The organism is Rhodococcus sp. KBS0724, assembly GCF_005938745.2.
GTDB lineage: Bacteria > Actinomycetota > Actinomycetes > Mycobacteriales > Mycobacteriaceae > Rhodococcus_F.
In genome coordinates, this window is record NZ_VCBX02000001.1 from 1,037,960 (window position 1) to 1,496,693 (window position 458,734).

Consider the following 458,734-nt stretch of genomic DNA (forward strand, 5'->3'; position numbering starts at 1 on the left):
GTTTGTCGATCTGATTCCGCACACCGACTCCTCCGGTGCGATCGTCGCATCCGGGCACTTGGAGGACGGCTCCGTCATTCCGGTTGATCGGAGTTCCGTTCCACAAGACGTCGGAGCGCTACTGGATCAGGCAGATTTGTTGCTGCAGAGTATCTCCGACACGAAGCTCAAGACTGTCATCGACGAATCGTTCAAAGCCTTCAACGGTGCGGGACCGGATTTGCAGAAGTTGATCGACTCCGCTCGGCTGTTCGTAGAAGAAGCGAACAACAACTCCGATGCCACCAAGACGCTGATCGAGCAGGCCGGACCGCTCCTCGACACCCAGATCGTCAGCAGCGACGCCATCCGTTCGTGGACAAGCGATCTGGTGACCTTCACGGATCAGCTGCGGGCAAGTGACCCGGATCTGAGGGCAATCATCCAGAAGGGCCCGGCAGCGGCGTCCGAGGCCAATGCGCTTCTCCAGGATCTTCAGCCGACACTGCCGATCCTGCTGGCGAACCTGGTGTCCGTCGGTGAGGTCGGAGTGTTGTACAACAACGCAATCGAGCAGATCCTGGTGATCTACCCACCGTTGTCGGCAGCGCTCGTCACGGTCGCCGGCTCCGGTAACCCGGCGGACGGCGCCCTGGTCGACTTCCATCTCGAAGTCAACGATCCGCCGCCGTGCACCACGGGCTTCCTTCCGGCCGAGGAGTGGCGCAGTCCCGCAGACGAATCGCTGATCGCAACTCCGTCCGACCTGTTCTGCCGCATCGCCCAGGACTCGCCGATCGCCGTGCGCGGAGCACGCAATCTGCCGTGCGCCGAATTCCCGGGCCGACGCGCAGCGACGGTGGAGCAGTGCCGGACCGGCTATGTGCCCCTTGGTACCAATCCGCAATCCGGACCGCCGGAACCGATCACAGCGACCCCCAGTTCCTATGCGTCGGAACCGGGCGTCACCGCGCGTCGGTACGATCCGATCACAGGCACGTACATAGGACCCGATGGAAGGACGTACTCGCAGCCGAAACTCGGTACCGGCGGAGACATCAGTCTCGAAGAGTTCATGAAGGGTCAGCAAGGTTGATGAACGAAGAAGAACCCAAGACGGGGCAGCGTGTGCGTCGTCGGGCGTCTCGCAGCGCCGGACCGACCGGCGCAGATACAGACGCAGCGTCGACGGTAGTGCCCAGTGAAACGGCAGTGCCCAGTGAAACGGTAGTGCCCAGTGAAACGGCAGTGCCCAGTGAAACGGCAGTGCCCAGTGAGAAACCGGCTGAACAACTTGTCGCACTGAACAAATCCGAACCGAGTGTCAGTGAGCCGAAGCAGCCTGCTGAAGAACCGCAAGCACCTGCGGCGGTGACACCGGATTCCGAGTCTTCAACTCCGACGGCACAGCGACCGGCGTCTTGGAAGGTGATCGGCGGGATAGTTCTTGCATCCATTGTCGCGCTGGCGTTTGCAGCGGTGTCGGTACTGCTGTTGGTGGATCGCAGCAAGGCCTCCAGCGCTGACGAAGAGCGGGCTGCATACATCGCCGGTGCTCGGACCACAGCGCTCAACCTGACCACTCTGCACTCGGAGACGGCAGGCGCCGATCTCGACAAGTTCCTGGCCGGCACCACCGAGGAATTTCAATCACAACTCGACGGGCGTAAGGATTCGTTTGTCGACGTTCTCGGGCAGGTAGGTGTCCAGACCGACGGCGAGATTCTCGAAGCCGGACTCGAAAAGATCGACGGTGACTGTGGAACGTCGCTCGTCGCGGTGCGTGCAATGCAGAAGAACGCGGAGCAACCCGAGCCGGAGGAACGCAACTATCGCCTGCGAATCACCATGTGCGATACCGACGGGCAACTCCTTGCCTCGAATGTGGAGTTTGTGCCATGACCCAGCAAACAACTACTACGTCCGCACGGGTGTCACCACTGGTCATAGTCCTCTGTGTGATCAGTGCGCTCGCCATTGCGCTGGCAGGACTCTCGGCGTATCTCTACTTCGGTCCGGACGGAACCAGGGATCTGGCCGCAACGGACAACACCAGGGACGAAGTGGTGCAAGTGTCCTCGGACCAGGCAGTCGCGATGTTCCAGTACGACTACAACAACGTCGATCAGCAATTGCACTCGGCAACAGAAGGATTGACCGGTGATTTCGAGAATCAGTTCACTGAGTTGATCGAGTCGGTGATCATTCCCGGTGCACAGGAGAAGGCGCTGACCGTCCAGGTTGTTGTCCAAGGTGCCGCGATTCTCGATGCCGCACCGGATACCGCGACCACAATGCTCTTCCTCAATCAGATCACGACGTCGAAGGATTCACCCGAGGCGGTCGCCAGTGGCAGTCGAGTCAAGATGGGACTCGAGAAGCAGGATGGTCGCTGGCTGGTGAGTAGCGTTCAACCGTTCTGATCGACACCTGCTCGACATAAAACAACCCGGCCGAGGGAGTCCCCTCGGCCGGGTTGTTTTATGCCGGCGTACTCAGTTGTTGTTGTTGTCGTCGATTTCGTGGTTCTCGCCCGGTGCGATCAGTGCCGGCCCCGCAGCGCCGCCGTGTGCAAGAGCGTCGAGGAACGAGCGAGCCCAACGGTCTACGTCGTGAGTGAGCACCTGACGGCGCAGGGCGCGCATGTGGCGTCGTCCGTCTTCCTTCGGCTGGTTCAGCGCTTCCACCATGGAATCCTTGACGTCGTCGAGGTCATGGGGGTTGCACAGGAATGCCTGACGCAATTCTGCTGCCGCGCCGGTGAATTCGCTGAGGAGTAGAGCACCGCCCAGGTCGCTGCGGCACGCTACGTATTCCTTGGCAACCAGGTTCATGCCGTCGCGAAGTGGGGTGACCAACATGAGGTCGGCGGCAACAAAAAATGCAATGAGTTCGTCGCGGTCGACCGGTCGGTGGATGTAGTGGACAACAGGGCGGCCGACTTCACTGAACTCGCCGTTGATGCGGGAGACCATCTGCTCGATGTCACCGCGCATCTGGACGTAGCTTTCGACGCGCTCGCGGCTGGGAGTTGCCAACTGGATCATGACGGTATCGGCGGGATCTATCCGTCCGTCGATGAGTAGTTCGTGCAGTGCGTTCAACCGAACGTCGATGCCCTTGGTGTAATCGAGGCGGTCGACGCCGAGCATGATTTTCTTGGGGTTGCCGATCTCTTTGCGAATCTGCTTGGCGCGGTCGCGAATTGCCTTGGAGCGTGACCGTTCGTCGAGCTTGCCGGAGTCGATGGAGATGGGGAAGGCGCCGACACGGACGGTGCGGAAACCCACTTGCACAACACCGAGTTTGGAACGGACCCCGACGTTGCCGCGTGAAGTTTGTTGTCCCGCAAGCCGCCTGGCGAGGAAGAGGAAGTTCTGTGCGCCGCCGGGCAGGTGGAAACCGATGAGGTCGGCGCCGAGGAGGCCTTCGATGATCTCGGTTCGCCACGGCATCTGCATGAACAGTTCGACCGGGGGGAACGGAATGTGCAGGAAGAATCCGATGGTGAGGTCGGGGCGCAGCATGCGCAGCATCTTCGGTACGAGCTGGAGTTGGTAGTCCTGGATCCAGACCGTCGCGCCGTGGGCCGCGGCCTTGGCGGTGGCTTCGGCGAAGCGGCGGTTGACCTCGACGTACGCGTTCCACCATTCGCGGTGGTACTCGGGCTTGACGATGACGTCGTGATAGAGCGGCCACAGCGTCGCGTTGGAGAAACCTTCGTAGTACTCGTTGATCTCGGTGGCGCTGAGCGGTACCGGGTACAGCTCTAGTCCGTCTTCGACGATGGGGTCCATGTCGGCGTCGGCAACACCGGCCCAGCCGACCCACGCGCCTTGCTTGCTGCGCAGGATCGGTTCGAGAGCGGTGACCAAACCACCGGGACTGCGCTTCCACCTGGTGGTGCCGTCTGGCAGTCGCTCGAGGTCGACGGGCAGGCGGTTCGCTACTACGACGAACTCGGCCTGCCCGGACACAGTTTCCTGCGGGGAAGGGGCACCTGCGTCGTCAGAGGGGATTGAGCTGGCCGATTCCGGACTGACAGACACGTGGTTCCTTCTCGTTGGGGAATAGTGAAAGACTCGATCGAGATTCAGTCGACTTTGCTGACGGGGCTGATACCGAGCATCGAGAGCAGCATCCTGCACTCGTCGGCGTCTTCCGCGTAGGCAGCGACAACGCGCTGAGCCATGCGGGCGGTTTCCTCGGCTACGGTTTCGATTTCCTCGTCCGGGATCTCGACTTCGGCTTCGACGGTCGTCTTCTCAGACATCATGTTCCTCTCGTGCTTGCCTGCACGGCGCAAGCAATGGTTCTTACAGCGACTCTATGAGAACTGGGCACGTCAACGCTAGTTGCTCATGTATTAGGGTCGACTTACTTCTGTGTGTGCCCGACGTTCCTGTTCCTATCAATGCTTGGAGTTCCATGAGTTCGACCTCCGCGAGTGACATCGTAGATTCAGGTGAATCAGACACAGGTAAACACAGCGGTGCAGCGATCTTGCGACGGGTTCTGGTGCGAAACCGGGGACCGCTGGCCATCGGTACCGTCCTGGTGTGCCTGCATCAGCTCGCCGAAACCGCGGTGCCGATTTCGATCGGTGTGATTATCGATCGAGCAATCGAGACTTCGGACACCACCGCGATCGTTGTGTCGATCTGTGTGCTCGGAGCGCTGTTTCTCGTCCTCACCGCTGCCTGGAGACTAGGCGCGCGGTTCATCGTGACAGCGATGCAGCAGGAGGCGCACCGATTGCGCCTCGAGGTGGCGCACCGCGTTCTCGACCCGAGGGGCGTGCGCACGGACCTCCGATCCGGCGAACTGCTCACAGTGTCGACGTCCGACGCGGAACAGGCGTCGTGGATAGCCGACGTCGTGCCGCGGGCAGCAGCAGCGCTGACTGCCGCGGTGGCGTCGGCCATCGCGTTGCTGTGGATCGACCTCACGTTGGGGCTGGCGGTGTTGATCGGCACCCCGGTCATTCTCGGACTACTGCAACTGTCCGCGCCGCTCATCACGTCCCGCGCGACCGGGAAGCAGGCGTCGATCGCCCGTGCGTCGGCAATGGCGACGGACTTGGTGAGTGGACTGCGGCCGCTCCGGGGTATCGGCGCGGAGAAGGCGGCGTCCGATCGCTATCGCGGTGCAAGCCGCGAAGCCCTCACATCTGCGGTACACACGGCAAAGGCCACCGCGATCTACACCGGTGTGTCGGCGACGGTCAGCGCGTTGCTTGCCGTGGGGATCGCCGGTTGCGCCGGCTACTTCGCATTGCAGGGCCGAATCACGGTGGGAGAGTTGATCACCGTGGTCGGCCTGGCGCAGTTCTTTCTCGAACCCCTCGGTCTCCTTGCCTCTCTCCCCGGATATTTTGCGGTTGCTCGCGCGTCGTCCGATCGGCTGGCCTTGGTGCTCGACGCCGATCCGATCCTGACACCGGGGTCGGTTACCGAGACACCGAGCTACGATCTGACTCTCGAAGGGCTGCAATTCCGTTCGTTGAATGGCGTCGATCTGCACTGCGACGCGGGCGAACTGTTGGGCGTCGTGGCGTATCAACCGCAGGACGCCGAGGCGCTTGCCACGGTTTTGTCTGGGCAACCGGGTGCACACGAGTACGGAGGTTCTGTTCGGATCGGCGGAATCTCGCTGCAGGACATGGACTTGGCGCTGGCGCGGCGCACCGTGCTCGTGGAACCGCACCTGACCGATCTGTTCGGGGGGTCGCTGGGCTCCAATCTCGAGGCGGGCGTGGGCGATACACAGTCCGCGGATCTGGGGCAGGCGCTGGCTGCCTCTGCCGCCGCCGACGTCGTCGACTCCCATCCCGACGGACTCGACCTCGAGGTCACCGACCGCGGAGCCAGCCTGTCCGGCGGTCAACGGCAGCGGGTCGCGCTGGCACGCGCGTTGCTGACGAAGGCGCCCGTGCTGGTGCTGCACGATCCGACAACCGCGGTGGACGCCGTGACGGAGGCGTCGATCGCGGCGGGCATCGCGGAATTGCGACACAGCGGAACAGGTCTGCACACCACCGTCCTGATCACGAGCAGTCCGGCATTGCTGGCGGCAACGGATCGTGTGGTCGTTCTGGATCAGGGAGTAGTAACGGCGCAGGGGACTCACGCCGAACTCGCACACCACGACACCGACTATCGAGGGGCGGTTCTGCGATGACCGAGACAGAGACTCGCGAACTGTTGCCGATCGCGGGCGGCCGCGAAACCTGGCAGTGGTTGAAGTCGGAGCTGGCACAGCGAAAGCTGCACAGTTTTCTTGTTGTTGCCGTGTCCGCCGCAGCGGCCGCAATGGCGTTGGTACCGATCTACGTCTTCGGTGTCCTGGTCGACCGGGTTCGTGAGGGTGCCCCCACGTCGACAATTCTGACGGTGGTGGCGATCATCGCGTCGGCGGCCGTTATCGGCGGTGTGTTCACGGGATTCGCGTCGTATCTGGTCAAGAAGCTGGGTGAGACGATCCTCGCGGATCTACGCGAGCGAACCGTCGATCGAGCGTTGCGGTTGCCAGTCCCGACGCTGGAGAAGGTCGGCAAGGGCGATCTGCTTTCTCGCGTCGGCGATGACGTCGCCGTCATCGCCAAGGCCGTCTCCGAGGTGATTCCGAACCTGATCGGGGCCGTTCTTCTGGTCGCGCTCAGCATGGTGACCATGCTCGGACTGGACTGGCGCCTGGGTCTGGCCGGTTTGGTGGCGCTGCCGATGTACGCGATGGCGCTGAAGTGGTATCTGCCGCGATCGGCGCCGATCTATGCGGCTGAGCGCGTGGCGATGGGTGCACGGTCGCAGGCATTGATCAGCAGTGTTCAAGGTGTGCGGACAGTGCGGGCTTACAGCCTGGAGAAAGAGCATCTGAGACGGATCGACGACGCGTCGGCGAAGGCCCGCGATCTGGCGGTGGGAGTGTTCGGCCTGTTCACCAGGTTCGCCGGGCGCGGGAACCGGGCAGAGTTCGTGGGCCTGTCCATGATCCTTGTTGTCGGGTTCCTGCTCGTGCGCGACGACATCGTGACCGTCGGCCAGACCACAACAGCAGCACTGCTGTTCCACCGGTTGTTCAATCCGATCGGTTCGCTTCTCTACACCTTCGACGAAGTGCAGTCGGCGGGCGCGAGCCTGGCACGACTGGTCGGTGTTGTGGACATTCCGGAACCCCACCGCACCACAATCGAGGTGGCTGAACCCCAGGATCGATCACTGACATTGCGGGACATCCGGCACAGCTACGACGGCCGCGAGGTTCTCCACGGCGTCAGCCTCACGCTGGCCGCGGGGGAGCGGGTGGCACTGGTCGGCTCGACCGGAGCCGGTAAGTCGACGGTCGCGGCGATCGCTGCCGGATCGTGGGCACCGACGTCGGGAAGCGTGCTGATCGGTGGTGTTGCGTTGGCCGGCCTCGCCGATCTACGACGCCACATCGGCATTGTCAGTCAGGAAGTGCACGTATTTGCCGGCCCCCTGATCGAGGACCTGCGCCTCGCCGCACCCGAGGCGTCCGACGAAGTTGTGATGTCGGCGCTCAAGACCGTCGGAGCGTCGCCGTGGGTGGCGGCCTTGAGCGACGGTCTTGCAACCGTTGTCGGCGAAGGTGGCCACGAGATGACGGCGTCGCAGGCACAACAATTGGCATTGGCCCGGCTGGTTTTGGCAGACCCGGCGCTCGCGGTACTGGACGAGGCGACGGCGGAGGCCGGGAGTGCTGGTGCCCGCGAACTGGAGGCAGCTGCCGATGCGGCGACGGCCGGGCGAACCACTCTTGTTGTCGCCCATAGGCTTACCCAAGCGGCGGCAGCGGACCGGGTGATCGTTCTCGAGCACGGACGGATCGTGGAGGAGGGGCCGCACCTCGATCTGGTGGCTGCCGGCGGGCGGTACGCGCACCTGTGGGCAGCATGGGAAGGTCGTGAGACGCGATAGTGTTGCCGCAAGCGGGGGAGCTTCGGTCAACCCGAAATCAGGCTGAGAAGCACTGCGGCAGAACACGAGGAGGAAGGCAGCTATGACGGTCGCCACTATCAACGGAATCCCGATCAATTACCAGGTCAAAGGTGATGGGGATCTGGTGGTGCTCATCATGGGAACCGGAAGTCCTGGACGAGTGTGGGATCTGCACCAGACCCCGGCACTGGTTGCGGCCGGGTACCGCGTCTGCACGTTCGACAACCGTGGAATCGCGCCGTCCGGTGAGAGCGTCAGCGGTATCACGATGCCCGACATGGTCGCCGACACCGCAGGATTGATCGAACATCTCGGTGGCGGCCCCGCGTACGTGATCGGAACGTCGATGGGTGCCCGAGTGGCTCAGGAACTCACATTGGCCCGTCCGGACCTGGTCCGCAAGGCAGTCTTCCTCGCCGGCCATGCCCGGATGGATCACTTCCAGCAGACGCTGTCCGAGGGGGAGCGTGAGTTGGTCGACAGTGGCGTGGAATTGCCCGCAAAGTATCGAGCAGCAGTGACAGCGGTGATGAACCTGTCGCCCACTACCTTGGCGGACGAACGCGGAGCCCGGGACTGGCTGGACATATTCGAATTCTCAGGTGGCACAACAGCACCCGGTGTGCGGGCTCAGTTGAACATGGACCGTTCGTTCGATCGCCGCAGCGAGTACCGGGGGATCATGCGTCCCTGCCTGTCCGTTGCCTTCGCCGATGACCGGATGATTCCGCCCTTCCTTTCCCGCGAGGTTGCGGACTGCATCGCTACGGCGACGTACGAAGAGATTCCGGATACCGGCCACTACGGCTACCTCGAACGGCCGGACGCCGTGAACAAGGTGCTGATCGACTTCCTGGCCGGATAATCCGCTCAGGCCAGGGCGAGGAACAGTTTCTCGAGTTCGGCTTCGGTAAGAGGGTCCTTACCTTCGGCGCCGGTCATGCATTCACGCAGGCCGGAGGCGACGATCTTGAAGCCGGCCCGGTCGAGTGCCTTTGAGACAGCGGCAAGTTGGGTGACCACGTCCTTGCAGTCACGGCCGCTCTCGATCATCGTGATCACTCCGGCGAGTTGGCCATGAGCGCGGCGCAGTCTGTTCAGTACGAGCGCAATGCTCTCTTCGTCGCCGGTCATCGTGGCCCTTTCTCGAATGGTTGTACTGGCATGGTGGCCGATCGTGAAGGATTATGCTCGCTCAGCGAACAGAATCCTTCACGATCGAAGCCTCAGAGTGCGCTGATGGCGGCCCTTAGTTTGGCAGCCGCCTCGGTCGCGACCGCTTCGAGTCCGCTTTCGTCGGAAACCTGCACCATCACATCCGGATTCATGGCCTCGACGTAAAACGAATCTTCGGCTGACGTGTCTTCGCGAACCACGACATTGCACGGCAGCAGTAGACCGATTTGGCGATCGACCCCAACGGCGCGGTGCGCGAGCTGCGGGTTGCAGGCACCCAGGATCAGGTACTTCTCCATGTCTTCGCCGAGTTTGGCCTTGAGGGTTGCCTGCATGTCGATTTCGGTGAGGATGCCGAAACCTTGTGTCGAGAGGGCCTCGCGAGTGCGGGCCACGACGTCGTCGAATGTTCCGCTGACCTTGGTGCCAAGGGCGATATCCATGGGAGTTCTCCTTTGTCGTCTACAGCTCAGCATACCCCTAGGGGTATCTGGTAAACAGTGATGTCGGGTACATGAATCGTGTTGCCGGCGGAAGAGTAGGAGAAGCGCATGGACGCATCGGATTGGGACGAGCGATACCGAGCAGTGACGCAGCCGTGGGGGATCGACCCGGCCGGGACGGTGGCTACGCGTGTGGCTGACCTGGAACCCGGGACTGCCGTCGACTTGGCGTGCGGCGACGGACGTCATGCCCGCTGGTTGGCGGAGCAGGGCTGGTCGGTGACCGGGGTCGATTACTCGTCGGTGGCAATCGACCGTGCGCGGGCCGCTGACGTGGGCAATGTCGTCAATTGGCAGGTCGGTGATGCGACGTCGTGGAATGCAGAAACTCAGGTCGACCTGGTTCTGGTGAGCTTCCTGCATCTACCGCTCGGTCAGCTTGTCGATACTCTGCGCCGCGCCGCCGAGTGGGTCTCGCCGGGTGGGCGAGTGATGTATCTCGGGCATTCGATCGAGAACTATCACCGCGGAGTCGGCGGCCCGCCCGAGCCGGAAATTTTGCCGGGTATTTCCGATCTTGCACGAGCTGCCGAAAGCTTCCGCGTGTATGCGCTCGAGCATGTGGTGCGCGCCCAAGGTGACGGCCTTGCGATAGATATCCTGCTCGAATTCGGTCCGTGGGAACAGCGCTGAGCAGGTGATTCGCGTCTTGGCCGGCAAACTATGACGTGCGTCGCACCGCGGTAGGGGAGCAAGCGCTATGCGATGGGTCTCCATGTTGATACCCTCACCTAATTAAGGATAGCCTTTGCTTCTGACTTGGGATCGATGATCGGCCGCCTGGTCGTGATGTCGGGGATGGACGACCTGTATGAGCGAATCACCGAGTGACGTCAGTGCTGCACCTCGCACTGTCGATATTGTCGGAATCGGGTTCGGCCCCGCCAACCTCGCTTTGGCAATTGCGATCGAGGAACACAACGCAAACTGTGCAGCCGTTGATCGTGTCACTGCACAATTCTTCGAGAAGCAGGACGAGTTCGCCTGGCATCCGGGAATGCTGCTCGACGGAGCCACGATGCAGATTGCGTTTCCCAAGGATCTGGTGACGTTCCGCAATCCTCAGAGCGGATACAGCTTCTTCTCCTACCTTCACGAGCACGGGCGTCTCGTCGATTTTGTCAATCACCAGACCTTCTTCCCGACGCGCCACGAGTTCAACGATTACCTGTGCTGGGCCGCGCGCCGGGTTGACGCAGACGTGAGTTTCGGAACCACGGTCGAGGCGGTCGACGGAAATCGAAACGCCGACGGCATTGTCGACCGATTCGACGTTCGGTTAGCCGACGGGAGCGTGGTCAGCGCTCGAAACGTCGTGGTCGCTGCCGGCCTGGTGGAGCGGATACCGGACTGGGCTCAGCGGTCCTCCCGTTGCTTCCACAACCATCAATTCCTGTTTCATCTCGACGCGATGCCGGAACCCGTCCACAACCGGTTTGCTGTTCTCGGCGCGGGTCAGAGTGCTGCCGAGATCGTCGACTACCTGCATTCCCACTATCCCAACGCAGAAGTACACAGTGTCTTCTCGCGCTACGGATACAGTCCGGCCGACGACAGCCCGTATGCCAACCGCATCTTCGATCCGGACGCCGTCGACGCTCTGCATGGTGCAACTGCCACCGAGCGGGAGCGGATTCTGGCTCTGCACCGCAGCACCAATTACTCGGTTGTCGACATCGAATTGATCAACAGCCTCTATGCCACCGAGTACCAGGAAATGGTTCGCGGGCCGCGCCGATTGTTCATGCACAAGGCGTCGGAGATCACGAGTGCCACCGAATCCGAATCCGGCATCGAACTGACTGTCCGAAGCAATCTCGACGGATTCACCGAGACGCTCGAGTGTGACGCGCTGGTCCTCGCTACCGGCTTCACCCCGGCACCGTTGGATACGTTGTTGGGCGAACTCGTGTCTGATTCGTCTGTTCCGCGTAGCGTGAGTCGGGACTATCGTATGGCTGTAACGGATGACGTGACGGGCGGTATCTACCTCCAGGGGGGTACGGAACGGACACACGGACTGACGTCGTCGCTGTTGTCGAACGTCGCGGTACGTGCCGGCGAGATTTTGGCGTCCGTTCTGAGCAACCAGAAGACAACCGGAGCGCTTGCTAGTCTGAGCGCACAAGAAACGTACGTAACAAGTGAGGCGAGATGAGCACTAATCCTTTCGATGACGAAGACGGACGCTTCTACGTGTTGGTGAACGACGAGGACCAGCATTCGCTGTGGCCCACGTTCTCCGAGGTCCCTGCGGGCTGGCGTGTTGTGTTCGGCGAAGAGAGCCGAGCAGCGTGCCTCGAATACGTGGAGAAGAACTGGACCGACATGCGTCCCAAGAGTCTGCGCGAGGCGATGGAAGCAGATCAGGCTGCAGCAGGACGCAGCTCCGAGAGCTGATTCGTTCCTGAAAACATCGACAAAGCTGGGCACCGACTTAGGTGCCCAGCTTTTCGTGTTTCTATCTACTCGCTGCCGGTGTGCGGCGTTTCCGCTTTCGGACCAAGGGACGACGTAGTGAGTCCACGCGCATGAGAATCCTGGGGCGTCGTAGCGTCCGGGCTACCCACTCGCCGAGGGTGACACCCGCGGCCAACGCGCAGCCGATACCGAACGCCGACAACAGTGCCGTCAGCCCGACCAGAACCTGATCGTTGAGCAGCGAATAGAGCCCCTTGTACAGCGAGAGACCGGGAAGCAGCGGCGTAATGCCGGCGACCGCTACGACAAGCGGCGGAGTCAGCGCCCGGCGCGCCATCAAACCACCGGCGAGGCCGACGACCGTCGCCGCGATTGCCGCCGCGATGACAGGCCCGACGTCGAGCGACTGCACGTAGATCGAGACGCCGCTGCCCGCCGCGCCGCCGAGGAACGCGGCTGTCAACGCTCGCCGTTCCGCATAGCAGGCAAGTGCGTAGAACACCGAGGCGAATGCACCGGAGAGCATCAGTACGGGAAGCTGGGTGATCGGGGAGGCTTCGACGTTGATCGGCGGCAAGGTAGAGCCCAACATGCCGGTGACGCGCAGCGAGATCGCGACGCCGGCGATGATGCCGCCCGTCATCATCACGACTTCGAAGAAACGCGCCACTGCGGTGATAGGCGCGCCCATGATGGCGTCCTGCACCGAGCCGACCAACGACAGCCCCGAGAGCAGAACCACCACCCCGGCCGCGATGATCAGCGACGGTCTGATGCTGATCCCCAACTGTTCCTGAAAGGTGTACAGCGTCGCGGCGGGGGCAGCGGCGATCAAGCCGCCCATCACCTGCTGGAAGAAGAACGGCAATCCGAAGCGGTTGAGTACCCGGTTGACTCGGTCGATCACCATCGTCGTCAGGAACGACACCGTAGCAACCAGGAGTCCGCCGCCGAGGAGTACGGACACCGACGCGGCCATCGCGGACCACGCCAATGTTGCGGTCCAGCGGCTGTAGGGATGGGGCGCGGTCGTGATCGCCGTCAGTGCGTCGTGGGCCTGATTCGGGGTGATGGCTTCGCGTCTGATGCGTCGCGTCAGACGGTCCACCGCGGCGAGGCGGGTGAAGTCCATCGAGCGGTAGTGAACGATGCGCATCGTGCTGGCCGGCGGGCGGGTCGGTCCTCGATACGCGGACAGAACAATCGAGTTGTACGTGACATCGACATCGCACTGAGCCAAACCGTAGGTTGCTGCGATGAACTGAACCTGTTCGGCGGTGTCCATCGCCGCGGTCCCCGACGCGAGGAGGACCTCGCCGACCCGAACTGCCAGGTCGAGGACTTCGGCGACCACTGCGTCGTCGGTCAGGTCGATAGGTTGTAGAGGCGCAGGTGCTGACGTGACCGTGTCCAGCGTTGCCTGGCGGTGGCCGGTCAGCCGGTCGATGGCCTCGGCGAGTTTCGACATCAAGGGCAGCGGATCGGTCGTCGACTCAGCGGGGTGCTCATGGGGCCCACGGTATCTAATGTGACCCGCGCGCGGCCACCGTGACGGCTTGGATATGATGGCTCCGCAAAGTTCGTTCGCGGCGACGCGTGTGACTTCGCCTCCTTAGCTCAGTGGTAGAGCACTCGCCTTGTAAGCGAAAGGTCGTCGGTTCAATCCCGACAGGAGGCTCCACGACAGAGGGCGTCCATCCGGCAATCAGCCGAGTGGACGCCCTTTTTCGGTCCTGGTTCTAGTTGGTGGACGGCCTGGCCTCGTGGCTGCTCACCTCGGTCTCGCGCGGACGGACCGCAGCGGCGATGTGTTGCTGCGCGACAATGCGAAGTTTGATGTTGCTCGTCTGGGATTCCTGAATGAGGAGCGAGAAGGCGTCGTCAGCGGTGACGTGTCTCGTGCCCATGATGATGCCTTTTGCCTGTTCGATCACACCTCGGGATTCGAGGGCGAGTTCGAGATCCCTGGTGCGTGCTCTGGCAAGCTCGAGTTGATGCGAACTACGCAACGCGAAGTACGCGGTGAGGGCAAAGAGTTCGATGACAGCAGCGTCGGCGTCGGTGAATCCATGCTGGTCGCGGCTGTACAGATTCAGAGTTCCGAGAGTTTGTCCCTGCCCGGGGAGCGGCGCTGAGAGAAAGCTCGACACTCCGGCATGGTGGGCCTCGCCCGCGAATTGCGGCCAGCGACGGTTGGCTTCGGCGGAGTGGGCGTGTACGACGCACGATGTGTCAGCGGATTCCACTGCCGGGCCGGCTCCGAGCCGAAATTGCAGCTCGTCGACTGCGTGGACGACGTCATCGGTCGCGGCGACGGTGCGGTGCGTCGAATCGGATTCGGCAACGGTGATGCCGGCCATGTGGGCGCTGTCGACGATGTCCACGGCATGGCTGCAGATTTGTCGGAGGAAGTGCTCGTCATCTGTGTGCTGATCGGGTTGCGAATAGAGTGATCGCAGGGCCTCGGCGGTTGCCTTCAATCGTGTTGGAAGTACGAAAGTGCCTGCACCGTCACCGGTTCCATGGCAAAAATCGGCGTGTGGCGGCGTCATAACGTGCACACCCTTCTCCCAGGCCCGGCTAATTTCGGGTGATTTGTCCCATCCTCGCACCTGGATACCTGGTATGCAGTCTGTTTAGTCGCGGAACGCGGGGATTGTCGTCGGATTCGTTACCTTTGTCACGAATCGGACATAGCCTGTTTCAACTGGTGATGTTTGACGGCGAGTCGAAATGGGTATGCACCCGCTCGGCCTAAAGCTGTTGTGCTGCAATGGATATACTAGCAAATGAGACTGCGGTACAAGATTTCTCGTCAGGTCCCCGAATGCCTCCGGCATGGCCTATTCTCAGCGCCAGCGCACAATCTTGTACGTGTAACCCGAAGACAGTGAAGGGGATACGACAATGAATGGACTTATTGCCGCATTGAACAGCGGATTCACCCTCGGCCTGGCAAACACGATCCTGACGTTCGGCGGAATTATCGTCAATCTCAATATCGTGATCAATAACTGACTCCGCGCAACTGGCCTGTTATGCAGGTATGACGCCGTTATGTGGGTGCGGCTACGTGGGTTCGATACCGACATCGGATATCGGCCGCTCGGGCTTGCCCTTGAGCCACCGGTTGGGGAGCTTTCCGGCCAATTCCCCTAATGGGCCCACTGCGGCACTGAGTACTTCGACGGTGTCCTGAAGTATTTCGATGCTGGCACTCATGCGTTCGAGGTTGGGGGCCAACGACGTCAAGGTGTCGGAAAGGGCAACGATCTGGTCGAGTGGACCACCCTCGGCGATAAGTCTTTCGAATGCGCCGTTCTCCGCGAGCAAAGTTTCGAGGATTCCGTTTTCTGCCAGTGCGCGGTCGATGACGCCGTTCTTTGCGGTGAGGCGTTCCACCGCGCCGTCCTGCGCCGTCAATCTTTCCAATGGGCCGTCTTCGGCCGTCATCCGGTCGAGTAGTCCGCCGGGTGCAAGCAGTCGCTCCAACGCGCCGTCCTCGGCGAGCACTCGGTCCAGGGGACCTCCCGGAGCAAGTACGCGCTCGAGCGGGCCGCCTGGGGCAAGAAGGCGTTCGAGGGTTCCGTCCGGTGCCGTCAATTTGTCGACGGGACCGCCGGGGGCCAATAGTCGATCGAGTGGCCCGCCGGCGGCGAGAGCCTGTCCGATGGGACGGTCGTCCGCTGTCAGAGACGACAACTGTTGAATCATCTGCAACGGCCCGCGTGGATTTGCCAGAGATGCGGCGCCGACCGTCGCGGCGCTCGGGTTCGCGATGACAACTCGAACGGTCGTTATCGTCAGCTCGGCAATACTCAGGCTAATTTCTGCGGCGGCCAGGCCCGCGCGCACCGGGAGCGTGAGTGTCTCGACCAGTTTCATTGAATAACTGTAACCGGTCACACACAAATACTCGCGGATGATGCGAGCGTCAGTGCAGAACCTTCAGGCCGACCACTGCTGCGATGATGACCAAGATCAGCAGGACTTTGACGATCGAGGAAGACTCGGTGCCCGTGATCATGGCGTATCCGACCGTCAGCGCGGCGCCGATGCCAACCCAGACTGCGTATGCAGTGCCGATCGGTAGTGTGCGCATTGCATACGCAAGGCCCGCCATACTGACGATCAGGCCGACGACAAACACGATGCTGGGTGCCAGCTTGGTGAATCCAACGGATTTGCCCAACGCCGTGGCCCACACAGCTTCGAAAACTCCGGAAATAACAAGCACGATCCATGCCATGACGAACACTCCTAACACCGTCTTGTCGCTGGCCGGGTACGGTGTGCTCGTCCGGATGTCGTTGCTGACCACATCACGATAGCAACGGAATGCAGGTAGAAGGCTGATTCGGGTGGTCAGACCAGTCACATCCGTTACCGTTCACAGGAACTTCCCAGGGAACGCGCAGCGTGAATCCAGTGGGAGGGGAGAAGATGGTTTTTGTGACCGACAAGCCAACTGAAGCCCGCATCCTCGTTGTCGACGACGAGCCCACCATCGTGGAGTTGCTCTCCGTGAGCCTCCGTTTTCAAGGTTTCGAAGTTGCCACCGCATCCAGTGGCGCCGAAGGCCTCGACGTGGCGCGAACCTTTCGTCCCGACGCCATCATCTTGGACGTCATGATGCCCGGGATGGACGGCTTCGGACTGCTGCGACGGTTGCGCGCGGACGGCGTCGACGCGCCGGTGCTCTTTCTGACAGCCAAGGATGCACTCGACGACAAGATCACCGGGCTCACCTTGGGCGCTGACGATTACGTGACCAAGCCGTTCAGCCTCGAGGAAGTGGTGACGCGGCTGCGCGTCATCCTGCGCCGAGCCGGGCGCGGAGTCGCGCAGGAGCAGTCTCCTCGGGTCACGTTCGCGGACATCGAACTTGACGACGACACACGTGAAGTGTGGAAGAACGGCGAGCTGGTATCGCTGTCACCGACAGAGTTCACTCTGCTGCGGTACTTCATGGTCAATGCCGGCACTGTACTGAGCAAGCCGCGCATCCTCGATCACGTCTGGAACTACGACTTCGGCGGTGAGGTGGGTGTGGTCGAGTCCTATGTTTCCTACCTCCGGCGCAAAGTCGACACGGGTGAGACTCCGTTGATCCACACGTTGCGTGGCGTCGGGTACGTGATGCGCGAACCGCGGCGATGACTGCGGAGTTGCAGACCGAAAAGCCTTCCGCCGGAGGGCGATTCCGTGTGCATGCGCTCCCGCTCCGGTTCACGCTTGTGGCCGCTCTGCTCATTCTGGCTGGAATCGGTTTGCTCGCATCAGGAGTGGCGGTGACGTCCGCGCTCGCGAACTCTCTGACGCAACGCACTGACCGGACTCTGTACGAGGCCATCGACGGCTGGGCAAAGCCGCGTTCGCGAGATGTCCAGCCGCCCAGTCAGGTAGGCCCGAATACCCGTCCACCGAGCCCGTTCTTCGTGCGCACGGTGACCGCGGACGGGCGAACCATAGTCCTGAACGACGAATCGTCGTCGACGACGGAACCGGATCTGTCTGTCGACGCCACGAACGGGCCGGTCACGACAGGCTCGAATGACGGCTCGGATGTGAAGTGGCGGGTGCTCACCACTGTTCGAGACGGAACGACCACCACCATCGGTGTCCGTATGACGGATATCGAGCAGACTGTCGACGACCTGATCGGTCTCCAATTCGGGATCGGTGTTGTGGTGTTGCTCGTACTCGGCGGCGCAGCCTACTTCGTGGTCCGTCGTAGTCTTCGGCCGTTGGTAGAGGTCGAGGAAACTGCAGCAGCCATTGCCGCCGGTGATCTCCATCGACGCGTCCCGGAACGGGACGATCGTACTGAAATCGGTCGATTGTCGGTGGCGCTCAACGGAATGCTGGCCCAGATCCAACGGGCTTTTGCCGCAACCGAGGCGTCGGAGGAATCGGCACGCCGCTCCGAAGAGCGAATGCGACGCTTTGTCGGCGATGCAAGCCATGAATTGCGGACGCCGCTGACTACCATCCGCGGATTCTCGGAACTGTATCGCCAAGGTGCCATGACGGATACGGCAACGCTGATGAATCGCATCGAGGGGGAGGCGTCGCGGATGGGCTTGCTGGTCGAAGACCTCCTGATGCTGGCGCGTCTCGACGAGCAACGCCCACTCGACAACAAGCCGGTGGATCTCCTTGCAGTTGTGGCAGATTCGATTCAAGCGGCGCGAGCCATCGCGCCCGATCGGCGCGTCACGCTGCAGATGACGGGTGGGCCGGGAACCCCCGAGGTGGTCGGAGATCAGGCCCGTCTGCGCCAAGTTGTCGCGAACCTGGTCGGGAATGCAGTCAAACATACCCCGCCGGACGCTGAGATCGTCATTCGATTGGGGACTACCGAAGATACTGTGGTCATCGAGGTTTCGGATACCGGGCAAGGACTCAGTGAGGAAGACGCGGCACGAATTTTCGAAAGGTTCTATCGCGCGGACACCTCCCGCACGAGGGAAACCGGCGGTGCTGGTCTTGGGTTGTCGATCGTATCCGCATTGGTAGCAGCGCACCACGGGACCGTCTCGGTGACCAGCGCGCCCGGCGAAGGTGCGACCTTCCGGGTGGAACTTCCTCGCGAACCCCACGAGGACTGAGTTGGTCGGAAGAAGATGCGCACCGCGCCGGCAACGCGACAGTCCGAATTCACTTCGGGAGAATCGCCCCGTTGTCGAAAGTGGCGCAGGGATGCGAGATTCCGCAGCATCCACTGCGCAACACCAGGTGAACGTTGTTGGTGCCAGACCAGTCACGAGCTGGTTTCGGGGCGGCAAGATCGTGGAAACTGCTGCCTCGGAAGGCGGCCAACGGCGCGCCTTCGCGAGATAAATGGCAACCGACGTTCGGCGTGTCGCGATGCCGCCCAGTGTCAAAGAACTGCTGTCAACGAGAACTGTGACGTCGGAGAAGGTCAGGCGACGTAGGACTCGATTCGGGTTTTCACCAGAGCGTCGATGTCGCCGCGACGCTTGTCCGACACCACACCGGCAAGGAGCAGTAGGAACAACTCGTCGATGCGCTCCGAGAGGTCGGCACGACGTGTCAGGACGTTCGAGACCATTTGCACGCCTGTGAAGGTCGCCGTGACAACACGACCTACGGATTCGGGCGTGACATCCTGGCGAATATCGCCTTCTTGCTGTGCGATGTCAGCCAGTCGTTGAAGTTCTCGAATCCAGCTGAGATACGGGTCGAATGGGCCGTCGGCAGTATTGAGCTCCAAGGTGAGTCGGATGCCGGCGCGAACGACTGGATCGGAGATCAATTGTCGAGCGATCTCGTTGCAGACCATGATGACCTGCTCCAATGCCGGTGCGCCGGTAGACGCAGCTGCAGAAAACGATGCCAGAGAAATGCGATGCTGCTCGTCGATGACGGCCTGGGCAAGTTCGTCTTTGGAGGAGAAATGAAAGTAGACCGCGCCCTTGGTCATCCGTGACGCGGACACGATGTCATTCATGCTGGTGCTGCCGTACCCAGAGATTTCGAACCGGTCAGCCGCGCCACGAAGAATCTGCTGGCGACTGATTTTGGCACGTTCCTGCATTGCTTCCGTTCCTCCGATGGTCCCAGCTGGTGTGTCCCGTTGGGCGCTGGTCCTGCGACCAGCGCTCAACGGTAGCAGCGAAACTCGGTGTTGTGCGACAACGTAAACGGACTGTTCGGAATGTGGAAGTGCAGGTCACCGTCGATAAACGAGACAAAGTGGACCACCGCGCCGCTGGATCGAACATTGCGGCGACACTCTCAGTTAACCGTCAGCGTGCTGAAACGTTGCTCGAATATCCGATCTCGTGAAGTGCCGTTTTCAGCCGTGCTTGAGCGTCCTCGAGAGACTCGGGCGACGGTGACGTATCGGCGCCACTGATGTCGAAGTTTCCCATCGTGTACGCCGGGAAAACGTGGACGTGCAGATGCGGCACTTCCAAACCGGCGATGAGGAGCCCGGCGCGCGGTGCGTCGAACGCCTTGCGCACGGCCTGGCCCATCGTGCGGGCGACTGCCGTGACTTTGGCAAAAAGTTCGGGATCGACGTCCTGCCACTGATCGACCTCGGCACGAGGAACTACCAGTACATGGCCCTGTGTCACCGGCGCGATAGTAAGGAAGGCAACGACGTCGTCGTCCTCCCACACAAAACGTCCCGGCAGGTCCCCGTTGATGATGGCGCTGAATACTGAAGGCATAGGTCAGAGGTTATCCCGCACAGTGTTTGGCAGGAAACTTCGTTGCCAGGAAACTCCCAGCCTGTGTCCAGAGTGATCACGGTGTAGCAAGTGATTCTGAGACGCATGACAGAAGCCATGCAGACCGTGGGCGCCACGGACGCTGTGGGAGGTTCCACGACGGCGGTAGTGCTGGACGTGGTGGTTCCGGTGTACAACGAGGAAGCCGGCCTCGACACATGCGTTCGGCGGTTGCGTCACCACCTGCACACCCACGTTCCCTTTCCTGCTCGGATAACGATCGCCGACAACGCCAGTGTCGACGGGACGCTGGCAATCGGACGCGCACTCGCCGAGGAATTCGACGACGTCCGAGTTGTGCACCTGGACGAGAAGGGGCGGGGTCGGGCGCTGCGACAGGTGTGGAGTACGTCCGACGCCGACATCGTCGCGTACATGGACGTGGATCTTTCCACCGATCTCAATGCACTGATGCCGCTGATCGCACCGTTGGTGTCCGGGCATTCGGATATCGCGATCGGATCCAGGTTGGCACGTTCGTCGCGGGTGGTTCGCGGCCCCAAACGTGAGTTCATCTCACGCAGTTACAACCTCATTCTGCGTAGTGCGCTGCACGCCCGGTTCTCCGACGCCCAGTGCGGGTTCAAGGCGATGCGCGTCGATGTTGCGCGCCAACTGCTTCCGTTGGTCGAGGACACGGGATGGTTCTTCGACACGGAACTGCTCGTGCTGGCCGAGCGGTCCGGGATGCGGATCCACGAGGTGCCGGTGGACTGGGTTGACGACCCGGACAGTCGAGTCGACATCGTTGCCACCGCCGTCGCGGATATCAAAGGCGTAGTGCGCGTGGGGCGAGCACTGTCGACGGGATCTTTGCCTCTGGCGGAGCTTCGGGCAAGCTTCGGGCGGGAGCCGCTTGTTCCCGGTGTGCCACGCGGCATGGTAGGGCAGCTGGCCCGGTTTGCCGTTGTCGGTGTCGTCTCGACCTTGGCCTACGCGCTCCTGTATCTCGCACTGCATTCGGTGATGGGTGCCCAGTGGGCCAACGCAGTTGCACTGCTGGTGACTGCCGTCTTCAACACCACGGCCAATCGTGCCTTCACCTTCGGTATTCGAGGTTCGGAAGGCTCCGGGCGTCATCAGGCACAAGGTCTGCTGGTATTCGCGTTCGGACTCCTGCTCACCAGTGGGTCGTTGTTCGTATTACATTCCGCGGCCCCCGACGCATCCAAGCACGTCGAGTTGGCCGTCCTGGTCATCGCCAATCTTGTTGCCACAGTGAGTCGATTTGTTGCTCTTCGCTGGGTATTCCGTTCCGCACAACCTGTAGGAGTTACTCGATGACCGCCACTGTCGAACAGGAGACCGTCATCGCGCCTCTTCCCGAACCGCCACGTTCCGTGCGCTGGGAGCCATGGGCTCTTGGTGCGCTTCTGGTGGGTACCGGTGTTGCCTACATCTGGGGTTTGGGAGCGTCCGGCTGGGCCAACTCGTTCTATGCCGCTGCGGTGCAAGCTGGTTCGGTGTCGTGGAAGGCCTTCTTCTTCGGTTCGTCGGATGCGGCGAACTCGATCACCGTCGACAAGCCGCCGATGTCGCTCTGGCTCATGTCGTTGTCGGTGCGTATCTTCGGGCTCAACTCGTGGGCGATGTTGGTGCCGCAGGCGTTGCTCGGCGTTGGATCGGTCGCGTTGCTGTGGGGCACCGTCCGGCGTTACTTCGGCGCCGCCGCGGGTTTGCTCGCCGGTTTGGTCTTGGCTCTCACTCCCGTTGCGGCACTGATGTTCCGGTTCAACAACCCGGACGCAATGTTGGTTCTCATCATGATCGCGGCGGTGTGGGCGATGATGCGCGCGGTTCAGGACGGGCGAACCCGATGGCTCGTGCTGGTCGGTGTGTTCTGCGGCTTCGGATTCCTGACCAAGCAGTTGCAGGTCATGCTTGTCGTGCCGCCGTTGGCGCTGACGTACCTGATCGCGGGCCCACCGAAGCTGGGCAAACGGGTGCTGCAACTCTTTGCGGCACTTGGCGGCATGATCGTCTCTGCCGGTTGGTGGTTGGCGATCGTAGAACTGTGGCCGGCTGATTCGCGCCCCTGGATCGGCGGTTCGCAGAACAACTCCATTCTCGAATTGACCTTCGGTTACAACGGATTGGGTCGTTTGAGCGGCAACGAGACCGGCAGTGTCGGTGGCGGCGGAATGCGCGCCGCCGGTGACGCCGCCGCTGCTGCGGGCGGTGCAACCGGGTTCGGTGATGCCGGCGCCGCGATGGCACCGGGTGGCGGCGGCGGAATGTGGGGAACCACTGGCATCACGCGGCTTTTCGAATCAGCCCAGGGTGGCCAGATCGCCTGGCTCATCCCGGCAGCACTCATTCTTCTGGTTGCCGGAATCGTCGTGCGGGGTAAGGCTCCTCGGGTTGACACACAGCGCGGGTCGTTCATCGTGTGGGGACTCTGGCTGCTGGTAACCGGACTGACCTTCAGCTTCATGGCCGGAATCTTCCACGCCTACTACACAGTCGCGCTGGCTCCGGCGATTGCCGCGTTGATCGGCTCGGGCTCAGTGCTCTTGTGGCGTCACCGCGAAACACTGTGGGTTCGTATCGTCTTGGCTGTTTCTCTGGCGGCAACCGTTGCGATGGCGTGGGTACTGCTGGGACGCACACCGTCGTTTGTCCCGTGGCTGCGGTGGACGATTCTGGTGGTCGGCATAGTTGCCGCGGTAGCGATGCTGATTCCCGCGATCACCCGGGGACGACTAGCTGTAGCGGTGATACTGGCGGCGCTGTTCACCGGACTGGCCGGACCAACTGCCTATGCGATCGACACGATCAACACCCCACATACCGGTTCGATCGTTTCTGCCGGTCCCAGCATTCAGGGCGGCATGGGCGGACCAGGTGGCGGTCGCGGAGGATTCGGTGGAATGGGCGACGGCGGCACCAGGGCTATAGGTGGCGCGGGCGGCGCGGCCGGCGCAATGGGTACCCCGCCTGCCGGGATGGGTCAGATCCCCGGTGCCGGCGCTACGCCGGGAGCTGCGAATACGCCGGGGGCTGCAACCGACGGAGCTCGCGACGGCATGGGTGGTTCTGTGGGCGGACTCCTGCAGGGCAGCACCCCCGGTGCCGCCGTGGTGGAGAAACTCGAGGAGAATTCCGACCAGTTCACCTGGGTGGCAGCGGCAATCGGCTCGAACAGTGCGTCGGGATACCAACTCGCGACGGAGTCCCCGGTCATGGCGATCGGCGGTTTCAACGGTAGTGATCCGTCACCGACACTCGAGCAGTTCCAGCAGTACGTCGCGGACGGGAAGATTCACTTCTTCATCGGCGGGGGCGGAATGGGCGGCGGAATGAACGCCGAAGGAACGGCCACCGCAATCTCGGCATGGGTGACCGAGAACTTCACGGCGACCACTGTGGATGGAGTGACTCTCTACGACCTGACGGTCTGACAGGCATCGTCGGCGGGTCGCGCAGTCCGGTCAACCCGATCGGACTGCGCGACCATGTTCTGTCCTGCGTCCAAGGAACCCCAGGTGACACACGCTGCGAGGCGCATCGGCGCGGGGCCGTAGTCTGTTCACGTGCGCGTACTCGTAATCGGCTCCGGAGCCCGTGAACATGCCCTCCTTCTCTCCCTTGCTCGCGATCCAGGTGTCACGGCCCTGATCTGCGCGCCCGGCAATGCCGGTATCGGCAAGATCGCCGAGCAGCACCCGGTCGACGTCGCGTCGGGCGAGGCTGTCACTGCGTTGGCCAAGAAGGTCGAAGCAGACCTCGTTGTCATCGGACCTGAGGTTCCGCTGGTGCTCGGTGTCGCGGATGCCGTCCGAGCAGCCGGTATCGCGTGCTTCGGACCGTCAGCCGACGCAGCCCGCATCGAAGGGTCCAAGGCATTTGCCAAGGACGTGATGGCTGTTGCCGGTGTCAAAACCGCTCACAGCGAGATCGTCGACAATCCCGCCAAGCTGGACGAGGCTCTCGATCGTTTCGGCCCCAACTGGGTGGTCAAGGACGACGGACTGGCCGCAGGTAAGGGCGTCGTAGTCACGACCGACCGCGGTGCTGCGCGTGACCACGCTGCCGAACTGCTCGAGAGTGGCCACCCGGTCTTGCTCGAATCTTTCCTCGACGGCCCCGAGGTTTCGCTCTTCTGCCTCGTCGACGGCGAGACGGTTGTTCCGTTGCTGCCCGCACAGGATCACAAGCGCGTCGGCGACGGTGACAGCGGACCCAACACCGGCGGCATGGGTGCATACACCCCGTTGCCGTGGTTGCCGGACGAGATGGTCACGCAGATCGTCGACGATGTCGTGAAGCCTGTCGCTGCGGAGTTGGTTGCACGGGGCAGCGGCTTCACCGGACTCCTTTACGCAGGCCTCGCAATGGGTGTCAACGGACCGGCCGTGGTCGAGTTCAACTGCCGATTCGGTGACCCGGAAACTCAGGCCGTCCTGGCGCTGCTCGAGACGCCGCTGGGCGGATTGCTCAACGCCGCGTCCACCGGCACGCTCGATTCCGTTGGTCCGTTGCAGTGGCGCGACGGCAGTGCCGTCACAGTCGTGATTGCCGCGGAGAACTACCCGGCGACGCCGCGGACGGGTGACGTGATCACCGGAGCAGACGCCGAGGGTGTTCTCCATGCGGGCACCAAAAAGCGTGAAGACGGTGCCGTGGTGTCGGCCGGCGGCCGTGTGCTGAGTGTTGTCGGAGTGGGTAAGGATCTTGCCGAAGCACGCGACGATGCCTACGCGAAGATTGCACTCGTGAAGCTTCCCGGTGGGCATTTCCGGACGGATATCGGACTGGGTGCTGTCGAGGGGCGTATCGCTCTACCCTGATCCACATATTCCCTAAGTGACCGGTGAACCGTGTGTTCACCGGTCACTTTTGTTTGAAATGAGCGGCTGCTCGATGTTACTGGCGGGTAATGCTCATCGGAACGGTTCGGGAACGGTATATCTCTGCGCGGGGGCCAACCGAACAAGAAGGAGTCACTTGAGTATTCGAGCTGGATCCAAGGACCGATACGCACGTACCACTTCGGGGCTGACGCGTAGAAACTTCCTTGCCGCAACAGGATTAGCTGTAGGTGCTGCCGCATTGTCTTCGTCGTGGACGACGGCAGCGGCCTCGCCCCGACGGGCACTCGATGACGGTGACCGCGTTCCGGCTCTGGTGATCGGCAGTGGTTACGGCGGAGCAGTGGCAGCGCTCCGATTGACGCAGGCCGGCATCGACACGCATATGGTCGAGATGGGTCGATCCTGGACCACGCCGGGATCCGACGGCAAGATCTTCTGCTCGACGCTCTCGCCGGACGGTCGCTCCTTCTGGCTCAGAGATCGCACAGTACAACCGCTTTCGCACTTCTCGGGTGGTTCGATCGACAAGAACATCAGTCGATACGTCGGTGTTCTCGACGCCGAGGACTTCGGTGGGATCAAGGTCTATCAAGGCCGCGGGGTGGGTGGCGGATCGCTTGTCAACGGCGGAATGGCAGTGACGCCGAAGCGCAACTACTTCGAGGAAATCCTTCCCGGCGTAGATTCGGAAGAGATGTACTCGACCTACTTCCCGAGAGCTAACGCTGCGCTGGGTGTGAACAACATCGATCCCGCCTGGTTCGAGTCGACCGAATACTACGCATTTGCGAGAACCGGCCGGAAGACCGCTGAGAGATCCGGTTTCGCTACGACATTCGTTCCCAATGTCTACGACTTCAACTACATGAAGCAGGAGGCTTCGGGACAGGTTGCCAAATCCGCCCTGGCCGCCGAGGTTATTTTCGGAAACAACGCGGGCAAGAAGTCCCTCGACAAGACGTACCTCGCGGCAGCGTCGGCAACCGGGCGCCTCACGATCTCCGCACTACACGTCGTGACCAGCGTGTCGCCGGCTGCAACCGGTGGTGGGTATCAGGTGGTGATGAACCAGATCAACGAGCAGGGAAACACTGTCGGAACCAAGACGGTTGTTGCCGACAAGGTCTTCTTTGCAGCCGGCAGCGTCGGCACCAGCAAGTTGCTCGTCTCTATGAAAGCACAAGGGCAACTGGCGAACCTGCCGGGAGCCGTCGGCCAGGAATGGGGTCACAACGGCAACGTGATGGTGGCCCGCGCCAACCATATGTGGGATGCAACAGGGGCAAAGCAATCGTCGATACCGGTGATGGGTATCGACAACTGGGCAGACTCCACAGCACCCGTTTTCGCGGAGATTGCACCCTTCCCGGCCGGGACCGAGCTATGGGTGAGCCTGTACCTGGCAATTGCCAAGAATCCCGAACGCGCGCAATTCCAGTTCAACTCGACCACCGGCAAAGTCGGACTGAATTGGCAACGCTCCCAGAATCAACCGTCGATCACCATGGCCAAGAAGGTATTCGACAAGATCAACAAGAAGGAAGGCACAATCTATCGGACCGACCTTTTCGGTCCGGTCCAGACGTGGGGCGATCAACTGACATACCACCCGCTCGGCGGGTGTGTTCTGGGTAAGGCCACCGACAACTACGGTCGGCTTCCCGAGTATCCGGGGCTTTACGTCATGGACGGCTCGCTGGTTCCCGGGAACGTCGGTGTGAATCCGTTTGTCACCATTACCGCTCTGGCAGAACGGAATATCGAGAACATCATCGCGAACGACCTGCACTAGTCGAGCAGCAGCGTGCGCACCGGGGCATGTTTGATCCCCGGTGCGCACGCTGGATTTTCAGGCCGCTGTTGGCGGTGTGTTCCCGGGAACGGGAACTTGATACGGATCTACCGACATCGGTGGATAGAACCGGGTTTTCCGGTCGTTTCCGATGTCGACTCTCCACTCGGTGTGATGCATCATCCGATGGTGGTGACCGCACAGCAAGATCAGATTATCGAGATCCGTGGGGCCGTCGTCGAGCCAGTGAATCAGATGGTGGGCGTCGCACCAGCCTGGTGGGGTTCCGCAACCGGGGAAGGCGCAGCCGCCGTCTCGTACCGTGAGCGCGCGACGCTGTGGGACGGTCGCGAGTCGCGCCTTCATGCCGTGATTGAGGGGTACACCGTTGTCGTCGAGAAGGATTCGGGTGATCTCGCAGTCGCAGGCCAGCATGCGGGCGGTGTCGAGGCTGATGGGGCCGGCCCAGTTGGTGATCGCGTAGCCGAGTTCTTCGGTGGAGGGCAGCAGGTCTTTCAGTGCCTGCAGATCGGTGAGGTCTTTTGCGGTGGCGGTGATCGTCAGGTGCGGTTTGACGCCACCTTCGACGGGTCCGAGACCGGCGGCTTCGTAGCGGCGCAGCAGTTCACAAAATCCATCGGCGCGTCGAAGTGCCGGGGTGCGTTCGTCTTTCACGCCGTCTTTCTCCGGTGTGGGCGCCGACAGGGCGGACAGTAGCGCGATGAGACGGGCACCGTTGACGGCGTCGAGGTCACCTTTGACGCTGACTCGCCCGTACAGCCCGCGGGAGGCGTAGAACTCGTTGAGTTCGGAATTCTCACCGGCGGGTATGCCGTCGGCGCGGTTGCCGTACTGTTTCTGGATCCGCCGGATGGCCGCGCGGACGGCATCGCAGTCGGTGACGTTCTTCGAGGCGAGGGTCAGGAGGATGTCGCGGGCCTTCTCGACGTCGACGAGGCTCATGTTCTTGGGCGGACGCTGGCAGAACTGCGCTACCTGACGCGCCTTCGACGCATCGATATCACCGTCGTGAAAAGATTGCCCGACAACAGGTTCGAGCATGAACAACCGCGCCAGGCCGACCAGCCGACTACATTCGCCGATCTCGAGGTTCGTGGACTGGTGCAGCCACTGCGCGATAGCGCGGAATCCTCGGCCGCCGAGTGTGTCGCGAGTGAACATCTCGGTAATCATCACAATCATGCGGGACTGCATCTCGTGCCGGGCGCGGGCGAGGTCGAGCACCTCTGTCTTGAGGCCTTCGCCGTCGTATTGCCACGCTTCCCGACTGTTCATGCACTAATTTTAGTCGAACAGGATTTCGATTCCTAGGGACGTATCGGACAGGTTTTAGCGTTCCGGAACTCGAGAACTGTTTGTTTGCATTGTTATTCGGTGCTTCGCTGGGAATCGGCGACGGCTGTGACTCTGGGAGCGTGAACCCGTAGCGAGTAGTTGACGCTGTCGAGAATTCGGCTGGCGGCAATGAGTGTGTCCACGTCTTCCGGGGTGAGGTGCGACAGTTCTCCGGCGAGTGCGTGGATGCGCTGTTCGGTTCGTCGATCACGACGGGCACTTCGCTCGTCCTTGACGTACAGAGTGCTGACCCGACCGTCGGAGGGGTCGGGGCGTCGTTCGATCAGATCCTTGTCGGTAAGAATGCGCACGAGCGTGCTGACGGTATTAGGCCGCTTCGCCAACCGTCGAGCGACCGCTCCGATTCGGGTGCCTGGGTGGTGGGCGATGTCGTGGATCACTTCGGATTGTGCTTCGGGAAGTGTCTCGTCGGTGCCCGAAGGGTCCATGTATTCGCGCAGCGCGCGGCGCAATTCGAACGTCGAGGCAATGAGCGATCTCGATGCGTCTTCTGCGATGGGCACCGGATCAGCGTAGCGAGTAGTGAATTGTGATCTGCACCATAAAACTATATCTGAGTCAGATATAGTTTACTGTTTTTCAAAGGGTAGGATCACCTAACCATGAATGACGGTTGAAGGTACAGGCATGGCACAGTCAGAAAAACAGTTGATCTTCGATATTCGTCGATACTGGGAAGCGCAAGACGATTCTCTCGGAGCGACCTTGCCGCTGTCGGATTCGCGCACCACGGATTTTCGCGAGCATCCGGTCTGGGTCGGTGTGATCGACGCGTTGACGCGTCAGCGCTCGGGCGGTCGCGAGATCAAACGTGTCGCGGACATGGGATCGGGCCTGGGCAACGTGTCCGAAATCCTCGTTCGATTGGGGTTCGACGTGATTGCTGTCGACTTCTCGGCCTCGCGCAGTGCAAAGGCGGCGGAGAGGTTGGCTCGATACGGCATGGTGAGTGCCATAGAAAGTACCCATCGCACCGATCGCCACCGCTTCGAGTCGGTTCAACGACGGCTGAGGATGCTCCCGCCGTCGGGTTATTCGAGCGGGCCGACACCGGTGACTCGTCGCCGTGGCACACCGCTCTCCGCGATAGCGGACATGTCGGCGCCGATCGGAGTGTGGGCGGACGCGGGGTTGTCGGATGTCGAAATCGGTGACCTGCGATGGGTGACCGCCGCGCGGACTCGGAACTGGCCGCATCATCGCCGAATCCTTCGCCGCGACAGCTATTTTGCGATCAGCGGAATCAACTGAACTATTCACGACCGATGACGAACTACAGGACGGAATCATGAACCTTCGAAGCTCTACTCGCCGTGCATTTCTTGCCGGTGCTCTTGCTCTGGCCGCTGCACTTGCAGGTTGTTCAAGCGGGACGGATACCACCTCGAACACGACAACGCCGTCGAGTCGGTCGGCCGCAACAGACGGCGAATTTGCTGCCCCACGAACTGTGCCGGAGGGAATGGGGAGCGGCAAGGCCGACGGTGAGTTCCCGCGTACCGTTGCACATTTCAAGGGTGACACCGTCATCGAGTCGCAGCCACAGAAGGTGGTTGTGATTTCGACCGGGCAGGCGGACGCGCTGTTGTCGATCGGGGTTGTCCCGGCCGGTTCGACGCGCGGAGACGGGGCGGATCTGGTGCCGCCGTATCTGATCGACGCGTACCCGCAGTACCGGACTCAACTCGAAGGCATCGTCGATGCCGGCGGCCGCTTCACCCCCAATTTCGAGGCGATAGTCGGACTGGATCCGGATCTGATCCTGATGAATACCGCTGGAAAGGATGCGGATTCGCTGTATTCGCAACTGTCGGCGATTGCGCCGACTGTGGCAACACAGGGCACTGGCGTCTACTGGAAGCAGGACTTCCTTCTTGTTGCGGATGCCGTCGGTAAGGCCGACCAGGCAACGGCTCTGCTGGATACCTTCAATGCCGACGCCGCAGCTCTGGGCGCGTCCCTCTCGGCTCCGCCGACGGTGTCGTTTACCCGTCAGAACGGCAACCGGCTACGGATATTCGGAGTTCCCTCGTTCACCGGAAGTATCGCGCAGGATGCAGGGTTGACTCGACCGTCGTCGCAGCAGTTCGACGACACGTCTCGTGATATCAGTGAAGAGGAACTGAATGTCGCTGATGCTGACTGGATCTTTTACGGTGTGCAGGGTGGAGATCCCGCGACGTTGACCAACGCTCCACTGTGGGCGCAGTTGGGCGCTGTCACGTCGAATCACGCAGTGGCCGTCGACGACGATGTCTTCTATCTGAACACCGGGCCCACTGCGGCCCGCGAGGTACTCGAAGTTCTGGAAAACACCCTGCGGAACTGATGCAACTAGCGCTCGGTGGATTCGACAAGTCGGGCTGACGATTTCCTCAGTGAAAGAAGGTAGTTCACGGCCATCGGAAGGATCGAAATCACTACCACCGCAATGAGAATGATTTCGATGTGCGCGCGGACGAAGTCGATTCCACCGAGCAGGTAACCCAACACCGGCACGATTGTTCCCCAGGCCACGCCGCCGATGATGTTGTAGGTCAGGAAGGTCCGGTACGGCATCCCCGACGCGCCAGCCATGACTGGTGCGATCGTCCGCACGATCGGGACGAATCTCGCCAGTACAACCGTGCGGGGTCCGTAGTTCGCGAAGAAGTCCTCGGCCCGGGCCAGTTGGGCGGGACCGAGCCGTTTGGCTCCGGGGCGTTCGAAGATTGCCGGTCCTGCGGCTCTACCGATGAGATAGCCGCATTGATCGCCGGCAATCGCGACAACAGGGATGGTGACCAGTAGTATCCAGAGCGGGAAAAACGGATGATCCTGCGCCACAAGAACACCGGCTGTGAACAGAAGTGAATCGCCGGGAAGGAAGAACCCGACGAGAAGTCCGGTTTCGATGAAGACAGCGGCGAGTAAGCCGATCAATCCGAAGGTCGACAGCAGAGTGTCTGGATTGAGCATGCCCGTTCCCAGCGCGAGTGTCATACGAGGGCTCCGTCATTCGAAGGTGTGAGAGCGTCGTGCCTCGGGTGTGATCGGCTGTCGAGGTACCGGAATGCAGCGCCACCGATCGTGACCGCGAGAGTCGCGAGGATTGCGCCGGCAACAACGTCGGTGAACCAGTGCACACCCAGGTACAGCCGCGTGAGCGCGACAACAAGCGTGACAACGACGGCCACGAGCATCAGCAGTCGTTTCACCGTGGCGGTGTGCCCCATGGCGACGAGAAGAACAACGATGCCGATCAATGCCCCAGTTCCGGTGACGTGTCCGGAAGGAAAGGAATGGTTGGTCTCGAGGAGGACCTGAGTAGCTGTGGGAGGCCGCTCGCGAGCGATTATCGCTTTCATAACAGTGCTTGCGACGGCAGCAGAACCGACAGTGCCGACTACAGCGATGCCCGGTATCGCCGACCGTGCCTGCCACGAGAGGTAGGCGCCGGCTCCGATGCCGAGGATTGCTGTCGCAGCGGGACTTCCGAGATCCGTCACGGCCACGGCGATCTGGTTGAGACCGTGGCTTCGATGCGCGACCATCCAATCCGTCACCGGGCCGTCCAATCCAGTCAACCATCCGTTGTCGGCTACGGAGACGGACAGGGTCACCAGCGCGAGGAGTAATCCGATTCCGCGGATGACGCCCCCGCGGAGTGTCGACGATTGATAGATCGAACCGAAGACGAACAGGGCAGCGGCCACGACGACGGCAGTCACCGCGATCTCCGCGCTGGAGCTCTCGGTCAACACTTCGGTGACCGCGGTCCGCGCGGCCGACACAATTTCAGGCATGGCCCGAAGTCTGCCGAGACGATGCTGAAGAAACGCTGAATGCACATTCGGTAACAGTGTGGGATCTGATCTACTGGTTTCGGTATCGACGGAAATGGAGCCTGTGGTGCGAGTGCTGGTGGTCGAGGACGAGGTGCGTCTGGCCGAGACGATTCGTCGGGGCCTGGTCGCCGAGGGCTTTGTGACCACCGTCGAACACAATGGTGACGACGGGTTTGTCACGGCCTGCTGCGACGAGTTCGACGTGATAGTTCTCGACATCATGTTGCCGGGGAAGCACGGCTACGACATCGTGCGTGACCTGCGCGCGCGTGAGGTCTGGACCCCGATTCTCATGCTGTCGGCAAAGGACGGGGAATACGACCTGGCAGACGCGTTCGACCTCGGTGCCGACGACTACCTGGTCAAACCCTTTTCCTTCGTCGTGCTTCTCGCCAGACTCCGCGCCTTGGTGCGGCGCGGCGCCCCGCAACGCCCAACGGTTCTGTCGGTGGGGGACTTGGCGCTCGATCCGGCCAGGCATCAAGTGGTCAGGGGCACAACCGAACTGATTCTCACGCCGCGCGAGTACAGCGTTCTGGAATTCCTGATGCGCAACAGCGGAGTTGTCGTGACGAAACGCGAGATCGTCAGGTCTGTCTGGGACATCAATTACGAAGGTGACGAGAACATCGTCGAGGTCTACATCGGATATCTGCGTAAGAAGATTGATGCGCCGTTCGGGAAGAGCAGCATCGAGACGGTGCGCGGCGTCGGGTACCGATTCGTGAGCGAACCGGTCTGAACATCAGTCTTCGGTTGTCGGGATCACGATCTCGAATCGGGTTCCACCTCCGGATCTTTCGGTTGCCGTGATGGTTCCGCCGTGGGCAGTGGCAATGTCCGACGCGATGGCCAAACCCAGGCCGGTACCGCCGCCTTGCCGTGATCGGGGGGAATCGAGCCTGACAAATCTGTCGAATATTCGCACACGCTCAGCTTCCGGTATGCCCGGTCCGTCGTCCTCGATCACGATGTGCGCGCCGACCCTACTGTGGAAGCAGTGCAGCCATATCCGGGTTTCCGCGTGGCGGACGGCATTGTCGACGAGGTTGCGCACCAACCGGGTCAACGCACGCGGATCGCCGGTGACTCGAACCGGAGCGATCGCTGCTGTCACAGTGACGTCCGAGATCCCGGCGACCCGCGTTTTCTCCGCAAGGAGGATGTCGTCGATGTCGACGTCCGTAGCGGTCCGATGATGATCGTGTGCGTTTTCGTCCGAGCGGGCAAGTGTCAGAAGGTCGTCGATGAGTTGGCACATTCGGCGGGCTTCGGGCAGCAACGCGTCCTCGATCAATGCGTCGTCGAGTAGCTCGGGGCGTCGGTGTGCAAGTTCGAGCGCAGTTGTGATGGTGGACAACGGACTTCGAAGCTCATGGGATGCATCGCTGACAAACCGTTGCTGCGCTTGCGCCCCTTCGTCGAGGCGGGCCAGCATGTCGTTCATCGTCCGAGCGAGGCGCGCTATTTCGTCGTTGCCTGACGGAACCGGCACCCGCTCGCCGTGGCTTCCGCTCGATATCGACGCCACCCGTGCCCGGATGCGTTCGACGGGAGCAAGTGCAGAACCCACGAGCCGATACGTCGCGAAGGCAGCCAGGCCGAGAACGAAGGGACCAACGATCGCCAAAAGTGCTGCGACAGCGGTCACTACGGATTCGACCGGTTCACGGTCCGCCCCGACAAAAACGGTGACTGGCCCGGTCGGGGTCGTGACGCCGCGACCGATAAGCCAGTAATCGCCGTCGTCGCTCGGTTCGACGCGGCCGAATGACGCGGACTGGCCAGGGTCCACGGTTTGCCCCGAGAGCAGCCCACTGTCCGTTCCCGGTGACTGCGCCAGGACCTGGTGATCCGGACTCACGATTTGAACGATCCCGATCTGGCTGTCCGTCGACAGCAGGGACGGATCGAGTTCAGTCGCGCTACGTTCGGCGAGTTGCTGGGTGATCTGGGTGGCGCGGGCATCCGAGGTGTCCTGCGCCGACAATTGAAGTGAGTGCGCGAGAAGCAGCACGAGCGCGGCACCGGCGATGATGAGACAGAACGCGATGACCAGTGTCGACGCCACCGTCGAGCGAATGCGCACACTCCACTGCGACGGGTGCAGAATCGACGACGCGAAGTTCATGACGTCCAGTCTCTCCCAACGAGGAACGCACGCGGGATTCTTCTCAGCATCCTTTCAGTTGCTACTGACCGAGAACCCACTGACGCCTGATCGCCCCCACCGACTACCGTCGAGGTGTGCGCTCAGAATCTCGTCGATCGAACATCCAGACCTTCCACGTCATGGACGTGTGGAAAGCCGCCACCGAACGTCAGCGGACTCATGGTGACGTCCTGACGTTGGCGGCCGGTCAGCCGTCGACGCCGGCACCCGCCCCGGTGCTGGCTGCGACGCGCGAGATTCTCGGCACCGAACTGCTGGGATACACCGAGACGTTCGGCATTCTCCCGCTCCGCGAAGCCATCGCCGGTTACCACTCGGAGAGTTCGGGGATTACCGTCGACGCCGATGACGTGGTCGTCACCACTGGATCTTCGGGCGCATTCACCTTGCTGTTCCTGGCCGCATTCGACGAAGGCGATACCGTCGTCGTTGCGCGTCCGGGTTACCCGGCCTACCGCAATACGCTTGCGGCGCTGGGATGCAACGTCGTAGAACTCGATTGTGGACCGGCCACGAGATATCAGCCGACCGTCGAGATGCTCGACGCGCTGCCGACGCCGCCGGCCGGACTGATCGTTGCCAGCCCCGCCAACCCGACGGGAACCGTCATCGCACCGGAAGAGCTTGCCGCGCTGGCGAAGTGGTGCGACAAGAACGGAACACTGCTGATTTCCGATGAGATCTATCACGGCATCGGCTACGGCGATCAGCACACGTCGAGTGCCTGGGAAACGTCCCGCGAATCCGTGGTCATCGGCTCCGTGTCCAAGTACTTCTCCATGACGGGGTGGCGCCTCGGCTGGATGCTGGTTCCCACGTACCTGCGTCGCCCGCTGCAGAGACTCGCGTCGAATATGACCGTGTGCCCACCCGCAATCTCGCAGTACGCCGCAATCGAAGCGTTCTCGGCGGAAGCGAAGATCGAACTGGACGGCCACGTCGAGAGGTATGCGCTCAATCGTGAACTTCTGCTGACCGGTCTGCCGAAGCTCGGCATCACCGAACTGGCTCCCGCAGACGGCGCCTTTTACGTGTACGCCGATATCGGGCATCTGTGCGGCGACGAGGGCGCCACTGCCTGGTGTTCGCGGTTGCTGACAGATACCGGAGTCGCGCTCGCGCCGGGAATCGACTTCGACACGGTGCACGGAAATCGGATGGTTCGCCTCTCGTTCGCCGGTGCCACCGCTGATATCGAAGAGGCGCTGCGACGCCTCGAAACGTGGCTCACGTAACAATCAACAGGACGTTCGGGCTGTTTTCCGGTCCCGATGCTGCAGAAACTGGCACGATGGAAATGTGTCGGGAGCAGCAACACCCAAGGGAGCGAAACGTCGCCAAGCGTTGGTGGCGTCTGCTGCTGAACTTTTGCTGGAGGGTGGATTCGACGCGGTTCGTCACCGCGCGGTCGCTGCCCGAGCCGGTCTTCCGCTGGCCTCGACTACCTATTACTTCGACTCACTCGACGATCTGATTGCGTGCGCCGTCGAGTTGAACGGCAATGCGGACATGGATGCCGTGCGGGCCCGCGTTGCCGCGGTGACTCAGCGTCGCCGGGGATCGGAATCCACCGTCGACCTCCTGGTGGAGGTTCTACTCGGCGAGGACGAGAAGCGGCCGGAGAGTCGGGAACGGTTGATCGCGCGATACGAGAGGTTTGTGGCGTGCGCCCGCCACCCGGCACTGCGTGAGGTGCAATTGCGACTGCGCGCGCAACTGGACGAGGCGCTCACCGAGGCATTGGCACGGTCAGGTCGCACCAGTTCCGAAGGGCAGTTGCGTCGCCTGGTCGCGATGGTCGACGGCGCCATGATCTCGGCACTGGGGGAGTACGACCCCGACCCGCGTGGGTTGGCGCGCGGAATGCTTCTCGAATCCATCGACGTGATGGCCCCACCTGCGTAGGGGTAACAGCACTGTTCACGCACCGTTAGACTGAGGCCTCGTGAGCCGCATCCCGAATGTCCTTGCCAACCGTTACGCCAGCCCGGAGCTTGCAGCTCTGTGGTCTCCCGAGCACAAGATCGTGCTGGAACGACAGCTGTGGGTGGCGGTGTTGCGGGCACAGGCAGAGCTGGGCATCGACATTCCGGCCGACGCTATCGCCGACTACGAGCGGGTCATCGACAATGTCGACCTGGCTTCGATCGCGGATCGTGAGCGCGTCACCCGCCACGACGTGAAGGCTCGCATCGAGGAGTTCAACGCTCTCGCCGGTCACGAGCAGGTTCACAAGGGCATGACCAGCCGCGACCTCACCGAGAACGTCGAGCAGTTGCAGATCGTCCGCTCGCTCGAGCACGTCTACAGCCACGGCATCGCGGTCGCTGCCCGTCTGGGTGAGCGCGCTGCCGAGTACTCGTCCATCGTGATGGCCGGACGCTCACACAACGTCGCAGCTCAGGCGACCACGCTGGGTAAGCGTTTTGCTTCCGCGGCCGACGAACTGCTGGTCGGGTTGACCCGCCTGCGTGAGCTGATCGATCGTTACCCGCTGCGCGGAATCAAGGGTCCGATGGGCACGGCTCAGGACATGCTCGACCTCCTCGACGGTGATGCCGCGAAGCTCGAGCAGCTCGAGACGAAGGTTGCCGAGCACCTCGGATTCACCAAGGTTCTCACCAGCGTCGGTCAGATCTACCCGCGCTCGCTCGACCACGACGTCATCTCCGCACTCGTTCAGGTTGGCGCCGCACCGTCGTCGTTCGCCCACACCATCCGTCTGATGGCAGGCCACGAACTGGTTACAGAAGGCTTCCAGCCTGGCCAGGTCGGCAGCTCCGCGATGCCGCACAAGATGAACACCCGCTCGTGCGAGCGCGTCAACGGCCTGCAGGTCATCCTGCGCGGCTACGGCTCGATGGCTGCCGAGATGGCGGGCGCTCAGTGGAACGAAGGCGACGTCTTCTGCTCCGTAATCCGTCGTGTTGCGCTGCCTGACGCGTTCTTCGCGATCGACGGCATGTTCGAAACCTTCCTGACCGTGCTTGCAGAAATGGGCGCGTACCCAGCCGTCATCGAAAAGGAACTGACGCGTTACCTGCCGTTCCTCGCGACGACGCGCGTCCTCATGGCAGCAGTTCGCGCCGGTGTCGGACGCGAGACCGCGCACGAAGCCATCAAGGAGAACGCCGTCGCCGTGGCACTCGCGATGCGCGAAGAGGGCAAGGAACCCGATCTGCTCGACCGTCTCGCTGCGGACGACCGCCTTCCGCTGGACCGCGCCGCACTCGACGAGGCACTCGCGGACAAGGCGGCCTTCATCGGTGCCGCGTCGGCTCAGGTCGATGCCGTAGTGGCCGAGGTGCAGAAACTTGTCGACGCCAATCCGGAAGCTGCGGCATACGCGCCGTCGCCGATTCTGTAGGGACTCTGCTGTGCGCCTTTGTTAACCGCCCGCGGTTAACAAAGGCGCACAGCAGGTTCATCCGGCTCGGGTGATTCGCAGCGGGATTTGCCGCTGGACCATCTGAGGTATGGCCGACATCGAACTGACGTACTCCAGTGGCAAAGTCCGTCGCGACGGAGAATTGCCTGCCCGCGCCGATGTCGGGGCGGTTTTCGACGAACTCGACTTCCAGACCGCAGTGCAAGCGTATCTCTGGTCCCTTCCGATCGTGTCGTGGGCACAGTGGATGGACGTCCACAGCACCATCTTCGGAGCTACGGCGTCGGACTTGGTTGTCTATCGCTCGTACCGTGATCGGTGAAATGGGCCCGGACGCAGGCAACGGTGGGAAGACTCTGGTAGTCGGTCCAGGCCAAAGTGTGGACGACACAGGTGAATACACGGTTGTGCACTCGCCGATGATGCACATCATGTTCGGCTTCCGCACACTCGATCCGGACCCGGTGCGTTCAGGTGCACTGGTCGACGCGGTTCGCGTGTTCCCGCATCGCGAGCGTGCGAACCCGACGCCGACGCGATTGGTCTCTCCGGATGGCAAGCCGTGGACGGGAATTCAACCTCGAGATCTGAAGTACTGGGAACTGCTGCACGCGATTCTGCAAGACGAACCTGTCGAAGAGCGTGACCGTTTCCCGATGGCCTGGCTCCGGCAGTTGGGGATCGAGAAAGGGAAACCGTTCGCTCCCGATGAGCGAGTAAGGAAGATCCTGGAGCGCGCCATCGATGTCGGGGAGGTGTTTGCTCAGGCCAATGCGTTTGTCAAACGGTTCCCCGGTTCGCGTTACTGGCCGGATCGGCAGTGGGACTTGGCAATTGTCCTCGACAATTCGGCTCAACGCGGGGACGGCTACGACGAGTTCTTCGAGCGCGCGTCGTGGTTCTACGAGGCGGTCAGTTTCTCCGAGGCGATGAAAAGTACGACGCCCGGGGTCGGCCAGGCGTACCTCGGCAGCTATTCCGATGCCGATGGTCAGTGGTTGGACGGCGGACAAAACTACACACTCCGCGTCCCCGCCGACGTTCCTGCGAAACTGTTCTGGTCGGCAACGGTGTACACAGTCGACACGCGTTGCCTGATCGACAACGAGCAGGGGCGAGGCGATCGAGGTTCGCGGGCTCCCGATCTCGTTTTCAACGACGACGGTTCGGTGGACCTCTATTACGGACCGAGCGCGCCGAGCGGGAAGGAATCCAATTGGGTTCAGACAATTCCCGGGCAGCACTGGTTTTCGTATTTCCGCTTGTACGGTCCGCTGGAACCCTATTTCGATCGAAGTTGGAAACTGGGAGATATCACAATGGTCCGATGAGGCGTGGTCCGGTGAGGCGGACAATATACTGTGGCAATCGAACGTAGATGGGTAATCCGACAAATCGGTGCAATTGTGCGTCTGCCATCATCGAGATCGATAACGTGGATTAATGCCGCGCCGAGCTGGAGGATAATCGCGTGATCACAGTACTCATCGCAGACGATCAGCAAGTTGTCCGTCAAGGGTTCGAACTTTTCCTTACTGACCACCCTCGGATCGAGGTGGTGGGGCACGCGGCATCAGGAACGGAAGCACTTCAACAAGTTCGATTGCTTCAGCCGGACGTCGTTCTCATGGATATTCGGATGCCGCATGGTGACGGTCTGACTGCAACTCGTGAGGTTCTGACCGAATTCCCGAAGACTCGCGTCATCGTCGTGACGACGTTCGACCTCGACGAGTACGTTTTTGGTGCGCTCGACCTCGGTGCGGTCGGGTTCTTGCTCAAAGACACCAACCCCGACGATTTGGTGGACGCGGTTATTGCCGCCGCAGACGGCGGCTCGGTCTTGTCGCCGAAGCTCACTCGCAGAATGGTCGCGGAATTCGCGCGTCGTAAACCGCCCGCTGCCGAGGTTCCCGACCACGGATTGAGTGTTCGGGAAATGGAAGTGGTCCAGCTTCTTTCAAGTGGGTTGGGTAACGGTGAAGTGGCCGATGCGATGAAACTCGAACTGAGTACGGTGAAATCGCATATCGGCAATATCTGCAGAAAACTCAGTGTCCGCACGCGGGTGCAGATTGTCATCTGGGCGTATCGGAACAATATGGTGAGAGATTTACGGGTTCGATAAGAACACGTGGTGTTCGCCTCCGTAGAGCGGCGACGAACACCACGTGCGCCGGCGCTTATGCGAGCAGCTTTGCCTTCAGAGTCGCGATAGTCGAGGGGCTGAGACCGAGGCCGTCGGTCAGGTAGCGGTCGATGGTTCCGTACGAGGATTCCAGTTGATCGAGTCCGGCTTCGATGTAGCTGGCTTCGACTCCGAGGAGTGGTTCCATATTGGTTGCCACTGCCGGACCGGCCACGCTGGAGATGTACGCGAGCGTTGCTTTGATGCTTTCGGTCGAGTACTCGTTGGTCAGCAGGTAGTCATTCATGATCGTGGCGCGGTCGACGCCGGCGATGCTCAGGAGCAACATCGACGCCCACCCGGTGCGATCCTTGCCGGCGGTGCAGTGAAACACCTGTGGCCCATCACTTTCCGCGAGCGACGTGAGAAGTCGGGTGAACCCGGCCCGTTCCTCGGTGCCGGTGACAAACGCGCGGTTTGCGTCCTGTAGCAACGTGCGAGCTTCATCGGGCGATTTGATCTGGAATGCCATCTCGTAGATGTCTCCGGCCAGGATCGGGATGTTCTCGTAGGCGACCCCGGCGGGCAGAACATCCGGCTTGTCGGCGATTTCGGCGGCCGTGCGCAGGTCGTAGACCTTGGTCAATCCGAGTGACTCCAAGGCGGCCATGTCGGCGCCCTTCGGTGTGATGGCATTGGCGCGGTAGAAGACACCCTTGTTGACGTGTCGACCGAAGGAGTCCGAGTATCCGGGTCCAGTGCCGGCGACGTCGCGGAAATTGTCGATGCCCACCAGGCGCGGAGCGTCGGAAACCTGCTGTGAGCTGCCGAGATCCACCGAGCCGAAGTCGAGCGAGCCGACGGGTGACAGGGGAGCGGCCTGGGCGAGTGCGGCGCCGCTGATCAGAAGGCTGCCCGAGATCGCCAAGGCAGCGACGGCGCGGACACCTGTGTTGCGTGAAGTTCGTGACATGTGAAAGTCCTTCGTGGAGAGGGAATCTGATTGCGTGAGAGGCTCGCAATGGAGTGTGGACCCGCGAAACTTGCGAATTCGGGGTGCCTCCCGCCCAATGGGAGATTGTTTCGGTACAGCTCGACGGAGTCGGATTGCCGGGCAGGTGAAGCCGGACGATGGCCTGTCGGAATTGCCTGCAAACCGGTAGTTCACCGACTGTGACGGAGGACTCTCGGGTGCGGCGGACGGGTTACCTGCATATCCGGATGAGCAGGGCGAACGACTCCCCGAGTGGGGAGTCTGTCCACCTGTCTCGGCTACCAGGGTTCTGTACGAAGTGCGAACGCCCGATAGGGTGATAACTGTGCGTCCTACACTTGATTCCTACACTCATCTGGCCGGTGGCAAGGTCCGCGACCTTTACACGATCGACGACGAGCATTTGCTGCTGGTCGCGAGTGACCGGATCTCGGCCTACGATCACGTGCTCAGCACGCCGATTCCGGACAAAGGCCGCGTCCTCACCGCGATGAGCGTGTTCTTCTTCAATGTTCTCGGCGGCAACAATCACCTCGCCGGCGAGCCGGACGACGACCGTATCCCCGAAGAGGTTCTCGGGCGTGCGCTGGTTGTCCGTTCCCTCGAGATGATTCCCGTCGAATGCGTGGTTCGCGGTTTCCTGACCGGTTCCGGATTGGTCGACTACCAGAAGACCGGCGCGGTGTGCGGCGTCACGCTGCCTGAGGGCCTTGTGGAGGCTTCGCGGCTACCCGACCCGATCTTCACCCCGGCGTCCAAGGCAGCTCTCGGTGATCACGACGAGAACATCAGCTTTGATCAGGTAGTGGAGAAGGTCGGCCAGACTCTCGCGATTCAGCTTCGCGAAGACACTCTCGATGTGTATGCGCGTGCATTCAACTTTGCGGCTGATCGCGGAATCATCCTCGCTGACACCAAACTGGAGTTCGGTCTCGACTCTGCCGGGAACCTGGTCCTGGCCGACGAGGTCCTGACGCCTGATTCCTCGCGCTACTGGCCCGTCGAAGGCTACGAGCCGGGCAAGATTCAGCCGAGCTTCGACAAGCAGTTTGTCCGCGACTGGCTGACCGGTCCCGAATCCGGGTGGGATCGGGCATCCGATACCCCGCCGCCGGCATTGCCGCAGGAGATTGTGGACGCGACCCGCGCGCGTTACATCGAAGCGTACGAACGTATTTCCGGATTGTCCTTCGCAGATTGGGTCGGTCCCAGCGCATGAGCCTCGTCCCGCCGGTCGCGAAGAAGGTTCCCACCGAACGCACCCATCACGGACACACGTTCGTCGACGAGTACGAGTGGCTGCGGGACAAGGACAATGCCGAGGTAGTGGCGTATCTCGAAGCCGAGAACGCCTACACCGAAGAGCAGACGGCGCATCTGGAGCCGTTACGCGAGAAGATCTTCCAGGAGATCAAATCGCGTACCCAGGAAACCGATATGTCGGTACCCACCAGGATGGGTAAGTGGTGGTACTACGCCCGTAGCGTCGAAGGTAAGTCGTACAACGTTCACTGCCGCTGCCCTATCGCCGATGACGGTGACTGGACGCCGCCCAACTTGACCCCCGGGGTCGAACTGGACGGCGAACAGATTCTCATGGACGGCAACCTCGAGGCAGAGGGGCACGACTTCTTTTCTCTCGGTGCGTTTTCCATCAGCGAGGACGGCACTCTGCTGGCGTACTCCGTGGATGTCGTCGGCGACGAGCGGTACACGCTGCGGTTCAAGAACCTCGAGACTGGGGAAATCCTCGGTGACGAGATTCCCGATACCGCTCCCGGCGCCACGTGGGCACTTGATCACAGCCATGTCTTCTACATGACCGTCGACGATTCCTGGCGCCCGGACACAGTGTGGCGTCACAAGCTGGGAACGCCGCAGAGCCAAGATGTTTCGGTGTTCCACGAACCCGATGAGCGGTACTGGGTATCGGTCGGTTCGACGCGCAGTGAGAAGTACCTGGTGATCTGGGTCGGTTCCAAGGTGACCAGTGAGGGCTGGATCCTCGAATCAGCCAACCCTGAGGGCGACTTCCGGGTGATCATTCCGCGTCGGGAGGGCGTCGAGTACGGCGCCGAACATGCCGTGATCGGGGGAGAGGATCGCTTCCTCATCCTCCACAACGACGTCGTCGACGGTGTGAAGGCCGAGAACTTCGTGCTGGTAGAGGCTCCGGTGTCGGATCCGACGAACATGACCACGTTGATCGCGCACAGCGACGACGTGCGACTGGAAGAAGCCGAGGCTTTTGCCGGTCACATCGTGTTGAGCTACCGCCGCGAGGCGTTGACCCGAGTTGCCGTGTGGCCGTTGACAGCAGACGGCTACGGCGAGCGTCACGAGATCGACTTCGACGAAGAACTCTTCAGCATCGGAATGGGGTCGAATCCGGAATGGGCGCAGCCCACCATCCGATTGGGCTTCACCTCTTTCATCACTCCCGGTCAGGTGTACGACTACTACGTGGCCAGCGGCGAACTGGCGCTGCGGAAGTCGCAGCCCGTGCTCGGCGACTTCGACGCGAAGAACTACGTGCAGCGACGCGATTGGGCGGTGGCCGAGGACGGTACTCGCATTCCGCTCTCGATCGTTCGGCGGGCTGGAGCACCTGAAGGTCCGGCGCCGTTGTTGTTGTACGGCTACGGTTCCTACGAGGCCAGCATCGACCCGTCGTTCTCGGTAGCGCGATTGTCGCTACTCGATCGCGGTGTGGTGTTTGTCGTCGCGCACGTCCGAGGCGGCGGCGAGATGGGCCGGCATTGGTACGAGAACGGCAAGACCCTCACCAAGAAGAACACGTTCACCGACTTCGTCTCCTGTGCAAAGCATTTGATCGATACCGGCGTCACCGCTGCCGACCGTATGGTTGCCGACGGTGGTAGTGCGGGCGGCCTGCTCATGGGTGCTGTAGCCAACCTCGCACCGGAACTCTTTGCCGGCATTCTTGCGAACGTGCCGTTTGTGGATCCGCTGACGTCGATCCTCGACCCGTCACTGCCGCTGACGGTCATCGAGTGGGACGAGTGGGGAAATCCCTTGCACAACAAGGCCGTCTACGAGTACATGCATTCGTACAGTCCGTACGAGAACGTGGAAGCGAAGGACTACCCGGCGATTCTGGCTATCACCAGCATCAACGACACCCGAGTGCTGTACGTCGAACCCGCGAAGTGGGTCGCGAAACTGCGTGCCACCAAGACCGGCGACGCTCCGCTGCTCCTCAAGACCGAGATGAGCGCCGGCCACGGGGGTGTCAGTGGTCGTTACGAGAAGTGGAAGGAAGTTGCCTTCGAGTTCGCGTGGGTTCTCGACACCGTCGGGGCGGCGAACTAGCTTCTGCGGTAACGGACCTGGGGGCGCCCAGCACGTCCGTACTCGGTTTCCCGGGTGAGCAGTCCGTCGTCTGCCAGTTTTTCGAGGTAGCGCCACGCTGTCACCCGGGATACGCCGACGGAAGCGGCGACTTCTGCCGCGGTGAGCGGAGTGTCGGTTTCGCGAACACACGCCGATACGAGTCCGAGGGTCTGGGAAGCGAAGCCTTTTGCCGACGCGGCCCGATCGTCGGAGGTGCGCAGTGCGGCCATCGCGCGATCGATGTCGTACTGACTCGCCGCGGATTCGCCGGCGGGCAGCGCCGCGCGGTACTCCACATACCTTTCGAGCTTGTCGCGGAAGGCCGCAAACGTGAACGGTTTGAGCAGGTAGAGGACAATTCCGCGGGCAACGGCTGTTCGCACCACGTCGAGGTCGCGCGCGGAGGTCACCGCAATGATGTCCGGGCTCGGACGCAACCCACCGAGCGCGGATGCAACATCGAGTCCGCTTGCGTCCGGCAGGCCGATATCGAGGAGCACCAGATCGATGGGCTCACCGGCGGCGTGCGCTTCCGTGACCGCGCGCAGAGTGGCCTGACCGCTGTGAACCACACCGTGCACGACAAACCCCGGCACTCGCTCCACATACGATCGGTGCGCCTGGGCGATCAGTGGTTCGTCGTCTACGACGAGTACCCGGATCATTGCTGTGCCTGCCGCAGCGGGATGCGCACGACCAGCATGGAACCCAACCCAGGCTCGCTCACGAAGGTGCCGCCGTGGCGTTTCACGATCTGCGAGACCAAGGCGAGACCGATGCCGCGGGATCCGGATTTGGTGGAATATCCGCGCTCCTTGGCCTTTTCGAGCGCATCGGGCGTCATGCCTGGCCCACTGTCGGCCACCGCAACCACCATTGTCGAATCCTCTTCCATGACCGTCACTTCTACCCACGGTTGCTCGCTGCTCCGCGAGGCGTCAATGGCATTGTCCACCAGATTGCCGACCAGTGTGACCAACTCTCGCGGCGTGAGCGCCGAGACGGCGCCGAGCGCGGTGTCCTCCGTGACGGTCAATTCCACGCCGCGTTCAGTCGCCTCACTGAGTTTCCCGAGCAACAGCGCGGCCAGCGCCGGCTCCTGGACGGCGTTGACGAGGCGATCGATCAACTGCTGAGACAGTCGTAATTCGTTGGTGGCAAAGGAAACCGCCTCGTCGTATTTGCCCAACTCCACCATCGTGATGATGGTGTGAAGGCGATTGGCGCTCTCGTGAGCCTGCGAACGCAACGATTCTGCAAAATCGCGAACCGAATCGAGTTCACCGAGAACATTCTGCAATTCCGTGTGATCGCGAATAGTGAGAACAGTGCCAATTCGCTTGCCCTCCCATTCAACCGGGTGCTGATTGACCACGAGTATTCGTTGATCGGTGAGATGGACCTCATCAGTGGCCGAACCTGCGTCGGCATCGCGCAACGCGGGCGGAATCGACGACAGTTCGACTCGGCCTTCCGGTAGATCGAGAAGACGCCGCGCTTCGTCGTTCACCATGTCCACCTGAGCGGCCCCGCCCCGCCCCCGACCGATGACCACCAGTCCCTCGCCGATGCTGTGCAGAACGGCGTCGTGATGCTCGTACATCGTGAGCAGTTCGTCGGGTGCCAGCCCCAGGGTCTGACGTCTGATTCGCCGACTCACCAACAACGAACTCAAAACAGCCGCAATCAACCCCGCGGCGGCAATCGCCAGGATGGTCGGAATGCTCTGGGCGAACTGCTTGCTGATCTCCTCACGGGTGACGCCGACAGCCACCAAGCCGACAAGCGTCCCGCTCGCGTCGTACACCGGTGTGACCGCACGAATCGACGGACCCAAGGAACCCGCGTACGTCTCGGTGAACGTCTCGCCTGCCAACGCCCGGTCGATGTTGCCCGTGAACAATTCGCCGATCAGCTCCGTATTGGTGTGGGTGTACCGCGTGCGATCCGGCGCCATCACCACGATGAAGTCGACGCCGGTGGCCAGGCGGATCTTCTCGGTCTGCGGTTGCAGTATCGCGGTCGGATCTGCGCTCGCGAGCGCCTGCGCGGTGGAGTCCGTCAGCGCCAGTGTCTCGGCTATCGAGCTCACCTGCCGTCGAATGGCGTCGTCGCTGTCTCCGCGCTCGTCGAACACGGCCAGTGCCGCTCCCGCGCCGATGACCAGCGACAACAGTGCCAACTGCAGCAGCAGAATCTGCCGGGCGACGCTCATGCGTCGGCGACTGCGTCGTTGGACCATCAGTTACTCCTGAACGTTATGAACACAAACTTCACGCCTTACACATTTCCAACAAGAATTCTCCACGAACTCGAGTGATCCCCATCACTTCACTGATTTCCATCAAAGGACATCCCCATGAGCGTCACCGCAACAGGGACAGTAAACGCTTCACCCCAGCCTGAAGGCACTCCGGCAAAGCGCGACAAGACGCATTGGCTCTACATGAGCGTCATCGTCGCCGTCGTCGGAGGCATTCTCGTCGGTTGGCTCGCGCCCGAATTCGGCAAGTCCGTCGCAGTGTTGGGCACATTGTTCGTCAGCTTGATCAAGATGATGATCAGCCCGGTCATCTTCTGCACCATCGTGCTCGGCATCGGTTCGGTGCGCGCAGCGGCCAAGGTCGGCAAGGTCGGCGGCCTGGCGCTTGCCTACTTCATCGGTATGTCCACTGTTGCCCTGGCGATCGGCTTGGGGGTCGGTAACCTCCTCAACCCGGGCAGCGGCCTGAACATCGAGCCCAACTCGGCGTCCGTCGAGAAGCTCACCACCGCAGCACACAGCGCCGGTGGAACGTGGGACTTCGTCGCGTCGATCATCCCGACGTCGTTGCTGTCGTCCCTGACCGCAGGCAGCGTGCTGCAGACACTGTTCGTCGCACTGCTCGTCGGCTTCGCGATCCAGTCGCTCGGCAAGTCCGGTGAACCGATTCTCAAGGGCATCGGTCACCTGCAGAAGCTGGTCTTCAAAATCCTGACCATGATCCTGTGGCTCGCCCCGATCGGTGCCTTCGGTGCCATCGCCGGCGTCGTCGGCCAGACCGGCCTGAACGCCGTGGTCCAGCTCGGAACCCTCATGATCGGCTTCTACCTGACCTGCTTGATCTTCATCTTCGGTGTCCTCGGCACCTTGCTGCGCGCCGTCACCGGATTCAACATCTTCAAGCTGGTCAAGTACCTGGCCCGCGAATACCTCCTCATCTTCGCGACGTCGTCCTCCGAGTCGGCACTCCCGCGTCTGATCGCCAAGATGGAGCACGTGGGCGTCGAACGCTCCACAGTCGGCATCGTCGTCCCGACCGGTTACTCCTTCAACCTCGACGGCACCGCGATCTACCTGACCATGGCCTCCATCTTCATCGCCGACGCGATGGGTCAGCCGCTCGCCTTCGGTGAGCAGCTCTCGCTGCTGGTGTTCATGATCATCGCGTCGAAGGGCGCAGCCGGAGTCAGTGGCGCCGGACTCGCGACCCTCGCCGGCGGCCTGCAAAGTCACCGTCCCGAACTGCTCGACGGTGTCGGCTTGATCGTCGGTATCGACCGCTTCATGTCCGAGGCTCGCGCTCTCACCAACTTCTCGGGCAACGCCGTCGCCACCCTGCTCGTCGGCTCCTGGACGAAGACCATCGACAAGGAACGCGTCGTCGATGTTCTGGACGGCAAGATTCCGTTCAACGAGTCGACCATGCTCGACGACGAGGACGAAGCGGAGCAGCACAAACTCGAAACCGCACCGGCCGGCACCCAGCAGTCCTTCGTGAGCCACCACTAGAGGTTTGACCTCTCCACTGGAGCGGAACCCGTACTTCAGATCAGCGATCCTGGTCGGAGTTGGACGAACGAGACCGTCGCACTCACCGTGCGGCGGTCTCGTTCCGCAGTAAAGTCGCTAAGTTGGAGATCATGACAACTCCAGTACAGAACATCGTGATCAACACCCTCGGCGGCGTACCCACCTCGCTGGGCGAATACGACGGCCGGGCAGTGCTCGTTGTCAACGTCGCATCCAAGTGCGGACTCACTCCGCAGTACGCCACGCTCGAGAAGCTGGCCAGTGAGTATGCAGATCGCGGCCTGACCGTGATCGGTATCCCGTGCAACCAGTTCATGGGCCAGGAACCGGGCACCGCCGAAGAGATCGAGACCTTCTGCTCCACCACCTACGGCGTCACGTTCCCGATGATGGAGAAGATCGAGGTCAACGGCGAAAACCGTCACCCACTGTACGCAGAACTCACCAAGACTCCCGATGCCGACGGTGAGGCCGGAGACATCCAGTGGAACTTCGAGAAGTTCCTCATCGCGCCAGATGGAACCGTCGTCAATCGTTTCCGTCCGCGCACCGAGCCGGACGCTCCCGAGGTTATCGCAGCCATCGAAGCTGTTCTGCCGCACAACTGACCACCACCTGCCGCCGGATGATCATCCGGCGGCAGTGTGCTGTTCACCGAGCGCTGCCATCATCAGAGGCATGTCTGCTGAGCTGATCGTGTCAGTGTCCGGTATCAGAGACGAGACATGTTATCTCGCTGCGGGATTCGCAGACGAGATGGATGCCAGGGGAGTGCGACTTTCCCTCCTCGTGGCGCCGAGGCTCAAGGACAAATACCGACTCGCCGACGACGCCGTCACAGCGGCCTGGCTGCGTGAACGCCGCGAGCACGGGGATGCCGTCGTATTGCACGGCTACGATCAGGCGGCGACCAAGCGTCGACGCGCGGAGTTCGCCACGTTGTCCAAACATGAAGCAAAGCTGCGTCTGCTGGCCGCAGATCGAGTGCTCGAGCAGGCAGGACTGCGCACGAGAGTGTTCGCTCCACCCCGCTGGGTGGCGTCCCCCGGAGCGATGTCGGTGCTGCCCGAGGCAGGATTTCGCTCGATGGCCGGCCTCGGCGCTGTGCACGACCTTGCACGGGGAACGTCTCAGCGAGGTCGGGTGCTCGGAATCGGTGAGGGTTTCAAGGTCGAACCGTGGTGGTGCCGGGCTCTCATTCTCGGGGCCGGCCGTACCGCAAAGCGCGGCGGTCTTGTCCGACTGTCGATTTCGGCCAAGCAGTTGGGGAACGAAGGGCCGCGTCGGGCAATGCTCGACGCGATCGACCTTGCGCTCTTCCATGAGGCGACATCGCAGGTGTACCGGTGGAACTCGCCGGCATCGGAACTGGGCGCAGCCTAAAAGTCGCGTCTGGCAACTATTGAGTAGCTGGATTGTCCACCTGCGCCCTCGCTCGAGCACTGGAATGTGTGTTCGCTGGCTTTTCGGTGATCAGTCACGGTATTTCTCGGAAATCCGGCCGTTTGTGGGCAAACCGGACAATCGTCCTCGGAGGTGTGGTCGACGCCTCAGTTCGATGCTACGGTGCTTCCAGTTAATTCACCGCTAGTAGATCGGGCTGGGATACAACCATGCGCGCACGAGTGTTCTCGAAGTCGGCCAATCGACGTCTCACCGCGGCGGTGGGCGCGCTCGCCTGCGCTGCACTGGTACCCACGGTGGCAACCGCGGCACCCCTCGACCTGGGTTCGCTGTCCACCGGCAGCCTGGACGGCGGTTCGAGCGAATCGGGCAAGGGAGCCCTCGTTGCCACCGTCGACGACCAGGGTTCGCCTTTGACCTTGCGGTTGGACAAGGTAGATCTACGTGGCAAGGATTTCCGGATGTCCGTGCAGAAATCCGGTGGTGCTCTTGTTGATTCGGAATTACCGGCACCGCGTTCGTATCTCGGAAGTGTCGACGGTCATCCCGACGCCGTTGTTGCTGCCATCGTCGATTCCACCGGAACCCTTCGCGGACAGGTGATCTTCGACCGAGGCGCCTCCATCGACTTTGTCGGTTCGAGTGTTGTTGCCCGCAGTTCCGCGCCCACCGATGCGGCGCCCACGTGGCCGACCACTCCCATCGCGACCAGTTCGGCGGCCGGTGTCGGAAAGAGTGTGAAGCAGTTCGAGATCGGATTGGATCTGAGCGGGCAGTGGTATTCCGCCCACGCCGCCGGCAGTCCAGCGGTTGCACTGGATCGCGTCGAGGAATCGATTGCGCGAACTGCGGTGATCTGGATGAGGGATGTCGGAGTTCGGCCGGTCGTCGGCCAAGTTATCCTTCGGGCCGACTCTGCCAGCGATCCGTACAAGACCACGTGCGAAAACTTCGATGCGCTCGAGAGCGAGTGGTCAGACAAGGTCGGCACCACCGTCGACCAGGCAACCGTGGTGTGCAAGTCCGGTGGCGGAAACGCCTACTACTCCCAGTTTCTGACCGACCACAGCTACGCGCACGTCGGCGCGGAAGGTGACGGCAACTTCGCTCGCGTGCTCCGCCACGAACTTGGCCACAACTTTTATGCCGACGACTACCAGGGCGGTGGTGCGGAGGGGCGCACCATCATGAACGGCAATGATCTGTCCAGATTCGACGGCACCGAATTTGCTTCCATCGTCGACACTGCAGAGGTCGCCGCCGCTCGACTCGACGACGTCGGACGCTACACCGCGACGGCATTGCCGCCCTACGCTGCACTCGATACCGCGGAGGTCAAATCAGGGGCAACCGCCACGATCGACGCAGTCGCGAATGATCATGACAGCAACGGAGATTCGATCTCGGTGACCGGCGCCCCGGCAACCTCTCTGCTCGGTGGCACCGTGAAACTCGACAACGGCAAGGTGGTGTTCAAAGCCGGATCGAAGACGGGCACCGACAAGATTCTCTACACCCTCACCGACACGAACGGTGGGACAAGCACCGGCTGGATCATCGTCAAGGTGAAGGCGTAAAGAACTCTTAACTACGCAATCTCGATATCGGATTCCTCGTCGAGCACCCGGAACTCGGTGCCGGCGGGGGCCATATCGGTGTAACGACCGTAGAAGATGCCTGACGCCTCCTCGCGGAGAATGCCCTGATGAATAGGCACCGCGACACGAGGAGCTACTGCTCGGAGATAGTCGACGGCTTCCCAGATCTTCAACCACGGCGCCGCGGCAGGCAAAGCAAGAACATCGACGGTCTGCTCCGGCACGACCAACGAATCACCCGGGTGCATGAACAGGGCCGGATTGACGGCATCGCCCAGTAGGAAAGCGGTGTTGTCGATCATCGGCAAATCCGGATGAATGATCGCGTGCTCGCCGCCGGCGCCGGTCACCTCGACCTCCCCGATGCTGAAGCGCTCGCCCGCCCGGACGGCATTCCATCGGCCACCGAGCTTGGCCGCCGTCTGCGGATCGCTGTACAAAGCCGCATCGGGATTGGCGTCGACGAGAGCGGGCAGGCGCGCCGGATCCGCATGATCCGGATGCTGATGTGTCACGAGAATGGCGTCGAGGCCGGTTATGCCCTCGAAACCGTGTGAGAAATTGCCGGGATCGAAGAGGATTTTCGAACCGTTCAATTCGACAAGTACACAGGAATGGCCAAAATGTGTCAGTCGCATGATTTCGAGTATGCCTTTTACGGGTGGTGGGCGTCACCCCAGCTCTCACTCGATGCGAAGGTTCCAGACTGCGCCCGGTAAACTCGTCGGTACCCGGTGTTTCACTCTGGGTTCGCGCACTAGTACCGAGGAGCAGCACGTGGCCCGTGTCGTCGTCGAAGTCATGCCCAAGGCCGAGATTCTCGACCCCCAGGGACAGGCCATTGTCGGGGCACTGTCTCGCCTGGGCTTTGCAGGAGTATCCGATGTCCGTCAGGGCAAGCGGTTCGAGTTGGAAATCGACGGCAGCGTCGAAGATGCCGAACTCGAGAAGATCGCCGAAGGCCTCCTGGCCAACACGGTGATCGAAGATTGGACCGTCAGGCGCGTCGAGGCATGAGCGCACGTATTGGAGTTATCACCTTTCCGGGCACACTCGACGACGTCGACGCAGCTCGCGCGGTGAACCTGGCAGGCGGTGAAGCTGTGGCACTGTGGCACGGCGATGCCGACCTCAAGGGCGTCGACGCAGTCATCGTCCCCGGTGGATTCTCCTACGGCGATTACCTTCGCTGTGGCGCGATCGCACGGTTCGCCCCAGCCATGGGCAAGGTCGTCGAAGCAGCGAAGGGCGGCATGCCCGTCCTCGGAATCTGCAACGGCTTCCAGATTCTCTGCGAAGCAGGTTTGCTCCCCGGAGCCCTCACCCGCAACCAGGGCCTGCACTTCATCTGCCGCGACGAGTGGCTGACCGTCGAAGCCACCAACACGGCTTGGTCTTCACGTTACGAGGCCGGCGCTCAGATCCTCATCCCCCTCAAGTCGGGTGAAGGTCGTTTCCAGGCGTCGGAGAACGTTCTCGACGAACTCGAAGGCGAAGGCCGCGTCGTATTCCGTTACTCGGAAGAGAACCCCAACGGCTCACAGCGTCGTATCGCGGGTATTTCCTCCGCCAACGGCCGCGTCGTCGGACTCATGCCGCACCCCGAGCACGCCACCGAGGCTCTTACGGGCCCCAGCGACGACGGACTCGGCTTGTTCTACTCGGCATTGGATTCCATCGTCAACGCCTGATACATCTTTCCCGGCAGCGCCCGCCCACCAGTTCGTCTGATTGGCGGGCGCTGTTGTTTGTTGTGGCGCCCGAGTTGCCCGGTTTCATGCCACCCCCATTTCGAGCGAACGTACCTTTCGACGCCTTCACGGCGACGGACGTACCTTTCGCTCCGTGGGGAGGGCAGGCAGCACAAGCTCGAGAATGGTGCCGCCGAGCGGATTCGGCCGAGCCGTCAAAGTGCCGCCGTGGGCGCGCGCGAGACTCCGCGCAATAGTCAGCCCCAATCCGGAACCGTCGGAACTCTCACCGCGATGAAACCTGTCGAACACAGACTCCAGTTGATCCTCCGGAATGCCCTCGCCGGTGTCGGCTACAGCGACAAAAACGTGGTCGGGCGATTCTGTCACGGTCACGGTGACACTGCCCCCGCCTGGTGTGTGCCGCAACGCATTCTCGAGAAGATTGGACAGAATTTGTTCGATCCGCTGGCGATCGACCCGAACTCTCGCCGGGTGCGCCGGTGTCGCCGCAGACAGTGTCACGGCACGTTCCTCGAACCGTGGTGCGACGGCAGTTGTTGTGCTGCACACGATATCGCTGAGGTCTTCGACAGCGAGAATGAGATCGAGGGCATGCTCGTCGGCCGCGGAAACGTCGGAGAGATCGTGGGCGAGCCGTCGCAGTCGTTCCAGTTGATCGCGCATCACTGCCCACGACGTGCCGTCGGCCTCGAGTACACCATCCTCGAGGCCGTCCACGTAGGCCGCCAAAGTTGATACCGGAGTGCGTAATTCGTGGGCCAGATCCGCCAGCAGGCGCTTGCGGACGCGATCGGAGTGATCGAGTCGCTCGGCCATGTCGGAAAATGCGCCTTCCAGGCGGGTGAAATCCGAGTCGACCTCCGACTTCTCGATGTGGACGTCGTACCTGCCTTCGGCGACGCTCTGCGCCGCGACCGCGAGTCGCCCGATGGGGGCGGTAATCCGTCGAACGACATACACCGCAGCGATACTCGCGCCGACGAGTGCAACCGCTATGCCGCTCAGCAATGCCACGAAGATTGTTTGGCCGAAGGCTTCTTCGGTGTGCAGGCGGACGTTGTCGTCTTCGATTCCCGCCATCGCGAGGTGATTGTGGAACAGTGGCGCCGCGATCGCGACGGCGACCGCAGCGATCGTCACGCAGCATGCCAGTAGGACGACAATCTGCGCGACCAGCAACCTGCCGCGCAAGCCGAGGCGATTCATGACGACCTCAGTGCGTAACCCATGCCGCGGACGGTCCGGATGAATCGGGGATCTGCTGCGTCGTCGCCGAGTTTGCGTCGGAGTGCGCGGATGTGGACGTCGACGATGTGCTGATCACCGAACCACGATGAACCCCAGACCGCCGTGATGATGTCGCTTCGGCTCAGCGCGGCGTCGGGCCTGGCAGCGAGGGCGGCGAGAAGTTCGAACTCGGTGGGGGTCAGGTCGACTGGCGTTTCGTCGACGCGCACGGTCCGTGCGATCACGTCGATGTCGAGGCCGTCCGGCGTCGGCAACGGCTCGGACATCAGACTGGACGCACGAGGTCTACGCAGAAGCGCTTTGACGCGCGCGACAAGTTCGCGAGGTCCGAAGGGTTTCACAACGTAGTCGTCGGCACCGGCTGCTAGTCCCGCGACCTTGTCTGACTCGTCGCCGCGGGCCGAGAGCATCAGGATGTAGGCGTCGGAGAAGCTGCGGATTCGTCGGCAGACTTCCATGCCGTCGAATCCTGGGAGCATCAGATCCAGAACGACGAGGGAAGGCCCGAAATCATGGGCTGCCGCAACTGCGGTCGGACCGTCGTGAGCGATGCGGACGTGAAAACCTTCGCGCGCAAGGTAATTGGCTACCACCTTGGCGAGTGCCGGCTCGTCCTCGACTACCAGGACACGGTCAGCTCCCTCGGTGCGTGAGTGTCCGGATTCGGAGTTCATGATGTCAGGTTAGCCGAGCGGCGAGGTGATATCGGCGCCTTCCGGCGGACTGTGAAGATTCGATGAAGGTACACCGTTTCGAGGGATTATCACGGGATTCGGCGCGCTCTCGTCGGTATCGTGGTGAACGCACGCTTCGAAAGATCGGATCTCGGAAGTTGTTGCACAGTAATAAGTTTAGTGTGAAGTCTGATTCTCAGGAGTGTTGTCGTGGTGTTCTCTCTCAAGAGTGGTTTGGTGAAGTTCGTTCCCGTCTTGGCGGCGGGCACGTTGGTGATCGCCGGTTGTTCGGACGGAGGTAATTCGGCGCAAACGACCCCAGCTGAGATATCGATATCGGCCTCCCAGTCCGCTATCCCGCAGGGAGTCAACGCAGCGGACATCGAGTTCTTGGAGGGCATGTACCCACACCACGCCCAGGCGCTCGACATGGCAAAAATGGTTGACGGGCGGACGGATAACGCTGAACTGATCGCACTGGCAGCGCAGATCGAAGCTGCTCAGGGTCCGGAAATGCAGCAGATGTCGGAGATGCTGACACAGTGGGGGCGTCCGGACCCGGCATCCAACCCGATGGCCGGGATGGACCATGGCGGCCACGGGGTCGGGATGGCGGACATGCCCGGGATGATGTCGGATGACGACATGGCCGCGATGATGGATGCCCAGGGTGTCGAGTTTGACAAGATGTGGCTGACCATGATGATCGAACATCACACCGGCGCGATCACGATGTCACAGACCGAACTCGATTCGGGACTGGATTCGACGACCGAGAAGCTGGCAGAAGAGATCATCGCCGCTCAGCAGGCCGAGATCGTCCAGATGCAGACGATGCTGGCGGCCCTGTAGTTGTGCATGCGCTTGTAGAGGTGCTGGATCGGGCATACCTTCAGTTCTGACGGCAGGGGAGATGACCGCATGGATCACAGCCGCATGGACAACAACATGGACCATAGCCACACGGGACATGGCGACCACGTCGCACAGTTCCGGAAATTGTTCGTGATCATGCTTGTCATCGCCCTCCCGGTAGTTGCCGCAGACGCGATGTTCGCCGATCTGATCGGATACACACTGCCGGACAACATCGCGGTGCAGTGGATATCGCCGGTCCTCGGCACGGTGATGTATTTCTGGGGTGGCAAGCCGTTCCTCACCGGCGGAGTGTCCGAAATTCGTGCCAGGCAACCAGGAATGATGCTGCTGATCGCATTGGCGATCACGGTGGCGTTCTTCGCGTCGTGGGCGGCAAGTCTGCATTGGGTCGACCACACCCTCGACTTCTGGTGGGAGCTGGCACTCCTCATCGTCATCATGTTGCTGGGGCACTGGATCGAGATGCGTTCGCTGAGCCAGACGTCCAGCGCATTGGACTCGCTCGCCGCGCTACTGCCGGACGAGGCGGAGCGACTGGTCGGGGACGAGGTCGAAACTGTGGCGACCAGTGCCCTGGAAACCGGTGACCTCGTGATTGTCAGACCCGGCGCACGTGTCCCCTCGGACGGAACCGTCGTCGAGGGCGGCGCGGACATGGACGAGTCCATGATCACCGGTGAGTCGAAAACGGTGCGGCGCACGATCGGCGACCGAGTGGTTGCGGGCACAGTGGCGACGGATTCCGCTCTGCGAGTGCGAGTCACGGCCGTTGGTGAAGACACTGCTCTCGCCGGGATCAGGCGTCTCGTGGAGCAGGCGCAGAATTCGTCGAGCCGGGCGCAGGTGGTGGCAGACAAGGCTGCGGCACTTCTGTTCTGGTACGCGCTGGGTGCTGCGGTGCTGACGGCTGCCGCCTGGATAGCCTGGGGAACTCCCGAGGACGCGGTGACCCGCACTATCACCGTCCTGGTGATTGCCTGTCCACACGCGCTGGGACTGGCAATCCCGTTGGTGGTGTCGATCGCGACGGAACGTGCTGCGCGAGCCGGGATTCTGGTTACCGACCGCATGGCACTCGAGAACATGCGCAACGTCGACACAGTTCTCTTCGACAAAACCGGAACTCTCACAAAGGGAGAACCAGCGGTCGTCGGAGTGCTTGCGGCGCAGGGATACACCGAGGATCAGGTTGTGCGCGACGCTGCATCGGTGGAGTTCGACAGTGAACATCCGTTGGGCCGTGCGATAGTCGCCGCCGCACGCGCGAGAAACCTGTCTCTCACTTCCGGTTCGAAGTTCCAGGCGCACAACGGAATCGGCGTTACCGCGAAGGTCGACGGGGCGAGCATCGGCGTCGGCGGGCCGGGAATGTTGAGAGCTGCAGGTGCTGAGGCGATTCCCGGAACCGAAGGTTGGTTGCGGGAAGGTTCGACGGTTCTGCATGTGGTGAGGAATAACGTCGTGATCGGCGCGTTGGCGCTGGCCGACGAGATCCGGCCGGAGTCCGCTCTGGCTGTCGACGCGCTTCATGCTCGTGGTGTCAGCGTAGCGATGGTGACCGGCGATGCCAGTGCAGTTGCACATTCGGTGGCCGGAACACTGGGTATCGACGCTGTGTTCGCGGAGGTTCTGCCGCAGGACAAGGGTGCTGAGGTGTCGCAGCTGCAGGCAGCCGGTCGTCGGGTAGCGATGGTCGGAGACGGAGTGAACGATGCTCCCGCATTGGCGCAGGCTGATGTCGGTATTGCCATCGGGGCCGGTACTGACGTCGCAATCGCGTCGGCGGGAGTTGTTCTGGCAAGCGATGATCCGCGAGCGGTGGCGTCGGTGATCGAGCTGTCGCACGCAACGTACCGGAAAATGGTCCAGAACTTATGGTGGGCAGCGGGTTACAACGCGATTTCGGTTCCCTTGGCCGCTGGCGTGCTGGCGCCTGTCGGTTTTGTGCTGCCCATGGAAGTGGGCGCGATCTTGATGTCGGTGTCGACCGTGGTGGTTGCCGTCAACGCTCAATTGCTACGACGGTTGGATCTGCGGCAACCACCGGTCACTGCGGGGCAGTCGAAAGTGCTCACGCCGCAGCTTTGAATGGATCGTGCTCCGCGATCAGCTTGTCGAGTCGGGCTTCGTCGACACGAACGCGGACGGTGGAGGCCTCCTGCTGATCACGAATCACCTTTGCCAGGGTGAATGTGCTCGTCACCAGAAACAGCAGCGACATTCCGAGGAATCCGCGCTGCCAGGCGTCGATGGGCAGGTAGGCGATGCCCACGAGTGTGCCTACGAAGCTGACGGCAAACGCTATTCCGGCCTGGGCAAAAAATGCCGCTGTGCTCTTCGAGGGTGCTGTCGGTGTGCTCATGGCATGAAGTGTGCAGGTCAAAGCATCTGGAGTGGATGCGTAGTCCTACTCGAGTCCGCACAGTACTTACCCCGCAGGTACTGGTCGCTCTTGTATACATACCTACCGGTACTTTGTTTGTGATGGATAGTTCACTACAAAAGAAGTTTTCGGGCGAATGTAACAAAACACTTGCCGTTTCTTTACAGATCTGGGTAACCTGTAACGGTCAACCTGGTGAACAGGCCAAATGTGAACGGCATCCACGGCGTACGGATGGCCGTTACGACATACGACCGTTATTTACGAAACCGGTAGAGGTAGCAACATGGAAGGCGTACCTATGTCTCGTCAGGCAATCAGTCTCGACAGCTCGAATGAGTTGTCCGACATGGACAGTCGACAAGCCGGCAGCGGAGGTTTGGCAGAGCGTCTCGGCGTCGTGTTCCAGTCTGCGGCAGAATCGGGAACGGTGCTCACTCGTCGGCACCTTGCGGCGGTGTTGTCATGCTCGGATGCGCAGTGGGACATGGCCGGTGGGGTGTTGACGGATGGTCAGGCATTCCTGGGGCAAGATCCCCGGAAGATCGTCCTTGACTGGTTGGCCGAGGTCGGTCGCAACGACGACGTCGAGGTGTCGGACCTGTGGGTACTCCGGTTCATGCGTGTCGCGGAGGGGTTGTCCGATGAGTCACTTGCACTGTTGGTGCAGGCGTGCGCGCACTTGACGCAGTCGGAACGCAGCGAAAACCACACTGCAGATTAGGTAGCAGTAGCTAGACCGGTGAGGCTGTGAGTTCGTCGACAAGTGCCTGTACCTGGGCCTTGATCTTGTCCCGGATAGGTCGGACGGCGTCGATACCCGCTCCGGCCGGATCATCGAGAACCCAGTCTCGGTAGCTTGTACCCGGGAAGACCGGGCATGTATCACCGCAACCCATCGTGATGACAACATCCGAATTCTGCACTGCATCGGCGGTGAGAATCTTCGGAGTTTGGTCGGAGATATCGATACCCAACTCTGCCATTGCCTCGACCGCAGCGGAATTGATGCTCTCGGCAGGAGCGGATCCGGCTGAGCGAACCTCGATGGAACCAGCGGCGAGATGATTCAGGAAACCGGCCGCCATCTGTGACCGGCCGGCATTGTGGACGCACACAAACAGAACGCTGGGCTTGTCGGACATGAGTTTTGGGTTCCTTTCACAAAAGAGCTCTCAAGATGCGGGTGAAATGGATTGGACGGCAAAGCGTTTACGTAGGGCAAGCGAGACGTAAACCAAGCCGACCAGCACCGGTACCTCGATCAGCGGGCCGACGACACCGGCGAGTGCTTGGCCGGACGTGGCGCCGTACGTGGCGATGGCAACGGCGATCGCCAATTCGAAATTGTTTCCCGCTGCGGTGAATGCGAGTGTGGTAGTGCGTTCGTATCCCAATCCCATTGTGGCACCGAGGATGTAGCCGCCGCCCCACATCAGGGCGAAGTACGCCAGTAGGGGAAGCGCTATGCGGACAACGTCCCACGGCTGCGACGTGATCTGCTCGCCTTGCAGCGAGAACAGGACAACGATAGTGAACAGCAGGCCGTAGAGCGCCCACGGGCTGATCCTGGGAATGAACGTGTTGTCGTACCAGTCTCGACCCTTTGACCGCTCGCCGAAAAAGCGGGACAGGAAGCCGGCGAGCAACGGGATGCCGAGAAAGATCAGCACGGACTTGGCGATCTGCCACGGGGATGTGTCGATCGTTGTCTGCTCGAGGCCGAGCCACCCGGGGAGAACGGATAGGTAGAACCAGCCGAGCACCGTGAACATGATCACCTGGAACACCGAGTTGATGGCAACCAGGACCGCAGCAGCTTCACGGTCTCCGCAGGCCAGGTCGTTCCAGATGATGACCATTGCGATACATCGGGCAAGGCCGACGATGATCAGGCCGGTTCGGTATTCAGGAAGGTCGGGCAGCATCAGCCAGGCAAGGGCGAACATCAACGCAGGCCCGAGGATCCAGTTCAGGAACAGCGATCCGGCAAGGAGTTTCTTGTCGCCGGTGACCGTGTCGAGGCGGTCGTAGCGGACCTTCGCGAGTACCGGGTACATCATGATCAGCAAGCCCAACGCGATCGGCAACGAGATGCCGTCGATCTGCACCTTCTCGATGGCACTGTTCAAGCCGGGAATCCAGCGACCCAGTAGCAGTCCCGCGACCATGGCAACACCGATCCACACCGGTAGAAATCGGTCGAGTGTGGAGAGCTTTCCCACAACTGGGGGATTCTCGGTTGTGGCGGCGGTGCTCATGCGGTGACCTCGACGCATCCGTCTGCGGGGGATCCTTCGACCAGGAGGACCGCTGAAAGCTGTTGTAATGCAGCGGGAACAACCCAGTAGTACACCCATGTGCCACGTCGCTCGCAGTCGAGCAGCCCGGCCTGGCGCAGGACCTTGAGGTGATGCGAGATGGTCGGCTGAGACAGGTCGAAGGTGTCGGAGATGTCGCAGACGCAGGCTTCTCCACCCTTGTGGCTGGCCACCAGGCTCAGCAGGCGTAGTCGCACGGGGTCGCCGAGTGCCTTGAACATCCGGGCCAGGTCGCCGGCCCAGTCTTCGGTCAAGGGTTCGCGGACGAGCGGGGTGCAGCACGCGTCGGATTCCGGCACGTCTTGATTCGACATTCGTCAATATTGACAGATATCGAAATAGGGCGCAATTCGGCAAAGTCCGAACCGTCCGGCCAGGCTAGGCGGGCTCGGTCGCTGATCGGCGTTCGAGGAGGACGGTGTCACGCCAGACGCCGTCGAGTTGGGCGATCTTCTCGCGGATGCCGATCGTCCGGAAACCTGCGGAGTGGTGTAGCGAGATGGACGCACGGTTCTCGGGGAAGATCGAGGTCTGCAAGGTCCAGAGGCCGTCGTCGTCGGCGGACATAACCTGCTTGCGTAGCAACGCTTTTCCGGCACCTCGGCCACGCATCCCGTCGGCGACATAGACGGAATTCTCGGCAACCCCGCGGTAGCAGTCCCGCTCGGAGACCCGGCTCAGGGTCGCCCATCCCACGACGACATCCTCGATGATCGCTACCCATCGATGTTTCGGTAGCCACTGCGCATCGAGTTGTGCACGACTGGGGACCTCGGTGGCGAAGGTGGCGTTACGGGTGTCGATACCTTCGCCGTAAATCCGCAGTACTGCGTCCCAGTCGTTGTCGGTCATCACCCGCACGGTGACGTCGTCGGGTAAGTCGGTCGGGCAGCAAGGTCGCGGTGCAAGAACCCCCATGAGGATGTCGGCCGGCTGCGGCAAGGCGACGCAGCAGGTCGGACTCATTGCCACGACAGTGCTGGTTCCATCCTTTCGCAGGTCTACGAACCCCACGTCCGCGAGCTTGCGCAGGTGGTGAGAGACCGTCGGTTGTCCGATCCCCAGAGCTTCGGCGAGAGCACCGACGGTAATCCCGCCGGTAGCGCTCGCAACGCGGTGCAGGAGTCGGACCCGCATCGGTTCGGCCAGGCAGGCGAACCACTGCGCATACGTGTCGGCGTCAGTCTGTTCGAGGAGATTCGAACCGATCTGACCCGGAGCCGAATTGCCGACGCGCACCGTCGGGGTCTGCAGTGAAGTCATATCCACACTCTATCGACATCCGTCGATGGTTGCATTCATCGACGTTCGTCAATATAGTTGGCCGAAAGATTGATGGTTGTCGATGAAGGGGTGTTTGTGATGGATGAGCTACCTGTTGTCGTGATCGGAGCCGGGCCGATAGGTCTCGCTGCGGCCGCGCAGCTGCGCGAGCGTGGATTGACGCCGCTGCTGTTCGAACGCGGCGATGTAGCGGGCGCGGCGATATCCGAATGGAATCACGTGCGGCTGTTTTCGCGTTGGTCCGAACTTGTCGACCCCGCGGCTCGGCGTCTGCTCGAGCAGGAGGGGTGGAACTCGCCCGACGCCGATACTTACCCGACCGGGCAACAGTGGCGTCGGCTCTACCTCGAGCCGCTCGCTACTGCGCTCGGCGATGCGGTTCAATTCGGCACCGAGGTGATCGGGATCGCCCGACGTGGCCGCGACCTGGTAGTCGACGACGGCCGAGACTCCGAACCCCTCTCGATTCACATCCGTCGCACTGACGGGTTCGAGGATCGCATTTTCGCTCGCGGCGTCGTCGATGCTTCGGGGACCTGGGGAACGCCCAATCCTCTTGGCGGGGAGGGTTTGCCGGCGCTCGGTGAGAAGGCGGCCGGGGATGCGATCACGTATCGCGTTCCCGATCTCGACGAAAAGTCGGCCCGCGCACGGTTTGCGGGAAAGCACACCGTCATCGCGGGTAGTGGTCATTCGGCGCTGACGGCGATCGTCGCGTTGGCCGGGCTCGGGGTGGAAGGCACCCGAATCACGTGGGTGGTCCGGCGGGGGAGTGTCGGTTCCGCGTTCGGTGGTGGCGAATCTGACGAACTGCCAGCTCGCGGCGCACTCGGACTACGTGCAAAGAAGGCTGTCGACGACGGACTCCTCACTGTGGTCACCGGATTCCGCACCGCGAGTGTGGAATCCGCGCGGAACGGTCAGATAACGGTGATCTCCGATGCCGGTACCCGGATCGAGAACGTCGACAATGTCGTTGCACTGACCGGCTTCCGTCCAGACCTGTCCTGGCTCTCGGAAATTCGCCTCGGCCTCGACCCTGTACTGCAGGCGCCGACACAGCTTGCGCCGCTCATCGACCCGAACGTCCACTCCTGCGGCACCGTGTATCCCCATGGTGCGAAGGAACTTCGGCATCCCGAACCGGGCGTGTACCTGGCCGGGATGAAGAGCTACGGTCGCGCGCCGACGTTCCTGGCCATGACCGGTTACGAGCAGGTTCGCAGCATCGCCGCGGAACTTGCCGGTGATCACGCCGCCGCCGCTCGGGTGGAGTTGATCCTCCCGGAAACCGGAGTCTGCGGTGGTGCAGGCGTTTTCGACGAACCCGATACTGCGGAAACCGAAGGCGGTTGCTGCGGCGCCCCCGCTCCGCAGCTGATCTCGCTCTCCGGCCGCGCCGGTAGCGCCAATTCCTGCGGATAGCACCCAGCCGATGACCACTGTCGAGGATCCGCCTGCCGGCCTGGCCCCTTCCGGGCTGCGGCGGGTCCTGGTGGCGCTGTGCCTGACCGAGATCACCAGCTGGGGAATTCTGTACTACGCGTTTCCCGTTCTGTCGGTATCGATTTCGCGTGACACCGGATGGTCGACGACCGTGATCGTCGCGGCATTCTCCGTCAGTCAGCTCGTCGCCGCGGTGGTCGGTATCCCGGTCGGACGGGTCCTCGATCGCCGTGGCCCGAGATGGGTGATGACTGCGGGTTCCGTGCTCGCGGTGCCCGCATTGGTTGTCGTCGCGACCGCTGAGACCGTGCCAGTGTTTTTCGTTGGGTGGGTAATCGCAGGTGTTTCGATGGGTGCGGTGCTTTACCCACCGGCGTTCGCCGCGCTGACCCGCTGGTACGGCGACGGTTATGTCAAAGCGCTGATGATTCTGACCCTTGCCGCCGGTCTGGCCAGCACCGTTTTTGCGCCCATTGCTGCCACCCTGGTGGAACGGTTCGATTGGCGCACAACCTACTTGGTTCTCGCGCTGGTTCTGGCCGTCATCACCGTCCCCGGGCATGTCTGGGGTTTGCGGGGTGGGTGGCCCGACCCGATTCGTCAAGTCGGGGCGCAACCTGATGGTTATCGCAAGGCCACCGGCAGTCCCGCCTTCCTTGCGCTCGCCCTTGCCCTCGCTGCCGGTTCGTTCGCCGCGTCCGCCGCGGTGTTCAATCTCGTGCCGTTGTTGGTCGAACGAGGTTTCAGTTCTGCTCTCGCCGCGCTCACGCTCGGATTGGGCGGCGCCGGTCAGGTCATCGGTCGCATCTTCTACCTGCCGCTCGCTGCAAAGACCAGTGTCCGCGTGCGGACCGTATCCGTCATCGCCGCCACCGGATTGAGCGCCGCCTGGCTGGGACTCGCAAGCTCGATGATCGCTTTGATCGGCATCACGATCGGCGCTGGACTGGTCCGCGGTATCTTCACCCTGATCCAGGCCACCGCCGTCACCGACCGATGGGGAGGCGAGCACTACGGTCGGTTGAGCGGAATTGTGTCCGCGCCGATCGTCATTGTCATGGCGTTGGGTCCGTGGGCCGGCACCGTGCTTTCCACGTGGTCCGGGAGTTACGCCAACGCCTACCTGATTCTCGGAGCGGTCGGCGTTGTTGCTGCCGCGATCGGTGTCGCAAGCATTCCGGTAGCCGGTGGGGCGGCTGCGGTCGCTCCTGATTGAGAGAATCCGCCTCGATTGTCGGTGCCCTCCTTTAATGTCGGCCCATGACACTGACTCTGGGAATGATCACATTCGACAGCCTTGATCCGGGTCCACTCGCGCGCTGGTGGGCCGAGCAGTTGGGCGGCACCGTCGCACAGGAGAACGACGGATGGTTCTACATCGTCGAGGTTCCCGGCGCGTCCACCAATTTTGCATTCCAGAAAGTCCCGGATCCCACGGCCGGAAAGAACCGAATCCACCTCGATCTGGGCAGCGAGGACCTCGACGCCGAAGTGTCGCGGCTGATAGCTGCCGGCGCATCGGAGCACCACCGCGAGAACATGGACGGATTCCGCTGGGTCACACTGACGGATCCCGACGGCAATCAGTTCTGTGTGTCCGGCGCCCACAGCTGAGTCTCTGGGTAGTCGGGCATGATGAAGGACATGACTTCCCACCCTTCTCTGACCGGGGCCGACGCTACGGGTCTGTGCAGTTTCGTCGATTCGTCGCCGTCGCCGTTCCACGTGTGTGCAACTGTGGCGTCGCAGCTCGCAGCCAACGGATTTGTGGAACTCCAGGAGACTCAGGCGTGGCCGTCGGAGCCGGGACGGTATTTCCTGGTACGCGGCGGTTCGCTGATCGCGTGGAGCACCGACGCAGTCGGTGATTCCGCGCCGTTCCGCATCGTCGGCGGTCATACCGACAGCCCGAACTTGCGGGTGAAGCAGCATCCGGATCTCACATCGGCGGGCTGGCAGATGGTGGGCCTCGAGCCGTACGGCGGAGCTTTACTGAACTCGTGGCTCGACCGCGATCTCGGTATTTCCGGTCGGTTGAGTGTCCGGGTGGGAAACACCGTGGAGCAAAAGCTGGTTCGCATCGACGATCCGATTCTTCGTGTCCCACAGTTGGCGATCCATCTGTCCGAGGATCGCAAGGGCGTCACTCTGGACCCGCAGCGCCATGTCAACGGAATCTGGGGTGTGGGTACAAAGCCCAAGTCCTTCATCGGATTTGTCGCCGATCGGGCCGGAGTTGCCGAATCATCCGTTCTGGGTTGGGAGTTGATGACTCACGACCTGGCCCCTAGCGCTGTGGTGGGCCTGGGCAAAGAGCTCGTCAGCGCGCCGCGCCTCGACAATCAGGGCACGTGCTACGCCGGTACACAAGCACTTCTGGCCGCGGTCGAGTCGCCGTCGGATTTTGTTCCGGTCCTTGCACTCTTCGATCACGAAGAGGTGGGCAGCATGTCAGACCGCGGCGCCTTCTCGGATCTGCTCAACACGGTCCTCGAACGAATTGTGTTGGGCCGCGGTGGTGGTCGCGGTGAATTCCTGCAGGCAATGGCAGGTTCGGTGTGCGCGTCAGGCGACATGGCACATGCGACGCATCCCAACTACCCCGAACGTCACGAACCCGCGCACCGCATCGAGATCAACGGTGGGCCGGTACTCAAGGTGAACCAGAACCTGCGATACGCGACGGATGCTGCCGGCGCCGGTGAGTTCGCGCTCGCCTGCGACCAAGCGGGAGTTCCGTTGCAGCGCTACGTGCATCGGGCCGATCTGCCGTGCGGTTCCACGATCGGACCGATCACCGCATCACGTACCGGGCTGTCCACCGTTGACGTCGGGGCACCTCAACTCGCGATGCACTCGGCACGAGAGTTGATGGGCGCCGCCGACATCACGATGTATGCGGACGCTCTCGGTGCGTTCCTTACACCGAGGAGCTAGCAGGGGCTGGCCGGGAGTTTCTCGAAGAACTCGGTGGTCGGGGTGAAGAACATCGAACCCGTCACCGCTGTCGAGAAATCGAGAAGGCGGTCGTAGTTGCCGCGCGGTGAGCCGAGGAACATGTTCTCCAACATGCGCTCGGTGATGGCGGGAGTGGCGCAGTACCCGATGAAGAATGTGCCGATCTCGTCATCGCCGAGGCGTCCGTACGGCATGTTGGCACGCAAGATTTCGAGAGAGTTGCCGTCCTCGTCCTTGATCGCGTTGAGCGCGACGTGTGAGTTGGCCGGCATGACGTCCTTGGACATCTCGATGTCTTCGAGTTTGGTGCGGCCGATCACCCGTTCCTGTTCGTCGACCGTGATCGCTTCCCACTCGCGCATCTTGTGGATGTATCGCTGGATATGGACGTAGCTACCGCCCGAGAAATCGGGATCTTCGTCGCCGACGGTCACCGCCGCGATCGCAGCGCGACCCGACGGGTTCTCGGTTCCGTCCACGAAGCCGATGAGGTCGCGGTTCTCGAAGTACTGGAAACCGTGAATCTCGTCGACAACTGTGGCCGCGCCGTGCAGGCGTTTCGTGATCTGACGAGCTACCTCGAAGCACGCGTCCATGCTCATCGCGCGAATGTGGAAAAGCAGATCTCCGGGCGTCGACGGCGCGTGATGGACGTCTCCCTGCAGAGCAGTGAACGGGCGCAGCAATGCAGGCCGCGGACCGGCGAACAAACGATCCCAGACGTCCGAACCGATGCTGGTCACCACATCCAAACCGGAACCGGGAACGCGCAGACCCACGGACCGCTGCAGGCCGGCCACGTCGGCGAGCAGCGCGCGCGTTGTGTTCTCCCCACCGGGATTTACCGTCGCCACCAGGAAAATCGCGGCGGGAGTCAGCGGGGTCGTCACCGACTGGGATTGAGCCGCGACGCCGGACTGACGCACATCCTGTGGCATGGGAAACCTTCCGTTCGAGTACCTGGCACTACCGGACGGAAAATAAAAACCGACCGGTTACCGAAACCGTAAACGAGTGTGACCGGGACGACTTCGAGGACCCACCGCTCGCGTCGGTGCCGCCGTCTGCGGAAGTCGTCGGCCCGCCCCGATAGACTGTCTCCCGGCACGTTCTTTCGTTGGGCACATTCGTGGTGTCCCGCTCCGCGCCGGCTCGCTCTTGACTCCCGTAGGGAAGGGACCCCTCTCCAGTGTCTGCTCACCAGGTCGATACCGTCACGCACGCATCGGCTGATCCCGATGCCGCTCAGCCGTTCAAGGAGCTAGGTCTCAAGGACGACGAATATGCTCGCATCAAGGAGATCCTGGGCCGCCGTCCCACGGACGCCGAACTGGCGATGTACTCGGTGATGTGGAGCGAGCACTGCTCGTACAAGTCCTCCAAGGTCCACCTCGGATACTTCGGCAAGACCACCACCGACGAGATGCGCGCCAACATGCTGGCCGGTATCGGTGAGAACGCCGGCGTCGTCGATATCGGTGACGGCTGGGCAGTCACGTTCAAGGTCGAGAGCCACAACCACCCGTCGTACGTCGAGCCATACCAGGGTGCGGCTACCGGCGTCGGCGGCATCGTCCGCGACATCATGGCCATGGGCGCTCGCCCGATTGCCGTCATGGATCAGCTGCGTTTCGGCGCTGCTGACGCCCCCGATACTCGTCGCGTCGTCGACGGTGTTGTGCGCGGTGTCGGTGGATACGGAAACTCCCTCGGCCTCCCCAACATCGGCGGCGAGACGGTCTTCGACGAGTCCTACGCAGGCAACCCGCTGGTCAACGCCCTCGCAGCCGGCGTCATGCGCGTCGAGGATCTGCATCTGGCTTTCGCTTCGGGTGCGGGCAACAAGATCATCCTGTTCGGCGCACGCACCGGTCTCGACGGAATCGGCGGCGTCTCGGTTCTCGCGTCGGCGACGTTCGACGGAGACGGTGGCGGACGTAAGAAGCTGCCCGCGGTTCAGGTGGGCGACCCGTTCACCGAGAAGGTACTCATCGAGTGCTGTCTCGACCTCTACCAGGCCGGCCTCGTTGTCGGTATCCAGGACCTCGGCGGCGCCGGACTGTCCTGCGCCACCTCCGAGCTGGCCGCAGCCGGTGACGGCGGCATGCACATCAACCTCGAAAAGGTTCCGATGCGCGCCACCGGCATGACCCCGGCCGAGGTGCTCTCCAGCGAATCGCAGGAGCGCATGTGCGCCGTGGTCACCCCCGAGAACGTCGACGCGTTCATGGAGGTTTGCAAGAAGTGGGACGTCCTGGCCACCGACATCGGCGAGGTCACCGACGGTGAGCACCTCACCATTTCCTGGCACGGCGAGACCGTCGTCGACGTTCCGCCGCGCACCGTCGCTCACGAGGGCCCGGTCTACCACCGTCCCGTCGAGCGTCCGGCCACCCAGGACGCGTTGATCGCGAACACGACCGCAGGCCTCAAGCGTCCCGAGACGGACGAAGAACTCGAAGCCACCCTGCTGAAGATGATCGCTTCGCCTGCTCTGTGCAGCCGCAAGTGGATCACCGAGCAGTACGACCGCTACGTCCGCGGCAACACCGTTCTGGCCGAGAACGCCGACGGCGGTGTCATCCGCATCGACGAGAAGACCGGCCGCGGAATCGCCCTTTCCACCGACGCTTCCGGCCGGTACACCGCGCTCGACCCGTACACCGGTGCGCAGCTCGCTCTCGCCGAGGCATTCCGCAACGTGGCAGTCACGGGCGCAACGCCCAAGGCCGTCTCCAACTGCCTCAACTTCGGTTCCCCCGAGGATCCGGGCGTCATGTGGCAGTTCCAGCAGGCCGTTCGCGGTCTCGCCGACGGCTGCGCCACACTCGGAATCCCGGTCACCGGCGGCAACGTCAGCTTCTACAACCAGACCGGAACCACGGCGATCCTGCCGACGCCAGTGGTTGCCGTCCTCGGTGTGATCGACGACGTTCATCGCCGCATCCCGACGGGCCTCGGACTCGAGCCCGGCGAGACGCTGATCCTGCTCGGCGACACCCACGACGAGTTCGACGGTTCCATCTGGTCGCAGGTCGAGCACGGCCATCTCGGTGGCGTGCCGCCGAAGGTCGACCTCGCGCGTGAGCAGCTGCTCGCCGACATCCTGCTCGCTTCGTCGCGTGACGGACTCGTCACCGCAGCCCACGACCTCTCCGAGGGTGGACTGGCGCAGGCTGTCGTCGAAGCCGCGCTGGCCGGTGAAACCGGTTGCCGCATCCTGATTCCCGAGGGCGCCGATCCGTTCGTCACGCTGTTCTCGGAATCGTCGGGACGCGTCCTGGTTGCGGTTCCGCGCACCGAAGAGACCCGCTTCACCGGAATGTGCACCGCTCGCGGCTTGCCGTGGACGCGTATCGGCGTCGTCGACGAGGGCAGCGACTCGGTCGAGGTCCAGGGACACTTCTCCGTCACGATGGCCAAGCTCCGCGAGGCCTTCGAGGGAACGCTGCCCGCATTGTTCGGGTGATAGATGGTCGATTCCGGAGAACTGACTTCTTCTGACAGCCAGCCGCAGGAACATCACCTGCGGCTGGCTGTTCCCGCATCTCTCGAGAAGCTGGACAACCGCTTCACCGAGTGGGCGTGGGGGCTCCTCAAACTCGACTTCACCGGCATCGCGTTTGCCGCATTCTTCTTCTGCTGGTCACTGACTCCTTCACTGTTGCCACGTGATTGGCTGTTCCAAGGACTGATCGGCGGTATCAACTCGGCCATCGGTTACGGCGTCGGAACGGCAATCGGTTGGGCTGTGGAGCGGTATCTGCTTCGCGGCCGTCGATGGTGGCCGCTCCCGGAACCAGTGCCGAGCGCGATCAAGATCTTCGTTCCGGTCGCGTCGATCGTGGCAGCCGTCATCATGCTCGTCTACGCCGCGGGATGGCAGCGGGAAATCGCCGCGCTGACCGGCGCGGAAGGCACCACCACCAGCGGATACATCCGCACCCTCGGGCTGAGCGTGCTGATCGGCGGTTCACTCATCGCGTTGTGGCGATTGCTGCACGATCTCGTGAAACTCATTGCGCGCGTCCTGATGCGACGCTTCCGCTGGTCACGGTCGGTAGCCAACGGCGTCGGCATTCTGGTTGTGACAGTTCTGTTCTTCATGCTGGTCGACGGCGTGCTCGTGCGCGGAATCTACGCCGCGACCAACTCGATCTTCAGCCTGCAGAACTCCACCACGAGGGACGGCGTCGTCGAACCACAGGATCCGATGAAGTCTGGCAGTCCCGAATCTGCGGCTCCCTGGGACACATTGGGATTCGAGGGACGGAACTTCGTCTCGCGTGGATTGGACGCGCAGGAACTCGAAGCTGCCAACGGCAAGCCCGCGATGGATCCCATCCGGGTCTATGCGGGCTTGGAAAGTGCCGAAGATCCGGATGAGCGCATGGATCTGGTCATCAAGGAACTGGAGAGGACCGGCGCTTTCCAACGCAAGGTGCTGGTTGTCATTCCGACGACAGGCACCGGTTGGGTGAATCCCACAGCGGCGCAGGCGATCGAGTTGGTCGGAAACGGCGATACGGCGCTCGTCGCCAGCCAGTACTCGTATCTGCCGAGCTGGATTTCGTTCCTCGCAGACCAGGAAAAGGCGCAAGCTGCCGGACGCCTGCTGATCGAGCGGGTCCACGAAAGATGGCTCCAGGAACCGGAAGCCACCAGACCCAAGTTCATGGTCTACGGCGAAAGCCTCGGCGTCATGGCCGGGGCCGGAGCCTTCGACACTCTTCAAGCCGCCCGAGAGACCGCCGACGGAATCCTGTGGGTGGGCCCGCCCAACGCGACGTCGTTGTGGCGTTCGATAGTGCAACGACGCGACCCCGGCACAACCGAAGTGGCTCCCGTCTACGCCGACGGTCTGGCCGGCGTGCGGTTTGCTGATCGCGCCGAAGATATTCCGACTGAGGCAATGGCGTGGCCGGACCCCCATGTGCTGTTCATCCAGCACCCGTCCGATCCGGTGGTGTGGTGGTCGACCGATCTCATGTTCAACCGTCCTCCCTGGTTGAAGGAGATCCCCGGATTCGACCGGTCACCGTCGATGAAGTGGTTCCCGATCGTCACGTTCTGGCAGGTCTCTGCCGATCTCGGTAACGCTGCGGGTGTTCCGGACGGGCACGGCCACAACTACGGAACCTCCGTGCTCGACGGCTGGGTCAGCGTTGTTCAACCAGAAGAGTGGACGGCGGCCGACACCGAGCGGGTGCGAACGTCGTTGGTTGCCGCCTTGAAGTCCCAGGGTCCGGAGAAGTGAGGGGAGTAGCGTCGGTCGCGCTCTCGGTAGCCGCGATCACGTGGAGCAACGTGGTGCTTCCGGCGTTCGGACTTTCACCCCGCGCTCGGGCCGTGGTCAACACCGTCGTGGGGTGCTCGGCCATCGGAGTCCTGCGGGCACGTGGTTACAGCCGTGAGGAATTGGGGTTGGCCCACACCGGCATTCGTGGCGGTGCTCAGTTCGGGGGAGCCGCAGCCGGGGCAGTCCTTACCGGTTACAGCGTTGCCTTGGCGGTTCCGTCGTTGCGCGCGACCCTCGCTGCCGACGAGCGTGCCGACGGCCGCGAAGACTTCCTCGAATGGATCATCCTGCACATCCCGTTCGGCACGGTACTGTCCGAAGAATTGTTGTTCCGCAGCGCTATGTCCGCGGTCTGGAATCGTGAACTGAACCGCCCGAGCGCGCAGGCCGTGCACGCACTCACCTTCGGGTTGTGGCACGTCGCGCCGGCGCGCGGTGCCGGCGACAACGTCCCCGCCGCAGTGGCCTTCACCGGCGCGTCCGCGTTGCTGTTCGAGTGGCTGCACCGCAGAGGTGGCAGCGTCCTCGCGCCGGCGTTGCTGCACCTGGCGACCAATGCCGGTGGAGCACTTGCCGTTCGAATCGCCACCAACGGACAGGGAACGAACTGATGCCACCGCGCCGCGCGGTCGACCCCGCAGAATTTCGTGCCGCGATCCTTGCTGTCGGACCGTGGCTTCGAGATCCGGAGCTTCCGAAACCTTCCCGCGCCGAACTGGGCGCGGCAGTGAAAATGAGTGCGCGCACCCTCGAACAGATTGCTCCCGGATCGAGCGTCGAGGTGCGAGTGCCGCCGTTTGTGGCGGTGCAATGTATCGAGGGTCCACGTCACACTCGAGGCACTCCACCCAACGTCGTCGAGACGGACGCTCGAACGTGGTTGCTGTTGGTCACCGGACTCCTCGAATTCTCCGAGGCCGCAGGTGACGGGCGAGTCGACGCGTCGGGTAGCCGAGCTCCAGAAATTGCGCACTGGCTTCCCCTGCTTCGGCTAGCTGCGTAGCAAAGACTGATCGGTCCGATTCTCGGTCCGATTCAAGGCAAGGTTGCCCTGGGCAAGGCACGAGGAAAATTGGCCGTAGACTGTGTATGCCCCCCAACCCCTGCCCACAAAGGGAGCGCCACGTGACTCGTGCCGATCTGTCGGTCAACAGTCCAAATCTCCTCGCTACGAACCCGTCCGACGAGGACGAGAACGAGCCCCGCGAAGAATGCGGTGTATTCGGCGTCTGGGCGCCGGGAGAGGATGTGGCGAAGCTCACGTATTACGGACTGTACGCGCTGCAGCACCGTGGTCAGGAAGCTGCCGGCATTGCGGTGGCCGACGGCTCCCAGGTGCTGGTGTTCAAGGACCTCGGCCTGGTCAGTCAGGTATTCGACGAGCAAACCCTCGCAGCAATGCCAGGTCACGTCGCCGTCGGACATTGCCGTTACTCCACGACTGGTTCCACGACGTGGGAGAACGCGCAGCCCATCTTCCGCACCACCACGGCGGGTACGGGCATTGCGCTCGGCCACAACGGCAACCTGGTGAACACCGCTGAACTTGCGAGCCGCACCCGTGCAGCCGGCCTGGTCAACGACAAGCGCCCCAATGCCGCGACTTCCGACTCCGACCTCATCGGTGGTCTACTGGCACACGCTGCCGGCGACAGCACCATCGAACAGGCCGCCATGGAACTGCTTCCCACATTGGAAGGCGCGTTCTGCCTCACCTTCATGGACGAGCACACGCTCTACGCAGCGCGTGATCCGCACGGCATCCGTCCGCTCTGCCTGGGTCGACTCGATCGCGGCTGGGTGGTTGCCAGCGAGACCGCCGCCCTCGACATCGTGGGCGCGTCGTTCGTCCGCGACATCGAACCAGGCGAACTGCTCGCGATCGACGCCGACGGCGTCCGCTCCTCCCGTTTCGCGAACCCGACCCCCAAGGGCTGCGTCTTCGAGTACGTCTATCTAGCCCGCCCCGACAGTGTCATCGGTGGCCGTTCGGTCCACTCGACCCGCGTCGAGATCGGCCGCTTGCTCGCCAGTGAGCATCCCGCCGAAGGTGACCTGGTCATCCCCGTTCCCGAGTCCGGCACCCCCGCAGCCGTCGGGTACGCGCAGGGTTCAGGCATCCCCTACGGCCAGGGACTGATGAAGAACGCCTACGTCGGCCGTACCTTCATCCAGCCGTCGCAGACCATTCGTCAGCTCGGTATCAGACTCAAGCTCAACCCGCTCAAGGAAGTTATCCGCGGGAAACGTCTTGTGGTTGTGGATGATTCGATCGTCCGTGGCAACACGCAGCGTGCGCTCATCCGGATGCTCCGCGAAGCCGGTGCCCTCGAAATTCACGTCCGCATCGCCTCACCGCCGGTCAAGTGGCCCTGCTTCTACGGCATCGACTTCGCCTCACCGGCCGAGTTGATCGCCAACGGAGCCGGCGGACAGGACGCCACGTTCGAGGAGATGCTCGACGGTGTGCGTCGTTCCATCGGAGCGGACAGCCTTGGCTACATCTCCACCGAGGGCATGATCGCGGCCACCGAGCAGCCGGCAAGCCGTCTGTGTGCTGCCTGCTTCGACGGCACTTACCCCATTGCGCTCCCGAAGGAGACGTCGATGGGTAAGAACGTCCTCGAAGGAATGCTCGAGAGTGCGGCCGGTTCGGCTGCCACCCGCGACAACGACAACGCGAGCGCGCTCAGCCGCCCGTAGTCCGTAAAACAGACAATCTGCCGCCCTGCTTGTCGGGGCGGCAGATTTTTTGTGTTTCCAGTCACTTCCACTGTCGGAGCTATCTGGCATAGTGCCCTCGTGGCGCAACTGAGAATGGATGGGCATCGAGTCCTGGTCGCGGACCTGATGGGGGACACCATCAAAGCGATCAGCGGATCAATGGTGGCGTACGAGGGTGCTGTCACCTTCAAAAACGCCGGAATGGGCGGCGGGGGCGGAATCCGCGCCGCGCTGAAACAGAAGGCAGCCGGAGAATCGCTGTCCTTGATGGAGGTCAGCGGGCAAGGCACCGTCTACTTCGCCGTGGACGCCCAGGACATCACGATCATCGAACTCAACAACGACGCTCTCCACGTGGAAGCGTCGCAGCTGTTGGTGCTCGTCGGACAGCTACGCACCGACGTGAAATTTGCCGGCCTCCGTGGGGCCGGATCCGGCCAAGGATTGTTCACGACAGTTGTCAGTGGCACCGGTCTGGTTGCGGTGCTGTCGAAAGGCGGGCCGATCATCGCGCTCGAAGTCAGCCCGCAGTATCCGCTCGTTGCCGACCCCGATGCCTTTGTCGCCCACCGCGGACAACTGAATCAGAGCTTTGTCACCGACGTCACCTGGAGGTCCGCGATCGGCGGCGGCAGTGGTGAGGCGTTCTCGTTGCGCTTCGACGGATCCGGTGTCGTCTACATCCAGCCAGAGGAGCGCTGACCCATGCCGTTGGAAAAGGTGAACAGCAAGGTCGTCAAGTCGACCCTCGTTCCGGGGCAGAACGTGCTGGCCCGCACTGGATCGATGCTCTACTACACCGGCGACGTCCGATTCATCCCGCACAGCATGGGTGGCGGTCCTGGTGCGATGCCGAACATGGGCGGCATCGCGGGCATGGCCGGCCGGATGATGTCGGGCGAACATGCACGCATGATGGCGGCAGAAGGGCAGGGCGAGGTCCACTACGGCCACGCCGGGCTGTACGTCGACGTCATCCATCTGGACGGTTCGTCCATGCTCACGGTGGAAGCAGACCGTCTCCTGGCTCATGACGCCTACCTGCAAAGTTCGATCGTGGCGCTGACCTCGCAAGGTGGTGTGCGCGGCGCCGTCCGCGGGGCGATGACCGGGCAAGGACTGTTCACGACACAACTGCACGGTCAGGGAAGCGTCGCGGTGCTCTCGCACGGTGGAGCCATTCCTCTGCAGGTCGGTCCGAACCATCCCCAGGTTGTGGTGGACCCCCAGGCGTACGTGTGCCATCTCGGGCAGATCACCGTCGACATCTCCGCCAATGTCGGCTGGCGTGAAGCCGTCGGCAAGGGCTCGGGGGAGTCCATTCAGCTGAAGATGACCGGTATGGGCACCGTCTGGGTTCAGGCGTCCGAGCAGAAGTTCTGAGGGAGAAATCGAATGAGTATCGAAATTCACACTCCGGCGTCTCTGCCCGCGAACGACAACGTCCCGGGCAATGACTACGCGTTCTGTATCGAACTGACCGGGCAGCCCTGGTTCACGTCCAAAGGCGCGATGATCGCGTACTACGGCATGGTCAATTTCGAGCCGCTGGGACGCACAAGCATGTCGGCGATGGTGGCGGCCAGATTCTCGTCGCCGCTGTACGCCGACGACTGGGTGATTGCCCAGGGCCAGGGCAAGCTGATTCTCGGCGACCGGGGATTCAACATCAATTCCTACGATCTCGACGACGGCAACCTCACGATCCGCGCTGCCAACCTGCTCGCCTTCGAGAACGGTCTCGAACTCAAACAGTCAATCGTGCCAGGCTTTTTGACGTTGCTCGGTACCGGGAAGTTTCTGGCGTCGTCCAATGGTCCGGTCATGTTTGCCGAACCTCCGCTGCGGATCGATCCACAAGCCCTCGTCGGCTGGGCCGACTGCCCGTCGCCGTCCCATCACTTCGACGCCGACTGGATGCAGAGCTTCCTCGGATCGGTGCGGGGAACGGTGTTCGGCGCGAATACGGGTGAAGAGAAACAGTTCGATTTCACCGGCGCCGGAACAGTGCTGATCCAGTCGAGCGAGAAGGTCCTCAACGACGGACACCTCCTGCGACATATCCAGTCGGAGACTGTTGCACTCGGGCAGAACAGTCTGCGGGCGCTGCACACCTCGATCGGTTCGCAGCTCCAGAACTGAGCTCGAACGGTACGCGAGGTCTCGTCAGCTGCCTGTGTCCGGTAGCGTAAGGGCGTAATCGTCGGTATTTGTGTGCGCTGAGGGCTTGTTCGCTCGAGTCGACCGCCTCGGCACGTCGCGAGGATTACACAACACATACCTGTGCACGGAGAAAACGTGCGCGAGAAATACTAGGGCTGGAGTAGTAATCCGATGACCGAGGACAGTCACCGCACAGCAGGCGCCTCCTACGCAGCAGCAGGAGTCGATATCGCCGCCGGCGACCGGGCGGTGGAACTCTTCGCCCCCATGGCCAAGAAGGCCAGCCGCCCCGAGGTCATGGGTGGCCTCGGCGGATTCGCCGGATTGTTCTCGCTCAAGGGTGACTACAAGGAGCCTGTCCTCGCTGCGTCCACCGACGGCGTCGGAACCAAGCTGGCCGTCGCTCAGGCGATGGACAAGCACGACACCGTCGGACTCGACCTCGTCGCGATGGTCGTCGACGACCTCGTCGTCTGTGGCGCCGAGCCGCTGTTCCTTCAGGACTACATCGCAGTCGGACGCGTGATCCCCGAGCGAGTTGCCGAGATCGTGGGCGGCATCGCAGAAGGTTGCATCCAGGCAGGCTGCGCTCTCCTCGGCGGCGAGACCGCCGAGCACCCCGGCATCATGGCCGATGGTGATTACGACCTCTCCGCCACCGGCGTGGGCGTCGTGGAAGCGGAGAAGCTGCTCGGACCGGACCGCGTCCGTCCCGGCGACGTCGTCATCGCCATGGGATCCTCGGGTCTGCACTCCAACGGCTACTCACTGGCCCGCAAGGTGCTTCTCGAGATCGACCGCATGAACCTGAACGCGCACGTCGACGAGTTCGGCCGCACCCTCGGTGAGGAGCTCCTCGAGCCCACCAAGATCTATGCCAAGGACTGCCTGGCCCTCGCTGCCGAGACCGACGTCCGCACCTTCTGCCACGTCACCGGTGGTGGCCTCGCCAATAACCTCGGGCGCGTCATGCCCAAGGGCCTCGTTGCCGAACTCGATCGTGGAACGTGGAGCCCCGCGGCTGTCTTCGCGATGATCGCGCAGCGCGGACGCGTCGAGCGCGCCGAGATGGAGCAGACCTTCAACATGGGTGTCGGCATGGTTGCCGTCGTCGCTCCTGAGGACGTCGATCGTGCATTGGCCGTGCTCACCGCACGCCACATCGACTGCTGGACGCTGGGAAGCATCAAGAAGGCCTCGGACGCCGCAGCAGAGCGTGCGTTCCTGGCTGGAGATCACCCGCGCTTCTAAGGCCGGTAAGACCACCAAAGCTGCCCCGCCGATTCACTTCGGCGGGGCAGCTTTTTTGTTCGGATCAGGGGTGCCCGGAACAAAGCACGCAAAAATGAGGAAGAGCAATCAGCTCTTCCTCATTTCACAGTCTGCGCAGATGGCAGTGCGCGGTCAACGCCGCCAGTCGTCGTAGTCGTCCTCTCGCGAATGCCCTTCCCTATCGGAAGTCTGGTCCGATCGGACACTGCTCCGATGCGAGTTGGTCGATCCACCTGCGAGCTCTCGTTGCAGGCTATCGAAATCCGTGGTCGGTACGCTGTACTTCAATTCGCGTGCAACCTTGGTCTGCTTTGCCTTAGCCCGGCCGCGGCCCATGGCTGACCCCCTCGCGCTTTCGCGGGGCGGCCTGGGGAATTTGGCGGCCCCGTTTGAGTGTGTAAGTTTCCTGACACACACTCTAGCCTGGAAAAGTCGCTTCCGCTTCCACGTAGCCCTCGTCGCCGTGTCTGTTTGCTCTCACTATGGCCGCGAGCTGCCAGGATGCCGACAGAACTGCTCAGAACTTTGTTAGAACTGCGCAAAAGTTTTCCCGGAACTGCTCAGAAGTTCCCCGGAATCGCTCGAATCGTGCCCACCCGAGCATCTCCGCCGAACACTGGAGCCGACGCCAGAGCGGCCAACTCTTCGGTCCATTCGGTGTTCATCCGCCTGAGTAGTGCGGCGGCCAATGGAAGCAGGGCCCGCTCGTGACCGTCGTCGATCTTGAGAGCAAACGCCGAACCGTCGGGGAGGGCGCCCGCGTAGATACCGTCGTATCCGGTCTTGCTGAACAGACCGGGCACCGCGGACATCAGACGCTGATCGTTGCGTCCGGTTCCGGAGACAAGGAACGGGTTGGCTCGCACGGCGTCGGCGACGGCGCGTTCCGGGGAATCAGGCGTCGCCGACGGCAGACGGCCGAAAGCTCGAGCGAGATTCGACAGCGAGAGTGGCACGATCGGCAGGCCGCAGCCGTCGATTCCCAGTTCCTGCTCTTCTTCCCCGCTGAGATCGAAGATCGTCTCCGCGATCGCGAGTTGCAGGGGGTGTGTCGGTTCCATGTACGTCTCGAGAGGCCAGTCGTTCACCACGCACGTGGCGAGCATCGCGGAGTGCTTGCCCGAGCAGGTCATGTAGATGGGGCTGGGGAGCTGGCCCGCGGCAATCAACTCGGCTCGGGCAAGTTCGTTGCCTGGCAGATCGGCCGGGCACTGCAATTGATCGACCCGGAGGTCGTAGCGGTCGAGTAGACCCTCGACGAGTTCGATGTGGTCGGCCTCACCGGCATGCGACGACGCAGCGACGGCCAGTTCCTCCGGGCTACTGGGTTCGAAGCCGTTGCGCAGGGCCGCGACGGCTTGCAACGGCTTGTTGGCGGAGCGGGGATAGATGGGTGTGTGGACTTCGCCCACTCCCACAACCAGGTCGCCGTGGGCGTCGAGGATGACGGCCGATCCGCGGTGTACACACTCGCGGAATCCGGAGCGGACAACTTCGACCAGTTCAATGCTCACGAATGCACCTGTGTTTCCGCTCGTTCGACGAATGTGCTGATCCGTTCTCGGACGTTCGGCGCAAGGTCGTGGTGACTGTTCAGCAGTTGTCGCAAGTGTTCGGGGTCTGCGCCGGCGAATACTTGTCGAACTGTGACGCCGTGGTCCGGGACGTGAACCCGCGTCACGGTATCGCCGGCCGCGAGGGTGCCCGTTCGGTTCACTCGCAGATACGCGCCGACATCGGCTCGATGGGTGAACCGCTTGACCCAGCCTTTCTCGCCCGACCAGAGGCCGAAGGTGCCACACGGCACGCGGGGCCCGGTGACCTCGAGTTCCACCACGTCGGACGAGTCCGCTCCGGTGATGTGCCAGCGTTCGCCGATGACGGCGTCGGTCACGGCGATACCGCTGATGCGAAGGTTCTCACCGAACCAACCGGGGTGGAGGGGTCTGCCCAACTCCGCCGACCAACGCTGAGCTTCGACGTGGTCGTACGCGTAGACGGCTTGATACGCGCCGCCGTGGAATTCGGTGTCGCAGACATAGTCGCCGCCCAGGCCGAGTCGGCCCAAGGGAACCCGGCCGTCGACGGATCGTTTGTCGATTGCGGTTCGAGTCACACGTTTGACGCCGCTGTCGCGTTCGGCATGTACGACGCACACGGCGTCCACGACGCCGGTCACTTCCCGCGCAATCGGTTGACGGCTTCACGTCCGGCCTGAGGTGCGTTGTCGTCGACAATCGAGTCCGGATCGATCGACGCGGCGCTGGGGCCGGCGACCAATTCGGTCCCCGCGGGGACGTTGCGCTTGACCAGTGCGAGCGCGATGGGCCCGAGCTCGTGGTGATTGACGACGGTTCCGACGCGGCCCACTGCGCGGCCACCGGCTGTGATGGGGTCGCCGGGCTCGGGGAGGGCTTCAGCGCTTCCGTCGAGGTGCAGGAGAACGAGGTGGCGCGGCGGCTTGCCGAGGTTGTGCACGCGCGCGACGGTTTCCTGGCCGCGATAGCAGCCCTTCTCGAGGTGAACCGCGCCGTGTTCGGCGGGACCGCCGATCCACCGAACCTCGTGCGGGATGGTCTTCTCGTCGGTGTCGAGTCCGATGCGCGGGCGGACTGCTTCGACGCGGAGGGCCTCGAAGGCCCAGGTTCCGGCCGGTGTGGCGCCGGCTTCGGTGAGTGTGGCCCACCAGGTTGCCAATTGGTCGCGAGGTACGAGGAGGTCGAACGAGTCTTCGGCCGGCCACGGCATCCGACGGACGAAGCCGCCGCCTGGCAGAGCCTGCGCGTCGTACACGTCGACGGGCGCACTCGCGCCGGCCGCGTCGAGGACGGCGGTGGCCTTGGGGCCGAGAAGGCTCAGAACGGCAAGTTCGTTGCCGTCGCGGGGTTCGGCCTTGGACCAGAACACCATCTTCTTCAGGAAGGCGAGGAGTTCGGGCCCACGATCGGCTTCGGTGTCGATCCAGGTGACGCCGCCCAGGTCCGTCTGCACAAAGTGGTGTTCGACGCGGCCGTTGACGTCGAGACTGAGGTTCTCGGCGCTCTTCCCGTCCGGAAGAGCGGCAACGTGTTGGCTCGAAATGGTGTGCAGCCACGTAAGTCGCTCGTCACCGGGAATGGCGATGACAAATCGGTGGCTGCGATCGACGACAACCGCGTCGCGCTGCGCAGTCCGTTGCTCGCCGAGCGGGTCGCCGTGATGCCACGCGACGCCGATGTCGACCGATCCGTCCGGGGCTGCGACCGCACCGGGGGCAGTCATGAGTGGGCTGTTGGGCACAAGAGCGTTGTCGACCACGTCATCAGTCTAGGAGTGTGGTCCGCGCGTTGGTCGAGTGCGGGGCGTGAGCGGTGTTTTCCGTCGCTAGTGTTGAGGGTATGGCTGATCGCGTATTGGTAACTCTCGACCATGAGGTGCTCGATGCTGACGCACCCTTCCTCCATGCTGACGACTTGGCTGTCGTGCGGGGCGACGGAGTGTTCGAGACGTTATTGGTTCGGGGTGGCCGAGCGCGGGTGGTCGAAGGTCATCTGAGCCGACTCGTTCTGAGCGCCGAGGCATTGGGTTTGCCTGCTCCGGTGCTCGACGACTGGCGACTGGCGATCGAGATGGCTGTGGAGGAGTGGGGGAGCGAGAAGGAAGGCGCGTTGCGTCTCGTCCTGACGCGCGGGCGTGAGAGTGGGGACAAGCCGACGGCGTTCGTAATGGTCGGTCCCGTGGCCGATCGGGTGCGGCAGGTGCGTGAAGCGGGTTTGTCCGTGATTACGCTCGAACGCGGGTTCTCGGTGGATTTGTCGGCACGCGCACCGTGGCAGTTGCTGGGCGCGAAGACGTTGTCATACGCAACCAACATGGCTGCACTGCGTTACGCCGGCACTTTGGGGGCCGATGATGTGATCTTCGTCAGTTCCGAGGGCAATGTGTTGGAAGGGCCCCGGTCGACGGTTGTTGTCGTGCGGGACAGGACTTTGATCACACCGCCGCCCGCGCAAGGCATTTTGATGGGTACAACGCAGCGTGCGCTGTTCGACGTCGCCAAGGGTGCGGGCTTCGACAGTCGCTACGAAACCCTGCGACCTGCAGATTTGATCGCCGCGGACGGAGTGTGGATGGTTTCGAGTGTCACGCTGGCTGCCCGCGTCACTACACTGGATGGCTTTGCTTTACCAGAGCCCAAAGTCGCTGCGGAATTCATGAAGTTGGTCGAACGGGCCGTCGACTAGACGGCCTGGGCGTTTCGGGCGAATAGGAATCTTCGACGGTCTCTACTACTTTGAGTAGTAGCAAAGTCCTGCGGTCCAAACCGGACAGCAGTACCGTGTCCGCAGGGGCCGAGCGAACGCCCGCGTCTCGATCCCCGAAGCCTGTCCCAGGGCCCTACTCTCGGAGTAGCCAATGGATACTTTGGACGTCTCCAGGTGGCAGTTCGGTATAACTACCGTCTACCACTTCATCTTTGTTCCGCTGACCATCGGATTGGCTCCGATGATCGCGATCATGCAAACCATGTGGGTCGTGACCAAGAAAGATCACTGGTACCGACTCACCAAGTTCTTCGGCAAGCTGTTCCTCATCAACTTTGCCATCGGCGTAGCTACCGGCATCGTGCAGGAATTCCAGTTCGGTATGAACTGGAGTGAGTACTCACGATTTGTCGGCGACGTCTTCGGTGCACCGCTGGCTCTCGAGGGTCTTGTGGCCTTCTTCATGGAGTCCGTCTTCATCGGACTGTGGATCTTCGGTTGGGGCAGGCTACCCAAACTTGTTCACCTGGCATGTATTTGGCTCGTGGCGATCGGCGTCAACGCGTCGGCGTTCTTCATCATCGCAGCCAACTCGTTCATGCAGCACCCCGTCGGCGCGGTGTACAACCCGGAGACGGGTCGCGCCGAACTGACAAGCATCTGGACGCTGCTCACCAATAACACCGCTCTGGCCGCATTCCCGCACGCAGTAGCAGGTGCCTTCCTGACTGCGGGAACCTTCGTCGCCGGCATCTGTGGTTGGTGGATGGTGCGAAACATGCGCCGCACCAAGACCGTCGGCCCCGCGGAGGCGACCAGGCTCGAAACCGATGCCAGGACGATGTACCGACCCGGCGCCCGATTGGCGTTGCTGGTAATCATCATTGCCGGTATCGGCGTCATCTACACCGGCGACGTCCAGGGCAAGCTCATGTTCCAGCAGCAACCCATGAAGATGGCGTCGGCCGAATCCTTGTGCGACACCGAGCTGGATCCCGACTTCTCCATTCTCACGATCGGTACCCACAACGACTGCGCGGGCGTGACCCACGTTCTCAAGGTTCCCTACGTGCTGTCGTGGCTGGCCGAGGGCAAGTTCACCGGTGTCGAACTTCAAGGCGTCAACCAGCTGCAGGAACAGGCTGAGCAAGACTTCGGCCCCGGCAACTACCGCCCGAATCTCTTTGTCACGTACTGGTCTTTCCGCGCGATGATCGGTCTTGCCGCCGGTTCTGCAGCCTTGGCGCTTGCCGGTCTGTGGGTAACTCGTAAGGGTCGGGTACCGGATCAGAAGTGGTTCGGAATCCTGAGCCTTGTCGCGATTCCCATGCCGTTCCTCGCCAACAGCGCGGGCTGGATCTTCACCGAGATGGGCCGCCAGCCCTGGGTGGTGCATCCCAACCCGACCGGCGTGGACATGATCAGACTCACTGTCGACCAAGGTGTTTCGGATCATGCGTCGGCAACGGTGTGGGTCTCGCTGATCACCTTCACCCTCCTGTACGGCGCTTTGGGTGTGGTCTGGTTCAAGCTGATCGTGCGGTACGCCAAGGAAGGCCCGCTGGAGCATGACATGCATCCGCCGGGAGATACCGACCACGAAGAGCCGGAAGATCCGGACAAGCCCAAACAACTGTCGTTCGCGTACTAGGAGGCGATCATGGGACTTCAAGAAGTATGGTTCGTGCTCGTCGCAGTACTGTTCGTCGGCTACTTCGTTCTCGAAGGCTTCGACTTCGGGGTCGGAATGCTCATGCCGATCGTCGGCAGAGGCAGTGGCCTACCGGCCGATACGCGTCGGCGCGTCGCGCTCAACACCATCGGCCCGGTCTGGGACGGTAACGAGGTTTGGCTCATCACGGCGGGTGGCGCGATGTTCGCTGCCTTCCCCGAGTGGTACGCAACGCTGTTCTCCGGCTTCTATCTACCGCTGCTGATCATCCTGGTGGCCTTGATCGTTCGCATCGTCGCCATCGAATGGCGAAGCAAGATCGACGACGACGCCTGGCGTAAGCGTTGCGACTGGGGCATCATCTTCGGCTCCTGGGTTCCCGCAGTTCTCTGGGGCGTGGCATTCGCGAATATCGTTCGGGGCGTTGCGATCAATGCCGACAAGCAGGTCGAGTCAGGGTTCTTCGATCTGCTCAACCCGTACGCACTGCTCGGCGGCCTGACCACCGCGCTGGTGTTCGCTCTCCACGGTGCTGTATTCCTGGCACTCAAGAGCGCGGACGAGGTTCGCGAAGACGCAGTGAAAATTGCTGCCAGACTCGCGATTCCGGCAATCCCGGTGGCCGGTGCGTTCGTGTTGTGGACCCAGCTTGCCTATGGCAAGGGATGGACCTGGATTCTGGTTGCTGCTGCGGCAGCAGCTTTGATCGGCGTTGTCTTCCTGACCCGCGCCGAAATGGAAGGGTGGGCGTTTGTGCTCACCACGGTGGCCGTCATTGCGACCGTCGTGCTGCTGTTCGGTTCGCTGTTCCCGAACGTCATGCCGTCCACGCTGGATCCGGCGTACAGCCTGACCATCGAGAATGCGTCGTCGAGTCCGTACACGCTCAAGGTGATGACCTGGGCGGCGGCATTCATGACGCCGATCGTGATCATCTACCAAGGCTGGACGTACTGGGTATTCCGTCAGCGCATCTCCACCAAGCAGATTCCCCCGTCGATCGGGCTGAAGTTCAAAGCCAAGACGTGGTAGTTCCGGCATCAATGCCTCGAAAGAAGTGACGGTCGAATTCAAGTGACAATCGAGGTAGGTGACGCTCCCACTGCTCGGGAGCGTCGCCGCGGACCGATCGATCCGCGCCTGTGGCGGCATTCCGCCTCTGCGCGTGGATATCTGATTCTGACAGTGGCCCTGTCGATGGTGAACGTCGTGATGGTCATCGTCTCGGCGCTCATGATCGGCCGGGTGCTGGCCGGAGTCATCACCACCCGGACCGTCGATATTTCCTCGTGGACAACCGAACTCGGTGTCCTCGCCGGCGCTGTCGGGATTCGGATACTGGGAACCTGGCTGCAATCGCGCTTCGCTCACCGCGCGTCGACCCGTGTTGTGGCCGAGATCAAGGACGGTGTGCTCGCGTCGGCGACGGCGATGAGTCCCCGCGATCTCGACCCGCGCCGCGATGAGATCGCTACGGTACTCACCCGTGGTGTCGACGGTCTGGCTCCGTATCTGACGGGTTATCTGCCGTCGTTGATCCTGTCGGTGACTCTTACTCCGATCACGCTGATAGTTATTGCCCTGCAAGACATGACGTCGGCGGTGATCATCTTGATCACGTTGCCCTTGATTCCGATCTTCATGATCCTGATCGGATTGCTGACGAAGGGTAAGTCCGAGAAGACCTTGGCTGCGATGACCACCTTGTCGTCGCAACTGCTCGATCTACTCTCCGGTCTCCCCACGTTGCGAGCACTCGGTCGCCAGGACGGTCCGGCCGAGCGGGTTCGGGAACTGGGCGATTCGCATCGCCGCACCACGATGTCCGCGCTCCGAGTCGCATTCCTGTCGTCGATGGTGTTGGAGTTCCTTGCAACGCTGAGTGTTGCCTTGGTTGCAGTCAGTATCGGCTTGCGGCTCGTGTACGGCGACATGTCGCTCGAACCAGGGGTCGTTGCTTTGATTCTTGCGCCCGAGGTGTATTTGCCGCTGCGGATGGTCGGAATGCAGTTTCACGCGGCCGAGGACGGAATGGCGGCTGCAGACAAAGCTTTCAGCGTCATCGAAGCAGAAACCTCCGCACCGGTCGGCGGCGCAGTCGTGGTCGACGCGCGCGGCTCGGACATCGTTGTCGACACCCTGAGTGTGAACTCGCGTGGTGGTGTTGCGCCGTACGAACTCTCGGGCGTGATCAGACCCGGTGCGATCACTGTGCTCACCGGAGCAAACGGTTCCGGCAAGTCGACAGCGGTGCAGGCCTTGCTCGGGTTGATCGAACCCAGCCGTGGTTTAGTGAGCGTCGGTGGCATCGATATTCGACAACTCGACGAGAACACGTGGTGGTCGCAGATTGCGTGGCTGCCACAACATCCGGTCCTGTTGCCGGGAACCATTCGAGAAAACCTTCATCTCACCGGGGTTATCGAGTCCGATGCGCTGGAAAATACATCTGTGGCAACAGGGTTCGACGGAGTGCTTGCCGAACTGTCGTCAGGTCTCGACACTGTGGTGGGGGCAGGCGGTGCCGGTCTGTCACTGGGGCAGCGACAGCGGCTTGCGCTGACACGCGTCCTGGCGTCTGATCGACCTGTCCTCGTCCTGGATGAACCCACCGCTCATCTGGATGCGGATTCGGAACACACGGTCTTGGCTGCTCTGCGAGCGCGAGCGAAGCGCGGCGACACCGTGATAGTCATCGGACATCGCCCCAGTGTGCTTGCCGTCGCAGATCAGATTATCGAGGTGCACGCGCATGAGAACTGACCACCGGGATCCGTTGCTGCGCGCACTGGGTCTCCTCGAACTGCAACCACGACGCGTGCTCATCGCCGTCACGGCCGGTGTGGCGACGCTCGGCAGCGCTCTGGCGTTGGCGGCGCTGTCGGCCTGGTTGATTACCCGGGCCTGGGAAATGCCGCCCGTTCTGGATCTCAGCGTTGCTGTTGTCGCCGTACGGGCTCTGGGTATCTCGCGGGGTGTATTCCGGTATTTGGAGCGTCTCACCACACACGATGTTGCGTTGCGCGGGACGACAGCGGCGCGGGCCCAGATGTACTCGCGCCTCGCATCAGGTGACCCGGCAGCGGCGGCCGGTCTGCGCCGTGGTGACTTGCTTGCACGCACCGGGTCGGACGTCGACGCAGTCGGTGACGTGGTCGTGAAAGCACTTGTCCCTATTGCCGTATCGGCCATCCTTTCCGTGGCAGCCGTGGGCATCCTGATGTTCATCTCCGTGCCCGCCGCAGTGGTCTTGGCGATAGCGCTCGCGGTGTCCGGAATACTCGCGCCGTGGCTGTCGGCCCGAGCTGCTCGAATCGCTGAATCCGACAGCTCTTCTGCCGCTGTGCGATTCAGCGCGTCAGCAGTCACCGCGCTCGATCATTCCGCCGAGCTTCGCGTGGCAGGACGGTTGGACGATGCCGTGTCCGATGCGGCGTCGGCCGAACGGGACGTGGTCGATGCCACCGACCGTGCTGCGATACCGAGCGCATTTGCTTCTGCTGCAACACCTTTTGCAGTGGGAGTCAGCGTCCTGGCGTCGCTGCTCATCGGCATTGTGCTCTACGGGGAAACCGACATGACACCGATGGCACTGGGCATTCTCGTACTGCTCCCGCTCTCGGCGTTCGAGGGAACTGCCGCTCTGCCCAGTGCTGCAGTGGCACTGACCAAAGCGAGGCTCGCGTCAGCGCGAATCATGGCGGTACTCGATCGCGCCGATCAGGAGATTGCAGAAGGCGATCGCCCGTGGCCCGAGGCCGGCGTCCTGACAGTTGACGGAGTGTGCGCCGGGTGGCCTGGAGGCAACGTCACCGCACCGCTCACGTTCGATGTGCGCCCTGGCGCACGGATCGCGATAATCGGAGAAAGCGGATCAGGGAAGACAACGGCCCTGATGACGATGGCAGGGCTCCTCCCGCCGGTATCGGGATCGCTTTCCGTTGGTGGCATTCCGATGTCGGAGATCGAACCAGCAGAACTTCGCCGACACATCGGGTTCTTCGCGGAAGACGCGCATCTCTTCGAGACCTCCGTGCTCGAAAATCTGCGAGTAGCGCGCGGTGATCTCACGGCCACCGCCGCGGAGACAGTTCTTGCAGACGTCGGTCTGGGGGAGTGGCTCGCTCACCTGCCCGATGGACTCGACACCGTTCTCGTCGGCGGCATGCGAGCAGTCTCAGGCGGCGAGCGTCGACGTTTGCTGCTGGCGCGGGCGCTCGTGTCACCCGCGCAGATCCTGCTCCTCGACGAACCAACCGAACACATGGACGCCGAGGCCGGCGCGGAGGTGCTGCGCGAACTCCTCGGCCGAGAAGGCACTTTGCTGACTCCGTCCAGGACCGTAGTCGTCGTCACGCATCAACTTCCGGAACACACCGGAGCTGACCAGGTGATATGCGTCGGAAAATTGTCGGCGGAAAATACGTTGCCGTCGCGGTGAAGTGGGCGTACTTTCTCCTGTACACAAGGAAGGAGGTGGTCTGAAATTGAAGTACAGACGGACGCGTGAGGTGGCTGCCAGCTAGCCGCAATCGCTGACGGAATTCACTTACCGCACGAGCGGCCGGCGAATCCCGGGCAGCCACCCGACCCCCGAGCCCCCGATCAGTCCGACCGGGACCCGCGCGAAAGCGCAGGTATGGCTCGGGGGTCGCTTCGTGTAGCAGTTAGCCGATGTAGCGGGTCAGCCGCGCCGAGTAGTGCGGTTCGAGCGCGCCGTCCGCGAGGATTCGCTCCTCGACGTACGCGAGGTCGCCACCTTCGACGATGCCGTACAGACGCTTTGCGCCGCCGTACAGTGCACCGGACTGGCTGCGGATCACGACGTCGGTCGCGAGTTCCCAGGAGGACTGGGTGAGTGCGGTTCCGTAGTACATTTCGACGACGCCGGAGCTGTGGGTGAGGAGTAGTTCGACTACTTCCTCGTTCACGCTGCCGGGGATGCCGTCGCCGCCCATGCGCCAGTAGCCGCTTTCGCGGGTGTCCGGCTTGGTGTAGTTACCCTCGGCGTCGAGAACCCAGGATCGGGATTCCCAACACAGGTAGGGGCCACCGTCGTGGGAGATGACGATTTGTTGTCCGAATGGGTAGTCGCCCGTTTCCGGGTCATGACCTTCGCCTTCGCCGCGCCAGACGCCGACAAGCGGCAGCAGTGCGAGTAGGGCGGGATTGATATCCGGGCCGAGTCGCAGATTTGCGGTGTCCTCGGGGACCGGGAGATCCGGCAGGGTGGGAATGTTGAGAGAAGCTGTCGACTTGGAACGTTCGACAGCTATCGCGACTGCTTCATCCCCGCTGCCGCGCCTGACGGCACCTGCAGCGGTGGAATCGTCAGCTGTCGCGTCAGACCCTGATTCCGGAGCTTGACTCACGATTCGTCGGTGACCAAACGGTAAACGACGTACACGGAGAACCAAGCGATCATGACGGATGCGAGTGCGAGAAGTACCTCGAAGAAGATGACCACGTGCCTATCTTAGACCGCCTCGACCTACCGGAAAAATCGGGAGGCTGTGACAAATGAAACGACAAGAAAAGGTCCCGCACCCTTGCAGGATGCGGGACCTCTTCTGTGAGCTCGGAAGCTATTTGCTGACCGTGACGTCCACGTTGTGGACGCCCGAGGTTTCGGGGGTCACGGTGGCGGTGCCGTTACCGGAGCTGGACAGTGCACGCACCGTCCAGGATCCGGGGGCGGCGAAGAAACGGAAGTCGCCGGTAGCGGAAGCGACAACCTCGGCGGTGAATTCGTCGGAGCCGTCGAGCAGGCGCACGAATGCGCCGCCGATGGGCTGGCCGTCAGCTGCGAGGACGCGGCCGGTGATGACGGTTTCCTTCTCGACGTCGACGCCGGCAGGCAGGGTCTGACCCTGAGTAGGTGCTCCGCACATGTTCTATGCTCCCAATTCGATCGGTGCGCCGACGAGTGAGCCGTATTCGACCCAGCTGCCGTCGTAGTTCTTGACGTTGCTCTTGCCGAGGATTTCCTGCAGGACGAACCAGGTGTGGCTCGAACGCTCACCGATGCGGCAGTAGGCAATGGTGTTCTTGGTGTCGTCGAAGCCCTTGTCCGCGTAGAGCTTTGCAAGGTCGTCGTCGGACTTGAAGGTGCCGTCTTCGTTGGCGGTGGTGCTCCACGGGATGTTGATCGCGGTGGGGACGTGGCCACGCTGCTGAGCCTGCTCCTGCGGAAGGTGCGCGGGGGCGAGGATCTTGCCGGAGAACTCGTCTGGACTACGGACGTCGACGAGGTTGACGGAGCCGATGGAGGAGATGACCTCGTCGCGGAATGCGCGGATCGAGAAGTCGGGTGCCTCGGCCTTGTACTGCGTTGCGGGACGGGTTACTTCGTCCTTGGACAGCTCGCGTCCGTCGAGTTCCCACTTCTTGCGGCCGCCGTCGATGAGCTTGATGTCCTTGTGGCCGTACAGCTTGAAGTACCAGTAGGCGTAGGCGGCGAACCAGTTGTTGTTGCCACCGTAGAGGACGACGGTGTCGTCGTTGGCGATTCCCTTGGCCGAGAGGAGGTTCGAGAACTGCTCCTGGTTCAGGAAGTCGCGGCGGACGCTGTCCTGGAGGTCCTTGCGCCAGTCGAGCCGGACTGCACCTTCGATGTGGCCGCCGTCGTATGCACTGGTGTCCTCGTCCACCTCGACAAAAACGGTCTTGGGGGTGTTGAGGTTCTGCTGCGCCCAGTCGGCGGAGACTAGGACGTCGGAGCGAGCCATGGTGTTCCTTTCGATGTGGTCGTGCTCGATATGGTCTTGCGGGGGTTTGTGTCCGGTGCGGTTGGCCGGAGGGGCGCTTTCACGCGGTGGTTGCACTTCCGATTGTTCGGAATCGCGTCACGAGTGGGTAGATCTGGCAGCCGAGGCAGATGCCGAAGGCAGCGTTCAGAAGTGCGGCGAACAGGGCAAAGCCTGTGGCCACCGTGCCGACGACGGTGGATCCCGCAAGGAATCCGACGGTTCCGGCAAGTGCGAAGACGAAGCCGACGAACTGTGCGAAGCGCAACGGCGCAACAGGTTCACGTTCGCGCACGGGTGAGGAGCGAGGGGCGACCAGTTTGCCGTAGATCAGTCCGTACGGACTGCGCTTGGGTCCGGCTACGGCGCCGATCGCGAAGACGATTGCCTGCAATGCCAACAAAGTGGTGGCGGCGGGCAGCGAGAATGTCGAAAGAACCAGTGTCAGAACAAGGATCGCGGTGGTAATCCACGCGGCGAACCGCGGACCGCGTACGTCAACCTGCTCGGGTTGCGAAGTGGTGGTGGACATCGGGTGCTCCTGCGTTGGTTGCATGGTGCTTGCCTGGGCTGAGAATTTCAGCCGGAGGCTCGGAGAAATCTGGGCCGAGTGGCCCGTATTCGGCGAGAAAGATCACGTGAGCGAAAGGCTCGGACGTCAGCGAATGCTGAGTGCTGGGGTGATCAGCAACAAGAACAGCAACAACCACCGAGGCGGCACAGGTCTACTGCGCGGCGTCGGGTGAGCATCAGCTCGTGGCGGGTTTGCACGGTTGGGAGTTTACCCTGCAGACGGCGAATTTGGGGTACCGGGTGTTGAGAAGGGTGCGAGGGCACTGGTGAGGTCCGCGGTGGACGGCACTCCGGATACTCGGAATCGTTCGACCAGGTCACGGTCGAGGATGAACGTGGTGGGCAGCGACAAGACGCTCATCTCCCGCGCAAGCGCCGGGTACTTGTCGATGTCGAGCTCTCTGTCGACGGGTGGATGGGGGGCGTTTGCCATCGTGGTCACCACCTGATGGACGACGCGGCGAACTGCGCTGCACGGACCGCACCAGTCCGCGGAGAAATGCAGGACGACTGGTCCGGAGCCGGGCTCTATGCCCGCCGCGGCGAGGAGTTCGTTGCGACTGCCGACGGTCTCCGGGGTGCCGGTGGTGCTGGCCCGAACGGCCCCGCTGCGCGATTTGAGGAACAGCCCGACCGCGACAACTGCGACGAGTGCGATGAGGAGAACTGTGATACCGGTCATTGGTTCTGCAGATCTGCGAGGTTGATGACTGTGTTTTCGGTGCTGCCTTCGATCACGATCCGACCGCCTTCTGCGTAGACGAGGCTCGGCTTCACATTGAAGGGAAGTGACTGTGGGTCGATGGTGTAGCTGAACATACCGAGGACGACAGGCTCGAGTACCGACGGGATCGAGAAGTTCGCTTCGCCTTCGGGGCCGAAGTAGAGATTGCTTGCCACGATCTTGACCTGATCTCCCTCGAGTACGAGGTTTGCCTGAACGCTGACTGCGGTATCGATGGGGCCGACGGGAACCGTTCCGCTCAGAACGATGGCGCCCGCAGTGCTCGCGCCGGTTCCTCCGCTGCCGCCGGTACCGTCGGACTTGTCAGCGGGAGGAGAGGAAACCTGCAGGTCAGGTATGTCGAGGAGCTTGCCGAGGTCGGTGGCGTTGATGCCCATTCTGCCGTCGAGTTTGTCGACGGGAAGTTCTGTCACCCGGCCGTTGACCAGGTCCGAGAACGGGACGGTGACGCCGCGCAGATCTGCTTCGACGGTGACTTCACCGACGATGTTGCTCTGCACTCCCGTCGCCCGGATGTAGACGTCGTCGTACTTGCCTCCCAGCGCTTGGGTGAGGAAAGGGAAGCCGTTGAACGTGACTTCGGGGTCGGCGTCGAGTGACGCGCCGGCTCTTAGCTCGCGGGAAACTCGGTATTCGGCGTACGCGGCGGCACCGAAATCGGCGACCAGTCCGAGGCCGAGGAGGAAGACGATGCCGATGATCAGTTTGCGCACAGCACCATTGTGACGGACTCCGTCGTAGGTTCGGTGCGACGGTCCCCACGGCGCGCACGCTAATGTAGTGACCGACCAAAAGGGTCGAACTACCAGAGCGTCGCCCTGTCCGGGGTGCGCGGGCTACTAGATAGGAGGCCGTGTGGAGCTGCTTCTCCTCACCTCCGACCCCAACCCGGATGCAGTTCTTCCGGCGTTGGCGCTGCTGGCGCACTCGGTTAGGCCTGCTCCCACTGAGGTTTCCTCACTGCTCGAGGCGAGTTCGGCCGACATCGCGTTGGTTGACGCACGCACCGACCTGGCCGCTGCACGTGGGTTGTGCAGATTGCTGGGAAGTACGGGATCCGCCGTGCCGGTCGTGGCTGTCCTGACCGAGGGCGGGCTTGTTGCCGTCAACGCGGACTGGGGGTTGGATGACATCCTCCTGCCCGGTACCGGGCCTGCTGAGGTGGACGCCCGATTGCGGTTGTTGCTCGCCCGCAGTGGCGGCGTTGCCAGTCCCGAAGCGTCAGGAAAGATCACGCTGGGCGAATTGGTTATCGACGAGGGGACGTACACGGCACGACTGCGTGGACGGCCCCTTGATTTGACTTACAAGGAATTCGAACTGCTCAAGTACCTCGCGCAGCATGCGGGGCGGGTCTTCACTCGCGCGCAGTTGTTGCAAGAGGTGTGGGGTTACGACTTCTTCGGCGGCACCAGGACCGTGGATGTTCACGTGCGTCGATTGCGGGCCAAGTTGGGCACCGAGTACGAATCCTTGATCGGTACAGTCCGAAATGTCGGGTACAAGGCGGTTCGGCCGACGCGTTCCAAGAACGGCACTGCCGCGCCGATTCGATTCGAGGACGACGATGTCGATTACGAGGCTGCCGACGGATCGGTGTTGTGACATGAGTTGGAGCGATGGGTTGACGCCGGATCAGGCTCGGCAGGTATCGGAACTTGTCGACCGTGCAACGGAGTTCGACGGCAAGGCGCCCGTCTCCGAGCAGGGCCGGCACGCAATAGCCGGTCGTGGTCAGGCTCGGCACCTCGTGATCCTCGACGGCGACGATGTTGTCGGATACGCCCAACTGCAAGCCGGTTCGGGCGAGCATCCGGACATGGCGGAACTCGTCGTGGATCCTGCCCGCAGGCGGCAGGGGATCGGGACTGCCCTAGCCGCTTCGGTTTTCGACGAAGGTCGTCCGGGCGCTCGCGTGTGGGCGCACGGAAACATCGACGCAGCAAAGGGATTCGCGAGAGCTCTCGATTTGACCGTCGCTCGTGAGCTTCTCCAGCTGAGGCGTCCGCTCGATGTGCCGGTGCTTCCGGAAATCGTTGTGCCGGAGGGTGTAACACTGCGCACCTATCTCGGTCACGAAGACGACGCCGAGATAGTGCGGGTCAACAACGCAGCATTCTCCTGGCATCCCGAGCAGGGCGGCTGGACGCAAGCAGAGATCGACGAGCGAACCGCCGAGGGGTGGTTCGATCCTGCCGGTTTGTTCCTGGCGTTTGCGGATACCGATCCGGATACGCTTTTGGGTTTCCACTGGACCAAGGTTCATCCGCCCGAGGGTGACGACCCGGAGCTCGGCGAGGTTTACGTCGTCGGTATCGATCCGGCGGCGCAGGGGCGCGGCCTTGGGCGGGTTCTGACGCTCGCCGGCATGCACTACCTGCGTGATCGTGGTCTCGCTACGGTTCTCCTGTACGTCGAGGGAGACAACACGGCAGCCCTCAACACGTACGAGAAACTGGGCTTCGGCAGGTTCCACACAGACATGGCGTATGCCCAAAATGCCTGATGTATTGAACCGACTTGCATAAATCTCCGGTCTGTTCATTCTCCGTTCACTTTGTATGGTCCAGCCGGACACCGCGCCCCCCTACTTTTCTCTATGGGCGGCGCCGTGTTGCCTGATGCAGCAAATGCGCTGCATCTCATGTCGCCGCCTCATCGTGGGCCCGGCGGTAGCGATTTCCGGAGGAACAAAGGTGAATCTCAAGCGCAGTGGGGCCCTGCTCGGCGTAATGGCCGTGGGCGCCATGACCTTGGCCGCATGTGGCAGCGACAACAACGCGTCGTCGACGGGTGTGGACACCTCCGCTTCGACAGCTACATGTGAAGGCAAGGAAAAGATCTCTGCGGCTGGTTCCTCGGCTCAGAAGAACGCTATGGACCAGTTCGTCGCTACCTACATCGCTGTCTGCCAGGAAAAGGGCAAGACGGTCAACGTTGCCTACAACCCCAGCGGATCCGGTGACGGCCGCACCCAGTTCATCGCCGGCCAGATCGACTTCGCCGGCTCGGACTCGGCGATCAAGGACGAGCAGGCCGACAAGGCCAAGGAACGCTGCGTCGGCGGCGAAGCCTGGAATCTTCCCCTCGTCTTCGGCCCGATCGCGGTGGCCTTCAACCTCGACGGCGTCGACAATCTCGTGCTCAACGCCGAGGTACTCGCCAAGATCTTCAACGGTGGCATCACCAACTGGAACGATCCGGCCATCGCCGCCCTCAACTCCGGCGTCAAGCTTCCCGATCTGAAGGTCACCCCCGTGATCCGCTCCGATTCCTCGGGAACCACGGACAACTTCCAGAAGTACCTCGAGGCTGCGTCGAACGGTGCCTGGACCTCGGGTGCCGGCTCTGACTTCACCGGTGGCGTCGGTGAGGGCGCCAAGGGGTCGGCCGGAGTCGCTCAGGCCGTTTCGACGGCTCCGGGCTCCATCACCTACGTCGAGAAGTCGTTCGCCGATCAGAACAAGCTGTCGATGGCCGAGATCAACACCGGCACCGAAGCTGTCGCACTGACCAACGACACTGCTGCCGCGTCGATCTCCGGCGCGAAGTTCAAGTCCGACGCCACCGGCGACCTGACGCTTGATCTCGCATCGATCTTCAAGACCAACGAAGCCGGGGCCTACCCGCTGGTTCTCGCGACGTACTCCATCGTCTGCTCCAAGGGCTACGACGCCGATACGTCCGCAGCCGTGAAGTCGTTCCTGACGAGTGCCGCCAACGAGGGACAGGCCAACCTTGCCGAGCAGGGTTACGTTCCGCTGCCGGCAAACGTGCAGGACCGTCTGAACGCGTCGATCTCAGCTATCGGCTGATTCGACCGCGGACTCGTACGGACAAGCCCATGGATCTACATTCAAACGTGAAGGAATGTGAGCGCACATGAGCGACGCGCCCATCACATCAGCATCTCGTTCCTCCGGCTCCGCAACCAGCGGAGCCGGGGTGGGCGGTCCGAACGGCATCACGGAGGACACGATTACTTCCACCAAGGCTTCAGAAGTCGAGCAGCCACCGAAGAGCGACGGTCCGGCCGGGGGCAGCCCCAAGACCGTGACCCGCCCGGGTGACCGCATCTTCAGTTCGCTGGCATCGGGTTCGGCCATCTTCATCACCGTTGTCATCGCGGCGATCGGCGCCTTCCTGATCTGGCGTGCGGTACCTGCCTTGAGTCGCAACCAGGCCAACTTCCTGACCAGCCGTGAATGGGTCACGCAGGACATCAACGCGATGGCGTTCGGTGTTCTCGACCTTTTCCAGGTCACTGTTCTGGTGTCGCTGTTCGCTCTGGTGCTTGCGATGCCGATCGCGCTCGGTATCGCGATCTTCCTGACGTCGTACTCACCGAAGTGGCTGACGCGCCCGCTGTCGTACACGATCGACCTGCTCGCGGCCGTTCCGTCCATCGTCTACGGACTGTGGGGACTGCTCGTGTTCGCACCGGCGATCACGCCGGTTGCCGTGTGGCTCAACGACACTCTCGGATGGTTCCCCCTCTTCGCCGACGGTAGCGGCTCCATCACCGGCGGCGGCACCATCTTCACCGCCGGCATCGTGCTGGCCGTCATGATCCTTCCCGTCATCACCGCGGTGACCCGCGAGGTGTTCATCCAGACCCCGCGATCGCAGATCGAAGCCGCACTCGCGCTCGGTGCGACCCGCTGGGAAGTTGTGCGCACCACGGTCATTCCGTTCGGTAAGTCCGGCTACATCAGCGGATCGATGCTCGGTCTCGGCCGCGCACTCGGTGAGACGATGGCCCTGTACCTGATCCTGCGCACCACCTCGCAGGCATTCGGCTGGTCCCTGTTCGACGGTGGATCGACCATCGCCTCCAAGATTGCCCTCGGTTACGCGGAGTTCAACAACGACATCCAAGCGGGTGCGTACATCGCAGCCGGTCTGGTGCTGTTCGTCCTGACCTTCGTGGTCAACGCTGCTGCCCGCGCCGTGATCGCCGGAAAGAAGGACTGACCCATGAGCACCACTTTGGACCGCCCGGTCAAGGCGCCCACCTTCCAGGGCGTCGGAGCAAAGCGTCGCGCCACGGACGTCACTGCGACGATCCTGGTCAGCCTCGCCGTTCTGGTTGCCCTCATTCCGTTGGTCTGGGTGCTCTACACGGTGATCGCAAAGGGCCTGCCCGCGTTGACGTCTGCGACCTGGTTCACGAACTCGATGAGCGGTCTGACAGCGTCGGCGTCCGGTGGCGGTGTCTATCACGCACTGGTCGGCACCTTGATGCAAGGCGTTGTGTGCGCGGTCTTCTCGATCCCGCTCGGAATCTTTGTCGCCATCTACCTGGTGGAGTACGCAGACCGTAAGTCCAAGCTCGGCAAGCTCACGACCTTCATGGTCGACATCCTCAGTGGTGTTCCGTCCATCGTGGCCGCGCTGTTCATCTACGCACTGTGGATCGCGACGTTCGGATTCCCCAAGTCTGCGTTTGCCGTCTCGCTCGCGCTAGTGCTGCTGATGGTCCCGGTCGTCATCCGATCCACCGAGGAAATGCTACGCATCGTCCCGATGGATCTGCGTGAGGCGTCGTACGCCCTCGGTGTTCCCAAGTGGAAGACCATCTCGAAAATCGTTCTGCCGACGGCACTTCCCGGCATCATCACCGGCGTCATGCTGGCCCTGGCCCGCGTGCTCGGTGAGACCGCGCCGCTGCTGATCCTCGTCGGCTATGCACCGTTCATCAACTTCGACCTGTTCAACGGCGAAATGGGCACGCTGCCTTCGCTTATGGTCGCCGAGATGAACAACCCGACCGACGCCGGCACCAACCGCATCTGGGGTGCCGCGCTGACTCTGATCCTGCTGATCGCGATTCTCAACATCGTCGCCAAGGTGATCGGTCACTTCTCACAGGTCCGCAGCAAGTGATGCGGCCACAGAACATGTTTGTACTCGACAGCATTAACAACTCAGTAGGGAGCCGGTAATGGCCAAGCGTCTGGATCTCAAGGACGTCAACATCTACTACGGCAAGTTCCACGCCGTCGCCGATGTCGGCCTCTCCGTCCCACCCCGGAGCGTGACCGCGTTCATCGGCCCGTCCGGTTGCGGCAAGTCGACAGTGCTCCGATCCCTCAATCGCATGCACGAGGTCATTCCCGGTGCGCGCGTCGAAGGTTCCGTGCTGCTCGACGGTGAGGACATCTACGGCTCCAACGTCGACCCGGTCGGCGTTCGCAAGACCATCGGCATGGTGTTCCAGCGACCCAACCCGTTCCCGACCATGTCCATCAAGGACAACGTCGTGGCAGGGTTGAAGCTGCAGGGTGAGCGCAACAAGAAGCGCCTCGACGAGGTCGCCGAGCGTTCCCTGCGTGGAGCCAACCTGTGGAACGAGGTCAAGGATCGCCTCGACAAGCCCGGTGGAGGCCTTTCAGGCGGCCAGCAGCAGCGTCTGTGCATCGCGCGGGCCATCGCAGTCTCGCCCGACGTCCTGCTCATGGACGAGCCGTGCTCGGCTCTCGACCCCATCTCGACTTTGGCGATCGAAGACCTGATCACCGAACTCAAGAAGGACTTCACCATCGTCATCGTCACGCACAACATGCAGCAGGCTGCTCGTGTGAGTGACCAGACGGCGTTCTTCAACCTCGAGGCAACCGGCAAGCCGGGTCAGCTCGTCGAGATCGACGACACCGAGAAGATCTTCTCGAACCCGACGCAGAAGGCCACCGAGGACTACATCTCGGGCCGCTTCGGATAAACCGCTTCGGATAAACACCGCACGAACATGTTTCGCCCCCGTTTCCAACAGGAGACGGGGGTGAAACTTTTTGGTTGTGGTGATAGTTCCCACTCCGGTACGCAGAGCTGAGCGTCGTTGGGCGCGCGAATAATTCGATGAGCAGCGCAAGTGCGTCCACTGGGCGCCGGAGTGGCTGACGGTGAGAATCTCGTGGATACTGACGACGCTTCGAGCAATGCTAATCTCGGCCCGACAGCACGCTGTCGGATCGATGTCGTTTCACAACCGGAAGGGCTTGTCAGTGCACCTCACCCCTTCAGATACCGAAAAGCTGCTCCTGAGTGTCGCGGGCATGGTCGCCCGCGACCGTCGCGAGCGCGGGGTACTTCTGAATTACCCCGAAGCGATGGCCCTGATCTCATGTTGGATTCTCGAGCGGGCGCGTGACGGTATGACGGTTGCGGAACTGATGAATGCCGGTCGCCAGGTGCTCACTCGCGACGACGTCATGGAAGGGGTACCCGAGATGATTGCAAACATCCAGGTGGAGGCCACTTTTCCGGACGGTCGCAAGCTTGTCACCGTGACGGAGCCCATCCGATGATCCCCGGCGAAGTACGCGTGTCTTCCGAACCGCTCGAGTTCGGCACGGACGCAAACAGAATCACGATGGTTGTCGTCAACGACGGCGATCGTCCGATTCAGATCGGATCGCATCTCCACCTTCCGGCGGCCAACCCGGCACTGACATTCGATCGCGAAGTGGCCGACGGTTTCCGGCTCGATATTCCGTCCGGGACCTCGGTGCGATTCGAGCCAGGAGTCTCTCGCACGGTGACGCTGATCGAACTCGGCGGGCTCAAGCGAGTGCCGGGCTTGCAGATCGCGTCCGGCAACCAACTGCCCACGCACGCACGCGAACCTAAGCCGGTGTTGCCGTTCGGCACACCGGGCGTCGAGGTGGAGGAACCACTTCGGGCGTCGTCGGTGACTGTGCGTATCAGTGATATCGCGGCGACAGACGGTGCAACGACGACGGCCGGTGCACCAGCACAGAGCGACGACACAGACGAGGTGACCGCGTAGTGAGCACGATGGATCGGCGTGGTTACGCGTCGCTGTTCGGACCGACTGCGGGCGATCAGATCCGGTTGGCCGATACCGATCTCTGGATCGAGATCGAGCACGACTACACCGCAACGGGCGACGAAATGGTGTTCGGCGGCGGCAAGAGCATCCGTGAATCCATGGGACAGGGCACGACCACCCGCGATCAGGGCGCACTCGACGTGGTCATCACCAATGCCGTGATTCTCGATCACTGGGGAATTGTCCGGGCAGACGTCGGAATTCGTGACGGTCGCATCGTGGCGATCGGGAAGTCGGGTAACCCCGACATCATGAACGGCGTGCATCCCAAGCTGCTCATCGGGCCGAGCACCGACGTGATCGCCGGAGAGGGAAGGATTCTCACCGCCGGCGCGATCGATACGCACGTGCACATTCTCAGTGAGATCGAGATGCTGGAGGCGCTCGCCACCGGCACGACGACCATCGCCGGCGGCGGAACCGGGCCGACCGAGGCCACCAAGGCCACGACCGTCACCCCTGGCGCCTGGTCGCTCACGATGATGCACCGCGCGCTCGACCACATTCCGCTCAATGTGCTCCTTCTGGGCAAGGGCAGCACCGTGAGTCACGAGGCGCTCCGTCAGGAAGCGCTCGCCGGCGCCGGCGGATTCAAGGTGCACGAGGACTGGGGCTCGACCCCCGCGGCGATCGACGCGGCCTTGCGCGCTGCCGACGAATTCGGTCTCCAGGTCGCTCTGCATGCCGACAGCCTCAACGAAACCGGCTACGTACAGCACACTTTGGACGCTATCGCCGGTCGAGGCATTCACGTATTCCATGCCGAGGGCGCTGGCGGCGGGCATGCTCCCGACATCATCGTGACGGCGGGTGAGCCGAATGTTCTTCCGGCATCAACCAATCCGACGTTGCCGCACACCGTCAACACGGTTGCCGAGCACCTCGACATGCTCATCGTGTGCCACGCGCTGAACCCCCGTGTCCCGGAGGACCTTGCGTTCGCCGAGTCTCGAATCCGCCCGACAACGATTGCGGCAGAAGATTTCCTGCACGATATCGGCGCTATCTCCATCACGTCGTCCGACGCTCAGGCAATGGGCCGGATCGGTGAGGTGACCCTGCGAACCTGGCAGGTAGCGCACGTGATGAAGGCGCAGCACGGCAAGTTGGGCTCGTCCATGCCCGCCGATAACGAGCGTGCTCGCCGATACGTCGCGAAGTACACGATCTGCCCGGCAGTCGCGCACGGCATCGATCATGAAATCGGTTCGGTCGAGGCCGGGAAAATGGCCGACCTCGTCTTGTGGGATCCCGCGTTCTTCGGTGTGCGGCCGGCAGCGGTCATCAAGGGCGGCGCGATAGTCGCTGCGCCCCTGGGCGATCCCAATGCCGCGATTCCGACGCCCCAGCCGGTGTTCGTGCGTCCCGCGATGGCGTCCGCGCCGGGTTCGGCTCCGCACCTGTCCACAACCTTCGTCTCGCCGATGGCGATCGAGGACGGGCTGGCCGGCCGACTCGGGCTCACTCGCACACTCACCGCGATCCGTCCGACGCGTCACCTCACCAAAGCCGACATGCCGAACAACACGGCACTACCGTCCATCGACGTCGACCCGGAGACGTTTGCCATCAAGGTCGACGGTGATCTGATTCAACCCAATCCCGTAGCTGTAGTGCCGATGGCTCAGCGCTATATGTTGTTCTGACTTGGTGTCGGTCGAGATGACGTCCCCCGAGATTGCGTCGATGCTCCTGGCAGACGGGCGTCTGCCAACTGGCGGACACGCGCACTCGTCGGGGCTGGAGCCGGCATTGGCGGCCGGACTGCACCAAAGTCAGGTTCCGGATTTCATCCGGGGGCGACTCGAGACGGTTGGACTGGTCGAAGCTGCTGCAACTGTGATCACTCGGCGCTGGGCAACGGGCGGGGGGAGTGCACGCGAACTCGCGGACATTTCGAACGAACTACTCGCCCGCACACCCAGTGCTCCGCTGCGTGAGGCGTCCGTCCAGCTCGGACGTGGGCTGGCCAGGCTGGCGTCGCGGTTGTGGCCGCAACACCCTGCGGTGCAATTACTGATGGCGTTGCCCGGGCACCCCATGCGTCCGCTGGCATTGGGAGTGTTCACCGCCGTCTCCGGTATGGACGATCTGGCGGCAGCGCGATCGTGCCTGTACGACGACGCGCAAACCGTCGCGTCGGCGGCACTGAAACTACTGCCGGTAGATCCGGCAGAACCGGTCGAATGGCTGCTACGGGCAGCCCCGACCATCGAGGCCGTCGCCGCGGCAGCCGTCGCGGTCGAGAGCGCCTCGGACATACCTGCAACAACAGGACCGTTGGTCGAACAATGGTCACTCGAACACCACGCTCGATCCAGGAGGATTTTCCGTGCTTGACAATCTGAACACCACCACCGACACCGCAACTGCCGCACGAGGTTTGAGGCTCGGTGTTGCCGGTCCGGTCGGCACTGGCAAGAGCACCCTGATCGCCACCATCTGCCGCGAACTCGCGTCGGAATTCGAGATCGCGGTTGTCACCAACGACATCTACACCGACGAGGACGCGAGATTGCTGCGCGCGGCAAACGTCCTGCCGATCGAGCGCATCGTCGCGGTCGAAACCGGCGCGTGCCCCCACACGGCGATCCGTGACGACGTAACGCCCAATCTCATTGCGGTGGAAGACCTCGAGCGCGAGTTCTACCCACTCGACATGGTGATCGTGGAGAGCGGCGGCGACAACCTCACCGCAACGTTCAGCCCCGCACTAGTCGACGCGCAGATCTTCTGCATCGACGTTGCCGGTGGCGGCGACGTCGCGCGTAAGGGTGGTCCCGGAATCGAACGTGCAGATCTGTTGGTGGTCAACAAGATCGACTTGGCTCCGTACGTCGACGTCGATGCTGTGCAAATGGTCGCGGATGCAACGGCAGCGCGCGACGGACTGCCCGTTCTTGCGCTGAGCCAGAAGGATCATGCCACGATCGATCAGCTCAGCGCGTGGCTTCGCCAGGTCATCGCGGCTCACCGCGAGGGCAATCACGTGCCACAGGATCCGGGACCGATGGCGCCGCACTTCCACGCCGATGAAGAAGACCACGACCACGACCACGGACACGGTCACGGGCACAGTCATTCTCACGCTCACTGATGACTGAGGGAGCTACGCGTGTTGTCGTCGAGCGAGTGGGCGACACCGCTGTTGCCAAAGAGTTGATCTCCGGCGCTTTTCTGGCCCCGCGACTGGTGAGTGCTCACGGACTGCACGTGCGCGTTGCCCTGGTAGGGCACAGTGCAACGCTGTTGGCCGGTGACGACTTGCGGATCGAGTTCGACGTGGCTCCTGGCGCGTTTCTCGAGGTGCTCGAACCGTCGGGCACCGTGGCGTACAACGCCCGCGGCGGTCACGCGTCGTGGACGGCCACGGCGACGGTCGGCGCGGGTGGCGCTTTGGTGTGGCGAGCGGCGCCGTTCGTCGTAGCCGGTGGCGCGGATGTCAGTCGGCGCATTGATATTTCGCTGGAGTCCGACGCGGTTGCTCTGCTCGACGAGATGGTGGTGTTCGGCCGAACGGGAGAGATCGGTGGTGCGCTGCGTTCGGATCAGCGCATCACCGTCGACGGGACACCGCTCCTGGTGGAAACACTGGACCTACGCAGTGTTCCCGATCGCTCTCGTCCCGGTGTTCTGGGAGGGCATCGAGTTATCGGCACCACTATGTTGCTGGGGATGAAGACCGCGGACACGACCGAGGGGCATGTGAGCCCCCTGGCCGGTCCGGGCATGCTGGCCCGCGCTGTCGCGGACCAGGCTCACGAGGTTTCCGCGGCCTTGGATCACGTCAGTTCGGATTGGCGTGCACGCGTGGCGAGTCGGTTCACCGAGATCTAGCCTGGCTGTAACTGCAGGCACCTTTCGACCGTGACATAAGACTCCGTGCGACCGGTACACCTGAGGGCTTTTGTCGGCCAGGATGGGGAGAGGCGAAACCTCGAGGAGACATCATGCGGATAGCAGTGCTCGGTGGGACAGGTTTGATGGGCAAGCTCGTGGTTGCGGAAGCCGAGGGCAAGGGCCACGACGTGGTGATCGCAGCCCGCTCGACCGGCGTCGATATCAGCACGGGTGCGGGACTGGCCGGAGCGCTCGAAGGCGTCGATGCAGTAGTCGATGTCAGTGACCACGTCACGAACAGCGCGAAGAAGGCCGTGGCGTTCTTCGAGACTGCGGCGCGGAACATTGCAGCAGCGGAGAGCGCGGCAGGAGTGCGGCACCATGTAGTGCTCTCGATAGTCAACTGCGACGATCCGCGGTTGAAGGCCTTCGGGTACTACCGCGGTAAGGCTGCGCAGGAACAAGCTGTTGGTGCGTCGGGTATCCCGTTCACGATTCTGAGATCGACACAGTGGTTCGAGTTCGGACAGAAGACGGTGTCGCTCATGGGTTTCGGCCCGTTAGCTCTGGTTCCGCGGATGCGATCGAAACCCGTCGCCGCCAAGACCGTCGCGGAGGCGTTAGTGCAGGCGGTGGAGAAGGGACCGTCGGGTCGCGTTGCCGATCTCGCCGGCCCCGAAGTCCTCGAGATCCCGGACATGACGCGGAAAATTTTGCGTCATCACGGGACGAAGAAGTTGTTGATCCCGGTCTCGATGCCAGGGGCCGGCAAGGCCATGCGCTCCGGTGCGCTCCTCCCCGGAGCGGATTCGATCAGTACCGGGCCGAGTTTGGATGAATGGCTGGCAACGAACTGAAACAACAGAAAGGCGGCCACACACATGCGCGGCCGCCTTTCTGCTCGTGACGAGGAGTGGTTACAGATCCGGGTAGGCGGTCAGTTTGTCGACCTTTTCGGTGGATTCGGGCTCTTCGGGCAGCTTGCCGGTAACGAGGAAGATCACTCGGCGTCCGACCTCGACTGCGTGGTCTGCAAATCGCTCGTAGAAGCGACCGAGCAACGTGATGTCGACTGCTGCCGCAACCCCGTACTTCCAGTCACGATCCATCAGGACCGTGAACAGGTGGCGGTGCAGGTCGTCCATCGCTTCGTCCTCTTCGCGCAGACGGGCTGCACGCTCGGGGTCACGAGTCTCGAGGACTTCCTTTGCCGCGGCACCGATACTCACGGCGATGCGGCCCATCTCGGCGAAGTAGCCGTTGACGACCTCGGGGAGGACATGGTTGGGATGGCGACGACGTGCAATCTTGGCGACGTGCAGGGCAAGGGCGCCCATGCGGTCGATGTCGGCGACGATTTGGATTCCGCTGACAACTGAGCGGAGATCGCCGGCAACGGGAGCCTGCAAGGCGAGCAGCGCGAATGCGCGCTCCTCGCAGAGGGTGCTGAGTTCGGTGATCCGGTCGTGTTCGCCGATCACCTGCTCGGCCAGGGTCAGGTCTGCTTGGAGCAGTGACTGGGTGGCTCGCTCCATAGCGGTGCCTGCCAGTCCTGCCATCTCGCCGAGCAAGTCTGCAAGCTCGGTCATCTGTTCGTTGTAAGCCACGCGCATGAGGTCAGAGCCTACGTGCAGTGAAAGTCCAAGTCACAAGCGACAGGTGAACGCAAGGTGAATGATCGTGCCTGCCCTCAGACGCAGGTTGTGTCTCCGGCGTTGACGGCGGCGATATCGGCGGGCAGCGACGTCGATGCGCTCGTATCCACGGATGACGGTTCTGCGGACAACGAAGTTCCGGGATAGGCCGGCGCGACAACTGTGCCGCCGAAATCGCTGCCGATGACCAGTTCGACCATGTCACCCATGCTCGGAGTGAGGACGAGTAGTGCACCGGGAATCGCGGATGCGACGGTGGCGGCCTCGGCTTCGTTGCCGGCGGCGTACCGCACCACTGTTGCGGAAGCCTGGACGTTGGCAAGTCCCGTCGCGGCACTGAAATTTCCGATGGTGGAGATCTGGAATCCGTACGCCGCAAGTTGGTCGGCGGCAGTCGCGGCCTGGCCGGAAATGCCTGATGCGTTCGAAACATCGATGTAGATGTTGTACGGGCTCATCGCCGACACGAGTGTTGCTTCGGGGACGGGCGTCGTGGCGGTGGACGGTGCTGAGCTGGTCGACGTCTCGTCGCTGTCTTTCGCGCGCTCTTCACCGGGAAGCGGTTCGTCGTCGATGATGGCCTGGAAGAGGGCTTTGATCTCGTCGGTCCGGGGGATCTCGTTGCCCCAGTCATTGGTGCCGTCGGTGGGCACAGTCAGGAACGTGACAGCGCCCGCATCGACGTTCTGCAGTGACCGACCCAGTGTGACCAGGGATTTTGTGTCGATATTCTCGACAAACGTGTCGCTCGTGAAGGCACTGATGAAACCGTTGAGCTTGCCGGGGTTGAGGAGGACGTTGTTGGACAGCGCCGAGCGCAGTAGGGCCGACAGAAACTTCTGCTGCCTGGTGATGCGTCCGTAGTCGCCGTTGCCTTCGGCTTCGACATGGCGAGCGCGGACGTAGTTCAATGCAGTTCGGCCATCGAGCATCTGGTTTCCGCTGGCGGGCAGAACAGTGCCGAGGATGCCGTCTTCGATGGGGACGGGGGAGCAGATATTGACCCCGCCGATGGTATCGACCATGCGCTCGAATCCCGCAAAATCCATACCCACGAAGTGCCCGATCTTGATTCCGGACAACTTCTGGATGACCTTGACCAGACACTTCGGGCCACCGAGTGCGTACGTTGCGTTGAGTTTGTCGCCCGAGGCAGCGGGGAAGGATTCACTGGTGTACGTCCCGGTGTTGTTGTCCCAGCCCTGGCAGACCGGGCGCTCGACATCGAGATCGCGAGGGAACGAGACGGCGACGACGCGGCTGCGGTCGGCGGGGATGTTGACCAGCATGACGGTGTCCGCGCGGGCGCCTTCCGCGTCTTCGACAGTTCCCGCGCCGATCTCACCACTTGCGCCGGCCCGGGTATCGGTGCCGACAATCAGATAGGTTTCGTCGCCGAGCTGACCGAGTGCGTCGACGATGTCGTCGGAATTGGTGTCGAGCGCCGCGATCTGCTCGAATCCGCCTTCGATAGTGCGTAGGTATCCCCAGACGACGCCGGTCAAGGTCAGTGACAAGACGGCAAGAAATGCGACTGCTGATCGGCTGATCGTCTTCACTCGCTGTCGACGCCGAATCTTGTTGAGCGCAAGCCGGCTGCCACCGGTTTCACTGACGACACGGGGAGAAGCGGAGGACGGTGGGTCGCTGCTGATCCATTCAGCGGCCGCCGGCGCGATCGGTGGGGGAGGCAGCGGCTTGTTGGGAGGTTGCGAGTTGGGAGGCTTCGAACCGAGGGGCGGGTTGTCCCGGGGCGGGTCGGCTCTCTTCGGGGCCGGCGGTTCGACTACACGCTGGCCGCCCGTATCGCCTACACGTTGGACAAGTTCCGCGACGGAGATGCTGTCGCTCGGTGGTGCGTCGCGTCGACTGAATCGGCCGAAGCGATCCAGGCCTCGACGCTCTGACGCAGGGGTGTCGGACTGCGGCGCCGCGCTGGGTGCGGGTTTAGACGAACGACGATTGCGGTATCGCTGATCTGCGAGGGGCCGCTCCCACGGGGCGCGGCTTTCGGGCGAAGGTGGGCCCGAGTCGTGATCATCACCCACCGATGCAACCTGTCTCGTCGTTGACTGCCGATACGGACAGTGCGTCTCTTGTCGTCTGCCGGCCAACTGCTGTTGACGAAGCTGGAGCCATATTACTGGTGAATCCTGAGTTATTCACTCAGAAACTTGGCGAATTGCCCGAATTCACAGCAATGACTTATCCGCCCGAGTGCATGATGTCCGCTCCGACAGGCACCAAATCGTCCTCGGGATCGTCGAGCCAGCCCTCGGGCAGGGCGACCTGACCGGGGGAACCCTGTCGGCCGCGGGGGCCCTCTGCGTCCTTCGGAAATGGAACGTCGCGGTCCAGTTGGGCCAGCAGTTCGTCGAGTTCGGTCAGAGTGCTCACCAGTGCCATCGACACACGCAGATCCGATCCGACGGGGAATCCCCGCAGATACCAGGACACGTGCTTGCGAAGTTCGCGCAGTCCCTTCATCTCACCGTGGTGCGCAGCCAGGAGTTGGGCATGGCGGGCGATGATCGTGGTGACCTCGCCGAGGGTCGGAGGCGTCGCAATCGGCTGACCGTTGAGAGCTGCACTGAGCTCTGCAAACAGCCACGGACGGCCGAGGCACCCGCGTCCGACGACGACGCCGTCGCAGCCGGTCTCGTCCATCATGCGGGCAGCATCGGAGGCGTCGAAGATGTCGCCGTTGCCGAGAATCGGAACGTCGGGAACGTGTTCCTTCAGGCGGGCGATTTCGTTCCAGTCCGCAGTCCCGGAGTAGCGCTGCGACGCGGTGCGCGCGTGCAGTGCAATTGCGGCGGCGCCTTCAGCTGCGGCGATGCGTCCGGCGTCGAGGTGCGTGTGATGGTCGGCGTCGATACCGACGCGCATCTTCACGGTGACAGGAATGTCGGTGCCTTCGGTGGCACGAACGGCAGCAGCGACGATCTGTCCGAACAGCCGACGCTTGTATGGAAGCGCGGAGCCGCCGCCTTTTCGAGTGACTTTCGGCACGGGGCAGCCGAAGTTCATGTCGATGTGGTCGGCCATGTTCTCGTCGACGATCATCTTGGCCGCAGCGTAGGTGGTGTCGGGGTCGACGGTGTACAGCTGCAGGGACCGGGGAGTTTCGGTGGGTCCGAAGGTGGTCATGTGCATGGTGCCCGGCTGACGCTCGACGAGCGCGCGGGCGGTGACCATCTCACACACGTAGAGCCCGGAGGTGCTCCCAGCGCGTTCGAGTTCGAGTTCACGACAGAGCGTGCGGAAGGCGACATTGGTGACGCCCGCCATGGGTGCGAGGACCACGGGGCTGTGCAGCTCGAGTGAACCGATGCGAAGGGAAGACATGACTACCTCTGAACAAATATTTCTGACAAGTGAAAGTGCCCGGTACCGAATCCGGTACCGGGCACAGAATAGCTGGTGAAACTAAGAGGCCTGCTGTTCACGCTTGGCGGCTTCGCGGGCGAGCATGCGATCGCGCTGCTCCTCGAACTTTGTCGCCTGGGCGGCAAGTGTCTCGAGGAAGGCTGCCAGTTCTTCGCGTGTGTTCTCACCTTCGGCGCTGAAATCGTTGCGCTCGAAGATGTTCCACTTGCGCAGAACGGGCCAGATGACCTCGTCGAGGTGCTGACGGAGGTCGTAGATTCCGTGCTTGGCCATCAAAACGCCGTTGCGACGGAAGTTGGGCATCCCGGCGCCGGGCATCTGGAAATTCTGGACGATGTTCGATACGGACTTCAGTGTCTGATCTGGTGCGAGATCGAGAGCCGCGCCACAGATGTTGCGGTAGAAGATCATGTGCAGGTTCTCGTCGGCGGCGATGCGCTGGAGCATCTTGTCTGCGATCGGTTCGTCACAGGCCTTGCCGGTGTTGCGGTGGCTGACACGCGTCGCGAGTTCCTGGAAGGTGACGTAGGCGACGGAGTGGAGCACACCGGCGCCGTCGTCCGGGATGGGCGGGTTGTAGCCGGTGATCATGTGTTCCATGCGGAAGCGCTCGAGTTCGACGGGATCGACTGCGCGGGTGACAACCAGATAGTCGCGCATCACGATGCCGTGGCGGTTCTCTTCGGCGGTCCAGCGGCCGACCCAGGTGCCCCATGCCCCGTCCTGGGAGAAGTTTTCGGCGATCTCACGGTGGTACGACGGCAGGTTGTCCTCGGTGAGGAGGTTGGTGATCATCGCGGCTCGGGCGACCTCGCTGAGCCGTGACTGTTCCAGGTCCCAGTCTTCGCCGCCCATGGCTGCGAAGTTGCGACCTTCGTCCCACGGAACGTAGTCGTGCGGGTGCCATTCCTTTGCCATGGAGATGTGTCGGTTGACGTTCTCTTCGGCAACCGGCTGCAGTTCTGTCAGCAGTTCGAGCTGCGTCAGAATCCTCGTCATTATTTGCCTCCGTGTTGAGTGAATGCCCGACTTCGCTCCAGCCTACGGTACCGTAGGTTTGGCATGATCGACATGAGCTGATCCCCCTGTGCGAATGTTACCGAGTCGTAGCCAGCGTACGTGGACGGAAGATGGACACTGTCTGAATTGTCCGATGCGTTCCATTCGCTTGTTGCCGAGATCATACCTGCCGGTTTGGCTGTACGTGTGAGTTTCAGGACCACGTATTTTCGCGGACAAAATCACGGAAATCGCGCGCTGGCCTCGATAATTCCCGATTTTCGGTCCACACGAGCCCGATTTTGCGCGTAGCGCCGGCTAGGGGAACAAACACGATTCCCTCCGCCCAGATGGGTGGATCTTGGATCGGCATGACGGCCACGCCCAGGGACGCGGACACCAGCCCGCCCACAGTTGCCAGCTCACTGCTCTCGAAGATGAACTCCGGTGTGAACCCGGCGGCAGCGCACATCTCGTCGAGAATTCGCCGCATGCCGAAGTCCAACTGCATTCCTATGAACTGCTCACCCGCAGCCTCGGCCAAGTCGAGCTCGGGTAGGTCGGCGAAGCGATGTCCGAGCGGAACGGCAAGGGCAAGTTTCTGCTGCGCTATCTGCGTCCACGAGAGTCGAGGGTCTTTCGGCTCTGGCGAGATGACCGCAAGATCGGTGTCGCCGGCAGTGACGCGGTCACTCAGGAACTGCGCGCGATCCTGATGGAGCTCGAACCGAACCCCCGGATGCTCCGTTCGATATGCCCGAATCATGCGCGGGATCAACCACGTTCCGAACGAATGGAGAAAATCGAGTCGTACCGTCCCGGTGTCGGGACCGGCCAGGGTGTCGATCTGGCGTAGCGCGGAATTGAGTGTGGTCAGCGCGCTGGTTGCGTGTTCGTACAGGATGCGACCGTATCGATTGAGGGTGAGCCGACGGCCGTGTCGGTCGAACAGCGGTACGCCGACGTCTCGCTCGAGTCGTGCGAGTTTGCGGGAGAGCGTGGGCTGCGACAGATGGGTGATATCCGCCGTGGCCGTGACCTGTTGGGTTTCTGCCAGCACGACAAACCACTCGAGGTCGTCCGTCAACATCACAGGTGAACTCTATATGTGAAATGGGAATGTAGAACACAAAAGTTATGCATTTTCTTTTGTTGGCCTTGCGGCGGAAGATTCTTGCCGGAGGTCATTTGATGAGCATGTCGGTAGAAATCAGCGCAGGGACCGAAGTCGGCGCAGCGTCGTACCGTCGGGGAACTGCCGGATACCGCGCGGTGACTCTTGCGCTGTTTGCGGCGGGATTGACGACGTTTGTGTCGATGTACTCGGCGCAAGCACTGCTGCCTGCGTTTTCGCACGCATTCGGAGTTTCACCCGCGGTATCGGCACTGTCCGTGTCGGTGACCACGGGGATGGTGGCATTGGCAATCATTCCGGCGAGCGCATTGTCCGAACGATTCGGGCGGACCCGCGTCATGATCTTCTCGGCAATCACGTCGTGCGTGATCGGTCTTCTGCTGCCACTGAGTCCGACTATCGAGATTCTGTTGGTAGGCCGAGCTTTCCAAGGCGCTGCGCTGGCGGGAATTCCGGCGGTTGCCATGGCGTATCTCGCGGAGGAGATCGACCCCAAGGATTTGGGCGGAGCGATGGGGCGTTACGTCGCGGGCACCACCGTCGGCGGATTGATCGGACGATTGATCCCGGCCGCAGTCGTCGACGTAAGTTCGTGGCACTGGGCACTTTTTGCGGTGGCTCTGCTCTCGACGGTATTCGCGATCGTCATGACCCGGGCCCTGCCGAGGTCGCAATTCTTCCGGCCGCAGCCAGTGTCTGCGCGGCGATTGGTCTCGAATCTGCGTGCCCACCTTGCACACTCGGAGATGCGTACACTCTTCGCTTTGGGATTCATCATGATGGGAGCCTTTGTTTCCGTCTACAACTTCCTCGGGTTTCGTCTTGCTGCAGTGCCTTTCGGGCTTTCCGAAGCGATTGTGGGACTGGTTTTCCTGTTCTATCTCGCGGGAACCGTGACATCGACCGTGGCAGGTGCGCTCGCGGACAGAGTGGGACAACGGTGGGTGTTGCTGGGTTCCGTATCGGTGACAGTGCTCGGTCTTGTGTTGACCGTCCCAGACAACCTTGTGCTGACACTGGTGGGGATATTGCTCTTCACCGGAGGGTTCTTTGCCGCGCATTCCGTAGCCAGCGGCTGGGTCGGCCGGCTTGCCCGAGCCCATCGGGCTGAGGCGTCGGCGCTCTATCTGTTTGCCTACTACGCCGGTTCATCCGTGGCGGGTGTCTTGGCAGGTTCGGCCTATGCGGTAGGCGGTTGGAATGGCGTCAGTGTTTTTGTCGCGTGTTTGCTTGTCGTGGCAATGGGATTGTCGCTGAGAATGTTTCGGGCCACACGAGTTGGCTGACGTCGGTTGCGGCGACTCTTCGGTCGCCGCAACCGGCGCTATCTGCTTACTTCTTGCCGCCGCCGAGGAGTCCGCCGAGCAGATCGCCGATGCCGCCGCCACCGGAGCCGCCGAGGAGCCCACCGAGTGCTCCGCCGATGCCGCCGCCCGAGTTGCCGCCGCCGAGGAGTCCGCCGAGCAGATCTCCGATTCCGCCACCAGCAGCCTGCGTCTGCGCGCCCGAACCCCCGCCGGTGAACTGCTTGGCCAGGTACGCCAACACGATTGGCGCGAGTATCGGGAGAAGCTGCTTCACCAGATCGTTTCCGCCGCCGACACTACCCAGCGTGCTGGCTACCTGATCGGTGTTGTTTCCGAAGATGTTTGCCACGATCTTCTGCCCGTCAGCGGTGTCGACCTTGCTGATGTCGATGCCGTCGTCGAGGATCGTGGTGTTGGCGTGCGACTGTAACGCGCTTTCGAGCGACGCCGCGCCTGCCTCGTTGTCGGCGTTGGCGCCGAGACCGCTGACCAGCGTGGGAAGTGCCGATTTCACAGCAGTTTCCGCGGTTGCCTGATCTACGCCGAGTTGCTGCGCAATCTGGTCGATCGGGATCTGTGAGAGAAGATCGTCAAGCGAAGCCATTCGATGCCCTACTTTTCTGGGGTCCCACTTGTCAGCACCCGGTTGATGCAGACACTAGTGAATGTTCGAGACCGTCGGTAGCTCGGATGTTGCGGAGCGATCAGCGTCGAGCATTTTCTCGGGGGACCAGACACATGAGAAGAGCAAGTGCGAGGCCTCCGACGGTCAGAATGAATCCTGTCTGATTCGTCAGGATCGTGGAGTAGTTTTCCCTGATGATGTTGTCGAATTGGTCATTGGCGCGGTAGTAGAAGGTGCCAAGAGTGGCCAGTCCGACGATCACTCCGGCCCACGCTGCGAGTCGTGAACCGAACACTGCCGCAATCAGGATCGCCACTGCAGATCCGAGAAGGAGAATCATCATGGATCGGTAGAACGGCACCGACTGATCGGCGATCTGCTCGATAACCCAGCCGGCCGGAAACCCATCTCGTAAGTCTTCGAGACGGACATCTCCAGGTTTCACTCCGGCCAGTATCGACATGAACGAGCCGACTGCAACAGCGATGCCGCAGATCAGCAGAACCACATGAACGAACGTGCGCATATCACTCTCCCGAAGGATCGGTGAACGTCTAACGCGGTCGAGATACGAGCCTAGCGACGACGCGCGTGATTTCGACAGGCTTTTCCCGGACGGTCTGAGTTGACCATGCACAATGTCACCATGGCGGACAACATGCGTCGACTCGAAGAGATCTCGCTGAGCCTTCCCGAAGCGCAGCGCGTCGACATGGAGGCGTGGGACGGGCAGCCCACGTTTCGGGTGCGTGGCAAGAACTTCGTCTTCTGCAACGCCGACGCCACGTCGCTGACGATCAAGCTGAGCAAACCGGAAGCCGAGGCGGTGGTCGCGACCGAATCACGCGCAACCGCGGCCGGGTACGGGCTGGGCCGGCACGGGTGGGTCGCCATCGATCTCAGTGGCAGGATCGACGGAGAGTACTGGGATCAACTCGAGGAATGGATCTACACCTCGTACACCTTGGTTGCGCCCAAGAAGCTGGCCCGATTGATGCTCGACGGGGATGCGTCGGGCGGTAACCCGATAGATTCGTGACAACACGTACGCCGCCTAGACGAGGATTTGGTCATGACGACACCGCAAGCACCATCGGCTCCCACAACATCGGGCATGCCGCCATGGGCGAAAAAGGCCATCACCATCGGAGTGGCGGCCGTTGTTCTGGTCATCACCTACTTCATTCTGGCCGCGTACCTTCCACGCTGGTGGTCTCAGCGTATTGCGTCGCTTGCCGACGGCAGTTTCAGTGGCGGCATTGCGTGGGGCGTGATGTTCGGACTCGTGTGTACGTTGGTTCCCCTGCTCTTCTTTCGCGCGATCTGGCAGGTGCGCAAGCGGAAACATGCGCGGCCGATGCAGATCGGCGCTTTGGTACTCGGTGTGATTTTTGCTTTGCCCAACCTGCTGACGCTGAGCATCGTGCTCGGAAACAGTAGTGCTGCGCACGCGGGCGAGCGGGTGCTCGATGTCGACGGCCCTGGCTTTCGCGGAGCCTCGGTACTCGGTGCGATCATCGGTGTGGCGCTGTTCATCGGCATCGTATTTCTGGGCTACATGTACAAGAAGCGTGGCAAGGAAATCGACAAAATGCGCGGCGACCTGAAGCAGCACGAGCCGCAGAGCAAGGGCGAGGCCCCAGCCCCCGAAATGTGAACTACCAGAAGAGAACAGCCGTGGACTGGCGGTGGCCTGCTGCGACGATACGAATCATGCTCGCTCGAGTAGGAAGTAGTAGTGCTGCCCGTTGTCGAGAACCAGCTTCGATTTTCCGTTCATGATGCCCATGAGCGTCGATTCGTCGACCTTCTTGAAATGGTCGAAGATCGGCGAGCCGTCGTAGACCATCGTCGCCGTGACTTCGCCGCGGAACTCGATGTTCCACAGGCTTGCTTCGCCGTTGCCGCCCTTGACGTCCGAGTAGAGGTTTCCGTCGTCGTCTCGGCAGATCAACGGCTTTGCGTCGTCGATGGAGTTGAACGTCTTGCCGTACCAGCGACTCGCCACCAGTTTGTCGTGGAGTCGGTGGCCGGTGGCGAAGTCGTCACCCTTCCATTCGCCGAGGATGTCTTCGGCGGCGACGGTGTCCAGGGCGGCCCACACGTCGTCGAGTTCTGCAGGCGATACACCACTTTCCGCCTCGCGGAGCCGGGTGAATGTTGTGCGTGCCTCGTCAAGATTCATGATTCTCCTTGTGTGGGGCAGAAGTGCGTCGAACAGTTCGCGAACCAAGTTGTTCGCCAACTCTGGACGCTACGCCGAACCGGGTGGTTCGGCAACGGGTCGATTCGTTCTAGGCTGTGCACATGCGCTCAGCCGGGGAAGCCACCAGGGACCGCATTCTCGCGGCCGCGAAGGACGAATTTGCCAGGTACGGACTGGCCGGGGCACGGATCAACCGGATTGCCGTGGATGCTCGGGCAAGCAAGGATCGCCTGTATGCGTACTTCGCCAGCAAGGAAGAACTGTTTGCAGCCGTGACGTCCGAGTGGACCGTCGAGACCACCGCAGAGACGGCGCTGCGCGGAGATGATCTCCCCGGCTACGCAGGTCGACTCTTCGACAACTACGTTGCTCATCCCGAGAACGCCCGGTTGCAGCAGTGGGCAGATCTCGAAGCGCCGGACATCATGAGCGAGAACGACATACGAAGCAAGACGCTGCAGCCTAAGATTGTGGAAATTCGCAAGGGCCAGGCGGACGGGCACATCGATCCCGGCTGGAACCCGTCGGAGTTGTTGTTCGTGATCACCGATCTGGCCAGGACGCTAGCGCTCCCGCGCGGTAACGGCACCACATCCAAGGTTTCGCGGTCGGTGTCTCAACGCCGGGAGGCTGCGGTCGAAGCGGTGCGCCGGTTGATTGCGGTGTAGCTCTGCACAGAAAACCGCCGCAGATGACGGATCCAGTCATCTGCGGCGGTTCTGTTTGTCGGTGGAGGATCAGGCCTTGATCGAAGGCTGACCGCTCCGGATTCGGAGTACTTCGGCTCGAGCGAATTCGACTCGGCCGGTATCAATTCCGTGGGAATCAGCGAGAGCGTCGGCGAGGTCTGCCGCGGCCTCGAGTACGTACTCGCGACGTTTGCGGTCGGCGTGGGTTCCAGCAGCCTTGCGGAAGGCCTTGCGTGCTTTGCGGTCGCCGGACAGCGCGGTCAGTTCGTCGCCCGTGACAACGCCGCGCTCGACCTCCGGTGCCAAGATGTCCCGCAGGAACTGACGTTCACGGGGAACTGTCATGCGAAACACGCGGACCACGATGGTCAAGGCCGCGGCGATCATGACGACGAAGAGCAGAAAGAGAAGCACAGTCTTGCCCTGTGACAAGGCGCCGGCAGAATCCCACAGGCCGTGCAGCACCATCGCGGTAGCCATCAGTATGAGACCGCGTCCGACGCGCCGTGGTTCGGCTGGACGCCCCAAGAAGTAGACCAATCCGGCGCAGAAGATCGCACTGTAGAGAGTGTGCGCTGCGACTCCGAAGATCATGCGGAGCATGATCGTCGACATGGCTGCGCCGACCGGATCGGCTCCGAACTGCGACGCCGCAGAGTTCAATGCGTAGAGAACGTCTTCGAAGATCTGGAAGCCGAGTCCGATGAACGCGCCGAGTATGAAGCCGTCGAATGCGGTGCGTACCAAGCGCGAAGCCAGTGCGATGAGCAGGAGCAATCCGACGCCCTTGGCAATTTCTTCGGTGAACGGGGCCGTCAAACCGGCGCCCCAGTCCGACGCCCATGCCTGTCCGAACGTCTTGGCGTACAAGGCGAGTATTGCGTCGTTGGCGTTTGCTGCCATGACCCACGTAGCAGCGAAACTTCCCCAGAAGAACGCAGTCACGATCAGTTTGACCGGCTGGCGTGCATACCGATCGATGTGGTGGGTGAACCACCAGAAGACCGCTCCGTACACGCCGAAGAGAACGATGGAGAGGGCTATGGCATCGCCGTAGGCCGCTGCGGAGGCCGAGAGCATGGAGAAGAGCTTGAAAGCGCCGCTCACCACCAAGAGTAGGTACACCCAGAAGGCTGCGTTGCGCGGTTGATAGAAGGCGAAAGAGCGTCCCCAACCGGAGCTTTCGATCGCGTCGATACGAGCGGTGATCAGGTCGCCGGTCGTCTGTACTGCGGGAGCGGTCATCACTTGCCCTCTCCGGTTCGGTGACTGATGCTCACGATCATGTGAGCGATGTCGTCGGTAATTGCCGGTGCCACGTCGCTCGGGCCAGTGGACACCACTTCGATGCCCTTGCCGTCGACGACAAAGGCTGCGATCACACCGTCCGTGGTCGAATTCGCGTAGCTGGTCAGAACGCCGCGGATGCCGCTTTCAGTGGTGATTGCGGAGGCGTCGTCGCTCACCCGCAGCGACTTTTCGGTTGCGAGCGCATCCGAAGTCTTCTTGATCTGTTCCAGGAGGGCATTCGCGTCGCCGGAGAAAGGTGCTGTGTACACGGTGAACATCGCGCCCCCGTTCACGAGTGTTGCGCGAGGAGGGAACGAACCAGTTACCGGAGCATCCGTCTCACGGACGCCGTCGGTGATTCCCCAGCCTGTCGCAGGAACGAAGGTGATGCCGTAGTTGAGTTCCATGACATCTCCTGCGACGACCGGGTCGTCGTACGAGACAGCGTCATTGATCGCCGGGATGACGATGCTCATCATGATCGCGATGGCCAACACTATGGCGGCCGGGAGAATGGTCGTGCGATCGAGACCGAACCAGCGTCGGTCAACCGGAACCCAATGGTCATCGGGTTCGTAGTGCAACGGGAGTGGATCTACCAGCGCTTTCGTATCGGTCTCAGACATCTGTGCCCTGGCTTCTGTTTGGTATTTGTGTCGAGTCATTCGTGCACAACAGTTTCCGCCACGTAGTGCTGAACTGAGATGCTGGGTCGAGAGCGAACCTGAGGACTGAACCTCACAGGCCTTAAAGTACCAAAACGGAAGTTTCGGATTGAAAGCTCGGGCGAACAAAAAACAGCCTGACACTCTCCGAAAAGATGTGTCAGGCTGCTGCCTGTGCCCCCAGTAGGACTCGAACCTACGACCTGCGGATTAAAAGTCCGTAGCTCTACCAACTGAGCTATAGGGGCGCGGCGCAGAGTCTAACCAGACCGCGAAGCAGGTGAAAACACCGCCCCCGTCAAAGGGGTGATTCCAGGATCTCGATAACGCCGCCGGATCGGTGTCCGTCGCCCAGGCATCCGAGGGTGCGATGCACGCAAGGGTCGGTGGTTGCGAAGGGGAAATGAGGTGAGTATTTATGCAACAGAAGATATTTGAGTGTTAGGGGCGTTCGCCGGACGACTAGGGGGGTGGATTATTCGAATTTCCGACCCGGCGCAGGATTCGGCCGGCGATCAGGAGGAGGTCACGTTCGGCGTCTGTGCACTCCGCGTGGACGGCTTCGGTGAACCATCTGTTCCTCACGCGGCGATCGTTGTGGAGTGCGGACGCGCCGGCGTCGGTCAGATCGATGAGGTGTGCCCGACCGTCGGATGGATCGGATCGCCGGCTTACCAGACCCCCAGCTTCGAGTGTTGCAACCGTTTTGGCGATCGATTGTGGCGTGACACGCTCGAGTCGCGCGAGGGATTTGGCCGTCATGGGTCCGTGGCGGTCGAGATGTCCGAGGGCATGGACGGCAGTGGCGCCGAGGTGGGGCCCAACCCGTTCGTTATGTAGACGTCGTGCAAACACGCCGAGGTCTTCCGCTAGTGCGTCGATCTCGTCCTGGGTCATTACGGCTCCTCGGCTGCTTTAATATTAGACAGCCTAACTGTGTAGTTGATTGGGAAGTGTCTGATTTTCTTGCACGTATTGTGAACAAATAGTATCTGTGGTTGTTTAATCTTCAGGGCTCGATGGCGAGGTCTCGGTGTCGTGGGTGGTGCTGCACCGGCTCGAAAAAGAAGAAGCTCGGATGCGCACCCCCTGTGCCGCACCCGAGCGGCCAGAACGATACCACCCGGTGTGTTCTGAAGTGTGCTTGCTTTTTCGGTGTCATTTGATCGAATGACACAACTAGTACTTTTGGTGGGTGTTGCGTTAAGTCTTACGCGGCGAATCCGGAGGGGATATTGTGAGCTTCCGGGGGATTGTGGGTGTCGCAGGCGGCACCTTTCGGATATCGACTCGGCGAGAGGCATAACACCGCATATGGCACGTCAACAAGAGCGTGCGCGGCGTACCCGCGCCGCCCTGGTCGAAGCGGCTGCAATTGAGTTCGCCAAGCGCGGTTACGCGGCAGCGTCGGTGAACACGATCCTTGAAGGCTCCCGTGCAACCAAGGGCGCCATGTACTTTCATTTTCAATCGAAAGAAGAGTTGGCAAGAGCGATCTTGACCGGCGCGATGGAGATGTTCACGGACATCACCGATCAATGGTCGAAACGGACGGACCTTGATCCGTTCCAGCTTCTTCATGGTCTTGTGCTCGACATCGCGACACTGTTTCGAACCAATGTGGTCGTGCAGGCGGAATTCAGGCTGATCATCGAACCGGAGTTCTACGCCGACGTGAAGTCGGGTGCAGGTCAGGTGTGGGGGCGCTCGGCATTCGAGTTGGCGACGCGCGCGAAGGCTGAAGGTTTGTTGCGCGAGGGCGTCGAGCCTGAGAAGTTCACGCGAGTCCTAGCGTCAGGCCTGGCGGGACAGCGGTACATGGCAGATCTGACGGCACAGAGTGGCGACCTCGCGCTCTGGTTCGAGGAATCGCTCGAAGTCCTGCTCGAAGCGATGGCGAGTCAGGATTGGCTCGAGAATTTTCATCGTGAGGGATGGACGGCTGTTGAGTCCTACGTGCGGGAATAGTGCCATTTTTGCTCGCTGACCTGGCGATTTGAGTTTTTCCGGTGCTGTGTCCTAAGCTATCCAAGCTCCCAAGGAACGACGCAGGGAGCACTGCTCGGAGTGATCCGGCGCGCCCCCTTCGTCTAGCGGCCTAGGACGCCGCCCTTTCAAGGCGGTAGCGCGGGTTCGAATCCCGTAGGGGGTACGTTTTGCGAAAGCGAAACGATGCAGTATGGTTTGACCCGCACGACACGCTTTGAGTTGCAGAAATGCCCAGCTAGGACAGTGGTTTGGGAGCAGCGAGAAGATGTAGTACGGTTTCACAGCAAGGAAAAAAGCAAGGCCCTGTGGCGCAGTTGGTTAGCGCGCCGCCCTGTCACGGCGGAGGTCGCGGGTTCGAGTCCCGTCAGGGTCGCAAAGCGTTGTTCTCAGTCTCCGGATTGAGAACAACGCAATGCGATAGGCATTCGGTTCGGGTGCCGTCCGGCCAGGTAGCTCAGTTGGTACGAGCGTCCGCCTGAAAAGCGGAAGGTCGCCGGTTCGATCCCGGCCCTGGCCACCATCAAATTGGAAAGTCCTCACCACTGGTGGGGGCTTTTTTCGTTTCGGTTCAATGGCTGTCTGTCGACATCGATCGCTCTTCCATTTTGGATTGTTGGCCGCCGTGTACCGATCGGTCAGTGTGTCAAGCGCGGCGGCAACCCGATCAAGATCGTAGTCGTACAAATCGGCATATGTGTTTGCTGCCACAGTTATTTCGGGTCGGGGCCAGACTCGCGCAGGTATGCCGTAGATCGTGGATTCGCGTGTCTTGGCCTAGGCGGGTCACTTGCTGTCGCCATCTCGCCGCCCGGACCCAGTTTTGCGCCCGAGTCGTGCACCGCGGGGCGAACAAATCGCTGGCTCACCGCGTGGCCTACTGCCAAGCCGGGAGCACCACGTCACCTTGGGGGCCGCAGGCCTCAACCAGCGTGTGAATCTGAGGTGTGGTCAAGTATCCATGGGTGGTGCACGGTAGGGGTGGAGATCGCGTGGAGGCCGCCTGATTTTTGGCAACTTGGCCAGATTCAAGAGCATGATCGATACACATCTTCAGCGCCGAATGGGTCCATCGAACGGTGCGGGACTGGCGGCTGCGGCTATCGAGATTTCGCCGCAATCGGCTGAGTGGATCATTGCCAAGCAGCAAGCGCCCGCGCAAGCTGTGATGCGAACGCGCCCGCCGGTAGCGAGCCTGACCATCCGCCTGTGTACCGCGCTTGACTGGCCGGTGAGCAGTGCATCGAGACCAGTGAGGGATGATGCGACGAGTTCGAATGAAGTCGGTGACGGTCAATTCTGTTGTGACAAAAACTTTTTCAAGGCCGTAGTAGTATCAGAGTCGACCTGACCTTTTCCGGGGGCGCCCCATTCTCCCGGAACTGTGTGCTGATATTCCTTGTCGGGCAATGAATGTGGGGAATTGTATTTGGCTCCTGGAATGCCGCGTGGGGGAGGAACGGGCCATGGGATCTGGCATGGTGCGTCCGACGCGTCCAGGTCGACATTTTTGCGACCTACTCGTCTTGAGGGAACAGGGTTGCCAGCGATGGTGGTCCATCCGAAAAACGGAAGGTCGCCGGTTCGATCCCGGCCCTGGCCACCATGATCATTGAGAAAAGGCTCCAACTTCATGTCAGAGAGCATGATGTTGGAGCCTTTTTGCAGTTCAGTGACTATTTCCGTGCGACGATCTTCCGTTGATCATTCGCCGAACCCCGACTTTCGAGAATACGGAAATAACAATCGAGTGAGTCGTGCCAGTGCACCACGCCGACCCGTGGTGCGGTCCAACTCTGGTGTAAAAACTTGTGGTTCAGCCCCTTTCGGTGAACGTACCTACTCGGCCACGTCTGTCCACATCGAGCACTGAGCACTATCAAGGGACGCCCTCATCGGTCTGCCCGCAATAGCCAGCGAGTTGTGGTGACAGAACAGTGCGAACTGCCGGGAAGCTCGACACTTCGAATCCTGGTGAGGTATCGATCGACCGCATTGAAAAATCGGCGACGTGCACAGAATCTTCGCCGTCTCAGGACAGGGCGCGGCCCGACGTTTTCTGTCCCAAAACCACCACAACAGCGATCGCGGTGGCCAGTAATGCAACGAGGCCGAGGAAGATCTGCGCAAAACTAACCCCAGCCGCGGACAGGTAACCGATCACGATTGGTGTGCCGATGGCACCTATCCGGCCAACCGCGGACGCCGCGCCCATGCCTGTCACGCGGATCGAGGTCGGGTAGAGCTCGGCGGTGTAGGTGTAGTAGACGGCAGCCACTCCGTTCAGGAATGCGGCGAGCAGTGCTGCACCTACAAGCAGCATCGCTTCACTATCGGACAACGCCACCAGCAGGGCAGAGCCGGTTGCACCTAACACATAACCGGCGATCAACCATTTGCGTTCCAGTCGATCGATGAGCAATTGCGCGACGTAGTAGCCGGGGATCTGCGCGATCCCGACCACCAAGGTGAACAGGAACGACTTGGTGATTGTGAATCCTTTGTCCGTCACAAGCAGCGTTGGCAGCCAGGTGGAGAATCCGTAGTGGGCGCCCGTCAGCGCGAACCACAACAGCCACAACATCAGTGTCGTGCGTGCCATTGGCCCGGCCCACAACTTCGTCAACGGCGCAAACATGCCCCCGGCACTGGCGTTGGACCGCGTTGGTGCACTCGTCTGGGTCTGCGCGGTTTCAGTGAGAGCCTCGGGATCGACCTCACATTTTCGTTCGAAATCCTCGATGATCGCGGTGGCTTCGGCGATCCGCCCACGTGAGAGGAGGTATCGGGGTGACTCGGGCATGCTGCGCCGCCACCAGAGAAGCAAGACTACGGGGAGTGCTGCGATCACTGCCGCGATCCGCCAACCGGTTTCGGGGTGGGGTGCGATCACCACAGGCGCCAATATTCCTGCCAAGATGTAGCCGAGCGCAAGGAAACTGATGGTGCGGGCGACGAATCGGCCACGGACTCGTGCCGGCAGAAACTCGGAGATATACGGCGCGATCAAGGTGGCCTCCGCACCGAGTCCGATGCCGGCGAGTATCCGCCAGACAAACAGTTCGGGAACCGTCGTCGATGTCCCTATCAAGAGACTGCAAAAACAGAACACCAGGAGCGCGGTGAGCATCATTCGCCGACGGCCGAAGCGGTCCGCCAAGACACCGGCTAACAGAGCGCCTATCAGGTAGCCGACGAAAATCGACGACAGCAGCCACCCCGCTGTGCTTTTCGGGATGTGCCAAACCACGATCAGTGCTGAAAGCGCATAAGTCATGAGCGCGCCGTCGAACGAATCGAAAGTGTAGCCGAGTCCACCCATCAACATCAGCTTGCGATGAGGGCGTCCGGGCTTGAGTCGATCGAGGCGGAGCAGCAAATCGTCCTCATTCGAGACCGCACGTGTAACGGGCAATTCGGTCAAAATTCCTCCAATCGACGGGAATGTCGTCGGCAACGCTAGCTGCATATAGGGCGTTCTGCAATACTTGTTGCACAAAAATTATGAGTTTGCTCACCACTGAATTGGGGCTTGACCGGCCTCGGTAAGGGTCAGGCTCGAGTGCCTGGATCCGTCCGTTCAGGTGAATGTCCGGTCACCGGGAACGTGCTGTGCGTCACTCCGCCTGGAACTTCACTATTAGCTGGTTGCGGCCGATCCCTGGCCGCGTCTACTGGAAGTGAGGTGGAATCTTCGTGTCGCACTCGAGATCCCGACGTATCGGGAAATTCAGCCGTACCGCAGTTGCATTGATCGGAGCCGGCGTTCTGCTTGCCGGGTGCGCAAGCAATGACGACGGCAACAGCACTGCCGACGGTGATACCGGATCGGCGTCGATCGTCACCGGGATGATCAATGAACAAGGCGATGCCGGCACTCCGGTCGCAGGCGGAACGCTGACGTACGGCGTGCAGGTCCTCGCGTCATCCCTGGACCCGACAAAGGTTGCGGCACGCGGCGGTTCCGGCGGCGAAGCGCTGGCAGCTGTGTACGACGTTCTGGTGAGCTACGACACGGCGACCGGAGAGTTCGAACCGAAGTTGGCCAAGTCCCTCGACACCAACGACGACGGCAAGACCTGGACCCTGAAGCTGCGTGACGGCGTGAAGTTCAGCGACGGAACCGCACTCGACGCCAACGCCGTCATCGCGAGCATCGATCGGTACAACGCGGGCAAGGGCAACGGCGCAGAACTGTGGCTGGCCTCGGTTGCCTCGATGCAAGCCTCGGATGCCGCTACCGTGGTCTTCAATCTGAACAGCCCGTGGATGCGTTTTCCGTCGATGCTTGCCCTCGGCCACGGAATGATCGTCGCTCCCAGCTCACAGCAGGGTGACAAGTTCACCGCTGTTGGTGCCGGACCGTTCACCGAAGGCGTGTTCAGCCCGAGCGTCGAGCGAATCTTCAAGGCCAACCCCGCCTACTACGGTGGTGCTCCCAAGCTCGAGCAGCTTCGGATGGTTGCACTCAACGGCCCGCAGGCCAATCTCGAATCGCTGAACAGCGGTCAGCTGGACGTTGCCTACATTCGTGGTCTGACGTCGGCGATCAACTCCGCCAAGTCCGCCGGCTACCCCGGTTACATCGACGTACTCAACGCCGGCAGTGCGGAGATCATCAACAACCGTGCGGGCCGTCCGGGTTCGGATGTTCGTGTCCGCCAGGCTATTGGTTACGCACTGGATCCGGAGCTGATCGACCAGCGCGCCGAAAACGGTGAAGGACTCCCGGGATCGGAGCTGTTCGGCACGACGTCACAGTGGCACGTCGACACCCCCGGGATCGCATACGACCCCGCCAAGGCCAAGGAACTTCTGAGCCAGGCCAAGGCCGACGGATACAACGGCACGCTCAACTACATCGTGCTCAGCGAGCCGAAGGACCATGCGATCGGTTTGGCTGTGCAGTCCCTGCTTCAGGCCGTCGGGTTCGAGGTGAACCTCATCCTTGCGAACAATGCCGGCGACATCGTTCAGAACGTCTACGTCAAGAATGATTTCGACCTCGCTCACGCCGGTATCGGTCTGTACGAGTCGATTCCCGATCTCGGTCTGTACTCGACCACCAACAGCACCTCGAAGTCCAACACCGCGGGTTACGCCAACCCCGCTATGGATCAGTTGATCGCTGATCTGCAGCAGACGAAGGACAACGCGTCGGCGCTGGCCGTGATCAGCAAGATCCAGACCCTGTGGAACGAAACGGTTCCGTCGGCTCCGGTCGGTGGTTTGGCCTCTTTCTGGGCTTGGCAGAAGAACGTGCACGGTGTGGTTCCGACCGCAACGGGCATCATGTTGTTCGACCAGGCATGGATGGGCGCTAAGTAGCCCTACGCGCAACCCGGGAGCCCCGTCCGACGTGAGTCGGGCGGGGTTTTGTCGTGTCCAGCCCGATAGCGTGAACACGCAACCCTTTCGATCATCGTGATTATTTTGAAATATGTTGCTAGTCAAGGTAATTCGAATGATCGAATTTGACTTGCCTGTCGTGGTCGACATAGATTGCAGTCACCATCCAGAGTGGCCGAGAGACCTGGCTCGACGACGCCGCAGCAACCCCCTTTGTTCGAGTGTGGGTGCTACCGCCAGGACCGATGGAGGACGCATGACTGTATTTGCCGTGGGTATCGAACTGGACGGCGAGGGTACGCACCCCGCTGCCTGGCGTCGGAGCTCGTATCGCCCGGACCAACTGCTCACGGGTAAGACTCTGCGTAACCGTGTCGCGGCCGCCGAGAATGCGGGCTTCACGTTTGCGACGTTCGACGATTCCATCGTGCCGCCGGCCGGTGACGTGGTCGGCCGTATCGACGCCGTCTCGAGGGCGTCGTACGTTGCGGCCACTACCAGCGCGATCGGGCTGGTCCCGGTTGTGGGCACCACGTATGCCGAACCGTTCCACACGTCTTCACAATTGGCGACGCTCGACTATTCCTCGCGTGGACGCGGCGGCTGGCTCCCTGTGCCCGTCGAGGACGAGGCCGCGGCCAGGGCCTGGGGGAGGGTGCCGGTGTCGACTGAATCGGCACGTCGGCAAGAACAACGAGATTCGATCACCGTCGTGACCGATCTCTGGGATTCCTGGGAGGACGACGCCGTCGTTCGCGATTACGCCAGCGGTCGGTTCCTAGAGCGGGATCGTCTGCACTACGTGAACTTCGAGGGTGACACGTTTTCGGTGAAAGGTCCGGCAATCGTTCCGCGGCCACCGCAGGGGCAGTTGGTGGTGTTCGGACGATACGGCGAGATCGATCCGCGTCAGGCGGATGTCGTTCTTGTTTCCGGTGATTCGGTCGAGGCAATCGCACGGTCAGCGGCGAATGCGCGCGATGAGGGCGCGTCATTGGTGATCGCCGAAGTCGATGTGGCCTTCGATACGCCGAATCTGTCTGCGGCGCAGCGACTGGCCGAACTGAATTCGCACGGTAAAGCCGTGGAACGCAGCCGCCTGATTCTGGCAAGCGACCCAGTGGCTTCGACGGCGCAGTTGAAGGAACTGGCCGGGTACCTCGACGGTGTTCACTTCCATCCGCTCGTGATCGACGAGGACCTTCCGGTGCTGGCGAAGTTCGTCCTGCCGGCCTTGTCCAAAGACGGGCTGACGCGGCGTCCGGTCCCGGGTTCGACTCTGAGGGGCAACCTCGGCCTGGAACGGCCCGTCAATCGATTTGCTCATTCCTCCTGACTTGACTTCGCGCTAAGGATATTTCGGCTATGACTGCATCACGCTCCGCCGTTCCTCGACCCGACGCTCATGTTCATTTCGGCGTCTTCTTCCAAGGTGTCAACCACACCACCATCTGGTCCGATTCCGCCAGCGGATCTCAAATCGACTTCGAGACCTTCCGGCGGTTGGTTCTCACCGCCGAGCGCGGGCTGTTCGACGCGTTCTTTCTCGGTGAGGGCCTGCGCCTTCGTGAGCAGAACGGCAAGATTCTCGATCTCGATGTCGCCGGCCGACCCGACGCGATAGCGCAACTGGCCGCCCTGGCCGGTATTACCGACAAGATCGGGCTGGTCGCGACGCAGAACACCACGTACAACGAACCTGCCGATCTCGCGCGCCGACTCTCCGGCCTCGATCTTCTCTCCGACGGCCGGGCGGGGTGGAACGCGGTGACCACCGACAACGCGTGGACCGGCGAGAACTTCCGCCGTGGCGGTTTCCTCGATCACTCTCTGCGTTACGAACGGGCTGGACAGTTCATCGAAACTGCACGGGCACTGTGGGATTCGTGGGCAGATGGCGCGATCTCGAATTCCCGCGCGTCCGAGAACTGGTCGGCGCCGGGTGCGGTGAGCGAAGTGCGCAGGCAGACTTCGCAATTCGACATCTCCGTGACGCCGACGCTTCCCCGGAGTAGGCAGGGGCACCCGGTCATCTTCCAGGCCGGCGATTCGCCGAGCGGGCGAGATTTCGCGGCAACGCATGCCGACGTCATCTTCTCGCGTCATGGAACGCATTTCGATGATGCGCTCGATTTTGCCGAAGACATCCGTGCGAGGTTGCGGGCAGCGGGGCGGCCCGAGGACGATGTCAAAATCCTCCCGGGTACCCAGATTGTGCTCGCGGAGAAGGAGTCCGAGGTCGAGGAGAAGGTCCGGTGGGTTCTCGAAGGTCAGTACACCGGACAAACAGCACTGTCCCTCGTCGGGTTGGTGTGGGGTAAGGACCTATCTGATCGGGATCCGGACGGTCCTCTGCCCGAGGAAGATCCGGTTGCTCGGCCGGTGTCCGAGACGAGGGGAGCGGCCCGCGACGGCAACGACCCCATCGCGATCGCGCGTGAATGGCGGGCTCTCGCCGAGGCGAAGAACCTGTCGTTGCGTCAGGTTGCCATCGAGACATCGCAGCGATCCGGTTTTGCCGGAACCCCCGGTCAGGTCGCCGATCAGTTGGTGCGCTGGGTGCGTCACGGAGCTTCGGACGGATTCAACATCTCGCCGTACCTGGTGCCGACCGGTCTTGACGAAATCGTCGACTGGCTGATTCCGGAGTTGCAGGAGCGCGGGGCCTATCGCACCGAGTACTCCACCTCGACGCTGCGTGGGCACCTCGGTTTGCGACCGCCGCTCACGCGTCGCGCCGCATCTGAAGCTGCGGGGTAACGGGTCCTGTCCCACACGGTCACGGCGGCGCCCGAATCCACTCCGCTCGATTCGGCCGTCCGCCTGGAAATTGCCGTCTGTGTAGCCGCGGGATTCACCACCCTCCTCGATTCGGCGGTGCTCGGAATCGGAGTGCCGTCGATCCGGGCGTCACTGGACGCGTCCACCTCCGAGGTGCAGTGGATCCTCGCGAGCTACTCGCTGACGTTCGGGTTGGCGCTGGTTCCGGCCGGCCGACTCGGTGACGTCGTCGGGCGTCGGCGATTGTTCTTGTTCGGGCTGAGCATCTTCGCGGTCATGGGAATTCTCGGGGCGTGTGCGTCGGATCCGTCGATGATCATCCTTGCTCGACTCGGGCAGGGGATCGGTGCCGGCACCATCAGTTCGCAGGTGCTCGGGATCATCACCGACCGGGTGTCCGGGAAGTCTCGGGCGAAGGCGTTGGGTGCGTACAGCACGGCGGGTGGTCTTGCGGGGGTGTCCGGACCGATCCTGGGTGGTCTGCTGCTGAAGTACTTCGACCCGGACTTCGGGTGGCGATTGCTCCTCGTTCTCAACGTGCCGTTCGCGGTCGTCACATTGGTTCTGGCGTTCCGTTTCCTGCGCCGCGATCGCACTACCCGGTCCGGGGCCTCGATCGATCCCGTCGGGCTCTGCCTGCTGGCGGCTGCAACCGGGCTCCTGTTATTGCCCATCGTTACCCGAACGAGTGTCGTGGTCGCGGGGGTGTCCCTGGTCGGTGCTGTCAGTGCGGCAGTCGCCTTCTGGTTCTGGGAACGTCGGTACGCCGCGGGTGGTGGAACGCCTGTTCTGCTTCCGTCGTTGATCGCCTCGCGGGGTTTTCGGCTGGGGACGACGGTTGCGCTCTTCTGGTTCGGATCGATCCTCGCGATCAATGCGGTGCTCAGCCTGTATCTGATCGAAGGTTTGGGGTTCGCCCCGTTGAGTGCGGCTTTCATCATGACCGGTAGTTCGCTTGCAATGGCGGTTACTTCGGCTTTCGGCTGGCGACTGGTTGCACGATTCGGTAGAAGCGCCGTGGCTTTCGCGATTGTCGGTGAGATTCTTGTGGTGCTCGGCTATACCGCGTCGGTCAATCTGGTTCCCCGGGAGCATCTCATTCCGGTGTTGGTCGTCCTTGCAGTCTTCTCGGGTGTTGCCAGCGGTTTCGTCGACGCGCCCAATCGGGTTCTGACTCTCGAATACGCACCGGCGGGTGCCAATGGAGTTGCGGCGGGGTTCCTTCAGCTGTCACAGCGTTTGTCCGCGACCATTGCGTTGGCGGCTGTGTCCGGCCTCTATCTCGGTGTCCTCGGGTCGTCGACGAGTTACGGAAGCGCCCTCGGAATTGCATTGGCCGTGTGTGTCGCGATGTTGGCGCTCTCACTGGTGGCCGCCGTCGCCGACACCCGTCGGCGACGCGTACGAGTCGAATAGTCCCAGCGATGTGACCGTTGTGTGACGCTCGAGGCCGGTGTTACTCCTGAGTTAGAAGTCGTGGGACGATACTGGAGTGGTGACCGATCGGAGCGACGACAAAGGCAGAGGTCGCGGGAGTAGAGATTCAGCTAACTCGTCCCGCAGCACCTCGGACAAATCTGGCCGCGAGTCGATGAAGTTTCGTGCCCGCGCCGCGACGTGGACCAATCGGCCGTTGTTCGACTTCCATATGATCGTCGGCCTGGTCGTCCTGATCGTGGCTTTCGGTCTGTTGATGGTGCTCTCGTCGTCGAGCGTCGAATCGTATGTTCTCTCCGGTACGTCCTACGCGCGGTTCTGGCCGCAGTGCATGTTTGCCGCCATCGGTCTGGTTCTGTTCGTGGCCGTCGTGCGAATACCGACCGAGGTGATGCGCAAATACTCGCCGTGGCTGCTGATCTTCTGTCTGATACTCCTTGTGCTGGTCCTGATTCCGGGAATCGGCTCGGAACAAATGGGAGCGCGAAGCTGGTTTGTCATCGCTGGAATCTCATTCCAGCCATCGGAACTGGCGAAGCTGGCCCTGGCAATTTGGTCGGCAGCGACGGTGGCGTCGTTCCTCAATGCGCGTCTCGACGTCAATCGCGCTCTGCCGGTTATCGGGGGCACGACGCTTCTCGTCCTCATCCTTGTCGTGTTGGAGAAGGACCTCGGCACCACGATCACGATCGGCATCATCTTCATGTCGGTGCTGTGGTTCGGGCTGTTCCGGTTGCGGACGTTTGTCATGTTGACCGTGGGTTCCGGGGTGGCGTTCCTTGTCCTTGCGCTTACTGCTGGTTACCGCTCGGATCGGATCAAGGCCTATCTCAATCCGGATCTGGATCCACAGGGCCTCAATTTCCAGAGCACTCAGGCAAAGTATGCGTTGGCAAACGGCGGCATCTTCGGTCGTGGACTCGGGCAGTCGGACGCGAAGTGGAGCTATCTTCCGCAGGCGCACAACGACTTCATCTTCGCGGTTATCGGCGAGGAACTCGGCTTGATCGGTGCGCTCATCGTGGTGGCACTCTTTGCTGCCGTCCTCGTTGTCGGGCTGAGGATCGCCAAACGATCCACCGATCCCTTCCTCAAGGTCATGACGGCAACTGCGACAACGCTGATCGTGATGCAGGCATTCATCAACATCGCGTACGTGGTCGGACTGATTCCCGTCACCGGTTTGCAGTTGCCACTCATTTCGGCCGGCGGCACGTCGATGATCACGACACTGTTGATGTTCGGGCTGATCGCGCATGCGGCGTTCCGTGAGCCGGAAGCTGTCGCGTCACTCGAAAGCTCCAGTCGCGGCTGGGTACCGTTCGTGTTCGGCAAACCTCGTTTCGGCGACGCCAAGAAACCGAAGAAGGCGCCGCAGCGCCGGGTCCGTGAGCGCCCGCAGCAGCCGCAACAACGCCGAGGAGAACCTGGTCGACGGGCCCCTGCGCAGGCACGGAAGCGGGAACCGCAGCCGGATCCACGCCGGCGCGCTCAGCCCGATCGGCGACGTTCGGTCAGAGGTGACGGTGGCGACGATCGTCAGTATCGCGGTGGCCGTACCCGTCCGCGCCGTGCTTCCTGATACCCGCCAGGCGTCGTGATCACCGGTAGGCGACTACATTGGAACTGAAATCGGCGTCGGAGAAGGTTGTGGGCATGGCAGGTGGCGATAAGCCGGATCAGTCTGTGGTGGAACGAAGCTCGGTGATCGGGCGTCGTACGACGCCGTCACAGCGGGCGCGTTTTCATCGGATCGTCGACGCTGCAATGGAATCCGCGTCCGAGGGCGGGTACGACGCGGTCCAGATGAGGTCGGTAGCCGAGCGGGCGGGCGTGGCGATCGGGACGGTGTACCGGTACTTTCCGTCCAAGAATCACATGCTGGTCGTCGCGTTGGTGTGGATGTTCGAGGGTTTGCGCGACAGGTTCCACGACTACGAGATTCCGGGCGACACTCCGTCGGATCGAATTCTGTTCGTGTTGAGGAAGAACACCGAAATCCTCGAAACCGATCATCCTCGCTACGAGGCCCTGGTTCGCGCGTACATGTTTGCGGACGCGTCGGCGACCCCGGAACTCAACGCGCTGGGTGACGTCGTGACGGAGATGTTCGCGAAGTCGATCGGTGTCGAGGAGATTTCAGAGCAGCAGATGGATGCTGTGAAGGTCATCAACGACGTCTGGATGTCTTCTCTCGTGTCGTGGGTGGCCGGCCGCATGACGAGCGATCAGGTGATGGCGCACTTGGAACTTGCCGTGCGCTTGGTGTTCCGTAAGTTGGGCGGATAGCGCGTCAGACGGAGTATCCGCCGTCGACGTTGAGTTTCTGACCGCTGATGAAGCCGGCGGCATCGCTCGCGAGGAAATGTACAGCTTCGGCGATGTCGGTTGCAGATCCGAATTTCTTCAGCGGGATTCGGCTCATGGTGATGTCGAGAGCGGCCGGATCGAGATCGGCTGATGCGATAAGTCTTTCGGCCATGCCATCGGTGAGCATGCCGGGGCCGACGGCGTTGAAGCGCACGCCGTAGCGCCCTTCCTCGGCGGCAAAGCCGCGGACCAGTTGTTCCACAGCACCTTTGGTACCGGCAGAAAGTCCGTCGCGGACGGGGAAGCGGTCAGTGGCCGCGGTGGTGACTGCCACGACGGATCCCGACGATGCGCGTAGCGCCGGTAGTGCTGCGTGTACCAGGGTAAAGAACGCTGCGGCTTCCTGATTCAGCTGTTCGGCAAACGCGCTTGGGGAAACTCGCGACAGGTGGGTCATCGGAACATGTGGTCCCGCTGCGTGCACAAGAGTTGTCAATGACCCGAGATCGTCGATCGCGGACTGGACCGCGGCGGTGATAGAGGATTCGCCATCGAGATCCATCGGATAGGAATGCGCGCGGACTCCGAACGCGCGAATTTCTGCACTCAATTCTTCCGCGGCATCCGCGTTGCTTCGGTAGGTGAAGGCGACGTCGTGTCCGCGTGCGGCGAGTGTGCGGGCGATGGCAGAGCCGATACCGCCGGTTCCGCCGCTGATCAAAACGGTGCGCACTGCATTCATGGTTTTCTCCCGGGTTGTGCGGTTGTTGTGGCCCTCACAATCAACCTAGCAACTGCAACCTAGCAAGTGCTTGGTTGGGCTTGGTAGGGCAGGCTCAGATTGCTATCGCAGACGGGGCCGGAACCCTAATCTCAGTGATATGTCCGATAGCGTGCAGGTCGCCGGAGAAGTACCGAGTGACGGGTCCGAACCCCAGATCCCCAGTCTCAACAACCGATTGAACTGGCTTCGCGCCGGCGTTCTGGGAGCGAACGACGGCATCGTGTCCACAGCGGGATTGGTGATCGGTGTTGCCGCCGCGACAACCGAACGTTCCGCGATCTTCACCGCGGGATTCGCGGGGTTGGTCGCCGGAGCGGTGTCCATGGCGCTCGGTGAGTACGTCTCGGTCAGTGCGCAACGCGATACCGAGCGTGCGCTGCTGAAGAAGGAGAAGCAAGAACTGCAGGAAATGCCCGAGCAGGAGTTCGCGGAACTTGTTTCGAACTACGAGGCAAAGGGTCTGAGCACCGAGACCGCCACGAAGGTGGCCGAGGAACTCACCGAACACGATGCATTCGCGGCGCACGTCGAAGTCGAGCTGAAGATCGACCCGAACGATCTGACGAACCCGTGGCACGCGGCGATCTCCTCGGCAGTGTCCTTCACCATCGGGGCGGCCATCCCGTTGATCGCAATTCTCCTGCCGTCAACGGGAACCCGGGTTCCCATAGCGTTCTTCGCGGTTCTTGTCGCGCTGGCGTTGACCGGCACGATCAGCGCAACGCTGGGCGGCGCCCGCAAGACGCGAGCGATCTTGCGTGTGGTTCTCGGCGGCGCCTTGGCGATGGCCGTGACGTACGGCGTCGGCCAGTTGGTGGGTACCGGGCTCGATTGAACTGTGCGCCTTTGTTAACCGCGGGCGGTTGACAAAGGCGCACAGCAAGTCAGGCGCGAGCGATCATCACCGGGCACGGAGCATGGTGCAGCAGGTTCTGGCTCGTCGATCCCATCACTGCGCCGGCCATAGCGCTTCGGCCGTGGCTGCCGACGACCAGAAGTTGGGCGTCGTCGGCGTATTTCAGCATGACCGGGGCGGCCGCGCCGGGTTCGCTGATGCGAGTGACCGGCACGTCGGGATACTGCTCGGACATGCCCGCAAGGTTTTCGGCCAACAATGCGGACTCTTCTTGTTCGACAGCTTCCCAGTCGATGAGTATCCCGGCGCCACCTTCACGGAAAGTCGACGCACCTTGCCAGGTGTGCACCGCGATGAGGGGTGCCTCGAATTCGTCGGCAAACCAGAAAGCATGCTCGACGGCCTTCTTGCTCAACGGACTTCCGTCGATTCCGACGACGACAGGTCGCTGATCGGGCCCCGGGTGCTCGGCGGTACCTCGCCAGACGGTGACCGGAGACGTTGCATGGTTGGCGACTTTGAGGGCGGTGGATCCGAGCAGACGCGAGCGCAGTGCACCGGCTCCGGTGGAACCCATGACGATCAACCGAGCAGTGGCGGCCGATTCGAGGATATGTGTCGTCGGCGGACCTGGAGCGATATTGGACTCGATGTCGAGGGAAGGGAATTTCTCTGCCACTGCGGTGGTCGCCGCGGCGATGATCGCTTCGCCGTCCTCGCGGATCTGATTGAGGAACTGCGACTGCAACATCACAGCGGCGGGACTGTAGATCGGACCCTCCTGCGGCAGTGCATGCGCCAGGATCAGCCGTGCATTGACCACCTGAGCAACGGCGGCGGCCCATGTCGCGGCACCGACCGATGCTTCGGAACCGTCGACGCCGACAATGATGTCCTGATGTCCGGCAAGTGTGTCCATGCTTACTCCCTCACGCGGTTGGAGATTCGTCAGCTGTTCCGATGATGTCTCATCGCCACAGCGTTGCTGATGATTTTGCTGCTTCCTTCCATGTCTTCTCGAGCAAGGCGGCTTGCTCGTCTGCGATGTCGAGTTCGCGTCGGTACACCATTCCCAGGCTGAAACTGGTGAGTGACGTGTGTTCGTGCTCCGACGCCATTTCCAGAAGGTGGTGACCGGCGACCACGGAATCCTGGTGCTCGCCGAGTACATCCTGGAAGTGGTTGAAATGCTTGAGCGCTCGTTTGGCGCGATGTTTGTTCGACGGTTTCATCACTTCGATGGCGTACTTCATTCGCTTGGCGCCCTTGCGCGCTCGATGGATTCTCTCGTCGCGGTCCGCGCGTGACGTCGCCTTGGCGACTCTGTCGACTCGTTTGCCGACCTTGTGCGAGAGATGCCGCAAGGTGTTGGCCAATTCCTTGGACGAGATCTTCTTGTCGGCGCGCCGACCGACGGCGTCGAATTCCAGATCGACGACGTACGCGTCGAGATGATCGAGCAGTGTCAGGTAGCGCTCGGAGTTCAGTGTGTCGAGTGCAACTCCCTCGGCGGTTTCTGCTCGCGCAGAGAAGTATTCGTCGATCCGGGCCCGCACTGCCTCTTGTTCGGGCATGTCGATTTCGCTGAGGCGGTCGACGAGTCGCTGCCACTGCACCTCGACGTCGCGAGCATCACCGAACTTGCCGCCCAACCACCGAAGGTCGTCGATAAGTGCGTCCGTCCGTGGCGACTGTCCCGCGTACGACTGCAGTGCGCTGCGAATCCGGCGTGCGGCGACGCGAAAGTCGTGAACGGCTTCCTCGCTGCGCCTGCGGGTTCCGAGATCCGCGTCGATGAGTGCGCGGATCTGCTCGATCAGGTAGTTGCGCAGCAGTATGCGAGGAGTTGGTGACTTCGTGCTGGTGGATTCGGGCGCGGAGTACGGCGTGACGGAGGTGCCAAGCGCACGTTTGAGTTTGGACGGGCTTTCCGACCGCTCGAGGCCGGCGTCGAACAGCAGTGTTTCGATGGCATCTGCCAGTGGTTGCCCACCCGCCCCTTGCTCGACCTCGACTTCTTGCCACGTGGACTCTCCGGATCCGTCTGCCTTGCAGGCAATTACGGTGTCGGAAACAACCTCGGCGAGGAGCGTGCCGTCGGCGTCGTTGAGCCTGGTGCGTTCGCGGTCGGTGATGATCAGGGCGACGGGCACCAGGTCGTTACCACGAATGATCGCTCGGACCAGCGTTGACAACGCGTCGGGTACGGCCGTTTCGTCGTCGAATGGCAGTTGGATTTCAGTTCGGGCATCACCGGTGCCGGGGAGTTTCATGTGCCAGCCGGCGTCGTCGCCGCCCTCACGTTTGCGCAGCGTGATCTTCTCGGCGAGCAACCGGTAATCGGCGGTGTCGAAGTAGGTTGCGGAGAGTTGAATCGAATCGTGGACCGGTGCACCGGCTACCCCGGGTAGGTTGTTCAGCGCCGGAACTTCCTGCTCTGCAGGTGCTTCGTACTTGCGCTCGACTTCCTGGACGGCTCCGGGTACTGCATCGGTCTTGCTCATCTGATCTCCTAGTGCGGTGCGGTGTGTCTGCGTCCATCCTTCCGGGTCCATCCTTCCGGTAACTGCGGCGCAGGGGAAGGGTGAGCGCTCTCAGGTGGGCCAGGCGAGCCTCATGCAGCTTTCGAATCGGCGGGTTTCGCCGCTGACGGGGTCGTCGAACTCGAGCACTCGCGACAGCAAGCGGAGTGGGTTCGAATAGTCTTCTGCAGCAACGTCGTAAAAATCGGGGTAGAAGTTGTCGCCGTGAATGGGAAGTCCCACCGACGCCATGTGCAGGCGAAGTTGGTGTGTCTTTCCGGTATGCGGGATCAGCCGATAGCGCGCGAACTCGCCGTGCGTCTCGATCAGTTCGATGCGGGATTCGCTATTGGCGTCGCCGTCGATCTCGCGGGCTTTCAGGACTCCGCGTTCCTTGACGATCCGGCTTCGTACGACGGCGGGCGTCACGACGTCGGCGTCGTAGCGGGCGATTGCCTCGTATTCCTTGGAAACGAGGCGATCGGCGAACATCGTCTGGTAGCCGCGCCTGGCCTGCTGGTGCACGGTGAACAAGAGCAGTCCGGCAGTGACGCGGTCGAGTCGATGCGCCGGGCTGAGTTCAGGGAGGTCGAGGTCTCGGCGAAGACGAACCAGAGCGGATTCCGCGATGTAGCGTCCGCGCGGGGTGCTGGCCAGAAAATGGGGCTTGTCGACCACGAGGATGTTGTCGTCACGGTGCAGGATGTCGATCTCGAACGGAACTCGTGTCTCGACAGGCGGGTCGCGGTACAGATAGATGAAGCGGCGAGGAGCAAACGCTGTGTTCTCGTCGATTCCGATGCCCTTCTCGTCGACGACCTCGCGGGCGGCAACTTTCTCCCGCAGGCGCACAGCGTCCTGGGGGAACCGCTCGAGCAGATAGTCGAGCGTGGTTTCCCACGTTCCCGCGTCGGGTTGACGGATGCGGCTGGGGTTGAGGCCGTCGCGGACGGGGAGCGGAGATCGAGACACATCTTCGACGGTAGCGCTCTGGCCGGGTATTCGAGCCATCCGCGGCAGATAAGGCATGGACAATCGGGAATCGAGCTTGTGACGTCGAACACCGCACAGTGCTGACCAGCACGTTCGGCCGTTCGTGTTACGCGTCTGAGTGCCGCCGTAACCTGAACGAAACTGCGAGCTAACCGAAGGTCTGCGACTATTGGTCGATGACCGAGGCTCACCTTCCCGCAACTGTTCACGACAGATTGGCACAGTTGCTCGACCCCGTCGATTCGAGACTCGAAAGCCAGTACCCCGGCACCCGCGACGAGATTCAGCCGGTGCACACCGTGTACGTCAGCGCTGCCGACGCCGGCGTCGACACTCCGCGGTTGTGGGGTGAACAGGCAATCGAACTACTTGATGCCCACGTTGATGTTTTTGCCGATCTCGACACCGAGAATGCACTCGATGATGTTCGTGTTCTGTTGGGTGACAAACCTGTCCAGGACTTGCGCATCGATTTCGAAGACGGGTACGGGCGACGCGAGGACCAGGAAGAAGATGCCGCAGCGCGGAACGCGGGTCGGACCCTGGCAGCGATCGGTCAGGATCCACACGGCCCGAGTTGGTGTGGCATCAGGTTCAAAGGGATGCCGGCGAGTGAGCGTCGGCGATCCATTCGCACTCTCGAACTAGTTCTGGACGCAGCCGGGGGAGTGCCGGCGGGGTTCGTCTTCACCGTTCCCAAACTTCGTGCGGTAGAGCAGGTTACCGCGACCGTTCTGTTGTGCGAGGAGCTGGAGAAGGCTCACGGGTTGGCAACGGGATCACTGCGGTTCGAGCTGCAGATCGAAAGCCCGCAGGCCGTGATCGCCGCGGACGGAACCATTGCGGTCGCGCCGGCCATTCATCGCAGCGAAGGTCGGCTGACCGGGTTGCACTACGGTACTTACGATTACAGTGCGGCTTGCGGAATTGCGTCACGTTTTCAATCTCTCGAACACCCCGTTGCCGATCATGCCAAAGCAGTGATGCTCGCCGCTGCCGCGCAGACCGGAGTGTGGGTGTGTGACGGTTCCACCCAGATTGCCCCGGTGGGAACGCCGGAGATGATTCACGACGCCATCACTCGGCACCACCGACTTGTCATGCGATCGCTGGAGCGAGGCTACTACCAGGGTTGGGACATGCACCCGGGGCACCTGGTGACGCGATGGCTCGCGACGACGAACTTCTACCGCAGCGCTTTGACTGCCGCGGCGCCGCGAATTCAGGCCTACCTCGATCGCCAGGGTGGGAGCGTGATGGACGAGCCGGCAACAGCGCAGGCCTTGGCCGCCGTTGTCCTGCGCGGGTTGGACGCGGGAGCCTTTGCCGAGGCCGGCGTTCTTGCTCTCGCGCCCTCTGCCGACACAGCCTCGCTACGAAGCTTGGTGGGACGTACCACTGTCAACACAGGAGTGAACTGAATCTATGACTATCACTGATTTCACCGCTTATCCAGATCTGGCGTTGCGGACGCTTGGCGGCGCTGTGATCTGGGCCAATGACGAAGCCTTCGCTGAGCGCGAAGCGCTGATCCGACCGGGAAAGGCCGGATATCAGCCCGCGACATTCGGCCACAAAGGGCAGGTCTACGACGGTTGGGAAACCCGTCGACGTCGAGTCGCCGGCCATGACGAGGCGATTGTTCGACTCGGTGTTCCGGGCGTCGTTCACGGCGTCGTGGTGGATACTGCCTGGTTCAAGGGCAATTACCCGCCCGAGATTTCGGTGGAAGCGATCAGCGTCGACGGGTATCCGGATCCGGCAGAGTTGGCGGACTCGGCCGAGTGGCAGACGATTGTCGAGCGTTCCGCAGTCTCCGGTGACTCGGAGAATCCGTTCGACGTGAGCTCGGATCAGCGTTGGACTCACGTCAAGCTCACCATTTACCCGGATGGTGGGGTAGCACGATTCCGCGTGCACGGTGAAGCGCGTCCGGATCCGCGCTTCCTCGATGCCGGGCCGCTCGACCTTGCGGCGCTCGAGAACGGTGGACGAGTCACGGACTGTTCCAACATGTTCTACAGTTCGCCGCAGAACATTCTGTTTCCCGGTAGGGCAGCGTCGATGGGTGACGGCTGGGAGACCGCGCGCCGCCGCGACGACGGAAACGATTGGGTACAGGTGCAACTCGCGGGAGAAGGCTCGTTGAGTTTTGTCGAGATCGATACGTCGTACTTCCTGGGCAACGCTCCCGGCGCCGGTGCACTGACCGGACGCACGTCCCGCGGCGACTGGATCGAACTGTTGCCGCGCACCACGTTCCGCCCGGATACACGTCATCGCTTCCTGATCGACAGCGACGTCCCGGTTACCGATGTGCGCTTGGACGTCTTCCCGGACGGCGGACTCGCGCGGTTGCGTATTTTCGGAACTCTGACGCCCGCGGCTCGGGCTGTGCTCGAGGGTCAATAGCTGTAAAGTTGTTGCCATGAACAACTATCCGCGTGACATGGTGGGGTACGGCAAGAATCCGCCCCACCCGCATTGGCCCGGCGACGCGCGGATTGCGGTCCAGTTCGTGCTCAACTACGAAGAGGGCGGTGAGCGTAACGTCCTCGACGGTGACGACGTCTCGGAGACGTTTCTGTCGGAAATGACTCCGGCGGAGGCGTTTCCGAACCGTCACATGAGTATGGAATCGCTGTACGAGTACGGATCTCGGGCCGGATTGTGGCGAGTTCTCGGCATCTTCGAGCGACGGGAGCTCCCACTCACGATCTTTGCGGTGGCGCGTGCCATGCAACGTAACCCTGAGGCGGTCAGCGCTTTTGGTGAACTGGGGCACGAGATCGCGTGTCACGGACTGCGATGGTTGTCGTATCAGTCGGCGGACATCGAGCGTGAACGCGCAGATATGGCCGAAGCCGTCGAGATCCTGCGGGACTTGACGGGATCAGCCCCGCTCGGGTGGTACACGGGACGAGATTCACCGAACACCCGCGAGTTGGTTGTCGAGCACGGCGGATTTGCCTACGACTCCGATTCGTACGCCGACGACCTGCCATACTGGGTCGATGTGCCCCGCGGAGACGAGTCGGTGAAGCATCTGGTCGTGCCGTACACCCTCGACACCAATGACATGCGATTCGCTTCTCCGGCAGGTTTTCCCAGCGGGGATCAGTTCTTCGCGCATCTGCGTGACGCCTTCGACGTTCTGTACGCCGAGGGCGCCGCCGGGGCGCCGAAAATGCTCTCGGTCGGGCTGCACTGCCGCATAGTCGGTCGCCCCGCCCGCGCCGCGGCCCTCGAACGTTTCCTCGACCACGTGCAGTCACACGAGAAGGTGTGGATCACACGCCGGATCGATATTGCCGAACACTGGAAAGCCGTGCATCCCGCGTAGCTAGAGTTCGTACGGCGCCAGTATGCCCGTGTAGGACTTCGGTATCGGGCGTGCAAATTCGTTCCGCTGGCTGGTCGACAGGCCGAGAGTAACGAGGGACTGGACCATCGTGGTGGCGGCTGCGACACCGTCGACTACTGGCACCCCGAGTTCGTCGGACAGGGAGCGGCACAGATCTGCCATTCCCGCGCAGCCCAGCACTATCGCATCCGAACCGTCCCGATCCAGGGCGTCGAAACAGGCTTCCAGGATTACCTTTCGGGAATCCGGATTCTGATCCAGGTCGAGTACCGGGATCTCGCACGAGTGGACTCCGAGACAATGTCGAGCCATGCCGTAACGTTCGACCAAATCGGCTGCGCGACCACGGGTTCTACCGAGCGTGGTCACGACGGAGAACCCGCGGCCCAGAAAGCTGGCGTAGTGCATCGCCGCTTCGGCGATCGCGACAACCGGGCCGGTAGCCAATTCGCGAGCGGCGTCCAATCCGGGATCTCCGAAGCAGGCAATGACGTAACCGTCGACGCCGGCCATCTCACCGGCTGCGATTTCGGTGAGAATCCCTGGAACGCTGAGTGCTTCGTCGTAGTGGCTTTCGATGGACGCCGGACCGGTTGCGGGGCTGACCGCGTCGACGAACGTGCCCGGGCCTGCAACGGCCCGGGCACATTCCTCGATCTTGGCGGTCATCGCCCACGTGGTGTTGGGGTTGATCACCTTGATCTTCATGATGGTCAGCCGACCTCGGCGGGTTCGGGGGCAGGTACGTTCTTGACCGCGAGCGACGTGCGGGTGGCCAGTAGGTAGTAGACGGCAAATCCGAGTCCGCAGCCGATGAACCAGCTGTACTGTGCCGCCGTGTACATCCCGGTCAGGTCTTTGCCGAGCACCGGCGCCATGGCGACGACGGCGCCCACCACGGTCGCGATGACGGCGGCCGGGTTGTAGCCCTTGCTGTACCAGTAGGTTCCGGTGGGCGACATGCTGAACAGTTCGTCCACGATCACCTTCTGCTTGCGCACGAGGTAGTAGTCGGCGATCAGGATGCCGAACAAGGGTCCGATGAACGCTCCCAGAGTTTCCAGCGTGTAGTGGATGACGTCGGGGTTGTTGTACAAGTTCCACGGGGTGATGAGGATGGATCCGATTGCGGCGATCATGCCGCCGGCTCGCCAGCTGATCTTCTGTGGACTGACGTTGGAGAAGTCGAATGCCGGTGAGATGAAGTTGGCGACGATGTTGATGCCGATGGTCGCGATCGTGAAGGTCAGCGCGCCGAGGACGATCGCAAACGTGCTGTCGATACGGGCTACCGTGGCAACGGGATCGGTGATCAGCTCGCCGTAGACCGGAAGTGTCAGCGAGGCAGTGACGACAACCAGGACGGAGAAGACCAGGAAGTTGACCGGTAGGCCGAGGAAATTGCCCCTCTTGACTGCTGCGAAAGACTTTCCGTAACGGGAGAAGTCGCCGAAGTTGAGCATCGGGCCGGAGAAGTACGAGACCACGAGGGCGACAGCGCCGAGCATGACCGGCACTGCGTCGAAGCCGTCGTACTTGACGTCGCCGAGCGTCAGATCGATTGCGCTCCAACCGGCTTTGTAGATGAGGTAGCCACACAGCATGAACATCACGACGTACACGGCCGGGCCGCAGAAGTCGATGAACTTGCGGATCGACTCCATGCCTCGCCAGAACACGCACGCCTGAAGGACCCAGAGGAGCATGAAACTGCCCCAGCCCAAAGCGGAGAGACCGGCAAATCCGTAGTCCTCGACCACGGCGTACGGCGCGAGGGAGGGGAAGAGCTTGATGAGCACGACGTCGAGCGCCGCCGAAGCGAGGAACGTTTGAATTCCGTACCAGGCCACAGCAATCAGACCGCGGATGATCGCCGGGATATTCGCTCCGAGAACGCCGAACACACTGCGACAGATCACCGGATACGGCACACCCGTTGCCTGGCTGGGTTTGGCAACGAGATTGCAGAAGAAGTACACGATGGTGATGCCGACCAGTAGCGCGACCAGCACTTGCCAGCTGGCCAATCCCAACGCGAAAAGGCTTCCGGCCGTGACATATCCACCGACGCTGTGCACGTCGGACATCCAGAACGCAAAGATGTTGTACGACGTCCAGGTCTGCTTGCGTAGCGGTGCCAGATCCTCGTTGGTCAACCGCGGGTCGTAATCGGGTTTGATCAACCCGCTACCGACAGGGTGGCCTGCGGCCTCGACGAGGTCTCCGTGGCCGGGTCCGGTCGGCGGTGCGGCAGCCGCGTGTGTGGTCGGAAGGATATCGGTCATGACAGCTCCTGTGCATCGGGCAGAAGGCAGGGGGAATGTGCACACGCTCTCAGCGTCAGTGGTGAAAACTGTGTTGAGAGAAAGATATCCAGCCTGTGTTGCACGGCTATTGCGTGATCGGTATATCTTTTTCGGCGAGGAGCCCGGTGTCGGTCGGCAGTGTCGCGATTACAGAGTTGAGTCGGTTGTGATGAATCTCGGATGCAGCCAGCAGCGCCTGCGTGTCTCGTCGCAAGAACGCGTCGAGCATCGCGGCATGATCGGAATGAAGGACGGTTCGGTCGACTCCGGCTACGTGCACCATCGGTTGGACCGGTTCGGTGATGTTCCATGCGGCTTCGAACATGTGCAGCAGTCGGTGCATTTTGGACGGTCGTGTCAGTGCGAGGTGGAAGTTTCGGCTTTCACAGTGGTAGGAGTGTGAGTCGTCGTACCGCAGAGCGATTTCGAGTCTCGAGTTCACCTCGACGGCGTGAGCGTAGTCGTCCTCGGTTGCCTGTTCGACGGCAATGCTGAGCGCGGCCGATTCCAGGGTTTCGCGGACTATGTACATCTCTCGTAGTTCTGCAGGTGTCAATTGCGCCACGGTGTAGCCGAATTGGTGACGGTGGTCGACCAGGGATTCGCCGACCAGAGTCTTGAGTGATTCCCGGACGGGGATTCGGCTGACGCCGAAGCGCTCGGCGACTTCGGCCAGCGGAATGGGTGTGCCGGGAGGTGCCGATCCGGAGAGGATGACGCGACGCAGCTCGTCGAGGATCGCTTGCTGCGGGCTCCCGGGAGTATCGATCACCAGTTGCGTCAGCAGCACTGATCTACGGCGCGGTGGCATGGGGAACTCCCTTCTGGACCGTTATGCGTAGAACCCGTATGCGTAGAAGCAGGGTAGAAGCTCGGTGTTGCAGGTACGTGACGGCTACGTAGCAGGCGCGATTCGAAAGAGCCGGACTCTCCATTCGTAACCGGCCCATTTGTGAATGAACAGGGTAACGTTGAATCAGTTCGAGTAAGGAAGTGAGACGGGCGATGGTACCCGCGGCGCGGGGAGCGACCGATCAGCGTGTGATCGGAAACCTGCCCCAGGAGCTGACCAGTTTTGTCGGTCGCCGACGTGAGTTATCCGAGGCCAGAAGGTTGTTCGAGGACTCTCGTCTGCTGACGTTGACTGGCGTCGGCGGCGTGGGTAAGACGCGACTTGCCCTTCGTCTGGCGAGTACGGTGCAGCGAGCGTTCCGCGACGGCGCGTGGTTGGTGGAACTGGGTGAGCAGTTGGATCCGGGTCTGCTCGCGGACTATGTCGCCGCGACTCTGGGGGTCCGTCCGGTTTCGTCGTCGGATCCGTTGCTGGCAGTCATCACCTACTGCACCGATCGGAATCTGTTGCTGGTGCTCGACAGCTGCGAACACCTGGTGGATGCCGTTGCCGGGGTTAGCGCGGCGATCCTGCGTCGGTGCGCGGGCGTGAAGATTCTGGCGACGAGCCGTGAATCGCTGGGGATGGGCGGCGAGGTCACGATGCGCGTTCCCTCGCTCTCGACGCCAGCACAACGCGACCCGAGCTCTTTCGAAGGGCTGGCTCAGTACGAATCCATTGTGTTGTTCGCAGAACGCGCAGCATCAGTGATTCGGGGGTTCGCGCTGACAGAAGAGAACAAGAATGCCGTTGCCCGGATCTGTCAGGATCTGGACGGGTTGCCGTTGCCTATCGAACTGGCAGCCGCCCGCCTTCGGGGTATGTCTGCGGAGCAGATCATGAGCAGGCTCTCGGATCGGTACAGCCTCCTCACTTCTGGGGGACGAGGCGTCCCCAGCCGTCAGCAGACGCTCCGATTATCGATCGATTGGAGCTACGACCTGTGTTCCCCTGCAGAACAGCGGTTGTGGGGAAAGCTGACCGTGTTCTCGGGCGGGTTCGATCTCGATGCTGCCGAAGCCGTGTGCGGGCAGGATTCGGGCTCGACCGAGGTGCTTGATCTCGTCACCGCGTTGGTTGAGAAGTCCATCCTCATTCGTGAGGAAACCGACAGTACCGTTCGTTACCGCCTGCTCGATCTTCTTCGGGAGTACGGGCGCGAGAAGTTGGAGTCCACGGGCGAACAGTTCGATCTGCGTCGACGGCATCGCGATTATTTCGAGGATCTTGCAGTCCGTGCGGATGGCGACTGGATCAGCAGCAGGCAAGCCGAGTGGATCGTCCGGTTGGGCCGTGAACGGCACAACGTGTACGACGCGCTGGAGTATTCGATTTCGACGCCAGGTCAGGCGCGGTCTGCGACTCGGATGGTGGCCGCGTTGTACAAGCTATGGGTGATAGGCGGCCTGGTCGGTTCGGCGCGGCATTGGGCGGATCGAACCCTGAGTGTCTCCGAGGGAGAGTTGGACATCTATCGCGTGGATGTCCTCTCCATAGACGCTGTGGTTCATGCGATGCAGGGCGAGTTCGGGCGCGCACGAACGTTGGTCGACGAAAGTCGGCGCCTTGCCGAGGCTATGGGAGACATACGCTCGCGAGCCCTGGCCGAATGGGCAGACGGGTCGGTCGACACGTTCGAAGGCGAAATGGACGCTGCGACAGCGAAGTTGGAATCTGCTCTGGCGATGTTTCGGCTCGGTGACAATCTGCGACACAAGGTAATCGCCTTGGATGCTGTCGGGCTCGCTTACCTGCTCGCCGGTTCTCTCGAGCGTGCCGAGGAGTGCTATCACGAAACCTTGGCGATCACCGGGCCGCTGCACGAGGGGATGTATCAGGCTCATGCGTTGTGTACCCTCGGGCTCATCTGTTGGCTTCGAGGCGACCTCGACCGCGCAAGTGACTATGTGGCACGGAGTCTGCGAACTTCGGATATCGCGGTGAACTCGGCGTGGTGTGTAGAACAGTTGGCCTGGATTGCTGCAGCACAACGTGATTGGAAGCATGCAGCGGTTCTTCTTGGTGCCGCGGGCATGTACTGGCAGAAGGTCGGGGGTCAGTTGGCCGGATTTACGAGGCTGTTGCCCCACCATGACAAAGCTGCAGGGTCCACTCGAAAGGCTCTGGGTGACAATGCTTTCGGAAAGGAATTTCGTAGGGGATCTGCGATGACCGATGGCGAAGCCGTCGCATACGCGCGCGACGAGCATCGCAGCGACCCGGCTGCATCGTCGACCGAGGCAATTCGACTTACTCGTCGTGAACTGCAAGTCGCGGAACTGGTGGCTCAGGGCCTGACTAATCGCGTTATTGCAGAGCACCTTTTCATCTCGCTCCGCACGGCCCAGGGGCACGTGGAACATGTGCTGACAAAACTGGGATTCACTTCCAGAGCGCAGATCGCGGCGTGGGTTGTTTCTCAGGCGCACGAAGAGGAATCGCACGACGCCGCGAGATCCGCAGATCGGTCGTGACGCCGGGAGGCGACGCCACCACCGGAAACCGGCTGAACGGTTTCTGGTGGTGGCGTCCGGTTCTGCGCTGTCCTCACCGTGGAAAACACCAGTTCATCAACATGCCTTCGGGAAACCAGGTACCGATACAGGTAATTCGATCGTCGCTGTGCGCTCGTACGTACGGCAGGGTCCAGGTCGTCAGAGGTGCTCACCACGCACCAACCTACGAGAACTGGATCCGAACATGCCTGCCAACGTCGCCAACCCCGACGCATCGATCGAATGGCGCACAGCCGTGGTCGACTCGCGAAGTGTGGACTACGGGGTAGGCGGGTCGGGCGAGGTAGTCGTTTTCCTGCACGGGTGGGGATTGTCGCCGCGCGCCTACCCCGCGGCTTTTGAATCGCTACTGCGGAGAGGTGTTCGCGTTATTGCACCCGCACTTCCCGGGCTCGGCGGTACAGCAGAACTCGAGCCGAGCGATCGAACGTTCGACGGCTACGCGAAGTGGGTGAGTCGATTCCTCGACTCGATCGGTGTGAGCACCCCGGTAACCGTCGTGGGACATTCGTTCGGCGGCGGAGTTGCCGCTGCGGTGGCGCATGATCGTCCAACTCTGGTGTCGCGCCTGGTCTTGGTGAATTCGGTAGGTGGTGGTGCGTGGTCACACTCGTCGGGGCGGGAGCATCCGATCCACGAGCGGCCGCTGTTGAATTGGTGCGGTTCGGCGATAGCTGAAGCCATTGCAACGTTTCCGGCCCGCGGACCTCTGCAGTTGTTCTTGGACGAGGTAGTTCCCAATGCCGTGCGCAACGGTGGCTCGTTGTGGCGCACGGCGAACCTCGCAAGGACGGCCGATCTCATCGCCGTATTCGAAACGCTGGCAGAACGTGCTACGCCGGTGTCGATGCTGTGGAGCATCGGCGATCAGGTGATCCCGCGCGCAAGCTTCGACGCGATTCGCACGGCCCTGGTCGATCCCGAAGTGCGCGAAGTCCGTGGCAATCACAACTGGCTGATCGACGACGGCGAACTGTTCGGGCAACTGTTGACGGAAGTGCTTTCCGATTCGGATACACAACTTGTCGGGTGAGCGCCGACGACGGTGTATCTTCGAATCCATGAACAGGCAGGGAACGGCGACGCGATCGTTGTTACTGCTTCTGCTGCCGTTCATTGCGATGCTCGCCACTCCACCGCTCGGGTCTTCAAGCAGTGCAGCGGTTCTGGGAACTGCGATTGCGGTGTTTGTTGTTGCCGCGCTGGCGACGTCGCCGCGCGGCGAACTGCTTCAACTGGTTTCGTTGTCCTCACGTGGTCCATCCCGTGACGAGCGTTGTCTGCGTGGCTCTTTCCGCAGGCAGAGTAGCCCGGACGCCCCTGGCCGTCCGCAACCAAGAGCGCCGGGAATCGGTCTGTAGGCCGACGCTGTTCGGGTGACAAACCCGTCGTAGGTCGGTCTGAGAAACTCAGTCCACGACCATTCCCGCGCTCGCATTCTGCCGCGAGCGTGCCTCTTGGTGAGGTTCATTCATCATGCTCGATTTCATCTATTACCCCGTGTCCGCAATCTTGTGGTTCTGGCACAAGGCCTTCTCCCTGATCTCGGGAGCCCCCGACAACGGCGTGGTCTGGGCGCTGTCCGTGGTGTTTCTCGTCTTCACACTCAGGGCGGTTCTTTTCAAACCCTTCGTCAAACAGGTCCGCACGCAGTTGGTGATGCAGAAACTGCAACCGCAGATCAAGGCATTGCAGAAGAAGCACGCCGGCGACAATCAGAAACTTGCTGCGGAGATGGCAAAACTCCAGAAAGAACACAATTACAGTCCGCTGCTCGGATGTCTGCCGATGCTGATCCAAGCGCCGGTGTTCATCGGTCTCTACCACGTACTTCGCTCGTTCAATCGGACCGGAGCAGCTACCCACGTTCCATTTCTCAGCCCCACCGAACCTATGTCCATCGCCGACAATGCGAACACGGCGAACTACTTCTTCAGCGCTTCGGATGTGCAGTCGTTTCTCGACGCAAAGCTGTTCGGTGCCCCGCTCTCGGCGATGATCTCGAGTCCGGCCGCGCAGTTGGAGGCGTTCGGCGATGTCACGAGGCTGTCCATAGTCCTCGTCGCAGTTCCGCTGATGATCTTTGCCGCGGTGGCGACGCACTTCACGTCGCGAGCATCGATTGCGCGCCAGGTGGACACCGGGACAGTCAACCCGCAGACCGCGATCATGAACAAACTCGCGCTGTGGGTGTTTCCGGTCGGCGTGATCGCCTTCGGTGCGTTTGCACCGATCGCCATCCTGATTTACTTCGTGAGCAACAACTGCTGGACATTTACGCAGCAGCATTTTGTCTACGGGCGGATCGCAGCCGAGCAGCGGGAAGGCGATGCGCTGAGCACTCCCGGTTCGGCGCCGACGGCACCGGTTCCCGGGGCCAAGCCGATCCGAGCGAAACGGAAGCGGGGAACTTCCGAATCAGCACTGCCTACTGACGGGTAACACACGTACCCTGGATTTCATGACCAAGTGGACTGCAGAAGACGTTGTCGATCAGACCGGCCGAACGTTTGTGGTGACCGGGGCCAACAGTGGGTTGGGGGAGGTAGTTGCACGAGCATTGGGTAAAGCGGGTGCCACCGTCGTACTTGCGTGCCGCGATACTTCGAAGGCTGAACCCATTGCGGCGGAGATCGGCTCCAATGCCGTTGTTCGCCAACTCGATCTTGCTGATCTGGCGTCGGTGCGGGCATTTGCCGATGCCACCGAGACCATCGACGTTCTGGTGAACAACGCGGGTGTGATGGCGATACCGTTTCGCCGGACGGTCGACGGTTTCGAAATGCAGATCGGCACAAATCATCTCGGGCATTTTGCGCTCACGGGCTTGCTGAAGGACAAGCTGACGGACCGGGTAGTGACGATGTCGAGTGCGCTGCACCAACTCGGAACAGTCGACCTTGACGATCTCAACTTCGAGCGCCGCAGATACAACCGCTGGCTGGCATACGGGCAGTCCAAACTCGCTAATCTGCTGTTCACGTACGAACTTCAACGACGGTTGGCTGCGTCCGGTTCTCCGCTCAAGGCGTTGGCGTCCCATCCGGGATATGCGTCGACAAACCTGCAGGGGCACACCGAGTCCGTTTTCGACAAGATCATGGGCATCGGCAACCGGATTATCGCTCAGTCAGCGGAGATGGGCGCATTGCCGGAACTGTATGCAGCAACTGCTCCCGATGCGTTCGGCGGTAGCTATATCGGCCCAGGCGGCCCGTTCGAGCAGCGTGGATATCCGAAAGTGGTTGGCTCGAACAAGAAATCGCACGATACCGAGACCGCTGCAGGCCTGTGGACCTTGTCGGAGAAGTTGACCGGGGTGTCGTTCGGAATCTGAGGTTCTGTGCCGATTACCTACCTTGTGCGGGATTTGTCCGCCGGTCGGTCGGCAAACATAACCTCGATACGGGCCTTGATCTCCTCGGTACTCATCGCGCCACTGGGCGCGGGGTGCCGAGGAATGGCTGGTGACGGCGATGTGGTCATGTGTGAATTTCCTTTGTAGTGCTTCGAATTCGTATGTACTGGAGGAATTTCCGCGATGAGCATTAGATGACGAGCGCAGCAAAACCGATACATACGACGACGAGTACAGCGACGAGTGCGCAGAGAGCGATAGATCCGGTCAGTGCGAGGGCGGGCGCCGAAGCGGGCACTGCCGACCCGAGTGCGATGAACGAGGTCGATCGGAACCGTGAATTCTGCGGTTCTGGCGGGGTGGGGTCCTGATCGGGCGTGCGGTGGTCCATGATCCTGCGGTGGTCCATGATTGTGTCCTTGTAATCCGACGGTCTGTTCGAGGTGCCGAGTTCATCGGCGCGGTGCACATCAGCACTCGGATGGTGTTGCCCGTTCAGGGGTTGGGTCGACGATCAGGCGGAGTCGTTCGATCAGGCGGTGTCGTTCGATCAGGCGGTGTCGGTCGACCCGCAAGGCACGGCTGGTCGGGAGTGTCGGGAACAGCAAGATCAGGCCCTTTCCATCTGCGTTCCGGACCTGTGACAAGGTCCGGCCCGGAAGGCCCTGTTGCTTAAGGCACGTTCTAGGTGTCTCCATCATTGTCGGTCAAATGTGAGGCGAACCACAAAATGACCGCTCCAACTTTGTACATCATGTCGGGATTCGATGCCACTTGGACGAATGTCCACCACGTCGGCGGTCGAGGTGACCGAGCGCAAAGCGACGGCCGCGAACCCAAAGGTTCGCGGCCGTCGCTGTTGGTCAGGCTATTGCAGCAGTGGTACTTCGATCAGAGCGTGACAACCATCTTGCCGGTGTTCGCGCCGCGCATCAGATCGATGAACGCCTGCGGGGCATTGTCGAGACCTTCGACAATGGTCTCGTCCCACGCGATCTTGTTGTCGGCGAGCCACCCCGCCATGTGGGTGCGGAATTCGGGGCCAAGATGGCGGTAGCCGCCAACCAGGAATCCGCGCAATGTGAGCTGCTTGCCGATCGCTGCCGCCAAGTTGCGCGGGGCAGTGGGCTTTTCAGTGGTGTTGTACTGAGCGATGGCTCCGCACATGGCGATTCGTCCGCCGGAGTTCATAGCGTCGATCGCAGCCTCGAGGTGCTCACCGCCGACGTTGTCGAAGTAGACGTCGATACCGTCGGGCGCCGCAGCAGCAAGAAGTTCGGTGACCGGTCCGTCGTGGTAGTCGAACGCGGCATCGAAGCCGAGTTCGAGGAGACGAGCAACCTTGGCCGGAGAACCCGCGCTGCCGATCACACGCTTGGCACCCAGGAGCTTTGCGATCTGGCCGACCAGTGATCCGACGGCTCCTGCTGCGCCGGAGACGAATACGGTGTCACCTTCTTTGAACTCGGCAACAGCGGTCAGACCCGCGTACGCGGTCAAGCCCGTCATGCCGAGCGCACCGAGGTAGGCCGTGGCCGGCGCAATGGACGTGTCAGCGGGAGTTGCCGCTGCCCCGTCGAGAATCGCGTACTCACGCCAGCCGAGGCCGTGGACAACAACGTCTCCGACCGCCCGATCGGCGGCCTTCGAGGCGATAACCTCACCGACTGCACCACCGTCGAGCGCTGCGCCGATCTGGAAGGGCGGCAGATACGACTTCACGTCGTTCATCCGTCCACGCATGTACGGGTCGACCGAGATTGCGATGTTGCGCACCAGGATCTGGCCGTCTTCGAGTTCGGGAAGCGTGACTTCGACCGTCGAGAAGTTCTCGGGGGTCGGCCAGCCGTTAGGCCTGGACGCCAGATGGATCTCGCGGCTGATTGTGGGGGTGGAGCTCATTAATCGTCCTTACTTACTTCGAGGGTGACCTCGATGTTGCCGCGAGTTGCGTTGGAGTACGGGCACACCTGGTGCGCCTTCTCCGTCAGCTCGACGGCCTGTTCATGGGGCAAATGTGGGAGTGAAACTTCAAGTGTCACAGCAAGTCCGAAGCCGCCGGCGTCGTTCGGGCCGATGCCGACGCGTGCGCCCACCGCAGAATCTGCGACATTGGCCTTCTCGGCTCGGGCAACCATCTGCAGTGCAGAGTGGAAGCACGCCGCATAACCGGCGGCAAAAAGCTGCTCGGGATTGGTGCCGTCGCCGCTGCCGCCCATTTCCTTCGGGATGGCCAGGCCGAGATCGAGGCGTCCGTCGGAGGTGCGGGCGTGGCCGTTGCGACCTTCGCCGGTGGCCAGTGCTTCTGCGGTGTACACGATGTTCATGGCTTCTTCTTTCCGTCGACAGCGTTGGATGTTTGAAGGTTCGTGCCTAGTCGGACGAGGACTTCCCGGAGTTTCACCAGTTCTTCGAGATCAAGTCCCGTCGACTCGGCAAGCGTGCGGGGTATCTCCTCTGCCTTGCTGCGCAGTGACACGCCACTCTCGGTCAGATGGATCTCGACGCGGCGCTCGTCGCTGGTCAGGCGTCGGCGCTCGATGAGTCCTGAGCTTTCGAGTCGCTTGAGTAGCGGCGAGAGGGTGCCCGTGTCGAGATCGAGTGCGTCGCAGATATCCCGAACCCCGCGGCCGTCACGTTCCCAGAGTGTCAGCAGGACCAGATACTGGGGATAGGTAATCCCCAAGTCCTCCAACATGGTTCGGTAAGCGGCCGTAGTTGCTCGCGACGCCGAGTAAAGGGCGAAGCAGAGCTGGTGTTCGAGGGCGAGCGGGTTGGTCACAAGAAAGACTGTAGCGCACAGTTTGGTTGTGCACAACTAAATGGTTCACAATATTTATGGTGACTCCTCGATCAGGTGGATCGTTCACGGAGTATTGACACGACCGCCACCTGGCCGACGCGTGTGCACGGTACTTCTGAACGATGACTGATTCGACGGAATACGACTTGGTTGTCATCGGCTCAGGTCCTGGCGGGCAGAAGGCAGCCATCGCGGCCGCCAAGCTGGGCAAACGGGTGGCGATGGTGGAGAAAGGCAACATGCTCGGGGGAGTGTGCGTCAATACCGGGACCATCCCGTCGAAGACGCTGCGCGAGGCGGTTCTCTATCTCACCGGCATGAATCAGCGAGAGCTGTACGGCGCCAGTTATCGGGTGAAGGGAAACATCACGCCCGCAGACCTGTTGGCCCGAACCCAACACGTGATCACCAAAGAAATCGAAGTGGTGAGATCACAACTCCTCCGTAACCGCGTCGAACTGCTCGTCGGGGTCGGATCGTTTGTCGACGAGCACACGATCCTGGTCGAGGATTCCTCACGCGGCGACAAGATGACCATCACCGCGAATTTTGTCGTGATCGCCACCGGCACATTGCCCGCGCGCCCGACCGGGGTTTCGTTCGACGGTCACCGAGTCCTCGATTCCGACGGCATCCTCGATCTCACATCCATTCCGGGCACCATGGTCGTGGTCGGCGCGGGGGTTATCGGCATCGAGTACGCGTCGATGTTCGCGGCGCTGGGAACGAAGGTCACCGTTGTCGAGAAGAGAGCGTCGATGCTGGATTTCTGTGACCCGGAGATCATCGAATCGCTCCGATACCATCTTCGGGATCTGGCGGTGACGTTTAGATTCGGCGAGGAAGTGACGGCTGTCGACGTCGGTGCCAACGGAACGCTCACAACACTCGGCAGTGGCAAGCAGATCCCGGCCGAGACCGTCATGTATTCGGCTGGACGCCAGGGTCTCACAGCTCCGCTGGCACTCGAGAATGCCGGACTCGAAGCTGACGATCGTGGGCGAATTTACGTGGACGAGAACTTCCGCACCAAGATCGAACACATCTACGCAGTGGGTGATGTCATCGGATTCCCGGCTCTGGCAGCCACATCCATGGATCAGGGGCGACTGGCGGCCTATCACGCGTTTGACGAACCTGGCGCGAAGTTGATGGATTTGCAGCCGATCGGTATCTATTCGATTCCCGAAGTGTCGTACGTCGGTGCCACGGAAGTGGACCTGACCAAGGAGTCGGTGCCGTACGAGGTAGGGGTGTCCCGCTACCGCGAACTTGCCCGCGGACAGATTGCCGGCGATACGTACGGAATGCTGAAAATTCTCGTCTCCACGGACGATCTCAAGCTTCTCGGTGTTCATATTTTCGGTTCGGGTGCAACGGATCTCGTTCACATCGGGCAAGCGGTCATGGGCTGCGGCGGCACCGTCGAGTATCTCGTGGACGCCGTCTTCAACTACCCGACCCTGTCCGAGGCGTACAAGGTCGCGGCCCTCGACGTGATGAACAAGATCAGGGCTCTCAAGCAGTTTCAGTAGACAACGAGGTTTCAGCAGACAACGTGGTCAAGTGGTGGTGAAGGCGGTTGATCGACGGATTGCCGATAGTGCGCCGTCCTTCGAGCCGTACCCGGCTCGGAGTGGTGCCGTAGAAAGCGTCGAAAGCCCGCACGAACTGCGGCTTGGACGTGAATCCCCAACGCCGCGAGATCTCTTCGACGGACATGTTCTCGGAATCCGATGTGGTGAGTTCGCGGTACGCATGCTCGAGTCGTTTCCGGCGGATCACTTGCGCTATCCCGCCGTCGTCGTTGAACGCGCGGTAGAGCTGCGCCCGGGAGACTGCCAGCGCGACGCAGATCGTTGTGGGGCTGAGCCAACTCTCGCCGAGATGATCGAGAATGTAGGTCAGTGCACGCGCTCGAAGATCCTCGGGAGGTGCCCGAAATGAGCGCTCGGGTGCAACCTGCCCCACGGTGGCTTTCAGCAGCGATTCGACAACGTCTTCGTACTGCGCCGCCGCAGCGAAGTCGAGGTGTGGGAGTGCCTCCGATATCGACTGCAAGCACTGTGAGAAAACCACTGCAGGCACGCCTGTCAAGACGGTGCCGTGCAGGGAGCGGCCGTGTGATGGGGCCTCGACCAGTGAACGGGGCACAACCAGACTGATCGCGCGGGCAGTGCGCCGCGGGTGCGTCCGGACGCTCGCTCGAAGCGGTTTCCCTAAATCGATGAATGACACCTCGTGGGGCTGGACGAGGAAGTCGACACCGTCTGCGTCACCGCTCATCGCGCCGGCTGTCCACCCCTGGACCAAGTAGTGATCGTCGAGTTCGCTTTCCGTGATCAGCCGACGGTTGCGCACGTAGTTCTGGCTGCTGAAGGTGGTCTCGCCGATGAGTGACGTACCGGTGGCAGACCCGAACATCGTTCCGTGGAGTGGGGCGTCTCGACTCGAGCGTTCGGTGACATAGAAGGGCCGAGTAGCTGCGCGCCAGTAGTCGTCACGGTCCGCCGCGTCCACGAATTCCGTGGATACGTCAATCCGGGGGTCATTCATCGGCACGCCGGGATGCTATGCGAAAGACACCTGGTCAAAGGGTCTTTTCGTGAAAATAATACCGAAAGTGATCGACGGCACACGATGAGACGAAACGGTCATCAAGTGGAGACGGTGTGTACTCGCTTTGCGGTGAACATGCACCTATGGTCGATACCGTGAGTCGATCTGTGTGGATTTTCTGCTCCGGCCAGGGGTTTGTCTCCCGGCTTCGGGGCGCGCCCGCAGTAGGTGTCGCGTAGTGTCCGGATCGAAGTCAGGTCCGATGGACCGCAAGAACAGAAGCCGAGTCTCCGTGCGTCGCAGGTTGTTGGGCGCCACGTCGTCGACCCCCCGCGCTCGACTGGTCAAGCTCATGCAATCGCCCTCGGGATTGACTGTTCTCGACGCTCCCCGTGGATTCGGTAAAACCGCTCTCGCCGGGTTGTGGTTGTCGGCTCCGGCGCCATTGCCGAACCGGCCGGTGGTGTGGGTGCCGGCGCCGGATGCGCGCACCAACCACGTCGACTACTGGGACAGGGCACTGACCGTAATCCAGGATTCCTGCGAGGCAGTTCCGCGGCTTGCAGCTGATCACCAGCACCCGGAACGCGAGATGCGTGAGTATCTTGCGGCGTCGACTGTGCCGTTCGTGGTGGTGTTCAACCGCGTCGATCTGATCGAGGGGGACGGCCTCGGCGAGCGGCTGACTGCCTTGATCGACGAAGTGCCGGGATTGAAAATAATTGTCACACTGCAAGATCGAGCATCCGTTGAAGTCCTCGACAACGTTCCCATCGACGAGTACCTCTCGGTGGACGATTTGCGGTTCACGCCCGACGAAGCAGTGACCTTGTTTTCCGGTGCCGGCATTGTCCTGCCTTCCAATGATGTTCACTCGATCTGTCAGCGGCTGGCGGGTGTGCCCGCACTGATGAAGCTGGCCGTGGAAGTCGTGAACGGACTTCCGGAGCGCTCTCGCAGCCGCGAAATGATTCGGCAACGAATTGATCTGGCTCTCTACGGGTACACCAAGCGTCAGGTTCCGCCAGGGGCCGAGAATTCCGAGTTGGCGAGATTCACTCGGCAGCTCGCGCCGGCGCGGACGGTTACCGTGGAGATAGCGCAGTTGTTGGCCCCTGGGATCGACGTCGTCCCGCTGTTGAATCGACTCGAATCGACGGGTGTGTTGTTTCACGACCGGCAACTGCCCCACTGGCACTGCGCTCCCGCGGTTCGTGACGCGCTGATGAGGATCGACGACGAGGCAGGCGGTGCGTCCGGTGAACGTTTGCTCCTGCTCTCCCGGTATTGCCTCGAGCGCTCCGATATCGCGGGCGCGGTCCATTACGCAATCGACGCGCAGGCATGGGCCGAAGTCGCCGACATTCTCAACCGGCATTGGGCTGATCTCCTGGTGGATCACGCGGGCTTGCTCCGAAAAGCCATGTGGTCCATGCCTGCCGAGATCATGGGGGCAAACCATTCCATGCGGGTCGGGCGCGACATGCTGGAGTTGCGGTTGCGTACACCGTCGAGTGATTACGGTTCGCGTGGCGCGGCGGCTTCGGAATTTGTGGACGTCGACGCGGCGACCGACGCTCTGGTCCGACTCAACAGCGGAACCGTTCAAATCGTTGTGCTGCGCGCATCGGGTGAGTACCGCCGATCGGCCGACGTCGCCCGGAATCTGGTCCGTATCGCGGACAACCTGAGCGTTGCCCAGATCGGCGACTTCAGGAGTCAGCTGCCGGCTCTGCGCCTGATCTGGGGTGTGGCATTTCAACTTGTCGGCAGTGTCGACGATGCCGCAACGCAGCTGGCTATCGCGTACCGGGATTCACTCGAACACGGTCCACGATTTGTCTCTCGACATTCAGCCGGCAACGCTGCGCTCGATGCCGCTCTGCGAGGAAACCTTTTGGAGGCGTCGCAGTGGCTTCGCGTGGAAGGCGACTTTCCTGACGTCGCAGGATGGTTGGGCCCACCGTCCCACATCGGCGGCGCAATAGCCCGGGTCCTGGTTGCGTTGGATACGTTGGATTTTGCCGCGGCAGCAGCAGCCGTCGAGGTTCTCGACGGTATCTCACCGGCCGGCGACGTATGGGCCTTCGGAGCGTATGCCCGGACGCGGTGGTCATTGGCCAGGCGAGATCCCTTCACGGGGCTGGTTACTCTTCAACGTGCCGGCGCCGCAAACGAATCGCCGGTCACCTGCGACGCGTCGAGCGGCGCCGCATTCCTGAGCGCCGCGCGCATCGATCTACTCCTGGCGGCCGGCGAAGGTGGCAAGGCAACCGACGAGGCTGCAGTTCTCGGGAGCCGCATGCCGATCGTTCAGGTCTCGGCGGCCCGTGCGTACCTGCTGACCGGGAATCCTGAACGTGCTTTGCGTATGTGCCGGGAAATCGACTGGAGCGCAGATTTCTACCCGAGAGTTCGCGTCGAGGCGACACTGGTCGAGGCTGCGGCATATCACAGCGTGGGTGAGTGGTCGGATGCTGTCGATTCCTGGTCCAGGGCTTGCGAATTGGTCGAACAAACGGGTGCCCTGTCCGCATTCTCGACCATTCCACGACGAGTGATCGAGGATCTCGAATCGCGCGCACAATCACGTGAGCCCTCTGTTGTCGCCTTTCTCGAATCCGAGGCAGTAGAGATTTACCCCGCCACGATCGAACGTCTTGTCCTGAGCAGGCGTGAAGCAGAAGTGCTCCGCGGATTGTCGGACGGACTTCCCATCGCCGATATCGCCCGGAAGCTGTTTGTCACCCAGAATACGATGAAGAGTCACGTTCGACGGTTGTACAGAAAGCTCGGTGTACATTCGCGGGACGAGGCAGTTGCCGCGGCGCACCGACTCTCCTTGCTTGACGTAGAGCCGGAGCGCCAACGGTCCTCACCGTAGATTGGTCTCCGCATACACGGCCATTGCGTCTCGGATCAGTTCTGCCGTACCCGGACCATAGATGTCGTAGTTGGCGCGGAATCGTGGATCGTCGACGTACATCCGCCCGAGTCCGATAAATGCGTCGGCGCTGGGAGCCTTTCCCTGCCAACCGGTTTCGACCCAGGCGAACTGGCGGTGGGTGATCTCCTGGACAGTCTCTGATTCGGGACCGAGTCCGTCTGCTGCGGCTTTGCCGAAGGCTGCGGCGATCTCCTTGTGGGTGTTCAGGTGAGACTTCTTGTCCTGCTCGGATTTCGAGCGCCACCACGCGTCGCCGCTGGTGTATGCGTCGGAGCCCCAGCGTTCGATCACCTCGTCCTTGTAGTGTGCGTGGTCGAAACCGTCGAATACCTCTTCGGGCATGAGCGGTAGTCCTTTCTCGGTTTTTCTCAATGTTGTTGTCACCGACTCGATCTGACGGTCGATCCGGGCGCGTTCTTGCTCGAGTAATTCGAGGTGCGTGTGCAAGGCAGTTGCCGTGTCTCGTTCGCCGCCCAGGATCTCCGCTATGGCCGGCAGGCCCAGGCCGAGCTCACGCAACAGGAGGATTCGCTGCAGCCGAATCAGTGCGGTGTTGTCGTAGAAGCGGTATCCGCCTGCCCCGGTTCGATGGGGTTTCAGCAATCCCACATCGCCGTAGTGACGCAGGGTTCTGCTGGTGGTTCCCGCAGCCTTGGCAAGCTCCTGGATGGACCATTCGGACACTGTTGTTCACTCCTTGCTCTATCGGCGACGCTGTATGTCCAGTATGTAAGTTGACGTAGCGTCAAGGTCAAGGGGAATTTCGCACTTGATTTCCGCGGTCGTCACGAACCTGTCTCCAGCTGACCGATTCGATGAACTAACCGGGGTGATCCAGCTCACTTGATGATCGTAATGAATAGTTCAAGGCCCCTCTGTTGACGCTTTCTCATACCTCGATAACGATCACCTGAACAGAACGAAATGTGCTGAAGACAGGAACGGTGGTCACGATGACTGAACTGGTGTCGGGCGTAGCCCAGACCAAGCCCTATGACCTCGACGATCGATACCGGTCGGGATCGGGTCCGGTGCTGCTGACCGGTGTTCAGGCAATTGCCCGCGGCTTCGTAGAACAGCATGTCCGCGACATTCGCGCAGGCAAGCGGATCGCCACCTTTGTCTCCGGATATCAAGGGAGTCCCCTCGGCGGCGTGGACAAGATGCTCCACGGGATGCCCAAGGTGCTGGCCGAGCACGACATCACGTTCATTCCCGGCTTCAACGAGGAACTTGCGGCCACCGCGGTGTGGGGTAGCCAGACGGATTTACCTGCCGGCACTGCAACACACGACGGTGTGACCGGCATCTGGTACGGCAAGGGGCCAGGCGTCGACCGTGCGACCGACACCATCCGTCACGCGAACATGTACGGCGTCAATCCCCGGGGCGGCGTCGTCCTGCTGGTGGGCGACGACCCGGCGTCGAAGTCCTCCACCGTTCCTGCCGTCAGTGAACGCTCGCTCGCCGCGATGGGCGTGCCGGTTCTGTTCCCACGCAACGCCGAAGAGATCATCACGATGGGCATGCACGCTGTTGCACTCTCGCGTGTGTCCGGTTGTGTTGTGGCTCTGAAGATCGTTGCCGACGTCGCCGACGGTGCCTGGGCGGTTGACGGCAGCATCGCTGACTTCGACATCGTGGTTCCGGAAGTGCAGTTCGAGGGCAAGCCGTTTGTCTACAAGCAGCGCCAGATGGCGGCGCCGCCGGACAGCGTCATCGCCGAGGCCGACCTGTACGGACCCCGGTGGGATCTGGTGCACGCCTACGGCGCCGCGAACAAGCTTGATGTGATCGAGGTTGATCCGTCCGGCGCCAAGATCGGAATTGCGGCTACCGGAACCACTTTCGACTCCGTCCGTCAGGCCCTGACAGATCTGGGTGTCGACGACGCGGCCCTGCACCGTGCAGGAATTCGCCTGCTCCGTATCGGTATGCCGTACCCGGTGGTGGGGGAGTCGGTGCGTGAGTTCGCAACTGGGCTCGAGCAGATCATCGTGGTCGAGGACAAGACGGCCTTCATCGAGGCTCAGGTTCGAGAGATCCTCTACGGAATCGAAGATGCTCCTCGCATTATCGGCAAGCGCGACGGCCAGGGACGACTCCTGATGCCTGCGAGCGGCGAGCTCACCGCAGGTCGGTTGCTGGCCCCGCTTCGGCGCGTGTTGAAGCCGCACGTCGAACTCAAGCGCACCCTCCCGGCCCCGCTGTCGCTGAACGTGCTGTCCGCCAAGCGAACCGCATACTTCTGCAGTGGGTGCCCCCATAATCGTTCCACCGCTATCCCCGAGGGTTCCATCGGCGGCGGCGGAATCGGTTGCCACACACTCGTCACCATGTCCGGCCGTGAGGACAGTGCTGTCACCGGTTTGACGCAGATGGGCGGCGAGGGCAGCCAGTGGATCGGGCAGGCACCGTTCACCGACGTGCCTCACCTGTTCCAGAACATCGGCGACGGCACCTTCTTTCACTCCGGTCAGTTGGCTGTCCAGGCGTGCATCGCTGCAGGCGTGAACATCACCTACAAGTTGCTCTACAACGAGGTAGTGGCGATGACCGGTGCACAGGACGCGGAAGGTGCCCTCTCCGTAGCGCAGCTCACCCACAAGCTGACCACCGAGGGCGTCAAGCAGATCATCATCTGCGCTGACGAACCGGGCCGGCACAGCAAGCGCGCCCTGGCGAAGGGCACCAAACTCTGGCACCGTGATCGCCTTGACGAAGCTCAGAAGGAGCTTCGTGAGATCAAGGGCGTCACAGTCCTGATCTACGACCAGCACTGTGCGGCCGACGCTCGTCGTCAGCGTAAGCGTGGCACACTGCCCACCCGTAACACCCGCGTCGTCATCAACGAGGCAGTGTGCGAAGGCTGCGGTGACTGCGGTGTGAAGTCGAATTGCCTGTCGGTTCAGCCGGTGGACACCGAATACGGCCGCAAGACGAAGATCGACCAGACGTCGTGCAATACCGACTACACCTGCATGGACGGCGATTGCCCTTCGTTTGTCACCGTCGAACTGGTTCCAGGCAAGAAGGCTCCCAAGGCCGCTCGTCCCGTCCCGCCCGTTGTCGCAGATCCTGATCTCGGTCCGCTCACCACAACCCAGAATGTCTTCCTCGCGGGTATCGGCGGCACCGGCATCGTCACCGTCAACCAGGTGCTCGCTACCGCAGCACTGCGCGCCGGCCTCGAGGTCGAGAGTCTGGATCAGATCGGTCTCAGTCAGAAGGCCGGACCCGTTGTCTCGCATCTGCGTTTCAGTGCGGGAACGCTCGAGCCGTCCAACCGGCTCACTCCGGGCAGTGCCGATTGCATCGTTGCCTTCGACCTGTTGACCGCGACCGACAACAAGAACCTCGACTACGGCAACTCCGAGAAGACGGTCTCCATCGCGTCGACGTCGCAGACACCGACCGGAGACATGGTCTACGACAAGGCTGTTCGCTACCCCGAGGAGACTTCACTCCTCGCCCGCCTCGACCAAGTTTCGCGTACCCTGCGCTCCTTCGACGCCCTTGCGGCGGCACAGGAGCTGTTCGGCAACACTGCCGCAGCCAACTTCCTGCTGATCGGTGCGGCGTACCAAAGCGGGGGACTCCGTCTGCCGGCTGAGTCCATCGAAGAGGCGATCGGCATCAACGGTGTTGCCGTGGAAGCAAATATCGCCGCATTCCGTTGGGGACGCGCGGCGATTGCCGACACGATTGCATTCGAGGCAGTCACGACGCCTGCCAAGTCCGTCCGCACACCGCTCGTGGCACCGGCACACATGTTCGCCGGGACCACCTTGACCGGTGAAACTCTGCGACTGGTGGAACTGCGTGCCGCGCAGTTGATCGAGTTCCAGTCCGTCAAGATCGCTGCGCGCTACATCGACCAGGTCCAGGCAGTCTGGACCGCCGAGCGTGCCGCAACCGAGCGCACCGACTTCAGTGAAGCGGTCGCCCGCGGCCTGTTCAAGTTCACCGCGTACAAGGACGAGTACGAAGTTGCTCGCATGCTGGTCGATCCCGCTTTCATCGAAGACGTCAAGTCTCAGGTGCCTGCGGGTGAGAACCTGACCTACAAACTGCATCCGCCGATTCTCAAGGTGATGGGACGCAAGAAGAAGATCGGTCTCGGACCCAAGTCGCATGTGGCGCTGAAGGTTCTGGCCAAGGGCAAGAAGCTCCGCGGTACCAAGCTCGATCCGTTCGGCTACATGCACGTCCGTAAGGTCGAGCGTGAACTGCTCGAACAGTACGAGACCATCGTCGCGGATCTGTCCCGAGCTTTGGGTGTCGACGGTTACGACCGCGCCGTGGACATCGCCGCCCTGCCTGACCTGGTTCGTGGTTACGAGGACGTCAAACTCGGCAACGTCGAACTGTACAAGGCGCGTCTGCGTGAACTGGGTATCGGCTGACTCGGTACGAGGGCTGACTCGGTACGAGGGATGACTGTGCCCTGGCGACCACTGTGTTGCCGGGGCACAGTTGTGTTCTCTGACTATGTGTTCCCTGGCCGTGTGTTCCCTGACTGCGGAAGGCGATCCTTGACCTTGACGCTAGGTCATGGTTGACACTGGAGGCATGCGAATAGGACAGCTCGCGGAGGCGGCTCAGACCACTCCGAGGACGGTGCGGCACTACCACCGGCTCGGACTACTCGCGGAACCTGTCCGGCGGGCAAACGGGTACCGCGAGTACACGATGGACGACGTCGTGCGGTTGGTCCGCATTCGCTGGTTGGCCGAGCGGGGTGTTCCGCTGGGTTCGATAGCGGCATTGTTCTCCGCAGACACCTCGGAAGAAGGCGTGAGCGATACCGTCGCCGATCTGCGAGCGCTGATCGGCGCAGTGGAAGTCGAACAGGCAAAGCTGGCGCGTCGGCACGCCGGACTGACGTCGATGCTCGCGGACGCCGAGGGCGGTCGCATCGTGTCTGCTTTGCCTGCAGAAGTTGCGTCAGCTCTGACCGAGGCCGTCGATACTGCGTCGTCGCCGGGAGTGCGGCGCGCGCTCGAGCGTGAACGGGATCTTCTTGAGGTGCTCGCAATGACGGGAAGCGCTCCGGAACAGTTCCTACGCTCCTACGCGGTGGTGATCGCGGACGACGACAAGCGTGCCCGCTACGTTGCGCTGCTGTCGGAATGGTCGAGTATCGAAGGGAAGGAACCGGTTTCGGTCGAGGGCACGATAGAGCGGTTGTCGTGCAGCATCCTGGCCCAATTCGACGAGCAGGCAATTGCGGACCTGAGAGCCCAGTCTGCGGAGGTCGGGCCAGGCCTGCCCATCTCGCTCGACGATGTTGTACCGGACCGGGGGCAACGTGAGGTAGTGCTGCGGGTTCAGCGCGCGCTCGTGGCGAGAATGGCAAGCGAAGGCGATGGGCGATGACACTCTCGGGCGCAAAATATCGGGCGCTGTGGCTCTGGCTTCGAGGTCGTGACGCAGTGATGGAGAAGGGCGCCGTCGCTGTTCGATCCAGTGGTGGATCGCTAGTTCTTCCTGTGGCTTTCGGTGTCGCTACCGTCATCGAAATGGCCGTACTGCACCTCCTTGTGCCGTGGATGTGGCTCCGGGTGATTCTTGCAGTGGCGTCGGTGTGGTCGTTGGTGGCGCTGTTCGGCTACCTGGCTTTGGATCGGGTTCACCCCCACTTCGTGACGGACACACGCTTCGTGGTGCGGCAGTCCGGCGTAGTTGTCGCCTCGATCGATCGAGAGCTCATGGAGTCGGCCGTGCAAGTGCGCCGATTCGGCACAACAACACCGGAGATTGAAGGCAGCCGGTTGATTGTGCCGAATCTGGACGGCACCAACGTCGATGTGTCTCTGCGGCAACCGATCCACGTCGAACTGCCCGCGTTGATCCCGCGTTATCGCCAGAGCGGACTAGTCGACAGGATCAGCCTGTACGTCGACGAACCCGCCGATCTGGTAGGTATTTTGGCGAAAGTATCATGAATGTGCTTGGGCTACTGCTGGTTTTGTGCGGTGTCGAGGTATCGAACAGACCCGGCGACAACCGTCATCGCGATCTCTGTTGTGAGGAGTGAGTCGGCGCCTTCGGTGAACGGGTCTTGCTTCAGGACGACGAAGTCGGCTGCCTTGCCTCGAACGAGCTGTCCGGTCAGGTTTTCCCAACGGCAGGAGTACGCAGCGTCGCGAGTGGCGTGCGCCAAAGCGTCGGCAAGCGGAAGCGCGTACTGCGGAAGGTTGGGAGCAAGCGAGGGATCGATGGCCGACCTACGCGTGGTAGCGACGAACATGTTGGGCAGCGGCGGGTGCGGCGCCGTCGGAGCATCCGATCCCAATGCGAGAACCGCACCGGCCTCGGTGAATTCGGGCCACGGGTAGGCGCGGTTCACACGGTAGTCGCCGAGCATTGCCCGCCAGTTTTCTTGAATTGCAGGATCCGCGTGAACCGGTTGCATCGAGGCGACGATGCCGAGTCGGGCAAGACGATTGACGTTGTCCTTGGTAATCGACTCCAGGTGTTCCATCCGGTGCCGCCTGGGAATGTCTCCGTTGGTGGCGATCGCGTATTCGAGCGCGGTCAATCCGATCTCCGACGCCTCGTCGCCGATGGCATGCATGGCAATTTGCAGGCCTGCGGCGTCTGCGGCGGTCACGACGGGTATCAAGGACTCCACATCCCAGATGGGTTCGGCGTTGGTCCCATCCGAGTACGGCTCCTTCATTGCCGCAGTGCAGCTGTCGATTACGCCGTCGACGATGATTTTGATTCCGGCAATGCGGAGCCACGGCCCTTGGATGCGTTTGTGGAGCTCGATGGCATCGTGAACTTGCCTGACGTTGTCGGCCTCGTTGTCCTCACGCGTCATCAGCCAGTGTGCAGCGACTCGTAGTGGCAGCGTTCCTTTCCCCGCTTCCAAAGCTCTTTCCAGCGAGTGCAATTCGTCCGGGCCGAGCGCCATGTCCACCGCGCCGGTCACGCCGTCCTCGAGATAACGGCGGAAGGCGAGCGCCAGCGCAGTGTCCCGGTCCTGGTCGGTTGCGAGTTCAGCCAGCTTCGGCCACACGTAGAGCATCACGGCGGTCTCGTACAGCATCCCGGTCGCTTCTCCGGTTTCCGGGTCTCGGCCGATCCGGCCGCCGATCGGGTCGGGAGTGTCGGCATCGATGCCGAGTTCTCGCAGGGCTGCGGTGTTCACCCAGACCGAATGAACGTCGTTGGCGTCGAGATACACCGGACGGTCGGGCACCACAGCGTCGATCATCTCGCGTGTCGGATGCTGCCCGTTCAGTGCCGAGAACAACCAACTGCGACCAAGCAGACGCGGCGAGTCGGGGTTCGATTCGGCGAATCGCTGGATGCTGGACTGAATGTCGGCTAGATCGGTGGCATCGAGTAGATCGAGCTTCTGCAGCGCAAATCCCATCATGACCAAGTGGGTATGGGCATCGACAAAACCGGGAAGTACGACTGCACCGTGGAGATCGACCACCACGGCGTCAGGAGCCAGGATTTCGGCAAACACGGTTTCGCCCACGAATCTGAGCTGTTGATCCTCGACGACTATCGATTCGGCCCACCCGTCCTCGGCAGCCGTGAAGATTTTTCCGTTGCGGTAGTGAGTGATGCGCTCATTCATGACTTCTGTCTGCCCCTTACGCGATGACGGTGGTAGTGACAGCGGCAAACGGCGTGCGATGAGCGTCGTCGGTGCAATGGCTGTGGCACCGGAACTGGCGTCGCCGGTCTGTTTCTTGTTGCGAAGCTTATGCTTCCGCAATGGCTGAGATTGCGGAACGAACTCGTTACTTCGAGCGCTACGTCACTTTCATCGACGCGATTGTCGCCATCGCGATCACGCTGCTCGTCCTGCCGCTGGTCGAGCTGACCAGCGACCACCACGGCACCACGTCCGAACTACTGCATGAGAACGCGGCGCAGTTCGGCTCCTTTGCCCTGAGCTTTCTGGTGATCTTCCGGCTGTGGTGGTCGCAGCATCGGCTTCTTCGTTTTGTGATCGACGCAGACAAGGTGGTTGTGCGCGGACTGGGGTTGTGGGTGCTGACCATTGTGTTCCTGCCCTTCCCGACGGCGCTGGTTGCAGCGCCGTCGCAGGATCTGGGAACCAGGGCTCTCTACATCGGAACAATGGCCGCCAGCGCGGCATGCCTGGCGGTGGTCGCGTGGGGTCTGGTCCGCAACCCGTCGTTGAGTGAGGAGGGTGCAAAACCGAATTTCACGGCCGAGGTTGTCACGTTCCTGATACTGGTGGTGGCGCTGCTTCTCAGTGTGCTCGTTCCGGTGACGTCGTACTTCCCGCTGTTTCTTCTCCTGCTCTCGACGCCGATCGAGAAGCTGTGGGATCGAGTGGCGGTGAAATCGACAGGCGGCGAGGGTGAAATGAGCTAGGGCATGTCTGATAAACACCGCGTCCACGCGATGGCTGCATTCAACACCACCATCGGCAGTCCGTAGCCGTCGACGAGCTGATGGATTTTCGTTGAGAGGCCGCCCCGCGAGTGGCAGAGTCACCCGGACATCATCGGCTACTCACTGGTCTCGCATCGAGAGTCGATTGCCGTTGACATCCCGATTGGCGGCCGCGCGCCGGGCTAGGCTGCGTGCGTGTCGAGAGCAGTGTGGTGGGTCTCCGTGGGGGCTGCGTTGGCCTTCACCGTGTGGGTCGGGACCTCGTGGACGATGGCTGAAGTGTCGTTTGCGTGCTCGAAGACCGGCGAGAGCGGATCCTCCTTTCGGTGCGATGACCGCATCATCCACGTGCTGGGAGTCTGGCCGCTGATCGGCCTGGGACTGCTGCTCGCGACACCACCTGTGGTGGCTGCATTAGCAGTGCGAAAGTGGGTCTCCTGGTTGGCCGTCGCCGCACTCGTTGGTTTGTCCATCGCCGGGCTGGCGAACTGGACCTCTTTCTGGGGATCGCTTCTCTTCGCTATCCCCCTGACGGCCCTTGGATCGGTCGCCACCGTAATGCAGAAGGGCATCCTGCACCCGGGAACATAGACATGCCCTAGTCGATGCGTGAAGCTCGTTTTGCCGTTCGACGGCGTTTTTCGAGAGCTGGTACCGATCTTCGTCCGATAGGTGTTGAAAGAAATCTGAGCCCGCGGGAATTGATCGAGGCTCACGCACGTTACTTGAGTCAGTAACGCTCAACTTTCTATTAGGAGGCTTCGGAATGCCAGCATTCTTCGGGCCCGAGGGTCCCGGTCGCATCGACCTTTCCCGGCTCATGAGCAGGGCCACCCAGCAACTCATGGCTGAGGCTGCTCGCGCAGCGTCTGCTCGCGGTGATTCGGATCTCGATGCACTGCACGTTCTCCGCGTCATGGCGGAGCAGGACCCGGTCCGCACGCTCATGCAGCGCGCCGGGGCCGACCCGAAAGCCGTGGTCGAGGCAATCGACCAGCGGCTGCCGCAAGGCCGTGAGCAGGGTGGCTTCGCTGCACCCACGCTCAGCAGCGCCGTCAAAACTGCACTACTCGAGGCACACCAAGTGGCCCGGGCGCTTGGGTCGACATACATTGACCCGGAACACCTTTTCATCGCATTGGCAGGTGACCCGGATCACGTCCCCGGTCGTCTGCTCGCTTCCGCCGGTGTAACGCCGGAGAAGCTGCAGAATGCCGTTCGGAATCCGAATGCACCGGCCGAGGAGAGTGACTCCGCGACTCCGATGCTCGACAAGTTCGGAGTGGATCTCACCGATCGCGCCCGCAACGGCGGCGTCGACCCGGTGATCGGCCGCGCCGACGAGATCGAACAGACCATCGAGATCCTTTCCCGCCGTACCAAGAACAACCCTGTTCTGGTGGGTGAAGCCGGTGTCGGTAAAACCGCCATCGTCGAAGGACTGGCCCAGCGTATCGTCGACGGTGAAGTGCCGGACTCGTTGGTGGGCAAGAGAATCGTTCAGCTCGAACTGTCCAGCATGGTCTCGGGTACTCGGTACCGCGGTGACTTCGAGGAACGCCTTACCAAGGTCATCGACGAGATCACTGCGCACAAGGACGAACTGATCGTCTTCATCGACGAGATGCACACCATCGCCGGTGCCGGCGGCGGCGCCGAGGGTGCGATGGATGCCGGAAACATCCTCAAGCCCAAGCTCGCTCGTGGTGAACTGCACATCGTGGGTGCCACAACCCTCGACGAGTACCGCAAGCACATCGAGAAGGATCCCGCTCTCGAGCGTCGCTTCCAGCCTGTCCAGGTGGGGGAGCCGTCGATCGAGGACGCTATCGCGATCTTGAGTGGCTTGCGCAGTCGCTACGAGGATCACCACAAGGTGCATTACACCGACGAGGCGATCACCGCTGCGGTGGAACTGTCGGCGCGCTACATCGGCGACAGGTTCTTGCCGGACAAGGCAATCGACCTGATCGACCAGGCCGGCGCCCGGCTCCGTCTCAAGACGGCCACCGTCGATACGGCTGCTCTGCAGCAGCGTCTCGAGCAGCTCGAAAGCGACAAGGAGAAAGCCGTCGCCGACGAACTGTACGAGAAGGCGTCGCAGCTGCGTGACGAGATCAACAATGTCACGAAGCGTCTCGAAAAGGCGGGGACCCAGGCTCCCGTCGCCGAGGAAACACCGGACGTGACTGCGGAGCAGATTGCCGAAGTTGTCGCTCGCGCAACGGGTATCCCGGCCAGCCAGATGACTCAGGCCGAGAAGGATCGCCTGCGCCGGCTGGAAGAGGAGCTGCACAGCCGTGTGGTCGGGCAGGACGATGCTGTTCGCGCAATCGCGCGCGCCGTACGTCGTAGCCGCACCGGTATGAGCGACCCGAATCGCCCCGTCGGTAGCTTCCTGTTCCTCGGACCCACCGGTGTCGGTAAGACAGAGCTGGCAAAAGCTCTGGCTGCCACACTCTTCGGTGACGAGAACAAGATGCTGCGCTTCGACATGAGTGAGTTCGGTGAGAGGCACACGGTCAGCAGGCTGGTCGGTGCACCTCCCGGATACGTCGGCTACGGCGAGGCCGGACAGCTCACGGAACAAGTGCGTCGTAACCCGTACTCGGTGATTCTGCTCGACGAGATCGAGAAGGCGCACCCGGACGTGTTCAACACCTTGCTCCAAGTGCTCGACGACGGACGACTGACCGACGGTCAGGGTCGTACGGTGGACTTCAAGAACACCGTCGTGATCATGACCAGCAACCTCGGCTCCGACATCATCTCGAGCAAGTCCGGTGGCCTCGGCTTCATCACCGGTGATGCCGAATCGGCTGAGAAGCCGCTGCGGGATCGTGTGATGGCTCGCCTGCGCGAGTCGATGCGGCCCGAGTTCCTCAACCGTATCGACGAGATCGTGATCTTCCGCAAGCTCGATACCGAGCAACTGCACCGGATCACGGACTTGTTGCTCGAGGACAGCCGTAAGCGACTGCAGTCCAAGGGCATCGAGATCGAGTTCACAGCGGACGCCGTGGACTGGATCGCCGAGCACGGGCACCAGCCCGAGTTCGGGGCCCGGCCGCTGCGCCGCTCGATCCAGCGGGTGGTCGACGACAAGATTGCCGACATGCTGCTCGACGATCTCCTCGAAGAGGGTGGCAGCATCACCGTCGCCGTCGACGAGGGTGAGTTGGTGTTCAGCTAGGGGCAGAGCCCACGTGCGCCTTTCCGGTAGTGAACGCTACCGGGAGGGCGCACAGTCATGTCGCGCCCAGGATCTCCGCAGCCAACGCGTCGTTGTGGCGAAAGAACCCCGCATTGGTACGTGGACGGGGGAATGCCGCAGACCAGTTGTGGCCGGCGACCCACGGTCCGACCGCAAATCGACGGGGATGGACTGTGTTGTCGGCGTGGCGGACTCGCGACGTCCCGTCCACAGCCAGCTTTGCGGCGCTGTCGGGCGTGGCTCGTAGCTCAACTGCCTCGCCGCGGCTGTGCAGGGACCGCAGTAGTGCGTCGCCGCTTGCGCTGATGGAGGCAACGGGCAAGCGCGCTTCGATGAGGGTGCGCGTAGCCACGATGTCGGTATGAGATGCGCTGCGCGCGACAAACAGTCCGTCTCCGGTCGACGGATCTATCTCGGTGGAGAAGACGGTGTCGGGGCCCAGAAACTGCACTACGCCTGCTTCGTTGAGTGCCAGCAGTTGCTCGAGTCGCTCCGGTGGCGGACCACTGGCAATGAAGCTGAAGAAGGAATGCAGCCAGCCCTCGACGTCCTTGGCGACCGATTCCGCTGGGATTCGGCCACGGCGCAACAACTCTCCGACGGTCATGTACGACGACAGCAGTGCCGAGAAGACGGCGGCATCGGCGCTGAAATACGGGTCCGATCTGCGCGAAATATCGGCTCTGACGTATTCACCGATCCGTTTCTGAACTGCATCCAATCCGTCGTAGCGTTCGTTGCCGAGGGGACGATTGAGCCGCTCCAGGTCGATTCGGTCTTCCGCTTTCGGTACGGCGTTCTCGATCAATTCGTCCAGATGCGGTGATCCCCAACTGAGCGAGGAAAATTCGGAGTCGAACTCTTCCCACGTGCCCACGGTCCGTTCCGGATGTGCAGCAAAAAGTTCGTAATAGTGGGCGCCCGCCAGTTCTTTCGAGGCCAACGGCCAGATATCTTCGCGGAAGTCGAGTGGGCCGTCGCCCGGTACAAGATCTGCGGTGAAGAACTTCGGTAGCGGTGGTCGAGCGTCTTCGATCGAGTACGAGATCTTGGAGTGGTAGGGAACTCCTCGGCGAGATCCTGCATACAGCAGAGGTTCCCGACCTGACGGTGAGTACACGAGGCTGCCGTTGTCGGCTCGTTCGAAGACACCACCGCGACTCTCGGCGAGGAGAACCATCCAGTCGATGAACGCCAGCCCGAGGCCCGCGATCAACACCGGCTCACCTTCGGCAATGACGTCGGCGTCGAGGTCTGCGGTGTATCCGGGACCGACGTAGGTCAAGTGGTGTTCGGAGGAGAAGTCCCTCAGTTGAATTTCCCGCGGAGCAGCCAACGCGTCCGGATGGCCCTGAGCCAACAGGACACCTGTTGCTTCGATCACGTCACCGTTGTCCAGATGGACGATTTGCGCACCGTCCGTGTCCTCGATGTCGACCACTGATCGACGATGAATCCGAACGTCGACGTGCAGCGGGGCCGAGTCGACAGCCGACTGGAATACCCAATGCAAGTAGCGGCTTTGCAAGGATCTCGACGCAAACGACGCGGGTGTGACGGTGGGTACCTCGTCCGCGATTTCGGGAAAAGCGCGGAGCTCGTCTGCGTTCTGGGCGACCCACTCGGCCAGGGTCGGACCTGGCACGATCGGGCCGTCGACGGTTGTCGTGTTGTCGGTGAACATCGTGACATCGGCGGTGGTGGAGTTCATCCACAAGAGGGGGGCTTGGCTGCCACGCCAGATGCGTCCGGCACCTGCTGGATACGGGTCGACCACATGAATCTCGAGCGGCGTCGGGTCTGCGTTCACCGCTTCCTGCGCGAGGATGCGTTCGAGTACTCCGGTGCCTCGAGGACCGCCGCCCACGATCACGATGACTGCGGCATTCCGCACTGACGTGCGGGGTCGGTCGGCGTTCACGAATCCTCCATCGGACCTGGCAGAAAGCACCCACACCTCGAAAAGAGGGGGTTGCTGCGACGTCGGGGAGCCAGGACTCTCGATCGCTCGAAGATGGTTGAGTCCCAGTGTTATCCGTGGAGGGTTGTGTGGCAAGGATTTTCGGACATCGGATCAGCCTGAATCAAACTGTTGTCACGATCACTCCTGCGGATAAGGTAGATGACTACTGCTGTTTTCGCTCACCGATACCGGTCGGCCCAGCTGAGGAAACGCGCGTTGAGCGCACGACAGTCGGTCGCACACCTTGCATCCTGCCCCGATCGGAACGATGGTAGCGGGGTCATCTGTCTGAATGCCGCGTGAATAGACCATGCGGTCGGCGTAGGCGATGTCGCAGCCGAGCCCGATGGCAAAATTACGCTCAGGAGCAAGATAGCCAAGGCCGCTGCTGTGAGTAGTGCGCGCAATCCACAGATAAGTCCGCCCGTCCGGCATCTTCGCGACCTGGGTGAGGATGCGGCCTGGGCCGGCGAATGCTTCGTGCACCACCCACAGAGGGCAGCTGCCGCCCACCCTTGAGAAGTGGAATGCCGTGGCGGACTGCCGCTTCGAGATGTTTCCGGCACGATCGGTTCGAACGAAGAAGAAGGGTATGCCCCGTTGCCCGTGCCGCTGCAGAGTGGAGAGTCGGTGACAGATCGTCTCGAACCCGACCTCGAATTTCAGACTCAGAAGTTCGATATCGTAGCGCAGGTTCTCGGCAGAGTTCAGGAAGTGCGTGTAAGGAAGCAGTAGCGCACCGGCAAAATAGTGGGCCAGCCCGACGCGGGCCAGTGCGGCCGACTCGGCGGTCAACGATTCATCTTCTGCCACAATGGAATCAATGAGATCTGCCTGGGTGAAGAAGGCCAATTGCATGGCGATCTGGAAGGCGCGTTGCCCGGCGGAGAGCCGGCGGGCCAGGGTGAGAATCGACTTGTCGGCGTCGTAGAACCGTTTGGGCCCCAACTTGTCCGGCTCATCGGTGCGGATTCGGACCGTGACGCCGTGTTGATCGCGCAACAGCCTGGCCAGCTGAAGATCGAGTGCTCCGATGGACAATGCGTTGTCGACGAACAGCCTCTCCGCGGCGTCGTCGAGGGCTGAGATGTGATTGCGGCGATCGTAGAAGAAGTCGCGGACCTCTTCGTACGGCATGGGCATCAAGGTGGTCTCGGGTACTGCATCACCGGATAACTGCGTGGAAAATTGATCGAGTTGCTCTGTCGCGGCATGCAACCGCCGGTGCAGCATCACCAACGTGCGTCCGACAGCCGGCATCCGCGCTACCAACTCGTCTACTTCGGCCAGGGATACCTCGCCGGATTCGGATGTCTCGGCGAGAGCTTCCTGGACGTCGGCAACCAGCCGGGCATCGGAGTCCGATGCGAAGAACTGGACGTCGAGGTCGAATTCGGAATTGAGTTTCAACAGAACCGGGACTGTCAGCGGACGTTGATCGTTCTCGAGTTGATTGACGTAACTCGGGGAGAGTCCGAGCACCTTCGCGAGCGCGGACTGTGACAGGTTGCGCTCGTCTCGGAGGCGCCGTAGACGGGCGCCCGCGTACATCTTTTTCATCGAATCTCCTCGGTACTGATGGAAGATCACACTACCGAGGCGAAATTCGCAACGTTCGCAACATTGCAAGGTCGTTGTTGCACAAATAGGCATGTGCAAGCTCTTTTCCTGGGTCCTCCGGGCTGCGTAGCGTGCAAATAGATACCGAAACACGTGGAAAGAGGATCATGAAGACGCATCTCGTACGCACTCGCCGTTCGGCCGAAGAGTTCCCCAAAGACGAGCATCTGGCGTGGAAGATCGCGGAAGTTGCGACAGATTCAGTCGAGGTTGCCGACGCGAGCGCCGACATGATCGTCAACCGAATCATCGACAATGCGGCGGTCGCCGCCGCCTCCCTCGTGCGGCGTCCGGTGGTGAACGCGCGTGCTCAAGCGCAGTCTCATCCGTATACGCCCGGCTCCACCGTGTTCGGTATCCCCGGAACGTTCTCACCGGAATGGGCCGCTTGGGCCAACGGCGTAGCGGTTCGTGAACTCGACTTCCACGACACGTTCCTCGCGGCCGAGTACTCGCACCCGGGTGACAACATTCCGCCGATCCTCGCAGTCGCCCAGCACACGGGACGCGACGGCAAGGACCTGATCCGCGGACTCGCAACAGGCTACGAAATTCAGATCGACTTGGTTCGGGCTATCTGCCTGCACGAGCACAAGATCGACCACGTCGCACACCTCGGCCCCTCGGCTGCCGCCGGTATCGGAACCCTGCTCGGTCTCGACACCGAGACGGTCTACCAGGCGATCGGTCAGGCACTGCACCTGACGACGGCCACCCGTCAGTCCCGTAAAGGTGAGATCTCCAGCTGGAAGGCATACGCTCCCGCGTTGGCCGGCAAGGTTGCCGTCGAAGCTGTCGACCGCGCGATGCGCGGGGAAGGTGCACCTTCGCCGATCTGGGAAGGCGAAGACGGCGTCATCGCCTGGATGCTCGGTGGACCCGAGAAGGAATACCATGTCCCGCTGCCTGGCGCCGGTGAGAGCAAGCGCGCGATCCTCGATTCCTACACCAAGGAACATTCCGCCGAATACCAGAGCCAGGCTCCGATCGACCTCGCGCGTCGGATGCGCTCCCGCGTAGGTGATCTCGATCAGATTGCGTCGATCGTCCTGCACACCAGTCACCACACCCACGTCGTGATCGGCACGGGCTCCGGAGATCCGCAGAAGTTCGACCCCACCGCGTCACGCGAAACCCTCGACCACTCGGTGATGTACATCTTTGCGGTTGCCTTGCAGGACGGTACGTGGCATCACGAGCATTCGTACGCTCCCGAGCGTGCACAGCGCCCGGACACGATCGAGTTGTGGAACAAGATCTCCACGCGTGAAGATCCGGAATGGACTCGTCGTTACCACTCGACGGATCCGGACGAGAAGGCATTTGGTGCTCGCGCCGAAATCACCTTGAAGAGTGGCGAACTCATCATCGACGAACTGGCAGTTGCCGACGCCCATCCGCTCGGGGCGCGCCCCTTCGCTCGCGATCAGTACATCGCCAAGTTCCGCACCCTCGCCGAGGGCGTCATCGAGCCGAGCGAACAGGATCGCTTCCTCGACGCCGCCCAGCGCACAGCGCAGCTGAAGGCCGGCGAGCTCGATCAGCTCACCTTCACCGTTTCCGACGACGTGCTCGCTCGGGCTCCCAAGGTCACCAAGGGGATCTTCTGATGACGGGCCTCATCGCGGCGTCGACGTCGGCAGCAGACAAGCGCGTCGCTTTCCGGGCAGGCTTGACGTCGGGCAAGATCCAACGTCTGCCTGGTGCGATTAACCCGTTGACAGCCAAGTTGATTCAGGAAATCGGGTTCGAAGGTGTCTACGTGTCCGGCGGTGCGTATTCTGCCGGACTGGCGCTTCCCGATATCGGATTGACCACGCTCACCGAGGTAGCCGGACACAGCAAGCAAATCGCTCGCGTCACCGACCTTCCGACGCTCGTCGACGCGGACACCGGATTCGGTGAACCCATGAGTGCTGCCCGCACGGTCACGATCTTCGAGGACGACGGCATTGCCGGTCTGCATCTCGAAGATCAGATCAACCCTAAGCGGTGCGGGCACCTCGATGGCAAGGCAATCGTGCCGACCGAGGACATGGTGCGCCGAGTACGCGCCGCTGTCTCGGCACGGCGCGATCCGAATTTCGTGATCTGCGCTCGTACCGATGCCGCAGGAATCGACGGTATCGATGCCGCGATCGAGCGGGCAAAGGCATATGCCGACGCCGGAGCTGATCTGATCTTCACGGAGGCACTCGCCACCGAAGCCGACTTCGAGAAGTTCCGCGCCGCAGTCGATATTCCGTTGCTTGCCAACATGACCGAGTTCGGAAAGTCGAATCTCCTCTCCGCGAAGACGTTGGAAGAGATTGGCTTCAATGCCGTCATCTACCCCGTGACCACCCTGCGTCTGGCGATGTTCGCGATCGAGAAGGGACTGCGCGAAATTCACGCAGAAGGCACCCAGGAGGGATTGCTCGGCGAGATGCAGCACCGCAGCCGGCTCTACGAAATTCTCGAGTACGAACGGTACAACGAATTCGACAGTGGCATTTTCAATTTCAGCGTGGAGGGGAGTAGGACATGACCGAACAGATTCCGACGATCTACAAGGGCTTAGCGGGAGTTGTCGTTGATACGACGGCGATCTCCAAGGTAGTACCCGAGACGAATTCGTTGACTTATCGCGGTTACGCGGTGCAGGATCTTGCCGCCAACTGCAGCTTCGAAGAAGTTGCGTATCTGCTCTGGTACGGCGAACTGCCGACTCCCGAGCAACTCGAATTGCTTTGTCTGCGTGAGCGTGCGGCTCGCCGCGCCGATCGGTCACTGCTGTCACTGCTGGCGAAGATGCCGGACAACTGCCACCCGATGGATGTGGTTCGCACTGCCATCAGTTATCTCGGGGCCGAAGACCCGGCGGAGGACGACAATTCGGCGCAGGAGAATCTTGCCAAGGCCCTGCGCATGACGGCAATCCTGCCGACGATTGTCGCTGCCGATTTCCGTCGTCGTCGCGGCCAGGACCCCATCGCGCCGCAGTCCGAACTGGGTTTCGCCGAAAACTTCCTCACCATGTGCTTCGGGAGTGTCCCGGAACCGGCGATCGTGAAGGCCTTCGAAGTCTCGCTGATCCTGTACGCGGAGCACTCATTCAATGCTTCCACTTTCGCTGCCCGCGTGGTGACCTCGACGCTGTCCGACATTTACAGCGCCGTGACAGCGGCTATCGGTACGCTCAAAGGCCCGTTGCACGGCGGCGCTAACGAAGCCGTCATGCACGACATGCTCGAGATCGCAGACCCCGATCGCGCCGAGGCGTGGATGTCGGCGAAGCTGGCAGCCAAGGACAAAGTGATGGGCTTCGGCCACCGTGTCTACAAGAACGGCGACTCGCGGGTTCCCACCATGAAACAGGCCCTCATCGACGTTGCGGAAGTAACCGACGGTGAGAAGTGGGTGCAGATGTACGAGATCCTCGAGAAGACGATGGTCAGTGCCACCGGCATCAAACCGAATCTCGATTTCCCCACGGGCCCGGCGTATTACCTCATGGGCTTCGACGTCGAGATGTTCACGCCGATCTTCGTGATGAGCCGGATCACCGGATGGACCGCGCACATCATCGAGCAAGGACAGTCCAATGCGTTGATCAGGCCACTGAGCCAGTATTCCGGTGTGCCACAGCGCACGGTCGTGGCATGACACTTTTTACCGTCGTCGCCTGAGACTTGCGTCGACGAGGTTCGGTTCTGGCATCACCGTCTCCTGGCCTCGTCGACGCCCCCCTGCATGGCCCGCACGATACGTGCGGGCCATGCGTGTTTCGCCGCACAGAACACCCGACAGCGAAGGTTTTATCTCCATGTTCTCCAAAGTGCTTGTCGCCAACCGAGGCGAAATCGCGATCCGCGCATTCCGGGCCGCCTACGAACTAGGCGCCGGAACGGTGGCCGTGTTCCCGTACGAGGATCGAAACTCGATCCACCGGTCCAAAGCCGACGAGAGTTATCAGATCGGGGAGAAGGGGCACCCTGTCCGTGCTTACCTGTCGGTTCCGGAGGTAATTGCCGCCGCCCGGAAGGCCGGTGCCGACGCGATCTACCCCGGATACGGATTCCTTTCGGAGAAACCGGAACTCGCGGCGGCATGCGCCGAGGCGGGTATCACGTTCGTCGGACCATCGGCGCAGGTGCTGGAGTTGACGGGAAACAAGGCCCGCGCGATTGCGGCGGCTCGAGCGGCTGGACTGCCGGTTCTCGAGTCCTCCGAGCCGTCCACCGATATCGACGCGCTGATGAGCGCGTCGGAGTCGATGGAGTTCCCGATCTTCGTGAAGGCCGTTGCCGGTGGCGGTGGGCGAGGGATGCGCCGGGTCGCTGAACGCTCGAAGTTGCGGGAATCGATCGAAGCGGCTGCCCGCGAAGCGGAGTCGGCGTTCGGTGATGCGACGGTCTTCCTCGAGCAGGCAGTGGTCGATCCTCGTCACATCGAGGTGCAGATCCTCGCTGACGGCGAGGGCAACGTCATCCACTTGTTCGAGCGGGATTGCAGCGTGCAACGACGCCATCAGAAGGTCGTCGAACTCGCGCCCGCCCCGAACCTTCCGGCCGGCCTTCGCGAGAAGATCTGTGCCGATGCGGTTGCGTTTGCGCGGGCAATAAACTACTCGTGTGCCGGTACCGTCGAGTTCCTGCTCGATACCCGGGGCAATCATGTGTTCATCGAGATGAATCCGCGAATTCAAGTGGAGCACACCGTCACCGAAGAAGTGACGGATGTCGATCTGGTTCAGTCGCAGCTCCGAATTGCCTCGGGTGAGACGCTGTCGGATCTGGGTCTTCGCCAGGAGTCGATTGTTCTGCGCGGCGCAGCGCTTCAATTGCGGATCACCACTGAGGATCCCGCCAACGGATTCCGCCCGGACACCGGACGGATCACTGCCTACCGTACGCCGGGCGGTGCAGGCGTACGCCTGGACGGCGGCGCGACGCTGGGCGCGGAAGTCGGTGCGCATTTCGATTCCATGTTGGTCAAGCTGACCTGCCGTGGACGCGATCTCCCTACGGCCATCTCGCGCGCCAGGCGTGCAGTTACCGAATTCCGCATTCGAGGAGTATCCACCAATATTCCCTTCCTGCAAGCGGTTCTCGACGATGCGGACTTCCGGGCCGGCGAGGTGACGACGTCGTTCATCGAGGAGCGTCCGGGGCTTCTCACGTCGCGGGCGTCGGCAGATCGAGGTACGAAGATCCTCACGTATCTCGCCGACGTGACGGTGAACCGACCGCACGGCGAGCGGCCGTCGAAGGGTTATCCGCACGACAAACTCCCGAAGATCGACGGGGCGGCGGCGCCGAAGGACGGTTCGAAGCAGCGGCTCACGGCGCTGGGTCCCGACGGTTTCGCCGCCGCGCTGCGGGCGCAGAAGGCAGTGGCGGTCACGGATACAACGTTCCGTGATGCACATCAGTCACTGCTCGCGACCAGAGTGCGGACCAGCGGTCTCCTCGCTGTGGCCGGCCATGTTGCTCGGATGACTCCGGAACTGCTGTCCGTGGAAGCCTGGGGAGGAGCGACTTACGATGTGGCGCTTCGCTTCTTGAAGGAGGACCCGTGGGACAGGCTCGCGGCGTTGCGCGAGGCGGTGCCGAACATCTGCCTGCAGATGCTTCTGCGCGGCCGTAACACCGTCGGGTACACGCCGTATCCGGAGAGGGTGACCACTGCATTCGTGGACGAAGCAGCCCGAACCGGCGTCGATATCTTCCGGATCTTCGATGCGCTCAACAACGTCGATCAGATGCGCCCGGCCATAGATGCGGTACGGGCGACCGGAACGACCGTCGCCGAAGTAGCGCTGAGTTACACCGGTGACCTGTCGAATCCCGCGGAGAAGCTCTACACACTCGACTACTACCTGCGCCTCGCGCAGGAGATAGTGGAAGCGGGAGCGCACGTTCTCGCGATCAAGGACATGGCCGGGTTGCTTCGCGCACCGGCGGCCGCAACACTCGTGTCCGCACTGCGGAGCAACTTCGATCTCCCGGTGCATGTGCATACCCACGACACTCCGGGTGGTCAACTCGCGACCTACCTTGCGGCGTGGCAAGCCGGCGCCGACGCAGTCGACGGCGCATCCGCTCCCATGGCCGGAACCACCAGTCAACCGGCACTGTCGGCGATCGTGGCCGCTGCGGCTCATTCCGAGTACGACACCGGAATCGATCTCGGGGCCGTCTGCGATCTGGAACCGTACTGGGAGTCGCTACGAAAGGTGTACGCACCGTTCGAGTCCGGCGTTCCGGCACCAACCGGACGCGTCTATACCCACGAGATCCCCGGTGGTCAGCTTTCCAATTTGCGCACCCAGGCAGCGGCTCTGGGGCTCGCCGACCGATTCGAGGACGTCGAGTCGAAGTACGCGGCGGCAGATCGGATGCTCGGCCGATTGGTCAAGGTGACACCGTCGTCGAAGGTGGTCGGAGACTTGGCTCTCCACCTCGTAGGTACCGGTGTGAGTTCCGACGAATTCGCCGCGGACCCGGCAAAATTCGATCTTCCCGAATCCGTGATCGGCTTTCTGCGTGGCGAACTGGGGACTCCGCCCGCCGGTTGGCCGGAGCCTTTCCGCACGAAGGCATTGGAAGGGCGTGGGCCGGCGAAACCTGAAGTGCCATTGTCCGAGGATGACAGCAAAGCGCTCGGCGGAGAATCCACACAGGTGCGCTCGACGCTGAACCGGTTGCTGTTTCCCGGCCCGACGAAGGAATTTCTCGATCATCGCGAGCAGTACGGAGATACGTCCAGGCTGTCGGCTAATCAGTACTTTTACGGATTGCGCCGCGGCGAGGAACACCGTGTGACACTCGAACCCGGCGTGGAGTTGATCATCGGGCTCGAGGCGATCTCGGAGCCGGACGAGCGCGGGTTCCGCACAGTGATGTGCATTCTCAACGGTCAACTGCGGCCGGTCTCGGTGCGTGACCGGAGCATTGCCGACACGGTTCCCGCTGCAGAGAAGGCAGATCGGACCGTCGCCGGACACGTCCCTTCACCGTTTGCCGGAGTTGTGACCCTGACTGTCGAACCGGGGCAACAGGTTTCCGCCGGGGACACAGTTGCCACCATCGAGGCGATGAAGATGGAGGCCTCGATCACGGCGGCGTGTGCGGGAACCGTGACCAGGCTGGCGATTGCGCCGCCGGCACAGGTCGAGGGAAGTGACTTGCTGTTGGTGATCGAGCAGTCGTAAGTCGATTCGAAAGCCGGGCACCTTTTGCGTGGGGTGCCTGGCTTCGGTCGATCTCGACCGAAGTGGACTACGTCCCCAGAGAATGGCCGCCCGCCCGCGCTCGAATCCCTGACTGGTCATAACCCGGCGTGCGTGGTTTTCACCACGCCGCTTCGAGTAGCGAGACGATGCTGCTCTCGGTCACGGGTCGGGGGTTGGATGCCATGGAGATGTCGCCCGCGATCTCCGCAGCCATCTCGGCGAAGTGTGCGCGATTGCCTCCTGCCGTCGAGATTCGGTTCGGTACAGGCAACTTGCCGATGAACTGTCGGACGAGTTCGGGAGACGACGAGACCTTCCCGTCGTCGGTGTTCCCGAAGGCTGCGGCTATGAGTGCGAGTTTCTCTCGGGTTACTGGAGCGTTGAATTCCATTACCGTCGGGAGCATGATCGCCGACGACACTCCGTGAAGGAGGTCGAACCGAGTCGCGAGCTGATGGCCGATTGCATGCGACAGTCCGGCTCCAGTGTTCGTGATTCCGAAGATTGCCAGCCAAGCGGCTTCGAGGCACGCTGACCGAGCGGCTACGTCGTCGGGATGAAATGTGCTGTGCGCCAAGTGCTCGTCGAGCATGCGTATCGCCTTCGTAGCGAGAGCATCGACGAAAGGAATGCTCCCGTTGGCCAGGATGCTCTCGACTGCGTGATCCAGTGCTCTGATTCCCGACGCTGCCCAGAGCGGTGGAGGGGTGTACGCAGCTACGTGTGGGTCGAGAATGACGGCGCGAGGAGCCAGAGCCCGGAAGCGGAAGACGTGCTTGGCGTGGGTCCGAGTATCGCTGATGCCGACGATGTCGGTGTGCTCGGCGCCAGACAGTGTCGTAGGAATCGACACGTGCGGGATGGCTGATTCGAGTTCCTTCGGAAGGATGACCTCGCCGTCCGTTGTTCGAAGTGCGCGGTACGCGTCAAGTTGGGACAACTCGGTGAGGCCTTGAGAAAGGCACATCGCGACGCCCTTGGCACAGTCGATCGACGTACCGCCACCGACGCTGATCACGCTGTCAGCGCCGCATTCTTTGGCCATCCGCGCGGCGGCGAGGACGGCTTCCCGAGGAACATGCTGAGGTGTTCTGGCGAAGGTGCCGATTCCCGCACTGCCCAAGACCGTCCGCACCCGCTCACCGACGCTGCCTCTGGCCAGGGATGCAGACATGACGACGAGCGCCCGGGTACCTCCGACGGATCCGAGTCGCTCGGGCAGAGCCTCCAACGCTCCCTCGCCGAAGGTGACGTTCTCGATTGATGGTGTTGTAAAAGAGCGCACTGTCCCAGTCCTTTTCATGTTTCGGGTCACGGTCGGGTCGGCATTGACAAGGAGAAATCTTCACCCTTATGGTGTGCATCACATCAATCGATGACTTGAAAGTCAAGTAATTGACCATGAGGCCATTTTGGAGCGGCAATGTTGGAAGTCTCGGATATCGAAGTTCGCTTCGGCGGGCTCAAGGCCCTCGACGGGCTATCCCTCGAGGTGGGCGAGGGGGAGATCGTTTCGCTCATCGGGCCCAACGGTGCAGGAAAGTCGACCGCGTTCAACGTGATTACGCGGATAGTTGATCCGCAGGCAGGCCAGGTGAGATTCAAGGGCAAGGATCTTCTCGAACTTCCTGCCCATGCGATCGCGGGTCTGGGAATCGGCCGGACCTATCAGGGGCTCGAGCTTTTCGGTTCGATGACAGTCGCGGAAACCTTGGCCGTGGGCTATGCGGCGGTCGATCGGTGTGGACTCTTCGCGGGTGCCGTCTGGACAAGGCGATGTTCCGGGCTCGTTGGTTCGGCGCGGTCCGCTGCTCTGGACGTGGCTCGTCGGCTCGGTCTCGAAGAATTGTTGGATCTTCCCGTGACCGCCCTGCCCTACGGGGTGCAGAAGCGTGTGGACATCGGTAGAGCAATGGTGGGCAGACCACGTCTGCTGCTCCTCGACGAACCGGCAGCAGGATTGACCCATGCCGATCTCGACGAACTCGGAGAGTCCATCACACGGATCCGGACCGACCTCGACGTGTCGGTTCTCCTGGTCGAACATCACATGCCGCTGGTCATGTCGATCAGCGACCGCATTCACGTGCTCGACGCCGGAAAGCCGATCGCCGAGGGGACGCCGGTCGAAGTCCGTTCGAATCCAAAGGTCATCGAGGCATACCTCGGCGTTCCAGCGGGAGGTGAATATGCTTGAGCTGACTGGAGTGACGGTCTCCTACGGCGCTGTTGCAGCAGTCGATGGTATCGATCTCGCCTGTGCGCCAGGCGAAGTGGTCGCATTGCTCGGCGCCAACGGCGCTGGGAAGTCCAGCATCGTCAAAGCTGTCAACGGCCTCGTCCGGCCGATTGGCGGATCGGTCGTCTGGCAAGGTCGGCGCCTCGAGTCCATGTCTCCCGAGCGAATCGCCCGGGCGGGTATCGCGACAGTCCCGGAAGGACGTGAGATTTTCGGCAACCTCACGGTGCTCGAGAATCTCCGCTTGGGCAGTCATCGCGTCGGTCGACGCCGCGTCGACCGGTCGATGCTCGATCGTGTCCTCGAGTACTACCCCGTGCTTGCTGCCCGAACATCGCAGACAGCGCGTACTTTGTCCGGCGGCGAGCAACAGATGTTGGTGATCGGGCGCGCACTCATGGCGCAGCCGGAGTTGCTGCTTCTGGACGAACCATCACTGGGATTAGCGCCGAAGATTGTTGCCGCGGTATACGGCACCTTGCGGGAAGTGTGTCGGGACCTTGATCTCACCGTACTTGTTGTGGAGCAAGACATCACGACGGTGCTATCTATCGCATCGCACGCGCACGTGATGGCATCGGGGCGGATCAGTGTTTCCGGAACCGCTGACGAGATCCGGTCGGACGAGTCACTGCGAGCAATCTATCTGGGAGAAACGGCATGAATCTGAGCTTGCAACTCGTCGTGGACGGGGTGGCGATCGGCGTGATCTACGGACTCGTCGGATTGTCATTGCTGATGGTCTACCGATCCACTGGCGTCCTCAACTTCGCTCAAGGGGAGATGGCGGTCTTCTGTACGTACGTGGCCTGGTCGTTGATCGTGAGCCTCGGTGTGAGTCTGTGGCTGGGATTTGCTGCGACGGTTCTCTTCTCGTTCGTGCTCGGTGTCGTGGTCGAGCGAATCTTCGTCCGGCCTGCAGGGGCGGCCAATCCGCTCACTGTCATGATCGTGACGATCGGGCTGTTCATGATGTTCAACAGCTTCCAGCGAGACTGGTGGCCGGCGGGACCGAAATCGTTCCCGTCGCCGTTCCCCACCGGGACCGTCGAGATCGGAGATGCCCGCGTCAGTTGGGTCAGTATCGGGATTCTGGGCACCGCAGCCTGTGTGATGATCTGCTTGACGGCACTGTTCCGCTTGACGCGGGTCGGGCTGGCGATGCGCGCCGTGGTCGACAACCCCACAGCCTCGTCGCTCATGGGTATCGGCAACCACCGGATCATTTCATTGGGGTGGGGTCTAGCGTCCGCAGTCGGTGCAATCGCCGGAATGCTCGCCGTGAATCTGCTTCTCCTGGACCCGAGTACGGCCTACGCGTTGCTTTTGTTCTCCTTTGCCACGCTGGTCCTCGCCGGTATGACGAGCCCCGTCGGGGTGGTCGTGTGCGGCCTGCTTCTCGGATTGTTGAACGCAGTCGCAAGTGGTTTCAAGCTCATCGGTACCGAATTGAGCATTGTCGTAACACTTCTCGCCCTGATTCTCGTTCTGGTGGTCAAACCGGGCGGGCTGTTCGGAAAGGCACCGGTGGTCAAGGTATGAACGGACAGACGAAACGCAGAAACATCGCGGCGGTCGCCGGGGCTGCTTGCACGGCGGTGGTCTATGGCGTTCTCTACAGCATTGCGTGGATCCCCGGTTGGCTCGTTCTGGTCGCTGCGGGTATCGCCGGAGTAGCTGTCGGGCGTGCACTAGGGCTCGCTCGTGCCTCGGTCTTGCCGACTCTGCTCGTTCTTGTTCTCGCACCGTCACTGATTGCACCAGTGGATCTCGTGCAGGTCTTGATTTTCGGGATCGCAGCATTGGGTTTGTACGTGCTGCTCGGGTTGAGCGGCCAGCTGAGCCTTGCCCAGGGAACGATGTTGGGAATCGGCGCGTACACGACTGCGATACTCGCGAGCGAGCATGGATGGCCTGTGCTCGCTGCGATCCCGGCAGGGGTTGCGGTTACCGGGCTGATCGGATGGCTTCTCGGCCTCGTTGCAGTGCGGTTCGACGGCGTCTATCTGGCGATTCTCACCGGTGCGTTCGCGATCGTGGCGCCAATCCTGCTCAAGTACTTCGCCGATGTCACCGGCGGGGTGCACGGGATTTCGATTCCGCCGCTGCACTCACCGATTCCTGCACTCACGGACGACCAGTTTCTCTACCTGCTGGTTCTGGCCGTCGCCATAGTGGCCGGTGTGCTGACTTGGAATATCGCGCGCGGACCCGTCGGCTTCGGTCTCCGCGCGATGCACGACAGCCCCGTCGCAGCTCGCGGTATCGGGATCAGCCTAGGACGCGCAAAGATGCAAGCCTTTCTCGTCAGCTCACTCCTCGCCGGGCTGGCCGGCGGTCTCTACAGCGTTGCAGTTGGCTTCGTGAGTCCGGACAGCTTCGGTCTCATGCTTGGCATCCACCTATTGGTCATGGTCGTCATCGGTGGCACCGGTTCCATCGTCGGTGCATTCATCGGAGCCGGCGCCGTACATCTTCTGCAAACCCATCTCGAAGAGATCTCCGTACCGGTGGGGTCGGGATTCTCCGTGGCATTCGGCCCGCAGGCCGTCTTCGGGATCGTCCTGATTCTCGTTCTCCTGCTGATGCCGACGGGACTGTCCGGCCTTCCGCAGCGCCTCGGCGCCCTGTTCCGCACAGGGCGCCGAGGGACGACGGCCACCGGTACACCGCCGGTTCCAGATCTCGCGGCACCAGCACGAATCACAGTCGAAGCAACATCAGAAGAAGGAGAAAGAAATTGAAGCCAATCACTGTGCTGGTCGCGTGTGCGACGGCGCTCACCCTGGTTGCGTGCGGCCAAGCCCGCGGGTCGGATGAGTCCAGTGTCGTCGGCGTCACCGAAGATACGGTGCGCTTGGGCATGACCGCCCCGTTGACCGGTCCGGGAGCTTCCTACAGCGGCTTCGCGAAGGGGATGCAGGCGTATTTCGCGAAAGTCAACGCGGACGGTGGAATTCACGGACGAAAGATCGACCTCGTCGTACGCGATGATGCTTACGATCCGGCGAAAACCGTGACCGAGACGTCGAGACTGGTCAAGTCCGACGAAGTGCTGGCCGTCGTCGGAGGAGTCGGCGGCGCCACACAAAGCGCGGTTGCGGCGACCAACAATCGGGACGAGATACCGACGCTTCTTGCCATCACCGGCCTGGACGCACTAGTCGATCCACCGATGCCCTCCGTGTCGATCATGCAGCCGACATACGGCATGGAATCGGCGCTGTGGATCGACTACATCGAAAGAACCCATCCAGGAGCCAAAGTCGGTTTGCTATACCAGAACGACAACTCTGGCAAGACGGTCGACGCGGCATTGACCCTTGCATTTGCCGGACGCTACGCCTCGGAGGGCTACGGCACCACCGATGCCGATGTCTCGACGCAGATCACTGCGCTGCGTCAAGCGGGAGTGGACGTCCTACTGTTCGCGTCTGCTCCGAAGTTCGCTACGCAAGGGCTCCTCGCCATAGAACGGTTGGGCTGGAATGTACCGACCCTCGTGTCGTCGGTCGGCTACGACTCGAGCGTCGCAACGAATGCCGGTGGTGCGGCGGACGGCGTCGTTTCCGCCCTGTCGGTCAGGCCTTATCAAGATGAGTCCGACCCAGTTGTCAAGGCGGCCAACGACATAGTCCGCCAGTACGGGGAACGGGTTGAACCCAATCAGTGGACGATGGTGGGCATTGCCAACGCAACGATTCTGGCGGCCGTTCTCGAAGATGCAGGTGAGGATCTGAACCGTGAAACTCTCATGAAGGCTCACGATTCGCTCACCCTGGATGACGGTCCGTGGTTCGGTTCGGTGGAACTGTCCCCAACCGATCGCGTCGCTCTGGGGTGCTTCGAACTTGTCACGATCCAGAACGGATCTCACAACGCATTGGGCGAACCGGTTTGTAGCTGAACCGCGGTGACCTAGGCGGCAGGGCCCGACGTCGAGTCGGGCCCTGCCGCCTGTGAAGAAACACGTCATACTTGATGTTCACTCCATTAGCCATCACAGTCATCGAATTGATCTGTGGTGTCATACCGATGACAATCGAATGGATCTGTTTGGTTGTAGGCATCGGCATTTGTAGGCGCGGCAGTCTTAGGCACTGACTGTCTGCATCGAAAAAAAGGGGGAGCACCGAGCAATGGCCCGCTGGGAGAATGAACACAAAACGAGTGAGCAGGTCCGCGAGATCAAGCGTCAAGCTGTCTTGAAAGAGGCCTCTCGCGCATTCGGGCGAAAGGGGTACCACAACACGTCCCTCGACGACGTCGCTCGCTCGCTCAACATCGCCAAGGGCACGCTCTACAACTATGTGCGGGACAAGCAGGAAATTCTGTTCGAGTGCCACAAGGAAGCGCTCGACATCGGTGACGCAGCGATGGAGCACTCGTCTCTCGCCACTACCGGTGCAGAGCAACTTCGGCTTGCGATCAGGTATTACCTGGAGCGGATTGCGGAGAACCTGGGTGCCTGCGCCGCACTGTTGGAAGTCGACGCCTTGCGGCCCGCTGACCGGAAGGAAGCGGTCGAGCGCAGGCGCGGATTCGAACTGAGCCTCTCGGCCATGGTCGAGAGGGGAGTCGCGGACGGCAGTCTCAAAGCCGCCCTCGACCCTCTACTCGTCGTGCGCACCGTGATGGGAGCCATCAACTGGATTCCGCGCTGGTACGACCCGGAGCGGGACCAGTCGCCGGCGGAACTCTCGGTCGAGATGTCCGGGATGTTGCTCGACGGCTTGACTGCCTCCTGAGCAGCGGCGGGCTACAACAGGTCGCGGTTCGCCTCCCCGAGTTGGGGTGTACCGCGTGTGGGGCCGGGTCTGGCGCCGTCGAACATCAGCGGTTGGGCTACGCAGGTCAGCGTCGAGCCATCGGTGAGTGGCACTGTGCGAAACAGATCTCGATCTCGAAAGTGCTTGTCCTGCTGAACCTCCGAAATGTCCAGGACGGGAGACCAGGCGATGTCCGCCGTATCCAGCAGGCCGGACCACTCGTCACGGGTGCGTTGAAGCAGCGCGTTCTCGAGCCGGTCGCGTAGAGCCGCGCGTCCCCGGATCCTGGCCGCCCGGGGTAAATCACGGACATCCGACATGTCGAGGAGGTCGCACAGCGGCTCCCAGAACCAGTCCTCGTATGCGACCGACAGGCTCAGCAGCTTGCCGTCGGCGCACGCGAACAGCCCGTAGGCGGGTTCGGCTGATCCGAGCGCGGGATTCGGCTGATCGTTCAACAACGGCACGAGTGACGCAGTCAGCCAGGACACCAGTCCGTCGGTCATCGACACGTCGACATGCGCGCCCCGCCCGGACTGTTGCCGGGCGAGGAGGGCAGCGAGCGTGCCGACCACCGCGAAGGTGCCCGACGACAGGTCTCCCAATGCCAATTCGTCGATCGCGGAAGTGTCGCGATCGGCCACTCTCGCATGGAGAAGTCCTGCTGAGGCTTGATATGAGATATCGTGCGCTGCTCGGAGGCGGTTCGGGCCGGTCTGCCCGAATCCTGTGATCGAGACATACACGGTCTGCGAATTGATGGCGCTGACCTCGTCCGGACCGAAACCGAGACGAGTCATTGTTCCTGGGCGAAATCCCTCCATGAACACGTCCGCAGTGCCAAGGAGTCGGCGCAATCCCGCGCGGCCCGCTGCGCTCTTGAGGTCGAGCGCCACCGAGCGCTTGTTGCGATTGAGAGCGGCGTGGAAGGCGGGGAACGCCCGCGTCGGATCGCCGGCTCCAGGGCGTTCGACGATGATGACCTCGGCGCCGAGATCGGCCAGGATCATCGTGGCGTACGGCCCGGGATATTGCTCGGCGGCAGTCACGATCCGGAGTCCGGAAAGGGGAAGTGTCATGCTGAGAGTCCTTGCGGTTGAGGGTGATCAGAAAGCGGTGCGTCCAGTGAGGGACTTGCCGATGATGAGCCGTTGGAGGTCGGACGGACCCTCGTAGATGCGGGTCATCGCGATGAGTCGGCTCAACTTTTCGACAGAAAAATTAGGGGAGGTGCCGTAGGCGCCGTGAATCTGGAGTGTGCGATCGGCGACGCGATGGGCCATTTCGGTGGCAAACAGTTTGGCGGTCGCAGACGCGAGTGCAAATGGTTGACCTCGATCCGCGAGAGAGAGTGCCTGGTATGCGAGCCCGCGGGCGGCCTGGATCTCAGCATGGTTGTCTGCCAGCTTGGCCTGTACGAGTTGCTTGCCGGCGAGAGAATCGCCGAAGAGTTCCCGCTCATCGGCGTAGCGCAGGGCTGCGGATTGGGCTGCTTGTCCCAAACCGACGGCGTTCAGAGCGACGAGAGCCCGCGCTTCTTGGAAGGTGCCGAGCATCGCACCCAGTCCTTTGCCCTGGGTGTCGAGACGATGATCTGTGGGCACTTCGACATCGAAGGAAAGTTCGGCGGTGGTGACCGATCCGTTGGTGACCAGGGGTGTCACGCCGTAGCCGTGGGTTTCCTTGTCGACTACGAATAGGTCCAGGGCATCGTCGTCGGTCCGGGCAAGCACGATGGTGAAGTCGGCGATGTGGCCGTTGGTGATCCAGACCTTCGTGCCGCGTAGGTGGTATCCGCCGCTGGTTCGCGTTGCGCGTGTTGCCGTGCGACGGACATCTGAACCGCCGGACGATTCGGTGTTCGCTGTGGCGCCGATCCGGTCACCCGTCATGAGCGGGGCAAGGTAGCGCTCGCGTAAAGGAGCTGACGCGTGGCGCGCGAGAACGAGACCAACTGTCTCGTTGATGAAGGCCGGTGTCGTGACATCGACGGCATGTTCGATCCCGGCTTCGAAGATGAGCCCCGCCGTGACTGCGTCCAAGCCGAGTCCCCCGTCAGGGACCGGGACTCGCCCGTTGCCGAGTCCGAATCCGAGGAAGTCGCGAAGTAGCGGCTGCAACCGCTCGCGGCTTGCGCCGATGGGTTCTTTCGAGCCCTCGAGCGCAGGGCGGACGCGGTCTCGACAGAACTGGACGAACGATGAAAGCAGGGCCTCCTGCTCGGTGGTCCAAGGGGGGAGCATTGCGGCCTCCAGAGGTAGTGACTATCTAGTCGTAAGAATGACTTCAAAGTCAGAGTAACGCGATGAAGCACTACGAACAAGGTTGTACGTGAACGGAAATCGGCTCTTGACGTTGCATTGCGGGCTAGGTACGTTCAGTGACTATAGAGTCAGAAAAATAAGAAAGTGAGTCATTTATGGAAGACGTTGTCGTCGCGGGAGTAGGGATGACATCCTTCGGAATGTTCCCGGAACGGACTGTGGGAGATCTGAGCCGTCAGGCTGTCGACGAGGCCCTCGCAGACAGTGGATGTGGGGTGGACGAGATCGAGTTCGTTGCCTATTCCAATTCCACGGCGGGCGCTATGAGCGGTCAGCACTCCATTCGGGGTGAGGTTGCACTACGCGAGACCGGGTTGCTCGGACGCGCCATCGTGAATGTCGAGAATGCATGTGCTTCCGGTTCGACCGCATTTCGAACGGCATGCCTCGAAGTTGCCTCCGGTGCCCGCGAAGTGGCGCTGGCTGTCGGGGCGGAAAAGATGTCCTATCCGGACAAAGCAGCGATGCTTGCGGCTTTGAACGGAGGCACGGACGTCGGAGATGTCGGATCGCTTGTCGAACGCTTGGACGGTCGAACGAATCGCAGCATCTTCATGGATATTTATGCTGACGCCGCTCGCCGACGGATGGCGAAGTACGATCTCGGACAAGAAGATTTCGCGCGAATCGTCGAGAAGAGTCGTCGGGCGGGATCACTCAACCGTCGCGCTCAGTTCCGTAAGACCACGAGCGTGGGTGAGGTGCTCGCGGCTCGAACTGTGGTGAACCCGCTGACCCTTCCGATGTGCTCCCCGATCGGAGACGGTGCCGCCGCAGTAGTCGTGATGTCTGCTGAGTCTGCGCGTCGTCGGGGGATCGACCCCGTATTCGTGCGGGCAGTGGAAATCACCTCCGGGTTCGGAGACGCCGCCGGCCCTGTCGCTGCCGCTCGCGCTGCTCGCGCAGCCTATGAGAGAGCCGGAATCGAACCGGGGGACATCGATGTTGCCGAGGTTCACGACGCAACAGCCTCCGCTGAACTCGGACTCTACGAGGACCTTGGATTCTGTGCCCCGGGCGAAGCGTCGATGTTGATTCGAACCAACGCCACCGCGATCAATGGACGAATCGCGGTGAATTCGAGTGGCGGGTTGCTTTCTCGGGGACATCCGATCGGCGCGACCGGGTGCGCGCAGATCGTCGAACTCGTCGATCAACTGCGCGGCCGGGCAGGAGACCGCCAACGGGAGGGCTCACGGACTGCTCTCGCGGAGAACGGTGGTGGCTGGCTCGGTGACGACGCAGCCGTGGCTGTTGTGACCATCCTTTCGACCTGAACTGTCGGACGTAACTGACCAGAAGGACGACCAATGAAGCAATTTGTCGACAGTTTCTACGACGGCGTCGCCGAATTTCCCGAGCGGGTGTTCGCGATCGACCCGCAGGGGCGTGAATGGACTTACGCCGAAATCGCCTCGGTTGCAGACCGAGTCGCGACCGGAATCATGGCGGCCGGTGTCGCGCCTGGATCCCGTGTTGCGATCTTCAGCCCGAATCACGTGTACGGGCTGGCGGTCAACTACGGCATCGTGCGTGCCGGATGTGCTTGGGTAGCACTGAATTACCGTATGGGAGCCGCAGCAGTTCGCGAGACGCTTCACGACATCTCGGTCGCCGGCGTCTTCGCTCACACGTCACTGGAGGCAGAACTGGACGGCGTCGATGTCGGTCCGGTGGGCGTCGTCTTGCTGGACGGATCCGGGCTAGCGCACCCGGGACTGGAGGACTGGCTACCCGCGCAGCCTGCGCGCACGTTCCCCTCCAGTGCCCCAGAGGATCCCGCAGCGATCTTGCTGACGAGCGGCACGACCGGCAAACCCAAGGGAATTGTCGTTCCGCACCGTGCATTTGTGGCCATGCTCGAAGACTTCGACGAGATCTTCGATTACCCGGAGCCGCCGCGTCACCTCGTCGTCGCGCCGATCACACACGCGGCGGGCATCTACGCGGCCGCACTGCATCGTCATGGCGGAACCCACATTCTGATGGATCAAGCCGATCCCGGCGCCATTCTCGATGCGATCGAGCGGCACAAGATCACGACGCTCTTCCTTCCCCCGACACTCATCTACATGATGCTTGCCCACCCTGCCGCGCGAAGCCACGATTATTCGACGCTCCGCACCCTCATCTACGGTGCCTCGCCGATGTCCGCCGACAAAGTCCGTGAGGCCTGGGATGTATTCGGCCCCATCATGTTCCAGGGCTATGGGCAGAGCGAAGCACTCATGATCGCTTCGGTGCTCTCCGTTTCCGACCACGCACAAGCGCTTGCCGACCCGGCCCTCGCGCATCGGTTGGCGAGCGCAGGCCGACACGGTCCGAGTACTGCCGTCGCGATCATGGACGAGAGCGGTTCGCTGGTGCAGACGGGAGAGAAGGGCGAGATCGTCGTCCGCGGCGACATTGTCATGTCCGAGTATCTCGATCAGCCGGAAGCGACCGCAGAGGCCAAGGCGTTCGGCTGGCATCACACGGGCGATCTCGGGTATCTCGACGAGGACGGCTTCCTGTTCGTGGTCGACCGGAAGAAGGACATGATCATCACGGGCGGACTCAATGTCTTTCCAGGCGAGATCGAGCGAATTCTGTTGAGTCACCCCAAGGTACGTGATGTTGCGGTCGTCGGGGTACCTGACCCGAAATGGGGCGAAGCCGTTCACGCAGCAGTCGAACCGAAAGAATGTGGCTCCATCACCGAAGCTGACCTGATCGAGTACTGCCGTCCGCTGCTCGGCGGGGTCAAGACACCCAAATCCGTTGCCTTCGTGGAGACTTTGCCACGAAACGCGACCGGAAAGATTCTCAAGCGCGAAGTCCGCGCTCCATTCTGGGAAGGGCGAGACCGTGATATCTGAGCAAGAACCCGAAAGCGCTTCGAGAGAAATATCGCTGACTCGACGAGGTTCCGCACTGTGGGCGACCATCGAACGGCCCCACGCGATGAACAGCCTGACACTCGGTGTACTTCGCGGGATCGAGGAAGCCGTCGACGCCGTCGAGGAGTCTCCCGATCTGCGTGCACTCGTGATCGCAGGAAGTGGCCGTGCCTTCAGCGCAGGCGCAGACCTTACGGGAGTGCCCGACGTGACCTCCGCTGAGGGCGGCGCTGACGACTTCCGTAACTACCTGACGGAGGCGGGCAAGGCTTTCGCCCGGTTGGCCTCATGCCGACGACCAACCATCGCCGCCGTGCACGGTTATGCCCTCGCAGGGGGACTCGAACTCGCCCTCTCCTGTGACATCATCGTGGCCGCGGAGGGAGCCAAACTCGGTGACGGACATGCCAAGTACGGCCAGTTTCCGGCAGGCGGTGCTACAGCCCGCCTTCCCCTGCGGGTCGGGCATGCGTTTGCCAAATACATGATGTTCAGTGGGGCGGTGTTAGATGGCCGTGAGGCCGAGCGCCGAGGTCTGGCAGAGATCGTCACCGACGACGGCGACCTCGCTGCCACAGTCGACCGTCTCGTCGAATCCTTCTCCGCCGCGAGTCCGCTCGGACTGCAGCGAATGAAGGAACAACTCGAACCGACAGGCGTTCCGCTCGAAGATCACATCCGGGCCGAACTCGACGTAGCCGTCGAGTACGCCCGCTCGGCTGATCGAGACGAAGGGCTCGCAGCTTTCCTCGAAGGACGAACCCCCGCCTTCGGAAACAACGCATCGGTCAACGATGCCGAGAGGTCGCCCGCATGATTTCCACAACACATGAGTCGATTCTGTCCTTGACCGACCGCGTTGCCCTCGTCACGGGCGCGGGTCAGGGGGTGGGCCGCGAAGTTGCGCTGACGTTTGCGCGCAACGGTGCTAGAGCCGTCATCGTCAACGACTTCGACGAAGCACGTGCGGCCGCAGTTGCGCAGGAGGTCGAGTCTGCCGGGGCGCGTGCCGTCGTCATGGCAACCGACATCACCGACTACGACGCAGTCACCTCGGAACTCGAAGCGGCGGTTGGTGAACTCGGCGGGCTGGACATCCTGGTCAACAACGCCGGCAATGCCGGACCGCGTACCGCTGACGCAAGTTTCGACCCCTTCTGGAAAACCTCTCCGGACGACTGGAACGCCTGGCTGGGCACAAATCTGTTCGGGACCCTGAACGTGAGTCGCGCAGCGCTGCCCGCACTTCTCGAATCCGGGGCGGGCAGCATCGTCAACGTCATCTCCGACGCGGGCCGCGTCGGAGAACCCCATATGGCGGTGTACTCCGCGGCGAAAGCTGGGGTCGCCGGCTTCACCCGCGCGCTGGCAAAGGGGACCGGCAGGCTCGGGGTACGGGTCAATGCCGTCTCGCTCGGAAGCGTGCGAACGCCGGGCGTCGAGGCCATGATCGCTGACCCGCAGGCTGTCGAGTCGATGCTCAAGCAGTATGTCATCCGTCGCCTGGGTGAGCCTGCCGACGCCGCGAACATGATCCTGTTCCTGGCGTCCGGCGCCTCCAGTTGGATTACGGGGCAGACGTATCCGGTCAACGGTGGCTATTCGTTCTCGTCCTGACAAAAGTCGAGCCTGTCGAGGGTTCCGGTACGCCATACGAGGAAAGGTGAGTACGACTGTGCTGTACATGTTCGAAGCACGACTGAGTCAGGGGCAATTGTCCAACGAGGAATTCTATTCCCGCTGGCTGAGCGAAGCCGAGTACGCCGCGAGTCTCGTGGAGGCAGGTGTCATCAAATCTGCGTACAAGGTTCCCGGCGAACACCGGGTGGTCGTTATCGCCGACCTCGACTCACCGGAACGCATCGACGATGTGATCCACAGCCTGCCGCTGTTCAAAAACGGCCTGTGGCCGCAGGTCCAGCACACCTGGACTCCCTTGCGGCTGTACACCGACTGGACCGAGGATCTCAAGGCTCTCGCCTGCGGCCGGACCCCGATGCGAGCAAAGGACGCCGAGGAATGACGATAAACCGCATTCACCATCTCGACGGCTGCACAATGCGTCCGCGAGGATTGCCGGTGAACGGGCGCGGCATCTTGGTTGGGCACGTCCTCGCAGTGGAGTTGCGGGGCGGTGACGTAGTTCTCGTCGATTCCGGGATCGGACGAGCCGCGCGGCGCGAACCCCGACGAATGCTCGGTGCTGCATTCGTTCACGGGTTTCGGCCCGACCTGAGCGAGTCGGGATCGGTGTTCGCGCAGTTGGTCGACCTCGGGCTAGCCGACCACGTGCGACACATCGTGCTCACCCACCTGGATGTGGACCACGCCGGTGGGCTCTCGGATTTCCCCCGTGCGACCGTGCATGTGCATACGCGGGAATTGGCGGCAGGAAGCTCTGTGCGAGGGTGGAACGCTCGAATGCGCTACAGGACAGCCCTGTGGGGGCACGGACCTCGATTCCGATCGTTCAGCGACGGCGGAGACTCGTGGAACGGATTCGACGGGGCTCAGGTCCTGGAGGGTCTTACCGACGAGGTGGTGGCAATCCCCTTGCCAGGGCATACGCTAGGTCACGTCGCAGTAGCCGTGCGCTCTGGGGAGAACTGGCTGGTGCATGCGGGTGACTGTTACTTTCACGGCAGTTCGGTCGGACGCGACCGCAACGACGTCCGTTGGGGAGCTGAGCTTTTCGAGACAGTTATGGCCGTCGATCGCCGCAAGGTTGCCGCGAACCACGAACGACTTGCCGAACTCGTCGCCCGCACGGACCGGACGTTCGAGGTGTTCTCTGCGCACGATCCGTTCGAATTCGAAAAATGCCGTGCGCCAAACGGCGCGAACGAGAGGTAGGACGATGGAAAAGTCTGCAGCGCAGAATGATACGGAACGATCGGTCGAGTCCTTTGTTGCGTTGATCCGAGCCCAGGATGTCTCGGGAATCGTCAGCTGGTTCTCTCCGGAGGCGTCCCTCGTCGTCAACGGACGCAAACAGGATCGGATCCCGTTTGCCGGGGCTTACGAAGGCACCGATGCAGTCGGGCAGCTTCTTACACGTATCTTCGAAGCCGTCGAGATCCACGACCTACGTCCACAATTCACGCTGCGTGATGCGTCTGACGAGGTGGGTACGAAGATTGTCTGCTGTCTCAACCTGGTCGGTACGGTGCGGTCGACTGGAACGCAGTTCGACCTCGAAATATCGGCAATGGTGATGGTGAACGGTATGGGCGCAGTGGAGTCGGCGCGGGTGTTCTACGACACCGACATCACCCGCCGCGCCTTCGAAGAGAAATCTGACACCGTGTTACGAGACGAGAAGGGAAGTGGAATCAGCGAGGTCTCGCACGCGGTTTCGTACGACCCGAAACAGATCGTGCCCGAAATCTACAAGCTCATCTTCGAGGGAGTTCCCAAGGGCACCAAAGTAAGTTTCGGTGACTTGGCTCGCTCGACGGCCGAATTCGCTCGGCACAACGTCACCAAGCCGCCATCATTTTGGTGGCAATTGGTGAGAAATTTCAACGTGTGGGATCTTTCACGGCAGTCGGCGGCGCTTCGTCCGTACTACTCACCCGACCTGATTCACATGATCAAGGGTGGGGAGACCGAGGTCGAACTCTGTGGGACGTACCACGGACACCAAGGGCTCTCCGACTTCGCGCTGACACTGTTTTCGGACTTGGAGTACGAGGGAGTACCGCCGCAACTCGAGACCATAGCCGAAGGTAATCGATGCGCCGTCCACATGCCCGAAACATTCGTCAACAAGGCGACGGGTACACGGGCCGTGGTTCATATGCTCCACCTCTGGCGATTCGACGACGCCGGAAGGGTCGTCGAATTCAAGAGTTACAACGACACTTTCGAGATCGTCCACAGCTACGGATTAGCGTCGGCCGGAGGACACTATGACGGTTGAAGTGACATACGACCACAGAACTGCCTGGGTTACGTTCTCAAACAAAGGGTCACTCAATTCACTTGACCTCGGTACCGTGAGTGACCTTGCCGACGCGTTCGAACGACTCGCGAATCGGTCCGACATTGATGTCGTAGTACTACGAGCAGAAGACCCTGGGTTTTGTTCGGGTGGCGACCTCAGATTTGTCGCTGACTATCTGGACGACTTGGACGCGGCAGTGGACCGGTTCCTGGATCGCAGCGATGCCCTTGTGAAGTCGCTTCTCACAATGCCCCAGATAACGGTCTCTGTGGTCGATGGGGCGGCTGCCGGAGCTGGAATGTCGCTGGCCGCAGCGGCTGACTTCAGTATCTGCTCCGACCGCAGTACCTTTCACCCGTCCTATGCACGCCTCGGTGTCCCTCCGGACCTGGGTGGATCGGTGACACTGACCCGTCGACTCGGTCCACACCGAGCACTGAACCTTCTCCTCCTGCAAGCGCGTCTTGATGCGCAGACAGCGCTGGTATGGGGTCTCGTCGACGTTGTTGTGACCGATGGTGAGCTGTCGGATAAATTGTCCGAGAGTCTCCTTCGGATCCTTAACCTCGAATCTGCTGCACTCCGCGCCACGAAGAGCATGGTTCTCGCGAACACGGAAACCCGAACCCTCGAAGCGGCTCTCGGTATCGAGAGGCATCATCTGAAGGCTGCCATGTCGACGCCTTCCTATCTAGACAAGATCAGGGCGTTCACTGCTGATGCTGCGCACTCGTGAGGGCTACCCATCGACAAACTTCCCAGCTACCAGGTGGCACACTGCACCATCATGTCGACTGATCCTTGTGTAGCCCTCCTGCGCCCGAAAACTGTTGCACCAGTTCGAGGGAAGCCACCTGCTGTTGGTGATCGAGTAGTCGTGAGGCCGTTCGAAGCCGGGTACCTCGTATCGACCGCGCCCGGCTTCGAACCCTCGCGTAACTAGAGCAGCTGTCCTCGGAGAAGTCCGTGGTCTTCGCGGAGCCAACGGGTGAACTGGTCGCCGTCCATCTCGGTCGCCTGTACCCGCGGTAAGGCGTGGGGGTCGTCGCTGGCGATGGCCGGCATGGGCACGCTGTTGCACGCGACTTCTACACCGAGTTCACGCACCGCCGCGAGTGAACTGTCGTCGAAGCGGCCGTACGGGTACGAAAACCGAGTGACACGACTCCCGGACAACTCTTCGATCTTGCGGTGCCCCGCGCTGATCTGCGCGTGCTGCCGCTCGGCCGGAAGGTCTGTCAACGAAACGTGGTCGAGCGTGTGACTGCCGAGAGTGATCAGCGGGTGATCGGCGAGCCGCGAAAACTGTTCCGCATCAACGGCGACTCGCGACGTGGGCGGCGTCGACGTCCGGCCCGCCCAGGACAGCACATAGTCGATCGCGTCGTCCTGCTCGGTTGGTTCCAACACGACGATCGCGTCCCACAACGCGCGAAACAACGCCTGACGCGAGGTGCTGATCTCGCCACTGTCGGCGCGCCAGCGCGCATTCGCCTCGATGTCGCCGGGTTGTTCATTCACGCTGAAGGCACGTTGACCGTCACCGAATGGAAAATCCAGTCGATCCGGTAGCGGTTCACCACTCATCAGAGCCCGTTGCAATCCGTCCCACCAGAATTCGCGGGTGCGACCGACGGCGTTTCCGATAACGAAGATGGTTGCGGGAATCTCGTAGCGTTCCAGCACCGGCAGCGCGACGACAAGATTGTCGACGTAACCGTCGTCGAACGTCACGGCCAACTGTGCACCGGTCCGGCTGTAGGCATCGTCGCCGGCGAAGGCTGCGAGGTCGACAACGGCACGCGCCTGCGCGAGTACGGCCATCTGGTCGTCGAACGCGCGAGCGGACACACAGATCGCCCAGGGGTCGTAGGTCTCCTCGCTGATGCAGTGGTACATCAGGATTCCGCCGCGTCGTCGGTGTCTGCGAGCGCGTTGGCGAAGTGCTCGGGCCAGGGCGTCACGCCGCGACATCATCGCCCTTGCGTGCCGCGACCGTGACGATGACGGGGTACTCGGGGTCGAATACGTTCAGTTCCTGCCTCTTGAGCTCACGGTCGGCCATGCCGTGCAGGAATGCGGTGGCCGAGAGCACATTCCCGAACGCCCGCACGTCGACGCCGTCGCGTGGGAATGGACCGCTGAACAGTCGATTCACGGCCAATTCCGTGAACGACCAGTACCAGGTCGAGTTCCACACCGGGTCGGCGATCTGACTGATGCCGGGTACGGTGCACAGCACCACGCCGCCGGGCTTGAGAATGCGGTGGAGCGTCTGAACTGCGGCGTTCGTGTCGAAGATCATCTGCAGCGTCTGCGTCAGGATGATGCAGTCGTAGGTGTTGCTCGGTACGTTCGGTGCATCGGTGAGATCGGCAACGTAGGTCGCGTCTTCCACGTCGGCGACGTGCAGCATGTCGGAGCGGGTGACACCCCGGCCGAATGCCTGGGTGTACGTCCGCTCGCCGATCTCCAGCACGGATCCGGTGATCAAGTGCGCGTGGGTATCCAGGAAGTTCTCGATGTAAAAGCGGTCGATCGGCCGCCCACGCTCGAAACCGTATTCGCGGCAGATCGGCTCGATCCGTCGGAGGTCGCCGAAACGTACCTTGCCGACACGCGGCTTCTGCCGCCGATCATTGAGCACTCGGAGCACACGGCGGTAGTTGTCCTCGCCCAGAACCGTGCGGGCCAGTGAAGTCCTACTGCGCTGGAGAAGCGTCATCGTCAATCCGTTCTCGGTATCGGCCAATGGAGTAGGTACAGCCGGCACTGCGGTCGTCCGTGACCTGTGAACCAGCTGTGTACTCCCTGTGAGTTAGGCGAACCTTACCTAAGGTGGGCGTACCGGTTTTCACGGGGTCCTACTGGAATCTCGAACGGGCGAATTCCACCGGAATGACGAAAACGCCGCACAGGTGATCCCGCTGAAGAAAGCGGGATCACCTGTACGGCGTCGGGTCGGGCTATGTCGTTGTGCTTATCGATCTGCTTGCGTGGCCGGAAGGATGCGTGCGCTGACCTCGCCGAACCCGATGCGTGAACCCCCGGTACCGGGTGCGGTGGCCGAGATGGAGATGACGTCGCCGTCTTCGAGGAAGGTGCGGGTCTCGTCGCCGACAGCGACTGGTTCTGCGCCGCCCCAGGTCAATTCGATGAAGGCGCCACGCTCGTTCTTTTCGGGGCCGGAAATTGTTCCGGACGCAAAGAGATCGCCGGTGCTCGCCACTGCCCCGTTGATGGTGGTGTGAGCCAGCATCTGTGCCGGGGACCAGTACATCTGAGCGTACGGGGGACGGGATACGACGTGCCCGTTCCATTCGACGGCCAGATCGATGTCGAGTCCCCACTTTTCCTCGCCGCGGAGGTAAGGGAGGGGCTCGGGATCCTGAACGGGAGTGTCGATGCGGGCAGCTTCGAGGGCGAGCAGCGGAACGACCCACGGGGAGATGGACGTGGCAAAGCTCTTGCCCAGGTTGGGGCCAAGCGGCACGTATTCCCACGCCTGGATGTCGCGGGCGGACCAGTCGTTCACGACAACAGCGCCGAAGACGTGGTTGGCAAATTCGTCAGGTGTGATGGAATCGCCCATCTTCGAGGGGGTTCCGACGATGAAGCCCATCTCGGCCTCGATGTCGAGGCGGCGCGACGGTCCGAAGTCCGGGTTCGCCTGGTCAGGGCTCTTGCGCTGGCCGCAGGGGCGAATGATGTCGGTGCCGGACACGATGACGGTGCTCGAACGCCCGTGGTAACCCACCGGCAGGTGCTTCCAGTTGGGCATCAGGGGAGCAGAATCCGGGCGGAAGAGACGCCCGAGGTTGGTCGCATGATTCTCCGACGCGTAGAAGTCGACGTAGTCGGCCACAGCGATCGGCAGGTGCATCTCCACGGAATCAACGGAAAAGACTGCATCGGAAGGGATTTCCCCGGAGATAAGTTCGGTGATCTGGTTGCGCACGGATACCCAGCGATCGCGGCCCTGGGCCATGAACGCATTCAACGTCGGTTCCGCGAAGACGGAATCACTCAGCGTTACTGCGAGATCGATGACGGAGTCGCCCACTCGCACGCCGACGCGAGGAGCACCGCCCGCGGTGGAGAACACGCCGTACGGCAGATTGTCGAGTCCGAAGAGAGAGTCGGCGGGAATGTTGATGGTCGTCATGGTCATGCGAGTGTTCCTTCTGTCTTCTCGGACCGGTGAATCAGTCCCAGGTCTTCGAGTTCGGTCAGTGGATCCGAGATGCTGCAGGTGCCGAACGAGAGGAAGCGTCGACGCACATCCTCGTCATCGAGTTCGGACACACTGCGTGCGAGAGCATCTCCATCCCGCTGTGCCAGTGCGGCAACAACATCGGAGCGATCTGCGCCGGTCGCCGCGGCACCGACAGCCGACATGATGTTGAGGAAGCCGTGCTGCTCGAAACCCGTCTCGGGATCCGTATTACGTACAGCGTGATGCAGCCCAGCGGTGGCCTTGAACGGAATGCCAGCGCGGACAACGGAAATGATGGCATCGGCGAGTTCGTTCTCGTCGGGGTATGCCTCGGCTTGAACGCCACCGGTGCGGAACTTCGCGCTGTAGCCGGCCTTTTCGAGCGCGGCGATGTAGTCGTCGCGTCGGCTGTCTCGGGGTACCTCGACAAAGATGTCGATGTCGGGATACGCGGTGTGAAGGCGGGCCAGCTCGTCGAAAGCGTGATCAGCCGCTACGTCGGCGGGCGTTCCGACCTCCACGGCGGCGACGTCGACGCCCGGGATGGCCAAAGCCTTCGCCACGGCTGCCGCGGTGGCGTCCGGACCGGCAGGAACTGTGAGGCTCAGTGTCACAGGCTGATCGGCGCAGACGTGAGCGGAGAGTTCGTCCAATCGCGGCGCGGGGAAGACGAACGGGCCGACCAGTGCGGAGTAGCCCGCTTCGAGGTACGACTGATGCGATGGAACTGCTTCGGCGAGAGGAGCATTGCCGGGCGGGAACAGGGCAGCGTCGTCGCACAGACCGCGCAGCAGTGGGGAGATGACGGTCATTGCTGCGGCCCCCGTCCAGCCCAACTCCAAGCGTAGTTGTCGTCTTCGCAGGCCAACGCGCCTTCGCCGAGTTCGAGCGGCCGGAACGTGTCGACCATGACCGCCAGTTCGTCGAAGAACTCTGCACCGATGCTGCGTTCGTATGCTCCTGGCTGCGGGCCGTGTGCGTGTCCGCCGGGGTGAACCGAGATGGAACCCTGGCCGATGCCGGAGCCCTTGCGTGCCTCGTAGTCGCCGCCGCAGTAGAACATGATCTCGTCGGAGTCGACGTTGGAGTGGTAGTACGGCACCGGGATCGACAGTGGGTGGTAGTCGACCTTGCGTGGCACGAAGTTACAGATCACGAAGTTGTTGCCCTCGAACGCCTGATGCGCCGGCGGCGGCTGGTGCACGCGGCCGGTGATGGGCTCGTAGTCGGAAATATTGAACGTGTACGGGTACAGGCAGCCGTCCCAACCGACCACGTCGAACGGATGCGTCGGGTAGACCATGCGGGTTCCGACGATGCCGGCAGATGTGCGGTGCTTGACCAAGACCTCCACATCGGTACCTTCGGCGATCAGGGGAGTGGTGGGCCCATGCAGGTCGCGTTCGCAGAACGGTGCGTTCTCGAGCAACTGACCGAACCGTGAGAGGTATCGCTTGGGGGGAACGATGTGGCTGTTCGCCTCGATGGCGTACGCGCGGAGCGGCTTGTCGCCCTTGGGGATCCAGCGATGTGTCGTGGACATCGGGATGAGGACGTAGTCGCCTTCACGGGCTTCGAGTGCGCCGAATACCGTTTCCACGGTAGCTTCGCCGGATTCGATGTAGACCATCTCGTCGCCGATTGCGTTGCGGTACAGGGGAGATGCCGCGCCGGCGATGACATAGGACAGGCGAACGTCGGCATTGCCGAGGATCAGGCGCCGCCCGGTCACCACGTCTGTTTCGGCCCAGATGCTCTCCGGGAACAAGTCGTGCAGCTTCAAATGGCGCGGTTTGAGCGGGTGATTGGGGGTGGTGCTCTGGTCGCGCAGTTCCCAGACCGTTGCGTCGACGATCGCCGACGGAATCTCGCGGTGGTAGAGGAGTGACGAGTCGGAGGAGAATCCTTCCTCGCCCATCAACTCCTCGTAGTAGAGGTTGCCTGCTTCGTCACGGTGCTGAGTGTGACGCTTCGGGGGGACATTGCCGAGTTGTCGGTAAAACGCCATGTCCGGCCTCCTTCTGTGCTGTTTCCGTCTGACTCACATTGACCAGATAGTAAACACATTAACTAAAATGAGGTGACAGGTGCAACCCTTCGTCGGGTATCTGTTGTGTTGTTAGTTCCGGCCGCGCACGTCGAACTGGCTGCGATTGCTGATCAGTTTGTCCAGGAGCATGACAAGAATTCGCTGTTCTGCCTCGCTGAGGACGCTGACCCAGGCGTGTTCGCGTTCGTTTTGCTCGCGAAACGCCTCGACCATTTCTTCTCGCCCCTTCTCGGTCAGATAGAGCTGCACCGAGCGGCCGTCGTTCGCGGTAGGACGGCGATCGATCAGGCCGTCGGCGAGCAGTGTCTTGGATAGGTTCGATACGGCCGCCCGGCTCATTCCGGTGAGCTCAGCCGCGGCTTTCGGCTCGATCGGCCCGGCTAGCCAGGTGACGAACATCAGGCGAAAAGATGACCACGACCAGCCGCGTGGCCGGTGGATCGAGGACTCGAGATCGTAGGTGACCACGTTGGATGCGCGGTTGAGTGTCAGGAGAACCTCGGTGGCGAGATGGTGGCGAAAGCCGTGCTCGTCGGACAGTCGTTTGTTCGCCAACTCGATGAACGACCAAAAGTTGAGTTCTCCGGCGGTTCCCTGAGTTTCTTCTGCTGCGGCTTCCATGGCGTCACTCTAGCGCGAGAAGTCGGTCTGTTAGTACATGATTTGACTAAAATGGCACACCCCGGTGCGTCTTTCTGGTAGTGCGCACTACCAGAAAGACGCACCGGGGGCACAGCCCCTACAGTTCCGCTCGTACCAGCTTTGCTGCCTCGACGAGGTTGCGCAACGACGCCTCGACCTCGACCGGGCCACGCGTCTTCAAGCCGCAGTCCGGGTTGACCCACAGCCGTTCCACCGGGACCACCGTGAGTGCTTCGCGTAGAGAATCCGCTATCTCGTCGACGCCAGGCACGCGAGGCGAGTGGATGTCGTACACGCCCGGGCCGACGCCCAGGTCGAATCCGACGGCGCTGAGGTCATCGAGAACCTCCATGTGTGAGCGGGCGGCTTCGATCGAGGTGACATCGGCATCCAGGCCTGCGATCGCGCCGATCACGGCACCGAACTCCGAATAGCAGAGATGGGTATGGATCGCCGTGGAATCCGCGACGCCCGACGTTGCCAGTCGGAACGACCCGACCGACCAGTCCAGGTACGCCGGTTGGTCGGCCGCACGCAGCGGAAGAAGCTCGCGCAGAGCGGGCTCGTCGACCTGGATGATGCCGATGCCGGCGGCCTGCAGGTCGAGCGTCTCGTCCCGGATCGCCAGAGCAACCTGATTGGCGGAGTCGGCAAGTGGCTGATCGTCACGCACGAACGACCACGCCAGAATCGTGACCGGTCCCGTGAGCATCCCCTTGACCGGCTTGTCGGTCAGGGACTGCGCGTAGGTGATCCAGTCGACGGTCATCTGCTTCGGGCGCGAGACGTCGCCGTAGAGGATCGGCGGGCGCACGCAGCGCGTTCCGTACGACTGAACCCAGCCGTGTGCGGTCGCGAAGAACCCGTCGAGTTGCTCGGCGAAGTACTGGACCATGTCGTTGCGCTCGGGCTCGCCGTGTACGAGCACATCCAGGTCCAGCTTTTCCTGCAGCGCAACCACATCTGCGATCTCGGCGCGCATGCGGGAGATGTATTCGTCTGTGTCGATCTCGCCCTTGCGCAGTGCCGCGCGTGCCACCCGGATCTTGGACGTCTGCGGATACGAACCGATCGTGGTGGTCGGAAGTGGAGGGAGCGAGAGCAATTCGGCCTGAGCCTTGCGACGTTCCGCTGCCGGGGCTCGGTTGGTCGCCGAATTCAGCACGGCGTCAAGGCGTCCGCGCAGGGTCGCGTCGTTGAGACGTTTGTCGTCCCGGCGAGTCGACGCGGCGGCGCGGGCCAGACCGAATTCGTCTTCGACGGATTCACGCCCGTGATTCAGGGCGGTAGCAAGTGTGACCACCTCCTGTACCTTTTCGGAGCCGAAAGCGAGCCAGGAGCGCAGCGCCTTGTCCAGATCCGGTTCTTGGGAGAGTGAGTACGGAACGTGTAGGAGCGAGCACGACGTCGAGACGGCAAGCGTGTCGACGCTGCCGAGCAGAGCGCCCAGCGTGGACAGTGCCGAATCCAGGTCGGTTCGCCAGATGTTGCGGCCGTCGACAACTCCGGCGACAACAAGTTTCCGGGCGAGTTCGGGGACGGAACCTATCGAATCATGTCCTGCGACAAGGTCGATCGCCACACCGTCGACGCCAGTGGACGCCAGGGCCGGAAGTGCGTCGCCCAACGATCCGAAGTACGACGCCAGCAGGATTGCCGGTCGATTCGGCAGCGACGAGAGCTGTTCGTAGACAGAGCGTGCGGCTTCGATCTCCTCGGCGGTGCGGTCACCGACGAGCGCGGGCTCGTCGATCTGGACCCAGGTGGCCCCGGCGTCGGCGAGCTTGCCGAGAAGGTCGCCGTACAGCGGAATCAGTTCGCCCACTCGGGGCAGCAGCGGCTCGTCGTTTCCGACTGCCTTCGAGAGCAGCAGGAACGTGACGGGTCCGATGACAACGGGGCGAGCGGGGATTCCGTCGGCGAGGGCTTCCGCCAGTTCGCCGAGCACCTTCGAGGCATCGAGTGAGAACGTCGTGGACAGTGAGATCTCGGGGACCAGGTAGTGGTAATTGGTGTCGAACCACTTGGTCATCTCGAGCGGGGCGATGGTGTCGGTGCCGCGTGCGGCCGCAAAATAGCGGTCCAACGGATCGGTGACGGACGCGACCCGTTCCGGCAACGCTCCGAGAAGCACTGCCGTGTCGAGCATCTGGTCGTAGAAAGAAAAGGTGTTGACCGGGACGGAGTCGAGGCCCTGGTCACGGAGGTCGGCCAAGCCCTGCCGACGGAGGTCACGGGCTACTCGCTCCAAGGCGTCGGCGTCGATACGCCCCGCCCAGTAGCTTTCGATTGCCCGCTTGAGTTCGCGATGAGGACCGATGCGCGGAGAGCCCAGCACGGTCGCGGTGAATGTAGTTGTCACGGAGTTTCTCCAGATTGCCAATGCACTGATGGCCACTGCCGGCAGACGGGTACACCTCATGAGGCCGCATCAAACGTGCGACCACTTCTCGAGATCTACGCGCCCATTCCACGAGGCGGTGGACCGTCGGGCACGGCGTGCCCGACACAGTCGGCAGGTCTTCGGACTCGCGGGCTCTCGATCGTGGTGATCGAACCTACTGGCCGTCGCTTCCCAGACAAGATGCCCAGTGCATGTAGACGGCGGTCGTTCCTGCTTACCGCTGCGGGACAGTCCCGGATTTTCACCGGGTTCCCTCTCACTCCGTCAGCCTGAGCTGACGGGGCTTCGACGCCAGGAACGGTCTTCGGGGCTCCTCATGACCGCGCCGGGCGAACCAGCTGTATCGCCCAGCATAGGGCCACGAGCGTCGGAGCAGGAAAAGGAGTGCCTGTCTGCCTTGTGCCGACGTGGGCTAGGCGCGCCACGAGTACGAGTTGGAGTCGGGAGGTACGCGGGGAAGATTCTCCGATGATCGGAGATTTTCTGCCATTTCGACAAGCAGAGCCTGTGAGGCTGGGGACAGGTCGACAACCCGAGACGTGAGATTGCGTAGGCGATCGTTGTGAAGCTGGGCGAGCAGCAGGTGGTCGGAATCGCCGCTCGCGAGAAATGGCACCTCTTGGTCGGGGTTGAAAAAATAGTCCGGAGTCACTTCGAAGAATCGTGCGAGGGCGGCGACAACTTCGGGTGACGGGTTGGTCCGGACGCCTGTGCGGAGTTGTGACAAGTAGGGAGTCGAGATGCGGCAACCGTCTTCGGTCATGCTGCGCACGACCATGGCGTTGGTGACGTGATTGGGGGCGGACTCGAACAGCGCATTCAATCGTTGGCTGAATCTCTGCGCCATGAGCCTTCCCCCTGTGTTGTTCACTCCACGATCTAATAGCTGGAAGGTAGCCAATAACGGGTCGGCGGCGCGCCAGCTGGCCCCACGTCACCTTTCTGTGGAACCAGGTAACAGGATACGTGAATATTTGGGTTCGAACTGCAGGTGGGACGGGGATGAAGAGACATTGCGACGGAATTGCCGGATACGGGACTCGATGTGAGGACCCTGTTCTTCTCACAACCAACCGTTGGCTTCGGCGATTCGAGCGGATTCTCCGCGCGTTGCACCACCGGTCTTCCCCATCGCGGACGACAGGTGATTGCGAACGGTGCCGGCCGAGAGGAAGAGTTCGGCCGCGATAGCTGCGACCGGTGCGCCGGCCTTCGCGGCGCGCAATACTTCGGTTTCGCGATCGGTCAGCGGAGATTCGCCGGTGACGAGGCTGTCTGCCGCCAGCGTGGGATCTACGACGCGTAATCCGGCGTGGACGCGTCGTACCGCGTCGGCGAGTTGCCGTGCCGGGGTGTCCTTGACGACAAAGCCTGTGGCTCCCGCATGCATCGCCTTACGGAGAAACCCTGGCCGCCCGAAGGTCGTCACGATGAGTACCCGTGTCTGGGGGAGCGCTTCCAACAACGCCGACGTGGCTGCAATCCCGTCCAGTCCCGGCATCTCCACGTCCAGTAGTGCAACATCGGGGCGGTGTTCGATCGCTGCCGCGACAACCTCGTCGCCTCGGCCGACTTCTGCGACCACGTTCAGATCGGTTTCGAGATCGAGGAGTGCGGCAAGGGCGCCGCGGACCAACGCCTGGTCGTCGGCAAGTAGTAGCCGGATGCTCACGTGTTCTCCTGTTCGTGGACCTGTAGTGAAAAACCTTCTTGCGCGGCGGCGTTGATGGTCAGACGGGCTCCCGCTGCGGCGGCGCGTTCCCGCAGTCCGGTCAACCCATTGCCGATCGTCGTGTTCTCGCCGCAGATGCCGTCATCGGAGATTTCCACACTCTTCTCATCGATGGTGATGGTGCATTGTGTTGCGGCGCTGTGACGTACGACGTTGGTGACACCTTCGCGGACGGTCCACGCAAACAACTCCCGCAAATGGCGTGGGACCATTTCGGTGCTGTTCGGGGACCGATCTTCGATGCCGGCGGCACGCAGAGCCTCCCGGGCGCGGGCGATCTCGACAGGAAGTGAGATAGTTCGAAATCCGTCCACTGCAGAGCGCACATCGGCTAACGCGTCTCGGGAAAGTCGTTCGAGATCGTCGAGTTCACTGCGAGCTCGCTCGATGTCGACGTCCAGCAATCGGTTGGCCAGTTCGGCTTTGACAGTGATGACGGTGAGCGAGTGTCCGAGGATGTCATGGAGATCTCGCGCCATGCGTGCGCGTTCCTCCGTGACGGCCCGCTGTTCCTGTTCTTCTCGTTCGTGGACCATTGCAATATTGCGTCTGACGAGGGACATGACGCCCCACGTGGCAAACGCGGCGGCGCACACCCCGAGTGACAGGCCGGAATAGTTTCCCCATCCGGCGCTGACGCTGACGATTTCCACGGAAGCCGCAAAAGCCAGGGTGAGAATGCCGCCGGCCACGGTCGGGAGGAGTGTCACGGCAGTGACGGCGAGGTAGGGGGCAGTTGCGAGACCGGTCGGCCCGACGCTGATGACGATCACAGCCGCGAGTGCGGTCAGACCGGCCAACGTGAGTACCGCGCGGCGAACTGTCGGTTCCGCGCTGAGCGTGAGACGGCGCTGCTGTACTCGGGCAAAGGTATAGAAGTAGAGGGCACTGAACGTGAGCGTCGCGAGAACCCCTACCCAGCCACGTAATTCGCCGCGAAGGTTCCATCCTTCGATGAGTGGGCCACCGAGAAAAACCATCCACACGGCGGCAAACAGAATGCCGAAGCGATTCCGTCGCGGCACCGCGACGGAATCGCTCGGGCGAGTGGTCTCCGACAACTACACACGCTCCGTATCTCGTTGGAACCGCCAGATCGCTCCGGTAGCGAAGACGGCGAACCACACCACAATATTGACGATCCACGTCCAATGGATGCTATTGCCGGTCAGCGGCGCGTGCGCCAGCGCGTTGATGCCGAACATCGGAGTGAATTGGGCGATGGTCGCCCACACCGAACCGTCCTGGAGCGGTACGAAGAGACCGCCGCCGAACGCAAGCAGTGCGAGCCCGGGGCCGAGCAGTTGCATGACATTCTCACTCGGCAGCAGGTATCCCATGAACAAGCCGAAGGCAGCGAAGATCGACGATCCGAGCCAGGCGATCAATGCCGTTGTGAACCAGAGTGATCCGTCCATCTGGGCGGAGGTGAACGAGCCGACGATGTAGACGACGAGGATCGACGCGAGACCGAGCAGCATGGCCATGATCAGCTTGACGGCAATGTAGGCGACCGGTGTCAGCGGTGTCAGCCGAAGTTGCCTGCTCCATCCGGATGCTCGCTCGATCGACACCATCGCACCGCCACTGGTGGTGGCGAGCATGGCGCCGTACAACGCCATGCTGATCATGATGTACGCCGCGACGTTGCCGTGTCCGATGTCGTGAGCGTCGTCGTTTTGTCCCAACCCGAAGACCAGGTAGAAGACCACCGGCATGACCAGTGTGAAGAGCATCGTGCGCCGATTGCGGGTCAGGCGACGCAGTTCCAAACGCAGCAAGGTCGTGTTGAATCCGCCCAGTGGTACGACGGTTCGTTCGGCCGAAGTGGTCATCACTTGTGTCCTTCCGGCTTGTTCGACGTGAGTGCGATGAATGCGTCTTCGAGTCCGCGCGAGACGATTTCGAGATCGCGCGCCGCCGTGTTGTTCAGGAGAAACCGAGCGACGGCATCGGTGTTGCCCGAGTGCACCGTCAAAGCCTCGCCGCGCAGTTCGACGGCATCCGAGTGCGGTATCGCACGCAGAAGTTCGTCGGTCATGCCGGGAACTCTCGCGTGCAGGGTTCGCCCGGACGCCATTGCCTTGACCTCGGCGGTGGTTCCGTCGGCCACGATTGTTCCTTGCCGGACCAGAATGATGCGGTCGGCGTACACATCCGCTTCTTCGAGATAGTGCGTCGCAAAAAGCACGGTGCGTCCTTGGTCCGCATCGGCTCGGATGGCTGACCAGAAGTCCCGGCGCCCTTCGACATCCATGCCGGTTGTCGGTTCGTCGAGGATGAGAAGTTGTGGATCCGACAGGAGGGCCATCGCAAATCTCAGGCGCTGCTGCTGTCCGCCGGAGCACTTGCTGACGAGTCGGTCCGAGATGTCGAGGATTCCGGCGCGGCGCAGGACTTCGTCGACGGGGCGAGGACGGACGTAGAGACTCGCTGTCAGTTGCACGGTCTCGGTAACGGTCAGTTCTTTGAGAAGTCCGCCGGTCTGCATGACCGCTGAGACAAGCCCGCGGGCTATCGCTGCGCGCGGCGCCATCCCGAAAACGCTCACGTCACCCGACGTCGGCTGCGACAGGCCGAGAATCATGTCGATCGTTGTTGTCTTGCCGGCGCCGTTCGGGCCGAGAAACGCAACTATTTCACCGGGCCGGATGCCCACGTCGATGCCGTTGACGGCACCCACGTCGCCGAAGCGCTTGTGAAGTCCGGTCAGTCGAATGGCGTCGTGTGCTCGTCCGTCAACGGGTGGATATAGTGCCTGTGCTGAGGTCATACCTAGAATCTGCCGCTTTCCGGCAGGCGAACCCTCGTCGATCCGTCATTCTTCTGCCATGACATTTGTCATTGGTTGGGTAGTTACAGGTTGAGTAGGTGTCGTTTGGCCGAGGCGTGCAAGTACCAGACCGGCGATGATCGCTGCGCCGCCGACGCCTTGGATGACGGTGATGGACTCTCCGACCAGGATCCAGGCTGCGATCACGGCGCACAGCACTTCGGTGAGAGCTACGAGAGACCCGATTGTCGGTCCCAGCAACGTGATCGCGGCGATGCCGGTGAGATAGGCGATGACGGTGCTGACGACAACCAGAACCACTACCGGCAGCCATACTCCCGCCGAGTGATCTGCAACGACGACGTTCGACGACGAGAATGCAAGGGGGAGTAGGCCGATCAGCCCGAGTAATCCGATGAGTACTGCGCTGACTGTCAGTCCGGACGCCGCAAGCACAACCGGATGCAGATCGCCGTCGGCGCGTTCGGAAATGACGAAATACACTGCGAGGCAGGCAGCTGCGGCCAGACCCCACGCAATGCCGATGGCACTGATCTCTGCCGAACCGAAAACGTCGATGACGACGGCCGCACCAACCAGGGCGATTGCCGCGCCCAGCAGTGTCTGCACGCTCGGCCGTGCACCCTTGGTAATCCACACCCATCCGATGACGATGATCGGGGCCAGGTATTCGAGAAGAAGTGCCACGCCGACCGAAAGATGTTGCACCGCATTGAAGAAGCACAACTGCACACCGGAGATCGCGAACACTCCGTAGAGCAGTACGGTTCGCGTGTGGGCCGTCACCTGCCGCATGCGACGCCACTGGGTGCCGAGTGCGATCACCATCATCACGAGTGCTCCGCCCGCGACGCGCGCGAACACCGCACCGCCCGGAGACCAGCCGGATTCGATGAGAGATTTTGCAAAGGGGCCGGAGACGCCGAAGGTCGCAGCGGACAGCAGAGCGAAGATCAAGCCGTTGCGAGAGTTCACGTCGTCACCCGTCAGGAGTAAAACCGATTACGATGATGACACTAGGTCGACACTGCTCAGGAGTCAAAGTGAATTTTGCTGATGACACGGAATCGGCGCTCGTCTTCGCTGCGTCGTTGGTGAACACCGCTCGGGGAGGCGCGGAACTTCTGCCTGATCAGGAAGAACTGACTCGATTTCTCGATGCGGACAAGTGGACCGGACGACGTGACGGCACACAGAGTGAACTGGAGGCGGTGCGGACGCTGCGTCCACGCCTGCGAAAGTTCTGGGAAGTGACCGAGGTAGACGACGCCGTCGTGCTGGTGAACACGCTGCTGGGCGAATCGGGAGCGCAGCCGAGACTCGCCCGGCACGACGAACTCGGCTGGCACTTACACGTCACGGCGGACGACGCGCCCCTCGTCAACAGGATGGCCGCGGAAGCAGCGATGGGTGTGCTCGATCTGATCCGAACCGGGGAATTCTCGCGCCTGCAGTGGTGTGCTGCTCCGGATTGTGACGCGGTGTTCGTCGATCTGTCGCGTAACCGCTCGAAGCGATACTGCGACACCGGAAACTGCGGGAACAGGGCGCACGTCGCCGCCTACCGTGCCCGTAAATCCGGGGTGTGACCGAGCAGTGTTCGGAGGGTTAGGACCAGGCTGAGTGAATATCTTGCCGGGAGCCAGGATCGGTCTAGCGTTGTGAATTCGGAACAGATTTCGCGAAGCCAGGAGGAATGTCGGTGGCCGATCGTAGGCGTCCGCTCAAGACGGTGACCGGTGTCAGTGGGGCGGCGAGTATCTACGACGCCGCAATCGATCCGACGACTTCGACGGTCGCGTCCGCAATCGAAGTCGCAAAGACGGCCGAGGCGAACAAGATCGATGGACTGTTTGCCGCGGACCTGTTGAGCTTCGGCGCGCAGGGTGCGATCGGCGCGCAGGAACCGCTGATCTTTCTTGCCGCGCTGAGTGCGGTCACCACGCATGTTGGGCTCATCGCGACCGTCACGACGACATTTCACCACCCGTTCAACCTGGCGCGGTTGTTCGGCACCCTCGACCACGTCAGCAATGGCAGAGCTGCGTGGAATGCCGTTACTTCCTCACTCGGAGAAGAGAACTACAACGACCTGGAACTGCCGAGTCCGGAAGAGCGGTACGCCCGAGCGGCCGAATCGCTCGAGGTCGTCAACGCGCTGTTCGACAGCTGGAAGCCCGGCGCCCTGGTTCAGGGAGAGAGCTCTGCTGTGCTCGATCCGTCGCGAGTGGTCCCCATCGAGCACCGCGGCAAGTACTTCACCGTGAAAGGGCCGTTGAACATCCCCTCCCTGCCGCAGCGTCGTCCGGTTCAATTCCAGGCCGGCCAGTCTGCCGGAGGTATCGAACTGGGTGCTCGCTTCGCGGAGGTCGTCTTCACCTCGCTCGCAACCTTCGAGGACGCGGTCACCTATACGAAGACGATCCGCGCCAGGGCGGCAGAGTTGGGACGTGGGGACGAACTGCCGCTGATTTTCAGCTCGTTCCACGCAACGTACGGCGCCACCGAAGCCGAAGTCGCCCGATTGGTCAGAGAGGCTGAGGAATCGACGGACTTCGACGCCGGACGCACGCGGCTTGCCGACATGTTCGGCGGCGGTGTGGATTTCTCGGAATTGCCGCTGGACCGGCCGATCCCGGACTCGTTGATCCCGGACCCGTCGTCGGTGAATCGGCGACGGGGCCGGGTCGAGATCTTCGGCAAGCTCGCCGCGCAAGGAAAGACGCTGCGTGAGTTGATCATCGCGTCCAAGGACACCGGCCACTGGGCAGCGGCAGGCACCCCGGAGCAGCTCGCGGACGCGATCGCGCAGCGATACGACGCGGGCGTTCTCGACGTCATCACGCTCGGTGACCTTGCCGATCCGCGTACGCGCGATTTCGTCACGAACGGACTGCTGCCGGAACTACGCAAGCGCGGAATCGTGGGAACCGATTACGTCGGCGGTACCTTCCGTGAGAACCTCGAGTTACCGCCGCTGCCACCGGTTTCCGGCGCCTAGTTGTTGGAGGCGAGTGAGCGCATGAAGAACATGAGGTTGGCCGGTCGTTCCGCGAGGCGACGCATGAAGTAGCCGTACCACTGGCTACCGTAGGGAACGTAGACGCGCAGGTGATTGCCTTCGGCTACCAATCTGCGTTGTTCGCCGTCGCGGATGCCGTAGAGCATCTGGAACTCGAAATCCTCGGGTGTCCGCTCGGTCCTTGCCGCGAGCGAGAGTGCGGCGTCGATCATCGCGGGGTCATGGGAGGCGACCATCGGGTATCCGTCACCCTCCATCAAGACCTTCAGGCAACGCAGGTACGACGCGTCGACTTCGGCGGGCTTTTGAAATGCGACGCCGGCCGGCTCTTTGTATGCGCCCTTGCACAGGCGAATTCGCGAGCCCGGTCCGGAGAACTCGCGACAATCGGCTTCCGTGCGGTGCAGATAGGCCTGCAGAACGGTACCGAGCATCGGGAAGTCACGGCGCAACTCTTTCACGATGGACAGTGTCGAGTCGGTGGTGGTGTGATCCTCCGCGTCGACGTTGACCCATGCTCCCACTTCTTCTGCTGCTGTGATGATCCGGTGTGCGTTCGCCAGCGCGATCTTCTCACCGTCACCGGGGAGTGACTGCCCCAGCGCGGAGAGTTTGAGTGAGACCTCGAAGGGGTGTTGCGCCCCAGCAGTTTCGGAAAACGTTGCATAGGTACGGAGAAGAGAGAGATAGGCGTCGACGGTAGCGGTTGCCTGAGCTGGATCGGTGGTGTCCTCGCCGAGGTAGTCGACCGTCGCGAACCGGCCACTGGTGAGGATGTCACGTACGGCGGAGACCGCGGCGGGCTCCGCGTTGCCGGCGACAAATCTGTCTACCAGCTTGCGGGTCAAGGCTATCCCGGAGATCGTCTTCTCCAGTCGCGGCGAGCGCGCCGCAGCCAGTAGTACTGGGCGCAGCGGGTTGCTCAGGGACACGGCACTCATCAACGGTTCTCGCTTTCGGCTGGATCGACGTCCTGGTGGGGGTAGTGATGATCGGTCGGGGGAACGAAGGTCTCCTTGACGGTTCGCGTCGAGGTCCAACGGAGAAGGTTCTGCGGTGAACCGGCCTTGTCGTTTGTGCCAGAGGCTCGCGCACCTCCGAAGGGTTGTTGTCCGACTACCGCTCCAGTCGGCTTGTCGTTGACGTAGAAGTTTCCGGCGGCGAACCGCAGACCGTGATGAGCTTGATCGACGGCTGCACGGTCGGTGGCGATCACGGCGCCGGTCAGGGCGTAGGCGGATCCGCTGTCGATACGAGCAAGAGTGTCGGCGTATGCATTCGGTGCGGAGTCGTCGTAGACGTGCACCGAGAGAATGGGGCCGAAGTATTCGGTGCTGAACGCCTCGTCGCTGGGGTCGTCACCGAGCAGGACGGTCGGCGAGATGAAGAATCCTTCGCGGTCGTCGTAGTCGCCGCCCGCCGCGATGGTAAGGCTGCTGGTCGACTTGGCGCGGACGATAGCGGCGGCGTTGCGGTCGAACGATCGCTGGTCGATGACGGCGCCGCCGAAGTTCGTCAGGTCGGTGACGTCGCCGTATTTCAGTGACGACACCGTGTCGATGAACGTGTCGCCCATCTTGGCCCACACCGACTTCGGGACGAATGCGCGTGATGCGGCCGAGCATTTCTGACCCTGATAGTCGAAGGCCCCGCGGATCAACGCCGTCGTGAGCACATCAGGGTCTGCGGAACTGTGTGCGAGCACAAAATCCTTGCCACCCGTCTCGCCGACGAGACGCGGATACGTCCGGTAGTTCGAGATGTTGGCTCCGACTTCACGCCACAAGCGCTGGAACGTTCCGGTCGATCCGGTGAAGTGGATGCCCGCCAGGAGGGGGTCGGCAAGCGCGACCTCGGACACCAAGGGTCCGTCGCCGAGAACAAGATTGATCACCCCGGGCGGAAGGCCGGCGGCTTCGAGTAGTTGCATCGTCAGGTACGCCGCGACGGCCTGCGTCGGCGACGGCTTCCAGATCACGGTGTTGCCCATCAGCGCCGGTGCGGTGGGTAGATTTCCCGCGATGGCGGTGAAATTGAAGGGCGTGATCGCGTAGACAAAACCTTCCAGCGGCCGATATTCGACGCGATTCCACACTCCCGGAGCGGAAACGGGCTGGTCGGCCAGTATCTGACGTGCGAACGCGACGTTGAAGCGCCAGAAGTCGACGAGTTCGCAAGGAGCGTCGATCTCGGCCTGATATGCGGTCTTGGACTGACCGAGCATTGTTGCGGCGGCGATGGTTTCGCGCCACGGTCCGGAGAGCAGGTCGGCGGCTCGCAAGAAGACTGCAGCGCGGTCGTCGAACGAGAGGTCGCGCCAGGCGGGGGCCGCGAGGGTGGCGGCTTCGATTGCGTCGCAGACGTCCGAGTGCGTTGCGGCCGCGAACGATCCGATGACCGAACTGTGACGGTGTGGTTGAACTACGTTCTCCCGCTTGCCCTCCGCGGTTCGGTGGACGCCGCCGATAACCTGTCGGATGTCGGTGGGCGTCTCAGCCAGATCGGTCAGTTTGGTTCGTAGGCGCGATCTTTCCGGGCTTCCCGGCGCGTAATTGTTGACCGGTTCATTAGTGGGGTGGGGGACATTGGTGACGGCGTCCATAACGATCCTTCGGCAGACTCAGGAGTGGGCAGTTGTCGTGTTGTTCACTAGTCAAGTCGAAAGCTCGCGGCGAGTAATCCGCTGAGCGGCCAAATATCTGCCGCCGCGTTTGTCCGATCGGCTGAACCGTTTTCGCAGGAAAATGCACTATTCTCGAAACTGAGGCGGGGGAACGGTCAGGAAAGTGGGTGGTATGTGTCTATCCGTGGGGTCAGTCTCGACACAGTCCTTCGAGCGCTGGGTAGACCCTTCGTCGAGATCGTCTTCATGCCCCTAGGCGACGACGTCTTTGTCGATACCGTGGTGTTCGCGGAGGTCGGGGATCTCGCGCGCCCAAAAACTCAAGACGTCGAATCTTCCGAACTCTGGCTCACTGTCGGTGTTGGCGAAGCCGATCTGGCGGCCTGGCTGAACCGCCTCGATCAGAGCGGCTCAGCGCCTACGGCCGTCATGTCGAAGGAGGCGCGGGACGAGTCTGTGCAGGCAGCCGCACAGCGCGCCGGGGTCGCATTGATAGCGGTCCATCCGGAAGCTCGCTGGGATCGTTTGTTGACCACGATCCAGGGTGTGCTCGAGCATTCGGCGTCACGGCAAGATGCGGATGCCATCGTATTCGGTAGTGACACAGACTTGTTCGAGCTCGCGCAGAACGTCGCAGCACTTACGCGGGCTATGGTCAGTATCGAGGACGAGCGATCTCACGTCTTGGCTTACTCGGCATCGGGGGATGCTGCGGACGAGCTGCGCAAACGATCCATTCTCGGACGCGAAGGACCGCGTGAGTACCTCCGAAAGCTGCAGGAGTGGGGCGTTTTCGAAAGCCTGCGGCGAAGCGACGACGTGGTCGAAGTACCTGCCCACGAAGACCTCGCGATCAGGCGACGGTTGGTGGTTCCGATACGCAGGATCTCGGAGGACGTCAAAGGGGAGAGCGGATTCAGTTCCGACCTGCTCGGGACGATCTGGGTGCAGGAAGGCCCGCTTCCCATCGCCGCCGATGCCGACCGCGTGCTCCGCGGTGCGGCTGCTATTGCCGCTCGGCTGATTTCGCGAATTCGAGACGCACCGAGTAACGAGGCGATACAGATTCAGAGGTTGCTCGGAGTTCGCGGCGGGGGTGTCGACATTCCTTCCCTCGCGGCCGCACTGTCCATCCCGATGTCCGGACCGGCGATGGTGATCGGCGTGGCGAGTGTCGGAGGTGGTGGGTTGCCGCCTGCGGGTGAGCTCGTGTCGTCGTTGCGTCTGCACGCTAGTGCCTTTCACCGTGAATCGCTGGTGAGTGCCGTCGGTGGAAGGGTCTACGTGCTGTTTCCGCGAACCCAATCCGTGAAATCCACAGTTTCGTGGACCCGCGAAGTTATCGCGCGTTTGGACAAGGTGTCGCCCTCGGGTTTACGGGCCGCGGTGTCGTCTCCGGTTTCGACGCTCGCTGAGGTAGCTAAGGCTCGCGCCGAAGTGGATCGGGTATTGGACGGAACGTCGGGGGACGTTCGTGTGACGACCCTCGCGGACTCGCGCACCCCGGTGTTGCTGGGGGAAATCATGAACGCGATTGCGGCCGACGAGCAACTGCACGATCCGAGAATTGACGCCCTGGATGTCTACGACAGACGCAACGGGTCGAACATGCGGGAAAGCGTCAGCGTCTACCTTGCGCTCTCGGGAGACGTCCGACGCGCATCCGAGCAGCTTCGCATTCACCCGAACACGCTCCGGTACCGGATCAAGCGGGTCGAGGAGATCACGGATACCGATCTGTCCGAGCCGTCGGCGAGGCTGTTGATGGAGATTCAGTTGGCGGCGTCCGCTCCGCGGTGAGGTCGTCGAACCTGTCGGACCCCAGCAGTACTCTTCGCGAATGATCGACTCAGCGAAGGTGCCAGGCGCAGCGCGCGCGTACTTCGACGGCGGCGACGTCCGCGACGTGTTCACCGACGACGCGGTGGTGCGTGACGACGGCCGGACGTATATCGGCATCGAAGAAATCGTGGCGTGGAAATCCGCGGTGTCGACGGCGTTCACTTTCACTCAGAATATCGAGTCGGTACACACCCCTGCCTCGGCCGTTGTCCTATCGGTAAAGGTCGAGGGTGATTTTCCCGGGAGCCCCGTCCGGTTACACCACCACTTCACTCTTGCCGGTGATCGGATTTCCGCTCTTACGGTGTGCCCCTGATGCCCACAGCAGACGAACTTCTCGGGGTAGCCGTCGTGGCCGATCTGGCAGGCTGCCTCGAGCGCGCGACTGGTGATACGCGCCTTGCCCTCGTTCGAGGTAGTTCATCCGAATTCGACGGAATGAGTCTTGGCGAGCGCACACGCGTCGTCCGGGACGCGATGATTGCCGAACTGCCAGAGGACTTTCCAGTCTTCGCCAAGATCATCCGCCGTGCGCTTACCGAGGAGACCTTCACGGGGTGGATGATCTGGCCGGTCACCGAAGCTGTTGCCGCGTCGGCTACGCGTAGCGGGCGGCTCGCAGATTTCGACGACGGTATGGCCCTGCTCGCAGAGTTGACGTCACGGTTGACCGGAGAATTCGCGATCCGGACGTTCCTCGACGCGAATCCCGCGCGAGCGTTGGCGATCGCCCTCGGATGGACAGATCACGAGGATGAGCACGTTCGACGCCTCGCCAGTGAGGGCACCCGACTGCGTCTGCCCTGGGGTAGGCGGGTGAAAGCGTTGACGGAGAACCCGGAGTCCACCGTCTCGATTCTTGACGCGCTGTACCGCGACGAGTCGGAATACGTGCGGAGATCGGTTGCGAACCATCTCAATGACCTCAGCCGCGCGGACGCTGCGGTGGCGGTATCAATCGCGAAGCGTTGGCTCGGCGATCCCGATGAAGCGACGTCCAAAGTGGTTCGCCACGCACTCCGCAGCCTGGTGAAAGCCGGCGACGTCGACGCGTTGGCCCTGCTGGGCTTTGCGGCGCCCACGGATATCGCGATCTCGGACTTTGTGATCGATCGCGAGGCTGTTGATCTCGGCGGGGACATCGGATTCGGTTTTGCCGTGAGCAACAACGGCAGCGAGTCCGTGACCGTGGCAATCGACTACATAGTCCATCACGTCAAGGCCAACGGACTCACCAGTCCGAAGGTATTCAAGCTGACCACGCGCTCACTGCCGCCAGGGGCCAGCGCACAGATCGCCAAGCGGCATTCCTTCAAGCCGATCAGTACGAGGCGGTACTACGCGGGCACACATTCCGTCGAGGTGCAGATCAACGGTGTTACACAGGGCCTGAGATCTTTTCAGCTCGGAGTCGCTGCGGACGATAGCTGACCGTGGGATAGCCGTCTTCAGGATCGATCGTGACTTTTGCCCGGACGCGGTAGACCTGTTCGACCAGTTCCTCGGTGAGCACTTCGACCGGTGTACCTGTCGCAACCACCCGCCCACGTTCGAGCACAACAAGACGGTTGCAGAACATCGCCGCCACGTTGAGGTCGTGCAGCGCAATGTAACTGGTCACCGGCAGCGTCGACACCAGCGACAGGATGTCGAGTTGGTGTGAGATGTCGAGGTGGTTGGTCGGCTCGTCGAGCAGCAGCACGTCCGGTTGCTGAGCCAGTGCGCGAGCGATCTGCGCGCGTTGGCGTTCACCGCCGGACAGCGTGTGCCACAAGCGTCGTCGCATCGACGTCATGCCGGTGTCGGCGAGTGCCTGATCTATCGCGTCGTCGTCGGCTTCCTCCCCGGAACCGAACAGCGTGCGGTGCGGAATGCGGCCGAGTCGGACGACGTCGAGCACACTGATGTCGACTTCGGTGTGGGCGTGCTGATCGACCACTGCGATCTTGCGGGCGACCGAGCGTCGGGGAACGCTGCTGATGCCGGTGCCGCTCAGCGTGACTTCACCGGAATCAGGAGAGGTGACTCCAGCCAGGATGCTGATGAGGGACGACTTTCCGGACCCGTTGGGCCCGAGGATCCCGATAGTGTCACCCGGTTGTGCAGCGATGCTTACGTGGTCGAGGATCAGGTTCTTTCCGCGATGCCAGACTATGTTGTGCGCTGCGAGGCTCATACGCTTCTCCTCATTCGGAACAGGATGACCGCAAACGCGGGAACGCCGATCAGGGCGGTCACCACACCGACCGGAATTTCCTGGGGCGCAAACGCGGTGCGTGCGATGGCATCAACCCACACCATGAAGATCGCTCCGATCAGTGCCGTGGCGGGGAGCAATCGGCTGTGCCGCGAACCGACCAGAAAACGGGCCGCATGCGGAAGTACCAGGCCCACAAAACCTATCGCACCGGCAGCGCTGACGAGTGCGGCAGTGATCAACGCGGTGATGGTGAGGAGGAGTAGTCGAACGCGCTGGACGGGGATCCCGAGTGTTGCGGCGGCGTTGTTGCCGAAAGTGAAGGCGTCCAACGCCGGAGCCTGGGCGAGACAGACAACGATTCCACCGGCAACCACCACGCCGCACACTGCGACGTCCGTCCAGCCGGCGCCTGCCAACGAACCGAGCAGCCAGAACAGGACGCCACGAGTCTGCTCGGCGTCGGCAGAGGAAATGACGATGAACGACGTGAGTGCCGAGAACAGTTGTGTACCGGCAACACCCGCCAGGACCACCCGCGACGTGCCGCCGCCGGCTCCCGCTGCAAGCAGCATCACCAGGCCGAACGATACGACTGCCCCGGCAAATGCACCGGCGGACAGCGAGATGACGCCGCCGCCGATGCCGAGCACTGCGACCATCACCGCGCCGGTTGACGCCCCGGACGAGATTCCGAGAACAAAAGGATCGGCCAGTGGATTACGGAGCAGCGACTGCATGATGACGCCGCACAATGCGAGCCCCGCACCGCACACTGCGGCCAACAGTGTTCGGGGAAGCCGTAATTCCCAGACAATGCCGTCCTTGATCCGGCTGACGCCGGACGACCCGACACCCCAATGTTCGAGCACCACGGCGTACACGTCGCGAACCGACAGATTGGCCGGGCCGATCGTGATTGCCAGCGCGATCGAGAACCCGAGAACCACGAGGCCGGTCAGGAACAGAAATCCCAGAGTTGATCGGGATTCGAGACGCGCAGTGCGCGTGCTCAATTGGCCAAGCCCCAGTCGCGCAGTGCGGTGGCGGTCTTCTCGACGCCGTCGATCGTGCGGATCGACGGGTTGAGATCAGCGCCGTTGACGACGATGTACTTCTTGTCCTGGACAGCCTGCAGACGCGAGGTGACCGGGTTGGATTCGAGGAAAGCGATCTTGCTGGCCAGTGCGTCGCCGTCGATGCTGCGTCGACTCAGGTCCGCGAGAACCAGGGCTGTGGGGTTGAGGTCGAGGATGGTTTCCCAGCTGACCTGGGGCCATTCGTCCGTCGTATCGGCAAAGACATTGGTCGCGCCAACGGATTCCGTGATAATTCCGGACGAGCCACAGCAACCCGCCATGTACGGCGTCATGGTGTCGGCAAACCAGAACGCGAGTGAGACTCCGGACGCGTCGACGGCGTCGGACGCTGCAGCGAATCGATCCTGGAGTTCGGCGACAAATTGCTCGCCTCTCTCGCGTACGTCGAAAATCGCTGCCAGATCCCGGACCTCTTGGTACACCGTCTCGATCGTCAACGGTTCGGTTCGTGCGCCGTCCGCGTTCGATGCCGACGACACCTTGCCGTCGCAACCGTTGTCGGTGGGCGAAAGGTACGTGGGCACGCCGAGCGCGGCGAACTGATCCCGGCTCGCGACGCCGCCCTCGGCGATCGTGGACGCAAATGAGGCCGACACGAAATCGGGTTCCGTGTCGAGGACAACTTCGAACGACGGCTTGTTGTCGGCAAGACGGGGGACTCGATCGTTGTCGGCTGCAAGGTTCTCGCGAACGGGGTCCGTCCACGTCGCGGTGCCGACCATGCGGTCTGCGAGACCGAGGGACAGCAGAATCTCCGTGGAGCCCTGGTTGAGGGAGACCGCACGTGTCGGTGGTGCATCGATAGTGACTTGTCGACCACAGTTGTCGATGGTGAGGGGGTAGTTCGACGATGTCGCGTCACTCGAGGTGACGGAGTCGTCGGAGGTGCCGCAGCCGGCCAGGCCCAAAGCGAGAGCCGACGTGGCAACTACTACTGACGTGAAGCGCGTGAAACGCATGAAGAGGGAACTCCTTGCTCAGGGCTCGATTCGCGGAGCCGAGAATTCGCCGTGCTCGATCAGCGAGTATCCGGACTTCGATCCCTGAAGAAGGTTCGTCACCGTTGCGCGTCAGCCCTGGACTTGCACCAGGTTCCCTCGCCGATCGTGGCCGCACTAACGGCCACGTCAACCATAACGAGACGCTTGTTTCTCCCCGCGAACACCAGGGGTGGAATTGACCTCTCCGGCGCTCGAGGTATCGTGGCCGTCATGCAGCGCGTCTATTTCTGGTTTAGCAGGCCGGCCCCGGGTGGGCCTGCCGGCGTAACCACGCGCTGACAACCTCCACCCAAGAGCCGGATTACAGACCGGCTCGCTGGAGTTCATTTCATCTCTGGGGTCGGCCTGAGAACAGGAAACCGAAACCCCATGACTGTCACCATCGACACCACCGCCACAGCGGACAGCCTCGACGATCAGCGCACTGTGAGTATCAGTCCGCTCGTATCGCCGGCGACTGTGCGCGCCCAGCACGCTCCCGACGAGGTTGCCTCTGCCACTGTGCGCACCGGCCGCGTCGACACCGTCAACATCCTGAACGGCACGGACGATCGTCTCATCGTTGTTGTCGGACCGTGCTCGGTTCACGACCCCGAAGCGGCGATGGACTACGCCCGCCGGTTGGCTGCGAAGGCCGAAGAACTGCGTGACGACCTGCACATCGTCATGCGTGTCTACTTCGAAAAGCCGCGCACCACGCTGGGCTGGAAGGGCCTGCTCAACGATCCGCATCTCGACGGAACCTACGACGTGAACACCGGTCTGGGTATCGGACGCAAGCTGCTGCTCGACGTGTCGAGCCTCGGCCTGCCGGTCGGCTGTGAGTTCCTCGACCCGATCATGCCGCAGTACATCGCGGACCTGGTCAGCTACGGCGCAATCGGCGCTCGGACCGCTGCGAGCCAGGTGCATCGCCAGCTCTGCAGCGCACTGTCCATGCCCGTCGGCATCAAGAACTCCACCGAGGGTGATGTGCAGGTAGCCGTCGACGGTACCCGCGCCGCTGCCGCAAGCCACGTGTTCCCCGGAACCGACCTGGACGGTCAGGCCGCCTTGATCCGCACCGCTGGTAACCCCGACTGCCACGTCATTCTTCGCGGCGGCAGCGACGGACCGAACTACGACGCGGAGACTGTCGCGGATACCCTTGCCCGCCTGCGTAAGTCGAACCTGCCCGAGCGCGTGGTCATCGACGCGAGCCACGGCAACAGCAGCAAGGATCACGAGCGTCAGGTGATCGTGCTCGACGACATCGCAGCTCGTCTCGCCGCAGGTGAGCAGGGAATCGCCGGCGTCATGCTGGAAAGCTTCATCGAGGCCGGCCGTCAGGACCTGACCTTGGGCAAGGCGGACGAGCTCACCTACGGTCAGTCGATCACCGACGCGTGCATCGACTGGGCCACCACGGCAGCGCAGTTGGATCGTTTGGCGCAGGCTGTTGCGGCTCGGCGCGGCTAGCACTGTGCGCCTTTGTTAACCGCGGGCGGTTAACAAAGGCGCACAGCAGGTTTACGCCAGAACTTCTCGCGTGGCCGTGACCAGGCGTTCCAGCCAGGCATCCGTGCCGACAGCGCGGCGCAGCGGTTCGTTGGGCAATTCGATGCTGACCGGCAGACCGGCAGGCAAAGTCGACCAGATTTCGGCCAGGGCGATGCCTCCGGTGCCAGGCACCAAACGTTCCTCGCGGGCGTGACGGATCAGCTCTGCGTCGTCTGTGGGCGCGGGCGTCGAACCGTCGCACATCTGGGCGTAGTGCAACCATTCGCGTGGGATCGACTCGAGATCTTCCAGTGTTGTCGCCGAGCGGTCGGTGTGCAACGCGTCGACGAGAACGCTCCGAGCCGGACCGTCTGCGGCTGAGACGATCTCGATGGCCGCACGCGCATCGGGCACAGCGGTCCAGGGCATGAACTCGAGTGAGGCGACGATGCCGTAGTTCGCGCACAGTTCCGCGAGGCGGGCATAGGAGTCCGTGAGCCGAGCGCGGTCGCGGTCGTCGCCGCCGACCAGAACGGCCTTGGCGCCGAGCTGTGCTCCCGCCTCGAGGAGCGGAACGTAGTCGGCGGGATCGAAGTCGGCTGCAAGACGGATGATTTCGAGATCGAATACCTCGACCGGTGAATCATCCAGTCGACGCACCAGTTCGTCCAACCCCTGCTTGTCCTCGTGCAGGGGGTAAGCCGTCGTACCCGGTGCCGCGGGCATCAACCGGATACCGATCGTGTCGAAGCCGTGCTTTTCGGCCAAGTCGACGTGCTGCATCGGTGCGGTATCGAGCACCGTGAGGGCTGCCAGCCCGAGTGAGAGTGTCATACGTGCGCTCCAACTGTCTGGGCGCCGGACAGTTCCCGGCCGGCGAGGTAACCGAACGTCATGGCCGGGCCGAGGTTGATGCCGCCGGACGGGTAGTGTCCACCCATCACGCTGGCCTGATCGACGCCCACAGCGAGCAGTCCCTCGATGGGGCGGTCGTTGTCGTCGAGCACATGCGACGACGAGTCGGTGACAAGCCCGGCGAAGGTGCCGAAGCTACCCGGTACAACCTTCACCGCGTAGTACGGGCCCTTCTGCAACGGTGCGAGCGACGGGTTCGGCCAGGGATTGGCGGTATCACCGGATCCCCGGTTGAACGGTGTTGTGCCGCGCTCGAACTCGGGGTCTTCGCCACTGCGGGCTCCGGTGTTGAAGGCCGAGACGGTCTTCTCCAACTGCGCCGGATCAACACCGATCTTCTCGGCCAGTTCCCGAACCGTGCGCCCACGTGTGAGGTATCCCGAGCGTAGGTACGGCTGGATCGGGATCGGCAGTGGCTTGGCCATGCCGAGTGGGAGATAGCGCACGTACTGCTGATCGGCGATCAACCACGAGCACACCTCTTCGCCCTCGGGAACCTGCTCGACCATCGCGAGCGTGTAGTCGTGGTAGCCGAGTGCTTCGTTGACAAACCGCTTGCCGTTGGCGAGAATTCCGATGACACCGGGCTTTCCGCGATCCAGAATGTGCGGGAATACACCTTCCTTGCCGTTGCGGTAACGAACGATGGAGACGGGGCAGTACGCGACGGGGGAGGCGAGCGTTCGGTCGAGTCGTCCACCCACGGATTCGCCGAGGGTGATGCCGTCGCCGGTGGTTGACTTCGGGGTGAGCGACCAGTGCTCGTTGCCGGTGGGGGTGCGCGGGAACAGTTCACGTCGGCGGTCGATGTCCTGTGCAAAGCCGCCCGTTGCAAGAACGACACCACGATTGGCAGTCACCGAGTACGCGCCGTCCGGACCTTCGAGGCGAACGCCGACAACGCGGCCGTCGTCATCGGTCTGCAACGCGGTCGCGGACGTGTTCACTCGAAACTCGACGCCCAGATCGAGCGCTGAACGCAGCATCATGCCGACCAGGGCAGTACCGTTGACGAGTTGCTGACCACGGCGCTTGGTGGCGAGGTCGAACATGTGCTTGGTGACACGTACACCGCAGTGCACAAAGGCTTTCGGGGATCGGGTCGAGTGCAGGAACGCCTGCAGATCGGGTCCGGCCATGATGCCCATGCCGAGGAATGACGTCTCGTACAACTGTCGACGCAGTAGCGCCGCAACATCTGGTCCGAGCTTTCGCAAGCTCACCGGTTTCGGCCCGACGGACCGGTGACCGGTGCCGGCACCCGGTGTGTCGCCGTGAATGTCGGCGATCTTGGCTCCGGGAACGAACTTCAGCGCGGTCTTGCGTTCGAAGAACTCGACCATCTCCGGTGCGCCGTCGAGGAGTGCATCCACCTTCGCGGCGTCGAAGTTGTCGCCGAGTCGGTTCTCCAGATAGGTACGGGGAGCGGATCGATCTTCGACAACCCCGTCGGCAATGGCAAACATGTTGCGCGGAGTCCACATCCACCCACCCGACCATGCCGTTGCGCCGCCGCAGGTGTCGGCCTTCTCGACCACGAGTACGGAAGCGCCGCCATGTGCTGCGGCAATTGCTGTGGAAAGCCCGCCTGCGCCGGAGCCCACGACAACCACGTCGTAGGTGAGGGGGGTACTGCTGCTCATTTCTGCTCCTTGGCAGTTGTTGCGAGGGTCGGCGTCGACGACAGTTCGACAACCTTCCCGGTTCGTGACGATTCGTAGATTGCGGCGATGATGGCAAGCGACGCGCGGGCGTCGCGTCCGGTGACGGCGGGTTCGCGCCCGGTCAGGACGGCGTCGGCGAAGTCCTGCACCTGCAATGTATGGAAGTCGGTAAGTGCCGCATTGACCGCGCCCACATCAAGATTCGCGTCGACGTCCGCGGAGTACGGCGACTGGAATTCCACTTCGCCTGGTACGGTCCAGATTTCGTTGACACCCTCGTGTCCTTCGGGAAACTCGAGAACGCTGGCGATGGCACCGGTGCGCCCGATCACCGTGACGCGGTTACCCAGGTTGTGATTGGCGCCCGTTGTCGCAGTGACGGTTGCGGTACCACCTGAGGCAAAGGAAATCACAGCCGACGCGCTGTCCTCGGTCTGGATGTGCTCACCGTGAGTATGGGTGCGGATGAAGCCGCTGACCGAGACGGCCTCGCCCATGAACCAGGCCAGCATGTCGATCTGGTGCACGGCCTGCGTCATGAGCACACCGCCGCCGTCGGTGTCCCAGCGTCCGCGCCAGGCGTCGGCCGAGTAGTAACTCGATGGGCGGTGCAGGATGACTGACGCCTCACCGAGCGTGGGAAGCCCGATCCGGCCGTCGTCGATGGCGTCGCGGATACGACGCGCTGCCGGCCAGAAGCGACGTTGGAAGAGGACGCCGAAGGTGATACCGGCTCGGTCGGCGGCTTCGATCTTGCGGTCGGCTGCAGCAACATCCACTGCGATGGGCTTCTCGCACAACACATGCACACCCGCTTCGGCAGCGGCCACGACTACCTCTTCGTGTACCGGGTGCGGCGTGCAGACAGTGCAGGCGTCGAGGCCGAGAGCAAGTAGTTCGTCAACGGAACTTACGGCTGTGGGAATGCCGTGGATTGCCGCGAAATCCTGGGCGCGTCCGAGATCGGGGTCGCAGCAGCCGATTACCTCGACGCCGGGTACTTGTTGCAGGGCTCGGGCATGGTTGCCGGCGATCTTGCCGCAGCCGACGATTCCGACTTTCAACGTCATCAGAAATGTTCCTCTGCTTCGACGTCCCGAGCCGCGGACTCGCCGCGATCGAGACTGTTCAGTGCGGCGACGTCTTCGGCAGTGAGTGTCATGTCGAGAGCCGCCAGATTCTCGGCCTGGCGCGTCGGGTTCGCTGATCTCGCGACCGGGACCACGCCCTGCGCGACATGCCAGGCGAGGACAACCTGCGCCGGGGTGCAACCCATTCGACCGGCGATGTCGCCGACAACGGCGTTGTCGAGCACGTCCCCCCGGCCGAGCGGGCTCCACGACTGGGTGAAGATGCCGAGCTCGTCGTTCGCGCGGCGCACCGGGATTCGCGCGAGCGACGGGTCCATCTGAATCTGGTTGACGGCCGGTGCCTCACCGGTTTCAGTGACGAGTCGGCGCAAATGGTGCTCCAGGAAGTTCGACACACCGACGTACCGAACCAGTCCGGCGTCGCGGCAGGCCAGCATCGCCTCGAACGACGCGACATAACGATCGATTCGCGGGAGCGGCCAGTGGATCAGGAACAGATCCAGCTGGTCGAGTCCCAGTAGTTCCAGACTCTGCTCGAGGGCGCCCCGAATGTCGCCGGAAACCTGGTCGTTGCCACGAAGTTTGGTGGTGACAAACAGTTCTTCTCGCGGCACACCTGATTCCGCCAGCGCCACACCGACAGCGTCCTCGTTGCCGTAGATCGCGGCGGTGTCGATGAGCCGGTATCCGGTCTCGATGCCGGAGAGAACGGACTTCGTGGCGTCGGCGCCGACCAGGGGCCAGGTTCCGAGTCCGACGGGCGGCAGCACGGTTGCGATCGGTACTGCTGTCTGTGTGGTCATGCGTGAACCTCCTGACGGGCCGCAGCGGCGGCGGTGATCGTGACGGCGACATCGGCTGCGGTCACCAGTGCGGCGTGAATGGATCCGCCGTCTCCGCTCGCATCGCCGACGGTATGGACACCGAGTCGCGGTGCCAGTGAACGTAGTTCGGCCAGAAGTTCCGAGCGCGGCTCGACGCCCTGCGAGATCAGCAGTTCGCCAGGGGCGTCGACCTCGCTCAGCACACCGCCAGCCGAGATCGTGACACTGTCGGCGGCGACCGCGGTGACGATCGAACTCAGGTAGGTCGTGAGGTTCTCGCTGGCGGCAAGGCGTGGCAGCAGCACGATTTTGCCGCGTCGTCCGACGTCGTGGGCGATGGTTTCCTGGGGGCCGATCATCACGACCTGAGTGCCCTTCTGGAGGAGATCGTCGGCGACGGCTGCAGCTTCGCGGTCGGCGCCGAAGATCGTGATGGCAGCTGGCGCCGGATCTCCGGAAACGAGGAATTCACGAACGTCACGGACGGTTCGCGTCTGCGCGCCTGGCAGCTCCGTTGCGGGGCCGTGCCCACCGGCCGCAAGAACGATTGCGTCGACGTCGCTGCCTGAGAGCAGCGCTGCGTCAGCTCTGGTCGAGGTGTGGCACTGCACTCCGAGTTCGGCCAGTTCGGCGAGATACCACTCCACGATTCGCCCGTATTCGGGATACTCGTGCAACTTTGACGCCAAGGCGAAGTCGCCACCGAGACTGGGGCGTTCGTCGTACAGGTCGACGCGATGGCCGGCGAGTGCGAGATCGCGGGCAGCGGCCATTCCCGAGGGTCCGGCGCCGATGACGGCAACCCGCACGGCGGCATCAGCAGGCGTCGTGGGCTGGTCCAATTCACGTCCGACCCACGGGTTCACCGAGCAGGGGATCGGGCCGGCGGCCAGACTGTCGATGCAGTAGTTGCACGCGATGCACGGACGGTAACGGCCGCCGTCGATGGCGCGATTCGGGAAGTCCGGATCAGCGTGGAGAGTGCGAGCCATGCTGACGAAGTTCGCCTGCCCGGATTCGATGATCTGCGCGGCGATTTCGGGTGACGTGATGCGGCCGGCTACGCCCACCGGGATGTCGAAGTCGCGTTGATACTGCTCGGAGTACGGCGCGAGGAGGCCACGCGACCATTCGCCGGGCTGGATGATCCACTGTCCCGCTTCGTAGTTGCCCGCCGAGACGTCGAGGAAATCGAGTCGGTCCGTGTCGATGGCGTCGATGCGGGCACGGGTCGTCTCGGCATCGAGTCCGCCGTCGACACCCTCGAAGGCTGAGAATCGAAGTCCGAGAGTAATTCCCGGAGCATGCTCGTGTACCGCAGCGATGACTTTGTTGACAAAGAGCGTTGGATCCGCCCACTCGTCGTCACGATGGTTGTACGCTGGGGAGAGGAACTGGTGGATCAGATACCCGTGCCCGCCGTGTAGTGAGATGACATCGACGCCGGCCTGCTGGCACCGTGCAGCAGCCTCACCGAAGCACTCGATGATGTGCTCGATGTCGTCGCCGTCGAGTTGTTCGGGCATTTCGCCGCCGACAACCAAACACGGAATCGGTGTCGGGGCAACGGGAACAAAGCCGCTGACCGAACCTTGAGCGGTGCGGCCACCATGGTTGAGTTCGACTCCGACGAGCGCACCGTGCGCGTGGATGGCGTCGGCCATCTTCTTGATGCCGGGGATCCGCTCGTCGACGTCGACGCCCATCTGCCGGATGCGGCCCTTGCCGTCGGCGCGCACATAACTTGCCTCGGTGAAGATCAGTGCTGCACCACCTTCGGCGCGCCTGGCGAGGTACGCGATGTACTCGTCGGTCATCGTGCCGTCGACTTCGCAGTAATTGCGTTCCATCGGAGCAGATACGAATCGGTTCCGAAGGCGGACCTTACCCATGTCGAGTGGTTCGGCAAACGGCTGGGTTGCGTTCATGAGTGCTCCTGGAGCATTTCGCGAGAGTGTGTATTCGACTGTGCTCATGCGCTTGCCATTTCGGAAAGCATCTCGCTCAGGTGGTTTCGCATCCGATCCGTATCCGCTTCGACTCCGGTCAGGAGTGTGAAGGTGTCGGAGGCTTGCGCCACCAGCATCTGACCACCGTCGAGCACCTGGCATCCGAGAGCGAGTGCAGCGTCGAGCAATTCGGTGCGCATCGGCCGGTAGACGATGTCGGCAACCCACAAGGCGGAGTGGAGCGCAGCGGGATCGAAGGGGGTTCCCGGGTGGCCGACCATACCGATCGGAGAGGCATTGACGACGCCGTCGCTTGTCGCCAGGTTGTCCGCGATCTCACCGATTGCCAAAGCCGTTGTGCGCGTGGCGGGGAATGCCGAGGCGACGCGTGCACACACATCGGCCGCGCGTTCGGCGTCGACGTCGGCGATGCGGAGATCCGCCGTACCAGCTGCTGCCAGTGCGTAAGCCACTGCCGAACCCGCTCCACCGGCTCCGGCGAGGACAGCTCGATCCAAGGTGGCGTCAGGTAAACCGCGTTGCAGTGCGGTGAGGAATCCACTGTGATCGGTGTTGTGGCCGATCAGGCGGCCGTTCTCGACCACAACCGTATTGACGGCACCGAGCAGTCGGGCATTGTCCGACAGCTCGTCGAGGGCGTCCACGACAACCTGCTTGCATGGGTGTGTGATGTTCAGCCCGGTGAAGCCGCCGGTGACGGCTGCGCGTACCAATTCGCCGGTCTTCTCGACCGAGACGTTTCTTGCCTCGAGGTCGATCAGTTCGTAGCTGTAGGAGGCGAGACCGAGTGCTGCTGCTTCGTGAGAGTGCAGCGCGGGCGAGAGCGAGGTGGTGATTCCCGCGCCGACAAGGCCGATCCGGTGCGTGGTGGATTCGGTAGGCATGACATTTCTCCTGCATAAGTGGGGACGGCCCCTCGCGGCGCGAAGTCAGCGCGAGGGGCCGGTCCGGTCAAGCGTTGTTGCTGGTGAGCTCTGGGTCTTGCTTCGTGAGCGTGACTGATTTCGGTTCGCCGAGTTCTGCGGTCGGCGTCCGATAGGTTTCCGGACCGCACATCGCGGCGATGGCGGAGACGACCGCAAAGCCGAGGCACATCCACGCGACCGGTGTCCAATTGCTCTTGTCGCCTGCGGAAATCGCCTGGGCGATTGCCGGTGTGAAGCCGGCGACGAGAAGTCCGAGCATGAGGCTCACGGCCATCCCGGTGTAGCGAACCTTGGCGGGGAACTGCTCCGGGAAGTACGCCGGGTAGGTGCCATTGGGCATCGCGTAGAAGATGCCGATCATGACGATTCCCGAAGCGAAAACCATGGGAACGCTTTGGGTTCCGATCGAGTGGAAGAAAACGAAGACCATCAGGCCGGCGCCGATTGCGCCGATGACGAAGATGGGCTTGCGGCCGTAGCGATCGGACAGAATGCCGAACAGCGGCTGGGTAAGTACCGCAACGAAGTTGGCCGTGGCAATTGCCCAGAGCATCGTCGAGCGTTCGAAGCCGGATTCGACGGCGTAGGCCAGGGCGAAGACGTTGACGATGGTGTTGATCATCGCGAAGGTCGAACTCATGCTGATGCGAATCACGGTGCGCCAGTGCGAGCGGAACATCTCGACGACGGGAATTCCGGCCGTGTTGTCCTGTTCCTTGAGCTCTTCGAATACCTCAGGCTCGTCGAGTGCGCGTCGCAGCCAGAGTGCAACGACGGTCACGATGATGCTGAGCCAGAAGGGAACTCGCCAGCCCCAGGAGTAAAGGTCTTCGTCGGGCAGGCTTGCTACTGGGATGAATACCAGGCTCGAGATGACGATGCCGAACATGATGCCGCTCATGGTGAACGATGTGAAGAACGAACGGCGGTGATCCGGTGAGTGTTCGAGTGTCAGTGCCGAGGAGCCGGGTGATTCTCCACCCGCAGACAGGCCTTGGAGGAGGCGAAGTAAGACGAGGATGATCGGCGCTGCAATGCCGATCTGCTCGTACGTCGGCAGGCAGCCGACGACAACGGTCGCGACTCCCATGAGCAGAAGGCACGCGAGGAGTGCGTTCTTGCGACCGTAGCGGTCACCGAGGTGTCCCCACAGCACTGCGCCGAGCGGGCGAGCGACGTAGGCCACGCCCAGAGTGCTGATGGAGAGCAGCGTCGCTGTGGAGCCACCGCCCGGGAAGAAGATCTTGGGAAACACCAGTGCGGCGGCGGAGCCGTAGATGAAGAAGTCGTAGTACTCGAGTGTGCTGCCGAGAAAACCCGACACTGCGGCTCGCCGAGCGTTGGAGTTCGGCTTTTCGTCGGTCCCGGTGGTGGAAGCTGCGGGGGTAGGCGGAGGCGCCATGGGTAGTCCTTTCGTCCCGATTGGCCGACGGTGGTGGCACGTTTTGTGATGCGCCACGCATCGGTGACGTCCCTCACCTTTCGGCGGCGCAGACGACGATGCCATGAAGGACTATGGCGCGTCCAACACTAAATGAGTCTCAGATAATGACGAATTACGTCTCAATCTCGGGGGTGGGGAGGATTTCCTCCGAAGTAGCGAGTGCAACAGCGAGGGCGTCGGTCATGCGGCGGGGTGACCAGGCGATTCCGTGGTTCATGTAGGTCGGCTCGCCGGTGAGCGGAACGAAGACACTGCCGGGAGGGGTGATGCCGGCCATTCCCGATGGCATCAAGGCGACGCCGACACCCGCGGCGACGAGCATCAGGATCATGTAGGGGTCGGTGATTTCCTGAACCACGCGCGGGCGGAAGTTGGCATTCATGCAGGCCCGCATCGCAGTCTCCTGCAGGGCGGAGCCGGCAGCCATGGGTGTGGTGACAAATCCGTCGTCGGCCAATTCGCGCAGGTCGATCTCGGTCTCGGCAGCCAGTCGGTGATCGATCGGCAGTACGACGCCAAAGGCTTCACGACGGATCAGGCGAGTGGACAACGGCGCCGCGGCCACCGGCAGGCCGACAAACGCCAGATCCAGTGCGCCGCTCTCGAGTTGTGTCACTGCGTCGCGGGTCATGATGCGGCCGAGGAGCGTCAATTCGACCTCGGGGTATCGCTGGCGCAAGGCTCGCGTCAATGGTGGTAACGCCTGGTGGTTGAGCACGCCCGTGAAACCGATTGCCACCCGGCCGTACACGCCGCCGGTTGATGCGCGGGTGGCTTGACGGGCGGTTTCCATGTTTTCGAGAACCCGATAGGCGTGTGGCAGGAAAGCATGCCCACCGGAGGTGAGCGCAACGGTGCGGGTGCTGCGCTCGAACAGTTGCACGCCGATGTTCTTTTCGAGTTTGCGAATCATCTGGCTCAGAGGCGACTGAGCCATTTGCAGCCGTGACGCGGCCCGGCCGAAATGTAACTCCTCCGCGACCGCGACAAACGCGTGCAACCAGCGAATTTCCATCGATGTGTCCTTCGTTGATGTCGACTGTTGATTTTGACGACTCTGCCCGACGCCATATATTCAAAAATCGTACACAGTGTGACGCAGATTATATCTATTCGCAGCTTAAATTGAGTGCTGAGCGCACATGATCTCCGGGAGATGAGACTGATGCAGAGCTATCCAGAGGGTGCCGTTGCGCTGATTACCGGCGGCGCCAGCGGAATTGGTGCCGCATGTTCGAAACTGCTGTCCGACAATGGTGTTCGAACCATTACGGCTGACATTGCAGAGGGAGCCGACGAACGCCTCGACGTGACAGATGCTGCCGCAGTCGACGATTTGCGTGCGCGCATCGGCAAGGTCGACATCTTGATCAACAGTGCCGGCATCGTGGGGCCGTCGGCGCCGCTGGTGGATGTCTCGCTCGCCGACTGGCAGCGGACGTTCCGGATCAACGTGGACGGAACCTTCCTCATGTGCCGTGCCTTTGTGCCCGGCATGGTCGCGTCAGGTTGGGGGCGCGTTGTGAATCTGGCGAGCATCGCCGCAAAAGACGGTAACCCCAACCAGAGCGCGTACTCCGCGTCGAAAGCAGCCGTCATTGCACTGACGAAATCGCTGGGCAAGGAGATTGCGACCACCGGCGTGCTGGTCAACGCCGTGGCGCCGGCTGCCGTCGAAAGTCCGATGAATGCGGGCACAGATCCCGCGATTCTCGCTCGCTCGCAGAGTTTGACGCCGATGTCGCGGATGGGTAGATCGGACGAAATTGCCGAACTGATCGGCTGGTTGTCCTCGACTGCCGTGAGTTACTCGACCGGCGCGGTGTACGACGCCAGCGGAGGCCGCGCAACGTACTAGTGTCCAGGTGAGTTGACCGGGTACCAGCACGAGGGGGACGTCGATGGCAGGTGAACGTCTGTGGCCTGTTGCAGATCGCGCGACGCGTGTGTTCTGGCGCGTGGTCGGCCGCAAAATTGACCTGTCCGAAGACGCGTGGCTACAAGCGCCGACAGCGGTGCGCGGTCCGGTGGAAGACAGTTGGATCCCCACCGAAGCATTGCGTATCGGTGGCACCGTTGTTGCGAAAGCATCAGTCGAGGGTCTAGTGCCCTGCATGGATACATTGGCGGGGCCGGATTTTGATCCGTCACGATTGACGCCGTCCGTCCGCGACTTCTACGAGCAAACCTCGACATGGCGAATGCAGGCGTGGACACAATGGTCGCCGGGATTTGCGCCATGGGGATCGCTGGTCGAGCGGTTTTACGGTCGGCGCGTGCAGCAACTTGCGCTGCCCGTAAATCCGATGTCGGTTGCGTATGGCGTCGACAGTTCGATTACGCGCGTATTGGATGCAGACGGCGTGCACGCGGGTTCGGCCTGGCTGCGAACACTGCGAAAGTCAGGTGACTACCTCTTCAGTGGGTACTACCGAATCACGTTGCTGCCAAACACTGCTCAACCCTGCGTCCACGTCTCGTTCCCCCTCGAATCCGGGAATGTTCAGGTGTTCCTGCGTCCCGAAGTCTGCGACGACGGTTCCCTGTTACTGACCTCGGGCCACGGAGCCTTCGGAGACGTCGGAGCGTATGTCACCGTGGTGGAGAATAGAAAAGTCTACGCAGCGAGAGTTCCGATCCACGAGCGGTTCCACGTGTTCGAGGACTCGGAAGGGGTGCTGCGCACCGATCACGAATTGCGTCTGTGGCGAGCGCGGGCCATGGCCTTGCATTATCGGATGGATCCTCGTTAGTCGGGGTCGAGCAGTACGAATAACACGCCGACGAGCCGCTTCTAATGTGATCAATGCTGATGGCTGCAAACACTATTCGGCCGAATGTGCCCGATATGTCTCTTGATTCGAATGGATGTTCGAGTATAATTAGGTCAGGGTGGGGAGGCCTTGATGACGACGGTGAGCGATTCAATTGCGGTGGGGGATGTTGTAGCCGGTTCGGCTGTGGGTGTGCGCGCCACGTTGTGGCAGTTACGTCCGTCCGAGGTTCGGGACGTTGCTGTAAGTGCATCTGCGGAAATTCTTCGGTTGGAAGCGATTCGGGTGGCCGCGGTCGACGAGTTGGCACTCAATCCCGACGAGCAAGTGCTCTGCTACCGGGGTGTGGGTCGGTGGTTGGCGGCCAATACGATGTTGCAGAACTCGGCCGGCAACAAGATCGCCGCCCTCGGTGCTGCACTGCGGGTGTTCCCGGATATTGCTGCGCAGTTCGAGGCGGGTGATCTGTCGCTCGATCATGCGGCATTGATCGCCGCGTTCTGTGAATCTCCACCAAAGGGGATGCCGGACATCGCATTAGCGCCAAGTATGAAAACTCTTCTCGCCGCGGCATCCGGGGTGGAGGCTACGACTGTCAAGGTGCGATACGCGATTGCGGTTTTGGAGCGGATTTTCGAATCCGATGAGCCGCCGCCCGGTGAGGATAACGACCTGAATGCGCTACGTATCGCGCCGACGCTGAATGGTCGGGTCGTGATCAAGGGTGATTTCGATGCGTTGACCGGCGAAATGCTCCTGTCTGCGCTGTCGGGGTTGTCGATGCCGAAACCGGCGGCGGATGGGACTCCGGATCAGCGGTCGGCAGCCAAACGCACCGCCGATGCGTTCACGGAGTTGATTCGCCGCTATCTGGATAATGCTGTCACCGGTGTTGACGGTGGTCAGCGTCCGCATGTGAATGTGCACATCACCGCGAAAGACCTTGCCGAGCATCGCGAATGCGCGACCATGCGCAGCGATACCGCAGCAAACGACGAAGAAGAATTCGGCGACAGCGAGCCGGGAGTCGAAGATCTCGACGTCGGCTACATGCCCTGGATGGGGCCGCTCAGTGTGAGCAAAACCCGGATGCTCGCGTGCGACTGCATGCTCTCCACCGTCCTGATGGACGGCAAGGGTGCACCCCTGGATGCGACTCCACTCAAACGTCTCGTCACGGCCGAACAACGTATCGCGTTGATTGCCCGGGACAAGGGCTGCGCCTTCCCGAACTGTGACGCCGTACCGGCGTGGTGCGACGCGCACCATATAAAACCGTGGTCGACAGGCGGTTTGACGGTGATGGACAACCTCACCTTGCTCTGCCGCAGCCACCACACGTTGATGCACAGCACCAGCGGGTTCCGCGGCATCTGGGAGATCAAGATGGGCGACGATCACAAACCCTGGTTCATCCCACCGGCCGCGATCGACCCGAAACAACGGCGTCGTCGCTCCACCACCCGACAAGGCCCGGTGCACCGAGACTGAAACCGGCTGCGCCGGAACTACATACCGCGTACAGCTTCGCATCACCAGCCAGCCGATGCGAAGCCCACACGCATGCGAAGGTTCAAAGGTCAGCTCTCGGGGCTACGTGCTGATCACGCGAACGGCTGACGATTCATTTCCCGCGTGGCAGTGTGGACACAGGGACCCTGTCCGCGGATAGTGAGGAAGCACAGTGACTGACTCGGATCGCCCACACAGCGATGTTTACGTAGAGCGCGAGGGTGGCGTCACCACCATCGTCATGAACCGTCCGGACAGAAAGAATGCCGTCGACGGACCGATGGCCGCGCAGTTGCGTGACGCATTTCTGGAGTTCGAGGCTGATGATGCTGCGCAAGTCGCAATACTCTGGGGTACTGGTGGAACATTCTGCGCGGGAGCAGATCTGACGGCGGTGAATGATCCGTCGCGCTTGCATGAGTTGGACCCGGAAGGCGGCGGTACGGGGCCGATGGGCCCGAGTCGGCTGGCGCTGTCGAAGCCGCTGATCGCCGCTGTGAGCGGATATGCCGTCGCCGGCGGCCTAGAATTGTCGTTGCTGGCAGATCTGCGGGTCTGTGAGGAGGATGCCGTTTTCGGTGTCTTCTGTAGACGCTGGGGTGTTCCCTTGATCGACGGCGGAACGGTGCGGTTGCCGCGCATCGTGGGGCAGGGGCGCGCACTCGACATGATTCTGACGGGACGACCCGTCGACGCTCAGGAAGCGCTCTCGTTCGGTCTGGTGAATCGTGTTGTTCCGGTGGGTGAATCCTTGGCTGCAGCGAAGGAATTGGCGCAGCAGCTCACAACGTTTCCGCAGTTGTGCATGCTGGCGGATCGGGTATCGGCATACCGGTCCTTCGACCTTCCGCTCGCGGAAGCGCTGCGAGCGGAAGGCGCCGCGGGTAGTCCGATTGTCGCGGCGGAAGGTGCGCGTGGAGCCGCGGCATTCGCGGCGGGTGCCGGAAGGCATGGACGGTTCGAGAACGACCCTCAGCAGTAAGTGCGGTGCAATTCTCAGGTGAGGCGTTCGAACACGGCAGCCAGGCCTTGGCCGCCGCCGATGCACATGGTTTCGAGGCCGTAGCGGGCTTCCCGTCGATCCATTTCGCGCAGCAGAGTCGCGAGGATCCGCCCGCCGGTTGCGCCGACGGGGTGGCCGAGTGAGATTCCGGAACCGTTGGGGTTGATTCGGGAGTCGTCGGCTTCGAGGTTCCACGTGCGCAGAACTGCAAGTGCCTGTGCGGCAAAGGCTTCGTTGAGTTCGATGACGTCCATGTCTGCCAAGGTGAGGCCGAGACGCCCAAGCGCCTTCTCCGACGCCGGAACCGGGCCGATGCCCATGGTGCGGGGCGGGACGCCGGCAACACTCCAACTGGCAAGGCGGGCAAGGGGACGCAGTCCGAGCGCCTTGGCCTTCTCTGCCGTGGTGACAATGGCGAGCGCAGCGCCGTCGTTCTGGCCGCTGGCGTTGCCGGCGGTGACGGTAGCATCGGGGTCGAGCTTGCCGCGCATGGGACGAAGGCGCGCAAGGGATTCCATCGAGGTATCAGCGCGCGGGTGCTCGTCGGTATCGACGAGGAGCGCGTCACCTTTACGCTGGGGAACGGATACCGGAACGATTTCCTGCGCGAAGACGCCGTTCTTCTGTGCCGCGACTGCGCGCTGGTGGGATTGCACTGCCAGTGCGTCTTGATCTTCGCGGCTGATGGAGAACTCAGCTCGCAGGTTCTCGGCGGTTTCGATCATGCCGCCGGGAACCGGGAAGTCGCGGCCGCCGGCAGTGACGCGGGCGCGGGCGAGGCGGTCGCTGAGTGCGACGGCCTCTCCCTTGACGCCCCAACGCATTCCGGTGGCGTAGAACTCGGCCTGACTCATGGATTCGGCGCCGCCGGCGAGAACCAGATCGCTGCCACCGGACTGAACCTGCATGACGGCCTGGATTATCGCCTGCAAACCGGAACCGCAGCGGCGGTCCACCTGCATGCCGGGTACGTCGATGCCGAGTCCGGCGTTGAGCGCGGCGATGCGTCCGATGGCCGGAGCCTCACCGTTCGGGGATGCCTGACCCAGGATCACGTCGTCGACATCGGAACCGGAAATGCCGGTGCGCGAGACGAGTTCGGTGATCAGGGTCGAAGCGAGGTCCTCCGGTGCGATGTCGCGGAAGACACCGCCGAAGCGGCCTACCGGTGTGCGGAGCGGTTCACAGATGACAACGTCAGGCATGAGTTCTTCCTTGGTGTGTGCTCGATCAGCGCGTAGCGGTCGAGTGATTGTTCGAGGATTGAGTGCGGCCGAGATCGGCAGAAATCGCGTCAGCGGTGGATATTGCAGCCGGAACAAGTTCAGCGAGAACCGCTTCGGTGCTGTAGCGCGCAGCCTGAGTGGAAATATTCACCGCGGCAACTACGTCGCCGTTGGCGTCGCGAATCGGTGCTGCGAGTGAACGCAACCCTTCTTCGAGTTCCTGATCGACCACCGAGTAGCCGTCGGCGCGAATCTTGTCGAGTTCAGCCCGCAGTTCTTCGGGAGTGGAGATGGTCTTGCCGGTGAGACGGGAGAAGGAGACTCGGGACAGGTACTGATCGAGCGCGTCGTCTGGCAGGCCGGCGAGTAGTACCCGCCCCATGGACGTGGCATAGGCCGGGAAGCGGGTGCCGATGGTGATCGAGACCGTCATGATGCGGCTGACCGGTACGCGGGCCACGTACACGACGTCGTCGCCGTCGAGGATGGAGACCGAGGTGGATTCCCGGACCTTGGCGGACAGGGCCTCCAGATGGGGTCCCGCGAGTTCGGGCAGCGACAGGCTGGACAGGTAGCTGTACCCGAGTTCGAGAACGCGTGGTGTCAGCCAGAACACCGAACCATCCGTACGTACGTATTGAAGCTCGACCAGAGTGAGCAGGAACCGACGCGCAGTCGCGCGCGTGAGATCGGTGTGCCGCGCGACTTCACTGAGCGTGCGCCGGGGATGCTCGCCGTCAAATGCCTTGATGACGGACAATCCGCGGGCCAGCGACTGCACGTAGTCGGGTGACGGCCCCGGCGACTGGTCGCTGTTGGTTTCGCTCATGGTGTCGTGTTCTCCTCGGGCTTCGGCGTGAGGTCCGCGAGTGCCTGCTTACCCAGCGCAAAAGCCTGATTACTGTTCGGCACACCCGCATAGACCGCGGTATGGAGAAATACTTCCACGAGTTGATCCGGATCCATCCCGCTGCGCAGTGCGGCGCGGATATGCATGTCGAGTTCGTGCTCGTTGCCGACTGCGGTGAGTATCGCGAGAGTCAGCAGCCTGCGGATGTGGTGATCGAGTCCGGGACGTGACCAGATGTCGCCCCAGGCAGTGCGAGTGATGAAATCCTGGAACGGCGCGGTGAACTCGGTGGCGCCGGCAATGGACCGATCGACGTGAGCGTCACCGAGAACCTGACGACGGACGGTCATCCCTGCCGCCACCGCGGCACTGCGCTGAGCATTGGCCGGTGTGTGCGAGGAAATATGCGCCGCAAGAAGTTTGGTGACGTGTCCGGCCTGCTCGACGCTCGCGAGGTGCGCTCCGGGATCGACGACGTGCATCACGGAATCGGCGATACCGTCGGCGATCGCTGCCAGGGTGGCCGGGGGAGTTGCCGGATCCTGCTCACCCGCGATGAGGAGCGTCGGAGCGACGATGCGGGCGAGGTCGGCGCGGCCGTCCCACACCGCGAGTGCTTCGCAGCAGGCCGCGTATCCCTCGTCCGGTGTTGCCTCGACCATCGCGACATGCCGCGCGACGAGTTCCGGATCGCTTTCGGCAAGTCCGGGTGTGAACCAGCGTCCGACAACTGCCGCAGCGATCGAGGCAATACCGTCGGTGCGGACGGTCTGCGCTCGTTCGATCCACGGCTGGGCGGGTGCGAACTGCGGGGACGTGCACAGCAATGTCAGGGTGTCGACGCGAGTGGGACGGTGCGCGGCGATCCACTGGCTGACGGCACCACCGAGGGAGAGACCGACCAGATGAACCGACTCGAGTTCGAGGGAATCGAGCAGAGCGACGACGTCGCCGGCCAGGTCCGCGACGGTATACGGGCCGGCGGGCACCGGGGATTTACCGTGACCACGGTGATCGACGGCGATGACGCGGTAGCGGTTCGACAGCGCATGAATCTGCGGCGCCCACATCGTCAGGTCGGACCCGAGCGAACCCAGGAAAACGACGGCAGGAGCGTCGGGATTGCCGGTCTGGTGAAAGTTGAGCTCGACGCTCATCGTGGTCCTCCTGTTGGGCGTTCGGCGAGGGCCCGATCGACCAGGTCGGTGGCGTGGCCCAGATAGTGTGCTGGATCGAGAAGTTCGGTGAGTTCGGCCGCGGTCAGGTGTTCGGTGATCGCGGGATCATGGTCCAGTCGCGTGCCGGAAGCGGCTGCGGCAGTGACGATGTCACGAGCACGATCGGTATGCGCCGAGAGTGCCTTCGTGACCCGTTCGGCAAGAATCAAGCCGCCGGTGATGTCGAGGTTGCGTGCCATCGAATCGGTGTGCACCTGTAGCCCGGCAAGACTGACCGACAATTGATGTGCCGATCCGCCGGCTAGACGTAGGAGTTCGGTGACGGTTTCCCACTCCGCATGCCAGGGACCGGCTGCCCGAGCGAACTCGTGATCCATGTTGGACAAGGCCGTGGCCACGAGTGCGGGAACACGCCGTGCCGCGGCGCGGGCCGTGATGGCGGCAACGGGATTCTGCTTGTGCGGCATGGCTGACGAGCCGCCTGGAGTTTTCTCGGCGACTTCGGAAAGTTCCGTCGACGCCATGACGGTGATGTCCGTAGCCGGTTTGGACACGGCACCGGCGACGATGCCGAGGGTGGTCGACAATTCCGCGATGGTCACGCGATCGGTGTGCCACGGAACAACCTGTCGAGCCAACCCGAGTTCGTCGGCAAACGCGTCGGCGAGCGCGAGGCCGTCCGGGTACGACGCGGCGAGTGTGCCTGCGGCACCGCCGAACTGGACGGGCAACGTCGACAACACGATGTCGAGCCGGATTGCAGCGGCATCGAGAGCGGTGAACCAGCTGGTTGCCAGTAGTCCGAAAGTGGTCGGAAGTGCTTGTTGCCCCAGCGTTCTCGCCACCATCGGCGTCGAGCGATGAAGGCGGGCCAGATGAGCTGCAGAGTCGGCAGCCCGGGTCAGGTCGGCAAGTACAACAGACCCTGCGCGCCGCGTCAGCAGCATCAGCGCGCAATCCATGATGTCCTGGCTGGTGGCGCCCGGGTGAACAACGTTGCCGGGTACACCGTCTTGCGCGACTCGTTCGCGCAGGATCTTCACGAGCGGGATGACCGGATTGCCGCCCGCCGCTGATGCGCGACCCAGCGCGACTATGTCGAGCCCACCAGGCTTGGACAACTCGGCGGCAGCGGCAGCCACAGCGGCGCACTGGGTACCGTCCGCCAACCCGATTGTGGCCGCCGCACAGCTCAGTGCAGCTTCCACGTCGAGCAACGCGGTCACCCAGGCCTGGTCTGACAGATGCTCGGATACCGGGGTGGCACCGAACACCGGATCGAACAGCGCGCCGCGAGTGGACATGTGTACTCCTCTTTACAGCTCGAAGAAGGGCGTCTCGACGCCGTGTGCGTCTTCGTCCTGAACATAGACCGTCCAGGAGTACCCATCGTCGACCTTGGTTGCAACCAACTTCGCGCGTTCGGTTTCGGTGAGCGAACTCAGAACCGGATCGGTGGTGTGCGCGTCCGCGTCTTCCGGGAAGTACAACCGAGTGACCAGACGATCGAGCATGCCGCGGGCGAAAATCGAGACGTTGACGTGGGGTGCTTCGTCTATCTCGGTTTCGGTGGGCAACGCGCCGGGCTTGACCGTGTGGATCAAGGCTGTTCCGGTGGAATCGGCTGCGCTGCGGGCAAACCCGCGGAATCCGGCCGGAGTGAGGCTCACTGCGCCGCGGGGATCGTCCGGATGGTTGAACCGCCCGAGCGTATCGGCCTGCCACGTCTCGATCATGGCGTCGGCTACCGGCGTGCGATTGCCGTCGATCACCGTGATGGCGAGCGTGATTCGGCCGGGAGCGTCGGATGCAGCCGCGTCGGGCCCGTCCGTCCAGGGAAGGCCGATGTGCCAGTACGGGCCGACGGTTTGCGAAGGTGTGACTCCGAAGGACGCCGTGGTGAAATCACCGGGGACGACTTCATAGGTAGGTGCGGGCTTCGCGGTCTGATCAGTCATCGTGGTCTTCCTCGTTCTCGAATACGGAGGCATTACGGCCGCGCAGGACGATGTCGAAGCGGAACCCGAGAGCCCAGTTGGGGACTGTGGCGTCGTAGTCGAAGACGCTGACCATGCGATGACGGGCCTCTTCGGGCACTGCGTTGTAGATCGGGTCCTGGAAGAACATCGGGTCGTCGGGGAAGTACATCTGCGTCACCAGACGCTGCGTGAATGCAGTGCCGAACAACGAGAAGTGGATGTGGGCCGGTCGCCACGCGTTGTCGTGGTTCATCCACGGGTAGGCGCCGGGCTTGATGGTGGTGAACGAGTAGTGGCCATCGGCGTCTGTCACACAACGGCCGAGGCCGTTGAAGAACGGGTCGAGTGGAGCCGGCCAGTTGTCGCCGGTGTGGCGGTAGCGTCCACCGGCGTTGGCCTGCCACACCTCGAGCAGGGTGTGGGGGACCGGCTTGCCGTCGCTGTCGAGGACACGGCCGTGAACCACGATGCGCTGTCCCTGTGCTTCACCGCCGTTGGCGATGGTCAGATCGTTCTCACCTGCGCCGACGCGGTCTTCACCGAAAACCGGCCCGGTCAATTCCGTGAGGCGCTGGGGGAGCAGCTTCAGGGGTTGCTTGGGGTGACGGAGGGAGGTGGTCTTGTAGTCCGCGAAATCAGCCGGGGCGTTGACGCCGGTCGGCCGCTGGTACCTCGGCGGTAAATGCAGCATGGGGAACCTCGTCGTTCGATTACGTGTTCGCAGTGTGTTTGTTCGCAGCGTGTGTTCGCAATGTGTACAGGTGATGCGCTCTGCGAACAGACTAGTTCGTTGTTGTGACCCAGGCAATGTCGGGGGCAAGAAATGTTCGTAATACGCACAGGGGTTCACAATACGTACGGGGCGCGCTACTGTGATCGGCATGATGGACAAAGTCATTCCCACTGCAGCCGAGGCCGTCGCGGACGTGCCGGACGGCGTCACGATCGCTGTCGGAGGATTCGGGCTCGTCGGAGTGCCCGAGATCCTCATCAATGCACTGCTCGAGCAAGGCGCAACGTCTATCGAGACCGTGAGCAACAACTGCGGTACCGACGGATTCGGGCTTGGTGTACTCCTCGAACACGGGCGGATTCGCCGGACGATCAGCTCGTACGTCGGCTCCAACAAAGAGTTCGCTCGCCAGTACCTTGCCGGTGAACTGGAAGTGGAGCTCACCCCGCAGGGCACGCTCGCCGAGCGCATGCGCGCCGGTGGAGCCGGCATCCCCGCGTTCTTCACTCCTGCCGGTGTCGGCACCCAGGTGGCCGACGGCGGCCTGCCGCTCCGCTACGACGGCAGCGGCGGCATCGCAGTTGCCAGCCCGCCCAAGGAAACTCGCGAATTCGACGGCGTCACCTACGTGATGGAACGAGGCATCGTCGCAGACTACGCCCTGGTTCACGCGTGGAAAGGTGACCGGCACGGCAACCTCGTCTACCGCGCAAGCACCCAGAACTTCAACCCGGCCGCGGCAACATCCGGCCGGATCACCATCGCTCAGGTGGAACACCTCGTGGAACCCGGCGAACTCGACCCCGCCGAGATTCACACTCCCGGAATCCACGTTCAGCGAGTTGTCCACGTCGGCCCCGTGACGGTCGGCATCGAGAATCGGACGGTACGAGCATGACTGCAGTGACCCCTACCAAACTCACCCGCGAAGAGATGGCAGCACGAGTAGCGCGCGAGCTCGAGGACGGTCAGTACGTGAACCTCGGTATCGGCATGCCGACGCTGGTTCCGAACTATCTGCCCACCGACATCACCGTCGTATTGCATTCGGAGAACGGCGTTTTGGGTGTCGGACCGTACCCGACCGAGGAAGAACTCGATCCCGAACTGATCAATGCGGGTAAGGAAACCATCACGGTGCTACCCGGCGCGTCGTTCTTCGACTCGTCCGCGTCGTTCGGCATGATCCGCGGCGGACAGGTCGATGTTGCCGTGCTCGGTGCCATGCAGGTGAGTGCCACCGGAGACCTCGCGAACTGGATGATTCCCGGTCACATGGTCAAGGGAATGGGTGGCGCGATGGATCTGGTCCACGGCGCCAAGCGCGTCATCGTGATGATGGAGCACGTGTCCAAGAAGGGGGAGCACAAGATCGTCGAAGAATGCTCTCTTCCGCTCACCGGCAAGGGATGCGTGCAGCGAATCATTACCGACATGGCGGTGATCGACGTGACCGCCGACGGTTTGCGTCTGGTCGAAACGGCGCCGGGTGTAAGCGTCGACGACGTTGTTGCCGCAACGGGAGCAAAGCTGCTCGTCTGACAGTTCAGCGCACTCCGCGAGTACGGAATTGCACGCTGATCCGCGGCCCGAGTGCGCGGGCGCTCTTGGGTACAGCGTGCTCCCAGGTCCGTTGGCACGAGCCTCCCATGACCAGCAGATCGCCGTGTCCGAGGTTGAAGCGGATGGACTCACCGCCGCCGCGGGGACGAAGAAGTAGCGGGCGGGCCGCGCCGAGCGACAAGATGGCTACCATCGTGTCCTCGGTGCGGCTTCGCCCGGTGTCGTCGCCGTGCCACGCGACGCTGTCGCTCCCGTCGCGATAGAAGCACAGGCCGGACGTGGTGAACGGTTCACCGAGTTCGCTGCGATAATGGCTGCTCAGGGCGTCCTTTGCTTCGACGAGCAGGGGATCCGGCAGTGGCTCGTTCTCGCCAAAGAAACACACCAACCGCGGGACGTCGACCACGCGGTCGTACATCTGGCGTCGCTCTGCACGCCACGGTACCGACCGTTCGAGGGTGTCGAACACGGCTTCCGATCCGGTGAGCCAAGCGGGCCGGTGATCGACCCACGCGCCTGCGGTGAGTTTCCGTCGTTGCAGGGTGTTGTCGAGGTCGGCCAAGGAAACACCCAGGTCGACATTGTCGAACAGTGACGGTTGCATGGCGCTGGACATGGAGATCAGACTACACCGAATTTAGAACATATGTTCGAACTTTTCGAATCTCGGGCAATGTGCTCGAGCAATGTATCGGCGCCGTGAAATTAGGCGGCCCACCTCCCGGCGAGTGACAGCCGGGCGGCAGGCCTGTTGCGGCTGACCCCTCGCTCCGAAATCTCTGCCGCAATCCGTCAATACCCCGGAAGACTGCTCCCGAAACACGACTAAGTTGCTTCTTGTCCCGCGGCCGCGGCAGATTGCGCTTGCCATCGCTCTTCGACGCGCCCCAGCTTCCATACGGCAATCGCAACGAGCCACGTGATCACAAACAGCCCGACGATGATGAAGCCCATCGCGCCCCAGTCCAGGTTGCCGATCGCGCCCAGGACTCCGGTGTGAATATCAAGTTTTTCGGTGAAGATCGAGATGATCTCCTGCACTCCGATGATCAGAGCCACGGCCACCGACAAGCCGGTAATCACCATGTTGTAGTAGATCTTTCGCACCGGCTGTGCAAATGCCCAACCGTAGGCAAAATTCATGAAGGATCCGTCGATCGAGTCGAAGAGGCACATCCCGGCGCAGAACAGAATTGGCAGAACGAGAATCGAATACCACGGCAATCCCGTCACGGCTGCACCGCCGGCGATGACGAGAAGGCCGACTTCGGTGACGGTGTCGAAACCCAGGCCGAAGAGTAATCCGACGGGATACATGTGCCATGGCTTGCGGACCGTTTTCATGACCGGTCCCAGAATCTTGTTCAATGCCCCGCGGTTGTCGAGTTCCTTCTCCAGTTGTTCCTCGTCGAACGTTCCCGCTTTGTATTTCGTGTAGACCCGGTGAATTCCGATGAGGGACACGAGATTCAGGAGGCCGATCAAGATCAGGAATGTGCCGGACACGGTGGTTCCGAACAGTCCGGCCCATTTCCCCAGGTCGGAGTTCTCGTCGGACAGGCTGGATGCCAGTCGTCGCACACCCAAGGCGAGCAGAGTGACCATGACAAAAACGATGGTCGAATGGCCGAGGGAGAACCAAAACCCCACGGACATGGGCTTTTTGCCATCGGCAACAAGTTTGCGTGTGGTGTTGTCGATAGCGGCGATGTGGTCGGCGTCGAAGGCGTGCCGCATTCCGAGCGTGTAGGCGGTCACGCCCAGTCCGGCACCGAAAACGCTGCCCTCGACGGCATAGTGACCGGGAACGACGAGGCCGAACAGCACTGCCCAACCGGCCACGTTGAGCACGACGACCGTGGCCGTCATTCCGATGATGCTGCGCCGCTGGGAGCGGTCGAGGCTGGTCCACGCTGCGACGAGTCTGTTTCCGGTCGTGGTTGTATCAGTCGTCATCGAACGTCACCGATTTCGTGTCGAGGGTCGGCGTGCCACCGTCATACAAAAATCGTATAAGTGTTCAACTGTTCAGATAAGGGCATTTTGGTTACAAGTTGCCCATCCGGGAGTAAAGGCGCTTTGCTGCCGGATGGGAAAGTCAGGCGAAGATAGTGTTCATCAGCGCGACGTACATCGCGGTCCCGAGGACGATGCTCAGCACTGCGTTCTTTCGCCACAGGTGGATTGCGGCGGTAGCCGAGACGGCGATCAGTTCGGGTATTCCGTGCGACGGCGCAGTGACGGAAACGTTTTTCAGCGAGTACATCACGAGGATCAACATGACTCCCGCCGGCATGTAGATGCCGAGATACGCGACGAGAGCCGATGAGCGCAGCGGCTTCAGGACGGCAAAGGGTATGGCGCGCAACGCAAAGGTGACGACGGCCATGATGGCGACGGCGCTGAAGATGTACGTGGTGTCAGGCATCTGCTGCTGCCTTTCTGGACGTGGCCAGGTATCGGACGATCAAGAACGCGACAAACCCGCCCATCGCGATCGGTAGAACATGATCGGGTGCAATGAGGCGCGCCACCAGTGCGCAGGTAACTGCTGCTGCCGGCACGGCATAGCCGCTCTGTGCCCGCATCGCTTCGATCGACAGGACGACGAACAAGGCTGTGAGCGCAAAGTCCATTCCGACGATCGAATCGGGAATCCATTGTCCCGCAGTAGCTCCGAGGATCGCGCCGCCAACCCAGTAGCCGTGCAGGAACAGTTGTGAGAATACGATGACGCGACCGGAGAGGGCTTTGGGGTCGGTGGTGACCGACATGGCATACGCCTCGTCGGTGAGGGCAAACATGCTGTAGAAGCGCGCAAACGGATTCCGCACCTTGTTCAGCGGAAAACTCAACGCGTAAAAGACGTGTCGAAAGTTGACCAGCAACGCAGTGAGTGCGACGTAAGGCAGGGGAGTCATCGCGGCGACCATGCCGACGGCAATGAACTCCAGCGATCCGGCATAGATCAGTGAGGTGAAAACCAGTGCCCACCAAGGGTTCAGGCCTTGTTGTACGACAAGCACCCCGAGGGCGATGCCGAGCGGTAAGAGTCCGATGCCCACCGGCAGTGACAAGGCAAAGGCGCGTCGCCACGCTGGGTTCTGGTTCGCGGCATCGACGGAAGGTGCGTCCGCTGATGTTGAAGATTCGATCACCACAGAAATGTAGTACAAAGTGGGTGGTCGACGATTGCCCAGAATGCGCAGAATTCAGACTTTGCGCAATAATATCCGCATGGATGCCATGGATGACGCAATTTTATTCCACCTCCGTCAGGACTCCAGTTTGACCAACACCGAATTGGCGGATCTGGTGGGCCTGACACCCTCGCCGTGCCTGCGTCGGGTCAAGAAACTCGAGGCCGACGGAGTCATCACCGGTTACCGGGCAATCGTCAGCCCCGAAGCACTCGACCGCGGATTTCAGGTGATCGTGACTGCCGAGATCGGCGTCAACGACCAGGCGACCATCGAGGACTTCGAATCACGCGTCGCGGCTTTCGACGAAGTGATCGAATGTCGGCGGCTCTTCGGAATCCCCGACTACTTCATCCGCGTCGCAGTCAAGGATCTCGCGACCTACGAACAATTCATGGCCACCAAACTCAGCGGCCTCCCCGCTGTGTCGCGGGTGACCTCGCTCATCACGATGAAAACCATCAAGAGCGTGGACTGAGGTCGGTGGCCTCGCCCCCGGTGCGAACGGTGCGTTCATCGCCTTGGATCGACCGAAAGTGCCGTTCGCACCGGAAGGATGGGGTTGGCGCACACAGCACCTGATCTTTGTCGGTACCTGGGGTTAGCGTCGGAACATGGGATACGAATTTCAAGTCACCGTGGACTCCGAACAACCGCATGAACAGGCAAAGTGGTGGGCCTCCGCGCTCGGGTGGGCTGTCGAGCCGAGCGACGAGGATTTCATCAGAGGACTCGTCGCCGCCGGTCACGCGCAAGAATCCGACACCACCACTTTTGAGGGCGTGCTCGTCTGGAAGGAAGGTGCAGCAATCAGCGATCCGGAACATCCGGAGCGCCCGCGTGTTCTGTTTCAGCTCGTGCCTGAGAAGAAAGCGGTGAAAAACCGACTTCACCTGGACATCCGAGTGGGAGACAACCGTGAGGACGTGGCCGCTCATCTCGAGACGGTTGGTGCGACGATACTTCACCGAGGGCAGCAAGGCCCGAGCGTGTGGATCACGATGTCCGACCCGGAGGGCAACGAATTCTGTGTCAGCTAGCGGTACGAGCTGGGAGTATCTCCGGTCCAGCGTTTGAACGCCCGGCGGAACGCGCTGGGCTCGGAGAACCCGAGGCGAGCCGACAGAACCTCCACCGATTCACCCCGGCCCAGACCGGCGATCGCGACGTCTCGGAGTACTTCTTCACGCAACTGATTCAGCGACGTGCCCTCGCGGCGAAGCAACCTTCGCAAGTGCGGCACGCTGATCGAGAGCATTTCGGCAATCTCTTCCGCTGTCGAGGTGCGTCCTTTCACGCCTAGCTCCACAACTCGGCGTACCTGTGCTGACGCCGTGCTGTCGTAGTCGCGCTCGGACATCAGCTGGATAGGTGATGTGCGCAGATACTCCTCGAGTGTTTCCTCGGTCTGGATGATCGGTGCGCGCATAGCGGAGTTATCGAAATCCAAAGCGGCGCAGGATGCATCGAAGGTGACTGGGATGCCGAAGATGTAATCGTAATCTTGAGCCAGCCGCGCATCCGGTGGTGAGTACGGCAACTCGACGGCCCGCAGTTTGACGCGCTTGCCAATCAACCAGGCGGCAAATCGGTGCAGCAGTATCAAGACGAAATCAGTGGTGACGCGCGCTGCGATAGCGGGTTCGGAGATTCCGTCCCGAGGGTGAACGGAGAAACTTATGCGGGTGCTGTCTTCGCCCGACTCTATCGACAACGGAGCCAAACCCGGCAGTGCCCGGATCACGTCGGCCATCCGTGCGAAGGCGCTTCCGAGGTCGGGGCAGTGAATCAATGTCAGGCAGATCAGGCGAAAGGTGCCGCGGGGAACCGGGGCGCGGCCGAGACCGAACAATTCGTCGTCCGTGATCTGCCAGGTGGTTTGGATGAAGGTAGTTACCTGAGCGGGAGTGAGCCGCGCCCGGGGGTCCGCCAGAGTAGTGAGATCGATTCCTGCTGTGCGCAGGGCGCCGGACAAGTCCACATTGTTGTCCGGCGAGAACATGAGATAGCGGTGAACAAATGCAGTGGGGATGGTGCGAGCATTCATGGGTGAGTTGCTCCCCGGAGCCCCTGCAGACGCCTTGCTGCTTCGGCAAGTACGTGGTCCTGTTTGCAGAATGCAAACCGCACCAAATGCTTCCAGTTGTCACGGTTGTCGGCGAATACGTCGACGGGGACGGCGGCAACACCGATCCGTTCCGGCAACGCGCGGCAGAAATCTCCGGCATCCGATTCACCCAGTGGCCGGATGTCTGCTAGTAGAAAGTAGGTGCCGCCGCCCGAATGCACGTGCAGTCCCGCGTCGGTCAACGCGTCGGCGAGCACATCTCGCTTGGACTGCAGGCCTGACCGCAGATCCGCGACCCACGCTTGCTCGTTGGTCAGGGCGTACGCAACGGCCGGTTGGAACGGCGCGCCGGCCACGAACGACATGAATTGTTTGGCCGCGCGCACACCGTCGATGAGCTCGCGCGGACCGATCGCCCAGCCGGTCTTCCAGCCGGTGACATTGAAAGTCTTTGCAGCGCTGGACACTGTGACGGTGCGTTCGCGCATTCCGGGCAGCGACGCCATCGGGGTATGGGTGAGGCCGTCGAAGACCAAGTGCTCGTAGACCTCGTCGCTCAGCACGATCAGGTCGCGTTCACACGCAATTTCTGCGAGTGCACGCAATTCGGCATCGGTGAACACCGTCCCGGTGGGGTTGTGCGGACTGTTGACCACCAGCATTTTGGTTTTGGGTGTGATCGCTGCCTTGACTGCGTCGAGGTCGACAACAAATTTGTCACCGGATGGGACCAACGGGACGGTACGACGGATCGCGCCGGCCAGAGCAACAGAAGCCGCGTACGAGTCGTAATACGGCTCGATGAGTACAACTTCCTCGCCTGGTTCGACCAAACCCAGAATTGCAGCACTGATCGCTTCGGTGGCGCCGACGGTGACGAGCACTTCGGAATCGGGATCGAATTCCAAGCCGTACCGGGCCGCGCGGTCGGCAGCAACAGCCTGGCGCAGAACCGGCATACCCGGACCAGGTGGATATTGGTTGACTCCATCGGCAATGGCTTGGCGCGCAACCTCGAGCATTGCGGCGGGTCCGTCGGTGTCTGGAAACCCTTGGCCGAGATTGACGGCGCCATGAAGCGTTGCCAGTGCTGTCATCTCGGCGAAGATCGTGGACGCAAAGGGCTGCAGGCGCGAGACGGTGCGATTGCGGGGCGTCGAAGGCATCTTTGCAGCTTAGTCGGCGGTAGTTGCATCTTCGCATCACTCCCTGTGCCCTGATCAGCGCAGATCACGCGTCATGAGGACCTGTTCATGTATCAACTGACAAATATCGATTGACGTCCGTTGTCATTATGGGTAACCTGAGTCACACATTGCATCGACTACGCACGCAACACGCGTCGAGTCCTCACTTCCTCACCACGGCACATCTTCAGTCGAAGGAGTTTGCATGAAACTCGAGAACAAGATTGTTCTGATCACCGGCGGCGGTTCGGGCCTCGGTCGTCAATGCGCGCAACTATTTGCCTCGGAAGGCGCCAAGATTGCAGTAGTCGACATCGACAGGGATCGGGCCGACGGGACTGTGAAACTTGTTGAACAGCAGGGTGGCACCGCGATCGCGCTCACGGCAGACGTCAGCGTCGAAGCCCAGGTGGTGGATGCTGTGGCAGCGACGGTTGACACTTTCGGCAGGCTTGACGTCGTCTTTGCCAACGCCGGCGTCGTCTCGCGTGGTGGAGTTCCTTCAGTTGCGGGTGGTGAGGTTGTCGACTTCCAAGACCTGACCGATGCCGATTGGCAGGCGGTACTGGGTGTGAATCTGAGTGGGGTCTTCTACACCGCAAAGGCCTCGGTGCCTGCACTGCGGGCGGGTGGCGGCGGCGTGATTCTTGCAACCTCTTCGGCCGCATCGTTTCTCGCGTACCACAGCATCGCTATGTACTCTGCCACCAAAGCCGGGGTCAACGGTTTGGTGCGCGGATTGAGCCTTGACTTGGGTAAATACGGGATTCGCGTCAATGCCATCGCCCCGACTCACGGAATGTCACCCAACTTCCTGATGCCCGCCGGATCTCCTGTTGTCGGAGCGTCGTACGAGGAGACTGCCGGTCCGTGGGACCCTGGAGTCTCGCCTATTCCGCTGAAACTCAACCGTCCTCCGTCGTTGTCGGACAACGCACGAGCTGCGCTGTTCCTGGTTTCCGACGATTCGGCGTACATCTCGGGCGTGACACTTCCGACCACCGACGGTGGAACCCTCTCGCGCGTCGGGATGTGGTTTCCGGAGGACGAGGGCGCCCCGACCGTCGACGCGAGTGCCTAGCTCTCGCAGTCCTGTACCCACAGTGAAATTGCTGTACGACACGATAGTTGGAGACGATCAATGATCGATACAGGCCAAGAGGCAACGCATTTGGTGGTCGACAGGTCTGCGTGCGCCGGCCATGGATTGTGTTACTCGGCGTCGCCAGGACTCCTCGACAGCGACGACCAAGGCAACCCGGTGATACTGCGTGACCCGTTGACTCCTGACGACATCGGTGCGGCGGACGCCGCGGTCATCGTCTGCCCTGAACGGGCCCTGACAGTCGAGCCGTAAACGCACCATCGCAGTCCAGTCAAGCCCGGATCAATTCCGGGCAACGTGATTCCCCCTTTCGAGAAAGAGACTCGATGACAACTACAGAACAAGCGCCCACGAATCTCGTGGTCGATTTCGACATTTACGATCCATCGCTCGCCCAACCGGTCGATACGGTGCAAGAGCGGGTTGCGGAATTGGCCGGCAAAGGTCCGGTGGTCTACTCCACCGCGCACGGCGGGCATTGGATTGTCACGCACTACAAGGAAATTCACGAGGTTCTCCGGGATCCCGAGACATTCTCGAGTTACCCCAACAACCTTGTCACCGGCCCGGGTGGAATGGGCAAGTTCATCCCCATCGAACTCGATCCGCCGGAGCACACCGGATACCGCCTCGCCTTGCAGCCGCTCTTCAGTCCGAATCGGATGAAAGCACTAACCGAGCAGATCAGAGAACTCGTCAACGAACTGATAGACAAGTTTGCGGAAGCCGGTGAGTCGGAGTTCATTGCGGACTTTGCGCACGAGCTTCCTACCAGAGTCTTTCTGGCGCTGATGGATTGGCCGGTCGAGGATGCACCGTTGTTCACCGAAGCCACGGATACCGTTCTGGTGGGTAAGCCTGGGGCCAGCGAGGAAGAATCCCAGCAGGCACGGGCGATGGCCGGTATGCAGATGCTGGGGTACTTCCAGAAGATGGTGGACGAGCGTCGTGCAAACCCCGGAAGCGACATCACCTCGACCTTGATTCACACGGAGGTGGAACTGGAGGACGGGAAGCGGTTACTCACCGACGAAGAGCTCAACCGGATGTTCTTCTTGTTGTTGATCGCTGGATTGCACACGGTGCAGGGATCATTGGCGTGGAGCATCATTCACCTGGTGAACAATCCAGCGCAGCGAGAGGCTCTGATCAATGACGACACACTGATTTCCACAGCGGTCGAGGAGATTCTTCGTATCGAAGCTGCTGTAGTCCCTGGCCGTTGTGCCACCAGAGACGTCGAGTTGGGCGGCGTGACCATCCACGAGGGCGATCAGCTCATCCTGATGCTGTGCTCGGCTAATCGAGATTCCGCGGAATTCGAGGATCCCGACGAACTGGATCTAGAACGCCACCCCAACCGCCATCTCTCCTTCGGATCAGGTGCCCACCGTTGCCTCGGGTCGCACCTCGCTCGTATCGAACTCTCGATTGCACTGGAGGAATTGCACCGTCGCATACCGGATTACGACCTGGTCGACTCCGACCCGCCGATTCTGCATTCAAGCCAGGTCCGCGGCTGCGCGCGCTTGCCGATCCGATTTACCCCGGAGACGTGAGATGTCTGCAACCATCGGTTCCGCGCTGGCGTGGTGGGCTCGTACATCCGGTGACCGGGCTGCAATCGTCATCGAAGACGAGTCGCTGACTTATCGTGAGCTTCAAGACTGGTCGAGTCGCGTCGCGCGGGAGCTTTCGAGCTCGGGCGTAAATCCAGGAGATCGAGTGGGTCTCCTCGGTCCCAATTCGATGGAGTGGCCGGCAATCGCTTTGGGCGTCATCAAGTCCGGAGCGGTCCTGGTTCCCCTCAACCCGCGGTTGAAGCCTGCCGAACTGCGCACGGTTCTTGATGATTCGGGAGCCGATGCCGTGATTGCACCGGCGGAGTTCGTGGACGGCGTCGAGCAGGCCAAGGCGCTGGGCGCGCCGTTCGGCATCAGGGACTTCGGCGAGTTCGCCGCGCTCCGGAAAAGTGCTGTCGACGACTATCGGATCGACACGGCTCCGGAGGACCCGACAGCGCTGATTTTCACGAGTGGCTCGACAGGCCTGTCGAAAGGCGTGATCTGCACCAACCGCGCGTTGCTCAACATCGTCTTCGAAGCTTCGCTTACGGAAGAGGGTCTTCGGCCGGGTTCGACGTCGCTGCTGGTACTGCCTCTCGTCTTCACTCCGGGACTTGTCTGGGGTCTACTGATGACCACTGTGCTCGGTGGAACGATTGTCATCGAGAAAGAGTTCGTGCCGGGTCGTGCAGCAAAGTTGTTGGGTAAGCATCAGGTTCAGGCGATCTTCGGAGTCCCGCTCATCTTCGACGCGATCTCGCGATCACCGGAGTTTGCCGACGCGGATCTGTCTTCACTGAGGACAGCCATTGTCGGCGGGGCGGCTGTCGCGCCCGCGTTGTTGCGGCGCTGGGCAGACAAGGGTGTTGCACTACGTCAGATCTACGGGATGACGGAAGCCGGCGGCGTTGCGACTGCAACTCCGGTGGCCGAAGCCTTCGATCATCCAGATTCATGTGGGAACGGCTCGATCTTCACCGAGGTCAAGGTAGTGCGTGCTGACGGCACCGAGGCGGATCCCGGCGAGCAGGGTGAAATCCTCCTGCGTGGTCCCGGAGTTACGCCGGGATACTGGAACGACGAGGAATCAACCGCCGCGGCTCTGCGTGAGGGATGGTTGCACAGTGGCGATCTCGGGACGCGGGACAAGGAAGGTCGCGTTGCTTTTGTCGATCGGCTGAAGGATCTCATCATCACGGGCGGTATCAATGTTTCGCCAGTCGAGATCGAACGCGTCATCGGTGAGATCGACGGGGTGGACGAGGTTGCAGTTATCGCTGCGGTGGATCAGCGCTTCGGAGAGACCCCGGCAGCCATCGTGACCGTGAGCGGCGACGTCGACGAGGCGGCGATCATCGAGCACTGTGATCGGCTGGTTGCCGATTACAAGGTGCCCCGGTATGTCGTCATCCGCAACGAGCCGTTGCCACGGTTGCCCAGTGGAAAGCTGTCGAAGACGGCGATTCGATCGGAGTACTCCGATGTTGCCGAGCGGTTCGTGAAACGCAGGTGACGCTCTGGGCATCATGATTGTCTGCGCCGGCCCTGCTACCGCCCCATTCGGTGATAGTAGGGCCGGTTTCGGTCAGTGCGACGGGGAGAGGTCCGGACAAATGTCGATTCTTGTATCCTGACAAGCAAACTACTTGGCATTGTGCCGAGTATCCAGAAGGGGTTGGTATGGCGCGGCGGAGAAGTGGTGGTGTCCTCAGTGAGGATGCAGACGAGGCGCGCGCCCAGATCCTGAAGGCTGCGGAAGCGACTTTTCAGCGGTACAGCATCGCGAAGACCACGATGGACGACATCGCGAAGGAAGCGGGCGTCTCGAGGCCGACAATTTACCGGTACTTCCGCGACCGGGACACCTTGATCGCGGCGATGGTGGAGACGCGGTCGCGACGCCTGTTCGACAAGGCTCGTGCGTACCTTCGCGAGCGTGCAACGTTTGCCGAACAAATTGTCGACGGATTGATTTTCCTGGTCGATCGAGGCCGCAAGGACGATTTGATCCGGTTGATTGTCAGCCCGGAACACATGAACATGGCGACTGCGCTGCTGGGGAGTTCGGGGTTGGCGACCCGGCTTACCTTGGAAATGTGGGCGCCGCTCATCGACGAGGCACGAGAACGTGGAGAGATTCGCGACGGTCTCACCGATGAGCAGATTTGCGAGTGGATTACGTTGGTCGAACTTATTCTTGTGGGACGCATGGACTTCGGGGCCAGCGACGATCCGGAACACCGGCGTATGCTGACCACTTTTCTCCTTCCTGGCATCGTGACGGATACATCGGCCGCGGACGCGCGACTCGTTACATAACCCAGGTTGACGTCTTGCCGGCCCCGCATGCGGATCTCACGCGTGCGGGGCCGGTTCCGTATGCACCTGGACGCTGGAATGTATTGACGACCAATGGAACTGGACGAACGGCCATTTCAGCTTAGTTTCCCGAAATGGTTGACCTGCCACGTGATACAGATTACATTCTCTGTATTACGTCATTTGTCGAGACGCGGTTGATCTCGTGCAAACAAGAGCAGAAAGCTGGGTGTCCAGTGGCCCATGTCGTTACCCAATCCTGTTGCAATGATGCAAGTTGCGTGTCGGTATGTCCGGTGGATTGCATCCACCCCACTCCTGCAGAGCGGGCCTACATTCGCACTGAAATGTTGTTCATTGATCCTGTTGCATGCATCGACTGCGGTGCGTGCGTTGACGAGTGCCCCGTTGATGCAATAGTTCCTCCCGAGGACCTCACGCCCGCAACCGAGGTATTCGCCGCAATCAATGCGGCGTACTACGAGGACATCACACCGGGTGCAATGGATGTGGCCGAGGCGCCGGTAGCGGCAGTGTCGGTGGGTGATACCCGAACCCCACTGCGCGTTGCGATAGTGGGAAGCGGTCCCTCCGCGTGTTACGTTGCCGAGGAGTTGTCCTCGACCGCCGGGATCGGCGTCGAAGTGACTTTCCTCGAACGACTTCCGGCGCCTGGTGGTTTGGTTCGATACGGCGTGGCCCCCGATCATGCAAAGACCAAGCTGATTTCAACTACATTTTCGCGGACGCTCTCACGGAAGAACTGTGCAGTTCTTCTCAATGTCGATGTTGGTCAGCATCTCTCGCACGACGAGATCGTCGATCATCATCACGCAGTGGTCTATGCCTCCGGTGCGCCGGCCGACCGTTCACTGGGGATTTCGGGTGAGGATCTTCCGGGAAGTGTTTCCGCGCGCGAGTTCTCAGCCTGGTACAACGGCCATCCCGACCATGCAGAGCGCACGTTCGATTTCTCGGGTGAGCGGGCCGTTGTGGTCGGTAACGGCAACGTCGCGCTCGATGTTGCACGTGTACTTACCAGCGATGTCGCTCGCCTGGTCGGCACAGACATCGCCGATCATGCTCTGGAATCGCTTGCCGCCAGTCGGATTCGTGAGGTGATCATCTTGGGGCGGCGTGGTGTGGGCGGTGCGGCGTTCAGTACTCCGGAACTGCTCGGCTTGTCGCAGATACCGGGAGTGGAGGTAACGGCTTCCGGCTTCGAGCGGAGCGATCCGGAGTCGGGTGCACTTCACCGGATCAAAGCGTCGGTAGTCGAGAACTACGCTCGTACAATTGCGTCCTCAGGGAATCGCCGTATTCACTTGCAGTTTCAACGGACACCGGTGTCGATCTTCGGCGACGGGCGGGTTGGCGGGATCCGCGTCGAGCGAAACACCGTTCACATGTCGGGTGTAAAACCTGTTGTGGTGGGTACGGGAGAGTTCGAGGACATCGAGGCTGGATTGCTCGTGCGGTCCATTGGCTTTCGGGGAGTTCGCATCGCAGACTTGCCGTTCGACGAGCAGCGCGGAGTCCTGCCGAACCAGGGTGGGGCTGTGGTGGATCCGCTGACGGGCGAAGCTGTTACCGGCGTGTATACGGCGGGCTGGCTCAAGCGTGGGCCGTCGGGGGTTATCGGATCGAATCGGCCGTGCTCGATCGAAACGTCACGACGGATTGTTCGCGATTTTCTGGCGGGCAGGCTCGAGGCCCCGCGTCATTCGACTGCAGACTTCATGGAGTTGGTCTATCGTCGCCAGCCGGCGTTGGTAGATCTCAAGGGCTGGAAGAGGATCGATGCGCACGAGCGAAAGCAGGGCAAGGTCCACGGACGGCCGAGGTTGAAGATCGTCGACGTGGCCGAGATGGTCGACGTATCGCGTGGTACATCACGCACCGGGGGATAAATTATCTACTCTTTGTAGGTTTATCGCCAAAATTCATTGACTTGCTCAGGACTAAAGTCCTAGTATTTGAATCAGCCGAGACCGGCTTTGAGCATTGCGGCATCTTGTCATCGCGTACTGCCTCCGGATTTCGAATCTAGATGTGCCAGAGCATATTTTGCGACACTGCTGAAAATGGGTAGATAGTTTCCGCCTGCGTGCGGCTCTTTGAAGATAGTAGTGCGCGGGCTATTCCCGATTCTCGATTGCCAAGCACCGAACAGCGTAGGAGATTCGATCGACGTCGAAACTCCGAGTTGACGAGCGGTGCGACAAACAGAAAAGGATTCGGCATGGGTGTTGAAGTGGTAGTAGACGGACTGACCAAGTCTTTCGGGTCGCAGAGGATTTGGCAGGACGTGTCGTTGACGCTTCCGGCCGGTGAGGTCAGCGCGTTGCTGGGGCCGTCCGGTACCGGCAAGTCGGTGTTCTTGAAGTCGTTGATCGGTTTGCTTCGCCCCGAGCAGGGTTCCATCGTGATCGACGGCACCGATATTTTGCAGTGCTCGTCGAAGGAGCTCTACGAGATCCGCAAGTTGTTCGGTGTGCTGTTCCAGGACGGCGCGTTGTTCGGTTCGATGAATTTGTACGACAACATTGCTTTCCCGTTGCGTGAGCATGCGAAGAAGTCGGAATCCGATATCCGCAAGATCGTGATGGAGAAGCTCGATCTGACGGGTCTGGTCGGGGCCGAGGACAAACTTCCGGGTGAGATTTCCGGTGGTATGCGTAAGCGCGCCGGTCTGGCTCGGGCGTTGGTTCTGGATCCGGAGATCATCTTGGTGGACGAGCCGGACTCGGGTCTGGATCCGGTGCGTACGACGTACATCAGTCAGACGTTGATCGATATCAATGCGCAGTCCGATGCCACGATTTTGATCGTTTCGCACAACATCAATCTTGCTCGGACGGTTCCGGACAATATCGGGATGTTGTTCCGTCGGCAGTTGGTGATGTTCGGTCCGCGTGAGGTGTTGTTGACGTCGGATGAGCCGGTGGTCAAGCAGTTCTTGAACGGCACGATGATCGGTCCGATCGGTATGTCGGAGGAGAAGGACGAGGCTCAGATGGCGCACGAGCAAGCGCTGGTGGATGCCGGTCACCATGCTGGTGGTGTCGATGACGTGGAAGGCATTGTGCCGCAGATGAAAGCCACGCCGGGCAATCCCGAGCGGCGCGCTGTTCGTCGTCGTCAGGAACGGGTTCGCCAGATCATGCATACCCTCCATCCTGTTGCGCAGGAAGCCATTCGGGAAAGCTGGTTCGTATCGTCATGACAACAGGAACACAAATGCTGCCTCACGAGTCGGCGACGGTGACGCACAAACCCGTACGCAGACAGCCGTACATCATCATTACTCGGCTGCGAAACTATCTGACAGAAACGCCGATGCGGAGTTTGGCTACCCTGGGGCGTTCCGCTCAGTTGGCGGCAGAAATCCTCACTTACACCGTCACCGACATCGTGCGGTTCCGGCTACCTGTCCGTGAAGTCGCCGAGCAGATGTGGAAGCTACTCAAAGTGACAGCTTTGCCCGCATTGCTGATGGCAGTGCCCATCGGTGCGGAAGTGTCGGTCCAGGTCGGCGGAATCATGAACCAGGTCGGCGCCAATTCGCTTGCCGGCGCAGCAAGCGGTTTGGGCGTTGTCGGTCAGGGTGCGCCCATGGCAGCCGGTCTGTTGATGAGTGGTGCCGCAGCGTCCGCCATAGCGTCGGACCTGGGCGCGCGTGCCATTCGCGAGGAGATCGAAGCTATTCGGGTGATGGGAATCGATCCGGTCCAGCGTTTGGTGGTTCCGCGATTCATCGCGATGATCGCCATCGCCCCCATGTTGTGTGTGTCGATTATTGCCGCCGGTGTTGCTGCAGGCCTGATTATTTCGGCCAATGTGAACAATGTGGTCCCGGGAAGTTTCTGGCAGTCGTTCGGTTCATTCGCCACGACAACGGATTTGGCGTTCTCGGTACTCAAGTCGGTGCTGTTCGCGGCCATCGTGGTCTTGATCGCGAGCCTGCGTGGTCTGGAGGCAAAGGGCGGTCCCAAGGGCGTGGCAAACGCTGTCAACGCCTCGGTCGTTCTGAGCGTGTTCTGCATCTTCATGACCAATTTGGGTGTCAGTCAGCTGCAGATGATGTTCTTCCCGGCGAGGTTGGCATGATGGGCGGCGGAGTGATGTTGCGTCCTGTTCGGGTGCTGGGTCAAGCAGTAACACGTGGGATCGAAGAAGTCGGTCAAGCCGCCGTGTTCACTGCCAAGACGATCTCGCTGCTACCGAAAACCGTTCGGCACTATCGGAAACAGACCATGACCACGATGAACAACATGGCGTGGGGCAATGGTTCGCTGATCGTCGACGGTGGCGTCGTGAGCTTGATGTTCTTCCTCGGTGTTGCAGTGGGTGCAGTAGTCGCAATTCAGGCCTTCATGGCTTTCGATCTGTTGGGCTTCGGAGCTCTTACCGGGATAATCGGGTCTTTCGGCAACGTCCGGGTGATCGCGCCGATCATCACCGGTATCGGGTTCGCAGCGCAGGCCGGGTGCCGTATGACAGCGGAGATCGGTGCCATGCGGATTTCCGAGGAGATCGACGCCACAGAATCGATGGGCTTGCAAGCAATTCCGTTTGTGGTGGGAACCAGGTTGATCGGCAGCATGCTGATCGTCATTCCGGGATATCTGATGGCCCTCATGGTCAGCTTCATCACCGGTGGTTTCATCATCAAGACTTTTCACAGTCAACCGTCGGGTACCTACGATCACTACTTCAGCCAATTTCTCAGTGTTCCCGATCTAGCTGCCTCTGTACTCAAGGCCGTGATCTTCTGCGGTGTCGTGACGATGATCCATTGCTACTACGGCTATTTCGCCAACGGCGGACCGGCCGGCGTCGGTGCCGCGTCGGGGCAGGCAATCAGGGCGAGTTTGGTAGCGATCGTTGTCCTCAATTTTCTGATGACTGTAGCAATTTGGGGCCTCAGCCCCGAGTTGGCGTTCAAGGGATGATGCAGTGAGCAAATCGAGCAGTCAGGACTTCCTGCGAGGGGTGCCGAGGCGGCAGGCCAAGGTTCTGCATTCAGCAGGACTAGGTGTGATCGTGACGGCATGTGCGGTAGTCGTCTTCGCAGTCTGGATCCTTCCGAAGTTCGATGAACCGAGTGGTATGCCGATCAGTATCGACGTCCCGTTTGTGGGCCCGGGCGTCACGACCGGCACCAAAGTGATCCTGCGTGGTGGCGAGGTGGGGGAGGTAGTCCGCCTCGAGCGGACGGATTCGGAGTCCGTTCGGCTGGATTTGGAGCTTGATCACGACCAAATCAGCGGTCTCACAGATACTTTCGATGTCGACTTTCGGCCCCGGAACTACTTCGGCTCTACGGCGGTGAACCTGGTCAGTCGATCCGGTGGTGTTGCATTGGCGTCCGGGGCTACGCTCGAACGCCTTCCCCTCGGCGACTTCACGATGTCGACCATGATCGAGAAGGGGTCGTTGACAATTGACGGCACCTTGACCGATTCCATGATTACCACGCTGAACAAGACGATCAGGTACACCGATGGATTGACTCCGTTGTTCGACGCCGGACTGATATTTGCCGACCGGGTCGCTCAGACCCAGCGAGAACTACCGAGCGAGCTTCTCGCGTATCTCAACGACGTTCTCGGCGAGATGCCGGCCTTCAACCGAGCCGCGATCGACGCATTGACCAGTATCTACTACAGCGTGTTCAACGTGCGACCGGACGGATCGATCGGAGTGCACGACCCGCTCCTGGACGAGGCAGATCAAGGACTTGCATTGGCGGCAACCAAATTGTTCGGACAAGCAGGCGCGCTATTGGCCTCGCACGGAGATGAATTGACACCCGTGACCCAGGTGGTCGCGACGATCGCAGACATGATCCCGCACCTTCGTGAGGACGGCGCGCAGCCGGAGCGCTTACGGGAAGCGATCGAAAGCCTGGACAATGCGTTTTCCGACACCGATACGGGGAAACGACTCGATCTGCGCATCGTTCTCGACGACATTCCGTCTTTGGCGGTACCTCTCGGAATCACACGCGCATCCGCGCCGCTCGGTGAAGGGGCAGGCCAGTGAGAATAGCGTCGGAGTATGCGCTCACGCTGGTCAAGCTTGCCGTCGCAGTACTGGTTTCGGCGCTGCTGTTCGTCATTGTGGTGAGTGCGATGAAGAATCCAGTGTCCGGTGAAACACACAGCTATAGTGCCGAATTCACTGATGTATCGGGATTGGGTATCAATGGGGACGTGAGAACGCAAGGTGTTCGGATAGGAAAGATCGAAGAAGTTGATCTTGTGCGCGAAGATGGGCGCAGTGTTGCGAAAGTTCGTTTCACCATGGAAACCGACTACGAACTGACCGAGAACACAATCCTGGCAGTCAAGTATCAGAACCTCACCGGCGTGCGCTATATCGATGCCGAATTCGCGGCACTGCCGGGTAATTCGGTGGAGACGCTCTCCGCTGATCGGACACGTCCGTCGTTCGACATCACGACACTGTTCAACGGACTGCAACCGGTGCTGGCCACCATGAGCACAGACGACATCAACACCTTCACCGAGAACGCAATATCGCTCTTGCAAGGTGATGGCGGCGGGTTGGCACCCATGCTCGACGATGCCCAGAAGTTGGCTGATCTCGCGCACGACCGTGAACAGGTGCTGTCGACACTTACCGACAACCTCGCCCGCATCTCCGACAGTATGGGCGGTCGTTCCCCTGAAGTCGTGGAGTTCCTGGAGTCGGTCAGCTTTCCTATCGCCAAAGCGATGTCGGTTCTTGACGAATTCCCGAAGACAGCGAAATTCGGACCCGAATTTCTCACCCCCATAAAGCGTCTCATCGACGGCTCGGGGCTCTACCCCGGAATGGACGTCGACAAGATGATGTCCGATGCTTTCGCGTCGATGCCGGATGCTGCGGAGGCTCTGCGACTCCTGCCCATGGCATTTGCCGGCCTTCAATTACCCAACGCGGCGCCACAGGGTCCTGATGCATTGCACTGCAGTAACGGAGTTGCTCAATTACCCAGTGAGGTCGAGGTTTTGCTGAGAGGTATCGAGGTCGTCGTATGCAACCCCTGACCAGAATTCGAAAGCCGGTAGCACCCGGACCCGAGTCGGAGGTGCGGCGACAAGTCGCGTACGGATCCGCAGTTGTGTTGGCTGTGGTGATTGTGGTCGTACTCGCGACGGTGTTCTACCTCAACCCGCTCGGACGGAAGTCGTTCTCGTTCAGAACTACCGATGCGTCCGCAATCACCGTTGGTCAGGACGTGCGTGTCGCGGGTATCGGCGTCGGATCGGTGACCGCGGTGTCGATGGAGGCAGAGTCGGTAGTGGTGGAAGCCGAGATCGACGATTCCGTCCTGGTCGGGTCCGACTCCCGTATCGAAGTGCGGATGCTCACGCCGGTCGGCGGGTATGCCATCACCCTGATTCCTCTTGGCGAAATACCCATCGGCGACCAACCGATTCCGATGGAACAGGTTCAGGTTCCGTACTCCATCGGTGATGTACTTCAAGCAGCACCGCATGCGACGGACAACATCAAGGGCGACACCGTCGACGCGAACCTGGACGAGGTCGCTCGGGCCCTCGGTGAGAACTCGTCGTCGGTCGGTTCGGTCATCTCGGGAATGACGAGTATTGCCCGAATCATGGACGAGCAACGTGAACAGGTCCGTACCGTCGCCGCGCTTGCCGCGGAGTACACCCAGACCTTCAATGCCAACCGCGAATTCGTCTTCGATCTCATCAGACAGATAGATATCGTCCTGTCCACGTACAACACCACTCACGTGGGATTCAACGAGGCTTACCGGTTGCTCGGCGAGGTCTTGATGACACTTGCGCCCTTCGAGTCGTACTACCTCGAGCACAAGGAAGAGGTGCTCGGTGCGGTGAACCAGGCGAAGTCCGTCATCGAGGATTTCCAGACCACGGTCGGACCGACTATCACCAATCTCGAAACGATGCGTTCGCAACTCGCCGACTGGTTGACACCCGAAGGACTGGCCACTATCGCCGGCGGTCAGCTCATGGCGTCCGATATCTGTGTTCCGGTTCCCGGACGGAAGTGCTGACATGACAAAGAATTCACGTGTATTCGTGACCGTGGGAGCGATAGTCGGGGTTGCACTTGTCACGGTGGCCGGCGTTGCTGCGGCCACCGCTGTGACAAGCGCGGATCGATCGCAGTTCTGCGCGGAGATGCCCGACGCGATCGGCCTGTATGCCGGGAACCCGGTTACACAGATGGGATACGAGGTCGGTCGAGTCGAGTCCATCGAACCCCGCGGGAACCATGTCGAGGTGACGTTCTCCTTGGTCTCTGGACGAGCGTATCCGGAAGATGTTCGCGCCGTTACTCGATCGAAGTCGATTCTTGCCGATCGCACTCTCGAACTGGTGGGAAACTACAGCACCGGTCCTGAGCTGGCATCGGGGAGTTGTATCCCGTTGGAGCACAGCTACACTCCGAAAAGTATTTCCGAGATCACGGGTTCGGCTGCCGATTTCATCGACGCAATTGCGCCGAATGACGGGAATCAGAGCGTCGCCGCCACAGTGGCGGGACTTGAAGAAGCACTGCGGGGGCAAGGGGAGAATGCGCGGGCACTGATGACGCATGCCGCTTCAGCTGCCTCGAATCCAGACAAACTGATTGCGGATATCGGTTCGGCTATTACGAACATGGCTCCGCTTTCCGAAGACGCGCTGCAGAATTGGAGTTCGATCCGGTCGATTGTCGAGCAACTTCCGGACATCGTTGCAGCTGGGCCCACGCTCTGGCCAGGGGTTATTGCAGTATGTGAGGGCATCGGTTGGCTGGTCGCGACGTTGGACGACATCCAACAGAGTTACGGCGCCGATATTTGGTCCTTCATGCACGGAAATGCCACAGCATCGATAAAATTGGCGGCAACTCAGTCGAAAGATCTTGCCGGACTAATATCTTCGATTCCCTCCGTTGCCCCTCTGCTCACCCAGCAGGCGTCGAACCAGAATGAGATCAGTTTTGCCTATCAACCGGCGACCGTGAGGTTGGGCTCTGTCGACGTTCCGCCGGTGAGTTTGCTCGACCTTGTTCTCTTGGAAGGGAACTGACGTGATACGCAATAGAGTGCGGAAGCTGCTGTGCATCATCACGTGTGGCGCTGCCTTATCGAGTCTGTCCGCCTGTTCCCTCGGCCCGGACGATTTACCATCGGCGCGAAGCGGTATCGGCGAGGGCTACGAGATGATGCTGGAATTCTCGAGCGTGATGAACCTGCCGACCGGCGCTGACGTGATCATGGACGGCTTGCGTGTCGGTGAAGTGCGTTCTCTCGAAGTGTCCGGCAACATCGTGACGGTCCATGCCGGCATTAGAACCGATACGAAGGTCCCTGCAAATGCGGGTGCCATTATCCGTCAGGACACACTTCTCGGAGACACCTACATCGCAATTACCCGCGACCCCGAGATTCGCGGTGGCGCAATCCCACCCGGAGGTACTGTTCCGGTCAGCCGGACCATCTCACCCCCTCAACTCGAGGACACCATCGCGGTTCTGGCGAACTTCGTGAACGGCGGAAGCATCCAGAAGATCGAAGATGTCATGGGTCGGGTGAACAGCGTGATGCCGGCGAAGTCTGCTGTCGACGACCTCGCGTCGATCGTGGCTGTGGACATGCACGACCTGGCAGGTCGAACCGGCCAAATCGACCGGACTTTGGACGGATTGAATGCAACTGCGCTCTCGATGACGGACCGTGGCGAACAACTGGCCACGATATTCGACCCCTCGGCAGTCCACTACTGGCGTCGTGTCGCGATCTCCGTCGTATCGCACATCGGTCAGATCCTTCCATCCGTCGGAAGTGTCTACGAAGGTGGATTGTGGATGGTACCCATGTTGAACTCCATGGCAGACTCGGCGGATTCCATCGGTGAAACGTTGGTAGAGGCCCCACGGACGTCGGTGACGGTGGCGAATTTCCTTCGCACCACGTTGATTCCGTTTGCGAAAAGCCCTTCGATCGACATCAAGTCCGTCGAGACATCGGATGGTGAGCAAGTGATCGCCGATGCCGAGAACATCCTTCGTTTGCTAGGAGCGGTGAAATGAGGGGTAAGACATTGATGTCCGTCGTCGGGATGATCGCAATCACGACCGCATCATTCGTGTACATGGGCAAGGCAGGTTTGCAGTTCGGTGCGTTCGAAGATGTGAACTCCGCTCGGATGGAAATTTCAGACACCAACGGTCTCGTTGTCGGTTCGAGGGTGTTGTTGAGAGGGGTGGCAATCGGGCACGTCAGCGACGTGACAGCATCGGCGAACAGCATCGAAGTTGATTGGAATTACACACGTGGGCAGAGTATTCCAGTTGGCAGTGTCTTTCGTGTCGACAATCTATCGGCGCTCGGCGAGTCGTATCTCTCCGTACTTCCACCATCGGAATCCGGACCGTTCATGCAGGACGGGGACAGTGTTCCAGAGTCCCAGGTTGTGGTGCCGACAACCTTCAAGGAACTGTCCGAACGGTTGACCAGGCTGCTCGAACAAGTGGATCCGGTTCAGGTGCAGCAGATTTTCGAGACTGTGGACATTGCGCTTCCTGACGACTTTGCTGTGCTGAACAACCTCAGCCGCGCCGGAGAACTGTTGGCCGCCACACTTGCCCAGCAATCCGACAACATCACAACGCTATTCGAGACTTTGCAGCCTCTTCTCATGGAGAGCGGCACGCTGCCCGCCGGACTACGAGACTCGACTCCGCAGGTCGCAGAATTCGGCCAGGGCTTTCATGATCTGCTGACCGGAATTCATTTTGCAGTGGTGAAAGGACCCCTCCGTGACGGTATCGCGGAAGGTGTCAGCCCGTTCCTGAGTGAGTTGCAGACGTTCCTCGACGAGACCGCTCCGTCCATCGAAGCGATCGGAGTGAATCTACTTCCCGCAGTACAAGCCGGAGCCGCGTCCGTACGAACCGTCGACATCGGGCGCCTACTCGACAACATCCTTGCGGCTACCGCGTCCGGGGACGCTTTGACCGTTCATGCACGAATCCCAGGCTGACTGTTCATTACCCAGGCACGATGTAACGAAGGGCAAAAACCATGCAGGATATCGCCGTTACCCACACTGATGCTGAAGTAGATGCCGAAGGTCGGACGTCCGAATCGTCAACCGATTCTTCTCCCGCAGTACCTCGATCGGTCGCGGTGAAACCGCTTGCGCTCGGTCTCGTAGTTGCACTGCTCGTCATCGGCCTTGCAGTGGTGACGTGGCAACTTCGATCCACGTCGGATGAACTCTCCTCGATCCATTCGGCAGAAGCAGGTCGAGCACAGGCCGAGCAGATCGCCCTGGATTACGCGACCGGGGCCGCGGAGATGGACTTTCGAGATCTGCCCACCTGGCGCACGAGACTGACACAGGGAACCAGTTCGGAACTGTCCAACCGGTTGACGCAAGCGTCGTCATCGATGGAGCAGATCATTTCACCGCTCCAATGGACATCCACCGCGCAGCCGATCTCTGCGAAGGCGGTAGCGGGTGACGGCGGTGTCTATTCGGTGGACTGCTTTATCAGTGTCATGACCACCAACAGCCAAGCTCCTGAGGGAATCATGTCGACAGCGACGTACAAACTCACCATCGACAGTGGAGACGACTGGAAGATTACGGAGATCAGCGGAATCGACTCGGCACTTGCTGGTGATGCGGCTCCTCGCTGACACGGCGAAGTCCCTCGACGTGCTGCGTTAATCACGTTTAGAACCCAGCATTCGTTCCACTCTGTAAGTGGCGCCGATTGTGGTGCCACAGACTTACGGAGGTTGCCATGACCCGCATACCTGCAGTGGCGCCCGGTGATGCCGGACCACTGATCAAAGTGGCGTACAAGTTCGCGGCCCGGCAGTTCGACGAGGTCCCAGAACCGTTTGCCGTGCTCGCGAACCACAAGAAGCTGTTTCTCGCGGCTGCCCGACATGAAATGGCAGTACAGAAAGCGTCGAAGGTACTGCCGGTGAGTGTCCGGGAGTTGGCCGTCTACCGCGTGGCCTCCACCGTCGGCTGTTCGTGGTGCGTCGACTTCGGCACGATGCTCGCACGTCTGGACGGCCTTGACGTCGAGCGTTTGAAAGCGATTGAGCATTATCGGGATTCGCCGCTCTACAGCGAGGACGAGCGAGCAGCCATTGCGTACGCAGACGCGATGACAGGTTCCCCTCGCGGCGAGCACGGTGTCACCGACGAGCAGGTCGCGGATCTCGAAACTCGGTTCGGCCGGGCCGGCGTGGTGGAGCTGACCTATCAGATCGGGCTCGAGAACATGCGATCCCGGATGTACTCCGCATTGGGGATTACCGAGCAGGGCTTCAGCACCGATTCCTGCCGGGTTCCGTGGGCGGAGGACTGAACATGTAAGTCCGCAAGAGCGGACAATTTGATCTGTTTTTAACGCATCTGCGGGCGTTTGGGCTTGTTTGGTACTGCTGTGAGCCCTACGATCACGAGGTGCCCAACATACGAATACGCGAGGCGGCCGGACTGCTCGGTGTCAGTGACGACACTGTGCGTCGGTGGATCGACAGCGGTCAACTGAGTGCCGCGGCCGACGATTCGGGGCGCAAGGTGATCGACGGAGCCGAGTTGGCCGCGTTTGCGCGATCCAACGCGGCTCCCGCGCCCACGGACCCGCTCAGTACCGGCACGTCGGCCCGCAATCGGTTTGCCGGCCTCGTGACCAAAGTTGTCACTGACACGGTGATGGCCCAGGTCGAATTGCAATGCGGGCCGTTCACGGTGGTCTCGTTGATGAGTGCAGAAGCGGTCCGGGAGTTGGGGCTCGAAGTCGGCAGCATCGCAGCAGCAGTCGTCAAAGCCACCACCGTGATTGTGGAAACCCCGTCAACGCCCAAAACTCAGTAAGGAAAACAGTGAAGAAAGCTCTCGGAATTGTTGCCGCAGGATTTCTCTCGCTTGCCTTGGCAAGCGGATGCAGTAGTTCGGACAGTTCGTCATCCGCGACGTCGACAACATCTGCGGCGCCTGCGAGCACCTCGGCAAGCGTGACCGGTGACATCACAGTCTTTGCGGCGGCCTCGCTGAAGAACACCTTCACCGAACTCGGCAAGGAGTTCGAAACCGAGAACCCTGGAACTACAGTAACTTTCAGTTTTGCCGGTTCCTCGGATCTGGTTGCGCAGATTATCCAGGGCGCTCCCGCGGACGTGTTTGCGTCAGCAGATGCGGCAAACATGAAGAAGGCTACCGATGCGGGAGTGGTAGCGGGCTCACCTTCAGACTTTGCGAGCAATACCCTCACGATCGTGGTGCCGCCCGGAAATCCCAAGGGAATCACCTCGTTCGCCGATGTGAACAAGGAGGGAACACAATTGGTGATCTGTGCTCCCCAGGTTCCGTGCGGGGCGGCAACAAAGAAGGTGGAAGAATCCACCGGTCAAACTTTGACGCCGGTCAGTGAGGAATCGTCGGTGACCGACGTGCTGAACAAGGTCACCTCCGGTCAGGCAGATGCCGGCATCGTGTACGTCACCGACGCGAAGTCCGCGGGTGACAAGGTTGAGACCGTCGCCTTCCCCGAAGCGACAGCGGTTGTCAACCTGTACCAGATTGCAGGACTGAAGGATTCGAAGAATTCTGCGGCCGCCACCAAGTTCGTCGATCTCGTGAGCGGGCCGAAGGGTCTGGCTGTACTGACAAATGCAGGATTTGCCGCTCCGTGATTCGAATCAGACCGGCAGTCCGCGCTCCGCTCGGGCTGCCGGTATGGATTTATCTCCCTGCCGTAATCGGCGGGGCCTTCGTGATAGTTCCGCTGCTGGCGATGCTCCAGACGGTGCACTGGTCGCAGTTCTGGCAACTCGTGACCTCGGAGTCGTCGGTTGCGGCTTTGAAGCTCAGCCTGAAGACCGCCGCGATGAGCACAGTGCTCTGCATACTCTTCGGTGTACCGATGGCTGTGGTGCTGGCGCGCAGCAGCTTCCGTGGACTGTCGGTACTGAGGTCCCTGATTCTGCTGCCGCTCGTTCTGCCTCCGGTGGTGGGCGGAATCGCGCTGCTCTACACGTTCGGCCGCAAAGGTCTGATCGGGGAGCAGTTGGAGGTACTCGGAATTCAGATTGCATTCTCCACGACCGCAGTTGTTCTGGCACAAACGTTTGTCGCACTGCCGTTTCTGGTGGTCAGTCTCGAAGGTGCGCTGCGGACGGCAGGCACTCGGTACGAGGCAGTGGCATCAACGCTCGGAGCCAGACCAACCACGGTGCTACGACGCGTCACCCTTCCCCTGGTGCTTCCCGGTCTGGTCTCGGGAGCGGTACTTGCCTTTGCGCGCGCGTTGGGGGAATTCGGTGCGACGCTGACGTTTGCCGGCAGCCTACAAGGAGTCACGCGCACCCTGCCGTTGGAGATATACCTGCAACGTGAGAGCGATCCGGATGCTGCCGTGGCCCTTTCACTGGTCTTGATTGTTGTTGCCGTGGTCATCGTTGTTGCCGTCCGCGGACGTGGATCGGCGGGATCGTTGTGAGCGGCTTGCACGTGGACGTCGAAATCCCCGAACGCGACGTGATCGCCTCGTTCGATGTTGCGGCCGGTGAGGTGACGGCAATACTCGGGCCGAACGGCGCCGGAAAATCGACAGTGCTGGCTGCTGTTGCGGGACTGCATCATCCGCACCGCGCGCGGATCGAACTCAATTCACGGGTGCTGACCGATACTTCTACGGGAGTCGCCGTGTCTCCGCACAAACGTGGGACGGTCCTGCTCGCCCAAGATGCACTGCTCTTTCCCCATCTCAGTGCTGCGGACAACGTCGCGTTTGCCCCTCGCAGTGCCGGGCGGTCCCGGCGTGAATCCGCGCAGTCGGCCCGTCACTGGCTCGGCGCCGTCGACGCCGGCGAGTTGGCTGATCGCAAACCGTCGCAGCTGTCCGGGGGACAAGCACAACGTGTCGCCGTCGCACGTGCACTGGCAGCTGAACCGGAACTCCTTCTCCTCGACGAACCGATGTCGGCGCTCGACGTATCGTCGGCCCCGGCGCTGCGGTCCTTACTGCGACGAGTGCTGCGAACCGGTAACCGCACCGCCGTTCTGGTAACTCACGACGCGCTTGACGCCTTGGCGCTCGCGGATACCGTTGTGGTTCTGGATGGTGGGCGCGTCGTCGAACGCGGAGATGTCCGGACGGTGCTGACGCGTCCTCGCAGTACGTTTGCCGCCAGGATTGCCGGAATGAATCTGCGCAGTGGCATCATGTTCGAAAACGATTCGATCCGAACTCCCGGTGGTACCGCTATTGCCGGCCTTACCGAAGTGACTGTGCCAGTGGGTAGCCCGGCGGTCGCGATGTTCGAACCCAGTGCAGTGTCTGTCTATCTCCAACCGCCGCACGGGAGCCCGCGCAACACTTTCGAGGTCACCGTCGCCGAGATCGAGAATCGAGGCTCGACCGTTCGGGTGCGAGCCGAGGACAACGAGGGACAGCCGGGACTGTCGGCCGACATCACGACTGCGGCGGCGGCAGAGCTGGATCTCGTTCCAGGCTCGATGGTGACCTTCGTTGTCAAGGCGACCGAGACGCTGATCTACGCTCAATGACGTCTCACACGTAATTCGGCTCGAAGGATGGGTAGTGAACCCCGAAAACGCATCACCAGGGGAGTCTACCGTTGTACCAGCTCCACGGCCCGCCCGGAGTGTGTTGTTCGGATTACCGCCCGTGGGAAACCGATTCCCCGGAGCCGTTCGGGTGGCACTCGCCCTGGCGATTCCGGCGACCGTCGCCACGCTCCTCGGATACGGTTCCGCGTCACTTCTGGTCGGCCTGGGTGCCTTCGCCTCGATCTACGGTGAAGGCCGGCCGTACCGGAGCCGGTGGAAAGCCGTCGGCATTGCCGCGCTGGCCTTGACCGTTCTCTCGTTCATCGGAGCATCGGTGGGAGAACCGATCCACCGAGCGATTTCCGAGGGAGCGCCCGAGACTCTCCTGATACTCGTCATTCTGGTGATGGCGGTGGTGGTGTCGACCTGTGCGTTCACGGTGGACGCGTTGCGATTGGGGCCACCGGGAGCGTTCTTCCTGTTGCTGACCACCGAGATCAGTTCGGTCATCGCCACTCCGGGACAACCACCGGCAGAGATTGCTGTGTGGACGGCGATAGGCGGCGTGAGCGCACTACTCGTATCCATGACGGGGATCCTGTGGGCGCCGAGAGCGGTGGAACAAGCCGCTGTTGCGGCGGCAGTGTCGGCTGTCGACGAATACGTAGCGGTGACAGATCAAGCGAACCGTCACGCTGCCGCGCTGAGACTGCAGGACGCATGGCAATGCCTGTACCGCGGAAAGATTGTCGGTACCGAGCATCCGCTCACCCGTGAGTTGGAACGCGCACAGATGCTGATGGCGCGAGCCCTTTCCGACGATCACGATCCGGAGTTGATGTCGGACGCAGCGTTCGACGTCGACGAGATCGGTGTGTATCCGCCATTGCCGTATCCGACTATTCGGTACAGATTTCTCCGGGTGTGTAATCCTTCCAGTCGAGCGACGATCACTGCAATCCGATTGCTTCTGGCCTGCACCGCAGCGGGTAGCCTGACGGTTCTTCTCGGAATCGACCGACCGGATTGGGCAGTGATTGCCGCTGCGATGGTTCTTCACCAGGGTCCGGATCGAATTCTGGGAACCTATCGGGGTATTCACCGGATCGGCGGGACCGTTCTCGGATTGCTGGTACTCGGCGTGGTGTATCTGTGGGGTCCGAGCGGCCTTGCCATGGTGGCCGTACTTGCCGTGCTGCAGTTGGGAATCGAACTGTTTCTGGTGCGCAACTATGGCGTCGCCGTCATCTTCATCACGCCGATGGCAATTCTTCTGGGCGCGGCAGGCGGCGCACACGGCACCGTGGCGCACCTGATCCTGAGCCGAATGCTCGAAACAGCAGTTGGTGTTGTCGTCGCACTGATCGTGCTGTGGACGGTGGGTCGCCAAGCGCATCGCCGAACCTTGGAGTGGGTCGACGGGCGTGCGGCGCATCTGCTCGGTGTGCTGCTCAACGACATTCGGTCGGCACAGCGTGCGCCGAGTGCGGAACTGTGCCGCGACCTGGAGTTCGAACTTCGCGGCGCCGCCATGGCGGGGATCGACGCAGCGCACAACGAACCGGACTGGGCAACACAGAAGTGGGCAGCGCACACCGAGTTGCATCACCTCGGATCCGATGTGCTGCACAGATTGTCGTTCGGCATTTCGGTGTCGCGCTCGCACCTTGACGACTGGGAACGACGCTACGCCTCGTGCCGGTCGAGCTGACTAAGCAGCGGGGTACCTGCCCCGTCTCGGTGGTCTTCAGACATTAAACCCGGCGTGAATGAAACCGTTGACCCAGGTAGGGGGCGCCGACGTATGGTGTCGGCACTGCCTTTCTACGGTAATGCCTTCCACGTTTGGAGTCCCGCGTGTTCTCGTCCTGTCGCTGTTGTCGCTGACCGACAAGCACTCACACCTGCCTCGCACAGCACGTGCGGCGCTGCGTGACACTCGCCCGTCGAGCATTCTCCGGGCGGCGTAGCCGATCACGGCACCAATCATCTTCTACAGGAAGTTACTTCATGATTCGCCCCCGTTTCGCGCGCTCTGTTGCCGCGGCCCTCACCATTGTCTCGCTGGCCGGACTGGCTGTCGCCTGCTCCGGTTCCTCCGACGAAGTGGTCAAGACCGCCGACGGCAAGACCGTCCTTCGCTACGAGGGAAGCGCAGGTCAAGTCATCTACCCCGAACTTGCTGCCGACCTCGGCTATTTCAACAATGTGGAACTCAACTGGATCGGTGATACGACCAGTGGTCCCCAGAGCATTCAGAATGCCGCAACAGGGCAGACCGAATTCGGTGGAGCATTCAACGGCGCGGTGGTGAAGTTGGCCGCCGCGGGGTCCCCGATCACCTCGGTCATCGGCTACTACGGTTCGGACAAGCAGACCTTCAACGGCTACTACGTACTCGACGACAGCCCGATCAAGTCGGCGAAGGACCTGATCGGCAAGAAGGTCGGAATGAACACGCTCGGTGCGCACCACGAGTTCGTCGTCCGTGAATGGCTTGCGCGGGAAGGTCTTACGCCGGACGAGATCAAGCAGGTTGAACTGATCGTGGTTCCGCCGGTCAACACGGAACAGGCACTACGCCAAGGTCAGATCGACGTCGCAACTCTCGGATCGGTCTTCCGCGATTCTGCCCTCGAACGTGGTGGTCTGCGTGAGCTTTTCACGGACGAATCGCTGTTCGGATCATTCACCTACGGCACGTTGGTGTTCCGCGACGACTACATCGCGCAGAACAAAGACGCAGTCGCCGATTTCGTCCAGGGAACTGCACGCGCAATTCGTTGGACGCAGACGCACTCACGCGATGAGGTAGTCGCCAAATTTACCTCGATCATCAACTCGCGGGGACGCAACGAAGACACGAAGCTGATCAGCTACTGGAAGAGCCCGGGAGTCTCCGGCCCCGGCGGAGTGATTGAGGACGTCGAGATCAGCACCTGGATCGACTGGTTGACCCGCAACGGAGAACTGGACGAAGGGAAACTAACTCCGTCGGATATTTACACCAACACATTCAACCCGTACGTCAACGGAACGTACACACCCGAAAGTGGCGCTGACGGAGAGGCATTGGAGGTCGGAAAATGAGCATTCAACCGAAACTTCGGCTAGAGGACGTCACCAAGGAATTCGACATTCGTGGGACAAGCGAGAAATTCACGGCAGTCGAAGACATCAATATCGACGTGGCGCCGGGGGAGTTTCTGGTTCTCGTCGGGCCCAGCGGCTGCGGCAAGTCCACCCTGCTCGACCTACTCGGCGGCCTCAGTTCTCCCACAGCGGGACGAATCCTTCTGGATGGCAAGCAGATCACCGGGCCGGGCCTCGATCGCGGAATTGTCTTCCAGCAGTACGCGCTACTGCCGTGGCGTACCGCCCGTCACAACATCGAGTTCGGGCTCGAGGCCAAGGGCGTCAAGAAGAGCACGCGACGCGAACTCGCCGACCATTACCTCGAACTTGTCGGTCTGGAAGGCTTCGCCGATCGGTACCCCCACGAATTGTCCGGCGGCATGAAGCAACGGGTGGCCATAGCTCGCAGTCTTGCGTTCGACCCTGAAGTGTTGCTGATGGACGAACCCTTTGCGGCCTTGGACGCGCAGACCAGGGAATCGCTGCAGGGAGAGCTGCTTCGGATCTGGAAAGCGACGGGCAAGACGATTCTGTTCATCACTCACGGGATCGACGAGGCCATCTATCTCGGACAACGTGTGGCCGTCCTGACGTCTCGGCCTGGCAGAGTGAAGACGATCGTTGATATCGACATCGACCGATCTGCCGCCGACGTCCGCTCCGGTGAGCAATTCCGCGACTACCGGCACCAGATCTGGACATTGCTGCACGGTGAAGTGGAACGTGCGCGGACCGACGAGCTTGACCCGACGAAGGAGACCGCGAATGTCTAGCGCGCTGGCAACTCCGGAACTGGTCACCGCGCCGGAACCGAAATTAGAGCAGCATATCGAAACTGTCGCGCGTAAGTCGGCCAATCAGGCCGGCGCCGCAGCACGCTACGTGCGGTCAACGGCATGGCGCGTCGCCAAGCCTTCGATTGCCATCGCAGTTCTTCTCGGAATCTGGGAATTGGCGCCGCGGTTGGGACTGGTGGACAAGGTTTTCCTCCCACCGTTCAGTGAAGTGGTGTCGGCGTTTTTCGCTCTGGCCGCCAATGGCCAACTGCAAGAACACGTCACCGCAAGCTTGACCCGGGCCTTGACCGGATTTTTTGTGGCGGTAGCGATCGCGGTTCCGTTGGGCATCGCGATCGCGTGGTACCGTCCCGTCTCGGACTTCCTCAATCCGATACTCGAATTATTCCGCAACACAGCGGCTTTGGCGCTACTTCCCGTATTCGTGCTGATTCTGGGAATCGGCGAAGAATCGAAGATTGCGCTGGTGATCTATGCCTGCACCTTCCCGATCTTGCTCAATACGATTTCCGGAGTGCGCAGTGTCGAGCCACTGCTCGTCAAATCTGCTGTATCACTCGGATTCTCGCCGATCAGGTTGTTCCAGAAGGTTGTTCTCCCGGCCGCGGTGCCGACCATCTTCACCGGTATTCGGATGTCTGCCGCGTCGTCGATTCTCGTGCTGATAGCAGCCGAGATGGTCGGAGCCAAAGCTGGTCTCGGTTATCTGATCACCGCATCCCAGTTGAACTTCCAGATCCCGAACATGTACGCGGGAATCGTCGCGATCTCTTTGCTCGGCCTGACCATCAATGGTGTCCTGGTGCTGATCGAACGTCGGCTTTCGCGCTGGCGTCCCGCCACATGAGCGCTGGCGTCCCGCCAACTGATACTCGTCACCCACCGGAAGGAAAGTTCTTTCATCATGTCCGAACGGCAGTTTCACCTGAACGCATTTCTCATGGGCGTCGGCCACCACGAAGCAGCGTGGCGCCACCCGAGAACCGACGCGGCTAACTTGTTGGACGTCAAGCATTTCCAGAATCTGGGCCGCATTGCTGAACGTGGGAAGCTCGACTCGGTGTTCTTCGCCGACGGTTTGGCTGTCGGTCCGCGCGTCAAGCACAACACCCAGGCAATTTTCGAGCCGGTCACCTTGCTGTCGGCGATAGCAGCAGCGACAGACAAAGTCGGTCTGATCGCCACCGCCTCGACCAGCTACGGCGATCCGTACACCCTGGCCCGGAAGTTCGCATCGCTCGACCACATCAGTGGTGGACGCGGCGGGTGGAACATCGTCACGTCGGCCGGCGCCGATGAAGCAGCGAATTTCGGACTGGATGCAGTCCCGGCGCACAGTGATCGCTACGCGCGTGCCGAGGAATTTGTCGATGTGACACTTGATCTCTGGGACAGCTGGGAAGAAGGCGCAATTGTGCTGGACGAGGAGTCCGGCGTGTTTGCCGACCAGGATCGCGTACACCGCATCGACCACGACGGTGCGCGATTCACGGTTGCCGGTCCGCTCAATTCGCCGAGATCGCCGCAGGGCCGGCCACTACTGGTGCAAGCGGGTTCCTCCGAAAGTGGTAAGGATTTTGCGGCGCGGTACGCCGAAGCGGTGTTCACCGCGCAACGAACACTCGAACAGGGCCAAGACTTTTACACCGACCTCAAATCCCGTTTGATCAGGTACGGGCGCAGTCCGGGCGATCTCAAGGTGCTGCCGGGAATCGTTCCATTCATCGCCGACACGGAAGCTGAAGCCAAAGCTCTCGAGCAGTCGTTCACCGACCTGATCTCGCCGGAGTACTCGCTGCGCCAACTGTCCAATATGGTGGGCGTCGACCTCACGGAGCACTCGCTCGACGCACCTCTGCCCCCATTGCCCGATCTCGATCACATTCAAGGCAACAAAAGTCGATACCAACTGGTCAAGGACTTGGCAGAGACCGAAAAGCTCACTGTCCGTGAGTTGATCGGAAAACTGGGCGGTGGACGTGGACACCGTACCTTTGCCGGAACAGCGGAGCAGGTTGCCGACGAGCTGACCGAATGGTTCGAGAAGGGGGCGGCCGACGGCTTCAACATCATGCCGCCGTACCTGCCGGGTGGACTCGAGATTTTTGTCGATCAGGTTGTGCCGATTCTGCAGTCCCGCGGTCTTTTCCGTACGGAATACACCGAATCCACGTTGCGTGGACACTACGGCCTCGCGGAGTCGGTCGGTAAGCGCTCCCCGGCCGTGGTGGCAGAAGTGAGCGCGTGACGGAAACTGTTCCCCGAGCGCAGCCGGGAGTAGGCGCGCTCAAGCCCTTGGTCACAACGGTTTTTGTCCCGGCTGCGATTTTCGGTATCGGTCAGGGCGCGGCGGCACCGATCATGGCTGTGACGGCCAGGGACCTCGGGGCGTCGATCACCGTTGCGGGACTGATCGTTGCACTCGGCGGATTGGGCGCTGTTCTCGGTGATTTACCGGCCGGTCGAATCGTCTCGCGCTTCGGTGAACGTCGGTCCATCATTGGTGGAAGTGCCCTCGGTGCAACCGGAGTGGTGATCTGCCTGTTCGCCGCGACTCCCGGGGTACTGGGAATCGGAGCCTTGCTGACAGGATTGGCAAATGCGGTGTGGGGCCTGGCTCGGCAGAGCTACCTCGCCGAGACGGTTCCGCTACACCTGAGGGCCCGGGCCATGTCGTCCTTCGCGGCGATGTGGCGATTGGGATTCTTTCTCGGACCACTGATCGGCGCCGGGGTGATTGTGATGATGGGCACCCGCGGCGGATTCCTGGTGCAGTTGGTCGGAGTTGTACTCGCCGGTGCTCTGATGGCGCGCGTTCCCGATCCACCACGTACCGGAGGCGAGAATCGTGAGGAGCATCGACTTGTCACGCTGACCGACATTCTGGGACGGCATCGTGCACCGTTGTCGACACTCGGAATCGGATCTCTCCTGATGGGCGCCGCTCGGGCGTCGAGGGAAGCGGTGCTTCCACTGTGGGCTCTGCATCTCGGGTTGGACGCTGCCCAGGTCAGCGTGATCTTCGGTGTCGGTGCGGCAGTGGATCTCTTGTGTTCGTACCCGGCCGGGCACATCATGGACCGCTACGGCCGAAGACTGGTGGCGGTCCCGTCGCTCACTGTGATCGGAGTGTCGTACCTGCTGCTGCCGTTGTCGACCGGAGCACTGGGATTGACCGCGGTGGCCGTTGTCATGGGCATCGGCAACGGGTTGGGCAACGGGGTGATCATGACTCTCGGTGCGGATATCGCTCCACCGGCCGAGCGAGCCGAGTTTCTTGCAGCCTGGCGCCTGACCCATGATGCGGGGATGTTCGGCGGACCCCTTGCGATCGGTGTGCTTGCCGCCGCAGTTCCCCTCGGTTGGGCCTTTGCAGCCTTGGGAGCGACGTCCTTTGCCGGCGCGGCGGTGATGCACCGATATATTCCGCGCTACTCGCCGTTCGTGGCGGCGGAGGCGGAACGCGGACGGTCTGGGTAGGCTCGCGGCATGCGATTCGGACTGTTTGTTCCTCAAGGCTGGCGCCTGGACCTGGTTGGCATCGACCCTGCACAGCAGTGGGAGGTGATGCGTGACTTCACATTGCGCGCTGAAGCGGGGCCGTGGGAGTCGGCGTGGGTGTACGACCATTTTCATACGGTTCCCGCTCCGACCGAGGAAGCAACGCACGAGGCGTGGACCCTCATGTCGGCGCTTGCGGCGTCGACATCGAGTATCCGGCTGGGACAGATGTGTACCGCCATCAGCTACCGCAACCCCGCATACCTTGCAAAAATTGCCGCCACCACCGATCTGATCAGTGGCGGTCGCGTCGAAATGGGTATCGGCGCGGGTTGGTACGAGCAGGAGTGGCGCGCGTACGGTTACGGTTTCCCCTCTGCCGGTGAGCGACTCGGCCGTCTCGACGAGGGAATCCAGATCATGCGGCAGTCGTGGTCGAAGGGCAGCGCGACGCTGGACGGCAAGTACTACCAGGTTGACGGCGCGATCTGTCGGCCACTTCCACTTCAGGACAAGGGAATCCCGTTGTGGATCGCGGGCGGTGGCGAAAAGGTGACCCTGAAGATCGCGGCAAAATACGCGCAGTACACCAACTTCGACGGCACACCCGAAGGATTCGGGCGCAAGTCCGAGATCTTGAAGAAGCACTGCGACACCGTGGGTACCGACTTCGACGCCATCGTTCGCTCGGCCAACTACAACGTTGCCATCGGATCGACGGAAGCCGAAGTGGCCGAGCGGCTTCGGGTGGTGAAGGACCGGTTGACACCGTTGGTAGGTGAAGCTGCTGCCGAAGCGGCGCTGGATGCGTTCCGCGGTATGCCCGCCGTCGGAACACCGGAACAGATCATCGAGAACCTGTCCGCACTCAAGGCACAGGGACTCGAATACGGGATTTTCTACTTCCCCGAAGCGGCGTACGACACCTCGGGCATCGAGTTGTTCGAACGTGAGGTGTTGCCGGCGTTGCGCTAGCGCAGGTTGTCGGGCAGGTCAGCGGGCTCGATCATGACGCGACGTTCCGGGTGGGTGCGAACTTCCTTCGAATCAGCGAGGCGACTCTGAAGGAAGTTCCACTCACTTGCACTGATCGCGGCGCTGGCGCGGGCAAGGACTCGGGCGTCCTTGGTGCCCCATTCGATGGGCATCGGATTGACCATCTGCCAGTCATGGTCCTTGCTTCGCGTGGAGCGGTCCGACCGCAGGGCCACCGACGGAACACGATCGCCGACCTTCCAATGCGGGTTGAGTCGGACGTTTCGGCTGACCAGTGCGTATCGGGGTCCTTGTGCGGACGGCTTCGCGATGTCGATCAGCGCGGTCAGTGTCGCGGCGCGGGGGTGAATCTCGGAGACGATCGCGGGTACCAACGGGTTGTCGCTGTACAACTTTTCGATGCTTCCCACCTTGCGTGGGGCCCACACGGCAACGCCCAGTGAGCTGATCGCACCAACGGCGAGAACAGCGCCGACGATGATGGACCACACCGCGCCCATGCTGATGAGCCACGCGGTGAGCCCGGCGAGTATGAGTGCGAAGATCACGGCAGAAACCTGCAGACGACGAACATCTGCCAACGTGTCGTTGACGGACTTTGCGTGAGCCTTGTCGACGGTGAACTGGAAATCAGCCACTGATGTGTTCCTTCGCAGGTGGCGGGCGGGCGTACTCGGTCGAGGGCCCCTGAAAACTCCAGGAGCCACTCCACCAGGGTAACTACTTCCGCGCGCGCTCCCACATCTGCAGGTAGGCCTCGGCGCCGCGGCTCATATCGTCGATAATCTGATCGCCGTCCGGTCCTGCTGCAATACGCATGTCCGCAATCCAGTCGGGGATCAATCCGTACTGCGCGACACCGTCGACGTTGACGTCGAAGACACGATCGCCGGCGCGCTGCTTGTCCATGACGGTGCCGTCGAAGGCGGTGTACGGGTACTGCAATGGATTGACGTCGGCATCACTGCGCGGAGCTGCCTGCGGGCCGAACCCGTTGGTGTCTGCGCCGTAGCCGAATCCGAAGTAGTAGTTTTCGCTTCGCATCTCCCGGGCTTCGCGCCACTGGTCGATGAAACCGGTCTCGCCGTGCTTGCCGTCGGAAGAATCGAGTTTGCCTGCGTACAGCGCGACAAAACCACCGAGGGCGTAGATCCGCCGGTAGAGGCTGGGGTCGCTCCAACTGTGGCTCGACACAACACCGGAGTAGTGGGCGGATTCGAGAATATCGAGTGTCGATTCCGCTGTCTTGACGCTCATGTGGTCGATGTCGATGATCATGCCGCGATCCATCAACCCGCGGATGGTGTGTTCGCCGAGAGCACTCAGCCCGCGTGAATTACATTGCGCGCCGGCCGGGTACACCGGAAGCGTCACTCCGGGTGGAAGTACTGCGAGTAGATTTTGGGCGCCGTCGATCTTGGTGGGCAGCACGTTGTCCTCGGCGACGCCGGTGCACGGCTCGGACTGCCAGAACTCCCCAGTGCCCAGGTAGTTGCCGATGTCGACGGCCACCCCGGTGATGCCACCGTCGAAACGCGTTCCGCCCAGGGCATTGTCGAATTTGTGGGTCACGATCATCTGCCGGACACCCAGATCGTAGAGTTCGTCCAGACCGCGGTCGATGTCTTCGGTAGTGCACTGCGGGACGTTGTTTCGGAGAGTGCATCCGAAGGGTTCAGACACCTCGATACCGAGCGTGACGGCCAGTTTTCCGTCAGCCGCTACCTGCCTGGCTTCGGCCGGGGAGCTGACGATCCGGAACCAGCCACGGCCAGGGCCCCCGTACTGTGCGTCGACGTAATCCTGGATCTCACGGGTCTGCTCGGCCTGGATCCGGATCGTCTCCATTTCGTTGCACGGATTGCGTTTGCTCGGATACAGCTCGCACAGAACACGATTGGCAACAAGAAGGTTGGTGAAGATACGCAAACCGCCGCGCCACGCACGTTCCACCCACGTGTAGTAGGTCTGCTCGTGAGTCAGGGAATCATGAGCCGGCCAATCGGGGAAAGTAGGCCATCCCGCAGTGTCGTGGGTTGAAAAGGGATCGCCGAAGGAGAGAACATTCTCGAGGAGCGCCGGCATGCCGTTGGGTTGATGGTCCGGGCAGTCGACCAGCGCAGCAGTCACACCTCGCGGATCAAAAGGCTTCCCGCAGTGCAGATTTCCGCCCATGAACTCGGACGCATTCATGTGTACGTGCGTGTCGATGAAGCCGGTGACCTCGCCGCCCGGGCCGATCTCCGTCGGCGCGCCCGTGGCGTTCACCTCGGCTTCCGGGAAATCTGCACATCCGGTGCGGGGGATCAGGGCAAACGACGCGGCGTCCGGCGCGGCACCGGGGTCGGCCAGCGACAGCGTGGAATTTTGGCTGACCAACGCTCGACCGTTCGTGGTGGCCGTGAGAACGAATGTGTCGCCGCTCGACATCACGGTCCAGTCCGTCGCCGGGGTTGCGGTCGCTGTCGCCATGACGGCGTTGGCGTCGTCATGGGCGAGCATCGATCCGTCGGTGCCGTAGAACATGAACCGGCCGAGTTGAGCTGCATGGAGCCTGAACGATTCGGCGTCGTCGACGGTGGTTCCGGCGCTGCGGTATCCGCTGCCGTCCCGGCTGACGAACGCGCCGCCGGCACTCTGTAGCGCGTAGCAGCCGTTCGCGAGCTGAAAGACCGTCGTACCGGCCGCTACCGGAGTCGCAGAACTGACGCCGGTGGTGGCGACCACTCCGACTGCTGCCAGCAGCGAAGCCGTCAGAAGCGCAATAACTCCGCCCAGACGACCGCGTGAACGTGTAACCGAGCGCAGCATGCGCGACTCCCCGATAGGCACAAGTGTGACAGGGAGCACGCTACCGCGAGATGGACGTCCGTCCAGCTATTTAGTGAAACTCGTTACAGAAATGTGTTCAGCCGATGGCTGGACCCAACAGGTCGTCCGCATCGGTGATCCGGTAGGCGTAGCCCTGTTCCGCGAGGAACCGTTGACGGTGCGCCGCATACTCCGCATCGAGAGTGTCACGGGAAACCACGGAGTAGAAGTGCGCCTGACCGCCGTCGTGCTTGGGTCGCAGCAGTCGCCCGAGTCGCTGAGCTTCTTCCTGCCTCGACCCGAACGTTCCCGAAACCTGCACGGCGACCGACGCCTCCGGAAGGTCGATCGAGAAGTTTGCGACCTTGCTCACCACCAGCGTCTGGATCTCGCCGTTACGGAACTGATCGAACAGGATCTCGCGTTCCTTGTTCTTGGTGGATCCCTTGATCACCGGCGCGTTCAGGGCCTCGCCGAGTTCGTCGAGCTGATCGAGATACGCACCGATCACCAAAGTCGGGGAATCCGGGTGCTTGGCCAGAATCGACTTCACGACAGCAATTTTGGTGTGCGCCGTCGAACACAGTTTGTAGCGCTCCTCCGGCTCGGCGACGGCATACGACATGCGTTCGGCGTCCGTCATCGTCACTCGTACCTCGACACAATCGGCCGGCGCGATCCAACCCTGCGCTTCGATGTCCTTCCACGGAGCGTCGTAACGCTTGGGGCCGATCAACGAGAAGACGTCACCCTCGCGGCCGTCCTCACGAACCAACGTCGCGGTCAGGCCGAGACGACGGCGTGACTGCAGATCGGCAGTCATCCGGAAGACCGGCGCGGGGAGCAGGTGTACCTCGTCGTAGATCACCAGTCCCCAGTCGCGGGAGTCGAAAAGTTCGAGGTGCTTGTATTCACCCTTCGTACGACGCGTGATCACCTGGTACGTCGCGATCGTGACGGGCCGAATCTCTTTGCGCTCACCGGAGTATTCGCCGATTTCTTCCTCGGTCAACGACGTGCGCGCGATGAGCTCACGCTTCCACTGCCGCCCGGCAACGGTGTTGGTGACCAGAATGAGTGTGGTGGCCTTGGCCTTTGCCATCGCTGCCGCGCCCACCATTGTCTTACCGGCGCCACAAGGCAGTACGACGACGCCTGAGCCGCCGGCCCAGAACGAGTCCGCCGCCATCTGCTGGTAGTCGCGCAGTTCCCAGTGACCTTCCTCGAAGGCGAGATCGATGGGGTGCGCTTCGCCGTCCACGTAACCGGCGAGGTCCTCGGCCGGCCAGCCCACTTTGAGCAGCATCTGCTTGAGGCGGCCGCGCTCACTCGGATGCACGATCACGGTGTCGTCGTCGACCTTCTCACCGAGCATCGGCGAGATCTTCTTGTGTCGCATCACCTCGGTGAGGACTGCCCGGTCGAGGCTGACCAGGATGAGGCCGTGTACGGGGCTCTTGACCAACTGCAAGCGTCCGTACCTGGCCATCGTGTCGACGATGTCGACCAGGAGAGGCTGCGGCACGGCGAACCGTGAGAACGAGACCAAGGCGTCGACAACCTGCTCGGCGTCATGCCCGGCTGCGCGCGCATTCCACAGGGCCAGGGGAGTGATGCGATAGGTGTGGACGTGCTCCGGGGCCCGTTCGAGCTCGGCGAAGGGGGCGATTGCCTGCCTGGCCTCGCCGGCGCGCTCGTGGTCGACCTCCAACAGCAGCGTCTTGTCGGATTGGACGATCAACGGTCCGTCGGTCACGGAATCCTCCTAGTGAAACAAACGAGGCAGCCACAGAGCGTTGCGCCGCGTTGTCGGCTGACGCCAACCCTGCCATTGTCCTGGTATCGGAGCGCATACGCCAAGTGACGGGCAATACACAACGCAAACAGGGGTGCCCAGAGTTGGGCACCCCTACGTCAACGTGGCACGTTTGACGGCTATTCCTGACCCCCGTATTTCGGAGACGTGGAAACTGTTTATTTCTGCGCCACTGCCGACTTTCGCATTTCCATCACGTGGGTTATCGCTTCCGAAATTCCGGAGCGATAACCGATATTCTTTTCGCTGTCCCCGGGAGTTGAATCAAGTTCGGATTCGAGTCGAGTTTGTATGCGATCGAGAGCATGGATTGTTCTTTTCACGGTGGGTCCTTTGTCTACGAACGACCCGATAACAAAATTCCGGGTCGACGAGCGTGTTCGTCGAGGACGTAGACCGTGGCCAGTGTCATCCCGGCAACGTATCCGCGGGACCGGGGATCTGTGCCTCGGCTACTGGATCTGAACTGGTCAAACGTCTCGTGAAGGTAGTCGAGTACGTCGGTCTCGGACTGCATGATGAATACTTCTCGCGAGAAATACGAAAGTATTTTCCGTCAGCTCCGCTTTCTCTTGCGGATCAATTCCGAAGAATCCGCTGCTTTTTCGCGCTTTTCTGCGCGGCGTTCCTTGATCGACTGAGCGGGTTTCTTCATATTCTTACCCGGCGCCTTGTCAGCCATTGTCGCTCCTCATTTTTCGAAGTGGCAATCACAAACTGACCTCGACCATACTTCATTTACAGAAAAAAGCCAGTTTGCTTTTTCCGATCACTTTTTTCCGGAGTCGACAGGGCTGACGGAGGTAATGCGATGCAGGGTGAACCGGCGCACGGCGCCGCTCGCCGGATCGAATGCGTCCAACTGTCCACCGCCCACGCTGACGGGGTCGACGATGCGATGCGTGGCCACCCCCTGAGCGTCGACGTAGCCGATGTTGACGCTCTTTCCCTCACGCGCTGCCGACGACAGCAGTGCGATGGCGGCGGCATTGCTTTCCCGCGATCCGTCCGCGCGAACCCCGCCTCGGCCGGGTGTTGCAGCACGGTCGCCTGCTCGCATCGTGCGCACCAGTGCTTCGAGCTGTTCGGGCGACGGACTCGACGGCGTTCGAGTGGCATGGCGCAAGCGACGATTCGGGATTCGAGCACCGCGTGGACGCAGATCGACGAGGGCTCCTGACGAATCCTCGCCCGCCGGCGCAAAGCCGGCCGCGCGAAGTTCGGCCAGAACTTCCCGCAGCGGTGCCTGGGACACGGCCACTGTGGGAGCGAGGGCACGCAAAGCCAATGGCTCCGCGACGGGGGAGGCAAGAACCTCGGCCAGGAGAGAGGCGTCCTCACATCGGATGAATGACGCCGCCACGCCCGCCCGCAACCGGCCGTGCCTGCGAGCGACATCGTCGATGAGATACGAAAGTGATTGCGGTACCGGAGTTTTGGACTTCGAACTGAACATGGTCTGTAGTTCCGTCGCAGTCAACCCGGCGTCGAGCGCCCGGCGGATACTGTTCTCACTGATGCGGTACATGGACGCCGCACCGGCCGATTCGATATCGGCCACCAAGGTCACCTGCTCGAGCAGGTCCGGTACCAGCGGACCGGGAGCGACCAACGTCAAGTCGGCCTGCACCAGGATGTAGTCGATCGGTTTCGGCAGCGCCGCCGCCATTTCGGCTTCGGCGTCGCCGCCGTGCAGCATCGCCCGGCCCGGTGAACTCAGCGCGCCCCGCGCGACCAACCCGAGAGCCGACGCCTCCGCCAGTGTGTTCTCGACTGCAAACGTCCGTAGCCGCCCGCTCCGCCGGGGATGACGCCACGCGAGTAGACGGCTGACCTCGGCAGGCGAGGCGCTCTGTCCACTGTCGAGTTCGGCCAAGAGTCCGAGAATCGACGCCCGGTCTCGCGGTGCAGACGGCGCACGCCCTTCCTCCGCCAGCGCAGCGATCGGCTTGTCGGACGGATCGCGCATCCCGATCATCCAGGGGACTCGGGGGACATCGATCCACGCCGACGCCAAGACCTCCCACTTCCGGGCCGTCGTCGAATTGAGCCAACCGTCGACCGTCATCGTCGGAGTCCAGTAGTCGTCCGCCGTGTCGGACGCAGGCGCGGGGTCCGGGGTGCCACTGGCAATCAGCCCGGCGGCGGCGAGGAGTTCGACCACAAGATTGAGCCGGTTCTCGTCGAGATCCGCGGCCTTCGCGATACGCCGCAGTTCACGCACACCGAGTCCACCGGCTCGCAGTGCCGGGGCCGGTGCGGCCCCCAGAACGGCAATCACGTTTTCGCTCTGGCGAACCAACTCGAGGGCTTCACCCGCAGCTGCCGCATTCACGTCGGCAGGTTTGAGTTTGTCGCCGGTGATCACCGGCGCGGTGAGTGTTGTCGGATCGAAGACCGGTTCGCCGCGAATGACCTGTCGTACCGTCGCCGGCAACTCCACGGTCTGCTCGTCCAGCCACCGGAGTAGACCGGCCGCCAGGAGTTTCTGCACAGGACGATCTGCGGGCGTTTCAGGAGCCGCGTCGCGGGTTCGGCCGATGGGGCTCGAGTTGGCCAGGGTCTCGAGCAGACCACGTTCGCGTTCGCCGAGCGAATTGAGCGCCGCGGTGATCTCCGCTTCCGACATGGACTCGGCGGGTTCGAGAGCGCGGCCCAGTCGCCACGGAATGGTGTCGATGGCAGCTGGAATGATGCTGATCGGATCCGTGCCCCAGATGAGCGCGTACGCCCGCATCTTCGCAAGCGACGAGTCGACTGCCTTCTTGGTGACCTTGCCCTTGCCCGTGAGGGCGCGTGCAGCGAGCGCGTCGTTCAACTCCGCGCGCGTCATGGGGGTTTCCTCGGCTCCGGCGAGCGCCAGGAGTTCGAGAAGTCCGAAGTCCAGTGTGTCCAGCTCGTCGGCTGCTCGACTGACCGACGCGCGTTGCTGCGCGCGCCCGCCGAGCACCACCATCGTGCTCGGCGGTGGCACTGCCAGATCCGGCCGCAGACGCAGCAGTTCCGTCAACTCGGCGTCAGTGCGCGCCGACAGCCATTCGGTCAAACTGTCGGCGCCGGAAGTGCCCGCCTGGGTGCCACGTATTTCGGTCATCAGGTATCAGATTAGAGACCTGGTATGTACGGCGTAACGGAGTCCTGTCAAAATGGCTTCGTGGCCAACAATTCGAAGCAGCACTATGTAGATCCAGGATGGCCGGAAACTGCAGACGGAGATCACGCAGTGACCGAATTGTCATCGACCCGCTCCGGTGGACTTTCACCGTTCGGCGAGGACACCACCTTCCCGTTACCGGTGGAGTCACTTCCGTACATCCACCCGTACACCGTCATCAACCGCTAAACCACTACGAAGAAGGCCCGCACCGAATCGGTGCGGGCCTTCTTCGTAGCTGGGGGCGTTCGAGCGGAACGCGCAGTTCGCAGTCCTACTTGAGGAAGGACTTCGCGGTGTCTGCTGCTGCGAGGATCTGGGGATCGACGACGATGCCGTTGGCCTCGGCAAATGCGATGGCCTGATCGATGGCGTCGGCGACCGGGTGTGCGACGGTCTGAGCGACCTGCTGTGCCGGTGCGGCGGGTGCGGCCGGTGTGGTGGCCGGAGCGGAACGCTGCGTTGCACCGCTGCTCAGGCCGAGGCTCGAGGAGCAGGACGGCCAAGCGCCCCATCCCTGGTTGGCCAGTACGCGCTCGGCAACAACGATCTGCTGCTCGCGAGTCGCGTTGTTCGCGGTGGCTGCGTACTCGCCGCCGCCGTGTGCGTTCCAGGTGCTGGGGGAGAACTGCAATCCGCCCTGGTAGCCGTTGCCGGTGTTGATGGCCCAGTTGCCGCCCGCTTCGCACTGTGCGAGGCGATCCCAGTCGGAATCGGGGGCAGCGCTGGCGGTACCTGTGGCTGCGAGTCCTGCTACACCCATGATGGCGCCGGTGACGGCGACCTTGGCAACAGTGCGGCCTGCGGTGGTGGGCTTGCGATGGCGTCCGCTCATGATCGTGAATTCCTCTCCACACGCGCCTGCGAGGTCAGCTGTCGGGTTCGGGCTGAGAGGTTGCCCGGCCTCGCCTTTCCTGGCTGGAAAGGGTCTGGCTTCACCCCAAGGTTCGAATGTGTTGCTTGTCGAACCGGTGTCAGGTGGAGAACATTTCTGCTCTCACAGAGGACTGTGGGTCCCCCGTCCTTGTCCCTGGAATGCTCGAAAGTGGGAAGTTCCGGTACCCGCGGGACAAGGTTTGGCGCGGCGGGCCGGAGGTGGCCGGAGTTTCCCGGCCGGAATTCACGGTAACGGCTCTCACCGCTCATGTCACCATTTGATAACGCGGCGCGCCGAATGGGATACAAACCGGCAGCCAAAGCGCAGCTGACTCTTCCCAGGTAGTGAAGGATTCCGCAGTGAAGGTTCTCTTGTGGCTATTCCGTTATCCACCTGTAATGTGATGAAGGTCACACCGTTATCGGCGGGGGAATTGGAAGCTAGGCGTAGTTCACGCGGTTGACGTCGACGATCTCCTTGCCCAAAGGCATCAGTGAGATCGGAATCATCTTCAGGTTCGCGACGGCCAAGGGGATTCCGATGATCGTGATGGCCATCGCCACCGCCGTGACAATGTGCCCGATCGCCAGCCAGATACCGGCGATGATCACCCAGATGACGTTGCCGATCATCGAACCGACGCCGGCCGTCGGCTTGTCGACGACGGTCTTACCGAACGGCCAGAGGGCATAGATACCGATTCGGAAGGCGGCGATACCGAAGGGGATCGTGATGATCAGAATGCAGCAGATGATGCCTGCCGCGAAGTAACCCAAGGCCAACCAGAATCCACCGAAGACCAGCCAGATTACGTTCAGGAGAAGTCTCATGGTCGGTGACCTTTCGGTGGGGGTGATGGGAGATCAGCGGGCGCGACGACCCGCCCTCAAGGTGTAGACGATGGCCAGGAGAAAACCGACCGGACACGCCAGGGAGATCAGGTACAGCGCCAATCCTGGCGGCGTGTCGCTGAAGATATTGATCGCGAAGATGGCGACGAGCGCGAGGAGTCCGATGAAAAACAACCCCATCGCGACTCGAAACAAGCCGTTTCGGGTGTCGGAAGTGCTCGGGTTCGGTTGAGTGTCCACACCTACAAGGGTAGTGCCCAGCAAATGCGTGTGCCGAGACCGGTTCGTCACAGGTAGACTGTGAACCGACTGCGCGTCCCGTCAAGCAAGCTCGGGGCGCGTTCTTTTGCATTCTTCGACCGAAGGCATTTTCTTCGTCCGAAGTGATGTGAGCAGGACCATTGAGGCTCGTACGCGAGCCTTCCGAAAGTAGTGGGACGCACGTCCCAGACGAGTGATGAGCGGGTGAACGCGGTGCCTACCGGCAAGGTGAAGTGGTACGACGTCGAAAAGGGTTTCGGCTTTCTGTCGCAGGAGGAAGGGGAGGACGTCTACGTACGTGCGTCTGCCCTTCCCGAAGGTGTCGAGGGCCTGAAAGCAGGTCAGAAAGTCGAATTCGGCATGGCTGCCGGCCGACGCGGTCCGCAGGCACTGAGCCTGAAGGTGCTCGAGCCTGCCCCGTCACTGCGCGGCGCATCTGCGCAGCGACGTGAGCCGGTTGTACGCAAGCACACACCGGACGAACTGCACGGCATGGTCGAAGACATGATCACGCTGCTCGAGGCCAAGGTTCAGCCTGACCTGCGCAACGGCAAGTACCCCGACCGGAAGACCGCGCAGCGGATCTCCGAGGTTGTCCGCGCCGTGGCACGCGAGCTCGACAGCTGACCGTTCGAGAAAGAAAATGCCCTGCACTCCGATGAGACGTGCAGGGCATTTTTTTCTGTCAGTGGTCAGGCTGTCTTGATCGACCAGATCAGTAGCCCCTGCTCGCTGCCTTCACCGACAGCAAGGTGGATCTCGACGCCCACGAGTTGCTTCTGCGGTTCGGCTTCGACGGTGACTGCCATCGATTCGCCGGCGCCGAAGAAGCGAGGTTCGCCGGTCTGATTGCCGTCAGCGTCTTCGTAGACTGCCAGCATTGCCCACTCGGCGTCCGAGACGTCCTTCGACAACGACAACTGCAACGGGTACCCCTCTGGCACGTCCAGCTCGTACACGTCACCGATCTGCGCGCACTGTGAGAGGTCGATCGTGCAGAACCCGGCAGGCTGAGTCTCGATGGTGCGACCGTGTGCGTACGCGGTGATCTGCGGGAGCCCTTCGGGCTCGTCGTTGATGTTCTTGATGATCACGACCAGAACCGAGACGTAGGCAACCAGCGCCACCACCATCAGGACACTGACCGCTGCCACGATCTTCTTTGTTCTTGCGCGCATGATCACTGCGGAGTACTTCCTTGTCCTCGATCGGATTTGCCGGTGTAGATCACTTCGGTCACTTCTTGCTCGGCCAGATCAGGCCGCTTGCCACCGAGCCCGGGCAGAAGTGAGCTGCCCCGGTAACTCAGGAACGTCTGCAGGAGACCGATCGTCAAGAACACCGAGACAACAGTGAACCCGATCCAGTATTCAGTAGGCAGCAGAACGCCCAACGCCCCGCCCAGGACCCAACTGAGCTGGAGGACGGTTTCGGATCTACCGAAACCGGACGCGATCGATTCCTCCGGTAAGTCGTGCTGCAACGACGCGTCCAGGGAGACCTTGGCCAAGGCGCTCGCCGCGGACGCGATCAGCGTGGCCAGCGCAGCCGTCATCAAGTTGTCGGTCAGGGCCGCGATCACCGCGATGATCCACACCGATGCTGTACAGCGAAGGACGACGAGAGCCGGTCGCCCCAGTTTGAGTCGCGCGCCTGCAGCATTGCCGCCGAAGTTGCCCAACCCGGCCGCGGCGCCCACCAGTCCGAGCATCATCGCCTGCTGCAACGGCTCGTGGTCCGTTTTGGATTTGGCGACAAACGCTATGTACAGCGTGAGGAAGCCGGTGAGAACGCGAATGGTGCCGTTGCCCCACAAACCGATGATGACCGCGCGTCCGAGCGGCTGACGGACCTTTGCACTCTTGATTCCGGGAGCGCGCCCGCCACCCGCCGCGTGTTTCTCGTCCGGGTGATAGGTGATGGTGGCGGGAACCTCGCCTTCGGTCACCTCGACCCACGACGGGATACGCATGCTCAGGTACGCGCCGAACACAGTCACCACCACCGCGAACCAGAGGGCACCCGGCGATTTGAAAGCGAGTGCAAGTGCGCCGGCCACAGCGCCGGCACCGATGGTTCCACCGATCAACCCGAAGACGGTGAGCCGAGAATTGACCCTGACCAGGTCTATTTCCGGTGGAAGCACACGTGGAGTCACCGCGCTCTTGAGTACCGAGAACGATTTACTGAGCACCATCATGCCGAGCGCCGCCGGATACAGAATCCAACTGTCGAAGTTGAACACCAGGATCAGCGCCAGCACGGTTCGAAGTCCGAACGACGCGGCCAGCGCGATTCGGCGGCCACGTTGCAACCGGTCGAGCATCGGTCCGATGAGCGGAGCGATGACCGCAAACGGAGCGATGGTGATCAGGAGATACAGCGCGACCTTCGTTTTGTCCTCGCCCGTGGCAGCTGAAAAGAACAGGGTATTGGCCAAGGCAACCGCAAGAGCCGCGTCGGTCGCGTTGTTGGTCATCACCGCGTAGGTCAACGCGGTGAGACCGGATTTGTCCGCGCCATCGGCTTTAGCCGCGCGCTGGAACGTCGCGATGCCCTTGTTCGTCAGTTCGCGACTGCGCATCGCGGCGACTCGCGTAACCGTGAGCTTGCGGGGCATCGGCGGGGCTTTGGGCGCGTCGGAACTGCTTTTCGAGCCCGAGTTCCTCGCATCAGCGTGATGGCCGCCATCGGCGTTCTGACCGGCATCGCCGGTGTCGTCACGGGATCCGGGGATCGGATGAAGCGGCGGCAGCGGCGCACGACGCGCTGACGGCCGCGCTGCCGGTGGGTAATTGTCGTAACCGGGATGCAAAGTCTGCCCTGCGGATTCGTCGGGAATTCGCCGAGTATCGGGGTCGTAGGGCTCGCGCGGTCCGGTCACCACTCAATTCTGTCCTAGTCCGCGATCTGCGACCACGCGCACCCCTGACGTGTCGAGGCGACATTTCCAAATCACTCCACAAATCGGACTTCGAAGATCTGCGGCCAGTATTTTCCGGTGAGGAGAAATCGGTCCGTTCCGGGTATCTGGGCGATTCCGTTGAGGACGTCGACCGAGTTGGCAGCCCCGTCGGTATCGAGTCGGCTGCGCAGCAGCGACGCATCGATCACGCTGCTCACGTGCCCGTCGGCTGGGTCGACCGCCACGATGGTGTCGGTCTGCCAGACGTTGGCGTAGATGGTTCCGTCGTCGGCGCATTCCAGTTCGTTCAGATCTCCGACTGGTTGGCCGCCGCGAGTGACTTCCACCGAATCGGTGACTGCAAAGGTGTCCGGATCGCGGAACATCAGCGTCGACGTGCCGTCGCTGGTGACCAAGCGATTCTCGAGTGCACAGATTCCCCAGCCCTCGGTGGTGAGCGGAAACCGGCCTTGCTCGGTGAGCGTGTCTTTGTCGCGGGCAATCGCGACGCCGTTCTTCCACGTCAGTTGCCACAGCACGTCATCGATGACGGTGATGCCCTCACCGAACAGTGGAGGTGCCAACTCGGCGCGGGCTATCTCGGGTCCGGAGACCGGGACGCCGTCGAACTGCGTCGAGCGCACCCAGGATTCGCCGACACGCCCGGTGCTTTCGTACAAGCGATCGCCGTCGATCTCGAGCCCCTGGGTGAAAGCCCCGCCGTCGTGGTCGTAGACCTCGATCACCTCGACGGAGAGCTGCCGCGGGGAGTTGTCGGCACTCGGATCGGCTGTTCCCTCATCCGTTGTCGAGCACCCGGCAACGCCCAACACGATCACTGTGAGCGTCGAGGCGATGCTGACGAAACCGGCGCGTGACCTACTCATCCGTCCAGCATCGCAGCCCTGTGCGTTGCGTACTTGTGGTGGTGCGGCAAACTGGAGGAGTGAGTGTTGCTACTTCTCCTGAGCGTGCAGTGCCGCGCCCCGTACTGGCCGATGCCGTCGATCTTGCCCGAGCAGCGGTAGTCGAGCTGCGCGAAGGCGGAGTCGGTGCATACCTCGGCGTCACGTCGGAGGATGAATTCGCCGCTACCCATCGTTTTGCAGCAGACCTTCCCGGCTACCGCGGTTGGCAGTGGGCAGTCGTTGTCGCCGCAGGTCCAGAAGATACCCGGGCCACGATCAGTGAGCTGGCGTTGCTGCCCGGCCCGGACGCGCTGGTTGCGCCCGAGTGGCTTCCATGGGATCAGCGGATTCGTCCCGGAGACCTGTCGCCAGGCGACCTGCTGGCTCCGCCGGCGCAGGATCCGCGTCTGGTTCCCGGCTACGTTGCCAACGGCGACCCGGAGGTCGACGACGTCGCCTTGGAACTGGGTTTAGGACGCAAGAAGGTCATGAGCCTCGAGGGCCGGCTCGACGCGGCTACGCGATGGTTCGAGGGAGAGTTCGGACCCGACTCCGACATGGCGAAGGCCGCGCCGTCGACCTGTGGGCTGTGCGGTTTCTATCTTCCGCTGGCCGGTTCGTTGCACGCAGCTTTCGGCGTGTGCGGCAACGAACTGTCCGCTGACGGCCGGGTCGTGCACGCGAGTTACGGCTGTGGCGCGCATTCCGACACCAGCCTTCCGCTCGGCGCGGGTTCTCCGGCGTTCGACGCCTACGACGACGGAGCCGTCGAGATGTCGACCACCTCGGTAGCGCCCGGCGTGGGCACTGAAGATTCGGACTCGGTATCCACCGAGTAGGGGATCCGTTCGGGACCGGCGCGCTCCGCGAAGCCACGCTGCGCGCGTGGGCGGAATCGCCGACACGTCTGCGCGAGGACGCCGCCTCCGAATCGGATTTGGCTGCAGCGGGTTACCGCGACAGGTTGCTCACAGAACTGGCGCAGAACGCTGCCGACGCCGCGCTGCGGGCCGGTGTGCCCGGTTCTTTGTGGGTTGATCTCGACGGTTCGGTGCTGACCGTCGCCAATACCGGCAGGCCGCTCGACGAGGACGGTGTTCATGCCCTGACCGCTCTTCGCGCTTCAGGCAAGATCGATTCCGCGGACGGAGTTGTCGGGCGCTACGGCGTGGGTTTCTCCGCCGTCCGTTCGGTCAGTGACGAGCTCGAACTGCGGTCGACGACGGGTTCGATTCGGTTCTCCGCCAAGGAAACTCGTGCCGAGATCGAGAAGGCCGGCCTGAAGGTTCCCGATTCGGGAGTGCCGGTCCTTCGCCTGGTGTGGCCGTCGGAAGTGCCGCCGGGCGGCGGCGCCGATTCCGAGGTGGTGCTCACGCTCCGCGACGATATCGACGGCGCCGCGCTCCTGTCGCGGATGGCACGTGAAGCCGTGGATCTGCTGCTCGAACTACCTGGACTGAGTTCTATTCGGCTGGGCAACAAAAGCTTTGAGCGAACCGAACGTCTACTGGAATCCGGGCTGACCGAAATCTCGATCGGCGAGTCGGTGTGGTGGCAGTATCAGGGCGCCAGAGCCCGCTGGATTGTTCCGGTGACAAACGGAGTGGTCACACCGATCACCGAAGACGTACTGCGGGCACCGACGCGATCCGACGAGGAATTGTCCGTCCCGGCGCTGGTAGTCGCAGACATTGCGATGCAACCGGATCGGCGACGGATACTGCCCGGCGCGTCGATTGCCGCGCTGGCAGAAGGCTATGCGGATTTTGTCGGTGCGTTGCCCGCCGATCAGCGCACAGCGCTCGTGCCCGTTCCGGCTTTTGCGCGTAGCGAAGTGGATTCGATTCTGCGGGAAGCGCTTCTGAAGGAACTGCAGGAAAATACGTGGCTTCCGGTTGTGGGGGAACCTGACCGGGCGCCGCAGCGGGCATCGGTTGTTCCGGGGCTCACCGACGACTTGGCGGAACTGCTCACGGACGTCATCGGGGGATTGGTTGTTCCCGAGCTGTCCGGACCTCGCCATGAGCGGGCTTTGGCGGCGGTGTCGACACACCGGATCGGGTTGGCGCGCATTGCCGAATTGCTCAGCGGGCTCGATCAGGAGCCGTTGTGGTGGCACAAGCTGTACGCGGCGCTCGAGCCGTTGGTCGTCGACGCTCTCGCAGTGGAAGAGCTTGGTACGCTGCCAGTTCCGCTGTCGGACGGGCGGATTGTCACCGGCCCGCGAACGGTAGTTCTCGGTACCGAACTGGGCGATTCGGTGCCGCCGGTGCCCTGGACCCGGCTCGTGCACCCGCAGGCGTCGCACCCCCTCCTGTCGCGTTTGGGTGCAACGAGTGCCACGGCTACGGATCTGCTGTCCGACCCGGCACTGCGAGCCTTGATCGAGGATGCTGCCGACCAGGATGATTCCGTCGCAACGGATTTGGCGTCGACGGTTCTTGCTCTGGCCGTCCATGTCGCGCCCGGTGCCGCGCCGTCCTGGATCGGCGAGGTGCTGTTGCCGGATTCGGACGGCGAGCTGTGTTCCGCCGACCAGTTGCTCCTGCCCGGCGCACCGCTGGCCACTGTTCTGGTCGACGACTCACCTTTTGGCACAGTGCAGTCGAGCTTCGTCGAACAGGTGGGGGAGCAGGCTCTACGCGTCGTCGGTGTCGGCTGGGGATTTACCGTCTTTCGCGAGGAGTTGCCGTCCGGTCCCGATCACGACCTCGATTCCGAGGACCAGTGGTGGGACACGTTGGGGGAGGACCCCGAGTACATCGAGGCGGTTCGTGACCTCGACCTGGTCGACGAGAACCGATGGGCAGATGCGCTGACCCTGTTGCTGGAGTCGCCCGCAACGCGCGCCCTGCTCGAAGACCGTCGCGGATACACGGCGTGGTGGCTGCGCTCGCACGCCGAATTAGGCGGCGAGATACTGGGTTTGCTGCGGGCACCACACGATCACACGTTCGAGGATCTTCTCGATGTTGCCGACCACCCCGGAGCTGCGCATCTGAGTGGTGTGTTGGCGTCCGATACCGTCGACGATCCGGAACTGGCTCAGCTGCTGCTCGATCGGCTCGCCGATCCATTGCGCATGCCCGCACCGGCCGTCATTGCCCGAACACACCATCTGCTGGCCGATGCTTCCCGGCGGCGGGTTCTCGATCTGGACGATTTGAGCTTGCCGAGCTTCGTTCGCGGGCTGTCCGGTGAGCTCGTGGACCCCGGTGACGCAGTGGTTCTCGATCGTCCGTGGCTCGGTCCGGCGCTGCCGACACACCGAATTGTTCTGGGTAGCTTCGAGACCGCTGAAGCGTTGGCGGATTTGCTCGATGTCGCGACGGCATCGTCGGTTGTCAGCGGCTCGGTCGCCAGCACCGGCGTGCGAAGTTCGTGGGCGGCGCAGCCGCACGCGGTCCTGATGTTTGCGGCACTGGGCCGCGAGGTGCCAGGCGGCGAGGTAGTGATTCATCACGAACTGTCCGTCCGCTTGACCGGCGCAGTGGAGGCCACGGTGATCGTGCCGTGGTGGGTGGACGGTGACGGTGTCCATCATGTGATGCGCGTGTGGGCAGTTCAGTAGGGGGAGGAAAGTTGTGTCGTTCGATCAGTGGGTGCTCGAGAGTGCCGTCGACCAACGGACGCAGTGGCTGGTCGATGTGGTGGACGTCATCACCGACAGCGGCGGAACGTTGGCCGCCTGGATCATCTCGACGGTCCTGACGATTACCTTGTTGATGCGCGGACGGCGCATCGACGCGCTCCTGGTGGCGGGCTCCATGCTCACCGGACTGCTGGTGATGAGTGGGTTGAAGCGTGTTTTCACGCGAACCCGCCCGCCGGTTCCCGAGCGCCTGATCGAGATCGACTCGTACTCGTTCCCCTCCGGGCACGCGATGATGACGGCGATTCTTGCAACGGTGGTGGCTGCTGTGATCGTTCGGTTGGCGTTGCCTCGGCTCGTTCGGGTCACCGTGCTCGCTGCGCTTGCCCTGTACACCGTCGCTGTCGGGTTTTCCCGTGTCTATCTGGCGGCGCATTGGATGACCGACGTTCTGGCGGGGTGGGCGTTCGGTGTCATCTGGGCAGGTGTGTGGATCCTGGGGACCTCGCGCCTGAGACAGCGCCGCCGCGAACGACAGCCGGCCTGATCTCTTCTCAGAGCAAGCCGTCACCCTGTTGTGCACCTCGACTACCTCTGCGGGCAGCGCGGCGCTGGAGCCAGAACAGGCTGTAGCCGAGGAATCCGACGCCGATCCCGGCGTAACAGATGGGCAGTGCCCCCGACCATCGATCGCCACTGAGAAGGACAACGGCGGTGGCGATCACCCACGCGAGCGTGCCGACGACGAGAGCCGGCGCGGGTGCGGACAATCGGTCGATAACGGTTGTTGTGTTGGGAGTCTCGTTCACAAAATTAACGCTACCCGTACCCCTGTGCCCTACTCTCCCTTATGCGACCGGCCTTCGTACGCCGGCACACGGCGGCGCAAGAACACCGGCGACCTATGACAGCGATGGGAAAAAGATGGCGGCACCCGGGAAAATTCTCGATACGTATTTCAAGATCAGTGAACGCGGATCAACGATCTCCACGGAGGTTCGCGGCGGTGTTGTCTCGTTTGTCGCGATGGCGTACATCGTGGTTCTCAACCCGCTGATCCTCGGTAGCTTCTCGGCGGATGACGCCGTCGCAAAAACCGACGTCCTCGGAAACATCCTGCCGGTCAACCAGGTGGCCGCGGTCACCGCGCTGGTTGCCGGCCTGATGAGCATCGCGTTCGGCATCATCGCGAACTATCCGTTTGCGATCGCGGCCGGCCTCGGTATCAACAGCCTGCTCGCCGTCACGATCGCCCCGCAGGTCACGTGGCCGGAAGCCATGGGCCTCGTGGTCATCGACGGCATCATCATCGTCGTGTTGGCGCTCACAGGTTTCCGAACCGCAGTGTTCAACGCGATTCCCAACGCACTCAAGTCGGCCATTGCCGCCGGTATCGGCATGTTCATCGCGTTCATCGGCCTGGTCGACGCCGGATTTGTCCGTCGTATTCCCGACGCTGCAGGTACGACGGTTCCCGTCGGACTCGGCATCAACGGTTCCATCGCGTCGTGGCCGACTGCGGTCTTCATCTTCGGTGTTCTCATCATGGGTGTGCTCGTGGTGCGCAAGGTTCGTGGTGGCCTACTCATCGGCATCATCGCCACGACCATCCTGGCCGCGATCATCGAGGCTGTTGCCGACGTCGGACCGTCGCTCGGAACCAACCCCAAGGGCTGGAACCTCAGTGTTCCCGCGATTCCCGACATGTTCGGTGGCATGCCCGACCTCAGCCTGGTCGGCGAATTCAGCCTCTTCGGCGCGTTCACCCGGATCGGTGTTCTGGCGGCCAGCCTCCTCGTGTTCACGCTGGTTCTCGCGAACTTCTTCGACGCCATGGGCACGATGACGGGACTCGGCAAGGAAGCCGGACTGACGGACAAGGACGGCAATCTCCCCAACGTCGGTAAGGCACTCGTCGTGGAAGGTGCCGGTGCCATCGTCGGCGGTGGCGCATCTGCGTCGTCGAACACGGTGTTCGTGGAGTCGGCGTCCGGCATCGCGGAAGGCGCTCGTACCGGTCTGGCAAACGTGGTGACGGGTCTGCTGTTCCTGGTCGCGATGTTCCTGACACCGCTGTACTCGGTGGTGCCGATCGAGGCCGCAGCGCCGGCTCTCGTCATCGTCGGTGCGTTGATGATCGGTCAGGTTCGCGACATCGACTTCACGCAGTTCTCGGTTGCGCTTCCCGCGTTCCTGACCATGATCGTGATGCCGTTCACCTACTCGATCGCCAACGGCATCGGCGTCGGATTCATCTCCTGGGTAGTCCTGCACTCGGCTACCGGCGGGGCCAAGAAGATCCACCCGTTGCTGTGGATCGTTGCGGCTCTGTTCGTTGCGTACTTCACCGTCGGGCCGATTACCGACGCCCTGACGTAAACCTGCAACTGGCTGGTAACCGATAACCTCGGCTACCGGCCAGTTGTTGACGTATTGTTCTCGCGTGACCACCGAAACTCGAGCGCTCGCCAGTGATCTGTCATTGGCGGTTGTGCGTCTGAGCAGGCATCTGCGAGGACGACGGGCCGATGCGCAGGTATCCCTGACACAGCTGTCCGCTGTGGCGACACTCTCGCAAGAGGGACCGATGACCCCAGGTGCACTCGCGGCGCGAGAGAAGGTGCAGCCGCCTTCGATGACCAGGGTGGTGGCGTCCCTCGCCGAACTGGGGTTGGTGCAGCGTTCACCGCATCCCACGGACGGTCGTCAGATCATCGTGACCCTGTCCGATGCGGGTGTGGCACTACTGGCCGACGAGACTCACGCCCGTGAGGCCTGGATGAACGAGAAACTCTCCGACTTGAGCGCCGAGGATCTTGCCACGCTTCGCGGCGCCGTCGAGATCATCACCAAGATCGTCAGCGCCTCCGAATAGCCGCTCGGCAGAGCCTCCCGACGAGGTAGTTGCTCAGGCGAAAGACCGCAGGAGCAAGATGGGGTAGTGCCCCGTGACCCCGAATCCGGCATGTTTGCCGCACTCCGCAACCGTAACTACCGTCTCTGGGCGTCCGGACAGATCGTGTCCTTGGTCGGAACCTGGATGCAACGCATCGCTCAGGACTGGCTGGTTCTGACGCTGTCCGACGGTAATGCGCTGGCAGTCGGCATTGTCATGGCGTTGCAGTTCGGGCCGACGCTGTTCTTGTCCGTGTGGGGTGGCGTCCTTGCCGATCGGTACGACAAGCGACGCATTCTCATCTTCACGCAGTGGGCGAGCGCGCTGTGCGCGTTGGTGATGGGTGTCCTGGACGTCGGCGGATTCGTTGCTCTGTGGCACGTGTATCTGATCGCATTTGCCCTTGGCTGTGTATCGGCGGTGGATGCGCCGGTGCGCCAGTCGTTCACCATCGAAATGGTGGGCAAAGAGCATCTGTCGAACGCAATTGCGTTGAACTCCATGACTTTCAACACCGCACGCATTATCGGACCGGCCATCTCCGGGGTGCTGATCAACCTGATCGGCACGGGTTGGGTGTTCCTGCTCAACGTCGCGACCTTCGGTGGTGTGCTTGTCGCTCTGGCGCTGATGAACGCCAAGGAATTGGTCCCGTCGGATCCGACGCCGCGCGCAAAGGGGCAGGTGCGCGACGGATTCCGATACGTGTGGGGTCGCAAGGACCTGCGAGTCATCATGGTGTCGGTTTTCATGGTCTCGACGTTCGGCTTGAACTTTCCGATCAGCCTGGCGGTGATGGCGCGTACCACGTTCGATCGCGGCGCCGACGCCTACGGATTGCTCTCCACAACCCTCGCGGTCGGTACCTTGGCCGGCGCCGCGTATGCCGCCAGACGCAAGGACGCGCCACGACTGCGAACGTTCCTCAGCGCGGCAGCGGCGTTCGGTCTCTTCGAAATCGCTGTCGGATTGATGCCGACGTACCCGCTGGTGGCGTTGATGCTGATTCCCACCGGTGCACTGACCCTGACCTTCACGACCTCGGCGATGAACATCCTGCAGATGTCGGTGCCGTCGGAGATGCGGGGGCGGGTCATGGGCATCTACATGCTCAGCTTCCTCGGCGGTACGCCACTGGGCAGTCCGATGCTGGGTTGGTTGGCCGACGCCGTCGATCCGCGGGCACCGTTGATCATCGGTGGCGCGATCTCGCTGGTGTCGGCCTCTCTGGCCGGCGTGTACCTCCTGCGCAGCGAGGGCCTGAAACTCCGGTTGAAAATGCCGGACGACGGCGGACGCCTGCCAGTGTTCGACCTGCGTCCGGCCGTCGTCTGTGATGCGACCGAGCAAGCGGTGGAAGCTAACCGCGCGCCGTGACCTTTTCTCGTTTCGGAAAGACGGTGTAGCTCAGGGCGATTGCACTCCACACCGCGAGAACCATGGTGAGTGTGCGGATCCAACTGCTCAGGGCTTCGGTGCGCGAGGCGTCGTCGACAAGGACGATTGCGGCGCCGAGCAGCCCACACGCGATGGCCCAGGCCAATGCTGCTTTCCCGAATTCACGCCACTCTCGGATGGCCCGTGCTGTCCCGTATTTCGGCGGTGCGACGGGCTTCGGTCCACCGGCGAATCGGTAGGCGAATCGCGCGTCGGCCCACGAGATCAGGCTGTGCCCGAATGCGACGGATATGCCGATGTAGGCGGCTGCCAGTCCGTGGCTCGCGTTGGCCTGACCGCCGCCGCGCAGATCGAGTGCGGTGGCGACCAGAAGTACGACGTCGACCAGGGGAGCACAGATCAAGAGTGCGGCGCCGATGCCGGGCTTCCGAAACAGATAACGAGTAGTCAGCCCGGCCGCGATGAAAACCCAGAACATGATCTCGCAGGCAACGATGAGTGTGACGATCATGGGAACTCATTTCTAGTACGACTGTGTTAGTGAAGGAAAACTAGCACAGTTGTGTTAGTTTTGTGAAGTGGTGAAACGACCCAGTTCCGAAGAGCGGCGTGAACAGATCGCTGAAGCCGTCTGGCGTGTGGTCAGACGCGACGGGATGGCCGCGGCCAGTGTCCGCACCGTCGCCGACGAGGCAGGCATGTCCACAGGTTCACTGCGGCATTTCTTCGCGACTCAATCCGAGCTCCTGCTCTTCGCCATGGAATTGGTCTCACTCCGCGTCGAGAACCGAATCGCCGACATCGAGTTCGATCCCGACATCAGGCGGGCCATACGCCAATTTGCCGACCAATTTGTTCCCCTCGACCCTGACCGCCGCGAAGAAATGCAGGTCTGGGAAGCCTTCGCCGCCGCATCGCGAACCGAACCGGATTTGGCGGTGGTCAGGGACCGGACGGATCAAACCCTGTTCGGGCACTTCCGGCAGTTCGTCGAGGCCCTGAGTGACGCGGGTTTTCTTCGGTCCGGGAGTTCCGTCGACAGTGAAGCGATGCGTCTGCACGCGCTGGTCGACGGCCTCGCCGCGCACGGCGTCAACAATCCGGAGAGGGTGAACCGCGCTGCGATCACCGAGGTACTCGACGCCCATTTTGCATCACTGATCACCTCAGCCGGGAGCAGTGACTGAGTACGTCGTCCGATACGGCACGATAGAAGCCGTGGTTCACGTCATCGATATCTCAGATCCAGCCGATTCCAGGCTGGATGACTTTCGCGATCTCAACTCCTCCGATCGTCGACCCGACCTGCCGGAAGGAAAGGGTTTGGTCATCGCGGAGGGGGTATTTGTCACTCAGCGCCTGCTGACCTCACGCTTCGAGCCGATCAGTCTTCTCGGTGTCGAGCGTCGACTGCAGGAACTTGCCGACGACCTCGACGGGGTTGACGTGCCGTTCTATCGAACCAGTGCGGAGGTGATGGCCGAAGTGGTCGGATTCCATCTCAACCGCGGCGTGCTGGCCGCAGCTTCCAGACCGGCGCCCCTTGCTGTCTCGGACATCCTGGCGGACGCGCGAACAATTGCCATCCTCGAAGGTGTCAACGATCACGAAAACCTCGGTTCGATGTTCCGTAACGCCGCGGGACTCGGAGTCGACGCCGTACTTTTCGGAAAGGGCTGCGCAGATCCGCTCTACCGCCGCTCGGTCCGAGTGTCGATGGGGCATGTACTCCGAGTTCCGTTTGCCCATGTCGAGAAGTGGCCGTACGACCTGGAAGAATTGCGCAGCAACGGTTTTCAGCTTATCTCGCTCACGCCCAATCCTGAGGCCGTGACACTGGCCGAAGCGATGACCGGGGACAAGGTAGCTCTCCTGCTCGGCGCCGAGGGCCCTGGTCTGACCGAACATGCCATGCGTGCGACGGATATTCGCGCGAAAATCCCCATGGCTCCGGGTACGGATTCACTCAACGTCGCCACCGCCGCGGCAATGGCCTTCTATGAACGAGTCAGGACCCGGCAGTAATGCCGACCAGAACTCCCTGGTTCACCGGCGTTGCGGTATCGATCTTCGCCGCAATGCTGTCCACCGCCGCGGTAGGCGCGTTCAGTGAGGGCCTGGCACACGTCAACGTGTTTCTTGCCTTTGCTGTCAACGTCATCGCAGTGGCCGGTTTGGCTCCCACCGTGTGGCGGTGGCGGGCCGTTCCCATCTGGCGATGGGTGGTTTACGGTGCCGTAGTAGGTATTCCGTTGGGGTGGATAGCCGCGATCGCCTGATAGCCGCGAAGGCCCGATTGCCGTGAACACCCGATTGCTCAGTGGAAGCCGAAGTATCGCGCCAGACGGTTGCGCTTCTTCGGTTCGGGGGTTGCGGCCTCGGGGTTGGGCTCTTCGGGGACTTCCAGTGCATCGGTGAACTCGGGTTGAATGGACGCGGGGGCGACAGGCCGAGGTGTGACAGGCCGAGGTGTGACAGGCTGAGGTGCGACGCGTTCAGGTGTCCGGGCCTTCGGTTCGTTGGCCTTCGGTTCGGTGATCGGCGGATCCGCTTCGGGCGCAACAACAACCGGTTCTTCCGGCCGCGTGGGTGTCGGAGCAGATTTCGGGAGCTTCTCCGGTTGGGATGCTGCGATCGGAGGCTCCGCAGGCTTGGGTGCCGGCGGTGTCGTTTTCGGCACTTCCGATTTCTGGTGAATCTTGAAGCCCCACAACAGGATTTGAGTCTTGTCGAGATCGCCGTCGTGCGGCGTGCCCGTGTAACGGAATCCCAGCCACTCCGCGTTGGCGGCCTCGGCGAACTGCTGGGGATGAAACGGCAGTGCTTGAGGATCGGGCAAAATGCCTGGGGGATAACGCAAGGGGTGCTCGCCCGACCAGTAGGGCAACTCCCAGGTTTGTGGGATGCCGATGTTCTCGACGATGTCGATCGGGAGCGCGCTGAACGAGCGTCGCAGCTGACCGTTTTCCCATACGGCAAAGGACCCCTGCGCGCGGTCGGGTGACGAGCTGACGAGGAAGGTGAGCGGGCTGGGCGGCGAAAGTAGCCAGGACTCAGGAAGTTCCGAAGGAAGGAACGCACTCAACTCGGCACTGGCGACAACGCTGATGTTCTCGTAGGTGCCGATGAAGAGATAGCCGGGTTGTACGGTCGCAGCGATCGACAGTGGGTGGGGGCCGAGAGACTCGAACTCTTTGCCGGGGTGCAGTCGCTGCGCAATCGCGAGTGCTGCGGCCTGGTCGGGTTGCGGGTACAGACTCAGTTCAGCGCGAACGTCATTGTTGTCGACAAACCAAATTGTTGAAACACGTGCAGCCACCGATCGCCCTCTCTCCTGAACCTCACTGCTTAGAAGAATACGACGAATCAGCCGCTGATTTTGCCGCCGAGACGCTCCGGGCGGGAGCGTCAGCGGCCGCTGCTACGCACACCGAGGAGAACGTCGTCCCATGACGGAAGCGCGGGCTTTCCACGCTTGTCCTTGGTCGACGATTGTTGCGGCGCTGCCTTGGGTGTGACGTCCTCGGCAGGTTCCGGGGTTTCTTCTTCCAACTGCGGTTCGGGCTCGACGTCGATCTCTGCCTCGACCGCAGGAGTCTCGACGTGAGCCGGAGTGTCTACGCGAGCCGGGATTTCCGCGACAGGAGGGATTTCGGTGACAACGACGACGGCGTCGTGGGTATCGGTTTCAGCGTTGACTTCTTCGTCGGATTCGAAGTTGTTATCGATCCGTGACAGTTCGGGTCGCTCGGAGACCACCGGCGCCAAACCGCGTAGTGGGCGGCCGAAATCCGGATCGATCAAGTCGAAGGCAGTGTCGTCGAGCGCCACGATGGTTCCACCATGTGCGTCCGGCTGATAGCGCCAATGTGCGGCGTTGGTGCTGCGTCCGGCCTGCCATTGCAGCTGCGCAACCCAATGGTTGTCCTCGTCGCGCCAGGCATCCCACGTGGCGTCGTCGATGGTGTGGCCGCGGGCACGAAATGCGTGAGTCACGATTTCCGCGAGCGTCGGTACAGTGGGCCCGTTATCGCGGATCGGGTGCCCGCCCTGCGCCATTTCTGCTGCTCGAGAGCGTTCGAGAAGGACCGGGTATGCGTAGCGCTCGACCTTGCTGACCGGGATACCGGCTTCCTTGGCGACCTGCTGGACGGACGCGCCGGATCGGATGCGGGCCTGGATTTCGCGGGGGCGGAGCTGGCTTTCGTTCTCGATCTCGATCTGGCCGAGCCGAGCTACATCACCCCGGCACGCTGCGCGCAGCTTGTCGTCGGCAGGGAGACGAAATTTCTGGCCGGTTTCGGCGTCGGCGCACACCACATGCGATCCATCGGGTTCAAGTCCGATCACTCGAAGCTCTCGCACATTGACCTCCCTTATCGCGCCGGCTCGCGACTTTGCGCCGCAGTCAACTGTAATTCATTTGTGATGACCAATCCGGCAGGACACTCCCGGCAGCGCCCTCGCGTACCGATATGAACGCAATCACGCCGTCGGCCGCGACTCGCGTAAGGAGTCGAGGCCGGCGGCGTGAGAGGTGAACAGCGTGAGAGGTAAAACAGGGGTGCAACTCAGCCGAGCTGCGAGACAACCCAGTCGATGCTCTTGGTGAGTGCGGTGACGTCGTCGGGGTCGATAGCTGGGAACATGCCGACGCGCAACTGGTTGCGGCCGAGCTTGCGGTACGGCTCGGTGTCGACAATTCCGTTGGCGCGCAGGATCTTTGCAACCTCTGCTGCGTCGACGTCGTCGTTGAAATCGATTGTGCCGACAACCTGCGAGCGGTGTGCCGGATCAGCGACGAACGGTGTTGCGAACTCGCTGGCCTCGGCCCAGTTGTACAGGCGCGAGGACGAATCCGCGGTGCGAGCGGTGGTCCACTCGAGGCCGCCGTTGCTGTTCATCCACTCGATCTGGTTGGCGAAGAGCAACAGGGTGGCCAGGGCCGGGGTGTTGTACGTCTGATCCTTGGAGCTGTTGTCCACGGCGATGGGCAGCGACAGGAAGTCGGGGGTCCAGCGTCCCGAATCCTTGATCTCCGCGACGCGCTCGAGGGCGGCCGGGCTCATCAGTGCGATCCACAGTCCGCCGTCTGCAGCGAAGCACTTCTGCGGAGCGAAGTAGTAGACGTCGGAATCGGCGACGTTGACCGGCAGTCCGCCGGCGCCGGAGGTGGCGTCGATGGCGATCAGGGCGTTCTCCGAACCGGCGGGACGCGAGACGGGGATCGATACACCGGTCGAGGTCTCGTTGTGTGCCCAGCCGATGAGGTCGACGGACGGGTCGGAGACCGGTACCGGTGCGCTGCCCGGGTCAGCGGAAACGACGATCGGGTCACCGATGAACGGGTTGGCCTTGGCGACCGAAGCGAACTTGGAGCTGAATTCGCCGTTGGTCAGGTGCAGCGACTTCTCGCGGATGAGGCCGAATGCAGCGGCATCCCAGAACGCAGTGGTTCCGCCGTTGCCGAGGACAACCTCGTAGCCCTCGGGCAGGGAGAACAGGTCGGCGAGACCGGAGCGGATGCTGGCGACAACGTTCTTGACCGGCTTCTGGCGGTGGCTGGTGCCGAACACCGAAGCGCCCACGTCGACCAGGGACTGCAGCTGCTCGGGGCGAACCTTGGAAGGACCGCAGCCGAAGCGTCCGTCAGCGGGCTTGAGATCGGCGGGGATGATCGGGGCGGTAGCGTCAGCCATTGGTCAATGCGTCCTAAACGTCGAGGAACCTTTGCCGGGTCAGTTTAGACGGCTGCGGTGTTGCGGTGGACGGTCGAGGTGCTGTGACGAGCGTCGAAACGCTCCGTTGGTCCACAAAACGAGGCCCACCACCAGCGTTGCGGCTCGGTTACTATCGCCACCACCGTCGATTCGACAACTCGAGGACACTCATGAAAATTCGCTCCCTAACCTTGCTGTTCGTCACCGCGATGGCTCTGACGTCGTGCGCCTCGAACACGACTGACTCCACGGCCGAAGGGGGCGCAGACGGTGGCGCGTTCCCGGTGACCATCGACACCAAATTCGGTGCGGTAGCCATCGAATCCCAGCCGGAACGGGTGGTGGCGCTCGGCTGGGGCGACGCCGAGACGGCTCTTGCGCTCGGAGCTCAGCCGGTGGGTGCCAGCGACTGGCTCGCGTTCGGCGGCGACGGCGTCGGACCGTGGGCGCAGGGGTTGTACAAGAACCCACCAGAACTGATCGGCACCATGGAGCCGTCCTTCGAAGCGCTCGCGGCTCTGGCTCCCGACCTGATCCTCGACACGAAGAGTTCCGGGGACAAGAGTCGAAACGACCTACTCGCGAAGATCGCTCCGACAGTCGGTATGCCGGCGGGAAGTGACGCCTACCTCACATCACTCGACGACCAGGTGACATCGGTCGCGACGGCACTCGGTGTGCCGGCGAAAGGCGAAGATCTACTCGCTCAGATCGACTCGCAGTACGCGGAAGCGAAGACCGCATATCCGGAGTTCGCCGGGAAGACCGTCACCGTGATCGCCTACACATCCGAAGGGTGGGGTGCCTACGTGACGGGCGACTCGCGAGTCGACTTCATGACCGAACTCGGATTCGTGAACAATCCGCGAGTTCAGGCCGTGCCCACCGAGAACTTTTTCATTCCGGTCTCCGAGGAGAACCTGGACATGCTCGACGCAGACTTCGTTATCGGGTTGCCGATCTACATGCCGACCACGGACGTCACGAACAACGCTCTGTTCCAGCAGATCCCGGCCGTCAAGGACGGACGCTTCATCGTCCTCGACAGTGACTCGGATATCTCCGCCGCATTTTCGACGAATTCGGTGCTGTCCATACCGTTTGCGCTCGAGCAGTTGGTTCCACTTGTCGCCGAACGCGTTTCCTGACGTCGCTGACGACATAATGCAACCGGCCGGGTACCTCGTTGAGAGGTACCCGGACGGTTGCATGTACTGCGGAGAAACTTACGCGTGGCTGATCTGGTCCCAGCCCTCGACGGACTCCGGTGTGCGCGGTGCCGGGCCGGTGTAGATAGCTGCCGGGCGAACAAGCTTGCCCAGACGCTTCTGCTCGAGGATGTGCGCGCACCAACCAGCGGTGCGACCACACGTGAACATGGCCGGCATCATGTGCGCGGGAACCTCGGCGAAGTCGAGAATGACTGCAGCCCAGAACTCGACGTTGGTCTCGATCGCGCGATCGGGACGACGCTCACGCAGTTCGGCGAGTGCAGCCTGCTCGAGCGCTGCGGCAGCCTCGTAGCGGGGAGCATTGAGGCGCTTGGCGGTGGCGCGGAGCACGCGTGCACGGGGATCTTCGGCGCGGTAAACGCGGTGCCCGAAGCCCATGAGCTTTTCCTTGCGGTCCAGGATTCCCTTGACCAGTGCGCGGGCGTCGCCGGTCTTCTCGGTCTCTTCGATCATCGGGAGCACGCGAGCCGGTGCGCCGCCGTGCAGCGGGCCGGACATCGCGCCGATGGCGCCGGAGAGGGATGCCGCAACGTCGGCGCCGGTGGAGGCGATGACTCGGGCGGTGAAGGTGGAGGCGTTCATGCCGTGCTCGGCTGCCGAGACCCAGTACGCGTCGATTGCCTCGACGTGTGCCGGATCGGGCTCACCCTTCCAGCGAACCATGAAGCGTTCCGTGACCGTCTTGGCCTCGTCGATGCGCTTCTGCGGAACTGCCGGCTGGTAGATGCCGCGAGCGGACTGCGCGACGTACGACAGAGCCATGACGGACGCGCGGGCGAGCTGATCGCGAGCGGTGTCGTCATCGATGTCGAGGAGTGGCTCGTAACCCCAGATGGGTGCCAGCATCGCCAGTCCGGCCTGGACATCGACGCGGACGTCACCGGTGTGGATGGGGAGGGGGAACGGCTCGGCCGGCGGCAGGCCGGGGCCGAAACGGCCGTCGACGAGTAGTGCCCAGACGTTGCCGAAGGTTACCTTCTGGCCGACCAGGTCTTCGATGTCGACGCCGCGGTAGCGCAGAGCGCCGCCGTCCTTGTCAGGTTCGGCGATATCGCTGGTGAAGGCGACAACGCCTTCGAGTCCGCTCACAAAATCGTCCGGTATTGCTGCGCTCGCTGCCATTCTCGTGGACTCTCCTCGTTCGAGTGCGCCAGGTCTACAGTCGCACTGCCTCAGCTTCCGTGACTGCGCCTCGGTGCTCGCAGGGATGAGCACGCACCGTGTTTTGTACTGCGCAATCGTCTCGTCCCGATTCGGCTGCTGTCGCTGGTGCGGCTCGCGGTTCGGATCGGGTCTAGCCACGGCAAACTTTAGCGCGTGCCGAGTAGTCGGTGGCGGGTTGGTACCCGGGAGTAGCGTTCTGGGCTGTGTCGAAGGAACGTCAGGACCCGGTGGTGGTGAACAGTGAACTCGCTGCGATGCGTGTGGGGTACCCGCAACCAGGCAGTGAATCCGAGGCGGTACACGATCGGATGCGCGTCGAGTTGGACGTAAGTGCGGTCGCCGACGGTTGGTTGTCGCTGATGCGGCAGTGGCTGCTGGACGCCGTCGAGGCGGATGCGCCGGAACCGAATGCGATGACGCTCTCCACCCTCGACGAGCACGGCCACCCCACATCGCGGACCGTGTTGTGCAAGGGACTCTCCGAGGATGGCGTTCTCTTCTTCACCAACTACCGTTCGGACAAGGCCAGGCAACTCGACGCCCATCCGTATGCGTCGGCTAATTTCACCTGGCTGACCCTGGCCCGTCAGGTTATCGTTCGAGGAGCTGTGGAGCACGTGAGTCCGCAAGTTACACAAGAGTATTGGCGAACCCGTCCGCGGGGTTCGCAGCTCGGCGCGTGGGCGTCCCATCAGTCGCAGCCCGTCGAATCACGTGCAGTCTTGGACGAACAACTCCGTGAGGTGGCCGCGCGCTTCGGCGTCGACGGCGAGATTCCCGTGCCGCCGCACTGGGGCGGGATTCTGATCCGGCCGGAGTCTGTCGAGTTCTGGCAGGGCCGCGCCAACCGTATGCACAATCGGGTCCGCACCACCGTCGTCGACGGTCAGTGGTCCGCAGTTCGTCTCCAACCGTGAGGCGGGTTCTCGCGGACACGACTCCGCTCGAAAATCTCGACTACCGCCGGCTGTGGATCGCCGGCATCGTCACCGTTATCGGCGCCCAGCTCAGCGTTGTGGCCGTCCCGCAGCAGGTGTACGAGATCACCAGAAGCTCGGCGTACGTCGGCCTGACGGGAATCTTCGGTCTTGTTCCGTTGATCGTTTTCGGTTTGTGGGGCGGTGCCCTCGCCGACGTGATGGATCGACGACGGCTGCTGATGATCACGACGGTCGGACTCGGTGTCACGTCGGTGTTGCTGTGGATCCAGGCGGCGCTCGGGGTGAACAACGTCTGGCTCGTACTCGTGCTGTTCTCCGTGCAGCAGGCATTCTTCGCGGTCAATCAGCCGACACGCGCGGCGATCATTCCGCGGTTGATTCCAGGTAGACAGCTGCCTGCCGCGAACTCACTGAACATGACGGTCGTGCAATTCGGTGCGATCGCGGGACCGATGCTGGCCGGCGTGCTCATTCCGACGGCTGGGCTGCAACTGCTGTATCTGCTGGACTCGATCTTCCTGCTCGCCACGTTGTGGGCGGTGTGGAAGCTGCCGGCGATTCCGCCGACAGGGACGTCGCGACGGGCCGGTCTGAGCGAGGTCCTCGGCGGCTTTGCCTATCTGGCTACACAGAAGGTGCTGCTCGCGTCGTTTGTCGTCGACATCATCGCGATGGTGTTCGGTATGTCGCGCGCATTGTTCCCGGAAATCGCGCACGAATCGTTCGGTGATCCTGTCACCGGCGGCTTTGCGCTCGGTCTGTTGTTCGCGGCGATGTCTGCGGGTGCTGTTCTCGGTGGTGTGTTCTCGGGATGGTTACCGCGAGTGCAATATCAGGGGCGGGCGATTCTGGTCTGCATAGCTCTGTGGGGACTGTCGATGGTCGGCTTCGGCACGGCGGTGTACTACGCAAGTCCTGGATCCGGCGCGATTCTGCTGTGGGTTGCGGTGGTATTCCTCGCGTTCGGCGGCGCCGTCGACATGATCTCGGCTGCCTTCCGCAGCACGATGCTCCAGCAAGTGGCCACCGACGACATGCGTGGCCGGCTTCAGGGCGTGTTCATCGTGGTTGTCGCGGGCGGTCCGCGTATCGGCGACGTAGTGCACGGCGGTGCCGCATTCCTGTTCGGAACGGGAGTGGCGGCGGCCGGTGGTGGCGTTCTGGTGGTAATCGGCGTCGTCGTGGCGACACTCATGTTCCCGACATTTGCCGCTTACAAGGTGGGACGCGCCGTCTGACGTCCTAGTATGTGGGCGGTTTGTGGGGGAAACTGATTCCATGACGCAACCGCACAGCACGGGCAAGGGCGGCTTCGAGATCCGTGGTGGGGGTTATCGCGCCGAAATCGCGGCAGCCGGAGCAGGTTTGCGATTGCTCGATCACGAGGGGCCGTCCGGCAAACGCGCGCTCACCGAAACCTGGGAACTGGGATCGAAACCACCATTGTCCGCCGGGTTGGTACTGGCGCCGTGGCCCAATCGGATTCGGGACGGGCACTTCATGTTCGACGGTATCGAGCATCAACTCGAGATCACGGAACCGGACCTGAACAACGCCAGCCACGGTTTTGTGCGTCGTCGCAATTGGAACCTCGTCGATCACACCTTCGATCGCGTCGAACTGTCGGTGGACGTCGGGCTGCACAAAGGATGGCCGTACCCCCTTGTTCTGTCGATCGTCTATTCGGTGGACGAAACAGGATTGACGGTTACCCACACCGCGACGAACAAGGGCGCAACACCGTCGCCCTTCGGGCTGGGCATCCATCCGTTCATCCGCGTCGGTGATTTCCCGCTCGACGAGTGCTCACTGCACCTGGCTGCGGGAACACGGTTGCCGATCGATCCGGAGCGGATGCTGCCCAACGCGTATTCGCAGGCCGTCGAGGGTACGGAATTCGATTTCCGGACCCCGCGCCCACTCGAAGGTCTGCAGTTGGACACACCGTTCAGTGCGTTGGACGTGGTCGACGGTAGCGGCCGCACTCAGCATGAGTTGCTTGCGCCGGACGGGACCGGGACGGCTCTGTGGACGACGCGGGAGTTCCCGTGGATTCAAGCCTTCATCGCAGATCCCGCAAACGGTAAGGGCTACCCCGACCGTGGTCGGGCTTTGGCACTCGAACCGATGACGTGCCCACCGGACGCTTTCAACTCGGGAATCGACATGTTGATTCTCGGCCCAGGCGAAACGTGGTCAGGCGTGTGGGGGATCCGTGCGGTGTGATCCTGGGGTCGAGCGCCTGGCATTGTGATCCGCATCCCAGATAGTGGGAGCCTGTAACAAACGGCTGCGAAGTCTCGATGGCCGCGCTTTGCCGAACGCAGTTCGATTCGACAGCACATTTTGCCCGGGAATGCTGAATCTGTGAGGCGTTGCGCGAGAAGGAAAGTCCAGATCACAGCCATGAGTGAATCCCGGAATGTGCATCGGAGCCCAGCGTTTCAGCACTCTGAAACCTGTTGCAGTTTAGGGGCATATGTCCGACGCTGATCGACCGGCAAAACCCCCGTGGAGCGACCCTCCCTGGGCGCGTCGTGTTCGGTGCGACTAGTTTCTAGTTGATCGTATGTAGTTACTCGTTGGTTTGAGCTTGAGAGGGATCCTTCGTGCCCGCTGACAATGACACAAAGCCCACGCTTACTTACCCCGGTGGTGAGCACACGATGTCCATTGCCAGGGCAACCGAGGGCAATGACGGCATCGAACTGGGAAAGCTGCTGGCAGATACGGGGTACACCACCCTTGACCCCGGCTTTGTTAACACCGCATCCACCAGTTCCGCAATTACCTACATCGACGGCGAGAAGGGAATCCTGCGCTACCGCGGATACCCCATCGAGCAGTTGGCAGGTAAGTCCACCTTCATCGAGGTCAGCTACCTGCTGATCTACGGTGAGCTACCGACCGACGCACAGCTCGAGTCCTTCACGGACCGCATCCGTCGCCACACTCTGCTCCACGAAGACCTCAAGCGGTTCTTCGACGGATTCCCGCGCAACGCACACCCGATGCCGGTTCTTTCCTCCGCAGTCAACGCGCTCTCCGCGTACTACCAGGATTCCCTGGACCCGGAGGACCCGGAACAGGTGGAACTCTCCACCATTCGCCTTCTCGCGAAGCTGCCGACCATCGCGGCCTACGCGTACAAGAAGTCCGTCGGACAGCCGTTCCTGTACCCGGACAACTCGCTGAACCTGGTCGAGAACTTCATGCGCATGACGTTCGGCTTCCCGGCCGAGCCGTACCAGGGTGATCCCGAGATCGCCAAGGCACTCGACATGCTGCTCATCCTGCACGCAGACCACGAGCAGAACTGCTCCACGTCCACCGTGCGCATGGTCGGCTCTTCCGACGCGAACCTCTTCACCTCGGTGTCCGCCGGCATCAACGCACTGTGGGGCCCGCTGCACGGCGGCGCCAACCAGGCCGTGCTCGAGATGCTCGACGACATCAAGGCAAACGGCAGCACCGCAGCCGAGTTCGTCCGCAAGGTCAAGAACAAGGAAGACGGCGTGAAGCTCATGGGCTTCGGGCACCGCGTCTACCGCAACTACGACCCGCGCGCCGCGCTGGTCCGCGAGACCGCGCACAACATCCTCGGCAAGCTCGGCGGCGACGACGAACTGCTCAACATCGCCATGCAGCTCGAAGAAGCCGCCCTCACGGACGACTACTTCATCGAGCGCAAGCTGTACCCGAACGTCGACTTCTACACGGGTCTGATCTACCGCGCGATGGGCTTCCCGCCCCGCATGTTCACCGTGCTCTTCGCCATGGGCCGCCTGCCCGGCTGGATTGCACACTGGCGTGAAATGCACGAGGATCCGGCCACGAAGATCGGCCGCCCCCGCCAGATCTACACCGGCTACACCGAGCGCGACTACAGAGACATTACGTCCCGCTGACGCGTGACCTAGCGACATAACGTCCCGCTAGTCTTCTGCCCCCAATATTCGCCTCAACGAGGAGGACATCATGAGTAGCAAGCCCGTAATCGAGTTTCAGGAAGGCCCCGCGCCGACCGACCTGGTCATCAAGGACCTGGTTGTCGGAGAAGGCGCCGAAGCCGTTCCCGGCGGAACCGTCGACGTTCACTACGTCGGTGTCGAGTTCGAATCCGGTGAAGAGTTCGACTCTTCCTGGAGCCGCGGCGAGTCCATTCAGTTCCCGCTTCGCGGCCTGATCAAGGGCTGGCAGGACGGAATCCCCGGCATGAAGGTCGGCGGACGCCGTCAGCTCACCATCCCGCCGGAGCTGGCATACGGCCCCGCCGGTGCAGGACACCAGCTTTCCGGCAAGACCTTGGTCTTCGTGATCGATCTGCTGGACGCCAAGTAATTCACTGTGCAGCAGGAGAGCCCCGCACCGTCAGGTGTGGGGCTTTCTTGTATGGTCAGCGCGCCGTCTTTCGGCGGTAGAGCCAGTTCGACCACACAAATCCCGCAGCGGCGATGCCCACGCACCATGCGAGTGCGATGACGGCGCTGTTCCCGATCGGCGTGCCCATCAAGAGGCCGCGCACCGTCTCGATGATCGGGGTCACCGGCTGGTGCCTTGCAAACCCTTGCAGCCACGACGGCATGGTCTCGGCCGGCACGAAGGCGGTGCTGACGTAGGGCAGGAACATGATGGCGAAGGTGAATCCGCTTGCCGCCTCCGGGTTCTGGGCCAGGAGTCCCAGGGCCGTCGAGAGGTACGACATGGCGAATACGAAGGCGATGATTACCGCGCCGACGCCGAGCCAGCGCACCGGATCGCTGGTCGGCCGAAATCCCATGATCAGAGCGACGACGACAACGATCGCCGTAGTCAGTACATTGCGGACGACGCTGGCCAGCACATGTCCGGTCAGCACGGAGGACGGACTGATCGCCAGCGTTCGGAAGCGGTCGATGATCCCGTCTTTCATGTCACTCGAGACGCTGACCGCGGTGGTCGACGCGCCGAAACCGGCGCACAGCAGAATGATGCCCGGCACGACGTAGTCGATGTATTCGGTGCCGGTGTTGATGGCCCCGCCGAAGACGTAGACGAACAGCAGCATGAGCATGACCGGCAGGGCTATTGCGGTGATCATCGAATCAGGACTGCGTAGAACGTGTTTGAGATTTCGGCGCAGCATCACCGCGGAATCGATGGTCATGGTGGAGTTCATCGAACGCTCGCAATCTCGGGTTGGCCTGATCCGGTGAGCGCGAAGAACACGTCGTCCAGATCCGGGGTGTGAACGGAGAATTTCTCGACGGTGATCGACGGGTCGTCGATCGAGTCGAGGATGGCTTTGATCGACGGCACCGCCCCGTCGGACGGGATGTGCAGGGTCAAGGTTTCGGCATTCGAGTGGGCCTGCGGAAGTGACGCCGCGGCAAGATCGAGTTGAGCCAGGTTCTCGAATTGCAGTGCCACGTGGCCTCCGGGAACAAGGCGTTTGAGTTCTTCCGGTGTTCCTTCGGCGACCAGACGGCCGCCGCTGACAACGCCCACGGTGTCAGCCAATTCGTCTGCCTCGTCGAGGTATTGGGTGGTGAGGAAGATCGTGACGCCGGATGCTGTGAGGCCACGAACGATCGACCACATTTCGTGGCGGCTCCGCGGGTCCAGGCCGGTGGTGGGTTCGTCGAGAAAGACGACGTCCGGTTTCGCTACGAGGCTCATCGCTATGTCGAGTCGTCTGAGCATGCCGCCCGAGTAGTCGCCGGCGCGCTTGTCGCCGAAGTCCGTCAGGTCGAACTGGTCGAGCAGTTCCTCGGCACGTCGCCGGGAGTTCTTCCGGCCCAGGTGATTCAGCTCGCCCAGGAGGGTCAGGTTCTCGGATCCGGTCAGGAGTGTGTCGACGGCAGCGTACTGCCCGGTGACGCTGATGCGTCGGCGAACGTTCTGGGGATCGCCAGGCAGTGAATGGCCGGCGACGGTGACCTTGCCGGCGTCGAAGGGAATGAGGGTGGTGAGAATTCTTACGGCCGTTGTCTTTCCGGCACCGTTCGCTCCGAGGAGGGCGTACACCGATCCGGCCGGGACCGACAGATCGAGTCCATTCAGAACCTGCTGATCGCCGTAGCGCTTGCGAAGTCCGCGGACCGAGATTGCGGGGATCGTTCCTGGCATCGAGACCTCCAAGTGGGAACTGTGTATGTCATAAACTCCTGTTTATAGCGTACACAGTTCTAGGATGATGGCAAGAGCGAAGAGTGGGAGCTGTATGGATGGCGGCGCGCTACCGAGGGCGGTCGAACTGGCCTGGGGACTGGATCGGCCCGGAACGCGGGGTCCGAAGAAGGGGCTCAGTCTCGAGCAGATCCTCGACAGCGCGATCGAGCTTGCCGACGCCGAAGGCATCACGGCACTGTCGATGGGCCGGGTAGCCAAATCTCTTGGGTTCACGACGATGTCGCTCTACCGCTACGTGGCGAGCAAAGACGAACTGATCGAGCTGATTTCGGATCGGGTGATCGGTCCGCCGCCGGTAATTCCCGACGGAGTGCCCTGGCGCGCCAAGCTCGAGGCGTGGGCGACCCACGAGTACGCGACGATGCTGAGTCGGCCGTGGTGGCTCAAGTTGCCCATCACCGCCCCGCCGACCGGGCCCAACAACATGGCGTGGCTCGACGCAGGACTTGGCGCTCTCGACGGTGTCGCCCTGAGCGCCGCGTCGAAGTTCCAGGTGGTGACCAATGTGTCGTTGTTCGTCATCGGTCGTGCTCGATTCTCGGCTGACCTGGCTTCGCGCTCGGCGCAGTCTGCCGACGACGACGTCGCTTACGGCGCCCTCATCGCTCGGGTCATCAATCGTGAGGACTTTCCGTACCTCAGTGCTGCAATCGAGGAGGGCGGCTTCGAGGACGGCAGTCCGGAGGGCGACGCCGCCGGTAACGATGCTTTCGATTTCAGTTTCTCGCTGGGCCTTCTGCTGGACGGAATCGAGAAGTTGGTTCAGCAGTCAGGACACTAGTGCGGTGGCACTGACGTCGTCGATGATCAGATCGGTGATCAGCCCACCTCGGAGCGCTCCTTCGAGTGCGGGCAGCTTTGCCGTTCCGGCCACGATGCACACGCGTCTGGCGACCTTCTCGAAAAGATCCAGTCGCGGACCGCTCGCGCGCTCGTTGAGTTCGATTCCGCGATAGCTCCCGTCTGACCGGAAGAAGACGGTTGCGATGTCGCCGACCACACCGTCGCGTCGAAGTGCTTCTGCCTCATCAGGTTCGAGGTATCCGGCGGTGTAGACGTGACTCGGCACGTTGCCGCCAGGGACACCGATGCTGAAAACTGCCAGGTCCATGCGCTTCTGCATGTCCAGCACGCGCTTGATGCTTCGCTCGCGCCACAAGTGCTCCCGGGTTTCCGGAAAGTCGAAGAAGGCGGGGACTGGAAATCCTTGGGGGAGAGCGCCATAAGCGTCGGCGATGGTTCTGATGATGTCGCTGGCGTACGAGATTCCCGTGGTGCGAGTGTTTGCGGCACCGTTGAGTTGCACGACGTACGAGTTGTAGGTGCGTTTGGGGGCCAGGTGCTTGCTGACTTCGCTGAGAGTGGTTCCCCAGGCGATCCCCATCACCATGTCGCTGTCGAAGAATGATGCCAGCAGCCGTCCTGCAAAAGTCGCGACCTTCTCCAGCCGTTCGAGATCTCCCACCAGTTCCGGCACCGTGACCACGTGGGCACGCACTCCGTACCGCTCCGAGAATTCACGCTCGATGCGAGGCGCTTGGCCGTGCGGGGTGCTGATCTTGATCTCGACGAGCCCCGAAGTTCGTGCGTACGTGATCAGGCGCGAGACGGTGGATCTGGACACACCCATGTCACGGCCGATGGCAGCCATCGTCTGATCTTGGAAGTAGTAGAGGCGTGCGGCCTGAACGGCGTCGGAGATACGTGGGTCCGCCGGGTCGGAGGTGGGGGATTCCATGACATTGTCCTGTCTGCACGTTCGTGCAAGCGTGCTGAACCGAATCTTAACGGAGTCGTCGCAGGCGACGGTCCTTCCAGTCCGAAATTCCCTGAAATCTGTCCGTTACCCGTATTACGGTGCAGAAATGACCGAATTGCACGTATGTGCACAGGCTATGCATGAATGTGCAACGGGCCTTACGCTACGGGTGCAGCAATCCAAACTATGACATGCATCACAACGGAGTGAGGGTGGCGATGGAGAAAGCCAAGCGATTGGGCCTTCCCGGCGAGTTGGCAGCCGAGTTCGCGGGAACCATGATCTTGATCTTGTTCGGCGTCGGGGTTGTGGCGCAGGTGGTGTCCGGCGGAAGCGGCGGGGGTCTCGGTGGTCATGACAGCATCGCGTGGGCCTGGGGGCTGGGCGTCATGTTCGGCATCTATGTCGCCGGCCGGGTGACGGGTGCTCATCTGAACCCTGCGGTGACGTTCGCCTTTGCGATCTTCCGGGGATTCTCCTGGCGCAAGGTGCTGCCGTACACGCTGGCGCAGACCGCGGGAGCTTTCGTCGCGGCGTTGATCGTTCGGTGGAATTACAACGACATGCTCAACGCCATCGATCCCGGACATACGACGGCCACGCAGACGATCTTCTCGACGATGCCCGGAAACGGAACGCTCCCGGTCAGTCTCGGCTCGGCACTGATCGATCAGATCATCGGCACGGCCATCCTGCTGTTCCTCATCGTCGCCGTCACCGATTCTCGCGGAACTCCGCCGCTCGCGAATCTCGCGCCCTTCGTCGTCGGATTGATCGTGGTGGGAATCGGATTCGCCTGGGCGACCAACGCGGGTTACGCCATCAACCCGGCACGCGATTTCGGTCCACGCTTGGCGTCCTTCGTCACCGGCTACGGCAGTGCGTGGCGAGACCAGTACGGGAGCTTGTATTTCTGGGTGCCGATTGTGGGACCCCTGATCGGCGCTCCGATCGGAGTTTTCCTCTACGACAAGCTGGTTGGACGATTCCTACCTGACGACGAGTCTGTGGAGAAGGTGGCCGATGAGCCGGCCACGATACCGGCGTAATGCCGGATCGACATCTCTGACAGCAATTCTCTTGCACGTTCTTTCAACACCAAAGGGGTAGCACGATGGCGCAGTTCGTAGCCGCGATAGACCAGGGGACCACCTCCACGCGTTGCATGATCTTCGATCACAGTGGGCACGTGGTTGCCGTCGAACAGCACGAGCACACACAGATCTTTCCGCAGGCCGGTTGGGTCGAACACGATCCGATCGAGATCTGGGACAACGTCCGCAATGTCACCGCCGGCGCTTTGGCGAATGCGGACCTGACCGCGGCCGACATCGCGTCCGTCGGAATCACGAATCAGCGTGAGACAGCGGTGGTGTGGGAACGAGCGACCGGGAAACCCGTCTACAACGCAATCGTCTGGCAGGACACCCGCACCGATCGGATCTGCACGGCGCTCGCCGGCGATGACGGGCCCAAGAAGTACACAACGGTCACCGGATTGCCCCTCGCAACGTACTTCTCGGGTCCGAAGGTCAAGTGGATACTCGACAACGTCGACGGTGCTCGCGACAAGGCCGAAGCCGGCGAGTTGTGCTTCGGCACGATGGACACCTGGGTGCTGTGGAACATGACCGGCGGCGTCGAAGGCGGAGTGCACGCCACCGACCCGACCAACGCGTCTCGCACCCTGTTGATGGATCTCGACACTCTCGCTTGGGATTCCGCGATCTGCGCCGACATGGGAATCCCCGAATCGATGCTTCCCGAGATCCGTAGCTCGTCCGAGATCTTCGGATTCGTCCGTGAGCGTGGCACGTTGTCCGGAGTGCCGATTGCCGGCATTCTCGGTGATCAGCAGGCCGCCACCTTCGGTCAGGCCTGCCTCTCGCCCGGCGAAGCGAAGAATACCTACGGAACCGGCAACTTCGTGCTCCTCAACACGGGCACCGAAAAGGTGATGAGCAAGAACGGATTGTTGACGACGGTCTGTTACAAGATCGGCGAGCAGCCCACGGTGTACGCACTGGAAGGATCGATCGCCGTAACCGGTTCGCTGGTGCAGTGGCTGCGGGACAACCTCGGAATGATCAGCACTGCAGCAGATATCGAGGTGGATGCGCGTTCGGTAGACGACAACGGCGGGGCGTATTTCGTGCCTGCGTTCTCGGGTCTGTTCGCCCCGCACTGGCGTGCGGACGCCCGCGGCGCGATTGTCGGTCTGACCCGGTTCGTCAACAAGGGCCACCTTGCCCGCGCTGTCCTCGAAGCGACCGCCTATCAGAGCCGTGAAGTCATCGACGCGATGAACCTCGACTCGGGTGTCGATCTGAAAGTTCTCAAGGTCGACGGCGGCATGGTGGCGAACGAACTCCTCATGCAGTTCCAAGCCGATCTGCTCGACGTCGAGGTGATCCGTCCCGTCGTGGCCGAGACCACGGCATTGGGCGCGGCCTACGCCGCCGGCCTCGCGGTCGGGTACTGGGGGAGCGAGGACGACATCCGCAGCAACTGGGCGAAGGACAAGAGTTGGACACCGTCGATGGATTCGGCCGAGCGCGAGCGGTTGTACGCCGGCTGGCAGAAGGCCGTCACTCGGACACTCGACTGGGTCGACGCGGACTGATCGCGACGCCCACATTTCTACTTATTTTCAAGTGAAGGAACAGTTTTCATGAGCACAGCACAAGCATTGAGCCCGTCCTCGCGGGCGGAGTCGCTGAAGAAGTTGGAAGAAACCGAACTCGACGTCCTGGTCATCGGCGGTGGTGTGGTCGGCGCGGGTAGTGCGCTCGACGCCGCAACTCGCGGTTTGAAGGTGGGCTTGGTGGAGGCTCGCGACTTCGCGTCCGGAACCTCGAGTCGGTCCAGCAAGTTGTTCCACGGCGGTCTGCGTTACCTCGAGCAGTTCAATTTTGCGCTCGTGTTCGAGGCACTGCGTGAGCGGTCCCTGGTACTGAACTCGCTGTGCCCGCATCTCGCGAAGCCGGTGCCGTTCATCTACCCGCTCGAGAAGCTGATCGACCGGCCGTACGTCGGTCTGGGTATCGGCGTCTACGACGTCATGGGCGCCGGCCGTGGGGTTCCCTCACACCACAAGCATGTGGGCAAGAAGAAGACTCTCGAATCGTTCCCTTCCGGAAAGCGTTCTGCCATCCGCGGTTCGGTCAAGTTCTACGAGGGTCAGGTAGATGATGCCCGGCACACGATGATGCTGGCGCGCACGGCCGCCGAGTACGGCGCGCTGTGCGTCAACAGCACACGCGTCGTCGGTTTCCTCCGCGAGGAGGACCGGGTTGTCGGGGTGAAGGCCGTCGACTTGGAAACCGGTCGCGCGTTCGAGATCCGCGCTCGCCAGGTCATCAATGCGGCCGGCGTGTGGACTGACGAGATTCAGGAAATGGTCGGTGGGCGAGGACAATTCCAGGTCCGCGCGTCCAAAGGTGTGCACCTCGTTGTCCCGCGTAACCGCATCAACTCCTCGACCGGAATTATCACGCGGACCGAGAAGAGTCTGCTGTTCGTGATTCCGTGGGGAAGCCACTGGATCATCGGCACAACGGACACCGACTGGAACCTCGACCTCGCGCATCCGGCAGCCAGCCGAAGCGACATCGACTACATCCTCGGTCATGTCAACAAGCTCCTTCAGGACGAGTTGACGCACGAGGACGTCGTCGGCGTGTATGCAGGACTGCGTCCGTTGCTGTTCGGCGAATCGGATTCGACCAGCACACTTTCGCGAGAACATGCGGTGTCGAGTCCGGTTCGTGGTTTGACCGTGGTGGCCGGTGGCAAGTACACCACTTACCGCGTGATGGCCAAGGACGCAGTGGATTCGGCGGTCCACGGTCTGGAGCAGAAGGTGCCGAAATCGTGCACCGAGCGTATTCAGTTGGTGGGCGCCGACGGTTACTTTGCCGCGCACAACAATCGGCACCTCACCGCTGAGCGCACCGGACTGCACGTTTCGACTATCGAACACCTACTGGGACGCTACGGCACGCTGGCGGACGAGTTGTTCGCACTCATCGAGGCGCGACCGGAGTTGGGCCGACCGTTGGACTCCGCCCCCGAGTACCTCAAGGCGGAGATCCATTACGCCGCGAGCCACGAGGGTGCGCAGCATCTCGACGACATTCTGACCCGTCGTACTCGTATCTCCATCGAGGTCACCGATCGCGGCGACGCGGCAGCTGCCGAAGTAGCGGAACTGGTTGCACCGGTGTTGGGTTGGACAACCGAGCACATCGCCGAGGAGATCGAGCACTACCGGTTGCGCGTCGCAGCAGAGCGGGAATCTCAGGAGCAGCCCGACGATCTGACCGCGGATGCGGCACGGTTGGGTGCACCTGACGTTCGTACGGGTGTGACCGTAGGGTGATTTGTGCTGTGCGCCTTTGTCAACCGTGGGCGGTTATCAAAGGCGCACAGCGGTTCGGCGGGTGCGCCGCACCTGCGCGTACTCGTAGCCGTTCTGCCAGGCCACGGTCAGGACGAGCACCCAGATGATCCACGTTGCGCTCATGTGAGTGCCGGCAAAGCCGACGATCAAGGGAATTGCGGTGCACGGCAGCGCCCACCCCAGGAGCCACCGCGAATCGGAACGGGCAAACAGTCCGGCAATGGCGCTGATTCCGAAATAGGCTGCGACGCTTCCGCACAGCAGCCACCGCAGGCTTGCCGGGGTGTGTTCGGCTCCGTGTTCGGTGGCTGCGCCCAATCCGGCGACCAGTACTGCGATGGCGCCGGTGGTGAAGCAGTGCAGTGCCATGTCGATCCGCGCCGGGAAGGTGCCGGAACGTAGGTGTGGGACACCGGCATTGCCGTACAGCAGGGACAGTGACCACATCGCGGCAAGCAGAACGAAGGACGACGGCCAGGCTGACGACCGTCGAGTCCCAGACCAGTTTCGACGCTGCGGAAATGACCAGGATGACGCCCTCGCCGAGCACGATGATGACGTACAGGCCGAGGCGTTCGGCGAGATGCGCCCGATCGGAGTGCAGGGCTTCGAGTTCGGGAATCCGGTCGTCTTTGTTGCCGCGGAATCTGATGACCCGGTCCAGTTTTTCCTGCGCGTCCTCCATGACGGCGGACCCGGATACCACAAACATGATGAGCAGATCGATCGTGACGCCGACTGCCCACAGCCAGTACCGGGCGTCGCCCTCGACCCAGAACGAGATGATCCAGGGCACGATGCCCAGCGACATCTGTGCGATCGGCCAGTCCACCACGATCTGGCCGTCGCGCCAGACTCGGCCCGCCAGCAACCGGACGGCGACGTACGCGACGGCAAAGGCCAGGGCGTGGTTCTCTTGAATTCCCGCGACGGCGGCCATCATCACGGCCAACCCGAACATCGCGATCAACATGCTCGGAATGCGCACGCGATCCCCGGCGACGTTGCCGTACATCGTGAAACACGCCCACGCAGTCCAGAATGCGAGGTAGAGCAGGGCATAGAGACCGAAGTCCGACCAGTTCGGCGCGCCGTGGAGTAGATGGGCGAGCTGTCCGATGCCCGCGACAACAACGAGGTCGAAGAACAATTCGATCCATGAGGCGTGGCGTTCGAGCACCGATTCCTGGCTTTGGCTCTGCGGTTTTTCCGACTCCGACATGGTGGAAAGTATCCGCCATCGGCTCAGACACTGCAGGTGAGCGCCGCATTTGTCCGTTTTTGCGAAGGTCAGACTCTGGGCCACCACGGCGGCATCTGGTCGCGCACACTGTTGGCCCAGCATTCGGCGTCGGTCTCGTCGGATGACGCCCAGGCCTCGACAGACGCAGTGAGACCACCCGAGACAAATGCTGCCGCGGCGACTGGATCCGCGTCGAGAGCAGCGCCTTGGGCATGCCAGATGCCCAAGGCGATATCGACCCGTCGAGCGAACATCGCAGTGAGCGAGCGACGAAGCGGCGCGGACGCGTCGGAGTCGAACCCGACGCGGAAGTTGTGCCGTTCGTCGGTCACCAGTCGGAAGGCCGCCACGAGGGTCTCCTGGAAATCCTCCGCCAACTGTGCGACGGACTTTCCGGCGGTGCCCGGCACATCCAGGAGCCGATCGATGTCCGTGGTCAGCATTTCGGTGAGGAGATCGGCGACGCTCGAATAGTGCGTGTAGAACGTCGTACGCCGGACGTCGGCGTGGCGGCACAGTTCGCTCACGCTGATGTCGTCGAGTGGGTGCTCGCGCAGAGACACCCGCAGCGCATTGCGGAGGTTCGCGACCGTACGAAGGCTGCGGGGGTCTGGTGCGCGTTCGATCATGGCATCGTGAGAACGGCCTTGACCGCGACGCCCGACTGGGTGTCCGCAATCGCCTTCTCGATCTGATCGAACGGGTAGGTGGTGATGAGTTGGTCGAACGGGAACATGCCGGCCTGGTACATCGCGATGAGTTCGGGGATGAAGATCTGTGGCACGGAATCACCCTCGACTGCGCCGATGAGAGTCTTTCCTGCACCGGAGACCAGGCCGAGCGGGATGGTCGCACCGGGCTTGCCGACACCGACCAGCGCGATGGAGGCGCCGAAGCGGGTGGCGTTGACGACGTTCTCGATGACAGCCGGAATCGCCGTCGTGTCAACGGCATATGCCGCACCGACGCTGTCGGTGATCTCCATGATCCTGGCGACGACGTCGTCAATCCGGCCGTTGACGACGTGTGTTGCGCCGAGTCGCTTGGCGAATTCGAGTCGCTCGTCGAGTACGTCGACCGCGATGATGGTGGTGGCTCCGGCAACCTTGGCGCCCATGATGGCGGAGAGGCCGACCGCACCGGTACCGCTGACGACGATGCTGGAACCGGCGGGGATGTTCAGCGAGTTGAGGACTGTTCCGGCGCCCGTCTGGATTCCGCAGCCGAGCGGGCCGACGATGTCGAGGGGTACGTCCTTGGAGATCTTCACGGCGTTGCGGGCTGCGACGATGGCGTGGGTGGCAAAGGATGACTGGCCGAAGAAGGATCCGTGCATCTCACCTCCGTCGGGCGCTGACATCGTGCCGGTTCCGTCTTCGCGGACGCCGGCGATGTTGAGCATCATGAACTTGGTGCAGTAGGCCTCACGTCCGGCGAGGCAATTGAGGCAATGGCCACAGGACGCAAACGACACGGCTACGTGGTCGCCGACGGCCAGATCGGTGACGCCGGATCCGATTTCCTCGACGATGCCTGCGCCTTCGTGGCCGAGAACCATCGGGAAGGCGCCGGGGAGATCGCCGTGAACTACTGCGAGGTCGGTGTGGCACAGGCCGGACGCGACGATCTTGACGAGAATTTCGGCGGGCTGCAGATTGTCGAGCACAACATCTTCGAAGGAGAACGGGGAGTCGGTGCCCCGGACGACTGCGGCGTGAGCGGTGGTGGTCATGAACGTGCCTTTCTCGTTTCCCCGTTCCGCTGGGCCTCGAGATGTGATGCGGCGGCGGGCGATGCAATCACCTTACGCTTTTTTCGACAGTTGTCGATAAATCGAGACGAGATTGTCGAGTCGAGTTCGGTTGTCCGAGATTTTGCTGCAACGGTGCTGGTAGGAGGCGAACCTGTCCGTTTTGGCGAGCTCAGTGCCTATGCTGTTCGTTGAGTGATCTGGATCATATTTTCTGGTGAGGTGGTAGTTGTGCGTGGAGGCAGTGACGTGGCTCTGTCAGCGGCGGACTACGACCGTGTCTTTGCGATACTCGACTACTGCTCGACTGCGAAGACGTTGGACGAACTCAAGGGCCTTCTCATGGTGGCCCTGCACGATCATTACCGCTGCCCCAACACCACCTTCCTCGTCGGTCCCACGTTCACGTCGGCCTTCGCGGATCCGAATCCGGTGACCACCGGTCGGATCACTCCGATTCTCGACGAGTATCAAGCGCGGTGGTATCCCGACGACGTCTTCGCGACAGCGCAATCACGGGCGACCTTGATGTCGTCGCCGGCCATCACCCACACCCAATTATCCGATGTGCCATCGGAATCGGCGACATACCTCAGTGACTTTCTGTATCGCAAGCGGTTGCACAGCGCGGCGGTCATGCACCTCCAACTTGCTCACGGCGTTCACGGATTGGTCGGGATTTTCGATTCCGAGGGCAAAGATCTGTCTGCGACCGACGTGGCGGGTTTGGGAATTGTGGGTCGGCAATTATCACTGTTGTGTCAGACCTTGCCCGGTCAGTCCAACCCGAGTTGGCAGGAAAAGCTGACGCGTCGCCAGCGGGATCTTGCCGAATTGCTGGCCGACGGCCATACGAATGACGAGATCGCGGTGATCTTGTCATTGAGTCCCGATACGGTGAAGAAGTACGTCAGCCGGATCCTTGCCGTTCTGCATGTGCGCAATCGTGCGGAGTTCGTGAAGTTGGTCTACCAGCAGAAATTGGCCGATCGGCCGGCCTGAAAGTATCCACTTTCGTGCACTGTGACTCGCGTCACTCGCTCGATAGCCTGTGTGTGCACGGCCAAGAATTGGCCAACGGCACGAGGAGACACCGATGAGCAGGCTTCGTTTCGGGTATTTCATGGCACCGTTTCACGTCCCAGGTCGCAATCCGACGGCAGCGTTGCAGCGCGATCTCGAACTGGTCGAACATCTCGACCGGTTAGGCTACGACGAGGCATGGTTCGGTGAACATCACTCTGCCGGAAGCGAAATCATTGCATCACCGGAAATCATGATTGCCGCGGCGTCGCAGCGGGCGCCGCGAATTCGTTTCGGAACCGGCGTGACGTCACTGTCGTATCACAATCCCCTGTGGGCAGCTGATCGAATCATGCAGTTGGACCACCTGACTCACGGTCGAACGATCTTCGGCGTCGGGCCCGGATCGTTGCCCACCGACTCGGCGATGATCGGACTCAACCCGACGGACACGCGAGAGTTGTTGCAGGAGAACCTCGACATCGTCGTTCGGCTTCTCCGTGGAGAGACGGTATCGGCAAAGACCCGCACTCACGAGCTGTTCGACGCGAAGCTGCAACTTGCCCCGTATTCGGAAAACGGTATCGAAATCACCGTTGCCGCAGTCGCTTCCCCGACCGGTCCACGACTGGCCGGTACACACGGTCTGGGTTTGCTGTCCATCGGCGCGACTCTGTCCGCCGACGGTTTCGATGCGCTGGCACATCACTGGAACGTCATGGAGGAGCGCGCAGAAGCCAACGGCACCACGGTGGACCGTCGTCGGTGGTCCTTGGCCGGGCCGTTCCACATTGCGGAAACCGAAGCGGAAGCGCGCAAACAGGTGGAGTACGGAATCGAGGAGTGGTTCGACTACTTCCAACACGTTGCGGCCTTCCCTCAGATGGCGGTCTCCGGTGCTCGGTTGAACGAGATGATCGACTTCGTCAACGAGGCCGGAATCGGCGTTATCGGCACGCCCGAGCAGGCTCGGCGTCAGGTGCAGCGACTGTGGGATCAGTCCGGTGGATTCGGGTGCATGCTGCAGATGGGACACGACTGGGCGAACCCGCAGGACACGCGTCGTTCGGCAGAGTTGTTCGCGCAGGAGGTCTTTCCTCATTTTCAGGGGCAGGCGCAGGCCACGCTGGATGCAGCAGAGCATGCACGGGCGGTCCGTGAGGGACATGCGAAGGCGCAACTCGACGCGGTTGACCACATGACGAAGAAGTATGCCCAAGAGATCGCAGACAAGGCCTGACGTGTACATCGCGGTAGAGGAAGGCCGGGTCAGCGTCGAGGATGCGAGGAACTCGCGGGACTTTCATGTCGAGGTGCCGTCGGACATGACAGAGCATGAACTCGACGAGGTGCTGCGCGCTCAGGATTTCGGCTATGTGCGCGGTGCACGCGCTTTCATTCTGACGAGGCGGATCGAGTACGCCACTGAAGACGTGACGGCGATGGTCGACTACGCCTGCAGTAAGGGCTGGATCGACGAGGAGGGAAAAGCCGTGCAGGCCCACATCGTTCGCCGGTAGTGGCTTTTTCAGACCATGTCTTTCTTCTGCAGCCAACGCAAGATGGGCCAACCGCAGAAGACGGGCAGCCAACAGGTCAGCACGCGGTAGAGGAGGACCGAAGGAACTGCAATGCTCGCTGGGAGTCCGAATGCCGTCAGGCCGCCTATGAGGGCGGCCTCGACGGCGCCGACGCCGCCTGGTGTCGGTGCGGCCGATGCAAGCGTTCCGCCGATCATGGTCACGATGGTGACGGTGATGAACGTGGTTCCGCCGCCGAATGCCTCGACGCTTGCCCACAGTGCCAGAGCTGCGCCGAGAGTTGTTGCAGCACTTCCGCCGACGATGATCAGGAAGCGAGTGGGGTTGCGCGCCAACAGGCTCAGTTCGCCGAGAACTTCGGTGATCTGTGGCTTGAGATCATTGTTGAGCCAGCGTCTGAGTTTGGGGATGAACATGAAGGCGCCCAGAATTCCCAGCGCGATGCCGCCGATTAGGGACAGCACCGTCGTTCCGGGGATGAAGTGCGACAGGTTGGTATCTCGGCCGGCAACGACGGAGAAGAAGATCAGCAGACCGACGTGAGTGACTACTTGAACTGTTTGTTGCAGCGCAACCGCAGCGGTGGCCCGGACGGTTCCGAGTCCGCCTTTCTGGAGGAATCGCACACTCAGGGCCAGGCCGCCGACCCCGGCGGGTGTGGTGGTTGCGGCAAACGTGTTGGCTACCTGCATGATCAGAAGATGTCGATAACTGACCATCGACGACGCGCAGGCCCAGAGAGCAGCGGCGGCGCCGACGTAGGTCAGTGCCGATACACCGAGTCCGAGAAGTGCCCACCACCAGTTGGCGGTCTTGAGTTCGGAGAGGAATGTCGGCACCTGGGTCAGGAACGGGTAGGCGACGTAGACCAAGCCGATGAGAAGCACCAACTGGATGATCTGATTGCGGCTGAATCGTGTGACCTGTGCCGGGGCGATTTTCTCGATGCCGTTCTTGGCGCCGACTTCGTCGCGGATCGCGGTCATCAGCGGGGTGGAATCGGGGATGCCCTTGCGGATTCGGTTCGGCATTGCCGCGGTCGTCAACCGGCCGGAAGCGGCAAGAATTGTTTCTGCGCCTTGAGTCCGGATAGCGGCGTCCACGGCCGGTTCGACGCCGAACAGCGCGGCCGTGGTCAAGAGTAGTTGTGCGTTGTCCGATTGCATCTGCACGTCGGTGGCGCCGAATTCGGAGTAGGCGTAGCCACCGAACAGGACTCCGCCGCCGTCGACGTGGATCTCGGATGCTCGGAGGTCGCCGTGCGCCATCTGATGAACGTGCGTCGTATGCAGGGTCTGCCACAGCGTGTCGACAAGTTTGGTGGACGGACCGTCCGCATCGAGATCCTCGGTCTTCTGATCCCGAGCAGCGACGGCGAGCGGGATCCCACGGGGAGTGGGGCGCGCATACATTTCCCAGCCACGATCGAGTGGCGCGGTCGCCACCGCTTTGGAACTGGCGAGTCCGATGTCGGCAAAAGCGATTCCCATCAAGGCGCGATGTTCGACGGCGCGGCGGAGCGACGCATGGCGCGGCGGAGTTTCACGATTGCGCAGGGAAATCCAGCGGAAGGTCTGGCGGATCACGCCGCTGCTGCGTTGATTCTGTCCGTACAGTTCGACGGTCAGGTCCTCGCAGAGTTCGTCATCGGGGACTTCGTCGACGGTTGCGGACAGGACGAGTGGGCCGAGACCTGACGGGCTGACCACGCGGACGGCTGTGACACGGTAACCGCGTTTGGACAGCACGCGCACTGCGGAGTCGAGCGGAACTTCGAGGGCGGGTGTGCCGACGAGCAGCACGATGACGGCACCGATGAGATAGCCGACGGCCAACCCGAGCATCGACCGGGCCGGCACGATCGCGCTGACCACTAGGTGGATCGGAGCGAACAGCAGAAGAAGAGTCCACCAGGCTCGTCGCCACTTCTTCGCCAGCCACGGACCGGACACGGTCAGAACGGCGGCCAGCATCGCGATCCACCGGGGATCGTCGAGGAACTGGGACAGGAAGGTGGCGTCGAGGCGGTCGGGCACGTCGAGGTGCCATTTCGGGGCGGAGAGGCCCGTTCCGGTGAAGGACAGCGCTACCAGCGCGCACAGTGCTGCCGCGGCGTATCCGGCAAACAGCTTCCACCGTCTGCCGACGATCAGTTCGATGAGAATCGCGAACGGGAGAGCCAGGATGGCGAGTCCGTACAGCAGGTACACGGTGTCGGACAGGCTCGGGGAGAGAACACCGACGATGTTGGACACGGAGGTTTCGAGGGCGTCCCACTGGCTACGGGTAATCAGTGAGCCTGCGATGACAGCGCCAAGGACGACTGCGGCAAATACGACGCGCATGATGTCGCTGGTTCTGCGTTGCAGCGGCGGCAGCAGGCTTCCCGTTACCGGGATGTCCCGTCCGTCAACGCGCATATCCTCAGAACTCTTCTCATGCAGGTATCGGCAGCCGTTGTGGTTGCCTCGATTCAAAGTACCGTGCTGGCACCAGTGCGCCGTGAGGCAGCGACATGTTGCCAGCCCGCGGGCAACGTGTGTTGCTCCGCATTCGCGGTAAATGCAGCAGAGATCGTACGTGGCCGGACATCGGAGCGTAAAATTCACATTCCGGATGCTCGACGGTAAGGAGCGCACAACTTATGAGTCCTGAGTCAAGCGGTGTCGACGGCCGGGTTCCCGACCTGCCTGTCAGCGGCACCAGAATCTCCGTGACCGAGGACTACGCGCACGAGATCGACGAGATCGCGAACCTGACGGACAAACTCGGTGGGCTGGAGCCGGCCGAATACGCGGATGCCTGGAAGCAGGGCTACCCGTACGAGAAGAAGATGTCGCGCCGGGAGTACGAGCGGAAGAAGCGCCGACTCCAGATCGAATTGCTCAAGCTGCAGTTGTGGGTCAAGGAGACCGGTCAGAAGGTCCTGATCATCTTCGAAGGCCGAGACGCGGCGGGCAAGGGCGGTTCCATCAAGCGGTTCACCGAACATCTCAATCCGCGTGGTGCGCGCGTCGTCGCTCTGGAGAAGCCGACGGACATCGAGCGCACACAGTGGTATTTCCAGCGGTATGTCGCGCATCTTCCGAGCGGCGGCGAAATCGTGATGATGGACAGGTCGTGGTACAACCGCGCCGGCGTCGAACGGGTGATGGGGTACTGCACACCGACGCAATATCTCGAATTCATGCGGGAGGCACCGGACTTCGAGCGGATGCTCGTCAACTCCGGAATTCACCTGCACAAGTTGTGGTTCTCGGTGAGCCGTGAGGAACAGTTGGCGCGGTTCGCGGCGCGTCGAACCGACCCGGTGCGCCAGTGGAAGCTCTCACCCACCGACCTTGCCTCCCTGGACAAGTGGGACGACTACACCCAGGCCAAGGAAGCGATGTTCTTCTACACGGACACCGGCGATGCTCCGTGGACGGTGATCAAGAGCAACGACAAGAAACGTGCCCGGCTCGAAGCGATGCGTCACGTGCTCGCCTCCTTCGAGTACCCCAACAAGGATCACCGGGTTGTGGGAATCCCGGATCCCCTGATCGTGGGACCGGCGTCGGCAGTCTTCGAAGAGGGCGAGCACGTCAACGTGGAGTTGCCGACGGTGTCGTAGGTCCGTCCGCTCAGATCGAACTGGCCTCCGCCCACAGGTTGATGCCGCTGTCACGTGCATGTTGATCGATGGAGGCCAGTTCGTCGGCGCTGAACTCGAGGTTGTCGAGTGCCCCGACGTTGGCTTCGAGCTGTGCGACGCTGGACGCCCCGATCAGCACCGAGGTGACACGCGAATCGCGGAGCGCCCAACTCAGCGCGAGTTGCGCCAACGACTGGCCTCGGCCACGAGCGATGGCGTCGAGGGCCCGGATGTGAGTCAGGGCATCGTCGGTGAGCCACGACGGGTCGAGTGATTTACCTTGTGCTGCACGAGAATCCTCGGGTACGCCGCTGAGGTATCGGTCGGTGAGCATTCCCTGTGCCAAGGGGGAGAACGCAATCACACCGACGCCGAGCTCGTCGACCGTGCTGAGAAGGTCCTGTTCGATCCACCGGTTCAGCATCGAGTAGCTCGGCTGGTGAATCAGCAGCGGAACACCGGCTGCCTCGAGCACCGCGGCGACAGCGCTGGTGCGTTCGGGGGAGTACGAGCTGATCCCCGCGTACAACGCCTTGCCCTGCTGGACTGCGCTGATGAGTGCTCCGGCAGTTTCCTCGATCGGGGTCTCCGCGTCGGGGCGGTGGCTGTAGAAGATATCGACGTAGTCAACTCCCAGACGGCCCAGCGACTGGTCGAGCGAAGCCAGTAGGTACTTGCGTGAACCGCCGAAACCATAAGGGCCCGGCCACATGTCCCATCCGGCCTTCGACGAGATGACCAACTCGTCGCGGTGGGATGAAAAGTCCTCCCGCAAGATCCGTCCGAAGTTCGTTTCGGCACTGCCGTACGGTGGCCCGTAGTTGTTGGCCAGATCGAAGTGGGTGATCCCGAGGTCGAATGCGCGTCGTAGCACGGCTCGCTGACGCTCGACGGGGACGTCGTCACCGAAGTTGTGCCACAGACCCAGCGAGATCGCGGGCAGCTTCAGGCCGCTTCTGCCGGTACGGCGGTAGGGCATGGTGGTGTAGCGATTGGGTTGCGCGACATACGGTTCGGACATTGTTCCTGCCTTCGATTCAGTTGTGCGTTGACAGATTTTTGAGTTCGATCAGCAACCGCGCTCCGCCAAGCGGGCTGTCATGGAACGAAGTGCTGCCACCGTGGATGGAGGCTTGCTGCGCTACCAGGGCAAGCCCCAGTCCGGAACCGGTCTGACTGGCCGTAGACCCGCGCGTGAATCGCCCGAACACTGCCTCGCGCTCGTCTACGGGGATGCCGGAACCGTTGTCGTCCACGGTAATGGTGAACTCGGCAGGTGTGCCCGACCGGTAACCCAGAGTGATGCGCACTTCGGTAGCACGGCCGTGCCGCACGGCATTGGTGATGGCGTTGTCGAGGATCAGACGAATGCCGCCGGGCAGTGCGTGTATGCGATACGGCACCGGTGAATCGGTGGCGTCGACGCTCACTCGCAGATTCGGATAGAGACGCATCGCCTCTTCGGCGGCGATATCGCACACTTCGACGAGGTCGGTGTCCTTGAAGTCCTCGGACGTGGACAGCTCACCCTTCGCGAGCCGCTCGAGGTCCCGCAAGGTCGATTCGACCCGTCCCTGAGCGCGGGCGAGATCGACCAGGATCTCCTGCCGCTGAGACTGATTCAGTTCAACCGTGGACAGCACTTCGATATCCGTGCGCATGGCGGTGAGAGGAGTGCGCAGCTCGTGTGCCGCGGCGGAGGCAAAATCGCGAGCAGTTGCCAACGCCGACGTCGTTGCAGCTTGCGCACTGGCGACGTCCTTGAGCATCGACTCTGCCGCTGCCGCAAGCTCGTCCGCCTCTCGGATGCCGGAAACCTGCGTCGCAAGGTCCGGATCGCGTCGGGCGATCCGGCGGGTCAATTCCACCAGTGGACGCACCGCGGGACCGCCGAACAACCAGCCGAGAGCCGCGGCAGCGGCCACGGCGCCCAGTCCGAAGAAGGCAACCTGGCGTTGCTGTTCGACCGTGATGTCGCGGGCCTCTGCGTACGGAACTGCCAGTGAGACAAGAGCGTTGATGCCTTCGGCTTCCGACGTGTACGCGCGGTACATGGTCCCGTCCACTTCGACGGTTTCCGAACCCGGCGGCAGTTCGGGAAGCCGAGTGGGAGTGCTCGACATGACGGCGCCGTTGGCGGCGTTGCGGATCGTCACCGAGAACGCGCCGCCGTCCCCGAACGCGCCGAGAAACGGGCCGGCCGTCGCGGCGTTGGCCACCAATACCGTCGACGCGGTCTCGAGACGACGGTCCAACTGTGCGAGATTGTTTCGTGCGATGGCCAACGCCACGACTGCGCCGAGTGCGATGACGATGAACGTGGCACCCAACGCGGCAGCGGCAGCTACTCGGATTCGGAGTGAGTATTGCCGACGTTTCACGGATTTTCCCGCAGGACGAACCCGACTCCGCGCACGGTGTGCAGCAGTCGGGGCGAACCGCCCGATTCGAACTTGCGGCGAAGATATCCGATGAACACGTCCACGACATTGGTGTCTGCGACGAAGTCGTATCCCCAGACAAGCTCGAGGAGGCGTTCGCGGGTGAGGACGATTCCCGCGTTGTGGGCGAGGACCTCGAGCAACTCGAATTCGCGTTTCGTCAACGGGACCTCACTGCCGTCGACGTGAACACGGCGTCCGGACAGGTCGATGTCGAGATTGCCGACACGCAACGTATTGGTGCCTTCGGCGCGATCACTGGCCGGGGCATTGCTCCGCCTCAGCATCGCCCGGATCCGGGCGACCAGTTCGGCGAGGACGAAAGGTTTGACCATGTAGTCGTCGGCCCCGGATTCGAGGCCGGCAATCCGGTCGTCGACAGAATTTCGGGCACTCAGGACGCAGATCGGGATTTCGTTGCCGGCTGCGCGTAACGCCGTCACGACTCCGGTGCCGTCGAGTACCGGCATGTTGATGTCGAGAACGACCGCGTCAGGATGCTTGTTCGCGATCACCCGAAGGGCGTCGGCGCCGTCGACCGCAGTCAGGACGGTGAATCCCGTGAGCCTCAATCCGCGTTCGAGGGAAGAGCGGACGTCGGCGTCGTCGTCGACCACGAGGATGAGGGGTGTGTCGGTCACCGTCCTATTGTGCCCGCGGGGATGTCAGATGTGGGGATCACACCGGCAAATCGGTGCCGTCCGGTCGCAGACCCGCGACGAAGACCGCGACCAGGCGCGGAACCAGGTTCGGCATAGCGTCGTCGGTCAATTCGATTTGCGGGCGCGTGAGCTTGGCCAGGGCCATGACGAACTCGAGAGGGTGCAGATCGGTGCGGACCAGTCCGGCTGCTTGAGCTGCTTCGATAGCTGCGGTCATCTGTGCCTTGGTCAGCTCGCGGGCGGCTAACACCTCCGGCGCAAGTTCGGTGTAGCTGCGCTCTACCAACGAGGGGATCAGTGCACCCAGCCGAAGCTCGACAAGTCTGTCTACCAGCCCCTGCCACGCTCTTTCCGGATCGGTGGACATCACCCCGAGTGCGAGTTCGGCAGTTCTTCTGACGTCCACGAGCGTTGCGAGGGCGACGGCGGTCGCCAATTCCTCGCGCGTCGGAAAGTTCCGATAGAGGGTGGCTATCCCCACATTCGCGAGTTCGGCAACCGTGTCGAGTGGCGCATCGCGTCCACGCTCGGTGAACACCACGCGTGCGGCGTCGACTATCGCATTTCTGCGGGCAAGCGCATCGGCTCTCACATCTACCTCCGGTATTGACATCCCATCATAACCGGAGGAATATCTTCCACAAATAGTGGAGGAAAAACTTCCACTTTGGAGGGTGGGTCATGAATACCGAAGTCGGCGCGAACGACCGCGTGAAACTTGTTGCCGTGGTGATCGGTCTCTCCGCGGTGATCGGGGTGATGCTGCTGGCGTTCGTGCTGCCGTCGGTCAACAGCGGCGCACACGAGTTGAAACTGGGAATTGCCGGACCTGCTGCGGCGACCACGCAGATCACGTCCTCTCTCGAGACGAACAAGCCGGGAGCGTTTGTCACCGAGGAGTTTGCCGACGCAGATGCAGTGCGCGACGCTATCCGCCACCGGGACGTCGTCGGCGGCATTGTCGTGGATGCAGCCGGGCCGCACGTGTTGATCGCAACCGCCGGGGGCGCTCCGATCGCGCAAACGCTGACCGGTGTAGCCGGTGCGCTGTCCGAGGCGTCGGGAACAAAGGTAGCGGTTGAAGACGTGGTGCCGCTGACGGCCGACGACCCGACCGGGGCGGGGCTCACCGCATTGGCTCTGCCGCTGGTTTTCGGTGGAATGATGCCCGCTGTTGTTCTGGTGCAACTATTTCCGCGAAGCATCGGCAGACGGGTAGTGGGTGCGGTCGGTGTTGCAGTTGTCGCGGGCTTCGCGCTGACGGCGATCCTGCAGTTCGGCACACACAGCCTTGACGGAAACTACTTCCTCACGTCGCTTGCCCTGACCATGGGCATCTCCGCGATCTCCCTTCCGCTGCTGGGGCTCGAGTCGCTGTTCGGTATCAAGGGATTTGCACTGGGTGCGCTCACGATGATGTTTGTCGCGAATCCGCTCTCGGGCATGGCAACGACGAGCGCGTGGCTTCCCGCTGGCTGGGGTTCATTTGGGCAGTTGCTGCCACCGGGTTCTGCGGGAGCAGCCGTTCGTTCACTGGCGTTCTTCGACGGACACGGCGCAGGAACGTCGGTCCTGGTGTTGGCGTGCTGGATTGGCGTCGGACTTGCGCTGTGTCTGGTTGCCGGGATGAAGAAGGCTCCATCGCCCGCCTCGGAGGCTGAAGCTGCCCTCGTCTAGTCGGTTGCGGTGCGTCGTCGGCTCACATCGGTAGGCTTGGCGTGGTGAACAACTCTGTGGTCTGGTTCAGGCGCGATCTGCGGGTGGGCGACCATCCCGCCCTGAGTGCGGCGGCCGACGCCGGCGGACAGGCACTGGGCCTCTTCGTTCTCGACGAGAAATTGCTCGGGCCGGCGGGATCGCCTCGGCAGGATCTGCTGTTCGTCAATCTGTCGGAACTCGATCGGCAGCTGGGTGGCCGGTTGATGGTGGTGCGCGGTGACCCGGTCGACGTGGTTCCCCGAGTTGCGAGATCTGTTGGCGCCGAGGAAGTTCACATCAGCGCTGATTACGGACCGTACGGGCGGACGCGGGATGCGGCAGTGGCCGAACACGTGACGTTGATCGCGACCGGTTCCCCGTATGCGGTTGCGCCGGGGCGGGTCACCAAATCCGACGGTGATCCGTACAAGGTTTTCACGCCGTACTTCCGTCAGTGGATGCAGCACGGTTGGCGTGGCCCGGCAGCAACCGATGCGCAGACCGTTGGCTGGTTCGATCCAAGCGACAAGGACGGCGGTCCGCGACGCGTCGACATACCGTCCCCGAGTAGCGACGTTCTCTATCCTGTCGGCGAAGCGGGCGCTCGTGCGCAGTGGAAAGAATACTGCGAGAACAATCTTGACGGATACGACGACGAGCGCAATCGGCCGGATCTCGACACGACAAGCCGAATGTCGATACCGCTCAAGTACGGCACCATTCACCCGCGAACGCTACTGGCGGATCTGTCCCGGCGCAGTGGCGACGGCGCCCAGGCGTACCGTCGTCAGCTTGCGTGGCGAGACTTCTACGCAGACATTCTGTTTCAACGACCGGACAGTGCCCGGGGAAACTACGACGCCAAGTTCGACCGGTTGCGTCAAGACAGTGGAGCTTCTGCCGATGACGCATTCCGGGCCTGGTGTGAAGGGAAAACCGGCTTCCCGATCGTGGATGCCGGGATGCGCCAGCTTGCGGCCGAGCAGTGGATGCACAATCGGGTGCGGATGATCGTGGCGTCATTTCTGGTGAAGGACTTGCATATTCCGTGGTGGCGCGGCGCACGATTCTTCATGCAGCATCTCGTCGACGGCGATCTGGCATCCAATCAACACGGCTGGCAATGGACCGCAGGGTCGGGCACCGACGCGTCACCGTTCTTCCGGGTATTCAACCCGATCACGCAGGGCGAGAAATTCGACCCCGACGGGGCCTATGTCCGCCGGTGGGTGCCCGAACTCCGCGGCATTCCGGGCAAGGCTGTCCACTCGTTGAAAGCGATGCGCCCGGTGGACTATCCGGATCCGATAGTCGACCACGCTCACGAACGTGAGGAAGCCCTGCGACGGTACGGTGAGATCAAGGTCGGGTGAGACCGGACGATTTGCGATCATGGCCGCGCTTACTCCGGGACAGACGGAATCGAGACCTTGCGCTCTCCGGTCATCAGCAGTCCGACCAGTGCGGCCGCTGCAAGAAGCATGACGAGTGCCCCGTAGCCACGCGTCGTATCCACCAAGCCGACCTTGCCGACCAGGTAGCCGGCCAGCAATGCCGGAAGGCTGTTGGCCAGGTAGGCGATCACGTACACCGTGGACAACAGACCTGCGCGTTCGTGATTCTCGGCGAGCGGCATGACGGTGAAGACAGTTCCCTGGAATCCCGCTCCGAAGCCGATGCCCGCAACGGCAGTGCCTGCCAGAATCGCTACCGCAGAAGATGTTTCAGCGCCCACGAGGGTAACGGCCACGCCGAGCACCAATGCGGTGGTTCCGATCAGCATCACCGTCCGGCCACCGAGATTGCGGAACGTGAGCACAGCGGCAGCGCCGAATCCTGTCAGTGTTGCCACCATGATGGCGCCGATGAGGGAGCTGTGAACGTCGAGTGCGTTGCGCGCCAACGCCGGTCCGAGTGAGAGGTAGAAACCGCCCAGCGCCCAGACTGCGATCAGGCACGGCGCGGTCAACGCGATCATCGTGCGCGCTTGGCGGGGAACGGCAAGGGTGGGGCGCAATGAGTGCCAAGCTCCCGGCCGTCCACCGGAGGTTTCCGGCGCCGCCCATATCCCGAGGATTTCGAGAGCGACGAGTACGAGGAGCACCAGATAGACAGTGCTGGTTGGCCGGGGGAGATGCTCACTGATGAGACTCGAACCCACCGCGCCGACGGCTAGGCCCACCGTCGGAGCGACGCTGTTGATGATCGAACCGCGACCAGGAGTGCGTTCGAGGTCGATCAGCGCAGAACCCAAAGCACTGATTGCGGCGCCGGTGGCAACACCCTGCACGACGCGGGCGATCAGCAGAATCGCCAAGCCGTCGGCCGAGGCGAACAACACCAGAGAGACCGCCTCGAGCGCGAGCGCTCCGAGCAGGACCGGACGTCGGCCGATGTGATCGGACAACGACCCGGCGGTCAGAAGGGTAGCGAGCAGTGCGAGAGCGTAGATACCGAAGACGAGCGTCGACGCGAGCGACGAGAATCCCCACATCTGCTGGTAGTGCTCGTACAGCGGTGTCGGGGTCGCGGATGCGCCCAGGAACGTGGCGATGATGACGGCGATGAGTGTGAAAGCTGCTCCTCGTCCCAGACGCGGGCGTGAGGTGCTCTCGGCAAGTGGTGAAACGGTCGTTGTCATGGTCGTGGCGCTTCCCGTGCGGGTGGTGAAGACTTTAAACGCAAATACTTTGCGTTTGGGACGCTACGCTTGCCTATGTCCTAATGCAACATCTTTGCGTTAGGATGGGAATCATGAGTCCGTCCGCAGGTCCGCGCCCCGGTGGCCGCAGTGCGCGCATCCAACAGGCTGTGCACGCGTCGGCGCGCAAGTTGTTGGAACAGCGCGATCGAGCCGAGATCACGGTTCCCATGATCGCGACCGACGCTGGTGTGACCCCGTCGACCATCTATCGACGGTGGGGCGACATCAACGAAGTCTTTGCGGACGTCTCGATCGAGAGACTGCGCCCGGATGCCGACCCGCGCGAAACGGGGTCACTCCGAGGCGATCTGACGGTCTGGGCGCAGGAGTATCTCGAGGAGATGTCTGCGCCGGTCGGTCGTGCGTCGTTGCGAGATGTGCTGATGAGCGACGATCAGCAGACGCACGCACCGGACGGCACGAAGAAGTTCAAGTGCGCCTTCTTCTGTCGGACGCAGATCGACGTGATACTCGCGCGTTGGCCGGAAGCTACTGGTGTGGATGGTGATTCGGTAGTGGACCATGTGGTGGCACCGATCATCTACCGGATTCTGTTCGACCTCGAGCCGGTCTCGCCGCACCGAGTTGCGGAATTGGTGGATCAGACACTTGCCCTCGGGGCTCGGGTCGCTACCGAGTGATCACCGACTGATCGCTGTGGAGACGGGCATGCATGTGCATGTCGTGCCACCCGTCGGCGTGCCTCGCGGAACCGCGCCGAACACCTTCTCCGCTGAATCCGGCTTTGGTGGCGACTCGACAGGATTGTGGGTTGTGGATGGAGTGTTCGAGCTCGAGCCGGTGAAATCCTGCGTCACGGAATACCCACTCGGACAGTGTGATCACGGCCTGGGTGCAGAGTCCGCGCCCTCGCGAGCCTGGGACCATCCAATAGGCGACGTCGGCACTGCCGTCCCGTAAATCCAGACCTTTCAAGGCGATTCGGCCCAGGAGTTCGCCGGTTTCGGGTGTGACTATTGCCCAATGGCATTCGGATTCGTCGCTCCAGCCTTTTTGCCAGTGAGTGATCCAACTGTGTGCCTCGTCGACCGAGTCTGCGCGGCGGACGTGCCACCGCTGTATCGACGGATCTTGAAAGGCTTCGACCACGGCGGGTGCATCGTCAGGTATCCATGGCCGGATAATTGCGGACGTCTCGACGCGAATCGAGGGCTGGTCCATTCCCGCGAGGTATCCGGTGGTGATGGCAGGCGTGGCCAATTCGGGCATGTGAGCATCATGGACTACCCGCACCTGGGCGGCAGCGGATTCGCCTGTTCGAAAATTGCTACCGCTGCCACTCCGAGTTCAGTCGGCGCGCTGATTCGAGCGTCGCGATCGCCTGCGTCGTATCGACTCGTGCGAGTACCAGCGCGCTTACCGTGCAGGACAGAAGGATTCGGGTTCGATCCTCGATCGTTTCCGATGTTGCGGTAGGGAATTGTGCTTGCAGGCCGCGCTCGATCGCGTCGGAGAGTTCTTGCCGGTAGCCACGAATCACAGCCGCGACTGCGTCGTCGTGTGCGCCGAGTCCGGCCGTTGCGTTGAGTAGTAAGCACCCACGCCGGGGGGAGTCAGCGGTCATGGTGGCGATCGCGTTCGCGAGTGAAGCGAGGTAGTTGTCGACAGAATGAGGCGTCGGATTGTCGGTCAGGCTGCGCAGGCGCGGTCGGATGACGTGTTCGAGGTACATCTGCACCGCCGCGTCGAATACGCCACGCTTGTTGGTGAACGAGTTGTAGAGGCTAGACCGACTCAAGCCGGTTGCCGTTTCGAGGTCGGTGAGCGATGTTCCTTCATACCCGCGAGCCCAGAACACATCCAACGCTGCGGCAATCGCGCTGGTGGTATCGAACTCCTGTGACCGGGCCATCAAAAGTCACCCCTTTCTGTATCGTTCGGTCCAGTATATATTGGACCGAACGATACAGAATCTGCCGAAACTCAGGAGTCCACCGATGAACGTCGCCGGCTACATCTTCGCGGCCCTCGCCGCAGTTGTGCACGTGTACATATTTGTCCTCGAATCGATCCTCTGGACGGCGCCGAAGACTCGCGCGACGTTCGGCGTGAAGTCCGAGGAGGAGGCCTTGACGACAAAGTCGCTGGCGTTCAACCAGGGCTTCTACAACCTCTTCCTGGCGATTGTCTCGGTGATCGGCATCGTCGTCGCGGCAACGGGTTCGGCGTCGGTGGGAATCGCACTCGTTCTCGCGGGAACCGGGTCGATGGTCGCGGCCGGTCTTGTTCTGATCCTCTCGTCGCCGGACAAAGCGCGCGCGGCAGTCGTTCAGATGCTGTTCCCGGTCATCGCAGTGATCTTGCTGGTGATCCACCTGCTGTAAGGAATCGAGCCCTGGTGGCGTAGACGGGGTGAGGGGCGGGACGAGTGAAAAGATCCGATCCGGTTCGATAATAGGTGGTGAGAGACTTGCCGCGTTTGTCTGAATCTGAAAAAATACCGCCGTTTGGCGCGCACTTTTCCGAGAACGGTTCTATTCTGGTCTTGGGTTTGTTGCGCATCCCACACATGAGTTTCCTACTTCAGACGAGGAGCGCCTATGAGGTTGCCGACTACTTGTTCTGTTGCTACGAAGGCTTGATCAAGCCGAGAATTGCCCCTGCCGGATGGTGCTCGAGACCCATCCGGCAGGGGCAATTTTGTGTGGTGCTCCAGCCGTCTAGCCGCCGGCGAACTTCTCCGAGGTGCCGAGGTCGATGGGCAACGCGATGCCCGTGATTCCGCGGCCGGCCGGCCCCACCAGATAGAACACCGCATCCGCGATCACCTCGGGATCGACCCACGGATGCGGCAGAAGATTCAGTTTCGACATGATGGGCGCGGTGTCCTCCAGAACCGGGTTTTCGAGATCCGGCCGGAAAGCTCGAACCATGGGTTCGTTGTCGATCATCGTGGTGCGCACGTTGCCCGGGTGCACGGAATTGACCCGGATATCGGCCCAGCCGAGCTCGTTGGCCAACGACTTCGCCAATCCGCGGACAGCATGCTTGGACGCCGAGTAGTGGGCGATACCCGGCACGCCGCGCAGGCCGGCCATGGAACTGATCAGCACTATCGATCCGCCACGGTTGCCGTTCATGATGTGAGGGATTGCGACCTTGGTGGTCAACCAGACGCCGGTGACGTTGATGTCCATCAGTTCGCGGAATTCTTCCGGACTCAGATCCCACGACAACTTCGCTGACGCGGCGATTCCGGCATTGGCGATGACGATGTCGAGTCGACCGAATTTCTCGACGCCGGCATCAACCGCGGCTTTGAGCGCGTCGTGGTCACGGGTATCGGCGACGGAAGCGGAGATACGTCGGCCCTGTGCTTCCACCAATGTGACGGTTTGAGCCAGATCCGCTTCGGTAGCCATGTCGTATCCGGCTGTTGCGACCGGCGAACACAGATCCACCGCGATGATGTCTGCGCCCTCGGACGCGAGCCGCACGGCGTGTGCGCGGCCCTGACCGCGGGCCGCCCCGGTGATGAATGCGACCTGTCCGTCCAAACTGCCCATGTTGATTCCCCTGCCCGAGTGACTACCTGAAACCTAGAACATGTTCATCTTGCGGGTTCTGGAGGTGCCGGGCAGGGGAACCGGGAAATTTGTTATCCGCGAAGGAGTTTCGTCAGATCCTCGAGGACGGTCATGTCTTCGATGGTGGACGGCACCGTGTATTCCTCGTTGTCGGCGATCTGGCGCATGGTCTTGCGCAGAATCTTGCCGGAACGAGTCTTCGGCAGGGCTCCCACTACCGTCACATCGCGGAACGTGGCGACGGCACCGATCTGATCGCGGACCCGGGCGACCAGTTCCTTGCGTAGGGTCTCCGGATCGATGTCGACGCCGGACTTGAGCACGACGTAGCCACTGGGGCGCTGTCCCTTGAGTTCGTCGTGGATGCCGATGACGGCGCACTCCGCGACTGCGGGATGGCCGGCGACAACGGCTTCCATGCTGCCGGTCGACAGACGATGGCCCGCGACGTTGATCACGTCGTCACTGCGGCCGAGGACGAATACGTAGTTGTCCTCGTCGATGAAGCCGGAATCGCCGGTGAGGTAGTAACCGTCGAAAGTGGAGAGGTATGACTTGACGTAGCGGTCGTCGTCGCGCCACAGTCCGGCAAGGGTGCCGGGAGGTAGGGGCAGACCGATCACAATGTTGCCCTCGGTGCCGGGTTCTACGAGTTTGCCTTCGCCGTCGACGATTTCGACGCGATAACCGGGGCAGGCAACGGTGGGGGAACCTGCCTTGATTGCCATGGGCTCGAGGCCGCGAAGGTTCGCGCAGATCGCCCACCCGGTTTCGGTCTGCCACCAGTGATCGATGACCGGACGGTCGAGAACGCGGGTCGCCCATTCGTACGTGTCCGGGTCGAGGCGCTCACCGGCCGCAAACAGGGTCTCCAGTGACGAGATGTCGTACTTGGCAATCTCTTTCGCGTCGGGATCGGCTTTGCGGACGGCGCGAATTGCTGTCGGCGCGGTGAACAGTGCCGAGACCTTGTACTCGGAGATGATGCGCCAGAACGCGCCGGCATCCGGCGTCCCGACGGGCTTGCCCTCGTACATGACCGTGGTGGCTCCCGCGAGCAGAGGGCCGTAGACGATGTACGAGTGTCCGACCACCCAGCCGACGTCGGAGGCTGTCCACCACACCTGGCCTGGGGAGATGTTGTAGAGATTTTTCATCGTCCAGGTGAGGGCAACAGCGTGTCCGCCGTTGTCACGCACAACGCCCTTGGGCTTACCCGTGGTGCCCGAGGTGTAGAGGATGTAGAGCGGATCCGTGGCGGCGACAGAAACCGGATCGGCAGGCGTCGTGTCGGAGATCAGCTCGTCCCAGTCGAACCATGCCGAGCCACTGGACGTGTAATCGGCCGCCGAACCCGGAATCTGATCACGATTCTTCACGATGACGGTATGAGCCGGAGTCGCGGAAAGCTGCAGAGCCTTCTCGACCATCGGCAGGTACTCGATAGTGCGGCCCGGCTCGAGGCCACCCGACGCCGTCACCAGGACAACGGGGCCGGCGTCGTCGATACGGGTTGCGAGTTCCTTCGCGGCAAATCCGCCGAACACCACCGAATGCACCGCGCCGATACGGGCACACGCCAGCATCGCAATTGCGGCTTCGGGGATCATCGGCATGTAGATGATGACGCGATCACCGGCCACAACACCTTGGTCGCGCAGCACACCGGCAAACAGTGACACCTGCTCGAGCAGTTCCGAGTACGTGTACGTGGCCTTGGTGGGGACCATCGCGGAATCGAAGATCAGCGCCGTCTGATCGCCGCGGCCGTCGCGTACGTGCCGATCGAGAGCATTGAAGCTGGTGTTCAGCGACGCGTCGGGAAACCAGCGGTAGACGGGCGCCGCGGAATCGTCGAGCGCTGACGTGGGGGCCACATCCCAGTCGACTGCCTGCGCCGCGTCGAGCCAGAACTTTTCCGGCTGGTCCATGCTCTCGCGGTACGCGTCGGCATAGGTGGTGTGGGACGCCTGCGGGCTCTCGCTCATCGACGCGGGTCCTTTCTTCAACTTCGCACATCTATGACGGGAAACACCTTAGGCCAGATACGTGACAGATTGGACAGCGAGGATGGCTGGGAGAGGTCCATTGCGCTGGACGGGCACGATCCGTCGCTCAGTGGCGGATTTCGAGCGTGGGGTCGGGCGCCGGCTGAAGTTCTGCCTCCTCGCGCCGAATCGTGACGCGGAGTACCGCGAGCAGGAACAGCGAGAGAACAAATCCGGTGAGGGCGCCGAACTGATCTTGAGCGAACAGGAACACCTGTGTCACGAGAAGGTTGACGACGATGGAAGCTCGTAGCAGTCGCAACGCGCGCAGGTAGCGTCCGCGGAACAGGAACCACACACCGAGAACGACCAGGATTCCCGTCGTAATGCTCGACAGCAGTACAACAAGATCGGAGATGTCCTGCGCGATGATCTCCTCGTCGGTCGCGAACGCGACGACGACGCTGACTACCGCGCTGAGTGCGTCCAGGACAAAGATGGCCAGCACGACTCGACGGACGATGCGATGGCCGATGACGAGGTCGAGTCGGGCGGAGACGGAGTTGCGCCACTGCGTGATCTGCGATTCGATGCTGTCGCCGGTGGGGGTGTGTGAGTGCAGACCTGCCCTGATCGAACCGGCCAGGTCGGCCAGCGCGGGGTCGCGTACTCCGTCGAGAACACGCAGAGCATGGTTGTACTGCGCTGTATCCAGTTGTCCGAGAGCAAGATCCGACAGTGCACGGGCGCCGATGGCCAGTCGATGCCGGTCGTTCATGCCGCGCCGGATCACCACTTCACGTGCAACCAGGTAGAACAGAACGAAGACGACGTACATGATGGCAATGGCGGGCTGATAGAAGTAGTTGACGTCTGACGTGACGAACTTGCCGATCTCGTCGATGAACAACCCGAATCCGATGCCGCCGATCAGTGCCACTCCGTTGCGGATTCGACTTCCCTCGGCGATGACTGTCATGACGATCGCAACCGCCATCAGCAGCCCGCCCCACAGAACGTGTGCGATATGCAGTGCGCCGCCACCGATTTGGGGATATCCCGCGGCGGCGAGGTAGGCCCGCGTAATGAGTACCGTCGCTATCGACGCGAAGAGAAACACTTCGAACCGCGCGAGCGCGGCACGGTCGTAGGTGTGTGTGCGCGCGTTCGGATCGGTCGCCTTCGGTTTCATCGCGGTACTCCCAAATTTCGATAGCGAGCGATCCGAGCAGAGGTTCGCGCGGCGGTGGGTTCATCTGCGAGCAGCGCGAGTTCGTGCGAGATTGCCGCACCGACGCGTTTGGAGAAGTCGACGGGCTCATCTGCCGCATCGGGTAGTTCAGGGATGATGGCGTCGACGATGCCGTCGCGCAGAAGATCCGACGATCGAATTCCCTGCGCCGCCGCCATCTGCGGTGCGTGAGTGATGTCGCGGTGCACGATCGCGCTGGCACCTTCCGGCGGTAGCGGTGCGAGCCATCCGTTCTGCGCGGCCAGCACCCGATCCGCCGGCAGAAGTGCCAGGGCGCCGCCGCCGGTACCCTGCCCGAGAAGTACCGATACCGTTGGCGTTCGGAGCATTACGAGATCTGCTATGCAGCGGGCGATTTCGGGGGCCAATCCGCGCTCTTCGGCTTCCTTGGACAGCGATGCCCCGAGTGTGTCGATCACGAGAACCAAGGGAAGTTGTAGTTCTTCCGCCAGTTTCATGCCGCGTCTGGCTTCGCGCAGCGCCGCGGGCCCCATGGTGTTCTGCGTTGATTGCCCACTGCGATCCTGCCCGAGCAGGATGCAGGGGTACCCCCGGAACCTTGCGAGTGAGAGCAGGATGGTCTTGTCGGTCTCACCTTGGCCGGTGCCACTGAGCGGAACCTGTTCGGTGGCAGCGTGACGCAGGAGTTGCCGGATTCCCGGACGGTCTGCGCGACGTGAGAGCATCACCGACTGCCAGGCCGGAACATCGGGGATTTCGGGAACATCTGTGGTTTCGGGTGCTGACGGCGCCGGGGGATCCCTGAGGACGCACAGTGCCCGATTGACCAGCAGGCGTAGGCGTTCGACGGGCACCACACCGTCGATGACGCCGTTGCGGTACAGGTTTTCCGACGTCTGAATGCCATCGGGGAATTTCTCGCCGTACAGCGACTCGTAGACGCGGGGCCCGAGAAAGCCCACCAGCGCGCCGGGTTCGGCAATGGTGATGTGGCCCAGCGATCCCCAGGATGCGAACACGCCACCAGTCGTGGGGTTGCGCAAGTAGACGAGGTACGGCAGATGCGCCCCCTTGTGGAGCGCAACAGCCGCAGCGATCTTGACCATCTGTACGAACGCAACAGTGCCCTCTTGCATTCTCGTCCCGCCCGACGTGGGGGAGGCCAGGAGTGGAAGTCGTTCTGCTGTGGCACGTTCGACGGCCGACGTGATTCGTTCGGCTGCGGCGACGCCGATCGACCCCGCGAGAAAGCTGAAATCGCAGGCGATGACCGCGACCCGACGCCCCCGAACGGTGCCGACGCCGGTTGTGACCGACTCGTCGGCACCGCTCTTCTCCCGAGCTTTGGCGAGGTCTGCGGCATACGCCGGGCCGGGGTGGACGTCGAGCGGCGCTACGTCCCAGGAGACGAAGCTCCCCGGATCGAGCACCTGCGCCAGTAGTTCGTCGGCCGAGATTCGCACAACACCCTCCGTATCAGGTAAGCACCTTCGTTGCGGACGAACCTACGGGGCGAGGTGCGGGAGTGTGAAACCGGATCAGCGGCCGAACGCCTCCTTCCACGAGACGACCTTGCCGATGCGAAGGATGGAGCGCTGGTAGATCTTTGCCGCGATCATCGAGAAGATGACGGTCACCGTCAGCATCAGCACGATGGTGCCCACGATCTGGAACGGCGTTGCCACACCCGCAGCGATGCGCAGCGGCATGAGGATGGCGGAGAACGGCGGAATCCAACTGAGAACGTTGCTCAGCGTTCCGTCCGGGTTTCCGACGGTGGAGAACGCGATACCGAACATTGCGACGATGAGGATCACCAGTGGTGCGGCCGTTGCGTTGACGTCCTCCTGCCGCGACACCATGGAACCCGCGGCGGCATAGAGAACGGCAAAGAATGCGAACCCGAGAATGAACCAGCCGATGGTGCCGATCAGCACACCGATCGCCGTTCCGGTCACAGTCAGCAACCCGGTTGCCAGACCTGTGCCGACTCCGGCTATTGCGTAGGCAGCCAACTGAAGCAGTCCTACCGCGCCGATGCCGAGTACCTTACCCCACAGCAACTGCAACGGCCGGAGCGTCGAAAGTAGCAGTTCGACAACGCGACTCGACTTTTCCTCCACGACGCCCATAGCCACATAGGTGCCGAACAACATGATCTGCATGTACAGCAGAGCCACCGCGGCAACGGACAGCGCGATGCGCTGGCCTTGCTCGGGGTCGGGTGGATCGAGGGTGTCGACGGTGACCGTGGCTGCTGCCGTCGCGCTGGCAAGCTGCCCCGGATCGACTCCCACGCCGGTCAACGCGGCCGACTGTGCTTGCTGGGCAACCGAACTCTCGACAACCACACGGAGATTGGTGTCGATTTCCTTGTTCGTGATGACGGTGACGCTACCGCCGTCGCCCGGTACGACTGCAACGTCGAGGTTTCCGTCCTTCACATCGGCTCGAGCGGTCTGCTCATCGCTGTATTCCGTGATCTCGACCGGAGTTCCGATCGCGTCGCCGGTAGCGACCAGAGTCTGTGAGAGTGACTGATCGCCAACCACACCGATCGTGGACTTGCTGTCATCACCGCCGGAGAACAGCGAAATGCCGATGATGCCACCGACAATCGCGATCAAGATGATGATGTTGCTGATCAGGAAGCTCTTCTTGGCTATCTGCGTGGTGAATTCGCGCCGCGCAACCAAACCGATGGCGCGTGCCCCACTCAACTGCGTACTCACGCTGCAACCACCTCGCGGAACAGATCGGTCAACGACGGTCGTCGACGGGTGAATTCGTGAACCGGACCGGTTTTCAGCGCTGCGTGCAGGATCTGCTGATCGTCAGCGGTGGCGTCTACACTCAGGAGCGTCCGTCCACCGCCGTGGCTGATTGCCGAGACACCGATAAGGTGATCAGCCCAGCCTGCGGGTGCGTCCGGTGCGTGCACTTCGAGTTGGGCATTACCTTTACCGCGCAGCTCGTCCACCGTTCCGATCTCGCGCATGCTTCCCCGGCTGATGATGCCCACACGATCGCACAGGCGCTCCACCAGTTCGAGTTGGTGGCTGGAGAAGATGACGGGCACGCCGGTGCGTGCCTTTTCGACCAGGACTTCGCTCATGACGTCGACAGCCACCGGGTCCAAACCTGAAAAGGGTTCGTCCAGAACCAGTACCGCGGGGTCGTGCACCAGGGCGGCAGCGAGTTGCACGCGTTGCTGATTGCCCAACGACAGTGAGTCGACGGTGTCCTTGACCCGGCCGGCTATGTCCAATCGCTGCGTCCACCGCTCTGTTGCCGCCCGCGCGTCGGCCTTGGACAGGCCGTGTAGTTCTGCGAGGTACGACAATTGGGTGCCCACCTTCATCTTGGGATACAGTCCCCGCTCCTCGGGCATGTACCCGATGGTGCGTCGGACATCGAGGTCGACGGGTTTACCGCCGAGACGTACCTCCCCGGAATCGGCCGCCAGCACTCCGAGCGCGATGCGCATGGTTGTTGTTTTCCCGGCGCCGTTGCTCCCGACAAACCCGAAGATTTCGCCTGGATGTACCTCGAAGCTGAGGTTGTCGAGTGCAACGACGTCGCCGTAGCGTTTAGAGATGCCGTCGATCGTGAGGGTGGCTGGCATGGTTCCTTCCCAGTGGTCGAATGCTCAGGTTCGGTAGTGCGGGGTATTCGGTGTGCGTCCCGTCTAGTCCATGTCGCCGGGTTCCGGATCGGGCTGCGTCCAGGCAAGGATCATCGCCGGTGTACATGCGCCGATCAGCATCGCGGTGATTGCCATCCCACCTCCCGAGTACGCCAGTCTCTCTACATTCCACCCCACTGTCGAGGTGAAAATCAGGAATATCGCGACAATGAAGACCAACGTTTGGGTCACGGTCAGCGCGATGGAGCGGGCACTGTTGCGCTGCTGAATCTCCCATTCGTCGAGTGCGTCACGTGGTGCGTCGCCTTGGCGTCCCGAGACCACTTGCACTGACGTCCACAAGGGCACAAACACGAAGGTGAGCGGTATCCAGAGCAACGGAGCCACTGTGGTGTTGAAAAGAAATGCGACTGCCGAGACAGTCATCGCGGCGAACACGACGCCGAGTGCGATCACGAGCAGACGTCGGCGTCGACGTGTCCGCCACTTGGGCAACCACTGGCGGAAAATCTCCTCACTCGCCAGGAACTGCCGGGTACGGCGCGCCTGGTAGCGGTCGATCAGGTTCGTTTCATTCGGATTCAGTTGATTCAGATTTTGTTGATTCGGATTTTGTGGGGACACTGTTCTTTTCGCTCCCTTCGGTGAGTCGGCCCGATCGGTAGACCTCGGTGGACAGGGGGCTGAACTCCGTGCGGGAGAACACCGCTTCCACCGGGAGATCGAACACGTCGCAGATGCGGAACGCGAGATCCAGGCTGGGGTAGTGGTCGCCGCGCTCGAGTGCGCCGACGGTCTGGGGATTGACATCGACAAGGTGCGCCAGCTGCGCCCGACTCATCTTCCGCTCGGCACGAAGTACGCCGATGCGATTGAAGATGGGGAGCGCATCTCCCCGCCGGACTGGGCTCATGCATCAAAGTGTTGTAAAAACCCAACGAATTGTCAAGAATTGCAATTTCAGAAGTCCTGCCGGTGTGGGCTGACCGGATTAGGGTGTGCGACATGGTTGTCGATCAGTTGGTACTCGAAAAGTCCGGCGTTGTGGTTCGCGTGCGCGAGGACGGTAGTTACAGCGTGGGGCAACACGGGCGTGACGAGGTCTGGCATGCGCCCATGGAAAAAGGGGCCGTTATCGGCATCGGGCAGCACACTCCCGGCGACGTCGAGGGCGAATCCTGGTGGGTCGTCTACGGGCAGTCCGACGCGCAGGCCGACGTGACGGTTCGTCTCGAGGACGGTTCGCACGTTCCGGTGCTGCGTATCGGCGACATCTTCGTGTGTGAATGGGTGAGCACGCCGCAGCAGGCTTTGCTGTATCGGTCGGATCGTCCGGTGGAGTCTCAACCGACCAATCTTTCGGTGCTCTTCGCTCGTCCGCGGTTCATGCCCACGGCGCCGTTTCCGGAGAATGATCGCCTCTAGAGGTTGTTACGGTACGTACTGTACCGTTTAGATATGACGACCTGGCCTACAGAACTTTCCGTTGTCCAAGTGCGCATCGCGCGCCCCACCGACCGGCTTGCCGAGGTGACTGCGTTTTATCGCGATTGTGTGGGCTTTGCCGAGTTGTATCGATTTTCCGGGCATGCGGGATATGACGGCATCATGCTGGGACTGCCGGATGCGAGTTATCACCTCGAATTCACAACCCATGAAGATGGCAGTCCCTGTCCGGCGCCCACCCGCGACAATCTGCTGGTTCTGTACTTCGCCGGAGAGTCCGCGATGTACGAGGTGGTCCAACGGTTGGGTGAGGCCGGGCATGAACCGGTCGAGTCCGAGAATCCGTACTGGATCGAGAACGGCGGAATGACCTTCGAGGATCCCGACGGATGGCGCCTGGTCCTGATGCCACGGCCGGTACTGTAGATGGTGCGCACCCGAGACGACCGAATCGACGACGCCGTCATTGCGGCGACCTTGGAGTTGTTGGCGGAGAAGGGTTATGCCGAGCTGTCGATCGGATCCGTCGCATCGAGAGCCGGTATTCACCGGCCCGCGATTTACCGGCGGTGGCCGTCCAAGCGGCATCTGGTTGTCGATGTGGTGGCCGGGCAGATCGGTATTCATCCGACGCCGGACACCGGCGATCTTCGCGCTGATCTGATCGCCGGCATCACGACTGTGGTTGTGGGACTGCGGGACACCGTTGTCGGCTCCGTGCTCCCGGCTCTGGTTGCGGATCTGGCGGCAGATCAGGAACTGGCCGGCGCTTTCCGGGAGTCTTTCTTCGAGCCGCGACGCAATTCCACTGCGGCAGTGCTGGAATCGGCGCGCGCCCGCGGGGAGATTCTTGCGGACTTCGATCTGGATTTTGTGCTCGATGCACTGGCGGCGCCAGTCTATTACCGGGCGCTGTTCCGGCATCTGCCCCTGGATGTGCACCTGGCGGAACAGGCCGTCGATGCGGTCCTGCTCGCATTGACGCCGCGCAAAGAATCGTGAATTATATTTCGGCTCAGTTCAATTCGAGCGGATCGGGACCGACGCGGCTATCCGTGTTCAGTGCGGCGATGGCGGCCGACTGATCGGCGCCCAAAGCGAAGTCGAAGATGTCGGCGTTGTCGCGCATGCGCTGCGGTGTCACCGTCTTGGACAGTACGGTATGGCCCTTCTCGATGTGCCAGCGCAAGATCACCTGTGCCGGGGATTTTCCCAGCGCGCCGGCGATGTCGACGATAGTCGGATCGTCGAGGATTGTGCCCTGGCCGAGTGGGCTCCACGCCTCGATCGCGATGCCGCGGTCCTGCGCGTACTTCCGCGACGCGTGCTGCGCCAGCCTGGGGTGCAGCTCGATCTGGTTGACGGCTGGTGTAACCGAACTGCGCTCTGCCAGTAGATCGAGGTGCTCGGGGAGGAAGTTGGAGACGCCAATTGCCCGGGTCCGTCCGGACGCGAGAATCTCCTCGAACGCCGCCCAAGTCTGCGCGATCAGGCCCTTGCTCGGTGCCGGCCAGTGGATCAGGTACAGGTCGACGTAGTCCAGGCCCAGCTTGTTCAAACTGGTGTCGAACGCTGCCAGTGTGCGGTCGTGGCCCTGATCGTCGTTCCACAATTTGGTGGTGACAAACAGTTCTTGCCTGGGAATGCCTGCAGCTGCGATTGCGCGGCCGACGCCGGCTTCGTTTCCGTAGATCGACGCGGTGTCGATGTGGCGATATCCCAGGTCGAGGGCGGTGGCGGTGACATCCTCGGTCTGCTCGTCCGGAACTTGGAACACGCCGTAACCGAGTTGCGGAATGGTGATCGGTTCGCCGGTGGTTCCGTGGGTCAGTGTGCGGTCGGGTATCGACAACATCGTGGGTCCTTTCGAGGCTCGCGGTGCGGCGACGGCCTTATGGGCCGCGGGCACCTATCACGCGCATGCAACTATTGTGTGCGCCAGGTAAATAGTTGCACACGCGTGATGTCTGCGCAAGCGCGCGACTTCTACCCCTCGAAAATTGCTACTCCTCGAAAAGTTGCCCGTCGTCCATCCGCCACTTGCGGGTGCTGCGAGTGGAGCTGAGCATCCGGCGATCGTGAGTGACCAGAAGCAACGTGCCCTCGAAAGATTCCATCGCCTGCTCGAGTTGCTCGATTGCCGGCAGGTCGAGGTGGTTGGTGGGCTCGTCGAGCACGAGGAGATTGACCCCGCGGGCTTGGAGCAAAGCCAGTGCAGCCCTGGTCCTTTCACCGGGGGAGAGAGACGCCGCCGACCGCAGTACGTGATGCCCACGTAGGCCGAACTTGGCGAGGAGGGTACGGACATCGGCGTCGGGCCACTCCGGGACCTGTGCGCCGAAAGCCTCGACCACCGGCTGATCGCCCTCGAAGAGCCCTCTGGCCTGATCGATCTCGCCGATCGCGACACCGGATCCGAGGGAAGCGATTCCCTCGTCCGGAGCGAGTTTGCCGAGTAGGACGTTCAACAGGGTGGTCTTGCCCGCGCCGTTAGCGCCGGTGATGAGAATGCGGTCACCCCAATCGATTTGCGTCGTGACGGGGCCGAAGGTGAACTGGCCGCGAGTGACCTTGGCGCCGTTGGTGGTTGCGACCACGGACCCGGATCGCGGAGCGGCCGCGATCTCCATGCGCAACTCCCATTCCTTGCGAGGCTCTTCCACCACGTCGAGACGCTCGATGCGGCGTTGAGTCTGACGGGCTTTTGCCGCTTGCTTTTCCGTCGACTCGGTACGCAATCCGCGGCCGATCTTGTCGTTGTCCTTGGCCTTACGGCGCGCGTTGCGGACGCCGTGTTCCATCCAGTTGCGCTGCATCTGGGCGCGATCTTCGAGTTCGGATCTGGTGCCCGCATATTCTTCGAACGCCTCGCGCGCGTGCTGACGGGCAATCTCACGCTCGGCGAGATATGACTCGTAGCCACCGTCGTAGACGGCGATATTCTGTTGTGCCAGATCGAGTTCCACGATTCCGGTGACGGTGCGTGAAAGGAACTCGCGATCGTGACTCACCACAACCAGCGCCGCCCGCGTTTCGGCGACAAAACGTTCGAGTTGCTCGAGTCCGCGCAGATCGAGATCGTTGGTGGGCTCGTCGAGCAGCAGGATGTCGTAGCGCGAGAGCAACAGCGACGCGAGGCCGGCCCGAGCCGCCTGACCGCCGGACAGCGCCGTCATGTGCGCGTCGAGGGGAACACCCAGGCCCAGTTCGTCGACAACTTTTTCGGCGCGCTCCACCAGATCCGCGCCGCCGAGTGTGAGCCACCGCTCGAGTGCCGGGGAGTACAGATCCACTTCGGAATCCGCGAGGGTTTCCGCCGCCGCGTTCATGACGTCCTCGGCCTGAGTGACACCGGTGCGTCGGCCCAGGAATTCGAGCACGGTCTCGCCGACGATGCGGTCTGGTTCCTGCGCCAGGTAGCCGACAGCGGCGTCTGGCGGGCTGAGGGTGATCGACCCTTCCACATCAGCGGTCCCGGTTCCCGCCAGTGCGGTCAGGAGTGTCGACTTGCCCGCGCCGTTGGCGCCGACAAGTCCGATGACGTCGCCGGGAGCGACGGTGAGATCGAGATCGGAGAACAGGGTGCGTTCTCCCCGGGAAGCTGAGAGTCCGCTGATGCGCAGTGTTGCAGTCACACGTGAAGTATCCCCTGTGCTGTGCGCCTTTATTAACCGTGGGCGGTTAATAAAGGCGCACAGCGTTAGCGCCGCACCAGGTGGTACCAGCACGGATGGGCCGCACGGGCAGGCAACGGCGCATCGGACATATCGGCCGGATCACTCGACACCATGGTCCAACCGTCGAAGGCTCGGGCCACGTCTGCCTTCGACACGCCATGCGGTATCGGCCACCGATGACCGCGACTGAAGGCAAACATGATCAACGACGCGCCCGGTGCCGTGATGGCGTTGACGGACTCCGCATAGTGACGGCGCTCCTGATCGTCCAGTCCGTGGAAGCAACCGATGTCCAGGACGAGCATGTGACCTGGGTCCACGGCGATGTGCAGATCGGTTGCGTCCTCGTGCAGGAATCGAACGGTCGAGTGGGCGTCGCGGGCCCGGATCCGGGCTTTGTCCAGGGCTTCCTGCTCGATGTCGACGCCGGTGACCTGCCAGCCACGCTTTGCCATGTCGATGGAGTGCTTGCCGGTCCCGCAGCCGATGTCGAGGGCGCGCCCATGGTCGGGGAGGGGAATCGAGTCGAGTAGTGCGGACAGTTGGGTATCAAAACCTCGCCGGGTGTGCTCCCACGGAGTCACTCCTACTTTGTAGGCGAGATGATAGGGAGGACGCATCGCAGTCCCTTTTTCTCGAGGAGATTTCAAGGCACGCACTCCAAGGTAGACGGGCTTTTGGAGCAGAACAAGGGGGTTGCGCGGGAACACTGCGCCGCGGTGCCGCGTTGCGTAGGTATGACCGAACCACAAGATACGACCACTGTTCCGAGCATTGTGCTGGCCGACGGCAAGGCCATTCCAGCTTTGGGATTCGGTGTTTTCCAAGTACCGGACAACGAAACCCGTGACGCCGTATCAACCGCTTTGCAGGCTGGTTATCGAAGTATCGACACCGCCAAGATCTACGGCAACGAAGCAGGCGTCGGACAGGCGATTGCCGAGTCCGGCATCAACCGCGAAGACCTCTACATCACCACCAAGCTGTGGAACGACGATCAGGGATACGAGTCGACGCTGGCTGCGTTCGACGCAAGCCTGGAACGCCTCGGCCTCGAGTACCTCGACCTCTACCTGATCCACTGGCCGGTGCCGTCGAAGGACCTCTACGTCGATACGTTCAAGGCATTTCAGAAGCTCAAGGCCGACGGCCGGGTGCGGTCGATCGGTGTTTCGAACTTCACCGTCGACAACCTCGAACGGGTGATCGGGGAAACGGGTGAGGTGCCAGTTCTCAACCAGATCGAGCTTCACCCCAAGTTCAACCAGTCCGAGCTTCGCGCCTTCCACACCGGCAAGGGGATTGCCACGGAGGCGTGGAGTCCGCTCGGCCAGGGCACGCTACTCACGGATCCCGTCATCACGGCAATCGCCGACGCCCACGGCGTCACGGCAGCTCAGGTGGTCATTCGGTGGCATCTGCAGATCGGCAACGTCGTGATTCCCAAGTCGGTGACGCCTGAGCGCATCAAGGCGAACTTCGACGTCTTCGGATTTGCATTGACGCCGGACGAGATCAATGCCATTGGAGCGCTTGATGATCCGTCCGGTCGGATCGGTCCGGATCCGGCGGTGTTCGGGAGCTAGAACAACACGACAAACGGCACTCCCACAGATCGAGCGGGAGTGCCGTTTGCCGTATCGGGTCAGTTCAGATGGGTGCGGTGCTCTGCGGTGAAAGCGATGTGTTCGTCGGTGCGTCCGGTGCGGAGTTTTTCCACCCATTCGGGGTCGGCGAGCAGTGCGCGTCCAATGGCAACCATGTCGAATTCGCCGTCGTCGTACTGAGCTTCGAGACGCTCCAGTCCGGTGACAGCGGATGCGGCATCAGCGGTGAAGGCCGTGGTGAATACGGAATCGAGCCCGATCGATCCCACTGTGATGGTGGGCAGGCCGGTCAACTTCTTCGTCCAGCCTGCGAGTCCGAGTTTGCCGTCATCGCCGTCGATTTCGGCGAACGCCGGCTCCCAGTGCCGCCTCGTAGACGGATGCAGCACATCAACCCCGGCGTCGACCAGAGGAGTGAGGATGCGCCCCAGTTCCGCCGGATTCTGGGCGATCCGAGCGTCGTACTGGCCCGACTTCCACTGCGAGAATCGGTAGACGATTGCAAACTCGTTTCCGACGGCCTCGCGTATGGCAGCGACAACCTCAGCGGGGAAGCGGGTTCGAGCTTCGAGCGATCCACCGTACGTATCGGTGCGGACATTGGTTCCAGCCCACAGGAATTCGTCGAGCAGGTAACCGTGCGCGCCGTGTAGTTCCAAGCCGTCGAATCCAGTGCTCTGCGCATTGAGGGCGGCGTCGACCCAGGCCTGCTTCAGCGTTTCGAGATCCGACGAGGTGAATTCTCGTCCCAAGCGAGTGCCGTCCAGTGCGAGCCCGGAAGGACTGACGGTCTCCACGTCGGGATTGAGGCGAGAGTTCTCGCCGCGCTCGACACCCAGATGCCACAGCTGCGGAATGATGGATCCGCCCTCGGCATGGACGGCGTCGACAACCGAGCGCCAGCCGTCCAGGCTCGAGTCGCCGTAGATACGCGGTACTCGGGTATGCGGGCCGGCGGCGGGGTCAGGGATGTACGTGCCTTCGGTGATGATCAGACCGACGCCTCCCGCTGCGCGACGACGGTAGTACTCGGCGACGTCGGCGCCGGGAATTCCGTCGGGGGAGAAGGCGCGGGTCATCGGGGCCATGGCAAAGCGGTTACGCAACGAGAGTGATTTGACCTCGAAGGGCTGGAAGAGGCCGCGCAACGCGGAGGCCTCGGGTGCGTTCGAAGTGGGGGAAAGAGTCACGCGTTGGTTCAACATGACCGGATCCGGGTCTATTCCTGACTGTGGTTGCCCAAGATTTAGTTAGTGCAGTATTAGTTATCGCACGAACTAATCTGTTACGGTGTACTCATGACCACGCAGGAGTCGCTCACCGATCCACTGGCGCTCGATCGCCAGGTGTGTTTTGCGCTCGCCGTTGCAAACCGGGCAGTGCTGTCCGTATACCGTCCATTGCTAGAGCCCATGGGTCTCACGCATCCTCAGTACCTTGTGATGCTGGCGCTGTGGGGCAAGGCTCCGATGGCGGTCAAGGAAATCGGGCAAGCGCTACAGCTCGATTCGCCTACTCTGTCACCACTCCTCAAACGCCTCGAGGCATCCGGGCTGATCACGCGAACGCGAAGCCGGGCTGACGAGCGTCAACTCGATGTCGATCTCACCGAGGCTGGTGCAGCCTTGCGGAGCGAGGCGGAGAAGATTCCGCCGGCAGTGGTGGAGAAGCTTGGCGTGGGACTGGCTGAACTCGAAGAACTTCACACAGTGTTGACGCGGGTCAATGAAGCCGCGTTGCGCGCTGGAGCATTGGACCAATGAAAGGCAAGGATATGTCTGCCGCGCCCGCAGGGAAACAACATGCGTCACCGAACCCTCTTCAGTGGCTGGGTTATTCGTTCGGTCGTAAGTTGCCGGATTCCATGCAGGAATGGGTTCGCAACGATCTGATCGGCGATTGGGCCGTGCCCCGGCACCTCGTCCGCAGCATGGTGCCGTTCCTGCCGGTCTTTGCGGTCTTCATGCTCTTCCCAGGGCCATGGGCGCTGAGGGCTTCCATGGTGCTTCTCGGTGTATTGCTGGCGCTGTTCTATTCCGTTTCCTACATGGCGCAGAACAGGTCTCGTCGACTCGAACGTCACGGACTGCCCGCAGATCTGGAGAATCCGAAGAAGGTCACTCGCCACGACGCCGAGAAAGCCGCATACGACAAGCTGTACGGCCACGGTTAGTCGCGGCCGTACAACGTCAGTTCCGAGTTGCAAACTCGCGTGCTTCGAAAGCCAGATCGTCTGCAGCGGAATCCATGCGGGCGATCTCGCGATCAGGAACTGTCAGGACGGCGACGATCGGCACTGCCATCGCCAGAAGCCCGATGACGAAGACTGGGAAGAGGAACGCGAACACCTCGAGCCCGACGGGTGCGGGAGCGGACGTGTCGTGGACAACCTCCACCGCGGCCATCCCGGTGTAGTGCATGCCGACCACGGCGACACCCATGATCACTCCGGCGATCAATCGCATGACGGTGGATTCCATCACCATCGTGAACCACAACGCGGCGGTACCGGCAACAACGGCAATCACAAGCGAGAGTGCGACGAAGTACATGTTGTAGTTGATCTCGCCTTGAAATCGTAAGGCCCGCATACCCGTGTAGTGCATGACGTTGACCGCGATGCCGACGAGGAAGCCGGCGGCCAGGAGCCTCGACCAGCGGAATTCGGTGCCGACGATCAACAAACCGACAAATACTGCGGTTACGGACATAAGCGCCGAAATGATCGTCCAGGTCAGGCTGTAGCGAATGGGACTGCCGGGCACGGCAAACCCGAGCATTGCGATGAAGTGCATCAACCAGATACCGACACCACCGATGGACAGTGCACCCATGAACAACCAGCGCAGGCGCGCCCCAGGGTGCGTGGCCGCGGCGCCGTGCCGGGTACACGCCAATCCGATGACCGATCCCGAGACTGCAACGGCGAACGCCAGTCCGAGCAGCCAGATTCCCATCGAGAAATGGTGCATTTCATCCGACATGCGGAGTTCCTTAGGGTCGTTGTTGTCCGAGGTGTTAGTAAAGTGCTGCGGCCGCAATACGTTCGAGCGCGTACTCGGTGATCGTGATCAAAGCCTGCTTCGCGGATTCCCGGTTACGCGCGTCGATTTCGATCATCGGTACGCGGTTGGGAAGCGCGAGAGCCTGCCGAAGGTCACTCGCGGCGTGTATGGGGGCTCCGTCAAAACGGTTGACTGCCACGATGAACGGCAAACCGCGCGCTTCGAAGAAGTCGACAGCGGCAAAGCTGTCTTCGAGGCGGCGTGTGTCGACAAGGATGACAGCGCCGATGGCACCGGTGATGAGGTCGTCCCACATGAACCAGAACCGTCGTTGACCAGGTGTGCCGAAGAGATACAGGACCAAGTCGTCGGCCAGCGTGATGCGGCCGAAATCCATTGCGACTGTTGTGGTGTCCTTGTTCGGCGTCGCGCCGAGGTGGTCGATACCGTCACTGGCGTCGGTCACCAATGCTTCGGTGCGCAGCGGGACGATTTCGGAGACCGTCCCGACAAGGGTGGTCTTTCCGACACCGAAGCCGCCGGCGATCACGATTTTCGTCGAGGTGACGCGAGACGATGCGTCAGAGTGCCCGAAGTCCACTGAGGGTCCTTTCGATCAATTCGCGGCGCTCGACCGCAGTCGCATCGCTTCGCAGAGTGGCTTGTACTTCCAATGCCCCGGCGACGATCAGATCCGCCACCAGGACCCGGGCCACCCCGATCGGAACACCAAGGTGTGCACCGATTTCCGCGATGGAGATCCGCTGCTCACAGAGGGAGACTATCGAGGCGCGAATGTCTTCAGGCGCAAGGTGCCCGGCGACGGCGTCCTCCATGGTCGCGACAATCGCTTCGATGGGGAGGTCGATGGACGGCTGTGTCCGGCCTTCGGTGAGCGCGTATGGACGAACCAGACTCGGTTCGGGGTCAACGCGTTCGGGGTGGTTGGACATGAGTATCAGGAATCCCGACCCGAACGAGCAGCAATGTCCATCGTGGGTCCGACTCGGTCGACCAGAGTGGCCATTTCGTACCCGATCTGACCGATGTCACATCCCGCGACGGCCAGCGCGGCCAGATAGGCGCCGCTGCCGACACCCATCAGCAGCAGGTAGCCGTTCTCCATCTCGACCACCGATTGCAGGACGGCTCCGCCGTCGAACAACCGTGACGCACCGGCGGAGAGGCTGGCGAGTCCCGAAGTCACAGCGGCCAATTGGTCAGCTCGATCGAGCGGAAGATGGGTGCTCGCAGCACTCAACAGCCCGTCGGCCGAGACGATGATCGCGTGGCTCACGCCTGGCACGTCGCGGGCGAAACCCGAAACCAGCCAGTCGAGTGAGCGAGGAGTCTCTTGGGCTCCGACTGAATTCACTGTTCTCCTTCATCGTTGCGCACATTCGCACCACTTGGCGTGGTCGACCCGACGGTATTCTCAGTGCTACGACGCCGGCCGCGACTGACGCCGGACTGGTAGTCGCTCCACCCGCGTCTGACGTTCTCCGGATCCGTGCTCTGGCGGTGAGTGCCCGAGCGCACTGGGGCGTTGGTGCCGCCGACAGTACCGGGAACCAGCCTCGCACCACGATCACGGATGGGTAGACCGGAGTCCGCAATTCTGGTGACGGGCAACTCGAACGACGCCCGGGCCGCAAGCCACCCCTGGTCGGCTTCTGTTGTCCAGACGACTTCTCCTGTGGCAGAAGTTGTCCCCGCTGTCGGGTCGACCAGCCACTCGGACACCATGCGAGCGTAAATCGGTGATGCGGCCGGGGCAGCGGCGACGGGCTGATCGGAAAATTCCGTGGTGCGTGTGCCACTACGTGGTGGGAAACCGTCGCGCGCACGGGAGGAGAAGAACGCCGCGGTGTTGGTCGGTGTGGGGGAGCTGAGTCGATGCCGCGGTGCCGGTTCGGCGCTTGGCTCCGGTGAAACAGTTTCTGTCGGAGCGACAAATCGCTCGGCAGGTGATGCACTCGGTTCGGGCGTCGGCGCTGCTGCGACGGGATCTCCGATTCCGGGTGCCCCACTGGCACCCGGTGTGCGACGTGGCAACCCGATCGATTCGACGGATGTGGGGGCGCCGAGTTGCGAGGTAACGGAGGTGGGGGCGCCGTCGACGGGAGTGGGCAGGACCGCTCTGACGGTGTTACCCGGTTGACGCTGAGGAAGTCCCGCAGCGGACATGGTGGGTGCTTGCGCGCCCATCGAATATGCCTCGGCGACTGTGGGTTCGGGAGCGCGGACGGGTGGAGGCGATACCGGAGGCACCTGGACGGGAGCGGCATTCCTGGCCAGAGCACCCAGGTGGGCCGGGCTCGGATGCGGTGCAGTCGCCGTGTCGGACGGATGCGCTTCGAGTAGAGCCGCGGGCAGAAGAATCGAGGCGGTGATGCCGGCGCGGTCTGGTGCGTTGCCGGTGGGACGCAGCCGAACAGAAATGTTGTGTCGCAGGCTGATCCGGCTGATGACGAACAGTCCCATGTGCCGGGCGGTGTCCGGGGTCATCTCGCCGCCCGAAGCCAGGCGACCATTGGCGTCGACAAGATCTGCGGTGGACATTCCGAGCCCCAGATCGGCAACTTCCACAAGCATGGAGCTGTCGTTGGTGCGAGCCGCGTTGATGGTCACGGTCGACTCCGGCGGTGAGTATCGCAGCGCGTTGTCGAGGAGTTCGGCGACAATGTGCACGACGTCTGCGCTGGCTTGTCCGCTGATGACGGCGGACGGCATCTGGCCGAGTCCGACGCGAAGGTAATCCTCGACACCGGAGACGGAGGCGCGGAGAGCGTCGGCAAGCTGGATCGGCGCAGTGCGGCCGCGTCGACTTTCGGTGCCGGACAAGATGAGTAGGTTCTCGCCGTTGCGCCGCATTCGGGCCGCGATGTGGTCGAGGCGGAAGAGATTTTCGAGACGCTTCGGGTCGTCTTCGTCCTGCTCGAGTTGCTCGATCAGGCCGAGTTGCTGTTCGACGAGGGACTTGTTGCGACGCGACAGTGTTTCGAACATGTCGTTGACCTGGCGTCGCAGGGTTGCCTGCTCGCCTGCCAGGCTGATGGCCTGCCCGTGCATGTCGTCAACCGCGCGGGCGAGTTGTCCGATTTCCTCGTGAGTGTGGACCGGTACACGCGGGATTTCGAGGTCGCTGATCTTTTCGCCGGAGCGGATTCGTTCGATGGCCTCGGGCAGTCCGCGTCGTGATGCCTGCAGTGCCGCGAATCGCAGGCGCCGGATGGGATCGACCAACGAGCGACTGATGATCAACGCGATCACGAGTGCGGCGAGGACGGCGCCGAGAACCAGGGCAGTGTCGCGCAGAGCTGCGGTTCGGGCAGTGTTGGATTCGGCGGTCACGCTGGCACCGAACTGTTCGACGGCTGCGTCGGTGACATCGTCGTACTGGTCGCTGCTGGTTTGCAGTCCGATGTCGATCTGGCTGCTGAGCGGGGACGACGACGAGGTCGCGCCGATTTCGGCGATGCGGCTCTGCGCGGATGTACGAAGCGCGCTGATGGCCACCGTGGTCGGTGAGCTGTCGGATTCGTCTGGTGGGAGCACCTTGTCGAGTGCTGCGAGTTCGATGCCGGCGGTGGTGGCAAGCGCGGTGCGCGTTTGTTGGTCGAGGCGGCCGGAGCCGAACAGAACGCGCTGATCGGACAATGCCCGACGGGCTTCCCACAGGGACGAGAACTCGCCGCCGCGCTGACGCAGAATGGGGCGCTGGGATGTATTGATCACGTCGGTGAATGCGCTCGAGATGTTGGTGGACACTTCATTGACGAGTGTGACGAGACGGGCGGGTGCAACGGCGCCGGCAGCGACTTCGTCGACGATGGATGTGCTGTCCTCCAGCGCTTGGGTGACTTTGTCGTTGAGAACGTCGTCGGCCTGGAACGAGCGACCGGCGGTGACAAGTTCCTGCATCGAATCATTCACTGCCGTTGTGGCAGTTGTTGTTTCAGTGCCGGCTGAGGACGCGACCGCGAGGTCGTACAGAGCTTCCTCCAAGTGGAGTGCCGCGGGCACTGCGAGCACTCGTTCGGATGAGGAACTGAGCCTAGAGGCCTCGGCCAGTTCGGCCTGGATCCGGAAGGCGCCGAGTACGACGGCGATGAGCATCGGAACGGCAAGGACCGCGACGACCTTCCAACCGAGGCGCCATTCGCCGATCGACCACCAGGAGGTTGCTGTGTGTGCATCGTGTTTCATGCGGACCGCTTCCCCTTCATAATTGCCCCTCGCCCAGTCCCCCTGATGGGTCACTGCGCGCACTCCTCCGAGCGCGCGCAGTCGAAGAAAGGTTAGCTGAACGGTAACAGACTCATCCGTGACAGGCTAGGCGTATGCCGGATTCCGGACCTTGGGCTGAAAATGTCCTGCTGAACAGGTTATGGACGAATCGGGCAAACGTAGCTAAATGGAAGCTGGGTCAGCGAAGTTCGAGAAAGGACGTCAACTCAGCTGCGGCTGCCTGGCCGGCGCGGTTCGCGCCGATTGTCGACGAGGAGGGTCCGTAGCCCACCAGATGCACACGCGGATCGGACGCAACCTGGGTGGCGAGGCGACCCTCCATCTCGATTCCGCCGCCGGTACCACGCAGACGAAGAGGCGCGAGATGGTCGAGCGAACTTCGAAACCCGGTGCACCACAAAATGACATCGGCATCCACGGTGCTGCCGTCAGCCCATCGCACCCCGTGCGGGAGGATTTCCGAGAACATCGGTCGTCGCGTCATCACGCCGCGTTCCCGGGCCGCGCGAATGGCAGGAGTCACCGGCAACCCCGTGACCGACACAACCGATCCCGGCGGCAAACCGCGTCGTACCCGATCCTCGACCATTGCGACGGCATCCCGACCGATCTCCGGCGAAAACGGTTCGTCGCGGAATTCCGGTTCGCGGCGCGTCACCCACGTGGTGGTCGTGACCTGTGAAATCTCGTCGAGCAATTGCACAGCGGAGATGCCGCCACCGACAACAACAACATGTTTGCCCTCGAACTCGTGGGCCGAGTAGTAGTCCTTGGTGTGTAACTGACGCCCACGGAACAGTGCGGCGCCGCGGTAGTAAGGAATGAACGGGCGCTCCCACGTTCCGGTCGCATTGATCAGCCCGCGTGCCGCGTACACGCCGTGGTCGGTCTCGATCCGGAGACGTTCCTGCCGTGGGCACACCACTCGCGTATGGACGGGTCGGTGGACGGGCAGCTCGAATTGCTTCTCGTACAACTCGAAGTAATGGGGGACCGCAACCGACGCCGGTACCAGCTCGGCATCGGTCCCTGTCGTTTCCGCGAACGACATCCCCGGGAGGTCGTGAACTCCGTTGACAGTGCTCAAGGTCAGGCTCGGCCACCGGAACTGCCACGCGCCGCCAGGGCCGGCTGCGTGATCGAGCACGACAAATCCCGATTCCGGCGCAACGGAGAACTTGCGGAGGTAGTACGCCGCGGACAATCCGGCCTGGCCGGCGCCGATCACCACGATGTCGACATCAACGCTCTCGCTGCGTCCCTCGTCACTATCGTTCGTACTCATCGGTAATCTAACCTCCTGATGCGCAGAACTCTGCGGTGAGAGAACTACGTGGTCGGCAAACTGCATTCGGGTCAACCCTCGCGTCAACCCTTGCGCACGAGCCTTCCAGAAAAGAAAGTGAGCGGACATGATCGGGACTTCCCGTGACGGCAATGTCGTGACCATTGAATTGCAGCGTCACGAGCGTCGCAACGCGCTCAGCGCGGAACTCTGCATCGCAATCAAGGACGCAGTGAATGCCGCCGTCGCAGATCGCGCTCATGTCATCGTGATCACCGGCCAGGGGTCCGCGTTCTGCGCCGGTGCCGACCTGTCCGGCGACGTGTACATGGAAGGCTTCACCGACCGACTCTTCGAGATGCTCCGTTCGATCGATACGGCACCGATCCCGGTGATCGCAGCGGTCAACGGCCCGGCCATCGGCGCAGGCACGCAGTTGGCCATAGCCTCCGACCTGCGCGTTGTTGCCCCGGCCGCACGGTTCGGCATTCCGGCGGCGACGCTCGGTGTGTCCGTCGACAAATGGACGATGCGACGGTTGGCATCACTCGTCGGCGGTGGCCCGGCTCGCACCATTCTCCTCGGCATCGAACAGATCGGCGCCGAAGAAGCATTCAACCGCGGACTTGCCAACAAGATCGGCACCCTCGACGACGCCCAGGAATGGGCACATCGCATCGCCAACCTCGCACCACTGTCCTTGCGTCATATGAAGATGGTCCTCAACGACGACGGAACGATGGAAGAGCAGTCGCCCGAGCAACTCGACGCACTACACGCCGCGTGGCTCAGTGACGACGTGCAGGAAGCCCGCGCCGCCCGCATCGAAAATCGCCCACCGGTCTTTAAAGGCAGATAGTCGCTAGTCTGGGCACAATGAAGACGACGACGCTTTTCGGTGCTGCCGCGGTCACCGCGGCAGTCGGATGGATAGCCCGCGCTGCCTGGGGAATCCCGACGCAGATCGGGGCGTCGCGTAATGCGGTGCAACCCTATGCGGCGATGTCACCTCGATATCGGAATCGTCAGTTCCACAATTCGGACCCCAGTAGCGTGCTCGTGCCGGGCACCGATGCCGGGATGGCAAAATCGTTGCTCACCCGCGGTTCGACGGGTCGGCCTCGCGCGCCCATCCCGTTGGCGACGCCGCTCGCACCCGCTCAGGCCGGCGGAGCGGCAGTTACCTGGTACGGGCATTCGAGTGTCCTTGTCGAGGTGGACGGCTACCGGGTGCTTGCCGATCCGGTGTGGAGTGAGCGTGTATCACCTTCTGCCACAGTCGGTCCTGCGCGAATGCATGCCGCGCCCGTGGCATTGGCAGACCTCCCCGCGGTGGATGCGATTGTCATCTCCCATGATCATTACGACCACCTCGACATGGAGACGGTCAAGACTCTGACCCGCACCCAGACGGCACCCTTTGTGGTTCCGATCGGGATCGGCGCGCATCTGCGGCATTGGAAGGTGCCGGAGAACCGGATCGTCGAGTTGGACTGGGACGAGTCGACGACCATCGGTGACCTGGTACTCACCTGCACCGAGGCTCGGCACTTTTCCGGGCGCGGCCTAGTTCGCAACGCGACTCAGTGGGCGTCGTGGGTGTTTGCGGGGCCGAAGCACCGAGTGTTCTTCGGTGGGGACAGCGGATACACGCAGCGGTTCGTGGAACTCGGCACCACGTACGGACCCTTCGACCTGACGCTCTTGCCTGTCGGTGCGTACGACGTGCGGTGGCCGGACATCCACATGAATCCCGAGGAAGCAGTCCAGACGCACGCGGATCTCAATCGCGGTGACCCCGCACGCGGAGTTTTTGTCCCGATTCACTGGGCCACGTTCAATCTGGCGTTCCATTCGTGGTCCGAGCCGATCATCCGGTTGACCGAAGCGGCCGGCGATGTCGGCACTACGGTGGCGGTGCCGATGCCCGGTGGACGGATCGATGCACTGTCCGCGCAGCCGCCGACACAATGGTGGATTCGCCTGGGGTAACCGTCGCCGCGAGCCTGAGATCGGAGTCGGGCCCGGTTTTGCCGCGGCGGGTGCGTAATCTTTGACCATGGCTCACGAGCACATCGGTTCAGAAGGTACGGCGACTTCGATCGCGACAGACGATGGCGGGGTCGCCGTCGACGTCGTCCGCGGCTTGACCGCAGATCAGGTTGCGTCGCGGATCGCGTCGGGGCAGACCAACGACGTACCGGATCGGGCGTCTCGTTCGGTCAAGGACATCGTTCGCGGCAATGTGTTCACCCGGATCAATGCGATCCTGGTGGTGCTGTTGGCGATTGTCCTGGCGACAGGTTCCGTGATCGACGGCATGTTCGGACTCTTGATCATCGCGAACAGCGGCATCGGCATCATCCAGGAGATCCGAGCCAAGAAAACACTCGACGCCTTGGCGATCGTCAGTCAAGCGAAGCCGATGGTCCGGCGTGACGGTGTTGCAGTTGCCTTGGCCCCCAAAGACGTTGTGCTCGACGACATTATCGAGCTGGGTTCGGGCGACCAGATTGTCGTCGACGGCGAGGTGGTGTCGTCGTCGGCACTCGAAGTGGACGAGTCGCTGCTCACCGGCGAAGCCGATCCGGTGCACAAGAGCGCCGGTGAGTCGATACTGTCGGGCAGCTTTGTCGCCGCCGGTAGCGGCGCGTACCGCGCCACCAAAGTCGGCGGCGACGCGTATGCGGCGAAGCTCGCGGAAGAGGCCAGCAAGTTCACGCTCGTTCATTCGGAACTGCGCAGTGGCATCGACCGCATCCTGAAATTCATCACATATCTGATGATTCCGGCCGGTGCGCTGATCATCTACAACCAGCTGTTCTCGAGCGGTGAGTCTCTCGGTCCGGCCCTGAACGGCATGGTCGCGGCCCTGGTCCCGATGGTCCCCGAGGGCCTGGTGCTCATGACGTCCATCGCTTTTGCCGTCGGCGTCATTCGACTCGGTAAGCGGCAGTGTCTCGTTCAGGAACTGCCCGCCATCGAGGGACTCGCCCGGGTCGACGTTGTCTGTGCGGACAAGACGGGAACGCTGACCGAGAACGGTATGCGATTGTCCGAGTTGAAGCTCGCCGACGGGTCCGCCGACGAGTCGGTGATCAAGGCGGCGCTCGCCGCGATGGCGGCGTCGGATCCTCGGCCCAACGCCAGTGTCCTGGCGATCCGCGAGTCTCTGACCGATGACGCCGGCTGGGGCGACGCCACTGCCGTGGCGCCCTTCTCGTCGGCGAAGAAGTGGAGCGGGCAGTCGTACGGCGTCCACGGTAACTGGGTGCTCGGCGCTCCGGACGTACTGCTCGATCCGTCGTCGGAGATGGCCAGACTGGCCGAAGAAGTCGGTTCCACCGGGTTGCGTGTTCTCATGTTGGGCAGCAGCAACCTCGCCGTCGACGACGTCGACGCTCCGGGAGTCGTGACGCCGGAAGCCTTGGTGGTGTTGGAGCAGAAGGTTCGCCCGGACGCGCAGGAAACGTTGGAGTACTTCGCAAGTCAGCGAGTAGCCGTCAAGGTTATCTCCGGCGACAATGCGGTGTCCGTAGGTGCTGTGGCAGGTTCGCTGGGACTCGAGGGCGGCGATCGTCCGATCGACGCGCGTGAGCTTCCTAACGATCAGGAGAAGCTGGCCGACGTTCTCGACGGAGCAACCACCTTCGGACGTGTCCGCCCCGATCAGAAGCGAGAGATGGTTGCGGCCTTGCAGTCTCGCGGCCATACCGTCGCGATGACCGGCGACGGCGTCAACGACGTTTTGGCACTCAAGGACGCCGACATCGGAGTCTCGATGGGTTCGGGCAGTCCCGCGACGCGCGCTGTCGCTCAGATCGTGCTGTTGGACAACAAGTTCGCGACCTTGCCGTACGTGGTGGCCGAGGGCCGTCGAGTCATCGGCAATATCGAACGCGTCTCCAACCTGTTCCTGACCAAGACCGTGTACTCGGTGGTGCTCGCCTTCCTGGTCGGGATCACCGGTGTGTTGTCGAAGATGCTCGACTTCGAACCGCTGTCGTACCCGTTCCTGCCGCGCCACGTCACCATCGCGGCCTGGTTCACGATCGGGATTCCGGCGTTCATTCTTTCGCTGGCACCCAATAACGAACGGGCCCGTTCGGGCTTCGTGCCGCGCGTGATGCGATTGGCTTTGCCATCGGGAATCATCATCGGCGTCACCACCTTCATCGCGTATGTGCTCGCGCACCGCAATCACGATCTGACACCCGAGCAGGAAGGCACCACGGCTCTGATCACGTTGATCATGATCGCGCTGTGGGTACTGGCTGTAGTTGCTCGTCCGTACGTGTGGTGGAAGCTGGTGCTGATCGGTGGTTCCGTGGCCGGCTACCTGATCTTGTTCGCGTTGCCGTTCACCCGCGAGTTCTTCAAGTTGGATCCGAGCAACGTGGCCGCAACCACACTCGCGATCACTCTCGGCGCGGTAGGCGTCGTCCTGGTGGAGGTGTCCTGGTGGGTCAGCGCCCGCCTGCACGGTGAGAAGCGAAAGCTGTTCACGACGCCGGAGGATCTGCCAGGGGAGCATCATCACGCGGAGGCTCAGAAGTAGGCCCTTGGCCCGGCCCACCTTGTGGCGCCGCACCGCTCGACCTGTGAGAATCTATGTGTGTGCGGAGGTTCTTCTTTCCGCAGCAAGATGTGCATGAGCACCGGGAGAGGACAGAAAATGGGTTTCTTGGACAACGTCAAGGGTCTGGTCGAGAAGGGCCAGGAGCTTGCCGCGGAGAACTCCGACAAGGTTCACGACGCAATCGACAAGGTCGCCGACATCGCCGATAACAAGACCGGCGGAAAGTACGGCGATCAGATCGACAAGGCAGCCGAGGCTGCCAAGAAGGCTGTTCCCGAAAAGGAGTAGCCCCTCAGCAATCAGGAGCCCGCAATCTCGATGAGGTTGTGGGCTCCTGTGCGTCCGCTGAGTGACTTGTCAGTCTGGGCGGGCACAATGAACGGGTGAACTTCACCTGGATTCTGCTGGTCGTCATCGCCGCCATCGCAGTGACAGGGCTGGCGAACCGCCGAAATCTTCAGGCGCCGCTGGTTCTGGTCGCGGTCGGTTCGGTCGCGTCGTTCATCCCGGGAATGCCTCGGCCCGAACTCGATCCACATGTCATTCTGGGTGTCGTTCTTCCGCCTTTGCTCTATTCGGCGGCACTGAAATTCTCGGTCGCGACGTTCAAGCGCAACCTCGCTGCGATCTTGCGTCTGGGTGTCGCCATGGTCCTCGTGACGGCCTTCGTGGTTGCCTTCTTTGCGGAATGGATGGTGCCGGAGTTTACGATCGGCGCGGCACTGGTGCTCGGCGCGGTGATCGCACCCACCGACGCGGTCAGCGCCGTCGCAGTGGGACAGAAACTGGGACTGCCCAAGCGAGTCATCGCAATTCTCACGGGTGAAGGCCTGGTCAACGACGCCACCGCATTGACGTTGTTCACCGTTGCCGTCGCCGCAGTGACCGGTACTCGGATCGCCACGGATTCACCATTGCTGTTCTTCGCCTACGAAGTTGTCGGTGGTGTCGTGATCGGCTTGGTGCTGGCGTTCATCGTGAAATTCGTGCGAGCCCGGATGTACGATTCGCCTCTCGAAACCGGTTTGGGCCTGGTACTTCCGTTTGCCGCGTATCTGGCCGCGGAAGAACTCCATGCGTCGGGTGTTCTCGCGGTTGTGGTCGCAGGCTTGGTGATCGGGCACTACTCGACGGATGCCTCGATCATGACGAGGCTGCAGGAACGATCCGTCTGGTCGAGCCTTGACACGCTCCTCGAGATGTTCGTCTTCGCCTACATGGGCCTGCAGTTGAGTTTCGTTATCGACGATGTCGTGAACGACGGTCTTCCGGTGGTCAACGTAATCCTGTACGGGCTCGCGGTGTTGGCGGTGGTCATCGTGATCAGGCCGCTGTGGTTGTTCCTGAGCTACTCCCGGGTGCGGTTCGGAATGACATTGCTCCGCGGACAGCGTGAGAAACAGTTGACGTGGAAACAGAACGTCGTGGTGTCGTGGGCTGGGATGCGCGGCGTGGTCACTCTGGCTGCGGCGGGCGGTATTCCGTTTGCCCTCTCGTCCGGAGAACCGTTTCCCGGACGCGGCGTCATCCAGGCGATTGCGTTCATCGTCGCGGTGGGAACCCTGCTCCTGCAAGGTTCCACACTGCCCTTCCTGATCCGTAGATTGGACGTTGCGGATCCGTACGAGCAGTTGCGCACGCAGGAGCAAATGGAGTTGGCGCGCACCATCTCTCGTCAAGCCGGTGAGAAAGCGCTGGCCGACGTGGTGGCCAGTCCGCCACCGGGGGTCGACGTCGCTGAACTGCAGGCAATCGTCGAACGCGTGCGACGCTCGATGCAGGCTCGACTTCAAGTGCAGGAGACGGACGAGAACAACGATCGCGACACGGCGATGTGGAATGCGGGTGCGCTGTTCGACAAGTTCCGGCATCAGTCGCTGCGTACACAGCGTATGGCGTTGATTGCAGCGAGAGACGACGGCGATCTCGACGACGAAGTATTGCGTACCGTGTTGGAGAGTCTTGATCTCGAAGAGGCTGCAGCCGAGGAACGGGTACGGCGCCGCCGCGCTCGCGCGGCGGCCGGAGGGGACGACGCAGTATGAGTGCACGCGTGCGGCACGTGATCTGGGGGACGCTCGCTGCGAGTGTCCTGGTGGTGAGTACGGCCTGCGGATCTACGGGAACCGAGGTGACAACGGCGGCAGAACCGCCCGCCCCCACATCCACGGTGGAGTCTTCACCAGCGGCGAAGAGCGCAGCGCGCGGCGTTGTCTTCGACGATCAACCGTTTGCGACTACCGCTGCCGCCGGAGCGAGTGCCCGGAAGATTCTGTACGGCTCCACATCCGGTGTCGACGGTCGCGAAACACAGGTGTCGGGAACGGTATTCACTCCGGCCGGCACTCCTCCCGACGGCGGCTGGCCAATCGTGTCCGTCGGACATGGCACCACCGGAATCTCGGACGATTGCGCACCGTCCACCTCGCCGACACTGCTCGGGACCATGGGGCTGGTGGAGCCGCTGCTGAACGCGGGTTACGTTGTCGCGGTCTCGGATTTCGAGGGGCTCGGAACTCCTGATCCGCACCCGTATCTGCAACCGGATACTGCTGCATACAACGTGATCGACGCGGTGCGCGCAGCGCGCAACATCGTCCCGGATACGTCGAAGCGGTGGGCCACGTTGGGACTCTCTCAAGGGGGTCAGGCATCGTGGGCAGCTGCCGAGAAGGCGGGCGAATACGGGGACGGACTCGAATTTGTCGGTGCGGCAAACCTGTCGCCCGCGGCCGACATCTCTCCGATCATCACCAGTGGAGCGGAAGTGAATCTATCACTGCCCCAACAACTGTTGCTGCCGTATGTTCTCGAGGGTCTGTCGCTGACCCACCCGGATCTCGAGCGCGACGACTACGTGCACGGAGCGTTTGCGGAGAACTACGAACTGTTGACGTCATGCCTCACTGCCCGGGTGCCGGAGAAGTTGTCGTTGGTGGGGAAGGTGACGCCGACCGATACGCGCCCCGCCACCGATGCCGACGCCGATCGAATTCAGGGTTGGCTGAGTGACATCGCGCTGCCCCGGCAGCAAGCGAGCGGCCCGATGTACGTGGTCGTCGGGGCGAACGACAACCTGATTCTCCCCGAGTGGACCGAGGCCGCGGTGGCCCGGGCATGTTCGGAGGGTGACGTGATCGAGTTCGTGTCGAGGCCAGGGGAGGGGCACGCGGACGGCCGGGCCGTTCCCGGGGCTGTGCAATGGATTCAGGATCGCTTTGGCGGCGTACCCGCGCCCTCTACCTGCGGGGCCTAGATGAGCCCCACCGTCGCTGCTCTGTTTGCCTGCGTAGTTGCCCTTCTCATCGCGGCTCTTACTGCGGTCTGGATGCGGACCAGACGCGAGGTCACCTCACCTACCGAACGAGCAGTGCATGCGGCGTTGCATACGGCTTCGCTTGCCGCGCGGCCACTTCGGCGCGGACTCGACCGTGATTCGGCTGCCGAAGCGGCGCCGCATCTGCGCCAGTTGACCGGTGCTCGAGGTTTGGGCATCACCGATGCGGCGGGGATTGTCCTGGCGTGGAACGGGCCGCACGAATCGATGGCAGAGCAGTTTCACGACGCTGCACTGCGTGCCATCGAAGGCGAACGCCGGGTACTCGTGACCCAATCGGACCTGGTCCGGGGCAGCGACGATCACGCGGTACGCGCCTTGATCGCCCAGCCGCTTCTCATCGAGGACAGCGGTGTGGTCGGGGTACTGGGGATCGTCACGACGGAGGACCCGTGGCCCGGCATGCTCGGCGCGATCACGGAGGTCGCTCGCTACGCGTGCAGCCAAATCGAACTTGCCGATCTCGACGCGTCGCGTGCTCGACTCGACCGAGCGGAAGTTCGCGCACTGCGCGCGCAGATCAGCCCGCACTTCATCTACAACGCACTCAATACCGTGGCATCGTTCGTGCGCACGGATCCGACGCGGGCGCGTGAGCTGATTCTCGAGTTCGCCGATTTCACGCGCTACTCGTTCCGCTCGGCAGGCGAGTTCACGTTGCTCGCCGACGAACTGCGCAACATCGATCGCTACCTGACTCTCGAGCGGGCCAGGTTCGGTGATGCGCTCGACGTGCGATTGCAGGTGGCGCCCGAAGTGCTCAACGTGGTTCTGCCGTTTCTGGCACTGCAACCGCTGGTGGAGAATGCTGTCCGGCACGGCATCTCCGGCAAACCCGAGGGCGGCACCATCAGCATCGTGGCGGCAGACGAAGGCCCGGACTGCGTTATCAGCGTCGAAGACGACGGCGTCGGCATGGACCCGGACATGCTGCGGTTCGGCTCGCTCGACGCCATCGAATCCGGGGCCGGCCGGCCCAGCGCTCGGGAGGCCGCGCACGTGGGTCTCGCCAATGTCGACGATCGTTTGCGTGCGGCATTCGGCAACGACTACGGCCTGGTGGTGGAGACCGCGCCTGGTGCCGGAACCAAGGTCAGCCTGCGCGTGCCCAAGTTCAAGCAGGGCATTCGAGTGTGATCGACGGCTTTGTGGGTTCGGTGCGGGTAACCGTGGGAATATGAGTGTGCTGTGAATGAGACTGACATAGGTGCCCAACTGACCGTGCTTGCCGTCGACGACGAAAAACCGGCGCTCGACGAGCTGGCTTTCCTGCTGCGCGCGCAAGAAACGGTGGCGCATGTCCATACCGCGTCGGATGCAACGACGGCGCTGCGGATTCTCCGCGACGGTGGCATCGACGGCGTTTTTCTCGACATCAACATGCCGGGACTCGACGGTCTGGAACTGGCCGGGATTCTCTCCAATTTTGCCACTCCGCCGCCGGTCGTCTTTGTCACCGCGCACGATGATCGAGCAGTGGCCGCCTTCGATCTCGGTGCGGTCGACTACCTACTCAAGCCGCTGCGCGAAGAGCGGCTGGCGCAGGCAGTGCGCCGTATCGTGGGTCTGGCGGGGCGCAATCAGGCCGGAGCCAAAGTCGATGCCGCGCCCAGCGACGAAGTGATTCCGGTGGAACTCGGCGGCGTCACGACACTGGTGCAGCGCTCGGCGGTGGAATGGGTCGAAGCCGACGGAGATTACGCGCGGTTGCATACGGCGGGTAAGTCGCACCTGGTGCGGATCCCGATTTCTACCCTCGAATCGCGTTGGGCTGAAGCAGGTTTCCTGAGGGTTCACCGTTCGTATCTGGTCTCCCTTGCTTTGGTGACCGGAATTCGCACCGTCGGCAGTGGTTTGGTGGTGACGCTTCGCCCGCACAGTGGTAAACCGCCGGTGGAGTTGCCGGTCAGCCGTCGGCATACGCGCGAATTGAAGGATCGGTTGGTGCGCACCCCCAAGCAGAGTTGGTTGTCGCGGTGAGTGGCCACACCGATCCACCGGCGCGCGAGCGGGTGGTGCTGGCGCAGCGTCACGGCGCCCGCATTGTGCGTACGCGGGTGGAGGTGGAGGAACAGACCGAGGTCGGCGACGCCATGATCCGTGGTCTGGTTCGTGCCCAGTTGGGCCTGGCGATTCGGCTGACTGTGGTCGTTGCCGGATCATTGTGTGCGATACCGCTGTTGACCATGCTTTTTCCGGCGCTGTCCGATTACTCGGTGTGGGGGATCAGGCTTGCGTGGTTGGTGATGGGCGCTGTGTTGCCACTGTTGCTGATCACCGGGTGGGTGTTCGTGCGTCGGGCTGAGCGCAACGAGCAGGATTTCACCAATCTCGTGGACGACTGAGCGCGGGCGCTGTGGGTGGGCAATCGATTCCGGTGTTGACGGTGTTGGGCATCGTGGCGGCGGCAGTGGCGACGGTGGCGATCGGAATCTACGGAGTGCGGCTTTCCCGCACCACGTCCGACTTTCTGGTTGCCTCCCGCACCGTGGGGCCGCGGTGGAATGCCACGGCGATCTCCGGTGAATACCTTTCTGCTGCGTCCTTTCTCGGCGTTGCCGGTCTGGTCGCGAAGTACGGAGCGGACGCGTTGTGGTATCCGATCGGGTTCACCGCCGGTTATCTGGCGCTACTGCTTTTTGTCGCCGCACCACTCCGCAGGTCGGGCGCGTACACCGTCCCGGACTTCGCGGAATTCCGGTTGGGCTCACCGCGTTTACGCAAACTCGCAATGCTCGTGGTTGCGATGGTGTGCATTCTCTACCTGATTCCGCAGTTTCAAGGGGCAGGTCTGACCCTCAATATCCTTCTCGGCGTGCCAAGTTGGATCGGCGGGGTGGTAGTCGGGGTGATCGTGATTGCCAACGTCGTCGGTGGCGGCATGCGATCCATCACGTTCGTTCAGGCATTCCAATACTGGCTCAAGCTGTCGGCAGTGGCGATTCCGGCTGTGGCGCTGGCCTTCTACTTCATGGCAGACGAGCATGATGTGGGTGCTCCGGCGCCGCCGACGGTCACTGAGCAGACCACCGTGGACATCACCACCGATGTTGTGGTGCAGGTGACCCAGCCGGTCACCGTACACGGCGGAACGGTGGACGGTCGTTCCGTTGCGGGCAGTGTTGTCCTCGAGCCGGGGGAGCACACCCTCGGCGAGGGAATGTCGATGGTTCTGGAAGCCGGTGCAGCCGTTCCGGTGGTAGCCGGGGCGCCGGCGCAGAATTCGGATTGGATCACGCCCGGTTGGGGATTCGGCGGTCCGCACCCGACGTATCAGGTGTATTCGCTGATCCTTGCGACCTTTCTCGGGACCCTCGGTTTGCCGCATGTGCTGGTGCGGTTCTACACCAATCCGGACGGGCACACTGCTCGGCTGACGTCGCTGGCCGTCGTGGGTCTTGTCGGCGTCTTCTACCTTTTTCCGGTCCTGCTCGGGGTGTTCGCGCGGTTGTACGTTCCGCAGTTGCTGATCACCGGAACCTCGGACGCGGCAGTGCTGCTGCTGCCAGGTTCCGTGTTCTCGGGGTGGGGTGGGCAGTTGCTGGCAGCGCTGGTGGCGTCGGGCGCGATTGCCGCGTTCCTGTCCACGTCGTCTGGTCTGCTCGTGAGTATCGCGGGAGTGATCAGCACCGACGTCCTACGGGGGCGAATACGAGATTTCCGGATCGCCGCTCTCCTGGCCGGCGCGATTCCGCTGGCCATGTCACTTGCCGTGGTGTCGGTCGACCTCTCCATCACGGTGGGGTTGGTGTTTGCCGTTGCCGCGTCGACGCTCTGCCCGTTGCTCCTGCTCGGTGTCTGGTGGCGTGGGTTGACGGCGGTCGGCGCCGGCGCAGGCATGGTGGTGGGCGGCGCCGTAGCCGGGTCGGCAGCCACCGTCGCGATCCTCGGAGGATTGTCGGAAACGGTCTTGAGCGGGTGGCCGGCCGCGATCTTCGCGTTTCCTGCCGCCGTCAGCGTGCCGCTCGCGTTCGTGACGATGGTGGTGGTCAGTAAGGCGTCGAGCAAGCAAGTACCAGCGGATATAGCACGGATCTTCACCCGCATGCATGCTCCCGAGCGTCTGGGCATGGGTTCCGATCGCGAAGACGAGCTGCGTCAGCCCTGATTTTTGTCGCGCCGTTTGTCGCGCTGGTGTGACCGTTCGGCGCACGACTCGACTGCTCACCGTGTGAGCGCCACCACAGCTATTTCATGTGACTCCGATCTCACTAACGTCTGCACGTAGTTCACTTCACACGCGAGGCGAGGAGCCGGCAGTGTCCACAGCAGAAGTCAGTGAGGGACAGTCGCACGAGCGGCGAACCCCGGATGCCCAGGCATTCATAGACATGCAAGCAAGTCCCGAGTTCCAGGAACTCCGGACGCGCCTGCGAAAGTTCGTTTTCCCCATCACTGCATTCTTTCTGCTCTGGTATGCGGTGTACGTCCTTCTGGCGACCTACGCTCACGACTTCATGGCGACAAAGGTCCTCGGCAACATCAACCTCGGCATCATTCTGGGCCTCGGCCAGTTCGTGACGACGTTCGCGATCACCGCCTGGTACGTGAAGTTCGCCGGTCGCGAACTCGATCCGCGTTCCGCTGCTATCCGTGACGAGCTGGAAGGCCCCGCATCGTGATCACCACACTCGCCGCGTCCGGGACGGACGTGGGAAACCCCATCTTCAACATCGCGATCTTCCTCGCGTTTGTCGTCGTCACGATGACGCTGGTCATTCGCGCCAGCCGCACAACGAAGAAGGCATCCGACTTCTACACCGGCGGCGGGCAGTTCACCGGTCCGCAGAACGGTTTTGCCATCGCCGGTGACTACCTCTCGGCCGCGTCTTTCCTCGGTATCGCCGGAGCCATTGCCGTCTACGGTTACGACGGTTTCCTGTACTCCATCGGCTTCCTGGTCGCCTGGCTGGTGGCTTTGCTTCTCGTTGCCGAATTGCTTCGTAACACAGGCAGATTCACGATGGCCGACGTCTTGAGCTTCCGCCTCAAGCAGCGCCCGGTGCGTATGGCTGCGGCACTCTCCACTCTCGCCGTCTCCCTTTTCTACCTCCTCGCCCAGATGGCCGGTGCCGGTGGACTTGTCGCTCTGCTGCTCAATATCGAAGGTAAGACCGGTCAGGCAATCGTGGTCGCCATCGTCGGTGTGCTGATGATCGTCTACGTCTTGGTCGGCGGCATGAAGGGCACCACCTACGTGCAGATGGTCAAGGCCGTTCTGCTGGTGGCCGGCGCCGGAATCATGTTCGTGCTCGTGCTCTTTGCGGTTCGCGGTAACTTCTCCCAGCTCCTCGCGGACGCTCAGAACGTGGTCAGTAACTCCACCAACGAAGCCGTCGCCGGTCGCGACATTCTTGCTCCGGGTGCAAAGTACGGGCTGTCCGGGATGACGAAGCTCGACTTCATCTCTCTCGGAATCGCTTTGGTGCTCGGCACTGCGGGCCTGCCGCACGTGCTCATGCGCTTCTACACCGTCCCCACCGCCAAGGAAGCTCGCCGTTCCGTCACCTGGGCGATCGCACTGATCGGCGCCTTCTACCTCTTCACGCTGGTGCTCGGCTACGGCGCAGCCAAGATGGTCGGACCCGACGTGATCCTGGCTGCTCCCGGCAAGGAGAACTCAGCGGCACCGCTGCTGGCCTTCGAACTCGGCGGCACGATCTTCCTCGGCATCATCTCGGCCGTGGCCTTTGCCACCATCCTCGCGGTGGTCGCCGGCCTCGCGATCACGGCGTCGGCGTCGTTCGCTCACGACATCTACGCCAGTGTCATCAAGCGCGGCAACGCAACCGAAGAACAGCAGGTTCGGGTTTCACGTATCACCGTTGTCGTGATCGGTGTCATCTCGATCGTTCTCGGTATCGGCGCCATGGGCCAGAACATCGCCTTCCTGGTTGCTCTTGCCTTTGCCGTTGCGGCCTCGGCGAACCTGCCGACCCTGCTGTACTCGCTCTTCTGGAAGAAGTTCAACACCACGGGTGCGCTGTTCAGCATCTACGGCGGTCTGATCAGCTGCTTGACACTGATCGTGTTCTCGCCGGCTATTTCCGGCAAGCCGTCGTCGATGCTCCCGAATTTCGACTTCGCGTGGTTCCCGCTCTCCAACCCCGGCATCGTCTCGATCCCGCTGGCATTTGCCCTCGGCATCATCGGTACCTACATCGGGCGCAACAAGCCCGAGGATCCTGCCAAGCAGGCCGAGATGGAAGTTCGTTCCCTCACCGGCGTCGGCGTCGAGAAAGCTGTCGATCACTAGTGTGGGCGTAGCCCCTCAGCCCTGGTAGGGGGCAGTCCCTGTGCGCCTTTCTGGTACCTCCGGTAACTGGAAAGGCGCACAGCGCTATGGTCGCCCCATGGCAAAACTCACAGTGAAGATCGACGTACCCCTTCCGCCGCAGGAAGTATGGGAGAAGGCCTCCGATCTCAGTGGTTACGAGAATTGGCTTGTCGTCCACGACGGTTGGCGAGGGGACCTTCCCGAACAATTAGGCGTGGGAACCGAGATCAGCTCAGTAGTCACGGTGAAAGGCCTGCGTAATCGCGTGCGCTGGACAATCAAGAAGTACGACGTGCCCACGGCGTTGTCGCTCAAGGGCGACGGTAAAGGCGGCGTCAAGCTGGGGCTCGAATTGGACGTCAGGCCCAAGGGCGCTGGTTCGGAGTTGGCTTTGATCATCGAACTCGGCGGCGCTCCGCTCTTCGGACCCATCGGTTCCGGCGTCGCTCGGGCGCTCAAAGGCGATATCGAGCAGTCGTTGGCGGAGTTCGTTCGAATCTACGCCTGAATTCTCACAAGTAGTTACTTTGCGGCAAACATGAGTTAGGATTCTTTTCGGCGGGATAAACCGGGCATAGGTTTGTTATGGACCTGGTGCTCCGCCGGAGAGGATTCCGCACATGTCTGGTCGTCACGGATCGTCCGGGGTACCAAAAGCGTCCATGCCGCGATCGGTGAAAGTCCTGGTCGGAGTGCTGTCCGTGGTTGCCGTCGCAGGTTCCGCGGCATTTGCCGTTACCTTCAGCAACCTGGGCGAGGATGCTCCGACGGTCACGCCCACCGCCGCTTCCTCGGACTGCGCGCAAGTCGACAACCTGGTGGTGGCGGTTGATCCGTCCATTGCCACCGGGGTCGAAGCAGTAGTGTCGACCATCGATCCGGAAAAGCTCGGGTGCGCATCGTTTACCGTGGTGTCCCAGGATTCGGCTCGAACCTATGGGGACCTCGCGCTCGGCGGTTCCGGTCCGGCGATCTGGTTACCCGATTCGTCGGAATGGCTCGACAAGGCCACAGTGGCTGGTCGCTCCGTCTCGAAGGTCAGCGAATCGGTAGCGTCCACACCGGTTGTCACGGTGTCGAAATTCGGTGAAACTACCGGTCCCGCAAGCTGGCTCGACGTTCTGGCGGTTCCAGGACTGCACATCGGTGATCCGCTCTCCAGTGCTGTGTCCAGTGCGCCCATCGTGGCTGCGTTTGCCGAAACTCAGGCGCGCAGCGGCGATACGGCATCCATTTCGGCCGCGCTGGTTCCCGTGGCACAAGCTCAACTCGGGAATGTGAAGGAAGCCGGTTCGACTATCCGGATCGAAAAGGTTGCCGCGGACAGCGGAACCGCGGTCACCACCGAACAGACTTTCGTTGCCTACATGGCCGCACATCCCGATGCCCGGTTGACCGCCGCAGTTCCCACGTCCGGCACGGTATTCATGGACTACCCGATGGCGCTGACGGGAGATTCCACTGCACTGCCGGCGGCGCAGGTTCTGGCTGACGCACTCACCTCCGACAAAGGCCGCACCGCCTTGTCCGGTCTGGGTTTTCGTGCGGCGAGCAACGAACCGTTGCCGAGTGGCGGCGTCGGGATGATCACGCCGTTGGTGCCGAGCGATCCGTCGGTGGTGACCACGGCTCTCGCGCGCTACGAGATTCTGTCCCGGCCGTCCCGAGCACTGGCGGTTGTCGATGTCTCCGGTTCGATGGACTACATGGAGGGCGGTGTTACTCGCATGGCCGCCACGGCGCAGGCCGGCGACATCGCGATCCGAATGTTCCCTGCCAATGCGCAATTGGGTTTGTGGGCGTTCTCGATCGACCTCGGCGATGGTAGCGATTACCGCGAACTCGAGCCAGTTGCGCGAATGGATACACCCGAGGGCGACGCCGATCACCGGGCCAAACTTCTCTCTCACGTCGACGAGCTACCGTCACTTGTCGGCGGTGGAACTGGTCTGTACGACAGTGTTCTGGCGGCGTTTCGTCAGATCCAGAGCACCTATGACCCGTCGTCGATCAATTCGGTCATTCTCCTGACCGACGGGGCCAATGACGATCCGTCCGGTATTTCTCGAGAAGAGTTGCTCGACACTCTTGCACGCGAACGCGATGCGGCGCGTCCGGTGCCGATCATCACTATCGGCGTCACCGGCGATGCGGATACCGAAGTGTTGAAACAGATTTCAGCAGTCACCGGCGGAAACAGTCACTTTGCTCCCACTCCCGCCGATATTCCCAAGGTGTTTGTCGGTGCGATCAGCGGCCGCGGCAACTGATCGGATCTAGTCGAGGATTTTTGCGTCCGCGGTATCTGTGATCCATTCGGTGGCAAGAGCTTCGAGGGTTCCGTCGGCGTACAGAGAGTCGACTGCGGCCGATACACACGCGGTGAGTGAACTGTTCTTCTCGAGGACGGCACCGAAGAACTCGGTGACGGCGTTGGGCCGCGGAAACTGTCCGACGATGACGGATTGTGGCAGCTCGGTCTCCGTGATGTGGAATCCGGTGGGTATGTCGACAACCAGAGCGTCGATCTCACCGGCGGCCAGCGCTGCCTTGGCCTCGTCATTGCTCGCGTAGCTGCGAGGTGGGGTCGACGGACTGATGGTCTCGGTGATGGCAAGCAGGCTGGTCGAACCGGCCTGCGCGCCGAGTCGATACGACTTCAGTGAATTCAGATCCGTGGCCTGGGCGGCGCCGTTGTTCTGCAAGGCAATGACCGACTGCGCCACCGCGTAGTACGGCGAGCTGAAATCGACGGATTCGCGGCGCTCTCCCGAAATCGTGAACTGGTCGAGCGCTAAGTCGAAGTCTTTGCTGCCGGGTTTCAGAACGTCGTTGAACGCGACACTCGTGAAGGTGACCTGGCCGGGGGTATATCCGAGCTTCTCGATCACGGCGCGGGCCACCGCACCTTCGAATCCTTGCCCGTTCGACGGATCACCGTCGTGAAACCACGGTTCGTACGACGGTGAACCGGTGGCGATCGTGAGCGTGCCGTCTTTGGTGGTAGTGCCACTGCCCGGACCGCATTCCGTCACTGCTGCAGTGGACGGAAGCTTGGTGAACGCCTCGGGAATGCTGGTGGTGGTTTCCGGGACTGCCGCGGCGCTCTCAGGTTGGGCGGAGCATGAACCCAACAGGATCGCGGACGCGAAGATCGCGGTTACGGCAGCGCAACGTCGTGGCATGGGCACGTTGCCATCTTGCCTGTATGTCCGGTATCGCCGCGACCGGGGGCTCGTCAGAGGCGAGTTTTCAGGCTACTGAGCGGCGCATGCTGAGGCGTTCAGTGGGTGTAGTTCCTCCCCAGACACCGTGCGGTTCACCGGTCTCGAGTGCAAAGTTCAGGCAGTCGTCGATCACGGGGCAGCGGAAGCACACCTGCTTTGCCGTCTCTTCACGCGCAAGCCGATTGCGCCCGCGTTCCTCGCCTGGTGAATAGAAGACGGCTGGATCGACAGACTTGCAGGTCGCGAACATTCGCCAGTTGTTGTCCACATTCGGTTCCGACGTGTGTCCCGCTGCCATCGTGGTTGTCCTTTCGACTGGAGTCTCAGTGTGGCCGGTGGGGGTTGGGCGAGGACAGGGTTCCGATCGCAGCGATTTCTACTGCCGGATCGCGGGCGCTGCAGCACAATGAAGTGATGGCGACGACTGATCGGGGCCAGATCACACTCGACGGCATAACCGTGCCCGTGACCAATCTCGGGAAGGTGCTCTATCCCGAGAGCGGAACCACCAAAGCCGAAGTCATCGACTACTACACGCGCGTCTCCGCAGTCATGATTCCCCACGTCGTCGGTCGACCGGGGACGCGGAAACGGTGGCCGAACGGGGTCGACGGTCAATCTTTTTTCGAGAAGAACCTTGCGTCGTCGGCGCCGGATTGGCTGACCCGCGCGTCACTGCAGCACTCCGACCGCGTGGTCACGTATCCCATTTTCGATTCGGTCGCGTCGCTGGCGTGGCTCGGTCAGCAAGCGGCTCTCGAATTACATGTTCCGCAATGGCGATTCGACGGTTCCGAGCGCGGACCGGCAACCAGATTGGTGTTCGATCTCGACCCGGGCGAGGGCGTCGGCCTGGCCGAATGTGCCGAGGTGGCCCGTTCCATCCGTGATCTCGTGGACACGCTGGGGTGGAGTGCGTATCCGGTGACAAGCGGAAGCAAAGGTATTCACCTCTATGTGCCCCTTGATCGGCCGCTGGACGGCAGTGGTGCGTCGACCGTCGCCAAGCAGATTGCGGTCGGACTCGAGAAGATCCATCCGGATCTGGTGACAGCGACGATGGCGCGAAATGTTCGCGCCGGCAAGATTTTTGTCGACTGGAGCCAGAACAACGCGGCCAAAACCACTATCGCTCCGTACTCGATGCGTGGGCGTTCCCAGCCTTATGTTGCGGCGCCGCGCAGTTGGGACGAACTCGACGACCCGAAGTTGCGGCACCTACTGTTCGACGAGGTTCTCGAACGCGTCGACGGCGGCGGAGATTTGTTGGCCGATCTGGATCCACCCGTGGTGCAGCAGGATTCGTTGACACGATATCGGAGCAAGCGTGCGGCGCAGCGGACACCGGAACCGGTGCCGGATTCCGTTGCCCCGGGCGCCGTCGGTAATTCCTTTGTGATTCAGGAACATCACGCGAGACGCCTGCATTACGATGTTCGACTCGAACGCGATGGTGTGCTGGTGTCGTGGGCCGTTCCGAAAGGTGTGCCCACCACAGCGGGCGAGAATCGCTTGGCTGTTCACACCGAGGACCACCCGCTCGAGTACGCCACCTTCTCCGGCACGATTCCCCAGGGAGAGTACGGCGGTGGATCGATGACGATCTGGGATTCCGGAACGTACGAGACCGAGAAGTGGCGCGATGACGAGGTGATCGTGCGGTTGGAAGGGAACCGCGTGCAGGGCCGATTCGCGCTGATTCGGACCAAAGGTGACCAGTGGCTGATGCACCTGATGAAGGATCAGAAAGCCAGCTTCGGAATCGAGTTTCCGAAAGGGATCGAACCGATGCTCGCGACACCCGGAACGCTCGCGGGTCTGGCTGAGGAGGAATGGGCATTCGAGGGTAAGTGGGATGGAATACGAGTGATTCTCGAATTTCATTCGGGCATACTGTCACTCCGCAGTCGGGCCGGAAATGACAAGACCGGCGATTATCCTGCGCTGGCTGGGCTTGCTTCGGTTCTTGCCGGCCACGAGGTGGTTCTCGACGGTGAAGTGGTGTCGTACAACGAGCAGGGTGTCACCGATTTCGGGGCCCTACAGCGTGGCGGCGAACCCGAGTTTCTGGCTTTCGATCTCCTGTACCTCGATGGTGTGTCTTTGCTGCGGAAATCGTACACGGACCGTCGGACCGTTCTGAATGCGTTGGCCGCCAAGGTCGGTGATCTCACTGTGCCACCTCCGATCGAGGGAACTGCCGAGAAGGCGCTGGAGGTGAGCCGCGAATCCGGCTGGGAGGGAATCGTCGCAAAGCGTCGTGCCTCGGTCTATCTTCCGGGGCGGAGAGGTTCGAGTTGGATCAAGGTCAAGAACTGGCGCAGCCAGGAGGTAGTGATCGGCGGGTGGCGCACCGGTCAAGGCAACCGGGCTCGGGGCATCGGTGCGCTTCTCCTGGGAATCCCGGGTGAAGACGGATTGAAGTACGTCGGCCGAGTGGGGACCGGCTTCACCGATCGTGACCTGGAAACACTCCTGGCGCTGCTGGAACCTTTGCAGCAGAAGGAAAGCCCGTTCGAGGACGATGTGCCGGCCGACGATCGCAGAGGGGCGGTGTGGATCCGCCCCGAACTCGTGGGTGAAGTGCGATTCATGGATTGGACCGCGAGCGGTCGCCTGCGGCACCCGAGCTGGCGGGGGCTGCGGGAGGACAAGTCGCCGACAGACGTGCGGCGGGATCCGTAGTGGGATTTGCTACGCGCTATGTCCGGGTTCGAGGTCGCGGACGTCGGTGGATGTGACGATAGTATCGAGATTGTCAGGTGCAGAACCGGATTCGGGTTCCAGAAGGAAACCTACGTGGTCTCCGAGAGGGATACGGTCGAGTATCCGTCCGCCGAACCACGCGGCTGCCTCGTCGAGTATCGGCAGATCGTGGGGGCCGCGATGCCACGTGCAACGCGCGAACTTGTCGATGTCGTCGCCGGTTGATCCCCCGAACAACGTCGCCAATTCGATGTGATCCCTCGGAATGACATGAACAGCAAGATATTCCGTGGTCAACGACGCGCGGTACGTGTGGTTCTTGTTCGAAAGACCGACAAGGAAACGGGGCGGTGCGATACTCACCTGAGACGCAAAACCAACCAGGCATCCCGACCGCTGATTCCCGTCGCACGTGGTGACGACGAACATCGGATTTTCGAGTTCCCCGACCAGTTTGTCGAATGCGCTCGTGGGCGGTTGCGGTTCCTTGTCGTCGGGGTTGAGGTCGTCGGAGTTGCGGTCGTCGGATTTGCGCTGTGCCCCTCGGCTCCCGGTGGGGTCCTTACCTGTCAATGGCCTTCCTGGTCCAGGAGATCAAGGCCTTCGAGGCGTTTGACGCGTCGTCGCTCGACCAGCACGGCGGCTACGCCCAGTACGAGGGACACCGCACACACGGCGCCGGCGATCAACGCCCATCCGCGAAACCCGTAACCTAGTGCCACCAAGGTCAGTCCGAGTGTGGCCAGTGCAAGTCCGATGAGAAGGTATCCCGGGTAGTTGCGTCCGTCGGCGATGCCTTCGCCTACGTGTGATCGATTGGTATGGGCGTTGTCGACTGGTGTTGCTTGTTCGTCGGTCATCATGCCTCCTGGGTTCATCTCGACGGGGAAGTCGAGGGGACGACCTACCGGCCGCGCCAGAAAAAGCTAATCTGTATCCGTGGAAACAGATAATATCATGTAACCGTGCAATGATTGCGGTTATCTTGATCCGTCAGGCATGCATCCATTGCCTTACACCTTGCTTCGAGGCAGATACCGACCACAGGACGCTCAACTCTCGAGGAGTCACCGATGTTGCTACGGCTGCCAGGCGTGTACCCACCACAAGAGGACACCTGGTTGTTGGCGGAGACGCTGGCAGCGGAAAGCCTCGGACCAAGATCCCGCGTGCTCGACATCTGTGCCGGTACGGGCGCGTTGAGCCTGTGTGCTGCCGCTGCCGGGGCCGGCCACGTCACTGCAATAGACATCTCGCGCCGCGCATTGGCTACTACCTGGATCAATGCCCGGCTGCGGCGGCGTCCGGTTCACGTGGTGCGCGGGAACCTGACCACGCCGGTGCGTGGTCGACGTTTCGACGTGATCGTGTCGAATCCGCCGTATGTGCCGGCTCGCGAGGATGTCTTGCCCACTCGCGGCATCGAGCGAGCCTGGGACGCGGGCGTAGACGGTCGGATGCTGCTGGATCGAATCTGCGCGACGGCACCCGCACTCCTTGCGCCGTCGGGTGTGCTGCTGATCGCGCAGTCCGTGCTCAGTGGGGTCGAGAAAACTCAGTCCATGCTGGAAGAACAGGGATTGTCCGTGGAGATCGCCGCGCGGGCCGAAATTCCTTTCGGGCGCGTACTTTCCGCAAGGGTGGCGCTTTTCGAAGCTCGTGGACTTATCAAGAGAGGGCAACGGACGGAAGAGATTGTCGTGATTCGGGCGGTCAGCTGATTCCCGTGAAGGTAAATCGTGCGGTGCCGCTTACCGGGGTTAACTACTTACCGGGGTGAACCGCGCAGTGAAGTCTCATCGCGGTCCCAGCAACCGGTGATGTGTTCTGCCAGAAGATCGTCGAACGCCAGACAGGCAGCAGCACCGAACAGAATGTCGCTCGAAATAGTGGGGTCTTGCTCCGCTAGCTTGCCGGCGAGATCGCGGACGGCGATCTGTTCGTGAACGGAGTCTGCTTCTACATGCTCGTCGTAGAACAATGTTGCGCGCGAGCCGAAGCCGAGGCGACGCAGCCCGGCACTGTAGTTCTTGCTGGGAAGCGACGACGTGGTTTCCACCGCGCACAGATGGCCGATCAACGCACCGAGAAGGCGACGATGAAACCCGAAGAGCGAGAGCACATTGAGGCTCGCAAGAGTCACTGCCGGAACAACGTTCAGGTAGTGCGCGTACCGATCCGACAGTCCGAGTTCGCGCATGGTGTTGGCGAAGAGGGTGGAGTGCATCCTCTCGAGACGTCCGCCGCCGTATTCGTCGGCTTGGACTTCCACGAGCGCGGCCTTGGGGGCTCCGGACAGGCGCGGAATACCCAATGTGTGAACATCGGATTCTCGGAGCTGATTGAGTGAGCGGTGTATGAGTACCTCTTGAAACTGTTCGGTACTGGCGTCTGTTGCCATGAACTTTGACATGCTCGGGCCGGTCGAGGGCGCGGTCATCGCCCACAATTGTGAAATGACGTCACCGGCTTGGACATGCTGGCCTGCGACGAGCGTGCGTACTGCTGCCTCGAAGGACGACTCCAGCGCTGCCCGTCCCGCGAGAAGATCGAGGTTCCATTCCCACTCGTCCGGCACCCCGGCGAGTCCCTGAAGATGAAGTTCGTACAGCAGCGTCAGCGACAATTGTGCGTCGTCGTCGAACACGATCGATGTATCGTCGTGCTCGTCGGCCGAACCCCGAGCGGCAGCGGTGAAGGCAGCCGGGTTAGCGTCAGATCCAGACAAGAGTGCAATTAACTGTTCGCTGACCGGTCCGCGGGCAGAAGGGATCGGCATGCGAGTGCCGGTTGTTACTGCTCGCGATGGTTTTCGATCAATCCGTGTGGAGGACATATGAACTCCGATTCCGATCCTGGGAGCGACGATTCCGCTGTCACGATCACTGTATGCCCGGACGGGCCACTGCTGGTGCGAGGTGCGGCAACGCTCATCGACGCCGATGGCAACCCGATCAGCCGTGAACGTGCAACGGTGGCGCTGTGCCGGTGCGGTGGCACAGCGATACCTCCTTTCTGCGACGGTACCCACAAAAAGAGAAAAGTTCGACGTTCGTGAGCGGTGGGAACCCGGTTGACGGCAAACGCCCGGTGGGGCGTATACCGATCGGAGTGATCGGCAAACGCCCCACCAGGCAGGTTGACGAGGTGGTTCAATACCAGACTTTTCGGCCGCCCACCGCGCGACCCGTAGCTCCGAGGAGCGACAAGACTGCACCGACGACCACCAAAATGATGCCGATCGTCGTCAGAATGCTGATTGACGTGAAGTAGCCGACCAGTGCCAGGATAATGCCGAGAACAATCATGGTGAATCCTCATCTCTGATGCGTAGGAAGCTGCCGTGATTTACGGGCTTCCGCTATCTGTCACTGGTGGCGGAACCAGTGCGTCCGCTCAGTTGGTGAACTTGTCCTTGATATCGCTTGCAGCATCGGAGATGTCGTCACCGACCTGTTTGGTCTTTCCCGACACCTGATCCTTGGCGCCCTCGGCGGCAAGATCGTCGTTGTCGGTCTTGTGTCCGACCTTCTCTTTTGCCTCGCCGATGAGTTCCTCGGCCTTGTGCTTTGCCTTGTCGATGAAATCAGCCATGGTAATCGTAATCCTTTCGGGTGGATGTTGATTCGAGTCGTTCTGGATTTGGGAAGGTTCTGAATTCGGGAAGAATCAGCGTCGGCCGACGACGGCCTTGACCAGGAAGAGCAAGATCACCGCGCCGAGTACACACGTGAAGAAGCTGAATATCAGGCCACCGCCGTTGACGTCGACACCGAACAGTTTGAGCAGGAATCCGCCGATCAGGCCGCCGATAATGCCCACGACGATGTTCAACATGATTCCCATGGAGGCATCGGTTTTCATGATCTTGCTGCCGATCCAACCGGCGAGTCCGCCGATAATGATCCAACCGAGGATGCCGAGTCCGAGCACAGTGAGTCTCCTTGTGACAGTGGGAATTTAAGAATTGAGAGAATTGCGGAACGAAGATCCCGAGTTCGTGGGCGCCGAAGACCGGAGTCAGAGGGAAGTGATAGCTACAGCCCCGAGCAGTGTTCCCACTACTATCGATCCGGCCAACAAACGTTGCTGTAGTTGGAAAATCCGAAGTTCGCGTTGCGTCACGGTTCAGGCTTTACGTGCCTTGTCGGCTGCGCCGAGTTCCGTCGAACTTCCCTCGTGCACAAGGCTTCCGCCTGCGTTCTCCAGATGAGCCCGGACGAACCACTGGAACTTCTCGAGCTGCGCTGTTTGGCCGATCAACATGTCCTCGGTAATGGGGTCGATCTTTCCGACCGAGTCGATCGCGGCACGGGAATCGGTGATGACTCCGGTGTACACGAGGTCCAATGCAGCGAGGTGCGCACGAGCGTCGTCACGTCCAACTGAGTAGTCGTCCCACGAACGGTCGGCTTCGATGGCGCCGGCAGTTCCCTTCGGGGAGTTGCCGAGTGCGGCGATACGTTCGGCAACGTCATCCGCGTAGCCACGAACCAAATCGACTTGGGGATCGATCATTTCGTGTACGCCGATGAAGTTCGGGCCTACGACGTTCCAATGTATGTGCTTGAGAGTGAGGTGAAGATCGTTGTATGCGCTCAGGCGCTCCTGCAGAACTGCGGCTAGACGTGCGCCGTCGTCGGTGCTCAGTCCCGGGATTGTGAATGTAGACATGTGTCTTCCTCTCGTCAGAGTGCCGCGCTCGTTGCACTGGTACGTGCGGCTGCGGCACAAGTACTTTCGGATCGTTTCCGTCGATTCAGTTGATGCTTCCGGCCAGGTCCTCGGAAATCGGATCCCCGAACATCAGGGCGATTCGCAGTTTGAGTTCCGGCGTGGCCAAGGTCGAGCTACCGGAGTTGATCTCGCCGCTCTGTGCGGACGGGATGTCGATCGTCGTCATCTTGCTCCTGCGGTGTAGGGGAGGCGTGGTGAGAGTCGGGCGGTCCGCTTCTCGTCAGCGCCTCACGGCACTCAAATCTGTAGGCGAATCGGTACACATGTTCTCGTCAGGACGTACTAAAATCTATACCAGTGGATGCAGATAATTAGCAACCCGTCGAAGTGGGATTTGGGTCCGAGTGGGAGCGGTCGGAGGGTGAAATTGCTGTCGTATTCAGGCGAAATGTCCGAAAAAGCAGAAACTGAAAAAATCTTCGGCTCGACGGGCGATATGAAATCTATGTCTCGGAACGCAGATTCTTTGCCTGAAGGTGTTAAAGTCGAGGAATCACCGATTGGGCGAGGAGGCTTGTAGTGACACTAGAGCCACAGACGCGCTCACAGCGTGGTGTTTACGGCATCTCGGTGATGTCGGAGTTGTCCGGGGTCGGGCCACAGACGTTGAGACTCTACGAGAGAAGAGGGCTGCTGACCCCTACACGCACCGGTGGTGGAACTCGCCGGTACAGCGAATCGGACCTGGAGACATTGCGTCGCATCACCGAGTTGATCGACGACGGCGTCAATTTGGTCGGAGTTCGATTGATTCTCTCGCTCGAAGCCGAAAACTCGAGTCTTGCGGCGCGGATCGCTCAGCTGAGTGAATCGGCCGACGATCAGGCCTGACCGTCGACTGCGTCGACGTCGGTCGCTTCGGAACGGCTGATATCTCCGAAGTCTGCATCGGCAACAATCTTGTTTCCGTCGGCTTCGAGGGACGCCAGGGCGGAGTCGAAGGCGTCGATGAGCCACTGATCTGTTGCTTCGGTGAGGAGTTCGTCCGGCGCGCCGTCGATATCGGCCTGGAAGAAGCGAACCAACCAGGTTCCGCTGACGCCGGGTTCGTTCGACAAGCCTTGCGGTGTGTTTGTGGCAACGACGTAGCGGTTGTACTCGAGATCCACCCGGATGGCGTACGCATCGGCCAGGTTGACGATGTTTGCGGGGCGCTGCGTGGCTGCTGCCAGCGCGATCAGTGCGTCGTTGTAAATTTCCGCGTACTTCACAGTGAGTGGCATGGTCGGCCTATCTGTTCGACGTGGCCGATGCAGCGCAGCATGGCAAGGATAAGACGGTTCAACGCCCATACCAGGCAAAGAACTGAAATTTATCCTATCTCAGACATGTGTAGGCGGATTCCGGCGGCCGTTCAGGGGCACAGTGCGTGGGACAGCATGGCCACTATGTCCGGCTGCTCCTTCGGAGCCGAGGTCAGGGTCACGGTGTATGCGCGATCTTCCGTCGCGCCGGACAGCGTGTAGTAGCCGTATATTCCCCCGCTGTGCCCAATGTAGGTAACCCCGCACGGCAGTTCGGTGGATCCGACTCCCAAGCCGTAGCCAAGACCTTCGGCTTCGGTGGCACCGGTTTGTGCGGTGGTCATCTCGGTGAGTTCCTTCTCGGGAACGATCTTCCCGTTCAACAAGGCGCGCCAGAAGGTGTTGAGATCCTTGCCGGTGGATACCAGGGCACCCGCCGACCAGGGGATGGACGGTTCGATCCGCGAGACGTCGGTGCGGCCGCCGGGCAGATCGGCATACCCGGTCATGTGCTCACCTTTGATGTCTCGCTCACCTGGCGGTGGGAGATACGTGTCCCGGAGTTCGAGTGGTTCGAGAATCCGAGTGTGTAATGCGTCGGCGTAGGTTTGGCCGGTCACAGCTTCTACGAGCATCCCGAGAACTATGTAGTTGGTATTGGTGTAGCGAAACGCTGATCCAGGCTCGAACTGCGCGGGCTTGCTCAGAGCGATAGCCACTGCGTCTGCCGGCGTGAGGGTGCGATTTTCGTTTGCGGCCACCCATTCGTCGGCGTTGGGTTCACCGGCGAACTCGGGCAATCCGCTGCGGTGTTGTAGTAGGTGCCGGACGGTGACGGTGTTGCCCTGCAAGAGCCCAGGCAGATAGCGATCGACCGGTGCGTCGAGGTCGACCTTGTCCTGCGCTACCAGTTGCAGCACGAGTGCTGCGGTGAATGTCTTTGTCACGCTGCCGATCCGGACGCGATAGTTCGGGCCGATTGAATCGCCATTCGTTTGGTGGGGAACACCACTGGTCAGGACCACGGTGCTCGAGCTGTCGTCGAGCGTTGCGATCGAGCCGACTGCGCCTGATTTCGTGAGCGAATCCAGATCCGATTGAACCTCGAAGTTCCGTTGGAGCGTCGAGCATCCGACTAGTGCCATCGCGGCCGCGACTGTGGCAATCGTCACCAAGACGTGTGAGCGCATACATCGAATCTAGGGATCGACGGTGCGCGGGAAATCCAGGAAATCCCGGATCTTTCCCCTGATCTTTCTCGGGCTCCGGGGACAAAGGGCCTCATTCTGAGTGAGAATCCCGATTCTTGTCTGAATTGCCCGAGTTGGTCGTTAGCATCCGAAGGTCACGTGCTCATTTCATATCCGACCAGTTCAACGCCATTTCGGTGCGATGGCCGCACCTCTGTAGAGCAGTATCTCTAACGAAGGACGGTTGCATGAGGAAGTCGACATTGCGCAAGGGTACGGTTGCAGCCCTGCTGACCGGAAGCGTTCTGCTCCTGTCTGCGGCACCCGCTCTCGCGGAACCTGGAAGCGCTGGTAGCGCCGGCAGTACCGGGTCACTGGGCAGCCTGGGCAGCATCAGCAGTGGTTCTGCGGCCCTTCCGATCCCCAGTCCCGCGGGTTTGATCGCCTTGGCGGCCGCCACAACCCAAACCGGAAAGCCCTATCAGTGGGGTGGCGTCGGACCGAACTCGTGGGATTGCTCCGGACTGGTGCAGTGGGCATTCCGGCAGGCCGGCGTGAGTCTGCCCCGAACCAGCCAGGAGCAAGCCCGCGTGGGACAGGCAGTTCCGCGGTGGGCACTAGCGCCCGGCGACGTCATCACCTTCTATCCCGGCGCGACGCACGTCGGAATCTACGCGGGCTTCGGAATGGTGTTCAACGCGTATGGCGTCGGAGTTCCCACTGGCCTGACACCGCTGACGGATCTTCCGATCAACAACATTCGACGCTTCTAATCTGCACAGAACCTTCACAAGTCCTCCCAGGTTCATCCACGTCGGGCTAATACAGTCAGTTCCATGAGTCAGCGAAAAGTGCTCGTGGTCGACGACGAAGTCAGCATCTGCGAATCGATTGCCGCGCGTCTGCGCGCCGAGGGATTCGACGTGGAGCTGGCATTCGACGGACCCAGCGCTGTCTCGCGGTGCGCCGAGGTCAACCCGGACCTGGTAGTTCTCGACGTGATGATGCCCGGATTCGACGGACTCGAAGTGTGCCGTCGAATCCAGGCCGTACGATCGGTGCCTGTTCTCATGCTCACGGCGCGCGCCGACGAAACCGACATGGTGATCGGTTTGGGCGTCGGCGCCGACGATTACCTCAGCAAGCCGTTCAGCATGCGGGTGCTGGTTGCGCGGGTACAGGCGCTGCTCCGACGCGCTGATCGCCCCGCCCGGCCGGTATCGGACCTTCTTGAATTCGGTGACGTCGTGATCGACCTGACCGAGCGTCGGGTGCGCCGTGGCGCGCAAGAAGTACACCTGACGCGGACCGAGTTCGATCTGATCGTGTACCTGGCGGAGCGACCCAGAGCCGCGATTCCCCGCGAATCACTGCTCGAGGAAATCTGGGGATGGGGCGAAGGGGCAGGTAGCCGCACCGTCGACAGCCACGTCAAGGCGCTACGACGCAAACTGGGGCCGTCGGTGATCCGAACTGTTCACGGCGTCGGCTACGCGTGGGACGCGCCGCGATGAGCGTCGTCGAACGACTTTTTGCTCGCTGGCCACGACCGCTGGACCCGATGCGGTCCTTCAAGGTCAAGGTTGGATTGTTGGTCGTCGCCGCACTGCTGTTCGCGTCAGGTGGTTTCTGGCTGACGTCGCAGCAGCCATTCCGATTCGCCCTGTTGACGGCATTGTTTGTCGCCCTGGGGGTTACGCAGGTTCTCGCTCACGGAATGACCTCTCCTCTTCGTGAGATGACGGCAGCGGCCAAGTCAATGGCGCGTGGTGACTACTCGCGTCGAGTGCGGGCGACGTCGCGGGACGAAGTGGGCGAGCTTGCGACGGCCTTCAATCGAATGGCCGAGGATCTTGGTGCCGACGACCGGTATCGCCGCGAGTTGATCGGCAACGTATCGCATGAATTGCGCACGCCGATAACTGCTTTGCAGGCGATGCTCGAGAACATCGTCGACGGGGTGCAGGATCCGAACCCCGACATGATGCGTTCGGCTCTCGCTCAAACCGAACGCCTGGGTGCTCTGGTGGACGATCTGCTTGATCTCTCGAAACTCGAGGGCGGTGCAATGCCCTTGAATCCCAAGATGTTCGAGATGAAGCCATTCCTGGACGAACTGATGTCGCAGCGTCGGGGAAACGTCGACATCGATGTGAGCCCTGCATCGTTGAGCATATCCGCCGATCCGGACCGACTGCATCAGGTAGTGACCAACCTGCTGGACAACGCAGTTCGTCACGGCGGCGTCGACGCACATGCTGTGGTTCGTGTGCGTAGGGATTCGGCCCGCGGCGTCGTGATCGACGTCCATGACGACGGTCCGGGGATCGAGCCGTCCGCCCGCTCCGAGGTCTTCGACAGATTCATTCGAGGTGGTTCCACGGACGGCGGCACCGGGCTTGGGCTTGCCATCGCGAAGTGGGCTGTCGAATTGCATGGCGGCACTATTGCCGTCGTTGATGCGCCAACCGGGTGCTGTATTCGAGTGGTACTGCCACAGAACTGAATTGACCGATTGTCGAAGGCGCACCCCACCTGGTTCTGCGCCTGATTTGCCGATCCTGAAAGTAGGTTTGATAATGACTACTCCGGTTGCTGTTACTCCAAAACCCAGCGCGCCGACACGACCAGTGCCACGCGTATGGCGCAGAGATCGGACGTCCATTCCGACGCGTCCGATGTTGATCGGATCGGCAGTCGTGGGCGTGCTTGCCGCCTTGATCCTCGATGTCGACACCATTGGCGTGGCGTACGCGATTGTGTTTGTCGGTGTCACTGTAGTGGTCGGGATCCTCACGCCGCCGCGGCTGACGCCGATTCAATGGGGAGCCTGCGCCGGTGCGCTGGCGCTGTTCGGCGTCGCTGCGGTTCGCGGTGCAGGATGGCTTGTCTTTGTGTGCCTGGTGGCGGCGTGGGTTGTGTTCACGTGGGCGTTGATCGGTGGCCGGACGTGGACGGGCATCGCGGTGGGAACGATCATTCCGTGGCGTGCGCCGCTACGGGTGATGCGCTTCGCTCGGCGCAGAAACGCGCGACCAGGTACAGCACTGCGAGTCCCGGCAGTCCGTGTGGTGGCCGTCGGTGCCGTCAGTATCGCAATGCTCCTGATATTCGGATCCCTTTTTGCCAGTGCGGATCCGGAATTCGCGAAGTTCTTCGACGGCGCCGCGCCCTCGATTCGGGTCGACGAAACAATCGCTCACCTGTGCATCGGGGTCCTGGTGGCTTTCGGGACGCTCACAGCTGTGTATTTGCGGCGCCGGACGCCCGACGTCGACGCGCTTGCTCCGGCACCGGCGTCGCCGCTACCGCTGTGGGAGTGGGTGGTGCCGCTCGCGATGCTGAACGTGCTGTTCTTGGGATTTGTTGCAGTGCAGCTCAAGACGCTGTTCGGCGGCGACAACCATGTGCAGGTCACCGACGGGCTGACGTATGCGGACTATGCGCGCCAAGGGTTTTGGCAGCTGATGATGGTGACGGTGCTGACGTTGGTGGTGATCGCGGTTGCGGTTCGGCGTGTAGATCGCGGCGATCGCAGATCGAGGGCGCTGGCCCGGGGGCTTCTGGGGGCACTGTGCACATTCAGCCTCGTGATTGTGGCGTCGGCGGTTCATCGAATGTGGTTGTACGAGAACCAGTACGGATTCACGAGGCTGCGAGTGAGTGTCTTTGCTGTCGAACTGCTGCTCGGGCTGGTCTTTGTTCTGCTGATCATCGCGGGAGTACGGATGTCGGGCGGTTGGCTGCCGACGGCTGTACTCGCCATGGCCACTGTGGGTTTGCTGGGTTTTGCGTTCTTCAACCCGGATGCGTACATCGCGGAGAAGAACGTCGAGCGTTTCGAGGAGGGGAAGAGTATCGACGTGAACTACCTGAGCACGCTCTCGGTCGATGCAGTGCCGGCCCTTGATCGACTGCCGGAGCCGCAGCGCAGCGATTCGCTGTGGTACCTGAAACAGGACCTGCGTGGATCCGAGGATTCGTGGTGGGAGTTCAACAGCGCGCGCGAGCAGGCGAGAGAGATCCTGTTCGGATAGCCGCGCGCCGATTGTGCAGCCGCAGAGGTAACTACCCGTGCGGCTGCACAATTGCCCTGCGACCTAGTGCACTGCCAGCGAAATCTTCTCGCGCTCCTCGGCGGAGACAACATCACGCGTCGGAAGCAAGTCGATAGTCACACTGTTCAGCTTGCCGCCGTAGCGGAATGTGCCCTGCTCGGCGAATTCCTCGGAAACCGGGCTGCCACGGTTGATTCCGATATCCAGCTGCTCGTTCATGCTGAAGATTGCCCGGGTGGTCTTGTCGATCCTGCCCGCCGCGACCACCTCGCCGTCGACGCGCAACGTCGCGAGACCGCCCTTGCCGATACCGCCGCCGTCGTAGTCGAAATGGACGGATACTTCCTTGGCGTCGGCGGACAGAGGCTTCTCGGCGCGCACGAAGGTACGGCCACCACCGCTGAAGTTGTAGCAATAAACCGGTACGGAATCGATGATGTACAAAGCGAATCCGCCGAACCGGCCACCGAGGCTTACCAGCATGCCGTCGGCGACGCTGCCCAAGTCGGCTGTCAACGCGTACGAGCGGTTGAAGAAGTTGGGTGCTGCCTTCTCGACCAGTCCGTTCATATGTGGATACAGCGTCAGCGACTTGCGGCCCATCATGGGATGCGGCGGTCGGGATTCCGGTGTCGAATGCCGTCCGACGGTACGGTCGTCGAGCGGAAGCACTTGGTACTTGGCCGCCTCGACCAGGAACTTCTCCTTGAGTCGCGCGAGGATCTCAGGATGCTCGTCCGCGAGATCACGGGCCTGTGACCAGTCGACCGTCGTGTCGTACAACTCCCATTTGTCGTCGCTGAGCGACGTGAGTTCCAGTCCGTGCGTTGCCATCAGCCAAGGTGCGCGGTGCGCGGTGACGGCGGTCCAACCGTGATCGTAGATGCCACGGTTTCCGAAGATCTCGAAATACTGTGTGGTGTGCCGCTCGTCGGCCTCCGGATCGTCGAAGGTGTAGTTCATCGCAACACCCTCCATGGGCTTCTGCGCTACGCCGTCGACGCTCGTCGGAGCCGGGATGCCGGCAGCTTCGAGGATCGTGGGGGTGATGTCGACGCAATGGTGCCACTGTTCGCGAATGCCGTGATTCTCGATTCCCTTGGGCCAGTGCGCGATCAATCCGTTGCGGGTTCCGCCGTAGTGGGAGGCAACCTGCTTGGCCCACTGGTACGGGGTGTCGAGCGCCAGAGCCCAGGCCGCCGGGTAGTGCGGATAGCTGGTTTCGGTGCCCAGCTCGTCGTATCGGGCCAGGACTTCGGCGGTCGCGGTCTTGTAACCGTTGAGCCCGGCAAGGTAGTTGAACGAGCCTTCCATGCCACCTTCGGCAGAGGCTCCGTTGTCGCCCATCATGTAGAGAACGAGAGTGTTGTCCAGAACGCCCATGTCCTGCAGACGATCCACCAGTCGACCGACCTCGTCGTCGGTGTGCTCGAGGAACGCGGCGTACAACTCCATCAGCCGGGCCGAGACCTTCTTCTGGTCGTCATCCAGCTCGTCCCAGTGTGGAACACCCGGTGCCCACGGAGCCAGCACGGTATCGGGGCCGACGACGCCCAGTTCCTTCTGCTTTTCCAGGGTGATCTCGCGCTGGCGATCCCAGCCGTGATCGAATTCGCCGACGTATTTGTTCAGGTAGCTGTCCGGAACCTGAAGTGGCGCATGGCACGCACCGAAGGGGAGGTAGCAGAACCACGGCTTGTCCGGGTCCATGGTGTTGACGCCTTCGACCCATTCGATGGCGTGATCGACGAGGTCTTCGGAGAGGTGGTAGCCCTCCTGCGGGGTCTTGGGCAGGTCCACCATCGTGAAGTCCTCGTAGAGAACTGGGGTGAACTGGTCGGACTCGGCGCCGAGAAAGCCGTAGAACTTGTCAAAACCTTCGCGTACCGGCCAACGATCGAACGGCCCCGCAGCCGTGGTCTCCCAGGTCGGGGTCTGATGCATCTTGCCGAAAGCGCCCGTGGCGTAACCGTTTCCCTGCAGAATGCGAGCGACGGTGGCCGCCGACGCCGGACGGGTTCCGTTGTATCCGGGTGCGGCGTTGGCCATCTCGGAGATGACACCCATGCCGACGCTGTGGTGATTGCGGCCCGTCAGAGTGGCAGCGCGGGTCGGTGAGCACAGTGCGGCGGTGTGGAATCGGCTGTACTTGACGCCGGTGTCGGCGAGGCGTTCAGCCGTTGGGGTACGGCACGGGCCACCAAAAGCGGAGGGGGCACCAAATCCGACATCGTCGATCATGATGAGCAGGACGTTGGGTGCCCCGGCAGGCGGGCGAATGGGTTCGGGCCGGGTGAATGGCACCTTCTGGTCGCGGTAGTCGACCGATGCGGCGACGTTCGGCGTCTCGGCGATGATCGGAATGGAATGACGATTCACAAGCGGGCTCCTGGCTGTCTTGAGACCGAGAATTAAGTGGCTGACTTAATCTGCAGCGTAGCTCTCGACGGTGCATCGGAAGGGGAGGTCTCGTTGAGTGGGATTCAATCCCTGCTGTGCGCCTTTATTAACCCCCGGCGGTCAATAAAGGCGCACAGCAAAGAGGGGTTGCAGTTTTAAGGCACTGACTTATATGCTCCGTTCATGCCCAGCTCGTCAGATGCCAAGAGTGCAATGATCGCCGTCGCGGAACGCATGTTTGCCGAACATGGCATCCACGAGGTGTCGATGCGCGATGTGGCGGCAGCGGCGGGGCAACGTAACAACTCTGCGGTCCAATACCACTTCGGGGGACGGGACGGGTTGGTGCTGGCTGTATTCCGCTACCGGATGGGCCAGATCAACATCGCCCGCCTGACGTACCTCGACGACATCGACGCAAGTGAGCGAACGGATACAGTTCGAGCCTTGGTCGAGGCCTTCATCTATCCACTCGCGGATTTCCTCGCTACCGCCGACGGCTCGAACTACGCGAGGTTCATCGCCAGGGTCTCGCCATCGGTCGACACCCAGAGTCTCGAGTTCCGCGAGGTCAGTGAAGCAATCAACGAAGTGGTCTCGCGGTTGACGCGAGCACTGCCGCATCTGTCTCGCCGTGTTGCGGTCGAGCGGATCGACCTGATGTCCAACATGACTGTCTCCGCGCTTGCTGTTTTCGAGCAGCGGCGTGCGGAGGGAAATCTTGTGGTGAAGGCAGATTTCGACACCACTGTCGACCACCTTGTCGACCTGATGGTGGCGGCATTGCTGGCTCCGCGCAGTGAGCACACACGCACCCGAAGCAAGATCGCGCAGTCGGCTGACGCGCGAGTCAATACGTAAATCGAAACGGAGCTATTTTCATGGCTGCACTCACGTCGTCTCGTACAGTTCAAATCGGCAATCACACAATCGAATTCGGTCCTCGCGGGATGCGCCGCAATCCAGAAGGCGTCGAGTCGAGGCCGTACGAGCGTTTCACTCTCACACCGGTCACCCCCTTCATCGGGGCTGAGATCAGCAATATCGACCTGCGTGATCCGTCGGCCGAGCAGATCGACGACGTTCGTCGCGCATTGCTGGAATGGAAGGTCGTGTTCTTCCGCGACCAGAACATCTCGAGCCTCAATCACCGTGACTTTGCGAGCAATTGGGGCGAACTCGAAGTTCACCCGTTGCTCCCGCAGGGTGAGGTCCCGGCCGTGGTGCGGTTCGAGCGCGGCGAGGACAGCCCTGGCACCGAGAACATCTGGCACGTCGACGTCACGTGGACCAAGACGCCGCCGCTAGGTTCTGTCCTGCGTGCCATCGATGTTCCGCCGGCCGGTGGCGACACCCTGTGGGCAGACATGGGCAACGCATTCGATTGCCTTTCCGACGAGGTCAAGGACCTGATCGACGGACGCGAGGCCGTCCACGACTTCGTTCCGTCCTTCGGCCGCAGTATGTCGCCCGAAAAGCTCGAGAAGATGAAGGAGCAGTACCCGCCGGTGCTACATCCGATGGTCCGCAAGCATCCGGAGACGGGCCGCAAAACACTGTTTGTGAACAGCCTCTTCACCACTCACATCCCGGACATGGATCCGCAGGAAGGCAAGGACCTGCTCAACCTGTTGTTCGCGCAGGTCAAGGTTCCGGATTTCCAGTGCCGATTCAAGTGGGCAGCCAATTCCATTGCGTTCTGGGACAATCGGGCGACGCAGCACTACGCGGCCAGTGACTACTTCCCGCATCGACGGGTCATGGAACGCGTCGCGATTCTCGGCGACGCACCCTTCTGACCTACTCCTGCGGAATTCGCACGACGCACCGGAAGCCGACGTGGCAGGTCGAGGACTCTTCGGATTCGCTCTGCCGCGCGGCCGGTCGGTATCGTAGGCAGTAGTTAGGTGCACACAGATGCGACCCACCCTTGATGACTCGTAGCGGATAGGTCTCTCCCGCAACTGTTTCCGTGGCAAGCTCGGCGCGCGGGTTGCGGGGGATGCAGCACGAGGTTGCCGGCGCAGTGTTCTTGGTGCTGTGGGCATGGTCCGACGTGTAGTGATCCGCTGTCCATTCCCAGACGTTGCCGGCCATGTCGAGGAGGCCGTAGCCGTTGGCGCGGAATTTGCCAACGGGAGCGGTGCGTTCGTAGCCGTCTTCGAGCAGGTTCTCCCACGGGAACTGGCCTTGCCACACGTTGCCACCGGGCTTTCCGCCGGGGGAGTCCTCGTCGCCCCACACATAGGCCTTGCGATCGAGGCCACCGCGCGCTGCGTACTCCCACTCTGCTTCGGTGGGGAGTTCCTTGCCGACCCAGTGGGCGTATGCCTGCGCGTCGAAGTACGAGACGTGCGTGACGGGATGTTTTTCGCGTCCACCGACATTGCTGCCCGGGCCCTCCGGGTGCCGCCAGTCCGCGCCAGGTGTGAACGTCCACCACTGGGTGTAGTCGTCCAGGGAGACCGGTCCGGGCGGTGAGTGGAAGACCAAAGAACCGGGCACCAGCAGTGTGGGGTCGGCATCGGGGTAATCGGCAGGATCGGGCGCGGTCTCGGCCGTCGTGACGTGACCCGTAGCTTTGACGAACCGACGGAACTCGGCCACGGTGACGGCCGTCGTATCCATCCAGAAACTGTCGACGCTCACTTGGTGAACCGGGCGTTCTTCCGGGTAGAAGTCTTCGGACCCCATCCAGAAGGTTCCCCCGGGAATCAAAGACATGTTTTTCGGGGGAGCGCTCACGGCGGCTGAGGGCGTCATGGTTTCAGCATGACATGCGGCCGAAGAATGGGTGAAACGTCAATCCCACCTAGTGCTCTCGGCAGGATTGGACTGTGAGAGAGCTTGCCGGACTTGTTTGGAGCTGCGAGCGGCTGGGTACGTGATTTTCAGGCCGCAACTGCCGGGGTATGCGCGCGGTCTCGCAACTTTGCGGTTCAGGTTCTTGTAGGTTGAGCACACAGCCTGCGGGAACCGTTGTCGTTTGGGGTGCTTTCGTACTTGACGGCCTCCTGTAAATGGACGACGCCCCCACTCGCATCACTGGAGTGGGGGCTTTTCTCGTCATCCGCGTTGAGCACACAACGTGGGGACCCTCGATCCGTTGGGCTGACCCCTCATATCCGGCCTCGCATACCCACCGTAGGCCTGTGCTTGGGTTCGCGCCAGATTTTTGAACAAGTTGATCCGAACAGCAAGCCGAGTTTCCAACGTGTCAGTGGGATCCAAGCTTTCAGTGGGATTCAAGTCCGCCGTGCCGGCGAAGCGGACGTCGAGGTGACAGCGTGATTGTCGACGGGTTGCGGAGGTTCGATTTTGTGCCGCTTGACGATGAGCACGATGGCGATGATCGGGTACGCCAGGATTGGTGCGAATACACCGACATACGACTGTTGGTCCAGCAGGATGGCGGTGCCGCTGAGTAGGGCGAAGTCGAAGAGTCCGTGGAGTACGGAGTTGACTGCGTTGTTTCCGGAGACCCGGCGCGTGAGGTAGAAGAAGTACCCGGCGAGGCTGACGATGATTGCTTGCGGGATAGCGGAAGCGCCGCTTCCGAAGACGTTGGAAAGGTGGACGGCGCCGAAGATGAGACTGGACCAGAGGGCTACCTGGCCTTCTCGGAGACCGTGGTTGCGCAGCATGGTCACTCCGATGCCGCGGAACATTCCCTCTTCGCCCCAGCCGACGAACTGCGTGGCGATCAGGAGGACGATGACGAACAGCCAGCCCTTCTCCGCGAGTGCGCTGTAGTTGATGCCTAACAGGATCGCGACGAGAAGAACGACAGGAACGACCCACACCCAGCGATTCACCGGCCGATCATCCTTGATCACCGGACGCCACCAGCCGAGGGCTGCGATAACGCCGTACGTAAAGATCAGAGCGATCCCCAACGGGATCAGCATCGTGAAGACAACCCCGCGAGTGGTCAGGGTGTCGTCCTCGTTTCCCCAGCCCGCGATGAGGCGTCCACCGAACTGAATTAATGCCAGATACACGATGACGACAACAGCGAAAGCCACGTAAGAGAGCTGACGCCCGGAGATGCGTGGCTGGCCCACATGCTTGTGTGTGTTCACCGCGTCAGACTAATGTCCAGATTGACGTGATGCTGGCTGATCCGCTCGGCAGGTCGCGCATAGATTCGACCGTTGTGCATGAATGTGCCCTCGGCAGGATTCGAACCTGCGACCCTTCCTTTAGGAGAGGAATGCTCTATCCCCTGAGCTACGAGGGCGGGGAGCTCATCCGAGAGCATGAAAACCGTGTTGTACTGCGGTTTTCAGTCGCCGGTTGGGCTGTGCCGCTACTCGACCGGCCGGCGCGGGGCTTTAGGCGTCGTAGCTGCGGTAGTCAGTGTAGCGGCACAACCCACACGGCGCGAAGCCGACGGGTGTCTGCAATGTCGAACCTCAGTGGGCGGCGTCGGCGATCCTCAAGTCGATTTCACGTGGGCTCAGGAGATTGTCGAGTACAAGGACGGCGCACCCGAGGATTCCCGATTGCGCTCCGTGGCTGACGGACACGATGTGTAGTGAGCGCGTGGCGAGTGCAGTTGCGTTGCCGTAGACAGATTCTCGAAGTCCGGCAAGGAAGAGTTCGTCGGCTTCGGCCATGTCGCCGCCGATGACGAGCACTTCCGGGTTGAGGAGATTGACCGCGCCGGAGATCACGTCGCCGATGAGTCGGCCGCTGGTTCGGATCAATCGGCGTGCTTCCCCGTCGCCGTCGAGGGCCAACCGAACGACGTCGCGGACATGGCCGACATCCCGGCCCTGGGCTTCGAGCGCGTGTACGAGAGCCCAACCGCTGGCGACGGTTTCGACGCAACCTACGTCACCGCACCGGCATTGGACGTCCTTGGCGGCAGCGGTTTTGGTGTGCCCGATCTCGCCGGCGGCGCCGAGCGACCCGCGTTGCAGGACACCACCGAGAACGATGCCGGCACCGAGGCCGGTGGACGCTTTGATCATGAGTAGATTCGGTGCGCTTTCACGCCTTTCGCTGAGTTCCGCGAGCGCCATGACGTTGGCGTCGTTGTCGGCGAACAGCGGTGCGTCTGTGACCGATGCCAGGTAAGGGGCCAGGGCGACGCCGTCCCAGCCCGACATCATCGGTGAATCGAGACTGGCTCCGGCTGCGATGTCGACGGTCCCAGGAATGCTGAGTCCGACTCCGATGACTTCGGTAGGGGGACGGCCGATTCGGGCCAGCAACGACGTCAGATGGTCCGCGATCTCAGGCATCAGTTCGTCGGGCCCGACGCCCACCGATTTGTCGATGTCCTCCGCGGTGAGGATGGTGCCGGACAGGTCTGTGACGGCCAACTGCGCGCGTGAGCGGCCGATGGCGACAACCAGTACCAGTCCAGCGGATTTGTTGAACGTCAACGTTGCCGGCGGACGGCCACCTGTCGAGGGGCCTTCGTCGTCGTCCGCGATGAGGCCGATCGACTGCAGTGCGCCGACTCGGGCAGACACCGCAGTCCGGGACAGCCCGGTGAGTTTCCCGATTTCGCTTCGTGTGGTCGCGGAACCGGCACGGATCAGCGAGAACACCTCGCCGGCTGTGGCGGGAGTGATAGGCGGTCGGGTCATACGTTCTATTCAAGCATTCTCTCAGAGTTACTTCAGGATACAAAAGATTAATTACTTAAGTCTTTTGGGGACCTAAGTAGGTATTGTGCAAAAGCAGAAGTGGGCATAGGCTGTGTCTTGACTCACTGGGCACCGCGTTCTCGGGTGGGTCGCAGTACGAGGTCAGAGGGCGCACGAACCTAGGGGAGAACCCGATGAGTCGCACCGACACGCAGGACGAGATTGTCGACTTCGCGCGCAAATGGCAGAAGTTCGACGGCGGACCGGACGAAGACATCTTTGTCACTTTCGGCCTGGAGCCCCGCGAGTACTTCCGGAGATTGAAGAACATCCTCGACGACGGCAGCGCCGCACTCGATCCTCCCGCGGTCAGCGAACTCGCCACCGTGTGCGCGTACCGGTTGCGTCGGGGAGATGTCCAGACGATCGGCCAGTAGGCCGGTCACATCCTTCTCCGTCACAGAATTCAAAGTCCGTCTCAGAATCAAGAATTGAGGTCGCCATCATGCACAAGCACCTTCCGATGCCGAATCCGACAACTGAAGTGTGGGACTGGCAGATGCAGGGAGCGTGCCGTGGGCACGACTCCGCCGTGTACTTCCATCCGGACGGCGAGCGTGGGCATGCTCGCGAAAACCGCGAACTCAACGCAAAGAAGATCTGCTCCGCCTGCCCGGTTCTTCAGCAGTGCCGCGAACACGCACTGGCTGTCCATGAGCCTTACGGCATCTGGGGTGGAATGACGGAGACCGAGCGCGCAGAATATGTTCGATCGCTGCGTAAGCGCAGCAACCGGATGCCCGCGGTCGCAGTCGCGAGCTGAAGGTCCTTCAGAGAGGACACGCTGTGACGCTCGTAGCCGGGATCGATTCCTCAACTCAGTCGTGCAAGGTCATTGTCCGTGATGCCGATTCGGGTGAATTGATCCGGGAGGGACGTGCGACGCATCCCACCGGCACCGAGATCGACCCGGCGCGGTGGTTCGAGGCCATGGACAGCGCGATTGCCGCCGCAGGTGGACTCGGCGATGTCGCGGCAGTGTCCGTAGGCGCGCAACAACACGGCATGGTGTGTTTGGACGGCGACGGCGACGTAGTGCGACCGGCATTGCTGTGGAACGACACTCGCTCCGCGCAGGCCGCGAGCGAACTCGTCGACGAGCTGGGTGGACCACAGGCGTGGGCCGACGCCGTGGGGGTTGTGCCGGTAGCCGCAATCACTGCGAGCAAGTTGCGGTGGCTGGCAGATCACGAACCCGACAATGCGAACCGAACTGCAGCAGTCTGTCTTCCGCACGATTGGCTGTCTTGGAAGTTGGGCGGCGCCGTCTCCCCCGATGCACTTGCCACCGACGCCGGTGACGCGAGTGGAACGGGGTACTTCGCAGCCGCGACGCGCGAGTACCGGATGGACTTGCTGTCGCTGGCTTTTCGCGATCGAACGCCACGGGTTCCACGTGTTGCTCTGCCGAACGAGAAGATCGGTATCACTCGATCCGGCGCGGTTATCGGTCCGGGAACTGGTGACAATGCCGCAGCCGCACTGGGGTTGGGAGCGATTCCCGGTGACGTGGTCATCTCGATCGGAACGTCCGGCGTCGTCTCTGCTGTGTCGGTCACGCCGACGCACGATTCGAGTGGCAATGTTGCCGGCTTTGCCGACGCGACCGGACTGCACCTGCCGTTGGTGTGCACACTCAACGGCGCCCGGATTCTCGATGCGACGGCGTCCATTCTTGGTGTCGATCACGATGAACTGTCCCGATTGGCGTTGTCTGCCCCGCTCGGGAGCGACGGCCTGGTGATGATTCCGTACTTCGAGGGTGAACGTACTCCCAACCGTCCCGACGCGACCGGGGCGATGCACGGCTTCCGGCTGCAGAATTCGACGCCGGCGCATTTTGCGCGCGCTGCTGTCGAAGGATTGCTGTGTGGTTTGGCCGATGGCGTCGACGATCTTGTCCGTCAAGGTGTCCAGGTGAAACGGGTCCTGTTGGTTGGTGGGGGCGCAAAGTCTCGCGCTTTGTGTGAAATCGCTCCGGCGATTCTCGGGGTGCCGGTCGTGATACCTGATCCTGGTGAATATGTTGCGGAAGGTGCATGCCGGCAAGCTGCTTGGACGCTTCTCGGAGACGAGCACCCACCGGTGTGGACCAAACCCGAGGAGAAGCGCTTCGAAGCCACGCCCGCCCCGCAGGTGCGGGAACGTTACGCATCGCTGCGCGAACTCACCGAAGGCGTGTAACCACAGAGCCTGACACCGTTCGCTCGGTTAGGGTGACTCCGTGGACTTGTTGGTAGGTATAGACATGGGGACGGGCAGCAGCAAAGGGGTTCTGGTGACCCCGGACGGTGTGGTCCTGGCAACCGAGCAGATCGATCACCAGATCTCGATGCCACGGCCCGGGTGGGCCGAGGTGGACGCCGAGAAGATGTGGTGGTCCGAGGTATGTGCGATCTCGAAACGTCTTGTGGCACAGGTTCCCACGTTTTCCAAGGTGGCCGGCGTATGTGTCAGTGGCGTCGGTCCGGCACTGGTGTTGTGCGACAGTGAACTTCGTCCTGTTCGTCCGGCTATCCTCTACGGAATCGACAGTCGAGCCTCGGCAGAAGTAGCCTCGCTGACCGAATTGTTCAGCGAGGAGGCAATACTCGATTGTGGTGGCAAACTCCTGTCGAGTCAGGCCGTCGGACCGAAGATCGAATGGGTGCGCATCCATGAACCGGATGTTTTTGCCGCGGCGACGCGTTGGTACGGCTCGAATTCGTACATCGCCGCAAAGCTGACCGGCGAGTACATTCAGGATCATCACACGGCCAGTCAGTGTGATCCGCTCTATTCGGTTCGAGACTTCAGCTGGAAATCCGATTGGCTCGATCGCATTCTGGGGCATCTGGAATGCCCACGTTTGGTGTGGCCGAGTGATGTTGTCGGACTTGTGCACGCTGATGCGGCCGAGCAGACCGGACTACCGGCCGGAACGCCCGTCGTCGCGGGTACCGTCGACGCCTTTTCCGAGGGGTTCAGTGTGGGTGCCCGTCATCCCGGGGATCTCATGCTCATGTACGGGTCGACGATGTTCCTGGTGCAGGTGCTCGACAAGTTTCACAGCAACCCGGCATTGTGGACAACTGCAGGCGTCCAGAAGAATACACTGGCACTTGCGGCCGGCACGTCCACTGCCGGAAGCCTGACCGGATGGCTTCAAAAGCTCACCGGTGATGCACCATTCGACCTGCTACTCGCCGAGGCTGAGGCGGTGCCGGCCGGCGCAGAAGGGTTGTTGATCCTGCCGTACTTTGCCGGCGAACGTACCCCAGTGTTCGACCCCAAGGCCAGAGGCGTGGTCGCAGGACTCTCGTTGCGCCATGGCCGGGGGCATCTGTTTCGAGCTGCCTATGAGGGCATTGCCTTCGGAATCCGTCAGATACTCGAAATGTTCGGTGACACAGATGAACCCGTCCGACGCACGATCGCTGTGGGAGGCGGGGTCAAGAGTCGGGTGTGGACACAGGCGATCAGCGACATCACCGGACACACACAGTTGGTTCCCGCTCAGACCATCGGCGCCAGCTACGGCGATGCGCTGTTGGCCGCGATCGGGACCGGACTTGTTGCGCCGGATACCGATTGGACGACTCTGTCGCACGAAGTAGTGCCGAATGCAGTCAACCGCGCGATGTACGAGGATTTGTATCAAACGTGGTTGACGCTGTATCCGTCGACGAAGGAACAAATCCACGCCCTCGCTGAATTCGGCTGAACGGCCTGATAGCTGCAGCCGTTCAGCTTACGAGGTAACCGCCGTCGATAGGAAGATCGGTTCCGTTCACCATGGCGGCGGCGTCCGACGCCAGCCAGACGACGGCCTCGGACACCTCGTCGGGCATGGCAAAGCGCCCACTCGGGATACGGTTCAACATAGGTGCAGCCTTGTCGTGCTCACCCCAGACCGTCTGGCCCATCTCGGTGAGTACAACCGTCGGGCAGACCGAGTTTGCCCGGACGCCGCGGCTACCCAGTTCCAAGGCAAGCACTTTGGTGGCCATCACCAAACCGGCCTTTGCGATGCAGTACGAATAGTGCTCGGGCAACGCGCGCAAGGCTGCTGCGGAAGCAACCGTCACGATGGCTCCGCCACCCGCATCGGCCATGGCTGAGCCGATCTTCGCGGCGAGCAATGCCGGGGCACGGAGGTTGACGTTTAGAACCGCGTCGAAGTTGGGTTCGGTTATGTCGGTGACAAATTCGGGATACGAGATTCCGGCGTTGTTGACCAGGACATCCAGGCCACCGAATATCGCGAGAGATTCTTGCGCGACCTGTGTCGGTGCGTCGGGTAATGCGAGATCTGCAACGAGAATCTCGGCGCGCACGCCAGAACTGTCGCGGAGTCGGTCGGCCAGAACTGTCAGTTCGGAACGGTTACGACCGGAGACGATTACGTCCGCGCCGGCTTGGGCAAAGGCGTGTGCGATTTGCGCGCCGATGCCTTTCGAGGCTCCGGTGACAAGAGCGCGTTTTCCGTCGAGCGGGCGAGGTGACGCTGTAGGCATGGCAAAGCCTTTCGAAGTTACTCGACCGCAAGTATCTGCTGTGCGGTGGTTGGGTCGGTGACAAGTTGATTGAAGTACCGGCTGCGCGCACCGGCGATGATGGGAGCGACTTTCTCGGCGCCGACGGCCACGGCGATGCCCACCGGGATATCTTGCAGTGCAGACAGTTCGAGCGCAATAAGGCGGTCGCTACCGGGGAAGTCGACGGTATTGCCGTCGCGATCATAGAATCGAGAGCAGATGTCGCCCACGGCTTCTCGGAGCGACGACGACGTTATCGGAACGAACTGTGGAATGTCGGCGCGCAGTAGAGGTGGAGCGCCGATGCCCATGAGGATAGCCCGAGCCCGTGGCCACAGGCCGAGAACTCGCTGTATGGCCGGATCCTTGGTGAGGGTCGGATACAGATCGGGACCTGGAAGCGCCGGCGCAAAAAGATAATTCGGACGTCCGCCGATCTTGTTCGAGATCAAGCGGGTGATCTCGTTGGTCTGGTACCACTCTTCCGGTTGGTCGTTGCCACCGACAGTGGGAGCGACCAGGACTCCTGGAATGGGTGTCAGATCGTATTGCGCGACTTCGTAGACCGTCCGCCCGGAGGATACGAGCAGTACGTCACCTGGCACGAGGCCGGCGCCGGCGAGTGCCTCGGCCGTCGCCGGGGCGAGTACCGAACCCATGACGTCGACCGTGCCCTTCTGCTGCGCCGGAGTGGGTAGAGGACCGGAGAGGTACACGCGATGCAGTCCGAGTTTGACGCGCAACCGCTCGGCCAGGCTTCCATGTGCTTCTTCCTGGGGCGGCACAACTTGGATGCGGACTATGCCCTGCCTTCGGGCCTCGGAGAGCATGCGGCTGACGGTGGCGCGGCTGATGCCGAGGGCTTTTGCCACTTCGGCCTGAGTGGCGTCGTCGTCGTAGTAGAGCTTGGCCGCGGTGTAGAGCAGAGCGTGCGTGAATGTGCTGTTTGTGCTGGTCGGTGCCGAACCGGCAGGGGTGGATGCGGGAAGTGGCATCGCGTCTGAGCTGCTGATCGGCATGACAGAAAGGTACCGCATGAACAGATGCTCACGCATCTAGTTCAGGTGAACAATTGTGCTGGACATATGTAAATCGATCCGATACTGTGACCGCCGACACATGAAATTGTGTTCATGTGCAACCACTGGACCAGCGCGTTGCGCCCCATCCAGACCTGATCCCAAGAGGAGACAAAGATGTCCGAGACGATGAAGGCGGTCATCTGCCACGGTCCGCGCGACTATCGACTCGAAGAAGTGCCGAAGCCTGTACCCGGCCCTGGTGAAGCGCTGGTTCGGGTCGAGGCAGTCGGAATCTGTGCGAGTGATCTGAAGTGCTACCACGGTGCAGCAAAATTCTGGGGCGACGAGAACCGTCCGGCTTGGGCCGAGACCGAGGTCATTCCAGGGCACGAATTTGTCGGTGAGGTTGTCTCGATCGATGCGGAAGGGTCGAAGCGCTGGGGGATCGCGGTGGGCGACCGTGTGGTCTCCGAACAGATCGTTCCGTGCTGGGAGTGCCGTTACTGCAAGCGCGGTCAGTATCACATGTGCCAGCCGCACAACCTGTACGGATTCAAGCGAGTCACCCCCGGCGCGATGGCCGAATTCATGGTCTATCCAGTGGAAGCTCTGGTGCACAAGGTATCCAAGGATCTCCCGGCAGCGCATGCTGCGTTTGCCGAGCCGCTGTCGTGCTCACTGCACGCCGTGGAACGAGCGGGAATCACCTTTGACGACGTTGTCGTCGTTGCCGGCTGCGGGCCGATCGGGCTGGGGATGGTTGCCGGTGCGCGAGCGAAAAGCCCGGCGCACGTGATCGCTCTCGACATGGCACCGGAAAAGCTCGAACTCGCCAAACTGTGCGGAGCCGACATCGTCATCAACATTGCCGACGAGGATGCCGTTCAGATCGTCAAGGATCTCACCGATGGTTACGGAGCCGATGTCTATCTCGAAGGGACAGGCCATCCGTCTGCAGTTCCCCAGGGCCTCAATATCTTGCGTAAGCTCGGCACCTACGTCGAATACGGGGTGTTCAAAGACGACGTCAGCGTCGACTGGAGCATTATCAGCGACGACAAGGAACTTGACGTCCTCGGGGCGCACCTGGGCCCCGACTGCTGGCCGGCCGCGATCCGGATGATCGAGTCAGGTCTGCTGCCGATGGACAAGATCTGCACGCATCAGCTTCCGTTGGAAGATTTCCAGAAGGGACTCGATCTGGTGGCCAGTGGCACCGAGTCCGTGAAGGTCTCACTCATTCCCTGACGGTTCGCACACCCGGCCTGTGCCGCAGGTCGTTCGAGATCCCCACTCATCCATTCAGCGGAGAATCAACATGAGTCGTTTCACACCCCGCGTCCCATTCAGCGGTGGTCCACAGCTCTCGCGTCGAGAGATGCTGCGGGCGTTCGGTATCGCGGGGATGGCTGCCGCGAGCGTGCCCATACTTTCCGCCTGTGGTGTCGGTGGTGGTGAGAAGCCGACCAACGGAGCGTCGGAGGTGACCGGCGGATTCAATTGGCGGGCGCTCGAAGGTACGAGCATCAACATCCTGCAAACCCCGCACCCGTATCAGCAGGCATTGCAGCCGCTGCTCGCTGATTTCACCGAATTGACCGGTATTACAGTCAAAGCCGATCTGGTGCCGGAGGCCGACTATTTCACCAAGCTCAACACCGAACTTGCCGGTGGTACCGGCAAACACGACGTATTCATGCTCGGTGCGTACTTCATCTGGCAGTACGGGCCGCCGGCTTGGCTCGAGGATCTGCAGCCCTGGCTCGAGAACACATCGGCCACCAGCGACGAGTACGACTTCGAGGACATCTACGAGGGGTTGCGTACCTCCACCCGCTGGGATTTCGAGTTGGGGTCTCCACTCGGAACCGGTGGGCAGTGGGCACTACCGCTCGGATTCGAGAACAACGTCGTCACCTACAACAAGAGGGTCTTCGACGACAAGGGCATTACGCTGCCCGACACATTCGACGGATTGATCCAACTTGCAACGGATCTCACGGATCGAAGTGAGAACGTCTACGGAATCGCCACGCGAGGCTCGAAGTCCTGGGCGACGATTCACCCGGGGTTCATGACGCAGTTCACCCGCGAGGGCGCGAAGGACTACGAATTCCGGGGTGGCGAGTTGGTGGCGACCATGGATTCGGACAAGGCTGTCGCCTTCACCGAGAAGTGGATCGACATGATGCACGCTGCCGGACCCACCTCGTGGACAACGTACGACTATCCGCAGGCAACAGGCGATCTCGGCGACGGCAAGGCAATGATGGTCTACGACGCGGACAGTGCGACGTACCCGAAGAACAAGCCCGGAGCCAGTCGCGAAGCGGGTAACCTCGCTTGGTACCCCGGTCCGGCGGGCCCGGACGGGAGTTACGCGACCAACCTGTGGACGTGGTCGTTGGCCATGAATGCGCGTTCCGAGAAGAAGCATGCGGCCTGGCTTTTCCTGCAGTGGGCGACCAGTAAGGGAACTCTCAACGACGCGGTTAAATCAGGCATCTTCGCTAACCCCGTGCGCGAGTCCGTGTTCAACGACACTTTCAAACAGGAAGTCGGCGAGGGCATGCCGGGCTATCTCGAAACATTCGAGACGGTGATCGGCAGTTCCAAGATCCAGTTCACGCCTCAGAAGAAGTTCTTCGACACCACCGAGGACTGGGCTGTCGCGCTGCAGGACATCTACGGCGGCAAGGACGCGAAATCGGCGCTGTCCTCGCTCGCCAAGACCAATACATCCAAGGTAAACCTCTGATCCGCGGCGGATCACCGGAGCAAGGGAGTAAGGAAAAGTGACTACCCAATCCACCCGTCCGCCGTCGGAGGCTCACTCCGCGAAACCGGCAGGCGCACCGCCCCGCAACATCGAACCTCCCGAAGTGCCGATGTGGCGACGCAAGTTGCGCCCCTACATCCTCTCGATTCCGGCTGTGGTGATCGTTGTCGGAATTCTCTATCCGTTTGTGATCGGCGCGTACTACTCGTTCTTGAATTACGCGGCAGTGAACCCGGATCCGCAGTTCGTGTGGTTCAAGAACTTCGCGAGTGTCCTGGGCGACTCGAGCTTCTGGACCAGCGTGCGTGTGACCGGAGTCTTCGCGATTGTCGCCACGGCGGTCGAGACGGTGATCGGCGTCGGCATCGCACTATTGCTCAACCGTTCGAGCTTGATCGGGAAGATCTTCGAGAAAGTGCTGATCCTTCCGTTGATGATCGCACCGGTCATCGCCGGCGTGATCTGGAAGCTGATGTTCAACCCGCAGTTCGGAATTCTGAATCACGTTCTGGGGCTGGGTAACACATTCGACTGGTTGAGCAGTCAGAACGCACTGTGGTCCGTCATTCTGGTGGACCTGTGGATCTTCACTCCCTTCGTGGCGATTCTTGTTCTCGCCGGCATGCGTTCGCTACCGAAGGAGCCGTTCGAAGCGTCCGAGGTGGACGGCGCCAGCTGGTTCTACATGTTCCGCAGGCTGATGCTGCCCATGTTGTGGCCCTACATTCTGGTCGCCGTGATCTTCCGATTCATGGACAACCTCAAAGTGTTCGACGCGGTGTACGTCCTGACTGCGGGTGGACCAGGACTGTCCACCCGAACGCTCCAGATCGGTGCGTTCGAGGATTCGATCATCAATCTCGACTATTCCCGCGGCAGCACCTACATGTTCTTGCTGTGGATCATCGTGTTCGTCACCGCGCGCTATCTGGTGAGCGTGTTGGGCAAGGCGCAGCGTCGTGCTGCCGGAGCGGAGTCGTAAAGTCATGGCCAGTGAATTGATGCCAGGCCAGAAGAGGTTCACGGTGGGTGCCGTAGCCGCGGACATCGTGTTGGTCGTGTGGTTCGTCTTCTCGCTCTTTCCCATCCTGTGGATGTTTCTGCTGGCGCTGAAGACTCCGGCCGAGCAGACCACCACATACTTCAAGTTCAGTCCCACGTTCGAGAACTTCGGAACCGTGCTGAGTCAGAAGGGCACGGACCTGACGAGTGTCGACTTCAAGTCGGCTCTGCTCACCAGCTTGATCAATTGTGGTGGTGCTGTTCTGGTTTCGTTGGCTATCGGCATTCCGGCTGCGTATGCTGCCGGACGCTGGAAGTACAAGGGATCCAACGATTTGATGTTCAACATGCTGTCCTTCCGCTTCGCGCCGGAGCTGATGGTGATCGTGCCGCTGTTCGTCATCTACAACCAGATCGGGTTGTTCGACACGAAACTCGGGATGGTGTGGGTTCTTCAACTAGTGACGATGCCCCTGGTGGTCTGGATCTTGCGCTCGTATTTCGAAGATCTGCCTGAAGACCTCGAACAGGCGGCCCTCCTGGACGGATACACGCGCAAGCGCGCCTTCGTCATGGTGGCGCTACCACTTGTTCGTCCGGGAATTGCCGCAGCAGCGCTACTTTCGTTCATCTTCGCGTGGAACAACTACGTATTCCCACTCATCCTCGCCGACAGCAACGCCGGAACAGTCACCGTCGCGGTGACCAAGTTCCTCGGTGGTGGCGGACAGGCCTACTACAACCTGACAGCTGCGGCTGCGGTGATCGCTGCTCTACCACCGCTGATTCTGGCGTTGACGATCCAGCGATACCTTGTGCGCGGACTGTCGTTCGGGGCGGTGAAATCCTGATGGTCGCACTTACTGTCAAAGCATTGAACAAGCACTACGGAAAGACCGTGGGCATCGACGGCATCGACCTCGACGTGGCAGACGGTGAATTCCTCGTCATCCTGGGACCTTCGGGCGCAGGCAAGACTACGACGCTCAAGTCGATAGCCGGACTCGTCGAAGTCGACGACGGCACGGTCGACATCGGGGGAGTGGACATGACGCTCGTCGAGCCGTATCACCGCAACGTCGCCATGGCCTTCGAGAGTTACGCGCTGTACCCACAAAAGACAGTGTCCGAGAATCTTGCGTCACCACTCAAGTCCGGTCGAACCGGAAAATACTCGGAAGACGAGCAGAAGCGCCGGATCGACACCGTCACCAAGACCTTGGGAATCAACCACCTTCTCGAGCGCTTTCCACGGGAATTGTCGAACGGGCAGCGGCAGCGAGTTGCTCTCGGGCGAGTGTTGGTACGGCCGGCCGACGTATACCTTCTCGACGAACCGCTCTCACATCTCGATGCCAAACTGCGGGCGGCGATGCGTGCCGAATTGCGTCAGCTCGGTCAGATGTCCAACACCACAACGGTATACGTGACACACGACTATCAAGAAGCACTGGCGTTGGGTGATCGTATCGCGATCCTGCGGGAGGGTCGGTTGGTCCAGATCGACACACCGGCGAACATCTGGCATGCGCCCGCTGACACCTTCGTGGCGCGCTCGCTCGGCCAACCCGAGATCAACGTGTTCGACGCAGTAGTCGACGGCGCAGCGCTCCGGGTGCTCGGAACCGATCTGGAGGTCGGGATTCCGTCGGACATCACGATATCTGCGTCGGCTGGCGCTCGAATCGGTATCCGACCGTGTGACATCGAGATTCGGGCAGATTTCTCGCGGAACTCCGGTTCGGTGGCCGTACGCGGCCGCATTCAACTGGTGGAGCGTCTCGGCCGCAATGTCGAACTCTCGATAGATCTCGGCGGCGGGGTCACGATGATCGGTCTGTCTTCGGGTGGTTCGCTCGCGGTCGAAGGCGCCGAGATCGTTGTGGAAGTGGCGCGCCAGAACATTCACCTGTTCGAGGGAGCGCCAGCGGGAACAGACAGTCGACGACTCGGCAGCGCGATCGCCGGCGCCGGTAGGACCGGCGACAGTGTAACGACCCACGCAGCACAGGAGGACAGGCGATGACCACTACCGCCGATAGCCGTCGCGCCACGAAGGTCGCGCAATCACTCACCCTGGACAACCTGGAGAAGACCTACTCTTCACGCGGGCGGGCAACATTCCACGCGGTCAAAGGAATCGACCTGCACATCGAACCCGGTGAGTTGGTCGCCCTGCTAGGCCCTTCGGGATGCGGCAAGACGACAACCCTTCGGATGATCGCCGGACTGGAGACCGTCTCGAGTGGGGAGATCTTGATCGGTGACCGGAAGATCAGTCAGTTGGCGCCCGGGAAACGAGGCGTCGGGGTTGGATTCGAGAGCTACGCTTTGTATCCGCCGCTCTCGGTGCGCGACAACCTCTCGTACGGATTGAAAGCCCGAAAGGTGGCGGGCGCAGACGAACTGGTGTCCACCATCGCCCGTCGTCTCGAGATGGAGGACCTACTCGACTTGCGTCCGGCAGGATTGTCGAGCGGGCAGAAGCAGCGGGTTGCACTCGCTCGGGCGCTTGTGCGCAATCCGCCGGTGCTGCTCCTCGACGAACCGCTCTCGCACCTCGATGCGTCGGCGCGGCAACGGGTTCGGCGTGAACTGAAGATGCTGCAACGCGAATTCGGCTACACCACAATCGTGGTCACCCACGACCAGGTCGAAGCGCTGAGCTTGGCCGACCGGCTTGCGGTGATGGACGGTGGCATCATCCAGCAGTACGGCACTCCCGACGAGGTGTTCGACGATCCGGCCAACATCTTCGTGGCGGAGTTCGTGGGCGAACCTCAGATCAACATGTTCGACGGAATTGTCCGCCTCGAGAACGGATCTGCGGTTGTTGCCATAGGCTCGGCTGGTACCTTGCCGGTCTCGACTCGCAATGTCGTTGAGGGTCAGTCGGTTCGGGTCGGGGTTCGCCCCCAGGACATGACTATGGTGCCGGGGCCTGCCGGGCATCGGCAGATCACCGTGCACGTGAAGCATTTCGAGCACCTGATGGAGTTCGGTTTGGTACAGGTGAACGCAGCGGGAACCGAGTCGACTGGCTCGGGATCAACGCTGATGGTTCAGACGCCGGCCCACGAAAGGTTTGCGGCAGGCGACGAGTGCGCTGCGACTGCTCTTCCCGAACGTGTCTATCTGTTCGACCCCGAAACCGGAAATCGACTGCGTTAGAGGTATTTTGTCATGACTCGGCTATTCAACGATCCCGCGACTTTTACGGAAGACATGCTCGAGGGTTTCCTCGACGCCAACTCCGACTATGTTGTCGGTGTACCAGGCGGTGTAGTACGAGCCCAGGAGACACGACCGGGCAAGGTTGCGGTCGTCGTAGGTGGCGGCTCCGGTCACTATCCCGCGTTCTGTGGTGTTGTCGGGCCGGGGTTCGCCGACGGCGCGGTGGTGGGAAACATTTTCACGTCTCCCTCCGCCGCGGAGGCGACTTCCGTCGCCCGCGCCGTCGACAGCGGTGCCGGGGTTCTTCTGACCACCGGAAATTATGCGGGTGACGTGATGAATTTCTCGCTCGCAGTGAAAGCTTTGGCGCACGAGGGAATTGATGCTCGATACCTGCCGGTCACCGACGATATTGCGAGCGCATCGGCGGAGGACATCACGAAGCGGCGGGGAATCGCCGGTGATTTCACGGTGTTCAAGATCGCGTCGGCTGCTGCGGAAGCAGGGTACAACCTCGACGAGGTACAGCGAGTGGGTCGCGCGGCGAACGACAACACACGAACCCTCGGTGTTGCTTTCGACGGATGCACCATGCCGGGCGCGGATCACCCACTGTTCACAGTGGAAACCGGAATGATGGATCTGGGGCTCGGTATTCACGGAGAACCGGGTGTATCCACACACGAGATGCCAAGTGCCGCAGAACTGGCGCGACTATTGGTCGACGGCGTGCTTGCCGAACGACCGGACGGTACCGGGACACGCGTCGGTGCCATCCTCAACGGGCTCGGGCGTACCAAGTACGAGGAATTGTTCGTGGTCTGGGGAACCGCGTCGAAGCTGTTGCGGGAGGCCGGATACACAATCGTCTCGCCGGAGGTCGGAGAGTTGGTGACCAGTCTGGACATGGCCGGTTGTTCACTGACGCTCATGTGGCTGGACGAGGAACTCGAATCGTTCTGGACCGCAGCCGCGGACACTCCGGCATTTCGGCGCGGAACATTCGGTGTGGCAACACGATCGGGGGAGCGTCGTACAACCACTTCCGTGAACGAGACGTCCGGCGTGAGCGCTGCGGGCGACGACCAGGGACGACTATGCGGAGAAACCGTGGCTACGGTCATCGAGGCTCTCGCTCGGGTGATGGCGGACAACGAAGAAGAACTGGGCCGCATCGATGCGGTGGCAGGCGACGGAGACCACGGGCGCGGGATGGTTCGCGGAACCGAGTACGCGACACTGGCAGCGCAGTCCGCAGCCGCGCAAGGCGCAGGGCCACAAGGAGTTCTGACTGCAGCGGGTGAAGCCTGGGCGGCAAAGGCAGGCGGAACGTCCGGCGTGCTGTGGGGTGCCGCGCTTACGGCGATGGGAACCAGGCTGGGCGACAAGGGGCAACCAGGTGCCCATGACCTCGCTGACGGTGTGCGGGCGGGCTACGACGCGATAGTGGCGCTCGGTGGAGCAAAACTAGGCGACAAGACGATGCTCGACGCTCTGTGGCCGTTCGTGGAAACCTTAAGTGCCGCAGTCGGAAACGGGGTGCTCACGGCACAGGCGTGGGACGACGCCGCCGTCGTTGCCCAGACCGCAGCCGATGCCACGGCGCAATTGCGTCCGCTGGTGGGTCGGGCACGACCGCTGGCAGAACGGAGCGTCGGCACCCCGGATGCCGGCGCGATATCGATGGCGATGTGTGTCCGTACCGTCGCCGATTTCTTGAACACGAACTCTGAACGCAAGGAGCACGATCATGGCTGAGCGACTTCGTATCGTCGTCGGTTGCGACGACGCCGGCTTGGAGTACAAGCAGGCACTCAAGGCTGACCTCGAAGCCGACGACCGTGTGGAGGTGGTGACCGATGTCGGCGTCGGGAACGACGAGCACACGGCGTATCCACACGTTGCTGTCACCGCCGCCAGGTTGGTGGCCGACGGCAAAGCCGACCGGGCGCTCCTCGTGTGTGGAACAGGATTGGGCGTCGCCATCAGCGCCAACAAGGTGCCGGGGATCCGCGCGGTGACTGCCCACGACAGCTTCTCGGTGGAGCGATCGGTTCTCAGCAACGACGCACAGGTCTTGTGTTTCGGGCAGCGAGTGGTTGGACTCGAACTCGCCAGGCGACTGGCGAAGGAGTGGCTGGGCTACCACTTCGACACTCGGAGTGCCTCTGCCGAGAAGGTTGCTGCGATCGGCGAATACGAGACTGCCGGCAAGCCCGGCGACTGCTGATCGCTCAGATCAGCCCGAACTTCCGCACCGCGTCGAGTAGCGCGTGCGGACGTTCGGACGTCGGCAGTGGGTCGACGAGAGCGAACTGGCATCCGACGTCGCGGGCGGCGCCATCGGCGACATCACTGTCTCCGATCATCAAGGTCTGGGCTGCGTCCACGTCGAGTTGCGCCAAGGCGTGCTCGAAAATTGCAGGTTCGGGCTTGACCGCACCCACCTCGAAGGACAACACGAACTCGTCGACCCACACGTCCCAGCCGCGGTCGACAAACGCCGGACGGATGTCGAAGGCGATGTTGCTCAAGACTGCAGTGCGAATGCCTTTCTCCGACAAGGACTTCAGTACCTCACCGGTGTCCGGGTACGGAGTCCACCGATCCGGGTCCACGAGCAATCCGTACAGCGCTTCGGCGCGACCGAGATCGGGTACGCCGGACTTGCTCAGCACATCGATGTACGCCTGGCGATGCAGCTTCGGATCCCGGTCACGGTTCTCCCACGCATACAGTCCAGCCTCGTCCATTTCGACTGTTCGCCCGACCGGAGCGGTCATTCGGCGCATCAGCTCGGCTTGAGCATGCACGTCCATCGGCTCGCCGGTGTGATCGACAAAATGTTCGGCCCAGTCGGAATCTTCCTCGAGGCGGAAGAGCGTCCCCGAGAAGTCGAACAATGTTGCGGCGATATGCCCGTTTCGAGGGTCGGTGCGGTCAGTGTTCACCGATCAAGGTTATCGGCGCGGGCTTTCCGATGCGCATTCTGCGCCGGGGCGCGCGTACTTTGGGAGAGCATATTTTCCGAGGTTCGTGTTGAAGGGCAGTGTTCATTGCTCTCGATCCGCGCCGAATGACCAGGGGGATTCTCCGTGTCCGACCACGTGAACCACGTTGACCGAAACAAATCGGCGGGTGACGACCCCCACTTGTCGCGTCAGCTGTCCAATCGTCATATCCAGCTGATCGCGATCGGCGGCGCCATCGGCACCGGCCTGTTCATGGGTTCGGGCAAGACGATCTCGCTGGCCGGGCCGTCGGTGATCTTCGTGTACATGATCATCGGCTTCATGCTCTTCTTCGTCATGCGGGCGATGGGGGAGTTGCTGCTCTCCAACATGTCGTACAAGTCGTTCTCCGACTTCGCCGCTGATCTGCTAGGGCCGTGGGCGGGATTCTTCACCGGCTGGACGTATTGGTTCTGTTGGATCGTCACCGGCATCGCTGACGTGATCGCGATCTCGGGATACTTCAAATACTGGTGGCCTGGGCTGGCTGCGTGGATTCCGGCATTGCTCACCATCGCCGCATTGCTCCTTCTTAATCTGCCGACGGTGAAGGCGTTCGGTGAGACCGAGTTCTGGTTTGCACTGATCAAGATCATCGCCATCGTCAGCTTGATCATCGTCGGCATCGTGATGGTCGTCTCCGGGTTCACCGCACCTAGTGGTGCCACTTCAGGCATCGACAATCTCTGGAACGACGGCGGCATGTTCCCGACCGGTTTCATGGGGTTTGTCGCTGGCTTCCAGATCGCGGTGTTCGCGTTTGTGGGTATCGAGCTGGTGGGTACGACGGCGGCCGAGGCGAAGGATCCGGAGAAGAATCTCCCGAAGGCCATCAACTCCATCCCGATTCGTGTGCTGCTGTTCTATGTGGTTGCCCTGACCGTCATCATCTCGGTGACGCCATGGCGCTTGATAAGTGACGACGAGAGTCCGTTCGTTGCGATGTTCACCCTCGCCGGCTTGGGTATCGCCGCGTCGGTCATCAACTTCGTGGTGCTGACGTCCGCAGCGTCGTCGGCGAACTCGGGGATCTACTCCACCTCACGGATGGTCTACGGCCTGGCTCAGGAGGGCGACGCACCGAAGGCGCTTGGCAAGCTGAACTCGCGCAAGGTCCCTGCGAATGCCCTGATGTTCTCGTGCATCTTCCTGCTCGCGTCGTTGATCCTGCTGTTCTCCGGTGACTCGGTGATCGAGGCATTCACCGTTGTGACCACAATCTCCGCGCTGCTCTTCATGTTCGTGTGGACGATCATCTTGGCGAGCTACCTGGTGTACCGGAAGCGTCGCCCGCACCTGCACGAGGCGTCGAAGTTCAAGATGCCAGGCGGCATCGTGATGTGCTGGGTTGTACTGGCCTTCTTCGTGTTCATCTTGTGGGCTCTGACCACCAAGGACGACACGCTGCAGGCGCTGCTCGTCACTCCGATCTGGTTTGTCGCACTCGGGATCGCCTGGGCGATTATTCGTCGCCGGCCCGCGCACCGAGCGCGGTACGAGGCATTCCGGGCAGAGTTGGATGCAAGTCGACAGACGGACGAAAAATAGTTTGATCAAGATCGTGTAACGGTGGCGGTCTCCTTGACCAAACTGTTACATTCGTCGGCAGACAGAGGAGCGGGCTTCGTTCGAAGACCGTTGCAGGCCGACGACTGACAGGGCAAAAACTGTGGGAGACCACCACCGCACGGACAATTCCATTGCTGCATTCGAGATCGACCCTGACGCAGCGAGTGGACGTCACCGCGTTCAGTCGGCTGGCCCGGGCGCAGGCGTCAAGGCTGGTGTTGTAGCTGCAGCTACGGGCGCACTCCTCGTTGGCGCAGGCCAGATGGGTGCAGGTACCGCAGCGGCAGCTCCGGCCACCCAGAACATCGCCGGATTCGAGATTCCGCAGGGACTGCTTCCCGAGGGCATCGAGATCCCGGCAGCACTGTCGAACCTCGGGCTCCCGCCGGTGGCGAGCATCGAGGTTCCCGAACTTCCTGACCTCGTGGCGCAGGTGAATGCACAGGTACAGCAGTTCACCGGCTCGTTCAGCCCGGTTTCGTCGAACGGCGGCACCGTGCAGCCTGTTTCCGGAACGCTCACCTCCACGTTCGGTAACCGCTGGGGCGCACACCACGGCGGCCTGGACATCGCCGCCCCGATCGGAACTCCGGTCCTTGCGGCAGCAGCCGGGCAGGTCATCGACGCGGGACCTGCCTCGGGCTTCGGTCTCTGGGTACGCATCCAGCACGACGACGGCGCCGTCACCACGTACGGGCACGTCAACGACTACCAGGTTGCGGTGGGCCAGCGCGTAGCCGCCGGTCAGCAGATCGCCACCGTCGGTAACCGCGGCCAGTCCACCGGCCCGCACCTGCACTTCGAGGTTGCCGAAAACGGCGCCAAGGTTGATCCGGCCATCTGGCTGAAGGCGCGCGGCGTTGCAGTCACCTGGGTGGACAACTCGTAGGAATATTTCTCGCAGACCTGCAGGGCATCGGAAATTCTTCCGGTGCCCTGCAGTTTTTCATTCACGGTTTGTGCTGTGGTCGGGTGGTCGCCGGTTAGCCTTGCGGAAGACGACCTTCGGTGGTTGATCGCGAAGGAGGGGGACCGGAAATGGGCGCAGAAGTTCAGGCACGGATGTTCACCAGGGCGGACCGGCGGGTGTTCCGCAAAAAGGTGCGATCGTGTGTCGACGCCATGAAGCAGATGCTCGATCGCGGCGACTTCCGGGACGCCGTCGACAAACCCGACCCACTGCTGGGAATGGAGATCGAGTTCAACCTCGTAGCCGGCGACATGCTGCCGGCGATGTCCAACCTTGCAGTGCTCGATGCCATCGACGACGACGCGGTGTTTCAAACAGAACTCGGGCAGTTCAACGTCGAGATGAATGTCGAGCCCGGACCACTGACCGGTGACAACACGTTCGATCTCGAAGAGAAACTGCGCAGTTCTCTGGCGGTCGCGGACGCTCGCATCCATGAGCACGACGCCGAGATGGTGATGATCGGGATGCTGCCGACGCTCCAGCTCGAACATCTCGACCGCGAGTGGATCACCGCGAATCCGCGTTACGAATTGCTCAACGAGCAGATTTTCGCGGCGCGGGGTGAAGACATCGAACTCGACGTCGAAGGCGTCGCACTCTCCGGCGGAACTGTGGAAGTGCTACGCGCCGATACCAATTCGGTGGTTCCCGAGGCGGCCTGCACATCGATGCAATTGCATCTTCGGGTCTCTCCGGAAGAGTTTGCGCCGCACTGGAATGCGGCACAGTGCCTGGCCGGGCCGCAGGTGGCGTTGGCTGCCAACTCGCCCTTCCTGGCGGGCAAAGCTCTGTGGCACGAATCTCGGATACCGATCTTCGAACAGGCCACGGACACAAGAACATTCGAACTCAAGAATCAGGGAGTGCGGCCGCGCGTCTGGTTCGGGGAACGCTGGATACATTCGGTTCTCGATCTCTTCGAGGAGAATTCGCGATACTTCCCGGCGCTGCTGCCCGACGTGTCCGATGCCGATCCACTGGCGGTACTCGCAGCAGGCGGAATTCCCGAGTTGAAAGAACTCCAGATGCACAACGGAACCGTCTACCGTTGGAATCGGCCGGTGTACGACTGCTCGGATGGCAAGCCGCACTTGCGGATCGAGAATCGAGTGCTACCGGCCGGGCCCACCGTCCTCGACATCATGGCAAATGCCGCGTTCTACTACGGAACAGTCCGGGCGCTCGTCAACGCGGATCGACCACTGTGGTCGCAGATGTCTTTTCATGCAGCAGAAGAGAACCTGCACATCGGCGCCAAACACGGACTCGACGCGATGTTGTACTGGCCGGGATTGGGCTGGGTCGGCGCAGACGAGTTGATCCTGCGACGGTTACTTCCCCTCGCCGACGAAGGCTTGGCCGACTTCGGATTGTCGAGCGCAGCGCGTGAGAAGTACCTCGGTGTCATCGAAGGCCGGTGCCTCAACCGGCAAACCGGTGCGGCCTGGCAGCGGGGACGCGTCGCCGCCGGTGAAGCCGCAGGACTCGGCCGAACCGCCGCACTTGCCGAGATGATGCGGGCATATATCGAGAACATGCGCAGTGGTAATCCAGTTCACTTGTGGGACTGATCTACATCTGCTAATTCAATTCCACGTCAACAGTTTCGGGGACCTTGGTCACCGAAACAGGGTTAGGCTCGACCCGGAAACCATGTCGCAATTGCGGTGGTTAGAGTGGAAGTGGCTCGATTACTTCTTACGGAAGGTGGGCACATGAGTTCACGCGAACACAACAATGTCGTCGTCGGAATCGACGGATCGGACACCGCGTCGACCGCGCTCCGAGAAGCTGCGAAAATCGCCGCGCAGCGAGAATTGCGACTCGATATCATTCACGCGCTCGACTTCGCACCGTACGGATTCGGCGGCCCGTACATCGACGCGGGTGGCGTGTACGAATGGGTGGAAGAGGCAGGTAAAGAGGTACTCGGAGAGGCTGAGAAGTTCGCCGCCGAGGTCGCCCCGAACGTCACCGTTCACACCGAGATGGCCATCGGCAGCCCGACGCAGTGGCTTCTGGAGAGTTCAGCGAAAGCCCGCCTGGTCGTAGTAGGGGCGTCGTCGTCCGGAAAAGCTGCTACCGCGGTCCTCGGCAACACCGCAGTCGGTGTCGCGAGCCACGGCAAGTGCCCTGTCATCGTGGTGCGTGAACGTGACGGCGTCGTACCGTCCGATGGCCCCGTTGTGGTGGGCGTCGACGGCAGTGCCCTGAGCGCGCAGGCTGTGGGCGCGGCATTCGAGGAAGCGGCGTTCCGCGGCGCAGAACTGGTAGCCGTCCACGTCTGGAGCGACCTCGGAACAGCAGCGTTCGAGGATCCTCGCGCTGCCGCACTGGCACCGGCGTCGCTCGAGGAAGAAGAGCACGCGGTACTGAGCGAGAACCTGGCCGGATGGTCCGAGAAGTACCCGGACGTCGTAGTTCGCCGCGAGATCTACCTCGACAATCCGCGTGGCCGCCTCCTTGAATGGTCGTCTCGGGCGCAGCTCGTCGTAGTCGGTAGCCGTGGCCGCGGCGGATTCCGTGGAATGCTCCTCGGATCCACCAGCAACACGCTGATCGCTTCCGCGCAGTGCCCCGTGATGGTTGTTCGTCCCGAAGATTCCTGATTTCTCGACGCGCCTGTGAGAACCTGCCCCGTTCATTTCGGTCACCGAATATGAACGGGGCAGTCACATGAATACGGCCTCATGTTCCGTAGTGTTCAAGGAGAGGTGTGCCTGGCGCACACATGGCAATCGTGAGGATTGGGGTTAGAACGTGCGCATCGGAATGGGATTGAACTACAGCGGCGGATTCGCCGAGACTGTCGAAGAAGTCGGTGACCTCGAAAAAGCCGGTCTGGACATTGCGTTTGTCCCCGAGGCCTACTCGTTCGACGCGGTCAGCCAACTCGGTTACCTGGCTGCGAAGACGACAACCATCGAACTTGCCTCAGGCATCTTCCAGATCTACACCCGCACGCCGTCGCTCACCGCGATGACTGCCGCCGGACTCGACTTCGTCTCCAACGGACGATTTGTCATGGGCCTCGGCGCCTCCGGCCCGCAGGTGATCGAAGGATTCCACGGCGTCAAGTACGACGCGCCTCTCGGCCGTACTCGCGAGGTTGTCGAAATCTGCCGCCAGGTGTGGCGTCGTGAGAAGGTCGAGTACCAGGGCAAGTACTACCAGGTGCCGCTGCCTGCCGAGAAGGGCACCGGACTGGGCAAGCCGCTCAAGCTGATCAACCATCCCGTTCGCGAGCGCATCCCGATCCTCATCGCATCCCTCGGCCCCAAGAACGTCGAACTCACTGCCGAAATCGCCGAAGGGTGGGAGCCCATCTTCTACCACCCGGAGAAAGCAGCAAGCGTGTGGGGCGAACCCCTCGCCAAGGGCAAGGCCAAGCGCGACCCCAGCCTCGGTGAACTGCAGGTATATGCGTCACCGGCGCTCGCGATCGGTGACGACGTCGACCACATGCTCGACTGGGTCCGTCCCAGCATCGCCCTCTACATCGGCGGCATGGGAGCCAAGGGAAAGAACTTCTACAACGACCTTGCCGTCCGCTACGGCTACGCCGAAGCTGCCGAGAAGATCCAAGATCTCTACCTCGCCGGTAAGAAGGAAGAAGCCGCGGCAGCAGTGCCGGACGAGCTCGTTCGCGCAGTGTCGCTCATCGGCCCCGAAAGCTACGTCCGAGAACGCGTCGCCGCATTTGCAGAGTCCGGCGTCACGACCCTCAACGTCACTCCGTTGGCGGCTGATCGAGCCGGACGCGTCGGCCTGATCGAGAAGTTCCGGAAGATTTGTGACTAACCGCTGTGCGCCTTTATCAACCCCCCGCGGTTAGTAAAGGCGCACAGCAGATGTCCGATTCGGGACCCGCCGTAGCGGATGAAACGTATTTATCGCCTTTGGGCAATAGTGTGGAGGCAGATAGAGTTCTGTAGTCGATCCTGAAGGGACGAACATGAGTGCAATCCAACCAGTTGTCGTAGCTGTGGACGGTTCCGAGGCGGCGTCGTCGGCCGTTGTATGGGCTGCACGCACGGCCGCTGCGTTGGGGCGTCCGCTGCATATTGCAACGGTGGTGCACATTCCGGCGTTCTATTACTCCGAGCCGTACCTGGCCGAGAGTTTCAAGGACGAACTGCGACGCACCGCTCGAGCTCGACTCGACAGCGCGAAGATCCTGGCCCATCAGAGTGTCGACGGTGAACTCGAAGTGGTCACCGAACAACTCGACGGCAGTGTCTCCGATTCCTTGATCGAATTGTCCAAGCACGCGTACCTGGTTGCCGTGGGTCCGCGCGGTCACGGTGAATTCACCGGACTTGTCGTCGGTTCGGTGACGGTATCGCTTGTCTCGCATGGCGAATCGCCGGTAGCCGTGGTACGCGGGCGGACACTGGACGGCCAACCGCCGACGCAGGGGCCGGTTGTTGTCGGTATCGACGGTTCCGAGAACAGCATCGAGGCCATCGAGCATGCATTCGAGCAGGCGTCGGCGCGCGGCGCCACGCTGATTGCCGTCAACGTGTGGAGCGACGTGAGTGTGCAGCCTTCGCTGGGCGCAACTCCGGAAGATCCGTTGTGGAGCAGCATCCAGACGGGCGAAGAAGTAGTTCTGGCAGAGCAGTTGGCGGGATTCACCGAGCGATATCCCGACGTTGTGGTCGAGCGTGTAGTGGCGCGTGATCGCCCGGTGCGGGTGCTCAGTGAGTACGCAGAAACCGCGCAGTTGGTGGTGGTCGGCAGCCGCGGACGTGGCGGCTTCACCGGAATGCTTCTCGGCTCGACCAGTCGCGCACTTCTGCACACCGCAGATTGCCCGGTGTTGATCGTGCGGCACAGCAAGAACTGATGCGGCGAGAACTGACACCTTCACCAACAAGCACCACAGTTGTTTCGACCGGCAATGGATTCTTGAAAGAGGCTTAGATGACTACGCGCGTGTTCCTGGTCGACGATCACGAGATCGTCCGACGCGGACTGTTCGATCTGCTCGGCGGCGTCGAGGATTTCGAGGTGGTCGGGGAAGCGTCGTCGGTGGGGGAGGCGATGGCCGTTATCCCCAAGAGCAATGTCGATGTCGCAGTTCTGGACGTGCGACTTGCGGACGGTAACGGCGTCGAATTGTGCCGCGATCTTCGCTCGATGCTGCCGAACCTGCGGTGCCTGATGTTGACGTCCTATGCGGACGACGAAGCGTTGCTCGACGCCATCATGGCCGGTGCGTCCGGCTTTGTGCTGAAGCAGATTCTGGGCACGGATCTTGTTGCGGCGGTACGCACAGTCGGCTTGGGTGGCTCGTTGCTCGACAGCCGCGCCACCGAAGCGTTGATGGCGCGCATCCGCAGTGAACGCACCGCGGATCCGTTGGCGGAACTCTCCGACCAGGAACGCGCGGTATTCGACCTCATCGGTGAGGGCCTGACCAACCGGGAGATCGGCGCACGGCTGTTCCTGGCAGAGAAGACGGTCAAGAACTACGTGACGCGTTTGCTCTCCAAGTTGGGTATGCAGCGCAGAACTCAGGCTGCCGTGCTGGCAACCGAGTTGCGTAACAAGTAGTTCAGGGCTTCCGTCGTCTCAGCGGTACCCGCCACACCAAGCGGGTGCCGTGCGGACTGCGGTTGCCGATCGAGAACGTGCCACCACAATGTTCGGCGCGGCGTTCGAGATTGTGCAAGCCACTCTTGTGGACGCCGGCGGGGATGCCTTTGCCGTCGTCGTCGATGGTGATGGCAAATTCGAGGTCCGCGGTCACGGAGATGGTGATCGTGTCTGCCTGGGCGTGCCGCAGAACGTTGCTCAAGCCCTCACGAAGCACCGCTTCGGCGTGGGGGTGGATTCCGGCTTTCACGAGCGTGTCGATCGCTCCGGAGAACTGAACGCTCGGCGTGACTGCTGATTGTGCTGTGGCGTCACCGATTACGTCGAGGAGGCGCCGGCGCAGGCTGGTCGAGTCCGCGGTGGCCGGTGTCTGGAGATCGAAGATGGTGGTGCGGATTTCGCGGACGGTTTGGTCCAACTGCTCCAGTGATCGGGTGACGATGGCGCGCGCGGAGTCGGGAAGATCGGTGTCGGGCAAGGTGCTCTGCAGGCTCATGCCGCTGGCAAAGAGACGCTGAATGACGTTGTCGTGCAGGTCGCGGGCAATGCGGTCACGATCTGCCAGGACCGACAGTAGGCGCTGTCCGCGTTGTTTCTCGTCGAATTCGATAGCGACAGAGCCTAATTCGGCCATCGACTCGATCCGGGTGAGTTCGTCCGAATCCCAGTGGGTACTGGCGGAGTCCGAGGTCAGCAGGAGTGCGCCCACAACACCGGACGCGACCGTCATCGGGGCCAGCACCGCGCTACCCGCTGTGGGGACCAAGTCGACCAACGAGCCCAGTTCGGTGAATACGTGTAACCGTCGGGTCTGCCGAATGACGTCGAACGGATACAGGCTCGCTGGGACGCGAACGCCACGCGAAGTCGGCCGGGCGCTGACCGCGGTGTGCACCTGCGCGTAGCCGTTCTCGCAGATCAGCACGATGACATCGTCGATGCCGGTCAGCTCGCGCACGCGCGTGGCAAGTAGTTGCAGACTGTCGTCGAGCGAATCGCCTGCCAGCAACCGCGACCGGATGGCGGACATTGCGGTGAGCCATCTTTCGCGGGTCCGAGACTGCTCGAACAACCTGACGTTCTCGGCCGCGATACCGGCCGCAATGGCAAGTGCTTCGAGGATGACCTCGTCTTCCTCGGTGAACTCGGCCGCACCACGTTTCTCGGTGAGATAGATGCTGCCGAATACCTCACCGCGCATCATGATCGGTGCACCCAGGAAGCTGTCCATCGGTGGGTGATTGGCAGGAAACCCGACCGATGCGGGATGCGCGCCCAGATGCGGAACACGCAGAGTTTTGGGATCGTTCATCAGCACGCCGAGCACGCCGTGACCTTCCGGGAAGTGCCCCATCGTCCGCCGTAGCGGCTCGTCGATACCGTCGTACACGAATTCGGCCAGCCCCCCGCCTGGCGCACGCACGCCCAATGCCCCGTAGTTGCAATCCAATACAGTGGTCGCGGCGGTGATGATGCGCTGCAGCGTGAGATCGAGATCGAGCCCAGAACCGACAACAAGCACTGCTTCGAGAAGTCGGTGGAGGGTCGGGATGTCAGCCTTGGAGTTGGCCAAACGCTCGAGTACTTCGGCGAAATTACGTGTCGGGTTGCCCGAAGAGTCGATCATTCTCGAAGCATATCGCTCCGCGTGCGGTCACTCCTGGTGAGATCGGCCGTCCCACCACTGCTTCCAGTGATGTTCGATCTCGTCGAACTCATCCGCACTGAGATCGTAAGTGGCCAGAATGATCTGGACTTCCTGTTGGGCGCGGTACGGGACCGTCGGCTTTGATGCGACGACCAATAATCCGGGACCAAGGTCTTCTATTGTCACTCCTGTCTGGAGCGCGCTGACATAGTCGACAACGCCTTCGGCATAGTCGCCGGGAGCAAGAGTGGCGTTGTACCGGCCACCGGCTTCCTCCGGAACGGACTCGAGTCCGAGGATCGAAGCTGCGGATTCACCCGGAAGCAGTGGTCCGTCGAGGAAAATTGTTCTGCGCTCGGCTAATCCGTGATGTTCGACGCCGAACTTCAAGAAGTGCAAGAAAGTAGTCCACCCCTCGGTGACGTCCTCGTACCATTCGTCGTCCGGCAGCTGCGGCGGGCGTGTCATGCGGACAACGGTTCTGCCGCCATGATCGATCAGGGAGAAGAGATCGCCGTTGCCCAGTTCGAGGGTGTGCGCGTCGGGATCTTCGACGGCGGTGCCGTAAATCTGGGTGATTTCGTCGTCGAGCCCGTCGTAGTCCCACCCGAACCAACGCCGAATCAGTGAAGGATCGCGCAACGCGGGCCACAGCACGGACGGCACTGCGGCAATGGACACTTCGATCACCGTTTCGTTCACGGGGAACACGCTACCGGGAACGGCATGAATATCCGCGGCGCGGCGGGATCAACCGTCCGTCAACCCTTCATGGCGACTGTCAGCAGAAAAGCAACGTCTTCGAGCGCTTCGACACTGTGACGGTGGGCCGGAATGGTGAGGAAATCGCCAGTCGATCCTTTCCACTCGTCGCTACCGCACACGAGATTGAGCTTCCCGCTGAGGACCAACAGCGTTGCTTCGCCGGGACTGTCGTGTTCAGCGAGGCTCTTGCCGGCGCTCAGTGCGATCACGGTTTGTCGCAGGCTGCGTTGGTGGCCACCGTAGACGGTTTGTGAACTACGACCGCTGGTGGCCGACGCAGCCAGTTTCAATTGTTGACGGGCGAGGGCTGTCAGCGACTTCTTGTCCATCGAAGACCTCTCGGGTAGCGCGATCATCTCGGTTTCTCGAGTATGACCCACACGTCTCCTGCGGCGGCGACAAATGGAGGAAGTGGTCAGCGAGTGTACTCGAGCCAGCGGAAGCGCAAGCCGTTCTTCTCCGACGTCAGCCACGGTTCGTCGGATTTTCTGGCCCACTCGGGGCCGATCTCCGGTGCGCACGCGTCGCCGACGATATCGAGATCGATCTCGGTCACCAAAAGCCGCGTCGCGAATGGCAGTGCAGCCGAATATATTTGCCCTCCGCCGACAACAAAGAGGTCGCCGTCGGACAAGGCCAACGCGTCGTCGAGACTGTGTGCGGCTTCTGCTCCGTCCGCTGCCCACTCCGTATCGCGGGTGACGACAATATTGCGACGCCCACTGAACGGCCGGAACTTGGGAGGAATGGAATCCCAGGTCAACCGGCCCATGATCACCGGATGCCCCATCGTGACACGCTTGAAGTAGGCCATGTCCTCCGGCAGTCGCCACGGAATCGTGTTGTCGGCACCGATGACACCGTTGTTCGCCTGAGCCCAGATCAGGGTGACTGCGCGATCATTCATGGTCAGACCGCGACCGGAGCCTTGATAGCAGGATGGTGCTCGTACCCGACTATTTCGACATCCTCGAAGATGTAGTCGAAGATGGAATCGCGCTTGTTCAGTTTCAGAACCGGAAGGTCGAGCGGGGTCCGGCTGAGTTGTTCGGTGACCTGATCGACATGGTTGTCGTAGATATGGCAGTCGCCGCCGGTCCAGATGAACTCACCGACGTCGAGACCGGCCTGCTGCGCCATCATGTGGGTGAGCAGGGCGTAGCTGGCGATGTTGAAAGGTACGCCCAGGAACATGTCGGCACTGCGCTGATACAACTGGCACGAGAGCTTGCCGTCCGCGACGTAGAACTGGAAAAACGCGTGGCACGGCGCGAGAGCCATCTGCGGAATATCGGCGACATTCCACGCGGAGACGATGATCCGACGCGAATCGGGGTTGGATCGCAAGGTCTCGACGGTTTGGGTGATCTGGTCGATGTGCTCACCGGACGGGGTGGGCCAACTGCGCCACTGCACGCCGTAGACGGGCCCCAGCTCGCCGTTCTCGTCAGCCCATTCGTCCCAGATCGAGACGCCGTGCTCATGCAGCCACGCCACATTGGAATCGCCGCGCAAGAACCACAACAGTTCGTTGACAATCGACTTGAGGTGCACCTTCTTGGTGGTGACCAGAGGGAAACCGTCGGCAAGATCGAAGCGCATCTGATGACCGAAGACGCTGCGAGTGCCGGTGCCGGTGCGATCGGCTTTGGGGGTGCCGGTCTCCATCACGAGCTTCAACAGGTCTTCATACGCGGTGGAGACAGTCACGGAACACAGTCTAGGGCACGCACGATAGCCTCGTTCAATGCGTGAACTCCTCGTGATCGGCGTCGGCGCCGGTGACCCCGACCAAGTGACGATCCAAGCTGTCAAGGCCATGAACAGGGCAGATGCGTTCTTTGTGATCGGCAAGGGGAGTGAGAAGCAGGATCTTGTCGACCTACGGACCGGGATTCTCGACGAACATGTCACCGGTGAATACCGCATCGTCGAGATCACCGATCCACCGAGAGATCGGACACCTTCTGACTACGAAGGTGTTGTCGACGACTGGCATGACCGTCGAGCATCGATCTTCGAGGAGAAGTTTGCGGCTGAGACAGGCGTCGGCGCGATTCTGGTGTGGGGTGACCCGTCTCTCTACGACAGCACCCTACGCATCGTCGAACGAGTACTGGCGCGCGGCAACGTCGCATTCGACTACTCGGTGATTCCCGGCATCACGAGCGTGCAGTCGTTGGCGGCGCAGCACCGCATCGTGCTCAACCGCATCGGCGAATCGATTCACATCACGACGGGGCGCAAGCTCGCCGAAGGATTGCCGGACGGCGTCGACAACGCGGTCGTGATGCTCGACGCTCATTGCACGTTCACCGAGGTTGCCGGGGACGACGCGCAAATCTGGTGGGGCGCGTACCTGGGCACACCGGACGAAGTGTTGATCTCCGGGAACCTGCGTGAGGTCGAAGACGACATCGTGCGGGTGCGGGCGGAATTGCGTCAGACGCACGGCTGGATCATGGATACGTATCTCGTGCGCCGCTAGATCACCGTGGTGCAGGCAATAAGTATTTACCCAGGTTAAGTGCAACTGTTAGCTGACCGGCAACCTATGATTCGCCCATGACATCGTTCGGGGCGGATCGGTCGCATGAGATCTTGCCTGCGGCGCGCGAACGCGATCAATCAGCACTGCGATCGGCGATCGCCCTTCTGGTGCAGTGGTTTCGGCGGCCGGACCAGTTCGACAGTTTCACCCGATACCTCGCGTCCAAGGGACTAGAGGTGGCGGTGCGCCTGATCGTGATCTCGTCGTGTGTTGCGGTTGTGGTTGCCATGTTGTTGCTGCGTTTCAGCGAAGCGGGCGTCCACAACCAGGTCACGAGTGTCATCAATGCGGTGATCATCGCCGGGACAGTCGGGATGATTGTGCTGTTCAGTCTTCTGCCGGCGCTGACCCGTAAGTGGTCGTACTTGTTTGTCGCGTATGCGGAACTCGGCGTAGTGGTCGGCGTATTTCTGAACCGCGATCCGTTTATCGGTTTGATCCAGTGCATCGTCTTCGTTTTGGTGGGCGGGTACATCGCGTATTTTCACAATGCGCGACTACAGACGGCGCACATGGTGCTGTCCGGCGTGATTCTGGTGCTCATCGCTCGTCAGGTGGCCGTCTACGAGGATCCGGCGTTGGCAATTGCGTTGTCGTTGGTTGTTGCCGCGAGCATCGTGGTCATTCCCTTTGCCAGCCAGTTCGTGCTGTCGATCCTGGGGTCGGACGCCGAGAGTTCGGATGTGGATCCACTGACCGGTCTGCTGAATCGACGAGGACTACAGCGGTCCGTCGAAGAATGGGGGGTTGCTGAAGTGAACTCCCGCGGATTGTCCTGTGTCGTGGTGATCGTCGATGTCGACAATTTCAAAACTGTCAACGACTCGTACGGACACGAACAGGGCGATATGGTGCTTCGCGAGTTTGCGGTGAGGCTGCGTCGCTGTGGAAGTAATCACGCTCTGTTCTCCAGATTCGGCGGCGACGAGTTCGTATTGGTCGACATGATCGGCAAGCGCGCAGAACTCGAACTGGAGGAGAATCTGCGTCGGCACATGCGGTTGCCCGACAGCGTTCCGGTGGTGACGACCAGCATCGGAATCGCAATTCCGTCGACCTCACGGTCCACTGATATCTCGCAAGTGGAACTGGCGGGATTGTTCCGACTCGCGGACGCCGCGATGTATCAGGCAAAGGCGTCCGGGGGCGACCGGGTTATCGTCACTCACACGCAATTGTGACGATTGTCGGATAGCGGAAGGTCGTACAGGCCTATCCTGTTCTGGTGGGTGCAACAGTCGATGGCAGCCGTTCGGGTAGTAAATCTACCGAACGGCCGTTTTCGTCTGGGGCGCTGCACCGAGTCGTCCCTCTGCTCATCGACTGGTACCGCCGCCCTGACCAATTCGAGTCCTTCACGCGTTACCTTGCAGACAAAGGGTTGACCGGCGCATCGAGAACATTGGTGGTCAGCTCGCTGCTTCTGGTTATCGTCGTGATGTTCTTGACCAGATTCAGTCCCGTGGGTCCCACTACTGGCGGGGAGCGCACGGCCAACCTCGTGATCATCGTCCTGACGGCGCTGATGGCCGCGATTCTCGCGACCAGAGTCAGTTTGGAACGGGCCTGGTCCTACGTGTTCGTCATCTATTCGGAAATTGGAATTGCCGCTGCGCTGGTTCTGTACTCGAATCCACTCGCAGCATTGGCGCACAGCGTGATGTTCTCCGTGATCGGCGGATACATCGCCTTCTTCCATAACGCGCGCATGCAGACTCTGCACCTGTTGTGGGCGTCCGTCGTGGTTATCGGAGTCGTCGCGCGCATCGCCTACGCCGAAAAGTACACCGACGTTCCGTCGTTGATCGCTATGGTGCTGTTGGTCGGCGCCGCGATCTACGCCATTCCGTTTGCGTGTCAGTTCGTGTTCTCGATTCTCGGAACCGATGCTTTGAAAGCGCGGCGCGACCCGCTGAGCGGACTCTTGAACAGGCGAGGGTTGGCCGACGAGGTCGGGTTGATGTTGAATCGGCCATTCGAGCGTTCCACCAATTTGGTTGTCGCCGCGATTGATATCAATCGATTCAAGACGATCAACGACGAGTGCGGGCACGACGTCGGTGACGTTGTGATCGAGAAGGTTTCCGCGAGACTGACTCTGTCTGCTGGTCCGTCGGCTTTGATCGCGCGCATCGGCGGTGACGAGTTCGTTCTCGTGGATCGGTGCAACGATCAGGAAATCGACAGTCTCGAGGAGTCCCTGCGAAACATATCCGTCACCGGTCCCGAGCATCCCGTTGTCGAGTTGAGCGTCGGAATAGTCGCAGCAGCCGGCCCGTTCGAATCCCGGGATGATGCGATTGCCGTCTACGGGAAACTCCTCCGAAGTGCGGATCAGGCAATGTACGCGGCAAAAGCGCGTCAGGAACACGCCGTAGTGGTGCTGCGAAATGTGCAGTGAGTTTGTCGGTTCTCGGCGCTAGTGTGATGCCATGCCCGAACTGCCCGAGGTAGAAGCGCTGGCGGGATTCCTCCGCGAACACGCGGTGGGCGCCGTGGTCGGCCGCATCGACATTGCAGCGCTGAGCGTGCTCAAGACCTTCGATCCGCCGATCACGGCATTGCAGGGTCGCGACGTGACCGGCGCGGCCCGATTCGGCAAACATCTTGCACTGGACTGCGACGGGCTATGGCTCGTCACTCACCTTTCGCGAGCGGGATGGATGCGGTGGCAGGACAATCCGTCGTCGGCACCACTGAAACCGGGCAAGGGGCCGTTGGCACTTCGAGTCCATTTCTTCACACCGGAAGGCCTCACTCCCGCTTGTGATCTCACCGAAGCCGGTACGAAAAAACGCCTGGCGGTGTGGGTAGTGTCCGATCCGTCGGAGGTGCCGGGGATCGCTCGTCTCGGACCCGACGCGATGGCTGTCACCGAAGCGGAATTTGCCGAGATTCTTGGTGGTACCTCCGCCCGGATCAAGAATGCGATAGTCGACCAGTCTCTCCTTGCCGGCGTCGGAAATGCTTATTCCGACGAAATCTTGCACACAGCACGGCTTTCCCCGTTTGCGACGTCGTCTCGTCTTACTGCAGAACAGATAACGACGCTGTACGACGCTATGCGGACGGTGCTGGCCGATGCGGTCGAGCGATCGGTGGGTCAGGACGCAGCGCGGCTGAAGGGTGAGAAGCGATCGGGAATGCGGGTCCACGCCCGCACCGGATTGCCCTGCCCGGTGTGCGGCGACGTCGTGCGCGAAGTGTCGTTCGCGGAGCGATCTTTCCAATACTGCGCAACGTGCCAGACGGGTGGAAAACCTTTGGCAGACAGGCGAATGTCGCGTCTACTCAAGTAGTGAACTGATCGGAGAGGAGTGAGACGAACTCCCGGGCCAGTGACGATGAATGCGATGGCTCGGTAATCGCCTGGACCACCCGATGCGGCGCATCGGCAATCGGAACACAGACCAATTCCGGATGCTCGACGCTCATCGACTGCGGCAGCAAGCCGACGCCCAAACCGTTGACTGTCAGAGAACAGATGAGGTCGACGGAATTTGCTTCGTAGGTGCGTCCCCGAGGAACCCGCGATTCGGCAAACGCCCGATCGGTTTGGACGCGGGCCTCGCTGCCCGACGCGAAGTCCACGAGCGGAACGTCCCTGAGATCGTCGAGTCGGATGGACGGCATTGCGCTGAAACGGTGACCGTCGGGAACAAACGCGGCGGTCGACTCGCTCCACAGCGGCGCGGCCGAGAACGTCTTGGGCAGTCGGCCAGGCGCCAACCCCACAATCCCGACGTCGATAGCCCCCGATCGAACACCGTCGATGACCACTTCACTGCCATAGGGGCGCACCGTCACATCGATACCGGGGTGGCGCTGCGTCAGCATTGCCAGCGCCTTACCGACATCGACGCGACCCGCTGAGGAAATGACACCGACAGTGAGTCGAACCTGCTCGCCGTCCGTTCCGGAAACGTCGCTGACCAGTCGCGACACCGCTCCGAGTACGTCTCGGGCCCGCGAGACGAACACTTCGCCCGCCTCGGTCAGCCCGACATTGCGACTGTTCCGCTGAAACAGTTCGACGCCGAGCTCGCGTTCGAGATCCCGGATCTGAGTGCTCAGTGCAGACTGTGACACGTGGAGCCGAAGTGCGGCTTGGCTGAAATGCCTGTCCTCGGCAACGGCGAGTGCGTAGCGGATGTGCCGGAGTTCCATGCCACCAAACTATCTGTTTTCACGATAGATCGTGCGTATCTATCTATTGGACTGGGACGGGGTAGCAGTTCATGCTTGAACCATGATTTCTCACGACACACGTCCACGGCTCGGACTACCGATAGTGCTGCTCATGGCGGCGGCAACGGGCCTGTGCGCGGGTGGCAACTACTTCAACCAACCGCTTCTTGATTCCATTGCAGAATATTTGAACGTATCGGCGTCGACGGCGGCTACGACGGTGACCATCGCGCAGGTGTCGTACGCACTCGGCTTGGTGCTCCTGGTGCCGGTAGGTGACATAGTCGACCGACGCAAGCTGACAGTTGGCCTGATGCTTCTGGCGGCGCTCGGGCAAGCGGTCAGCGGCTTTGCTCCGAACTTCGCCACCCTGGCCGTGGGAATTGCAGTTGCCGGAGTCTTTTCGGTTGCCGCGCAAGTTCTCATTCCGTTTGCCGCATCACTCGCGGAACCACAGCGATCCGGTCAGGTGGTCGGCACGATCATGAGTGGCCTCCTGATCGGAATTCTGTTGGCACGCAGTGTTGCAGGCCTGCTCTCCGGGCTGGGCGGATGGTCGACGGTGTACAAGGTGGCGGCGGTTCTGATGGTGGTGATGGCTGTTGCCCTGTGGCGCTCGCTACCGGCGGATGGTGGTCCGCGTCCGAAGGTGAGCTACCTCGCGACCCTGCGTTCACTGGGGAGCCTGGCAAAAACACTGCCGCGGTTGCGAACTCGCGCAGCCATGGGCGGTCTCACCTTTGCTGCCGTCAGTACGGTCTTCACTACCATGGCATTTCTGCTGGCCGGCGAGTTCGGTTACAACGACACACAAATTGGCCTGGTTGGACTACTCGGCGTGGCGGGAGCGTCGATGGCCACAGTCGCCGGGCGTCTGGCTGATCGCGGCAAGACCCAGCTGGCCACCGGTGGCGCCTTGGTCGTCCTTCTGTTGTGCTGGTTACCTTTTGCTTTCGGTGGGACGCACCTCGTATGGTTCCTCGTTGCCTTCCTGCTCGCCGACCTTGCGCTGCAAGGGGTGCACGTCAGCAACCAGAACATCATCTACGCACTCATTCCGGAAGCTCGGTCACGCGTCAATTCCGTCTACATGACCACCTACTTCGTCGGTGCTGCCGTGGGATCGGCCGTGGGGTCGGTTGTCTGGAAGGAGTACGGATGGTCGGGGGTGTGTGTCGCGGGCCTGGCATTCTCCGTCGCCACGGTAGTGGTGTGGATCGTCGACCGGCGCTTGGAGAGTGTTGGCTCCGCGCCGTCGGCTGTTCCGGCCAGCGCGGCGTGAGCAGCACTGTGCGCCTTTGTCGGCCGTCCGTGGTTGTGTGATGTGTCAGGACATCGCCGGCACCTTACGATATTCGCGAGTTGAGAAATTGGCGGCTGTGGGGCGCGGTGTCAACTCCTCCACTCAGGCCTCGGTGAACCGCATCCGCCGATCTTGGACATCGCGAAACCGTCCGGGATGTCCTGACACATGAAAGTGTCCGCGATGTTCTGACACTTCGCCGATATTTGGCGCTACCGGAACGATGCACAAGGAAAAGCGTTCTTCTGCAAGAGAATTGCGAACAGCAATTCCCAAGTAGATCTTGACCCGAATGGATGTTCGAGTATAATTTAGGTCACGGGTGGGGAGGCCTTGATGACGACGATTTTTGATTCTATTGCGGTGGGGGATGTTGTAGCCGGTTCGGCTGTGGGTGTGCGCGGCAGGTTGTGGCGGTTGCGTCCGTCCGAGGTTCGGGATGTTGCCGCGTCGGTGTCGGCGGAAATTCTTCGGTTGGAAGCGATTCGGGTGGCCGCGGTCGACGAGCTGGCACTCAATCCAGACGAACAAGTGCTCTGTTACCGCGGTGTGGGCCGGTGGTTGGCAGCGAATACGATGCTGCAGAACTCAGCCGGCAACAAGATCGCCGCTCTCGGTGCTGCACTGCGGGTATTCCCCGATATTGCTGCGCAGTTCGAGGCTGGCGACCTCTCGCTTGACCATGCGGCGTTGATCGCCGCGTTCTGTGAATCCCCACCAAAAGGGATGCCGGACATCGCTTTAACACCAAGCCTGAAAACCCTTCTCGCCGCCGCATCCGGAGTAGAAGCTACGACTGTCAAGGTGCGGTATGCGATCGCTGTTCTGGAGCGGATCTTCGAATCCGACGAACCCCCGCCCGGCGAGGACGACGATCTCAACGCGCTACGGATCGCACCGACGCTGAACGGTCGGGTCGTGATCAAGGGCGATTTCGACGCACTCACCGGCGAGATGCTGTTATCTGCGCTGTCGGGGTTGTCGATGCCGAAACCCGCCGCAGACGGGACCCCGGATCAACGGTCGGCAGCGAAACGCACCGCCGACGCGTTCACCGAACTCATCCGCCGCTATCTCGACAACGCTTCCACCGGGATTGACGGCGGTCAGCGTCCGCATGTGAATGTGCACATCACCGCGAAAGACCTTGCCGAGCATCGCGAATGCGCCAGTATGCGCAGCGATGCCGCATCGATCGACGAAGAAGAATTCGACGACAGCGAGCCGGGATTCGAGGATCTCGACGTCGGCTACATGCCGTGGATGGGCCCGCTCAGTGTCAGCAAAACCCGGATGCTCGCGTGTGACTGCATGCTCTCGACCGTGTTGATGGACGGTAACGGCGCGCCCCTGGATGCGACACCGCTCAAGCGTCTCGTCACAGCCGAGCAACGCATCGCGTTGATTGCCCGAGATAAAGGCTGTGCCTTCCCGAACTGTGATGCGGTACCGGCGTGGTGCGACGCGCACCATATAAAACCGTGGTCGACGGGCGGTTTGACGGTGATGGACAACCTCGCTTTGTTATGTCGGGGCCACCACACATTGATGCACAGCACCAGTGGGTTCCGTGGAATCTGGGAAATCAAGATGGGTTCCGATCACAAACCGTGGTTCATCCCACCGTCGGCGATCGACCCGAAACAGCGACGTTGTCGCTCCACCACCCGTCAAGGCCCCGTCCACCGAGACTGAACCAGGACTAGCTGGCTGGGTCGTACATGAACTCGCGAAGCTCCTGCGAACAACGGCAGGCCACCGCGATCTTCCGCGCCCACTCGACGGCGTCCTCGCGCGTCGGCAGCTCCAAAACGGTGAACCCGCCATTGAGTTCGCTGCCCGGATAGATCTCAGTGCTCACCGATCCGTCGGCGGAAACAAGTACAGTATCGACTTCCTCGTTGATCCCGCCGCCGAAGACATAAACGCCGGCAACCTTCGCCTCCTCGATCACAGCGCGGGATTCGGCCGATACGATCGGGAACTCCTCGTCGGTGAGCACCAGGGCTTTGCTCGGGAAAGAAATGAGATATTTGGTCATACCTCGATGGTGCCCCTCAGATGGGCCGGACAGCAACGGTTGCGGGTAACAGCGTGACCGAGTACGCCTAGCGCTCAGCAGTGAGGACATCAGGTTCGAGCCATTCAACTCCGAGGAGTTCGGCCAGACTGCGCAGACCTGACTGGTCTCCACCCTTCAATCCAGTCACCGATTGAAGATTACGCAGCATGGTTGTTGCAACATCCTCTTCCTTGGTTCCGACTCCAAAAGGGATGAGCCACGGGCACGTTTGGTAGTCGCGGTGCGATCTACCAAAAGTCTGCTCGGCAGCGATACCGGAGTAGCGGGGTTGATGGAAGATCCCGGTGCGAGGCAGTGGTGACGCATGAGTACCGTCGGGTAGTGCCTCGTTGGCATGCAGTGAGATGGACGTCGTGACGTTGAAAACGACAACCGGGGCTTCGCCGCGTTGGAAGCGAAGGCGTTGATGCTCCTTGTCCGTCACGGCACCAAAAATTTTGGCAACAGATATGCCGGAGTCTTCGATCATCTCGACGAGGGGATCGCCCGCAGTGGACACGAATTCGACGGCAACCAGCACCTGCTTGCCGGCCTTGACCTGAGCTTGCGCCCACTGAGCGGTGGATTCGGCGCGGATCATGCCCGCCTTCTGCCGGTATCGGAGGACCAGGGCGCGACCGCGAGCAATGTTGCGGCTTTTGCGGGCCAATCCCATTTCGTAGGCGTACTCGGCCCACTCCGTCTCGTATTCGGCGCGTTGTGCAGGTGTGAGGTCGATCGGCATACCGTCCAGTGGTACCGGACCCCATGGAGTGGGTCGATGAATCATCAACGGCGGCTTACTGTTCGACAACCATCCTCGCACCGTCTCTAAAGCGCTCGCCTGTAGTGCCGGTGATTCCTTTGCTTCGGCGCTCCAGGTCCACTTGCCGTACGACTTGTCCAGAGGGAGGCCTGATTCGAGCAGCCTGGCACCAAGGTCCGACCAGTACTCCGAAGGCTCGTTGTGTAGCTGAGCGAAAAGTGGTGCGAGATAACGCTGATCGGCGGGAGTGTGGCCAGGGGTGGCGGTCACCGACAGGACAAACGGGGATTGATCGTGGCTGTTGGGGAAGCGGGCAACCTTCTCGAACGCCGCCGTGCGTTGAGTGTCGTTGCTGTACAGCTGGGCTTCGTCGGCTATGACGACCCCGAAGGTGTACTTGGGGCGGCCGTTGCGGGCGATGAGCTTCTTCAATTGATCGGGAGACATGATCAGCCAACGGAATCCGCCGTCGCCGACGGAAGCGATGGAGTACCGCCAATGCGGGATGGTGATCTGAGCTGGTCGGTCGACGAGGACAAGGATGCTGGATTCACCGCGGTCCTCGGAAATAACCTTGGCTGCCATGATGGCAATGAGCGTCTTGCCTAGACCTGCGTTGTCGGCCAACAAGAAACCGCGTCGGCCGGCGCGTGCGGCGTCGACCACAGCAGCGGCTCCCGAAACCTGTTCAGGCCTAGGTATTTTAGGTGCCGAAGTCGGACGTTCCCCGGCGTCGCCATTGATGTCGTCCTCTACCCACTGCTGGTAGGAAAAGGGGAGTGCTTTGAACGGCAGAAGTTCGGTGGGAAGTTGGCTGCCCACCCAGGCATAGCTCTTCCATTTCTTCACAAACTGCGCGCCCGGCGCCGCAGTCCGGAATGGGACGTCGAGAAGCCAGACACGTTCACCCGGACCTGCGGTGGGAACGTCCGGAGTTGTTGCCGTCTTTCGTGTTGTCGTCTTTCGTATCGCAGTCTTTCGTATCGCAGTCTTTCGTGTGGCTGGTTTTCGAGTGGTTGCAGTTCGCTTGCGGGGTGGCATCAGGCGTCGGTACCGGTTTCGTTGGTGCTGAGGAGTTCGCGCAGCGTCAACGGCGGGCGTCCGGTGATGTCTTGCACCGCCGTGCTGATGACGGCGAGTTCTCCGCTGGCGATGGCGGTATAGGTGGACACCCAGGCATCAACTTCCCAGTCCGGTGCGTTGTACGACGCGCGGGAAGCGTAAGCCTCCTCGATGGTTTCTTCGTGATAAACGGTCTCACGTCCGGTGACGTCGGTGATGATCGCGGCTACTTCCGCCAGAGTCAGTGCCTCCCGACCGGTGAGGTCGTAAGTTCGACCGACGTGCGAATCGGGGTCCGTGAGTACCGCCGCAGCGACTCGGGCGATGTCCGATCGAGCAACCGCACCGACAGCACCATTGCCCGCCGGGCCCCGGATGACACCGTCAGCGCCGGCAAGCGCGGGAAGGAAGTCGAGATAGGCGCTGTCTCGGAGAAAGGTGAAAGACATTCCGGTGGAACGGATATGCTGCTCGGTGGCCCAGTGATCGCGGGCCAACGTGAAGGTGGCGTCCGGTGCTGCGCCGAGGTACGAGGTGTAGACGATATGGCGCACGCCCGCCGAGGCAGCAGCGTCGATGAAGGTGCGGTGCTGATCTACACGGTCGGCGCTCTCCGCGGCCGAGACCATGAACACGATATCGATGTCGGTGAGAGCCGCGGCGGCGCGATCGCGATCGGAGAAGGAGGCTTCCGCCGTCTCTGTTCCGGGTAACTGGGGGAGTCGGCTCACCGAACGCGCAATCAGCCTCAGTGGCATGCCGGCGTCGGTGAGGATGCGAGCGACCTCACCACCGATATGGCCAGTAGCGCCGGTGATGGCGATGGTGCGTGGACGCTCGGACATGGGAACCCCTTCGTTCTTGGTGTCTGTTCATCTTGCCTGACATCAGCGTCGGTGCTCGTACCCGATCCAGGCTCTTCGACGGTCGCCGAGGGGATCGCTCTCCACCCGGCAGGTGCGATCGAAGATCATGGTTCGCCGCTGCGCGCCCGTGTACACGGGCCACTCCGGGCCGGGGCTACCGGTTTTCGCGAAGTTGATCCAATGTTCTTGCATCGCTGTGGTGACTGTGGCCAGGGACCGGCGCCCGCCGATCGCAGTCAGCGCTCCGGTGAGGGCGTCCGATCGGCCGAAGACGGCAAAGAGTTCCGTGGCGTGTGTTGCGCCCAACCCGACAAGAGTGAGGACGCGCGGCGCAAAATCGTAGCGGTAGCTGTACGTGGGAGCCACGTCGCAATGTCCTTGTGCGCACAGGACCATCGGTTCCCAGAATGTGATGTCGCCGCCTATATCTGCGGCGGCGTAGCGGTGCGGGTACGTCGGATAGGCGGCGAGTGCGCGGTTCTTCACGTCGGCCGATACGTGCGAAAACATCTTCTCGATGCGGGCAGGATCGGTGGGGAGAATGTTGAGGAATCGTGGAAAGATTCTGCCCTCGTGAAGATTCGAGCCGAGCATCAGTGGAACGGGATGAGATTTGCCGGCGGCAAATATGTCCAGCGGGTGTTCGGGGAGGACGTCGTCGCCCACAACCGGGGCGAAGGCACGGGTGCCGGGTTCTTCGTCGGCGCCGCGACGCACAAGTTCGTCGCCGACCTCGACCAGTCGGTGCACCGGTGCATGTCGTAACCAGGCCGCCGGTGTCTTGGTCGGGGCTCCGGCAATGTCGAGGAACTCGCGTGACCATCGGTGGGCGCGTTCCTTCCCGTATGCCGAAGCCGCTGGCGGGCTTTGCGCGATAGCGCGGGCAAACAACCCTCGAGCAGACGGTGCTGTCATCAAGGTGGTGACGGCATTTGCGCCGGAGGATTCACCGAAGACGGTGACATTAGCGGGGTCGCCGCCGAATGCTGCACTGTTTCGCTGGACCCATTCCAGTGCCGCGATCTGATCACGCAGCCCGATATTGGAGTCGAACGATTGCTCTGCAGTGGAGAATTCGCTGAAATCGAGGTAGCCGAGCGCACCGAGGCGGTACTGGACGGAGACGTAGATGACGCCGCCGCGTGCGACCAACGACGTTCCCCAGTACATCGGCGCCGATGGGTTTCCGCCGTTGTACGCACCACCGTGAATGAACACCATCACCGGGAGGGGTTCAGTAGACGACGAGTTCGGAGCAACCACATTCACGAACAGGCACGATTCGTTGTCGGTGCTCTTGCGTTGTGGTGCCGGTGAACCGAACTCGGTGGCCGACAAGATTCCTGACCACGGCGCAACCGGTTGCGGAGCGAGAAACCGCGCCGGTCCGATCGGAGGAGCAGCGTAGGGAATGCCTCGCCACGTGCGGAGCCGTCCGGCGCGGGTGTCGAGGTATCGGCCCCTGATCTTTCCCGAATCGAGTGCTACTTCGAGATCGTCGGTCACGAGGAAACCTGATGTGGGGTGTAGTTGCGGTAGCCCGCATAGCCGGCCCAAGCCCGTCGCTGCTCGGCCCGTGGATCGGTCTCCACGCGAGGGGTTGCGTCGAAGATCATCGTGCGACGCACAGCGTCGTAACTCGGCCAGTCACTTCGCGGTGATGCGTGCTTCGCGAAGTGCAGCCAATGTCCTTGCATCGCATCTGTGACGGCGCGGAGTCCTTGTCGGCCACCGGGAAGTGTGAGGCCACGGCCGACGGCGCTCTGGCCGATACCGAATACCGCGAACATCTCGAGTCCATGAGTGGCGTCGAGGCCGACCCATCGCATCAAAGGCGGCGCAAAGTCGAAGCGGTAGGAGTACGTGGGTGCGTACTGCGCGTGCGCTTGCGCCAACTCCAACGACGGATGCCAGAAGGTTGTGTCGGCGCCGATGTCGATGGCAGTGTCGGTGCTCGGGTAGCCCGGATACGTTGCAAGGATTCGGTTTCCGGCCGCGGGATCGGTGAGGGTGAACATCCTCTCGATGCGCGCGGGAGTGGTCGGGAGTCCGTCGAGGAACTTGGGGAAGAGCGTGCCCTCCCGCTTGTTCGTACCGATGATCAGCGGAACCCGATGCGCCAGGCCGCGGCTGCATGCTTCCGTCGGTGCGAGGGGGAGGAAATCTCCGTCGATGCTGGGCCCGAACGGATGGAGTCCTGGTGTGGCAGCAAGAGCTTCGGCTCCCAGCCGCGCTCCGGCACGGCCTAATTCACGAGCAGAAGTCAGGCGCAGGGCCTCGTCCGGGGCGGCGTCTGAGCCCAGAATATCGATGAATCGCCTACCCCATTCGCGTGAGAGTCCCTGGTTGGCAACCAGATCCGGTGCGGGGCTTTCGGCGATGGCGGCTGTGAACAGTCCCTTGGCTGCCGGCGTTGCCAGCAGAGTGGTGACGCCAGTGGCGCCCGCTGATTCGCCGAAGACCGTCACTCGATCGGGGTCGCCGCCGAACGCCGCGATGTTCCGCTGCACCCATTGCAGCGCGGCCACTTGATCGCGAAGCCCGAGGTTGGCGTCGAAATGATGTCGAGGCGTGGAGAATTCGGTGAAATCCAAGAAACCTAACGCACCGAGTCGGTAATTGATCGACACGTACACGATGTTGCCGCGCGTGACGAGTGAGCGACCGGAATAGATGCCCGTCGCAGAGGTTCCGATGGTGTTGGCGCCCCCGTGGATGAACACCATGACCGGCAGGGGTTCGCGGCTGGGGTACTCCGGGGCAAGAACATTGAGCGTGAGGCAGTCTTCGCTGCTGGGCTGATACTTCCCGGGAGCCAGCGCCAAGCCCTTCTTGTTCTGGACCGACGCGTCGCCGAATGCCGACGCGTTCCGCTCACCGCGCCACGGTCGCACGGGTCGCGGCGCCTGCAACCGCAAAGCTCCGACCGGCGGACGCGCGTAAGGAATCCCTCGCCAAGCACGAAGTTTGCCTACGCGCGTGCCGCGTAATGCTCCGTCGGACGTGTTTACGAGGAGACCTGAATTCATCGGTGCGTCTGCCGCCATGGTCGCGACTATACGTAACTTTTGCCCTCGATTACCGCAGTGCCTCCAACAACCTGAGCCAGATTTCGCTGACCGTCGGATATGACGGCACCGCATGCCACAACGTGTCGAGAGGGACTGCACCGACTACGGCAATTGTTGCTGCGTGGAGCAATTCCGAGACATCAGGACCGACGAATGTCGCCCCGACGATGATGTCGGCACCGCGGTCGATCACCAGTTTCGCGCGGCCTTCGTAATTGTCACGGAGCAGCGACGATCCTGCGACGGCAATGTCGATCTCCACGACCTCGACGTCGATACCGTCTGCCCTGGCCTGCTTTTCGGTGCGTCCCACCCACGCTGCTTCGGGCGACGTGAACACCACCTGGGGGACACGGCCGTTGTCAGCGGACGCGATGAAACGTGGATCGACCAATGCGCGACTCGCTGCACGCGCGGCGATCACGTCGCCGCACACCCGCGCCTGGTACTTGCCCATATGGGTCAGTGGCGACCGGCCGTTGATATCACCCACGGCATAGAGCCATTCGCCCTGCGCGCACAGATGGTCGTCCGTCGGCACGTATGCGCCATCCGTCAGACCGATCGACGACAGACCCAGGTGCGTCGACGTCGGCGCACGACCAGCGGCAACAATCAGTTCGTCGACTTCGATCACGCCGGAAGAGGTCTCGATGGTGACCGGTCCACCGTGAATGTTTCCTTCACCCGTATCCCGAGCGTCGGGCCTCGAGACTGAATGGACGGTAGTCCCGAAGCGCACGTCGGCTCCGCGCTTCGAGAGATGACGTGCCACCATCTCGCCGGCAAACGGCTCGGCAGACTTCAGAACTGCGCTGCCGCGCACCAGTAACGTCACTTCGGCGCCGAAGGACAACAACCACGTCGCGCACTCCGATGCCACGACGCCACCACCGATGACCGCAACACGCCGCGGAACCTCATGGAGATTGGTGGCATCGCGCGACGTCCAGGGGAGAGCATCTCGCAGCCCCGGCGTGTCCGGCACTGACGCGGTGGTTCCGGCGGCAAGTACGACGGCCTGGCGGGCGAAGAGTCTGCGGGTGCCGTCGACAACAACGGTCCGCTCGCCGTCCAGAGCGCCGTGGCCGCGGATCACGTCGATACCGGTGGACTCGGCCCACTCGACCTGTGAGGAATCGTCGTGGTTGTGGGTGAAGGAGTCGCGTCGAGCCAAGATCGCCTCGATGTCGGGCGGCCCGGCGGACACGCCTGGCAACGCGTCCGCGTCGTCGAGAACCTGCCCTGGCCTCAGCAGCGCCTTACTCGGCATACATGCCCAATACGAGCATTCACCGCCGACAAGTTCGTGCTCCACGATGGCAGCGGTACGGGTGCTTCCGGCTATCGCGTATGCCGCCGCATTTTCGCCTGCCGGTCCGCCGCCGATGACTATGACATCGAATTCTTCGGTCATTGCTCTACGGTATGCCGATCAGGTGATGATGTGCAGGGTAACCGGTTTGTCGACTGACAGTCCGGTGTAATGACCCTGTGATGGATACAGTGTCAGCCATGACGCGGCAGAAGATTCTGATCACCGGCGCAAGCTCGGGTCTCGGCGAAGAAATGGCACGAAGGTTTGCGGCTCGGGGACGCGATCTGGCTCTGTGCGCCAGGAGAACCGATCGTCTCGACACCCTCCGCGAGCAACTACTTGCCGAGCATCCGACCATCACGGTGGCGGTGGCCGGGCTCGACGTCACCGAACATGATTCCGTCGTCCGGGTGTTCGGTGAACTTCGTGACGAACTCGGTGGACTCGATCGGGTCATCGTCAATGCCGGTCTGGGTAAAGGCGCCAAGATCGGTACCGGCAAGGCATACGCGAATCTTGCGACAGCGCAGACAAATTTTGTCGGTGCGCTCTCACAGTGCGAGGCCGCGCTCGAGATCTTCCGAGGGCACAACGCCGGGCATCTTGTTCTGGTGTCCTCGATCAGTGCAGATCGAGGGCTTCCCGGCACCAAAGCCGCATATTCAGCGAGCAAAGCCGGGGTGGCCGCGCTCGGCGAGGCTCTCAGTATCGAATTGGCGCGCACGCCAATTCGAGTGACCACCCTGCTACCAGGCTTTATCAAGACGGACATGTCGGCGAGCGCCGGTGACAGTTCTTCGTTGATGGCTGAACTCGACGAGGGCGTAGACGCAATGGTTCAGGCAATCGAAAAAGAAGTCACCCGGGCGGCGCTTCCCGGACTCAAATGGCAAGGAATCGATGCCGCACTGCGGTTTCTGCCCAACTCCGTGACGGCGAGGTTCGTCTGATGAGCATCCACGAGTCGAACGGCAAGCCTCGCGTTGTCATTGTCGGCGGCGGATTCGGCGGACTCTACGCAGCCAAGAAGTTGAAGAAAGCCGACGTCGAAGTAGTTCTGATCGATCGCGGCACCAGCCACGTGTTTCAGCCACTGCTCTACCAGTGCGCGACGGGTCTCCTTTCCGAAGGGCAGATCGCCAGCCCACTTCGGCATCTTCTGGAAGACCAGAAGAACACCAATGTAGTTCTGGGCGAGGCAAAATCCCTCGACGCCGAAGCTCGATTGCTGACCGCAAGCCGGTTCGACGGTTCGACATTCGACCTGCCTTACGACTATCTGATCGTGGCAGCCGGGATGCGGCAGTCGTACCACGGCCAGGACGATTTCATCGAGTGGGCGCCCGGTATGAAAACACTGGACGACGCTCTTGCCATCCGCCGCAGTCTGATCGCTGCGTTCGAGATGGCCGAATCCCTCCCCACCGTCGAGGAACGGCGTCCGTGGTTGACGTTCGCGGTAGCCGGCGGCGGACCGACCGGTGTCGAGATCGCCGGACAGATACGTGAATTGGCGATGCACGCGCTCACCAACGAATTCAGATCGATCGACCCGGACGAGGCGCGGGTACTCCTCTTCCACGGTGACGATCGAGTGCTGCCGTCGTTCAGCAAGTCGCTCTCCGCGGCCGCCGCGCGCACCCTCGAGAAGATCGGCGTCGAAACGCACCTCGGGGTACATGTCACCGACGTGAGCGAAACCGAGATCGAGACCACAGACAAGAAGACAAAAGCGAAGCAGCGCTACGAGACCCGGACCATTCTGTGGACCGCCGGCGTCGAGGCAGTTCCGTTTGCCGAAGCGCTCGCCGACGCGCTCGGAGTCAAACAGGTCGGCGGCGGCCGCATCGAAGTCGAAGCCGACCTGACCGTGCCAGGACACCCGAACATCTGGGTCGTGGGAGACCTCATGTCCCGGGACAAGTTACCCGGTGTCGCCGAAGTGGCCATGCAGGGTGGGCGCTACGCCGGGGCGCAGATCAGCGCCCGCGTCGACGACGGCCGACCGAACGGAAAGCCCTTCAAGTACCGCGATCTCGGTACTGCCGCCTACATTTCGCGTCGTCACGCACTATTGCAGGCCGGACCGATTCGAATGTCCGGCTTCCTGGGTTGGGTGTCGTGGGGAGTCATACACATCGCGTTCCTTGCGGGTTTCCGCAACCGCGTCAGCACGGCACTCAACTGGGGAGTGACCCTCGCGTCGAAGACTCGCCGGGAACGCGCGATCACCTTCGGTGATCCGGAAACCGCACGGCAGCCGTACAACTGAGCGGACTACTCCGTGGCGAAGACGGGATTTCCGAATTCGTCGATCATGAACCACAGACTGCCGATGGACTGCCCTGACATGTCGCCGGGCACCTGGTCGTCCAGGTATCGGTAGACGGGCTTGCCGTTGACCGTCACTTGGAACGAACCTTCAGGACCCGGTACCGTACCGATCGCCGCGTTGATCCCTTCCGTCACCGGGGAATCGGTGACAGACGTGACGGCAGGCCAATACCGGAGGCAACTCTCGTCGCACGAATCGCCGGTCGGGTGCTCTTCGTCCGGGTCGTAGATGTAGACGGTCATGCCTTCGCCGTCGACGGTAATTGTTCCCAGTGGGGAGTCGGCAGTCTTCAGCAGCACCGCACCGGCAGCAGCAGGCGGCGACAGCGACGTCGGCCTCGCGGTGACGTTGTCGGCATCGGTGCCGGAGTCGGTCGCGTCGTACGAACAGCCGGACGCGGCTAGTGCGGCACTGGCGACAATCGCGAACAGCCACTGTCTGCGCATGATCGCTCCGTTCGGGGTTGACGGTACCGGCAGTGGGGATACCCGAGCCGGAGGTTTCGGAAACTCGTCTCGTGGACCGGAATTTGCCCTGACCGCCGTGTGACGGGGACCCGTAGACAATACCTCTGTTACAGAGCTATTGTTGAAATGTGGATTCGAAAGATGCAGGTCACCGGATGTCGGATGACGTTCTGGAGGTGCTCGGCCAACTGAGGCGAAGTACCCGGAAGGCGTCGGGTCGTCCGTTTGCCGAGCGGCCGTTGGCCGGCGCCCAGATCGAGCTGGTGCGGTTACTTCGACGGCATCCCGGAGTGTCTGTCGCGGAGGCGGCCGACAAACTCGGTGTTGCCGCCAATACGGTGTCCACCCTTGTGCGGCAGCTGTCGGACGACGGTGTCGTCGAACGTGTTGTGGACAACAGCGATCGGCGCGTGGCGCGACTCGCCCTGTCGGAAGATGCCCGCGAGCGTGTCGAATACTGGCGAGACCGTCGCAGTATTGCGGTCGATCAAGCGCTGTCGCGCCTCGGTGACGAGGACCGTGCGCATATCAAAGCAGCACTTCCGGCGCTGTCGCGGCTTGCTGCAGCGCTGGCCGATGTCGGGGAAACGGGTGTCGACAACGCCGAAAATGATGCCGTCGCGGACACGAGAGAAGAGGTGTGAGATGGCATTTCAGTGGTGGAACAGGCGAGCCGCGTCGCAAGTCGCCGGTACCGACGGTCCTGCGGTCGAGATCGACTCGCTCAGCTATCGGTTCGGTGACAACCGTGCTGTGAAGAACCTCAGCTTGACTATCGAACGCGGCGAGTGCTTCGGTTTGCTGGGACCGAACGGAGCGGGAAAGACCACCACAATTCGACTGCTCAACACGTTGCTTCCCTTGCAAGACGGCGATATCCGAATTCTGGGGCGGTCGGTTCGAACCGAAGCGATGTCTATTCGCAGGTACCTCGGATATGTGCCGCAACAGCTTTCGATCGAGAGCGCGCTGACTGCGAGAGAGAACGTGACTTGGTTTGCCCGCTTGTACGACGTGCCACGTTCGGAGCGACGGGAAAGGGTCGACCAAGCCCTCGAGATGGTGGATCTTCTCGACTCCGCGGAGAAGGTTGCGGCCGGCTTCTCAGGCGGAATGGTCCGGCGATTGGAACTTGCGCAGGCGCTCGTCAACCGGCCGGCACTACTGGTTCTCGACGAACCGACCGTTGGATTGGACCCGATTGCCCGTGAATCGGTGTGGCGCAGAGTCTCCGAGATGCAGAAGCAGTACGGCATGACCGTTTTGCTGACGACGCATTACATGGAGGAAGCCGACGAATTGTGCGACCGCGTTGCACTCATGCATCACGGTGAGCTGCGCGCCGTCGGTAGTCCGGGTGAACTGGCCGAATCGTTGGGTCCGGGCGCCACACTCGAAGATGTGTTTCGTAGCGTCGCCGGTGACGCACTTGCCGACGGCCAGTCAGGAGGTCTACGCGATGTCCGCAGCACCCGTCGCACAGCGCGCCGCATGGGCTGATCCCACTACCAACGGGTTCGCCCGCCTGTTGTCGAGAATCTATACCTTCTGTTTGGTCGAGGTGCAGAAGCTGCGCCACGACAGATCCGAATTGGTCACGCGCGCAATCCAACCGATCCTCTGGTTGGTCATCTTCGGTCAGACGTTCAGCCATATTCGGGCGATCCCCACCGGTGATGTGCCGTATCTGGATTTTCTGGCCCCGGGAATCATCGCGCAGTCGGCGCTCTTCGTTGCCATCTTCTACGGAATCCAGATCATCTGGGAACGTGATGCCGGTGTGCTCACCAAACTGATGGTTACGCCGACGCCACGGGCTGCACTAGTCACCGGGAAGGCGTTTGCCGCAGGCATCCGCGCAGTTGCGCAAGCCATTGTCGTCGTGATCGTCGCGGCGTTGCTGGGTGTGAGTATGACGTGGAATCCGATCAAATTGCTTGGGGTTGTGGTTGTTGTCGTGCTCGGAGCAGCGTTCTTCGCCTGTCTCTCCGTTGCGATCGCCGGCATTGTCCTCAAGCGCGATCGTTTGATGGGAATCGGGCAGGCGATCACCATGCCGCTGTTCTTCGCGTCGAACGCGCTCTATCCGGTAGAACTGATGCCCGGATGGGTGCAGTGGCTCAGCCGGATCAATCCGTTGAGCTACGAGGTATCGGCGTTGCGCGGCTTGCTTATCGGGATCCCGACCAATTACGCCGTCGACTTCGCAGTGCTGATCGGAGCGGCGTTGCTGGGAATTGTCACTGCCTCTGCGCTGTTGGGGCGACTGACCCGGTGAGTGCCACCTCTGGCGCAGTACAGCGCCAGAGGTGACATCAGTCGCGCGGCGGCGGTGCGGTGTAGGTGATGCAGTCGGGCGGCACGGAAGGCAGACCCTCGGAGGATCTGAGCTTCTCGGCAATCGAGGAAAGGAGGCTCTGCGACTCCGGGGACAGATCCACGGCTTTGCGTGTGAGGGAACGCAATTCGTTGTCGTAGAACTCTTCGGCAACCGAGCGGTCTTCGTCGGGGATGAGTTCCGGATCCTGGCGAGGAGTAGGTGCGAAGAAGTACTCGGCGTCGACTCCGAAGAAGTCGGCGAGTGCCAGCACTACCTGCTCCGACGGGTTGGTTCGGACGCCACTACGCAACTGCGAGAGATACGGTGTGGAAATTCGACAGCCACGTCGGGAAAGTGCATCTACAACTTGCGCATTGGTCAGTCGGGGAGGCGTTACGGGGTACAGGGCATTCAGTCGTTCTCGGAACGAATCTGCCACGGTTCCTCCCATTTCCACGGTTCCTCCCATCGCTCGTGACGGGTGCGCCACAACGTGCTGCATATTTCTGCGATTGCATAGTTATCCAAAGCAGATTCACATAGTAGACGACGCGAAATTGGATGTTTAGAAATGAGAGTGCTTTTACCTGGGGATATTTGGGTTTTCAGGCAGTAAAAGCGTTTGGAGACAGTGTGATTTGCGACGCGAACTGACCGTTCGTTATCAGAATGTTCAATCAGTACCTTCCGGGCGGTTTGTACTGATTTGTGCTGTTATGCAGCCCATTCGACGAAGTTACTGGCCAGTCTCTTGTGCGAGCATACCTTTCGGGCCTCCCAAGGCCTCGACTGGCGTGTTCGCTCGAAGGGGAATGAGGGTTACCAGGAGCGAGCGGAAATGCCGAATTTTTCGAGCGTGTTGCAGGCCAGCGTGCGCAGTGCCTGATTGTCGGCCGATTCGAAGCTCACCAGCGACAAGGTGTAGGTGGCGTTGTTGCGACTGAGGTAACCGGAGACGCGAGTTGATGTGCTGTCCAGTTGGGCGGCGCTCGCACCAGGATGCACTGCGCGGAGGGCAAGCCCGCTCGTTCGATGCCCCTCGAACTGATCGATGTCGACCGTACCGATATTGGAGCACAAGGCATCTCGCTGACCAGGTCCGTCGGCAAGGCGATGCGCTACGCGATCCGGGACGACCTGCAGTAGTTCAGCCGGGAAGCCGGCCGGGCTCGACATCGGCGGAGCCTCGAATGCGTCGCGGCACAATCTGCGAATCTGGGCGAGAGTTGTCGAGGGAGTAAGAGGGATGGCGACCATCGCCACTGCATTATCGACGGAGTTGTCACTGCCGACGAAGTTGTCCCTCTGGTCAGTAGTGCGCACGTTCATCGGAACGCTGAGCGTGACTGCGGCGGTTTTGTTCTCGGCCCGGGCGAGCTCGCCGACACAAGCCAGGAACAAGCTGTTGGGAGTGCCTCCGGAAGACGCTGCGACGTCATCCCATTGCGCCCGATCCACTTCCAGGATCGCGGTGGTTACCGTCTGTCGTGCTGAACGGCGAGGGGCTGCGGGCGTAGTGAATCCGCGGAGCTCGGCTCTGCGCGCCGGACTGACGATCAATCCGCCGACAGCACGGGAGGTTCCGCGCAGAACCCGACCCACCGTCGACAGCGCGTCAGCGATATCCGACCGACCAGTGTGATCGCTGGGCGGTGAAGCTTTGTGCTGCATCGCGTCGCGCAGAGCGCCGATCAATCCGCGGGCGTCGGCAAGGACATGAGAACACGTTACGGAGACGACGGTTCCGCCACTGGAATCGTAGGTCGCGGCGATGCGCCACCCCGGCCCTCGTTCGGGATCGACCGACACCAGGGCCGCATCGTCGGCCCACTCGACCACCGCGTCGGCGGCGATGGGTTCCGAACGGACGCTCAGAGGGTAGTAGCGCGAGTTGGCGACAAATTCGGGCCGGGCCCCAGGAATTCGGGGCCTGCGCACGCGCCGGCCGAGCGGCCCGCAGGCCACGCGTACACACAACTGCTCGAGCTCACCCGGATCGACGACGCTGTCGGTGCGCCACACCCCCTGCATCACGATCGGCAAGCCGAGACCTCGGTGGGTCCACAGAAACATCTCGTCGACGACACTCAAACGAACTCCCACCTCAGCAGTGTAAGCCGGGCACGTAGTGGACCTGCGGTTTCTGGCGGCACACCTGCGAATCGGCGCATACTGGTTGTTACGCCGCGTGGTACGAAGGGCCGGCGTGGTCGGAAGGCAGGCTGACATGGTCAGTGTCGAGAAGTGGGCGATGTGGGATTCCGCCATCGAGGTGGATGTCACGGAGGGTGCTGCGCTGCCCACAGCGCACGCGCTGATCGCCGCCGCCATCGAGGACACCGAAGCGCTCTGCGATCTCGGGCGCGGCGACGCCGAAATTCATGCCGTCAATCTCGCCCAGGGGACGCCGGTGAAAGTGACCCGCCGGATGTCGTCGCTGTTGCGTTCGGCGCTGTGGGCGGCACGTATGACAGCCGGCGAGGTGAACCCGCTCGCCGACAACTTCTCGGAGGACGACTCGATTCCGCCCGTCCACCCGACGCCCACCTTCGAGGACGTGCAACTCGACGGCGACGTCGTGTACGCGCCGTGGGGAGCTTCCTTCGACATCACCGGAGTGGCGAAGGCGGACACCGTGGATCGAGCCGCGCAAACTGTTGCGGCAGAGCTGCAATGTGGTGTTGCGGTGCGGATCGGCGACGTACTTGCCACTGCGGGGCACGCTCCGGCCGGCGGTTGGCAGATTCCGGTTCCGGGCGGCGAGGACGTCGAACTGGCCAACGGGACGGCAATTGCCACCGCGCACGCCGCCGAGCCGGCTTCATGGCAACCGCACCAGGATCGTCCGTCAACCGAATGGGCGCAGGTGTCGGTGATTGCCGACGACGCGGTGTGGGCGTACGCCGCCAGCCGGGCAGCACTGACGCGGGGGATCAGTGCGATCAAATGGGTTGAGCAACAAGAGCTTCGAGCCAGGCTGGTGGACCGGTCCGGGCGTGTGTATACCACCGAGAATTGGTTCGGGCCGGACGCCGCCTGACAGTTCGAATGTCTCGCTCAGGCCCGGCCGCGCTGAGTGCGGTACCAGTTCACCAGGGCATCGGTCGAGGAATCGCCGAGATCGCTCGGAGCTTCCGCCGACGAGAGTGCAGGCCCCAACTCCAAAGCCTGAGTCTTGCCGAGTTCGACGCCCCACTGATCGAACGGATTGAGACCCCACACAGCACCTTCGACAAATACTTGATGCTCGTAGAGCGCGATCAACTGCCCGACCACCGACGGTGTGAGCTCCTTGGCCAAGATGGTGGTGGTGGGACGGTTACCTGGCATCACCTTGTGCGGCACCAACTCCGGCGGTGTTCCCTCCGCCGCAATTTCCTCCGCGGTCTTCCCGAACGCCAACACCTTGGTTTGCGCAAAGAAATTACTCATCAGGAGGTCGTGCATCGAACCGGTTCCGTCAGCTGTCGGCAGATCGTCTGTGGACTCGGCAAAACCGATGAAATCGGCAGGCACCAGCCACGTGCCCTGATGGAGTAGTTGGTAGAAGGCGTGCTGGCCGTTGGTTCCCGGTTCGCCCCAGAAGATCTCGCCTGTCGAGGTTGTGACCGGGCTGCCGTCGGAGCGGACGGATTTGCCGTTCGATTCCATGGTCAGTTGCTGCAGATAGGCTGGAAAGCGCAGCAGGTCATTGGAATACGGCAACACGGCGCGTGACTGTGCACCGAAGAAGTTGGAGTACCAAAGTCCGATCAAGCCGAGAAGCGCCGGCGCGTTCTCCTCCAGCGGTCGGGTGCGGAAATGCATGTCGATCTGGTGGAAGCCGTCGAGGAACTCGGCAAAGCGAACGGGGCCGACCGCACACATGACGGAGAGGCCGATGGCAGAGTCGACCGAGTAGCGGCCACCCACCCAATCCCAGAATCCGAACATGTTCGCCGTGTCGATTCCGAACGCGGAGACCCGCTCGGCATCGGTGGACACCGCAACAAAATGCTTGGCGACAGCGGCGACGTCTTCGCTACCCAAACCGGCGAACAGCCAGCGCTTCGCTGCCGTTGCATTGGTCAGGGTCTCGAGCGTGGAGAACGTCTTGGATGCGACGATGAACAATGTGGTCTCGGCATCCAGATCGGCCAGCTGCCCCACCAGATCTACGGGATCGATGTTGGAGACAAACCGGAGGCTGATGCCGGCGTCGGCGTAATGGCGCAGCGCGCGGTACACCATGACCGGTCCGAGATCCGATCCTCCGATGCCGATGTTGACGATGGTGCGGATGCGCTTTCCCGTGAATCCGGTCCACTCACCGCTGCGAACACGATCGGCAAAGGCGCTCATGGACGTCAAAACCTCGTGAACATCGGCCACGACGTCCTGGCCGTCGACAGTGAGGGATGCGTCAGACGGGAGCCGCAGTGCGGTGTGCAGAACCGCCCGATCCTCGGAAGTGTTGATGTGATCACCCGCGAACATGGCGTCGCGACGCTCCTCGACGCCGGCCTCACGGGCCAGCGCGACCAGCAGATCGAGAGTCTCGCGACTGACGCGGTGCTTGCTGTAGTCGATGTGGAGATCACCGGCATCCACCGTCAACTCGGTTCCGCGCGCCGGATCCTCGTCGAAGAGTTCCCGAAGGTGAACGGCGTGGAAATCGGCGTGATGAGCGCGCAGTTTCTGCCAGGCTGATGTTCCGGTGATGTCAAGGCTCACAGTCATCGACTTTAACGGCCCGGTCGGGAAACTTCTGGATGAGTCTCGTCGGCAGCCTGGCCTGCTCCGATCAGCCGGACCGTTCGAACTGTGGGGATCTAGTGTCCCAGGCGTCCGCGGCCGAGACGCAGAAGCAACATCGCGAGCGTGTGACCTTCCTGGCCTAACTCGTTGAAACGCTCGAGCACCTTCATCTCACGACTGTGAACCAGGCGCGGTCCCCCTGAAGCCATCCGGGTACGACCGATGATCTGTGAGACCTCGGAGCGGCGCTTGATGGCTGCCAGGATCTCGGCGTCGAGACGATCGATTTCCTTACGGAGTTCGTTGATCTCGGCTTCGCTGCGCGGAACGTCGACGTCGGTCGGGGTGGAGTTTCCTTCGGGTGCCGTTGCCTGCGTGCTCATATGTATTCGTCTCCTCTTTCTACTGCGTGGATCGTGTTCTCAGCTCGGGTCGTTACCGATCCAGCGCCCTGACGAAAAATGCCCCGGATCCGAGTCGGACCAGAGGCAGGTGAGCTGTTCGAAGACTTCACGAGCACCGCGGTCCGGCGCCCGTAAAGTAGTGCCACCGCGCACCGACACTGCCGCAAACGCAGGTGGTCGGGGTGTTGCACAGGCTCAACATAGCGTCCAGTTTGCCATGTTCGGTACCCTAGTTCCAAGTGCCATCACCCCGCGACGCACGCACTCACACTCTTGTCGGTGGACGCCGGTAGCGTGGACAGACGATGAACATGTATCCAGCAGTCGGTGAGCAGGGCAGTCTTGACGGGCAGGGTGGTCTGGACGGGCAGGGAGACCTTTACGCGCAGGGCGGTCTCTTCGCACACGAACACGAGCACGATGCGCCCCAGCACGATCATTCTTCCCGGCATGGTCATTCTGCACAGCATGGTCATTCTGCACAGCAGGGTGGCTCGGGTTCCGACGCGCTTCTCGAGGGTCTCAACCCGCAGCAGCGCGAAGCCGTCGTCCATGCCGGTTCACCGCTGCTCATCGTGGCCGGTGCAGGCTCTGGCAAAACCGCGGTGCTGACGCGTCGCATTGCGTATCTGCTGGCCGAGCGTGGCGCCACCCCTGGGCAGATTCTTGCCATCACGTTCACGAACAAGGCTGCCGCCGAGATGCGTGAGCGCGTCGCGGGATTGGTCGGGCCGCGCGCCAACAGCATGTGGGTGTCCACGTTCCACTCGAGTTGTGTGCGCATTCTGCGCGCTCAGGCGGCGTTGCTTCCGGGGTTGAACTCCAACTTCTCCATCTACGACTCGGATGATTCACGCCGGCTCCTGACGATGATCTCCAAGGATCTCGAACTCGACACCAAGCGTTTCACGGCCAGATTGCTTGCGACGCACATCTCGAATCTCAAGAACGAATTGATCGACCCCGAGGAAGCCGTCGCGGCTGCGGACAAGGATCCCGCGGAACTGCCTCGCCTGGTTGCCAAGGTGTACGGGATTTATCAGCAGCGCCTGCGCTCGGCCAACGCGCTCGATTTCGATGATCTCATCGGCGAGACGGTGGC

At 61.8% G+C, this 458,734-nt stretch carries 438 protein-coding genes, 7 tRNA genes, 1 pseudogene and 5 riboswitches (2 of these 451 cut by a window edge); of the genes and pseudogenes, 251 read left to right on the forward strand and 195 right to left on the reverse strand.

Annotated elements, in window-relative coordinates; translation table 11 throughout:
- The 3 genes in view from FFI94_RS04760 to FFI94_RS04770 are tightly spaced (each overlapping or abutting the next) and all read left to right on the forward strand, a layout consistent with a single transcriptional unit that may run on beyond the window.
- On the forward strand, positions 1-1,075 hold the 3' portion of the coding sequence (locus FFI94_RS04760) for an MCE family protein (RefSeq protein ID WP_138871978.1). 323 nt of this gene lie to the left of the window's left edge; the window shows 1,075 of its 1,398 coding nt (coding positions 324-1,398); the start codon falls outside the window, past its left edge; it ends in the stop codon at positions 1,073-1,075.
- The gene (locus FFI94_RS04765) at positions 1,075-1,881 is read left to right on the forward strand and encodes a hypothetical protein (RefSeq protein WP_138871979.1); all 807 of its coding nucleotides are present in this window, start codon (positions 1,075-1,077) and stop codon (positions 1,879-1,881) included. Before FFI94_RS04760 ends, FFI94_RS04765 begins: the two co-directional genes overlap by 1 nt.
- Positions 1,878-2,402 carry a twin-arginine translocation pathway signal gene (locus FFI94_RS04770; protein ID WP_138871980.1) on the forward strand — a complete coding sequence of 175 codons (525 nt, stop codon included), beginning with the start codon at positions 1,878-1,880 and terminating at the stop codon, positions 2,400-2,402. Before FFI94_RS04765 ends, FFI94_RS04770 begins: the two co-directional genes overlap by 4 nt.
- 72 nt (positions 2,403-2,474) lie before the next feature.
- Here the strand turns inward: FFI94_RS04770 and FFI94_RS04775 are convergent, their stop codons facing one another.
- Both FFI94_RS04775 and FFI94_RS04780 read right to left on the reverse strand, forming a co-directional pair.
- Complete coding sequence (locus tag FFI94_RS04775) at positions 2,475-3,998, reverse strand: trehalose-6-phosphate synthase (protein WP_138873599.1); 1,524 nt, start codon at positions 3,996-3,998, stop codon at positions 2,475-2,477.
- Between the two features lie 74 nt (positions 3,999-4,072).
- Positions 4,073-4,252, reverse strand: a complete 180-nt coding sequence (locus FFI94_RS04780) for a hypothetical protein (protein WP_378657295.1) — start codon at positions 4,250-4,252, stop codon at positions 4,073-4,075.
- 155 nt (positions 4,253-4,407) lie between these two features.
- Between FFI94_RS04780 and FFI94_RS04785 the strand changes: the two genes are divergently transcribed.
- The 3 genes from FFI94_RS04785 (at position 4,408) to FFI94_RS04795 (ending at position 8,802) form a co-directional block, all read left to right on the forward strand.
- A complete protein-coding gene (locus FFI94_RS04785; protein ID WP_138871982.1) occupies positions 4,408-6,159 on the forward strand; it encodes an ABC transporter ATP-binding protein in 1,752 nt (583 codons plus the stop codon).
- Entirely contained in the window at positions 6,156-7,916 is a 1,761-nt protein-coding gene (locus FFI94_RS04790; protein ID WP_138871983.1) for an ABC transporter ATP-binding protein, read from the forward strand. The genes FFI94_RS04785 and FFI94_RS04790 overlap by 4 nt, the downstream gene beginning before the upstream one ends.
- A gap of 82 nt (positions 7,917-7,998) precedes the next feature.
- The gene (locus FFI94_RS04795) at positions 7,999-8,802 is read left to right on the forward strand and encodes an alpha/beta fold hydrolase (RefSeq protein ID WP_138871984.1); all 804 of its coding nucleotides are present in this window, start codon (positions 7,999-8,001) and stop codon (positions 8,800-8,802) included.
- Between the two features lie 5 nt (positions 8,803-8,807).
- On the opposite strand, the gene FFI94_RS04800 is transcribed toward FFI94_RS04795, so the two are convergent.
- Both FFI94_RS04800 and FFI94_RS04805 read right to left on the reverse strand, forming a co-directional pair.
- Positions 8,808-9,071, reverse strand: coding sequence for a metal-sensitive transcriptional regulator (locus FFI94_RS04800; protein ID WP_033232278.1), 264 nt, complete (start codon positions 9,069-9,071; stop codon positions 8,808-8,810).
- 92 nt (positions 9,072-9,163) lie between these two features.
- Positions 9,164-9,556 carry a DUF302 domain-containing protein gene (locus FFI94_RS04805; RefSeq protein ID WP_138871985.1) on the reverse strand — a complete coding sequence of 131 codons (393 nt, stop codon included), beginning with the start codon at positions 9,554-9,556 and terminating at the stop codon, positions 9,164-9,166.
- A gap of 108 nt (positions 9,557-9,664) precedes the next feature.
- Between FFI94_RS04805 and FFI94_RS04810 the strand changes: the two genes are divergently transcribed.
- The 3 genes from FFI94_RS04810 to FFI94_RS04820 all read left to right on the forward strand — a co-directional run bounded on the left by FFI94_RS04810 (position 9,665) and on the right by FFI94_RS04820 (position 12,016).
- Positions 9,665-10,249 carry a bifunctional 2-polyprenyl-6-hydroxyphenol methylase/3-demethylubiquinol 3-O-methyltransferase UbiG gene (locus tag FFI94_RS04810; protein WP_138871986.1) on the forward strand — a complete coding sequence of 195 codons (585 nt, stop codon included), beginning with the start codon at positions 9,665-9,667 and terminating at the stop codon, positions 10,247-10,249.
- A 178-nt stretch (positions 10,250-10,427) separates the two neighbouring features.
- On the forward strand, positions 10,428-11,774 hold the full coding sequence (locus tag FFI94_RS04815; RefSeq protein WP_138871987.1) for a lysine N(6)-hydroxylase/L-ornithine N(5)-oxygenase family protein: 1,347 nt from the start codon (positions 10,428-10,430) through the stop codon (positions 11,772-11,774).
- The gene (locus tag FFI94_RS04820; protein ID WP_033232272.1) at positions 11,771-12,016 is read left to right on the forward strand and encodes an MbtH family protein; all 246 of its coding nucleotides are present in this window, start codon (positions 11,771-11,773) and stop codon (positions 12,014-12,016) included. Before FFI94_RS04815 ends, FFI94_RS04820 begins: the two co-directional genes overlap by 4 nt.
- 61 nt (positions 12,017-12,077) lie before the next feature.
- On the opposite strand, the gene FFI94_RS04825 is transcribed toward FFI94_RS04820, so the two are convergent.
- Positions 12,078-13,505, reverse strand: coding sequence for a threonine/serine exporter ThrE family protein (locus FFI94_RS04825; RefSeq protein ID WP_138871988.1), 1,428 nt, complete (start codon positions 13,503-13,505; stop codon positions 12,078-12,080).
- Between the two features lie 138 nt (positions 13,506-13,643).
- Between FFI94_RS04825 and FFI94_RS04830 the strand changes: the two genes are divergently transcribed.
- Positions 13,644-13,718: transfer RNA gene (locus FFI94_RS04830), tRNA-Thr, on the forward strand.
- Between the two features lie 58 nt (positions 13,719-13,776).
- Here the strand turns inward: FFI94_RS04830 and FFI94_RS04835 are convergent.
- The 3 genes from FFI94_RS04835 to FFI94_RS04845 form a co-directional block, all read right to left on the reverse strand.
- Positions 13,777-14,589 carry a GAF and ANTAR domain-containing protein gene (locus FFI94_RS04835; protein ID WP_138871989.1) on the reverse strand — a complete coding sequence of 271 codons (813 nt, stop codon included), beginning with the start codon at positions 14,587-14,589 and terminating at the stop codon, positions 13,777-13,779.
- Between the two features lie 517 nt (positions 14,590-15,106).
- A complete protein-coding gene (locus FFI94_RS04840; RefSeq protein WP_138871990.1) occupies positions 15,107-15,922 on the reverse strand; it encodes an ABC transporter in 816 nt (271 codons plus the stop codon).
- Positions 15,923-15,971: 49 nt separating this feature from the next.
- Positions 15,972-16,286 (reverse strand): multidrug efflux SMR transporter, encoded by a 315-nt coding sequence (locus FFI94_RS04845; RefSeq protein ID WP_138873600.1) that lies wholly within the window; start codon positions 16,284-16,286, stop codon positions 15,972-15,974.
- A gap of 11 nt (positions 16,287-16,297) precedes the next feature.
- A riboswitch (guanidine-III (ykkC-III) riboswitch) is annotated at positions 16,298-16,363 on the reverse strand.
- A gap of 117 nt (positions 16,364-16,480) precedes the next feature.
- On the opposite strand from FFI94_RS04845, the gene FFI94_RS04850 reads away from it, so the two are divergent.
- A complete protein-coding gene (locus tag FFI94_RS04850) occupies positions 16,481-17,197 on the forward strand; it encodes a response regulator transcription factor (RefSeq protein ID WP_138871991.1) in 717 nt (238 codons plus the stop codon).
- Positions 17,194-18,648 (forward strand): cell wall metabolism sensor histidine kinase WalK, encoded by a 1,455-nt coding sequence (locus tag FFI94_RS04855; RefSeq protein WP_138871992.1) that lies wholly within the window; start codon positions 17,194-17,196, stop codon positions 18,646-18,648. Before FFI94_RS04850 ends, FFI94_RS04855 begins: the two co-directional genes overlap by 4 nt.
- Positions 18,649-18,962: 314 nt before the next feature.
- On the opposite strand, the gene FFI94_RS04860 is transcribed toward FFI94_RS04855, so the two are convergent.
- Both FFI94_RS04860 and FFI94_RS04865 read right to left on the reverse strand, forming a co-directional pair.
- Positions 18,963-19,598 carry a ScbR family autoregulator-binding transcription factor gene (locus tag FFI94_RS04860; RefSeq protein ID WP_138871993.1) on the reverse strand — a complete coding sequence of 212 codons (636 nt, stop codon included), beginning with the start codon at positions 19,596-19,598 and terminating at the stop codon, positions 18,963-18,965.
- A gap of 211 nt (positions 19,599-19,809) precedes the next feature.
- Positions 19,810-20,238 carry an HIT family protein gene (locus FFI94_RS04865; protein WP_138871994.1) on the reverse strand — a complete coding sequence of 143 codons (429 nt, stop codon included), beginning with the start codon at positions 20,236-20,238 and terminating at the stop codon, positions 19,810-19,812.
- 105 nt (positions 20,239-20,343) lie between these two features.
- Here FFI94_RS04865 and FFI94_RS04870 point away from each other — a divergent pair, with 105 nt between their 5' ends.
- From FFI94_RS04870 to FFI94_RS04885, 4 genes are all read left to right on the forward strand, one after another.
- Positions 20,344-21,582, forward strand: a complete 1,239-nt coding sequence (locus FFI94_RS04870) for a bifunctional glycosyltransferase family 2/GtrA family protein (RefSeq protein ID WP_138871995.1) — start codon at positions 20,344-20,346, stop codon at positions 21,580-21,582.
- Positions 21,579-23,699, forward strand: a complete 2,121-nt coding sequence (locus tag FFI94_RS04875; protein ID WP_138871996.1) for a glycosyltransferase family 39 protein — start codon at positions 21,579-21,581, stop codon at positions 23,697-23,699. Before FFI94_RS04870 ends, FFI94_RS04875 begins: the two co-directional genes overlap by 4 nt.
- A gap of 132 nt (positions 23,700-23,831) precedes the next feature.
- Positions 23,832-25,088 carry a phosphoribosylamine--glycine ligase gene (gene purD / locus FFI94_RS04880; RefSeq protein WP_138871997.1) on the forward strand — a complete coding sequence of 419 codons (1,257 nt, stop codon included), beginning with the start codon at positions 23,832-23,834 and terminating at the stop codon, positions 25,086-25,088.
- Between the two features lie 157 nt (positions 25,089-25,245).
- Positions 25,246-26,904 carry a GMC oxidoreductase gene (locus FFI94_RS04885; protein WP_138871998.1) on the forward strand — a complete coding sequence of 553 codons (1,659 nt, stop codon included), beginning with the start codon at positions 25,246-25,248 and terminating at the stop codon, positions 26,902-26,904.
- Positions 26,905-26,961: 57 nt separating this feature from the next.
- On the opposite strand, the gene FFI94_RS04890 is transcribed toward FFI94_RS04885, so the two are convergent.
- Complete coding sequence (locus tag FFI94_RS04890; RefSeq protein ID WP_138871999.1) at positions 26,962-28,200, reverse strand: HNH endonuclease signature motif containing protein; 1,239 nt, start codon at positions 28,198-28,200, stop codon at positions 26,962-26,964.
- Positions 28,201-28,292: 92 nt separating this feature from the next.
- A complete protein-coding gene (locus FFI94_RS04895) occupies positions 28,293-28,784 on the reverse strand; it encodes a MarR family winged helix-turn-helix transcriptional regulator (RefSeq protein WP_138872000.1) in 492 nt (163 codons plus the stop codon).
- 124 nt (positions 28,785-28,908) lie between these two features.
- Between FFI94_RS04895 and FFI94_RS04900 the strand changes: the two genes are divergently transcribed.
- Both FFI94_RS04900 and FFI94_RS04905 read left to right on the forward strand, forming a co-directional pair.
- On the forward strand, positions 28,909-29,532 hold the full coding sequence (locus FFI94_RS04900) for a class I SAM-dependent methyltransferase (protein ID WP_138872001.1): 624 nt from the start codon (positions 28,909-28,911) through the stop codon (positions 29,530-29,532).
- Between the two features lie 37 nt (positions 29,533-29,569).
- Positions 29,570-30,610: an iron-siderophore ABC transporter substrate-binding protein gene (locus tag FFI94_RS04905; protein WP_138872002.1), complete on the forward strand. Its 1,041-nt coding sequence runs from the start codon at positions 29,570-29,572 to the stop codon at positions 30,608-30,610.
- A gap of 5 nt (positions 30,611-30,615) precedes the next feature.
- On the opposite strand, the gene FFI94_RS04910 is transcribed toward FFI94_RS04905, so the two are convergent.
- Entirely contained in the window at positions 30,616-31,263 is a 648-nt protein-coding gene (locus FFI94_RS04910) for a DedA family protein (protein WP_138872003.1), read from the reverse strand.
- Positions 31,260-32,066 carry a phosphatase PAP2 family protein gene (locus tag FFI94_RS04915; protein WP_138872004.1) on the reverse strand — a complete coding sequence of 269 codons (807 nt, stop codon included), beginning with the start codon at positions 32,064-32,066 and terminating at the stop codon, positions 31,260-31,262. Before FFI94_RS04915 ends, FFI94_RS04910 begins: the two co-directional genes overlap by 4 nt.
- 106 nt (positions 32,067-32,172) lie before the next feature.
- Here FFI94_RS04915 and FFI94_RS04920 point away from each other — a divergent pair, with 106 nt between their 5' ends.
- Positions 32,173-32,850 (forward strand): response regulator transcription factor, encoded by a 678-nt coding sequence (locus FFI94_RS04920; protein ID WP_185993381.1) that lies wholly within the window; start codon positions 32,173-32,175, stop codon positions 32,848-32,850.
- A 3-nt stretch (positions 32,851-32,853) separates the two neighbouring features.
- Here the strand turns inward: FFI94_RS04920 and FFI94_RS04925 are convergent, their stop codons facing one another.
- Positions 32,854-34,239, reverse strand: coding sequence for a HAMP domain-containing sensor histidine kinase (locus FFI94_RS04925; RefSeq protein WP_138872005.1), 1,386 nt, complete (start codon positions 34,237-34,239; stop codon positions 32,854-32,856).
- Positions 34,240-34,355: 116 nt separating this feature from the next.
- On the opposite strand from FFI94_RS04925, the gene FFI94_RS04930 reads away from it, so the two are divergent.
- The 6 genes from FFI94_RS04930 to FFI94_RS04950 all read left to right on the forward strand — a co-directional run bounded on the left by FFI94_RS04930 (position 34,356) and on the right by FFI94_RS04950 (position 39,797).
- Entirely contained in the window at positions 34,356-35,516 is a 1,161-nt protein-coding gene (locus tag FFI94_RS04930) for a pyridoxal phosphate-dependent aminotransferase (RefSeq protein ID WP_138872006.1), read from the forward strand.
- 64 nt (positions 35,517-35,580) lie between these two features.
- The gene (locus FFI94_RS04935; protein WP_138872007.1) at positions 35,581-36,186 is read left to right on the forward strand and encodes a TetR/AcrR family transcriptional regulator; all 606 of its coding nucleotides are present in this window, start codon (positions 35,581-35,583) and stop codon (positions 36,184-36,186) included.
- Positions 36,187-36,226: 40 nt separating this feature from the next.
- Complete coding sequence (purB, locus tag FFI94_RS04940; RefSeq protein ID WP_138872008.1) at positions 36,227-37,648, forward strand: adenylosuccinate lyase; 1,422 nt, start codon at positions 36,227-36,229, stop codon at positions 37,646-37,648.
- Between the two features lie 109 nt (positions 37,649-37,757).
- Positions 37,758-37,991 (forward strand): hypothetical protein, encoded by a 234-nt coding sequence (locus tag FFI94_RS34120; RefSeq protein WP_260683848.1) that lies wholly within the window; start codon positions 37,758-37,760, stop codon positions 37,989-37,991.
- Complete coding sequence (locus FFI94_RS04945) at positions 37,981-39,000, forward strand: DUF1214 domain-containing protein (protein ID WP_260683849.1); 1,020 nt, start codon at positions 37,981-37,983, stop codon at positions 38,998-39,000. The genes FFI94_RS34120 and FFI94_RS04945 overlap by 11 nt, the downstream gene beginning before the upstream one ends.
- Positions 39,001-39,140: 140 nt before the next feature.
- A complete protein-coding gene (locus tag FFI94_RS04950) occupies positions 39,141-39,797 on the forward strand; it encodes a response regulator transcription factor (protein WP_138872009.1) in 657 nt (218 codons plus the stop codon).
- 55 nt (positions 39,798-39,852) lie between these two features.
- Here FFI94_RS04950 and FFI94_RS04955 read toward each other — a convergent pair whose 3' ends face one another.
- On the reverse strand, positions 39,853-40,770 hold the full coding sequence (locus FFI94_RS04955) for a tyrosine-protein phosphatase (protein ID WP_138872010.1): 918 nt from the start codon (positions 40,768-40,770) through the stop codon (positions 39,853-39,855).
- Positions 40,771-41,116: 346 nt separating this feature from the next.
- Here FFI94_RS04955 and FFI94_RS04960 point away from each other — a divergent pair, with 346 nt between their 5' ends.
- The gene (locus FFI94_RS04960) at positions 41,117-42,010 is read left to right on the forward strand and encodes a phosphoribosylaminoimidazolesuccinocarboxamide synthase (protein WP_138872011.1); all 894 of its coding nucleotides are present in this window, start codon (positions 41,117-41,119) and stop codon (positions 42,008-42,010) included.
- A complete protein-coding gene (locus FFI94_RS04965; protein WP_138872012.1) occupies positions 42,007-44,124 on the forward strand; it encodes a S9 family peptidase in 2,118 nt (705 codons plus the stop codon). Before FFI94_RS04960 ends, FFI94_RS04965 begins: the two co-directional genes overlap by 4 nt.
- Here FFI94_RS04965 and FFI94_RS04970 read toward each other — a convergent pair.
- Together FFI94_RS04970 and FFI94_RS04975 are read right to left on the reverse strand one after the other, a co-directional pair.
- Entirely contained in the window at positions 44,121-44,810 is a 690-nt protein-coding gene (locus tag FFI94_RS04970) for a response regulator (protein ID WP_138872013.1), read from the reverse strand. The genes FFI94_RS04965 and FFI94_RS04970 overlap by 4 nt on opposite strands.
- Complete coding sequence (locus FFI94_RS04975) at positions 44,807-46,387, reverse strand: sensor histidine kinase (RefSeq protein WP_138872014.1); 1,581 nt, start codon at positions 46,385-46,387, stop codon at positions 44,807-44,809. The genes FFI94_RS04970 and FFI94_RS04975 overlap by 4 nt, the downstream gene beginning before the upstream one ends.
- Positions 46,388-46,504: 117 nt before the next feature.
- Between FFI94_RS04975 and FFI94_RS04980 the strand changes: the two genes are divergently transcribed.
- The 4 genes from FFI94_RS04980 (at position 46,505) to FFI94_RS04995 (ending at position 50,919) form a co-directional block, all read left to right on the forward strand.
- Positions 46,505-47,917, forward strand: coding sequence for a cation:dicarboxylate symporter family transporter (locus tag FFI94_RS04980; protein ID WP_138872015.1), 1,413 nt, complete (start codon positions 46,505-46,507; stop codon positions 47,915-47,917).
- 131 nt (positions 47,918-48,048) lie between these two features.
- Positions 48,049-48,546 (forward strand): glutathione peroxidase, encoded by a 498-nt coding sequence (locus FFI94_RS04985; protein ID WP_138872016.1) that lies wholly within the window; start codon positions 48,049-48,051, stop codon positions 48,544-48,546.
- Positions 48,547-48,616: 70 nt separating this feature from the next.
- On the forward strand, positions 48,617-49,321 hold the full coding sequence (locus FFI94_RS04990) for a DUF2334 domain-containing protein (protein ID WP_138872017.1): 705 nt from the start codon (positions 48,617-48,619) through the stop codon (positions 49,319-49,321).
- 230 nt (positions 49,322-49,551) lie between these two features.
- Complete coding sequence (locus FFI94_RS04995) at positions 49,552-50,919, forward strand: Ig-like domain-containing protein (protein ID WP_138872018.1); 1,368 nt, start codon at positions 49,552-49,554, stop codon at positions 50,917-50,919.
- Between the two features lie 11 nt (positions 50,920-50,930).
- Here FFI94_RS04995 and FFI94_RS05000 read toward each other — a convergent pair whose 3' ends face one another.
- On the reverse strand, positions 50,931-51,578 hold the full coding sequence (locus FFI94_RS05000) for an MBL fold metallo-hydrolase (protein ID WP_138872019.1): 648 nt from the start codon (positions 51,576-51,578) through the stop codon (positions 50,931-50,933).
- A gap of 139 nt (positions 51,579-51,717) precedes the next feature.
- On the opposite strand from FFI94_RS05000, the gene purS reads away from it, so the two are divergent.
- Complete coding sequence (purS, locus tag FFI94_RS05005) at positions 51,718-51,957, forward strand: phosphoribosylformylglycinamidine synthase subunit PurS (RefSeq protein ID WP_003945817.1); 240 nt, start codon at positions 51,718-51,720, stop codon at positions 51,955-51,957.
- The gene (purQ, locus tag FFI94_RS05010) at positions 51,954-52,631 is read left to right on the forward strand and encodes a phosphoribosylformylglycinamidine synthase subunit PurQ (RefSeq protein ID WP_033233932.1); all 678 of its coding nucleotides are present in this window, start codon (positions 51,954-51,956) and stop codon (positions 52,629-52,631) included. The genes purS and purQ overlap by 4 nt, the downstream gene beginning before the upstream one ends.
- 126 nt (positions 52,632-52,757) lie before the next feature.
- Here purQ and FFI94_RS05015 read toward each other — a convergent pair whose 3' ends face one another.
- Positions 52,758-53,861 (reverse strand): cell wall metabolism sensor histidine kinase WalK, encoded by a 1,104-nt coding sequence (locus FFI94_RS05015; RefSeq protein WP_138872020.1) that lies wholly within the window; start codon positions 53,859-53,861, stop codon positions 52,758-52,760.
- Positions 53,858-54,577: a response regulator transcription factor gene (locus FFI94_RS05020; RefSeq protein WP_138872021.1), complete on the reverse strand. Its 720-nt coding sequence runs from the start codon at positions 54,575-54,577 to the stop codon at positions 53,858-53,860. The genes FFI94_RS05015 and FFI94_RS05020 overlap by 4 nt, the downstream gene beginning before the upstream one ends.
- Before the next feature lie 213 nt (positions 54,578-54,790).
- On the opposite strand from FFI94_RS05020, the gene FFI94_RS05025 reads away from it, so the two are divergent.
- On the forward strand, positions 54,791-55,429 hold the full coding sequence (locus FFI94_RS05025; RefSeq protein ID WP_138873602.1) for a DUF305 domain-containing protein: 639 nt from the start codon (positions 54,791-54,793) through the stop codon (positions 55,427-55,429).
- A 69-nt stretch (positions 55,430-55,498) separates the two neighbouring features.
- A complete protein-coding gene (locus tag FFI94_RS05030; RefSeq protein ID WP_138872022.1) occupies positions 55,499-57,544 on the forward strand; it encodes a heavy metal translocating P-type ATPase in 2,046 nt (681 codons plus the stop codon).
- On the opposite strand, the gene FFI94_RS05035 is transcribed toward FFI94_RS05030, so the two are convergent.
- Complete coding sequence (locus tag FFI94_RS05035) at positions 57,528-57,818, reverse strand: YiaA/YiaB family inner membrane protein (protein WP_138872023.1); 291 nt, start codon at positions 57,816-57,818, stop codon at positions 57,528-57,530. The two genes, FFI94_RS05030 and FFI94_RS05035, sit on opposite strands and share 17 nt — an antisense overlap.
- Before the next feature lie 307 nt (positions 57,819-58,125).
- On the opposite strand from FFI94_RS05035, the gene FFI94_RS05040 reads away from it, so the two are divergent.
- Positions 58,126-58,563 (forward strand): hypothetical protein, encoded by a 438-nt coding sequence (locus tag FFI94_RS05040; protein WP_138872024.1) that lies wholly within the window; start codon positions 58,126-58,128, stop codon positions 58,561-58,563.
- 10 nt (positions 58,564-58,573) lie between these two features.
- On the opposite strand, the gene FFI94_RS05045 is transcribed toward FFI94_RS05040, so the two are convergent.
- The 4 genes from FFI94_RS05045 to FFI94_RS05060 form a co-directional block, all read right to left on the reverse strand.
- Positions 58,574-58,984 carry an arsenate reductase ArsC gene (locus tag FFI94_RS05045; protein WP_138872025.1) on the reverse strand — a complete coding sequence of 137 codons (411 nt, stop codon included), beginning with the start codon at positions 58,982-58,984 and terminating at the stop codon, positions 58,574-58,576.
- A gap of 30 nt (positions 58,985-59,014) precedes the next feature.
- On the reverse strand, positions 59,015-60,100 hold the full coding sequence (gene arsB / locus FFI94_RS05050; protein WP_138872026.1) for an ACR3 family arsenite efflux transporter: 1,086 nt from the start codon (positions 60,098-60,100) through the stop codon (positions 59,015-59,017).
- On the reverse strand, positions 60,097-60,474 hold the full coding sequence (locus tag FFI94_RS05055) for a helix-turn-helix transcriptional regulator (RefSeq protein ID WP_138872027.1): 378 nt from the start codon (positions 60,472-60,474) through the stop codon (positions 60,097-60,099). The genes arsB and FFI94_RS05055 overlap by 4 nt, the downstream gene beginning before the upstream one ends.
- Positions 60,475-60,538: 64 nt before the next feature.
- Positions 60,539-61,423: a metalloregulator ArsR/SmtB family transcription factor gene (locus FFI94_RS05060; protein WP_138872028.1), complete on the reverse strand. Its 885-nt coding sequence runs from the start codon at positions 61,421-61,423 to the stop codon at positions 60,539-60,541.
- Positions 61,424-61,522: 99 nt separating this feature from the next.
- Between FFI94_RS05060 and FFI94_RS05065 the strand changes: the two genes are divergently transcribed.
- From FFI94_RS05065 to FFI94_RS05080, 4 genes are read left to right on the forward strand one after another with little or no spacing between them, the layout of a single operon-like run.
- Positions 61,523-62,869, forward strand: a complete 1,347-nt coding sequence (locus FFI94_RS05065; protein ID WP_138872029.1) for an FAD-dependent oxidoreductase — start codon at positions 61,523-61,525, stop codon at positions 62,867-62,869.
- A gap of 10 nt (positions 62,870-62,879) precedes the next feature.
- Positions 62,880-64,106: an MFS transporter gene (locus FFI94_RS05070; RefSeq protein WP_138872030.1), complete on the forward strand. Its 1,227-nt coding sequence runs from the start codon at positions 62,880-62,882 to the stop codon at positions 64,104-64,106.
- A gap of 44 nt (positions 64,107-64,150) precedes the next feature.
- Positions 64,151-64,504, forward strand: a complete 354-nt coding sequence (locus FFI94_RS05075; protein WP_138872031.1) for a VOC family protein — start codon at positions 64,151-64,153, stop codon at positions 64,502-64,504.
- Positions 64,505-64,534: 30 nt separating this feature from the next.
- A complete protein-coding gene (locus tag FFI94_RS05080; RefSeq protein WP_138872032.1) occupies positions 64,535-65,827 on the forward strand; it encodes a M18 family aminopeptidase in 1,293 nt (430 codons plus the stop codon).
- Here the strand turns inward: FFI94_RS05080 and FFI94_RS05085 are convergent.
- Positions 65,824-66,786, reverse strand: a complete 963-nt coding sequence (locus FFI94_RS05085) for a Dyp-type peroxidase (RefSeq protein WP_138872033.1) — start codon at positions 66,784-66,786, stop codon at positions 65,824-65,826. The genes FFI94_RS05080 and FFI94_RS05085 overlap by 4 nt on opposite strands.
- A gap of 251 nt (positions 66,787-67,037) precedes the next feature.
- Between FFI94_RS05085 and purL the strand changes: the two genes are divergently transcribed.
- The 9 genes from purL to purM all read left to right on the forward strand — a co-directional run bounded on the left by purL (position 67,038) and on the right by purM (position 77,285).
- Positions 67,038-69,317, forward strand: a complete 2,280-nt coding sequence (purL, locus tag FFI94_RS05090) for a phosphoribosylformylglycinamidine synthase subunit PurL (RefSeq protein ID WP_138872034.1) — start codon at positions 67,038-67,040, stop codon at positions 69,315-69,317.
- A gap of 3 nt (positions 69,318-69,320) precedes the next feature.
- Positions 69,321-71,105: an alpha/beta-hydrolase family protein gene (locus FFI94_RS05095; RefSeq protein ID WP_138872035.1), complete on the forward strand. Its 1,785-nt coding sequence runs from the start codon at positions 69,321-69,323 to the stop codon at positions 71,103-71,105.
- A complete protein-coding gene (locus tag FFI94_RS05100; protein ID WP_138872036.1) occupies positions 71,102-71,758 on the forward strand; it encodes a CPBP family intramembrane glutamic endopeptidase in 657 nt (218 codons plus the stop codon). Before FFI94_RS05095 ends, FFI94_RS05100 begins: the two co-directional genes overlap by 4 nt.
- Positions 71,758-72,150 (forward strand): sterol carrier family protein, encoded by a 393-nt coding sequence (locus FFI94_RS05105; protein ID WP_138872037.1) that lies wholly within the window; start codon positions 71,758-71,760, stop codon positions 72,148-72,150. The genes FFI94_RS05100 and FFI94_RS05105 overlap by 1 nt, the downstream gene beginning before the upstream one ends.
- Positions 72,151-72,272: 122 nt before the next feature.
- Positions 72,273-73,850 carry an amidophosphoribosyltransferase gene (gene purF, locus FFI94_RS05110; RefSeq protein ID WP_033233946.1) on the forward strand — a complete coding sequence of 526 codons (1,578 nt, stop codon included), beginning with the start codon at positions 72,273-72,275 and terminating at the stop codon, positions 73,848-73,850.
- Between the two features lie 114 nt (positions 73,851-73,964).
- Positions 73,965-74,573: an AIM24 family protein gene (locus FFI94_RS05115; protein WP_138873603.1), complete on the forward strand. Its 609-nt coding sequence runs from the start codon at positions 73,965-73,967 to the stop codon at positions 74,571-74,573.
- A gap of 3 nt (positions 74,574-74,576) precedes the next feature.
- Positions 74,577-75,254 (forward strand): AIM24 family protein, encoded by a 678-nt coding sequence (locus FFI94_RS05120; RefSeq protein ID WP_138872038.1) that lies wholly within the window; start codon positions 74,577-74,579, stop codon positions 75,252-75,254.
- Between the two features lie 12 nt (positions 75,255-75,266).
- Complete coding sequence (locus FFI94_RS05125) at positions 75,267-76,013, forward strand: AIM24 family protein (RefSeq protein WP_138872039.1); 747 nt, start codon at positions 75,267-75,269, stop codon at positions 76,011-76,013.
- Positions 76,014-76,205: 192 nt separating this feature from the next.
- Positions 76,206-77,285, forward strand: coding sequence for a phosphoribosylformylglycinamidine cyclo-ligase (gene purM / locus FFI94_RS05130; RefSeq protein ID WP_033233949.1), 1,080 nt, complete (start codon positions 76,206-76,208; stop codon positions 77,283-77,285).
- A gap of 153 nt (positions 77,286-77,438) precedes the next feature.
- On the opposite strand, the gene FFI94_RS05135 is transcribed toward purM, so the two are convergent.
- The 4 genes from FFI94_RS05135 to FFI94_RS05150 form a co-directional block, all read right to left on the reverse strand.
- Positions 77,439-77,642 (reverse strand): DUF3073 domain-containing protein, encoded by a 204-nt coding sequence (locus tag FFI94_RS05135; protein ID WP_033233950.1) that lies wholly within the window; start codon positions 77,640-77,642, stop codon positions 77,439-77,441.
- A gap of 224 nt (positions 77,643-77,866) precedes the next feature.
- Complete coding sequence (locus tag FFI94_RS05140) at positions 77,867-78,820, reverse strand: asparaginase (protein WP_138872040.1); 954 nt, start codon at positions 78,818-78,820, stop codon at positions 77,867-77,869.
- On the reverse strand, positions 78,817-79,485 hold the full coding sequence (locus tag FFI94_RS05145) for an MOSC domain-containing protein (RefSeq protein ID WP_138872041.1): 669 nt from the start codon (positions 79,483-79,485) through the stop codon (positions 78,817-78,819). The genes FFI94_RS05140 and FFI94_RS05145 overlap by 4 nt, the downstream gene beginning before the upstream one ends.
- Positions 79,482-80,567 (reverse strand): folate-binding protein YgfZ, encoded by a 1,086-nt coding sequence (locus FFI94_RS05150; RefSeq protein WP_138873604.1) that lies wholly within the window; start codon positions 80,565-80,567, stop codon positions 79,482-79,484. The genes FFI94_RS05145 and FFI94_RS05150 overlap by 4 nt, the downstream gene beginning before the upstream one ends.
- Before the next feature lie 116 nt (positions 80,568-80,683).
- Between FFI94_RS05150 and FFI94_RS05155 the strand changes: the two genes are divergently transcribed.
- The 5 genes from FFI94_RS05155 (at position 80,684) to cydC (ending at position 87,663) form a co-directional block, all read left to right on the forward strand.
- Positions 80,684-81,529 carry an aminodeoxychorismate lyase gene (locus FFI94_RS05155; protein ID WP_138872042.1) on the forward strand — a complete coding sequence of 282 codons (846 nt, stop codon included), beginning with the start codon at positions 80,684-80,686 and terminating at the stop codon, positions 81,527-81,529.
- 172 nt (positions 81,530-81,701) lie between these two features.
- Complete coding sequence (locus FFI94_RS05160) at positions 81,702-83,201, forward strand: cytochrome ubiquinol oxidase subunit I (protein WP_138872043.1); 1,500 nt, start codon at positions 81,702-81,704, stop codon at positions 83,199-83,201.
- A 9-nt stretch (positions 83,202-83,210) separates the two neighbouring features.
- A complete protein-coding gene (cydB, locus tag FFI94_RS05165; RefSeq protein WP_138872044.1) occupies positions 83,211-84,254 on the forward strand; it encodes a cytochrome d ubiquinol oxidase subunit II in 1,044 nt (347 codons plus the stop codon).
- A gap of 42 nt (positions 84,255-84,296) precedes the next feature.
- A complete protein-coding gene (cydD, locus tag FFI94_RS05170) occupies positions 84,297-85,985 on the forward strand; it encodes a thiol reductant ABC exporter subunit CydD (protein WP_138872045.1) in 1,689 nt (562 codons plus the stop codon).
- The gene (cydC, locus tag FFI94_RS05175; protein WP_138872046.1) at positions 85,975-87,663 is read left to right on the forward strand and encodes a thiol reductant ABC exporter subunit CydC; all 1,689 of its coding nucleotides are present in this window, start codon (positions 85,975-85,977) and stop codon (positions 87,661-87,663) included. Before cydD ends, cydC begins: the two co-directional genes overlap by 11 nt.
- 226 nt (positions 87,664-87,889) lie before the next feature.
- Here cydC and FFI94_RS05180 read toward each other — a convergent pair whose 3' ends face one another.
- From FFI94_RS05180 to FFI94_RS05205, 7 genes are all read right to left on the reverse strand, one after another.
- Entirely contained in the window at positions 87,890-88,498 is a 609-nt protein-coding gene (locus FFI94_RS05180) for an FABP family protein (protein ID WP_260684458.1), read from the reverse strand.
- A 309-nt stretch (positions 88,499-88,807) separates the two neighbouring features.
- Positions 88,808-89,113, reverse strand: coding sequence for a DUF1416 domain-containing protein (locus FFI94_RS05185; RefSeq protein ID WP_138872048.1), 306 nt, complete (start codon positions 89,111-89,113; stop codon positions 88,808-88,810).
- Between the two features lie 3 nt (positions 89,114-89,116).
- Positions 89,117-89,950 carry a sulfurtransferase gene (locus FFI94_RS05190; protein WP_138872049.1) on the reverse strand — a complete coding sequence of 278 codons (834 nt, stop codon included), beginning with the start codon at positions 89,948-89,950 and terminating at the stop codon, positions 89,117-89,119.
- A 79-nt stretch (positions 89,951-90,029) separates the two neighbouring features.
- On the reverse strand, positions 90,030-90,500 hold the full coding sequence (locus tag FFI94_RS05195) for a DUF4395 domain-containing protein (RefSeq protein ID WP_138872050.1): 471 nt from the start codon (positions 90,498-90,500) through the stop codon (positions 90,030-90,032).
- A 152-nt stretch (positions 90,501-90,652) separates the two neighbouring features.
- Positions 90,653-90,805, reverse strand: coding sequence for a putative leader peptide (locus tag FFI94_RS34690; protein WP_397495274.1), 153 nt, complete (start codon positions 90,803-90,805; stop codon positions 90,653-90,655).
- Positions 90,750-91,223, reverse strand: coding sequence for a thioredoxin family protein (locus tag FFI94_RS05200; RefSeq protein ID WP_138872051.1), 474 nt, complete (start codon positions 91,221-91,223; stop codon positions 90,750-90,752). The genes FFI94_RS34690 and FFI94_RS05200 overlap by 56 nt, the downstream gene beginning before the upstream one ends.
- Positions 91,220-91,999, reverse strand: a complete 780-nt coding sequence (locus FFI94_RS05205) for an LmeA family phospholipid-binding protein (RefSeq protein WP_138872052.1) — start codon at positions 91,997-91,999, stop codon at positions 91,220-91,222. Before FFI94_RS05205 ends, FFI94_RS05200 begins: the two co-directional genes overlap by 4 nt.
- 142 nt (positions 92,000-92,141) lie before the next feature.
- On the opposite strand from FFI94_RS05205, the gene FFI94_RS05210 reads away from it, so the two are divergent.
- The 13 genes and pseudogenes from FFI94_RS05210 to FFI94_RS05270 all read left to right on the forward strand — a co-directional run bounded on the left by FFI94_RS05210 (position 92,142) and on the right by FFI94_RS05270 (position 103,835).
- Positions 92,142-92,891 (forward strand): response regulator transcription factor, encoded by a 750-nt coding sequence (locus tag FFI94_RS05210; RefSeq protein WP_138872053.1) that lies wholly within the window; start codon positions 92,142-92,144, stop codon positions 92,889-92,891.
- Between the two features lies 1 nt (position 92,892).
- Positions 92,893-93,792: a mycothiol synthase gene (gene mshD / locus FFI94_RS05215; protein ID WP_138872054.1), complete on the forward strand. Its 900-nt coding sequence runs from the start codon at positions 92,893-92,895 to the stop codon at positions 93,790-93,792.
- Between the two features lie 190 nt (positions 93,793-93,982).
- Positions 93,983-95,101 carry a phosphate ABC transporter substrate-binding protein PstS gene (pstS, locus tag FFI94_RS05220; protein ID WP_138872055.1) on the forward strand — a complete coding sequence of 373 codons (1,119 nt, stop codon included), beginning with the start codon at positions 93,983-93,985 and terminating at the stop codon, positions 95,099-95,101.
- A 67-nt stretch (positions 95,102-95,168) separates the two neighbouring features.
- Positions 95,169-96,260 carry a phosphate ABC transporter permease subunit PstC gene (gene pstC, locus FFI94_RS05225; protein WP_138872056.1) on the forward strand — a complete coding sequence of 364 codons (1,092 nt, stop codon included), beginning with the start codon at positions 95,169-95,171 and terminating at the stop codon, positions 96,258-96,260.
- A 3-nt stretch (positions 96,261-96,263) separates the two neighbouring features.
- Positions 96,264-97,172: a phosphate ABC transporter permease PstA gene (pstA, locus tag FFI94_RS05230; RefSeq protein WP_138872057.1), complete on the forward strand. Its 909-nt coding sequence runs from the start codon at positions 96,264-96,266 to the stop codon at positions 97,170-97,172.
- Between the two features lie 58 nt (positions 97,173-97,230).
- The gene (gene pstB, locus FFI94_RS05235) at positions 97,231-98,007 is read left to right on the forward strand and encodes a phosphate ABC transporter ATP-binding protein PstB (RefSeq protein ID WP_033233969.1); all 777 of its coding nucleotides are present in this window, start codon (positions 97,231-97,233) and stop codon (positions 98,005-98,007) included.
- Between the two features lie 283 nt (positions 98,008-98,290).
- Positions 98,291-98,593 carry an urease subunit gamma gene (locus tag FFI94_RS05240; RefSeq protein ID WP_033233970.1) on the forward strand — a complete coding sequence of 101 codons (303 nt, stop codon included), beginning with the start codon at positions 98,291-98,293 and terminating at the stop codon, positions 98,591-98,593.
- A pseudogene (gene ureB / locus FFI94_RS34125) lies at positions 98,590-98,874 on the forward strand (urease subunit beta); the annotation flags it as partial. The gene FFI94_RS05240 and the pseudogene ureB, both read left to right, overlap by 4 nt.
- 200 nt (positions 98,875-99,074) lie before the next feature.
- Positions 99,075-100,784: an urease subunit alpha gene (locus FFI94_RS05250; protein ID WP_138872059.1), complete on the forward strand. Its 1,710-nt coding sequence runs from the start codon at positions 99,075-99,077 to the stop codon at positions 100,782-100,784.
- A gap of 16 nt (positions 100,785-100,800) precedes the next feature.
- Entirely contained in the window at positions 100,801-101,478 is a 678-nt protein-coding gene (locus FFI94_RS05255; RefSeq protein ID WP_260683852.1) for an urease accessory protein UreF, read from the forward strand.
- Positions 101,471-102,235, forward strand: a complete 765-nt coding sequence (gene ureG, locus FFI94_RS05260) for an urease accessory protein UreG (protein WP_138872061.1) — start codon at positions 101,471-101,473, stop codon at positions 102,233-102,235. The genes FFI94_RS05255 and ureG overlap by 8 nt, the downstream gene beginning before the upstream one ends.
- Complete coding sequence (locus FFI94_RS05265; protein ID WP_260683853.1) at positions 102,235-102,975, forward strand: urease accessory protein UreD; 741 nt, start codon at positions 102,235-102,237, stop codon at positions 102,973-102,975. Before ureG ends, FFI94_RS05265 begins: the two co-directional genes overlap by 1 nt.
- A gap of 113 nt (positions 102,976-103,088) precedes the next feature.
- Positions 103,089-103,835, forward strand: coding sequence for an SDR family oxidoreductase (locus tag FFI94_RS05270; RefSeq protein WP_138872062.1), 747 nt, complete (start codon positions 103,089-103,091; stop codon positions 103,833-103,835).
- A gap of 60 nt (positions 103,836-103,895) precedes the next feature.
- Here FFI94_RS05270 and phoU read toward each other — a convergent pair whose 3' ends face one another.
- The 5 genes from phoU to FFI94_RS05295 form a co-directional block, all read right to left on the reverse strand.
- Complete coding sequence (gene phoU, locus FFI94_RS05275; protein ID WP_033233978.1) at positions 103,896-104,591, reverse strand: phosphate signaling complex protein PhoU; 696 nt, start codon at positions 104,589-104,591, stop codon at positions 103,896-103,898.
- A gap of 77 nt (positions 104,592-104,668) precedes the next feature.
- Positions 104,669-106,681 (reverse strand): LCP family protein, encoded by a 2,013-nt coding sequence (locus FFI94_RS05280; protein ID WP_185993126.1) that lies wholly within the window; start codon positions 106,679-106,681, stop codon positions 104,669-104,671.
- A 157-nt stretch (positions 106,682-106,838) separates the two neighbouring features.
- Complete coding sequence (gene dusB, locus FFI94_RS05285) at positions 106,839-107,981, reverse strand: tRNA dihydrouridine synthase DusB (RefSeq protein ID WP_138872063.1); 1,143 nt, start codon at positions 107,979-107,981, stop codon at positions 106,839-106,841.
- A gap of 81 nt (positions 107,982-108,062) precedes the next feature.
- Positions 108,063-109,022: an acyl-ACP desaturase gene (locus FFI94_RS05290; RefSeq protein ID WP_138872064.1), complete on the reverse strand. Its 960-nt coding sequence runs from the start codon at positions 109,020-109,022 to the stop codon at positions 108,063-108,065.
- A 214-nt stretch (positions 109,023-109,236) separates the two neighbouring features.
- Positions 109,237-110,112: a LysR family transcriptional regulator gene (locus FFI94_RS05295; protein ID WP_397495551.1), complete on the reverse strand. Its 876-nt coding sequence runs from the start codon at positions 110,110-110,112 to the stop codon at positions 109,237-109,239.
- 101 nt (positions 110,113-110,213) lie between these two features.
- Here FFI94_RS05295 and FFI94_RS05300 point away from each other — a divergent pair, with 101 nt between their 5' ends.
- Positions 110,214-111,443 carry an MFS transporter gene (locus FFI94_RS05300; RefSeq protein WP_138872066.1) on the forward strand — a complete coding sequence of 410 codons (1,230 nt, stop codon included), beginning with the start codon at positions 110,214-110,216 and terminating at the stop codon, positions 111,441-111,443.
- Positions 111,444-111,489: 46 nt separating this feature from the next.
- Here the strand turns inward: FFI94_RS05300 and FFI94_RS05305 are convergent, their stop codons facing one another.
- Both FFI94_RS05305 and FFI94_RS05310 read right to left on the reverse strand, forming a co-directional pair.
- Entirely contained in the window at positions 111,490-112,068 is a 579-nt protein-coding gene (locus FFI94_RS05305; protein WP_138872067.1) for a DUF937 domain-containing protein, read from the reverse strand.
- A 100-nt stretch (positions 112,069-112,168) separates the two neighbouring features.
- Positions 112,169-112,615, reverse strand: a complete 447-nt coding sequence (locus tag FFI94_RS05310) for a hypothetical protein (protein ID WP_138872068.1) — start codon at positions 112,613-112,615, stop codon at positions 112,169-112,171.
- Positions 112,616-112,735: 120 nt separating this feature from the next.
- Between FFI94_RS05310 and FFI94_RS05315 the strand changes: the two genes are divergently transcribed.
- Entirely contained in the window at positions 112,736-113,128 is a 393-nt protein-coding gene (locus FFI94_RS05315) for an MmcQ/YjbR family DNA-binding protein (protein WP_138872069.1), read from the forward strand.
- Between the two features lie 33 nt (positions 113,129-113,161).
- Positions 113,162-113,746, forward strand: coding sequence for a hypothetical protein (locus FFI94_RS05320; protein WP_138872070.1), 585 nt, complete (start codon positions 113,162-113,164; stop codon positions 113,744-113,746).
- Between the two features lie 54 nt (positions 113,747-113,800).
- Here the strand turns inward: FFI94_RS05320 and FFI94_RS05325 are convergent, their stop codons facing one another.
- Entirely contained in the window at positions 113,801-114,274 is a 474-nt protein-coding gene (locus tag FFI94_RS05325; RefSeq protein WP_138872071.1) for a DUF4334 domain-containing protein, read from the reverse strand.
- A gap of 122 nt (positions 114,275-114,396) precedes the next feature.
- Between FFI94_RS05325 and FFI94_RS05330 the strand changes: the two genes are divergently transcribed.
- Positions 114,397-114,963, forward strand: a complete 567-nt coding sequence (locus tag FFI94_RS05330) for a TetR family transcriptional regulator (protein ID WP_138872072.1) — start codon at positions 114,397-114,399, stop codon at positions 114,961-114,963.
- 69 nt (positions 114,964-115,032) lie between these two features.
- Here FFI94_RS05330 and FFI94_RS05335 read toward each other — a convergent pair whose 3' ends face one another.
- The 4 genes from FFI94_RS05335 to FFI94_RS05350 form a co-directional block, all read right to left on the reverse strand.
- Positions 115,033-116,229: a PrsW family intramembrane metalloprotease gene (locus FFI94_RS05335; protein ID WP_138872073.1), complete on the reverse strand. Its 1,197-nt coding sequence runs from the start codon at positions 116,227-116,229 to the stop codon at positions 115,033-115,035.
- Positions 116,229-116,900 carry a hypothetical protein gene (locus FFI94_RS05340; RefSeq protein WP_138872074.1) on the reverse strand — a complete coding sequence of 224 codons (672 nt, stop codon included), beginning with the start codon at positions 116,898-116,900 and terminating at the stop codon, positions 116,229-116,231. The genes FFI94_RS05335 and FFI94_RS05340 overlap by 1 nt, the downstream gene beginning before the upstream one ends.
- A gap of 214 nt (positions 116,901-117,114) precedes the next feature.
- Positions 117,115-117,187, reverse strand: a tRNA-Lys gene (locus FFI94_RS05345).
- Positions 117,188-117,401: 214 nt separating this feature from the next.
- The gene (locus FFI94_RS05350) at positions 117,402-117,836 is read right to left on the reverse strand and encodes a MarR family winged helix-turn-helix transcriptional regulator (protein ID WP_138872075.1); all 435 of its coding nucleotides are present in this window, start codon (positions 117,834-117,836) and stop codon (positions 117,402-117,404) included.
- Positions 117,837-118,253: 417 nt separating this feature from the next.
- On the opposite strand from FFI94_RS05350, the gene FFI94_RS05355 reads away from it, so the two are divergent.
- The 5 genes from FFI94_RS05355 to FFI94_RS33555 all read left to right on the forward strand — a co-directional run bounded on the left by FFI94_RS05355 (position 118,254) and on the right by FFI94_RS33555 (position 120,531).
- Positions 118,254-118,907, forward strand: a complete 654-nt coding sequence (locus FFI94_RS05355; RefSeq protein ID WP_138872076.1) for a TetR/AcrR family transcriptional regulator — start codon at positions 118,254-118,256, stop codon at positions 118,905-118,907.
- A gap of 111 nt (positions 118,908-119,018) precedes the next feature.
- A tRNA-Glu gene (locus tag FFI94_RS05360) sits at positions 119,019-119,091 on the forward strand.
- Positions 119,092-119,227: 136 nt separating this feature from the next.
- Positions 119,228-119,301 (forward strand) — tRNA-Asp (locus FFI94_RS05365).
- 70 nt (positions 119,302-119,371) lie between these two features.
- Positions 119,372-119,448, forward strand: a tRNA-Phe gene (locus FFI94_RS05370).
- Between the two features lie 1,013 nt (positions 119,449-120,461).
- Positions 120,462-120,531, forward strand: a tRNA-Phe gene (locus FFI94_RS33555).
- Between the two features lie 426 nt (positions 120,532-120,957).
- Here FFI94_RS33555 and FFI94_RS05375 read toward each other — a convergent pair.
- Positions 120,958-122,349 carry an MFS transporter gene (locus FFI94_RS05375; RefSeq protein WP_185993127.1) on the reverse strand — a complete coding sequence of 464 codons (1,392 nt, stop codon included), beginning with the start codon at positions 122,347-122,349 and terminating at the stop codon, positions 120,958-120,960.
- Positions 122,350-122,621: 272 nt separating this feature from the next.
- Between FFI94_RS05375 and FFI94_RS05380 the strand changes: the two genes are divergently transcribed.
- From FFI94_RS05380 to FFI94_RS05405, 6 genes are all read left to right on the forward strand, one after another.
- Positions 122,622-124,253, forward strand: coding sequence for an ABC transporter substrate-binding protein (locus FFI94_RS05380; RefSeq protein ID WP_138872079.1), 1,632 nt, complete (start codon positions 122,622-122,624; stop codon positions 124,251-124,253).
- Positions 124,254-124,433: 180 nt separating this feature from the next.
- A riboswitch (SAM riboswitch) is annotated at positions 124,434-124,526 on the forward strand.
- Positions 124,527-124,530: 4 nt separating this feature from the next.
- Positions 124,531-125,610: an LLM class flavin-dependent oxidoreductase gene (locus FFI94_RS05385; RefSeq protein WP_138872080.1), complete on the forward strand. Its 1,080-nt coding sequence runs from the start codon at positions 124,531-124,533 to the stop codon at positions 125,608-125,610.
- A gap of 29 nt (positions 125,611-125,639) precedes the next feature.
- A complete protein-coding gene (locus FFI94_RS05390) occupies positions 125,640-127,034 on the forward strand; it encodes an NtaA/DmoA family FMN-dependent monooxygenase (RefSeq protein ID WP_138872081.1) in 1,395 nt (464 codons plus the stop codon).
- Between the two features lie 69 nt (positions 127,035-127,103).
- Complete coding sequence (locus tag FFI94_RS05395; RefSeq protein WP_185993384.1) at positions 127,104-128,471, forward strand: MFS transporter; 1,368 nt, start codon at positions 127,104-127,106, stop codon at positions 128,469-128,471.
- 175 nt (positions 128,472-128,646) lie between these two features.
- Positions 128,647-130,074, forward strand: coding sequence for a putative lipid II flippase FtsW (gene ftsW, locus FFI94_RS05400; RefSeq protein ID WP_138873607.1), 1,428 nt, complete (start codon positions 128,647-128,649; stop codon positions 130,072-130,074).
- 74 nt (positions 130,075-130,148) lie between these two features.
- Positions 130,149-130,781 carry a TetR family transcriptional regulator gene (locus tag FFI94_RS05405; RefSeq protein ID WP_185993129.1) on the forward strand — a complete coding sequence of 211 codons (633 nt, stop codon included), beginning with the start codon at positions 130,149-130,151 and terminating at the stop codon, positions 130,779-130,781.
- Positions 130,782-130,785: 4 nt separating this feature from the next.
- Here FFI94_RS05405 and FFI94_RS05410 read toward each other — a convergent pair whose 3' ends face one another.
- Entirely contained in the window at positions 130,786-131,544 is a 759-nt protein-coding gene (locus FFI94_RS05410; RefSeq protein WP_138872083.1) for an SDR family NAD(P)-dependent oxidoreductase, read from the reverse strand.
- A 139-nt stretch (positions 131,545-131,683) separates the two neighbouring features.
- Here FFI94_RS05410 and FFI94_RS05415 point away from each other — a divergent pair, with 139 nt between their 5' ends.
- The gene (locus FFI94_RS05415) at positions 131,684-132,421 is read left to right on the forward strand and encodes a VIT family protein (protein WP_138872084.1); all 738 of its coding nucleotides are present in this window, start codon (positions 131,684-131,686) and stop codon (positions 132,419-132,421) included.
- Between the two features lie 49 nt (positions 132,422-132,470).
- On the opposite strand, the gene FFI94_RS05420 is transcribed toward FFI94_RS05415, so the two are convergent.
- From FFI94_RS05420 to FFI94_RS05430, 3 genes are all read right to left on the reverse strand, one after another.
- On the reverse strand, positions 132,471-133,361 hold the full coding sequence (locus tag FFI94_RS05420) for a universal stress protein (protein ID WP_138872085.1): 891 nt from the start codon (positions 133,359-133,361) through the stop codon (positions 132,471-132,473).
- A gap of 49 nt (positions 133,362-133,410) precedes the next feature.
- Complete coding sequence (locus tag FFI94_RS05425; RefSeq protein WP_138872086.1) at positions 133,411-134,946, reverse strand: CYTH and CHAD domain-containing protein; 1,536 nt, start codon at positions 134,944-134,946, stop codon at positions 133,411-133,413.
- Positions 134,947-135,036: 90 nt separating this feature from the next.
- Positions 135,037-135,936: a pseudouridine synthase gene (locus FFI94_RS05430; protein WP_138873609.1), complete on the reverse strand. Its 900-nt coding sequence runs from the start codon at positions 135,934-135,936 to the stop codon at positions 135,037-135,039.
- Positions 135,937-136,133: 197 nt separating this feature from the next.
- Between FFI94_RS05430 and FFI94_RS05435 the strand changes: the two genes are divergently transcribed.
- From FFI94_RS05435 to puuE, 3 genes are read left to right on the forward strand one after another with little or no spacing between them, the layout of a single operon-like run.
- Positions 136,134-137,378 (forward strand): DUF6986 family protein, encoded by a 1,245-nt coding sequence (locus FFI94_RS05435; RefSeq protein ID WP_138872087.1) that lies wholly within the window; start codon positions 136,134-136,136, stop codon positions 137,376-137,378.
- A 4-nt stretch (positions 137,379-137,382) separates the two neighbouring features.
- A complete protein-coding gene (gene alc, locus FFI94_RS05440; RefSeq protein ID WP_138872088.1) occupies positions 137,383-138,369 on the forward strand; it encodes an allantoicase in 987 nt (328 codons plus the stop codon).
- A 16-nt stretch (positions 138,370-138,385) separates the two neighbouring features.
- Positions 138,386-139,300 (forward strand): allantoinase PuuE, encoded by a 915-nt coding sequence (gene puuE / locus FFI94_RS05445; protein ID WP_138872089.1) that lies wholly within the window; start codon positions 138,386-138,388, stop codon positions 139,298-139,300.
- Here puuE and FFI94_RS05450 read toward each other — a convergent pair whose 3' ends face one another.
- The 3 genes from FFI94_RS05450 to FFI94_RS05460 form a co-directional block, all read right to left on the reverse strand.
- The gene (locus FFI94_RS05450) at positions 139,301-140,029 is read right to left on the reverse strand and encodes an aspartate/glutamate racemase family protein (RefSeq protein ID WP_138872090.1); all 729 of its coding nucleotides are present in this window, start codon (positions 140,027-140,029) and stop codon (positions 139,301-139,303) included.
- Positions 140,030-140,034: 5 nt separating this feature from the next.
- The gene (locus FFI94_RS05455) at positions 140,035-141,606 is read right to left on the reverse strand and encodes an NCS1 family nucleobase:cation symporter-1 (protein ID WP_138872091.1); all 1,572 of its coding nucleotides are present in this window, start codon (positions 141,604-141,606) and stop codon (positions 140,035-140,037) included.
- Positions 141,607-141,712: 106 nt separating this feature from the next.
- Positions 141,713-142,438, reverse strand: coding sequence for a GntR family transcriptional regulator (locus FFI94_RS05460; protein WP_138872092.1), 726 nt, complete (start codon positions 142,436-142,438; stop codon positions 141,713-141,715).
- Between the two features lie 182 nt (positions 142,439-142,620).
- On the opposite strand from FFI94_RS05460, the gene FFI94_RS05465 reads away from it, so the two are divergent.
- From FFI94_RS05465 to FFI94_RS05485, 5 genes are all read left to right on the forward strand, one after another.
- Positions 142,621-144,993 (forward strand): LuxR C-terminal-related transcriptional regulator, encoded by a 2,373-nt coding sequence (locus FFI94_RS05465; protein WP_260683855.1) that lies wholly within the window; start codon positions 142,621-142,623, stop codon positions 144,991-144,993.
- A 226-nt stretch (positions 144,994-145,219) separates the two neighbouring features.
- A complete protein-coding gene (locus FFI94_RS05470) occupies positions 145,220-146,068 on the forward strand; it encodes an alpha/beta fold hydrolase (RefSeq protein ID WP_138872093.1) in 849 nt (282 codons plus the stop codon).
- A gap of 28 nt (positions 146,069-146,096) precedes the next feature.
- The gene (locus FFI94_RS05475) at positions 146,097-146,396 is read left to right on the forward strand and encodes a DUF6412 domain-containing protein (protein WP_138872094.1); all 300 of its coding nucleotides are present in this window, start codon (positions 146,097-146,099) and stop codon (positions 146,394-146,396) included.
- 115 nt (positions 146,397-146,511) lie between these two features.
- Positions 146,512-147,477 carry a membrane protein insertase YidC gene (yidC, locus tag FFI94_RS05480; RefSeq protein ID WP_138872095.1) on the forward strand — a complete coding sequence of 322 codons (966 nt, stop codon included), beginning with the start codon at positions 146,512-146,514 and terminating at the stop codon, positions 147,475-147,477.
- A gap of 19 nt (positions 147,478-147,496) precedes the next feature.
- Complete coding sequence (locus FFI94_RS05485; protein ID WP_138872096.1) at positions 147,497-148,372, forward strand: oxidoreductase; 876 nt, start codon at positions 147,497-147,499, stop codon at positions 148,370-148,372.
- A gap of 17 nt (positions 148,373-148,389) precedes the next feature.
- Here FFI94_RS05485 and FFI94_RS34130 read toward each other — a convergent pair whose 3' ends face one another.
- The 5 genes from FFI94_RS34130 to FFI94_RS05505 form a co-directional block, all read right to left on the reverse strand.
- Complete coding sequence (locus FFI94_RS34130) at positions 148,390-148,521, reverse strand: hypothetical protein (protein WP_260683857.1); 132 nt, start codon at positions 148,519-148,521, stop codon at positions 148,390-148,392.
- A 62-nt stretch (positions 148,522-148,583) separates the two neighbouring features.
- Positions 148,584-148,802 (reverse strand): hypothetical protein, encoded by a 219-nt coding sequence (locus tag FFI94_RS05490; protein ID WP_138872097.1) that lies wholly within the window; start codon positions 148,800-148,802, stop codon positions 148,584-148,586.
- Positions 148,803-149,284: 482 nt separating this feature from the next.
- A complete protein-coding gene (locus tag FFI94_RS05495) occupies positions 149,285-150,295 on the reverse strand; it encodes an NADP-dependent oxidoreductase (protein WP_138872098.1) in 1,011 nt (336 codons plus the stop codon).
- The gene (locus tag FFI94_RS05500) at positions 150,295-150,720 is read right to left on the reverse strand and encodes an organic hydroperoxide resistance protein (protein ID WP_033234010.1); all 426 of its coding nucleotides are present in this window, start codon (positions 150,718-150,720) and stop codon (positions 150,295-150,297) included. Before FFI94_RS05500 ends, FFI94_RS05495 begins: the two co-directional genes overlap by 1 nt.
- Positions 150,717-151,175 carry a MarR family winged helix-turn-helix transcriptional regulator gene (locus FFI94_RS05505; protein ID WP_138872099.1) on the reverse strand — a complete coding sequence of 153 codons (459 nt, stop codon included), beginning with the start codon at positions 151,173-151,175 and terminating at the stop codon, positions 150,717-150,719. Before FFI94_RS05505 ends, FFI94_RS05500 begins: the two co-directional genes overlap by 4 nt.
- Positions 151,176-151,318: 143 nt before the next feature.
- Between FFI94_RS05505 and sthA the strand changes: the two genes are divergently transcribed.
- Positions 151,319-152,731 (forward strand): Si-specific NAD(P)(+) transhydrogenase, encoded by a 1,413-nt coding sequence (gene sthA, locus FFI94_RS05510; RefSeq protein ID WP_138872100.1) that lies wholly within the window; start codon positions 151,319-151,321, stop codon positions 152,729-152,731.
- On the opposite strand, the gene FFI94_RS05515 is transcribed toward sthA, so the two are convergent.
- A complete protein-coding gene (locus tag FFI94_RS05515) occupies positions 152,715-153,752 on the reverse strand; it encodes a helix-turn-helix domain-containing protein (protein WP_260684459.1) in 1,038 nt (345 codons plus the stop codon). The two genes, sthA and FFI94_RS05515, sit on opposite strands and share 17 nt — an antisense overlap.
- Before the next feature lie 241 nt (positions 153,753-153,993).
- Here FFI94_RS05515 and FFI94_RS05520 point away from each other — a divergent pair, with 241 nt between their 5' ends.
- Positions 153,994-156,639: a LuxR C-terminal-related transcriptional regulator gene (locus tag FFI94_RS05520; RefSeq protein ID WP_260683858.1), complete on the forward strand. Its 2,646-nt coding sequence runs from the start codon at positions 153,994-153,996 to the stop codon at positions 156,637-156,639.
- Here FFI94_RS05520 and FFI94_RS05525 read toward each other — a convergent pair.
- Positions 156,631-157,386 carry a TipAS antibiotic-recognition domain-containing protein gene (locus FFI94_RS05525; protein WP_138872102.1) on the reverse strand — a complete coding sequence of 252 codons (756 nt, stop codon included), beginning with the start codon at positions 157,384-157,386 and terminating at the stop codon, positions 156,631-156,633. The genes FFI94_RS05520 and FFI94_RS05525 overlap by 9 nt on opposite strands.
- A gap of 269 nt (positions 157,387-157,655) precedes the next feature.
- On the opposite strand from FFI94_RS05525, the gene FFI94_RS05530 reads away from it, so the two are divergent.
- The 3 genes from FFI94_RS05530 (at position 157,656) to FFI94_RS05540 (ending at position 162,650) form a co-directional block, all read left to right on the forward strand.
- Positions 157,656-161,108 carry an indolepyruvate ferredoxin oxidoreductase family protein gene (locus FFI94_RS05530; protein WP_138872103.1) on the forward strand — a complete coding sequence of 1,151 codons (3,453 nt, stop codon included), beginning with the start codon at positions 157,656-157,658 and terminating at the stop codon, positions 161,106-161,108.
- 166 nt (positions 161,109-161,274) lie between these two features.
- Positions 161,275-162,081, forward strand: a complete 807-nt coding sequence (locus FFI94_RS05535; RefSeq protein WP_260683859.1) for a MerR family transcriptional regulator — start codon at positions 161,275-161,277, stop codon at positions 162,079-162,081.
- The gene (locus tag FFI94_RS05540) at positions 162,078-162,650 is read left to right on the forward strand and encodes a hypothetical protein (RefSeq protein WP_138872105.1); all 573 of its coding nucleotides are present in this window, start codon (positions 162,078-162,080) and stop codon (positions 162,648-162,650) included. Before FFI94_RS05535 ends, FFI94_RS05540 begins: the two co-directional genes overlap by 4 nt.
- A gap of 11 nt (positions 162,651-162,661) precedes the next feature.
- On the opposite strand, the gene FFI94_RS05545 is transcribed toward FFI94_RS05540, so the two are convergent.
- Entirely contained in the window at positions 162,662-164,302 is a 1,641-nt protein-coding gene (locus FFI94_RS05545; RefSeq protein ID WP_138873612.1) for an amidohydrolase, read from the reverse strand.
- Positions 164,303-164,442: 140 nt separating this feature from the next.
- Between FFI94_RS05545 and FFI94_RS05550 the strand changes: the two genes are divergently transcribed.
- The 3 genes from FFI94_RS05550 (at position 164,443) to FFI94_RS05560 (ending at position 168,286) form a co-directional block, all read left to right on the forward strand.
- Positions 164,443-165,072: a TMEM175 family protein gene (locus tag FFI94_RS05550; protein WP_138872106.1), complete on the forward strand. Its 630-nt coding sequence runs from the start codon at positions 164,443-164,445 to the stop codon at positions 165,070-165,072.
- Between the two features lie 216 nt (positions 165,073-165,288).
- Positions 165,289-165,684, forward strand: coding sequence for an ABC transporter permease (locus FFI94_RS05555; protein WP_260683860.1), 396 nt, complete (start codon positions 165,289-165,291; stop codon positions 165,682-165,684).
- A gap of 175 nt (positions 165,685-165,859) precedes the next feature.
- The gene (locus FFI94_RS05560) at positions 165,860-168,286 is read left to right on the forward strand and encodes an ATP-dependent Clp protease ATP-binding subunit (protein WP_138872107.1); all 2,427 of its coding nucleotides are present in this window, start codon (positions 165,860-165,862) and stop codon (positions 168,284-168,286) included.
- Positions 168,287-168,341: 55 nt separating this feature from the next.
- Here the strand turns inward: FFI94_RS05560 and FFI94_RS05565 are convergent, their stop codons facing one another.
- Both FFI94_RS05565 and FFI94_RS05570 read right to left on the reverse strand, forming a co-directional pair.
- Complete coding sequence (locus FFI94_RS05565) at positions 168,342-170,228, reverse strand: FAD/NAD(P)-binding domain-containing protein (RefSeq protein ID WP_260683861.1); 1,887 nt, start codon at positions 170,226-170,228, stop codon at positions 168,342-168,344.
- A gap of 180 nt (positions 170,229-170,408) precedes the next feature.
- The gene (locus FFI94_RS05570) at positions 170,409-171,830 is read right to left on the reverse strand and encodes a short-chain fatty acyl-CoA regulator family protein (RefSeq protein WP_138872108.1); all 1,422 of its coding nucleotides are present in this window, start codon (positions 171,828-171,830) and stop codon (positions 170,409-170,411) included.
- Positions 171,831-171,997: 167 nt separating this feature from the next.
- Here FFI94_RS05570 and prpD point away from each other — a divergent pair, with 167 nt between their 5' ends.
- The 4 genes from prpD (at position 171,998) to FFI94_RS05590 (ending at position 179,085) form a co-directional block, all read left to right on the forward strand.
- Positions 171,998-173,500, forward strand: coding sequence for a 2-methylcitrate dehydratase PrpD (prpD, locus tag FFI94_RS05575; RefSeq protein ID WP_138872109.1), 1,503 nt, complete (start codon positions 171,998-172,000; stop codon positions 173,498-173,500).
- On the forward strand, positions 173,500-174,417 hold the full coding sequence (gene prpB, locus FFI94_RS05580; RefSeq protein ID WP_138872110.1) for a methylisocitrate lyase: 918 nt from the start codon (positions 173,500-173,502) through the stop codon (positions 174,415-174,417). Before prpD ends, prpB begins: the two co-directional genes overlap by 1 nt.
- Positions 174,414-175,535, forward strand: coding sequence for a bifunctional 2-methylcitrate synthase/citrate synthase (locus FFI94_RS05585; RefSeq protein WP_138872111.1), 1,122 nt, complete (start codon positions 174,414-174,416; stop codon positions 175,533-175,535). Before prpB ends, FFI94_RS05585 begins: the two co-directional genes overlap by 4 nt.
- Positions 175,536-175,695: 160 nt before the next feature.
- Positions 175,696-179,085, forward strand: a complete 3,390-nt coding sequence (locus tag FFI94_RS05590; protein WP_138872112.1) for a pyruvate carboxylase — start codon at positions 175,696-175,698, stop codon at positions 179,083-179,085.
- A 139-nt stretch (positions 179,086-179,224) separates the two neighbouring features.
- On the opposite strand, the gene FFI94_RS05595 is transcribed toward FFI94_RS05590, so the two are convergent.
- Complete coding sequence (locus FFI94_RS05595) at positions 179,225-180,391, reverse strand: iron-containing alcohol dehydrogenase (RefSeq protein ID WP_138872113.1); 1,167 nt, start codon at positions 180,389-180,391, stop codon at positions 179,225-179,227.
- A 138-nt stretch (positions 180,392-180,529) separates the two neighbouring features.
- On the opposite strand from FFI94_RS05595, the gene FFI94_RS05600 reads away from it, so the two are divergent.
- The 6 genes from FFI94_RS05600 to FFI94_RS05625 all read left to right on the forward strand — a co-directional run bounded on the left by FFI94_RS05600 (position 180,530) and on the right by FFI94_RS05625 (position 186,093).
- Positions 180,530-181,303, forward strand: a complete 774-nt coding sequence (locus FFI94_RS05600) for an ABC transporter ATP-binding protein (protein ID WP_138872114.1) — start codon at positions 180,530-180,532, stop codon at positions 181,301-181,303.
- On the forward strand, positions 181,296-182,009 hold the full coding sequence (locus FFI94_RS05605; RefSeq protein ID WP_138872115.1) for an ABC transporter ATP-binding protein: 714 nt from the start codon (positions 181,296-181,298) through the stop codon (positions 182,007-182,009). The genes FFI94_RS05600 and FFI94_RS05605 overlap by 8 nt, the downstream gene beginning before the upstream one ends.
- Positions 182,006-182,887 (forward strand): branched-chain amino acid ABC transporter permease, encoded by an 882-nt coding sequence (locus FFI94_RS05610; RefSeq protein WP_138872116.1) that lies wholly within the window; start codon positions 182,006-182,008, stop codon positions 182,885-182,887. The genes FFI94_RS05605 and FFI94_RS05610 overlap by 4 nt, the downstream gene beginning before the upstream one ends.
- Positions 182,884-184,089: a branched-chain amino acid ABC transporter permease gene (locus tag FFI94_RS05615; RefSeq protein WP_138872117.1), complete on the forward strand. Its 1,206-nt coding sequence runs from the start codon at positions 182,884-182,886 to the stop codon at positions 184,087-184,089. The genes FFI94_RS05610 and FFI94_RS05615 overlap by 4 nt, the downstream gene beginning before the upstream one ends.
- Positions 184,086-185,252, forward strand: a complete 1,167-nt coding sequence (locus FFI94_RS05620; protein ID WP_138872118.1) for an ABC transporter substrate-binding protein — start codon at positions 184,086-184,088, stop codon at positions 185,250-185,252. The genes FFI94_RS05615 and FFI94_RS05620 overlap by 4 nt, the downstream gene beginning before the upstream one ends.
- 232 nt (positions 185,253-185,484) lie before the next feature.
- Entirely contained in the window at positions 185,485-186,093 is a 609-nt protein-coding gene (locus FFI94_RS05625; protein WP_138872119.1) for a TetR/AcrR family transcriptional regulator, read from the forward strand.
- An 11-nt stretch (positions 186,094-186,104) separates the two neighbouring features.
- Here the strand turns inward: FFI94_RS05625 and FFI94_RS05630 are convergent, their stop codons facing one another.
- Both FFI94_RS05630 and FFI94_RS05635 read right to left on the reverse strand, forming a co-directional pair.
- Positions 186,105-187,193 carry a CaiB/BaiF CoA-transferase family protein gene (locus FFI94_RS05630; protein ID WP_138872120.1) on the reverse strand — a complete coding sequence of 363 codons (1,089 nt, stop codon included), beginning with the start codon at positions 187,191-187,193 and terminating at the stop codon, positions 186,105-186,107.
- Positions 187,194-187,220: 27 nt separating this feature from the next.
- A complete protein-coding gene (locus FFI94_RS05635; RefSeq protein WP_138872121.1) occupies positions 187,221-188,357 on the reverse strand; it encodes an acyl-CoA dehydrogenase family protein in 1,137 nt (378 codons plus the stop codon).
- Between the two features lie 176 nt (positions 188,358-188,533).
- Between FFI94_RS05635 and FFI94_RS05640 the strand changes: the two genes are divergently transcribed.
- From FFI94_RS05640 to FFI94_RS05675, 8 genes are read left to right on the forward strand one after another with little or no spacing between them, the layout of a single operon-like run.
- A complete protein-coding gene (locus FFI94_RS05640) occupies positions 188,534-189,715 on the forward strand; it encodes a thiolase family protein (protein ID WP_138872122.1) in 1,182 nt (393 codons plus the stop codon).
- Between the two features lie 33 nt (positions 189,716-189,748).
- Entirely contained in the window at positions 189,749-191,296 is a 1,548-nt protein-coding gene (locus FFI94_RS05645) for a class I adenylate-forming enzyme family protein (RefSeq protein WP_138872123.1), read from the forward strand.
- The gene (locus FFI94_RS05650) at positions 191,286-192,134 is read left to right on the forward strand and encodes an enoyl-CoA hydratase/isomerase family protein (RefSeq protein ID WP_260683862.1); all 849 of its coding nucleotides are present in this window, start codon (positions 191,286-191,288) and stop codon (positions 192,132-192,134) included. The genes FFI94_RS05645 and FFI94_RS05650 overlap by 11 nt, the downstream gene beginning before the upstream one ends.
- Positions 192,131-192,934 (forward strand): SDR family NAD(P)-dependent oxidoreductase, encoded by an 804-nt coding sequence (locus FFI94_RS05655; protein ID WP_138872125.1) that lies wholly within the window; start codon positions 192,131-192,133, stop codon positions 192,932-192,934. Before FFI94_RS05650 ends, FFI94_RS05655 begins: the two co-directional genes overlap by 4 nt.
- A gap of 46 nt (positions 192,935-192,980) precedes the next feature.
- Positions 192,981-193,340: a muconolactone Delta-isomerase family protein gene (locus FFI94_RS05660; RefSeq protein ID WP_138872126.1), complete on the forward strand. Its 360-nt coding sequence runs from the start codon at positions 192,981-192,983 to the stop codon at positions 193,338-193,340.
- Entirely contained in the window at positions 193,337-194,170 is an 834-nt protein-coding gene (locus FFI94_RS05665; protein WP_138872127.1) for an MBL fold metallo-hydrolase, read from the forward strand. The genes FFI94_RS05660 and FFI94_RS05665 overlap by 4 nt, the downstream gene beginning before the upstream one ends.
- 4 nt (positions 194,171-194,174) lie before the next feature.
- Positions 194,175-195,239: a nuclear transport factor 2 family protein gene (locus tag FFI94_RS05670; RefSeq protein WP_185993130.1), complete on the forward strand. Its 1,065-nt coding sequence runs from the start codon at positions 194,175-194,177 to the stop codon at positions 195,237-195,239.
- Entirely contained in the window at positions 195,229-195,999 is a 771-nt protein-coding gene (locus tag FFI94_RS05675; RefSeq protein ID WP_138872129.1) for an enoyl-CoA hydratase/isomerase family protein, read from the forward strand. The genes FFI94_RS05670 and FFI94_RS05675 overlap by 11 nt, the downstream gene beginning before the upstream one ends.
- A 203-nt stretch (positions 196,000-196,202) precedes the next feature.
- Here FFI94_RS05675 and FFI94_RS05680 read toward each other — a convergent pair whose 3' ends face one another.
- The 13 genes from FFI94_RS05680 to FFI94_RS05740 form a co-directional block, all read right to left on the reverse strand.
- A complete protein-coding gene (locus FFI94_RS05680; RefSeq protein WP_260683863.1) occupies positions 196,203-197,240 on the reverse strand; it encodes a polysaccharide deacetylase family protein in 1,038 nt (345 codons plus the stop codon).
- Positions 197,224-198,036, reverse strand: coding sequence for a class I SAM-dependent methyltransferase (locus FFI94_RS05685; protein ID WP_260683865.1), 813 nt, complete (start codon positions 198,034-198,036; stop codon positions 197,224-197,226). The genes FFI94_RS05680 and FFI94_RS05685 overlap by 17 nt, the downstream gene beginning before the upstream one ends.
- A 207-nt stretch (positions 198,037-198,243) precedes the next feature.
- The gene (gene fahA / locus FFI94_RS05690; protein WP_138873617.1) at positions 198,244-199,428 is read right to left on the reverse strand and encodes a fumarylacetoacetase; all 1,185 of its coding nucleotides are present in this window, start codon (positions 199,426-199,428) and stop codon (positions 198,244-198,246) included.
- 2 nt (positions 199,429-199,430) lie between these two features.
- The gene (locus FFI94_RS05695; protein WP_138872130.1) at positions 199,431-200,291 is read right to left on the reverse strand and encodes a GrpB family protein; all 861 of its coding nucleotides are present in this window, start codon (positions 200,289-200,291) and stop codon (positions 199,431-199,433) included.
- Positions 200,288-201,487 (reverse strand): homogentisate 1,2-dioxygenase, encoded by a 1,200-nt coding sequence (locus FFI94_RS05700; protein ID WP_138872131.1) that lies wholly within the window; start codon positions 201,485-201,487, stop codon positions 200,288-200,290. Before FFI94_RS05700 ends, FFI94_RS05695 begins: the two co-directional genes overlap by 4 nt.
- Positions 201,488-201,598: 111 nt before the next feature.
- Positions 201,599-202,150 carry a MarR family winged helix-turn-helix transcriptional regulator gene (locus tag FFI94_RS05705; RefSeq protein WP_138872132.1) on the reverse strand — a complete coding sequence of 184 codons (552 nt, stop codon included), beginning with the start codon at positions 202,148-202,150 and terminating at the stop codon, positions 201,599-201,601.
- Positions 202,151-202,268: 118 nt separating this feature from the next.
- Positions 202,269-204,533, reverse strand: a complete 2,265-nt coding sequence (gene metE / locus FFI94_RS05710; RefSeq protein ID WP_138872133.1) for a 5-methyltetrahydropteroyltriglutamate--homocysteine S-methyltransferase — start codon at positions 204,531-204,533, stop codon at positions 202,269-202,271.
- Between the two features lie 134 nt (positions 204,534-204,667).
- A riboswitch (cobalamin riboswitch) is annotated at positions 204,668-204,869 on the reverse strand.
- Between the two features lie 118 nt (positions 204,870-204,987).
- On the reverse strand, positions 204,988-205,422 hold the full coding sequence (locus tag FFI94_RS05715) for a helix-turn-helix domain-containing protein (protein ID WP_138872134.1): 435 nt from the start codon (positions 205,420-205,422) through the stop codon (positions 204,988-204,990).
- Positions 205,423-205,638: 216 nt separating this feature from the next.
- A complete protein-coding gene (locus FFI94_RS05720) occupies positions 205,639-206,247 on the reverse strand; it encodes a response regulator transcription factor (RefSeq protein ID WP_138872135.1) in 609 nt (202 codons plus the stop codon).
- Entirely contained in the window at positions 206,244-207,368 is a 1,125-nt protein-coding gene (locus FFI94_RS05725) for a sensor histidine kinase (protein ID WP_138872136.1), read from the reverse strand. The genes FFI94_RS05720 and FFI94_RS05725 overlap by 4 nt, the downstream gene beginning before the upstream one ends.
- On the reverse strand, positions 207,369-208,142 hold the full coding sequence (locus tag FFI94_RS05730; protein ID WP_138872137.1) for an ABC transporter permease: 774 nt from the start codon (positions 208,140-208,142) through the stop codon (positions 207,369-207,371).
- Positions 208,142-209,080 carry an ABC transporter ATP-binding protein gene (locus tag FFI94_RS05735; protein ID WP_138872138.1) on the reverse strand — a complete coding sequence of 313 codons (939 nt, stop codon included), beginning with the start codon at positions 209,078-209,080 and terminating at the stop codon, positions 208,142-208,144. The genes FFI94_RS05730 and FFI94_RS05735 overlap by 1 nt, the downstream gene beginning before the upstream one ends.
- Before the next feature lie 45 nt (positions 209,081-209,125).
- On the reverse strand, positions 209,126-210,076 hold the full coding sequence (locus tag FFI94_RS05740; RefSeq protein WP_138872139.1) for a DMT family transporter: 951 nt from the start codon (positions 210,074-210,076) through the stop codon (positions 209,126-209,128).
- A 68-nt stretch (positions 210,077-210,144) separates the two neighbouring features.
- On the opposite strand from FFI94_RS05740, the gene FFI94_RS05745 reads away from it, so the two are divergent.
- Complete coding sequence (locus FFI94_RS05745; protein WP_138872140.1) at positions 210,145-210,690, forward strand: CGNR zinc finger domain-containing protein; 546 nt, start codon at positions 210,145-210,147, stop codon at positions 210,688-210,690.
- A gap of 113 nt (positions 210,691-210,803) precedes the next feature.
- On the forward strand, positions 210,804-212,102 hold the full coding sequence (locus tag FFI94_RS05750; RefSeq protein WP_397495310.1) for an NtaA/DmoA family FMN-dependent monooxygenase: 1,299 nt from the start codon (positions 210,804-210,806) through the stop codon (positions 212,100-212,102).
- Here the strand turns inward: FFI94_RS05750 and FFI94_RS05755 are convergent.
- A complete protein-coding gene (locus tag FFI94_RS05755) occupies positions 212,099-213,064 on the reverse strand; it encodes a proline dehydrogenase family protein (protein WP_138872142.1) in 966 nt (321 codons plus the stop codon). The two genes, FFI94_RS05750 and FFI94_RS05755, sit on opposite strands and share 4 nt — an antisense overlap.
- A complete protein-coding gene (gene pruA, locus FFI94_RS05760) occupies positions 213,064-214,725 on the reverse strand; it encodes an L-glutamate gamma-semialdehyde dehydrogenase (protein ID WP_138872143.1) in 1,662 nt (553 codons plus the stop codon). The genes FFI94_RS05755 and pruA overlap by 1 nt, the downstream gene beginning before the upstream one ends.
- 195 nt (positions 214,726-214,920) lie before the next feature.
- On the opposite strand from pruA, the gene FFI94_RS05765 reads away from it, so the two are divergent.
- Genes FFI94_RS05765 through FFI94_RS05775 form a run of 3 tightly spaced genes read left to right on the forward strand, consistent with a single transcriptional unit; the run spans position 214,921 to position 218,019 of the window.
- On the forward strand, positions 214,921-216,546 hold the full coding sequence (locus FFI94_RS05765; RefSeq protein WP_260683867.1) for a CdaR family transcriptional regulator: 1,626 nt from the start codon (positions 214,921-214,923) through the stop codon (positions 216,544-216,546).
- Between the two features lie 40 nt (positions 216,547-216,586).
- On the forward strand, positions 216,587-216,904 hold the full coding sequence (locus FFI94_RS05770; protein WP_138872144.1) for a nuclear transport factor 2 family protein: 318 nt from the start codon (positions 216,587-216,589) through the stop codon (positions 216,902-216,904).
- Entirely contained in the window at positions 216,904-218,019 is a 1,116-nt protein-coding gene (locus FFI94_RS05775; RefSeq protein WP_138872145.1) for a DNA alkylation repair protein, read from the forward strand. Before FFI94_RS05770 ends, FFI94_RS05775 begins: the two co-directional genes overlap by 1 nt.
- Here FFI94_RS05775 and FFI94_RS05780 read toward each other — a convergent pair.
- Genes FFI94_RS05780 through FFI94_RS05790 form a run of 3 tightly spaced genes read right to left on the reverse strand, consistent with a single transcriptional unit; the run spans position 217,967 to position 220,844 of the window.
- Positions 217,967-218,764 (reverse strand): ABC transporter ATP-binding protein, encoded by a 798-nt coding sequence (locus FFI94_RS05780; RefSeq protein ID WP_138872146.1) that lies wholly within the window; start codon positions 218,762-218,764, stop codon positions 217,967-217,969. The genes FFI94_RS05775 and FFI94_RS05780 overlap by 53 nt on opposite strands.
- The gene (locus tag FFI94_RS05785) at positions 218,761-219,801 is read right to left on the reverse strand and encodes an iron ABC transporter permease (RefSeq protein WP_138872147.1); all 1,041 of its coding nucleotides are present in this window, start codon (positions 219,799-219,801) and stop codon (positions 218,761-218,763) included. The genes FFI94_RS05780 and FFI94_RS05785 overlap by 4 nt, the downstream gene beginning before the upstream one ends.
- Positions 219,798-220,844 carry an ABC transporter substrate-binding protein gene (locus FFI94_RS05790; protein WP_138872148.1) on the reverse strand — a complete coding sequence of 349 codons (1,047 nt, stop codon included), beginning with the start codon at positions 220,842-220,844 and terminating at the stop codon, positions 219,798-219,800. Before FFI94_RS05790 ends, FFI94_RS05785 begins: the two co-directional genes overlap by 4 nt.
- A 43-nt stretch (positions 220,845-220,887) precedes the next feature.
- Positions 220,888-221,020: riboswitch (cobalamin riboswitch) on the reverse strand.
- Positions 221,021-221,255: 235 nt separating this feature from the next.
- Here FFI94_RS05790 and FFI94_RS05795 point away from each other — a divergent pair.
- Positions 221,256-222,344: a 3-deoxy-7-phosphoheptulonate synthase gene (locus tag FFI94_RS05795; protein ID WP_138872149.1), complete on the forward strand. Its 1,089-nt coding sequence runs from the start codon at positions 221,256-221,258 to the stop codon at positions 222,342-222,344.
- A 51-nt stretch (positions 222,345-222,395) separates the two neighbouring features.
- Here FFI94_RS05795 and FFI94_RS05800 read toward each other — a convergent pair whose 3' ends face one another.
- The 8 genes from FFI94_RS05800 to FFI94_RS05835 form a co-directional block, all read right to left on the reverse strand.
- The gene (locus FFI94_RS05800; RefSeq protein ID WP_138872150.1) at positions 222,396-223,199 is read right to left on the reverse strand and encodes a sugar phosphate isomerase/epimerase; all 804 of its coding nucleotides are present in this window, start codon (positions 223,197-223,199) and stop codon (positions 222,396-222,398) included.
- Positions 223,196-224,923, reverse strand: coding sequence for an FAD-dependent oxidoreductase (locus FFI94_RS05805; protein ID WP_138872151.1), 1,728 nt, complete (start codon positions 224,921-224,923; stop codon positions 223,196-223,198). Before FFI94_RS05805 ends, FFI94_RS05800 begins: the two co-directional genes overlap by 4 nt.
- On the reverse strand, positions 224,920-226,014 hold the full coding sequence (locus tag FFI94_RS05810) for a Gfo/Idh/MocA family protein (RefSeq protein WP_138872152.1): 1,095 nt from the start codon (positions 226,012-226,014) through the stop codon (positions 224,920-224,922). The genes FFI94_RS05805 and FFI94_RS05810 overlap by 4 nt, the downstream gene beginning before the upstream one ends.
- Complete coding sequence (locus FFI94_RS05815) at positions 226,014-226,838, reverse strand: aldo/keto reductase (RefSeq protein WP_138872153.1); 825 nt, start codon at positions 226,836-226,838, stop codon at positions 226,014-226,016. Before FFI94_RS05815 ends, FFI94_RS05810 begins: the two co-directional genes overlap by 1 nt.
- Positions 226,835-228,787, reverse strand: a complete 1,953-nt coding sequence (locus FFI94_RS05820) for an FAD-dependent oxidoreductase (protein ID WP_185993131.1) — start codon at positions 228,785-228,787, stop codon at positions 226,835-226,837. Before FFI94_RS05820 ends, FFI94_RS05815 begins: the two co-directional genes overlap by 4 nt.
- 44 nt (positions 228,788-228,831) lie before the next feature.
- Positions 228,832-229,713, reverse strand: a complete 882-nt coding sequence (locus FFI94_RS05825) for a shikimate dehydrogenase (protein WP_138872155.1) — start codon at positions 229,711-229,713, stop codon at positions 228,832-228,834.
- A 67-nt stretch (positions 229,714-229,780) separates the two neighbouring features.
- On the reverse strand, positions 229,781-231,157 hold the full coding sequence (locus FFI94_RS05830; protein WP_138872156.1) for an MFS transporter: 1,377 nt from the start codon (positions 231,155-231,157) through the stop codon (positions 229,781-229,783).
- 154 nt (positions 231,158-231,311) lie between these two features.
- On the reverse strand, positions 231,312-232,214 hold the full coding sequence (locus FFI94_RS05835) for a LysR family transcriptional regulator (protein ID WP_138872157.1): 903 nt from the start codon (positions 232,212-232,214) through the stop codon (positions 231,312-231,314).
- Positions 232,215-232,364: 150 nt separating this feature from the next.
- On the opposite strand from FFI94_RS05835, the gene FFI94_RS05840 reads away from it, so the two are divergent.
- From FFI94_RS05840 to FFI94_RS05855, 4 genes are all read left to right on the forward strand, one after another.
- A complete protein-coding gene (locus FFI94_RS05840; RefSeq protein ID WP_138872158.1) occupies positions 232,365-233,057 on the forward strand; it encodes an SDR family NAD(P)-dependent oxidoreductase in 693 nt (230 codons plus the stop codon).
- Positions 233,058-233,100: 43 nt separating this feature from the next.
- Complete coding sequence (locus FFI94_RS05845) at positions 233,101-233,952, forward strand: hypothetical protein (protein ID WP_138872159.1); 852 nt, start codon at positions 233,101-233,103, stop codon at positions 233,950-233,952.
- 153 nt (positions 233,953-234,105) lie between these two features.
- On the forward strand, positions 234,106-235,464 hold the full coding sequence (locus tag FFI94_RS05850; protein ID WP_138872160.1) for an HNH endonuclease signature motif containing protein: 1,359 nt from the start codon (positions 234,106-234,108) through the stop codon (positions 235,462-235,464).
- 193 nt (positions 235,465-235,657) lie between these two features.
- The gene (locus FFI94_RS05855; RefSeq protein WP_138872161.1) at positions 235,658-236,467 is read left to right on the forward strand and encodes a crotonase/enoyl-CoA hydratase family protein; all 810 of its coding nucleotides are present in this window, start codon (positions 235,658-235,660) and stop codon (positions 236,465-236,467) included.
- 14 nt (positions 236,468-236,481) lie between these two features.
- On the opposite strand, the gene FFI94_RS05860 is transcribed toward FFI94_RS05855, so the two are convergent.
- The 6 genes from FFI94_RS05860 to pcaH are packed head-to-tail and all read right to left on the reverse strand — an operon-like array spanning position 236,482 to position 242,412.
- Positions 236,482-237,693, reverse strand: a complete 1,212-nt coding sequence (locus FFI94_RS05860) for an acetyl-CoA C-acetyltransferase (RefSeq protein ID WP_138872162.1) — start codon at positions 237,691-237,693, stop codon at positions 236,482-236,484.
- Positions 237,694-237,718: 25 nt separating this feature from the next.
- Complete coding sequence (locus FFI94_RS05865; protein WP_138872163.1) at positions 237,719-238,543, reverse strand: IclR family transcriptional regulator; 825 nt, start codon at positions 238,541-238,543, stop codon at positions 237,719-237,721.
- Positions 238,540-239,721, reverse strand: coding sequence for a 3-oxoadipate enol-lactonase (gene pcaD / locus FFI94_RS05870; protein ID WP_138872164.1), 1,182 nt, complete (start codon positions 239,719-239,721; stop codon positions 238,540-238,542). The genes FFI94_RS05865 and pcaD overlap by 4 nt, the downstream gene beginning before the upstream one ends.
- Complete coding sequence (gene pcaB, locus FFI94_RS05875) at positions 239,718-241,046, reverse strand: 3-carboxy-cis,cis-muconate cycloisomerase (RefSeq protein WP_138872165.1); 1,329 nt, start codon at positions 241,044-241,046, stop codon at positions 239,718-239,720. The genes pcaD and pcaB overlap by 4 nt, the downstream gene beginning before the upstream one ends.
- A gap of 12 nt (positions 241,047-241,058) precedes the next feature.
- Positions 241,059-241,700 carry a protocatechuate 3,4-dioxygenase subunit alpha gene (gene pcaG / locus FFI94_RS05880; RefSeq protein ID WP_138872166.1) on the reverse strand — a complete coding sequence of 214 codons (642 nt, stop codon included), beginning with the start codon at positions 241,698-241,700 and terminating at the stop codon, positions 241,059-241,061.
- Positions 241,693-242,412 (reverse strand): protocatechuate 3,4-dioxygenase subunit beta, encoded by a 720-nt coding sequence (gene pcaH, locus FFI94_RS05885; protein ID WP_138872167.1) that lies wholly within the window; start codon positions 242,410-242,412, stop codon positions 241,693-241,695. Before pcaH ends, pcaG begins: the two co-directional genes overlap by 8 nt.
- A 193-nt stretch (positions 242,413-242,605) precedes the next feature.
- Here pcaH and FFI94_RS05890 point away from each other — a divergent pair, with 193 nt between their 5' ends.
- Together FFI94_RS05890 and FFI94_RS05895 are read left to right on the forward strand one after the other, a co-directional pair.
- Positions 242,606-243,352: a CoA transferase subunit A gene (locus tag FFI94_RS05890; protein ID WP_138873618.1), complete on the forward strand. Its 747-nt coding sequence runs from the start codon at positions 242,606-242,608 to the stop codon at positions 243,350-243,352.
- Entirely contained in the window at positions 243,349-243,996 is a 648-nt protein-coding gene (locus tag FFI94_RS05895) for a CoA transferase subunit B (protein ID WP_138872168.1), read from the forward strand. The genes FFI94_RS05890 and FFI94_RS05895 overlap by 4 nt, the downstream gene beginning before the upstream one ends.
- Before the next feature lie 4 nt (positions 243,997-244,000).
- Here the strand turns inward: FFI94_RS05895 and FFI94_RS05900 are convergent, their stop codons facing one another.
- The 4 genes from FFI94_RS05900 to FFI94_RS05915 all read right to left on the reverse strand — a co-directional run bounded on the left by FFI94_RS05900 (position 244,001) and on the right by FFI94_RS05915 (position 247,172).
- Positions 244,001-244,633 carry an alpha-ketoglutarate-dependent dioxygenase AlkB gene (locus FFI94_RS05900; protein WP_138872169.1) on the reverse strand — a complete coding sequence of 211 codons (633 nt, stop codon included), beginning with the start codon at positions 244,631-244,633 and terminating at the stop codon, positions 244,001-244,003.
- A 209-nt stretch (positions 244,634-244,842) separates the two neighbouring features.
- The gene (locus FFI94_RS05905; RefSeq protein WP_138872170.1) at positions 244,843-245,973 is read right to left on the reverse strand and encodes a HoxN/HupN/NixA family nickel/cobalt transporter; all 1,131 of its coding nucleotides are present in this window, start codon (positions 245,971-245,973) and stop codon (positions 244,843-244,845) included.
- A gap of 142 nt (positions 245,974-246,115) precedes the next feature.
- Complete coding sequence (locus FFI94_RS05910) at positions 246,116-246,445, reverse strand: branched-chain amino acid transporter permease (RefSeq protein ID WP_138872171.1); 330 nt, start codon at positions 246,443-246,445, stop codon at positions 246,116-246,118.
- Positions 246,438-247,172 carry an AzlC family ABC transporter permease gene (locus tag FFI94_RS05915; protein WP_397495552.1) on the reverse strand — a complete coding sequence of 245 codons (735 nt, stop codon included), beginning with the start codon at positions 247,170-247,172 and terminating at the stop codon, positions 246,438-246,440. The genes FFI94_RS05910 and FFI94_RS05915 overlap by 8 nt, the downstream gene beginning before the upstream one ends.
- An 82-nt stretch (positions 247,173-247,254) precedes the next feature.
- Between FFI94_RS05915 and FFI94_RS05920 the strand changes: the two genes are divergently transcribed.
- Both FFI94_RS05920 and FFI94_RS05925 read left to right on the forward strand, forming a co-directional pair.
- A complete protein-coding gene (locus tag FFI94_RS05920) occupies positions 247,255-247,695 on the forward strand; it encodes an Lrp/AsnC family transcriptional regulator (RefSeq protein WP_033234066.1) in 441 nt (146 codons plus the stop codon).
- 136 nt (positions 247,696-247,831) lie between these two features.
- Positions 247,832-248,257 carry a VOC family protein gene (locus FFI94_RS05925; RefSeq protein WP_138872173.1) on the forward strand — a complete coding sequence of 142 codons (426 nt, stop codon included), beginning with the start codon at positions 247,832-247,834 and terminating at the stop codon, positions 248,255-248,257.
- On the opposite strand, the gene FFI94_RS05930 is transcribed toward FFI94_RS05925, so the two are convergent.
- Together FFI94_RS05930 and FFI94_RS05935 are read right to left on the reverse strand one after the other, a co-directional pair.
- Positions 248,254-249,264 (reverse strand): AraC family transcriptional regulator, encoded by a 1,011-nt coding sequence (locus FFI94_RS05930; protein WP_138872174.1) that lies wholly within the window; start codon positions 249,262-249,264, stop codon positions 248,254-248,256. The two genes, FFI94_RS05925 and FFI94_RS05930, sit on opposite strands and share 4 nt — an antisense overlap.
- Positions 249,261-250,451, reverse strand: a complete 1,191-nt coding sequence (locus FFI94_RS05935; protein ID WP_138872175.1) for a pyridoxal phosphate-dependent aminotransferase — start codon at positions 250,449-250,451, stop codon at positions 249,261-249,263. The genes FFI94_RS05930 and FFI94_RS05935 overlap by 4 nt, the downstream gene beginning before the upstream one ends.
- 226 nt (positions 250,452-250,677) lie before the next feature.
- On the opposite strand from FFI94_RS05935, the gene FFI94_RS05940 reads away from it, so the two are divergent.
- The 29 genes from FFI94_RS05940 (at position 250,678) to FFI94_RS06075 (ending at position 279,465) form a co-directional block, all read left to right on the forward strand.
- On the forward strand, positions 250,678-251,553 hold the full coding sequence (locus tag FFI94_RS05940; protein ID WP_138872176.1) for an SDR family NAD(P)-dependent oxidoreductase: 876 nt from the start codon (positions 250,678-250,680) through the stop codon (positions 251,551-251,553).
- Positions 251,554-251,613: 60 nt separating this feature from the next.
- The gene (locus FFI94_RS05945; protein WP_138872177.1) at positions 251,614-251,829 is read left to right on the forward strand and encodes a ferredoxin; all 216 of its coding nucleotides are present in this window, start codon (positions 251,614-251,616) and stop codon (positions 251,827-251,829) included.
- 74 nt (positions 251,830-251,903) lie between these two features.
- Positions 251,904-253,136 (forward strand): cytochrome P450, encoded by a 1,233-nt coding sequence (locus FFI94_RS05950; RefSeq protein ID WP_138872178.1) that lies wholly within the window; start codon positions 251,904-251,906, stop codon positions 253,134-253,136.
- Position 253,137: 1 nt separating this feature from the next.
- Positions 253,138-254,655 carry a class I adenylate-forming enzyme family protein gene (locus FFI94_RS05955; protein ID WP_138872179.1) on the forward strand — a complete coding sequence of 506 codons (1,518 nt, stop codon included), beginning with the start codon at positions 253,138-253,140 and terminating at the stop codon, positions 254,653-254,655.
- Positions 254,656-254,822: 167 nt separating this feature from the next.
- A complete protein-coding gene (locus tag FFI94_RS05960) occupies positions 254,823-255,461 on the forward strand; it encodes a TetR/AcrR family transcriptional regulator (RefSeq protein WP_138872180.1) in 639 nt (212 codons plus the stop codon).
- 296 nt (positions 255,462-255,757) lie between these two features.
- Positions 255,758-257,371: an FAD-dependent oxidoreductase gene (locus tag FFI94_RS05965; RefSeq protein ID WP_397495325.1), complete on the forward strand. Its 1,614-nt coding sequence runs from the start codon at positions 255,758-255,760 to the stop codon at positions 257,369-257,371.
- A gap of 332 nt (positions 257,372-257,703) precedes the next feature.
- Entirely contained in the window at positions 257,704-258,687 is a 984-nt protein-coding gene (locus FFI94_RS05970) for an ABC transporter ATP-binding protein (RefSeq protein WP_138872182.1), read from the forward strand.
- Positions 258,688-258,800: 113 nt separating this feature from the next.
- Positions 258,801-259,571, forward strand: a complete 771-nt coding sequence (locus FFI94_RS05975) for an ABC transporter permease (protein WP_138873619.1) — start codon at positions 258,801-258,803, stop codon at positions 259,569-259,571.
- Positions 259,572-259,585: 14 nt separating this feature from the next.
- Entirely contained in the window at positions 259,586-260,416 is an 831-nt protein-coding gene (locus tag FFI94_RS05980; RefSeq protein WP_138873620.1) for an ABC transporter permease, read from the forward strand.
- Positions 260,417-260,420: 4 nt separating this feature from the next.
- Positions 260,421-261,509, forward strand: coding sequence for an Mce family protein (locus tag FFI94_RS05985; protein ID WP_138872183.1), 1,089 nt, complete (start codon positions 260,421-260,423; stop codon positions 261,507-261,509).
- Entirely contained in the window at positions 261,506-262,519 is a 1,014-nt protein-coding gene (locus FFI94_RS05990) for an MlaD family protein (RefSeq protein ID WP_260683873.1), read from the forward strand. The genes FFI94_RS05985 and FFI94_RS05990 overlap by 4 nt, the downstream gene beginning before the upstream one ends.
- Positions 262,507-263,520, forward strand: a complete 1,014-nt coding sequence (locus FFI94_RS05995; protein WP_138872184.1) for an MlaD family protein — start codon at positions 262,507-262,509, stop codon at positions 263,518-263,520. Before FFI94_RS05990 ends, FFI94_RS05995 begins: the two co-directional genes overlap by 13 nt.
- A 1-nt stretch (position 263,521) precedes the next feature.
- Positions 263,522-264,544, forward strand: a complete 1,023-nt coding sequence (locus FFI94_RS06000) for an MlaD family protein (RefSeq protein WP_138872185.1) — start codon at positions 263,522-263,524, stop codon at positions 264,542-264,544.
- A 1-nt stretch (position 264,545) separates the two neighbouring features.
- A complete protein-coding gene (locus FFI94_RS06005; protein WP_260683874.1) occupies positions 264,546-265,547 on the forward strand; it encodes an MlaD family protein in 1,002 nt (333 codons plus the stop codon).
- A complete protein-coding gene (locus tag FFI94_RS06010) occupies positions 265,544-266,500 on the forward strand; it encodes an MlaD family protein (protein WP_138872186.1) in 957 nt (318 codons plus the stop codon). Before FFI94_RS06005 ends, FFI94_RS06010 begins: the two co-directional genes overlap by 4 nt.
- A gap of 41 nt (positions 266,501-266,541) precedes the next feature.
- Entirely contained in the window at positions 266,542-267,162 is a 621-nt protein-coding gene (locus tag FFI94_RS06015; RefSeq protein ID WP_185993135.1) for a hypothetical protein, read from the forward strand.
- A 107-nt stretch (positions 267,163-267,269) separates the two neighbouring features.
- Positions 267,270-267,848, forward strand: a complete 579-nt coding sequence (locus tag FFI94_RS06020; protein WP_138872187.1) for a carboxymuconolactone decarboxylase family protein — start codon at positions 267,270-267,272, stop codon at positions 267,846-267,848.
- A 98-nt stretch (positions 267,849-267,946) separates the two neighbouring features.
- Positions 267,947-268,360, forward strand: a complete 414-nt coding sequence (locus FFI94_RS06025) for a molybdopterin-binding protein (RefSeq protein WP_138872188.1) — start codon at positions 267,947-267,949, stop codon at positions 268,358-268,360.
- A gap of 8 nt (positions 268,361-268,368) precedes the next feature.
- On the forward strand, positions 268,369-269,178 hold the full coding sequence (modA, locus tag FFI94_RS06030) for a molybdate ABC transporter substrate-binding protein (RefSeq protein WP_138872189.1): 810 nt from the start codon (positions 268,369-268,371) through the stop codon (positions 269,176-269,178).
- Positions 269,175-269,984, forward strand: coding sequence for an ABC transporter permease (locus FFI94_RS06035; protein ID WP_138872190.1), 810 nt, complete (start codon positions 269,175-269,177; stop codon positions 269,982-269,984). The genes modA and FFI94_RS06035 overlap by 4 nt, the downstream gene beginning before the upstream one ends.
- On the forward strand, positions 269,981-271,054 hold the full coding sequence (locus tag FFI94_RS06040; protein WP_138872191.1) for a sulfate/molybdate ABC transporter ATP-binding protein: 1,074 nt from the start codon (positions 269,981-269,983) through the stop codon (positions 271,052-271,054). The genes FFI94_RS06035 and FFI94_RS06040 overlap by 4 nt, the downstream gene beginning before the upstream one ends.
- Positions 271,055-271,175: 121 nt before the next feature.
- On the forward strand, positions 271,176-272,768 hold the full coding sequence (locus FFI94_RS06045; RefSeq protein ID WP_260683876.1) for an FUSC family protein: 1,593 nt from the start codon (positions 271,176-271,178) through the stop codon (positions 272,766-272,768).
- A gap of 121 nt (positions 272,769-272,889) precedes the next feature.
- Positions 272,890-273,027, forward strand: coding sequence for a hypothetical protein (locus FFI94_RS33560; protein ID WP_185993136.1), 138 nt, complete (start codon positions 272,890-272,892; stop codon positions 273,025-273,027).
- 40 nt (positions 273,028-273,067) lie between these two features.
- Positions 273,068-274,147: an ABC transporter substrate-binding protein gene (locus FFI94_RS06050; protein ID WP_138872193.1), complete on the forward strand. Its 1,080-nt coding sequence runs from the start codon at positions 273,068-273,070 to the stop codon at positions 274,145-274,147.
- On the forward strand, positions 274,144-274,965 hold the full coding sequence (locus FFI94_RS06055; protein WP_138872194.1) for an ABC transporter ATP-binding protein: 822 nt from the start codon (positions 274,144-274,146) through the stop codon (positions 274,963-274,965). Before FFI94_RS06050 ends, FFI94_RS06055 begins: the two co-directional genes overlap by 4 nt.
- Entirely contained in the window at positions 274,958-275,836 is an 879-nt protein-coding gene (locus tag FFI94_RS06060) for an ABC transporter permease (protein WP_138872195.1), read from the forward strand. The genes FFI94_RS06055 and FFI94_RS06060 overlap by 8 nt, the downstream gene beginning before the upstream one ends.
- Before the next feature lie 57 nt (positions 275,837-275,893).
- Positions 275,894-277,237 carry an LLM class flavin-dependent oxidoreductase gene (locus FFI94_RS06065; RefSeq protein WP_138872196.1) on the forward strand — a complete coding sequence of 448 codons (1,344 nt, stop codon included), beginning with the start codon at positions 275,894-275,896 and terminating at the stop codon, positions 277,235-277,237.
- Entirely contained in the window at positions 277,234-278,469 is a 1,236-nt protein-coding gene (locus FFI94_RS06070; RefSeq protein WP_138872197.1) for an MFS transporter, read from the forward strand. The genes FFI94_RS06065 and FFI94_RS06070 overlap by 4 nt, the downstream gene beginning before the upstream one ends.
- Before the next feature lie 9 nt (positions 278,470-278,478).
- Positions 278,479-279,465 (forward strand): LLM class F420-dependent oxidoreductase, encoded by a 987-nt coding sequence (locus FFI94_RS06075; protein WP_138872198.1) that lies wholly within the window; start codon positions 278,479-278,481, stop codon positions 279,463-279,465.
- Here FFI94_RS06075 and FFI94_RS06080 read toward each other — a convergent pair.
- From FFI94_RS06080 to FFI94_RS06100, 5 genes are all read right to left on the reverse strand, one after another.
- Positions 279,462-280,124, reverse strand: coding sequence for a DUF3239 domain-containing protein (locus FFI94_RS06080; protein ID WP_138872199.1), 663 nt, complete (start codon positions 280,122-280,124; stop codon positions 279,462-279,464). The two genes, FFI94_RS06075 and FFI94_RS06080, sit on opposite strands and share 4 nt — an antisense overlap.
- Positions 280,125-280,206: 82 nt before the next feature.
- The gene (locus FFI94_RS06085) at positions 280,207-282,294 is read right to left on the reverse strand and encodes a membrane dipeptidase (RefSeq protein ID WP_138873623.1); all 2,088 of its coding nucleotides are present in this window, start codon (positions 282,292-282,294) and stop codon (positions 280,207-280,209) included.
- A gap of 100 nt (positions 282,295-282,394) precedes the next feature.
- Positions 282,395-284,053: a DNA repair helicase XPB gene (locus FFI94_RS06090; RefSeq protein WP_138872200.1), complete on the reverse strand. Its 1,659-nt coding sequence runs from the start codon at positions 284,051-284,053 to the stop codon at positions 282,395-282,397.
- Between the two features lie 616 nt (positions 284,054-284,669).
- On the reverse strand, positions 284,670-284,795 hold the full coding sequence (locus tag FFI94_RS34135; protein ID WP_254922770.1) for a hypothetical protein: 126 nt from the start codon (positions 284,793-284,795) through the stop codon (positions 284,670-284,672).
- A gap of 87 nt (positions 284,796-284,882) precedes the next feature.
- Entirely contained in the window at positions 284,883-287,207 is a 2,325-nt protein-coding gene (locus tag FFI94_RS06100) for a helicase-associated domain-containing protein (RefSeq protein WP_138872202.1), read from the reverse strand.
- Positions 287,208-287,267: 60 nt separating this feature from the next.
- Between FFI94_RS06100 and FFI94_RS06105 the strand changes: the two genes are divergently transcribed.
- Positions 287,268-287,456, forward strand: a complete 189-nt coding sequence (locus tag FFI94_RS06105; protein WP_033234086.1) for a hypothetical protein — start codon at positions 287,268-287,270, stop codon at positions 287,454-287,456.
- 85 nt (positions 287,457-287,541) lie between these two features.
- On the opposite strand, the gene FFI94_RS06110 is transcribed toward FFI94_RS06105, so the two are convergent.
- From FFI94_RS06110 to FFI94_RS06120, 3 genes are all read right to left on the reverse strand, one after another.
- The gene (locus FFI94_RS06110; RefSeq protein WP_138872203.1) at positions 287,542-288,102 is read right to left on the reverse strand and encodes a transglycosylase family protein; all 561 of its coding nucleotides are present in this window, start codon (positions 288,100-288,102) and stop codon (positions 287,542-287,544) included.
- Positions 288,103-288,109: 7 nt separating this feature from the next.
- A riboswitch (cyclic di-AMP (ydaO/yuaA leader) is annotated at positions 288,110-288,328 on the reverse strand.
- A gap of 256 nt (positions 288,329-288,584) precedes the next feature.
- On the reverse strand, positions 288,585-288,974 hold the full coding sequence (locus FFI94_RS06115; RefSeq protein ID WP_138872204.1) for a YccF domain-containing protein: 390 nt from the start codon (positions 288,972-288,974) through the stop codon (positions 288,585-288,587).
- Positions 288,975-289,007: 33 nt separating this feature from the next.
- Entirely contained in the window at positions 289,008-289,235 is a 228-nt protein-coding gene (locus tag FFI94_RS06120) for a hypothetical protein (RefSeq protein ID WP_138872205.1), read from the reverse strand.
- 234 nt (positions 289,236-289,469) lie between these two features.
- Here FFI94_RS06120 and FFI94_RS06125 point away from each other — a divergent pair, with 234 nt between their 5' ends.
- On the forward strand, positions 289,470-289,883 hold the full coding sequence (locus tag FFI94_RS06125; RefSeq protein ID WP_165826321.1) for a cold-shock protein: 414 nt from the start codon (positions 289,470-289,472) through the stop codon (positions 289,881-289,883).
- A gap of 65 nt (positions 289,884-289,948) precedes the next feature.
- Here the strand turns inward: FFI94_RS06125 and FFI94_RS06130 are convergent, their stop codons facing one another.
- The 3 genes from FFI94_RS06130 to FFI94_RS06140 form a co-directional block, all read right to left on the reverse strand.
- Complete coding sequence (locus FFI94_RS06130) at positions 289,949-290,434, reverse strand: DUF2771 domain-containing protein (RefSeq protein WP_260683878.1); 486 nt, start codon at positions 290,432-290,434, stop codon at positions 289,949-289,951.
- A 2-nt stretch (positions 290,435-290,436) separates the two neighbouring features.
- On the reverse strand, positions 290,437-292,143 hold the full coding sequence (locus FFI94_RS06135) for an MFS transporter (protein WP_138872207.1): 1,707 nt from the start codon (positions 292,141-292,143) through the stop codon (positions 290,437-290,439).
- Positions 292,144-292,211: 68 nt separating this feature from the next.
- The gene (locus FFI94_RS06140; RefSeq protein WP_138872208.1) at positions 292,212-293,048 is read right to left on the reverse strand and encodes a glutaminyl-peptide cyclotransferase; all 837 of its coding nucleotides are present in this window, start codon (positions 293,046-293,048) and stop codon (positions 292,212-292,214) included.
- A gap of 38 nt (positions 293,049-293,086) precedes the next feature.
- On the opposite strand from FFI94_RS06140, the gene FFI94_RS06145 reads away from it, so the two are divergent.
- From FFI94_RS06145 to FFI94_RS06155, 3 genes are all read left to right on the forward strand, one after another.
- Positions 293,087-293,908 carry a DUF3027 domain-containing protein gene (locus tag FFI94_RS06145; protein ID WP_260684460.1) on the forward strand — a complete coding sequence of 274 codons (822 nt, stop codon included), beginning with the start codon at positions 293,087-293,089 and terminating at the stop codon, positions 293,906-293,908.
- A 68-nt stretch (positions 293,909-293,976) separates the two neighbouring features.
- Entirely contained in the window at positions 293,977-296,640 is a 2,664-nt protein-coding gene (locus FFI94_RS06150) for a sacsin N-terminal ATP-binding-like domain-containing protein (RefSeq protein WP_138872209.1), read from the forward strand.
- A gap of 13 nt (positions 296,641-296,653) precedes the next feature.
- Positions 296,654-297,208, forward strand: coding sequence for a phosphatase PAP2 family protein (locus FFI94_RS06155; protein ID WP_138872210.1), 555 nt, complete (start codon positions 296,654-296,656; stop codon positions 297,206-297,208).
- A 7-nt stretch (positions 297,209-297,215) separates the two neighbouring features.
- Here FFI94_RS06155 and FFI94_RS06160 read toward each other — a convergent pair whose 3' ends face one another.
- Positions 297,216-297,470, reverse strand: coding sequence for a DUF2530 domain-containing protein (locus FFI94_RS06160; RefSeq protein WP_138872211.1), 255 nt, complete (start codon positions 297,468-297,470; stop codon positions 297,216-297,218).
- Between the two features lie 115 nt (positions 297,471-297,585).
- On the opposite strand from FFI94_RS06160, the gene FFI94_RS06165 reads away from it, so the two are divergent.
- The 3 genes from FFI94_RS06165 to FFI94_RS06175 all read left to right on the forward strand — a co-directional run bounded on the left by FFI94_RS06165 (position 297,586) and on the right by FFI94_RS06175 (position 300,934).
- Positions 297,586-299,040 carry an NCS2 family permease gene (locus FFI94_RS06165; protein ID WP_138872212.1) on the forward strand — a complete coding sequence of 485 codons (1,455 nt, stop codon included), beginning with the start codon at positions 297,586-297,588 and terminating at the stop codon, positions 299,038-299,040.
- Between the two features lie 64 nt (positions 299,041-299,104).
- The gene (locus FFI94_RS06170; protein ID WP_138872213.1) at positions 299,105-299,536 is read left to right on the forward strand and encodes a MarR family winged helix-turn-helix transcriptional regulator; all 432 of its coding nucleotides are present in this window, start codon (positions 299,105-299,107) and stop codon (positions 299,534-299,536) included.
- A gap of 90 nt (positions 299,537-299,626) precedes the next feature.
- The gene (locus tag FFI94_RS06175; protein WP_138873624.1) at positions 299,627-300,934 is read left to right on the forward strand and encodes an MFS transporter; all 1,308 of its coding nucleotides are present in this window, start codon (positions 299,627-299,629) and stop codon (positions 300,932-300,934) included.
- On the opposite strand, the gene FFI94_RS06180 is transcribed toward FFI94_RS06175, so the two are convergent.
- The gene (locus FFI94_RS06180; RefSeq protein ID WP_138872214.1) at positions 300,918-301,466 is read right to left on the reverse strand and encodes a hypothetical protein; all 549 of its coding nucleotides are present in this window, start codon (positions 301,464-301,466) and stop codon (positions 300,918-300,920) included. The genes FFI94_RS06175 and FFI94_RS06180 overlap by 17 nt on opposite strands.
- A 67-nt stretch (positions 301,467-301,533) precedes the next feature.
- Here FFI94_RS06180 and FFI94_RS06185 point away from each other — a divergent pair, with 67 nt between their 5' ends.
- The 3 genes from FFI94_RS06185 to FFI94_RS06195 are packed head-to-tail and all read left to right on the forward strand — an operon-like array spanning position 301,534 to position 303,234.
- Positions 301,534-302,142, forward strand: coding sequence for a TetR/AcrR family transcriptional regulator (locus tag FFI94_RS06185; protein ID WP_185993138.1), 609 nt, complete (start codon positions 301,534-301,536; stop codon positions 302,140-302,142).
- A gap of 31 nt (positions 302,143-302,173) precedes the next feature.
- On the forward strand, positions 302,174-302,980 hold the full coding sequence (locus FFI94_RS06190; RefSeq protein WP_138873626.1) for an RNA methyltransferase: 807 nt from the start codon (positions 302,174-302,176) through the stop codon (positions 302,978-302,980).
- The gene (locus FFI94_RS06195; protein ID WP_138872215.1) at positions 302,980-303,234 is read left to right on the forward strand and encodes a DUF2537 domain-containing protein; all 255 of its coding nucleotides are present in this window, start codon (positions 302,980-302,982) and stop codon (positions 303,232-303,234) included. The genes FFI94_RS06190 and FFI94_RS06195 overlap by 1 nt, the downstream gene beginning before the upstream one ends.
- Positions 303,235-303,272: 38 nt before the next feature.
- Here FFI94_RS06195 and FFI94_RS06200 read toward each other — a convergent pair whose 3' ends face one another.
- From FFI94_RS06200 to serC, 3 genes are all read right to left on the reverse strand, one after another.
- Positions 303,273-304,274 carry a DUF6928 family protein gene (locus tag FFI94_RS06200; protein ID WP_260683879.1) on the reverse strand — a complete coding sequence of 334 codons (1,002 nt, stop codon included), beginning with the start codon at positions 304,272-304,274 and terminating at the stop codon, positions 303,273-303,275.
- Between the two features lie 89 nt (positions 304,275-304,363).
- A complete protein-coding gene (sepH, locus tag FFI94_RS06205; RefSeq protein ID WP_138872216.1) occupies positions 304,364-305,320 on the reverse strand; it encodes a septation protein SepH in 957 nt (318 codons plus the stop codon).
- Between the two features lie 206 nt (positions 305,321-305,526).
- Positions 305,527-306,654 (reverse strand): phosphoserine transaminase, encoded by a 1,128-nt coding sequence (gene serC, locus FFI94_RS06210; protein ID WP_138872217.1) that lies wholly within the window; start codon positions 306,652-306,654, stop codon positions 305,527-305,529.
- 191 nt (positions 306,655-306,845) lie between these two features.
- Between serC and FFI94_RS06215 the strand changes: the two genes are divergently transcribed.
- Positions 306,846-307,823 carry an iron-siderophore ABC transporter substrate-binding protein gene (locus FFI94_RS06215; protein ID WP_138872218.1) on the forward strand — a complete coding sequence of 326 codons (978 nt, stop codon included), beginning with the start codon at positions 306,846-306,848 and terminating at the stop codon, positions 307,821-307,823.
- 78 nt (positions 307,824-307,901) lie between these two features.
- Here FFI94_RS06215 and FFI94_RS06220 read toward each other — a convergent pair whose 3' ends face one another.
- Positions 307,902-309,029, reverse strand: a complete 1,128-nt coding sequence (locus FFI94_RS06220; protein ID WP_138872219.1) for a citrate synthase 2 — start codon at positions 309,027-309,029, stop codon at positions 307,902-307,904.
- A gap of 245 nt (positions 309,030-309,274) precedes the next feature.
- Here FFI94_RS06220 and pdxH point away from each other — a divergent pair, with 245 nt between their 5' ends.
- From pdxH to FFI94_RS06245, 5 genes are all read left to right on the forward strand, one after another.
- Positions 309,275-309,988 carry a pyridoxamine 5'-phosphate oxidase gene (pdxH, locus tag FFI94_RS06225; protein WP_138872220.1) on the forward strand — a complete coding sequence of 238 codons (714 nt, stop codon included), beginning with the start codon at positions 309,275-309,277 and terminating at the stop codon, positions 309,986-309,988.
- Positions 309,985-311,250: an MFS transporter gene (locus tag FFI94_RS06230; RefSeq protein ID WP_138872221.1), complete on the forward strand. Its 1,266-nt coding sequence runs from the start codon at positions 309,985-309,987 to the stop codon at positions 311,248-311,250. The genes pdxH and FFI94_RS06230 overlap by 4 nt, the downstream gene beginning before the upstream one ends.
- A 40-nt stretch (positions 311,251-311,290) precedes the next feature.
- Complete coding sequence (locus tag FFI94_RS06235; protein WP_138872222.1) at positions 311,291-312,238, forward strand: aldose 1-epimerase family protein; 948 nt, start codon at positions 311,291-311,293, stop codon at positions 312,236-312,238.
- A 383-nt stretch (positions 312,239-312,621) separates the two neighbouring features.
- The gene (locus tag FFI94_RS06240) at positions 312,622-313,920 is read left to right on the forward strand and encodes a citrate synthase (protein ID WP_138872223.1); all 1,299 of its coding nucleotides are present in this window, start codon (positions 312,622-312,624) and stop codon (positions 313,918-313,920) included.
- Positions 313,921-313,990: 70 nt separating this feature from the next.
- Positions 313,991-314,353, forward strand: a complete 363-nt coding sequence (locus FFI94_RS06245) for an FKBP-type peptidyl-prolyl cis-trans isomerase (RefSeq protein ID WP_003940440.1) — start codon at positions 313,991-313,993, stop codon at positions 314,351-314,353.
- A 55-nt stretch (positions 314,354-314,408) separates the two neighbouring features.
- On the opposite strand, the gene FFI94_RS06250 is transcribed toward FFI94_RS06245, so the two are convergent.
- On the reverse strand, positions 314,409-315,170 hold the full coding sequence (locus FFI94_RS06250; protein WP_138872224.1) for an ABC transporter permease: 762 nt from the start codon (positions 315,168-315,170) through the stop codon (positions 314,409-314,411).
- Positions 315,167-316,120 carry an ATP-binding cassette domain-containing protein gene (locus FFI94_RS06255; protein ID WP_138872225.1) on the reverse strand — a complete coding sequence of 318 codons (954 nt, stop codon included), beginning with the start codon at positions 316,118-316,120 and terminating at the stop codon, positions 315,167-315,169. The genes FFI94_RS06250 and FFI94_RS06255 overlap by 4 nt, the downstream gene beginning before the upstream one ends.
- A gap of 94 nt (positions 316,121-316,214) precedes the next feature.
- Here FFI94_RS06255 and FFI94_RS06260 point away from each other — a divergent pair, with 94 nt between their 5' ends.
- Entirely contained in the window at positions 316,215-316,964 is a 750-nt protein-coding gene (locus FFI94_RS06260; protein ID WP_138873627.1) for a TetR/AcrR family transcriptional regulator, read from the forward strand.
- On the opposite strand, the gene FFI94_RS06265 is transcribed toward FFI94_RS06260, so the two are convergent.
- Positions 316,953-317,921, reverse strand: coding sequence for a sugar-binding transcriptional regulator (locus FFI94_RS06265; protein WP_138872226.1), 969 nt, complete (start codon positions 317,919-317,921; stop codon positions 316,953-316,955). The two genes, FFI94_RS06260 and FFI94_RS06265, sit on opposite strands and share 12 nt — an antisense overlap.
- A 239-nt stretch (positions 317,922-318,160) precedes the next feature.
- Between FFI94_RS06265 and FFI94_RS06270 the strand changes: the two genes are divergently transcribed.
- From FFI94_RS06270 to FFI94_RS06280, 3 genes are all read left to right on the forward strand, one after another.
- Entirely contained in the window at positions 318,161-318,991 is an 831-nt protein-coding gene (locus FFI94_RS06270; RefSeq protein WP_138873628.1) for an MIP/aquaporin family protein, read from the forward strand.
- Positions 318,992-319,056: 65 nt separating this feature from the next.
- Positions 319,057-320,565 carry a glycerol kinase GlpK gene (gene glpK / locus FFI94_RS06275; RefSeq protein ID WP_138872227.1) on the forward strand — a complete coding sequence of 503 codons (1,509 nt, stop codon included), beginning with the start codon at positions 319,057-319,059 and terminating at the stop codon, positions 320,563-320,565.
- 48 nt (positions 320,566-320,613) lie between these two features.
- Entirely contained in the window at positions 320,614-322,323 is a 1,710-nt protein-coding gene (locus tag FFI94_RS06280) for a glycerol-3-phosphate dehydrogenase/oxidase (protein ID WP_138872228.1), read from the forward strand.
- Between the two features lie 19 nt (positions 322,324-322,342).
- On the opposite strand, the gene FFI94_RS06285 is transcribed toward FFI94_RS06280, so the two are convergent.
- The 3 genes from FFI94_RS06285 to FFI94_RS06295 form a co-directional block, all read right to left on the reverse strand.
- Positions 322,343-323,566 (reverse strand): low temperature requirement protein A, encoded by a 1,224-nt coding sequence (locus FFI94_RS06285; RefSeq protein WP_260683881.1) that lies wholly within the window; start codon positions 323,564-323,566, stop codon positions 322,343-322,345.
- A gap of 68 nt (positions 323,567-323,634) precedes the next feature.
- Entirely contained in the window at positions 323,635-324,216 is a 582-nt protein-coding gene (locus FFI94_RS06290; protein ID WP_138872229.1) for a TetR/AcrR family transcriptional regulator, read from the reverse strand.
- A complete protein-coding gene (locus FFI94_RS06295) occupies positions 324,213-325,319 on the reverse strand; it encodes an NAD(P)-dependent alcohol dehydrogenase (protein ID WP_138872230.1) in 1,107 nt (368 codons plus the stop codon). The genes FFI94_RS06290 and FFI94_RS06295 overlap by 4 nt, the downstream gene beginning before the upstream one ends.
- Before the next feature lie 267 nt (positions 325,320-325,586).
- Between FFI94_RS06295 and FFI94_RS06300 the strand changes: the two genes are divergently transcribed.
- The 3 genes from FFI94_RS06300 to FFI94_RS06310 all read left to right on the forward strand — a co-directional run bounded on the left by FFI94_RS06300 (position 325,587) and on the right by FFI94_RS06310 (position 327,880).
- Positions 325,587-326,339, forward strand: coding sequence for a response regulator transcription factor (locus FFI94_RS06300; RefSeq protein ID WP_138873629.1), 753 nt, complete (start codon positions 325,587-325,589; stop codon positions 326,337-326,339).
- Between the two features lie 94 nt (positions 326,340-326,433).
- On the forward strand, positions 326,434-327,600 hold the full coding sequence (locus FFI94_RS06305) for an LLM class flavin-dependent oxidoreductase (protein ID WP_138872231.1): 1,167 nt from the start codon (positions 326,434-326,436) through the stop codon (positions 327,598-327,600).
- A gap of 85 nt (positions 327,601-327,685) precedes the next feature.
- On the forward strand, positions 327,686-327,880 hold the full coding sequence (locus FFI94_RS06310) for a hypothetical protein (RefSeq protein WP_260683884.1): 195 nt from the start codon (positions 327,686-327,688) through the stop codon (positions 327,878-327,880).
- Positions 327,881-327,888: 8 nt separating this feature from the next.
- On the opposite strand, the gene FFI94_RS06315 is transcribed toward FFI94_RS06310, so the two are convergent.
- The gene (locus FFI94_RS06315) at positions 327,889-330,321 is read right to left on the reverse strand and encodes a lysylphosphatidylglycerol synthase transmembrane domain-containing protein (protein ID WP_138872232.1); all 2,433 of its coding nucleotides are present in this window, start codon (positions 330,319-330,321) and stop codon (positions 327,889-327,891) included.
- Between the two features lie 224 nt (positions 330,322-330,545).
- Between FFI94_RS06315 and ppk2 the strand changes: the two genes are divergently transcribed.
- Positions 330,546-331,514: a polyphosphate kinase 2 gene (gene ppk2, locus FFI94_RS06320; RefSeq protein WP_260683887.1), complete on the forward strand. Its 969-nt coding sequence runs from the start codon at positions 330,546-330,548 to the stop codon at positions 331,512-331,514.
- Between the two features lie 10 nt (positions 331,515-331,524).
- On the opposite strand, the gene mgrA is transcribed toward ppk2, so the two are convergent.
- From mgrA to FFI94_RS06340, 4 genes are read right to left on the reverse strand one after another with little or no spacing between them, the layout of a single operon-like run.
- Positions 331,525-332,556 (reverse strand): L-glyceraldehyde 3-phosphate reductase, encoded by a 1,032-nt coding sequence (gene mgrA, locus FFI94_RS06325; RefSeq protein ID WP_138872233.1) that lies wholly within the window; start codon positions 332,554-332,556, stop codon positions 331,525-331,527.
- A gap of 16 nt (positions 332,557-332,572) precedes the next feature.
- Positions 332,573-333,916 carry a sensor histidine kinase KdpD gene (locus tag FFI94_RS06330; protein WP_138872234.1) on the reverse strand — a complete coding sequence of 448 codons (1,344 nt, stop codon included), beginning with the start codon at positions 333,914-333,916 and terminating at the stop codon, positions 332,573-332,575.
- Positions 333,913-334,617, reverse strand: coding sequence for a response regulator transcription factor (locus FFI94_RS06335; RefSeq protein ID WP_138872235.1), 705 nt, complete (start codon positions 334,615-334,617; stop codon positions 333,913-333,915). Before FFI94_RS06335 ends, FFI94_RS06330 begins: the two co-directional genes overlap by 4 nt.
- 37 nt (positions 334,618-334,654) lie before the next feature.
- On the reverse strand, positions 334,655-335,230 hold the full coding sequence (locus FFI94_RS06340) for a TetR/AcrR family transcriptional regulator (RefSeq protein WP_138872236.1): 576 nt from the start codon (positions 335,228-335,230) through the stop codon (positions 334,655-334,657).
- 89 nt (positions 335,231-335,319) lie between these two features.
- On the opposite strand from FFI94_RS06340, the gene FFI94_RS06345 reads away from it, so the two are divergent.
- The gene (locus tag FFI94_RS06345; protein WP_138872237.1) at positions 335,320-336,315 is read left to right on the forward strand and encodes an ABC transporter permease; all 996 of its coding nucleotides are present in this window, start codon (positions 335,320-335,322) and stop codon (positions 336,313-336,315) included.
- Between the two features lie 44 nt (positions 336,316-336,359).
- Complete coding sequence (locus FFI94_RS06350; protein ID WP_138872238.1) at positions 336,360-337,709, forward strand: deoxyribodipyrimidine photo-lyase; 1,350 nt, start codon at positions 336,360-336,362, stop codon at positions 337,707-337,709.
- 29 nt (positions 337,710-337,738) lie between these two features.
- On the opposite strand, the gene FFI94_RS06355 is transcribed toward FFI94_RS06350, so the two are convergent.
- Complete coding sequence (locus tag FFI94_RS06355) at positions 337,739-338,977, reverse strand: MFS transporter (protein ID WP_138872239.1); 1,239 nt, start codon at positions 338,975-338,977, stop codon at positions 337,739-337,741.
- A 113-nt stretch (positions 338,978-339,090) separates the two neighbouring features.
- On the opposite strand from FFI94_RS06355, the gene FFI94_RS06360 reads away from it, so the two are divergent.
- A complete protein-coding gene (locus tag FFI94_RS06360; RefSeq protein ID WP_138872240.1) occupies positions 339,091-339,681 on the forward strand; it encodes a TetR/AcrR family transcriptional regulator in 591 nt (196 codons plus the stop codon).
- On the opposite strand, the gene FFI94_RS06365 is transcribed toward FFI94_RS06360, so the two are convergent.
- Together FFI94_RS06365 and FFI94_RS06370 are read right to left on the reverse strand one after the other, a co-directional pair.
- Entirely contained in the window at positions 339,671-340,270 is a 600-nt protein-coding gene (locus FFI94_RS06365) for a GNAT family N-acetyltransferase (RefSeq protein WP_138872241.1), read from the reverse strand. The two genes, FFI94_RS06360 and FFI94_RS06365, sit on opposite strands and share 11 nt — an antisense overlap.
- Positions 340,271-340,328: 58 nt before the next feature.
- Positions 340,329-340,913 carry a TetR/AcrR family transcriptional regulator gene (locus tag FFI94_RS06370; RefSeq protein ID WP_138872242.1) on the reverse strand — a complete coding sequence of 195 codons (585 nt, stop codon included), beginning with the start codon at positions 340,911-340,913 and terminating at the stop codon, positions 340,329-340,331.
- 85 nt (positions 340,914-340,998) lie between these two features.
- Between FFI94_RS06370 and FFI94_RS06375 the strand changes: the two genes are divergently transcribed.
- Positions 340,999-341,385, forward strand: coding sequence for a DUF1304 domain-containing protein (locus FFI94_RS06375; protein ID WP_138872243.1), 387 nt, complete (start codon positions 340,999-341,001; stop codon positions 341,383-341,385).
- 336 nt (positions 341,386-341,721) lie between these two features.
- On the opposite strand, the gene FFI94_RS06380 is transcribed toward FFI94_RS06375, so the two are convergent.
- The 8 genes from FFI94_RS06380 to FFI94_RS06415 all read right to left on the reverse strand — a co-directional run bounded on the left by FFI94_RS06380 (position 341,722) and on the right by FFI94_RS06415 (position 350,348).
- Entirely contained in the window at positions 341,722-342,567 is an 846-nt protein-coding gene (locus tag FFI94_RS06380; RefSeq protein WP_138872244.1) for a mycofactocin-coupled SDR family oxidoreductase, read from the reverse strand.
- Between the two features lie 92 nt (positions 342,568-342,659).
- Entirely contained in the window at positions 342,660-344,576 is a 1,917-nt protein-coding gene (locus FFI94_RS06385) for a propionyl-CoA synthetase (protein WP_138872245.1), read from the reverse strand.
- A gap of 127 nt (positions 344,577-344,703) precedes the next feature.
- On the reverse strand, positions 344,704-345,768 hold the full coding sequence (locus tag FFI94_RS06390) for a hypothetical protein (protein ID WP_138872246.1): 1,065 nt from the start codon (positions 345,766-345,768) through the stop codon (positions 344,704-344,706).
- Positions 345,765-347,252, reverse strand: coding sequence for a carboxyl transferase domain-containing protein (locus tag FFI94_RS06395; RefSeq protein ID WP_138872247.1), 1,488 nt, complete (start codon positions 347,250-347,252; stop codon positions 345,765-345,767). The genes FFI94_RS06390 and FFI94_RS06395 overlap by 4 nt, the downstream gene beginning before the upstream one ends.
- A gap of 75 nt (positions 347,253-347,327) precedes the next feature.
- Entirely contained in the window at positions 347,328-348,521 is a 1,194-nt protein-coding gene (locus tag FFI94_RS06400; protein WP_138872248.1) for an ABC transporter permease, read from the reverse strand.
- Positions 348,518-349,414, reverse strand: coding sequence for an ABC transporter ATP-binding protein (locus FFI94_RS06405; protein WP_138872249.1), 897 nt, complete (start codon positions 349,412-349,414; stop codon positions 348,518-348,520). The genes FFI94_RS06400 and FFI94_RS06405 overlap by 4 nt, the downstream gene beginning before the upstream one ends.
- A gap of 63 nt (positions 349,415-349,477) precedes the next feature.
- Positions 349,478-350,059 carry a hypothetical protein gene (locus FFI94_RS06410; RefSeq protein WP_260683889.1) on the reverse strand — a complete coding sequence of 194 codons (582 nt, stop codon included), beginning with the start codon at positions 350,057-350,059 and terminating at the stop codon, positions 349,478-349,480.
- Positions 350,007-350,348 (reverse strand): helix-turn-helix transcriptional regulator, encoded by a 342-nt coding sequence (locus FFI94_RS06415; RefSeq protein WP_138872250.1) that lies wholly within the window; start codon positions 350,346-350,348, stop codon positions 350,007-350,009. The genes FFI94_RS06410 and FFI94_RS06415 overlap by 53 nt, the downstream gene beginning before the upstream one ends.
- Positions 350,349-350,440: 92 nt before the next feature.
- On the opposite strand from FFI94_RS06415, the gene FFI94_RS06420 reads away from it, so the two are divergent.
- From FFI94_RS06420 to FFI94_RS06430, 3 genes are read left to right on the forward strand one after another with little or no spacing between them, the layout of a single operon-like run.
- On the forward strand, positions 350,441-350,860 hold the full coding sequence (locus tag FFI94_RS06420) for a hypothetical protein (RefSeq protein WP_138872251.1): 420 nt from the start codon (positions 350,441-350,443) through the stop codon (positions 350,858-350,860).
- 33 nt (positions 350,861-350,893) lie between these two features.
- Entirely contained in the window at positions 350,894-351,307 is a 414-nt protein-coding gene (locus FFI94_RS06425) for a VOC family protein (protein WP_138872252.1), read from the forward strand.
- Positions 351,308-351,883 (forward strand): TetR/AcrR family transcriptional regulator, encoded by a 576-nt coding sequence (locus tag FFI94_RS06430; RefSeq protein ID WP_138872253.1) that lies wholly within the window; start codon positions 351,308-351,310, stop codon positions 351,881-351,883. It begins immediately after the preceding gene.
- A 13-nt stretch (positions 351,884-351,896) separates the two neighbouring features.
- On the opposite strand, the gene FFI94_RS06435 is transcribed toward FFI94_RS06430, so the two are convergent.
- From FFI94_RS06435 to FFI94_RS06445, 3 genes are all read right to left on the reverse strand, one after another.
- The gene (locus tag FFI94_RS06435) at positions 351,897-352,736 is read right to left on the reverse strand and encodes an aldo/keto reductase (RefSeq protein WP_138872254.1); all 840 of its coding nucleotides are present in this window, start codon (positions 352,734-352,736) and stop codon (positions 351,897-351,899) included.
- Positions 352,737-352,884: 148 nt separating this feature from the next.
- The gene (locus FFI94_RS06440; protein WP_138872255.1) at positions 352,885-354,516 is read right to left on the reverse strand and encodes an ABC-F family ATP-binding cassette domain-containing protein; all 1,632 of its coding nucleotides are present in this window, start codon (positions 354,514-354,516) and stop codon (positions 352,885-352,887) included.
- A 65-nt stretch (positions 354,517-354,581) separates the two neighbouring features.
- Positions 354,582-355,142, reverse strand: coding sequence for a class I SAM-dependent methyltransferase (locus FFI94_RS06445; protein WP_260683890.1), 561 nt, complete (start codon positions 355,140-355,142; stop codon positions 354,582-354,584).
- 153 nt (positions 355,143-355,295) lie between these two features.
- Between FFI94_RS06445 and FFI94_RS06450 the strand changes: the two genes are divergently transcribed.
- Positions 355,296-356,144 (forward strand): aldo/keto reductase, encoded by an 849-nt coding sequence (locus FFI94_RS06450; protein WP_138872257.1) that lies wholly within the window; start codon positions 355,296-355,298, stop codon positions 356,142-356,144.
- A 59-nt stretch (positions 356,145-356,203) separates the two neighbouring features.
- On the opposite strand, the gene FFI94_RS06455 is transcribed toward FFI94_RS06450, so the two are convergent.
- Positions 356,204-357,355: an NADH:flavin oxidoreductase gene (locus tag FFI94_RS06455; RefSeq protein WP_138873633.1), complete on the reverse strand. Its 1,152-nt coding sequence runs from the start codon at positions 357,353-357,355 to the stop codon at positions 356,204-356,206.
- A gap of 108 nt (positions 357,356-357,463) precedes the next feature.
- Here FFI94_RS06455 and FFI94_RS06460 point away from each other — a divergent pair, with 108 nt between their 5' ends.
- Both FFI94_RS06460 and FFI94_RS06465 read left to right on the forward strand, forming a co-directional pair.
- Positions 357,464-357,928 (forward strand): MarR family winged helix-turn-helix transcriptional regulator, encoded by a 465-nt coding sequence (locus tag FFI94_RS06460; RefSeq protein WP_033234140.1) that lies wholly within the window; start codon positions 357,464-357,466, stop codon positions 357,926-357,928.
- Positions 357,925-358,338, forward strand: coding sequence for a DUF5313 family protein (locus FFI94_RS06465; protein ID WP_138872258.1), 414 nt, complete (start codon positions 357,925-357,927; stop codon positions 358,336-358,338). The genes FFI94_RS06460 and FFI94_RS06465 overlap by 4 nt, the downstream gene beginning before the upstream one ends.
- Positions 358,339-358,354: 16 nt before the next feature.
- Here FFI94_RS06465 and FFI94_RS06470 read toward each other — a convergent pair whose 3' ends face one another.
- From FFI94_RS06470 to FFI94_RS06495, 6 genes are all read right to left on the reverse strand, one after another.
- The gene (locus FFI94_RS06470; protein WP_138872259.1) at positions 358,355-359,149 is read right to left on the reverse strand and encodes an MHYT domain-containing protein; all 795 of its coding nucleotides are present in this window, start codon (positions 359,147-359,149) and stop codon (positions 358,355-358,357) included.
- Positions 359,150-359,183: 34 nt separating this feature from the next.
- Complete coding sequence (locus tag FFI94_RS06475) at positions 359,184-359,771, reverse strand: ATP/GTP-binding protein (RefSeq protein WP_033234142.1); 588 nt, start codon at positions 359,769-359,771, stop codon at positions 359,184-359,186.
- On the reverse strand, positions 359,752-360,123 hold the full coding sequence (locus tag FFI94_RS06480) for a DUF742 domain-containing protein (protein WP_138872260.1): 372 nt from the start codon (positions 360,121-360,123) through the stop codon (positions 359,752-359,754). The genes FFI94_RS06475 and FFI94_RS06480 overlap by 20 nt, the downstream gene beginning before the upstream one ends.
- Positions 360,124-360,128: 5 nt before the next feature.
- On the reverse strand, positions 360,129-360,545 hold the full coding sequence (locus FFI94_RS06485; protein WP_138872261.1) for a roadblock/LC7 domain-containing protein: 417 nt from the start codon (positions 360,543-360,545) through the stop codon (positions 360,129-360,131).
- Positions 360,542-363,379, reverse strand: a complete 2,838-nt coding sequence (locus FFI94_RS06490; RefSeq protein ID WP_138872262.1) for an ATP-binding protein — start codon at positions 363,377-363,379, stop codon at positions 360,542-360,544. Before FFI94_RS06490 ends, FFI94_RS06485 begins: the two co-directional genes overlap by 4 nt.
- Before the next feature lie 220 nt (positions 363,380-363,599).
- On the reverse strand, positions 363,600-364,706 hold the full coding sequence (locus FFI94_RS06495) for an NAD(P)-binding domain-containing protein (protein WP_138872263.1): 1,107 nt from the start codon (positions 364,704-364,706) through the stop codon (positions 363,600-363,602).
- Between the two features lie 127 nt (positions 364,707-364,833).
- Here FFI94_RS06495 and FFI94_RS06500 point away from each other — a divergent pair, with 127 nt between their 5' ends.
- The 14 genes from FFI94_RS06500 (at position 364,834) to FFI94_RS06565 (ending at position 381,169) form a co-directional block, all read left to right on the forward strand.
- Complete coding sequence (locus tag FFI94_RS06500) at positions 364,834-365,565, forward strand: enoyl-CoA hydratase (protein WP_138872264.1); 732 nt, start codon at positions 364,834-364,836, stop codon at positions 365,563-365,565.
- Between the two features lie 17 nt (positions 365,566-365,582).
- Positions 365,583-366,698 carry an MBL fold metallo-hydrolase gene (locus FFI94_RS06505; protein ID WP_138872265.1) on the forward strand — a complete coding sequence of 372 codons (1,116 nt, stop codon included), beginning with the start codon at positions 365,583-365,585 and terminating at the stop codon, positions 366,696-366,698.
- Between the two features lie 67 nt (positions 366,699-366,765).
- Positions 366,766-369,264, forward strand: coding sequence for an HAD-IC family P-type ATPase (locus tag FFI94_RS06510; protein ID WP_260683891.1), 2,499 nt, complete (start codon positions 366,766-366,768; stop codon positions 369,262-369,264).
- Positions 369,265-369,381: 117 nt separating this feature from the next.
- Entirely contained in the window at positions 369,382-369,573 is a 192-nt protein-coding gene (locus tag FFI94_RS06515) for an antitoxin (RefSeq protein ID WP_138872266.1), read from the forward strand.
- A gap of 95 nt (positions 369,574-369,668) precedes the next feature.
- On the forward strand, positions 369,669-371,330 hold the full coding sequence (locus FFI94_RS06520; RefSeq protein ID WP_138872267.1) for a Na+/H+ antiporter: 1,662 nt from the start codon (positions 369,669-369,671) through the stop codon (positions 371,328-371,330).
- Positions 371,327-372,541 (forward strand): lipase family protein, encoded by a 1,215-nt coding sequence (locus tag FFI94_RS06525; RefSeq protein WP_138872268.1) that lies wholly within the window; start codon positions 371,327-371,329, stop codon positions 372,539-372,541. The genes FFI94_RS06520 and FFI94_RS06525 overlap by 4 nt, the downstream gene beginning before the upstream one ends.
- A complete protein-coding gene (locus tag FFI94_RS06530) occupies positions 372,542-373,759 on the forward strand; it encodes a sensor histidine kinase (protein WP_138872269.1) in 1,218 nt (405 codons plus the stop codon).
- A gap of 51 nt (positions 373,760-373,810) precedes the next feature.
- Positions 373,811-374,602, forward strand: a complete 792-nt coding sequence (locus FFI94_RS06535) for a LytTR family DNA-binding domain-containing protein (RefSeq protein ID WP_138872270.1) — start codon at positions 373,811-373,813, stop codon at positions 374,600-374,602.
- Complete coding sequence (locus FFI94_RS06540; protein WP_138872271.1) at positions 374,599-374,967, forward strand: hypothetical protein; 369 nt, start codon at positions 374,599-374,601, stop codon at positions 374,965-374,967. Before FFI94_RS06535 ends, FFI94_RS06540 begins: the two co-directional genes overlap by 4 nt.
- An 11-nt stretch (positions 374,968-374,978) precedes the next feature.
- The gene (locus FFI94_RS06545) at positions 374,979-376,730 is read left to right on the forward strand and encodes a cation acetate symporter (RefSeq protein WP_138872272.1); all 1,752 of its coding nucleotides are present in this window, start codon (positions 374,979-374,981) and stop codon (positions 376,728-376,730) included.
- A gap of 151 nt (positions 376,731-376,881) precedes the next feature.
- Positions 376,882-377,244 carry a DUF485 domain-containing protein gene (locus FFI94_RS06550; RefSeq protein WP_138872273.1) on the forward strand — a complete coding sequence of 121 codons (363 nt, stop codon included), beginning with the start codon at positions 376,882-376,884 and terminating at the stop codon, positions 377,242-377,244.
- A complete protein-coding gene (locus FFI94_RS06555) occupies positions 377,241-378,878 on the forward strand; it encodes a cation acetate symporter (RefSeq protein ID WP_138872274.1) in 1,638 nt (545 codons plus the stop codon). The genes FFI94_RS06550 and FFI94_RS06555 overlap by 4 nt, the downstream gene beginning before the upstream one ends.
- Positions 378,879-378,975: 97 nt before the next feature.
- The gene (locus FFI94_RS06560) at positions 378,976-379,407 is read left to right on the forward strand and encodes an SRPBCC family protein (RefSeq protein WP_138872275.1); all 432 of its coding nucleotides are present in this window, start codon (positions 378,976-378,978) and stop codon (positions 379,405-379,407) included.
- A 112-nt stretch (positions 379,408-379,519) separates the two neighbouring features.
- Entirely contained in the window at positions 379,520-381,169 is a 1,650-nt protein-coding gene (locus FFI94_RS06565; RefSeq protein ID WP_138872276.1) for a substrate-binding domain-containing protein, read from the forward strand.
- A gap of 6 nt (positions 381,170-381,175) precedes the next feature.
- Here the strand turns inward: FFI94_RS06565 and FFI94_RS06570 are convergent, their stop codons facing one another.
- Together FFI94_RS06570 and FFI94_RS06575 are read right to left on the reverse strand one after the other, a co-directional pair.
- The gene (locus FFI94_RS06570; protein WP_138873635.1) at positions 381,176-382,084 is read right to left on the reverse strand and encodes a transporter substrate-binding domain-containing protein; all 909 of its coding nucleotides are present in this window, start codon (positions 382,082-382,084) and stop codon (positions 381,176-381,178) included.
- A 67-nt stretch (positions 382,085-382,151) separates the two neighbouring features.
- A complete protein-coding gene (locus FFI94_RS06575; protein ID WP_138872277.1) occupies positions 382,152-382,424 on the reverse strand; it encodes a WhiB family transcriptional regulator in 273 nt (90 codons plus the stop codon).
- 116 nt (positions 382,425-382,540) lie between these two features.
- Here FFI94_RS06575 and FFI94_RS06580 point away from each other — a divergent pair, with 116 nt between their 5' ends.
- Positions 382,541-384,811, forward strand: coding sequence for an ATP-dependent DNA ligase (locus tag FFI94_RS06580; RefSeq protein WP_138872278.1), 2,271 nt, complete (start codon positions 382,541-382,543; stop codon positions 384,809-384,811).
- Between the two features lie 9 nt (positions 384,812-384,820).
- Here the strand turns inward: FFI94_RS06580 and FFI94_RS06585 are convergent, their stop codons facing one another.
- Together FFI94_RS06585 and FFI94_RS06590 are read right to left on the reverse strand one after the other, a co-directional pair.
- Positions 384,821-385,285, reverse strand: coding sequence for a flavin reductase family protein (locus FFI94_RS06585; RefSeq protein WP_260684461.1), 465 nt, complete (start codon positions 385,283-385,285; stop codon positions 384,821-384,823).
- A gap of 116 nt (positions 385,286-385,401) precedes the next feature.
- Positions 385,402-385,692: a hypothetical protein gene (locus FFI94_RS06590; protein WP_397495362.1), complete on the reverse strand. Its 291-nt coding sequence runs from the start codon at positions 385,690-385,692 to the stop codon at positions 385,402-385,404.
- Positions 385,693-385,905: 213 nt separating this feature from the next.
- Here FFI94_RS06590 and FFI94_RS06595 point away from each other — a divergent pair, with 213 nt between their 5' ends.
- A complete protein-coding gene (locus FFI94_RS06595) occupies positions 385,906-386,553 on the forward strand; it encodes a HemK2/MTQ2 family protein methyltransferase (protein ID WP_138872280.1) in 648 nt (215 codons plus the stop codon).
- A gap of 47 nt (positions 386,554-386,600) precedes the next feature.
- On the opposite strand, the gene FFI94_RS06600 is transcribed toward FFI94_RS06595, so the two are convergent.
- Entirely contained in the window at positions 386,601-387,668 is a 1,068-nt protein-coding gene (locus FFI94_RS06600) for an iron-containing redox enzyme family protein (RefSeq protein WP_138872281.1), read from the reverse strand.
- Here FFI94_RS06600 and FFI94_RS06605 point away from each other — a divergent pair, their 5' ends adjacent.
- Positions 387,669-387,890 (forward strand): CDGSH iron-sulfur domain-containing protein, encoded by a 222-nt coding sequence (locus FFI94_RS06605; RefSeq protein ID WP_138872282.1) that lies wholly within the window; start codon positions 387,669-387,671, stop codon positions 387,888-387,890.
- A gap of 94 nt (positions 387,891-387,984) precedes the next feature.
- On the opposite strand, the gene FFI94_RS33565 is transcribed toward FFI94_RS06605, so the two are convergent.
- From FFI94_RS33565 to FFI94_RS33570, 5 genes are all read right to left on the reverse strand, one after another.
- Positions 387,985-388,140: a DUF6131 family protein gene (locus FFI94_RS33565; protein WP_185993139.1), complete on the reverse strand. Its 156-nt coding sequence runs from the start codon at positions 388,138-388,140 to the stop codon at positions 387,985-387,987.
- Positions 388,141-388,228: 88 nt separating this feature from the next.
- Positions 388,229-388,426 (reverse strand): CsbD family protein, encoded by a 198-nt coding sequence (locus FFI94_RS06610; protein WP_138872283.1) that lies wholly within the window; start codon positions 388,424-388,426, stop codon positions 388,229-388,231.
- A 75-nt stretch (positions 388,427-388,501) separates the two neighbouring features.
- Complete coding sequence (locus FFI94_RS06615; RefSeq protein ID WP_138872284.1) at positions 388,502-388,765, reverse strand: GlsB/YeaQ/YmgE family stress response membrane protein; 264 nt, start codon at positions 388,763-388,765, stop codon at positions 388,502-388,504.
- A 195-nt stretch (positions 388,766-388,960) separates the two neighbouring features.
- Positions 388,961-389,506 (reverse strand): Dps family protein, encoded by a 546-nt coding sequence (locus FFI94_RS06620; RefSeq protein WP_138872285.1) that lies wholly within the window; start codon positions 389,504-389,506, stop codon positions 388,961-388,963.
- A gap of 85 nt (positions 389,507-389,591) precedes the next feature.
- Positions 389,592-389,735 (reverse strand): hypothetical protein, encoded by a 144-nt coding sequence (locus tag FFI94_RS33570; protein WP_185993140.1) that lies wholly within the window; start codon positions 389,733-389,735, stop codon positions 389,592-389,594.
- Positions 389,736-390,088: 353 nt separating this feature from the next.
- Here FFI94_RS33570 and FFI94_RS06625 point away from each other — a divergent pair, with 353 nt between their 5' ends.
- A complete protein-coding gene (locus tag FFI94_RS06625) occupies positions 390,089-390,400 on the forward strand; it encodes a MerR family transcriptional regulator (RefSeq protein ID WP_138872286.1) in 312 nt (103 codons plus the stop codon).
- On the opposite strand, the gene FFI94_RS06630 is transcribed toward FFI94_RS06625, so the two are convergent.
- Both FFI94_RS06630 and FFI94_RS06635 read right to left on the reverse strand, forming a co-directional pair.
- Positions 390,391-390,792 (reverse strand): hypothetical protein, encoded by a 402-nt coding sequence (locus FFI94_RS06630; RefSeq protein WP_138872287.1) that lies wholly within the window; start codon positions 390,790-390,792, stop codon positions 390,391-390,393. The genes FFI94_RS06625 and FFI94_RS06630 overlap by 10 nt on opposite strands.
- A gap of 131 nt (positions 390,793-390,923) precedes the next feature.
- A complete protein-coding gene (locus tag FFI94_RS06635) occupies positions 390,924-392,003 on the reverse strand; it encodes a serine hydrolase (RefSeq protein WP_138872288.1) in 1,080 nt (359 codons plus the stop codon).
- A gap of 248 nt (positions 392,004-392,251) precedes the next feature.
- Between FFI94_RS06635 and FFI94_RS06640 the strand changes: the two genes are divergently transcribed.
- From FFI94_RS06640 to FFI94_RS06655, 4 genes are all read left to right on the forward strand, one after another.
- Positions 392,252-392,776 carry an NlpC/P60 family protein gene (locus FFI94_RS06640; RefSeq protein WP_138872289.1) on the forward strand — a complete coding sequence of 175 codons (525 nt, stop codon included), beginning with the start codon at positions 392,252-392,254 and terminating at the stop codon, positions 392,774-392,776.
- Positions 392,777-392,839: 63 nt separating this feature from the next.
- Positions 392,840-393,517 (forward strand): response regulator transcription factor, encoded by a 678-nt coding sequence (locus tag FFI94_RS06645; protein ID WP_138872290.1) that lies wholly within the window; start codon positions 392,840-392,842, stop codon positions 393,515-393,517.
- Positions 393,514-394,509, forward strand: coding sequence for a HAMP domain-containing sensor histidine kinase (locus FFI94_RS06650; RefSeq protein WP_138872291.1), 996 nt, complete (start codon positions 393,514-393,516; stop codon positions 394,507-394,509). The genes FFI94_RS06645 and FFI94_RS06650 overlap by 4 nt, the downstream gene beginning before the upstream one ends.
- A gap of 73 nt (positions 394,510-394,582) precedes the next feature.
- Complete coding sequence (locus FFI94_RS06655) at positions 394,583-396,040, forward strand: DUF4153 domain-containing protein (RefSeq protein WP_138872292.1); 1,458 nt, start codon at positions 394,583-394,585, stop codon at positions 396,038-396,040.
- A gap of 63 nt (positions 396,041-396,103) precedes the next feature.
- Here FFI94_RS06655 and FFI94_RS06660 read toward each other — a convergent pair whose 3' ends face one another.
- Complete coding sequence (locus FFI94_RS06660) at positions 396,104-398,440, reverse strand: arylsulfatase (RefSeq protein WP_138872293.1); 2,337 nt, start codon at positions 398,438-398,440, stop codon at positions 396,104-396,106.
- 204 nt (positions 398,441-398,644) lie between these two features.
- Between FFI94_RS06660 and FFI94_RS06665 the strand changes: the two genes are divergently transcribed.
- Together FFI94_RS06665 and FFI94_RS06670 are read left to right on the forward strand one after the other, a co-directional pair.
- A complete protein-coding gene (locus FFI94_RS06665; RefSeq protein ID WP_138872294.1) occupies positions 398,645-399,322 on the forward strand; it encodes a TetR family transcriptional regulator in 678 nt (225 codons plus the stop codon).
- A 20-nt stretch (positions 399,323-399,342) separates the two neighbouring features.
- Positions 399,343-400,260, forward strand: coding sequence for a TauD/TfdA family dioxygenase (locus FFI94_RS06670; protein WP_138872295.1), 918 nt, complete (start codon positions 399,343-399,345; stop codon positions 400,258-400,260).
- Position 400,261: 1 nt separating this feature from the next.
- On the opposite strand, the gene FFI94_RS06675 is transcribed toward FFI94_RS06670, so the two are convergent.
- From FFI94_RS06675 to FFI94_RS06690, 4 genes are all read right to left on the reverse strand, one after another.
- Positions 400,262-401,224 (reverse strand): formylglycine-generating enzyme family protein, encoded by a 963-nt coding sequence (locus FFI94_RS06675; protein ID WP_138872296.1) that lies wholly within the window; start codon positions 401,222-401,224, stop codon positions 400,262-400,264.
- A 482-nt stretch (positions 401,225-401,706) separates the two neighbouring features.
- Positions 401,707-402,543 (reverse strand): CPBP family intramembrane glutamic endopeptidase, encoded by an 837-nt coding sequence (locus tag FFI94_RS06680; protein ID WP_260683892.1) that lies wholly within the window; start codon positions 402,541-402,543, stop codon positions 401,707-401,709.
- A gap of 85 nt (positions 402,544-402,628) precedes the next feature.
- Positions 402,629-402,701 (reverse strand) — tRNA-Arg (locus tag FFI94_RS06685).
- A 175-nt stretch (positions 402,702-402,876) separates the two neighbouring features.
- Positions 402,877-404,061 (reverse strand): ROK family protein, encoded by a 1,185-nt coding sequence (locus FFI94_RS06690; protein WP_138872297.1) that lies wholly within the window; start codon positions 404,059-404,061, stop codon positions 402,877-402,879.
- 194 nt (positions 404,062-404,255) lie between these two features.
- Here FFI94_RS06690 and FFI94_RS06695 point away from each other — a divergent pair, with 194 nt between their 5' ends.
- The 4 genes from FFI94_RS06695 (at position 404,256) to FFI94_RS06710 (ending at position 407,824) form a co-directional block, all read left to right on the forward strand.
- On the forward strand, positions 404,256-404,498 hold the full coding sequence (locus FFI94_RS06695; RefSeq protein ID WP_138872298.1) for a DUF3263 domain-containing protein: 243 nt from the start codon (positions 404,256-404,258) through the stop codon (positions 404,496-404,498).
- Between the two features lie 68 nt (positions 404,499-404,566).
- Positions 404,567-404,884, forward strand: coding sequence for a WhiB family transcriptional regulator (locus FFI94_RS06700; protein ID WP_138872299.1), 318 nt, complete (start codon positions 404,567-404,569; stop codon positions 404,882-404,884).
- Positions 404,885-404,907: 23 nt separating this feature from the next.
- Positions 404,908-406,305 carry a xylulokinase gene (xylB, locus tag FFI94_RS06705; RefSeq protein WP_138872300.1) on the forward strand — a complete coding sequence of 466 codons (1,398 nt, stop codon included), beginning with the start codon at positions 404,908-404,910 and terminating at the stop codon, positions 406,303-406,305.
- Positions 406,306-406,345: 40 nt separating this feature from the next.
- Positions 406,346-407,824 carry an FGGY-family carbohydrate kinase gene (locus FFI94_RS06710; protein ID WP_138872301.1) on the forward strand — a complete coding sequence of 493 codons (1,479 nt, stop codon included), beginning with the start codon at positions 406,346-406,348 and terminating at the stop codon, positions 407,822-407,824.
- Positions 407,825-407,846: 22 nt separating this feature from the next.
- Here the strand turns inward: FFI94_RS06710 and FFI94_RS06715 are convergent, their stop codons facing one another.
- Together FFI94_RS06715 and FFI94_RS06720 are read right to left on the reverse strand one after the other, a co-directional pair.
- Positions 407,847-408,617 (reverse strand): SDR family NAD(P)-dependent oxidoreductase, encoded by a 771-nt coding sequence (locus FFI94_RS06715; RefSeq protein WP_138872302.1) that lies wholly within the window; start codon positions 408,615-408,617, stop codon positions 407,847-407,849.
- A gap of 17 nt (positions 408,618-408,634) precedes the next feature.
- Positions 408,635-409,657 carry a sugar-binding transcriptional regulator gene (locus FFI94_RS06720; protein WP_260683893.1) on the reverse strand — a complete coding sequence of 341 codons (1,023 nt, stop codon included), beginning with the start codon at positions 409,655-409,657 and terminating at the stop codon, positions 408,635-408,637.
- Between the two features lie 177 nt (positions 409,658-409,834).
- Between FFI94_RS06720 and eltD the strand changes: the two genes are divergently transcribed.
- The 8 genes from eltD to FFI94_RS06760 all read left to right on the forward strand — a co-directional run bounded on the left by eltD (position 409,835) and on the right by FFI94_RS06760 (position 418,845).
- Positions 409,835-410,908, forward strand: coding sequence for an erythritol/L-threitol dehyrogenase (gene eltD, locus FFI94_RS06725; protein ID WP_138872303.1), 1,074 nt, complete (start codon positions 409,835-409,837; stop codon positions 410,906-410,908).
- Positions 410,909-411,038: 130 nt separating this feature from the next.
- Positions 411,039-412,418 (forward strand): ABC transporter substrate-binding protein, encoded by a 1,380-nt coding sequence (locus FFI94_RS06730; RefSeq protein ID WP_138873639.1) that lies wholly within the window; start codon positions 411,039-411,041, stop codon positions 412,416-412,418.
- A gap of 37 nt (positions 412,419-412,455) precedes the next feature.
- On the forward strand, positions 412,456-413,421 hold the full coding sequence (locus tag FFI94_RS06735) for a carbohydrate ABC transporter permease (RefSeq protein WP_185993141.1): 966 nt from the start codon (positions 412,456-412,458) through the stop codon (positions 413,419-413,421).
- 4 nt (positions 413,422-413,425) lie between these two features.
- Positions 413,426-414,292, forward strand: coding sequence for a carbohydrate ABC transporter permease (locus tag FFI94_RS06740; protein WP_021345201.1), 867 nt, complete (start codon positions 413,426-413,428; stop codon positions 414,290-414,292).
- The gene (locus FFI94_RS06745) at positions 414,292-415,467 is read left to right on the forward strand and encodes an ABC transporter ATP-binding protein (protein WP_138872304.1); all 1,176 of its coding nucleotides are present in this window, start codon (positions 414,292-414,294) and stop codon (positions 415,465-415,467) included. Before FFI94_RS06740 ends, FFI94_RS06745 begins: the two co-directional genes overlap by 1 nt.
- A complete protein-coding gene (locus FFI94_RS06750) occupies positions 415,464-416,612 on the forward strand; it encodes an ABC transporter ATP-binding protein (protein WP_138872305.1) in 1,149 nt (382 codons plus the stop codon). Before FFI94_RS06745 ends, FFI94_RS06750 begins: the two co-directional genes overlap by 4 nt.
- A 12-nt stretch (positions 416,613-416,624) precedes the next feature.
- Positions 416,625-418,373, forward strand: coding sequence for a dihydroxyacetone kinase family protein (locus FFI94_RS06755; protein ID WP_138872306.1), 1,749 nt, complete (start codon positions 416,625-416,627; stop codon positions 418,371-418,373).
- Entirely contained in the window at positions 418,366-418,845 is a 480-nt protein-coding gene (locus FFI94_RS06760; protein ID WP_138872307.1) for a ribose-5-phosphate isomerase, read from the forward strand. The genes FFI94_RS06755 and FFI94_RS06760 overlap by 8 nt, the downstream gene beginning before the upstream one ends.
- 4 nt (positions 418,846-418,849) lie before the next feature.
- On the opposite strand, the gene FFI94_RS06765 is transcribed toward FFI94_RS06760, so the two are convergent.
- Positions 418,850-419,566: an HAD family hydrolase gene (locus FFI94_RS06765; RefSeq protein WP_138872308.1), complete on the reverse strand. Its 717-nt coding sequence runs from the start codon at positions 419,564-419,566 to the stop codon at positions 418,850-418,852.
- A gap of 144 nt (positions 419,567-419,710) precedes the next feature.
- Between FFI94_RS06765 and cycA the strand changes: the two genes are divergently transcribed.
- From cycA to FFI94_RS06800, 7 genes are all read left to right on the forward strand, one after another.
- Positions 419,711-421,174, forward strand: a complete 1,464-nt coding sequence (gene cycA / locus FFI94_RS06770; protein WP_185993142.1) for a D-serine/D-alanine/glycine transporter — start codon at positions 419,711-419,713, stop codon at positions 421,172-421,174.
- A gap of 121 nt (positions 421,175-421,295) precedes the next feature.
- Positions 421,296-422,084 carry a M23 family metallopeptidase gene (locus FFI94_RS06775; protein ID WP_138872309.1) on the forward strand — a complete coding sequence of 263 codons (789 nt, stop codon included), beginning with the start codon at positions 421,296-421,298 and terminating at the stop codon, positions 422,082-422,084.
- Positions 422,085-422,233: 149 nt separating this feature from the next.
- Positions 422,234-423,739: a glutamate-cysteine ligase family protein gene (locus tag FFI94_RS06780; RefSeq protein ID WP_138872310.1), complete on the forward strand. Its 1,506-nt coding sequence runs from the start codon at positions 422,234-422,236 to the stop codon at positions 423,737-423,739.
- A 144-nt stretch (positions 423,740-423,883) separates the two neighbouring features.
- Entirely contained in the window at positions 423,884-424,777 is an 894-nt protein-coding gene (locus tag FFI94_RS06785) for a universal stress protein (protein ID WP_138872311.1), read from the forward strand.
- A gap of 151 nt (positions 424,778-424,928) precedes the next feature.
- Entirely contained in the window at positions 424,929-425,969 is a 1,041-nt protein-coding gene (locus FFI94_RS06790; protein ID WP_138872312.1) for an LLM class F420-dependent oxidoreductase, read from the forward strand.
- 154 nt (positions 425,970-426,123) lie between these two features.
- Positions 426,124-427,017 carry a universal stress protein gene (locus FFI94_RS06795; RefSeq protein ID WP_138872313.1) on the forward strand — a complete coding sequence of 298 codons (894 nt, stop codon included), beginning with the start codon at positions 426,124-426,126 and terminating at the stop codon, positions 427,015-427,017.
- Between the two features lie 77 nt (positions 427,018-427,094).
- Entirely contained in the window at positions 427,095-427,727 is a 633-nt protein-coding gene (locus tag FFI94_RS06800; protein ID WP_033234187.1) for a response regulator transcription factor, read from the forward strand.
- A gap of 1 nt (position 427,728) precedes the next feature.
- On the opposite strand, the gene FFI94_RS06805 is transcribed toward FFI94_RS06800, so the two are convergent.
- From FFI94_RS06805 to FFI94_RS06825, 5 genes are all read right to left on the reverse strand, one after another.
- Positions 427,729-429,396: a GAF domain-containing sensor histidine kinase gene (locus FFI94_RS06805; protein ID WP_138872314.1), complete on the reverse strand. Its 1,668-nt coding sequence runs from the start codon at positions 429,394-429,396 to the stop codon at positions 427,729-427,731.
- Between the two features lie 27 nt (positions 429,397-429,423).
- The gene (locus FFI94_RS06810) at positions 429,424-430,119 is read right to left on the reverse strand and encodes an SRPBCC domain-containing protein (RefSeq protein ID WP_138872315.1); all 696 of its coding nucleotides are present in this window, start codon (positions 430,117-430,119) and stop codon (positions 429,424-429,426) included.
- 59 nt (positions 430,120-430,178) lie between these two features.
- Positions 430,179-430,511, reverse strand: a complete 333-nt coding sequence (locus tag FFI94_RS06815) for a cupin domain-containing protein (protein WP_033234188.1) — start codon at positions 430,509-430,511, stop codon at positions 430,179-430,181.
- A gap of 86 nt (positions 430,512-430,597) precedes the next feature.
- Positions 430,598-431,089 carry a dihydrofolate reductase gene (locus tag FFI94_RS06820; protein WP_138872316.1) on the reverse strand — a complete coding sequence of 164 codons (492 nt, stop codon included), beginning with the start codon at positions 431,087-431,089 and terminating at the stop codon, positions 430,598-430,600.
- A 2-nt stretch (positions 431,090-431,091) separates the two neighbouring features.
- Positions 431,092-431,892 carry a thymidylate synthase gene (locus FFI94_RS06825; protein ID WP_260683894.1) on the reverse strand — a complete coding sequence of 267 codons (801 nt, stop codon included), beginning with the start codon at positions 431,890-431,892 and terminating at the stop codon, positions 431,092-431,094.
- Positions 431,893-431,929: 37 nt separating this feature from the next.
- Here FFI94_RS06825 and cobF point away from each other — a divergent pair, with 37 nt between their 5' ends.
- From cobF to FFI94_RS06845, 4 genes are all read left to right on the forward strand, one after another.
- The gene (cobF, locus tag FFI94_RS06830) at positions 431,930-432,670 is read left to right on the forward strand and encodes a precorrin-6A synthase (deacetylating) (RefSeq protein ID WP_138872318.1); all 741 of its coding nucleotides are present in this window, start codon (positions 431,930-431,932) and stop codon (positions 432,668-432,670) included.
- A gap of 77 nt (positions 432,671-432,747) precedes the next feature.
- The gene (locus FFI94_RS06835) at positions 432,748-433,914 is read left to right on the forward strand and encodes a diguanylate cyclase (RefSeq protein ID WP_138872319.1); all 1,167 of its coding nucleotides are present in this window, start codon (positions 432,748-432,750) and stop codon (positions 433,912-433,914) included.
- A 44-nt stretch (positions 433,915-433,958) separates the two neighbouring features.
- Positions 433,959-435,134, forward strand: a complete 1,176-nt coding sequence (locus FFI94_RS06840; protein ID WP_138872320.1) for a diguanylate cyclase — start codon at positions 433,959-433,961, stop codon at positions 435,132-435,134.
- Positions 435,135-435,165: 31 nt separating this feature from the next.
- A complete protein-coding gene (locus FFI94_RS06845) occupies positions 435,166-436,032 on the forward strand; it encodes an Fpg/Nei family DNA glycosylase (protein ID WP_138872321.1) in 867 nt (288 codons plus the stop codon).
- Here the strand turns inward: FFI94_RS06845 and FFI94_RS06850 are convergent.
- On the reverse strand, positions 436,025-436,900 hold the full coding sequence (locus FFI94_RS06850) for a LysR family transcriptional regulator (protein WP_138872322.1): 876 nt from the start codon (positions 436,898-436,900) through the stop codon (positions 436,025-436,027). The genes FFI94_RS06845 and FFI94_RS06850 overlap by 8 nt on opposite strands.
- An 82-nt stretch (positions 436,901-436,982) precedes the next feature.
- Between FFI94_RS06850 and FFI94_RS06855 the strand changes: the two genes are divergently transcribed.
- Complete coding sequence (locus tag FFI94_RS06855; RefSeq protein ID WP_138872323.1) at positions 436,983-438,203, forward strand: MFS transporter; 1,221 nt, start codon at positions 436,983-436,985, stop codon at positions 438,201-438,203.
- 357 nt (positions 438,204-438,560) lie between these two features.
- Complete coding sequence (locus FFI94_RS06860) at positions 438,561-439,919, forward strand: HNH endonuclease signature motif containing protein (RefSeq protein WP_138872324.1); 1,359 nt, start codon at positions 438,561-438,563, stop codon at positions 439,917-439,919.
- Between the two features lie 7 nt (positions 439,920-439,926).
- On the opposite strand, the gene FFI94_RS06865 is transcribed toward FFI94_RS06860, so the two are convergent.
- From FFI94_RS06865 to FFI94_RS06890, 6 genes are all read right to left on the reverse strand, one after another.
- Positions 439,927-440,265: a YciI family protein gene (locus FFI94_RS06865; protein ID WP_138872325.1), complete on the reverse strand. Its 339-nt coding sequence runs from the start codon at positions 440,263-440,265 to the stop codon at positions 439,927-439,929.
- Between the two features lie 67 nt (positions 440,266-440,332).
- A complete protein-coding gene (locus FFI94_RS06870) occupies positions 440,333-442,093 on the reverse strand; it encodes a DEAD/DEAH box helicase family protein (protein ID WP_138872326.1) in 1,761 nt (586 codons plus the stop codon).
- The gene (locus FFI94_RS06875) at positions 442,093-442,959 is read right to left on the reverse strand and encodes an SDR family oxidoreductase (RefSeq protein WP_138872327.1); all 867 of its coding nucleotides are present in this window, start codon (positions 442,957-442,959) and stop codon (positions 442,093-442,095) included. Before FFI94_RS06875 ends, FFI94_RS06870 begins: the two co-directional genes overlap by 1 nt.
- Positions 442,960-443,001: 42 nt before the next feature.
- Positions 443,002-444,486, reverse strand: a complete 1,485-nt coding sequence (locus FFI94_RS06880) for a carboxylesterase/lipase family protein (RefSeq protein WP_138872328.1) — start codon at positions 444,484-444,486, stop codon at positions 443,002-443,004.
- Complete coding sequence (locus FFI94_RS06885; protein ID WP_260683895.1) at positions 444,483-446,027, reverse strand: carboxylesterase/lipase family protein; 1,545 nt, start codon at positions 446,025-446,027, stop codon at positions 444,483-444,485. Before FFI94_RS06885 ends, FFI94_RS06880 begins: the two co-directional genes overlap by 4 nt.
- A 31-nt stretch (positions 446,028-446,058) precedes the next feature.
- Complete coding sequence (locus tag FFI94_RS06890; RefSeq protein WP_138872329.1) at positions 446,059-447,468, reverse strand: NAD(P)/FAD-dependent oxidoreductase; 1,410 nt, start codon at positions 447,466-447,468, stop codon at positions 446,059-446,061.
- Between the two features lie 98 nt (positions 447,469-447,566).
- On the opposite strand from FFI94_RS06890, the gene FFI94_RS06895 reads away from it, so the two are divergent.
- A complete protein-coding gene (locus FFI94_RS06895; RefSeq protein WP_138872330.1) occupies positions 447,567-448,319 on the forward strand; it encodes an SDR family oxidoreductase in 753 nt (250 codons plus the stop codon).
- The gene (locus tag FFI94_RS06900; protein ID WP_138872331.1) at positions 448,319-449,641 is read left to right on the forward strand and encodes an NAD(P)/FAD-dependent oxidoreductase; all 1,323 of its coding nucleotides are present in this window, start codon (positions 448,319-448,321) and stop codon (positions 449,639-449,641) included. Before FFI94_RS06895 ends, FFI94_RS06900 begins: the two co-directional genes overlap by 1 nt.
- 5 nt (positions 449,642-449,646) lie before the next feature.
- Here FFI94_RS06900 and FFI94_RS06905 read toward each other — a convergent pair whose 3' ends face one another.
- A complete protein-coding gene (locus FFI94_RS06905) occupies positions 449,647-450,150 on the reverse strand; it encodes a hypothetical protein (RefSeq protein ID WP_138872332.1) in 504 nt (167 codons plus the stop codon).
- Between the two features lie 176 nt (positions 450,151-450,326).
- On the opposite strand from FFI94_RS06905, the gene FFI94_RS06910 reads away from it, so the two are divergent.
- The 3 genes from FFI94_RS06910 to FFI94_RS06920 are packed head-to-tail and all read left to right on the forward strand — an operon-like array spanning position 450,327 to position 452,449.
- On the forward strand, positions 450,327-450,815 hold the full coding sequence (locus FFI94_RS06910; protein WP_138873642.1) for a MarR family winged helix-turn-helix transcriptional regulator: 489 nt from the start codon (positions 450,327-450,329) through the stop codon (positions 450,813-450,815).
- A 1-nt stretch (position 450,816) separates the two neighbouring features.
- Positions 450,817-451,671 carry an ATP-binding cassette domain-containing protein gene (locus FFI94_RS06915; protein WP_138872333.1) on the forward strand — a complete coding sequence of 285 codons (855 nt, stop codon included), beginning with the start codon at positions 450,817-450,819 and terminating at the stop codon, positions 451,669-451,671.
- Positions 451,631-452,449, forward strand: coding sequence for an ABC transporter permease (locus tag FFI94_RS06920; RefSeq protein ID WP_138872334.1), 819 nt, complete (start codon positions 451,631-451,633; stop codon positions 452,447-452,449). The genes FFI94_RS06915 and FFI94_RS06920 overlap by 41 nt, the downstream gene beginning before the upstream one ends.
- Before the next feature lie 37 nt (positions 452,450-452,486).
- Here the strand turns inward: FFI94_RS06920 and FFI94_RS06925 are convergent, their stop codons facing one another.
- A complete protein-coding gene (locus FFI94_RS06925; RefSeq protein ID WP_138873643.1) occupies positions 452,487-452,930 on the reverse strand; it encodes a helix-turn-helix domain-containing protein in 444 nt (147 codons plus the stop codon).
- 380 nt (positions 452,931-453,310) lie between these two features.
- Positions 453,311-454,594 (reverse strand): hypothetical protein, encoded by a 1,284-nt coding sequence (locus tag FFI94_RS06930; protein WP_138872335.1) that lies wholly within the window; start codon positions 454,592-454,594, stop codon positions 453,311-453,313.
- Between the two features lie 124 nt (positions 454,595-454,718).
- On the opposite strand from FFI94_RS06930, the gene FFI94_RS06935 reads away from it, so the two are divergent.
- The gene (locus FFI94_RS06935) at positions 454,719-455,531 is read left to right on the forward strand and encodes an FAD:protein FMN transferase (protein ID WP_138872336.1); all 813 of its coding nucleotides are present in this window, start codon (positions 454,719-454,721) and stop codon (positions 455,529-455,531) included.
- Positions 455,532-455,548: 17 nt separating this feature from the next.
- Here the strand turns inward: FFI94_RS06935 and pgi are convergent, their stop codons facing one another.
- Positions 455,549-457,204, reverse strand: a complete 1,656-nt coding sequence (gene pgi, locus FFI94_RS06940; RefSeq protein ID WP_185993143.1) for a glucose-6-phosphate isomerase — start codon at positions 457,202-457,204, stop codon at positions 455,549-455,551.
- Between the two features lie 98 nt (positions 457,205-457,302).
- Positions 457,303-457,611, reverse strand: coding sequence for a chorismate mutase (locus FFI94_RS06945; RefSeq protein WP_033234204.1), 309 nt, complete (start codon positions 457,609-457,611; stop codon positions 457,303-457,305).
- Between the two features lie 326 nt (positions 457,612-457,937).
- Between FFI94_RS06945 and pcrA the strand changes: the two genes are divergently transcribed.
- Positions 457,938-458,734, forward strand: the 5' portion of a protein-coding gene (gene pcrA, locus FFI94_RS06950; RefSeq protein WP_260683897.1) for a DNA helicase PcrA. The gene runs 1,810 nt beyond the window's last position; only the first 797 of its 2,607 coding nucleotides appear in the window; the start codon lies at positions 457,938-457,940; the stop codon falls past the right edge of the window.

Bases quoted from the DNA above. Each gene is read 5' to 3' on its own strand.
- FFI94_RS05065 (WP_138872029.1), top strand. From the start codon at position 61,523: ATGGATGAGCTACCTGTTGTCGTGATCGGAGCCGGGCCGATAGGTCTC.
- FFI94_RS05385 (WP_138872080.1), top strand. From the start codon at position 124,531: ATGACTGTATTTGCCGTGGGTATCGAACTGGACGGCGAGGGTACGCAC.
- FFI94_RS05795 (WP_138872149.1), top strand. From the start codon at position 221,256: ATGACTGTCACCATCGACACCACCGCCACAGCGGACAGCCTCGACGAT.
- pstB (WP_033233969.1), top strand. From the start codon at position 97,231: ATGGCCAAGCGTCTGGATCTCAAGGACGTCAACATCTACTACGGCAAG.
- FFI94_RS05955 (WP_138872179.1), top strand. From the start codon at position 253,138: ATGTCTGCAACCATCGGTTCCGCGCTGGCGTGGTGGGCTCGTACATCC.
- glpK (WP_138872227.1), top strand. From the start codon at position 319,057: ATGGCGCAGTTCGTAGCCGCGATAGACCAGGGGACCACCTCCACGCGT.
- FFI94_RS05075 (WP_138872031.1), top strand. From the start codon at position 64,151: ATGACACTGACTCTGGGAATGATCACATTCGACAGCCTTGATCCGGGT.
- FFI94_RS05945 (WP_138872177.1), top strand. From the start codon at position 251,614: ATGATCGATACAGGCCAAGAGGCAACGCATTTGGTGGTCGACAGGTCT.
- FFI94_RS04865 (WP_138871994.1), bottom strand. From the start codon at position 20,238: ATGCCTTCAGTATTCAGCGCCATCATCAACGGGGACCTGCCGGGACGT.
- FFI94_RS05080 (WP_138872032.1), top strand. From the start codon at position 64,535: ATGACTTCCCACCCTTCTCTGACCGGGGCCGACGCTACGGGTCTGTGC.
- FFI94_RS04765 (WP_138871979.1), top strand. From the start codon at position 1,075: ATGAACGAAGAAGAACCCAAGACGGGGCAGCGTGTGCGTCGTCGGGCG.
- FFI94_RS05450 (WP_138872090.1), bottom strand. From the start codon at position 140,029: ATGAAGATCAAGGTGATCAACCCCAACACCACGTGGGCGATGACCGCC.
- FFI94_RS06720 (WP_260683893.1), bottom strand. From the start codon at position 409,657: ATGCCGATCAGCAGCTCAGACGCGATGCCACTTCCCGCATCCACCCCT.
- FFI94_RS05715 (WP_138872134.1), bottom strand. From the start codon at position 205,422: ATGGCGCAGAGATTCAGCCAACGATTGAATGCGCTGTTCGAGTCCGCC.
- FFI94_RS06530 (WP_138872269.1), top strand. From the start codon at position 372,542: ATGAGCCCCACCGTCGCTGCTCTGTTTGCCTGCGTAGTTGCCCTTCTC.
- FFI94_RS06835 (WP_138872319.1), top strand. From the start codon at position 432,748: ATGACATCGTTCGGGGCGGATCGGTCGCATGAGATCTTGCCTGCGGCG.
- FFI94_RS05415 (WP_138872084.1), top strand. From the start codon at position 131,684: ATGTCCGATAGCGTGCAGGTCGCCGGAGAAGTACCGAGTGACGGGTCC.
- FFI94_RS05905 (WP_138872170.1), bottom strand. From the start codon at position 245,973: ATGACGACTGATACAACCACGACCGGAAACAGACTCGTCGCAGCGTGG.
- pcaH (WP_138872167.1), bottom strand. From the start codon at position 242,412: ATGCTGCATTTACCGCCGAGGTACCAGCGGCCGACCGGCGTCAACGCC.
- FFI94_RS06935 (WP_138872336.1), top strand. From the start codon at position 454,719: ATGGTCAGTGTCGAGAAGTGGGCGATGTGGGATTCCGCCATCGAGGTG.
- FFI94_RS05615 (WP_138872117.1), top strand. From the start codon at position 182,884: ATGAACGGACAGACGAAACGCAGAAACATCGCGGCGGTCGCCGGGGCT.
- FFI94_RS05900 (WP_138872169.1), bottom strand. From the start codon at position 244,633: ATGTCCAGCGCCATGCAACCGTCACTGTTCGACAATGTCGACCTGGGT.
- FFI94_RS06265 (WP_138872226.1), bottom strand. From the start codon at position 317,921: ATGGAATCCCCCACCTCCGACCCGGCGGACCCACGTATCTCCGACGCC.
- FFI94_RS06290 (WP_138872229.1), bottom strand. From the start codon at position 324,216: ATGATCGAACGCGCACCAGACCCCCGCAGCCTTCGTACGGTCGCGAAC.
- FFI94_RS06885 (WP_260683895.1), bottom strand. From the start codon at position 446,027: ATGGCGGCAGACGCACCGATGAATTCAGGTCTCCTCGTAAACACGTCC.
- FFI94_RS06215 (WP_138872218.1), top strand. From the start codon at position 306,846: ATGAAAATTCGCTCCCTAACCTTGCTGTTCGTCACCGCGATGGCTCTG.
- FFI94_RS06645 (WP_138872290.1), top strand. From the start codon at position 392,840: ATGAGTCAGCGAAAAGTGCTCGTGGTCGACGACGAAGTCAGCATCTGC.
- FFI94_RS04870 (WP_138871995.1), top strand. From the start codon at position 20,344: ATGACAGAAGCCATGCAGACCGTGGGCGCCACGGACGCTGTGGGAGGT.
- FFI94_RS06470 (WP_138872259.1), bottom strand. From the start codon at position 359,149: ATGTCGGATGAAATGCACCATTTCTCGATGGGAATCTGGCTGCTCGGA.
- FFI94_RS05935 (WP_138872175.1), bottom strand. From the start codon at position 250,451: ATGCCTTCGACGCCCCGCAATCGCACCGTCTCGCGCCTGCAGCCCTTT.
- FFI94_RS05755 (WP_138872142.1), bottom strand. From the start codon at position 213,064: ATGAGTGCCGTGTCCCTGAGCAACCCGCTGCGCCCAGTACTACTGGCT.
- alc (WP_138872088.1), top strand. From the start codon at position 137,383: ATGACTATCACTGATTTCACCGCTTATCCAGATCTGGCGTTGCGGACG.
- FFI94_RS05435 (WP_138872087.1), top strand. From the start codon at position 136,134: ATGACCGAGGCTCACCTTCCCGCAACTGTTCACGACAGATTGGCACAG.
- FFI94_RS05605 (WP_138872115.1), top strand. From the start codon at position 181,296: ATGCTTGAGCTGACTGGAGTGACGGTCTCCTACGGCGCTGTTGCAGCA.
- FFI94_RS05590 (WP_138872112.1), top strand. From the start codon at position 175,696: ATGTTCTCCAAAGTGCTTGTCGCCAACCGAGGCGAAATCGCGATCCGC.
- FFI94_RS06165 (WP_138872212.1), top strand. From the start codon at position 297,586: ATGGCGGCACCCGGGAAAATTCTCGATACGTATTTCAAGATCAGTGAA.
- FFI94_RS06305 (WP_138872231.1), top strand. From the start codon at position 326,434: ATGAGCAGGCTTCGTTTCGGGTATTTCATGGCACCGTTTCACGTCCCA.
- FFI94_RS05890 (WP_138873618.1), top strand. From the start codon at position 242,606: ATGGACAAAGTCATTCCCACTGCAGCCGAGGCCGTCGCGGACGTGCCG.
- FFI94_RS06310 (WP_260683884.1), top strand. From the start codon at position 327,686: ATGACAGAGCATGAACTCGACGAGGTGCTGCGCGCTCAGGATTTCGGC.
- FFI94_RS06575 (WP_138872277.1), bottom strand. From the start codon at position 382,424: ATGGCAGCGGGACACACGTCGGAACCGAATGTGGACAACAACTGGCGA.
- FFI94_RS06510 (WP_260683891.1), top strand. From the start codon at position 366,766: ATGGCTCACGAGCACATCGGTTCAGAAGGTACGGCGACTTCGATCGCG.
- FFI94_RS05335 (WP_138872073.1), bottom strand. From the start codon at position 116,229: ATGACCGCTCCCGCAGTACAGACGACCGGCGACCTGATCACCGCTCGT.
- fahA (WP_138873617.1), bottom strand. From the start codon at position 199,428: ATGACGACCATCAACATTCCCGCCGACTCTCTCTTCGGACTCGACAAT.
- FFI94_RS06480 (WP_138872260.1), bottom strand. From the start codon at position 360,123: ATGTCCAACCACCCCGAACGCGTTGACCCCGAACCGAGTCTGGTTCGT.
- sthA (WP_138872100.1), top strand. From the start codon at position 151,319: ATGACTGATTCGACGGAATACGACTTGGTTGTCATCGGCTCAGGTCCT.
- FFI94_RS06355 (WP_138872239.1), bottom strand. From the start codon at position 338,977: ATGACAACGACCGTTTCACCACTTGCCGAGAGCACCTCACGCCCGCGT.
- FFI94_RS05105 (WP_138872037.1), top strand. From the start codon at position 71,758: ATGCCACCGCGCCGCGCGGTCGACCCCGCAGAATTTCGTGCCGCGATC.
- FFI94_RS06670 (WP_138872295.1), top strand. From the start codon at position 399,343: ATGGCTGCACTCACGTCGTCTCGTACAGTTCAAATCGGCAATCACACA.
- FFI94_RS06370 (WP_138872242.1), bottom strand. From the start codon at position 340,913: ATGGCCCGGTCACAGGAGTTCGATACCACCAGCGCGATTGCCGCAGCG.
- FFI94_RS06075 (WP_138872198.1), top strand. From the start codon at position 278,479: ATGCGATTCGGACTGTTTGTTCCTCAAGGCTGGCGCCTGGACCTGGTT.
- FFI94_RS06345 (WP_138872237.1), top strand. From the start codon at position 335,320: ATGAATACCGAAGTCGGCGCGAACGACCGCGTGAAACTTGTTGCCGTG.
- FFI94_RS04855 (WP_138871992.1), top strand. From the start codon at position 17,194: ATGACTGCGGAGTTGCAGACCGAAAAGCCTTCCGCCGGAGGGCGATTC.
- FFI94_RS06870 (WP_138872326.1), bottom strand. From the start codon at position 442,093: ATGCCACCCCGCAAGCGAACTGCAACCACTCGAAAACCAGCCACACGA.
- FFI94_RS06600 (WP_138872281.1), bottom strand. From the start codon at position 387,668: ATGTCCTCCACACGGATTGATCGAAAACCATCGCGAGCAGTAACAACC.
- FFI94_RS04980 (WP_138872015.1), top strand. From the start codon at position 46,505: ATGAGCGTCACCGCAACAGGGACAGTAAACGCTTCACCCCAGCCTGAA.
- FFI94_RS05150 (WP_138873604.1), bottom strand. From the start codon at position 80,567: ATGACTGCCCCCGGTGCGGTCGCAGCCCCGGACGGATCGGTCGACATC.
- FFI94_RS05015 (WP_138872020.1), bottom strand. From the start codon at position 53,861: ATGAATCGCCTCGGCTTGCGCGGCAGGTTGCTGGTCGCGCAGATTGTC.
- FFI94_RS06715 (WP_138872302.1), bottom strand. From the start codon at position 408,617: ATGCCTACAGCGTCACCTCGCCCGCTCGACGGAAAACGCGCTCTTGTC.
- FFI94_RS05695 (WP_138872130.1), bottom strand. From the start codon at position 200,291: ATGACCGTCATCTCCCCACTGCTGCGCGGTCTGTGCGACGACGCTGCC.
- FFI94_RS06700 (WP_138872299.1), top strand. From the start codon at position 404,567: ATGCACAAGCACCTTCCGATGCCGAATCCGACAACTGAAGTGTGGGAC.
- FFI94_RS06690 (WP_138872297.1), bottom strand. From the start codon at position 404,061: ATGACCCGACCGCCTATCACTCCCGCCACAGCCGGCGAGGTGTTCTCG.
- FFI94_RS04990 (WP_138872017.1), top strand. From the start codon at position 48,617: ATGTCTGCTGAGCTGATCGTGTCAGTGTCCGGTATCAGAGACGAGACA.
- FFI94_RS06650 (WP_138872291.1), top strand. From the start codon at position 393,514: ATGAGCGTCGTCGAACGACTTTTTGCTCGCTGGCCACGACCGCTGGAC.
- FFI94_RS04915 (WP_138872004.1), bottom strand. From the start codon at position 32,066: ATGCCTGAAATTGTGTCGGCCGCGCGGACCGCGGTCACCGAAGTGTTG.
- FFI94_RS04770 (WP_138871980.1), top strand. From the start codon at position 1,878: ATGACCCAGCAAACAACTACTACGTCCGCACGGGTGTCACCACTGGTC.
- FFI94_RS34120 (WP_260683848.1), top strand. From the start codon at position 37,758: ATGGCCGACATCGAACTGACGTACTCCAGTGGCAAAGTCCGTCGCGAC.
- FFI94_RS05040 (WP_138872024.1), top strand. From the start codon at position 58,126: ATGGAAGGCGTACCTATGTCTCGTCAGGCAATCAGTCTCGACAGCTCG.
- FFI94_RS05070 (WP_138872030.1), top strand. From the start codon at position 62,880: ATGACCACTGTCGAGGATCCGCCTGCCGGCCTGGCCCCTTCCGGGCTG.
- FFI94_RS06430 (WP_138872253.1), top strand. From the start codon at position 351,308: ATGGTGCGCACCCGAGACGACCGAATCGACGACGCCGTCATTGCGGCG.
- FFI94_RS05995 (WP_138872184.1), top strand. From the start codon at position 262,507: ATGCAACCCCTGACCAGAATTCGAAAGCCGGTAGCACCCGGACCCGAG.
- FFI94_RS05630 (WP_138872120.1), bottom strand. From the start codon at position 187,193: ATGACACTTCCCCTTTCCGGACTCCGGATCGTGACTGCCGCCGAGCAA.
- FFI94_RS06110 (WP_138872203.1), bottom strand. From the start codon at position 288,102: ATGAGCGGACGCCATCGCAAGCCCACCACCGCAGGCCGCACTGTTGCC.
- FFI94_RS05705 (WP_138872132.1), bottom strand. From the start codon at position 202,150: ATGGAAGCCGCAGCAGAAGAAACTCAGGGAACCGCCGGAGAACTCAAC.
- FFI94_RS04795 (WP_138871984.1), top strand. From the start codon at position 7,999: ATGACGGTCGCCACTATCAACGGAATCCCGATCAATTACCAGGTCAAA.
- FFI94_RS05490 (WP_138872097.1), bottom strand. From the start codon at position 148,802: ATGGACCACCGCAGGATCATGGACCACCGCACGCCCGATCAGGACCCC.
- pcaG (WP_138872166.1), bottom strand. From the start codon at position 241,700: ATGACTGATCAGACCGCGAAGCCCGCACCTACCTATGAAGTCGTCCCC.
- FFI94_RS06895 (WP_138872330.1), top strand. From the start codon at position 447,567: ATGACGCGGCAGAAGATTCTGATCACCGGCGCAAGCTCGGGTCTCGGC.
- FFI94_RS06795 (WP_138872313.1), top strand. From the start codon at position 426,124: ATGAGTGCAATCCAACCAGTTGTCGTAGCTGTGGACGGTTCCGAGGCG.
- FFI94_RS05020 (WP_138872021.1), bottom strand. From the start codon at position 54,577: ATGAACTCCGAATCCGGACACTCACGCACCGAGGGAGCTGACCGTGTC.
- FFI94_RS06460 (WP_033234140.1), top strand. From the start codon at position 357,464: ATGACCACGCAGGAGTCGCTCACCGATCCACTGGCGCTCGATCGCCAG.
- FFI94_RS05035 (WP_138872023.1), bottom strand. From the start codon at position 57,818: ATGAGCACACCGACAGCACCCTCGAAGAGCACAGCGGCATTTTTTGCC.
- FFI94_RS06065 (WP_138872196.1), top strand. From the start codon at position 275,894: ATGTCCGAACGGCAGTTTCACCTGAACGCATTTCTCATGGGCGTCGGC.
- FFI94_RS06845 (WP_138872321.1), top strand. From the start codon at position 435,166: ATGCCCGAACTGCCCGAGGTAGAAGCGCTGGCGGGATTCCTCCGCGAA.
- FFI94_RS06655 (WP_138872292.1), top strand. From the start codon at position 394,583: ATGACTACTCCGGTTGCTGTTACTCCAAAACCCAGCGCGCCGACACGA.
- FFI94_RS05865 (WP_138872163.1), bottom strand. From the start codon at position 238,543: ATGAGCGAAACCAACAGCGACCAGTCGCCGGGGCCGTCACCCGACTAC.
- arsB (WP_138872026.1), bottom strand. From the start codon at position 60,100: ATGAGCACCGCCGCCACAACCGAGAATCCCCCAGTTGTGGGAAAGCTC.
- FFI94_RS06560 (WP_138872275.1), top strand. From the start codon at position 378,976: ATGGCAAAACTCACAGTGAAGATCGACGTACCCCTTCCGCCGCAGGAA.
- FFI94_RS06905 (WP_138872332.1), bottom strand. From the start codon at position 450,150: ATGCGCAGACAGTGGCTGTTCGCGATTGTCGCCAGTGCCGCACTAGCC.
- FFI94_RS05775 (WP_138872145.1), top strand. From the start codon at position 216,904: ATGCCCACAGCAGACGAACTTCTCGGGGTAGCCGTCGTGGCCGATCTG.
- FFI94_RS05835 (WP_138872157.1), bottom strand. From the start codon at position 232,214: ATGGAAATTCGCTGGTTGCACGCGTTTGTCGCGGTCGCGGAGGAGTTA.
- FFI94_RS05610 (WP_138872116.1), top strand. From the start codon at position 182,006: ATGAATCTGAGCTTGCAACTCGTCGTGGACGGGGTGGCGATCGGCGTG.
- FFI94_RS05640 (WP_138872122.1), top strand. From the start codon at position 188,534: ATGGAAGACGTTGTCGTCGCGGGAGTAGGGATGACATCCTTCGGAATG.
- FFI94_RS05315 (WP_138872069.1), top strand. From the start codon at position 112,736: ATGGCGGACAACATGCGTCGACTCGAAGAGATCTCGCTGAGCCTTCCC.
- FFI94_RS05975 (WP_138873619.1), top strand. From the start codon at position 258,801: ATGCGGAGTTTGGCTACCCTGGGGCGTTCCGCTCAGTTGGCGGCAGAA.
- FFI94_RS04850 (WP_138871991.1), top strand. From the start codon at position 16,481: ATGGTTTTTGTGACCGACAAGCCAACTGAAGCCCGCATCCTCGTTGTC.
- FFI94_RS05625 (WP_138872119.1), top strand. From the start codon at position 185,485: ATGGCCCGCTGGGAGAATGAACACAAAACGAGTGAGCAGGTCCGCGAG.
- mshD (WP_138872054.1), top strand. From the start codon at position 92,893: ATGAGTTGGAGCGATGGGTTGACGCCGGATCAGGCTCGGCAGGTATCG.
- FFI94_RS05895 (WP_138872168.1), top strand. From the start codon at position 243,349: ATGACTGCAGTGACCCCTACCAAACTCACCCGCGAAGAGATGGCAGCA.
- FFI94_RS05825 (WP_138872155.1), bottom strand. From the start codon at position 229,713: ATGCCTACCGAATCCACCACGCACCGGATCGGCCTTGTCGGCGCGGGA.
- mgrA (WP_138872233.1), bottom strand. From the start codon at position 332,556: ATGTCCGAACCGTATGTCGCGCAACCCAATCGCTACACCACCATGCCC.
- FFI94_RS05790 (WP_138872148.1), bottom strand. From the start codon at position 220,844: ATGCGTTTCACGCGCTTCACGTCAGTAGTAGTTGCCACGTCGGCTCTC.
- FFI94_RS04970 (WP_138872013.1), bottom strand. From the start codon at position 44,810: ATGATCCGGGTACTCGTCGTAGACGACGAACCACTGATCGCCCAGGCG.
- FFI94_RS05405 (WP_185993129.1), top strand. From the start codon at position 130,149: ATGGCAGGTGGCGATAAGCCGGATCAGTCTGTGGTGGAACGAAGCTCG.
- FFI94_RS05160 (WP_138872043.1), top strand. From the start codon at position 81,702: ATGGATACTTTGGACGTCTCCAGGTGGCAGTTCGGTATAACTACCGTC.
- FFI94_RS05670 (WP_185993130.1), top strand. From the start codon at position 194,175: ATGGAAAAGTCTGCAGCGCAGAATGATACGGAACGATCGGTCGAGTCC.
- FFI94_RS04845 (WP_138873600.1), bottom strand. From the start codon at position 16,286: ATGGCATGGATCGTGCTTGTTATTTCCGGAGTTTTCGAAGCTGTGTGG.
- FFI94_RS06380 (WP_138872244.1), bottom strand. From the start codon at position 342,567: ATGGGCAGTTTGGACGGACAGGTCGCATTCATCACCGGGGCGGCCCGC.
- FFI94_RS05190 (WP_138872049.1), bottom strand. From the start codon at position 89,950: ATGGCTCGCTCCGACGTCCTAGTCTCCGCCGACTGGGCGCAGCAGAAC.
- FFI94_RS06405 (WP_138872249.1), bottom strand. From the start codon at position 349,414: ATGCCAGCCACCCTCACGATCGACGGCATCTCTAAACGCTACGGCGAC.
- FFI94_RS05155 (WP_138872042.1), top strand. From the start codon at position 80,684: ATGGCTGATCGCGTATTGGTAACTCTCGACCATGAGGTGCTCGATGCT.
- FFI94_RS05910 (WP_138872171.1), bottom strand. From the start codon at position 246,445: ATGCCTGACACCACGTACATCTTCAGCGCCGTCGCCATCATGGCCGTC.
- FFI94_RS05195 (WP_138872050.1), bottom strand. From the start codon at position 90,500: ATGTCCACCACCACTTCGCAACCCGAGCAGGTTGACGTACGCGGTCCG.
- FFI94_RS06515 (WP_138872266.1), top strand. From the start codon at position 369,382: ATGGGTTTCTTGGACAACGTCAAGGGTCTGGTCGAGAAGGGCCAGGAG.
- FFI94_RS05425 (WP_138872086.1), bottom strand. From the start codon at position 134,946: ATGAGCAAGACCGATGCAGTACCCGGAGCCGTCCAGGAAGTCGAGCGC.
- FFI94_RS06595 (WP_138872280.1), top strand. From the start codon at position 385,906: ATGTTGCTACGGCTGCCAGGCGTGTACCCACCACAAGAGGACACCTGG.
- FFI94_RS33570 (WP_185993140.1), bottom strand. From the start codon at position 389,735: ATGACGACGATCGACATCCCGTCCGCACAGAGCGGCGAGATCAACTCC.
- FFI94_RS05095 (WP_138872035.1), top strand. From the start codon at position 69,321: ATGGTCGATTCCGGAGAACTGACTTCTTCTGACAGCCAGCCGCAGGAA.
- FFI94_RS05030 (WP_138872022.1), top strand. From the start codon at position 55,499: ATGGATCACAGCCGCATGGACAACAACATGGACCATAGCCACACGGGA.
- FFI94_RS05535 (WP_260683859.1), top strand. From the start codon at position 161,275: ATGCGAATAGGACAGCTCGCGGAGGCGGCTCAGACCACTCCGAGGACG.
- prpB (WP_138872110.1), top strand. From the start codon at position 173,500: ATGACGGGCCTCATCGCGGCGTCGACGTCGGCAGCAGACAAGCGCGTC.
- FFI94_RS05845 (WP_138872159.1), top strand. From the start codon at position 233,101: ATGGCAGGTGAACGTCTGTGGCCTGTTGCAGATCGCGCGACGCGTGTG.
- ftsW (WP_138873607.1), top strand. From the start codon at position 128,647: ATGAAGTTTCGTGCCCGCGCCGCGACGTGGACCAATCGGCCGTTGTTC.
- FFI94_RS05290 (WP_138872064.1), bottom strand. From the start codon at position 109,022: ATGACGAGGATTCTGACGCAGCTCGAACTGCTGACAGAACTGCAGCCG.
- FFI94_RS05980 (WP_138873620.1), top strand. From the start codon at position 259,586: ATGTTGCGTCCTGTTCGGGTGCTGGGTCAAGCAGTAACACGTGGGATC.
- FFI94_RS06365 (WP_138872241.1), bottom strand. From the start codon at position 340,270: ATGCCCGAATTGGCCACGCCTGCCATCACCACCGGATACCTCGCGGGA.
- FFI94_RS05500 (WP_033234010.1), bottom strand. From the start codon at position 150,720: ATGAACATCGTGTACACCGCAGAAGCACTGGCCACCGGCGAAGGTCGC.
- FFI94_RS04840 (WP_138871990.1), bottom strand. From the start codon at position 15,922: ATGAAACTGGTCGAGACACTCACGCTCCCGGTGCGCGCGGGCCTGGCC.
- FFI94_RS05120 (WP_138872038.1), top strand. From the start codon at position 74,577: ATGCCGTTGGAAAAGGTGAACAGCAAGGTCGTCAAGTCGACCCTCGTT.
- FFI94_RS06235 (WP_138872222.1), top strand. From the start codon at position 311,291: ATGACGCAACCGCACAGCACGGGCAAGGGCGGCTTCGAGATCCGTGGT.
- FFI94_RS06505 (WP_138872265.1), top strand. From the start codon at position 365,583: ATGAAGACGACGACGCTTTTCGGTGCTGCCGCGGTCACCGCGGCAGTC.
- FFI94_RS06800 (WP_033234187.1), top strand. From the start codon at position 427,095: ATGACTACGCGCGTGTTCCTGGTCGACGATCACGAGATCGTCCGACGC.
- FFI94_RS05540 (WP_138872105.1), top strand. From the start codon at position 162,078: ATGACACTCTCGGGCGCAAAATATCGGGCGCTGTGGCTCTGGCTTCGA.
- FFI94_RS05810 (WP_138872152.1), bottom strand. From the start codon at position 226,014: ATGACGTTGAAAGTCGGAATCGTCGGCTGCGGCAAGATCGCCGGCAAC.
- FFI94_RS06055 (WP_138872194.1), top strand. From the start codon at position 274,144: ATGAGCATTCAACCGAAACTTCGGCTAGAGGACGTCACCAAGGAATTC.
- FFI94_RS05820 (WP_185993131.1), bottom strand. From the start codon at position 228,787: ATGAACGCAACCCAGCCGTTTGCCGAACCACTCGACATGGGTAAGGTC.
- FFI94_RS06390 (WP_138872246.1), bottom strand. From the start codon at position 345,768: ATGAAACCGAAGGCGACCGATCCGAACGCGCGCACACACACCTACGAC.
- FFI94_RS05925 (WP_138872173.1), top strand. From the start codon at position 247,832: ATGGGATACGAATTTCAAGTCACCGTGGACTCCGAACAACCGCATGAA.
- FFI94_RS06420 (WP_138872251.1), top strand. From the start codon at position 350,441: ATGGTTGTCGATCAGTTGGTACTCGAAAAGTCCGGCGTTGTGGTTCGC.
- FFI94_RS04905 (WP_138872002.1), top strand. From the start codon at position 29,570: ATGAACCTTCGAAGCTCTACTCGCCGTGCATTTCTTGCCGGTGCTCTT.
- FFI94_RS06360 (WP_138872240.1), top strand. From the start codon at position 339,091: ATGAGTCCGTCCGCAGGTCCGCGCCCCGGTGGCCGCAGTGCGCGCATC.
- FFI94_RS04800 (WP_033232278.1), bottom strand. From the start codon at position 9,071: ATGACCGGCGACGAAGAGAGCATTGCGCTCGTACTGAACAGACTGCGC.
- FFI94_RS05675 (WP_138872129.1), top strand. From the start codon at position 195,229: ATGACGGTTGAAGTGACATACGACCACAGAACTGCCTGGGTTACGTTC.
- FFI94_RS06255 (WP_138872225.1), bottom strand. From the start codon at position 316,120: ATGCCAGGAACGATCCCCGCAATCTCGGTCCGCGGACTTCGCAAGCGC.
- FFI94_RS04955 (WP_138872010.1), bottom strand. From the start codon at position 40,770: ATGTCACGAACTTCACGCAACACAGGTGTCCGCGCCGTCGCTGCCTTG.
- FFI94_RS06875 (WP_138872327.1), bottom strand. From the start codon at position 442,959: ATGTCCGAGCGTCCACGCACCATCGCCATCACCGGCGCTACTGGCCAT.
- FFI94_RS06270 (WP_138873628.1), top strand. From the start codon at position 318,161: ATGGAGAAAGCCAAGCGATTGGGCCTTCCCGGCGAGTTGGCAGCCGAG.
- FFI94_RS04910 (WP_138872003.1), bottom strand. From the start codon at position 31,263: ATGACACTCGCGCTGGGAACGGGCATGCTCAATCCAGACACTCTGCTG.
- FFI94_RS05920 (WP_033234066.1), top strand. From the start codon at position 247,255: ATGGATGCCATGGATGACGCAATTTTATTCCACCTCCGTCAGGACTCC.
- FFI94_RS06900 (WP_138872331.1), top strand. From the start codon at position 448,319: ATGAGCATCCACGAGTCGAACGGCAAGCCTCGCGTTGTCATTGTCGGC.
- puuE (WP_138872089.1), top strand. From the start codon at position 138,386: ATGAACAACTATCCGCGTGACATGGTGGGGTACGGCAAGAATCCGCCC.
- FFI94_RS06385 (WP_138872245.1), bottom strand. From the start codon at position 344,576: ATGAGCGAGAGCCCGCAGGCGTCCCACACCACCTATGCCGACGCGTAC.
- FFI94_RS05350 (WP_138872075.1), bottom strand. From the start codon at position 117,836: ATGACCCAGGACGAGATCGACGCACTAGCGGAAGACCTCGGCGTGTTT.
- FFI94_RS05930 (WP_138872174.1), bottom strand. From the start codon at position 249,264: ATGAATGCTCGCACCATCCCCACTGCATTTGTTCACCGCTATCTCATG.
- FFI94_RS04790 (WP_138871983.1), top strand. From the start codon at position 6,156: ATGACCGAGACAGAGACTCGCGAACTGTTGCCGATCGCGGGCGGCCGC.
- FFI94_RS05655 (WP_138872125.1), top strand. From the start codon at position 192,131: ATGATTTCCACAACACATGAGTCGATTCTGTCCTTGACCGACCGCGTT.
- FFI94_RS05850 (WP_138872160.1), top strand. From the start codon at position 234,106: ATGACGACGGTGAGCGATTCAATTGCGGTGGGGGATGTTGTAGCCGGT.
- FFI94_RS06525 (WP_138872268.1), top strand. From the start codon at position 371,327: ATGAGTGCACGCGTGCGGCACGTGATCTGGGGGACGCTCGCTGCGAGT.
- FFI94_RS06665 (WP_138872294.1), top strand. From the start codon at position 398,645: ATGCCCAGCTCGTCAGATGCCAAGAGTGCAATGATCGCCGTCGCGGAA.
- FFI94_RS05300 (WP_138872066.1), top strand. From the start codon at position 110,214: ATGAGCATGTCGGTAGAAATCAGCGCAGGGACCGAAGTCGGCGCAGCG.
- FFI94_RS06415 (WP_138872250.1), bottom strand. From the start codon at position 350,348: ATGAGCCCAGTCCGGCGGGGAGATGCGCTCCCCATCTTCAATCGCATC.
- FFI94_RS05940 (WP_138872176.1), top strand. From the start codon at position 250,678: ATGAAACTCGAGAACAAGATTGTTCTGATCACCGGCGGCGGTTCGGGC.
- FFI94_RS04825 (WP_138871988.1), bottom strand. From the start codon at position 13,505: ATGTCGAAACTCGCCGAGGCCATCGACCGGCTGACCGGCCACCGCCAG.
- prpD (WP_138872109.1), top strand. From the start codon at position 171,998: ATGAAGACGCATCTCGTACGCACTCGCCGTTCGGCCGAAGAGTTCCCC.
- FFI94_RS05125 (WP_138872039.1), top strand. From the start codon at position 75,267: ATGAGTATCGAAATTCACACTCCGGCGTCTCTGCCCGCGAACGACAAC.
- FFI94_RS04860 (WP_138871993.1), bottom strand. From the start codon at position 19,598: ATGCAGGAACGTGCCAAAATCAGTCGCCAGCAGATTCTTCGTGGCGCG.
- pruA (WP_138872143.1), bottom strand. From the start codon at position 214,725: ATGGACGCCGTCACCAATGTCCCCCACCCCACTAATGAACCGGTCAAC.
- FFI94_RS06130 (WP_260683878.1), bottom strand. From the start codon at position 290,434: ATGCGCGCAAGAACAAAGAAGATCGTGGCAGCGGTCAGTGTCCTGATG.
- FFI94_RS05585 (WP_138872111.1), top strand. From the start codon at position 174,414: ATGACCGAACAGATTCCGACGATCTACAAGGGCTTAGCGGGAGTTGTC.
- FFI94_RS06890 (WP_138872329.1), bottom strand. From the start codon at position 447,468: ATGACCGAAGAATTCGATGTCATAGTCATCGGCGGCGGACCGGCAGGC.
- cydB (WP_138872044.1), top strand. From the start codon at position 83,211: ATGGGACTTCAAGAAGTATGGTTCGTGCTCGTCGCAGTACTGTTCGTC.
- yidC (WP_138872095.1), top strand. From the start codon at position 146,512: ATGCTCGATTTCATCTATTACCCCGTGTCCGCAATCTTGTGGTTCTGG.
- FFI94_RS04975 (WP_138872014.1), bottom strand. From the start codon at position 46,387: ATGGTCCAACGACGCAGTCGCCGACGCATGAGCGTCGCCCGGCAGATT.
- FFI94_RS05460 (WP_138872092.1), bottom strand. From the start codon at position 142,438: ATGCCACCGCGCCGTAGATCAGTGCTGCTGACGCAACTGGTGATCGAT.
- FFI94_RS05545 (WP_138873612.1), bottom strand. From the start codon at position 164,302: ATGAATGAGCGCATCACTCACTACCGCAACGGAAAAATCTTCACGGCT.
- FFI94_RS06740 (WP_021345201.1), top strand. From the start codon at position 413,426: ATGGCCAGTGAATTGATGCCAGGCCAGAAGAGGTTCACGGTGGGTGCC.
- FFI94_RS05645 (WP_138872123.1), top strand. From the start codon at position 189,749: ATGAAGCAATTTGTCGACAGTTTCTACGACGGCGTCGCCGAATTTCCC.
- dusB (WP_138872063.1), bottom strand. From the start codon at position 107,981: ATGTCTTCCCTTCGCATCGGTTCACTCGAGCTGCACAGCCCCGTGGTC.
- FFI94_RS05270 (WP_138872062.1), top strand. From the start codon at position 103,089: ATGCGGATAGCAGTGCTCGGTGGGACAGGTTTGATGGGCAAGCTCGTG.
- FFI94_RS05000 (WP_138872019.1), bottom strand. From the start codon at position 51,578: ATGCGACTGACACATTTTGGCCATTCCTGTGTACTTGTCGAATTGAAC.
- FFI94_RS06945 (WP_033234204.1), bottom strand. From the start codon at position 457,611: ATGAGCACGCAGGCAACGGCACCCGAAGGAAACTCCACCCCGACCGAC.
- FFI94_RS05485 (WP_138872096.1), top strand. From the start codon at position 147,497: ATGACCAAGTGGACTGCAGAAGACGTTGTCGATCAGACCGGCCGAACG.
- FFI94_RS05970 (WP_138872182.1), top strand. From the start codon at position 257,704: ATGGGTGTTGAAGTGGTAGTAGACGGACTGACCAAGTCTTTCGGGTCG.
- FFI94_RS06805 (WP_138872314.1), bottom strand. From the start codon at position 429,396: ATGATCGACTCTTCGGGCAACCCGACACGTAATTTCGCCGAAGTACTC.
- FFI94_RS06570 (WP_138873635.1), bottom strand. From the start codon at position 382,084: ATGCCACGACGTTGCGCTGCCGTAACCGCGATCTTCGCGTCCGCGATC.
- FFI94_RS04785 (WP_138871982.1), top strand. From the start codon at position 4,408: ATGAGTTCGACCTCCGCGAGTGACATCGTAGATTCAGGTGAATCAGAC.
- FFI94_RS06295 (WP_138872230.1), bottom strand. From the start codon at position 325,319: ATGACCACCACCGCTCACGCCGCAGTCGTCCGGGGCACCGACTCCCCG.
- FFI94_RS06115 (WP_138872204.1), bottom strand. From the start codon at position 288,974: ATGAGACTTCTCCTGAACGTAATCTGGCTGGTCTTCGGTGGATTCTGG.
- FFI94_RS06020 (WP_138872187.1), top strand. From the start codon at position 267,270: ATGACCCGCATACCTGCAGTGGCGCCCGGTGATGCCGGACCACTGATC.
- FFI94_RS05355 (WP_138872076.1), top strand. From the start codon at position 118,254: ATGGCACGTCAACAAGAGCGTGCGCGGCGTACCCGCGCCGCCCTGGTC.
- purQ (WP_033233932.1), top strand. From the start codon at position 51,954: ATGAGCGCACGTATTGGAGTTATCACCTTTCCGGGCACACTCGACGAC.
- FFI94_RS05960 (WP_138872180.1), top strand. From the start codon at position 254,823: ATGGCGCGGCGGAGAAGTGGTGGTGTCCTCAGTGAGGATGCAGACGAG.
- FFI94_RS04890 (WP_138871999.1), bottom strand. From the start codon at position 28,200: ATGAACAGTCGGGAAGCGTGGCAATACGACGGCGAAGGCCTCAAGACA.
- FFI94_RS05060 (WP_138872028.1), bottom strand. From the start codon at position 61,423: ATGACTTCACTGCAGACCCCGACGGTGCGCGTCGGCAATTCGGCTCCG.
- FFI94_RS05780 (WP_138872146.1), bottom strand. From the start codon at position 218,764: ATGAGCCTCGCAGCGCACAACATAGTCTGGCATCGCGGAAAGAACCTG.
- FFI94_RS06250 (WP_138872224.1), bottom strand. From the start codon at position 315,170: ATGAACTCCACCATGACCATCGATTCCGCGGTGATGCTGCGCCGAAAT.
- FFI94_RS06610 (WP_138872283.1), bottom strand. From the start codon at position 388,426: ATGGCTGATTTCATCGACAAGGCAAAGCACAAGGCCGAGGAACTCATC.
- FFI94_RS33560 (WP_185993136.1), top strand. From the start codon at position 272,890: ATGCCTTCCACGTTTGGAGTCCCGCGTGTTCTCGTCCTGTCGCTGTTG.
- FFI94_RS05185 (WP_138872048.1), bottom strand. From the start codon at position 89,113: ATGTGCGGAGCACCTACTCAGGGTCAGACCCTGCCTGCCGGCGTCGAC.
- FFI94_RS06915 (WP_138872333.1), top strand. From the start codon at position 450,817: ATGGCATTTCAGTGGTGGAACAGGCGAGCCGCGTCGCAAGTCGCCGGT.
- FFI94_RS04925 (WP_138872005.1), bottom strand. From the start codon at position 34,239: ATGAACTTCGCGTCGTCGATTCTGCACCCGTCGCAGTGGAGTGTGCGC.
- FFI94_RS06060 (WP_138872195.1), top strand. From the start codon at position 274,958: ATGTCTAGCGCGCTGGCAACTCCGGAACTGGTCACCGCGCCGGAACCG.
- FFI94_RS06675 (WP_138872296.1), bottom strand. From the start codon at position 401,224: ATGACGCCCTCAGCCGCCGTGAGCGCTCCCCCGAAAAACATGTCTTTG.
- FFI94_RS05805 (WP_138872151.1), bottom strand. From the start codon at position 224,923: ATGAGCAGCAGTACCCCCCTCACCTACGACGTGGTTGTCGTGGGCTCC.
- FFI94_RS06425 (WP_138872252.1), top strand. From the start codon at position 350,894: ATGACGACCTGGCCTACAGAACTTTCCGTTGTCCAAGTGCGCATCGCG.
- FFI94_RS05085 (WP_138872033.1), bottom strand. From the start codon at position 66,786: ATGCCACAGGATGTGCGTCAGTCCGGCGTCGCGGCTCAATCCCAGTCG.
- FFI94_RS05495 (WP_138872098.1), bottom strand. From the start codon at position 150,295: ATGAGCTCCACCCCCACAATCAGCCGCGAGATCCATCTGGCGTCCAGG.
- FFI94_RS06635 (WP_138872288.1), bottom strand. From the start codon at position 392,003: ATGCGCTCACACGTCTTGGTGACGATTGCCACAGTCGCGGCCGCGATG.
- FFI94_RS05515 (WP_260684459.1), bottom strand. From the start codon at position 153,752: ATGAATGACCCCCGGATTGACGTATCCACGGAATTCGTGGACGCGGCG.
- FFI94_RS06285 (WP_260683881.1), bottom strand. From the start codon at position 323,566: ATGTCGGAGTCGGAAAAACCGCAGAGCCAAAGCCAGGAATCGGTGCTC.
- FFI94_RS06590 (WP_397495362.1), bottom strand. From the start codon at position 385,692: ATGACCGACGAACAAGCAACACCAGTCGACAACGCCCATACCAATCGA.
- FFI94_RS06435 (WP_138872254.1), bottom strand. From the start codon at position 352,736: ATGTTGTCGATACCCGACCGCACACTGACCCACGGAACCACCGGCGAA.
- FFI94_RS34130 (WP_260683857.1), bottom strand. From the start codon at position 148,521: ATGACCACATCGCCGTCACCAGCCATTCCTCGGCACCCCGCGCCCAGT.
- FFI94_RS06850 (WP_138872322.1), bottom strand. From the start codon at position 436,900: ATGGAACTCCGGCACATCCGCTACGCACTCGCCGTTGCCGAGGACAGG.
- FFI94_RS05310 (WP_138872068.1), bottom strand. From the start codon at position 112,615: ATGCGCACGTTCGTTCATGTGGTTCTGCTGATCTGCGGCATCGCTGTT.
- FFI94_RS05390 (WP_138872081.1), top strand. From the start codon at position 125,640: ATGACTGCATCACGCTCCGCCGTTCCTCGACCCGACGCTCATGTTCAT.
- FFI94_RS05570 (WP_138872108.1), bottom strand. From the start codon at position 171,830: ATGAAAAAGATGTACGCGGGCGCCCGTCTACGGCGCCTCCGAGACGAG.
- FFI94_RS06015 (WP_185993135.1), top strand. From the start codon at position 266,542: ATGCAGGATATCGCCGTTACCCACACTGATGCTGAAGTAGATGCCGAA.
- FFI94_RS06280 (WP_138872228.1), top strand. From the start codon at position 320,614: ATGAGCACAGCACAAGCATTGAGCCCGTCCTCGCGGGCGGAGTCGCTG.
- FFI94_RS06755 (WP_138872306.1), top strand. From the start codon at position 416,625: ATGACTCGGCTATTCAACGATCCCGCGACTTTTACGGAAGACATGCTC.
- FFI94_RS05560 (WP_138872107.1), top strand. From the start codon at position 165,860: ATGCCAGCATTCTTCGGGCCCGAGGGTCCCGGTCGCATCGACCTTTCC.
- FFI94_RS04995 (WP_138872018.1), top strand. From the start codon at position 49,552: ATGCGCGCACGAGTGTTCTCGAAGTCGGCCAATCGACGTCTCACCGCG.
- FFI94_RS04965 (WP_138872012.1), top strand. From the start codon at position 42,007: ATGAGCCTCGTCCCGCCGGTCGCGAAGAAGGTTCCCACCGAACGCACC.
- FFI94_RS06580 (WP_138872278.1), top strand. From the start codon at position 382,541: ATGGCGACGACTGATCGGGGCCAGATCACACTCGACGGCATAACCGTG.
- FFI94_RS06565 (WP_138872276.1), top strand. From the start codon at position 379,520: ATGTCTGGTCGTCACGGATCGTCCGGGGTACCAAAAGCGTCCATGCCG.
- FFI94_RS06605 (WP_138872282.1), top strand. From the start codon at position 387,669: ATGAACTCCGATTCCGATCCTGGGAGCGACGATTCCGCTGTCACGATC.
- FFI94_RS06865 (WP_138872325.1), bottom strand. From the start codon at position 440,265: ATGACCAAATATCTCATTTCTTTCCCGAGCAAAGCCCTGGTGCTCACC.
- phoU (WP_033233978.1), bottom strand. From the start codon at position 104,591: ATGCGCGTGGCTTACAACGAACAGATGACCGAGCTTGCAGACTTGCTC.
- FFI94_RS05340 (WP_138872074.1), bottom strand. From the start codon at position 116,900: ATGTCTGAGACCGATACGAAAGCGCTGGTAGATCCACTCCCGTTGCAC.
- FFI94_RS06495 (WP_138872263.1), bottom strand. From the start codon at position 364,706: ATGAGTACGAACGATAGTGACGAGGGACGCAGCGAGAGCGTTGATGTC.
- FFI94_RS05295 (WP_397495551.1), bottom strand. From the start codon at position 110,112: ATGTTGACGGACGACCTCGAGTGGTTTGTCGTGCTGGCAGAAACCCAA.
- FFI94_RS06855 (WP_138872323.1), top strand. From the start codon at position 436,983: ATGATTTCTCACGACACACGTCCACGGCTCGGACTACCGATAGTGCTG.
- FFI94_RS06745 (WP_138872304.1), top strand. From the start codon at position 414,292: ATGGTCGCACTTACTGTCAAAGCATTGAACAAGCACTACGGAAAGACC.
- FFI94_RS06500 (WP_138872264.1), top strand. From the start codon at position 364,834: ATGATCGGGACTTCCCGTGACGGCAATGTCGTGACCATTGAATTGCAG.
- FFI94_RS05800 (WP_138872150.1), bottom strand. From the start codon at position 223,199: ATGACACTCTCACTCGGGCTGGCAGCCCTCACGGTGCTCGATACCGCA.
- FFI94_RS05665 (WP_138872127.1), top strand. From the start codon at position 193,337: ATGACGATAAACCGCATTCACCATCTCGACGGCTGCACAATGCGTCCG.
- FFI94_RS06220 (WP_138872219.1), bottom strand. From the start codon at position 309,029: ATGGCAGCGAGCGCAGCAATACCGGACGATTTTGTGAGCGGACTCGAA.
- FFI94_RS06730 (WP_138873639.1), top strand. From the start codon at position 411,039: ATGCTGCGGGCGTTCGGTATCGCGGGGATGGCTGCCGCGAGCGTGCCC.
- FFI94_RS06195 (WP_138872215.1), top strand. From the start codon at position 302,980: ATGCCGACCAGAACTCCCTGGTTCACCGGCGTTGCGGTATCGATCTTC.
- FFI94_RS05475 (WP_138872094.1), top strand. From the start codon at position 146,097: ATGAACAGGCAGGGAACGGCGACGCGATCGTTGTTACTGCTTCTGCTG.
- FFI94_RS06920 (WP_138872334.1), top strand. From the start codon at position 451,631: ATGTCCGCAGCACCCGTCGCACAGCGCGCCGCATGGGCTGATCCCACT.
- FFI94_RS05470 (WP_138872093.1), top strand. From the start codon at position 145,220: ATGCCTGCCAACGTCGCCAACCCCGACGCATCGATCGAATGGCGCACA.
- pstC (WP_138872056.1), top strand. From the start codon at position 95,169: ATGAGCGACGCGCCCATCACATCAGCATCTCGTTCCTCCGGCTCCGCA.
- FFI94_RS05320 (WP_138872070.1), top strand. From the start codon at position 113,162: ATGACGACACCGCAAGCACCATCGGCTCCCACAACATCGGGCATGCCG.
- FFI94_RS05950 (WP_138872178.1), top strand. From the start codon at position 251,904: ATGACAACTACAGAACAAGCGCCCACGAATCTCGTGGTCGATTTCGAC.
- FFI94_RS05635 (WP_138872121.1), bottom strand. From the start codon at position 188,357: ATGCTCCCCCCTTGGACCACCGAGCAGGAGGCCCTGCTTTCATCGTTC.
- FFI94_RS06785 (WP_138872311.1), top strand. From the start codon at position 423,884: ATGAGTTCACGCGAACACAACAATGTCGTCGTCGGAATCGACGGATCG.
- FFI94_RS05735 (WP_138872138.1), bottom strand. From the start codon at position 209,080: ATGACCTCAGCACAGGCACTATATCCACCCGTTGACGGACGAGCACAC.
- FFI94_RS06465 (WP_138872258.1), top strand. From the start codon at position 357,925: ATGAAAGGCAAGGATATGTCTGCCGCGCCCGCAGGGAAACAACATGCG.
- FFI94_RS05330 (WP_138872072.1), top strand. From the start codon at position 114,397: ATGCGCTCAGCCGGGGAAGCCACCAGGGACCGCATTCTCGCGGCCGCG.
- FFI94_RS06910 (WP_138873642.1), top strand. From the start codon at position 450,327: ATGTCGGATGACGTTCTGGAGGTGCTCGGCCAACTGAGGCGAAGTACC.
- FFI94_RS04835 (WP_138871989.1), bottom strand. From the start codon at position 14,589: ATGACGCCGCCACACGCCGATTTTTGCCATGGAACCGGTGACGGTGCA.
- FFI94_RS06640 (WP_138872289.1), top strand. From the start codon at position 392,252: ATGAGGAAGTCGACATTGCGCAAGGGTACGGTTGCAGCCCTGCTGACC.
- FFI94_RS06180 (WP_138872214.1), bottom strand. From the start codon at position 301,466: ATGATCGTCACACTCATCGTTGCCTGCGAGATCATGTTCTGGGTTTTC.
- FFI94_RS04900 (WP_138872001.1), top strand. From the start codon at position 28,909: ATGGCACAGTCAGAAAAACAGTTGATCTTCGATATTCGTCGATACTGG.
- FFI94_RS05055 (WP_138872027.1), bottom strand. From the start codon at position 60,474: ATGTCGAATCAAGACGTGCCGGAATCCGACGCGTGCTGCACCCCGCTC.
- FFI94_RS04815 (WP_138871987.1), top strand. From the start codon at position 10,428: ATGAGCGAATCACCGAGTGACGTCAGTGCTGCACCTCGCACTGTCGAT.
- FFI94_RS05680 (WP_260683863.1), bottom strand. From the start codon at position 197,240: ATGATGTCGCGGCGTGACGCCCTGGCCCGAGCACTTCGCCAACGCGCT.
- FFI94_RS04780 (WP_378657295.1), bottom strand. From the start codon at position 4,252: ATGTCTGAGAAGACGACCGTCGAAGCCGAAGTCGAGATCCCGGACGAG.
- FFI94_RS05265 (WP_260683853.1), top strand. From the start codon at position 102,235: ATGACTGAGGGAGCTACGCGTGTTGTCGTCGAGCGAGTGGGCGACACC.
- FFI94_RS06630 (WP_138872287.1), bottom strand. From the start codon at position 390,792: ATGCCACTCACTGTGAAGTACGCGGAAATTTACAACGACGCACTGATC.
- FFI94_RS06245 (WP_003940440.1), top strand. From the start codon at position 313,991: ATGAGTAGCAAGCCCGTAATCGAGTTTCAGGAAGGCCCCGCGCCGACC.
- ppk2 (WP_260683887.1), top strand. From the start codon at position 330,546: ATGAGTCCTGAGTCAAGCGGTGTCGACGGCCGGGTTCCCGACCTGCCT.
- FFI94_RS05700 (WP_138872131.1), bottom strand. From the start codon at position 201,487: ATGGCGTTTTACCGACAACTCGGCAATGTCCCCCCGAAGCGTCACACT.
- FFI94_RS05410 (WP_138872083.1), bottom strand. From the start codon at position 131,544: ATGAATGCAGTGCGCACCGTTTTGATCAGCGGCGGAACCGGCGGTATC.
- eltD (WP_138872303.1), top strand. From the start codon at position 409,835: ATGTCCGAGACGATGAAGGCGGTCATCTGCCACGGTCCGCGCGACTAT.
- FFI94_RS34135 (WP_254922770.1), bottom strand. From the start codon at position 284,795: ATGGCTGACAAGGCGCCGGGTAAGAATATGAAGAAACCCGCTCAGTCG.
- FFI94_RS05830 (WP_138872156.1), bottom strand. From the start codon at position 231,157: ATGGCGCCTCCGCCTACCCCCGCAGCTTCCACCACCGGGACCGACGAA.
- FFI94_RS05550 (WP_138872106.1), top strand. From the start codon at position 164,443: ATGGCTGAGATTGCGGAACGAACTCGTTACTTCGAGCGCTACGTCACT.
- FFI94_RS04810 (WP_138871986.1), top strand. From the start codon at position 9,665: ATGGACGCATCGGATTGGGACGAGCGATACCGAGCAGTGACGCAGCCG.
- FFI94_RS05420 (WP_138872085.1), bottom strand. From the start codon at position 133,361: ATGGACACACTTGCCGGACATCAGGACATCATTGTCGGCGTCGACGGT.
- FFI94_RS06815 (WP_033234188.1), bottom strand. From the start codon at position 430,511: ATGGACAAGAAGTCGCTGACAGCCCTCGCCCGTCAACAATTGAAACTG.
- FFI94_RS06620 (WP_138872285.1), bottom strand. From the start codon at position 389,506: ATGTCTACATTCACAATCCCGGGACTGAGCACCGACGACGGCGCACGT.
- FFI94_RS05255 (WP_260683852.1), top strand. From the start codon at position 100,801: ATGACGTCCCCCGAGATTGCGTCGATGCTCCTGGCAGACGGGCGTCTG.
- FFI94_RS05730 (WP_138872137.1), bottom strand. From the start codon at position 208,142: ATGACCACTTCGGCCGAACGAACCGTCGTACCACTGGGCGGATTCAAC.
- FFI94_RS06860 (WP_138872324.1), top strand. From the start codon at position 438,561: ATGACGACGATTTTTGATTCTATTGCGGTGGGGGATGTTGTAGCCGGT.
- FFI94_RS06315 (WP_138872232.1), bottom strand. From the start codon at position 330,321: ATGCGCGTTGACGGACGGGACATCCCGGTAACGGGAAGCCTGCTGCCG.
- FFI94_RS33565 (WP_185993139.1), bottom strand. From the start codon at position 388,140: ATGATTGTTCTCGGCATTATCCTGGCACTGGTCGGCTACTTCACGTCA.
- FFI94_RS06490 (WP_138872262.1), bottom strand. From the start codon at position 363,379: ATGAAACACGATGCACACACAGCAACCTCCTGGTGGTCGATCGGCGAA.
- pcaB (WP_138872165.1), bottom strand. From the start codon at position 241,046: ATGTCCACTCGCGGCGCGCTGTTCGATCCGGTGTTCGGTGCCACCCCG.
- FFI94_RS06450 (WP_138872257.1), top strand. From the start codon at position 355,296: ATGACCGAACCACAAGATACGACCACTGTTCCGAGCATTGTGCTGGCC.
- FFI94_RS05770 (WP_138872144.1), top strand. From the start codon at position 216,587: ATGATCGACTCAGCGAAGGTGCCAGGCGCAGCGCGCGCGTACTTCGAC.
- FFI94_RS05305 (WP_138872067.1), bottom strand. From the start codon at position 112,068: ATGGCTTCGCTTGACGATCTTCTCTCACAGATCCCGATCGACCAGATT.
- FFI94_RS05115 (WP_138873603.1), top strand. From the start codon at position 73,965: ATGGATGGGCATCGAGTCCTGGTCGCGGACCTGATGGGGGACACCATC.
- FFI94_RS05840 (WP_138872158.1), top strand. From the start codon at position 232,365: ATGCAGAGCTATCCAGAGGGTGCCGTTGCGCTGATTACCGGCGGCGCC.
- FFI94_RS06010 (WP_138872186.1), top strand. From the start codon at position 265,544: ATGAGGGGTAAGACATTGATGTCCGTCGTCGGGATGATCGCAATCACG.
- purM (WP_033233949.1), top strand. From the start codon at position 76,206: ATGACCGAGGACAGTCACCGCACAGCAGGCGCCTCCTACGCAGCAGCA.
- FFI94_RS06175 (WP_138873624.1), top strand. From the start codon at position 299,627: ATGTTTGCCGCACTCCGCAACCGTAACTACCGTCTCTGGGCGTCCGGA.
- FFI94_RS05325 (WP_138872071.1), bottom strand. From the start codon at position 114,274: ATGAATCTTGACGAGGCACGCACAACATTCACCCGGCTCCGCGAGGCG.
- pstA (WP_138872057.1), top strand. From the start codon at position 96,264: ATGAGCACCACTTTGGACCGCCCGGTCAAGGCGCCCACCTTCCAGGGC.
- FFI94_RS06750 (WP_138872305.1), top strand. From the start codon at position 415,464: ATGACCACTACCGCCGATAGCCGTCGCGCCACGAAGGTCGCGCAATCA.
- FFI94_RS06820 (WP_138872316.1), bottom strand. From the start codon at position 431,089: ATGAATGATCGCGCAGTCACCCTGATCTGGGCTCAGGCGAACAACGGT.
- FFI94_RS04820 (WP_033232272.1), top strand. From the start codon at position 11,771: ATGAGCACTAATCCTTTCGATGACGAAGACGGACGCTTCTACGTGTTG.
- FFI94_RS06050 (WP_138872193.1), top strand. From the start codon at position 273,068: ATGATTCGCCCCCGTTTCGCGCGCTCTGTTGCCGCGGCCCTCACCATT.
- FFI94_RS06260 (WP_138873627.1), top strand. From the start codon at position 316,215: ATGGATGGCGGCGCGCTACCGAGGGCGGTCGAACTGGCCTGGGGACTG.
- FFI94_RS05860 (WP_138872162.1), bottom strand. From the start codon at position 237,693: ATGCCTGACGTTGTCATCTGTGAACCGCTCCGCACACCGGTAGGCCGC.
- cydC (WP_138872046.1), top strand. From the start codon at position 85,975: ATGAGAACTGACCACCGGGATCCGTTGCTGCGCGCACTGGGTCTCCTC.
- pcaD (WP_138872164.1), bottom strand. From the start codon at position 239,721: ATGAGCGTCGAGCTCAACTTTCACCAGACCGGCAATCCCGACGCTCCT.
- FFI94_RS06140 (WP_138872208.1), bottom strand. From the start codon at position 293,048: ATGAGTAGGTCACGCGCCGGTTTCGTCAGCATCGCCTCGACGCTCACA.
- FFI94_RS06780 (WP_138872310.1), top strand. From the start codon at position 422,234: ATGGGCGCAGAAGTTCAGGCACGGATGTTCACCAGGGCGGACCGGCGG.
- FFI94_RS04985 (WP_138872016.1), top strand. From the start codon at position 48,049: ATGACAACTCCAGTACAGAACATCGTGATCAACACCCTCGGCGGCGTA.
- serC (WP_138872217.1), bottom strand. From the start codon at position 306,654: ATGGCTGACGCTACCGCCCCGATCATCCCCGCCGATCTCAAGCCCGCT.
- FFI94_RS06000 (WP_138872185.1), top strand. From the start codon at position 263,522: ATGACAAAGAATTCACGTGTATTCGTGACCGTGGGAGCGATAGTCGGG.
- FFI94_RS05600 (WP_138872114.1), top strand. From the start codon at position 180,530: ATGTTGGAAGTCTCGGATATCGAAGTTCGCTTCGGCGGGCTCAAGGCC.
- cobF (WP_138872318.1), top strand. From the start codon at position 431,930: ATGCGTGAACTCCTCGTGATCGGCGTCGGCGCCGGTGACCCCGACCAA.
- FFI94_RS04875 (WP_138871996.1), top strand. From the start codon at position 21,579: ATGACCGCCACTGTCGAACAGGAGACCGTCATCGCGCCTCTTCCCGAA.
- FFI94_RS05455 (WP_138872091.1), bottom strand. From the start codon at position 141,606: ATGACCGATATCCTTCCGACCACACACGCGGCTGCCGCACCGCCGACC.
- FFI94_RS04805 (WP_138871985.1), bottom strand. From the start codon at position 9,556: ATGGATATCGCCCTTGGCACCAAGGTCAGCGGAACATTCGACGACGTC.
- FFI94_RS06100 (WP_138872202.1), bottom strand. From the start codon at position 287,207: ATGACCGAAATACGTGGCACCCAGGCGGGCACTTCCGGCGCCGACAGT.
- FFI94_RS05135 (WP_033233950.1), bottom strand. From the start codon at position 77,642: ATGGGCCGCGGCCGGGCTAAGGCAAAGCAGACCAAGGTTGCACGCGAA.
- FFI94_RS06375 (WP_138872243.1), top strand. From the start codon at position 340,999: ATGAACGTCGCCGGCTACATCTTCGCGGCCCTCGCCGCAGTTGTGCAC.
- FFI94_RS06695 (WP_138872298.1), top strand. From the start codon at position 404,256: ATGAGTCGCACCGACACGCAGGACGAGATTGTCGACTTCGCGCGCAAA.
- FFI94_RS05200 (WP_138872051.1), bottom strand. From the start codon at position 91,223: ATGACCGGTATCACAGTTCTCCTCATCGCACTCGTCGCAGTTGTCGCG.
- FFI94_RS05815 (WP_138872153.1), bottom strand. From the start codon at position 226,838: ATGACCACACAGACAGCAGTACCGATCGCAACCGTGCTGCCGCCCGTC.
- FFI94_RS06760 (WP_138872307.1), top strand. From the start codon at position 418,366: ATGGCTGAGCGACTTCGTATCGTCGTCGGTTGCGACGACGCCGGCTTG.
- FFI94_RS05045 (WP_138872025.1), bottom strand. From the start codon at position 58,984: ATGTCCGACAAGCCCAGCGTTCTGTTTGTGTGCGTCCACAATGCCGGC.
- FFI94_RS05530 (WP_138872103.1), top strand. From the start codon at position 157,656: ATGACTGAACTGGTGTCGGGCGTAGCCCAGACCAAGCCCTATGACCTC.